This is a genomic window from Microbacterium sp. (assembly GCF_047602155.1).
Taxonomy (GTDB): Bacteria; Actinomycetota; Actinomycetes; order Actinomycetales; family Microbacteriaceae; genus Microbacterium.
This window is the reverse complement of sequence record NZ_JASGHZ010000001.1, coordinates 2,686,542-3,138,130: the sequence shown is the minus strand read 5'-3', so window position 1 is coordinate 3,138,130 and position 451,589 is coordinate 2,686,542. Positions and strand designations below refer to the sequence as shown.

General features: G+C 70.1%; 443 protein-coding genes, 13 tRNA genes, 2 other RNA genes, 11 pseudogenes and 1 riboswitch (1 of these 470 only partly in view). Of the genes and pseudogenes, 289 read left to right on the top strand and 180 right to left on the bottom strand.

The window, feature by feature from the left end; all coding sequences use genetic code 11:
* Positions 1–790: the start of a DUF262 domain-containing protein gene (locus QM720_RS14515; RefSeq protein WP_415127716.1), read on the bottom strand. 1,484 nt of this gene lie to the left of the window's left edge; the window shows 790 of its 2,274 coding nt (coding positions 1–790); it begins with the start codon at positions 788–790; its stop codon lies off the left edge, out of view.
* 66 nt (positions 791–856) lie between these two features.
* Here QM720_RS14515 and QM720_RS14510 point away from each other — a divergent pair, with 66 nt between their 5' ends.
* From QM720_RS14510 to QM720_RS14495, 4 genes are all read left to right on the top strand, one after another.
* Positions 857–1,135 (top strand): type II toxin-antitoxin system Phd/YefM family antitoxin, encoded by a 279-nt coding sequence (locus QM720_RS14510; protein ID WP_415127714.1) that lies wholly within the window; start codon positions 857–859, stop codon positions 1,133–1,135.
* 3 nt (positions 1,136–1,138) lie between these two features.
* Complete coding sequence (locus QM720_RS14505) at positions 1,139–1,555, top strand: PIN domain-containing protein (protein WP_415127712.1); 417 nt, start codon at positions 1,139–1,141, stop codon at positions 1,553–1,555.
* A gap of 72 nt (positions 1,556–1,627) precedes the next feature.
* A complete protein-coding gene (locus QM720_RS14500; protein WP_415127710.1) occupies positions 1,628–1,963 on the top strand; it encodes a DUF2695 domain-containing protein in 336 nt (111 codons plus the stop codon).
* Between the two features lie 113 nt (positions 1,964–2,076).
* Positions 2,077–3,519, top strand: a complete 1,443-nt coding sequence (locus QM720_RS14495) for a DUF222 domain-containing protein (RefSeq protein ID WP_415127708.1) — start codon at positions 2,077–2,079, stop codon at positions 3,517–3,519.
* Positions 3,520–3,637: 118 nt separating this feature from the next.
* Here the strand turns inward: QM720_RS14495 and QM720_RS14490 are convergent, their stop codons facing one another.
* Complete coding sequence (locus QM720_RS14490) at positions 3,638–4,351, bottom strand: NAD(P)H-hydrate epimerase (RefSeq protein ID WP_415127706.1); 714 nt, start codon at positions 4,349–4,351, stop codon at positions 3,638–3,640.
* Between the two features lie 2 nt (positions 4,352–4,353).
* A complete protein-coding gene (locus QM720_RS14485) occupies positions 4,354–5,142 on the bottom strand; it encodes an alpha/beta fold hydrolase (protein WP_415127704.1) in 789 nt (262 codons plus the stop codon).
* A 105-nt stretch (positions 5,143–5,247) separates the two neighbouring features.
* Between QM720_RS14485 and QM720_RS14480 the strand changes: the two genes are divergently transcribed.
* Positions 5,248–5,754, top strand: coding sequence for a hypothetical protein (locus tag QM720_RS14480; RefSeq protein ID WP_415127702.1), 507 nt, complete (start codon positions 5,248–5,250; stop codon positions 5,752–5,754).
* A 132-nt stretch (positions 5,755–5,886) separates the two neighbouring features.
* Positions 5,887–6,576, top strand: a complete 690-nt coding sequence (locus QM720_RS14475) for an alpha/beta fold hydrolase (RefSeq protein ID WP_415127700.1) — start codon at positions 5,887–5,889, stop codon at positions 6,574–6,576.
* A gap of 184 nt (positions 6,577–6,760) precedes the next feature.
* Here the strand turns inward: QM720_RS14475 and QM720_RS14470 are convergent, their stop codons facing one another.
* The gene (locus QM720_RS14470) at positions 6,761–8,257 is read right to left on the bottom strand and encodes a DHA2 family efflux MFS transporter permease subunit (RefSeq protein WP_415127698.1); all 1,497 of its coding nucleotides are present in this window, start codon (positions 8,255–8,257) and stop codon (positions 6,761–6,763) included.
* Positions 8,258–8,427: 170 nt separating this feature from the next.
* Between QM720_RS14470 and QM720_RS14465 the strand changes: the two genes are divergently transcribed.
* A complete protein-coding gene (locus QM720_RS14465; RefSeq protein ID WP_415127964.1) occupies positions 8,428–10,290 on the top strand; it encodes an ABC transporter ATP-binding protein in 1,863 nt (620 codons plus the stop codon).
* 4 nt (positions 10,291–10,294) lie between these two features.
* On the opposite strand, the gene QM720_RS14460 is transcribed toward QM720_RS14465, so the two are convergent.
* From QM720_RS14460 to QM720_RS14435, 6 genes are read right to left on the bottom strand one after another with little or no spacing between them, the layout of a single operon-like run.
* Positions 10,295–11,254, bottom strand: coding sequence for a glycosyltransferase family 2 protein (locus tag QM720_RS14460; protein ID WP_415127696.1), 960 nt, complete (start codon positions 11,252–11,254; stop codon positions 10,295–10,297).
* Entirely contained in the window at positions 11,251–12,414 is a 1,164-nt protein-coding gene (locus tag QM720_RS14455; RefSeq protein ID WP_415127694.1) for a cysteine desulfurase family protein, read from the bottom strand. Before QM720_RS14455 ends, QM720_RS14460 begins: the two co-directional genes overlap by 4 nt.
* A 1-nt stretch (position 12,415) precedes the next feature.
* Positions 12,416–13,285: a carboxylating nicotinate-nucleotide diphosphorylase gene (gene nadC, locus QM720_RS14450; RefSeq protein ID WP_415127692.1), complete on the bottom strand. Its 870-nt coding sequence runs from the start codon at positions 13,283–13,285 to the stop codon at positions 12,416–12,418.
* Entirely contained in the window at positions 13,279–14,850 is a 1,572-nt protein-coding gene (gene nadB, locus QM720_RS14445; RefSeq protein WP_415127690.1) for an L-aspartate oxidase, read from the bottom strand. The genes nadC and nadB overlap by 7 nt, the downstream gene beginning before the upstream one ends.
* The gene (gene nadA / locus QM720_RS14440) at positions 14,847–16,154 is read right to left on the bottom strand and encodes a quinolinate synthase NadA (protein WP_415127688.1); all 1,308 of its coding nucleotides are present in this window, start codon (positions 16,152–16,154) and stop codon (positions 14,847–14,849) included. Before nadA ends, nadB begins: the two co-directional genes overlap by 4 nt.
* A gap of 25 nt (positions 16,155–16,179) precedes the next feature.
* Positions 16,180–16,893 (bottom strand): NUDIX hydrolase, encoded by a 714-nt coding sequence (locus tag QM720_RS14435; protein WP_415127962.1) that lies wholly within the window; start codon positions 16,891–16,893, stop codon positions 16,180–16,182.
* Between the two features lie 99 nt (positions 16,894–16,992).
* Positions 16,993–17,085, top strand: a riboswitch (glycine riboswitch).
* Between the two features lie 234 nt (positions 17,086–17,319).
* Here QM720_RS14435 and gcvT point away from each other — a divergent pair.
* From gcvT to gcvP, 3 genes and pseudogenes are all read left to right on the top strand, one after another.
* On the top strand, positions 17,320–18,435 hold the full coding sequence (gene gcvT / locus QM720_RS14430) for a glycine cleavage system aminomethyltransferase GcvT (RefSeq protein WP_415127686.1): 1,116 nt from the start codon (positions 17,320–17,322) through the stop codon (positions 18,433–18,435).
* Entirely contained in the window at positions 18,432–18,812 is a 381-nt protein-coding gene (gcvH, locus tag QM720_RS14425; protein ID WP_415127684.1) for a glycine cleavage system protein GcvH, read from the top strand. Before gcvT ends, gcvH begins: the two co-directional genes overlap by 4 nt.
* A gap of 74 nt (positions 18,813–18,886) precedes the next feature.
* Positions 18,887–21,701: pseudogene (gcvP, locus tag QM720_RS14420) on the top strand (aminomethyl-transferring glycine dehydrogenase).
* Positions 21,702–21,777: 76 nt separating this feature from the next.
* Here gcvP and QM720_RS14415 read toward each other — a convergent pair.
* Together QM720_RS14415 and QM720_RS14410 are read right to left on the bottom strand one after the other, a co-directional pair.
* Positions 21,778–22,818 carry a hypothetical protein gene (locus QM720_RS14415; protein WP_415127682.1) on the bottom strand — a complete coding sequence of 347 codons (1,041 nt, stop codon included), beginning with the start codon at positions 22,816–22,818 and terminating at the stop codon, positions 21,778–21,780.
* A 217-nt stretch (positions 22,819–23,035) separates the two neighbouring features.
* Positions 23,036–23,803, bottom strand: coding sequence for a CPBP family intramembrane glutamic endopeptidase (locus tag QM720_RS14410; RefSeq protein ID WP_415127680.1), 768 nt, complete (start codon positions 23,801–23,803; stop codon positions 23,036–23,038).
* 205 nt (positions 23,804–24,008) lie between these two features.
* Between QM720_RS14410 and QM720_RS14405 the strand changes: the two genes are divergently transcribed.
* The 3 genes from QM720_RS14405 to QM720_RS14395 all read left to right on the top strand — a co-directional run bounded on the left by QM720_RS14405 (position 24,009) and on the right by QM720_RS14395 (position 28,640).
* Positions 24,009–25,904, top strand: a complete 1,896-nt coding sequence (locus tag QM720_RS14405) for an ABC transporter substrate-binding protein (RefSeq protein WP_415127678.1) — start codon at positions 24,009–24,011, stop codon at positions 25,902–25,904.
* Between the two features lie 83 nt (positions 25,905–25,987).
* The gene (locus tag QM720_RS14400) at positions 25,988–27,514 is read left to right on the top strand and encodes an ABC transporter permease (protein ID WP_415127676.1); all 1,527 of its coding nucleotides are present in this window, start codon (positions 25,988–25,990) and stop codon (positions 27,512–27,514) included.
* A 1-nt stretch (position 27,515) separates the two neighbouring features.
* Positions 27,516–28,640: an ABC transporter permease gene (locus QM720_RS14395; protein ID WP_415127674.1), complete on the top strand. Its 1,125-nt coding sequence runs from the start codon at positions 27,516–27,518 to the stop codon at positions 28,638–28,640.
* On the opposite strand, the gene QM720_RS14390 is transcribed toward QM720_RS14395, so the two are convergent.
* On the bottom strand, positions 28,634–29,179 hold the full coding sequence (locus QM720_RS14390) for a PH domain-containing protein (RefSeq protein ID WP_415127671.1): 546 nt from the start codon (positions 29,177–29,179) through the stop codon (positions 28,634–28,636). The genes QM720_RS14395 and QM720_RS14390 overlap by 7 nt on opposite strands.
* 41 nt (positions 29,180–29,220) lie before the next feature.
* Between QM720_RS14390 and QM720_RS14385 the strand changes: the two genes are divergently transcribed.
* From QM720_RS14385 to QM720_RS14355, 7 genes are all read left to right on the top strand, one after another.
* A complete protein-coding gene (locus QM720_RS14385; RefSeq protein WP_415127669.1) occupies positions 29,221–30,873 on the top strand; it encodes an ABC transporter ATP-binding protein in 1,653 nt (550 codons plus the stop codon).
* 105 nt (positions 30,874–30,978) lie between these two features.
* Positions 30,979–32,892 carry a translational GTPase TypA gene (gene typA / locus QM720_RS14380; RefSeq protein WP_415127667.1) on the top strand — a complete coding sequence of 638 codons (1,914 nt, stop codon included), beginning with the start codon at positions 30,979–30,981 and terminating at the stop codon, positions 32,890–32,892.
* Between the two features lie 67 nt (positions 32,893–32,959).
* Positions 32,960–33,373 (top strand): histidinol dehydrogenase, encoded by a 414-nt coding sequence (locus QM720_RS14375; protein WP_415127665.1) that lies wholly within the window; start codon positions 32,960–32,962, stop codon positions 33,371–33,373.
* The gene (fdxA, locus tag QM720_RS14370) at positions 33,370–33,690 is read left to right on the top strand and encodes a ferredoxin (RefSeq protein WP_415127663.1); all 321 of its coding nucleotides are present in this window, start codon (positions 33,370–33,372) and stop codon (positions 33,688–33,690) included. Before QM720_RS14375 ends, fdxA begins: the two co-directional genes overlap by 4 nt.
* Complete coding sequence (gene dapC, locus QM720_RS14365) at positions 33,690–34,799, top strand: succinyldiaminopimelate transaminase (RefSeq protein ID WP_415127661.1); 1,110 nt, start codon at positions 33,690–33,692, stop codon at positions 34,797–34,799. The genes fdxA and dapC overlap by 1 nt, the downstream gene beginning before the upstream one ends.
* Before the next feature lie 107 nt (positions 34,800–34,906).
* The gene (locus QM720_RS14360; RefSeq protein ID WP_415127659.1) at positions 34,907–36,202 is read left to right on the top strand and encodes a citrate synthase; all 1,296 of its coding nucleotides are present in this window, start codon (positions 34,907–34,909) and stop codon (positions 36,200–36,202) included.
* 10 nt (positions 36,203–36,212) lie between these two features.
* Positions 36,213–37,292, top strand: a complete 1,080-nt coding sequence (locus QM720_RS14355) for a hypothetical protein (RefSeq protein ID WP_415127657.1) — start codon at positions 36,213–36,215, stop codon at positions 37,290–37,292.
* Between the two features lie 139 nt (positions 37,293–37,431).
* Here the strand turns inward: QM720_RS14355 and ppk2 are convergent, their stop codons facing one another.
* Positions 37,432–38,235, bottom strand: coding sequence for a polyphosphate kinase 2 (gene ppk2, locus QM720_RS14350; RefSeq protein WP_415127960.1), 804 nt, complete (start codon positions 38,233–38,235; stop codon positions 37,432–37,434).
* A gap of 75 nt (positions 38,236–38,310) precedes the next feature.
* A complete protein-coding gene (gene dapD / locus QM720_RS14345; protein WP_415127655.1) occupies positions 38,311–39,255 on the bottom strand; it encodes a 2,3,4,5-tetrahydropyridine-2,6-dicarboxylate N-succinyltransferase in 945 nt (314 codons plus the stop codon).
* Between the two features lie 44 nt (positions 39,256–39,299).
* On the opposite strand from dapD, the gene dapE reads away from it, so the two are divergent.
* The 3 genes from dapE (at position 39,300) to QM720_RS14330 (ending at position 41,882) form a co-directional block, all read left to right on the top strand.
* Complete coding sequence (dapE, locus tag QM720_RS14340; protein WP_415127653.1) at positions 39,300–40,373, top strand: succinyl-diaminopimelate desuccinylase; 1,074 nt, start codon at positions 39,300–39,302, stop codon at positions 40,371–40,373.
* 172 nt (positions 40,374–40,545) lie between these two features.
* Positions 40,546–41,589 carry a hypothetical protein gene (locus QM720_RS14335; protein ID WP_415127651.1) on the top strand — a complete coding sequence of 348 codons (1,044 nt, stop codon included), beginning with the start codon at positions 40,546–40,548 and terminating at the stop codon, positions 41,587–41,589.
* A 119-nt stretch (positions 41,590–41,708) separates the two neighbouring features.
* The gene (locus QM720_RS14330; protein WP_415127649.1) at positions 41,709–41,882 is read left to right on the top strand and encodes a DUF3117 domain-containing protein; all 174 of its coding nucleotides are present in this window, start codon (positions 41,709–41,711) and stop codon (positions 41,880–41,882) included.
* Between the two features lie 272 nt (positions 41,883–42,154).
* Here the strand turns inward: QM720_RS14330 and QM720_RS14325 are convergent, their stop codons facing one another.
* A complete protein-coding gene (locus QM720_RS14325) occupies positions 42,155–42,787 on the bottom strand; it encodes an O-methyltransferase (protein WP_415127647.1) in 633 nt (210 codons plus the stop codon).
* A 72-nt stretch (positions 42,788–42,859) separates the two neighbouring features.
* Between QM720_RS14325 and QM720_RS14320 the strand changes: the two genes are divergently transcribed.
* Positions 42,860–43,270, top strand: a complete 411-nt coding sequence (locus QM720_RS14320; RefSeq protein WP_415127645.1) for a Sec-independent protein translocase TatB — start codon at positions 42,860–42,862, stop codon at positions 43,268–43,270.
* Positions 43,271–43,395: 125 nt separating this feature from the next.
* Here QM720_RS14320 and QM720_RS14315 read toward each other — a convergent pair whose 3' ends face one another.
* Genes QM720_RS14315 through QM720_RS14305 form a run of 3 tightly spaced genes read right to left on the bottom strand, consistent with a single transcriptional unit; the run spans position 43,396 to position 46,360 of the window.
* Entirely contained in the window at positions 43,396–44,541 is a 1,146-nt protein-coding gene (locus tag QM720_RS14315) for an Mrp/NBP35 family ATP-binding protein (RefSeq protein ID WP_415127958.1), read from the bottom strand.
* Positions 44,542–44,552: 11 nt separating this feature from the next.
* Entirely contained in the window at positions 44,553–45,071 is a 519-nt protein-coding gene (locus QM720_RS14310; RefSeq protein WP_415127643.1) for a DUF1003 domain-containing protein, read from the bottom strand.
* The gene (locus tag QM720_RS14305) at positions 45,071–46,360 is read right to left on the bottom strand and encodes a magnesium transporter MgtE N-terminal domain-containing protein (protein WP_415127641.1); all 1,290 of its coding nucleotides are present in this window, start codon (positions 46,358–46,360) and stop codon (positions 45,071–45,073) included. The genes QM720_RS14310 and QM720_RS14305 overlap by 1 nt, the downstream gene beginning before the upstream one ends.
* A 76-nt stretch (positions 46,361–46,436) precedes the next feature.
* On the opposite strand from QM720_RS14305, the gene QM720_RS14300 reads away from it, so the two are divergent.
* Positions 46,437–47,069, top strand: coding sequence for a general stress protein (locus tag QM720_RS14300; protein WP_415127639.1), 633 nt, complete (start codon positions 46,437–46,439; stop codon positions 47,067–47,069).
* A gap of 7 nt (positions 47,070–47,076) precedes the next feature.
* Here the strand turns inward: QM720_RS14300 and QM720_RS14295 are convergent, their stop codons facing one another.
* Entirely contained in the window at positions 47,077–48,516 is a 1,440-nt protein-coding gene (locus tag QM720_RS14295; RefSeq protein ID WP_415127637.1) for an aminopeptidase P family protein, read from the bottom strand.
* A 28-nt stretch (positions 48,517–48,544) separates the two neighbouring features.
* A complete protein-coding gene (locus tag QM720_RS14290) occupies positions 48,545–49,576 on the bottom strand; it encodes an endonuclease/exonuclease/phosphatase family protein (RefSeq protein WP_415127635.1) in 1,032 nt (343 codons plus the stop codon).
* Between the two features lie 69 nt (positions 49,577–49,645).
* Here QM720_RS14290 and QM720_RS14285 point away from each other — a divergent pair, with 69 nt between their 5' ends.
* Positions 49,646–50,509 (top strand): PHP domain-containing protein, encoded by an 864-nt coding sequence (locus QM720_RS14285; protein ID WP_415127633.1) that lies wholly within the window; start codon positions 49,646–49,648, stop codon positions 50,507–50,509.
* A 36-nt stretch (positions 50,510–50,545) separates the two neighbouring features.
* On the opposite strand, the gene QM720_RS14280 is transcribed toward QM720_RS14285, so the two are convergent.
* On the bottom strand, positions 50,546–50,962 hold the full coding sequence (locus tag QM720_RS14280) for an SHOCT domain-containing protein (protein ID WP_415127631.1): 417 nt from the start codon (positions 50,960–50,962) through the stop codon (positions 50,546–50,548).
* Positions 50,963–51,102: 140 nt separating this feature from the next.
* Positions 51,103–52,620 (bottom strand): DEAD/DEAH box helicase, encoded by a 1,518-nt coding sequence (locus QM720_RS14275; protein WP_415127629.1) that lies wholly within the window; start codon positions 52,618–52,620, stop codon positions 51,103–51,105.
* A 142-nt stretch (positions 52,621–52,762) separates the two neighbouring features.
* On the opposite strand from QM720_RS14275, the gene QM720_RS14270 reads away from it, so the two are divergent.
* Together QM720_RS14270 and QM720_RS14265 are read left to right on the top strand one after the other, a co-directional pair.
* Positions 52,763–53,479: a ferritin-like fold-containing protein gene (locus QM720_RS14270; protein ID WP_415127627.1), complete on the top strand. Its 717-nt coding sequence runs from the start codon at positions 52,763–52,765 to the stop codon at positions 53,477–53,479.
* 104 nt (positions 53,480–53,583) lie between these two features.
* Positions 53,584–53,814, top strand: coding sequence for a hypothetical protein (locus tag QM720_RS14265; protein ID WP_415127625.1), 231 nt, complete (start codon positions 53,584–53,586; stop codon positions 53,812–53,814).
* Between the two features lie 168 nt (positions 53,815–53,982).
* On the opposite strand, the gene QM720_RS14260 is transcribed toward QM720_RS14265, so the two are convergent.
* The gene (locus QM720_RS14260; protein WP_415127623.1) at positions 53,983–54,273 is read right to left on the bottom strand and encodes a hypothetical protein; all 291 of its coding nucleotides are present in this window, start codon (positions 54,271–54,273) and stop codon (positions 53,983–53,985) included.
* A 4-nt stretch (positions 54,274–54,277) separates the two neighbouring features.
* Entirely contained in the window at positions 54,278–54,502 is a 225-nt protein-coding gene (locus QM720_RS14255) for a DUF3107 domain-containing protein (RefSeq protein ID WP_415127621.1), read from the bottom strand.
* A 219-nt stretch (positions 54,503–54,721) separates the two neighbouring features.
* On the opposite strand from QM720_RS14255, the gene QM720_RS14250 reads away from it, so the two are divergent.
* Both QM720_RS14250 and QM720_RS14245 read left to right on the top strand, forming a co-directional pair.
* Positions 54,722–57,910, top strand: a complete 3,189-nt coding sequence (locus tag QM720_RS14250) for an ATP-dependent helicase (RefSeq protein WP_415127619.1) — start codon at positions 54,722–54,724, stop codon at positions 57,908–57,910.
* A gap of 74 nt (positions 57,911–57,984) precedes the next feature.
* The gene (locus QM720_RS14245) at positions 57,985–61,401 is read left to right on the top strand and encodes a UvrD-helicase domain-containing protein (protein WP_415127956.1); all 3,417 of its coding nucleotides are present in this window, start codon (positions 57,985–57,987) and stop codon (positions 61,399–61,401) included.
* 55 nt (positions 61,402–61,456) lie between these two features.
* Here the strand turns inward: QM720_RS14245 and QM720_RS14240 are convergent, their stop codons facing one another.
* The gene (locus QM720_RS14240) at positions 61,457–62,800 is read right to left on the bottom strand and encodes a phosphotransferase (RefSeq protein WP_415127617.1); all 1,344 of its coding nucleotides are present in this window, start codon (positions 62,798–62,800) and stop codon (positions 61,457–61,459) included.
* 65 nt (positions 62,801–62,865) lie between these two features.
* Here QM720_RS14240 and nudC point away from each other — a divergent pair, with 65 nt between their 5' ends.
* Positions 62,866–63,792: an NAD(+) diphosphatase gene (nudC, locus tag QM720_RS14235; protein WP_415127615.1), complete on the top strand. Its 927-nt coding sequence runs from the start codon at positions 62,866–62,868 to the stop codon at positions 63,790–63,792.
* Positions 63,789–65,504, top strand: coding sequence for an ATP-dependent helicase (locus QM720_RS14230; protein WP_415127613.1), 1,716 nt, complete (start codon positions 63,789–63,791; stop codon positions 65,502–65,504). Before nudC ends, QM720_RS14230 begins: the two co-directional genes overlap by 4 nt.
* An 821-nt stretch (positions 65,505–66,325) precedes the next feature.
* Here the strand turns inward: QM720_RS14230 and QM720_RS14225 are convergent.
* On the bottom strand, positions 66,326–67,720 hold the full coding sequence (locus tag QM720_RS14225; RefSeq protein ID WP_415127611.1) for a zinc-dependent metalloprotease: 1,395 nt from the start codon (positions 67,718–67,720) through the stop codon (positions 66,326–66,328).
* 135 nt (positions 67,721–67,855) lie between these two features.
* On the opposite strand from QM720_RS14225, the gene QM720_RS14220 reads away from it, so the two are divergent.
* On the top strand, positions 67,856–68,974 hold the full coding sequence (locus tag QM720_RS14220; protein WP_415127609.1) for a PDZ domain-containing protein: 1,119 nt from the start codon (positions 67,856–67,858) through the stop codon (positions 68,972–68,974).
* A 56-nt stretch (positions 68,975–69,030) separates the two neighbouring features.
* Positions 69,031–71,925, top strand: a complete 2,895-nt coding sequence (locus tag QM720_RS14215; RefSeq protein ID WP_415127607.1) for a UPF0182 family protein — start codon at positions 69,031–69,033, stop codon at positions 71,923–71,925.
* Positions 71,926–72,148: 223 nt separating this feature from the next.
* Here QM720_RS14215 and QM720_RS14210 read toward each other — a convergent pair.
* A tRNA-Met gene (locus tag QM720_RS14210) sits at positions 72,149–72,222 on the bottom strand.
* Between the two features lie 148 nt (positions 72,223–72,370).
* On the opposite strand from QM720_RS14210, the gene QM720_RS14205 reads away from it, so the two are divergent.
* A complete protein-coding gene (locus QM720_RS14205) occupies positions 72,371–73,174 on the top strand; it encodes a carbon-nitrogen hydrolase family protein (protein WP_415127605.1) in 804 nt (267 codons plus the stop codon).
* Here the strand turns inward: QM720_RS14205 and QM720_RS14200 are convergent.
* On the bottom strand, positions 73,161–74,381 hold the full coding sequence (locus QM720_RS14200; RefSeq protein WP_415127603.1) for an aminotransferase class I/II-fold pyridoxal phosphate-dependent enzyme: 1,221 nt from the start codon (positions 74,379–74,381) through the stop codon (positions 73,161–73,163). The genes QM720_RS14205 and QM720_RS14200 overlap by 14 nt on opposite strands.
* Positions 74,382–74,540: 159 nt before the next feature.
* Here QM720_RS14200 and QM720_RS14195 point away from each other — a divergent pair, with 159 nt between their 5' ends.
* The 3 genes and pseudogenes from QM720_RS14195 to QM720_RS14185 all read left to right on the top strand — a co-directional run bounded on the left by QM720_RS14195 (position 74,541) and on the right by QM720_RS14185 (position 78,937).
* The gene (locus QM720_RS14195) at positions 74,541–76,136 is read left to right on the top strand and encodes a S1C family serine protease (RefSeq protein ID WP_415127601.1); all 1,596 of its coding nucleotides are present in this window, start codon (positions 74,541–74,543) and stop codon (positions 76,134–76,136) included.
* A 43-nt stretch (positions 76,137–76,179) separates the two neighbouring features.
* Entirely contained in the window at positions 76,180–77,427 is a 1,248-nt protein-coding gene (locus QM720_RS14190; protein ID WP_415127599.1) for a CDP-glycerol glycerophosphotransferase family protein, read from the top strand.
* A pseudogene (locus QM720_RS14185) lies at positions 77,424–78,937 on the top strand (CDP-glycerol glycerophosphotransferase family protein). Before QM720_RS14190 ends, QM720_RS14185 begins: the two are co-directional and overlap by 4 nt.
* 7 nt (positions 78,938–78,944) lie before the next feature.
* Here QM720_RS14185 and QM720_RS14180 read toward each other — a convergent pair.
* Positions 78,945–79,967 carry a glycosyltransferase family 2 protein gene (locus QM720_RS14180; RefSeq protein WP_415127954.1) on the bottom strand — a complete coding sequence of 341 codons (1,023 nt, stop codon included), beginning with the start codon at positions 79,965–79,967 and terminating at the stop codon, positions 78,945–78,947.
* Positions 79,968–80,099: 132 nt separating this feature from the next.
* Between QM720_RS14180 and QM720_RS14175 the strand changes: the two genes are divergently transcribed.
* The gene (locus QM720_RS14175) at positions 80,100–81,368 is read left to right on the top strand and encodes a CDP-glycerol glycerophosphotransferase family protein (protein WP_415127597.1); all 1,269 of its coding nucleotides are present in this window, start codon (positions 80,100–80,102) and stop codon (positions 81,366–81,368) included.
* A 10-nt stretch (positions 81,369–81,378) separates the two neighbouring features.
* Here the strand turns inward: QM720_RS14175 and QM720_RS14170 are convergent, their stop codons facing one another.
* The 6 genes from QM720_RS14170 to QM720_RS14145 all read right to left on the bottom strand — a co-directional run bounded on the left by QM720_RS14170 (position 81,379) and on the right by QM720_RS14145 (position 86,004).
* Complete coding sequence (locus QM720_RS14170) at positions 81,379–82,719, bottom strand: maltokinase N-terminal cap-like domain-containing protein (RefSeq protein ID WP_415127595.1); 1,341 nt, start codon at positions 82,717–82,719, stop codon at positions 81,379–81,381.
* Between the two features lie 32 nt (positions 82,720–82,751).
* On the bottom strand, positions 82,752–82,967 hold the full coding sequence (locus QM720_RS14165) for an SCO4848 family membrane protein (RefSeq protein WP_415127593.1): 216 nt from the start codon (positions 82,965–82,967) through the stop codon (positions 82,752–82,754).
* 23 nt (positions 82,968–82,990) lie between these two features.
* Positions 82,991–83,212 carry a hypothetical protein gene (locus QM720_RS14160; protein WP_415127591.1) on the bottom strand — a complete coding sequence of 74 codons (222 nt, stop codon included), beginning with the start codon at positions 83,210–83,212 and terminating at the stop codon, positions 82,991–82,993.
* A gap of 433 nt (positions 83,213–83,645) precedes the next feature.
* Positions 83,646–83,768: a hypothetical protein gene (locus QM720_RS14155; RefSeq protein ID WP_415127589.1), complete on the bottom strand. Its 123-nt coding sequence runs from the start codon at positions 83,766–83,768 to the stop codon at positions 83,646–83,648.
* A 532-nt stretch (positions 83,769–84,300) separates the two neighbouring features.
* Positions 84,301–85,257, bottom strand: a complete 957-nt coding sequence (locus QM720_RS14150) for a hypothetical protein (protein ID WP_415127587.1) — start codon at positions 85,255–85,257, stop codon at positions 84,301–84,303.
* Positions 85,258–85,311: 54 nt separating this feature from the next.
* Positions 85,312–86,004: an NTP transferase domain-containing protein gene (locus tag QM720_RS14145; RefSeq protein ID WP_415127585.1), complete on the bottom strand. Its 693-nt coding sequence runs from the start codon at positions 86,002–86,004 to the stop codon at positions 85,312–85,314.
* A 216-nt stretch (positions 86,005–86,220) separates the two neighbouring features.
* Here QM720_RS14145 and QM720_RS14140 point away from each other — a divergent pair, with 216 nt between their 5' ends.
* From QM720_RS14140 to QM720_RS14130, 3 genes are read left to right on the top strand one after another with little or no spacing between them, the layout of a single operon-like run.
* A complete protein-coding gene (locus QM720_RS14140) occupies positions 86,221–87,615 on the top strand; it encodes an ABC transporter ATP-binding protein (RefSeq protein ID WP_415127583.1) in 1,395 nt (464 codons plus the stop codon).
* A complete protein-coding gene (locus QM720_RS14135; protein WP_415127581.1) occupies positions 87,591–89,147 on the top strand; it encodes a hypothetical protein in 1,557 nt (518 codons plus the stop codon). Before QM720_RS14140 ends, QM720_RS14135 begins: the two co-directional genes overlap by 25 nt.
* 31 nt (positions 89,148–89,178) lie before the next feature.
* Complete coding sequence (locus QM720_RS14130; protein WP_415127579.1) at positions 89,179–89,445, top strand: DUF3039 domain-containing protein; 267 nt, start codon at positions 89,179–89,181, stop codon at positions 89,443–89,445.
* Between the two features lie 13 nt (positions 89,446–89,458).
* On the opposite strand, the gene QM720_RS14125 is transcribed toward QM720_RS14130, so the two are convergent.
* Positions 89,459–90,781, bottom strand: coding sequence for a nicotinate phosphoribosyltransferase (locus QM720_RS14125; RefSeq protein ID WP_415127577.1), 1,323 nt, complete (start codon positions 90,779–90,781; stop codon positions 89,459–89,461).
* A 37-nt stretch (positions 90,782–90,818) separates the two neighbouring features.
* On the opposite strand from QM720_RS14125, the gene murI reads away from it, so the two are divergent.
* The 4 genes from murI to QM720_RS14105 all read left to right on the top strand — a co-directional run bounded on the left by murI (position 90,819) and on the right by QM720_RS14105 (position 93,955).
* Positions 90,819–91,646 (top strand): glutamate racemase, encoded by an 828-nt coding sequence (gene murI / locus QM720_RS14120; RefSeq protein ID WP_415127575.1) that lies wholly within the window; start codon positions 90,819–90,821, stop codon positions 91,644–91,646.
* Positions 91,643–92,377: a ribonuclease PH gene (rph, locus tag QM720_RS14115; protein ID WP_415127573.1), complete on the top strand. Its 735-nt coding sequence runs from the start codon at positions 91,643–91,645 to the stop codon at positions 92,375–92,377. The genes murI and rph overlap by 4 nt, the downstream gene beginning before the upstream one ends.
* Positions 92,332–92,961, top strand: a complete 630-nt coding sequence (gene rdgB, locus QM720_RS14110; RefSeq protein ID WP_415127571.1) for an RdgB/HAM1 family non-canonical purine NTP pyrophosphatase — start codon at positions 92,332–92,334, stop codon at positions 92,959–92,961. Before rph ends, rdgB begins: the two co-directional genes overlap by 46 nt.
* Positions 92,962–93,043: 82 nt before the next feature.
* Positions 93,044–93,955, top strand: a complete 912-nt coding sequence (locus tag QM720_RS14105) for a cation diffusion facilitator family transporter (protein WP_415127569.1) — start codon at positions 93,044–93,046, stop codon at positions 93,953–93,955.
* A gap of 7 nt (positions 93,956–93,962) precedes the next feature.
* Here the strand turns inward: QM720_RS14105 and QM720_RS14100 are convergent, their stop codons facing one another.
* From QM720_RS14100 to QM720_RS14090, 3 genes are all read right to left on the bottom strand, one after another.
* On the bottom strand, positions 93,963–94,298 hold the full coding sequence (locus tag QM720_RS14100; RefSeq protein ID WP_415127567.1) for a hypothetical protein: 336 nt from the start codon (positions 94,296–94,298) through the stop codon (positions 93,963–93,965).
* Between the two features lie 218 nt (positions 94,299–94,516).
* Positions 94,517–95,221 carry a DedA family protein gene (locus QM720_RS14095; RefSeq protein WP_415127565.1) on the bottom strand — a complete coding sequence of 235 codons (705 nt, stop codon included), beginning with the start codon at positions 95,219–95,221 and terminating at the stop codon, positions 94,517–94,519.
* Positions 95,222–95,283: 62 nt separating this feature from the next.
* A tRNA-Leu gene (locus QM720_RS14090) sits at positions 95,284–95,365 on the bottom strand.
* Positions 95,366–95,454: 89 nt separating this feature from the next.
* On the opposite strand from QM720_RS14090, the gene QM720_RS14085 reads away from it, so the two are divergent.
* The 5 genes from QM720_RS14085 to QM720_RS14065 are packed head-to-tail and all read left to right on the top strand — an operon-like array spanning position 95,455 to position 100,330.
* Positions 95,455–96,636 carry a CpaF family protein gene (locus QM720_RS14085; RefSeq protein ID WP_415127563.1) on the top strand — a complete coding sequence of 394 codons (1,182 nt, stop codon included), beginning with the start codon at positions 95,455–95,457 and terminating at the stop codon, positions 96,634–96,636.
* Positions 96,633–97,499, top strand: coding sequence for a type II secretion system F family protein (locus QM720_RS14080; RefSeq protein WP_415127561.1), 867 nt, complete (start codon positions 96,633–96,635; stop codon positions 97,497–97,499). Before QM720_RS14085 ends, QM720_RS14080 begins: the two co-directional genes overlap by 4 nt.
* On the top strand, positions 97,496–98,446 hold the full coding sequence (locus QM720_RS14075; RefSeq protein ID WP_415127559.1) for a type II secretion system F family protein: 951 nt from the start codon (positions 97,496–97,498) through the stop codon (positions 98,444–98,446). The genes QM720_RS14080 and QM720_RS14075 overlap by 4 nt, the downstream gene beginning before the upstream one ends.
* A gap of 5 nt (positions 98,447–98,451) precedes the next feature.
* Positions 98,452–99,378: a DNA-methyltransferase gene (locus tag QM720_RS14070; RefSeq protein ID WP_415127557.1), complete on the top strand. Its 927-nt coding sequence runs from the start codon at positions 98,452–98,454 to the stop codon at positions 99,376–99,378.
* Positions 99,365–100,330: an XcyI family restriction endonuclease gene (locus QM720_RS14065; RefSeq protein WP_415127555.1), complete on the top strand. Its 966-nt coding sequence runs from the start codon at positions 99,365–99,367 to the stop codon at positions 100,328–100,330. The genes QM720_RS14070 and QM720_RS14065 overlap by 14 nt, the downstream gene beginning before the upstream one ends.
* Here QM720_RS14065 and QM720_RS14060 read toward each other — a convergent pair.
* Positions 100,327–100,485, bottom strand: a complete 159-nt coding sequence (locus QM720_RS14060; protein WP_415127553.1) for a zf-TFIIB domain-containing protein — start codon at positions 100,483–100,485, stop codon at positions 100,327–100,329. The two genes, QM720_RS14065 and QM720_RS14060, sit on opposite strands and share 4 nt — an antisense overlap.
* A 123-nt stretch (positions 100,486–100,608) precedes the next feature.
* The gene (locus QM720_RS14055; RefSeq protein ID WP_415127551.1) at positions 100,609–100,923 is read right to left on the bottom strand and encodes a hypothetical protein; all 315 of its coding nucleotides are present in this window, start codon (positions 100,921–100,923) and stop codon (positions 100,609–100,611) included.
* A gap of 201 nt (positions 100,924–101,124) precedes the next feature.
* Here QM720_RS14055 and QM720_RS14050 point away from each other — a divergent pair, with 201 nt between their 5' ends.
* The gene (locus tag QM720_RS14050; RefSeq protein WP_415124034.1) at positions 101,125–102,489 is read left to right on the top strand and encodes an IS1380 family transposase; all 1,365 of its coding nucleotides are present in this window, start codon (positions 101,125–101,127) and stop codon (positions 102,487–102,489) included.
* A gap of 478 nt (positions 102,490–102,967) precedes the next feature.
* Here the strand turns inward: QM720_RS14050 and QM720_RS14045 are convergent, their stop codons facing one another.
* From QM720_RS14045 to QM720_RS13980, 14 genes are all read right to left on the bottom strand, one after another.
* Entirely contained in the window at positions 102,968–103,486 is a 519-nt protein-coding gene (locus QM720_RS14045; protein WP_415127549.1) for a hypothetical protein, read from the bottom strand.
* Positions 103,487–103,693: 207 nt separating this feature from the next.
* Positions 103,694–104,362 carry a recombinase family protein gene (locus tag QM720_RS14040; RefSeq protein WP_415127547.1) on the bottom strand — a complete coding sequence of 223 codons (669 nt, stop codon included), beginning with the start codon at positions 104,360–104,362 and terminating at the stop codon, positions 103,694–103,696.
* Between the two features lie 1,001 nt (positions 104,363–105,363).
* Positions 105,364–105,936 carry a hypothetical protein gene (locus tag QM720_RS14035; protein ID WP_415127545.1) on the bottom strand — a complete coding sequence of 191 codons (573 nt, stop codon included), beginning with the start codon at positions 105,934–105,936 and terminating at the stop codon, positions 105,364–105,366.
* A gap of 10 nt (positions 105,937–105,946) precedes the next feature.
* Complete coding sequence (locus QM720_RS14030) at positions 105,947–106,264, bottom strand: WhiB family transcriptional regulator (RefSeq protein WP_415127543.1); 318 nt, start codon at positions 106,262–106,264, stop codon at positions 105,947–105,949.
* Positions 106,261–106,572, bottom strand: coding sequence for a hypothetical protein (locus QM720_RS14025; protein ID WP_415127541.1), 312 nt, complete (start codon positions 106,570–106,572; stop codon positions 106,261–106,263). The genes QM720_RS14030 and QM720_RS14025 overlap by 4 nt, the downstream gene beginning before the upstream one ends.
* On the bottom strand, positions 106,569–106,799 hold the full coding sequence (locus tag QM720_RS14020; protein ID WP_415127539.1) for a hypothetical protein: 231 nt from the start codon (positions 106,797–106,799) through the stop codon (positions 106,569–106,571). Before QM720_RS14020 ends, QM720_RS14025 begins: the two co-directional genes overlap by 4 nt.
* Entirely contained in the window at positions 106,796–107,143 is a 348-nt protein-coding gene (locus tag QM720_RS14015) for a hypothetical protein (protein WP_415127537.1), read from the bottom strand. Before QM720_RS14015 ends, QM720_RS14020 begins: the two co-directional genes overlap by 4 nt.
* Positions 107,144–107,286: 143 nt before the next feature.
* The gene (locus QM720_RS14010; protein WP_415127535.1) at positions 107,287–107,577 is read right to left on the bottom strand and encodes a hypothetical protein; all 291 of its coding nucleotides are present in this window, start codon (positions 107,575–107,577) and stop codon (positions 107,287–107,289) included.
* 131 nt (positions 107,578–107,708) lie between these two features.
* Positions 107,709–108,959 (bottom strand): AAA family ATPase, encoded by a 1,251-nt coding sequence (locus tag QM720_RS14005; RefSeq protein ID WP_415127533.1) that lies wholly within the window; start codon positions 108,957–108,959, stop codon positions 107,709–107,711.
* Positions 108,956–109,684, bottom strand: coding sequence for a bifunctional DNA primase/polymerase (locus QM720_RS14000; protein ID WP_415127531.1), 729 nt, complete (start codon positions 109,682–109,684; stop codon positions 108,956–108,958). The genes QM720_RS14005 and QM720_RS14000 overlap by 4 nt, the downstream gene beginning before the upstream one ends.
* A complete protein-coding gene (locus tag QM720_RS13995) occupies positions 109,681–110,142 on the bottom strand; it encodes a hypothetical protein (protein ID WP_415127529.1) in 462 nt (153 codons plus the stop codon). Before QM720_RS13995 ends, QM720_RS14000 begins: the two co-directional genes overlap by 4 nt.
* Complete coding sequence (locus QM720_RS13990; protein ID WP_415127527.1) at positions 110,139–110,357, bottom strand: hypothetical protein; 219 nt, start codon at positions 110,355–110,357, stop codon at positions 110,139–110,141. The genes QM720_RS13995 and QM720_RS13990 overlap by 4 nt, the downstream gene beginning before the upstream one ends.
* Before the next feature lie 137 nt (positions 110,358–110,494).
* Entirely contained in the window at positions 110,495–110,770 is a 276-nt protein-coding gene (locus QM720_RS13985) for a hypothetical protein (RefSeq protein WP_415127525.1), read from the bottom strand.
* A 234-nt stretch (positions 110,771–111,004) separates the two neighbouring features.
* Positions 111,005–112,501 (bottom strand): recombinase family protein, encoded by a 1,497-nt coding sequence (locus tag QM720_RS13980; protein ID WP_415127523.1) that lies wholly within the window; start codon positions 112,499–112,501, stop codon positions 111,005–111,007.
* A gap of 161 nt (positions 112,502–112,662) precedes the next feature.
* On the opposite strand from QM720_RS13980, the gene QM720_RS13975 reads away from it, so the two are divergent.
* The 4 genes from QM720_RS13975 to QM720_RS13960 are packed head-to-tail and all read left to right on the top strand — an operon-like array spanning position 112,663 to position 114,153.
* A complete protein-coding gene (locus tag QM720_RS13975; RefSeq protein ID WP_415127521.1) occupies positions 112,663–112,854 on the top strand; it encodes a hypothetical protein in 192 nt (63 codons plus the stop codon).
* A 6-nt stretch (positions 112,855–112,860) separates the two neighbouring features.
* Complete coding sequence (locus QM720_RS13970) at positions 112,861–113,298, top strand: TadE/TadG family type IV pilus assembly protein (protein WP_415127519.1); 438 nt, start codon at positions 112,861–112,863, stop codon at positions 113,296–113,298.
* Entirely contained in the window at positions 113,273–113,740 is a 468-nt protein-coding gene (locus QM720_RS13965) for a TadE family protein (protein ID WP_415127517.1), read from the top strand. Before QM720_RS13970 ends, QM720_RS13965 begins: the two co-directional genes overlap by 26 nt.
* Positions 113,737–114,153 (top strand): pilus assembly protein TadG-related protein, encoded by a 417-nt coding sequence (locus tag QM720_RS13960; protein ID WP_415127515.1) that lies wholly within the window; start codon positions 113,737–113,739, stop codon positions 114,151–114,153. The genes QM720_RS13965 and QM720_RS13960 overlap by 4 nt, the downstream gene beginning before the upstream one ends.
* Before the next feature lie 5 nt (positions 114,154–114,158).
* Here the strand turns inward: QM720_RS13960 and QM720_RS13955 are convergent, their stop codons facing one another.
* Positions 114,159–115,409 (bottom strand): MFS transporter, encoded by a 1,251-nt coding sequence (locus QM720_RS13955; protein ID WP_415127952.1) that lies wholly within the window; start codon positions 115,407–115,409, stop codon positions 114,159–114,161.
* A gap of 61 nt (positions 115,410–115,470) precedes the next feature.
* Between QM720_RS13955 and prfB the strand changes: the two genes are divergently transcribed.
* Complete coding sequence (prfB, locus tag QM720_RS13950; protein WP_415127513.1) at positions 115,471–116,580, top strand: peptide chain release factor 2; 1,110 nt, start codon at positions 115,471–115,473, stop codon at positions 116,578–116,580.
* Between the two features lie 503 nt (positions 116,581–117,083).
* Here the strand turns inward: prfB and QM720_RS13945 are convergent.
* Positions 117,084–117,827 (bottom strand): DUF5067 domain-containing protein, encoded by a 744-nt coding sequence (locus tag QM720_RS13945; protein WP_415127511.1) that lies wholly within the window; start codon positions 117,825–117,827, stop codon positions 117,084–117,086.
* A 118-nt stretch (positions 117,828–117,945) separates the two neighbouring features.
* Between QM720_RS13945 and QM720_RS13940 the strand changes: the two genes are divergently transcribed.
* The 4 genes from QM720_RS13940 (at position 117,946) to smpB (ending at position 120,758) form a co-directional block, all read left to right on the top strand.
* Complete coding sequence (locus QM720_RS13940) at positions 117,946–118,203, top strand: helix-turn-helix domain-containing protein (protein ID WP_415127509.1); 258 nt, start codon at positions 117,946–117,948, stop codon at positions 118,201–118,203.
* 69 nt (positions 118,204–118,272) lie between these two features.
* Entirely contained in the window at positions 118,273–119,280 is a 1,008-nt protein-coding gene (gene ftsE / locus QM720_RS13935; RefSeq protein ID WP_415127507.1) for a cell division ATP-binding protein FtsE, read from the top strand.
* Positions 119,277–120,191, top strand: a complete 915-nt coding sequence (gene ftsX / locus QM720_RS13930; RefSeq protein WP_415127505.1) for a permease-like cell division protein FtsX — start codon at positions 119,277–119,279, stop codon at positions 120,189–120,191. Before ftsE ends, ftsX begins: the two co-directional genes overlap by 4 nt.
* Before the next feature lie 90 nt (positions 120,192–120,281).
* Positions 120,282–120,758 carry an SsrA-binding protein SmpB gene (smpB, locus tag QM720_RS13925; RefSeq protein WP_415127503.1) on the top strand — a complete coding sequence of 159 codons (477 nt, stop codon included), beginning with the start codon at positions 120,282–120,284 and terminating at the stop codon, positions 120,756–120,758.
* 116 nt (positions 120,759–120,874) lie between these two features.
* Here the strand turns inward: smpB and QM720_RS13920 are convergent, their stop codons facing one another.
* Positions 120,875–121,540 carry an SIMPL domain-containing protein gene (locus QM720_RS13920; RefSeq protein WP_415127501.1) on the bottom strand — a complete coding sequence of 222 codons (666 nt, stop codon included), beginning with the start codon at positions 121,538–121,540 and terminating at the stop codon, positions 120,875–120,877.
* A gap of 84 nt (positions 121,541–121,624) precedes the next feature.
* Here QM720_RS13920 and ssrA point away from each other — a divergent pair.
* Positions 121,625–121,993: a transfer-messenger RNA gene (ssrA, locus tag QM720_RS13915) on the top strand.
* Between the two features lie 219 nt (positions 121,994–122,212).
* The gene (locus QM720_RS13910) at positions 122,213–123,094 is read left to right on the top strand and encodes a metal-dependent hydrolase (RefSeq protein ID WP_415127499.1); all 882 of its coding nucleotides are present in this window, start codon (positions 122,213–122,215) and stop codon (positions 123,092–123,094) included.
* Positions 123,095–123,100: 6 nt separating this feature from the next.
* On the opposite strand, the gene QM720_RS13905 is transcribed toward QM720_RS13910, so the two are convergent.
* The 3 genes from QM720_RS13905 to QM720_RS13895 all read right to left on the bottom strand — a co-directional run bounded on the left by QM720_RS13905 (position 123,101) and on the right by QM720_RS13895 (position 125,937).
* Positions 123,101–124,426 (bottom strand): flavin monoamine oxidase family protein, encoded by a 1,326-nt coding sequence (locus tag QM720_RS13905; protein ID WP_415127498.1) that lies wholly within the window; start codon positions 124,424–124,426, stop codon positions 123,101–123,103.
* A gap of 93 nt (positions 124,427–124,519) precedes the next feature.
* Positions 124,520–125,092, bottom strand: coding sequence for a nitrate ABC transporter substrate-binding protein (locus tag QM720_RS13900; RefSeq protein ID WP_415127496.1), 573 nt, complete (start codon positions 125,090–125,092; stop codon positions 124,520–124,522).
* On the bottom strand, positions 125,089–125,937 hold the full coding sequence (locus QM720_RS13895; protein ID WP_415127494.1) for an inositol monophosphatase family protein: 849 nt from the start codon (positions 125,935–125,937) through the stop codon (positions 125,089–125,091). Before QM720_RS13895 ends, QM720_RS13900 begins: the two co-directional genes overlap by 4 nt.
* A gap of 91 nt (positions 125,938–126,028) precedes the next feature.
* On the opposite strand from QM720_RS13895, the gene QM720_RS13890 reads away from it, so the two are divergent.
* A tRNA-Lys gene (locus QM720_RS13890) sits at positions 126,029–126,101 on the top strand.
* Positions 126,102–126,851: 750 nt separating this feature from the next.
* Here QM720_RS13890 and QM720_RS13885 read toward each other — a convergent pair.
* Complete coding sequence (locus tag QM720_RS13885) at positions 126,852–127,433, bottom strand: TetR/AcrR family transcriptional regulator (RefSeq protein ID WP_415127492.1); 582 nt, start codon at positions 127,431–127,433, stop codon at positions 126,852–126,854.
* A 142-nt stretch (positions 127,434–127,575) separates the two neighbouring features.
* Here QM720_RS13885 and QM720_RS13880 point away from each other — a divergent pair, with 142 nt between their 5' ends.
* Positions 127,576–128,412, top strand: a complete 837-nt coding sequence (locus QM720_RS13880) for an SDR family oxidoreductase (protein WP_415127490.1) — start codon at positions 127,576–127,578, stop codon at positions 128,410–128,412.
* A 72-nt stretch (positions 128,413–128,484) separates the two neighbouring features.
* On the opposite strand, the gene QM720_RS13875 is transcribed toward QM720_RS13880, so the two are convergent.
* Both QM720_RS13875 and QM720_RS13870 read right to left on the bottom strand, forming a co-directional pair.
* On the bottom strand, positions 128,485–129,717 hold the full coding sequence (locus QM720_RS13875; protein ID WP_415127488.1) for an MFS transporter: 1,233 nt from the start codon (positions 129,715–129,717) through the stop codon (positions 128,485–128,487).
* Positions 129,714–130,151: a MarR family winged helix-turn-helix transcriptional regulator gene (locus QM720_RS13870; RefSeq protein ID WP_415127486.1), complete on the bottom strand. Its 438-nt coding sequence runs from the start codon at positions 130,149–130,151 to the stop codon at positions 129,714–129,716. Before QM720_RS13870 ends, QM720_RS13875 begins: the two co-directional genes overlap by 4 nt.
* Before the next feature lie 152 nt (positions 130,152–130,303).
* Between QM720_RS13870 and QM720_RS13865 the strand changes: the two genes are divergently transcribed.
* From QM720_RS13865 to QM720_RS13850, 4 genes are all read left to right on the top strand, one after another.
* Positions 130,304–131,056: a 3-hydroxybutyrate dehydrogenase gene (locus QM720_RS13865; RefSeq protein ID WP_415127484.1), complete on the top strand. Its 753-nt coding sequence runs from the start codon at positions 130,304–130,306 to the stop codon at positions 131,054–131,056.
* The gene (locus tag QM720_RS13860) at positions 131,053–131,940 is read left to right on the top strand and encodes an alpha/beta fold hydrolase (protein WP_415127482.1); all 888 of its coding nucleotides are present in this window, start codon (positions 131,053–131,055) and stop codon (positions 131,938–131,940) included. Before QM720_RS13865 ends, QM720_RS13860 begins: the two co-directional genes overlap by 4 nt.
* A gap of 61 nt (positions 131,941–132,001) precedes the next feature.
* A complete protein-coding gene (locus QM720_RS13855; protein WP_415127480.1) occupies positions 132,002–132,244 on the top strand; it encodes a CopG family transcriptional regulator in 243 nt (80 codons plus the stop codon).
* Entirely contained in the window at positions 132,238–132,585 is a 348-nt protein-coding gene (locus tag QM720_RS13850) for a type II toxin-antitoxin system PemK/MazF family toxin (RefSeq protein WP_415127478.1), read from the top strand. Before QM720_RS13855 ends, QM720_RS13850 begins: the two co-directional genes overlap by 7 nt.
* Before the next feature lie 69 nt (positions 132,586–132,654).
* Here QM720_RS13850 and QM720_RS13845 read toward each other — a convergent pair whose 3' ends face one another.
* Positions 132,655–133,449 (bottom strand): IclR family transcriptional regulator, encoded by a 795-nt coding sequence (locus tag QM720_RS13845; protein ID WP_415127476.1) that lies wholly within the window; start codon positions 133,447–133,449, stop codon positions 132,655–132,657.
* 106 nt (positions 133,450–133,555) lie between these two features.
* Here QM720_RS13845 and QM720_RS13840 point away from each other — a divergent pair, with 106 nt between their 5' ends.
* Genes QM720_RS13840 through QM720_RS13830 form a run of 3 tightly spaced genes read left to right on the top strand, consistent with a single transcriptional unit; the run spans position 133,556 to position 136,156 of the window.
* Positions 133,556–134,323, top strand: a complete 768-nt coding sequence (locus QM720_RS13840; RefSeq protein ID WP_415127474.1) for a CoA transferase subunit A — start codon at positions 133,556–133,558, stop codon at positions 134,321–134,323.
* 1 nt (position 134,324) lies between these two features.
* Positions 134,325–134,960, top strand: a complete 636-nt coding sequence (locus QM720_RS13835; protein WP_415127472.1) for a 3-oxoacid CoA-transferase subunit B — start codon at positions 134,325–134,327, stop codon at positions 134,958–134,960.
* An 11-nt stretch (positions 134,961–134,971) separates the two neighbouring features.
* Positions 134,972–136,156 (top strand): acetyl-CoA C-acetyltransferase, encoded by a 1,185-nt coding sequence (locus tag QM720_RS13830; protein ID WP_415127470.1) that lies wholly within the window; start codon positions 134,972–134,974, stop codon positions 136,154–136,156.
* A 90-nt stretch (positions 136,157–136,246) separates the two neighbouring features.
* On the opposite strand, the gene QM720_RS13825 is transcribed toward QM720_RS13830, so the two are convergent.
* Together QM720_RS13825 and QM720_RS13820 are read right to left on the bottom strand one after the other, a co-directional pair.
* Positions 136,247–136,987: a hypothetical protein gene (locus tag QM720_RS13825; RefSeq protein ID WP_415127468.1), complete on the bottom strand. Its 741-nt coding sequence runs from the start codon at positions 136,985–136,987 to the stop codon at positions 136,247–136,249.
* A complete protein-coding gene (locus QM720_RS13820; protein WP_415127466.1) occupies positions 136,981–137,499 on the bottom strand; it encodes a hypothetical protein in 519 nt (172 codons plus the stop codon). The genes QM720_RS13825 and QM720_RS13820 overlap by 7 nt, the downstream gene beginning before the upstream one ends.
* Positions 137,500–137,704: 205 nt before the next feature.
* Here QM720_RS13820 and QM720_RS13815 point away from each other — a divergent pair, with 205 nt between their 5' ends.
* From QM720_RS13815 to QM720_RS13805, 3 genes are all read left to right on the top strand, one after another.
* Positions 137,705–137,851 (top strand): hypothetical protein, encoded by a 147-nt coding sequence (locus QM720_RS13815; protein WP_415127464.1) that lies wholly within the window; start codon positions 137,705–137,707, stop codon positions 137,849–137,851.
* A complete protein-coding gene (locus QM720_RS13810) occupies positions 137,848–138,246 on the top strand; it encodes a PIN domain-containing protein (protein ID WP_415127462.1) in 399 nt (132 codons plus the stop codon). Before QM720_RS13815 ends, QM720_RS13810 begins: the two co-directional genes overlap by 4 nt.
* Positions 138,247–138,419: 173 nt before the next feature.
* A complete protein-coding gene (locus QM720_RS13805; RefSeq protein ID WP_415127460.1) occupies positions 138,420–138,926 on the top strand; it encodes a hypothetical protein in 507 nt (168 codons plus the stop codon).
* 103 nt (positions 138,927–139,029) lie between these two features.
* Here QM720_RS13805 and QM720_RS13800 read toward each other — a convergent pair whose 3' ends face one another.
* Positions 139,030–139,227: a hypothetical protein gene (locus QM720_RS13800; RefSeq protein ID WP_415127458.1), complete on the bottom strand. Its 198-nt coding sequence runs from the start codon at positions 139,225–139,227 to the stop codon at positions 139,030–139,032.
* 32 nt (positions 139,228–139,259) lie between these two features.
* Between QM720_RS13800 and ilvD the strand changes: the two genes are divergently transcribed.
* The 7 genes from ilvD to serA all read left to right on the top strand — a co-directional run bounded on the left by ilvD (position 139,260) and on the right by serA (position 147,141).
* Positions 139,260–140,966 (top strand): dihydroxy-acid dehydratase, encoded by a 1,707-nt coding sequence (ilvD, locus tag QM720_RS13795; RefSeq protein WP_415127456.1) that lies wholly within the window; start codon positions 139,260–139,262, stop codon positions 140,964–140,966.
* 56 nt (positions 140,967–141,022) lie between these two features.
* A complete protein-coding gene (locus QM720_RS13790) occupies positions 141,023–142,825 on the top strand; it encodes an acetolactate synthase large subunit (protein ID WP_415127454.1) in 1,803 nt (600 codons plus the stop codon).
* Positions 142,826–142,828: 3 nt separating this feature from the next.
* Entirely contained in the window at positions 142,829–143,338 is a 510-nt protein-coding gene (gene ilvN / locus QM720_RS13785; RefSeq protein ID WP_415127452.1) for an acetolactate synthase small subunit, read from the top strand.
* A gap of 33 nt (positions 143,339–143,371) precedes the next feature.
* Positions 143,372–144,397, top strand: a complete 1,026-nt coding sequence (gene ilvC, locus QM720_RS13780; RefSeq protein WP_415127450.1) for a ketol-acid reductoisomerase — start codon at positions 143,372–143,374, stop codon at positions 144,395–144,397.
* 122 nt (positions 144,398–144,519) lie between these two features.
* The gene (locus QM720_RS13775) at positions 144,520–145,020 is read left to right on the top strand and encodes a DNA polymerase III subunit gamma/tau (protein WP_415127448.1); all 501 of its coding nucleotides are present in this window, start codon (positions 144,520–144,522) and stop codon (positions 145,018–145,020) included.
* Positions 145,017–145,367, top strand: a complete 351-nt coding sequence (locus tag QM720_RS13770) for a bacitracin resistance protein (protein WP_415127446.1) — start codon at positions 145,017–145,019, stop codon at positions 145,365–145,367. Before QM720_RS13775 ends, QM720_RS13770 begins: the two co-directional genes overlap by 4 nt.
* A 169-nt stretch (positions 145,368–145,536) precedes the next feature.
* On the top strand, positions 145,537–147,141 hold the full coding sequence (gene serA / locus QM720_RS13765; protein ID WP_415127444.1) for a phosphoglycerate dehydrogenase: 1,605 nt from the start codon (positions 145,537–145,539) through the stop codon (positions 147,139–147,141).
* 154 nt (positions 147,142–147,295) lie between these two features.
* On the opposite strand, the gene QM720_RS13760 is transcribed toward serA, so the two are convergent.
* On the bottom strand, positions 147,296–147,838 hold the full coding sequence (locus QM720_RS13760) for a TetR/AcrR family transcriptional regulator (protein ID WP_415127442.1): 543 nt from the start codon (positions 147,836–147,838) through the stop codon (positions 147,296–147,298).
* Positions 147,839–147,869: 31 nt separating this feature from the next.
* On the opposite strand from QM720_RS13760, the gene QM720_RS13755 reads away from it, so the two are divergent.
* From QM720_RS13755 to gltX, 6 genes are all read left to right on the top strand, one after another.
* Positions 147,870–149,450, top strand: coding sequence for an MFS transporter (locus QM720_RS13755; RefSeq protein WP_415127440.1), 1,581 nt, complete (start codon positions 147,870–147,872; stop codon positions 149,448–149,450).
* Positions 149,413–150,465, top strand: a complete 1,053-nt coding sequence (locus tag QM720_RS13750) for a 3-isopropylmalate dehydrogenase (protein ID WP_415127438.1) — start codon at positions 149,413–149,415, stop codon at positions 150,463–150,465. The genes QM720_RS13755 and QM720_RS13750 overlap by 38 nt, the downstream gene beginning before the upstream one ends.
* 30 nt (positions 150,466–150,495) lie before the next feature.
* Positions 150,496–151,593 (top strand): branched-chain amino acid aminotransferase, encoded by a 1,098-nt coding sequence (locus tag QM720_RS13745; RefSeq protein ID WP_415127436.1) that lies wholly within the window; start codon positions 150,496–150,498, stop codon positions 151,591–151,593.
* 205 nt (positions 151,594–151,798) lie between these two features.
* Positions 151,799–152,566 (top strand): fumarylacetoacetate hydrolase family protein, encoded by a 768-nt coding sequence (locus QM720_RS13740; protein WP_415127434.1) that lies wholly within the window; start codon positions 151,799–151,801, stop codon positions 152,564–152,566.
* Complete coding sequence (locus QM720_RS13735; RefSeq protein WP_415127432.1) at positions 152,559–153,791, top strand: MFS transporter; 1,233 nt, start codon at positions 152,559–152,561, stop codon at positions 153,789–153,791. Before QM720_RS13740 ends, QM720_RS13735 begins: the two co-directional genes overlap by 8 nt.
* Positions 153,792–153,965: 174 nt before the next feature.
* Positions 153,966–155,489 carry a glutamate--tRNA ligase gene (gltX, locus tag QM720_RS13730; protein ID WP_415127430.1) on the top strand — a complete coding sequence of 508 codons (1,524 nt, stop codon included), beginning with the start codon at positions 153,966–153,968 and terminating at the stop codon, positions 155,487–155,489.
* Here gltX and QM720_RS13725 read toward each other — a convergent pair.
* A complete protein-coding gene (locus tag QM720_RS13725; protein WP_415127428.1) occupies positions 155,471–157,339 on the bottom strand; it encodes an ArnT family glycosyltransferase in 1,869 nt (622 codons plus the stop codon). The genes gltX and QM720_RS13725 overlap by 19 nt on opposite strands.
* A gap of 127 nt (positions 157,340–157,466) precedes the next feature.
* Here QM720_RS13725 and QM720_RS13720 point away from each other — a divergent pair, with 127 nt between their 5' ends.
* From QM720_RS13720 to QM720_RS13710, 3 genes are all read left to right on the top strand, one after another.
* Positions 157,467–157,961 carry a lipocalin family protein gene (locus tag QM720_RS13720; RefSeq protein ID WP_415127426.1) on the top strand — a complete coding sequence of 165 codons (495 nt, stop codon included), beginning with the start codon at positions 157,467–157,469 and terminating at the stop codon, positions 157,959–157,961.
* Positions 157,962–158,052: 91 nt separating this feature from the next.
* Positions 158,053–158,127, top strand: a tRNA-Gln gene (locus QM720_RS13715).
* 820 nt (positions 158,128–158,947) lie between these two features.
* Positions 158,948–159,373, top strand: a complete 426-nt coding sequence (locus tag QM720_RS13710) for a tyrosine-type recombinase/integrase (protein ID WP_415127424.1) — start codon at positions 158,948–158,950, stop codon at positions 159,371–159,373.
* A 39-nt stretch (positions 159,374–159,412) separates the two neighbouring features.
* Here the strand turns inward: QM720_RS13710 and QM720_RS13705 are convergent, their stop codons facing one another.
* The 6 genes from QM720_RS13705 to QM720_RS13680 form a co-directional block, all read right to left on the bottom strand.
* The gene (locus tag QM720_RS13705; RefSeq protein ID WP_415127422.1) at positions 159,413–160,327 is read right to left on the bottom strand and encodes a nucleotidyl transferase AbiEii/AbiGii toxin family protein; all 915 of its coding nucleotides are present in this window, start codon (positions 160,325–160,327) and stop codon (positions 159,413–159,415) included.
* On the bottom strand, positions 160,324–161,358 hold the full coding sequence (locus QM720_RS13700; RefSeq protein ID WP_415127420.1) for a type IV toxin-antitoxin system AbiEi family antitoxin domain-containing protein: 1,035 nt from the start codon (positions 161,356–161,358) through the stop codon (positions 160,324–160,326). Before QM720_RS13700 ends, QM720_RS13705 begins: the two co-directional genes overlap by 4 nt.
* 120 nt (positions 161,359–161,478) lie before the next feature.
* Positions 161,479–162,891: a plasmid pRiA4b ORF-3 family protein gene (locus QM720_RS13695; protein ID WP_415127418.1), complete on the bottom strand. Its 1,413-nt coding sequence runs from the start codon at positions 162,889–162,891 to the stop codon at positions 161,479–161,481.
* A gap of 162 nt (positions 162,892–163,053) precedes the next feature.
* Positions 163,054–163,317: a helix-turn-helix transcriptional regulator gene (locus QM720_RS13690; protein ID WP_415127416.1), complete on the bottom strand. Its 264-nt coding sequence runs from the start codon at positions 163,315–163,317 to the stop codon at positions 163,054–163,056.
* Position 163,318: 1 nt separating this feature from the next.
* Positions 163,319–163,858: a hypothetical protein gene (locus QM720_RS13685; RefSeq protein ID WP_415127414.1), complete on the bottom strand. Its 540-nt coding sequence runs from the start codon at positions 163,856–163,858 to the stop codon at positions 163,319–163,321.
* Between the two features lie 176 nt (positions 163,859–164,034).
* Positions 164,035–164,550 (bottom strand): hypothetical protein, encoded by a 516-nt coding sequence (locus tag QM720_RS13680; protein ID WP_415127412.1) that lies wholly within the window; start codon positions 164,548–164,550, stop codon positions 164,035–164,037.
* Positions 164,551–164,798: 248 nt separating this feature from the next.
* On the opposite strand from QM720_RS13680, the gene QM720_RS13675 reads away from it, so the two are divergent.
* The gene (locus QM720_RS13675) at positions 164,799–164,945 is read left to right on the top strand and encodes a hypothetical protein (RefSeq protein WP_415127410.1); all 147 of its coding nucleotides are present in this window, start codon (positions 164,799–164,801) and stop codon (positions 164,943–164,945) included.
* A gap of 217 nt (positions 164,946–165,162) precedes the next feature.
* Positions 165,163–165,768 carry an SGNH/GDSL hydrolase family protein gene (locus QM720_RS13670; protein WP_415127408.1) on the top strand — a complete coding sequence of 202 codons (606 nt, stop codon included), beginning with the start codon at positions 165,163–165,165 and terminating at the stop codon, positions 165,766–165,768.
* Between the two features lie 4 nt (positions 165,769–165,772).
* On the opposite strand, the gene QM720_RS13665 is transcribed toward QM720_RS13670, so the two are convergent.
* Positions 165,773–167,779, bottom strand: a complete 2,007-nt coding sequence (locus QM720_RS13665) for a DUF262 domain-containing protein (RefSeq protein ID WP_415127406.1) — start codon at positions 167,777–167,779, stop codon at positions 165,773–165,775.
* Between the two features lie 141 nt (positions 167,780–167,920).
* On the opposite strand from QM720_RS13665, the pseudogene QM720_RS13660 reads away from it, so the two are divergent.
* The 4 genes and pseudogenes from QM720_RS13660 (at position 167,921) to QM720_RS13645 (ending at position 172,131) form a co-directional block, all read left to right on the top strand.
* Positions 167,921–168,693: pseudogene (locus QM720_RS13660) on the top strand (hypothetical protein).
* A gap of 104 nt (positions 168,694–168,797) precedes the next feature.
* A complete protein-coding gene (locus QM720_RS13655) occupies positions 168,798–169,748 on the top strand; it encodes a 1-phosphofructokinase family hexose kinase (RefSeq protein ID WP_415127404.1) in 951 nt (316 codons plus the stop codon).
* A 51-nt stretch (positions 169,749–169,799) separates the two neighbouring features.
* Entirely contained in the window at positions 169,800–171,821 is a 2,022-nt protein-coding gene (locus QM720_RS13650; RefSeq protein WP_415127402.1) for a fructose-specific PTS transporter subunit EIIC, read from the top strand.
* Between the two features lie 37 nt (positions 171,822–171,858).
* Complete coding sequence (locus tag QM720_RS13645; RefSeq protein ID WP_415127400.1) at positions 171,859–172,131, top strand: HPr family phosphocarrier protein; 273 nt, start codon at positions 171,859–171,861, stop codon at positions 172,129–172,131.
* A 64-nt stretch (positions 172,132–172,195) separates the two neighbouring features.
* Here the strand turns inward: QM720_RS13645 and QM720_RS13640 are convergent, their stop codons facing one another.
* On the bottom strand, positions 172,196–172,834 hold the full coding sequence (locus QM720_RS13640) for an MBL fold metallo-hydrolase (protein ID WP_415127398.1): 639 nt from the start codon (positions 172,832–172,834) through the stop codon (positions 172,196–172,198).
* Between the two features lie 115 nt (positions 172,835–172,949).
* On the opposite strand from QM720_RS13640, the gene QM720_RS13635 reads away from it, so the two are divergent.
* The 3 genes from QM720_RS13635 to QM720_RS13625 all read left to right on the top strand — a co-directional run bounded on the left by QM720_RS13635 (position 172,950) and on the right by QM720_RS13625 (position 174,174).
* A tRNA-Glu gene (locus QM720_RS13635) sits at positions 172,950–173,025 on the top strand.
* Between the two features lie 462 nt (positions 173,026–173,487).
* A complete protein-coding gene (locus tag QM720_RS13630; protein ID WP_415127396.1) occupies positions 173,488–173,856 on the top strand; it encodes a hypothetical protein in 369 nt (122 codons plus the stop codon).
* 189 nt (positions 173,857–174,045) lie between these two features.
* Positions 174,046–174,174, top strand: coding sequence for a hypothetical protein (locus QM720_RS13625; RefSeq protein WP_415127394.1), 129 nt, complete (start codon positions 174,046–174,048; stop codon positions 174,172–174,174).
* A gap of 89 nt (positions 174,175–174,263) precedes the next feature.
* On the opposite strand, the gene QM720_RS13620 is transcribed toward QM720_RS13625, so the two are convergent.
* From QM720_RS13620 to QM720_RS13610, 3 genes are all read right to left on the bottom strand, one after another.
* Positions 174,264–174,812 (bottom strand): PIN domain-containing protein, encoded by a 549-nt coding sequence (locus QM720_RS13620; protein WP_415127950.1) that lies wholly within the window; start codon positions 174,810–174,812, stop codon positions 174,264–174,266.
* 27 nt (positions 174,813–174,839) lie between these two features.
* Positions 174,840–175,220 carry a helix-turn-helix domain-containing protein gene (locus tag QM720_RS13615; protein ID WP_415127392.1) on the bottom strand — a complete coding sequence of 127 codons (381 nt, stop codon included), beginning with the start codon at positions 175,218–175,220 and terminating at the stop codon, positions 174,840–174,842.
* 84 nt (positions 175,221–175,304) lie between these two features.
* A complete protein-coding gene (locus tag QM720_RS13610) occupies positions 175,305–176,039 on the bottom strand; it encodes a class I SAM-dependent methyltransferase (RefSeq protein ID WP_415127390.1) in 735 nt (244 codons plus the stop codon).
* Positions 176,040–176,095: 56 nt separating this feature from the next.
* Here QM720_RS13610 and QM720_RS13605 point away from each other — a divergent pair, with 56 nt between their 5' ends.
* Positions 176,096–176,626, top strand: a complete 531-nt coding sequence (locus QM720_RS13605; protein WP_415127388.1) for a hypothetical protein — start codon at positions 176,096–176,098, stop codon at positions 176,624–176,626.
* A gap of 17 nt (positions 176,627–176,643) precedes the next feature.
* Here the strand turns inward: QM720_RS13605 and QM720_RS13600 are convergent.
* Positions 176,644–177,348, bottom strand: a pseudogene (locus QM720_RS13600) (IS5 family transposase); the annotation flags it as partial.
* A 110-nt stretch (positions 177,349–177,458) separates the two neighbouring features.
* On the opposite strand from QM720_RS13600, the gene QM720_RS13595 reads away from it, so the two are divergent.
* Positions 177,459–178,040: a hypothetical protein gene (locus QM720_RS13595; protein ID WP_415127386.1), complete on the top strand. Its 582-nt coding sequence runs from the start codon at positions 177,459–177,461 to the stop codon at positions 178,038–178,040.
* An 8-nt stretch (positions 178,041–178,048) separates the two neighbouring features.
* Here QM720_RS13595 and QM720_RS13590 read toward each other — a convergent pair whose 3' ends face one another.
* The 4 genes from QM720_RS13590 to QM720_RS13575 form a co-directional block, all read right to left on the bottom strand.
* Complete coding sequence (locus tag QM720_RS13590; protein WP_415127384.1) at positions 178,049–178,354, bottom strand: type II toxin-antitoxin system RelE/ParE family toxin; 306 nt, start codon at positions 178,352–178,354, stop codon at positions 178,049–178,051.
* Positions 178,351–178,566, bottom strand: a complete 216-nt coding sequence (locus tag QM720_RS13585; protein WP_415127382.1) for a hypothetical protein — start codon at positions 178,564–178,566, stop codon at positions 178,351–178,353. Before QM720_RS13585 ends, QM720_RS13590 begins: the two co-directional genes overlap by 4 nt.
* Before the next feature lie 438 nt (positions 178,567–179,004).
* Entirely contained in the window at positions 179,005–179,667 is a 663-nt protein-coding gene (locus QM720_RS13580; RefSeq protein WP_415127380.1) for a response regulator transcription factor, read from the bottom strand.
* Positions 179,648–180,931 (bottom strand): sensor histidine kinase, encoded by a 1,284-nt coding sequence (locus tag QM720_RS13575; RefSeq protein ID WP_415127378.1) that lies wholly within the window; start codon positions 180,929–180,931, stop codon positions 179,648–179,650. The genes QM720_RS13580 and QM720_RS13575 overlap by 20 nt, the downstream gene beginning before the upstream one ends.
* A 125-nt stretch (positions 180,932–181,056) precedes the next feature.
* On the opposite strand from QM720_RS13575, the gene QM720_RS13570 reads away from it, so the two are divergent.
* Both QM720_RS13570 and QM720_RS13565 read left to right on the top strand, forming a co-directional pair.
* Complete coding sequence (locus QM720_RS13570) at positions 181,057–181,797, top strand: ABC transporter ATP-binding protein (RefSeq protein WP_415127376.1); 741 nt, start codon at positions 181,057–181,059, stop codon at positions 181,795–181,797.
* Positions 181,794–183,134, top strand: coding sequence for an FtsX-like permease family protein (locus QM720_RS13565; RefSeq protein WP_415127374.1), 1,341 nt, complete (start codon positions 181,794–181,796; stop codon positions 183,132–183,134). Before QM720_RS13570 ends, QM720_RS13565 begins: the two co-directional genes overlap by 4 nt.
* Before the next feature lie 191 nt (positions 183,135–183,325).
* Here the strand turns inward: QM720_RS13565 and QM720_RS13560 are convergent, their stop codons facing one another.
* Positions 183,326–183,913 (bottom strand): TetR/AcrR family transcriptional regulator, encoded by a 588-nt coding sequence (locus tag QM720_RS13560; protein ID WP_415127372.1) that lies wholly within the window; start codon positions 183,911–183,913, stop codon positions 183,326–183,328.
* A gap of 22 nt (positions 183,914–183,935) precedes the next feature.
* On the opposite strand from QM720_RS13560, the gene QM720_RS13555 reads away from it, so the two are divergent.
* Positions 183,936–185,321 carry an MFS transporter gene (locus QM720_RS13555; protein WP_415127370.1) on the top strand — a complete coding sequence of 462 codons (1,386 nt, stop codon included), beginning with the start codon at positions 183,936–183,938 and terminating at the stop codon, positions 185,319–185,321.
* Positions 185,322–185,545: 224 nt separating this feature from the next.
* Here the strand turns inward: QM720_RS13555 and QM720_RS13550 are convergent, their stop codons facing one another.
* Entirely contained in the window at positions 185,546–185,947 is a 402-nt protein-coding gene (locus QM720_RS13550) for a hypothetical protein (protein WP_415127368.1), read from the bottom strand.
* A 60-nt stretch (positions 185,948–186,007) separates the two neighbouring features.
* Positions 186,008–186,388: a helix-turn-helix domain-containing protein gene (locus tag QM720_RS13545; protein ID WP_415127366.1), complete on the bottom strand. Its 381-nt coding sequence runs from the start codon at positions 186,386–186,388 to the stop codon at positions 186,008–186,010.
* A 542-nt stretch (positions 186,389–186,930) separates the two neighbouring features.
* Between QM720_RS13545 and QM720_RS13540 the strand changes: the two genes are divergently transcribed.
* Entirely contained in the window at positions 186,931–187,059 is a 129-nt protein-coding gene (locus tag QM720_RS13540) for a hypothetical protein (RefSeq protein ID WP_415127364.1), read from the top strand.
* Between the two features lie 421 nt (positions 187,060–187,480).
* Here the strand turns inward: QM720_RS13540 and QM720_RS13535 are convergent, their stop codons facing one another.
* Together QM720_RS13535 and QM720_RS13530 are read right to left on the bottom strand one after the other, a co-directional pair.
* Positions 187,481–188,089 (bottom strand): response regulator, encoded by a 609-nt coding sequence (locus tag QM720_RS13535; protein WP_415127948.1) that lies wholly within the window; start codon positions 188,087–188,089, stop codon positions 187,481–187,483.
* A 44-nt stretch (positions 188,090–188,133) separates the two neighbouring features.
* On the bottom strand, positions 188,134–189,357 hold the full coding sequence (locus QM720_RS13530) for a sensor histidine kinase (RefSeq protein ID WP_415127362.1): 1,224 nt from the start codon (positions 189,355–189,357) through the stop codon (positions 188,134–188,136).
* A 110-nt stretch (positions 189,358–189,467) separates the two neighbouring features.
* On the opposite strand from QM720_RS13530, the gene QM720_RS13525 reads away from it, so the two are divergent.
* Positions 189,468–190,223: a GAP family protein gene (locus tag QM720_RS13525; protein ID WP_415127360.1), complete on the top strand. Its 756-nt coding sequence runs from the start codon at positions 189,468–189,470 to the stop codon at positions 190,221–190,223.
* Between the two features lie 47 nt (positions 190,224–190,270).
* Here the strand turns inward: QM720_RS13525 and QM720_RS13520 are convergent, their stop codons facing one another.
* The 6 genes from QM720_RS13520 to QM720_RS13495 form a co-directional block, all read right to left on the bottom strand.
* Entirely contained in the window at positions 190,271–191,458 is a 1,188-nt protein-coding gene (locus QM720_RS13520; protein WP_415127358.1) for an ABC transporter permease, read from the bottom strand.
* Positions 191,455–192,159, bottom strand: coding sequence for an ABC transporter ATP-binding protein (locus tag QM720_RS13515; RefSeq protein WP_415127356.1), 705 nt, complete (start codon positions 192,157–192,159; stop codon positions 191,455–191,457). Before QM720_RS13515 ends, QM720_RS13520 begins: the two co-directional genes overlap by 4 nt.
* Positions 192,156–193,214 (bottom strand): peptidoglycan-binding protein, encoded by a 1,059-nt coding sequence (locus QM720_RS13510; protein WP_415127354.1) that lies wholly within the window; start codon positions 193,212–193,214, stop codon positions 192,156–192,158. Before QM720_RS13510 ends, QM720_RS13515 begins: the two co-directional genes overlap by 4 nt.
* Before the next feature lie 38 nt (positions 193,215–193,252).
* Positions 193,253–193,561, bottom strand: coding sequence for a hypothetical protein (locus tag QM720_RS13505; RefSeq protein WP_415127352.1), 309 nt, complete (start codon positions 193,559–193,561; stop codon positions 193,253–193,255).
* A 152-nt stretch (positions 193,562–193,713) separates the two neighbouring features.
* Positions 193,714–193,968 (bottom strand): hypothetical protein, encoded by a 255-nt coding sequence (locus QM720_RS13500; protein WP_415127350.1) that lies wholly within the window; start codon positions 193,966–193,968, stop codon positions 193,714–193,716.
* Between the two features lie 25 nt (positions 193,969–193,993).
* Positions 193,994–194,704 (bottom strand): hypothetical protein, encoded by a 711-nt coding sequence (locus QM720_RS13495; RefSeq protein WP_415127348.1) that lies wholly within the window; start codon positions 194,702–194,704, stop codon positions 193,994–193,996.
* 146 nt (positions 194,705–194,850) lie between these two features.
* On the opposite strand from QM720_RS13495, the gene QM720_RS13490 reads away from it, so the two are divergent.
* The 4 genes from QM720_RS13490 to QM720_RS13475 all read left to right on the top strand — a co-directional run bounded on the left by QM720_RS13490 (position 194,851) and on the right by QM720_RS13475 (position 200,087).
* Complete coding sequence (locus tag QM720_RS13490; RefSeq protein WP_415127346.1) at positions 194,851–195,516, top strand: response regulator transcription factor; 666 nt, start codon at positions 194,851–194,853, stop codon at positions 195,514–195,516.
* A complete protein-coding gene (locus tag QM720_RS13485) occupies positions 195,513–196,712 on the top strand; it encodes a sensor histidine kinase (protein ID WP_415127344.1) in 1,200 nt (399 codons plus the stop codon). The genes QM720_RS13490 and QM720_RS13485 overlap by 4 nt, the downstream gene beginning before the upstream one ends.
* Before the next feature lie 280 nt (positions 196,713–196,992).
* A complete protein-coding gene (locus QM720_RS13480; RefSeq protein WP_415127342.1) occupies positions 196,993–198,417 on the top strand; it encodes an APC family permease in 1,425 nt (474 codons plus the stop codon).
* An 11-nt stretch (positions 198,418–198,428) separates the two neighbouring features.
* Complete coding sequence (locus QM720_RS13475) at positions 198,429–200,087, top strand: amidohydrolase (RefSeq protein ID WP_415127340.1); 1,659 nt, start codon at positions 198,429–198,431, stop codon at positions 200,085–200,087.
* Between the two features lie 46 nt (positions 200,088–200,133).
* Here the strand turns inward: QM720_RS13475 and QM720_RS13470 are convergent, their stop codons facing one another.
* The 3 genes from QM720_RS13470 to QM720_RS13460 are packed head-to-tail and all read right to left on the bottom strand — an operon-like array spanning position 200,134 to position 201,834.
* Positions 200,134–200,958 carry a DUF4349 domain-containing protein gene (locus tag QM720_RS13470; RefSeq protein ID WP_415127338.1) on the bottom strand — a complete coding sequence of 275 codons (825 nt, stop codon included), beginning with the start codon at positions 200,956–200,958 and terminating at the stop codon, positions 200,134–200,136.
* Positions 200,942–201,277 carry a hypothetical protein gene (locus QM720_RS13465; RefSeq protein WP_415127336.1) on the bottom strand — a complete coding sequence of 112 codons (336 nt, stop codon included), beginning with the start codon at positions 201,275–201,277 and terminating at the stop codon, positions 200,942–200,944. Before QM720_RS13465 ends, QM720_RS13470 begins: the two co-directional genes overlap by 17 nt.
* Positions 201,274–201,834 carry an RNA polymerase sigma factor gene (locus QM720_RS13460; protein WP_415127334.1) on the bottom strand — a complete coding sequence of 187 codons (561 nt, stop codon included), beginning with the start codon at positions 201,832–201,834 and terminating at the stop codon, positions 201,274–201,276. Before QM720_RS13460 ends, QM720_RS13465 begins: the two co-directional genes overlap by 4 nt.
* A gap of 245 nt (positions 201,835–202,079) precedes the next feature.
* Between QM720_RS13460 and QM720_RS13455 the strand changes: the two genes are divergently transcribed.
* From QM720_RS13455 to QM720_RS13415, 9 genes are all read left to right on the top strand, one after another.
* Positions 202,080–203,222: a DUF3500 domain-containing protein gene (locus QM720_RS13455; RefSeq protein WP_415127332.1), complete on the top strand. Its 1,143-nt coding sequence runs from the start codon at positions 202,080–202,082 to the stop codon at positions 203,220–203,222.
* Positions 203,223–203,238: 16 nt separating this feature from the next.
* On the top strand, positions 203,239–204,615 hold the full coding sequence (locus QM720_RS13450) for a HupE/UreJ family protein (RefSeq protein ID WP_415127330.1): 1,377 nt from the start codon (positions 203,239–203,241) through the stop codon (positions 204,613–204,615).
* Between the two features lie 234 nt (positions 204,616–204,849).
* Complete coding sequence (locus tag QM720_RS13445; protein WP_415127328.1) at positions 204,850–205,833, top strand: TerC family protein; 984 nt, start codon at positions 204,850–204,852, stop codon at positions 205,831–205,833.
* 141 nt (positions 205,834–205,974) lie between these two features.
* Entirely contained in the window at positions 205,975–207,423 is a 1,449-nt protein-coding gene (gene leuC / locus QM720_RS13440; protein WP_415127326.1) for a 3-isopropylmalate dehydratase large subunit, read from the top strand.
* Position 207,424: 1 nt separating this feature from the next.
* A complete protein-coding gene (gene leuD / locus QM720_RS13435; protein ID WP_415127324.1) occupies positions 207,425–208,021 on the top strand; it encodes a 3-isopropylmalate dehydratase small subunit in 597 nt (198 codons plus the stop codon).
* 55 nt (positions 208,022–208,076) lie between these two features.
* A complete protein-coding gene (gene murA / locus QM720_RS13430; protein ID WP_415127322.1) occupies positions 208,077–209,435 on the top strand; it encodes a UDP-N-acetylglucosamine 1-carboxyvinyltransferase in 1,359 nt (452 codons plus the stop codon).
* Between the two features lie 10 nt (positions 209,436–209,445).
* Positions 209,446–210,201, top strand: a complete 756-nt coding sequence (locus QM720_RS13425; RefSeq protein ID WP_415127320.1) for a lysophospholipid acyltransferase family protein — start codon at positions 209,446–209,448, stop codon at positions 210,199–210,201.
* The gene (locus QM720_RS13420; RefSeq protein WP_415127318.1) at positions 210,191–211,321 is read left to right on the top strand and encodes an NAD(P)H-dependent glycerol-3-phosphate dehydrogenase; all 1,131 of its coding nucleotides are present in this window, start codon (positions 210,191–210,193) and stop codon (positions 211,319–211,321) included. Before QM720_RS13425 ends, QM720_RS13420 begins: the two co-directional genes overlap by 11 nt.
* A complete protein-coding gene (locus QM720_RS13415; protein ID WP_415127316.1) occupies positions 211,227–212,309 on the top strand; it encodes a D-alanine--D-alanine ligase family protein in 1,083 nt (360 codons plus the stop codon). The genes QM720_RS13420 and QM720_RS13415 overlap by 95 nt, the downstream gene beginning before the upstream one ends.
* A 3-nt stretch (positions 212,310–212,312) precedes the next feature.
* On the opposite strand, the gene QM720_RS13410 is transcribed toward QM720_RS13415, so the two are convergent.
* Positions 212,313–212,789 carry a DUF3515 family protein gene (locus tag QM720_RS13410; RefSeq protein WP_415127314.1) on the bottom strand — a complete coding sequence of 159 codons (477 nt, stop codon included), beginning with the start codon at positions 212,787–212,789 and terminating at the stop codon, positions 212,313–212,315.
* 22 nt (positions 212,790–212,811) lie between these two features.
* On the opposite strand from QM720_RS13410, the gene thiL reads away from it, so the two are divergent.
* The gene (gene thiL, locus QM720_RS13405; RefSeq protein WP_415127312.1) at positions 212,812–213,822 is read left to right on the top strand and encodes a thiamine-phosphate kinase; all 1,011 of its coding nucleotides are present in this window, start codon (positions 212,812–212,814) and stop codon (positions 213,820–213,822) included.
* A 1-nt stretch (position 213,823) separates the two neighbouring features.
* Here the strand turns inward: thiL and rsmD are convergent, their stop codons facing one another.
* Complete coding sequence (rsmD, locus tag QM720_RS13400) at positions 213,824–214,381, bottom strand: 16S rRNA (guanine(966)-N(2))-methyltransferase RsmD (RefSeq protein ID WP_415127310.1); 558 nt, start codon at positions 214,379–214,381, stop codon at positions 213,824–213,826.
* 51 nt (positions 214,382–214,432) lie between these two features.
* Here rsmD and QM720_RS13395 point away from each other — a divergent pair, with 51 nt between their 5' ends.
* The 10 genes and pseudogenes from QM720_RS13395 to QM720_RS13350 all read left to right on the top strand — a co-directional run.
* Positions 214,433–216,598: an ATP-dependent DNA helicase RecG gene (locus tag QM720_RS13395; protein ID WP_415127308.1), complete on the top strand. Its 2,166-nt coding sequence runs from the start codon at positions 214,433–214,435 to the stop codon at positions 216,596–216,598.
* Between the two features lie 38 nt (positions 216,599–216,636).
* The gene (gene coaD, locus QM720_RS13390) at positions 216,637–217,134 is read left to right on the top strand and encodes a pantetheine-phosphate adenylyltransferase (RefSeq protein WP_415127306.1); all 498 of its coding nucleotides are present in this window, start codon (positions 216,637–216,639) and stop codon (positions 217,132–217,134) included.
* A 49-nt stretch (positions 217,135–217,183) separates the two neighbouring features.
* The gene (locus QM720_RS13385) at positions 217,184–217,741 is read left to right on the top strand and encodes a YceD family protein (RefSeq protein WP_415127946.1); all 558 of its coding nucleotides are present in this window, start codon (positions 217,184–217,186) and stop codon (positions 217,739–217,741) included.
* A 2-nt stretch (positions 217,742–217,743) separates the two neighbouring features.
* On the top strand, positions 217,744–217,953 hold the full coding sequence (gene rpmF / locus QM720_RS13380; RefSeq protein WP_050721097.1) for a 50S ribosomal protein L32: 210 nt from the start codon (positions 217,744–217,746) through the stop codon (positions 217,951–217,953).
* Between the two features lie 16 nt (positions 217,954–217,969).
* Positions 217,970–218,662 (top strand): ribonuclease III, encoded by a 693-nt coding sequence (rnc, locus tag QM720_RS13375; protein ID WP_415127304.1) that lies wholly within the window; start codon positions 217,970–217,972, stop codon positions 218,660–218,662.
* 4 nt (positions 218,663–218,666) lie between these two features.
* On the top strand, positions 218,667–219,575 hold the full coding sequence (gene mutM, locus QM720_RS13370) for a bifunctional DNA-formamidopyrimidine glycosylase/DNA-(apurinic or apyrimidinic site) lyase (RefSeq protein WP_415127302.1): 909 nt from the start codon (positions 218,667–218,669) through the stop codon (positions 219,573–219,575).
* 335 nt (positions 219,576–219,910) lie between these two features.
* Positions 219,911–219,988: pseudogene (locus tag QM720_RS13365) on the top strand (NUDIX domain-containing protein); the annotation flags it as partial.
* Positions 219,989–220,120: 132 nt separating this feature from the next.
* A complete protein-coding gene (locus QM720_RS13360; RefSeq protein WP_415127300.1) occupies positions 220,121–220,408 on the top strand; it encodes a helix-turn-helix domain-containing protein in 288 nt (95 codons plus the stop codon).
* Complete coding sequence (locus QM720_RS13355) at positions 220,405–221,646, top strand: type II toxin-antitoxin system HipA family toxin (protein ID WP_415127298.1); 1,242 nt, start codon at positions 220,405–220,407, stop codon at positions 221,644–221,646. Before QM720_RS13360 ends, QM720_RS13355 begins: the two co-directional genes overlap by 4 nt.
* 28 nt (positions 221,647–221,674) lie before the next feature.
* A pseudogene (locus tag QM720_RS13350) lies at positions 221,675–221,830 on the top strand (zinc finger domain-containing protein); the annotation flags it as partial.
* Positions 221,831–221,865: 35 nt separating this feature from the next.
* On the opposite strand, the gene QM720_RS13345 reads toward QM720_RS13350, so the two are convergent.
* The gene (locus QM720_RS13345; protein ID WP_415127296.1) at positions 221,866–222,546 is read right to left on the bottom strand and encodes a suppressor of fused domain protein; all 681 of its coding nucleotides are present in this window, start codon (positions 222,544–222,546) and stop codon (positions 221,866–221,868) included.
* A 301-nt stretch (positions 222,547–222,847) separates the two neighbouring features.
* Between QM720_RS13345 and QM720_RS13340 the strand changes: the two genes are divergently transcribed.
* The 4 genes and pseudogenes from QM720_RS13340 to QM720_RS13325 form a co-directional block, all read left to right on the top strand.
* Entirely contained in the window at positions 222,848–223,174 is a 327-nt protein-coding gene (locus QM720_RS13340; protein ID WP_415127294.1) for a transcriptional regulator, read from the top strand.
* 183 nt (positions 223,175–223,357) lie between these two features.
* Entirely contained in the window at positions 223,358–223,717 is a 360-nt protein-coding gene (locus tag QM720_RS13335; protein WP_415127292.1) for a hypothetical protein, read from the top strand.
* The gene (locus tag QM720_RS13330) at positions 223,705–224,610 is read left to right on the top strand and encodes a leucine-rich repeat domain-containing protein (protein ID WP_415127290.1); all 906 of its coding nucleotides are present in this window, start codon (positions 223,705–223,707) and stop codon (positions 224,608–224,610) included. The genes QM720_RS13335 and QM720_RS13330 overlap by 13 nt, the downstream gene beginning before the upstream one ends.
* 74 nt (positions 224,611–224,684) lie before the next feature.
* Positions 224,685–224,825 (top strand): annotated as a pseudogene (locus QM720_RS13325) (DNA-formamidopyrimidine glycosylase); the annotation flags it as partial.
* Positions 224,826–224,892: 67 nt separating this feature from the next.
* Here QM720_RS13325 and QM720_RS13320 read toward each other — a convergent pair.
* Positions 224,893–225,402 (bottom strand): hypothetical protein, encoded by a 510-nt coding sequence (locus QM720_RS13320; protein ID WP_415127288.1) that lies wholly within the window; start codon positions 225,400–225,402, stop codon positions 224,893–224,895.
* A gap of 397 nt (positions 225,403–225,799) precedes the next feature.
* Between QM720_RS13320 and QM720_RS13315 the strand changes: the two genes are divergently transcribed.
* Both QM720_RS13315 and QM720_RS13310 read left to right on the top strand, forming a co-directional pair.
* Complete coding sequence (locus tag QM720_RS13315) at positions 225,800–226,039, top strand: hypothetical protein (RefSeq protein ID WP_415127286.1); 240 nt, start codon at positions 225,800–225,802, stop codon at positions 226,037–226,039.
* Complete coding sequence (locus QM720_RS13310; RefSeq protein ID WP_415127284.1) at positions 226,029–226,448, top strand: TA system VapC family ribonuclease toxin; 420 nt, start codon at positions 226,029–226,031, stop codon at positions 226,446–226,448. The genes QM720_RS13315 and QM720_RS13310 overlap by 11 nt, the downstream gene beginning before the upstream one ends.
* 18 nt (positions 226,449–226,466) lie before the next feature.
* Here QM720_RS13310 and QM720_RS13305 read toward each other — a convergent pair whose 3' ends face one another.
* Genes QM720_RS13305 through QM720_RS13295 form a run of 3 tightly spaced genes read right to left on the bottom strand, consistent with a single transcriptional unit; the run spans position 226,467 to position 228,787 of the window.
* A complete protein-coding gene (locus QM720_RS13305) occupies positions 226,467–227,546 on the bottom strand; it encodes a GNAT family N-acetyltransferase (RefSeq protein WP_415127282.1) in 1,080 nt (359 codons plus the stop codon).
* Entirely contained in the window at positions 227,543–228,613 is a 1,071-nt protein-coding gene (locus tag QM720_RS13300; protein ID WP_415127280.1) for a GNAT family N-acetyltransferase, read from the bottom strand. The genes QM720_RS13305 and QM720_RS13300 overlap by 4 nt, the downstream gene beginning before the upstream one ends.
* Positions 228,614–228,655: 42 nt before the next feature.
* Positions 228,656–228,787, bottom strand: a complete 132-nt coding sequence (locus QM720_RS13295) for a hypothetical protein (RefSeq protein ID WP_415127278.1) — start codon at positions 228,785–228,787, stop codon at positions 228,656–228,658.
* A gap of 408 nt (positions 228,788–229,195) precedes the next feature.
* Here QM720_RS13295 and smc point away from each other — a divergent pair, with 408 nt between their 5' ends.
* The 3 genes from smc to QM720_RS13280 all read left to right on the top strand — a co-directional run bounded on the left by smc (position 229,196) and on the right by QM720_RS13280 (position 234,151).
* The gene (smc, locus tag QM720_RS13290) at positions 229,196–232,705 is read left to right on the top strand and encodes a chromosome segregation protein SMC (protein ID WP_415127276.1); all 3,510 of its coding nucleotides are present in this window, start codon (positions 229,196–229,198) and stop codon (positions 232,703–232,705) included.
* Between the two features lie 9 nt (positions 232,706–232,714).
* Complete coding sequence (ftsY, locus tag QM720_RS13285; protein WP_415127274.1) at positions 232,715–233,587, top strand: signal recognition particle-docking protein FtsY; 873 nt, start codon at positions 232,715–232,717, stop codon at positions 233,585–233,587.
* 63 nt (positions 233,588–233,650) lie between these two features.
* The gene (locus QM720_RS13280) at positions 233,651–234,151 is read left to right on the top strand and encodes a DUF2004 domain-containing protein (protein WP_415127272.1); all 501 of its coding nucleotides are present in this window, start codon (positions 233,651–233,653) and stop codon (positions 234,149–234,151) included.
* Between the two features lie 23 nt (positions 234,152–234,174).
* On the opposite strand, the gene lipA is transcribed toward QM720_RS13280, so the two are convergent.
* Positions 234,175–235,239, bottom strand: coding sequence for a lipoyl synthase (gene lipA, locus QM720_RS13275; RefSeq protein WP_415127270.1), 1,065 nt, complete (start codon positions 235,237–235,239; stop codon positions 234,175–234,177).
* A pseudogene (lipB, locus tag QM720_RS13270) lies at positions 235,236–235,883 on the bottom strand (lipoyl(octanoyl) transferase LipB); the annotation flags it as partial. The gene lipA and the pseudogene lipB, both read right to left, overlap by 4 nt.
* Positions 235,884–236,052: 169 nt before the next feature.
* Here lipB and QM720_RS13265 point away from each other — a divergent pair.
* The 3 genes from QM720_RS13265 (at position 236,053) to ffh (ending at position 238,571) form a co-directional block, all read left to right on the top strand.
* Complete coding sequence (locus QM720_RS13265; protein ID WP_415127268.1) at positions 236,053–236,592, top strand: TetR/AcrR family transcriptional regulator; 540 nt, start codon at positions 236,053–236,055, stop codon at positions 236,590–236,592.
* Positions 236,593–236,778: 186 nt separating this feature from the next.
* Complete coding sequence (locus tag QM720_RS13260) at positions 236,779–236,970, top strand: RNA polymerase sigma factor (protein ID WP_415127944.1); 192 nt, start codon at positions 236,779–236,781, stop codon at positions 236,968–236,970.
* Between the two features lie 44 nt (positions 236,971–237,014).
* Positions 237,015–238,571: a signal recognition particle protein gene (gene ffh, locus QM720_RS13255; RefSeq protein ID WP_415127266.1), complete on the top strand. Its 1,557-nt coding sequence runs from the start codon at positions 237,015–237,017 to the stop codon at positions 238,569–238,571.
* 103 nt (positions 238,572–238,674) lie between these two features.
* Here the strand turns inward: ffh and QM720_RS13250 are convergent, their stop codons facing one another.
* Complete coding sequence (locus tag QM720_RS13250; RefSeq protein ID WP_415127264.1) at positions 238,675–239,838, bottom strand: glutamate--cysteine ligase; 1,164 nt, start codon at positions 239,836–239,838, stop codon at positions 238,675–238,677.
* Positions 239,839–240,020: 182 nt separating this feature from the next.
* Here QM720_RS13250 and rpsP point away from each other — a divergent pair, with 182 nt between their 5' ends.
* Genes rpsP through QM720_RS13220 form a run of 6 tightly spaced genes read left to right on the top strand, consistent with a single transcriptional unit; the run spans position 240,021 to position 243,752 of the window.
* Positions 240,021–240,476, top strand: coding sequence for a 30S ribosomal protein S16 (rpsP, locus tag QM720_RS13245; RefSeq protein WP_415127262.1), 456 nt, complete (start codon positions 240,021–240,023; stop codon positions 240,474–240,476).
* A gap of 5 nt (positions 240,477–240,481) precedes the next feature.
* The gene (locus QM720_RS13240; protein ID WP_415127260.1) at positions 240,482–240,712 is read left to right on the top strand and encodes an RNA-binding protein; all 231 of its coding nucleotides are present in this window, start codon (positions 240,482–240,484) and stop codon (positions 240,710–240,712) included.
* A 2-nt stretch (positions 240,713–240,714) separates the two neighbouring features.
* A complete protein-coding gene (gene rimM / locus QM720_RS13235) occupies positions 240,715–241,347 on the top strand; it encodes a ribosome maturation factor RimM (RefSeq protein ID WP_415127258.1) in 633 nt (210 codons plus the stop codon).
* Position 241,348: 1 nt separating this feature from the next.
* Positions 241,349–242,038, top strand: coding sequence for a tRNA (guanosine(37)-N1)-methyltransferase TrmD (gene trmD, locus QM720_RS13230; RefSeq protein WP_415127256.1), 690 nt, complete (start codon positions 241,349–241,351; stop codon positions 242,036–242,038).
* Positions 242,039–242,083: 45 nt separating this feature from the next.
* Positions 242,084–242,677, top strand: coding sequence for an RNA polymerase sigma factor (locus QM720_RS13225; protein WP_415127254.1), 594 nt, complete (start codon positions 242,084–242,086; stop codon positions 242,675–242,677).
* Positions 242,643–243,752, top strand: a complete 1,110-nt coding sequence (locus QM720_RS13220) for a CU044_5270 family protein (protein WP_415127252.1) — start codon at positions 242,643–242,645, stop codon at positions 243,750–243,752. The genes QM720_RS13225 and QM720_RS13220 overlap by 35 nt, the downstream gene beginning before the upstream one ends.
* Positions 243,753–243,883: 131 nt before the next feature.
* Here QM720_RS13220 and map read toward each other — a convergent pair whose 3' ends face one another.
* Positions 243,884–244,666 carry a type I methionyl aminopeptidase gene (gene map, locus QM720_RS13215; protein ID WP_415127250.1) on the bottom strand — a complete coding sequence of 261 codons (783 nt, stop codon included), beginning with the start codon at positions 244,664–244,666 and terminating at the stop codon, positions 243,884–243,886.
* Positions 244,667–244,718: 52 nt separating this feature from the next.
* Here map and QM720_RS13210 point away from each other — a divergent pair, with 52 nt between their 5' ends.
* The 10 genes from QM720_RS13210 to QM720_RS13165 all read left to right on the top strand — a co-directional run bounded on the left by QM720_RS13210 (position 244,719) and on the right by QM720_RS13165 (position 252,317).
* Entirely contained in the window at positions 244,719–245,213 is a 495-nt protein-coding gene (locus QM720_RS13210; RefSeq protein ID WP_415127248.1) for an MFS transporter permease, read from the top strand.
* Between the two features lie 162 nt (positions 245,214–245,375).
* On the top strand, positions 245,376–245,723 hold the full coding sequence (gene rplS / locus QM720_RS13205) for a 50S ribosomal protein L19 (protein WP_415127246.1): 348 nt from the start codon (positions 245,376–245,378) through the stop codon (positions 245,721–245,723).
* Positions 245,724–245,884: 161 nt separating this feature from the next.
* Positions 245,885–246,628: a signal peptidase I gene (gene lepB / locus QM720_RS13200; protein ID WP_415127244.1), complete on the top strand. Its 744-nt coding sequence runs from the start codon at positions 245,885–245,887 to the stop codon at positions 246,626–246,628.
* Complete coding sequence (locus QM720_RS13195) at positions 246,625–247,284, top strand: ribonuclease HII (RefSeq protein WP_415127242.1); 660 nt, start codon at positions 246,625–246,627, stop codon at positions 247,282–247,284. Before lepB ends, QM720_RS13195 begins: the two co-directional genes overlap by 4 nt.
* A 21-nt stretch (positions 247,285–247,305) precedes the next feature.
* Positions 247,306–247,629 (top strand): DUF2469 family protein, encoded by a 324-nt coding sequence (locus QM720_RS13190; protein ID WP_415127240.1) that lies wholly within the window; start codon positions 247,306–247,308, stop codon positions 247,627–247,629.
* A 90-nt stretch (positions 247,630–247,719) separates the two neighbouring features.
* The gene (locus tag QM720_RS13185; protein WP_415127238.1) at positions 247,720–248,082 is read left to right on the top strand and encodes a YraN family protein; all 363 of its coding nucleotides are present in this window, start codon (positions 247,720–247,722) and stop codon (positions 248,080–248,082) included.
* Positions 248,079–249,608, top strand: a complete 1,530-nt coding sequence (locus tag QM720_RS13180; RefSeq protein ID WP_415127236.1) for a YifB family Mg chelatase-like AAA ATPase — start codon at positions 248,079–248,081, stop codon at positions 249,606–249,608. The genes QM720_RS13185 and QM720_RS13180 overlap by 4 nt, the downstream gene beginning before the upstream one ends.
* Positions 249,605–250,834, top strand: a complete 1,230-nt coding sequence (dprA, locus tag QM720_RS13175) for a DNA-processing protein DprA (RefSeq protein WP_415127234.1) — start codon at positions 249,605–249,607, stop codon at positions 250,832–250,834. Before QM720_RS13180 ends, dprA begins: the two co-directional genes overlap by 4 nt.
* 70 nt (positions 250,835–250,904) lie before the next feature.
* Positions 250,905–251,285, top strand: coding sequence for a hypothetical protein (locus tag QM720_RS13170; protein WP_415127232.1), 381 nt, complete (start codon positions 250,905–250,907; stop codon positions 251,283–251,285).
* A gap of 132 nt (positions 251,286–251,417) precedes the next feature.
* Positions 251,418–252,317, top strand: a complete 900-nt coding sequence (locus QM720_RS13165) for a tyrosine recombinase XerC (RefSeq protein WP_415127230.1) — start codon at positions 251,418–251,420, stop codon at positions 252,315–252,317.
* Between the two features lie 4 nt (positions 252,318–252,321).
* Here QM720_RS13165 and QM720_RS13160 read toward each other — a convergent pair whose 3' ends face one another.
* On the bottom strand, positions 252,322–252,873 hold the full coding sequence (locus QM720_RS13160) for a murein hydrolase activator EnvC family protein (protein ID WP_415127228.1): 552 nt from the start codon (positions 252,871–252,873) through the stop codon (positions 252,322–252,324).
* A 287-nt stretch (positions 252,874–253,160) separates the two neighbouring features.
* Between QM720_RS13160 and rpsB the strand changes: the two genes are divergently transcribed.
* The 18 genes from rpsB (at position 253,161) to QM720_RS13070 (ending at position 271,793) form a co-directional block, all read left to right on the top strand.
* On the top strand, positions 253,161–254,027 hold the full coding sequence (rpsB, locus tag QM720_RS13155) for a 30S ribosomal protein S2 (protein ID WP_415127226.1): 867 nt from the start codon (positions 253,161–253,163) through the stop codon (positions 254,025–254,027).
* Between the two features lie 100 nt (positions 254,028–254,127).
* Positions 254,128–254,955 carry a translation elongation factor Ts gene (gene tsf / locus QM720_RS13150; protein WP_415127224.1) on the top strand — a complete coding sequence of 276 codons (828 nt, stop codon included), beginning with the start codon at positions 254,128–254,130 and terminating at the stop codon, positions 254,953–254,955.
* Between the two features lie 85 nt (positions 254,956–255,040).
* Positions 255,041–255,760: a UMP kinase gene (gene pyrH / locus QM720_RS13145; protein WP_415127222.1), complete on the top strand. Its 720-nt coding sequence runs from the start codon at positions 255,041–255,043 to the stop codon at positions 255,758–255,760.
* Between the two features lie 73 nt (positions 255,761–255,833).
* Positions 255,834–256,388: a ribosome recycling factor gene (gene frr, locus QM720_RS13140; RefSeq protein WP_415127942.1), complete on the top strand. Its 555-nt coding sequence runs from the start codon at positions 255,834–255,836 to the stop codon at positions 256,386–256,388.
* 8 nt (positions 256,389–256,396) lie between these two features.
* Positions 256,397–257,482: a phosphatidate cytidylyltransferase gene (locus QM720_RS13135; RefSeq protein WP_415127220.1), complete on the top strand. Its 1,086-nt coding sequence runs from the start codon at positions 256,397–256,399 to the stop codon at positions 257,480–257,482.
* On the top strand, positions 257,479–257,937 hold the full coding sequence (locus QM720_RS13130) for a DivIVA domain-containing protein (RefSeq protein WP_415127218.1): 459 nt from the start codon (positions 257,479–257,481) through the stop codon (positions 257,935–257,937). Before QM720_RS13135 ends, QM720_RS13130 begins: the two co-directional genes overlap by 4 nt.
* Positions 257,934–258,050: a DivIVA domain-containing protein gene (locus tag QM720_RS13125; protein WP_415127216.1), complete on the top strand. Its 117-nt coding sequence runs from the start codon at positions 257,934–257,936 to the stop codon at positions 258,048–258,050. The genes QM720_RS13130 and QM720_RS13125 overlap by 4 nt, the downstream gene beginning before the upstream one ends.
* Positions 258,051–258,363: 313 nt before the next feature.
* Positions 258,364–258,954, top strand: coding sequence for a lytic transglycosylase domain-containing protein (locus tag QM720_RS13120; RefSeq protein WP_415127940.1), 591 nt, complete (start codon positions 258,364–258,366; stop codon positions 258,952–258,954).
* Positions 258,955–259,236, top strand: coding sequence for a hypothetical protein (locus QM720_RS13115; RefSeq protein ID WP_415127214.1), 282 nt, complete (start codon positions 258,955–258,957; stop codon positions 259,234–259,236).
* A 7-nt stretch (positions 259,237–259,243) separates the two neighbouring features.
* Positions 259,244–259,963, top strand: a complete 720-nt coding sequence (locus QM720_RS13110; protein WP_415127212.1) for an alpha/beta hydrolase — start codon at positions 259,244–259,246, stop codon at positions 259,961–259,963.
* A 193-nt stretch (positions 259,964–260,156) separates the two neighbouring features.
* The gene (locus tag QM720_RS13105) at positions 260,157–262,952 is read left to right on the top strand and encodes a PA14 domain-containing protein (protein WP_415127210.1); all 2,796 of its coding nucleotides are present in this window, start codon (positions 260,157–260,159) and stop codon (positions 262,950–262,952) included.
* Between the two features lie 101 nt (positions 262,953–263,053).
* Positions 263,054–266,863 (top strand): PA14 domain-containing protein, encoded by a 3,810-nt coding sequence (locus QM720_RS13100; protein ID WP_415127208.1) that lies wholly within the window; start codon positions 263,054–263,056, stop codon positions 266,861–266,863.
* A 132-nt stretch (positions 266,864–266,995) separates the two neighbouring features.
* On the top strand, positions 266,996–268,117 hold the full coding sequence (locus QM720_RS13095; protein WP_415127206.1) for a hypothetical protein: 1,122 nt from the start codon (positions 266,996–266,998) through the stop codon (positions 268,115–268,117).
* Positions 268,118–268,263: 146 nt separating this feature from the next.
* Positions 268,264–268,476, top strand: a complete 213-nt coding sequence (locus tag QM720_RS13090) for a hypothetical protein (RefSeq protein ID WP_415127204.1) — start codon at positions 268,264–268,266, stop codon at positions 268,474–268,476.
* A 10-nt stretch (positions 268,477–268,486) separates the two neighbouring features.
* The gene (locus QM720_RS13085) at positions 268,487–269,506 is read left to right on the top strand and encodes a hypothetical protein (RefSeq protein WP_415127202.1); all 1,020 of its coding nucleotides are present in this window, start codon (positions 268,487–268,489) and stop codon (positions 269,504–269,506) included.
* A gap of 223 nt (positions 269,507–269,729) precedes the next feature.
* Positions 269,730–270,521: a tetratricopeptide repeat protein gene (locus tag QM720_RS13080; RefSeq protein WP_415127200.1), complete on the top strand. Its 792-nt coding sequence runs from the start codon at positions 269,730–269,732 to the stop codon at positions 270,519–270,521.
* Positions 270,522–270,543: 22 nt separating this feature from the next.
* The gene (locus tag QM720_RS13075) at positions 270,544–271,242 is read left to right on the top strand and encodes a hypothetical protein (RefSeq protein ID WP_415127198.1); all 699 of its coding nucleotides are present in this window, start codon (positions 270,544–270,546) and stop codon (positions 271,240–271,242) included.
* The gene (locus QM720_RS13070) at positions 271,239–271,793 is read left to right on the top strand and encodes a hypothetical protein (RefSeq protein WP_415127196.1); all 555 of its coding nucleotides are present in this window, start codon (positions 271,239–271,241) and stop codon (positions 271,791–271,793) included. The genes QM720_RS13075 and QM720_RS13070 overlap by 4 nt, the downstream gene beginning before the upstream one ends.
* Before the next feature lie 160 nt (positions 271,794–271,953).
* Here the strand turns inward: QM720_RS13070 and QM720_RS13065 are convergent, their stop codons facing one another.
* Complete coding sequence (locus tag QM720_RS13065) at positions 271,954–273,318, bottom strand: IS1380 family transposase (RefSeq protein WP_415124034.1); 1,365 nt, start codon at positions 273,316–273,318, stop codon at positions 271,954–271,956.
* Positions 273,319–273,501: 183 nt separating this feature from the next.
* Here QM720_RS13065 and QM720_RS13060 point away from each other — a divergent pair, with 183 nt between their 5' ends.
* From QM720_RS13060 to QM720_RS13050, 3 genes are all read left to right on the top strand, one after another.
* A complete protein-coding gene (locus QM720_RS13060; protein ID WP_415127194.1) occupies positions 273,502–274,848 on the top strand; it encodes a hypothetical protein in 1,347 nt (448 codons plus the stop codon).
* Positions 274,849–275,503: 655 nt separating this feature from the next.
* Complete coding sequence (locus QM720_RS13055; protein WP_415127192.1) at positions 275,504–275,827, top strand: hypothetical protein; 324 nt, start codon at positions 275,504–275,506, stop codon at positions 275,825–275,827.
* A gap of 90 nt (positions 275,828–275,917) precedes the next feature.
* Positions 275,918–276,364 carry a hypothetical protein gene (locus tag QM720_RS13050; RefSeq protein ID WP_415127190.1) on the top strand — a complete coding sequence of 149 codons (447 nt, stop codon included), beginning with the start codon at positions 275,918–275,920 and terminating at the stop codon, positions 276,362–276,364.
* Positions 276,365–276,592: 228 nt separating this feature from the next.
* On the opposite strand, the gene QM720_RS13045 is transcribed toward QM720_RS13050, so the two are convergent.
* Entirely contained in the window at positions 276,593–277,672 is a 1,080-nt protein-coding gene (locus QM720_RS13045; protein ID WP_415127188.1) for an AI-2E family transporter, read from the bottom strand.
* Positions 277,673–277,839: 167 nt separating this feature from the next.
* On the opposite strand from QM720_RS13045, the gene QM720_RS13040 reads away from it, so the two are divergent.
* The gene (locus tag QM720_RS13040) at positions 277,840–279,645 is read left to right on the top strand and encodes a glycosyl transferase (protein ID WP_415127186.1); all 1,806 of its coding nucleotides are present in this window, start codon (positions 277,840–277,842) and stop codon (positions 279,643–279,645) included.
* On the top strand, positions 279,645–280,565 hold the full coding sequence (locus QM720_RS13035; protein ID WP_415127184.1) for a tetratricopeptide repeat protein: 921 nt from the start codon (positions 279,645–279,647) through the stop codon (positions 280,563–280,565). Before QM720_RS13040 ends, QM720_RS13035 begins: the two co-directional genes overlap by 1 nt.
* A gap of 195 nt (positions 280,566–280,760) precedes the next feature.
* Here the strand turns inward: QM720_RS13035 and glgB are convergent, their stop codons facing one another.
* The 3 genes from glgB to glgX all read right to left on the bottom strand — a co-directional run bounded on the left by glgB (position 280,761) and on the right by glgX (position 287,142).
* Positions 280,761–282,902 (bottom strand): 1,4-alpha-glucan branching protein GlgB, encoded by a 2,142-nt coding sequence (glgB, locus tag QM720_RS13030; RefSeq protein WP_415127182.1) that lies wholly within the window; start codon positions 282,900–282,902, stop codon positions 280,761–280,763.
* Positions 282,899–284,866, bottom strand: coding sequence for a maltotransferase domain-containing protein (locus tag QM720_RS13025; RefSeq protein ID WP_415127938.1), 1,968 nt, complete (start codon positions 284,864–284,866; stop codon positions 282,899–282,901). The genes glgB and QM720_RS13025 overlap by 4 nt, the downstream gene beginning before the upstream one ends.
* A 188-nt stretch (positions 284,867–285,054) precedes the next feature.
* Positions 285,055–287,142, bottom strand: a complete 2,088-nt coding sequence (gene glgX, locus QM720_RS13020; RefSeq protein WP_415127180.1) for a glycogen debranching protein GlgX — start codon at positions 287,140–287,142, stop codon at positions 285,055–285,057.
* A 56-nt stretch (positions 287,143–287,198) separates the two neighbouring features.
* On the opposite strand from glgX, the gene QM720_RS13015 reads away from it, so the two are divergent.
* Genes QM720_RS13015 through ligA form a run of 3 tightly spaced genes read left to right on the top strand, consistent with a single transcriptional unit; the run spans position 287,199 to position 291,913 of the window.
* On the top strand, positions 287,199–288,380 hold the full coding sequence (locus QM720_RS13015) for a cysteine desulfurase family protein (protein ID WP_415127178.1): 1,182 nt from the start codon (positions 287,199–287,201) through the stop codon (positions 288,378–288,380).
* Positions 288,381–288,389: 9 nt separating this feature from the next.
* Positions 288,390–289,484: a tRNA 2-thiouridine(34) synthase MnmA gene (gene mnmA / locus QM720_RS13010; protein ID WP_415127176.1), complete on the top strand. Its 1,095-nt coding sequence runs from the start codon at positions 288,390–288,392 to the stop codon at positions 289,482–289,484.
* 56 nt (positions 289,485–289,540) lie between these two features.
* Positions 289,541–291,913 (top strand): NAD-dependent DNA ligase LigA, encoded by a 2,373-nt coding sequence (ligA, locus tag QM720_RS13005; protein WP_415127174.1) that lies wholly within the window; start codon positions 289,541–289,543, stop codon positions 291,911–291,913.
* Between the two features lie 93 nt (positions 291,914–292,006).
* Here ligA and QM720_RS13000 read toward each other — a convergent pair whose 3' ends face one another.
* Genes QM720_RS13000 through QM720_RS12990 form a run of 3 tightly spaced genes read right to left on the bottom strand, consistent with a single transcriptional unit; the run spans position 292,007 to position 293,582 of the window.
* Entirely contained in the window at positions 292,007–292,501 is a 495-nt protein-coding gene (locus tag QM720_RS13000) for an AAA family ATPase (protein ID WP_415127172.1), read from the bottom strand.
* Positions 292,502–292,551: 50 nt separating this feature from the next.
* On the bottom strand, positions 292,552–292,935 hold the full coding sequence (locus tag QM720_RS12995; RefSeq protein WP_415127170.1) for a hypothetical protein: 384 nt from the start codon (positions 292,933–292,935) through the stop codon (positions 292,552–292,554).
* 17 nt (positions 292,936–292,952) lie between these two features.
* Complete coding sequence (locus QM720_RS12990; RefSeq protein ID WP_415127168.1) at positions 292,953–293,582, bottom strand: DNA/RNA non-specific endonuclease; 630 nt, start codon at positions 293,580–293,582, stop codon at positions 292,953–292,955.
* Between the two features lie 124 nt (positions 293,583–293,706).
* On the opposite strand from QM720_RS12990, the gene gatC reads away from it, so the two are divergent.
* The 6 genes from gatC to QM720_RS12960 all read left to right on the top strand — a co-directional run bounded on the left by gatC (position 293,707) and on the right by QM720_RS12960 (position 299,352).
* Positions 293,707–294,006, top strand: a complete 300-nt coding sequence (gene gatC / locus QM720_RS12985; protein ID WP_415127166.1) for an Asp-tRNA(Asn)/Glu-tRNA(Gln) amidotransferase subunit GatC — start codon at positions 293,707–293,709, stop codon at positions 294,004–294,006.
* Positions 294,003–295,520: an Asp-tRNA(Asn)/Glu-tRNA(Gln) amidotransferase subunit GatA gene (gene gatA, locus QM720_RS12980; RefSeq protein ID WP_415127164.1), complete on the top strand. Its 1,518-nt coding sequence runs from the start codon at positions 294,003–294,005 to the stop codon at positions 295,518–295,520. The genes gatC and gatA overlap by 4 nt, the downstream gene beginning before the upstream one ends.
* The gene (gene gatB, locus QM720_RS12975) at positions 295,520–297,034 is read left to right on the top strand and encodes an Asp-tRNA(Asn)/Glu-tRNA(Gln) amidotransferase subunit GatB (RefSeq protein ID WP_415127162.1); all 1,515 of its coding nucleotides are present in this window, start codon (positions 295,520–295,522) and stop codon (positions 297,032–297,034) included. The genes gatA and gatB overlap by 1 nt, the downstream gene beginning before the upstream one ends.
* A 156-nt stretch (positions 297,035–297,190) precedes the next feature.
* The gene (gene dinB / locus QM720_RS12970; protein ID WP_415127160.1) at positions 297,191–298,447 is read left to right on the top strand and encodes a DNA polymerase IV; all 1,257 of its coding nucleotides are present in this window, start codon (positions 297,191–297,193) and stop codon (positions 298,445–298,447) included.
* A 22-nt stretch (positions 298,448–298,469) separates the two neighbouring features.
* Entirely contained in the window at positions 298,470–298,790 is a 321-nt protein-coding gene (locus QM720_RS12965) for a hypothetical protein (protein WP_415127158.1), read from the top strand.
* Complete coding sequence (locus QM720_RS12960) at positions 298,774–299,352, top strand: hypothetical protein (RefSeq protein ID WP_415127156.1); 579 nt, start codon at positions 298,774–298,776, stop codon at positions 299,350–299,352. The genes QM720_RS12965 and QM720_RS12960 overlap by 17 nt, the downstream gene beginning before the upstream one ends.
* 33 nt (positions 299,353–299,385) lie before the next feature.
* On the opposite strand, the gene QM720_RS12955 is transcribed toward QM720_RS12960, so the two are convergent.
* From QM720_RS12955 to QM720_RS12940, 4 genes are all read right to left on the bottom strand, one after another.
* The gene (locus QM720_RS12955; RefSeq protein ID WP_415127154.1) at positions 299,386–299,886 is read right to left on the bottom strand and encodes a DUF2017 family protein; all 501 of its coding nucleotides are present in this window, start codon (positions 299,884–299,886) and stop codon (positions 299,386–299,388) included.
* Positions 299,883–300,182, bottom strand: a complete 300-nt coding sequence (gene clpS / locus QM720_RS12950; protein WP_415127152.1) for an ATP-dependent Clp protease adapter ClpS — start codon at positions 300,180–300,182, stop codon at positions 299,883–299,885. Before clpS ends, QM720_RS12955 begins: the two co-directional genes overlap by 4 nt.
* Positions 300,173–300,523, bottom strand: a complete 351-nt coding sequence (locus QM720_RS12945) for a metallopeptidase family protein (RefSeq protein WP_415127150.1) — start codon at positions 300,521–300,523, stop codon at positions 300,173–300,175. The genes clpS and QM720_RS12945 overlap by 10 nt, the downstream gene beginning before the upstream one ends.
* 90 nt (positions 300,524–300,613) lie before the next feature.
* Positions 300,614–301,000: a Rid family detoxifying hydrolase gene (locus QM720_RS12940; RefSeq protein WP_415127148.1), complete on the bottom strand. Its 387-nt coding sequence runs from the start codon at positions 300,998–301,000 to the stop codon at positions 300,614–300,616.
* 53 nt (positions 301,001–301,053) lie between these two features.
* Here QM720_RS12940 and QM720_RS12935 point away from each other — a divergent pair.
* From QM720_RS12935 to QM720_RS12925, 3 genes are all read left to right on the top strand, one after another.
* Positions 301,054–301,126 (top strand) — tRNA-Arg (locus QM720_RS12935).
* 56 nt (positions 301,127–301,182) lie between these two features.
* Positions 301,183–301,806, top strand: a complete 624-nt coding sequence (gene orn / locus QM720_RS12930; protein WP_415127146.1) for an oligoribonuclease — start codon at positions 301,183–301,185, stop codon at positions 301,804–301,806.
* A 34-nt stretch (positions 301,807–301,840) separates the two neighbouring features.
* Positions 301,841–301,916, top strand: a tRNA-His gene (locus QM720_RS12925).
* An 81-nt stretch (positions 301,917–301,997) separates the two neighbouring features.
* Here QM720_RS12925 and QM720_RS12920 read toward each other — a convergent pair.
* Positions 301,998–302,582 (bottom strand): DUF1992 domain-containing protein, encoded by a 585-nt coding sequence (locus tag QM720_RS12920; RefSeq protein ID WP_415127144.1) that lies wholly within the window; start codon positions 302,580–302,582, stop codon positions 301,998–302,000.
* Positions 302,583–302,660: 78 nt separating this feature from the next.
* Between QM720_RS12920 and QM720_RS12915 the strand changes: the two genes are divergently transcribed.
* The gene (locus QM720_RS12915) at positions 302,661–302,870 is read left to right on the top strand and encodes a methyltransferase (RefSeq protein ID WP_415127142.1); all 210 of its coding nucleotides are present in this window, start codon (positions 302,661–302,663) and stop codon (positions 302,868–302,870) included.
* A 14-nt stretch (positions 302,871–302,884) separates the two neighbouring features.
* On the opposite strand, the gene QM720_RS12910 is transcribed toward QM720_RS12915, so the two are convergent.
* Entirely contained in the window at positions 302,885–303,496 is a 612-nt protein-coding gene (locus QM720_RS12910) for a YczE/YyaS/YitT family protein (protein ID WP_415127140.1), read from the bottom strand.
* A gap of 62 nt (positions 303,497–303,558) precedes the next feature.
* On the opposite strand from QM720_RS12910, the gene QM720_RS12905 reads away from it, so the two are divergent.
* Positions 303,559–304,980, top strand: a complete 1,422-nt coding sequence (locus tag QM720_RS12905) for a PLP-dependent aminotransferase family protein (RefSeq protein ID WP_415127138.1) — start codon at positions 303,559–303,561, stop codon at positions 304,978–304,980.
* A 3-nt stretch (positions 304,981–304,983) separates the two neighbouring features.
* On the opposite strand, the gene QM720_RS12900 is transcribed toward QM720_RS12905, so the two are convergent.
* Positions 304,984–305,229: a DNA mismatch repair protein gene (locus QM720_RS12900; protein WP_415127136.1), complete on the bottom strand. Its 246-nt coding sequence runs from the start codon at positions 305,227–305,229 to the stop codon at positions 304,984–304,986.
* A 205-nt stretch (positions 305,230–305,434) separates the two neighbouring features.
* On the opposite strand from QM720_RS12900, the gene QM720_RS12895 reads away from it, so the two are divergent.
* The 4 genes from QM720_RS12895 to QM720_RS12880 all read left to right on the top strand — a co-directional run bounded on the left by QM720_RS12895 (position 305,435) and on the right by QM720_RS12880 (position 308,731).
* Positions 305,435–305,980 (top strand): single-stranded DNA-binding protein, encoded by a 546-nt coding sequence (locus QM720_RS12895; protein WP_415127134.1) that lies wholly within the window; start codon positions 305,435–305,437, stop codon positions 305,978–305,980.
* 75 nt (positions 305,981–306,055) lie between these two features.
* A complete protein-coding gene (locus QM720_RS12890; protein ID WP_415127132.1) occupies positions 306,056–306,535 on the top strand; it encodes a DUF6993 domain-containing protein in 480 nt (159 codons plus the stop codon).
* Between the two features lie 50 nt (positions 306,536–306,585).
* Positions 306,586–308,265 carry an energy-dependent translational throttle protein EttA gene (ettA, locus tag QM720_RS12885; RefSeq protein WP_415127130.1) on the top strand — a complete coding sequence of 560 codons (1,680 nt, stop codon included), beginning with the start codon at positions 306,586–306,588 and terminating at the stop codon, positions 308,263–308,265.
* A complete protein-coding gene (locus QM720_RS12880; RefSeq protein WP_415127128.1) occupies positions 308,258–308,731 on the top strand; it encodes an acyl-CoA thioesterase in 474 nt (157 codons plus the stop codon). Before ettA ends, QM720_RS12880 begins: the two co-directional genes overlap by 8 nt.
* Here QM720_RS12880 and QM720_RS12875 read toward each other — a convergent pair.
* Positions 308,718–309,581, bottom strand: coding sequence for an acyl-CoA thioesterase (locus QM720_RS12875; RefSeq protein WP_415127936.1), 864 nt, complete (start codon positions 309,579–309,581; stop codon positions 308,718–308,720). The genes QM720_RS12880 and QM720_RS12875 overlap by 14 nt on opposite strands.
* A gap of 81 nt (positions 309,582–309,662) precedes the next feature.
* Between QM720_RS12875 and QM720_RS12870 the strand changes: the two genes are divergently transcribed.
* The gene (locus tag QM720_RS12870) at positions 309,663–310,337 is read left to right on the top strand and encodes a hypothetical protein (RefSeq protein ID WP_415127126.1); all 675 of its coding nucleotides are present in this window, start codon (positions 309,663–309,665) and stop codon (positions 310,335–310,337) included.
* Between the two features lie 128 nt (positions 310,338–310,465).
* Here QM720_RS12870 and QM720_RS12865 read toward each other — a convergent pair whose 3' ends face one another.
* From QM720_RS12865 to QM720_RS12820, 10 genes are all read right to left on the bottom strand, one after another.
* Positions 310,466–312,133 carry an FAD-binding dehydrogenase gene (locus tag QM720_RS12865; RefSeq protein ID WP_415127124.1) on the bottom strand — a complete coding sequence of 556 codons (1,668 nt, stop codon included), beginning with the start codon at positions 312,131–312,133 and terminating at the stop codon, positions 310,466–310,468.
* Positions 312,130–312,627: a globin gene (locus QM720_RS12860; RefSeq protein WP_415127122.1), complete on the bottom strand. Its 498-nt coding sequence runs from the start codon at positions 312,625–312,627 to the stop codon at positions 312,130–312,132. Before QM720_RS12860 ends, QM720_RS12865 begins: the two co-directional genes overlap by 4 nt.
* Positions 312,624–313,691, bottom strand: coding sequence for a mechanosensitive ion channel family protein (locus QM720_RS12855; protein ID WP_415127120.1), 1,068 nt, complete (start codon positions 313,689–313,691; stop codon positions 312,624–312,626). Before QM720_RS12855 ends, QM720_RS12860 begins: the two co-directional genes overlap by 4 nt.
* Before the next feature lie 46 nt (positions 313,692–313,737).
* Complete coding sequence (locus QM720_RS12850; protein WP_415127118.1) at positions 313,738–314,424, bottom strand: response regulator transcription factor; 687 nt, start codon at positions 314,422–314,424, stop codon at positions 313,738–313,740.
* Positions 314,417–315,715, bottom strand: coding sequence for a sensor histidine kinase (locus QM720_RS12845; RefSeq protein WP_415127116.1), 1,299 nt, complete (start codon positions 315,713–315,715; stop codon positions 314,417–314,419). The genes QM720_RS12850 and QM720_RS12845 overlap by 8 nt, the downstream gene beginning before the upstream one ends.
* Before the next feature lie 10 nt (positions 315,716–315,725).
* Positions 315,726–316,577, bottom strand: a complete 852-nt coding sequence (locus tag QM720_RS12840) for an ABC transporter permease subunit (RefSeq protein ID WP_415127114.1) — start codon at positions 316,575–316,577, stop codon at positions 315,726–315,728.
* A complete protein-coding gene (locus QM720_RS12835; protein ID WP_415127112.1) occupies positions 316,574–317,500 on the bottom strand; it encodes an ABC transporter ATP-binding protein in 927 nt (308 codons plus the stop codon). The genes QM720_RS12840 and QM720_RS12835 overlap by 4 nt, the downstream gene beginning before the upstream one ends.
* Before the next feature lie 81 nt (positions 317,501–317,581).
* Positions 317,582–320,134 carry an aminopeptidase N gene (gene pepN, locus QM720_RS12830; RefSeq protein ID WP_415127110.1) on the bottom strand — a complete coding sequence of 851 codons (2,553 nt, stop codon included), beginning with the start codon at positions 320,132–320,134 and terminating at the stop codon, positions 317,582–317,584.
* Positions 320,135–320,226: 92 nt separating this feature from the next.
* Entirely contained in the window at positions 320,227–321,915 is a 1,689-nt protein-coding gene (locus tag QM720_RS12825; protein WP_415127108.1) for a SulP family inorganic anion transporter, read from the bottom strand.
* A complete protein-coding gene (locus QM720_RS12820) occupies positions 321,912–322,286 on the bottom strand; it encodes an ArsR/SmtB family transcription factor (protein ID WP_415127106.1) in 375 nt (124 codons plus the stop codon). The genes QM720_RS12825 and QM720_RS12820 overlap by 4 nt, the downstream gene beginning before the upstream one ends.
* A 70-nt stretch (positions 322,287–322,356) precedes the next feature.
* Between QM720_RS12820 and QM720_RS12815 the strand changes: the two genes are divergently transcribed.
* The 4 genes from QM720_RS12815 to QM720_RS12800 are packed head-to-tail and all read left to right on the top strand — an operon-like array spanning position 322,357 to position 326,120.
* Positions 322,357–322,896 (top strand): ribose-5-phosphate isomerase, encoded by a 540-nt coding sequence (locus QM720_RS12815; RefSeq protein ID WP_415127104.1) that lies wholly within the window; start codon positions 322,357–322,359, stop codon positions 322,894–322,896.
* On the top strand, positions 322,896–323,891 hold the full coding sequence (locus QM720_RS12810) for an Fpg/Nei family DNA glycosylase (RefSeq protein WP_415127102.1): 996 nt from the start codon (positions 322,896–322,898) through the stop codon (positions 323,889–323,891). Before QM720_RS12815 ends, QM720_RS12810 begins: the two co-directional genes overlap by 1 nt.
* 13 nt (positions 323,892–323,904) lie before the next feature.
* Positions 323,905–324,597: an FMN-binding negative transcriptional regulator gene (locus QM720_RS12805; protein ID WP_415127100.1), complete on the top strand. Its 693-nt coding sequence runs from the start codon at positions 323,905–323,907 to the stop codon at positions 324,595–324,597.
* Positions 324,598–324,605: 8 nt separating this feature from the next.
* Positions 324,606–326,120, top strand: a complete 1,515-nt coding sequence (locus tag QM720_RS12800; RefSeq protein ID WP_415127098.1) for an amidohydrolase — start codon at positions 324,606–324,608, stop codon at positions 326,118–326,120.
* Between the two features lie 168 nt (positions 326,121–326,288).
* Here the strand turns inward: QM720_RS12800 and QM720_RS12795 are convergent, their stop codons facing one another.
* Positions 326,289–326,774, bottom strand: coding sequence for a Dps family protein (locus QM720_RS12795; protein ID WP_415127096.1), 486 nt, complete (start codon positions 326,772–326,774; stop codon positions 326,289–326,291).
* Positions 326,775–326,908: 134 nt separating this feature from the next.
* Here QM720_RS12795 and QM720_RS12790 point away from each other — a divergent pair, with 134 nt between their 5' ends.
* Positions 326,909–327,448 carry a gamma carbonic anhydrase family protein gene (locus QM720_RS12790; RefSeq protein ID WP_415127094.1) on the top strand — a complete coding sequence of 180 codons (540 nt, stop codon included), beginning with the start codon at positions 326,909–326,911 and terminating at the stop codon, positions 327,446–327,448.
* A gap of 153 nt (positions 327,449–327,601) precedes the next feature.
* Here the strand turns inward: QM720_RS12790 and QM720_RS12785 are convergent.
* Positions 327,602–327,675: transfer RNA gene (locus QM720_RS12785), tRNA-Gly, on the bottom strand.
* An 84-nt stretch (positions 327,676–327,759) separates the two neighbouring features.
* Here QM720_RS12785 and QM720_RS12780 point away from each other — a divergent pair.
* From QM720_RS12780 to clpX, 5 genes are all read left to right on the top strand, one after another.
* Positions 327,760–327,833 (top strand) — tRNA-Pro (locus tag QM720_RS12780).
* Between the two features lie 81 nt (positions 327,834–327,914).
* Positions 327,915–329,333: a trigger factor gene (gene tig / locus QM720_RS12775; RefSeq protein WP_415127092.1), complete on the top strand. Its 1,419-nt coding sequence runs from the start codon at positions 327,915–327,917 to the stop codon at positions 329,331–329,333.
* A 167-nt stretch (positions 329,334–329,500) separates the two neighbouring features.
* Positions 329,501–330,085, top strand: a complete 585-nt coding sequence (locus QM720_RS12770) for an ATP-dependent Clp protease proteolytic subunit (protein ID WP_415127090.1) — start codon at positions 329,501–329,503, stop codon at positions 330,083–330,085.
* Between the two features lie 16 nt (positions 330,086–330,101).
* Positions 330,102–330,746, top strand: coding sequence for an ATP-dependent Clp protease proteolytic subunit (locus QM720_RS12765; protein WP_415127088.1), 645 nt, complete (start codon positions 330,102–330,104; stop codon positions 330,744–330,746).
* A 151-nt stretch (positions 330,747–330,897) separates the two neighbouring features.
* Complete coding sequence (gene clpX / locus QM720_RS12760) at positions 330,898–332,166, top strand: ATP-dependent Clp protease ATP-binding subunit ClpX (RefSeq protein WP_415127086.1); 1,269 nt, start codon at positions 330,898–330,900, stop codon at positions 332,164–332,166.
* A gap of 51 nt (positions 332,167–332,217) precedes the next feature.
* On the opposite strand, the gene QM720_RS12755 is transcribed toward clpX, so the two are convergent.
* On the bottom strand, positions 332,218–332,445 hold the full coding sequence (locus QM720_RS12755) for a ribbon-helix-helix protein, CopG family (RefSeq protein WP_415127084.1): 228 nt from the start codon (positions 332,443–332,445) through the stop codon (positions 332,218–332,220).
* Positions 332,446–332,498: 53 nt separating this feature from the next.
* Positions 332,499–334,568, bottom strand: a complete 2,070-nt coding sequence (locus QM720_RS12750; protein WP_415127082.1) for a M3 family metallopeptidase — start codon at positions 334,566–334,568, stop codon at positions 332,499–332,501.
* Between the two features lie 86 nt (positions 334,569–334,654).
* Between QM720_RS12750 and QM720_RS12745 the strand changes: the two genes are divergently transcribed.
* Positions 334,655–335,281, top strand: coding sequence for an ArsR/SmtB family transcription factor (locus tag QM720_RS12745; RefSeq protein WP_415127080.1), 627 nt, complete (start codon positions 334,655–334,657; stop codon positions 335,279–335,281).
* A 155-nt stretch (positions 335,282–335,436) separates the two neighbouring features.
* Positions 335,437–336,708, top strand: coding sequence for an MFS transporter (locus tag QM720_RS12740; RefSeq protein ID WP_415127078.1), 1,272 nt, complete (start codon positions 335,437–335,439; stop codon positions 336,706–336,708).
* Positions 336,709–336,718: 10 nt separating this feature from the next.
* Here QM720_RS12740 and QM720_RS12735 read toward each other — a convergent pair whose 3' ends face one another.
* Together QM720_RS12735 and valS are read right to left on the bottom strand one after the other, a co-directional pair.
* Complete coding sequence (locus tag QM720_RS12735; RefSeq protein ID WP_415127076.1) at positions 336,719–336,967, bottom strand: hypothetical protein; 249 nt, start codon at positions 336,965–336,967, stop codon at positions 336,719–336,721.
* A gap of 1 nt (position 336,968) precedes the next feature.
* Positions 336,969–339,551 carry a valine--tRNA ligase gene (gene valS / locus QM720_RS12730; RefSeq protein WP_415127074.1) on the bottom strand — a complete coding sequence of 861 codons (2,583 nt, stop codon included), beginning with the start codon at positions 339,549–339,551 and terminating at the stop codon, positions 336,969–336,971.
* 281 nt (positions 339,552–339,832) lie between these two features.
* Between valS and QM720_RS12725 the strand changes: the two genes are divergently transcribed.
* Positions 339,833–340,684 (top strand): endonuclease domain-containing protein, encoded by an 852-nt coding sequence (locus QM720_RS12725; protein WP_415127072.1) that lies wholly within the window; start codon positions 339,833–339,835, stop codon positions 340,682–340,684.
* A gap of 78 nt (positions 340,685–340,762) precedes the next feature.
* Here QM720_RS12725 and QM720_RS12720 read toward each other — a convergent pair whose 3' ends face one another.
* The 3 genes from QM720_RS12720 to QM720_RS12710 all read right to left on the bottom strand — a co-directional run bounded on the left by QM720_RS12720 (position 340,763) and on the right by QM720_RS12710 (position 342,282).
* A complete protein-coding gene (locus QM720_RS12720; protein ID WP_415127069.1) occupies positions 340,763–341,308 on the bottom strand; it encodes a GNAT family N-acetyltransferase in 546 nt (181 codons plus the stop codon).
* On the bottom strand, positions 341,305–341,964 hold the full coding sequence (locus QM720_RS12715) for a pentapeptide repeat-containing protein (RefSeq protein WP_415127067.1): 660 nt from the start codon (positions 341,962–341,964) through the stop codon (positions 341,305–341,307). Before QM720_RS12715 ends, QM720_RS12720 begins: the two co-directional genes overlap by 4 nt.
* Before the next feature lie 84 nt (positions 341,965–342,048).
* Complete coding sequence (locus QM720_RS12710) at positions 342,049–342,282, bottom strand: hypothetical protein (RefSeq protein ID WP_415127065.1); 234 nt, start codon at positions 342,280–342,282, stop codon at positions 342,049–342,051.
* A gap of 316 nt (positions 342,283–342,598) precedes the next feature.
* Between QM720_RS12710 and ileS the strand changes: the two genes are divergently transcribed.
* The 4 genes and pseudogenes from ileS (at position 342,599) to ndk (ending at position 348,248) form a co-directional block, all read left to right on the top strand.
* Positions 342,599–346,021 (top strand): isoleucine--tRNA ligase, encoded by a 3,423-nt coding sequence (ileS, locus tag QM720_RS12705; protein ID WP_415127063.1) that lies wholly within the window; start codon positions 342,599–342,601, stop codon positions 346,019–346,021.
* A pseudogene (locus tag QM720_RS12700) lies at positions 346,018–347,349 on the top strand (bifunctional folylpolyglutamate synthase/dihydrofolate synthase); the annotation flags it as partial. The gene ileS and the pseudogene QM720_RS12700, both read left to right, overlap by 4 nt.
* A 76-nt stretch (positions 347,350–347,425) precedes the next feature.
* A complete protein-coding gene (locus QM720_RS12695) occupies positions 347,426–347,830 on the top strand; it encodes a DUF4233 domain-containing protein (RefSeq protein ID WP_415127061.1) in 405 nt (134 codons plus the stop codon).
* Position 347,831: 1 nt separating this feature from the next.
* Complete coding sequence (gene ndk, locus QM720_RS12690; protein WP_415127059.1) at positions 347,832–348,248, top strand: nucleoside-diphosphate kinase; 417 nt, start codon at positions 347,832–347,834, stop codon at positions 348,246–348,248.
* A gap of 284 nt (positions 348,249–348,532) precedes the next feature.
* Here the strand turns inward: ndk and QM720_RS12685 are convergent, their stop codons facing one another.
* The gene (locus QM720_RS12685) at positions 348,533–349,147 is read right to left on the bottom strand and encodes a vitamin K epoxide reductase family protein (protein ID WP_415127057.1); all 615 of its coding nucleotides are present in this window, start codon (positions 349,145–349,147) and stop codon (positions 348,533–348,535) included.
* Positions 349,148–349,426: 279 nt separating this feature from the next.
* Between QM720_RS12685 and QM720_RS12680 the strand changes: the two genes are divergently transcribed.
* Positions 349,427–351,718, top strand: coding sequence for an Rne/Rng family ribonuclease (locus tag QM720_RS12680; RefSeq protein ID WP_415127055.1), 2,292 nt, complete (start codon positions 349,427–349,429; stop codon positions 351,716–351,718).
* On the opposite strand, the gene QM720_RS12675 is transcribed toward QM720_RS12680, so the two are convergent.
* Positions 351,715–351,987: a DUF4031 domain-containing protein gene (locus QM720_RS12675; protein ID WP_415127053.1), complete on the bottom strand. Its 273-nt coding sequence runs from the start codon at positions 351,985–351,987 to the stop codon at positions 351,715–351,717. The genes QM720_RS12680 and QM720_RS12675 overlap by 4 nt on opposite strands.
* Positions 351,988–352,166: 179 nt before the next feature.
* On the opposite strand from QM720_RS12675, the gene rplU reads away from it, so the two are divergent.
* From rplU to QM720_RS12590, 17 genes are all read left to right on the top strand, one after another.
* Entirely contained in the window at positions 352,167–352,475 is a 309-nt protein-coding gene (rplU, locus tag QM720_RS12670) for a 50S ribosomal protein L21 (RefSeq protein WP_164478179.1), read from the top strand.
* A 17-nt stretch (positions 352,476–352,492) separates the two neighbouring features.
* Positions 352,493–352,750 (top strand): 50S ribosomal protein L27, encoded by a 258-nt coding sequence (gene rpmA, locus QM720_RS12665; protein ID WP_415127050.1) that lies wholly within the window; start codon positions 352,493–352,495, stop codon positions 352,748–352,750.
* 74 nt (positions 352,751–352,824) lie between these two features.
* The gene (gene obgE, locus QM720_RS12660; RefSeq protein WP_415127048.1) at positions 352,825–354,348 is read left to right on the top strand and encodes a GTPase ObgE; all 1,524 of its coding nucleotides are present in this window, start codon (positions 352,825–352,827) and stop codon (positions 354,346–354,348) included.
* Positions 354,345–355,178 carry a glutamate 5-kinase gene (gene proB, locus QM720_RS12655; protein ID WP_415127046.1) on the top strand — a complete coding sequence of 278 codons (834 nt, stop codon included), beginning with the start codon at positions 354,345–354,347 and terminating at the stop codon, positions 355,176–355,178. Before obgE ends, proB begins: the two co-directional genes overlap by 4 nt.
* 42 nt (positions 355,179–355,220) lie before the next feature.
* Positions 355,221–356,480 (top strand): glutamate-5-semialdehyde dehydrogenase, encoded by a 1,260-nt coding sequence (locus QM720_RS12650; protein WP_415127044.1) that lies wholly within the window; start codon positions 355,221–355,223, stop codon positions 356,478–356,480.
* Between the two features lie 39 nt (positions 356,481–356,519).
* On the top strand, positions 356,520–356,747 hold the full coding sequence (locus tag QM720_RS12645; RefSeq protein ID WP_415127042.1) for a hypothetical protein: 228 nt from the start codon (positions 356,520–356,522) through the stop codon (positions 356,745–356,747).
* Between the two features lie 10 nt (positions 356,748–356,757).
* Positions 356,758–357,354 (top strand): nicotinate-nucleotide adenylyltransferase, encoded by a 597-nt coding sequence (nadD, locus tag QM720_RS12640; protein ID WP_415127934.1) that lies wholly within the window; start codon positions 356,758–356,760, stop codon positions 357,352–357,354.
* Positions 357,351–358,421: a hypothetical protein gene (locus tag QM720_RS12635; RefSeq protein ID WP_415127040.1), complete on the top strand. Its 1,071-nt coding sequence runs from the start codon at positions 357,351–357,353 to the stop codon at positions 358,419–358,421. The genes nadD and QM720_RS12635 overlap by 4 nt, the downstream gene beginning before the upstream one ends.
* Positions 358,418–358,795: a ribosome silencing factor gene (gene rsfS, locus QM720_RS12630; RefSeq protein WP_415127038.1), complete on the top strand. Its 378-nt coding sequence runs from the start codon at positions 358,418–358,420 to the stop codon at positions 358,793–358,795. Before QM720_RS12635 ends, rsfS begins: the two co-directional genes overlap by 4 nt.
* Before the next feature lie 18 nt (positions 358,796–358,813).
* Positions 358,814–359,143: a YchJ family protein gene (locus QM720_RS12625; RefSeq protein ID WP_415127036.1), complete on the top strand. Its 330-nt coding sequence runs from the start codon at positions 358,814–358,816 to the stop codon at positions 359,141–359,143.
* A gap of 148 nt (positions 359,144–359,291) precedes the next feature.
* Complete coding sequence (locus tag QM720_RS12620) at positions 359,292–359,645, top strand: type II toxin-antitoxin system RelE/ParE family toxin (protein ID WP_415127034.1); 354 nt, start codon at positions 359,292–359,294, stop codon at positions 359,643–359,645.
* Between the two features lies 1 nt (position 359,646).
* Complete coding sequence (locus QM720_RS12615; protein WP_415127032.1) at positions 359,647–359,976, top strand: helix-turn-helix domain-containing protein; 330 nt, start codon at positions 359,647–359,649, stop codon at positions 359,974–359,976.
* Positions 359,977–360,467: 491 nt separating this feature from the next.
* Complete coding sequence (locus QM720_RS12610; protein WP_415127030.1) at positions 360,468–360,662, top strand: antitoxin VbhA family protein; 195 nt, start codon at positions 360,468–360,470, stop codon at positions 360,660–360,662.
* Positions 360,655–361,248: a Fic/DOC family protein gene (locus QM720_RS12605; protein WP_415127028.1), complete on the top strand. Its 594-nt coding sequence runs from the start codon at positions 360,655–360,657 to the stop codon at positions 361,246–361,248. Before QM720_RS12610 ends, QM720_RS12605 begins: the two co-directional genes overlap by 8 nt.
* Before the next feature lie 119 nt (positions 361,249–361,367).
* Complete coding sequence (locus QM720_RS12600) at positions 361,368–361,817, top strand: SRPBCC family protein (RefSeq protein ID WP_415127026.1); 450 nt, start codon at positions 361,368–361,370, stop codon at positions 361,815–361,817.
* A gap of 72 nt (positions 361,818–361,889) precedes the next feature.
* Entirely contained in the window at positions 361,890–362,240 is a 351-nt protein-coding gene (locus QM720_RS12595) for a YciI family protein (protein ID WP_415127024.1), read from the top strand.
* Positions 362,241–362,248: 8 nt separating this feature from the next.
* Positions 362,249–363,490, top strand: a complete 1,242-nt coding sequence (locus QM720_RS12590) for an RNA polymerase sigma factor (RefSeq protein ID WP_415127022.1) — start codon at positions 362,249–362,251, stop codon at positions 363,488–363,490.
* A 123-nt stretch (positions 363,491–363,613) separates the two neighbouring features.
* Here the strand turns inward: QM720_RS12590 and QM720_RS12585 are convergent, their stop codons facing one another.
* Entirely contained in the window at positions 363,614–364,504 is an 891-nt protein-coding gene (locus tag QM720_RS12585) for a LysR family transcriptional regulator (RefSeq protein ID WP_415127020.1), read from the bottom strand.
* Between the two features lie 84 nt (positions 364,505–364,588).
* Here QM720_RS12585 and QM720_RS12580 point away from each other — a divergent pair, with 84 nt between their 5' ends.
* On the top strand, positions 364,589–365,536 hold the full coding sequence (locus tag QM720_RS12580; protein WP_415127018.1) for a DMT family transporter: 948 nt from the start codon (positions 364,589–364,591) through the stop codon (positions 365,534–365,536).
* Between the two features lie 8 nt (positions 365,537–365,544).
* Here QM720_RS12580 and QM720_RS12575 read toward each other — a convergent pair whose 3' ends face one another.
* A complete protein-coding gene (locus QM720_RS12575; protein ID WP_415127016.1) occupies positions 365,545–366,153 on the bottom strand; it encodes a TetR/AcrR family transcriptional regulator in 609 nt (202 codons plus the stop codon).
* Between the two features lie 75 nt (positions 366,154–366,228).
* Here QM720_RS12575 and QM720_RS12570 point away from each other — a divergent pair, with 75 nt between their 5' ends.
* Positions 366,229–366,762 (top strand): HXXEE domain-containing protein, encoded by a 534-nt coding sequence (locus QM720_RS12570; protein WP_415127015.1) that lies wholly within the window; start codon positions 366,229–366,231, stop codon positions 366,760–366,762.
* A 320-nt stretch (positions 366,763–367,082) separates the two neighbouring features.
* Here QM720_RS12570 and QM720_RS12565 read toward each other — a convergent pair whose 3' ends face one another.
* Positions 367,083–367,685 carry an NYN domain-containing protein gene (locus tag QM720_RS12565; protein ID WP_415127013.1) on the bottom strand — a complete coding sequence of 201 codons (603 nt, stop codon included), beginning with the start codon at positions 367,683–367,685 and terminating at the stop codon, positions 367,083–367,085.
* Positions 367,686–367,813: 128 nt separating this feature from the next.
* Here QM720_RS12565 and QM720_RS12560 point away from each other — a divergent pair, with 128 nt between their 5' ends.
* The gene (locus QM720_RS12560) at positions 367,814–368,713 is read left to right on the top strand and encodes a dihydrodipicolinate synthase family protein (RefSeq protein WP_415127011.1); all 900 of its coding nucleotides are present in this window, start codon (positions 367,814–367,816) and stop codon (positions 368,711–368,713) included.
* Positions 368,714–369,238: 525 nt separating this feature from the next.
* Here QM720_RS12560 and QM720_RS12555 read toward each other — a convergent pair.
* Positions 369,239–369,799 carry a helix-turn-helix domain-containing protein gene (locus tag QM720_RS12555; protein WP_415119332.1) on the bottom strand — a complete coding sequence of 187 codons (561 nt, stop codon included), beginning with the start codon at positions 369,797–369,799 and terminating at the stop codon, positions 369,239–369,241.
* 60 nt (positions 369,800–369,859) lie between these two features.
* On the opposite strand from QM720_RS12555, the gene QM720_RS12550 reads away from it, so the two are divergent.
* From QM720_RS12550 to QM720_RS12540, 3 genes are all read left to right on the top strand, one after another.
* Complete coding sequence (locus QM720_RS12550; RefSeq protein WP_415127009.1) at positions 369,860–371,275, top strand: L-lactate permease; 1,416 nt, start codon at positions 369,860–369,862, stop codon at positions 371,273–371,275.
* A gap of 437 nt (positions 371,276–371,712) precedes the next feature.
* Complete coding sequence (locus QM720_RS12545; protein WP_415127007.1) at positions 371,713–372,096, top strand: hypothetical protein; 384 nt, start codon at positions 371,713–371,715, stop codon at positions 372,094–372,096.
* Positions 372,097–372,148: 52 nt separating this feature from the next.
* Entirely contained in the window at positions 372,149–373,294 is a 1,146-nt protein-coding gene (locus tag QM720_RS12540) for an IS1249 family transposase (RefSeq protein ID WP_415127005.1), read from the top strand.
* Between the two features lie 144 nt (positions 373,295–373,438).
* Here QM720_RS12540 and QM720_RS12535 read toward each other — a convergent pair.
* The 4 genes and pseudogenes from QM720_RS12535 to QM720_RS12520 form a co-directional block, all read right to left on the bottom strand.
* A tRNA-Ala gene (locus QM720_RS12535) sits at positions 373,439–373,511 on the bottom strand.
* Between the two features lie 33 nt (positions 373,512–373,544).
* A pseudogene (locus QM720_RS12530) lies at positions 373,545–374,293 on the bottom strand (SOS response-associated peptidase).
* Between the two features lie 9 nt (positions 374,294–374,302).
* A complete protein-coding gene (locus QM720_RS12525) occupies positions 374,303–375,355 on the bottom strand; it encodes an App1 family protein (RefSeq protein ID WP_415127003.1) in 1,053 nt (350 codons plus the stop codon).
* Between the two features lie 4 nt (positions 375,356–375,359).
* Positions 375,360–376,046, bottom strand: a complete 687-nt coding sequence (locus QM720_RS12520) for a DedA family protein (RefSeq protein WP_415127001.1) — start codon at positions 376,044–376,046, stop codon at positions 375,360–375,362.
* 242 nt (positions 376,047–376,288) lie between these two features.
* Between QM720_RS12520 and leuS the strand changes: the two genes are divergently transcribed.
* The 4 genes from leuS to holA all read left to right on the top strand — a co-directional run bounded on the left by leuS (position 376,289) and on the right by holA (position 382,888).
* Positions 376,289–378,805, top strand: coding sequence for a leucine--tRNA ligase (gene leuS, locus QM720_RS12515; RefSeq protein WP_415127932.1), 2,517 nt, complete (start codon positions 376,289–376,291; stop codon positions 378,803–378,805).
* A 115-nt stretch (positions 378,806–378,920) separates the two neighbouring features.
* The gene (locus QM720_RS12510) at positions 378,921–379,487 is read left to right on the top strand and encodes a helix-hairpin-helix domain-containing protein (protein ID WP_415126999.1); all 567 of its coding nucleotides are present in this window, start codon (positions 378,921–378,923) and stop codon (positions 379,485–379,487) included.
* Positions 379,488–379,492: 5 nt separating this feature from the next.
* Complete coding sequence (locus tag QM720_RS12505) at positions 379,493–381,829, top strand: ComEC/Rec2 family competence protein (protein ID WP_415126997.1); 2,337 nt, start codon at positions 379,493–379,495, stop codon at positions 381,827–381,829.
* Between the two features lie 9 nt (positions 381,830–381,838).
* Positions 381,839–382,888 (top strand): DNA polymerase III subunit delta, encoded by a 1,050-nt coding sequence (gene holA, locus QM720_RS12500; RefSeq protein ID WP_415126995.1) that lies wholly within the window; start codon positions 381,839–381,841, stop codon positions 382,886–382,888.
* A 440-nt stretch (positions 382,889–383,328) separates the two neighbouring features.
* On the opposite strand, the gene rpsT is transcribed toward holA, so the two are convergent.
* The 3 genes from rpsT to QM720_RS12485 form a co-directional block, all read right to left on the bottom strand.
* Positions 383,329–383,589, bottom strand: a complete 261-nt coding sequence (gene rpsT, locus QM720_RS12495) for a 30S ribosomal protein S20 (RefSeq protein ID WP_415126993.1) — start codon at positions 383,587–383,589, stop codon at positions 383,329–383,331.
* A 138-nt stretch (positions 383,590–383,727) separates the two neighbouring features.
* Positions 383,728–384,453, bottom strand: coding sequence for an alpha/beta fold hydrolase (locus tag QM720_RS12490; RefSeq protein WP_415126991.1), 726 nt, complete (start codon positions 384,451–384,453; stop codon positions 383,728–383,730).
* A 23-nt stretch (positions 384,454–384,476) separates the two neighbouring features.
* On the bottom strand, positions 384,477–386,843 hold the full coding sequence (locus QM720_RS12485; RefSeq protein ID WP_415126989.1) for a 5'-nucleotidase C-terminal domain-containing protein: 2,367 nt from the start codon (positions 386,841–386,843) through the stop codon (positions 384,477–384,479).
* Between the two features lie 112 nt (positions 386,844–386,955).
* On the opposite strand from QM720_RS12485, the gene lepA reads away from it, so the two are divergent.
* Entirely contained in the window at positions 386,956–388,800 is a 1,845-nt protein-coding gene (gene lepA / locus QM720_RS12480) for a translation elongation factor 4 (protein WP_415126987.1), read from the top strand.
* On the opposite strand, the gene QM720_RS12475 is transcribed toward lepA, so the two are convergent.
* Complete coding sequence (locus QM720_RS12475; protein WP_415127930.1) at positions 388,760–389,557, bottom strand: AAA family ATPase; 798 nt, start codon at positions 389,555–389,557, stop codon at positions 388,760–388,762. The two genes, lepA and QM720_RS12475, sit on opposite strands and share 41 nt — an antisense overlap.
* 63 nt (positions 389,558–389,620) lie before the next feature.
* On the opposite strand from QM720_RS12475, the gene QM720_RS12470 reads away from it, so the two are divergent.
* From QM720_RS12470 to leuA, 11 genes are all read left to right on the top strand, one after another.
* Complete coding sequence (locus QM720_RS12470) at positions 389,621–390,271, top strand: DUF1990 family protein (protein WP_415126985.1); 651 nt, start codon at positions 389,621–389,623, stop codon at positions 390,269–390,271.
* Positions 390,271–391,488 (top strand): radical SAM family heme chaperone HemW, encoded by a 1,218-nt coding sequence (gene hemW / locus QM720_RS12465; RefSeq protein WP_415126983.1) that lies wholly within the window; start codon positions 390,271–390,273, stop codon positions 391,486–391,488. The genes QM720_RS12470 and hemW overlap by 1 nt, the downstream gene beginning before the upstream one ends.
* A gap of 195 nt (positions 391,489–391,683) precedes the next feature.
* Positions 391,684–392,739, top strand: a complete 1,056-nt coding sequence (gene hrcA / locus QM720_RS12460; protein ID WP_415126981.1) for a heat-inducible transcriptional repressor HrcA — start codon at positions 391,684–391,686, stop codon at positions 392,737–392,739.
* A gap of 62 nt (positions 392,740–392,801) precedes the next feature.
* A complete protein-coding gene (dnaJ, locus tag QM720_RS12455) occupies positions 392,802–393,908 on the top strand; it encodes a molecular chaperone DnaJ (protein ID WP_415126979.1) in 1,107 nt (368 codons plus the stop codon).
* Between the two features lies 1 nt (position 393,909).
* Positions 393,910–394,701: a 16S rRNA (uracil(1498)-N(3))-methyltransferase gene (locus QM720_RS12450; RefSeq protein ID WP_415126977.1), complete on the top strand. Its 792-nt coding sequence runs from the start codon at positions 393,910–393,912 to the stop codon at positions 394,699–394,701.
* 126 nt (positions 394,702–394,827) lie between these two features.
* The gene (locus QM720_RS12445; protein WP_415126975.1) at positions 394,828–395,175 is read left to right on the top strand and encodes an HIT domain-containing protein; all 348 of its coding nucleotides are present in this window, start codon (positions 394,828–394,830) and stop codon (positions 395,173–395,175) included.
* A 61-nt stretch (positions 395,176–395,236) separates the two neighbouring features.
* A complete protein-coding gene (locus QM720_RS12440; RefSeq protein ID WP_415127928.1) occupies positions 395,237–396,286 on the top strand; it encodes a PhoH family protein in 1,050 nt (349 codons plus the stop codon).
* Positions 396,283–396,750: an rRNA maturation RNase YbeY gene (gene ybeY / locus QM720_RS12435; RefSeq protein ID WP_415126973.1), complete on the top strand. Its 468-nt coding sequence runs from the start codon at positions 396,283–396,285 to the stop codon at positions 396,748–396,750. The genes QM720_RS12440 and ybeY overlap by 4 nt, the downstream gene beginning before the upstream one ends.
* Positions 396,747–398,081: a hemolysin family protein gene (locus QM720_RS12430; RefSeq protein ID WP_415126971.1), complete on the top strand. Its 1,335-nt coding sequence runs from the start codon at positions 396,747–396,749 to the stop codon at positions 398,079–398,081. Before ybeY ends, QM720_RS12430 begins: the two co-directional genes overlap by 4 nt.
* Positions 398,078–398,971 carry a GTPase Era gene (era, locus tag QM720_RS12425; RefSeq protein ID WP_415126969.1) on the top strand — a complete coding sequence of 298 codons (894 nt, stop codon included), beginning with the start codon at positions 398,078–398,080 and terminating at the stop codon, positions 398,969–398,971. Before QM720_RS12430 ends, era begins: the two co-directional genes overlap by 4 nt.
* Before the next feature lie 177 nt (positions 398,972–399,148).
* A complete protein-coding gene (gene leuA, locus QM720_RS12420) occupies positions 399,149–400,909 on the top strand; it encodes a 2-isopropylmalate synthase (protein WP_415126967.1) in 1,761 nt (586 codons plus the stop codon).
* An 890-nt stretch (positions 400,910–401,799) separates the two neighbouring features.
* Here leuA and QM720_RS12415 read toward each other — a convergent pair.
* The gene (locus QM720_RS12415; RefSeq protein WP_415126965.1) at positions 401,800–402,486 is read right to left on the bottom strand and encodes a trimeric intracellular cation channel family protein; all 687 of its coding nucleotides are present in this window, start codon (positions 402,484–402,486) and stop codon (positions 401,800–401,802) included.
* A 68-nt stretch (positions 402,487–402,554) separates the two neighbouring features.
* Between QM720_RS12415 and recO the strand changes: the two genes are divergently transcribed.
* From recO to QM720_RS12395, 4 genes are all read left to right on the top strand, one after another.
* Positions 402,555–403,292, top strand: coding sequence for a DNA repair protein RecO (gene recO, locus QM720_RS12410; protein ID WP_415126963.1), 738 nt, complete (start codon positions 402,555–402,557; stop codon positions 403,290–403,292).
* A complete protein-coding gene (locus QM720_RS12405) occupies positions 403,289–404,128 on the top strand; it encodes an isoprenyl transferase (RefSeq protein ID WP_415126961.1) in 840 nt (279 codons plus the stop codon). Before recO ends, QM720_RS12405 begins: the two co-directional genes overlap by 4 nt.
* Entirely contained in the window at positions 404,125–404,793 is a 669-nt protein-coding gene (locus QM720_RS12400; protein ID WP_415126959.1) for a DsbA family oxidoreductase, read from the top strand. Before QM720_RS12405 ends, QM720_RS12400 begins: the two co-directional genes overlap by 4 nt.
* Before the next feature lie 92 nt (positions 404,794–404,885).
* A complete protein-coding gene (locus tag QM720_RS12395) occupies positions 404,886–405,932 on the top strand; it encodes a hypothetical protein (RefSeq protein ID WP_415126957.1) in 1,047 nt (348 codons plus the stop codon).
* 1,133 nt (positions 405,933–407,065) lie between these two features.
* On the opposite strand, the gene QM720_RS12390 is transcribed toward QM720_RS12395, so the two are convergent.
* Entirely contained in the window at positions 407,066–407,569 is a 504-nt protein-coding gene (locus QM720_RS12390) for a glutathione peroxidase (RefSeq protein ID WP_415126955.1), read from the bottom strand.
* A 62-nt stretch (positions 407,570–407,631) separates the two neighbouring features.
* Between QM720_RS12390 and dusB the strand changes: the two genes are divergently transcribed.
* The 5 genes from dusB to QM720_RS12365 all read left to right on the top strand — a co-directional run bounded on the left by dusB (position 407,632) and on the right by QM720_RS12365 (position 412,977).
* Positions 407,632–408,783 (top strand): tRNA dihydrouridine synthase DusB, encoded by a 1,152-nt coding sequence (gene dusB / locus QM720_RS12385; protein ID WP_415127926.1) that lies wholly within the window; start codon positions 407,632–407,634, stop codon positions 408,781–408,783.
* Complete coding sequence (locus QM720_RS12380) at positions 408,776–410,155, top strand: deoxyguanosinetriphosphate triphosphohydrolase (RefSeq protein WP_415126953.1); 1,380 nt, start codon at positions 408,776–408,778, stop codon at positions 410,153–410,155. The genes dusB and QM720_RS12380 overlap by 8 nt, the downstream gene beginning before the upstream one ends.
* The gene (dnaG, locus tag QM720_RS12375; RefSeq protein WP_415126951.1) at positions 410,155–412,023 is read left to right on the top strand and encodes a DNA primase; all 1,869 of its coding nucleotides are present in this window, start codon (positions 410,155–410,157) and stop codon (positions 412,021–412,023) included. The genes QM720_RS12380 and dnaG overlap by 1 nt, the downstream gene beginning before the upstream one ends.
* A 55-nt stretch (positions 412,024–412,078) precedes the next feature.
* On the top strand, positions 412,079–412,843 hold the full coding sequence (locus tag QM720_RS12370) for an ATP-binding cassette domain-containing protein (RefSeq protein WP_415126949.1): 765 nt from the start codon (positions 412,079–412,081) through the stop codon (positions 412,841–412,843).
* Between the two features lie 61 nt (positions 412,844–412,904).
* Positions 412,905–412,977: transfer RNA gene (locus QM720_RS12365), tRNA-Asn, on the top strand.
* 48 nt (positions 412,978–413,025) lie between these two features.
* Here the strand turns inward: QM720_RS12365 and def are convergent.
* Complete coding sequence (gene def, locus QM720_RS12360; RefSeq protein WP_415126947.1) at positions 413,026–413,592, bottom strand: peptide deformylase; 567 nt, start codon at positions 413,590–413,592, stop codon at positions 413,026–413,028.
* 42 nt (positions 413,593–413,634) lie between these two features.
* On the opposite strand from def, the gene QM720_RS12355 reads away from it, so the two are divergent.
* From QM720_RS12355 to QM720_RS12345, 3 genes are all read left to right on the top strand, one after another.
* Complete coding sequence (locus tag QM720_RS12355) at positions 413,635–414,729, top strand: DMT family transporter (protein WP_415126945.1); 1,095 nt, start codon at positions 413,635–413,637, stop codon at positions 414,727–414,729.
* Between the two features lie 14 nt (positions 414,730–414,743).
* A tRNA-Ile gene (locus tag QM720_RS12350) sits at positions 414,744–414,817 on the top strand.
* 300 nt (positions 414,818–415,117) lie between these two features.
* On the top strand, positions 415,118–415,621 hold the full coding sequence (locus tag QM720_RS12345; protein ID WP_415126943.1) for a DUF3145 domain-containing protein: 504 nt from the start codon (positions 415,118–415,120) through the stop codon (positions 415,619–415,621).
* Positions 415,622–415,892: 271 nt separating this feature from the next.
* Here the strand turns inward: QM720_RS12345 and QM720_RS12340 are convergent, their stop codons facing one another.
* The 6 genes and pseudogenes from QM720_RS12340 to aceE form a co-directional block, all read right to left on the bottom strand.
* Positions 415,893–417,131 carry a beta-ketoacyl-[acyl-carrier-protein] synthase family protein gene (locus QM720_RS12340; protein ID WP_415126941.1) on the bottom strand — a complete coding sequence of 413 codons (1,239 nt, stop codon included), beginning with the start codon at positions 417,129–417,131 and terminating at the stop codon, positions 415,893–415,895.
* A gap of 54 nt (positions 417,132–417,185) precedes the next feature.
* Positions 417,186–417,434, bottom strand: a complete 249-nt coding sequence (locus QM720_RS12335) for an acyl carrier protein (RefSeq protein ID WP_415126939.1) — start codon at positions 417,432–417,434, stop codon at positions 417,186–417,188.
* 58 nt (positions 417,435–417,492) lie between these two features.
* Positions 417,493–418,509 carry a beta-ketoacyl-ACP synthase III gene (locus tag QM720_RS12330; RefSeq protein ID WP_415126937.1) on the bottom strand — a complete coding sequence of 339 codons (1,017 nt, stop codon included), beginning with the start codon at positions 418,507–418,509 and terminating at the stop codon, positions 417,493–417,495.
* Positions 418,506–419,420, bottom strand: a complete 915-nt coding sequence (locus tag QM720_RS12325) for an ACP S-malonyltransferase (RefSeq protein WP_415126935.1) — start codon at positions 419,418–419,420, stop codon at positions 418,506–418,508. The genes QM720_RS12330 and QM720_RS12325 overlap by 4 nt, the downstream gene beginning before the upstream one ends.
* 102 nt (positions 419,421–419,522) lie before the next feature.
* A pseudogene (locus tag QM720_RS12320) lies at positions 419,523–420,738 on the bottom strand (PucR family transcriptional regulator).
* Between the two features lie 8 nt (positions 420,739–420,746).
* Complete coding sequence (gene aceE, locus QM720_RS12315) at positions 420,747–423,491, bottom strand: pyruvate dehydrogenase (acetyl-transferring), homodimeric type (RefSeq protein WP_415126933.1); 2,745 nt, start codon at positions 423,489–423,491, stop codon at positions 420,747–420,749.
* A 153-nt stretch (positions 423,492–423,644) separates the two neighbouring features.
* Between aceE and QM720_RS12310 the strand changes: the two genes are divergently transcribed.
* The 9 genes from QM720_RS12310 to QM720_RS12270 all read left to right on the top strand — a co-directional run bounded on the left by QM720_RS12310 (position 423,645) and on the right by QM720_RS12270 (position 429,697).
* Positions 423,645–423,717: transfer RNA gene (locus QM720_RS12310), tRNA-Val, on the top strand.
* A 254-nt stretch (positions 423,718–423,971) separates the two neighbouring features.
* Positions 423,972–424,700 (top strand): TetR/AcrR family transcriptional regulator, encoded by a 729-nt coding sequence (locus tag QM720_RS12305; protein ID WP_415126931.1) that lies wholly within the window; start codon positions 423,972–423,974, stop codon positions 424,698–424,700.
* Positions 424,697–425,056 carry a DoxX family protein gene (locus QM720_RS12300; RefSeq protein ID WP_415126929.1) on the top strand — a complete coding sequence of 120 codons (360 nt, stop codon included), beginning with the start codon at positions 424,697–424,699 and terminating at the stop codon, positions 425,054–425,056. The genes QM720_RS12305 and QM720_RS12300 overlap by 4 nt, the downstream gene beginning before the upstream one ends.
* A gap of 499 nt (positions 425,057–425,555) precedes the next feature.
* Positions 425,556–426,254: a TetR/AcrR family transcriptional regulator gene (locus QM720_RS12295; RefSeq protein ID WP_415126927.1), complete on the top strand. Its 699-nt coding sequence runs from the start codon at positions 425,556–425,558 to the stop codon at positions 426,252–426,254.
* Positions 426,251–427,132 (top strand): alpha/beta fold hydrolase, encoded by an 882-nt coding sequence (locus QM720_RS12290; protein ID WP_415126925.1) that lies wholly within the window; start codon positions 426,251–426,253, stop codon positions 427,130–427,132. Before QM720_RS12295 ends, QM720_RS12290 begins: the two co-directional genes overlap by 4 nt.
* Positions 427,133–427,420: 288 nt before the next feature.
* Positions 427,421–427,711, top strand: coding sequence for a hypothetical protein (locus QM720_RS12285; protein WP_415127973.1), 291 nt, complete (start codon positions 427,421–427,423; stop codon positions 427,709–427,711).
* Entirely contained in the window at positions 427,608–428,171 is a 564-nt protein-coding gene (locus tag QM720_RS12280; protein ID WP_415126923.1) for a helix-turn-helix transcriptional regulator, read from the top strand. The genes QM720_RS12285 and QM720_RS12280 overlap by 104 nt, the downstream gene beginning before the upstream one ends.
* Positions 428,172–428,278: 107 nt before the next feature.
* Complete coding sequence (locus QM720_RS12275; RefSeq protein ID WP_415126921.1) at positions 428,279–428,929, top strand: hypothetical protein; 651 nt, start codon at positions 428,279–428,281, stop codon at positions 428,927–428,929.
* A gap of 480 nt (positions 428,930–429,409) precedes the next feature.
* Positions 429,410–429,697 (top strand): GNAT family N-acetyltransferase, encoded by a 288-nt coding sequence (locus QM720_RS12270; RefSeq protein WP_415126919.1) that lies wholly within the window; start codon positions 429,410–429,412, stop codon positions 429,695–429,697.
* A 6-nt stretch (positions 429,698–429,703) separates the two neighbouring features.
* Here QM720_RS12270 and QM720_RS12265 read toward each other — a convergent pair whose 3' ends face one another.
* The 3 genes from QM720_RS12265 to QM720_RS12255 form a co-directional block, all read right to left on the bottom strand.
* Positions 429,704–430,879 carry a cation:proton antiporter gene (locus tag QM720_RS12265; protein WP_415126917.1) on the bottom strand — a complete coding sequence of 392 codons (1,176 nt, stop codon included), beginning with the start codon at positions 430,877–430,879 and terminating at the stop codon, positions 429,704–429,706.
* Positions 430,840–431,241 (bottom strand): hypothetical protein, encoded by a 402-nt coding sequence (locus QM720_RS12260; RefSeq protein ID WP_415126915.1) that lies wholly within the window; start codon positions 431,239–431,241, stop codon positions 430,840–430,842. Before QM720_RS12260 ends, QM720_RS12265 begins: the two co-directional genes overlap by 40 nt.
* Positions 431,242–431,727: 486 nt before the next feature.
* Positions 431,728–432,012, bottom strand: a complete 285-nt coding sequence (locus QM720_RS12255) for a hypothetical protein (protein ID WP_415126913.1) — start codon at positions 432,010–432,012, stop codon at positions 431,728–431,730.
* A gap of 143 nt (positions 432,013–432,155) precedes the next feature.
* Here QM720_RS12255 and QM720_RS12250 point away from each other — a divergent pair, with 143 nt between their 5' ends.
* From QM720_RS12250 to QM720_RS12240, 3 genes are read left to right on the top strand one after another with little or no spacing between them, the layout of a single operon-like run.
* Positions 432,156–433,712, top strand: coding sequence for a helix-turn-helix domain-containing protein (locus tag QM720_RS12250; RefSeq protein ID WP_415126911.1), 1,557 nt, complete (start codon positions 432,156–432,158; stop codon positions 433,710–433,712).
* A 48-nt stretch (positions 433,713–433,760) separates the two neighbouring features.
* On the top strand, positions 433,761–434,492 hold the full coding sequence (locus tag QM720_RS12245) for a zinc ribbon domain-containing protein (protein ID WP_415126909.1): 732 nt from the start codon (positions 433,761–433,763) through the stop codon (positions 434,490–434,492).
* The gene (locus QM720_RS12240; RefSeq protein ID WP_415126907.1) at positions 434,489–436,246 is read left to right on the top strand and encodes a bifunctional 3'-5' exonuclease/DNA polymerase; all 1,758 of its coding nucleotides are present in this window, start codon (positions 434,489–434,491) and stop codon (positions 436,244–436,246) included. The genes QM720_RS12245 and QM720_RS12240 overlap by 4 nt, the downstream gene beginning before the upstream one ends.
* Before the next feature lie 9 nt (positions 436,247–436,255).
* Here the strand turns inward: QM720_RS12240 and QM720_RS12235 are convergent, their stop codons facing one another.
* Together QM720_RS12235 and QM720_RS12230 are read right to left on the bottom strand one after the other, a co-directional pair.
* A complete protein-coding gene (locus QM720_RS12235; RefSeq protein ID WP_415126905.1) occupies positions 436,256–437,995 on the bottom strand; it encodes a DUF4012 domain-containing protein in 1,740 nt (579 codons plus the stop codon).
* Positions 437,996–438,021: 26 nt separating this feature from the next.
* Positions 438,022–438,636 carry an LPXTG cell wall anchor domain-containing protein gene (locus QM720_RS12230; RefSeq protein ID WP_415126903.1) on the bottom strand — a complete coding sequence of 205 codons (615 nt, stop codon included), beginning with the start codon at positions 438,634–438,636 and terminating at the stop codon, positions 438,022–438,024.
* Positions 438,637–438,812: 176 nt separating this feature from the next.
* Between QM720_RS12230 and rnpB the strand changes: the two genes are divergently transcribed.
* Positions 438,813–439,174, top strand: an RNA gene (rnpB, locus tag QM720_RS12225) — RNase P RNA component class A.
* Between the two features lie 100 nt (positions 439,175–439,274).
* On the opposite strand, the gene ppgK is transcribed toward rnpB, so the two are convergent.
* Complete coding sequence (gene ppgK / locus QM720_RS12220) at positions 439,275–440,036, bottom strand: polyphosphate--glucose phosphotransferase (RefSeq protein ID WP_415126901.1); 762 nt, start codon at positions 440,034–440,036, stop codon at positions 439,275–439,277.
* A gap of 71 nt (positions 440,037–440,107) precedes the next feature.
* On the opposite strand from ppgK, the gene QM720_RS12215 reads away from it, so the two are divergent.
* From QM720_RS12215 to yiaA, 4 genes are all read left to right on the top strand, one after another.
* A complete protein-coding gene (locus tag QM720_RS12215) occupies positions 440,108–440,320 on the top strand; it encodes an SPOR domain-containing protein (RefSeq protein ID WP_415126899.1) in 213 nt (70 codons plus the stop codon).
* Complete coding sequence (gene glnA, locus QM720_RS12210) at positions 440,320–441,657, top strand: type I glutamate--ammonia ligase (protein WP_415126897.1); 1,338 nt, start codon at positions 440,320–440,322, stop codon at positions 441,655–441,657. Before QM720_RS12215 ends, glnA (QM720_RS12210) begins: the two co-directional genes overlap by 1 nt.
* 4 nt (positions 441,658–441,661) lie before the next feature.
* On the top strand, positions 441,662–444,673 hold the full coding sequence (locus QM720_RS12205; protein ID WP_415126895.1) for a bifunctional [glutamine synthetase] adenylyltransferase/[glutamine synthetase]-adenylyl-L-tyrosine phosphorylase: 3,012 nt from the start codon (positions 441,662–441,664) through the stop codon (positions 444,671–444,673).
* Between the two features lie 282 nt (positions 444,674–444,955).
* Positions 444,956–445,435: an inner membrane protein YiaA gene (yiaA, locus tag QM720_RS12200; protein ID WP_415126893.1), complete on the top strand. Its 480-nt coding sequence runs from the start codon at positions 444,956–444,958 to the stop codon at positions 445,433–445,435.
* Between the two features lie 71 nt (positions 445,436–445,506).
* On the opposite strand, the gene glnA (QM720_RS12195) is transcribed toward yiaA, so the two are convergent.
* The gene (gene glnA / locus QM720_RS12195) at positions 445,507–446,931 is read right to left on the bottom strand and encodes a type I glutamate--ammonia ligase (protein ID WP_415126891.1); all 1,425 of its coding nucleotides are present in this window, start codon (positions 446,929–446,931) and stop codon (positions 445,507–445,509) included.
* Between the two features lie 128 nt (positions 446,932–447,059).
* Here glnA (QM720_RS12195) and QM720_RS12190 point away from each other — a divergent pair, with 128 nt between their 5' ends.
* The gene (locus tag QM720_RS12190; RefSeq protein WP_415126889.1) at positions 447,060–447,458 is read left to right on the top strand and encodes an RDD family protein; all 399 of its coding nucleotides are present in this window, start codon (positions 447,060–447,062) and stop codon (positions 447,456–447,458) included.
* 26 nt (positions 447,459–447,484) lie between these two features.
* Here QM720_RS12190 and QM720_RS12185 read toward each other — a convergent pair whose 3' ends face one another.
* The gene (locus QM720_RS12185) at positions 447,485–448,195 is read right to left on the bottom strand and encodes a DUF4191 domain-containing protein (RefSeq protein WP_415126887.1); all 711 of its coding nucleotides are present in this window, start codon (positions 448,193–448,195) and stop codon (positions 447,485–447,487) included.
* 135 nt (positions 448,196–448,330) lie between these two features.
* Here QM720_RS12185 and QM720_RS12180 point away from each other — a divergent pair, with 135 nt between their 5' ends.
* Positions 448,331–449,713 carry a hypothetical protein gene (locus QM720_RS12180; RefSeq protein ID WP_415126886.1) on the top strand — a complete coding sequence of 461 codons (1,383 nt, stop codon included), beginning with the start codon at positions 448,331–448,333 and terminating at the stop codon, positions 449,711–449,713.
* A gap of 9 nt (positions 449,714–449,722) precedes the next feature.
* Here the strand turns inward: QM720_RS12180 and sucB are convergent, their stop codons facing one another.
* Positions 449,723–451,438, bottom strand: a complete 1,716-nt coding sequence (gene sucB, locus QM720_RS12175) for a 2-oxoglutarate dehydrogenase, E2 component, dihydrolipoamide succinyltransferase (protein WP_415126884.1) — start codon at positions 451,436–451,438, stop codon at positions 449,723–449,725.
* Between the last annotated feature and the right edge of the window lie 151 nt (positions 451,439–451,589).

Here is a 451,589-nt window from a genome sequence, read left to right as displayed (position 1 = left end):
GGTCGATGAACGAGTTCCTCGGAGTTGGCCCGGTCATCGTTGCGTCGACGGCCGCCCGGCAGAACGCTTCGAGCTGTCGGCGGCCTTGTTCCCAGTGGACCGACATCAGCGTGAGGATGAAATCGGCCTGATTGAGTTTGACGCCCTCGGAGTTGATGCGAACGAAGATCTCAGCGACCTGCTCCTCGTCGGCCCCGGCATTGAGCTCGACGACCTGGAAGCGGAAGTTCTGCAGGTCGTAGACCCGATCGATCCGGTCTTCGAGATCGTCCTCTTCTTCGACGCTCAGTTCAATACCGCGGGCCTCGGTGAGCCTCGCGAAGAACTTTCGTGTCGTGGACCTGTATCCATCAGCCCAAAGCGACGTGATGTCGGGGAGAAACTCGGGATCTTTTTCGATCGCTGCATCGGTGACCTCGAAAGTACCGTCGGACGGGCGGAAAGCGATCCGAATCCGCTTCTTCTCGAACGATTTGGTGAGTACGGTCTGGCCGGTCAGCACGGCGTACAGAGAGGTGAGGCGCTGCTGCCCGTCAACGATGAGAAGCTTCGCCACCTTGTCGTGCGCGCCGCCGCCGACCTGCCGCGTTCCGACCTCTGCCCCCGTCTCCCAGAACATCAGCGTCCCGACTGGATAGCCGCGATAGAGCGAATCGAAGAGGTCGCGCGTCTTGGTCGCTGACCATACGAACGGACGCTGGATATCCGGGAGGGCGATATTGCCGTGGCCGATGTCTTGGACCAGATGGGTGAGTGTGTACCCGGTGTCACGGTAGAGCGTTGCGGCCATCTGAACACCATATCCGTTGGGCCAGCGACCGCCTCGGATGTCTGACATACGTACTACAATGGGTTCATGTCGGCCGTGACGAAGCGCGATCTCAACCAACGGACCTCGGATGTGCTCGCGCAGGCCGCGGAGATCGGTGAGGTGATCGTGACCGAGAGGGGTGAGCCGCGTTGGCGGGTGAGCGCCTATCGCGGCCAGGATGGCGCGCTCGCCCGCGCCGAGCGGCAGGGGCGCTACACCGCTCCCTCCTCCACGCCCGTGCCGTGGCCCGAGGTCGTCGGCGGGCCCCGCTACGAGTCCGCGGGCGTCGATGCGTTGCTCGAAGAGGTGAAGGGCGACCACTGACACATGGGCGTCGTCTATCTCGATTCGTCGGTGGCGCTGCGGACGATCCTTGATGTTCCAGAACGAGTGCGGTTGCAGAGGTGGATGGATGCGCCGGGCACCGACTTCGTCTCGTCGCGGCGGCTGCGCACCGAGGTGATTCGCGTGCTGCGACGCGATGCGAGGCCACTGTCAGAAGCGGAGCCACTGCTGAGCCGCGTCGGGTTGTTCGATGTCTCTCGTGAGATACATACGGTCGCCGAGTCGATCGAGCGGCACATCAAGACTCTTGACGCCGTGCATCTTGCCACCGCTCTGCTGATCGGAGAACCGGTCATGGTCGCGACTCGCGACGCGAGCATGAAGGATGTGGCGCAACGCCTCGGACTGGGCACGATCGACCCCGTGGGCCAGGCGGTGGATGCCGGCGATGAATCCTGACCGCGTCGTGCTCACCGGCCCGCTGACCTGCGCCGCGAGTTCGATGTCGGAGGCTCGTGACACGCTGCGGGCATGAACATCTCGATCGTCGCCGAAGCAGAGTCAATCATCCGCAACCTGGTTGGGGAGCTGACTGCTCCACGGCCACGGGAGTGCCTGCCGTGTTACCTGGATCGCGTTCTGTGTGACGCCAGGTGCGACCATACGTTGCGCCTCACGGGCCTGTATCGGGATGCCGTCGCGCCGAAGGCGACGGCGCTCGAAGAGCGGATGCAGAGTCGCGGCGGCTTCTGCGATTGCGAAGTGCTCATGAACGTGTACGAATCGAAATCCGACCACGTCTACCCGTGTCTGGGCGTCCGGCGAGGCTCGACGCAGCCGTGTGGCCTGTGGCATCGGTGGGGCTGACGGACAGGCTGGCGCGTGGCCGCCGGATTCGTTATCGGTTTGTGATGTTTCGGGCTGTGTGAGGGGTCTTTTCGGGGGTTGGAATGTCGGTGGCCCTTCCTATCGTGGGATGTATGGAAGTCAGGTTCAGGAGCACGTCGGCGGAGGTTGATCCGCTGGCCGAGTTGTGGGCTGACCCGGTGTTTGCGCGGGCGTATGTCGCGGCAGAGAATGCGTGGGCTGCCGAGCATCTGGATGCCGTGTGGGCTGACGACGTCGACCCCGACTCACCCGACGCTGCGGCACTGTACGAGACGATGGGTGATGAGCAGGACATCCTCGACGTCCACGCGATCGTCCATCGGGCACGGGCGGCGGTGGTGGCGCAGGATGCCCTGTTCCATTCGATCCTGACCCGTGCGGCAGTGGAGCCGGAACGATGGGTGGGGCCGGATCCGACACTGGATCCGTTGTGGCAGCCGCGGCGGGAGGGTGAGACGGTCACCACGGTGCGTGCTCGCCGGCGGAACCTTGCGGTGCGGTCTGCGGCGGCGGACATCGCCGTGCGGGTGAGCCTGACCGATCATCAGGTCCGTGACCGGGCGCACCGTGCCGCGGTGCTCTCCTGCCGCTGCCCCCGTGTGTGGGGGTTGTGTGTGGCGGGTGAGGTGTCGGAGCAGAACATCCGCATCACGGTCGACCTGGCCGCGTCCCTCCCCGACGATGACACCGCCTCCTGGGCGGCCTTCGATGATGCGGTGTCCGGGTTCGCGGCGACGGCCGCGCCCGGGAGGTTCCGGACCCGTGCCCGTGCCGCGCGGGAGCGCGCGTACCGGGAGCCGTTGCAGGAGCGTCACGCCCGGGCGGCGGATGGTCGTTGTGTGTGGGTGGATCCGCTGCTGGATGGGATGGCGCAGCTCAGCGTGATCGGCCCCGCCGCGGATATCCACGCGATCGACGCGCACATCGACGACCTCGCCACCCACCTCGCGACCGTCGATGGGGAGACCCGCACGAAAGCGCAGTTGCGCGCCGACGCTCTGTTCGGCTTGTTCTCCCAGGGCGCGCACGCCGTGGCGAAAGATCCCGACAGCCCGTCATCCGGGATCGTGCCGACTGTCCGCGTCACCATCCCGGTGCTCACCCTGATGGGGCACTCTGACGAGCCGGCGACCCTCGACGGGTTTGGGCCGATTGATCTGGACACCGCGAAGACCCTCGCCGCGACCGCGGACACCTGGATTCGGGTGCTGACCCACCCGGTGACCGGGACGGTGATGGACGTGGACCGGAAAGCGTACAAGGTGCCGGAGGACTTGAAGCGGTTGATCCGGATCCAGTACCCGACCTGCGCGTTCCCCGGCTGCCAGAGACCCTCTGACACCTGCGACCTCGACCATAGGATCCGCTGGGCCGACGGCGGCACCACCTCACGCGACAACCTCACCCCGGAATGCCCCGCGCATCATCCGATCAAGGATGAGACCCGGTGGGGGCTCCACCGCGACGACACCGGCCGCATGTACTGGGTCACCCCCACCGGATACAGATCCGACATCGACCCACCACCCTTCTAGCTCTCGCCTCTTCGCCATCGCGGCGGGCTGCTCAGGCGGCGGGTAGTGATAGCAGCGGCACGACGACTGTCTCGACGATCTCTTCGCGGGATGACTACGGCGACGCGCCGGCGGGCGGCTACGCCCGATAGTCCACGACCTCGCCGACCTCGGTGCGGCCGACGGGGACGACGGTCGACAGCGCGTCGCGAAGACCGATGTCGGCGAGCACGATGCGACCGGCGAGCTCGGGTCCGCGCGCACGGGTCAATCCGGCCTTCACGCCGCCGAACGTGACCGTGACGGATGCCGGCAGCACGAGTCCGTCGACACTCGTGCCATCGTCGGGATGCAGTCCGCTCGGCAGATCAACGGCGACCACCCGCAAGCGTCCTGCCACGACCTCGAGCACGAGCCGGGTCACGACATCGCGAACCGCGCCGCGCAGCGCCGGAGCACCGCGCGTTCCGGTCCCCAGGAGTCCGTCGATCACGAAGTCGTAGGTCGCAGCGATGGCCTGTCCCGGATCGACGACGCGGGCACCTGCGGCGACGGCGGCGGCCAACCCCGCCTCATGATGCGTCGACGCCGCGAGCAGCACGTCCACGCCATCGGCGCGCACCGGCATCGATCCATCGAGCAGGTGCGCAGCCGCGAACAGCGCGTCGCCGCCGTTGTCACCGCCGCCGGCGAGCACGAGCACTCGCCGGTCCGACGCGTCGGCGAGCAGACCGGCCGTGACCCGGGCGAGTACCAGCGCCGCCCGTGCCATGAGCGGGACGCCCGCCTCGATGAGGGGTCGTTCCGCCTCGCGCACCTGCGCCGCCACATACGCAGTGACCGTCTCGGGCATCGTCAACCGTGGGACAGGCGTTGCGCGACCACCCGCGCCGTCGCGGCCGGGTCGGGTCGGTGCATGACGGATTCCGGAACGATCACGAGCTCCGCGCCGTGGATCAGCGGCGCGAGCCGATCGGATGCCGCGACCAGCACGGGGAACGTCTGCTCGCCGCGCAGCACGGTCACCGGGGCGTCGACGGAGAGCATCGCGAGCGTCGGCGTCGAGACCTGCCTCGTGAGTCGAGTGTCGTACACGGTGGACTGCGCCAGCGGCGCGAGCTCGGCCAGCTGGCCGGCGGCGCGGAGACCCTCGACCATCTCGCGCGGCAGGCCGACGCCCTCGATCTGGAAGGTGGCGACGGCATCCTCCGCGCGGCCCTCGTCGACGAGCCGCTGCAGGCGCCCGGCGAGGTCGCTCGCGTCACCGTCGTCGAAGAGGAACGGCGGCTCGGAGAGGAAGAGTGCTCGCACCGGCACGCCCAGCGCTGCCGCGAACAACGCAAGCACGGCACCAGACGAGTGCCCCAGCACGGCGACCCCGGCGGGGCGATCGCCGACGGCGCCGATCACCGCCGCGAGATCCTCGGCTTCGCGTTCGGGTGCCGAGCCGGCGGCGTCGCCACTCGCTCCGCGGGCACGGCGATCGTAACTGACGGCCCGGAACCCGGCGTCGGCCAGCGCGGTCGCCAGGGGTGCCGCATCGGCGGCGGTGGACAGTGCGCCGCTGACGATGACGACGACCTCGCCGTCGCCGGTCTGCTCGTAGCCGATCGCGGTGCCGTCTGCGGAGGTCACGATGGTCATGAGATAAGCCAACCACGTCGCGACCGAACGCGAGGCGTTTCGTCTCGCGCCTGCGGTGCTCGCTCGACGACCGGGGTGGCTCGGCGCCCCGCCTAACATGGGAGCATGACCGCCCCCGAAGACGTGCGCGCCCGCGCGCGCCGCACGCTGATCACGGAGGAGTCGGTCTACGGACTCATCCTCGTCTCGGGCATGATCGTCGTCAGCAACAGCCTCGTCGGGACGTCGCTGAACGCGCTGATCAGCGTGTTCGTCACGGTCGTCGTCTTCTTCGCCGCCCACGTCTATGCGGGCACGATCGCGCGCCTCGCCATCGGCGGGACGCAGGCGCGGCTGCGACCGAGCATCGCGGCGGCGATCCGGCATTCCCAGGGGATGCTGCTGGCCTCCGTCATCCCGCTGGTCGTGCTGCTGCTGGGCGTCAGCCATCTCATCGACGACGACGTCGCGATCTGGGCGGCCCTCCTCGTCGACACCCTGCTGCTCGGCGTGCTCGGCTGGCTCGCGGTCGCGCACTGGACGTCGAAGTTCTGGGTCCGCCTCACGAGCGCCCTCACGACAGCCGCCTTCGGCGCGATCATCGTCCTGCTGAAAGCCCTCATCCACCACTGAGAAACCACATTCTGCGTGAGAAACCACTGCAGAGGTGGTTTCTCGCGCGCAAAATGGTTTCTCGCCGACACGAGGCGCGCGGGCGCGGGGGCGCGGGGGCGGGGGAGAGGGCGGCACGTAGGATGGGGGACCATGACCCTGACGCAGCGCCAGACGTTCGAACCCGACAGCCGTGCCATCGACTTCGTCGACGAGGGCAGCGGGCCGGCGGTCGTGCTCCTGCCCGCCGCGGGCCTCGACTTCGCCTACCTCGGCACGCTCGCCAGCATCCTCGTCGAAGAGGACTTCCGCGTCGTGCGCATCGGGTCGCGCACGCCGGGAGAGGCCGTCACGATGCACGACCTCGCCCAGGATGTCGTCGACGTGCTCGACGCCCTCGGCATCGAGCAGGCCTGGATCGGCGGCCACGCCTTCGGCGGTGCCGTCGCGCGCACGGTCGCGATCGACCACCACGACCACGTCGCCGGTGTGCTGCTGCTCGGCGTCGAAGCCGGAGCCCCGGCCACCGACGAGCGCGAGCGGGCGCTGCGGGCGGTGTTCGGTGCCGATTTCTCGCCGGATGCCGGTGTGGAGGCTCTGCAGGCCGCCGCGCTGACCGCGACCGCCACCGAGGAGTGGGCGGCCGTCGCCCCCGACACGCCGACGCTCGTGATCCAGGGGACGGCGGATGCCGTCACGCCCGCCGCGAACGGCCTCGCGCTGCAGCAGTCCCAGCCCGCCCTCGTCAGCGTCAAAGAGGTCGCCGGCGCCGGACACCTGTTCGCGCTGACCCACCCCGGCGAGACGTCGTGGTTCATCGAGGACTATCTCGACTGGGACTGAGCTCGAGACTCGAAGAGGGTCGTCGAGGCCCGGCACGAGGATGCGGCGGTAGGATCGCGATATGGCGACCTCGAACCTCCCCACCCCCGTGCTGCAGCCCCTCGTGGACGACAAGAACCTGCTCGCCGTCGTCGAGGACGGCGCATCGTGCTGCGGCGGAGGATGCTGCAGCACCGACTGACCTTCAGTGGAACGCGGCCCCGTCGCCGAGGTCATCGGCGGGCTTGTGCACGAGGAACGCCCCGACCACCAGCGGCACCCCGACGATCGCGGCCAGCAGGAACGCGACCTGCGATCCGGCCGCTTCTCCGGCGATGGCGCTCGCGCCGCCCGCCTGGGCGTTCGCCGACACCGCCGACATCACCGCGACCATCAGCGCGATGCCCGCCGCGCCCACGACCTGCTGCACCGTGCCGAGCACCGCGGAGCCGTGGGAGTAGAACTTCGGCTCGAGCGAGGCCAGTGACGCCGTGAACAGCGGCGTGAACGACAGGGTGAGCCCCAGCGAGAGCAGCGTGTGCGCGGGCACGATGATCCACAGCGGGGTGTCGAGCGTGAAGGTCGTGAACACCCACAGCATGCTCGCCGTGAGGATCGCGCCGGGCGCGAGCAGCACGCGCGTGCCCCGCGTGTCGTACACGCGGCCGATGATCGGCCCGGCCAGGCCCATGAGCAGGGCGCCGGGCAGCACCGCGAGCCCGCTCTGGAAGGCGGTGAGCTCGAGAGCCCGTTGCAAGAAGAGCGGCAGCACGGTGAGCGTGCCGAAGAACACGAACGACAGCAGCGCCACCTGGCCGATCGCGAAGGAGAAGTTGCGGCTGCGGAACACCCGCAGATCCAGCAGGGCGTCGTCGATCTTCTGCAGCCTCAGCTGACGCAGCACGAACAGCAGCAGGGCGACGACGCCGACCGCCAGCGAGACGACGAGCGCGGTCGTCGAGATCGCCTGGGCCGCGGCATCCGCGGCGCTCTGGCCGTGCAGGGTGGTGCCGCCCAACTGGGTGAACCCGTAGACGAGCCCGCCGAAGCCGAAGGCCGACAGGATCACCGACAGCACGTCGATCGGCGCGTGCGTCGTCTCGCCGAGGTTCTTGATCCAGCGTGCCCCCATGGCGAGGGAGATGAGCGCGATCGGCAGCACGATCGCGAAGATCCACCGCCAGCTGAGGGTGTCGAGGAGAAACCCCGCCAGCGACGGCCCGATCGCGGGGGCGAGCGAGATCACGATCGACACGCGCCCCATCATCCGGCCCCGGGCGTGCGGGGGGACGACGTCCATGAGGGTCGTCATCAGCAGCGGCATCATGATGGCCGTGCCCGACGCCTGCACGACGCGGGCGACGAGCAGCACCCCGAACCCGGGGGCGACCATCGCCAGCAGCGTGCCGAGCGAGAACAGGCTCATCGCCGCGATGAACACCTGGCGGGTCGTGATCCGCTGCAGGAGGAACCCGGTGATCGGGATCACGACCGCCATCGTCAGCATGAACGCCGTCGTCAGCCACTGCGCCGCGATCGCGGTGATGTGCAGATCGTCGATGAGGTGGGGGATCGCGACGCCCATCGTGGTCTCGTTGAGAATCGCCACGAATGCCGCCGCCAGCAGCAGCCAGACCACGCGCGCCTCGTCGGGGGGAAGGAGCGGCCCGGAGGTGGTCGGGGTGGTCGCGGTCGCAGACATGTATCTCCTCGGTGTGCAGCCGATCGGCCGCCGTCGCATCGTCCGCGCCGGGGCGCGCCGAAAGCGCCACCGAAACGTCGGACTCCAACGATAACGGGCCGGACGGATGCCGCATTCCCGGCGGATCGCGATCGGTGTCCCCGGCCGTGGCTAGAGTGACACGCGTGAGCATGGGCATGGGCATGGGCATCGGCGGGCGCGGCGGCGCGTTCCGCGGCGTCGACGAGGCCGCTCAGCGCACGCTCAACGCGCAGGCACCGCAGATCCCGAATCTCGACGCGCGCGTCGTGGCCCTGTTCCGGCCGTACCTCGGGCGGATCGTGGTCACCGGCATCCTCGTGGTGGCCGGCGCGGCCATCGGCGTGATCCCGCCGCTGATCGTGCAGCGCATCTTCGACGACGCGCTGTTCCCGCAGGACGGCTCCGGCCCCGAGCTGGCCCTGCTCGTGCGTCTCGTGGTGGCGATGGTCGGGCTGTTCCTGCTGTCGGCGGGGCTCGGCGTGGCGCAGACGTGGTTCACCTCGACGGTCGGCAACCGGGTGACCGGCGACCTGCGGGTGCAGCTGTTCGACCACCTGCAGGCGATGGAGCTCGGCTTCTTCACGCGCACGAAGACCGGCGTCATCCAGTCCCGGCTGCAAAACGACGTCGGCGGCGTGTCCGGGGTGCTCACCAACACGGTCACCAGCATCCTCGGCAATGCCGTGACCGTCGCCTCGGCGCTCGTCGCGATGATCCTCATCGACGGGCGGCTGACGGTGATCGCCGTGTTCCTCATGCCGATCCTGATCTTCGTGCAGCGTCGGGTGGGTCAGGTGCGTGCGCGCATCGCGGGGCAGACGCAGGAGTCGCTGTCGGAGCTGACGAGCATCACGCAGGAGACGCTGTCGGTGTCCGGCATCCTGCTCTCCAAGGCGTTCAACCGGCAGCGCACCGAGTCGGAGCGCTATCGCCAGGAGAACGTCAACCAGGTGCGGCTGCAGGTGCAGCGCGCGATGAGCGGGCAGGGCTTTCTCGCCGTCGTGCAGGTGCTGATGGCATCCGTCCCCGCCGTCATCTACCTCGTGTCGGGGTATCTCATCGCCGGCGGCACGGGCGCCATCACGGCGGGCACCGTCGTGGCGTTCACGACCGTGCAGGCGCGGCTGCTGCAGCCGCTGATGGGGCTCATGCGCGTCGCCCTCGACCTGCAGACCTCGCGCGCCCTGTTCGCCCGCATCTTCGAGTACCTCGATCTGCAGCCCGCCATCCGCGACGCCCCGGATGCCGTCGCCGCGGCGCCCGGCCCGGCGGGGCGCATCGAGTTCCGCGAGGTCGTGTTCCGGTATCCGGATGCCGCCCCCGGCGCCCGCCCGACCCTGGGCGGCGTCTCCTTCGTCGCCGAGCCCGGGCAGCACGTCGCGTTCGTCGGGCCGTCGGGCGCGGGCAAGACGACCGTGCTGTATCTGGCGCCCCGGCTGTACGAGGCCAGCGCCGGGCAGGTGTTGTTCAGCGGCGCCGACGTGCGCACGCTCACGCAGGAATCGATCATCGACGGCATCGGCATCGTCTCGCAGGAGACGTACCTGTTCCACGCCACGATCCGCGAGAACCTGCGCTACGCGAAGCCGGATGCGACGGATGCCGAGCTGCGCGCGGCGTGCGAGGCCGCCCACATCCACCGCACCATCGAGAGCTTCGAACACGGATACGACACCGTGGTGGGGGAGCGCGGCTACCGCCTGTCCGGCGGCGAGAAGCAGCGCATCGCGATCGCCCGCGTCCTGCTGAAGGACCCGCCGGTGCTGCTGCTCGACGAGGCCACGAGCGCGCTGGACACCGTGTCGGAGCGGGTCGTGCAGGAGGCGCTGGATGCCGCCGCCCGCGGACGGACGACCCTGTCGATCGCGCACCGTCTGTCGACCGTGATCGGTGCCGACGTCATCCACGTCATGGAGGCCGGCCGCATCGTCGAGTCGGGCACGCACGCCGAACTGCTCGCGCGCGGCGGGCTCTACGCGTTGCTGGCGGCCGAGCAGCTCACGGCCCCGTAGTCGGCTACCACAGCGTCGCGGCGGTGCGCAGGTCTTCCGTGGCGGGGTCGAGGGCGACCGACTCGGCGTCGGCGCGGGCGGCGAGCTCGCGCACGAGCGCTCCGACGGCGCGGCGGTAGCCGTCGTCGCTGTGATGCTGGGCGATGCGCACGAGCGGGGGCACGTCCATCTCGAGGATCAGCCGCACGCGCGCGCGGGCCGCCGCGCGCTGGTTCGCGCCGTCCAGCACGGCGATGCCCCCGCGCAGCGCGTCGAGATAGTCGGCGAGCACCGCCGGGGTGTCCTTGCGCTGCGTGATCGACGAGCCGTCGGCGCGCTCGCGCCACTGCACGACGACATCGGGGATGACATCGATCGCGCGCGCGGCCGCGTACAGCCGCTGCGCGACGATCTGGTCCTCGTAGAACCGTCCCTCCGGGAAGCGCAGCCCGAGCCGCCGCCACAGCTCGACCCGGCTGACCTTCGACCAGGCGACGATGTTGCCCGAGACCTCGGGGTGCGCGTCGAGGCTCGTGCCGAGCCGCTCGGGATCGGTCGCCGCACGCACCCACGGCTGCACGTCGCCGGCGGCGTATCCGCCCGCCCCGTCCGGGCGCAGGCGCACGTAGGCGCCGACGACGACGTCGCTGCCGGTGCGCGTGAGGGTGCCGGTCAGGCGTTCCAGGGCGCGGGGAGTCAGGACGTCGTCGGCGTCGAGGAAGGCGACGAAGGGCGTGTCGACGAGATCGAGCGCGGCATTGCGGGCCGCCGCAAGGCCCCGCGAGGTGGGGCGGCGGATGAGGGTGAACCGTTCGTCGGCGGTCGCCGCGGCGAACAGCGCCCCGGTCTCGTCGATCGAGCCGTCGTCGACGAGGATCGCGCGCCAGTGGGCCATCGTCTGCCCTCGCAGCGACTCCAGCGCCTCGTCCGCGAACGCGGCGACGTCCCGGCCGGGGACGATGACGGTGACGAGGGGAGTGCTCACGTGCCCGATCGTACCGCCGCGACGGATGCCGCGACCGCGTCGGCGACGGCGTCCAGCTCGCCGCCACGGCCGAGGTCGTGGCCGAAGGTGAACCGCACCGCCGTCTGCGCCACCTCGGGATCGATGCCCAGCGCCAGCAGCACGTGCGACGGTTCGTCGCTGCCGGCGGCGCACGCCGATCCGCTGGAGGAGACGAACCCGCGCCGCTCCAGTTCGAGCAGCACCGCCTCGCCGCTCGTGCCCGCGAACGTGAAGCTCGCCGTGCCCGGCAGGCGCCGGACGGGGTGGCCGGTGAGCCGCGCCGTCGGAACCGCGCTCAGCACCCGGCCGATGAACGCGTCGCGCAGTGCGCTCACGCGCGCGGCGGCCTCGGCGCGCTCCGCCTCGGCGAGCTCGAGCGCGGTCGCGAGGGCGATCGCACCCGCGACGTTCTCGGTGCCGCTGCGGCGGTCCCGTTCCTGGCCGCCGCCGTGCAGGAGCGGTTCCAGCGGGAGCCGCCCGCGCACCGCGAGCACGCCGGTGCCCTGCGGGGCGCCGATCTTGTGCCCCGCGACCGACAGCGCGTCGGCACCGGTGCCCGAAAGCGGCAGCCAGCCCGCGGCCTGGACTGCGTCGAGATGCAGGGGGATGCCGGCATCCGCCGTGACCGCGGCGATGGCGGCGACATCCTGCACCGTGCCGATCTCGTTGTTCGCGTAGCCGAGGGTGACGAGCGCCGTATCGGGGCGGAGCGCAGCGGCGACCGCGGCCGGGTCGACGAGGCCCGCCCCGTCGACCGGCACGCGGGTGATGGCGAAGCCGTGCACGCGCTCCAGATAATCGCACGACGCGAGCACCGCCTCGTGCTCGATCGGCGTCGTGACGACGTGGACGGGCGCGCCGCTGTGCAAATTCCTCAGGTGCAGGGCGGCGCCGATCGCGAGCCCCTTGATCGCCAGGTTGTCGGCCTCGGTGCCGCCCGAGGTGAAGACGATGTCGCCGGGACGCATCCCGCACACCCGCGCGACGCGGCGCCGGGCATCGTCGAGGGCCGCCGCGGCGGCCTCGCCGACGGTGTGATGGCTCGACGGGTTGCCGAACCGCTCGGTCAGGTACGGCAGCATCGCCTCGAGCACCTCGGGGCGCACCGGCGTCGTCGCGGCGTGGTCGAGGTACCGCACGCTACGGCTCGATGCGCAGGTCGAGCCCGAGGTCGAGCGCACGCGCGGAGTGGGTGAGCGCGCCGACCGAGATGACGTCGACGCCGGTCGCGGCGATCGCCCGGACGGTGTCGAGGCTCACGCCGCCGGAGGCCTCGACCGTCGCGCGCCCAGCGATCTGGGCGACGCCGGTGCGCAGGTCGTCGAGTGAGAAGTTGTCCAGCATGATCGTGCCGATGCCGCGCGAGCCCGTCCCCGCCGCCAGCACCGGCTCGATCTGGTCGAGGCGGTCGACCTCGACCTCGACGTGGGTCGTGTGCGGCAGCCGCGCGAGGGCCGTGCGCAGGGCGACGGTCACGGACGAGCCGTCAGCCGTGAGCACCCCGAGGTGGTTGTCCTTGGCCATGACGGCGTCCGACAGCGAGAAGCGGTGGTTGTGCCCGCCGCCGCTGACCACGGCATGCCGCTCGAACGCGCGCAGCCCGGGCGTCGTCTTGCGGGTGTCGGCGATGCGGGCTCCCGTGCCGGCGACTTCGGCGACGTAGCGGCGCGTCAGGGTGGCGATGCCGCTCATCCGCTGCACGAAGTTCAGGCCGATGCGCTCGGCGGTGAGCACGCCGCGCGCGGGTCCCGCGACGGTGGCCAGGACGTCGCCGGACGCGAAGGCGGCCCCGTCGGCGACGTGCAGCGTGACGCGGGTGGCGGCATCCGTCAGCCGGAACGCCGCCTCGAAGACCGCGCCGCCGCTGAACACGCCGGGCTCGCGCGCGACGAGGTCGGCGGTCGCCGTCGCGCCCTGTGGGATGAGGTATTCGCTCGTGAGGTCGCCCCACGGGGCGTCTTCGGCCAGCGCGGCGCCGACGACGCGGTCGATCTGGGCGCGGGTCAGCATGCCGCCTCCTGGAGCTTGCGGGCGTCGTCGCGCCGGAAGTGCGCGCCGACCGATGCGGTGCGTGCCAGAGCGGCGGCGACGAGCTCGGAGCCCACCAGCAGCAGGTTCTCGTCCTCGAACTCGGCCTCGGTCACGGGTGTGCGGTGCCGTGCGCGCCAGGCGGCGAGGACGGATGCCGCGTGCTCCAGCCCCGCCGCATCGCGCACGAGCCCCGCATCCTCCCACAGCAGCTCCTGCAGCGCGGCGCGCGAGAACGCCGGCGCGCTGAGAAACCACTTCTCGTCCGAGAAACCACTTCTGCCGTGGTTTCTCACGCGGGATGTGGTTTCTCGCGCCGGCCAGGCGCCGCTTGCGACGTCTGCGGCGGCGGTGTCGCCGGCGCGGGCGCCGAACACCGCGCCCTCCAGCAGCGAGTTCGAGGCCAGGCGGTTGGCGCCGTGCACGCCGGTGCGGGCGGTCTCGCCGACGGCGTACAGGCCCGGCACGGTCGTCCGGCCGTACAGGTCGGTGTCGATCCCGCCCATGAGGTAGTGCGCGGCGGGCGTCACCGGGATCGGCTCCCGCGTCCACTCGAGCCCGCGTGCCCGCACGGCCGCGTCGATCGTGGGGAAGCGGTCGGCGAGGAAGGATGCCGTCTGCGTGCGCGTCGGCCGCAGCGCGGTCGCATCCAGCAGCACCGGTCGCCCGCCCTGCTCCTCCATGACCTGCGCGATCGCGCGCGCCACGACATCGCGCGGCGCCAGTTCGGCGTCGGGGTGCACTTCGAGCATGAACCGGCGGCCCTGCTCGTCGCGCAGCACCGCGCCCTCGCCGCGGACCGCTTCCGACACGAGGAACGCGTCACCGGCGGCCAGGACCGTCGGGTGGAACTGGAAGAACTCCAGATCGCTCACGGCCGCGCCGGCCCGCAGCGCCGCCGCGATGCCGTCGCCGGTCGCCACGGGCGGATTCGTCGTGTGCGCGTACAGCTCGCCCGCACCGCCGGTCGCGAGCACGACGGCGTCGGCGGCGAGCCTCTCGCGGCGACCGAGGATGCCGGGCGCATCGCCGACGAGCAGCTCGACGCCGGTGGCCCGGCCGCCGTCCTGCACGAGGTCGACGAGGAACGCGTGCTCGATGACCGCGACCCGGCTCTCGCGCAGCCGCGCGACGAGCGCCCTCTCGATCGCGGTGCCGGTCGCGTCGCCGCCCGCGTGCAGGATGCGCGGGTACGAGTGCGCGGCCTCCAGCCCTTTGACGTACGCGCCGTCGGCGGCGCGGTCGAAGGCGACACCGAGTGCGACGAGCTCGCGGATGCGCTCCGGCCCCTCCGCGACGAGCACCTGCACGGCGGCCGGGTCGGACAGGCCCGCACCGGCGACGAGCGTGTCGTGCACGTGCGCGGCGGCGCTGTCGTCGTCGAACATCACGCCCGCGATGCCGCCCTGCGCGTAGCGGGTGTTGGCGTGCTCCAGGACATCCTTCGTGACGAGGGTCACCCGGCATCCGTGCGCGACGGCGTGCAGGGCGGTGACGAGCCCGGCGATGCCGGAGCCGACCACGACGACGTGGACCTCGGCGGTCACGGCCTGGCCGCCAGCATCCGCTCGAGGGCGACCCGCGCGGGCTCCGCGACGTCGGCGGGCACCGTGATGCGGTTCACGACGCGCCCGGCGACGAGCTCTTCGAGCACCCACGCGAGGTACCCCGGGTGGATGCGGTACATCGTCGAGCACGGGCACACGACGGGGTCGAGACAGAAGATCTCGTGCTGCGGGAACTGCGCGGCCAGGCGCTGCACGAGGTTGATCTCGGTGCCGATCGCGAAGGTGGTGGGCTCGGTGGCCGCGGCGATGGCCTTGCGGATGTAGTCGGTCGACCCGGACTCGTCGGCGGCGTCGACGACGGCCATGGGGCACTCCGGGTGGACGACGACGCGCACGCCGGGGTGCTCGGCGCGGGCGCGCTCGATCTGATCGACCGTGAAGCGGCGGTGGACCGAGCAGAAGCCGTGCCACAGGATCACCCGTGCGTCTTCCAGGTCGCCGATGGAAGATCCGCCGAGGGGCTTGCGCGGGTTCCACATCGGCATCTGCTCCAGCGGCACGCCCATCGCCTTCGCGGTGTTGCGGCCGAGGTGCTGATCGGGGAAGAACAGGACGCGGCGGCCCCGGGCGAACGCCCACTCCAGCACGGTGCGCGCGTTCGACGAGGTGCAGACGATGCCGCCGTGCCGCCCCACGAAGCCCTTGATCGCCGCGGAGGAGTTCATGTACGTCACCGGGATCACCGGCACGCGGCCCGTTTCGTCGACGGCGGCGAGATCGCCGTAGACGTCCTCCAGCTGCTCCCAGCACTCCTCGACCTCGTCGATCGAGGCCATGTCAGCCATCGAGCAGCCGGCCGCGAGGTTCGGCAGGATGACGGCCTGCTCGGGCCGGGACAGCAGGTCGGCGGTCTCGGCCATGAAGTGCACGCCGCAGAAGATGATCGCCTCGGCATCCGGGTGCTCGAGGGCGGCGTTCGCGAGCTGGAACGAGTCGCCCACGTCGTCGGCGTGGGCGACGACCTCCTCGCGCTGGTAGAAGTGGCCGAGCACGACGACGCGGTCGCCGAGAGTCGCCTTCGCCGCGCGGATGCGGTCCGCCAGTTCCGCCTCCGGCGCTTCGCGGTACTCGTCGGGCAGGGCGCCCTGCCGCGGCGCGCCGGTGGGGATGACGTCGCCCATCGACGACCCCGGGCCGTAGCCGGGGCGCGTGTCGAAGATCCAGGGACCGGCGGCGAGGTCGGTGTTGCACGTCTCGGCGGTGGATTCGCCGTGCACGATCGCCTGGATGCCGTGGTCGACGCTGGGATCGACGGGCTGCAGGGTGAGGGGTGTCGCGTTCATGTCGGGGCCTTCGTTCGCACGGTGTTCACACGGTCGCGGGAGAGAGGGAGGAGGTGGACGGCAGCGGCCCGCGCTCGGCGAGCTCGACGTCGTGGTTGTAGCGGTAGAGGCGCGCGGGGCGGTGGCTGCCGGTGCGGAAGCGCTCGGTGGGGATGAGCGTGCCCGAGCCCTCCACCTGGCGGCGGAAGTTGGCGGGGTCGAGGTCGCGCCCGAGAATCGCCTCGTACACCTCGCGCAGGTCGGCGAGGGTGAACAGCTCGGGCAGCATCCCGTGGGCGATGCGGCTGTAGCCGACCTTGTTGCGCAGGCGCCACAGGGCGTAGTCGACGATCTGGTTGTGGTCGAAGGCCAGTGCGGGCAGGGCGGTCGCGTCGAACCACGCGACGTTCTCCGATGTCGCGGCCAGCGACGCGTCCTCGCGCACGAGCGCCCAGTACACGATCGAGACGACGCGGCTGGGGGAGCGGGAGATGTCGCCGAACGCGTAGAGCTGCTCGAGGTAGCTCGGGTCGAGGCCGGTCGTCTCGCCGAGGGTGCGGGATGCCGCGGCCTCGAGCTGTTCGGCGGCATCCATCCAGCCACCGGGCAGTGCCCACTGCCCTTCGTGCGGGTCGCGGGTGCGCCGGACGAGCGGCAGCACGACGCTCGCCCGCTCGCGGTCGGGCTCGCGGCGCAGGCTGAAGATCACGGTCGACACCGCGACGCGGATGTCGTCGCGGGGGACGTCTGTTCGTGTCATCATGACCATAACCTCGGGATCGATCTTAGAGTCATGCGGACACAAAGGCAACCCGGCCGGCGGCCGCTATGCTGGAGCTGCAATTGAAGATCAGGCCGCATGACGTGTGCGGGAGAGCTCCGGGTTGCGCCCGGGCACCGAAGGAGCAAGCCTCCCCGCCAATCTCTCAGGTCCGCGTACCGCCCCCGTCCGGCCGCTCTGGAAAGTGATTTCGAGCGCAGCGAGAAATCAGGTTGAGCGAGGACGCGCAGCGTCCGAGTCGAAACCCTGGCGACCCGCATTTCGCGAGTCTCCATCTGCGCCGAACTCCGCCGACGGTGAAAGCCGGGCCACGCCCGGCGAAACTCTCAGGCCCATGACAGAGGGGGAGTTCCGGATGCCGGTCCCGGCATCCGTCCGCCCGATCCCCGATTGGTGGCAGAACTCGTGTCAGACCCTCGCAGGACCCCCCTGTATGAGCGCCACGCCGCGCTCGGCGCCTCGTTCACCGACTTCGGCGGCTGGGACATGCCCGTCCGGTACACCTCCGACCTCGCCGAGCACCACGCCGTGCGCCGGGCGGCCGGCCTGTTCGACATCTCGCACATGGCCGAGTTCGAGGTCTCCGGAGCGGATGCCGGCGCCTTCCTCGACTACGCACTCGCCGGACGCATCTCGACGATGAAGACCGGCAAGGCGAAGTACTCGCTGCTGCTGGCGGGCTCCGGCGGGGTCGTCGACGACGTCATCGTCTACCGGGTCGACGACGAGAAGTTCCTCGTCATCTCCAACGCCGGCAACCGGGCGCTCGTGGCGGCGGCTCTGGCCGAGCGGTTCACGACCGCGACCGCGGGCTTCACCGTCGGCGTCTCCGACGTCTCCGACGAGTACGCGCTCATCGCCGTGCAGGGTCCGCGCGCGCAGGAGATCGTCTCCGCGACACCCGGGATCGCGCTCGACGGCATCGCGGGCCTCGGCTACTACGCGTGGCTCGGCGGCTCGTTCGACGGCGCCGGCCTGTTCGTCGCCCGCACCGGGTACACCGGTGAGGACGGCTTCGAACTGCTCGTCCCCAACGCTTCGGCCGGCGCCCTGTGGGACGCGCTGCTGGCGGCGGGAGAGCCGTTCGGGCTCGTCCCGGCCGGGCTCGCTGCCCGCGATACGCTGCGGCTGGAGGCCGGCATGCCGCTGCACGGCCACGAGCTGTCGGTCGACATCCTGCCCGCGCAGGCGGGCCTCGGCCGCGTCGTGGCCGCGGACAAGGCCGACTTCGTCGGCAAGGATGCGCTCGCCGCGGCGCCCGACGATCTGCCGGTGCTCGTGGGCCTTACCGCCGAGGGGCGCCGCGCCGGCCGGGCCGGCTACGCCGTGCTGGATGCCGCGGGCACCCCGATCGGCGAGATCACCAGCGGCGCCCTGAGCCCCACCCTCGGGCATCCCATCGCCCTCGCGTTCGTGTCGCCGGCATCCGCCGCCGTCGGCACCGCACTGCTCATCGACGTGCGGGGCACCCGCATTCCCGCCACCGTGACCGCTCTGCCTTTCTACCGGAGGACCGCATGACCGACCTGAACACCCTCACCTACACCGAAGAGCACGAGTGGGTCGCGCTCGACGGCGATGTCGCCACCGTCGGCATCACCGACTACGCCGCCGACAAGCTCGGCGACGTCGTCTTCGTCGAACTGCCCGAGGTGGGCTCCGCCGTCACCGCCGGCACCGTGTGCGGCGAGATCGAGTCGACCAAATCGGTCGGCGAGCTCTACGCCCCGCTGACCGGTGAGGTCGTCGAGGTCAACGATGTCGTCGTCGAAGACCCGTCGCTGGTCAACAGCGACGCGTTCAGCGCGTGGCTCGTGAAGATCCGCGTCGACCCCGCCGCGGTCGCGGGCCTGCTCGACCGCGACGCGTACGTCGCCCTCACAGGCGGCGATCGGTGACGGCACCGGTCCCCGCGCAGGCCGAGGGATTCGCCGCGCGGCACATCGGGACCGATGCCGCCGCGCAGGAGCAGATGCTCGCCGTCCTCGGCTACGACAGCGTCGAGGCGCTCGTCGAGCGGGCGGTGCCGGCATCCATCCACGTCGACCCGAGCGCCGGCTCCGCGCTACCGGATGCTCTCCCTGAGGCGGCGACCGAGGCCGAGGCGCTCGCCGAGCTGCGCGCGCTGGCGGCGCGCAACCGCCCCGCACGGGCGATGATGGGCCTCGGCTACTACGACACCGTCACCCCGTCGGTCATCGCGCGGAATGTGTTCGAGAACCCGTCGTGGTACACGGCCTACACGCCGTATCAGCCGGAGATCTCGCAGGGGCGCCTGGAGGCGCTCATCAACTTCCAGACGATGGTGGCGGACCTGGCGGGCCTCGAGACCGCGAACTCGTCGATGCTCGACGAGTCGACGGCCGTCGTCGAGGGGATGCTGGTGGCCCGTCGCGCGTCGAAGTCACGCTCGAACGTGTTCCTCGTCGACGCCGACGCGCTGCCGCAGACGAAGGCCCTGCTGGCGCATCGGGCCGAGGCGCTCGGGATCCGGCTGCACGAGACGCCCTATGACCTGAGCCCGCCACCGGCCGATCTCGACGTCTTCGGCGCCTTCATCCAGTACCCCGGCGCGTCCGGCCGGGTGTGGGATCCGACCGAGGTCATCGCCGCCGTGCAGGCGCAGGGGGGTCTCGCGGTCGTTGCCGCCGACCTGCTCGCGCTGACGCTGCTGCGTTCGCCCGGGTCGCTCGGCGCCGACATCGCCGTGGGGACGACGCAGCGCTTGGGCGTGCCGATGGGCTTCGGCGGTCCGCACGCCGGCTACCTGGCCGTCCGCGCGGGGCTGGAACGGCAGCTGCCCGGACGCCTCGTCGGCGTCTCGCAGGATGCCGTCGGCAAGCCCGCCTACCGCCTCTCGCTGCAGACGCGGGAGCAGCACATCCGGCGCGAGAAGGCGACCAGCAACATCTGCACCGCCCAGGTGCTGCTCGCCGTCATGGCGTCGATGTACGCCGTGTACCACGGGCCCGAGGGGCTGACGGCGATCGCCACCGAGGTCACCGCCAAGGCGCACCTGCTGCGCGACTGGATCGCGGAGGCCGGGGGCGCGGTGCTCCACGACGACTTCTTCGACACGATCGTCGTGGCGGCGGCCGGGCGGGCGGCCGCGCTCGTCGCCGACGCCCGTGAGCGCGGATATCAGCTGTGGCTGCGCGATGGCGACTCGGTGGGCATCTCGGTCGACGAGACGACGACGATCACCGACCTGCACGTCATCGCCCAGGTCTTCGGCGGCCCGGCCGAGCGTGCGTTCGGGTTCGTTGCGACGCCTGCGCGGGTGCCGGCATCCCTCGTGCGCGAAGACGAGTTCCTGACGCATCCGGTGTTCCACGCGTATCGCTCCGAGACGGCGATGATGCGGTATCTGAAGCAGCTCGCCGACCGGGACTATGCGCTGGACCGCGGCATGATCCCGCTCGGGTCGTGCACGATGAAGCTCAACGCGGCGACCGAGATGGCGGCGGTGTCGTGGCCGGAGTTCTCGCGCGTGCATCCGTTCGCGCCGGCATCCGACGTCGAGGGGTACCTGTCGCTGATCGACCAGCTGGAGTCGTGGCTGGCCGAGATCACCGGCTACGACGCCGTGTCGCTGCAGCCCAATGCCGGCTCGCAGGGCGAGCTCGCGGGGCTGCTGGCGATCCGCGGGTACCACCGGTCGCGGGGCGACGAGGGGCGTGACGTGTGTCTCATCCCGTCGTCGGCGCACGGCACCAACGCGGCGTCGGCGGTGCTGGCGGGCATGCGCGTCGTGGTCGTCGCGTGCGACGAGGCCGGCAACGTCGACCTCGTCGACCTGCGGGCGAAGATCGCTGCGCACGCCGACGCGCTGGCGGCGCTCATGATCACGTACCCGTCGACGCACGGCGTGTACGAGCAGGATGTCGTCGAACTGTGCGCCGCGGTGCACGAGGCCGGCGGCCAGGTGTATGTCGACGGCGCGAACATGAATGCGCTCGTCGGGTTCGCGCGCTTCGGCGACGTCGGCGGCGACGTGTCGCACCTGAATCTGCACAAGACGTTCGCGATCCCGCACGGCGGTGGGGCCCGGGGTGGGGCCGGTGGCGGCGAAGGCGCACCTGGCGCCGTTCCTGCCGTCGCATCCGCTCGCGCAGCGCGCGGTGCACGCGGGAGGCTTCGAGTTCGCCGGGGGGCCGATCTCGGCGGCACCGTATGGATCGGCATCCATCCTGCCGATCTCGTGGGCGTACGTGCGGCTCATGGGTGGGGCCGGCCTGCGGCGGGCGACGGGGGCGGCCGTGCTCGCGGCGAACTACATCGCGGCGCGGCTGCGCGCGCACTATCCCGTGCTGTACGCCGGGGAGGACGGGCTCGTGGCGCACGAGTGCATCCTCGACCTGCGGCCCTTGAAGGAGGCGACGGGGGTGACGGTCGACGATGTCGCCAAGCGGCTGATCGACTACGGATTCCACGCGCCGACGATGTCGTTCCCCGTCGCGGGCACGCTCATGGTCGAGCCCACCGAGTCGGAGGATCTTGGTGAGCTCGAGCGGTTCGTCGAGGCGATGATCGCGATCCGCGCCGAGGCCGATCGCGTGGCCGCGGGGGAGTGGCCCGCCGGCGACAACCCGCTCGTGAACGCCCCGCACACCGCCGAGTCGGTCATCGCGGGCGCGTGGGACCACCCGTACTCGCGCGAGGAGGCGGTCTACCCCGTGCACGCGCTGGTGCGCACGAAGTACTGGCCCCCGGTGCGCAGGATCGACAACGCCTTCGGCGACCGCAACCTCGTCTGCGCCTGCCCCCCGCCCGACGCCTTCGCCTAGCCCGTCGCCCGCCCCCGGCATCCGCCCCCGCATCCGCCCCCGGCCGCGAGAGAACAACTGCAGGACGAGAGAACGGTTACCAGCCGTTCTCTCGTCCGCGCGTTGTTCTCTCGCGGACAGGGGTGGGGGATGCCGACCCCAGCGACCGCTCGTAGGGGGCGAGCAGGCGGGTCAGCGAGCGCAACTGCACGGTGTCTTCGGGGTACAGTTGCCGCAGTCCGTGACCGAGCAGCAAGGCACGCAGCGGCCAGATGCGCGCGACATCGAGCCAGCCCCAGTGGGCGATCGAATCGACGTCACCACGCAGGAGCCGTCGATCGCGCTCGTGTCGGTCGCGTAACAGCGCCGCCGGGTCGCCGAAACGCCCGTCGTACTTGAGTTCGCCGTCGGGTTCGCCGAGCAGTGACAGCTCCTTCCACCACTTGTCGCCCCGGTCGATCCTCCCGTCCTCGGCGACGAACACGTGCTGCAGTTCGGGGGCGGGAAACCCCAGCCACTCGATTGCCGCGTCGCTGATCGACTCGAGCACGCTTTCGCGTCGTTTGTCCGCGCGCTCCAGCGGCCACCGAGCGAGATTCCGTCCGCGACTCGAGTCCCGCGCCTCGTTGTCGGCGATGAGCGCTTCGCGCGTCAGGGTCTTGCCCATGCCGAGCGCGGCGTCGGCTGCAGCGAGCCCGTATGCGTTGTGCCGGTGCCGGGCCAGCGTCACGGCAGTCACCGCCGGAGATGTGACAGCGATCCCGCGCGAAGTGACAACCTCGGGCAGTTCGCGGCAGCGGTGCGAGCGGATCCCGGTCGACTCGCGCGCCGCTGAGTGCGGTCCGACGAGGACGTGGACGGTCACCGGATCGCCGAGCACCGGCATCCCGAGCAGAACAGCGGCCGACTCATGGCTGAAGACCGCGTCGGGGAAGACCAGCGCTGCGGCATGCACACGAACGAGATACTTCTCCCACGGCGGCAGTCTCCGCCAGTCGGCGGTGCGGGCGTACACGCCCCGTCTGACGCGGGTCAGATCGCCGCGCCGTGCACCGCGTTCGGGGTGCGGCACCTCTGCGGTCCGCCAGAGGACGATCGGGCATTCGCGGACGGGGTAGGTCGGCGCAAGGGTCAGCATCCGCCCACCCTCCCGCATCATGCGGCAGCGTGGGGACCGGATGCGCCGATCGGTGGACAACTTCGCACATCCCCCCGCTGTGGAGGAGGTTCCGCCCCCGCCCCTCCCCGAGCCCCTCCCGACCGCGAGAGAACAACTGCAGGACGAAAGAACGGGTGGCAACCGTTCTCTCGTCCGACCACTGTTCTCTCGCGGACGGAAGGGGGGATGCCGGGGGTTAGGCGAACAGGGCGGGCCACCAGGCGGCGGCCAGGGGGTAGCCGACGAAGGCCACGATGTCGATCGCCGCGTGTGCGATCACGAGCGGCATGACCCGGCCCCACCGCTGGTACACCCAGCCGAAGACGACGCCCATCGCGAGGTTGCCGACGATCGGGCCGAACCCCTGGTACGCGTGGTACGCGCCGCGCAGCGCCGCCGTCGAGAGGATGATCGCCCAGACACCCCACCCGAGCCGGCGCAGCCGGTCGAACAGGTACCCGACGAAGATGACCTCCTCGGTGAGCCCCGCCCGCAGCGCGGCGAGCAGCAGCAGCGGGATCGTCCACCACGAGGGATCCAGCGGCGAGGCATTCACCTGCACCGTGATCCCGAGCGCCCGCCCGGCCGCGTACAGCCCCAGCCCCGGCACGCCGATGACGAGCACGAGCAGCAGGCCCGCGCCCAGATCGCGTCCGAACCGACGAAAGTCCAGCCCGATGCGCCGCAACGCCGACGCGCCCGGCTCCCACAACAGCCACAGCGCCAGCGCAATCGGCGCGAACGCGAAGAACTGCGCCGTGAACTGATACAGCACGTCCCAGAACTGCTGCGCGTCCGCCCCCGGGTTCAGCGAGGTCGACTGGTCGCCCAGCGCCTGCTCGCGCGTGAGCGCCTGCACCAGCTGGAGCACCGAGTACACCGCCGAGCGGCCCACCGACAGCGCGAGGACGATCGCGACCTCCCACCACAGCCGTGAGCGGGGGACGGATGCCGGTGGATTCATACCAGATCTCGGCTCGACACGGGGTGCATCTTGTCAGATTGCCACACGAAACCGGAACTGAGTTAAGCCTCTGTAACGTTTTCGCCGATTGTTTTGACCATCGCGCCCTGCGTGCTTAGCCTGAACGGTATCCGTGTCCAGGCTATGAATTACGCCTGGACGCTTCGCCCCTTGCACAGGAGGAACATTGAAGTACACGCGCCTTGTGGCCACCGCCGCGGTTCTCGCGGCCGGCGCCATGGTGTTCAGCGGCTGCACGCCGCCACGCGAGTCGGAGGTCGTCGAGGGATCGAAGATCACCATCGCCGACACCGACCAGTACTACGCATTCAACGACGGCCTGGCCGACACGAATTCGGCGTGGAACGCCAACATCAACTACCTCGCCAAGTCGAGCTGGTACTACTACGACTCCACCCCCGAGCTTGTCAAGAACGAGGGCTTCGGCACCTACGAGAAGCTCAGCGACGACCCGCTGACCGTCAAGTGGACCGTCAACGAGGGCGTCAAGTGGTCTGACGGCGTGCAGGTCGGCGCGGCCGACATGCTGCTCGGGTGGGCCTCGGGCACGACCCACCGCTCGGACGGCGAGGGCACCGTCGACGAGGAAAGCGGAGAACTGACCAGCCAGACCGGCACCTTCTGGAACACCGGTGCGCAGGCCGACTACGGCTTCGACCTCGTCACGGACGTGCCGGAGATCAGCGACGACGGCCGCTCGGTCACGCTCGTCTACTCGTCGCCGTTCGTCGACTGGGAGCTCGCCAACCCGATGTCCCCGGTTGCGGCGCACGCGGCGGTGGAACTCGCCTACCCCGATGACTACACCAAGAACGACGCCGACGACGCCAAGAAGGCGAACGAGGCGCTGATCAAGGCGGTGCAGGACAACGACCTCGACTTCCTCGCTCCGGTCTCGCAGACCTTCAACCAGGGCTTCAAGTTCTCGGAGAGCGTCAAGGTGAAGGACGGCGACCCGCAGCCGCTGCAGCTGATCGGCACGGGTGCGTACAACATCGTCGAAATCAACATGGAGGAGGGTTACACGACCCTCAAGGCCAACCCGCTGGACACGTGGGACAAGCCGACGCACTACGAGACCATCACGGTGCGCGCGATCTCGAGCATGGCCGATCAGATCAAGGCCATCCAGAACGGCGAGATCCAGATCGCATCGGGTCAGCCGACCTCCGACATCACCGACACGCTCGAGGCCGGCGTCGACGGCGTCGACTTCAAGGGCGCGCCGCAGGGCACCTACGAGCACATCGACCTGCAGGTCGGCAACGGCGGTCCGTTCGACCCGACGACCTACGGCGGCGACGCCGACAAGGCGCTCAAGGTGCGCGAGGCGTTCCTGAAGACGATCCCGCGTCAGGAGATCCTCGACAAGATCGTCAAGCCGAACCAGCCGGATGCCACCCTGCGCAACTCGCAGATCTTCATCCCGGGCACCGAGGGAGCCAAGGCGGCCGAGGCCGTCAACGGCTACGCCGAGCTGACCGAGCCCGATATCGAGGGCGCCAAGGCGCTGCTGGCCGAGGCGGGCGTCACCACCCCGATCTCGGTGCGCTTCCTGAGCTCGACCCGCGACACGCGCATCAAGACGTTCGAGCTGTGGGAGCCGTACGCGAAGGAGGCCGGGTTCGACCTGACCAACGTCGCGGACGATCTGCGCGCCAACTGGAGCACCACCGTGTTCTCGAACCCCACCGCGTACGACGCGACGCTGTTCGCCTGGGTGTCCGAGTCGCTCGCGGTCGGCGAGTCCGCCGCGAACTACCAGGGCGTCGAAGGCCCGTCGAACACCAAGGGCGCCGGCGCCAACAACCCGTACGGGTGGTACAACGCCGACCTGAACGACGTGTTCACCGAGCTGAGCGGCGAGTTCGACCCGGCCAAGCAGCAGGATCTGCAGGTCGAGGCCGAGAAGATCGTCGGCGAAGAGGCGTGGTCGGTCCCGCTGTACCAGTGGCCCGGAATCGTGGTCTGGTCGAACGAGGTGACCGGCGTCACGCCCGGGTTCCTCTCGCCCAGCTACTTCTGGAACTACTGGGAGTGGGAGCCGGTGGCCGGGGCGACTGCCACGCCGGCATCCTGATCGGGATCGTTCAGCTCAACCCCTAGAGCAGGAGGGGATCGTCGGGAGAACCCGGCGATCCCCTCCTCTCGGAGAGTCCGCGCTTGTTCAGCTATATCGTCCGCCGCCTGCTCCAAGCGGTGCTCATCGTCTTCGCCGCGAGCTATCTGATCTACGTCCTCGCCGCCAATGCCGGTGACCCGCTGGAGGATCTGCACGGTTCCACCGCTCCCAACAAACAGCAGCTCATCGCCTTGCGGACCGAGCAGCTGCACCTGGATGTCTCGCCCTTCCTGCGTTATTTCATCTGGCTCGGCGGTGTGCTCAAGGTCTTCACCGGCAACATCGACCTCGGCTACACCAACCGCGGCCAGGAGGTCGCGGCCGTCGTCAGCACCGGCATCGCGCAGTCGGTACAGCTCGTGTTCGCCGCCACGTTCCTGGCCCTCTTCCTCGGCGTCGCCATCGGCATGGCGACCGCGCTGCGTCAGTACAGCGGCTTCGACTACACGGTCACCTTCATCGCCTTCGTCTTCTTCTCCCTGCCGGTGTTCTGGATCGCTTCGCTGCTGAAGATGTATCTGGCCATCGGCTTCAACGACTTCCTCGCCCATCCCGAGGCGCCGCCCTGGCTGGTGGTGCTGATCGGGCTCGTCCTCGGCTTCGTCTGGGCCAGCATTGTGGGCGGGGGTGCGCGCAAGTACTTCCTCAACTTCGGCGTCGCCACCGTGGTGTTCATCGTCGGCCTCTTCGGCATCCTGTACACCGGCTGGCTGATCGCTCCGCAGCTGGGCATCGTCGGCGTCCTGCTCCTCGGCATCGGCGCGGCGGTCGCGATGATCTACCTCACCGCCGGGTTCGGCAACCGCCGCGTCACGGGAGCGACCCTGACGGTCGCCGTCGTCGGCGCGATCCTGTGGTGGCCGATGCAGTTCCTCTACTACTACCTGCCGAACGAGTGGTCGATCGTCATCACCTTCGCCGCCATGGTCGTCGTCGCGATCATCGCGGCGTTCGCGTGGGGCGGCGAGGAGCGTGGGCTGTCGCTGCGCTCCGGCATCCTCACCGGTCTCATCTCCGCGCTCCTGCTGGTCGTAGACCGCATCATGGGAGCCTGGCCCGACCTGATCGCGTTCACCAGCGGCCGCCCGATCGCGACGATCGGTCCCGCGACGCCCAACCTCAACGGCAGCATCTGGCTCGAGTCGGCCGACCGGTTCGCGCACCTGCTGCTGCCGACCCTCGCGCTGATGCTCATCTCGCTGGCCGGCTGGAGCCGATACTCCCGGGCGAGCCTGCTGGAGGTCATGGGTCAGGACTACGTGCGCACGGCACGGGCCAAGGGCCTGCCCGAGCGCACCGTCGTCATGCGCCACGCCTTCCGCAATGCGATGATCCCGATCGTCACGCTCGTCGCGTTCGACATCGGCGGGATCATCGGCGGCGCCGCGATCACCGAGACGGTGTTCGCCTGGAACGGCGTCGGCCGCATGTTCGTGCAGGCGGTGATCGCGGTCGACCTCAACACCGTCATGGCGATCTTCATCATCACGAGCATCGTGACGCTCTTCTTCAACCTCCTTGCCGACCTCAGCTACTCGCTGCTCGACCCGCGGATCCGGGTGAACTGACATGACGACGCCAATGCAGCCCCTGTTCGAGGAACCCGACCTGGGGAAAGGCCCCGGTCTCGCGGGCGACAAGGACATCCTCACGATCGAGCAGCAGGAGGTCGCGGGCCTCAGCCAGGGCGCGATCATCCGCCGCCGGTTCTTCCGTCACAAGGGCGCGCTCATCAGCATGGGCGTGCTCGCGGTCATCATCGTGCTGGCGTACTCGTCGGTCGGGTTCGACGTGTTCGGATTCCACGTGCCCGGCTGGTACCACCACTCCTACGGCGCGCACTACGACATCCTCAACCCCAAGGGTGCGCCGACGTGGGTGCTGCCCTTCGACTTCGGCCAGTTCCCGCTGGGGCAGTCCGACATCGGCGAGGACATCTTCGCCCAGGTCATGCGCGGCACGCAGCAGTCGCTCGTCGTTATGGTGCTCTTCGGCTTCGTGGCCGGCGTCCTCGGCATCGCGATCGGCGCCATCGCGGGCTTCTACGGCGGCTGGATCGACGGCATCCTGATGCGCATCACCGACGTCATCATCATCATCCCGGCCCTCGTCCTGTTCGCGGTCATCGGCCGGTCGATGGGGTCGCTCGGGGCGCCGATGCTGGCGATCGCGCTCGGCATCTTCGGCTGGACGGGCCTGGCCCGCCTCATCCGCGCCGAGTTCCTGTCGCTGCGCGAGCGTGAGTTCGTCGACGCCGCGCGGGTCGCCGGCGCGAGCGACTTCAGCATCCTGTTCCGCCACGTGCTGCCCAACGCGGTCGGCGTCGCCATCATCACGATCTCGCTCATCATGAGCGGCGCGATCCTCACCGAGGCGGCCCTGGGCTTCCTCGGGGTGGGCGTGCAGCGTCCGGACGTGTCGCTCGGCCAGCTGCTGAATGCCTACGAGTCGTCGTTCGAGAGCCGTCCGTGGTTGTTCTGGTGGCCGGGCATCTTCATCATCGTGATCGCCCTGTGCGTCAACTTCATCGGCGACGGCCTGCGTGACGCGTTCGATCCGCGTCAGCGTCGGATGCCGGGCAAGAAGGGCCCGTGGCGCGAGGCGTTCGACATGATCTTCCGCCGCGGTGGGAAGGACGCCGGACAGACGACGGATGCCACGCCGCACACTGCGGTGGGGGAGGCGGCTCAGTGAGCCGTCAGCGCCAGCGCGACGCACGCGAGCGGCAGTGCCACGCTGATCGCGCACAGGACGGGTTGCCAGCGGGCCGTCACGGCGCCGTCGGCGCCGGCGGCCGCGGTCTCCGCACCGCGGCGGATGAGGCGCGCCGCCGCGGTGGCCGGCGAGTCGTTGTTGCGCGCCTGCTCCTCGCGCCCCGGTCGCACATGCTTCGGGTTGACGCTGCTCGGGGCGGGCATCGCCCAGGCGCGGTACGTGCGGCCTGCTGTGACGACCGTCAGCGCGTACTGGGTCCGGACGGTCTCGACGGAGCTGAACGGGATCTCCACGTCGCGCAGGATGTTGCGGAACTCGGTGCCGTCGGCGTCCACCACGACGCTGGGTCGCCAGAACAGCAGCCACACGAACCAGGCGGCGGTCAGGAACGCGCCGGGCACCGCGGGGGGCATGCCGTCGACGATCGCGCTGATCGTGCCGACGGCCGCGATCGCCCAGAACATGATCGTCAAGACGATCCCAAAGCGGCTGCGGAAGACGACGGGTGCATCGGGCATGACCCCATCGTCCCAGATCGAATCACGAGAGAGGCCTGACGATGAGCGTCGAATCATCCAGCGCTCCCATCATCGAGGTCTCCGACCTCTCCGTCGACTTCTGGGTCGGCAAGGACTGGGTCAACGCCGTCCGCGGCATCAGCTACAACGTGCGGCCCGGAGAGGTGCTCGCGATCGTCGGCGAGTCGGGGTCGGGCAAGTCGGTGTCGTCGATGACGCTGCTGGGCCTGCTGCCCGGCAACTCGCGCTCGCGCGGGTCGGTGAAGCTGCACGGCAAGGAGATCCTCGGCGCGCATCCCGAGGATCTGCAGAAGGTGCGCGGCCCCAAGATCGCGGTGATCTTCCAGGAGCCGATGACGGCGCTGAACCCGGTGTACCGCGTGGGCTTCCAGATCTCCGAGGCGATTCTCGCGCACGAGACGGTCAGCAAGCACGAGGCGAAGGAACGCGCTCTCGAGCTGCTGCGCCTGGTGGAGATGCCGAACCCGCAGAAGGCGTACGACTCCTATCCGCACCAGCTGTCGGGTGGCCAGCGGCAGCGCGCGATGATCGCGCAGGCGATCGCCTGCGACCCCGACCTGCTCATCGCCGACGAGCCGACGACCGCGCTCGACGTCACGATCCAGGCCGAGATCCTCGATCTGCTGCGGAGCCTCCACAAGCGGCTGAACTCGGCGATCATCATCATCACGCACGACCTCGGCGTGGTCGCCGACATCGCCGACCACGTTATCGTGATGCGCGCGGGCGACATCGTCGAGCGCGGCACGGTGCACGAGGTGTTCGACGCCCCGAAGCACAACTACACCAAGGAGCTGCTCGCCGCCGTCCCGCGCCTGGGCGCGACCACCGAGGGCAAGACCGAACGCGCCGGCGCTCCCGTGCTGGAGCTGAAGGATGCCGTCATCGAGTATCCCGGCACGCGCAAGGTGCCGGCCTTCCGGGCCGTCGACAAGGTGTCGTTCTCGATCCATCCGGGCGAGGTCGTGGGCCTCGTCGGCGAGTCGGGGTCGGGCAAGACGACCGTCGCCCGCGGCGCGATCGGCCTGCTGCCGTTCCAGGAGGGCGTCGCTCAGGTGGACGGCGTCAACCTCGTGGGCATCTCGAAGGATGACCTGCGGGCGCTGCGCCGTACGATCGGCATCGTGTTCCAGGATCCCGGCTCGTCGTTGAATCCGCGATGGCCGGTCGGGGCGTCGATCGGCGAGCCGCTGGAGCTGTCCGGCGAGTTCTCCAAGGCCCAGGTGAACGCTCGCGTGGAGGAGCTGCTGGGCCAGGTCGAGCTGCCGCGTTCGCTGCGCAACCGCTACCCGCACGAGCTGTCCGGCGGTCAGCGGCAGCGCATCGGCATCGCGCGCGCTCTCGCGCTGAGGCCGAAGCTGCTGATCGCCGACGAGCCGACGAGCGCCCTGGACGTGTCGGTGCAGGCGCGCGTGCTCGACGTGTTCGAGAACCTGCAGGCCGAGCTCGGCTTCGCCTGCCTGTTCGTGAGCCACGACCTCGCCGTCATCGACCGGCTCGCCGACCGCATCGTCGTGATGCATCACGGCAAGCTGGTCGAGGAGGGCAGCACCGACGAGATCCTGCGGCATCCGAAAGAGGACTACACGAAGCGGCTCATCTCGGCGATCCCGGTGCCCGATCCCGACGCGCAGCGCGAGCGCCGCGAGACGAGGTCGATCACGCTGCCCTGACGGCTCTTGTCTAGGAGCCCTCAGCCTGCTCTTGTAGAATGGGATGTCCGCGACCGTTTCTGCGTCGCCGGCATCCCATTCTTCTTCTCCCACAAGGACACCTCCATGGCGCACGCCCTCCGTCCGGACCTCCGCAACGTCGCGATCGTCGCGCACGTCGACCACGGCAAGACGACGCTCGTGGACGCCATGCTGCGCCAGACCGGATCGTTCGGGGAGCACGCGCACGTCGAAGAGCGCGCCATGGACTCGAACGACCTGGAGCGTGAGAAGGGCATCACGATCCTCGCCAAGAACACGGCGATCACCTACAACGGCATCCACACCGAGGTGCCGGTGACGATCAACGTCATCGACACGCCCGGCCACGCCGACTTCGGCGGCGAGGTCGAGCGCGGTCTGTCGATGGTCGACGGGGTCGTGCTGCTGGTGGATGCGTCGGAGGGCCCGCTGCCGCAGACCCGCTTCGTGCTGCGCAAGGCGCTCGAGGCGAAGCTGCCCGTCATCCTGCTCGTCAACAAGACCGACCGCCCCGACGCGCGCATCGCCGAGGTCGAGGAGGAGGCGCACGACCTGCTGCTGGGGCTCGCGTCCGACCTGCACGACGACGTGCCCGACCTCGATGTCGACGCGCTGCTGGACGTGCCGGTGGTCTACGCCTCGGGTCGTGCCGGCGCGGCATCCCGCACCCGCCCCGCCAATGGCGAGCTGCCCGACAACGCCGATCTCGAGCCGCTGTTCCAGGCGATCCTCGAGCACGTGCCGGCGCCGTCGTACGACGACGAGGCGCCGCTGCAGGCGTGGGTCACGAACCTCGACTCGTCGCCGTTCCTCGGCCGCCTGGCGCTGCTGCGGGTCTTCAACGGAACCCTCAAGAAGGGGCAGACGGTCGCCTGGGTGCGCCACGACGGCTCGCACCGGGGCGCCCGCATCACCGAGCTGCTGAAGACCCGCGCGCTGGAGCGCTACCCGGCCGAGTCGGCCGGCCCCGGCGACATCGTCGCGATCGCGGGCATCGAGGACATCACGATCGGCGAGACCATCGCCGACCCCGAAGACGTGCGGCCGCTCCCGGCGATCACGGTCGACGACCCGGCCATCTCGATGACGATCGGCACCAACACGTCGCCCCTCATGGGCAAGGTCAAGGGTCACAAGCTGACGGCCCGCATGGTCAAGGACCGCCTCGACCGCGAACTGGTCGGCAACGTGTCGCTCAAGGTCGTCGACATCGGCCGCCCCGACGCGTGGGAGGTGCAGGGCCGCGGCGAGCTGGCGCTCGCGATCCTCGTCGAGAACATGCGCCGCGAGGGCTTCGAGCTCACCGTCGGCAAGCCGCAGGTCGTCACGCGCAAGGGCGAGGACGGCAAGATCCAGGAGCCGTTCGAGCACCTGACGATCGACGCGCCCGAAGAGCACCTCGGCGCCATCACGCAGCTCATGGCGGCGCGCAAGGGCCGCATGGAGACGATGACCAACCACGGCACCGGCTGGGTGCGCATGGAGTTCGTCGTGCCCTCGCGCGGGCTCATCGGCTTCCGCAGCGAGTTCCTCACGATCACGCGCGGCACCGGCATCGCCAACGCCATCTCGCACGGCTACGACGACTGGGCCGGGCACATCGTGACCCGCCAGAACGGGTCGATCGTCGCCGACCGGATGGGCGTCGTGACGCCGTTCGCGATCATCGCCCTGCAGGAGCGCATGAGCTTCTTCGTGCAGCCCACCGAAGAGGTCTACGAGGGCATGGTCATCGGCGAGAACTCGCGCGCCGACGACATGGACGTGAACATCACGAAGGAGAAGAAGCTCACCAACATGCGCTCCTCCACTTCGGACTCGTTCGAGTCGATGACCCCGCCGCGCACCCTCACGCTGGAGGAGTCGCTGGAGTTCGCCCGCGACGACGAATGCGTCGAGGTCACCCCCGAGAAGGTGCGCATCCGCAAGGTCGTGCTGGATGCGACCGAGCGCGGCCGCGCCACGGCGCGCCTCAAGCGCCAGGACGCGAACGCCTGAGCGCGAACGGCCGACGGTGACGATGGATGCCGCCTCCCGCCGCGCCGGGCAGACGTAGACTCGCAGGGTGGGAATCGCGCGGATCGGGACGTGGGCCGTCGCCGTCGTCATCGGAATCGTCTACGGTGTCGCCGGCACGATCGGGCAGTCCGCCACGTGGGCCGCGATCCCGGTCGGTCTCCTCGTCGCGCTCGTCGGCACGGGTGCCCTGCTGGTGGCGGTCCGGGTGCTCACGGCCGACCGCTGGGCGGCGCTGGCGACCGGCGTCGGTGCGCTGGTGGCGACGTTCCTGTTCTCGGGCACGGGCCCGGGCGGCTCGGTCGTCGTGCCCGCTCCCGCCGACGGCGAGCTGCCCACGGGTGCGATCTGGTCGATCGCCGTCCCCCTACTGGTCGCCGTCGTCGTCGCGTGGCCGGCGCGCCGACCGACGCCCGCGGCCACGGCCGACGCTGCGGAGCACGAACTAGACTTGCACGCGTGACGTATGTGATCGCGCTGCCGTGCGTGGATGTGAAGGACCGGGCCTGCATCGACGAGTGTCCCGTCGACTGCATCTACGAAGGCGAACGCTCCCTCTACATCCACCCCGACGAGTGCGTCGACTGCGGTGCCTGTGAGCCGGTCTGCCCCGTCGAGGCGATCTACTACGAAGACGACCTGCCCGACGAGTGGCAGGACTACTACACCGCGAACGTCGAGTTCTTCGAGGACATCGGCTCGCCCGGCGGTGCCGCCAAGATCGGCGTGATCCCGAAAGACCACCCCATCGTCGCCGCGCTTCCCCCGCAGGCGCACTGATGTCGGTCCGCGATCTCGACGAGTATCCGTGGGATGCCGTCGCCCCCTACGCCGCGCGCGCCCAGGCGCATCCGGCGGGCATCGTCGACCTGTCGATCGGCTCGCCGGTCGATGCGACCCCCCAGGTCGTCGCCGACGCGTTGAAGGCCGCGACCGACGCGCACGCCTACCCGCAGACGGTGGGCACCCCGGCCCTGCGCGAGGCGATCGTCGACTGGTACGCGCGCCGGCGCGGCGTACCGGGGCTGAGCGTCGCCGAGGTGCTTCCCACGGTCGGCTCGAAGGAGCTCGTCGCGCTGCTGCCGCTGCTGCTCGGCCTCGGGCCGGGGGACGTCGTCGTGCATCCGCGGGCCGCGTATCCGACCTACGAGGTCGGCGCGAAGCTCGTCGGCGCGACGCCGGTCGCCGCCGACGACCCGGCCCAGTGGCCGGACGGGACACGCCTGGTGTGGCTCAACAGCCCGGGGAACCCCGACGGGCGCGTGCTCGGCGTCGACGAACTGCGCGCCGCCGTGTCCCGTGCGCGCGAACTGGGCGCCGTCGTCGCCTCCGACGAGTGCTACGCCGAGCTCGGCTGGGAGGGGCCGTGGGCCGTCGAGCGGGTTCCCAGCATCCTCGATCCGCGCGTCGTCGGCGACGATCGCAGCGCCGTGCTGTCGGTGTACTCGCTCAGCAAGCAGTCGAATCTCGCCGGATACCGCGCCGCCCTGCTCGCGGGCGATGCCGCCCTCGTCGCGCGCCTGCTGACGGCGCGCAAGCACCTCGGGCTCATGCTGCCCGCCCCTGTGCAGGCGGCGATGGCCGTCGCCCTGCGCGACGACGCGCACGTGGCGGCGCAGCGCGAGCGCTACCGCACGCGCCGCGACGTGCTGCGCCCCGCGCTGGAGGCGGCGGGCTTGCGCATCGACCACTCCGAGGGCGGCCTGTACCTCTGGGCGACCGAGGGGCGCGACGCGTGGGAGTCGATGGACCGGCTCGCGGGCCTCGGCATCCTCGCCGGCCCCGGCGTCTTCTACGGCACGCACTTCCCGCAGCACGTGCGCTTCTCGCTGACGGCGACCGACGAGCGCATCGCCGAGGCGGCGCGGCGCCTGACGGATGCCGGGTGAGCCGTAGCAATCCTCCTGCGGATCGCGCGATCCTTTGCAGGGAGTCGGAGTAGGCCCACACGGCCACTAGGCTGTAAGCACCGCATGCCCGACCGCAAGGAGGCTTCGTGAGCGACGAAGGAACCCCGCAGCTGGCCACCGTCACCGTGGGTGACCGCACCGCACAGCTTCCGATTCTGTCCGGCACCGCGGGTGTCGCGAGCGTCGATTTCTCCACGTTCACGCGGCAGACCGGGCATACCGCCCTCGACTACGGCTTCGTCAACACGGCGGCGACGAAGTCGGCGATCACGTTCATCGACGGCGACCAGGGCATTCTGCGCTATCGCGGGTATCCGATCGAACAGCTCGCGAAGAACAGCACCTACCTCGAGGTCGCCTGGCTGCTGCTGTACGGCGAGCTGCCGACGGCCGCTCAACTGGAGGAGTGGGACGACAAGATCCGTCGCCACACGCTGCTGCACGAAGATCTCAAGCGTTTCTTCTCGGCGCTCCCGCACACGGCGCACCCGATGTCGATGCTGTCCGCCGCGACGGCCGCACTGTCGACCTATTACGAGGGCCAGTCCGACCCGAACAACCCCGAGCACGTCGAGCTGAACACGATCCGCCTGCTCGCGAAGCTGCCCGTGATCGCGGCCTACGCGCACAAGAAGAGCATCGGGCAGGCCTTCCTCTACCCCGACAACTCGCTGAGCTTCGTCGACAACTTCCTGAAGCTCAACTTCGGGGTGCTGGCCGAGATCTACCAGGTGAACCCGGTCATGTCGCGGGCGCTGGAGCGGCTGCTCATCCTGCACGAAGACCACGAGCAGAACGCGTCGACCTCGACGGTGCGCCTGGTCGGTTCGACCGGTGCGAACCAGTTCTCTTCGATCTCGGCGGGCATCAACGCCCTGTACGGTCCGCTGCACGGCGGCGCCAACGAGGCGGTGCTCGACATGCTCGCCCGCATCCGCGACTCGGGTGAGAGCGTGCAGCGCTTCGTCGAGCGGGTCAAGAACAAGGAAGACGGCGTGAAGCTGATGGGCTTCGGGCACCGCGTCTACAAGAACTACGACCCGCGCGCGCGGCTCGTCAAGGAATCGGCCGACGAGATCCTCGCCGAGCTCGGCGTACACGATCCGCTCCTCGACCTCGCGCAGGAGCTCGAGCACGTCGCCCTGGAAGACGACTACTTCAAGGAGCGTCGCCTCTACCCGAACGTCGACTTCTACACCGGCGTGATCTACAAGGCGATGGGCTTCCCGACGCGGATGTTCACGGTGCTGTTCGCCATCGGGCGCCTGCCCGGCTGGCTCGCGCACTGGCGCGAGATGCAGTACGACCCGCAGACGAAGATCGGCCGCCCGCAGCAGCTCTACACCGGCGCCGCCGAGCGGGACTACCCCGGCGCCCTCTGACGGCGTCACGATGACCCTGCTCGACGGCCCCCGCGGCCGGCGACTGTGCCTCGAGCTGGCGCGCCATGCCGACGCCGACGTGGGCGGCATCCTGTTCGACCTCGCCTACAACGCCGGTGTCGCCGCGGGTGCCGGCATCGTGCGCTTCGGGGTGAACGAGGACGGCTCGACCTTCGAGACCCGCGGGGCGGTGACGCCGCGGGGCACGTCGGCGGACCTGGCCGCGGGCATCCGCGCGCTCGGCGGGCTGGAGGTGGACGGCGCGGAGCTCGACGTCGCGATGCTGCGCTGCGTCGACAGTGCGAGGTACTGGGAGCAGCCCGACGGTGAAGACCTCGTCGCCGCCGAGCCCGTGGTGTGCGATGCGCTGACGGCGATCGCCGGGGTGCTTCAGCGGCATCCGGCGACGCAGTGGTGGCGGCGCGAACGCACCGCCGCGCAGTGGGCGATCGAGTTCGATCCCGTCGCGGACGGTGCGCCGTTCGATGCCGCTCCGGATGCCGCGGCGCGCTGGAGCACCGGCGCGCGCGAGGAGGAGGCGCAAGCGGCCGCGGAGCGTCCAGCTGACCCGAATGCCAACTGGAGCGGCACCTGGTGGTCGCATCCGTACGGTGCCCCGCACTCCACGGGCGCACTGCCGTCGGGTGTGCCGGTCGGCATCCCGTACATCGAGGACGGATTCGGCTGGAAGCGTGCCGTCGCGATCCCCGTCCGTGGTGCGGGCCGCACGTTCGAGGTGCGCTCGGGCGACGACTGGGCGCGGCTGTGCGCCCGCTATCCGCTGGAGGTCACCGCCTCGCGGCGGCACGACTGGTACCGCACGACGGGGTGGATCGGCCGGTGGGTGCTGCCGGACTGGGGCAGGGTCGCCGCGGACTGGGACGCCGTGCATCTGACGGCGTGGGCGTACCTGACGGCATCCACTCGTGCGATCGCGGTCGACGACGAGTGCGCGAGCGTCGTCGCCGGCTGGGGCCCCGACGAGACGTACTGGCTCACCGGCCTCGTCCGCGCGTCGGACGAGCCGCGCGTGCACTGGTGCGCCGACGCCCCCGAAGGGCCGTGGCGGCGGGCGTCGGCCGGCGTGTGACGGCGCGCGGCGGCCCGACTCGCCCCGGGCGTCCCTGTCCCGGCATCCTTCGTCCCGGCATCCTTCGTGGAAATCTGAGGAGCCTGCGGGTTTCTGAGGAGCCTTTCGCCCGGATGCCTCCTCAGAACTCCACATCTCCTCAGATTTCGACGGGCGCCGCGTGCCTCAGCGTCGCGGCGTAGTCGGGCACGTAGTTCTGCAGCTCGCGCGGCGGGCGCTCGTAACCGCCGGAACGGGGGCGCGCCGGGATGTCGATGGGGGCGCGCTCGACCTGCTGGTACGGGATCTGCGACAGCAGGTGGTGGATCATGTTGATCCGGCCGCGGCGCTTGTCCTCGTTGTCGACCTCGAACCAGCGCGCCTCGGGGATGTCGGTGTGCACGAACATCGTGTCCTTCGCGCGCGAATAGTCCTCCCACTTGGTGATCGACAGCACGTCGTTGGGGGAGAGCTTCCACCGCCGCATGGGGTCTTCGTTGCGCGAGCGGAACCGGTTCTCCTGCTCGACATCCGACACGCTGAACCAGTACTTCAGCAGCAGGATGCCGTCTTCCACGAGCATCCGCTCGAAGATGGGCGCCTGGTGCAGGAACCGGTGGTACTGCGCGTTGGTGCAGTAGCCCATGACGTGCTCCACGCCGCCGCGGTTGTACCAGGAGCGGTCCATCAGCACGATCTCGCCCTTGGCCGGCAGGTGGGCGATGTAGCGCTGGAAGTACCACTGGGTCTGCTCGCGCTCGGTCGGCGTCGGGAGGGCGACGACGCGCGTGATGCGGGGATTGAGATACTGCTGCACGCGGCTGATCGTCGACCCCTTGCCGGCGGCGTCGCGTCCCTCGAAGATCACGACGATGCGGGCGCCGGTGGACTGCACCCACGCCTGCATCTCCACCAGTTGCGCCTGCAGGCGGGTCAGTTCGTTCTCGTACAGCTTCTTCGGCATACGGTCGCTCATGCCCCGAGCATAGGGGCCGAATCCCGGCCATGTCGAAGGATTCGGGCGTGTAAAACCCTCGGCTCAGGCGTGGAGCGCCTCGTTGAGGGTGACCCCCGCGCCACCCCGCCTGACCGCTTCGACGGCGCCGGTGAGCGAATTGCGGCGGAAGAGGATGCCGTTCTGGCCCGACAGGGCGGCGCCCTTGACGGTCTGCGCCGCGCCGTCGGCGCGCGGCGGCTCGCCCACCAGCACGATCTTCGTGCCGGCGGTCACGTACAGCCCGGCCTCGACGATGCAGTCGTCGCCGAGCGAGATGCCGATGCCGGCGTTGGCGCCGAGCAGCGTCCGCGCGCCGATGGAGACCCGATGCGTGCCGCCGCCGGAGAGGGTGCCCATGATCGAGGCGCCGCCGCCGATGTCCGACCCGTCGCCGACGACGACGCCCTGCGAGATGCGGCCCTCGACCATCGAGGCGCCCAGCGTGCCGGCGTTGAAGTTGACGAACCCCTCGTGCATGACCGTCGTGCCCGGCGCGAGGTGGGCGCCCAGGCGCACGCGCGACGCGTCGGCGATGCGCACGCCGGCGGGCGTGACGTAGTCGGTGAGGCGCGGGAACTTGTCGATGCCCTGGATCTGGATGCCGGCGCGCTGCAGCCCGGGGCGCAGCCGCGCCACCGCATCGGGGTGCACGGGGCCGGCGGTCGTCCACGCGACGTTCGGCAGGTGGCCGAAGATGCCGTCGAGGTTCACCTCGTTCGGCAGGGCGAGCAGGTGCGAGAGCGCGTGCAGGCGCAGATAGGCATCGCTCGTGCCGCTGGGGGCGGCATCCAGATCGATCTCGACGACGACCACCTGCACGGTGACCTCGCGACGCTCGTCCGGCCCCGCGAACGCGTCGAGGGCGCTCGTGTCGGGGGCCTCCGGCGCAGGGCCCGCCGCCGGAGACGGATACCAGGTGTCCAGCACGGTGCCGTCCGCCGCCGCCGTTGCCAGCCCGGCACCCCAGATCAGACGCTTCTCGCTCATCCGTCCAGCGTATCGGGGGAAGTGCCGCGGATAGACTCGACGGCATGCCCGCGCTCGATCTGTCTGTCTCGTCCGTCGACCTCACGCGCACGATCTGCGACATCCCGAGCGTCTCCGACGACGAGACGACGCTCGCCGACGCGATCTTCGAGGCCGTGAGCGCCCTCGGCCATCTCGACGTCTACCGCGACGGCGACACGATCGTCGCGCGCACGAACCTCGGCCGCCCCCAGCGGGTGGCCCTGGCCGGGCACATCGACACGGTGCCGATCAACGGCAACCTGCCGGTCCGCGACATCGAGATCGACGGGCAGCCCTACCTGTGGGGGCGGGGCACGGTCGATATGAAGGGCGGCGTCGCGGTGCAGCTCACGCTCGCCGCCGAGCTGATCGCTCCGCGCGTCGACATCACGTGGCTCTGGTACGACCACGAAGAGGTGGATGCCGAGCGCAACGGCCTCACCCGGCTGGCGCGGACCCGCCCCGACCTGTTCGCCGCCGACTTCGCGATTCTGGGTGAGCCGTCCAACGGCAACGTGGAGGGCGGTTGCAACGGCAATCTGCGCGCCATCGCCCGCACCCACGGCGTCCGCGCGCACAGCGCCCGCTCCTGGATGGGGGAGAACGCGATCCACGCCGCGGCTCCGATCCTCGCGCGCCTGGCGGAGTATCGTGCCCGGGAGGTGCCGGTGGAGGGGCTCGTGTACCGCGAGGGGCTCAACGCCGTGCGCATCGGCGGGGGCGTCGCGGGCAACGTCATCCCCGATCTGTGCGAGGTCGAGGTCAACTACCGCTTCGCGCCCAGCCGCACGCTCGACGAGGCCGAGCGGCACGTGCGCAGCGCGCTGGAGGGCTTCGACGTCGAGATCGTCGACCGCGCCGCGGGTGCCCGTCCGGGGCTGGACGCGCCGCTCGCGCAGGAGTTCCTCGCCGCCGTCGGCGCCGAGCCGCGCCCCAAGTACGGGTGGACCGACGTCGCACGGTTCTCGGCACTGGGCGTGCCCGCCGTCAACTACGGGCCGGGCGATCCGAGCCTGGCCCACCACGACGAGGAGCGCGTCTCGTACGCGCAGATCGAAGACGTCGAGCGAGGTCTGCGGGAGTGGCTGACCGCGTGAACCCTGTCCCGGCGGCGCGTGCGGGTCACGATCTGCGGCTGCATCCCGCGCTGCTGATCGCGCTCGTGTACACGGCGGCGCGGGTCGTGACGACGGTGTTCCTCGTCATCGCGGCGGAGCTGTCGGCCCCGAGTCGAGGTTCGGGGCCGACGCGTCGCTCGCGTCGCTGTCGATGGGCTGGGACGGGCAGTGGTACTGGGTCGTGGGTGTCGACGGCTACCCCGCCGATCTGCCGGTCGACGACGCCGGCAACGTCACGCAGAACGCGTGGGCGTTCATGCCGCTGTATCCGGCGCTGTCGCGGGCGCTGGCCACGGTGTTCGGCGGCAACTACCCGCTCGCCGCCGTCGTGCTCGCGATCGTCGCCGGATACTTCGCGTGTCTCGTGCTCTTCCACCTGTTGCGGGAGCGCGTCGGCGCATCGACGTCGATGTGGGCGGTCGCGCTGCTGGCGGCGGGGCCGCTCGCGGCGCTGTTCCAGATGGGATACGCCGAATCGCTGTTCCTGCTGTGGCTGTTCCTCGCGCTGTCGTGCCTCGTGCGGCGCCGCTTCGGCTGGCTCTACCTGCTCATTCCGCTGATGGCATATACCCGCCCGGGTGTGCTCGCCTTCGCGCTGCTGCTGGGGCTGTACGGCATCGTCCGCTGGTGGTGCCGCCGTACCGACCCGCTCCCGGCCACCGAGGTCGTGCACGTCGTTCTTCTCGGGCTGCTCGCGGTGCTCGTCGGATTCTCGTGGCAGGTGATCGCGGGTTACGTCACGGGCGACCCCGGTGCCTACCTGGAGACCGAGCTGTCGTGGCGGCGGGACTGGACCGGCGCGCACGACGCCGGATTCGTCCCGCTGCAGGGGTTCGTGCAGGCCGCCGCCCTGTGGTTCCGGCTGTGGGGGCTGCCCGAGGCGCTCGGGTACGTGGCGCTCGCGCTGGCGGTGGCCGTCCTCGCCGCGACGCTGCTGTTCGAACCGCACGTGAAGCGGCTCGGGCCGGAGATCCGGCTGTGGTCGGCGAGCTACCTCATCTACCTGCTCCTCGTCTTCTTCCCGACCTCGAGCCTGTTCCGCCTGCTGCTGCCCCTCGCACCGCTGTACGGCGCGGTCGCGGGTCCGCGGCATCCGGTGTGGCGCTGGGGGATGCTGGGACTCGGCCTCGTCGCTCAGTGGTGGTGGATCTATCAGATGCTCGCCCTCGGCAACACCTACACGCAGATCCCCTGACGGCGGTGATCGATGTGACGCGAGTGGCGCGTGTGAGGGGTGTGACGGCCCGTGGCGACCGGGTGTCCGGGTTACCGATAAACTTGTGAGGTATTCCGAAGACGAAAGGGAGCCTCACCATGGCAGCCATGAAGCCGCGAACCGGAGACGGACCTATGGAGGCCGTCAAAGAGGGGCGTCTGATCATCGTCCGTGTTCCCCTCGAGGGCGGCGGCCGCCTGGTCGTCTCCGTCAACGACGACGAGGCCAAGGAACTCCACGGCGTCCTCAGCGAGGTCGTCGGCGCCGCCTGACGATCGCCGAACTGCGAATGGCCGGTCTTCGGACCGGCCATTTTCGCGTCCGCGCATGCCGCCGGGTGCCGTCGGGTGTGTTGGGTGCGCCGTGTCCGTCGGCTGAAAAACGGATATGACGCGAAAAACGGATGGATCCGCCGGTATCCATCCGTTTTTCGCGATTCTTCCGTTTTTCGGGACGGTGGATGGGGGCCGGATGGATGCCGAGTGGGGGCGGACGGTGGATGGGCGCCGGGCGGTGGATGGGCGCCGGGCGGGGACGGATGCCGCTACTCGCGGACCGTCGTCAGCTGCAGCAGACCCTCGCCGACGATGGACAGGGCGCCGAGGACCGCGGGGGAGGACTGCGTCTCCTGGATGAGGGAGCGATAGGCCGAGGTCTGCGGGTCGCGGCGCACCGGGTCGGCGACGGCGCCGCCGCCGAGCACCCGCGGCACGAGCACGGTGCCGCCGGGGCGCACGAGGCGCAGCCCGTGCTCGACGTATTCGATGACGCCTTCGGGGTCGGCATCCACCAGCACGATGTCGTACGACGCCTCGTTCATGCGCGGCAGCACGTCGGCGGCACGGCCGGTGATGAACCGGGCCCGCGCCGGCGGGATCTTCGCGTCGGCGAAGGCCGACCGCGCGGCGGCGAGGTGCTCGGGTTCGACGTCGATGGTCGTGAGCGTGGCGCGCGGCGACCCGTGCAGCAGCCAGAGGCCCGACACGCCGGCGCCGGTGCCGATCTCGACGATGTTCAGGGCATCGGTGGCCGCGGACACGATCGCGATCTGCGCGCCGATGGCGGCACTGATCGGGTCGGCGCCGAGCTCCAGCGCGTGCGCGCGCGCCCGCTCGATCGCCTCGGGCTCGGCGGTCACCTCGTCGACGTACCTGCGGATCGCATCCTGCTCTGCCATGTCCACTCCTTCACCGCCAGCGTACGGTGCGCGCCGCACGGGAGCGTGCAGGCGCACGGGTAACCTGGATGCATGTTCAACGGCTTGGACTTGGACAAGCTCCTGCTCATCGGGATCGTCGCGATCCTGGTGATCGGCCCCGAGCGCCTGCCCGCCTACGCCGCGAAGCTGGCGCAGTTCACCCGGCGCGCGCGGGAATGGCTCAGCGGCGCGAAGACGCGCATGAAGGACGAGCTCGGCGAAGACTTCGACGACGTCGAATGGCGCAAGCTCGACCCGCGTCAGTACGACCCGCGCCGCATCATCCGTGAGGCGCTGCTCGACGACGCACCGGTGCCGACCGCCGCCGCCCCCGCCGCCGCGACGACCGCCGCCGCGGCGACCGCTGCCCCCGCGCCCGCGACGGCGCCCGCCGCGCCGTCCGCGGTAGCCGTCGCCTTCGACCCGTCCCGCGATGTGCCGTTCGACAACGAGGCGACCTGACCTCGCGCCCCCAATCATGCCGCCCCGTCGAACCTGCCCCTTGTTGTCGACCCGGCCGATTGCGAACGGTGTGCACGGGGCCGGCTCGTGCCCAACCGGCAGGGTCAACACGAGCGAGGCTGTGGTCACGCGGGGGTGAACGGCAGGGGGCGGCCGGACAGGCCGCGTGGCGTCGCGGCGAGGGACGCCGCGACGTGCTCGATCGCCTGCGCCGCGGCGTCGCCGGGCGCGCCGACCACGACCGGCACGCCCGCGTCGCCGCCCTCGCGCAGTGCGACGCTCAGCGGCACCGAGGCCAGCAGCGGCACCGGGGCGGCATCCGTCGACAGCGCCGCGGCCACCGCCGCGCCGCCGCCCGAGCCGAACAGGTCCAGCGTCGTCCCATCGGGCAGCACCATCGCGGCCATGTTCTCCACGACGCCGATCACGCGCTGACCGGTCTGCGCCGCCACCAGGCCGCTGCGCACCGCGACATCGGATGCCGCGGTCTGCGGTGTCGTCACGACGAGCACCTCGGCGTGGGGCAGCAGCTGGCCGACCGAGATCGCGATGTCGCCGGTGCCGGGCGGCATGTCGATGAGCAGCACGTCGAGGTCGCCGAAGAACACGTCGGTGAGAAACTGCTGCACCGTGCGATGCAGCATCGGCCCCCGCCACGCGACGGCGCCGGAGGCCGGACGGCCGGCCTCCGACGGCGGCAGGAACATCCCGATCGAGATCGCCTTCACCCCGTACGCCACCGGCGGCAGCATGAGGTCGTCGATGCGGGTCGGGGCGGGCGGGCGCCCGTCGGGGCCGACGAGGCCGAGCAGCGCCGGGATCGAGAACCCGTGCACGTCGGCGTCGACGAGGCCCACCGCGAGCCCGCGGGCGCAGAGCGCGACGGCGAGGTTCGCCGTCAGAGTCGACTTGCCGACGCCGCCCTTGCCGCTCGTGACGGCGATCACCCGCGTCAGCGCATCGGGGCCGAACGGCATGACGCGGGCGGCGCGCCCGCCGCGCAGCCGCTCGGTCAGCGCGTGGCGCTCGGCGGGCGTCATGACGCCGACCTCGACGACCACCTCGGCGATGCCCGCGACGGATGCCGCTGCCGCCCGCACGTCGCGCTCGATGCGGTCGGCGGCCGGGCATCCGACGATCGTCAGGGCGATGCCCACGCGCGCGACGTCGCCGTCGACCACGACGGCGCGAACCATGTCGAGCTCCGCCAGCGGGCGACGCAGTTCGGGGTCGACCACCGCGCCGACCGCGCGGCGGACGGCGGCATCCATCGCCGGGTCGGTCACGGACCGCTGGGCTCGCGAGGCGCGTCGAGCTGCTCGAGCAGCGCCTTGAGCTCCTGCCGCAGCACGTCGCGCGTGACGACCTGCTCGGAGACCTCGGTCAGCGCCATGCGCAGCGCGACGACCTCGCGGGCGAGGTATTCGGTGTCGGCGAGATTGCGCTCGGCGCGCTGGCGGTCCTGCTCGATCTGCACGCGGTCGCGGTCGTCCTGCCGGTTCTGCGCCAGCAGGATGAGGGGAGCCGCGTACGACGCCTGCAGCGACAGCACGAGGGTCAGCGCGGTGAACCCGAGCGCGGCGTCGTCGAAGCGCACCGGTTCGGGGGCGAGCGTGTTCCAGGTGATCCACGCGACGCAGAACGCCGACAGGATGAGCAGGAACATGGGCGTGCCCATGGCGCGGGCGATCCACTCGGTGAACCGGCCGAACCGGTCGCGCGAAGGCTGCGGGGTGCGGGTGAGCCGGGTCGTGCGGCCGAGGGGGGCATCGAGCGCGGTCCGGCGGGGGGTGCGGGCCATCAGCGCCTCCTCGGGATGCTCGCCGTGCTCGTCGAGACCGCGGCGACGGGCTCGTCGCCGTCGTGCGAACGCCAGTCTTCGGGCAGCAGGTAGTCGAGGACGTCGTCGACGCTGACGGCGCCGACGAGCCGGTGCGCCTGGTCGACGACCGGCAGCGACACGAGGTTGTAGCTGGCCAGCAGGCGCGCCACCTCGGCGGCCGAGGCCGTCGCGGGCACCGGATCGAGGGTGTCGTCGATGATGGCCCCGAGCCGCTCGTGCGGCGGGTAGCGCAGCATCCGCTGGAAGTGCACCGTACCCAGGAGCCTGCCCGTGGGGGTCTCGTAGGGCGGCAGCGTGATGAACACGGCCGCGGCGAGAGCCGGGTGCAGCTCGTGCCGGCGGATGAGGGCGAGCGCTTCGGCGACCGTCGAGTCGGCCGACAACACGATCGGCTCGCTCGTCATGAGGCCGCCGGCCGTGTCCGGGCCGTACTTCAGGAGGGCGCGGACATCCTCCGCCTCCTCCGGCTCCATGAGCTCGAGCAGCTCCTCACGCTGATCTTCCGGCAGCTGGGCCAGCACGTCGGCCGCGTCGTCGGGCTCCATCTGGTCGAGGATGTCGGCGGCGCGCTCGTCACCGAGCGCTTCGAGGATGTGCACCTGCTCGTCTTCCGGCATCTCTTCGAGCGCGTCGGCGAGGCGGTCGTCGGAGAGCTCCTCGGCCACTTCGAGCAGGCGCTCCTCCGGCAGGTCGAGCAGCGTGTTGGCGAGGTCGGCGGGCTTGAGCTCGGAGTAGGTCGCGACGAGCTGCTCGGCCGACTGCGCCTCGCCGGGGGAGAGCTGCTCGCGCACCTGGTTCCAGTTCGCGAACGTCGTCGGCCCCTTGGCGAAGGGCGACGCGCTGGTCTTGGGCTTGCGCAGGAACAGCTGGCCGATGTCCCATTCGCCGAGCCGGTCGCGTTCGATGCCGACGTCTTCGATGACGGCCTGCCCCGAGCCGTCGGTGAAGAACACCTTGCGCCCGAGCAGTTCGCTCATGACCCGCACCTCGCCGCCGCGCTGCTGGAAGCGGCGCACGTTGATGAGACCGGTGGAAATGACCTGGCCGGGCTGGATGGAGGTCACGCGGCCGATCGAGAGGAAGACGTGGCGACGCCCGGGGATCTCGACCACGAGCCCGACGACGCGGGGCGGGTCGTCTTTTCGGTAGATGACGACGACGTCCCGGACCTTGCCGAGCCGGTCGCCCGCGGGGTCGAAAACGGTGCAGCCGACCAGGCGTGCCACGAAAACCCTCTGCGTACTCACTCGTCCAGCGTAGTCCGCGTGCTCCCGCCCTCGCGGGACCGGCACCCCCGGCGCGTGACAAGATGGATGCGTGAGCATGAGTGGCGGCATTCCGCAGGAGACCGGCGAGAAGATCGCCGACTTCGCCACGTATCCGGCCGCGCAGAAGGCCGTCTCGCAGCTGATCGAAGCCGACATCCCGGCGCGTGACATCGCGATCGTCGGGCACGGGCTGCGCTCGGTGGAGACCATCACGGGGCGGCTCGGCTACGCGGCCGCGGCGCGGTCGGGCGCGATCAACGGCATCCTCCTCGGTCTGCTGTTCTCGGCGATCTTCGTGCTCGGCACGACGGGCGCCGGCATCCAGCTGTTCGTCGGCGTCATGTTCGTCGGCATCGCGCTCGGCATGCTGATGAGCCTCATCGCCTATGCGATCGTGCGGCGCCGGCGCGACTACACCTCTGTGACGCAGGTGCTCGCCGACCGGTACGAGGTCACGGTGCTGCCGCGCAGCATCCATCGCGCCCGCGAGGTCGTCGGGCGCACGAAGACCCCCGCGCCTCTGGCGTTCACTCCGGCCACGCCCCGCACCGACCCCGAGGCGCCGGCTTCCCCCGCCGCACCGCCGCAGTACGGCGAGCGGATCGAACTGCCCCCGCCGCAGTACGGCGAGCGCATCGACGCGCCGCCGCCCGCCGAGCAGGACCGGCCCGCCCCGCCGCCGCAGTGAACCGCGCTCAGCGACCTGCGCGCGCGATCCAGGCCTCGACCTCGTCGGCCGTGCGCGGGATGGCCGCCGACAGGTTCACGGGTCCGTCCGCGGTCATGAGGATGTCGTCCTCGATGCGCACCCCGATGCCGCGGTACTCCGCGGGAACGGTGAGGTCGTCGATCTGGAAGTACAGCCCGGGCTCGATCGTGAACACCATGCCCGCACGAAGGATGCCGTCGTAGTACATCTCGCGGCGCGCCTGCGCGCAGTCGTGCACGTCGATGCCGAGGTGGTGGCTCGTGCCGTGCACCATGTACCGGCGGTGCTGGCCGCCCTTGTCGGCGTCGAGCGCCTCCTCGGCGGTCACCGGCAGCAGACCCCACTCGGCGACGCGCTCGGCGATGACCCTCATGGCGGCCTCGTGGACGCTGCGGAACTTCACCCCGGGCCGCGCGGCGGCCAGCGCGGCGTCGGCGGCCTCGCGCACCGTCTCGTAGATGGCGCGCTGGATGGGCGTGAACGTCCCCGACACCGGCAGGGTGCGGGTGATGTCGGCGGTGTAGAGGCTGTCGACCTCGACGCCCGCGTCGATGAGGATGAGATCGCCCGGCACGACGGCGCCGTCGTTGCGCGTCCAGTGCAGGTAGCAGGCGTGCGGGCCGGAGGCCGCGATCGTGTCGTAGCCTTCGCCGTTGCCCTCGACGCGCGCGCGGTGATGGAAGACGCCCTCGACGGCGCGCTCGCCGCGCGGCGTCGCGATGATGCGGGGCAGATCCGCGACGATGTCGTCGAACCCGCGCGCGGTGACGGCGACCGCGAGGCGCAGCTGCTCGACCTCGTATTCGTCCTTGACCAGTCGCAGCTCGGAGACGAAGCGGGTCAGCTCGTCGTCTTCGTCGAGCACGAGGTCGGCATCCGTCGCCTGAAACGCGTCGAGGTGCGCGGTGGCGAGCCCGAGGTCGGCGGCGACGCCGTCGAGGGCGGGGCGCGGGCCGATCCAGAACTCGCCGATCGTCGCGTCGCCGTAGAACTCGGCCGTCGTGCGGTCGGCGCGTTCGCGCAGGTAGAGGGTGACGTCGTGGCCGGCATCCGGCCGCGGATCGAAGACGAGCACCGAGTCGGGCACGGCGTCGCTGGCCCAGCCGGTGAGGTGCGAGAAGGCGGAGTGCGCGCGGAACGGGTAGTCGGTGTCGTTCGAGCGCACCTTGTAGCCGCCGGCCGGGATCACGAGCCGCCTACCGGGGAACGCCGCCGAGACGGCGTCGCGGCGCGCGCCGGCGAACGGCGCCTGCGCGCGCTGCGGCGGCGTCAGGTCGGGGCGCTCGGCCCACCCCTCGGAGATGGTGTCGAGAAACCCCTGCGGGAACGGCTGCTTGCGGTTGGTGTTCTCGGCGGGCGCGTCGGATGCTGGGGTCTGCGTCTGGGGTGCCTGCGCGATCGTGTCGCTGTCGCTCGTGGTGGTCATGGCATCCAGTCTCCCACCTCGGGCGCGGTCAGCGGGCGGGCTCGAACTGCACGACGAGGGGGCGGTGGTCGCTGCCGCTGGTGTCCAGCGAGTCGAGGACGACGGCGCCGACGGGAGTCCACGCATCCGTCGCCATGACGTGGTCGATCGGCGTGCCCAGCAGCGCCGGCCACTCGGTCGACCAGGTGCCGACGGCGCCGATCCCGGTCTGGACGGCGACGTCGCGGCAGCGCCCGAGGGTCGCGTCGCCGGTGCCGAGCTGCGCCATGTTGTCGACGGTCGCGTTGAAGTCGCCGGCCATGATGACGTCGTCGGCCGCGCACTGGTCGGCGATCCACTGCAGATCATCGCGCCAGTCGGCCATGAAGCTCTGCCGGGGCGCGACGGCGTGCACGGCCACGACGATGGGGCCGGTGCCGTCGACGGGCATGGCGACCACGCTCGGCACGGACGACGTGTTCGTCGTGCCGTCTGAGGTCGAGGCGACGACAGCGTAGTCGCCGAGCGCGGGGGAGATGAGCAGCGTCGTCGAGTTCGCGGCCCAGTCCGGGTAGCCCTCGCGGTCGCCGTAGCTCTCGTGGTGGGCCCACATCGGCGATCCCAGCTCGCGCATCGCGACCGCGACCGCCTCGCCGGTCTCGCTCGTCGTCTCGGGCAGGGCCACGATGTCGGCCTGCATCGCGATCGCGGTCTGCGCGATCAGCTGGGCGTCGGTCGCGTCGCCCGCGGTGTTCCAGGTCATCACCCGGATGCTGCTCTCAGTCTGTGCCGGCAGCGTTCCCGGGCCGGTGCCGCGCGCGACGAGGATGGCGACGTTCACGCCGCCGGCGATGAGGGCGATGATCGCGATGGATGCCGCGAAGCCCCGCAGCGCCCGCACCAGGCACAGCAGCAGCGCGAGCAGCAGCACCGCCGCGAACACCACCACCACGACGCCCCGCAGCGACACGATCTGCGCGAGCGGCCAGGTGCGCTCGAGGCGGAAGAACTGCGGCCACATCACGATCGCGGCGGCGATGGCGGCCAGAACGGTCACGAGGATTCCGATCAGGCGCAGCACGCGTGCGACTCTACGTCAGCGTCCTGGGAGTTCCCGGCGCGCCGCGTGCCCCGCCGCTACGCTCGGATCATGACAGAGCCCCGGGCGTTCCACGGCCCGAGCGATCTGCACCTGCACTCCGACCACTCCGACGGCACCGAGTCGCCCGCCCAGGTGCTGGCCTCGGCGCATGCCGCAGGGCTGCGCACCGTGGCGCTGACCGATCACGATACGACGTCGGGCTGGGCCGAGGCCGCCGCCGCGGCGCGTGCGCTCGGGGTCGCGCTGCTCCCCGGCATGGAGCTGTCGGCGCGGCACGAGTGGCGCAGCGTCCATGTGCTGGGCTATCTGTTCGACCCCGACGACGACGGGCTGCGCGCTCTGACCGACCGCATCCGGCGTTCGCGGCTGACACGGGCGCGCGAGATGGCCGGCCGCATCGAGCGCGACTTCGATCTCACGTGGGACGACGTGCTCGGCCAGACCGCCGTGGGCGCGAGCGTCGGGCGCCCGCACCTCGCCGACGCACTCGTCGCGAAGGGGCACGTGCGTGACCGGGAGGAGGCGTTCGCCGGCATCCTGCATCCGCGCAGCGACTACTACGTCGAACTGTACGCGCCCGACCCGGTGACGGCCGTCGCCGCGATCGCGCACGCCGGTGGCGTGCCGATCGTCGCGCACGCGGCGGGGCGGGGCGCCGTGCTGCCAGACCGTGTGATCGAGCGGATGCTGCGGGCGGGGCTCGCCGGGTTCGAGCTCGGCCATCGCGAGAACCGTGAGCCGGGGCTGACGCGGCTGCGCGCGCTCGTCGCGGAGCGGGATCTCATCGCGACCGGGTCGAGCGACTATCACGGCTGGGGCAAGCCGAACCGGCTGGGGGAGTACACGACCGACGACGAGATGGTCGCCCGCATCATCGACCGCGCAACGGGAAGCGCCCCCGTCCTGCCGTAGGCAGGAGCGAGGGCGCCTCCGAGGCGGTGCCGAAGGTCAGCTCAGCGCCTTGGCCTTGAGCGCGTCGAACTCGGCCTGCGAGATGGCGCCCGCGTCGAGCAGGCTCTTGGCCTGGGCGATCTGGTCGGTGGGGCTCGTGCCGGTGACCGACTTGATGTAGGCGTCCTGCGCGTCCTGGAACTGCTGCGCCTGCGCCGCGCTGCGGCGCGCCATACCGGGGCCGCGTGCGATGAGGTAGACCAGCAGCGTCAGGAACGGTACGAAGACCAGGAAGACGACCCAGATGGCCTTGAGCCATCCGTTCAGCTCGCGGTCGCGGAACAGGTCGGAGATGACCGAGAACAGCGCCATGAGGTAGGCGAAGAAGATGAAGAAGGTGAGGAACCACCAGATGAGGTCGCCGAGCGAACCCCAGAAGCCGTGGTACTCCACGGTCGCGTCGATGAAACGCATGACAGCCTTTCGAAAGGTCGGATGCGGCGGATGCCGCTGAGAACAACGATAGGCCCGCGGCGGGCTCGTATCGTCACATGACGCGCGCCATCACACCCCGCGTGAGAGGGTTCCCCATAAATGAGGATGCGCGCGGTGGGTCAGGCGCCCGCGGCGGGAGCACCCGCGGCGGGCGAGCCGCCGCGGCGACGGCGACGCCGGCGCGCGGGCGCAGGCTTGCCGTCGTGGTGCTCGCGGCCGGCGCCGTCGTGCGTGCCGGCGCCCTCGCCACCCCGCGCCGGACCGGACTCACCGGATGCGGCACCGGCGGCATCCGTCGTCGGCTCGGCGCCTTCGGCGAAGCTCGCACCCACCGGCGTCGATCCCGAGCGCCGGCGGCGCCGGCGGCGCGTGCCGCCCTCGGCCGTGCCTTCGGCGGCGGCCGCAGCCGCGCGGGCGGGCTGCTGCGTGCGCACCGTCTCGGTCTTCGGCGCCTTCGCGATGCGGCCCTTGGTGCCGGCCGGGATGTCGAGGTCGGTGTACAGGTGCGGGCTCGACGAGTACGTCTCGACCGGCTCGGGCTGACCGAACTCGAGCGCGCGGTTGATGAGCGCCCACTTGTGCAGGTCGTCCCAGTCGACGAACGTCACCGCGATGCCGGTCTTGCCGGCGCGGCCCGTGCGGCCGGCGCGGTGCAGGTAGGTCTTCTCGTCGTCGGGGATCGTGTGGTTGATGACGTGCGTGACGTCGTCGACGTCGATGCCGCGCGCGGCCACATCCGTCGCGATCAGCACATCGCGCTTGCCGGCCTTGAAGGCTGCCATCGAGCGCTCCCGCGACTCCTGGCTCATGTCGCCGTGCACGGCCCCCGCGTTGAATCCGCGGTCGCTCAGTTCGTCGACGAGCTTCTGCGCGGCGCGCTTGGTGCGGGTGAACACGACGGTCTTGCCGCGGCCGTCGGCCTGCAGGATGCGGGCGATGACCTCGTCCTTGTCGAGCGAGTGCGCGCGGTAGACGAGGTGGCGGATGTTCGCCTGCGTGAGCCCCTCGTCGGGATCGGTCGCGCGGATGTGGATGGGGTTCGACATGAACCGGCGCGCGAGCGCCACGATCGGGCCGGGCATGGTGGCCGAGAACAGCTGCGTGTGCCGGACGGCGGGCACCTTCTGGAAGATCTTCTCGATGTCGGCGAGGAAGCCGAGGTCGAGCATCTTGTCGGCCTCGTCGAGCACGACCTCGGTCGCGTTGGACAGGTCGAGCAGGCGCTGGTTGTTCAGGTCGATGAGCCGGCCGGGCGTGCCCACAACGATCTGGGCGCCGGCCTTGAGCTGGTCGATCTGTCCTTCGTACGCCTTGCCGCCGTAGATCGCGACGACGCTCGTGGGGCGGTTCTGCGTCAGCATGTCCATGTCTTCGTACACCTGCACGGCGAGCTCGCGCGTGGGGACGACGATGAGCGCCTTCACGCCGGGCTCCGGGTCGAGCCCGAGACGCTGGACCACCGGGATGCCGAAGCCGAACGTCTTGCCGGTGCCGGTCTTGGCCTGGCCGATGATGTCCTGTCCCGGAATGCCCAGGGGGATCGTCTGCTCCTGGATCGGGAAGGCATCCACGATGCCCTTGGCCGCGAGGGCCTCGACGATGTCGGCGTCGACACCGAGCTCTGCGAAAGTCGTCACGAATCTGCCTGTCTGGCGGTGAGAAGCCGCCGGTGAGAGAGTCCACGCCCTTCACTCAGCCACAGGCGCGGCGGTCCCGATCCGTCGCCGGGACTTCTCCACCCTACCGGAGGGGGCGCGCATTCCCGCGTAGGCTGTGTCCGTGGTGACCTGGCCCTGGCAGCGCGATCGCACCGCCGCCCGCACGCTGAAGGTGCGCTCGCGCGGTGATTTCGGCGACGTCAACCGCGTCGATTTCGAAGAGCTCGCCCCGCACGTGGACACGTATCTCGGTCAGGCCGCCTACCTGCAGCTCGGCTTCTTCGAGACTCTCAGCCAGCTCATCGCCCCGACGCCCGAGCTCGCGCAGAAGGAGGCGCTGTCGATCGCGGCCGGTTCGGCGCTGCGCAAACACCGCGAGCTCGTCGCCGTCATCCGTGAGCGGGGGGATGACTCGCTCGACCTCATGCTGCCGTTTCGCGAACCGCTCGACGCCTTCCGCCGCGCCACCCACGGTGCCCGGCCGCTGGAGACGATGCTGTCGGTGCACATCACGGCGGGCATGCTCGACGACTTCTACCTCGCGCTGTCGGCCAGCTACGGGCAGACCGGCGACCGCGTCGCCCAGATTCTGCGCGACGACGACGACCGGCAGGCGCTAGCCGACATCCTGCGCGCGGCGATCGCCTCGGATGCCGAGTGGAAGTCGCTGCTGGGCCTGTGGGGCCGGCGCCTCGTGGGCGACACGCTGCTCATCGCCCGCGCCGCGCTGCGCTCGCAGACCCTCGACGCGGCCGAGGAGCAGAAGGTGGAGCCCGTGTTCACCGACCTGCTCGGCGCGCACTCGCGCCGCATGGCCGCGCTGGGCCTCGACGCCTGAGCCCGTTCGCCACTGGAGCCGCGCACACCGTGACTCAGAACGGCACAATCTCAGGCGTCGGTGCTACCGTCGGCTGAGTAGTCCACCTCCGGGAGGGAACGATCATGCCTGCTTCTGATGTCGTCGTCCTCGTGATGTTCATCATGGCCTACCTCGCCGTATGGGCGGGCCTCGCGGTGGTCGTCGGCCGTCAGGTCGTTGCGCGCTACGAGAGGGGCGATTCGTTGAGAACGCTGTGGATTGCGGCAGTTGTCATCTCCCCGATTCTTGGCGCGGTCGCGTGGTTGCTGTGGACGGCAGTGTCTGATCGACCCCACTCCCCGTCCTACCGCTAACGAGGGCCGTCGCCGTGACGGCAGAAGCCCGGAACGAAGCCTCCGGGCCTTGCTCCGGGCGTGTGCGCATCCGCTCGTCGTCGTGAGATCGTGCGCGGCGGAGGGTGGTGCTCATAACTCAGCGTCCGCTGGGCCGCGGAGTCATGCGCCACCTATCGAGCGGGACGCTCAGGAGATCTTCAGGCGCAGCCGCTCGCGGGCGTCGTGCGCGGCGCGCAGGCGAGTCGTGACGAGGAGAGCCACCGGGACGACGACGCTCGGCACGATGAGCGAGACGAGCCACAGCCACACGTCGGTCGTCGTGAGCCCGGCCCACGTCAGGGCGAGCCAGGTGGCCCCGCCCACGAGGGCGCCCACGACGGGTGCGAGCGCCGCGCCGCGGGACGACCGTCCGGGCATCAGGTAGTGCAGCACGGCGCCGAGCGAGCCGCCGTAGATGAGGGCGAGGAGGATCTCCATCGGCTCAGGCGACGAAGCCCACGCGCCGGGACTCCTCGGTCCCGACCTCGATGAACGTGATGGCGGCGGTCGGCACGATGTAGGTGTTGCCCTTCACATCGGCGAGGGTCACGAAGGAGACAGCGGAGGCGAGCGCCTTCTCGGCCAGCTCGGTGACGGCCTGGGTCGACAGGGCGGACTCGAAGTTGAGCTCTCGCGGGGTGTTCGCGAGGCCGATGCGGATCTCCACGGGTGACTGCCTTTCCGGCCCCGGCGTCGGGGCGCATCTCGACTTTACGACACGTCGACGCCATCGCGGGCGCTCGGCGCTCGTCGCCACTGTGCCAAGACACAGCCAGGATGCAGGAGCACCTGTGACCAAACACGCCGCAGAGGCAGGTCGAGGCGACTTCTGTCACACCCGCTCCTGCATCCTGGCATGTCGGAGGGCTCGGATAGCGTGAAGAACGTGGATGCCGAGACCCCTTCGACCGCCGTGGCGGTCCCCGACGCCGCACTGGACAGCGCCCAGCGTGCCATTGCGGCGTTGCCGGCCGACGCGGACGGCGTCGTGGCGGGCGCTCCCGGCTCGGGCAAGACGACCGCCGTCGTCGCACGGGTGGGGGCGCTCGTGGGCGCAGGTCTCGCGCCGGAACAGCTCCTCGTTCTCACCCCGACCCGCCAGGCGGCGACCGGGCTGCGCGATCGGCTCGCCCTCGCCGTCGGTGTGGCGACCCCGGGTGCGCTGGCCCGCTCGATCGCGGCCTTCGCGTATCAGATCGTCCGCGCCCATGCCGTGCACACGGGGGCACCGCCGCCGCAGTTGCTGACCGGGCCGGATGAGGATCAGCTCATCGCCGACCTTCTCGCCGGCGACGCCGAGGACGAGCTCGCCGGCGCGGTCCGGTGGCCGGCGTGGCTGACGCCGGAGGTCCGCGCGACGAGCGGGTTCCGTGCCGAGTTGCGGGCGTTTTTGGCCGAGTGCGCGCAGCTGGGCATCGAACCGGGGCGCCTCGCCGAGCTCGCCGGGGCGCACGAGGTGCCGGAGTGGGCGGCCGCGGCATCCTTCGCCCGCGACTACCACGCGGTGCGGGCGCAGCTGCGCGGCGCGCACCGCGACGCCGCGGGGCTGGTGCGCGAGGCGCTGGGGCTCGTCCGCACGCTGCCGGCCGGCTCGCCGGGGCTGGCCGCGATCGAGCGGCTGCGGACGATCGTCGTGGACGACGCGCAGGAGCTGACGCTCGGCGGCGTCGAGCTGCTGGAGGCGTGTCGCGCGCGCGGAGTCGCGGTGCTCGCGTTCGGCGACCCCGACGTGGGGTCGGGGGTGTTCCGCGGCGCGAGCCCGGAGAACTTCGCGCGGCTGGCGGCGGGCTCCGCGCTGCGGGTGCTGCCCGAGGCGCATCGCGGCACCCGGGAGCAGCGTGCGGTCGTCGCGGGGATCACCGCGCGCATCGGCGCGGCGGGTGTCGTTGCGCACCGGCGGGGGCCGGGGCAGGGGGACGGGCGGGCGCTCGGCGCGGGCGACGCGGAGGGCCCGGACGAGTCGGCCGACAGCGTGCGGACCTTCACCGCGCGCTCGACGGCGGAGGAGCACGATCTCATTGCACGGCTGCTGCGGGAACGGCACGTGCACGACGGCGTGCCGTGGTCGCAGTGCGCCGTCATCGCGCACGACACGCGGCAGGTGACCGCGCTGGAGGCGGAACTCGCCGCGCGCGAAGTGCCCACGCGCGCCACCGGGCAGTCGCGCCCGCTCGCCGAGACGGCCGCGGTCGCGCAGCTGCTGCGGATCGTGCTGCTCGCCGCGCAGGATCCGCACGACTGGAGCGCCGACGACGTTCACGACCTGCTGCACGGTGGTGGAATGGACCCGATCGAGGTGCGGCGGCTGCGCACCGCGGTGCGTCAGGCCGCGCTGGCGGCGCGCGCGGAGTCGGGCGCGAGTGGGGTGGACGAGCCGGAGCCGACCGGCGGGCAGCTGCTCGCATCGGCACTCGCACACCCGATCGAGTTCGCGCTGCTCGACACCCGCGAGGGGCGCCGTGCCGAGCGCATCGGGCAGACGCTCGCGCGGGTGCGCGCGGCGTGGGACGCACAGGCGACGGCGCACGAACTGCTCTGGGCGGCGTGGGACGGCCTGGGGTTCGCACGCGCGTGGGCGGCGTCGGCCGCGGGCACGGGGGCTGTCGCCGACCAGGCCGGGCGGGATCTGGATGCCGTCGTCGCGCTGTTCCAGGCGGCCAAGCGCCACGGCGAGCGCGGCGACGGCACGGCACCGGTCGCGTATCTGCGCGGTGTGCTCGACTCGGCGGTCGCGCAGGACCGGCTCGACGACGGCGACCGGGTCGACGCCGTCCGGGTGCTGACCCCGGCGGGAGCCCTGGGGGCGGAGTTCGACACCGTCGTCGTCGCGGGCGTGCAGGACGGGATCTGGCCGAACCTGCGCTCGCGCGGCAGCCTGCTGCAGACGTGGCGGCTCGCCGCCGCCGACACCGGCGAACCCGTCGACACGATCGACCGGCGCCGGCTCGTCCTGCACGATGAGCTGCGACTGTTCGCGCGGGCGTGCTCGCGCGCGCGGTCGCTGCTGGTGGTGACCGCCGTGGACAACGACGACACCGGGCCGAGCGCCCTGTTCGAGCTGCTGCCGCCGTCCTCGCCGGCGGCCCGCGTGACCGGTCATCCGCTGTCGCTGCGGGGTCTGGTGGCGAAGCACCGCCGCACGCTGACGGATGCCGCGGCCGACACCCGCGCGAAAGACGACGCGGCCGGCCAGCTGGCGCTGCTGGCGGCGGCCGGTGTCGCCGGGGCGGCATCCCGCGAGTGGTTCGGGGTGCTGCCCCCGACCTCCGTCGCGCCGCTGCGCGACCTCGACTCCGAAGACGTGCGCGTCTCGCCGTCGCGGATGCAGACGCTGGAGGAGTGTCAGCTCAACTGGGTGATCGGCGACCTCGGCGCCGACGCCGGGAGCGTCGTCGCGGGCGTCGGAACGCTCGTGCACGGCGCGATGGAGCTGGGCGGCGACGAACAGGCGCTGTGGGCGAGCGTGGCCGCGCGGTGGGGCGAGCTCGACTTCGAGTCGGAATGGCGCGATCGGGCCGAGCAGGCCCGCGCACGCGAGCTCGTGCGCCGCCTCGCCGCGTATCTGCGCCGATTCGAGGCCGCGGGGGGCGCGCTCATCGGCGCCGAGCCGCACTTCGAGGTGCCGGTCGCGCTCGACCCGCCGCGGGCGCACGGCGCGATCGTCAGCGGGTACATCGACCGCGTCGAGCAGACGGGCGCGGGGGAGGTCGTCATCGTCGACCTCAAGACCGGCAAGCGCGAGCCGCAGACCGACGCCAAGGTCGCCGACAACCCGCAGCTGGCCGCCTACCAGCTGGCGCTGATCGAGGGGGCGATCCCGGAAGCGGCCGGGCTGAAGCCCGGGGGCGCGAAACTGCTCGTGCTGCGGCCGACCGCGGCGACCAAGGACTACGCCGAACCCCGCCAGCCGCCGATGGATGCCGACACCCGCGCGGCGTTCCTCGCCCGCATCCGGGCGACCGCCGACGTCATGAGCGGCACGACGTTCAGCGCCCCGTTCGAGGAGCACTGCCGCGACGACCACGCGTACGGGCTGTGCCGCATCCACACGATCGGGGCGGTGAGCGCGTCGTGACGAGCATCGTCCCGTCGGGCGGCGGCGTCGTGACCCCGGCGGCCTTAGCGGCCGGCGTCGTTACCCCGGCGGCCTTGGCGGCCGCGCCTGTCACCCCGGCGGCCTTGGCGGCCGCCTTGGGCCAGTTCCCGCCGACGGCGGAGCAGGCGCGGGTGATCGCGGCGCCCCTGTCGCCGGCGCTCGTCGTCGCGGGCGCGGGCAGCGGCAAGACCGAGACGATGGCGGGGCGGGTCGTGTGGCTCGTCGCCAACCGGCTCGTCGCCCGCGACCAGGTGCTCGGGCTCACCTTCACGCGCAAGGCGGCGGGCGAGCTCGCCGAGCGCATCCACCGGCGGCTGCACCGGCTCGGCGAGCTCGAGCAGCGCGGCCTCCTGCCCGCGCTCGACGCCCTGCACGCGGCGGGTCGCCTGGACGTGCTCGGCGACCTGGAGCGGTCGGGCGCTCCCGACCGCGAGCGGTGGCCGGTGCTCGACGAGCTCGCCGCGGCATCGTCGGCGGCCCCGGGTCCGATGGCCCAGGGTCCGATGGCCCAGGGTCTGGCGGACCAGGCTCCGGCGAGCCAGGGCACGGGCGGCACGCCCGGTGCGCCGGATGCCGACACGCTGCTGCACCGGCCGACGGTCACGACGTACAACAGCTTCGCCGACGCGATCGTGCGCGAGCACGCCGTGCTCGCGGGGCGCGACGCCGAGGCCGCCGTGCTCAGCGAGTCGGCCGCGTGGCTGCTGATGCGGCGGGTCGTGCTGGAGTCGGACGATGTGCGGCTGGAAGGCCGCGACGAGGCGCTGCGCTCGATCATCGACGGCGCGCTGCGCATCGCCCGCGACGGCGTGGACAACCGCGTCGACCTCGACGAGCTGGCACGCTTCCCCGAACTGTTCGCCGACGTGCTCGAGCGCCCGTCGACCTCGGCGCGCGTCACGGTGTACGCCGACGTCGCGAAACACGCGAGGTCGGTGGGCGGCCTCGCGGTGCTTGTCGGCCTCGCCCGGGAGTACGCGCGGCGCAAGCGCCGTGCCGGCGTCATCGACTTCTCCGATCAGGTCGCGGGAGCCTTCGACGTCCTCCGCGCGCACCCCGCCGTCGGCGCCGAGCTGCGTGAGCGCTATCGGGTCGTGCTGCTCGACGAGTACCAGGACACGTCGGTCGTGCAGACCGACCTGCTCGCGGCGGCGTTCCGGGGAGCCGCCGTGATGGCCGTCGGCGATCCGCATCAGTCGATCTACGGCTGGCGCGGTGCGAGCGCGGGAAACCTCGGCGGATTCGCGGCGGCGTTCTCGCCGGTCGGAAGCGCGGACACGTACGCGCTCATGACGAGCTGGCGCAACAGCGAGCGCGTGCTCGCCGCCGCCGCGGCCGTGCTCGCGCCGCTCGCGAGCGGCGCGAAAGACGCCGTCGCGACCGCCGCCGAAGCCTCCGCCGCGACGGCGGGCGCCGGTGGCGCGTCGGTGCCGGTCGCGGCGCTGCGCGCCCGGGACGGCGCCCCGCACGGCGATGTCCAGATCGCGTTCGACGCAGACATCGACGCGGAGGCAGAGCGCGTCGCGGCGTGGTTCACCGGGATCCGCGCCGAGCGTGCGCGTGCCGGCCGCACGACGACGGGCGCCGTGCTCTTTCGCAGCAAGAAGCACATGGTGCACTTCGCCGACGCGCTGGGGCGGGCCGGCATCCCGCATCGCATCCTCGGGCTCGGGGGGCTCCTCTCCACCCCCGAGGTCGTCGACGTCGTGGCGGCGCTGCGGGTCGTGGGCGACCCGCGTTCGGGGTCGGCGCTCATCCGGTTGCTGACGGGGCCCCGCTGGGCGATCGGCCTCGCCGATCTGCGGGCGCTGGGGAGCCTCGCGCGACGCCTGTCCCGCCACGACGCGGCGCTGCAGCCGCTCGCACCCGAGGTGGTCGAGCGGATGCGGACGTCGGCGGGCGACGAGCAGGGATCGCTCATCGATGCGCTGGATTTCTTCCTGCGCGTAGACGCCGATCACGGGTGGCTGAGCGGGTTCACTCCCGCCGCGCGCGAACGGCTGCGGGAGGCGGCCGGGGTGTTCGCGGGGCTGCGGCGCCGGGCCGGACTGCCGATTCCCGAGCTCGTGCGGCTGATCGAGGGCGAACTGCGGCTGGACATCGAGCTCGCGGCCAACGAGGCCCGCGGCCCGGCGCGGCTCGCGGGCGACCAGCTGCGGGCGTTCGTCGACGAACTGCACGGCTTCCTCGCGACCGACGAGCGGGGCTCACTGCCGAGCCTGCTGGCCTGGCTCGACCACGCCGAGCGCCTCGACGAGTTCGCCCCGCGCACCGAGCCGCCCGAAGACGATGTCGTGCAGCTGCTGACGATCCACGGATCGAAGGGGCTGGAATGGGATGCCGTCGCCGTCGTCCGGCTCGTCGAGGACGAGCTGCCGACCCGCGCGAAGGATACGCAGGGCTGGCTCGGGTTCGGCGTGCTGCCGTACGAGTTCCGCGGCGATGCGGCCTGGCTCCCCGCGTTGCGCTGGCGCGCCGAGCACGCGCCGACGCAGCAGGACCTCAAGGCCGCGCTCGACGCCTTCGCCGCCGAAAACCGTGCCCGGCAGATCGAGGAGGAACGCCGGCTCGCCTACGTCGCCGTGACGCGTGCGCGCGACCAGCTGCTGCTGACCGGGTCGAGCTGGTCGGGCACGAAGTCCCCGCGGCGGCCCAGCCGCTTCCTCGCCGAGATCGCCGATGCGCTCGACGTCGACGCGCTCGACCGGCTCGCGGACGACGCGGGGGAGAACCCGTTCGAGGGTCGGCGGCGCGTGCTGCAGTGGCCGCTCGATCCGCTCGGGGCGCGGCGTGGGGTCGTGACCGCCGCGGCGGCCCGCGCCGATGCGGCGGTGGACGCGGCGCTGCCGGCGCCCACCCGCGAGCTGGAACTGCTGCTGGCCGAACGGGCGGCGCGGGAGCGGCCGGCGAAGCCCGCGGCCCCCGTGCGCATCCCGGCATCCCGGTTCAAGGACTACCTCGGCGACGCCCCGGCGCTGGCGCGCGCCATGCCGGAGCGACCGTACCGGCAGACGCGGCTGGGGACGCGCTTCCACGCCTGGGTCGAGCGGCGGTCGGGACTGGTCGGCGCGGGGGCGTCGCCCGACGACGTGCTGTGGGAGCAGGACGACGAGGACGCCGCGGATGCCGAGCTCGCCGCGCTGCAGGAGCGATTCCTCGCCTCGGAGTGGGCGGACCTGCAACCGCTGGAGGTCGAGACCGAGATCGACGTCGCCGTGCCCGACGCGCTCGGCGATGGAGCGCCCCGCGTCGTCATCTGCAAGCTCGACGCCGTCTACCGGCGCGGCGACCGGATCGAGATCGTCGACTGGAAGACGGGGCGCCCGCCACGCACCGCCGCCGAGCGCGACGAGCGGATGCTGCAGCTGCAGCTATACCGCCGCGCGTACCACGCGAAGCACGGCACGCCGCTGGAGGAGATCGACGTCGTCCTGTTCTACGTCGCCGACGGCCTGACGCTCCGCGCCTGATTCCCCCTGACAGCCCGCCGATAGGCCTGATCCCCGCCCGGCAGGGCCGAGGCCGTCAGGCGGTGCCGGTCCAGCGGCGCAGGGCGTTGCGCGCCGCGGTGTCCTGGTCGATGTCGAGGTCGTCGGCATCCGGTTCGCCGAAGAGCGTCGCCTCGCCGGTCGGGGCGGGGATCGGCCCGGTCGGCTGGTCGTGGAAGGGCGCGCCGGCCGCGTCGACGAGGCTCAGCGGGCCGGTATCGCCGGACGGCTCCTCGGCCTCGCCGTCGCCTTCGGCGGTGCGGCCGGGGATCCACTCCAGTTCGTGCGGCTCCAGCGGCTGCGTCTCGACGCCGCCGGCTTCGGCCACCAGGAAGGCGGCGAGGGTGTCGGCGTCGAAGCTGTCGGTCTGCATCGAGGTGTCGACGGCGGCGGTCGCGGGAACGCGCTCCGTCGCGGCGAGCGCATCGTCGGCGGTGACATCGCCCCGGGCGCGCACCGGCTCGTCGCGCACGGTGTCGGCGAGCGAGGTGAGCAGGGCGACGGCGTCGGCCACGACCGACTCCGATCCGCTCGTGTGCCCGTGCACAAGCCACTTCGCGAACTCCAGCTCCGCGTGCAGCCGCGCGCGCTCCGCCAGCAGCGGGTCGGGCGCGCGGTGCGACCGACGGGCGTACTCGTCGAGCACGTCGCCGGCGGCGGCCGGCGCCGACGCGATCCACCGCAGGTCGACGGCGGGGTCGCCGACGCCGAGCCCGCCCCACGTGAGCAGGCCCGTCACGGCGGGCTCGCCCTCGTCGTCGTCTGCGAAGACGAAGGATGCCGGGTCCACCCCGCCGAGAACGACCGTCGTCTCGAAGTTCCACAGCTGCTCGGAGCCGAGCGCGGTGCTCCAGCGCCGCAGCAGCGTGAACGGCAGCAGACCCGTCGCCTCGGCCCGGTCGAGGAGGCGCTCGGCCTCGTCGCGCACCTGCCCGGCCGTCTGCATCGGCAGCCCGGCGTCGCGGATGACGGTGACCGGCAGGTCGTGCACCGCGGCGATCGCCGACGCGAGCGCCGTCGCGATGCCGCGGCCCTCGGGCACGTGCGGGGCGTCGACGCGGTAACCCGGCAGCAGGGTCTGCACGAGCGTGAGATGCCCGTCGACGCCGGTCTGCCCGAGCACGTCGGGGGCGCCGAACGGCAGCACGCCACGGATGCCGGCCGTGAGGGAGGCGAGGGCGTGCGCCTCGGCGCGCAGGTCGGCATCGGCTTCGCCGTCGACCGGAACCCGCACGACGACGCGCCGACCGTCGTCCAGCGTGACGATCGCGCTGTCGTACCGGCCCGACACCCCCTCCGTCAGCGGGCCGACGCCGACGACGGCCACCTGGGGGAGGGCAGAGGTCACCGACGCGGCTAGAGTGAGGGGTGAGCGTGCCATGCCCCCAGGGTAGGCGCGCCAGGCCCCGTCTCCGTGTGCGCCACGCCCGGCAAGGAAGGTCCCGGATGTCGCCGTCGGACGCCCCGCAGCCCCCCGCTCTCGCCCGGGCGGGCATCGACCGCGCGGCGCACGAGCGCACCGACCCGGACCTGCTCGCCCGGCTGCGCGCCGATCCGGCGACCCGCGTCGTCGCCGTCCACGGCGACCGGGCCCGCCTGAGTCCCGACGGCGGGCTGCGCACGACGCCGGTGGCGCAGGCGCACGCCGACGCGCAGTGGGCCTTCCTCGGCCGCGACGCGGAGGGCGCCGCCCTGCTCGTGGCCGCCGCGCCGGCCGACGCGGAACCCCCGGCCGATGCCGCGGACGGCCGCTGGGTGTCGCTGCGCGCGGCCGGCGGCGCCCTGACGGGCACGGATGCCGCCGTCTTCGTCGAGGCGGTGTGCCTCGGGCGCTGGCTCGCCGACGCGCCGTTCTGCCCCGCCTGCGGCGCACGCACCGAGGTGCGCTCGGCGGGCTGGTCGCGGCAGTGCCCCGCGTGCGGCCGCGAGCACTTCCCCCGCACCGATCCCGCCGTCATCGTCGCGGTCGTCTCGCCCGACCGCTCCCGGCTGCTGCTCGGCCAGAACGCCCTGTGGGCCGACCGTCACATGTTCTCGGCCTTCGCCGGCTTCGTCGAGGCGGGGGAGTCGCTGGAGGCGGCGATCGTCCGGGAACTGTACGAAGAGGCGGGCGTGCACGCGCACGAACTCCGCTACCTCGGCTCGCAGGCGTGGCCCTACCCGCGTTCGCTCATGCTCGGGTTCCACGCCACCGCCACGGATGCCGCCGACGCGCGGCCCGACGGCGAGGAGATCGTCGCGGTCCGCTGGTTCGACCGCGACGAGCTGAAAGACGCCTTGGCCGGTCGGCCGACGGCCGGACCGCCGTTCGCGCTGCCCGGATCGGCATCCATCGCGCACAGCCTCATCGTCGACTGGGTCGAGGGCGCGTGAGCGAGGGAGCGCTGGCGGGGCTCGACGAGCAGCAGCGCGAGGCGGCATCCATCCTCCGCGGGCCGGTGTGCGTGCTCGCCGGCGCCGGCACCGGAAAGACGCGCGTCATCACCCACCGCATCGCGCACGGGGTCGACACCGGCGCCTACTCGCCGGGGCGCGTCATGGCGGTCACGTTCACCGCGAAGGCGGCGGGCGAGATGCGCGGGCGCCTGCGCGCGCTCGGCGTCGAGGGGGTCGCGGCGCGCACGTTCCACGCCACCGCGCTGGCGCAGCTGAACTTCTTCTGGCCGCAGCTGGCCGGCGATGTCGCCCCGACGATCATCGACAACAAGGTCCGGGTGCTCGGCCAGGCCGCCGACGCCCTGCGGCTGCGCCTCGACGGCGCGACGCTGCGCGACGTCGCGAGCCGCATCGAGTGGCGCAAGGTGACGATGCGCTCGATCGAACAGGATGCCGCAGCCCACCCCGCCGGCATCGGCGCACTCGGCGCCGCCGCGCTGGCCGACCTGCAGCACGCGTACGAGAAGGTCAAGGACGAGCGTCGCCAACTCGACTTCGAGGACGTGCTGCTCGCGTGCGCCGGGATGCTCGAATCCGAGCCCCGCGTCGCGGCCGCCGTGCACGAGCAGTACCGCCATCTCACGGTCGACGAGTTCCAGGACGTGTCGCCCGTGCAGCATCGGCTGCTCGAGCTGTGGCTGGGCGACCGCCGCGATCTGTGCGTCGTGGGCGACGCCAGTCAGACGATCTACTCCTTCGCCGGCGCCGACCCGCGCTACCTGCTCGAATTCGCGAACCGGCACGACGACGCCCGCATCGTGCGGCTGGAGCGCAACTACCGCTCCGACCCGGCGGTGCTCGACGTCGCCAACGCGCTCATGCGCGGACGCCCGGGCGCGCTCGTGCTCTCGTCGCCGCGGCCGCCGCGGTCCCCGGTGCCGCGCGCGAGCGCCTACGGCGACGACGCGGCCGAGGCGGCGGGGGTCGCCGCGGCGATCGCGGCACAGCTGAAGAGCGGCATCGAGCCGCGCGACATCGCCATCCTGTACCGTGCCAACGCGCAGTCGGCGCCGCTGCTGTCGGCGTTGGCGGCGCGGGGGATCGCGGCGACCGTGCTGGGCGGGCGCCGGTTCTTCGACCTGCCCGAGGTGCGCCAGGCCGTCATGGCGCTGCGGGGCGCGTCGGTGGCGAAGGTCGAGACGACGTTCCTCGCCGCCGTGCGCGACGTGCTGCGCTCGCTCGGGCTCACCGACGATCCGCCGCCGGCCGGCGGCGCCCTGCGCGACGCGTGGGAGGCACGCGCGGCGCTGCTGCGCATGGCCGAAGAGGCGCCCGAGGGCACGACGCTGCGCGCCTTCACCGACCAGCTCCTGGCCCGCGGCAAAGACCAGCACGAGCCGGCGCTGCGCACCGTCACTCTCGCGACGCTGCACGCGGCGAAGGGTCTGGAATGGGACCACGTGCACATCGTCGGCCTGTCCGAGGGGCTCCTGCCGATCTCGTACGCCACCGGGCTGGAGCAGGTCGACGAGGAGCGGCGCCTGGCCTATGTCGGCATCACGCGGGCCGGGCGAACGCTGTCGCTGAGCTGGGCGGAGCAGTCGCCGGGTCGCCAGCGGCAGCCGTCGCGATTCCTGCGGGAGATCGGCACCAGCATCGAGGGTGCGGGCGGTGCGCGTGCCACACCCGGCGGGCGTGTGCCGAGCTGACCGTCACCGACACGCTCGCGCCGTCGGCTGCGGGCGGCTGGCCGCGCAGCATCCGCGCGGCCAGCACCACCGCCTCCAGCACCAGCGCCGGGTCGGTGGGCTCGGGGTCGCGCCCCAGCAGTTGGGCGGCCAGCAGGGGCCAGAGCGGGTCGGCGTCGGTGCGGTGCGCGTGCCGGCACGCGAGGCAGCCGGTGCGGCCCGGAACGACGAGGGGGCCGACCCGCACGCGATCGCCCGACACCTCGATCGGGAGGTGCACGATGTCGGCGGCGATGAGTCGTGCGATCCGCCGCGGTTCGAGCAGCTGGTGCGCGACGACGATCATCGGCAGGGCAGGGTCGGGGTCGTCCTGCACCCACCGGGTCAGCGGTGCCGGTGCGAGCCGCGCGGCGCTCAGCCCGGCCGAAGCGGCCTGCGATTCGGCGTAGCCGAGCGCGCCGGGCACCTCGACCTGCACCGCGAGGGGCGACGGCGCCCCGGCGCTCAGTGCCGTGCGGATCTGCCCCGCGAACCGCTCCGCCTCGTGCTCGCGCGCGCCGAGGCTGCGGGCGAGCGGCACGAGCATGGCGTCGGGGATGCCGTCGTGCAGCGCATCGAGCAGCCGCTCCTGCCAGCGGCGCACGTCGTCGACGTGCACGGCGGGGTCGGTGCCCAGCTGCAGGCTGGATGCCGTGCGCCACAGCGGCGGATGTGAGGGAGCCAGTTGGAGCATGCCCCGATTGTGCCCGTGCCCGGAGCCCGTCGTGGCGGTTTTCCACAGGTCGAGTGCGCTCCGGCCGGAAACGGCCCCCTGTGGAGGAGGTCTCGACGCGCCGTCCCGCTCAGACGGGGCGGGGGTCGTTGGGAGTGGACCCGTCGTCGTCCTCGGCGGCCTGCGCGAGCAGTTCGTCCAGCGCCTCGTCGAACGCGTCGCGCACGGGCTCGTCGCCGCGCACACGCGCCTGCAGCCTCGCGATGAGCGCCTGCGGATCGTCGATGTCGTCGGCGGTGGGCATGAGATCGGGGTAGTCCCACAGGCTGTCCCGCGCCGCAACGCCGACGGCATCCGTCACGGCGCGCCACATCGCCGCCGCCTCGCGCAGGCGTCGCGGGCGCAGCTCCAGACCGACCAGCGACGACATCGCCTGCTCGGCGGGGCCGCCGACCGCGCGGCGACGGCGGACGGCCTCGGCGATCTTCGCGGCGGCGGGCAGGCGCGAGGTCGCGTCGGCGGTGACGACGTCGACCCAGCCCTCGATCGTGGCGAGAAGGTTCTCCAGGTTCTTCAGCGCGGCCTCCTGCGTCTCGGTGCGCTGCGGCAGCAGCGCCCCCGACTCGATCGCCTGCCGCAGTTCGTCGGGCGAGGTCGGGTCCAGGCGCGAGGCCAGGTCTTCGAGGGCCTGGGTGTCGACCCGGATGCCGCGGGCGAACTGCGTCACCTGCGAGATCACGTGCAGGCGCAGCCACCGCGCGTGCCGGAACAGCCGGGCGTGCGCGAGCTCGCGGGTGCCGAGGTACAGCGCCAGCTGGTCGCCGGTGACGTCGAGATCGCGGCCGAAGTCGTCGAAGTTCTGCGGCAGGATCGCGGCGACGCCGTCGGGCATGATCGGGATGCCGACATCACCGCCGGAGACGACCTCCAGCGACAGCCGCCCGATCACTCCGCCCAGCTGCGCCGCGAACAGCGAGCCGCCCACACGGCGCATGAACGCACCCGCCTGGGCGACGATCTGCTTCATGTCGTCGGGCACCTGCTCGTCGATGGCCGCCGTGAGCGCCCCCGCGATGGAGCCGGCGACCGGCTCGGCGAGCTCCTGCCACACCGGAAGGGTCTGCTCCACCCACTGCCCGCGGGTGATCGCCTGCGGCGGGCCGGCCAGGTCGGAGATCGTCGTCGCCTCGCTCAGCCACAGCGTCGCGAGGGCGAACGCCTGGTCGAACTCCTGCCGCTCGCCGGAGGAGATGCCCAGGCCGTCCTTGTTGGCCAGGTGCAGCGCCTGCGTCTGGGCAGAGCTCCAGTCGATGCCGTCGTCGCCGGCGGCGGTGAACGCCGTCTGCAGCTGCGCCATGAGCTGGCGCACCATCGCGGGGTCCACGCCCAACTGCGACAGCGCCTCGAGCTGCGCCGGGTCGAGCCCGCCGCCACCGAGGAGGTTTCGCAGCATCTCCTGGAACTCCTCGCCGGAGCCACCGGGGAGGCCGTCCGGAAAGTCGTTCGGGAAATCGTCGTCAGCCATGTCAGGCGCCTTTCAGCAGGCGGATCACGTCCCGTTCTACGCTAGTGGCACGACTTCCCCGCGCGGCCGGTTCGGCCCGCATCCCCGGATGTCGCGTGTACGCCGATCGCGAACGATCGGCCGGGAAGGTCCACCGTGGCACTGTTCGACGAGAGCACGACGATCGTGCCCGCGCGCCGCCGCCCCCGTCCGCAGCCGTTCGTGGCGGGGCTGTGGGCGCTGTCGATCGCCCTGGTGGCCCTGCTCGTGCTCACGGTGCTGCCGACGTCGTTCGTCATCCAGCGGCCCGGGCCGGTCTTCAACACCCTCGGTTCGACGACGACCTCGGCGGGAGAGGAGGTGCCGCTGATCTCCGTGTCCGGTGCCGAGACCTTCCCCACCGCCGGCGCCCTCGATCTGCTCACGGTGCAGGTGGTCGGCGATCGCGAGCGGACCCCCTCGTGGTTCGAGCTGGCGATGGCCTGGTTCGACCCGTCGAAGGCGGTGCTGCCCATCGACGACGTGTTCCCGGAGGGGCAGACCACCGAGCAGCGCAACCAGGAGAGCGCGGTGATGATGGTCGATTCGCAGAAGGAGGCGACCGCCGCGGCTCTGCGCGAACTCGGGTACGACGTGGGCGCGATGGTCCGCGTGTACTCCCTCACCGACGATTCCGCGGCGCAGGGGATCCTCCAGCCCGACGACATCATCCGCGCGGCGAACGGCCAGCCGATCACCCAGACCGACGAGCTGCGCGCCATCATCAACGCCGGCGATGGCGCTCCCGTCGAGCTCACGATCGAACGGGACGGCACGACCCTCACCGAGACCGTCACCCCCAAACAGACCGAGGTCGACGGCGAGGCGACGTGGCTCATCGGCGTCTCGACGCTGCACGACTACGACTTCCCGATCGAGGTGACGATCCAGCTCGACAACGTCGGCGGCCCGAGCGCCGGCATGATGTTCGCGCTCGGCATCATCGACACCCTCACGGACGGCGAACTCAACGGCGGCGAGCAGGTCGCCGGCACCGGCACGATCGACTCGTCGGGCACGGTCGGGGCGATCGGCGGCATCCGGCAGAAGATGTACGGCGCGGTCGGCGCCGGCGCGGAGTGGTTCCTCGCCCCCGCGTCCAACTGCGACGAGGTCGTCGGGCACATCCCGGCCGGGCTGCGGGTGTTCTCGGTGTCGACCCTCGACGACGCGCTCGCCGTGCTGCAGGCCATCCGCGAGGGCGGCGACCTCGACGCGCTGCCCACGTGCACGTAGGCCGGGTGCCGGAAAACGCCGCGAACGGCGCGCACGAGCCCGCCTAGGATGGAGGGGTGACCACGACCTCCGTGCCGAATCAGGCCACGCCCTCACCCTTCCGCCGCGCCGCCGCGATCACGCTCGCCGTGATCGCCGTGATCGTCGTGGGGTTCTTCGTCTTCGCGAGCCTCTACGCCGACTGGCTGTGGTTCGATCAGCTGGGCTTTTCCACCGTGCTGTGGACGCAGTGGACCGCGCGGGTGATCATGTTCGCCACCGGGTTCCTCGCCATGGCGATCCCGGTGTTCGTCGCGATCCAGCTCGCGTACCGGCTGCGCCCCGTCTATGCGCGGCTGAGCTCGCAGCTGGACCACTACCAGGAGGTCGTCGAGCCGCTGCGGCGCCTGGCGATGTGGGGCATCCCCGTCTTCTTCGGCTTCTTCGCCGGGTTCGCCTCGTCGGCGCAGTGGGAGACGGTCTGGCTGTGGCTGAACCGCGTCGACACGGGACAGGTCGACCCGCAGTTCCAGATGGATACCGGTTTCTACCTGTTCTCGGTGCCCTTCTTCTCCACCCTGCTCGGGTTCGCGTCGGCCGTCCTGCTGGTGTGCCTGGGCGTGTCGGCGCTCGTGGCCTACCTCTACGGCTCGGTGCGCATCGGTCAGCGCGAGCTGCGCATCTCGAAGGCGGCCCGCATCCAGCTCGCGGTGATCGCGGGGATCTACCTGGTCGTGCAGGCGGCGAGCCTGTGGCTCGACCGGTACAAGACGCTGACGCAGACCGGCGACCGCATCACGGGCGCGAGCTACGTCGACGTGTACGCCGTCATCCCGGGTCTCACGATCCTGGCGATCGCTGCGACGATCGTCGCGCTGCTGTTTTTCGTCACGGCCGTCATCGGCCGCTGGCGCTTCCCCCTGATCGGCGTGGGCCTGCTGATCGTGTCGGCGCTCGTGGTCGGGGTCGCGTATCCCTGGCTGCTGTTCAACGTGTCGGTGCGACCCAACCAAGAGACCCTGGAGAGCCCGTTCTATCAGCGCAACATCGACGCGACGCAGCAGGCGTACGGCATCGACGGGCTGGAGAAGATCGACTTCAAGGCCGTCACCGACGCCGAGTCGGGGCAGCTGCGTGCCGACGCCGAGACCACGGCATCCATCCGCATCATGGACCCCGCGATCATCTCGCCCACGGTGCGCCAGCTCGAGCAGTACCGCTCGTACTACCAGTTCACCGACCCGCTCGACGTCGACCGCTACCAGTTGGACGGACAGTCGCAGGATGCCGTCGTCTCGGTGCGCGAGCTGAACCTGCAGCAGTTGGGGGCGGCGGCCAGCTCGTGGTACGCCACGACCCTCGTCTACACGCACGGCTACGGCATCGTCGCCGCGAAGGGCAACGATCGCACGACCGACGGCAATCCGGTGTTCCTGGAGCGCGGCATCCCGACCGCGGGGGCGCTCACCGACGAGACCGAGTACGAGCCGCGGGTGTACTTCGGCGAGTCCTCGCCCACGTACTCGATCGTGGGCGGGGGAGACGCCGACATCGAGCTGGACTACCCGCGCGGCACCGATGGCGCAGCGCAGACGAAGACCACGTTCGCCGGCGACGGCGGTCCCGAGGTCGGGTCGCTGTTTCACCGCCTCATCTACTCGCTGAAGTTCCAGTCCACCGACATCCTGTTCTCCGACGCGATCAACCAGGACTCCCAGATCCTGTACGACCGCGACCCGATCACGCGGGTGCAGAAGGTCGCGCCGTACCTCGAGCTCGACAACGACCCGTACCCGTCGGTCGTCGACGGCCGCATCGTCTGGATCGTCGACGGCTACACGCTGAGCGCCAACTATCCGTACTCGTCGATCGTGAGTCTGAGCGACGCGCTCAGCGACACGACGAACGTGACGCCGCGGGTCGCCCTCGACGACGTCAACTACATCCGCAACTCGGTCAAGGCCACCGTCGATGCGTACGACGGCACGGTGACGCTGTACGCGTGGGACGAGACCGACCCGCTGCTGCAGGCGTGGCAGAAGGTGTACCCGTCGACGCTCAAGTCCATCAGCGACATGAGCGGCGACCTCATGAGCCACGTGCGGTACCCGACCGACCTGTTCAAGGTGCAGCGCGCGATGCTCGGCACGTACCACGTCGACGACGCCGCGTCGTTCTTCCGCCGCGACAACGCCTGGAAGACCCCGAACGACCCGGTGCAGGACGACGGCACGCTGCAGCCGCCGTACTACCTGACGATGCAGATGCCCGGGCAGGACGCCCCGACCTTCTCGATGTTCACGTCGTTCATCCCGGCCTCGGAGGGCGATGGCGCGCGGAACGTCCTGATGGGATACCTCGCCGTCGACTCCAACGCCGGCGACGAGGCCGGGGTGAAGGCGGAGGGCTACGGAAAACTGCGGATGCTGGAGATCAGCGCCGACGTGAGCGTGCCCGGTCCCGGGCAGGTGCAGAACACGTTCAACTCCGATCAGGCGATCTCGTCGCAGATCAACCTCCTCAAACAGGGGCAGTCGGAGGTGCTCAACGGCAACCTGCTGACGCTGCCGGTCGGCGGCGGCCTGCTCTACGTGCAACCGGTGTTCGTGCAGGCCTCCAGCGGTACGAAGCTGCCGACGCTGCGGAAGATCCTCGTCGCGTTCGGAGACGAGGTGGCCTTCGAAGACACGCTGCAGGAAGCGCTCGACGCCCTGTTCGGCGGCGACTCCGGTGCCAACACTGGCGACGGCGGCACCTCGACCCCGTCGCCCAGCCCGACCGAGTCCGGTGAGGGCGGCACCGACGGCGGCACCGGCATCGACGTCGCCTTCCAGGCGGCGCTGCAGGATGCGAAGCAGGCGATGCTCGACCGTCAGGCCGCCATGGAGGCCGGTGACTGGACCGCGTACGGTGAGGCCGATGCGCGTCTGACGGCCGCGCTGGACACGCTGCTCAGCCTCAGCGGGCAGTAGGCCCGGGTCTCGGCGTCCCCCGGGGCGCCGGTTCGCGGCATCCGCTGCGGCGAGCACCGCGGCGAAAAACGGAAATGTCGCGAAAAACGGATGCTGGGGGCACCAGGCGTCCGTTTTTGGCGGTTTTTCCGTTTTTCGCGGCGGCGGCGGCAGTGGCCGGGCGGCGGTAGTGGGGGTGCAGGCAGAAGGCCCGGAATCTCAGCGATTCCGGGCCTTCTCTTTGTTGCGGGGACAGGATTTGAACCTGCGACCTCTGGGTTATGAGCCCAGCGAGCTACCGAGCTGCTCCACCCCGCGGCACAAGAAGCAAGCCTAGCACGGGTTTGGCGAGGGTGGCGCGTGCGGCATCGATGCGCTCACATTGCCGCCGCGGCCCGCGGCGGGGGAGGATGGACGGCATGAGCGAAGGCGCCGTTGCCCTCGGCCTGCGCAGGAAGGAACGCCAATGACCCCGGATGCCGTGGGCATCGCCGTCGCCCAGTTCGCCCCGACGGCGGATGCCGCCGCCAACCTCGCCGCGATGGACGCGCTCGCCGCACGCGCCGCCGCGCGGGGGGCTGCGGTCGTGCTGTTCCCCGAGTACTCCAGCTACTTCGTCGATCCGTTCGACCAGACGCTGGCCGCCCACGCGGAGGATCTGGACGGGCCTTTCGTCGCCGGCATCCGGGCGATCGCCGGGCGTCACGGCGTCGTCGTCGTCGCGGGCCTCGTCGAGCGGGCGACCGGGACGCGGGTGCGCAATACGGTCGTCGCCGCAAGTGCCGAGCGCGTGCTCGCCGCCTACCGCAAACTGCACCTGTACGACGCGTTCGGCCAGCGCGAGTCCGACTGGGTGGAGCCGGGCGAGATCGAGGCCCCGCAGACCTTCGACGTCGGCGGGCTGACCGTCGGGCTCATGACCTGCTACGACCTGCGCTTCCCCGAGGTCGCGCGCGTGCTCGCCGACGCGGGGGCCGACGTCGTGCTCGTCGCCGCGGAGTGGGTGCGCGGTCCGCTCAAGGAGTTCCACTGGCGCACGCTGCTGCACGCGCGCGCCATCGAGAACACGTACTACGTCGCCGGCGCCGACCATCCGCCGCCGCTCGGGGTGGGGGCATCCGTCGTCGTCGACCCGCAGGGCGTCGACGTGGCCGGGGTCGGAACCGGCAGTGACGTCGCGGTGGGGTTCGCGGATGCCGCGACCATCGCCCGGGTGCGCGCCGCCAACCCGGCGCTGCGGCTGCGCCGGTTCCGCGTCACGCCGAACTGAGCCGGCGGCTCGCCTCGGCGATGACGTCGGTGCGCTTGCACGCGGCGAAGCGCACGAGCGTCGCGTAATCGGCGCGATGGCCGGGGGAGACGAACGCGGTGAGGGGAATCGCCACGACCCCCGATCGCTCGGGCAGGGCGCGGCAGAAGTCGCCGGCATCCGTCCCCTCGTCCATCAGCGTGGCCGCGTCGGCGACGGTGAAGTACGAACCCGCGGCGACCGATACGTCCAGGCCCGCCGCCGCGAGCCCCGCGCCCAGCAGGTCGCGCTTGGCACGCAGCGTCGCGGCGATGCCGCCGAAGAACGCATCGGGCAGCCCGAGCCCGACCGCGATCGCCGACTGGAACGGCGTGCCGTTGACATAGGTCAGGAACTGCTTGACCGCGAGCACGGCGTCGATGAGCGCGGCGGGACCGGTGATCCAGCCGATCTTCCAGCCGGTGGTGGAGAACGTCTTCCCGGCCGACGAGATCGTGAGGGTGCGCTCGGCGGCGCCGGGGATCGTCGCGATCGGCACGTGCGGCTCGTCGAAGACGAGGTGCTCGTAGACCTCGTCGGTGACGATCCAGGCATCGTGCCGGTGTGCGAGGCGCACGACCTGCTCGCGGACGGCGGCGGAGAAGACCGCGCCGGTCGGATTGTGCGGGTCGTTGACGAGGATGATGCGGGTGCGGTCGGTGACCGCGCGCTCGAGCTCGCCCTGATCGGGCTGGAAGTGCGGCCACCGCAGCGGCACCGTCACGAGCTTCGCTCCCGCCAGCGCGACGCACGCGGCGTAGGAGTCGTAGTAGGGCTCGAAGACGACGACCTCGTCCTCCGGAGAGTCGATCAGGGCCAGGAGGGTGGCCGCCAGCGCCTCGGTCGCCCCCGCGGTCACGAGCACCTCTCGCGCGGGATCGGGCGTGAGCCCGTAGAACCGCCGCTGATGGGCGGCGATCGCCTCCCGCAGCACGGGCACCCCGCGCCCCGGCGCGTACTGATTCGCGCCGTCGGCGATGGCCCTGCGCGCCGCCTCGAGCACCTCGGCGGGCCCGTCTTCGTCGGGGAACCCCTGGCCGAGGTTGATGGCGCCCGTGCGCACGGCGAGTGCGGTCATCTCGGCGAAGATCGTCGGTGCGGGGATGCCGGCAGCGCCGGTGGAGGTCTCGGGCGGGAGCAGTCCGGCACCGCGCGCCGTGCGACGCCATGCTCCGGGAATGTCTTGCATCGGGCCCAGGCTACATCCCCGTCTGACTACATCCATAGGGCCGATACGGTGGAGACACAAGGAACGCACAGAATCGCGGGACATCCTGAGGACGACCTCGTGAACAGACCATTTCACGACGTCAGCTTCGCAACAGTAGTCAGGAAGAAAGAAGCACCGATGAGTGAGAACACCCCCGCCGGCTCTGACGCGGAGTCAGCCGCGGGCGATCAGATCATTCCGCCGCGCCCGCCGCTGCCGGCCCCGACACCGGTGGAGCCCGCTGCGGCGCAGCCGACTGTCGAGCAGCCGTCGGCGCCGTACGCCGCGCAGGCGCCGTACGTCGCTCCCAGCGCGCCGACGCCGCCGGTGCCCCCCGTCTCCTCCACGCCGAGCGCACAGGGTGCGCCGAACGCCCCGACGGCGCCGCTCTACGGCCAGCCGGCATCCGCTGCGACCCCCGGCTCCGCCGGGTCTGCCTACGGACAGCCGACGGCGGCCTACGGCACGTTCGGCGCCGCGCCGGCGGGGCCTGTCACCGGATCGGTCGCGGCCCCTGCCGCCTCGTCCAGCGCGGCGAAGGTCGGTGCGGGCAAGATCGTCGGCATCATGGTCGCGGCTGCCCTCGTCGGCGGTGCCGCGGGCCTCGGCAGCGCCGCCGCCGGCGCGTCGTTCTTCGCGCAGCCGCAGACGGTGGTCACGTCGGGTTCGTCGACCGTGACGGTGAACAACACCGATTCGGTCAACCAGACCACCGCCATCGCCGCGAAGGTCGTCCCGAGCGTCGTGACGATCTCGGCGACGTCGGGTTCGTCGGGCGGCACCGGTTCGGGGGTCATCCTCAGCGCAGACGGCTACGTCGCCACCAACACGCACGTCGTCACGCTCGACGGCGAGACCGGCAACGCGACCATCACCGTGACCGACTCCAACGGCAAGGTGTATCAGGCGACGGTCGTGGGCACCGACCCGACGTACGATCTCGCCGTCATCAAGCTCGAGGGCGCCTCGGACCTGACGCCGATCGAGTTCGGCGACTCGTCGAAGCTGAACGTCGGCGACCAGACCGTCGCCGTCGGCGCCCCCCTGGGGCTCTCGAATACCGTCACGACGGGCATCGTGAGCGCTCTCAACCGCTCCATTCAGATCGCCTCGTCGGCCGCCCCCGAGGGCGAGGACGAAGACCAGGACTCGCAGGATCAGAGCGACGAGTCGCCCTTCCAGTTCGACTTCGGGCAGGGGGAGCAGCAGTCCACCACGACGAGCACGATCTCGATCGCCGTGATCCAGACCGATGCGGCCATCAACCCGGGAAACTCCGGCGGCGCGCTGGTCAACGGCGATGGCGATCTCATCGGCATCAACGTCGCGATCGCGACGGCCAGCAGCTCCAGCTCGAGCAGCTCGGGTTCGATCGGCGTCGGCTTCTCGATCCCCTCGAACATCGTCGAGCGGGTGACCGGCGAGCTCATCAAGAACGGCGAGGCCACGCACGGCCTGCTCGGTGCGATGGTCCAGGATGCCGCGAGCCAGGAGGGCGCGACGCTCGCCGGCGCCTACATCTCGTCGGTCAGCAGCGGCGGCGCCGCCGAGAAGGCCGGGCTGAAGGCCGGTGACGTCGTGACCTCGTTCAACGACTTCCCGGTCACCGACGCCACCGACCTGACCGCTCAGGTGCGGGCGCTCGCCGCGGGCAGCACCGCGACCATCGTGTACGTGCGAGACGGCGAGACGAAGTCGGCCGAGGTCACGCTGGGCGAGCTGACGGCCCAGTAGCTCATCCGCAGCCCAGGACGCCACCCCGCGATAGGCTCGCGGGGTGGCGTCCTTCTCGTTCGGCGCCGGCAACGCCGGGAAGCTCCTGCGCACGCCGCGGTATCTCGCCGGGCGGCTCGCGACGCTCGTCATCCCGCGCACCCGTGAGCTGTGGGTGTTCGGCTGCGCCGTCGGGCTCGCCGACGGCGCGTGGGCGCTGTGGCAGCACGCCGCCGCCCGGGGCGAGCACGCCGTCTGGCTCACCGGGTCGGTGCGCGACGAGGCCGAAGCGCAGGAGCGCGGCATCCCGTGGGTGCGCAAGGAATCCCTCCGCGGCTTCTGGCTCACCGCGCGCGCCGCCGTCATCGTCGTGACGCACGGCTTCGGCGACGTGAACCGCTACGCCGCGACCGGCGGCGTGATCGTGCAGTTGTGGCACGGCATCCCGCTCAAGCGCATCGGCCTCGATTCGGCGGTGACGACCCAGAGCCCCGTGCCGGTCCTGCGCGGCCCGGTGTCGCGGATGCTGGCGGTGCTGTACCGGCGCACGCAGAGCCGCATCCGCGTGCTGCCGGCGGCATCCCATCTCGTGCGCGGCAGGCTGGAGTCGGCCTTCGGCCTGCCGGGCGCCCGCGTCCCGGTGACGGGGGAGCCGCGCGTCGACGTCCTGTCGCAGGGGGCGCCGGATGATCGCCGCGCGGCCGCCCGCGCGCGCCTGGAGAGCCTCGTCGGCCCGCTCGCAGCGGCCACCCGCGTCGTCCTCTACGCCCCGACCTGGCGCGACGGAGCGCCCGATCCGGCCGTGCCGACCGCGGCGCAGCGAGGGCGGCTGCAGGAGCTGATGACCGAGACGGATGCCGTCCTGCTGATCCGCTCGCACCCGCTCGGCGCCGGGGACTATCTGCCGGTGGCGGGGGAGCGCATCCGGATGCTGGGCAGCGACGTCGTCGCCGACGCCACGCCGCTGCTGAGCGCTGTCGACGTGCTCGTCACCGACTACTCGTCGATGGTGTTCGACGCGTCCCTCGTTCCCGTCCCGACCGTGTTCCTCGCGCCCGACCTGGGTGACTATGCGCGCACTCGCGGGTTCTACGGCACCTATGCCGACGTCGCCGGGGACGATGTCGCCGCAGACTGGAACGAGGCCGCCGCCCGGGTGCGCCTCGTGCTGACGGATGCCGGGGAGCGCGAGCGCGCGGCCGACCGGATGCGGCGCCTCGGCGCGCGCGTCCACGCGTTCGCCGACGGACGCAACACGGAACGCGTGTACCGTGCCATACGGGCCGCACTCGCGGCGGGGAGGGTGTCATGACGATCACCGCGCGGATCTGTGCGGCCGACGAGGACCACGCCGGCGCCGAACCCGATGCCCGGCGTGCGGCGGTGCTCGTCCTGCGGGGCACCGGCGACCTGCCGGAGACGGTCGAGCTGATCGGTCGCCGTGCCGCACTGAGCGCGCATCCCCTGAGGACGCATGCGGACGGCGACGGCGCGACGTGGACGGCGCAGCTCGCGCTGGAGGCATCGCGCTGGGGCGGGCCGGTGCTGCCGCTGCCGAGCGGCGACTACCGGCTGCGCGTCGTGGGTGCCGACGGCGCCGAGGTGCCGGTGCCCGAGGCCGTGCCGGACACGCTGACCTCGGCGCTGCGGGCGCGGCTGGCAGGTGGCGTGCTCACCGTGCGCCCGCCGATCCATCCCGCCTACGACTCCGGGGAGGGGCAGGATGCGCTCGAGCGTCGCTACGCGACCCGGCCGCAGGGGCTCGAGAACGCCGTGTTCTTCGAGAGCTTCTACGGACGCAACGCGAGCTGCAACCCGCGCGCGATCGACCGTGAGCTGGCCCGCGTCGCTCCTGGCGTGACCCGGTACTGGAGCGTCGTCGACCTGTCGGTGCAGGTGCCGGACGGCGCCGTCGCCGTGGTCGAGGGGAGCCCGCAGTGGTGGCGCGCCCGCGGCGCCGCGCGGCTGCTCGTGGTCAACGATTGGCTGCGCCGGCGCTACTCCCGCAGAACCGGCCAGGTCGTGCTGCAGACCTGGCACGGCACGCCCCTCAAGCGCCTCGCGCTGCACCGTCCGGGCTTCGACCCGCGCCGGGCCGTGGCCGTCGTGCGCGAGAGCAGGCGGTGGGACGTGCTGCTCGCCCAGAACCCCTCGTCGGAGCGTATTCTGCGCAAGGCATATGCCTTCCTGCGCCGCCCGGTGTGGGTCGAGGGCTACCCGCGCAACGACGTGCTCGTCGCTGACGACGGTGGCGGCGGTGCCGGAACCCGCGCGGCGCTGGGCATCGACGCGCGGGCGCGGGTGCTGCTGTACGCGCCGACCTGGCGTGACGACCGCGACGACATCGTCGACTTCCTCGATGCCGAGCGGCTCGCCCGCGACACCGATTCCGTCGTGCTGGTGCGGGGGCACTCCCGGACGCTGCCCACCGGCACCGACGCGCGCGGCGCGCGGGTGATCGACGTCACGACGTACCCCGACATCTCCGACCTGCTGCTGGTCGCGGACGCGCTCGTCACCGACTACTCGTCGGTGATGTTCGACTACACCGCCACCGGCAAGCCGATCTACTTCTTCGCCCCCGACGTCGAGCACTACCGGGGCGAGCTGCGCGGGTTCTACTTCGACCTGGCCGAGTGCGCCCCGGCCCCTTCGTCGCGACGCAGGAGGAGCTCACCGCGGCCGTGAACGATCCGCAGGCGGCGGCCCGGTACGCCGAGCGCTACGCCCTGTGGCGCAGCCGCTTCAACGCCCGGGACGACGGACACGCCGCCGAGCGCGTGGTCGCCCGCATCCTCGATCAGGGGTTCGTCGACCGCTGACGGGTCGCTACGGCAGCGGCGTGTTGCGGTCGAGCCGGGACGTGTCGACGTTCTCCCGCGCGCCGCGCGCGGCACCCAGGAGAAACCCGGCGCCCCAGGCGAGGTGCATCGTCGGCAGGACGACGAGAGTCCACAGCCGCTCGCGGGCGCCCGGCCCTGCGCCGGGGGTGAGCGCGTAGGCGACCAGCAGCGCGACGTAGGCGATCAGCGGCAGGTAGACGACGGATGCCGCCAGCCCCGCGACGCCGGAGAGCACACCGAACGCCTGCAGGGCGCCGACGACGACCGCGAGCACCGCGACGACGGCCAGGGCCGGCGGGGCGAAGAAGCGCAGCGAGTTGCGCCGGCCGTAGCGCCGCACGAGCTCGCCGCGCCAGGTTCCCGTGGACCGGAACTGGCGGGCCAGGCGCGACCACCGCTCGCGCGGCCAGTAGGTCACCGACAGACCGGGGTCGAACCAGACGCGGTACCCGGCGCGCCGGATGCGCAGATTCAGCTCCCAGTCCTCGCCGCGCCGGATCGACTCGTCGAACATCCCGACCTCGTCGAGCACTCCGCGGCGCATGACACCCAGATACGCGGATTCGGCCGGCCCCTCCGTGGCGCCGGAGTGATACGCCCCGCCCCCGAGGCCGACGGGCGAGTTGTAGGCGCGCGCGACGGCGCGCTGGAAGGGAGTGCGACCGTCGGCGCGCATCACTCCGCCGACGTTCGCCGCGCGGACGCGGGCGAGGGTCGCGAGCCCCCGTGTCGTGTAGCCCGGCTCGAGCTCGGAATGCGCATCGACCCGCACGATCGTGGGATGGATCGCCGCACGGATGGCGAGGTTGAGGCCGATCGGGATGTCGGCGGCGGGGTTCGCGATCAGGCGGATGCGGGGGTCTGCCGCGGCGAGCCGCCGTGCGATCTCGTCGGTGCGGTCGGAGGAGGGTCCGAGCGCCAGGATCACCTCGACCGGCCCGTCGACCTCCTGCCCGAGGACGCTGCGCACGGCGTGCTCGAGGTACCCCTCCTCGTTGAGCACCGGCATGACGAAGCTGACACCCGAGCCGGCCGGAGGGACGGGGGCGTCCCGGTGGCGGGCCTGGTCGTCATGCACCCGTCGATCATGTCACGCGCGCCGTCGCGGCGGTGGCCGCGCGCATCGCTTTAGGCTGGAGTCGTGGGAATCGTTTCGGACGTGCGCAAGGCACGGGCGCTGCTGCGCAAGGCGCTGCACAACCGCATCGCGGTGCGCGACGTCCGCGCGCGGCTCGCGCGCCAGGCTCCGCATCCGCGCCAGCACTTCCGGGTCGCGGTGTACTTCGCCGACGGCGAGGTCAACATGTACCAGGTGCGGCAGTGGTACAAGCCGCTGCAGCGGATCGCGTCGCGGTGGCCGGTCGTCGTGCTCGCCCGCACCGCGACGGGTGCCCGCAGCATCCTCGACGACGGCGCCCTCCCCGTCGCGTTCGTGCCGACGGTGCGCGACCTCGAGCGCTACGTGGCGACGCAGGACCTGCGGGTCGTGCTGTACGCGAACCAGAACACGCGCAACTTCCAGATGTTCCGATACGGGCGTCGCTGGCACGTGTTCATCAACCACGGCGAGTCCGACAAGATGTACATGACGACCAACCAGTTCAAGGCGTACGACTACGCCCTGATCGCCGGCGACGCCGCCCGCGAGCGCCTGGGCCGGGTGCTGTGGGACTACGACCTCGACGCGCGGACGATCCCGATCGGCCGGCCGCAGGCCGACCACTACTCGGGAGAGCTGCCGTACCCGCCCGACGACCGCACGGTCGTGCTGTACGCCCCGACGTGGGAGGGCGACCGGCCGTCGGCGCACTACGGGTCGATCCGCACCCACGGCGAGGCGCTGGCGGCGGCCGTGCTCGCCTCGGCCGACCATCGGCTGATCTATCGCCCCCATCCCCGGTCGGGTGTCGTGGATGCCGAGTACGGTGCCGCCAACGCCCGGATCATCGCCGCGATCGCGGCCGCCAACGCCGCCGATCCCTCCGCGCGGCATGTCTACGACGAGGGGCCCGACCTCGGCTGGCAGCTTGCCGCGGCCGACGTCGCCGTCGTGGACATCTCCGCGATGGTTTACGACCGGCTGGCGGCCGACAAGCCCCTCATGGTGACGCGTCCCGTCGATGAGGCGGCCGTGGTCGACACCCACGGGTACCTCTCCGACGCGGAGTGGCTGGATGCCGCCTCCGCGGGCCGCATCGTCGACGAGGTCGCCCGGGTTCTCGCCGATCCGGATGCCGTCACGCGACTGGAGGGCTGGGTCCGGCACTACTTCGGCGACACCGCCCCGGGCGCCGCTTCGGCGCGATTCGAGGCGGCGATCGGCGAACTGATGAACCGATGGCAGCAGTGGCACACGCGATCCCTCGCCGACGAGGAGGGCGAGGACGAGGCCGAACTCGACGACGAGTGAATCGGCGGGGTCAGCGCGTGACGAGCCGTTCGATCGCCCGGAGCGGAATCGCCACCCAGTCCGGGCGGTGGCGCGTCTCGTAGATCGCCTCGTAGACGGCCTTGTCGAGCTCCAGCGCGTCCCGCAGCGGATCGTCCGCGTCGTCGATGCCGGCGGCATCCGCGTAGCCGCGCAGGAATGCGGCGCGGGCGGAATGCGCCCACGCGTCTGCGGCGGCGGCATCCGCCGGGCGGTCTCGCGCGAGCGACCCCGCGACGTAGTCGAACGATCGCAGCATGCCGGCGATGTCCCGCAGGGCCAGGTCGGGCGCCCGACGTTCCGCGATCGGCCGCATCGGCTCGCCCTCGAAGTCGAGGATGATCCAGCCGCGCCCCGGGGTCTGCAGCACCTGACCGAGGTGGTAGTCGCCGTGAACGCGCTGCAACGCCGGCCACGGGCGCGACGCCGCGGCGACGTAGCGGCGCTCGATGGCCTCGCGATGGCGGGCCAGGCTCGGCACCTCGGCGACGGCGGTCGCGAGTCGTCGTCGCCAGGCGCCGGTGATGGCGGCGTGTGCGGCGCCGTCGGCGGCGAGGGTGGGGAACAGGCGAGCGAGGTCGCGGTGCACGTCGGCGGTCGCGCGGCCGAGGGCTTCGGCGGGTTCGGCGAAGTCCGCCTGGCCGGCGGCGGCGCGCAGGGCGACGCGCCAGGCGTCTTCGACGCCGGGGAGGAACTCCTGGGCGAAGGCGAGCGAACCGGCGATGGTCGTCGCCGCATCGCCCGGATCCGACCACTCGCCGTCGAGCCGTCCGATGACGGCCGGGACGTGGCGGGACCCGGCGCCTGCCAGGGCCGTCTGCAACTCGATGTCGGGGTTCAGTCCGGGGTTCACCTGGCGGAACACCTTGCAGATGACGGGCGCGGCGCCTGGAGGGCGGAAGATGATCGAGGTGTTCGACTGCTCGCCGGCGAGGACTTCGGCGGCCGCGCCGGGCGATGCCGCGGGCGGAGTGTCGGGTGGTGCCGCGGGCGGGGCGCCGCTCGGGGCGTCGGCGAGGGAGCGCCAGAGCGCGTCCGTGTAGGCGGGATCGTGCGGGCCGTCGACGAGAACGTCGACGGCATCCATCGCCCCGATCACCCCGGATGCCGTCGCCGTCGTGGCTGAGCGAGGGCGCCGCACGACGGGGACCTGGTAGACGATGGCGGGCGTGCGGGCGTCGTCGGCGATGACGAGCAGGCGCACCCGCGCGTTCGGGTCGGAGGCGGGCAGCATCCGATCGGCGAGGATCCGCGGCCGCGGCGCGCTCTCTCCCGAGGTGAACCAGCGCTGGCGCGGCATCCACTGCGTCAGGAGTGCGAGGGTGCTGTCCATTGGTCGACGTGGTGCGGTTTCGGGTGGTGCGGTCAGGCGGCGAGCGCGGCCACCGCGGCGATGAGCGAGGCGAGTGCCAGCGCGAGCGCGGCACCGATGAGGACGGCGTGCACGATCAGGAATCGAGTGGGCTTTCCGTCCGCGTCGCGGGCCCGCGGGTCTTTCGCGATCCGGCGGGAGAACTGCGGCCAGACGAGGGCGTTGAAGGCCGCGTTCACGAGCAGCAGAGCGATGAGCACGGGTGTCACGCGTCGAGCCTAGCGCCCGCCGATCACGCCGATGCGTCGTCGTCGGTCTGCGGGGCGGCACCGTCCGCGACCTCGTCGAGGTGCAGCTCGATCGGCACCGATACGGCGACGCCGGCGGCCCCGAGCACGCCGAGGTCGTCCACCGGCGGCGGGAGCACCTCCGACGGCGAACGCGGTTCCCACGGCTCCGACGGCAGCCCGGCCCACTCGGTCGGCTCTTCGGGGCGGCTCTGGAAGATTCCCATACGTCCATTCTCGCGCTCACACGACGACCGAGCGCACAAGCGAAGCCACCCCAAGGCCCGTCGTGCGCTCGACGATGCCGAGAACCTTTGCGGACGTCTGGGAACGGGAACCGCGGCTGCCCCGTTGCGCGTGCCAAAAGCAGGGTGAAACCGCCTGAGACCGCTCTGAAGAGCCGCTTTCGGTCGATCGGCCCTGCTTTTCGCACGCCTTCGCGAGGATCAGCGATGCCAAGGAGTTTCGCGGCTTCAGTCGTCGTGAACTCTTGCTTCGAGGTGGCGACGATCGCGCCTGTGGTCTGTTCTGCGTCGAGAAGGGCAAGCACCTTCTCTGCGCTCTGTCGAGGCAGGCGAACAGTCACCTCGATCTCGGATCGATTGCTCGCAAGGCTGGAACGAGCGCACCTCGGGCATCGACCACCTCGTCACCGCGCGCTCAGACGACGAACCGCCAGCAGTACTCCTCATCCGTGAGCCAGCGGTACCACGCGATAGTCACGACCACCGCGTCGGTGTCGGTGTCGCAGAGGCAGAGCGACACCTGCTCGCCGGGAAGCAACTGTCCCAGTGCTCCGACGCCCCGTCGGAGCGGAACACGCGCACGAAATTGGCCGGCTCGCCGCTCCCGTTGCGCGCCGACGGATGGACCTCGTCGGATCGATCGGCCTCCCACGGGATGCGGCACGGGCGGGAGCGACGGGCTTCGAGGCGCGAAGCATGACGGTGACGGTAGACGCAGCCTCCGACGCGCGTAGCCCGAGAATCACCCCGCGGCGGCACAACTGTGGAAACTCCGCCGCGACGCCGACCTGTGCAGGAAGAGCGCCGCGTTGGTTCGGTCGCGGCGAAACGTGGGTGTCGGCGTCTGTGACCCGCGGATTGCCGCGACGGAACCGGGGGTGGTTCACGCCGCGTTGGTTCGGTCGCGGCGAAGCGTGGGTGTCGGCGTGTGTGACCCGCGGATTGCCGCGACGGAACCGGGGGTGGTTCACGCCGCGTTGGTTCGGTCGCGGCGAAGCGTGGGTGTCGGCGTGTGTGACCCGCAGGATGCCGCGACCGAACCGGGCCCGGCGGCGAGCCGGCGCCACTGGTCACTCCGCGACGGGGGCACCGGGCGGGGCGGTGGGCGGCTGCGCGATCGGGGAGTCGACGTCACGTGGCCGCCGCCGCGGGGTCGCCTGCGCGATCGCGGTGCCGACGGCATCCGTCGCCTTGCGGCCTCCGGTCGTCAGCATCGATCCGGCACGTCGGATACGACCGGCCGCCGCGGTCTCCAGGCGGGTCGCTCCGGGCTTGGGCTCGAGCTCGGCCGGGTAGATCGCCGGCGCCACTCCGAACGCCCGCCGTGAGCCGACGACGACGCGGCGGCCGAGCAGATGGTTTCCGGTGCCGCCGACGGCGGCGCCGATGCCGAACGGGAGCGCCTTGCCGATGACCGACGCGCTGCCCTTCGCGGCGAACTGGTGGATGAAGCTCGTCTTGAGGCGGTCGACGAGCGGCCCGACCGCAGCCCGGGGGAGCGACTTCGTGATGAGCTCGCCCCAGTACGCCGAGCGCGTGCCACCCTTGCCGACCGCCTGGCGACCCAGCTGCGCGACGAGGTCGACGCCCTCTTGGCCGAGCATCAGGGTGAGCACGAGCGCACGGGCGCGATCGGGGTTGTCGACCCGGATGCCGTGCAGCTCCGCGAGCGACTGCGCGAACAGCGCCGTCGCGTCGAGGAATCCGACCGTCTCGACGCCCGAGAGGGCGAGGGTGACGCCGGTGCCGATGCCCGGCACGACCGCCGTCGCGCCGACGGCCGCACCGCCGGTCGTGACGGCGGCGAGATAGCGCCGCTCGAGCATCCGGACGATCTCGGAGGTGGTGGCATCGGGATGCCGCAGCCGGATGCTGCGCAGATGCGCCACGACCACCGGCCGCTGCACGGCCAGCACGCGATCGAGCATGCGGATGGTGCGCGGGTGCTCAGCGGAGCCCTCCGGCGGTAGGCCGCCGTCCCAGGGCGCGTCGTCGGGGAGCGAGTGGATGCGGTGGACCTTGGCCATGACGGCTCGATCCTATGCTCACGCCCTGGAGGAGCGCTGGGCGCCGGGCCGGGTTCAGACGAACTGGTTGGCGCGCTCGAGGTCTTCGGCGAAGTCGACCTCGACGGCGTACAGGTCGGAGATATCGAGCGGCTCGAGCAGGACGCCGTTCTCGGCGATCGCGAGCTCCAGGCCGCGTTCGAAGTAGTCCTGGTCGTCGACGCGACCCAGCTGTGCGATGAACGCGCGCTTGTCGCGGCTGGAGATGTAATTGATGCCCACAGCCTCGCCGATGCCGCCGCGCACCGTCTTCGACAGCTCTTTGATGAAGCCCTCGGCGGTGACGGTGTACTTGACCTCTTCGTCGCTGACCTTCGAGGTGTTGACGGCGACGAACGACTGGTCGCGCGCGATGAACTCGATCGCGCGGCCGAGCACGCGGGGGTCGAACACGACGTCGCCGTTCATCCACAGCACGCCGGCGCGGCCGGTCGCCTTCAGGGCGCGCAGCAGGCTCTTCGAGGTGTTCGTCTGGTCGTAGCGCTCGTTGTGCACGTAGTCGACGTCGGGGAAGGCCTCGATGATGGTCTCGGCGCGGTAGCCCACGACGGTGGTGATCCGCGCGTCGCCGCCGAAGGCGGCACGGATGTTGTCGTGCTGCTGGCGCATGATGGTGCGGCCGTCGTTCAGCTCGGTGAGGGGCTTGGGGAGAGCGCGTCCGAGACGCGAGCCCATGCCGGCTGCAAGGATGACGGTCTGAAGGGTCAAAAGATGCTCCTGGAGGAAGGTGTTCACTGTCAGTTCGACGTGCGGACACTCCTTCGTGCCGCAGCAATGGTAGCGAAGCTACCTGTGAGGGCGCAGGAAGACCCGTCGCCGTTGTCGATTCGTGACAATTGGGCTCACCGGATTGTCAGGGTAAAACCGGGGTGAAGCCGGGGTGAACCCGGTCGCGCTGCCCGTCAGGCTTGCTAGGTTGGTCGGGTGACTGCGACCGCCCCGACGCCCGAAGACGGTGCCGTCGTGCGCGAGCTTCCGCCCTTGCCGCCCGTCGCGGCGGCGGAGGCGGCCGCCGGGTTCGCCGCTCAGACCACGGATGCCGCGATCGAGCCCGCCCCGCCCGCGAAGCCCCCCGCCAAGCCGAAGCAGCCGAGGCCGCGCCGTGCCCCGCGCAAGAAGCCGGTGGCCGCGCCGCCGCCGCCGGCGCTGTCTGCCGCCGAGGCGGCCGCGCTGTTCGAGGCGGCCGCGCACACCGAGGTCGCGACGGATGCCGAGGTCGTTGCGGAGCCGGACGCGGTCGCCGAGCCGGTGGTCATTGCGGAGCCCGAGGTCGCGGAGCCCGAGCCCGTCGCGGAGCCGGAACCCGTCGCGGAGCCAGAACCAGAACCTGAGCCAGAACCGGAGCCGGAGCCGGAGCCGGAGCCGGAGCCAGAACCTGCGCCGGTCGGGGAACCGGAACCGGAAGCCATCGTGCACACGGAACCGGAACCGGTCGTGGAACGGGAACCCGAGCCTGTCGCGGAGCCGGAGCCTGTCGCGGAGCCGGAGCCCGTCGCCGCGGTCGAGGAGGCGGCATCCCGGGATTACGACGTCCTCGTCGCCGTGGACGCGGACGGCTCGGTGCCGGCGGTGCGTCTGCGCGCAGTGACGAAGGCGTTCGGTCAGACCCGCGCGGTCGACACGATCGACCTCACGATTCCGGCGGGAACCTTCTACGGGATCGTCGGGCCCAACGGCGCGGGCAAGACCACGACCCTGTCGATGATCGCCGGGCTGCTGCGCGCCGACGCCGGCTCGATCCAGGTCGCCGGCGTCGACCTGGCGACCGACTCGACACGGGCCAAGCGCCAGATGGGCGTCCTGCCCGACCGGCTGCGCACGTTCGATCGCCTCACCGGCAGGCAGCTGCTGCACTACTACGGGGTGCTGCGCGGCCTGCGGTCGTCGGTCGTCGAGACGCGTACCGCCGATCTGGCGCGTGCGTTCGACCTCCAGGGCGCCCTCGGACGCCCCGTCTCGGACTACTCGGCCGGCATGACGAAGAAGATCATGCTCGCCGGCGCCATGATCCACTCGCCGCGCGTTCTCGTGCTCGACGAGCCGTTCGAGTCCGTCGACCCCGTCTCGTCGGCCGTGATCCTCGACATCCTCTCCGCCTACGTCGCCCACGGCGGCACCGTCGTCCTCTCCAGCCACGGCATGGATCTCGTCGAGCGGGTCTGCAGCGGTGTTGCCGTCATCGTGGCGGGGCAGGTGCTCGCCGCCGGCACGGTCGACGAGGTGCGCGGCGAGCTGACGTTGGAGCAGCGCTTCGTCGAGCTGGTCGGCGGCATCAGCGACGTGGAGGGCCTGGAGTGGTTGCACACATTCTCCGGCTGAGGCTCGACCTGCTGCTGGGGGCGCTGCGCGGCGATCGGCGCCGTGTCGTGCGGACCGTTCTCGGGTTCGTCGTGCTGGTCGCGGCCGTCGCGATCGTGTGCGTCGGGGTGCTCCGGCTGCGCGGCGCGGCGCTCGACGTCGCCTTCACGGTGACGACGGTGGCATGCGCGGCGTTGACGCTCGGATTCTTCGTCACGGCGATCGTGGGCGGAGTGGCCGATCAGCTCGACCCGCGTCGCTTCGCGGTGTTCGGCGCGTCGACCCGGGCGACGGCCTGGTCGGTGCTGCTGGCCAGCGTCGTCAGCGTTCCGGTGCTGGGGCTGCTCGCCGTCGGCGTCTGCCTCGTCGTGCTCTGGAGGGCGCACGGCGTGTCGCTCGGTGTCACGCTGCTGTCGGTGGTGCTGGGGGTGCTGACCTGCCTCCTCCTCGCGAAGGTCGCGCTGGCGCTCGGCAGTCTCGCCCTGCGCGACCGGCGCTCGCGCGAGCTGACCGGCGTCTTCCTCGTCGCGGTGGTCGTCGTCGTGGTTCCCGTCGCGATCTTCTTCGTCTCGCTGGAGTGGGGCGGCGCGGTGCCGTCGGCGCTGGCTCAGGCCGTCGAGGTGCTCGCGGTGACGCCGTTCGGCGCGGCCTGGGCGCTGCCGGGCGCCGCGCTGCGCGGAACGATGATCGGCCCGCTCGTGGTCGCGGTGCTGACCGTCGGAGGACTGACGGTGCTCTGGCGCTGGCTGGTCGAACGTCTCCTGACCACGACCGAGCGCCCGGGCACGGCCCGCGAACGTCGTGGTCTCGGCTGGTTCGACATCACGGGCGGGACGCCGGCCGGCGGCATCGCCGCGCGCAGCCTGGTGTACTGGCTGCGCGATCCGCGCTATCTCGTGAACGTCGCGATCATCCCGGTGGCCGCCGTCATCGTCGTGGTACCCCTCCTCTTCGTCGGAGTGCACGTCGGCACGGCTGCCCTGATCCCCGCGCCGCTGATGGCGCTGTTCCTCGGCTGGATCGCGCACAACGACCTCGCTTACGACTCGAACGCGCTGTGGATGCACCTCGCGAGCGCCGTGCGCGGCACCGCCGATCGCGCGGGACGTCTCGTGCCCGTCGTCGCGATCGGCACGCTGCTGCTCGCGATCACGATCCCGGTGACCGTGTCGCTGCATGGCCGGTGGGCGATCATGCCCGCCATGATCGGTGCCTGCGCGGCGCTGTTCCTGTGCGGCCTCGGGCTGTCGTCGATCATGTCGGTGGCCGCGCCCTACCCGGTATCGCGACCGGGCGAGAGCCCCTTCCAGCAGCCGCAACGCACCGGGGGCGGCCTCGCGCAGGCGGTCGTGCTGATCGGCGCCGTCGCCCTGAGCGCGCCCGCACTGTGGTGGGCATGGCTGAGTCTTGCCGACGAGACGCAGTGGGCGTGGGCGGCGATGTGGGGCGGTCTCGGCATCGGCGTCGTCGTGCTGGCGGTCGGCGTCGTCATCGGCGGTGCGGTGTTCGACCGCAGCGGCGGCCGGCTCATGGAGTTCGCCGAATCGACCTGAGGCCGTACGTCCGGGGCTACACTCGGTGACCATGAGCAGCCCACTGGACGCGCCCGACCAGGGCGGGACGCTGACCCTTGACCGCGAGCTCGAAGAGCTGCTGCGCAACGAGAATCTCGAACCGGGCGATCACGAGCGGTTCTCGCACTACGTGAAGAAGAACCAGATCCTCGAGTCGGCGATCACCGGCAAGCCGGTCCGGGCGCTGTGCGGCAAGAAGTGGACGCCGGGGCGCGACCCGGAGAAGTTCCCGATCTGCCCGACGTGCAAGGAGATCTACGAAGGCCTGATGGGCTGACCCGGGCCGGTCGTCACGCGTCGACGAACACGGTCGGGATCGCCGGCTCCGAGCGGCTCAGCGCAAGCGCGCGCACCGGCAACTCCTCCCGCACGCGGGCGTGATGCTCCCGCGCGGCGGTGACGCCGACGGGGCCCTCGAAGGCGGCATCCGGTTCGCCGTGCTCGACGAGCGTGACCTGCAGCGCCCGCGCGTCGGGGTGGTCGGCGGCCGTCGCGACGTGCTCGAAGCCATCGGACACGGCGATCAGTTCGCTCGTCGCGGTGCCGTGGTCGAGCGTGCGGAACGCCGCCTTGCGTCCGCCCTTCGACCCCTTGTCGGTCGAGGCCTTGGCGACGGCGATCCACGCACCGGCGGCATCCTGCCGCGCGACGAGCTTGTAGACCATGCCGGCGGTCGGGGCGCCCGAGCCGGTGACGACCGACGTCCCGACGCCGTAGGAGTCGACGGGGGATGCCGCGAGGGCCGCGATGGCGAACTCGTCGAGGTCGCTCGTCACCGTGATCTTCGTGCCCGTCGCGCCGAGTTCGTCGAGCTGCGCGCGGACCTCGGCGGCCATCGTGGGCAGATCGCCCGAGTCGATCCGCACCCCGCCGAGGCCGGTGCCGGCGACGCGGATCGCGGTGGCGACGCCCGTACGGATGTCGTAGGTGTCGACGAGGAGGGTCGTGCCGGTGCCCAGGGCCTCGATCTGGCTGCGGAAGGCATCTTCCTCGGTGTCGTGCAGCAGCGTCCACGCGTGCGCCGCCGTGCCCATCGTCGGGATGCCCCAGGTGCGCCCCGCCTCGAGGTTGCTCGTGGCGTCGAAGCCGGTGATGTACGCGGCGCGGGCGGCGGCGACGGCCGAGCGCTCGCTCGCGCGGCGCGAGCCCATCTCGGCGAGGGGCCGGTCTCCGGCGGCGATGCTCATCCGGGCGGCGGCGTTGGCCACGGCGGAGTCGTGGTTGAGGATCGACAGGGCGAGGGTCTCCAGGACGACGGCCTCGGCGAAGGTGCCCTCGACGGTGAGGATCGGCGAACCCGGGAAGTACAGCTCGCCCTCGCGGTATCCGCGGATCGTGCCGCCGAAGCGGTAGCCGGCGAGGAAGTCGATCGTCGCGGCGTCGACGATGCGGTGGTCGCGCAGGTGACGCAGCTCGTCGTCGCCGAAGCGGAACTCGCGTAGAGCCTGCAGCAGCCGGCCGGTGCCGGCCACGACGCCGAACCGGCGGGCGCCGGGCAGGCGCCGCCCGAACAGCTCGAACACGCACGGGCGGGCCGCGGTCCCGTCGCGCAGTGCCGCGTCGATCATCGTCAGCTCGTACCGGTCGGTCAGCAGGGCGGTGGACTCGTGCATGTCGCCACTCTATCCGCGGCGGGTAGGCTGGGGGATCGTGAATGACGCGCCCATCGGGATCTTCGACTCGGGTGTCGGCGGGCTCACGGTGGCGCGGGCCGTCTCGCAACTGCTGCCGCGCGAGTCGGTGCTCTACGTCGGCGACACGGCGCATTCGCCGTACGGCCCGAAGCCGATCGCGGACGTCCGCCGTTACAGCCTCGAGGTGCTCGACACGCTCGTCGACGAGGGCGTGAAGATGCTCGTGATCGCGTGCAACACGGCATCCGCGGCCATGCTCCGCGACGCGCGCGAACGCTACGACGTTCCCGTGGTGGAGGTGATCGGCCCGGCGGTGCGCACGGCGATCTCCACGACCCGCAACGGGCGCATCGGCGTCATCGGCACGGCCGGCACGATCGGGTCGGGTGTCTACCAGGACATGCTCGGGGTCAACGAGAGCCTCGCCGTGTTCGCGCAGGCGTGCCCGCGCTTCGTCGAGTTCGTCGAGGCCGGCGTGACCGGCTCGCCCGAGGTGCTGGCGGTCGCAGAGGACTACCTCGCGCCGCTGCGCCATGCCGGCGTCGACACGCTCGTGCTCGGCTGCACGCACTATCCGTTCCTCGAGGGCGCCATCAGCTACGTCATGGGTCCGGACGTGTCGCTCGTCAGCAGCGACACCGAGACGGCGAAGGACGTCTACCGCCAGCTCGTCTCGCGCGAGCTGCTGGCGGGGCCGGATGCCGCCCCCACCCGCGTCTACGAGGCCACCGGCGACTCCGCCGACGACTTCCTCCACCTCGCCGACCGGCTCATGGGCCGCGGCGTCGATGCCGTGCGACTCGTCCAGACGGGCGCGATCGACCTTCCGAAGGGACACTCATGACCACCACCGTCCGCGCCGACGGGCGCCGCGTCGACCAGCTGCGCCCCGTCACGATCGAGCGGGGCTGGAGCGCCCACGCCGAGGGCTCCGCGCTCATCTCGTTCGGGGGCACCAAGGTGCTGTGCACGGCCTCGTTCACCGGGGGCGTGCCGCGCTGGCTCGCCGGCAAGGGCAAAGGCTGGGTCACGGCGGAGTACGCCATGCTGCCGCGCGCGACGAACTCGCGCAACGACCGCGAGAGCGTGAAGGGCAAGATCGGCGGGCGCACGCACGAGATCTCGCGCCTGATCGGCCGCGCGCTGCGTGCCGTCGTCGACACGAAGGCGCTGGGCGAGAACACGATCGTCATCGACTGCGACGTGCTGCAGGCCGACGGCGGCACGCGCACCGCCGCGATCACGGGCGCCTACGTGGCACTGGCCGACGCGATCGAGTGGGGCCGGGCCAAGGGCCTCGTCGCGAAAAACGCCTCCGTGCTCATCGATTCGGTGGCGGCGGTGTCCGTCGGGATCATCGACGGCGAGCCCATGCTCGATCTGGCATATGTCGAGGACGTGCGCGCCGAGACCGACATGAACCTCGTCGTCACCGGCCGTGGACTGTTCGTCGAGGTGCAGGGCACCGCCGAGGGCGCCCCGTTCGACAAGCGCGAGCTGGATGCGCTGCTGGAGCTGGGTGTCGCGGGATGCGCCGACCTGAAGGCTGCGCAGGCGGAGGCGCTGGGACGGTGACGCGCCGCATCGTCCTGGCCACTCACAACCCCCACAAAGTGGCGGAGTTCGCCGCGATTGTCGCGGCGACCCGACCCGACCTGGAGGTCGTCGGCTACGACGGGCCGGAGCCGGTGGAAGACGGCGTGACCTTCGCCGCGAACGCCCTGATCAAGGCGCGCGCGGCCGCCGCGCACACCGGCCTGCCGGCACTCGCCGACGACTCCGGCATCTGCGTCGATGTGCTCGGCGGGTCGCCCGGGGTGTTCTCGGCGTACTGGGCGGGTCATCGCAAGGATGCCGGGGCCAACCTCGCACTGCTCCTCGACCAGCTGTCCGACATCGCAGACCCGCACCGCACCGCGCAGTTCGTCTCGACCATCGCGCTCGTGACCCCCGAGGGCGCCGAGCACGTCGTCGAGGGCATCTGGCCGGGCCGGCTCGCGACCTCGGCATCCGGCGCCGGCGGCTTCGGCTACGACCCGATCTTCCTCCCCGACGGGCAGGACCGCACCGCCGCCGAACTGTCGCCCGGGGAGAAGAACGCGGCATCCCACCGCGCCCGGGCGTTCGCGGCCCTCGTGCCGCTGCTGTCAGAGGTGTGACGACGAGCGACTGAGAATCGGTTTCATTCCCGACTGCGGCACGTGCCGCGGTAGCGACGGCTGGCGGGCATAGCCTCGAAGCGTGCACGATCATGCGCCGGCCGGCGGTATCCGCGACGCGAGCAATCGGAGGTTGCTCGCGATCTCGCTGTGCCTCACCGCGACCGTCATGGTCGTGCAGATCGTCGGTGCCGCTCTCAGCGGGTCGCTCGCGCTGCTGGCCGACGCGGCACACATGTTCGCCGACGCCTCCGCGCTCGTGATCGCGCTCATCGCCGCGACGGTCGCCGCGCGCCCGGCGGACGATCGCAACACCTATGGGTACCAGCGCGCCGAGGTGTTCGGGGCGCTGATCAACGCGGTGATCCTCCTGGCGCTCTCGGTGTGGATCGTGGTCGAGGCGGTGCAGCGCCTGCTGCAGCCCGCCGGGGTCGAGGTGGCCGGCACGCTGATGCTCGTCGTCGCCGCCGTCGGCCTGCTCGCGAACGGCATCGCGATGTACCTGCTCAGCGCCGCGCAGAAGCGCAGCATCAACGTGCGCGGCGCCTACCTCGAGGTGCTCGGCGATTTCATCGGGTCGGCCGTCGTCATCGTCGCGGCCCTCGTCATCCAGGCGACCGGATGGATGCCGGCCGACCCGCTCGCCTCCCTCGTCATCGCGGCGATGATCGTGCCGCGCGCCATTGGCCTGCTGCGCGAGGTGTTCTCGGTACTGGGGGAGCGGGCGCCGCGGGGCACCGAGGTGGGCGCGATTCGCGACCACATCCGCCGCGAGGCGGGGGTCGTCGAGGTGCACGACGTGCACGTGTGGCAGCTGACGCGCGGCGCGCCGGTGTTCACGGCGCACGTCGTCGTCGAGGCCGACGTGCTCGCCGGCGGCTCGGTGGCGCTGCTGCGCCGGCTGCAGCGCTGCCTGTCGGAGCACTTCGACGTCGAGCACTCGACGTTCCAGTTCGAACCCGCTGGCCACCGCGACCACGACGCCCACGAGTGAGACGGCGTCAGATGAACCGCAGCGCAATATCGCTGACGTAGTTGGCGACGAAGGCCGCGATCACGGTGAGCCCCAAACCCACGACCGGAATCATCCACAGCCAGAGTCTTGAGCGCGCGACTCCGAGAAGGGCGGCGGAGAGTACGGCCAGCCCCAGCGCCGTCCAGAAAAAGGCGACAAGCGCTTGCTGTAGCAATTTGGTGTCGCAGTCCAGACCGCAATGCGGGATGCTGAGGGCTCGCATCCAGATATAGATGACTGCGCAGATCGCGATGCAGGACTGAACGACCCACAGCGTCCATGCCGTGTCTTCGCGCTTCCTCAATGCGATGGCGTCAGACATCAGGTGGGCCGTTGTAGCGGTGCATGAGCACTCATCCTGACACAGGTCAGTCGCGCTGGCCACGCCCGCGTGCGGGTGGGCATGACCTTCAGCCACTCCGCCGATCGCGCGCCGCGCCGAGGTCGTCGACGACCGGCGGCACCGCGATCGTCGTCTTCAATGCCACCGTCGGCGCGGATTCGGGCCGTCTGGGCGCATTCTGCCTGAGTTATGAACCCTCAGGCGGTCGGCTCCGTCGTGCCGGCGGCCTCCGCCGCCAGCTCCCTGCGGACCTTACGGCGTTCGGCGAAGTAGTGCCACACCGTGATGAGCGCCGTGCCGCTGACGGCGGCGAGCAGGATGTAGTCGATGTACTCCTGCACGAACCACGCGACCGGCGGGATGAAGCCGATGGCGTAGCCGAACATCGTCAGTCCGAAGCCCCACAGCACGGCACCGACCAGGTTGTAGAGCGAATATCTCCGCCACGGCATATGTCCCACGCCGGCCGCGACGGGGGCGAACGTGCGGACCATCGGCACGAACCGGGCGAGCACGACGGTCAGCCCGCCGTACCGTTCGAAGAACGCGTTGGTGCGCTCGACGTTCTTGCGGCTGAACAGGCCCGATTCCTTGCGCTCGAAGACCGCCGGCCCCCCCTTGTGCCCGATGAGGTAGCCCACCTCGCCGCCGACAAAGGCGGAGACGGCGATGAGAAGGGCCACCCACCACACGCTGATCCCGAACACGCCGTGCGGCGCCGTCGCCGTCGATTGCGACAGCAGACCCGAGATGACAAGCAGGGTGTCGCCCGGCAGCAGGAATCCGACGAGCAGGCCCGTCTCGGCGAAGACGATGAAGCAGACCACCAGCAGCGCCCACGGTCCGGCGGTGCCGATCACGTATTCGGGGTCGAGCCAGGGGATGAGAGCCAGAGAATGCACGGGGTTCCCGTCGGTCTTTGTATGGTCGGCGGATGAGCAAGCAACCCTAGTCGGCGTCGCTGTGCGGAAGGTGGGACTTGAACCCACACGCCCGAAGGCACAGGAACCTAAATCCTGCGTGTCTGCCGATTTCACCACTCCCGCGAGAAAGCTCAGTCTATCCGGCGGCCGTTGCCGACCCGGGCTGTGGATAAGTTGCACGGCGGTTTCGCAAAGTTGCCAGGATGCCGGATGTGACACCCTCTTCCACGTACGCGCCACCGGCATCCGACGCCGCCGGGTCACCCGCCGTGCTCGTCGCGCAGCGCGTGCGCGATCGGCTGCGCGAGGAGCAGGCCGACCCGTTGCGTCATCCCGGACTGGCCGAGCAGGTCGCGCTCGCCGAGGTGCGCCGCCACAACGACTACGCGCTCGCCCGAGGGCTCGAGTTCGTCGACGACGAGGCGGCGTGCGTGCGCGACGTGCTCGCCCGGGTCACCGGCTACGGCCCGCTGCAGGTGCTGCTGGACGATCCGCGGGTCGAGGAGATCTGGATCAACGATCCCGAGACGATCTTCGTCGCCCGCGACGGGGTCAGCGAGCGCGTCGCGCTGCGGCTGACCGACGAACTCGTGCGCGACCTCGTGGAGCGGATGCTGCATGCCACCGGTCGCCGGGTCGACCTCAGCCAGCCGTTCGTCGACGCGTCGCTGCCGGACGGCTCGCGCCTGCACGTCGTGATCCCGGACATCACCCGCGCGCACTACGCCGTCAACATCCGCAAGTTCCTCACGGCGCGGCGCTCGCTCGACGATCTCGTCGCAGCGGGCTCGCTTCCGGCGACCGCGGCACGCCTGCTGCGCGGCGCGATGACCGGCGGCCGCAACGTGCTCGTGTCGGGGGCGACGCACGCCGGCAAGACGACGATGCTCGCCGCGCTCATCGGCGCGTGCCTGCCCGAGCAGCGCATCGTCACGGTCGAGGAGACGTTCGAGCTCGCCGTCCGTGCGCCCGACATCGTCGCGCTGCAGGGGCGGCAGCCGAGCCTCGAAGGCACCGGCGCGGTGGAACTGCGACGGCTCGTGAAAGAGGCGCTGCGCATGCGCCCCGACCGGCTGGTGGTGGGGGAGGTGCGCGACGCCGAGGCGCTCGATCTGCTCCTGGCGCTGCACACCGGGGTTCCGGGGGCGGCGACGATCCACGCGAACTCGGCCGCCGACGCGCTGCATCGACTCGCGACCCTGCCGTTGCTGGCCGGGCGCAACATCGATGCCGCTTTCGTCGTGCCGGCGATCGCCTCGGGCGTGCACCTCGTCGTGCACTGCCGCCGCGGCGCCGACGGACGGCGGTTCGTCGAGCAGATCCTCGCGACGACGGGTCGGGTCGTCGCAGGCGTCGTCGAGACGCGGGAACTGTACCGGGGCGATGACGCATGAGCGTCGTGTGGGGTGCGGTGCTGGCGGCGGGCGTCCTGCTCGTCGCCTCGCCGTGGCTGTGGCCACAGGCCGGCACCAGCCGGCGCGAGGCCACGGTCCGTGCCGACGGCGGGTTGGGGCGTCTGCTGCGCGAGGCGGGGTACGCCCACGCACCGGTCGGCCGGCCCGTGCTCATCGCCGGGGTCGTGGCGGCGATGAGCGGTGCGCTCGCGTGGCTGGTCACGACGCTGCCGGCCGTCGCGCTCGTCGCTGCCGTCGCCGGCGCCGTGGCGCCGTTCTCGTGGCTGCGGTCGCGGGCTCGGCGCCTGCGGAGATCGCGACGCGGACTGTGGTCCGACGTCTGCGACCTGCTCATCTCGGCGGCGCGCGCGGGCGTGTCCCTCCCCGACGCGGTCTCGGCGCTCGCGACCAGCGGGCCGCCGCCGCTGCGCCCCGCCTTCGGCAGGTTCGCGGCGGACATGGCGGCATCCGGCCAGTTCGATTCCAGTGCCCTCCGGCTGAAGGCGGCGCTCGCCGACCCCGTCGCCGACCGCATCATCGAGACGCTGCGGATGGCACGGCAGGTGGGCGGCACCGAGCTGACCTCGGTGCTGCGCGCGCTGTCGGCATCCGTGCGCGCCGACGCGACGCTGCGCGCGGAGGTCGAGTCGCGCCAGTCGTGGGTGCGCGGCGCCGCGGTGGTCGGCGTCGTCGCGCCGTGGATCGTGCTGGGCCTGCTGGCGATGCGCCCCGAGGGCGCCGCCGCGTACGGCACGCCGGCTGGAGTGGTGGTCGTGATCGTCGGTGCCGTCATCTCGGTGCTCGCGTACCGGCTGACGATGCTGCTGGGCCGGCTTCCCGAACCGAGGCGGTGGTTCGGGTGAGCCCCGTCACGCTCGCCGCCTTCGCCGCCGTGCTCGGCGGCGCGTTCGCGTCGGGAGTGCTCCTGACCGCCGCGCGGATCCCGCGCTGGTCGGCGCCGACGCTCTCTCGCCGCATCGCGCCGTATCTGCGTGACGTCGCCGATCCGCTCGGGCTCACCCCGCTCGCGCCGCTGGCATCGCCGTCCGGGTGGTCGCTGCGCGGGGTGCGACGCCTCGTGCCTGGCGGCTGGCTCGCGTGGGCCGCAGGCCCCCGCGGCGGGGCTCTCGAACAGCGGCTGCGGCAGGCGGCGTGGACGCAGGATGCCGTCGGCTTCCGCGCCCGGCAGCTGGCCTGGGCGCTGATCGCGGTCGCCGTCGGCGGCGGGCTCGCCGTGGCGCTCACCCTCGCCGGGCGCGGCGGCCCGGTGACCGTCGCGCTACCGCCGCTGCTGGCGGTGGTCGCCATCGTCGCGTACGACTACCGGCTGTCGGCCGCGGCGCGGCGGCGCTCCACGCGCGTGGAGGAGGAGTTGCCGACGGTGCTCGAATTCCTCGCCCTGTGCCTGGCGGCGGGCGAGGGGCTCCGTGACGCGCTGCGCCGCGTCGGCGAGGTCGGGTCGGGGGTGCTGACGGCGGAGCTGCGCGGCGCCGTGCTCGCCAGCGGCACCGGGTCGAATCTGCCCGACGCGCTGCTCGCGGTGGCGAAGGGGCTCGACGTGCCGGCGCTCTCGCGCGCAATCGAGCACCTCGTGGCGGCCATGGACCGCGGTGCCCCGCTCGCGCACGTCCTGCAGCAGCAGGCCGTCGACGCCCGCGAAGACGCCAAACGCACCCTCATCGAGGCGGCCGGCCGCAAGGAGATCTACATGCTGCTGCCACATAATATGGGGTTCCCACCCTGCGACGGTCGAGCTACGGCGTCGCCCGCGTGGCGATTGGCCCGCCCAGACGGCCCACCCCTAACCTAGGAGACGTGTCGCCAGTCCGCATCCAGCACCCCACCTTCTCCGTTCGTGAGCACCGCCTTGGCGCGCAGTACGCCGACCTTGCTAAGTCGAACGGGCTGATCCTTGGGGACTCGCTTGCGGTGCTGTCCAACATGCCGGAGGGGGTGGCGCAGACGGTCGTGACGTCGCCGCCGTACTGGTCGCTACGTGACTACGGGATTGAGGGCCAGGTAGGCCTCAACGAGACGGTCTATGCCTACATCGATTCCCTGGCTGACCTGTTCGATCAGGTGTTCCGGGTCTTGCGCGACGATGGCACGTTGTGGCTGAACATCGGTGATTCCTACACGTCGGGGAACCGGGGCTGGCGTGCGCCGGACAAGAAGAACCGTGCGCGAGCGATGAGCCTGCGACCGCCGACGCCCGAAGGGCTGAAGGACAAAGACCTGATCGGCGTGCCTTGGCGGATCGCCTTCGCCCTGCAGGAGCGGGGCTGGTACTTGCGCTCGGAGGTGATCTGGCACAAGCCCAATGCGCAGCCGGAGAGCGTGCGCGACCGGCCTACTCGGGCGCATGAACAGGTGTTCCTCTTCTCCAAGTCGGAGCGCTACCACTACGACGTGGACGCCGTGAAGGGGCCGAACGGTCGGCGGCTCCGCAGCGTGTGGGACATCAAGACAAGGGCCAACAGGGCAGCCTCGGGCCACTTCGCAACGTTCCCCACTGAGCTAGTTGACAGGTGCATCAAGATCACCAGCACGCCGGGCGACCTTGTGCTCGACCCGTTCCTCGGCTCGGGAACGACGGCGCTATCCGCTGGGGCGCTCAACCGGCGATTCTGTGGCGTGGAGCTGAACCCCGACTACCTCAACATGAGCCGCGAGCGCCTGATTGATGCTGGCTTCAAGGAGTCCACGCCTGAGCAGAGAGGTCAAGTTCGTGCCGCGCTATGACTTCCCTCCGCCTGGCAAGCAGGTCTACGTCGCCGCGTTCCTGGCTCGGGTACGGCAGACAGGTCTGCACGACGCCGTGCGCGCTGCCGCAAGGCAGGTAGATGCAGCGGTGCTCCGCTCAGAGATGACGACGTACACACCGGCGACCGGCCTACAGGCGATCCAGGGCAGCGGGGTTCGTGACGAGGAAGTGTTCGCGGTGCCGTCGCTGTTGCGGCTGGCTCCGGGCACGCTGGCCTACTATCGGCTGCTGCTCGGTGTCAGCCAGAAGCAGTTCTACACGACCAAGAGCGGCCTCAACATCTTCAAGCCGATGGAAGAGCGCCAGGAAATCACCCCAGCGGCAGACCCCGCGATTGGTGACCTCTGCACCGAGATGAACGATGCGATGAGCGTGCTCATGCACGCGCTGCCGCAGGCGTCGCTCCGCCAGGATGTTGACCAGTTGCCGCTCCTGACGCTCGGTGCGCAAGCCGATGGGTCTTGGCGCGGCCAGATCGGCGCGACTGCCACCAAGGGCGTCTTCGAGGCGATGAAAGCTGTCGTCAAGGGACAGGGCAAGCCGTACACCGAGACGGACGTGTCCATCACGGTCGTGAACAACTCCGGGCGCGAGGTCACGCTGGCGCTTGCCCCCGATCCAGACGTGGTCATCCGCGAGGACGTGCAAGGGTCGCTCGTCTACAAAGCTGCCATCGAGATCAAGGGCGGCTCCGACTACGCGAACATTCACAACCGCGTGGGCGAAGCGGAGAAGTCGCACCAGAAGGCCCGCAACGACGGCGCACAGGACTGCTGGACCGTCATCGACCTGAACCGCGCGGATATGTCCATCGTGAAGCGCGAGTCACCCACGACGCGCGAATGGCTGGACGTGAACGACGTGCTCAACCAGAGCGGGCCAGGCTGGGCGCGGCTGACGACACTGACCATCTCCGCGATGGGCATCTAGGCCGACCGGGTAGCCCCACACCTGGCGCAACGCCACACGGGCACGTCATCCACGGTGGCAGGCTCCATGCGATGTAGGCACTCGGGACAGTTCGGCGTGCTCAGTACCTCGTCACGAAGCTGCCGTAGCTCTCGCTGCCGTGCCAGGTCGTCCATCAATCCAGCGTAGGGCAGCCGCCCAGAGACGCCAGGGCCGAACGGCAGCCACGGCCCGACCCCACACGGCAGAAGACCCCCCAGCGCTCGCCAGAGGGTCGTCTACGGTCGTTCTGTGTCGGGTTACCCCGCCTTGTCGTACTGGAGCAGGGCTGTCCAGTGGTGCCAGATCGGGCGGTCGTAGCTGTAGCTCCCGGCCTCGCAGCCGTCGCAAGTGCCGTCGCCGCGTACCTCAGCCGACACGCGCAGGTAGGTCGCCTTCGGCTCGGTGAGCGTGGCCAGCACAGCAGGGGCGGCATCCACGCCGTCCTCGCGGGTGACGTTAGCCGTGCCCAGCACATCGCCGGTGAGCGCGTCCAGTAGCTCGAACCTGAGCACCTGGCGACCCTGGGTGACCTCCTCCTGGCGGATGCGCACGCCGGTTAGCTGGACGTACACCGTGCCCGCTTGCATGATGCGCGGCGTCGTGTAGGTGATGGGGAGGCTGTCACCCGGCTGGCTGGCGTAGATGCTCTCAGCCCTGATCCACCGTGGTGGTTGGGTTGTGGACCGCGTGGCGTGAAGTGAAATGTCCTTCTGGTCTGGGAAAATGTTGATTGTCTAGATCAATGTTCCGCAGTCCGGAAGGACATCTCGTAAGTGAAAGCATCTCACGGTATCGCTCCGGTGTTCGATGACCGGAACCTCGTGTCGCACGCAGGCCTGGTACCGGTGCTGGAGCTGGCCGAGAAAGCGGGCCTGACCGAGCTGGTCGAAGCGTCCTCGACGCTTCCGGCGGCGAGCGTGGCGATCAAGGTCCGCACGATCCTCGGCGGGATGCTCGCCGGGGCGGACAGCATCGACGATCTTGGCGTGCTGCGCTCTGGGGCGACGGCCCGGGTGCTCGGGCAGGTGCGGGCGCCGTCGACGATCGGCACGTTCCTGCGCTCGTTCACCCATGGTCACGTCCTGCAGTTCGGGAAGGTTAACCGGGTTCTGTTGCGTCGCCTGTTGGGCGAGGTTCCCGCGTTGTCAGGGACGGAGGGCGGGCTGGTGTTGGTGGACATGGACGACACGATCCGTGAGGTCCACGGTTACCAGAAGCAGGCCGCCGCGTTCGGATACTCCGGGGTCCGCGGGCTGAACGCACTGGTCGTGACGATCACAGGGCAAGACGCGGCCCCGCTGGTCGCGGAGGCGTCGCTGCGGCGCGGGAACGTCCGCTCCGGCGACAACGCCGCCCACCACCTCGCCCGCGCGCTGACGACGGTGAGGGAGACAATGCCGCGGCGGCGGGTTCTGACCCGGGCGGACTCGGCGTTCTGCACCCACGAGAACGTGACCGCCGCGGCCCGAGGCGGGGCGTGGTACTCGTTCACGATCCCGCAATGGCGCACCGTGCAGGCCGCGATCGCGGGCATCCGCGAAGACGCATGGACGAAGATCAAATACACGAACGCGGTCCGCGACGAGGACACCGGCGAATGGATCAGCGACGCCGAGGTCGCCGAGGCTCCGTTCACCGCGTTCGTGTCCCGACCCAAAGACGAGCACATCGCCTGCCGGCTGATCGTGCGCCGCGTCAAGCGCCTGAACGTCAACGCCGCGCAGGGGCAGGAGACGCTGTTCGACACCTGGCGGTATCACGCGTTCATCACCAACAGCGACCTCGACCAGATCGAGGCGGACAAGCTCCACCGCGGTCACGCGATCATCGAGCAGGTCATCGCCGAGCTCAAGAGCGGCCCACTCGCTCATCTGCCCTCCGGGAAGTTCACCGCGAACCACGCCTGGCTCCAGCTCGCAGTCATCGCTCACAACCTCTCTCGCGCCGCAGCCACTGCCGCCGGCCTCGGCAGAGCACGCATGGCGACGCTACAGCGCACCATCATCAGCACCCCCGCAAGACTCGCCTCGACAGGGCGGCGGCTCGTGATGCACCTGCCCACGCACTGGCCCTGGGCGCCAGCATGGGCGCTGCTCTGGGCGACCGCGACCGACCCGCCACGCACGGCAACGCCCTGACCACCCAGCCCATGACGGGCGCGACCGGAGCCGAAGTGGAAGAGCCAGAGCACCAGCTGGCAGCACCCGCACGCCCACAAAGGCCACCACTGAACCAACACCAGAGTCCCACCCCGTCAAAACCGACACGGTGGATCAGGGCTCAGTGGTGCGCACGATGTCAACCTCGGAAGTCGTCAGGCTCGGCACGGGTGCAGCTACGGCCACGGCAGCGACCTCCAGCCGGGGCGGGGTATCGGGCTTGAGCAGCGGAGGCAGCACGGCAGCCCCGAGCAAGCACACCGTGACGCCAGCGCCCAGCACGCCCAGGACGAACCGACGCCAGCCGAGGCGACGGGGCATCGCGACGTGCTGCCCGCGTGGCAGGTAGTCAGGCCAACCGGTCATCGCTTCACCACCTGCCGAGTGACGACCGCGCCGAAGGCCAGCAGCACCAGCAGGTCGAAGCCGTTGAACGCGGGGTCAAGCATGGCGGCGATCACTTGCTGGCCTCGTCAGCCGCGTTGACGTGGCGCTGCTCGGCGATGACGACGCCCTCCTTGGTGGCGACGGTACTGCCCTTGGTGGCGCGGGGCTTGCGCGTGGCAGCGGCCTTCTGGACGTTAGTCTGACTGGTCGGCTTGGGCGCGGTGCGCGTGCGAGCCTTGGCAGCCGGTGCAGCGGGCTTCTCGGCGGGGGCTTCCTCGGCTGCCGGGGTGCGCTCGGGCTTCGGGGCACGCTTGGGCGCTGCCACGGTCCAGCCGAACGGCAGGTTGCCGACGTTGCCGATAGCGCGCTGGGTGAGCGCTTCCAGGTCACCGGCTTCGATGGACTCAACGAGAGCCTGATAGGCCAGCGCGCGGATGCCCTTGAGGCGGCTGCGCTTGACTGACACGCCGAAGGTGTCGACGACGGCCTGGATAGCGGCTTCGATTGGCTCAAGGGCTTCGTCGAAGGCAGCGGCCTCGGTGGTCTCAACGGGCTTGAGGGACTTGCGGGCGGTGGGCTTGGTGGCCATGATGTGGAACCTTTCGCGGGGCTGAGGTTAGGACGTATGTACTAACGCTGAGCAAGCTACTTCCGCCTCACGAGCGCATCCAAGAGGGCATCAAGAACCGGGCGTGTTGACGGCTGCCCCACTGTCGGGAACGGTCCCCTTCCGGAACTCGCCCGGCGCAGCAAGAGACCCCCAGGAACGTGCCCAGGGGTCTCGGTGCTGGCGGTATCAGGCCGCGAGCGCTGCCGTCTGCTGGTGCGCGGTGAGACGCCGCTGGGCCTTGGCCACGCCGTTGATCGTCCAGGGCAGCCCGGTAGCCGTGGTGTGGCCCTCGGCGTTGAGCGCGGCAGCCGTGTCGGCCAGGGTGTGCGCGGTGCGCAACTCCAGCAGCCGGTCGCCGGTCTCCTGGGGCAGCGCCGACACGCGCCCCATGTGCCGCCCCTGACGCTTGGCGGCTTGCATCGCGGCGCTGGTGCGCTCACCGATCACGCGGCGCTCCCACTGGGCTACCGACATCATCACGTTGGCCACAAGCTCGCCGGTCGGGGTGCTGGTGTCCACTCCCAGGTCGATAGCCACGAGCGCCCAGCCGCGTGAGCGGGCCAGTTCCAGCACGCGGGCGAAGTCCGCAACGCTACGGCTCAGGCGGTCGAGCTTGGCCACTATGAGACCCCCCACGTCGCGCTTCTTGGGACTGGTGTTCAGCCGTGCGAGGGCTTCCTGTAGCTGAGGCCTATCCAGAGACTTAGCGCTGATGCCAGCGTCCTCGTACCAGACGATGTCCCAGTCGTGCGCGCTAGCGTAGCGCTGGATCGCATCGCGTTGCGCGTCAAGCCCCAGCCCACTGCTGGCTTGCTCGGACGTGCTCACCCGCAGGTAGCCAATCATGACGGTCATGCGCTGGCCCCCACGTGCTGCTGATCCTTCTCGGTCCGGTCGAACGCATGATGACATGCCGTACACATCGGCACGTAGTGGTAGATGTCTGCGGAGTAGGGCAGCGGGCGACCACGGTCTACCCCCACAAGCTCATCAGGGTCTTCGTGGTCGTAGGCCCACTCCTGAGCAGGTGCCCCGCATTCGACGCAGATGAACGCGGACGCCTTGCCGAGCGCACGGCGGACTCTTGAATGTGCTCCGTGGTAGCCGGGGGTGTCCACGCGGTGCTCGCCCTTGCGCGACTTGGCGGCAGCGACCTTCCGGCAGCCGCAGGACTTCGTGTTGCCTGTAGCCAGGCTCTTCCCGCTGACCACCACTTGCCGCCCGCAGTCGCACTCACAGTTCCATGTGGCCCGCTTGTCGGCGTTCGAGCCTGCACGACTCAGGACCACCAGGGAGCCGTGCCGCTGGCCAACGCGCTCAACTAGCGCGCCCATCACGCGGTCACCGCCTCGGAGCAGCCCTGGGCGCACGCCTGGCGGGCAGCGGTCCTCGTGGGGAACCCGCCGAATGTGATGTTGCACAGATGCACGGTGCCGTCTACCTCGTAGGTGCAGCGGGCAGCGTATCCGCCTTGGCGGGGCACCGTGATGATGTGGTGTAGGGACATGGTGTGGAACCTTTCGGTGTTGTGGAACGGGGTGCAGATTCGGATATATGTTCGATTGCGCTGAGCAAGCTAGCCGGAAGGGCTGCCTTCTCGCAAGACGGCGATTGAGCACGGGGAGCGGGGCTGTCGTGGGGCTGCTGCTGGCAGCGCGGCACGGCTGGCGGCAGGTCGTCGGCGCATTCGGGCCTAGACGGTCGCTGGGCCGAACGGCAGGGCTGGGCCGACCCCCAAGCACCCCAAAGACCCCCGGTGCCTTGTGGGCTTGCCGGGGGTCTGGGGCGCGGGGTACTCAAGCCCGCGCTTGGGCAAGGGTGAAAGGTTGGAAAGCCCCTTGCCTCGTCTTGGTGGACTACGCAGCCGGGGGAGCGTAGGCCATGCTGTTCGCGAGGTTGTATGCGCCGTCGCTGGTCACGCTCTCCACGTACGACAGCGCCTCAGCGATGCCAGCCGTCTCGGGGTAGGCACCCTGCCACGCCTCGCTGACGTTCAGCCAGCCGTTGGAACGGCCACGGGTGCCGATGGCGTGCGCCATGACCTCGTCGCCGTCGTTGATCGCGTCCTGCAGCGCGGCAAGCGCGTCCTTCTCGTTGTCGATCTTGCGCGCCCGGTCGCTGGCGTCACGGCGCAGCAGCACCGAGTTCGCATCCGTGGGCTGGTTGCCGCGCAGCTCCTTCTCCAACGAGGACTTGAGACCGACGACGTAGGCATCCTGCTCGACCCAGGTGGCCTTGAGCTGCTCGGCCGCAGCAGCCGCCAGGGTGGCGAGGTCGCCCGTCTTGGCGACGTCACTGAGGCGGTCGTCCTGGACGATGACCTGCCGCTTGTCGTAGTACGCCTTCTTGATGCTGGCTGCCGTGTCGTGGTAGCCGTGAATGCGGCTGGTGAGCTGGTTCTGGACGCTGAGCGGAGTGGACTTAGCCATGATGTGTTCCTTACTGATGATGGGTGCCGGATGCCGTCCGGTCGGCGGTGGTTGATGTGGTCTTGGGCTTGGCCCTGGGCTTGCCGTACCGGCGACCGGCCCAGTAGCCCGCTGCTGGCTTGGCTGCCAGCGCGTATGACGCGCACTCGGCCAGCAGCGGGCACATGGCGCAGAGGTTTCTCATGAACTCCTGGTCGTCCTTGCTGGGGCTGTCGGCGGTGAACAGGTCGTCGCCAGCGCACGGGGGTTCGGTGTCCTCTAGCGCCTTGGCCAGCGCAGCCCATGCGGCGTCGGCGTCGGGCGCGGCGCGCACCGCTGGGGGTGTCATGAGGGCTTCACGTCCGCCAGTCGGTAGGCGCGCACCGTGCGGAACAGCGTCAGGTCCGGCGTGACCTCTTCGCGGCTCGGGGTGTCCACTTCGCACACGAGGCCCGCCTTGCGCCCGTGATAGATGAGTCCCTTCACGGTGCGGCGCTTCAGCCCGGTGGTCTTGATCAGGCCGTCGATGGTGCAGGGCTTCTCGGCCAGCAGCGCGCTGACACGCTCCCACGCAGCCGCGAGGCTGGGATGCGACGCCGCGCTGCCCTGGGCGAACAGCAGCGCGAACGGGTTGATGGTGTCGGTTGTCGTGGTCATGATGTGGCCTTCTCTCGGGTGGTTGCGGTGGGGATGGGCTGGCGCTCGGGTGCAGCCGGGGGTTGGAGCAAGCTGGGCACGATGACGACGCCCGCCAGCTCGCGCTCGACCTTGATCCACGAGGGGATGCCCTCGTTGTCTGCGATGACGTCTACCTGCTCGACCTCGACCGTCCGCCCGTGCAGCGCAGCCAGATCGGCGGGTACGGGGTGCTCGGTGCCGGTCATGATGCGGCCTTGCCAGTGCGCGCCTTGCGGGTCTTCTCGATGAGGGCGTCCATGTACGCCTCGACGTAGGCCTTCGCCTCCTCGTCGTCCGGGTGCTCTCCAGGCGCGAGTAGCGCGTAGACGAAGCCGGTGCCGCGTTCGGGATCGAAGTCGAAGTGCTCGTCCATGACCTCGAGGCCTGAAGATCGGGCGTAGACGGGCCGGGGTTCGCCGTCCTCTACGGACCAGCCGACGACTGGATAGATGGCGCTGAGGCGCTTGCCGCTCTTGGAGAGCAGGTGCGTACCCACGCGCCAGCCCTCGGCTACCGGCACGGGGTGGAAGGTGGTGATGGTGATTGACATGAGAGTGATTACCCTTCTCAGTTGGTTGATGTAGTTGTTGCCGGTTCTAGAGAGCCGGGGAATCACGCGCTAAGGCGTGGGCGGTGTGCTCGGGGCACTTCCACAGGCGCACTCGGCGCTTCGGCCACACAGCCGCGTAGGTGTCAGGTCATGAGGCCCGCTGTCGGGTTGACGTGCATCGACTCCCAGTCGACGTCCTCCACCGCGATAACGGTGCCGTCGTCCAGAGCGAACGCAGGGGTTCCGTCGGGTCCGTCGTAGTAGCCGATGCCCTCGACCGTGCCCATGTGGATCACGTTGACGCCCAGCTCGTATGAGACGCGAACGGTGGTCTGGGCCTCAAGCGGCCTCGCACCGTCACGCAGTCGGAACAGAACTTCGTCTCCGTGGCTGATGACGATCTCAGGGGTTGCTTCGGGCGTGGACTTGCTCATGATTTGCTCTCCTTCTTGCAGGGGGTGGCTGGGGGTGGTGGTTCGGATTGAGTGCCCCTCGGGTAGCCACCCCCCACCCCCCGCACCTTTAGGGCGGGGTGGTGGTGGTGCTACTGGCGGTGTGGGGGTAGTTAGGGCTTGGGCAGCGAGTACCACTTCGACCTCCCCTTGCCTTCATCGCGCAGCGCCACGCGCTCGGCTCTGACGGCCTGTGCCAACGGCTCGGCCGACTTCCCGTTGGGGCCGAAGCCCACCAGCCCGGACTTCTCGATCTGCCCCGTGTTGCGCTCGCCCGGCGCGTGCTTCAGGGCTTCGCCACGCTTCACGGCTGCCACGTCGTCCGCGAGCGCCGCTTCAAGCCACGCGACGAGGCGATCAAAGATGACCGACTTGCTCTCTTCTGCGACGTCTGTCCTGAACTCCAGCCGCTGGAAGTCATCCATCACGACCACCCCGCGCGGCACGTACACACCGCGCCCCAGAGCCTGGAAGTAGTGCGGCATCTCGGGGTCGTTGGGGTCCTCCATCGTGCCGTTCCACATGGCATCGGGCCAGGTCTCCAGGCGGCTGTCTCCAACGGCGCGCTGTGCCCCGTGCCCGTGGTGGTGAGCGACGAAGCCCTCGCGGATGCCCGCCTCGACCTTCAGCGCAGCGAACGCCTGTAGGAGCGGGCCGACCTCGTTGGCCTCCTTGATGCCGAGCGCGTCAATGACAGGCCGCAGCGGGTCCACGATGAGCACTTCGGCCCCGGTGTCCTGGATCATGCGCGCCCAGCGGTCGCGGGTCCGGTCGTCAAGGATGTTGAACGTGGCAGCCAGCCCGCGCAGAGGCCACACGGAGAGGTTCCGCTGGTGCTGAATGCCCTGCACGCGCAGCCAGTCCTGAAGCTGCCGTTCGGTCATCTCGAAGTCGAGCAGGGTTACCTTCCGCGTTTCCATGACCTCGAAGTGGTCCAAGAACGGCTCACCGTCTACCAGCGAGCGGCACAAGTTGCCGATCATCGTCGTCTTGCCGTACTTGCGCGGGGCCGACAGCATGGCGTTCCCGTCGGTAACCAGCAGCCCGTCGATCAGGTACTTCTCACCGGGAATCTCACGACGTAGGAACCGATCCAGCCGCGTCGGCTTAGGGATCACCAGACCCCCGGCCTTTTCCTCCGCGTATCGACGCTTGGCCTCGTCTGCTTCCCTCATCGTCCGAAGCCGCGTGTTCACGCCGGTCTCGAAGTCGTAGCCCTCGCGCATGTGCTCGGCCGTCTCGTTCTCCTCCGGGGACAGCGAGCCGCTGGCCTTCTTGCTCGCGGGCTTGAACATCGGCGTGGCATCGCCCGGTGCAGGGCGCTTCCTACGGCGAGCGGCCTTGGGGTTGGCGGGGGTGCTCATGCGTTGCTCTTCCTAACTGACTCGATGACGCGGCGGGCTTCCTCCGGGGCGAACCCCAGATCGACGGCTGCCTCGATGACCTTCCTGATGTGGCGCTCGGGCGCGTTGTTGTCGCGTAGCACCAGCGCGCAGAACATGAGCGCGTCGTGACGCTCGCCCTTGGGCTGTCGCCGCAGCCACGAGACCAGCCCGCTGACGTCCTTGCCCTGGCCCGCTCGTCGGGGGGTGTGCGGCCTCGGCTTGATCAGCGCAGCAACCTCCAGCGGCAGCCGGGCGACGGGCGCTTCGGCACCCCATCTGTACGGCTTGCCGGTGTCGGGGTGGATACTCGGCGGCATGACCACCTGAGCGTTCGTGAGCACGTCGATGCCGGTCGGCATGCGCACCTTGGTCGTCTTCGGGAACGGGCGCAGGTAGTGCAGGTGGACGGAGCCACCCCCACGGCCTGAGTAGATCGAGAGCGTGGGCGGCATCTTCACCCCGGCTGCCTCTTCCAGCGCGCGCAGCGAGCCGCCATTGTGGGGGTCGATGTCGATCACGACGTGGTTGTGCGGGATCACCGCGCCCACGTTGTAGTCCTGCTCGGCCCACCAGCCCCGGATCGTGTCGCGGTCGGTCGTGGCAGCTTCCATCCAGCCGGGGAGAAACGGCTTCTTGCCGTGCAGCGGCACCACGCGCCACCCCGCGCGGGCAAGGCGCAGCGCAGCGCCCACGGGCACGCTCACGGCTGCACCCCGTGTTCCGTAATGGGGCGGTTTCCGTCAACCGGCGACGCCTCGCCCTCTCCGAAGCTGACGATGTAGAGCGCGTCGGGGTCCGTAGCGAGCGACACCAGCTCGTCCTCCAACACGGCGAACATGCGGATGGGCTTCTGGGGCACCACGTAGAACAGGCCCACGCATTCGCCGCCGCAGCGCGGATGCTCGCTGTAGAGCGCTTCCATCGCCCAGCGCAAGCCCTCTTCGTCGTGGAAGGTGCGCACGTCGTACTGAAGGGTGTCCGCATCGTCGGGCAGGAAGACGTGGACAAGCGCGTACCGGACCTCATCGCCGGCGAGGATGACGCCCTCCTTGGCCCACGGCCGGAACCATGCGATGTCGGGACCGTGCTTCAGCGCGGCGACAGCCTCGGACTCGCTCAACGACCGCTTGGCGGGGTAGTTGACGGGGATGCGCGCGCTCACTTCGTGCCCCCAGTGCGCAGCAGCGACGTGAGCCGCTTGATCTGCTCAGGTGTGAGGGGCGGTGCCCCTGCCAGGTTGCGCTCGATGGCGTCGGCGATCTTCGCCTCGCTCAGCGCTCTCCACGCTTTGGTGCGGCGCTCAGGATCGGGTTTCGTAGCGGGTGCGAACGCTTGCGCCTTCTCCAACGAAAGGCGCTGTAGGTGTGACTTGGCCATTGGGACCTCTTCAGCGGAAGGCACATGATCGCCATTGGCGCGTGCCTGATGAAAGGTGCCCCGCTGAGGGTCCTAATGGGCTTTTCAGTTAGTAGCCGACTTACCCGTCTAGCGGGTCGTGAGGGCCAAGTATGAGGTTAGTTTAGCGAGTCGAGGTCGATGCTCGGCTTGCCGGTGGCGCGTGCCTTGTCCAGTTCGGCATGCAGCCGCGCCTCGGTGACGACCGCGCCACCGGGGAACTTGAACCGGCGGTGAATCTCGCCATTAGGGTCGGTGTCGGACGGACCCCAGATGAGGTCGTAGCCCTCACCGAGCTTCGTCTCGAAGCCTGGCAGCGGCACCCATGCGCCCCTACGGTCGTTCCACCTGGACACGAGGGTGCCGTGGGAGAGGAGGTTGACAGTAGCGGTCATGGGCACTAGCTTGCCATGCCCCCGGCAGCCCGTCCTAGCGAGCATTTCGACCGCAGTCGGCGGTTTGTCGGCCTGACCGGAGAAAAGAATTCTTGGGGCAATCTGCTGCTGGGCACCCCAATCCCGACCCCTACCGACGCCAGCGCCCGCCTGGCCGACTGGGGCTGCCTGGCGGCTACCTAGGGTCGGGGGATGGCCACACGGTCGCCCAGATCGGCGCGTGGCTCCGCGCTGCTACGAGCGCCAGTCAATGCGGATCAGGTCAGGGTCGAACGAGCGCCCGCTGCCTTGCGGCTCAATGACCACTACGGCCAGCGCCTCGATGACCGCCCTACGGCTGTCAATGTGCAGCCCCGCCCAGGTCTGGCGGGCAAGTGGCCCCACCACGTCCACCGGCACGCGCGCTGGCATGGACTCAGCGATGGTGCGTTCGTGCTCGGCCCGCTCCTTGCGCAGCCTCGCGGTGATGCGCCGTAGCTGGTCGCCCGTGAGCACATCGTCAGCGAACTGGTCGGCAGCCGTGGCGAGCTTGGCATCGATCGCCTCGATAGCATCGCGGGCTTGCTTGCTGGCACCCTCGTCTCCCCGGCTGAAGAGCTGTGCGGCATCCGGCTGCTCAAGACGGCGCAGGATCACCTCGGTCACGAACTCATCCACATCGCCCTGCTTGCGGCGCACCTTGTGGCACTCCACGCAGACGTAGGCGGGCGGCTGGCGCTTGGCCCCGCCTGACTTGGTAGTGGTCATCCGGCCGGGGGCGCGCACCATCCTCCCGCCGCACTCCACCGGCTGCCCTGCATCGTCCACGGTCCCATCACACCGGCCACACCGCGCCAAGCCCGACAGTAGATGAACCGGCGTGCGTCCGCCCGTACCTTGCGCACGGCTCGGGTCGGTCAGCAGCGCTTCGATGCGCGCGTGCGTGTCCTCGTCCAGGATTGCCGGGTGCAGCTCGGGGTTGAACGTGCCGACAACCTTGCCCCGGTGCGTGCGCATCCCAGCGAGCGATGGGCGGCGAATCATCTGCCGCAACGTGACGCCCTGCCAGGGGATAGGCGCGGGCGGTGCCAGCCCTTCGCGCTCAGCTTGGCGTGCTTGCTCTCCGGTGCGCGGCGAGGGGATACCCCGATTGTTGAAGTCGGTAGCAATGCTCCGCAGCGAGTGGCCGTCGAGCACGCGGCGCGCAGCCTCGCGGATGACCGCAGCTTCGGCCTCCACGACCACGTCTCGCCCATCCTTGCGTCGGTAGCCGTAGCCAGGGCGCACGGTGGGCATGCCGTCAGCCGCGCGGGCATCGCTGGCGGCACGCTGCCGTCGCGCCTTGCGCTTGGACTCGATGCGGCCCATCGCAGCCCGGATCGTGGACATGAACTCGCCGCTATCGGTGGCCGGGTCCACGTACCCATCACGCGCCGTGTCCCACACGACACCGGCTACCTCGCACGCGGCATGCAGCTCTAGCTTCTCTTCGACGTTGCGCGCAAGGCGTTCTTCCTCGGTGGCCACGATCACCTGGAACGCACCGGCCTCAGCGTCGGCCAGCATGCGCTGGAAGTCGGGGCGCTCCTTGTGGCCCAGCGCACTAATGCCGTCGTCGGTGTAGCGCGCCACGATGCGATAGCCCCGTGCAGCCGCGTGGGCCTCGTTCTGTACGTGTTGGTCAGCCACCTTGTCCCGAGTGCTGACCTTCTCGCTGATTCGGGCGTAGCTGGCGGCTGGTTTGGAAGACATGCAGAAAGGTTACTACCCGTTGCTGTGTCCGCTCGTGTTCCTGATCCTTCCGCTGTCGGTGCTGTTCGCGATCTTCCCGGGGATCGTCATGCTCCGGCTCGGGATCGGGTGAGGCGCCCCGGTTACGAACAAGACACGGATACGAAGAAAAGGAGACGGAGATGATTCGCACGATGTGGGGACGACTGCGCACGGCGTGGGGCGAGACCTGGGAGGAAGATCGCGGCGACGTGCCGGGCTGGGTCCTCGTGACGCTCATGACGGCCGCGATCATCGTCGGGATCTGGGCGGTCGCCGGCCCGGCGTTCATGGGCCTGTTCGAAGACGCGCTCTCGCGGGTCGAGGGTTTCTGACGCCTCATGTTCCGGCTGCGGGAGGTGGTCCGGCTGCGCGTGCCCCGGTTGCGCGTGCCCCGGCTGCGCGGTGACGACACGGGCTCGGCCGCCGTCGAGTTCGTGCTCGTCGGGACGCTCCTGACCCTGCTCACCCTCGCCGTCCTGCAGCTCGCGCTCGCCGTCTACATCCGCAACGTCGTGCACGATGCGGCGGTGGAGGGCGCCTATCACGGCGCGCTGGCCGACACCGGCGCCGCCCAGGGCGCCGACCGCACGGCGCGGCTCCTCGACACGGCCCTCGGCGGCGGGCTCGATGCGCAGGTCACGGCCGCCGACGTCGACGGCCCGGGCGGTCCGGAAGTGCAGGTGACGGTCACGGCGACCTTGCCGTTGCTGGGGCTCCTCGGCATCCCGGCGGGACTGGAGGTGACGGCGCATGCACCGCGCGAGAGTTTCGACTGAACGCGCGGGCCTCGACGACGCCGGTTCTGCGGCGCTGGAGTTCATCCTCGTCGGGCTCGTGCTGCTCGTGCCGATCGTCTATCTCGTCGTCGCCCTCGGCGCGATCCAGGGGCAGGCTCTCGGCGTCGAGGCGGCGGCGCGGCAGCTGGCGCGCACCGTCGCGGCGGCGCCCGACGCGGCGACGGCCGACGCGCGGGCCGACCGCGTGCTGGCCGCGATCGTCGACGAATACGGTCTCGACCCCGACACGATCGAGGTCGCTGTGCGCTGCGTCGATGCGGCGGTCGCGTGCCCGTCGGCGGGAGCACTGATCTCGGTGACCGTGACGGCGCAGGCTGCCCTGCCGCTCGTCCCGGCCGTCCTCGACCTCGACGAACGTACGCGGGTGCCGGTGGAGGCCACGTCGGTGCAGAAGGTGTCGCGATTCTGGGTGGAGCGATGACGCGCGTCGTGCCCGAAGACGACGAGGGCAGCGTCCTGATCCTGACGCTCGGCTACGCGCTCCTCGCGCTCGTCCTGGTGTTCGTGTGCGTCGACGCGACGAGCCTGTACCTCACTCAGAAGCGCGCCGACGCCGCCGCGGATGCCGCCGCCCTCGCCGGCGCCGACGGTTTCACGCTCACGATCGCGGGCGGCGAGCCGGTCGCGACCCTGACCGATGCCGGCGTGCACGACCAGGCCCGAGCGCTGCTCGATGCGCTGGGCACGGCGACGCTCGTGTCGGCGTCCACGCCGGATGGCGTCTCGGCGCGGGTGACCGTGCAGACGGTGTGGCACCCGCCCATCCTGACCCTGTTCGTCCCGGACGGCTGGACGGTGCAGGCGACGGCGACCAGCCGCACGGCACTGCGTTGACCCGTTCAGCGCCGGCGCGGTACGAAGCGAGGAACCCAGCGTACGAAGGCGGCGGCGCCCAGCAGGCCGATCACCCCGATCGCGGCGGAGGCCCACGCCAGCGACAGGATCGCGGCGATCGCCGAGACGAGCAGCGGGGCTGCGGCTCCGCCGGCATCCGTCAGGGTGCGCCAGGAGCCCAGGAACGGCGCCGGATCGGCCTGCGGCGCGACGTCGGCGCCGAGGGTGAGCAGGATGCCGCTGGAGAGCCCATTGCCGACGCCCAGCACCGCGGCGAACATCGCGAACCACATGGCGGACTGGTCGAGATCGTGCGTGAACGACAGCGCGAGAAATCCGGCGCCCATGAGGAGCATCGCGGGAAGGGCGGCCCACAGCCGGCCGAACCGGTCCATCACCTGACCGCTCGCGTAGAACAGGGCGAAGTCGATCGCGCCGGAGATGCCGACGACGAGCGCGATGGTCTGCGCATCGAGACCGATCGACACGCCCCACAGCGGCAGGACGACCTGGCGCGCGGAGCGGACCGCCGACAGCGACGCGGCGGCCAGCCCGAGGCGGGACAGGACGCCGCGGTGGCGCCACATGGTGCGCAGCACGCCGTCTCTGCGTGCGGCGTCTTGGCGTGCGGGGAGGGGGATCGCGCCGGTCACAGGCTCGCCGGTGTCTTCGGCCATCCGTGAATCGGCGGGCGCGGCGACCCGTGTCTCGGGGTCGGGGCCGCACAGGACGAGCAGCACCGTCACGACGAGACACACGGCGAAGAACCACACCGCGGCGCGCTCGTCGCCGAACATCGCGAGCAGGGCGGCCGCGACGAAGGGGCCGACGAACATGCCGAGCCGGAACGTGCCGCCCAGCAGCGACAGCGCCCGCGCGCGGAACGACAGCGGCACGCGCGTCGTCATGAACGAGTGCCGCGCCAGACCGAAGGTCGCGGCGCACAGGCCGATGACGAACACCGCCGCGGTGAGCACCGGGAGACTCGGTGCGAGCGCGAGCCCCGTGACGGCGGCCATCGCGAGGACACCGCCGATCGCCATCGTCAGCCGCTCGCCGATGCGCGCGACCGCCCAGCCGGCCGGGATGTTGCCGCACAGCTGGCCGACGACCAGCGCCGAGGCGACGAGGGCCGCCGTGGGCACATCGGCGCCGAGCTGGGCCGCGATCACCGGCAGCAGCGGCACGACGGCGCCCTCGCCGAGCGCGAACAGCACCGTGGGGCCGTAGATCATCGGCGCGAGGCGCCACAGCATCCGCCGCATCCCGGGTTCGGTCGGCTCGTTCGTCACCCTCTTCACGTTAGTCTGGAGTGTCATGCTTGAATTCGATCCGTCCGCCGACATCCAGGCCCTGCGCTCCACCTTCTCCGACATCGAGGCGGTGGTCGATGTCGATGCCCTGCGGGCCGAGATCGAGCGCCTGTCCGAAGAGGCCGGCGCTCCCGACCTGTGGGACGACGTCGAGAAGGCGCAGAAGGTCACGAGCGCGCTGAGCCACCGCCAGGCCGAGCTCAAGCGCGTCACCGACGTCGGGCAGCGGCTCGACGACCTCGACGTGCTCATCGAGCTCGCGCACGAGATGGACGACGAGGACACCGCCGCCGAGGCGCGCGCCGAGGTCGCGCAGCTGCAGGACGTCATCGGGGCGCTCGAAGTGCAGACCCTGCTCGACGGCGAGTACGACGAGCGTTCGGCCGTCGTGACGATCCGCTCGGGCGCCGGCGGCGACGACGCCACCGACTTCGCCGAGATGCTGCTGCGCATGTACCTGCGCTGGGCCGAGCGTCACAAGTATCCCGTCAAGGTCATGGACACCTCCTACGCGGAGGGCGCCGGCATCAAGTCCGCAACGTTCGAGGTCGACGCGCCGTACGCGTACGGCACGCTGTCGGTCGAGGCCGGCACGCACCGTCTCGCCCGCATCAGCCCGTTCGGCGGCGCCGACAAGCGCCAGACGTCGTTCGCGGCCGTCGAGGTCATCCCGGTGATGGAAGAGGCCGTCGAGGTCGACATCCCCGAGGGCGACATCCGCGTCGACGTGTTCCGCTCGTCCGGCCCCGGCGGTCAGTCGGTCAACACGACCGACTCCGCCGTGCGCATCACGCACCTGCCGACGGGCCTGGTCGTATCGATGCAGAACGAGAAGAGCCAGATCCAGAACCGCGCCGCCGCCATGCGCGTGCTGCAGACCCGCCTCCTGCTGCTCAAGCGCGAGGAGGAGGCGGCGAAGAAGAAGGAGCTCGCCGGCACCATCACCGCGAGCTGGGGCGACCAGATGCGCTCGTACTTCCTCTACGGCCAGCAGCTCGTGAAGGACCTCCGCACCGGCTACGAGGTCGGCAACCCCGCGGTGGTGTTCGACGGCGACCTCGACGGGCTGATCGCCGCCGGCATCCGCTGGCGCAAGCGCAAAGACGACGACTGAGTCGGGCCGGGCGTCGGCTTCATCCACCGGCTTCCTCCGCCGCAAACCGCGTCTATCCCGCCGGATGGCCACGATTCGCGACGGATGAGCGCGGAGGCCGCGGCGCCCGCTTCGTCCGTCGCAAACACGCCCTATTCCGTCGGGTGGCCAGGTTTTGTGACGGATGACCGCTGCGACGCCGGCTTCGTCCGTCGCACATGCGACCCATTCGGCTCGATGGCCACGATTCGCGACGGATGAGTGCGGGCCCGGTTCCATCTGTCACAAACCGGGCCCATTCGGCTCGATGACCCCGTTTTGTGACGGATGCGAGCGATGACACCGGCCTCATCCGTCGCAAATGCGGCCTATCCGGCTCGATGGCCCCGATTTGTGACGGGTGGGCGCGAAGCGTGGAGCGGATGAGCGTGGCGAAGGCTGCCGAGGACGCGACGCCCCCGTGGGTCGGACGCCGGAAGGCGTATCCGAGCCGCGGGGGTGCGTGAAACCGCGCGCCGCTGAGATTACTGGACGCTGAAGACCTTGCTCGCGACAATGGTGCCATCGAAGTTGAGGAGCTCGCTCACTTCCACCGTGACTTCACTGGTGTCTGACAGCAGATATGCCATGGGCACCGAAATCGAAGCTCCCGGCTTGATGTCCTTCAGGCCTGCGCTCGAGTCGAATGTGTCATCGGTGACGATCGCGGTGTCGAGTTCCACGCCATTCTGGAATGCCTTGGCAGACACGGTGAACATGAAGCTGGCATCCTCGGCGCCGTTGTTTGCGAAGGTGTAGTTCACGACCAGCACCGGCTTGCCTTCGTAGTCCGTCGTCTGGCTCGCATCATCGATGGTGACCGTGAACCCGTTGTCCGGGTTTTCGTCCGGCGCCGCAGACTCGGTTGCCGCGGGCTCAGAGCCGCCGCCACCGCCGCCGGGGGAGGTGAGGTTCGAATCGTCAAGAGCATCGTTGACCGCGCCGGCCGCGAGCGCGAAGAATACGACGAATCCGACGATCGTGCCGACGACGGCGAGGATCAGGCCGACGATCGCGGGCCACTTCTTCCCCTTGAGGAACAGCGCGACGAGTGACAGCACGAACGCAATGGGAAGGAGGATCCAGCCCACGATCAGGGCGCCCGGAATGCACGCAAAGAGGAACCCGAGCACAGCGGTGACCAGGGCGATCATGCTCAGGACATGAGGCTTCGACTTCGGGGAAGTCGCCGGCTCTACTGGCGGCACCACCGGGGTGATTTCGGACACGTTGAGTACTCCTTTGAAAAGCTGCTGTGTGATGCGCCGCAAGACGGCACATGGGAATCATATAGCAGACCGGATATATAGGGTGTAGTTACTCGGGCCTTGTTTCCACGATGGAACGGTGCCTTGGGATGATGCGAGAGCCCGCCGGTTCGGCGCGGCATTGCGTAGCCTGCGCGAGGAGCGCGGCCTGTCGCAGGAATCCTTGGCATTCCAGGCGGGGGTCACCAAGAACCAGGTTCAGCTGATCGAGGGTGGTCGCGCGTCGGGCCGGCGCGATGCCGTGGGACGGTCCAATCCTCGGCTCTCAACGCTGGCGGGGTTGGCAGATGTGCTCGGCCTCGAGGTGTCGCAGTTGCTGGCCCGCGCGGGCCTGTAACGGACGGATGCCGGGGCTCGGGGTGTCGCATCCGGCATCCGGCGCGGGCGCGCTTAGGCTCGACGCGTCATGATCCGGTTCGAGCACGTCACCAAGAAGTACCGCGGCACGAGTAAGCCGGCGCTCAGCGATGTCGACTTCGAGGTGCAGCGCGGGGAGTTCCTCTTCCTCGTCGGCGCATCCGGATCGGGAAAGTCGTCGTGCCTGCGCCTCATCCTGCGGGAGGACAGCCCCAGTGATGGGCGCGTCGTCGTGCTCGGACGCGACCTGCGCACCCTCTCCACGCGCAAGGTGCCGTACTTCCGGCGCCACATCGGGGCGGTGTTCCAGGACTTCCGGCTGCTGCCGGGCAAGACCGTCTTCCAGAACGTCGCCTTCACGCTGCAGGTCATCGGGTCGTCGCGGCCGTTCATCCAGCAGGCGGTGCCCGAGGTGCTCGACCTCGTCGGCCTCGACGGCAAGCAGAAGCGCTACCCGCATGAGCTCTCCGGCGGCGAACAGCAGCGTGTCGCGATCGCCCGCGCGCTCGTCAACCGGCCGCAGGTGCTGCTCGCCGACGAGCCCACCGGCAACCTCGACCCGGCGACATCCGCCGACATCATGCAGCTGCTCGCGCGGATCAACGCGGGCGGAACGACCGTCGTCATGGCCACGCATGAGGCCGGCTTCGTCGACCAGATGAAACGCCGCGTCATCGAACTACGGGGCGGCGTCATGGTGCGCGACGACCGCCGCGGCGGTTACGGCGACACCTCCGCGATCCCGAGTCTCGCGCCGCAGGCCGAGCGGGGAGCGGCGGCGACCGCGGCGCTGACGGCCGTTCACGAACTGCAGCGCGAGATCGCCGAATCGCCGGTCGAGCCGGTGCCGCTCGCTTCCCGCACGTCGGAGGCGACGGATGCCGACCCCGCGCTCACCCAGGTCCCGGCGGCCGAGGCGAAGCCGGTCACGCGGCCGATCGCCCTCGACCTGCCCGACGTCGACCTCGGCGACCTCGGCATCGCGGGACTCGACATCGGCAAGCTGGGCCTGGGCGACGATCGCCGTGGCGACGACGAAGTGGGGCCGACCTCATGAGGGTGCGGCTGATCCTGGCGGAAGCGCTCACCGGGCTGCGCCGCAACGCATCCATGGTCATCTCGGTCGTCCTCGTCACCTTCGTGTCGCTGACCTTCGTCGGCGCTGCGATGCTCATGCAGATGCAGATCGGCAAGATGCGCGACTACTGGGTCGACCGCGCGCAGGTGTCGATCGTCATGTGCCGCGACGACTCCACCGTGACGACCTGTGCCGACGGCGCCGCCACGCAGGACCAGCTCGACGAGGTCGCGGAGCGGCTGAAGAGCCCGGCGCTCGCCGACATCGTCCGTGACGTGCGGTTCGAGTCGGCGCAGGAGGCGTACGACAACCTGATCGCCCTCTACGGCGACGAGTACAAGGACTACGTCACCCCGGAACAGCTCGGCGAGACGTACTGGGTGGGCCTGGTCGACCCGGGCAAGTCCGCGGTGATCACCGAGGCGTTCAGCGGGATGGACGGCGTCGAGGGCGTCAAGAACCAGATGCAGTACCTCGAACCGCTGTTCTCGGCGCTGACGGTCGCGACCTACATCGCCGTCGGAATCGCGGCGCTCATGCTCATCGCCGCGGTGCTGCTGATCGCGACGACGATCCGGCTGTCGGCCTATGCCCGGCGCCGCGAGGTCGGGATCATGCGGTTGGTGGGTGCGTCGAACCGGTTCATCCAGACGCCGTTCATCCTCGAGGGCGTGTTCGCCGCGTTCATCGGATCGCTGCTGGCCGGCGGCGCCATCATCCTCGGCGTCCACTTCGGAGTGGGGCAGTACCTGCGCGATCGGGTCACGTTCATCACGAGCTGGGTGGATCTGTCGGATGCCGCCCTCGTCATCCCCGTCATCGTCGTCATCGGGCTCGTGCTCGCGGCGCTGTCCGCCGGGTTCGCGATCCGGCGCTGGCTGCGCGCGTAGCCTCCGTCTGAGGTAGACTGGCGGGCTGCCGTGTCACGGCATCCGTCCTTCGGACTACCGAGGGACGCGTCCAGATTCAGGAGAGCCGCCATGCCCAGGGAACGCGGGGAGAAGGTCGTCGCGACCAACCGTCGCGCGCACCACGACTACGCCATCGAGAAGACGTACGAGGCGGGTCTCGTGCTCACCGGCACCGAGGTCAAGTCGCTGCGTCAGGGGCGCGCGAACCTCTCGGACGGCTATGCGTACATCGACGGCGGGCAGGCGTACCTCGACGCCGTGCACATCCCGGAGTACTCGCAGGGCCACTGGACCAACCACGCGTCCAAGCGCACGCGCAAGCTGCTGCTGCACAAGGACGAGATCGTCAAGCTCTCGCACGCCGTCGCCGCCGGGGGCTACACGCTCGTGCCGCTGAAGCTGTACTTCTCGGACGGGCGGGCCAAGGTCGAGATCGCGGTGGCCAAGGGCAAGCGCGAGTACGAGAAGCGGCAGACGATCCGCGAGCGCGAAGACAAGCGCGAGGCCGAGCGCGCGATGCGCAGTCGCAACCGGCTGGGGGACTGAGACCTGCGCGCGACCGCGCACACACCAACTCCGCAGAATCTCACGAAGTCCGCAGCCGAACGCGATTTCGGATGCGGAGATGGCGACATTCTGCGGAGTTCGTGCGGCGGTCAGGGTCAGCGTGCGGCGAAGCGCGCCTCGACCGCGGCGGTGAGGCGGATGTCGTCGGGGCGGAAATCGACGGCGGCGGAACCGGCGGCATCCATCGCCATCATCGACTTCGCGAACAGGGGCGGAGCCGGCGCGGCCTCCCGGCCGTCGCTGAGCAGTCCGAGGTCGGCGACCTGCAGGGGCGTCACCGTCGTGAGCCCGAGCGCCGCGGCATATGCGGTCGCGCGTTCGACGGCGACGCCGACGGCCGCGGCGGCGACCTCGCGCTCGATTCGGGCGCGGGTCTCGGGGGAGAGCTGCCACTCGACAGTGCCGACCTGCAGCCCGTCCTGTTCGGCGATGCCGCCCAGCCAGTCGGAGAGCACTAAGAAGTCGGTGAAGGTGGCGGTGAACTCGACGGATGCGTGGTGCACGAGGCCGAGCTGCTTGCCCTCGTTGTTCCACGGGCGGTCGGCCCACACCGAGACACGCTGGCTCGACCAGTCGACGAGGGTGCCCGCCTCTTTGCGGGCGGCGAGGTCTTCGCGCACGGGGAACGCCAGCGCGGCGATGCGCTCGACGACGCCGCCGCGGTCGGGGCCATCGAGGGCGGCGGAGATGTGTGCGACGGCCCGTTCGGGCGCGATGCGCGCTTCGTGTTCGCCGCGGACAGTGATGATGACGTCGCTCATGATGTAGACTGTAATGCTCTGGTGCCGACGGCGCCGGGGCATAACTCCACAGTGTGACAGTGGCTTGTTGCCGCGAGGCGTCACGGGGCTGATCGGTTTCGACAGCGTCTGCGAAGCCGCGGGAAGCGGGCCGAGGATGCAGGGTTATCTCGTAAACGACCTCTGCGAACCTATAAGTGCCAATGCAAAGCGCACTGACTTCGCCCTCGCCGCTTGAGCGAGCCTGAAGTCCGTCAGATCGTAGGCGATCCCGCTACGAATCCTGGCGTCATCTAGGGATCTTGCCGCGTGACGGGGCCTCGACGTCACGCGGGACTCTTCTGAGGCTGGGCTCGTCGACTTAGGTGTCTGTGACAAAGGTCGGAGCCGAGCAGAACGCTCTCACAGAATGCGCCCGGAGAAGACGCGGTATCCCAGCGTTGGACGGGGGTTCGATTCCCCCCAGCTCCACGGAGCCACTGTCACACTGTGAAGGCTCCCATCTCTGCGTGATCACTCGGAGCTGAGGGTCGTTCTGTCGCCCGACTCCCCGCCGCGAAAAACGGAGAAACCGCGAAAAACGGATGCGTGGTGCCCGCGGCATCCGTATTTCGCGACATTTCCGTTTTTCGGGGCGCCGCCTCCACCGGCGGGAGCCCCCACCCCGACGTCGGTAGCGGGGACCCTGCAAGGATGACCACTGTGACGCTGCCGACGATCGACACCCTCATCACCTACCCCGATGGGGCCACGCGTTCCACGGGCACCGTCGTGCACGTCGAACCCGGGGAGGGCGGGCGTGCCGCGGTCATCCTCGATGTGACGGCGTGCCATCCGGTCGACACGGCGTGGCCGGACCAGCCCGCCGATCGCGGCACGCTCACGACGGATGCCGCGGAGGTGCTGCCCATCGTCGACGCCGTGACCGGCGGCATCCATGACGGGCGCCTGTTCCTCGGCGCCGAGCTGCCGGTGCGAAACGGCACGGAAGGATGGACGTTTGTCGTCGCGCACATCGTCGAGGGCGCGCCGCCGGCGGTCGGCAGCACGGTCACCGTCGACGTGGATGCGGCGCACCGCCTGGCGCTGTCGGCCGGACACACGGCCTGCCACCTCGCCTCGCTCGCCCTCGATGCGGCCCTCGCGGATGCCTGGACCAAGCCCGCGCCGACCGACACCCTCGGCCACCCGGCGTTCGACGCGCTGGCGATCCAGCGCTCGCGCATCACGCCCTTCGGCGCCGTCGACACGTATCGCATCGGCACGTCGTTGCGCCGCAAGGGGTTCGACGCGACCGCGCTCGACGCGCCCGACGAGCTCGCCGCCCGCATCGACGCGCAGCTCGCCGAATGGATCGCCGGCGGGGGAGCGATCCGCATCGAGCGCGAAGCTTCGTCGCTGTCGGCACGCCGACGGTGGGTGTGCGAGCTGGCATCCGGGCGCACCGACATCCCGTGCGGGGGCACGCACCTCGGCGACCTGAACGAGTTCGCGAGCATCACCGCGTCGCTCGCGGTCGCCGACGTCGAGGGCGGCCGCGAACTCACGATGACGACGACCGCCCGCCTGCGCTGAGCGCGCTCACCGCTCCCAGAGGCGCGCGATCGGCACCGCACGGCCGAGCACATTCTCGGCGGCGCGATGGCCGGAGCACAGCGCGGCGGTGACCGTGGCGGGGTCGTCGGTCCAGGTCGCCTCGCCGGCCAGGTGCAGCACGCCGCCGACCGGCGTCGCGAGGTCGTCGTGGTCGGCGGTGGTCGACCCGAGGGTCATGTAGGCATACGCACCGCGCGAGAACGGGTCGTCCTGCCAGTGCGTGACGTCGACGTGCGTGGGCTCGGCGACGCCGTCGCCGTAGAGGCGGCGCAGCTGTTCCAGGACGGATGCCGCGACCTCGGCATCCGTCCACGTGCGGATCGCGCGCGCCGCGGGGCCGGCCGCGAAGGTCAGGAGGGTGGGTGCGCCGTGCAGGGCCGTCAGGTCGTACCAGGAGTGCCACCACGCGCCTTCGGGGCCCTGCTGGCGGATGGCGTACACGTCGTCGTCCCAGAACTTCGTCTCGAACCGCAGGAACACCTTCTCGAACGCGTTCATCGTCAGCCGCGACAGGGCGCCGGCGACGGGTTCGGGCAGCGCCGGCTCGAACGTGAATCCGCCCGAGCGCAGCACGCCGACCGGAACGGTGACGACGGCGGCATCCGCGGCGAACGCGCCGCGGTCGGTCGTCAGGGCGACGCCGTCGGCCCCCCACTCCACCCCGGTCACGACGTGTCCGAGCCGCACGTCCAGCCCGTCGGCGAGGTGTGCGGGCAACCGGTCGTACCCGTCGGGGAAGACCACCTCGTCGCCGGCGACGGTGTCGTCGTCGAGGCCGTGCGCCGCGAGGTCGTCGATCCACGCGCCGTACTGCTCCTCGGAGCGGTGCTCGAGGTACTCCCGCACGCGCTGCGCGCGGTCGGCATCCCATCCCTGGGCTGCCAGCGCCGCCTCGGTGACATCGCGGTACGACGCGTCGGGGGCGGATGCCGCGATGACGCCTTTCAGGGTGGCGTCGACCGTGTGGATGTCGGCGACGTAGGCGCGGGCGGCGGCGTTGCCCAGTCGTATGCCGTCCGGGGAATAGTGCGCGATCGGGCGGCTGTCGGGCTGATAGCCGCCGACCGTGAACTCGACCATTCGCATGCCGAACGCCTCGGCCGCCGCGGCGACGACGCTGTCGTCGATGCCGTGGATCCACGAGGCGCCGAGGTCGGTGGTGCGCTCGCCGGTGCGGTCGGTCCAGACCCGCCCGCCGACCCGCTCCCGCGCCTCGAGCACGACGACCCGTCGCCCGGCATCGGTCAGCAGCCGCGCCGCGGCCAGCCCCGCCACGCCGGCGCCGACGACGACCACCTCGAACCGTTCCATCGCGCCACCCTCTTCCCGGCGCCGCGCGCCGCTCTCGAGACGCTACCGCTGCGCCGCCCAGAGTGCGAGGGGGATCAGGCGGTGCGAGGGGGATCAGGTGCCGGGGCGGACGATGAGGAGCAGACCCTCCTTGACGTCCGACACGGTCACCCAGCCGTCGCCGAACTGGTAGGTCATGCCGTACCCCTCGGCGTCGGTGGTCAGCGCCTGGGTCGGATCCTCGGTGATGTAGAAGCCGTCGACCGCATCCTCGCGGCTCCACCCCTCCGACTCCAGCTGCTGCGCCGCCTTCTCGGCCTCGGCTTCGGTCAGCTGGCCCCAGCCGAAGATCATCAGGTTGCCGGAGGGCACGTCGTAGTTCGCCCACGTGCACTCGATGCCGTCGGTGGTCACGCCGCCGACGACGAGCGGCGCCTCCTTGAAGGTCCACCCCTGGGCGGCGAACTGCGCGAGGAGGTCGTCGCCGAGGATCGACTCGCAGGTCACCTCGGCGGCATCCACCGTCGGCGCCACGGTCGGCTCCGCCGTCGTGGTCGCAGCGGCGGTCGGCGTCGAGGCGTTTCCGGTCTCGGTGGGCGTGGGGTCGGCGGCCGCTCCGCATCCGGTGAACAGCACGGCGGCGAGGGCGAGCGCGGCGGGCGCGGTGAGGCGGGGGGAGAGGGTCATCGGGACTCGCCTTCGTCGGGGGCGGTGTTCAGCAGGGACAGGAAGCGGTCGTGCAGCACGCCGTTGGTGGCCAGCGAGGAGCGTGCGGCGAGGTCGTCGGCGCCGTCGATGTCGGTGAAGCGGCCACCGGCTTCGTGGATGATCGGGACGAGCGCGGCGATGTCGTACTCCTTGACGCCGAACTCGGCGACGAACTCGAGCCGCCCCTCGGCCAGCAGCATGTACGGCCAGGCGTCGCCGTAGCCGCGATCGCGCCACACCGCGCGCGTGAGCCGCAGCAGGTCGCCCGAGCGCCCGACGCCGTCCCACTGGGCGACGGACTGGAAGCTGACGCTCGCCTGGTCGAGCCGGTCGACGGCGGAGACGGCCAGGCGCCGCGCCTGGCCGCCCGGTGCGTTCGTCCACGCGCCGTGGCCGGATGCCGCCCACCACCGCCGGCCGATGGCCGGTTGGCTCGCGACGCCCACCCGGGGGACGCCGTCGACGACGAGTGCGATGAGGGTCGTCCACATCGGGATGCCCTTGAGGTAGTTCGCCGTCCCGTCGATCGGGTCGATGATCCACTGCCGCGCGCTGTCGCCCGAACTGCCGTACTCCTCGCCGAAGACGCCGTCCGCGGGACGCTCCGCGGAGAGGATGCCGCGGATCGCCCGTTCGGTCGCAAGATCGGCCTCGGTCACGTGCGACGCATCCGCCTTCAACTGCACGTCGAGGTCGGCCGCGTCGAACCGCGCCATCGCGACGGCATCGGCCGCGTCGGCCAGGCGCAGCGCGAGCTGCAGGTCGTCGCCGAGGTCGCCGTCGAAGGGCGCGCGCCAAGAACCGGGTGCGGCGGGGGAGGTCACAGCGACAGGATACGCGGCGTCCCTGTGCGATTCGCGAATGAGCGCAACGTGATGGTAACGTTGACCCTCGATTCGCCGCATGGCGGATCATGCACCTCTAGCTCAATCGGCAGAGCAACTGACTCTTAATCAGTGGGTTCTGGGTTCGAGTCCCAGGGGGTGCACAACGGGAGCAGCCCCTCGATCATCCGGTCGAGGGGCTGTTTCGTTGCGGAGGCCCTGCCGGGCCCTGGCCCTGGCCCGGTCCCGGTCAGCGCCGCCGCGCGCCGGCGCGTTGTTGGCGGCATTCGGGGCGAAACGGTGGGATGCGCCCGAAAGTCGCCAAGTCCGTCGTGCGCGCTGGTGCGGAGTTGGCGGCATTCGGGCCTATCTCTCGGGATGCGCCCGAAACGTGCCAAGTCCGTCGTGGGCCGGCGTCGTGCGCACTGGTGCGTTGTTGGCGGCATTCGGGCCGAAACGGTGGGATGCCCCCGAAAGTCGCCAAGTCCGTCGTGCGCACTGGTGCGGAGTTGGCGGCATTCGGGCCCATTTCCCGGGATGGCCCCGAAACGTGCCAAGTTGGTCGTGGGCCGGCGTCTTGCGCGCTGGTGCGTTGTTGGCGGAATCCGGGCCTATCTCCCGGGATGCGCCCGAAACGTGCCAAGTCGGTCGTGCGCTGACATCTTGCGCGCTGGCGTGTTGTTGTTGGCGGTATTCGGGGCGAAACGGTGGGATGCGCCCGAAACGTGCCAAGTCGGTCGCGCCCCGGCGTCTCGTGCGCGGCGCGAAGCAGGGCGTGGGCGCGTGCGGGCGTGTGGCGACACGAGGCGCGAACTCGTGAGGCGACATCGCGCCGACGGTGCGCCGACGGTGCGTCGAGGGTGTGTCGACGGTGCGCCCTGAGCGCTTCCCGCCGATCCCGGCTCAGGCCTTGTTCACACGGCGCGGATGCCGCAGAGGATGATGTCGAGCACGGACGATGCATTCCCGGCGGGAACGGGGCGCGCGAGCTGGCTTGCGAGCGCATCCACGAGCAGGCGTGCCGCCGCGGCGACGTCGCAGTCCCGACGCAGCACGCCTTCGTCGATGCCGGCGCGCAGGAGCTGCCGCAGTGCGGCTTCGATGGGGTCGCTCAGCCGGTCTGCGAGCAACTGCGCGGCAGCAGGATCGGCCGCCGCCGCACTCGTCAACGCGCGATACATCGCCGCCTGCTCGGGGTCTTCCAGCGCCTGCACCGAGCGTGCCCACCAGCGCCTGAGATCGGCGGTGACCTCGCCGGTTGCCACCGGGACGACGGCGTCGACCACCAGGATGCCGTCCAGCACGCACTGGGCCGCAAGTGCGTGCTTGGAGGGCCACCGCCGGTAGAGGGTCTGTTTGCCGACACCGGCTGTCCGCGCCACCTCGGTCATCGTGAGGCCGTTGATACCGCATTCGCGAATGAGCGATGCCGCCGCCTCGAGGACGCGCTGCTGCGTCGCCGGCAGTCGCGGCCTTCCCCGTCGCTGTGCGCTCACCCGTTCGACGCTACCGGCATCCGCCCTCGACTGGTGGTGCCGCGATCGCGAGTAGACTCGCGGTTATCGAGACGACCGTCTCGTATCGAATGGTGATCGTGCGCGCGCACGAAGGCAGCGCACGAAGGCAAGGAGTGTGGTCATGGACAAGGATGTCCTCGTCGTCATCGGAGTCGGGGGGATGGGGGAGACCATCGCCCGCAGGCTCGCACCGGGACGCCTCACCGTGCTTGCCGACTTCAACGAAGAGCTGCTGAGCTCTCTCGCCGATCGGATGACGACGGACGGCTTCGACGTCGTGACGCAGAAGGTGGACGTCTCGTCGCGGGAGTCGGTTCGCGAGCTCGCGCACCTCGCCGCCGGGCGCGGGGCGGTGCGCACGGTCGTGGACACGGCGGGCGTCTCGCCCGCGCACGCTTCGATCGAAGCGGTGCTGCGCGTTGATCTGCTGGGCGTCGCGTTGGTGCTGGAAGAGTTCGCGGAGGTCGTGGCGCCGGGGGCCGCCGGCGTCGTCATCTCCAGCTCGTCCAGCTACATCTCGCCCGGCTTCACCCCCGAGCAGGAGCGGGCCATCCGGGACAGCACGCCGGAGGAGCTGCTCGGCTTGGACTTCTTCCGTCCCGAAGCCCTCGGCAGCGCGGGTCTGGCGTACGGGAAGTCCAAGCTGGCCAATCGTCTCCAGGTGCAGGCGGCCAGCGCCACCTGGGGTGCCAAGGGCGCGCGCATCAACAGCGTCAGCCCCGGGGTGATCTCCACCGCGATGGGCAGGAAAGAGCTGAACAGCCCGTCGGGGGCGTTCATGCGCGCCATGGTGGAAAACTCCGGCACGGGACGCATCGGCACCCCGAGCGACATCGCCGACGCGGTCACGTTCCTGGTCGGACCGCAGGCGACCTACATCACCGGCATCGATCTGCTCGTCGACGGCGGCAACGTCGCCGGGGTGCACACAGGCCGCGTCCCGTTGCCCACGCGTTGAGCCCGCGCGTCGCGCGGCATGCGCGGGCGGCGCGGAGGACTCGTTCACGCCGGCCGGCGATGGATGCCGGTGCTACGCCGCGTCGCCGATGAGGATCGCCGAGGCCTCTTCGGCGGCATCCGCCTCGTGGGCGTCGATGCGCGCGAGCGCGCGCCGGCCGAGCACGATCGTCAGGCTCGCGACGAGCACCGACAGCGCGGCGAACACGAACGGGACCGAGGCGTTGAAGGCGTGCCACAGGGCGGCGGCGATCGGCGGGGCCGCCGCACCGCCGAGGAATCGCACGGCGGAGTACGACGACGACGCGACCGATCGCGGCAGGTCGGTCGCCTCCATGACCGATTCGGTGAGGATCGTGTTCATGAGCCCCAGCAGCAGGCCGCCGACGACGATGCACGTCACGAGTCCGGCGGGGGAGTCCACGACGACCGCGGCGACGAGCAGGTCGACCGCCAGCAGCGGCAGGACGAGGAGCATCGCGGCGCTGCGGGTGAGCCGGCGCAGCAGAATCGGCGCGACCCACACGCTCGTGATCGCGAGCGCCACGCCCCAGCCGAAGAACGTCAGCCCGATGCCCATCGCGCCGAACCCGAGCGGGAACGGCGAGAACGCGAGCAGGACGAAGAACCCGATGTTGTAGAACAGCGCCGCGATCGCGAGCACGCGCAGTGCCGACTGGCGCATCGCGGTGAACGGCGCCGACAGCTTCACCGGCGCGGGCTTGGCCTCGCCGCCGCGCAGCAGCACCGAGACGGCGATGAAGGCGATCGCCATGAGGGCGACGACGCCGAAGAACGGTCCGCGCCAGCTGATCTCGCCGAGGATGCCGCCCAGCAGCGGCCCGACGGCGATGCCGAGGCCCAGGGCGGCTTCGTAGAGGATGATGGCCGCCGCGCTGCCGCCGGAGGCGGCGCCGACGATCGTGGCCAGGGCGGTCGAGATGAACAGGGCGTTGCCCAGACCCCACCCGGCGCGGAACCCGATGACCGCGTCGACGCTGCCCGAGAGCGCACACAGCAGCGCGAACACGACGATGAGCCCGAGGCCGGCGAGCAGCGTCGCCTTCGTGCCGATGCGCGAGGAGATCCAGCTCGTGACGAGCATCGCGAGGCCCGTGACGAACAGGTAGCTGGTGAACAGCATCTCGGTTTCGACGGGGCTCGCCTGCAGCGACTCCGCGATGGCGGGAAGGATCGGATCGACGAGGCCGATGCCCATGAACGCGATGACGCACGCGAAGGCCACGGCCCACACCTGCGCCGGCTGGCGCCACACGTTGACGCCCTTCGTGCCGCCGGCGCTCATCGCGCGAGCTCCAGCGTCTCGGCGCCCGTGCGGGCGGCGATGATGTCGGCGACGCGCGCGATCGCGGCCCAGTCGTCGGCGTCGAGGTCGGCGAAGTGCGGAGCCAGCGCGCCGCTGAGCACCCGCATCCACTCGTCGAGTGCGGCGAGGCCCTCCGCGGTGGCCGACACGACGGTCGCACGGGAGTCGGCCGCATCGGAGGTGCGCTCGACGAACCCGGCCTCGGCCAGCTGCGCGACCAGTCGCGTCATGCCGGGCTGGGTCACGCGGCTGCGCGTGGCGAGGTCGCCGACGCGCTGCGGGCCGTGGTCGCGCAGCAGCGCGAGGGTGCGCCACTGCGCCGCGGGGGCGTCGTTGCGCGTCTCCAGCGACACGACGCGGGTGAGTGCGTGTGCGCCGACGATGAGCCGGAGAATGTCATCTCGATGCTGCATACCGCAAGTATATACCTCAGGCATGAATGCGGTGGCGCCCGACGCGGGAGTACAGTACCTGAATCGGGCCGGGCCGTCATCGACGGCATGATGCTCTTCATCCGCAACGCGCGCGCGGCGCGGCACGACCGCGGCAAGGTTCAGGAGGACCGATGACCGAACAAGACCTCGCGGGCAGGCGCGCCATCGTCACCGGCGGCGCGAGCGGCATCGGGCTCGCGTGCGTGCGCGAGTTCGCGTCGCGCGGCGCGCACGTCGTCGTCGCGGACATCGGCGGCGACGCGGCCGAGGCGGTCGCAGCCGAGGTCGGCGGCCAGGCGTGGGTCGTCGACCTTTCCGACACGGCGGCGCAGCAGGGGTTGTCGCTGGATGCCGACATCCTCGTGAACAACGCCGGCATCCAGACCGTCGCGCCGATCCCCGAGTTCGACGTCGAGCGGTTCCGGTTCATGCAGCGGCTCATGGTCGAGTCGCCGTTCCTGCTCATCCGGGCCGTGCTGCCCGGCATGTACGAGCGCGGCTGGGGACGTGTCATCAACATCTCCAGCGCCCACGGACTGCGCGCGAGCGCGTTCAAGGTCGCGTACGTGACCGCCAAGCACGCCCTGGAGGGCCTGTCGAAGGTAACGGCGCTCGAGGGCGGCCCGCACGGCGTCACGAGCAACTGCATCAACCCCGCCTACGTGCGCACACCCCTCGTCGAGAAGCAGATCGCCGACCAGGCGAAGGTGCACGGCATCCCGGAAAGCGACGTCGTCGAGAAGATCATGCTCACCGAGACGGCGATCAAGCGCCTCGTCGAGGCCGACGAGGTCGCCTCGCTCGCGGGGTGGCTCGCGTCGGAGCGGGCCGGCATGGTCACCGGCGCCAGCTACACGATCGACGGCGGCTGGACGGCGCGGTGAGCGCGCGCTACCGCACCCTGGACGTGCCGGTCGCCGGGGGAGACCTGCGCGTCGGCCTCTGGGACGCGCCGGATGCCGGTGCCCCCACGATCGTCGCGATCCACGGCGTGACCTCGTCGCACCTGGCGTGGCAGTGGCTGGCCGACGCCCTGCCCGAGGTGCGCATCGTCGCGCCCGACCTGCGCGGCCGCGGGCGGAGCACCGAGGTCGCCGGCCCGGCCGGCATGGCCGCGCACGCCGACGACCTCGCCGCCGTCTTCGACCTCCTGGGGCTCGGGCCCACGGTGGTCGTCGGGCACTCGATGGGCGCGTTCGTGGCGGTCGTGTTCGCGCACCGGCATCCGTCGCTCGTGCGGCGCCTCGTGCTCGTCGACGGCGGACTGCCGCTCGCGGCTGCGCCGGGCCTGTCGACCGACGAGCTCGTGGCGGCGATTCTCGGGCCGACGGCGGCCCGGCTGTCGCTGCGCTTCGCCGACACCGCGGCGTACCTGGAGTTCTGGCGCACGCATCCCGCCTTTCCCGCCCCGCATGCGCCGGAGCTGGAGCGGTACTTCGCGTACGACCTCGTCCCCGACGGCCGGGTCCTGCGCCCGGCGACGAGCTACGCGACGACGGCGGAGGACACCGTCGACCTCAACGGGGGCACCGCGCTGATCGACGCCCTCGCGGCGCTGGACGCGGGTGCGCACCCGGTCGAGTTCGTCACGGTGCCGCGCGGCCTGCAGGACGAGGAGCCGGGGCTGTACCCGCCCGAGCACCTCGCCGCGCTGCTGGCGCGGCATCCGTCGGTGTCGCACGAGCGCTGGGACGGGCTGAACCACTACTCGGTCGTCATGTCGCCGGCCGGCGCCGAGCGGGTCGCCGCGCTCGTGCGACGGCGATAACGTTCCCTCCTCCGCGGAACGTACCCGTACGGACGGCGGTATGACTGGTTATACTGAGCACATGAAGACCGCGATTTCACTTCCGGATGGTGACTTCGAGCGCTTCGAACGCGTCGCGACGTCACATGGCATGAACCGCTCGGAGTTCTACCGGCTCGCCGCCGAGCGCTTTGCAGATCAGCTGGAGGGCGGCTCGGAACTCACGGCAGTCGCCAACGCCGTGCTCGCGCGTGCGGGGCAACCGGCCGACGATCTGTTCGTCCGCGAATCAGAACGCGTTCAGCAAGCGGGTACCCGGTGGTGATCGCTCGCGGCGACGCCGTGTGGGTCGACTTCGGCTCACCGCGAGGCTCCGAACCCGCGAAGATTCGCCCGGCGATCGTCGTGCAAGCCGACTGGCTGCTGGCTTCCAACCTCAACACCGTCGTCGTGGTGCCGCTGACCTCCAACACATCGCACGAGGCGTTCCCGGGCAATGTGCGCTTGCCCGTCGAAGCGACCGGGCTCGACAAAGACTCGGTCGCGATCGTCGCCCAGGTCGGGCCAGTCAGCCGCGAGTACATCGAGCCATTCCCGATCGGCCGCGTGCCAACCTATCTGCTCGCCGAAATCGACAACGGCATCCGCCGCTCGCTCGGGCTCTGACGCCATCGATATTCAAGGGACGGATGCCCCCGCGGCACGCGGCATCGCCGGTTCGCGGCGTTCTCTCAGCTAGCCGCGCGTGCCCGCGGCGACCCGCGTCGTGAGCTGGTGCGCGTGCGCCATGAGGGTGCGGCCCAGTTCGGGAATGCGCTCGGGCGCGAAGCGGAACTCGACGCCGGTCAGGCTCAGCGCCCACTGCGGGTGCCCCTGGCGGTCGAACACGGCGGCGCCCATGCCGTAGCTGCCCTCGACGATGAGGCCGGGGTTCACGGCGTAGCCGCGCGACTGGGTGTCGGCCAGCCGCGTGCGCAGCCGTCGCTCTGCGTGCGGCGCACCCCACGCCTGCGGCAGTTCCGGGTGGCGCTCGAAGTAGGCGTCCACATCGTGAGGCGGTAGGAACGACAGGATCGCGAGCCCTGCCGAGGCCACGCCGAGGGGGAACCGCACGCCCTCGGCGAGCACGAACGACCGGATCGGGAAGGCGCCTTCGTCGCGCAGCAGGCACACCGTCTCGTCGCCGCGGCGCACCGAGAGGAACGCGCTTTCCTCGGTGCGCACGGCCAGCGAGCGCACGATGTCGCGGGCGATCGCGGTGATGTCGTAGCGGGATGCCGCCACCGAGCCCATGAGGAACAGTTCGGGCCCCGGCATCCATCGCCCCGTGCGGTCGTCCTGGTCGACGAGCCCCTCGTGGCGCAGCGCCGTCAGGAGGCGATGCGTCGTGGGGCGGGTGAGCTCGGCGCGGCGGGCGAGGTCGGCGACGCCGAGCCCCTCGTCGCCGGCGCTCGTGATGAGCCGCAGCAGCGCCGCGGCGCGCGCGATCGACTGGGCTCCCGGCACCGACCGCGAACGCTGCACGTCCATGATGTGGACACTAGACGCGGATTGCTCCACATCGCAAGCGTCGGGGATGCGGGTGAGCCGACTCCCGCGCAGGATGGAGGCAGGACGCAGCACGAGGGAGTGACACGTGATCGACAAGACGTACCCGTCGGCCGCCGCAGCGGTGGCCGACATCCCCGACGGCGCCGCGCTCGCCGTCGGCGGGTTCGGGCTCTCGGGCAACCCGATCGCCCTGATCGAGGCGCTGCTGGCACAGGGCACGCGGGATCTGAGCATCGTGAGCAACAACTGCGGCGTCGACGACTGGGGCCTCGGGGTGCTGCTGAACGCGAAGCGCATTCGCAAGATGACCTCGTCGTACGTGGGCGAGAACAAGGAGTTCGAGCGGCAGTTCCTCTCCGGCGAGCTCGAGCTCGAGCTCACCCCGCAGGGCACGCTCGCCGAGAAGCTGCGGGCCGGGGGATCGGGCATCGCGGCGTTCTACACGCAGACCGGCGTCGGCACCCAGGTCGCGGGCGGCGGGCTGCCGCGACGGTACGCCGCCGACGGCAGCATCGCGGTCGCCTCGCCCCGCAAGGACACCCGCACATTCGCCCCCGACGGCACCGCGCGCGAGTACGTGCTGGAAGAGGCCATCGTCACCGACTTCGCCCTCGTCCACGCCCTCCGCGGCGACCGCCACGGCAACCTCGTCTTCAACAAGGCGGCCCGCAACTTCAACCCGCTCGCCGCCATGGCGGGCAGGGTCTGCATCGCACAGGTCGAAGAACTCGTCGAACCGGGCGAGCTCGACCCCGACGGCGTGCATCTGCCCGGCGTCTACGTGCACCGCATCATCGAGGTCGGCACCGGCATCGACAAGCGCATCGAGCGCCGCACCGTGAAGGAGGCCTGACATGGCACTCTCTCGCACCGAGATGGCGGCCCGCGCCGCCGCCGAGCTGACCGACGGCTCGTACGTCAACCTCGGCATCGGCCTGCCGACGCTCGTGCCGAACTACGTGCCCGAGGGCGTCACGGTCGTGCTGCAGTCCGAGAACGGCATCCTCGGCGTCGGCCCGTACCCGACCGAGGACGCCGTCGACCCCGACCTCATCAACGCCGGCAAAGAGACCGTCACCGTCCTTCCCGGCTCGGCGTTCTTCGATTCGGCGACGAGTTTCGGCATGATCCGCGGCGGCAAGATCGACGCGGCGATCCTCGGGGCGATGCAGGTGTCGGCCGCCGGAGACCTCGCCAACTGGATGATCCCCGGCAAGATGGTCAAGGGCCCCGGCGGGGCGATGGACCTCGTCCACGGCGCCGAGCGCGTCATCGTGCTCATGGAGCACGTCGCGAAAGACGGCACCGCGAAGATCGTGGGCGAATGCTCGCTGCCGCTGACCGGCCGCGGCGTCGTCGATCGCATCATCACCGACCTCGCCGTCATCGACGTGACGGATGCCGGGCTCGTGCTCGTCGAGACCGCGCCCGGTGTCACGGTGGACGAGGTCGTCGCCGCGACCGAGCCCGCACTGATCATCCCCGCCTGAAGGAGAACACCATGGGCACCGACGACATCGTCATCGTGGCGGCCGCGCGCACGCCGCAGGGCCGGCTGAAGGGCCAGCTGGCATCGTTCACCGCGCCGCAGCTGGGCGGGTTCGCGATCGCGGGCGCCGTCGCCCAGGGTGGCATCCCCGCGGATGCCGTCGATGCCGTCATCATGGGCCAGGTGCTGCCCGCGGGCTCCGGCCAGAACCCGGCCCGCCAAGCGTCGATCGCCGCGGGCCTGGGGTGGGACGTGCCGGCATCCTCGGTCAACAAGGTGTGCCTGTCGGGCCTGTCGGCCATCATCGACGCGAAACGGATGATCGCCTCGGGCGACGCGACCGTCGTCGTGGCCGGCGGCATGGAGTCGATGACCCGCGCGCCGCACCTGCTGATGGGCTCGCGCGAGGGCTGGACGTACGGGTCGGTCGAGGTGCTCGATCACATGGCCTACGACGGCCTGACCGACGCCTACGACCGCGAGAGCATGGGCGCCTCGACCGAGCGGCTCAATCCGACGTATGAGGTCACGCGCGAAGCGCAAGACCGCGTCGCGGCGCTGTCGCACCAGCGCGCCGCCGCCGCGCAGGATGCCGGCGTCTTCGACGCCGAGATCGTCGCCGTCGAGGTGCCCCAGCGCAGGGGGGAACCGGTCCGGGTGACCCGCGACGAGGGTGTGCGCCCCGACACGACGGAGGAGTCGCTCGCGGGGCTCCGCCCCGCGTTCGCGAAAGACGGGACGCTCACGGCCGGCAACGCGTCGCAGATCTCCGACGGCGCCGCCGCCGTCGTGCTCACGACGCGCGCGCACGCCGACGAGAACGGCTGGCCGGTGCTGGCCGCCGTCGGCGCGGCCGGTCAGGTCGCCGGCCCCGACAACTCGCTGCACGCGCAGCCGGCGCGGGCGATCGCGCAGGCGCTGGGGCGGGCGGGGCTCGCGGCATCCGATCTCGATCTCGTCGAGATCAACGAGGCGTTCGGCGCCGTCGTATCCCGTTCGCAGACGGAGTTGGGCCTGTCGGAGGACGTCGTCAACATCCACGGCGGCGGCATCGCGATCGGGCACCCGATCGGTGCGTCCGGCGCGAGGCTCGTCGTGCACGCCGTGCACGAGCTCGTCCGCCGCGGCTCCGGCACGGCGGCCGTGGGACTGTGCGGTGGCGGCGGCCAGGGCGAGGCGCTGATCGTCACCCGCTGATGACGCTGGTGTCTCGTGACACCCGCCTGTCGGCGTGACCTGCAAGGCGGAGTCGGCCCGTCGAGTGCGACGAGCCATATGGCGGTGCGGTCAGCAGCCTGGGCCGGTGGGGTTTTCCAGGCAGGTGAGGTCGACCAGTGCGGTGCGGACTTCGACCACGTGGATGGGGCTTGTCGTGGTCGGGATCTCGAGTAGTCCGGGGACGTTGATCCAGCCGGTGCCGAAGTTCACCTGTGCGGAGTAGCGGACGATCGCCGACGCGGTGTACGTGCCGCGCGCGGCATATGCGTGGCCGGTGGCGGTGGCGCTGAATTGGGGGAGTCCGAGCTGTTCCCAGGTGCGGCCGCCGCCGCTGGTTTCGCGGGTGGTGCCGTCGCCGTAGTCCCAGACGATGGATGCGGGGGTGAATCGCACCGTGACGGGCAGGTCGAACAGTTCGCCGGTGGTTTCTTGGACGGTGGCGTCGACGACGAAGTTGACGGGCATGCCGACGACGCCGAACCCGCCGGGTTCGCCGGTGATGGTGAGGGCTGCGGGGGCGAACGAGGCGACGTCGGTGAGTTTGGGGAAGACGGACGCGAGCAGCGGGGTGCAGCCGTACCGCAGCGGTTCGGCCGCGCACTCCTCATCGGATGGACGTTGGAACGTGTCGGTCTGGTCCGACGTGTCGGTGTCGGTGTCGCCGTCAGACCCGCCGCCCGGCTGCGTCTGCGTGATGTCGACCGTCGTACCCGTGTTCGTGACCGAGCACAGCCCAGCATTGACGACGTCAATTGAGCATCCCGATTGGAGTGGCGCCAGCGCCATCAGGAGTAGAACTGCAGTCAGCATGACCCGTCACCGTCCGGATCGGATCGAAGAATCAGTGGTTGTGGAACTGCATAGACGACTTCGACGCGCAGTAAGAATGTCTCAGCCCGGTCTGTTGGCGTCACATCGGCACCGTGTGAATCGAGCACTCTAGTCTGCGAGGAATCAACGCATACGGCGAGGGTGGCGCTGGACTGAGAGGCTGCAATCCGTTCAATGGATTTCGCCTCAGTGGCCCCGACAATGTGCCGGCCCGCATCTTCGAGTAGACCGGCGCCATCGATGCTGTCTTGCAAAGCGGATCCGGACAAGAAGTCGTTGGGCGCAGGTTGTGAGTCAGCGTCGGTTCGGCGCGCATTTACCGCATCCACGTACGCGCGATACGTCGCCTCGGCGGCGGCGAACGCCTCCTCCTCCGATGCGAAGCCGGTCGGGGTGGGGGTCGGTGCGGGCTCCGGCGCGCATCCGGCGAGCAGGGCGCACAGCGCCGCGGCGGCGAGGATCGCCGCCGTGCCCCGCATCCGTCGCGTCATGCCTCCACGGTAGCCGCGGCATCCCGCGCCCGCTGAGGTTATCCACAGGCCGGATTCTGATGCTCGGGAACTCCCACCGTCGTGAGTCAGGTGGTACTGTGGGGTAGTGGATACCACTCATGTAGCCGTGTTGGGAGACCGGGGACGGCTCGTCATACCCGCGCCGCTCAGAGAGAGCCAGCATTGGGAGCAGGGCACGCCACTCGTGTTCATCGAAACCGAGAGCGGAGTCGTCGTCGCGTCGCGGGCGCAGGCGCGCGCCATCGTGAAGCAGCGGCTTGCCGGTGCGCACCTGGTGGACGAGCTGCTCGCCGATCGGCGAGCAGCGGCCCGTCGCGAGGACGCCGCGTGAGTGTCGTTGTCGACGCGTCGGCGGTGCTGGCATTCCTCCGGGACGAGCCGGGTGCGGAGCGGGTCGAAGTCGCCCTCGACGATGGCGCGGTGATCGGTGCAGCGAATTGGTCGGAGGTCGCCCAGAAGGTGCGTTTGCACGGGGATGGCTGGCCGGTGTCGCGCGCCCTGCTGGAGAGCTACGGGCTCGTGATCGAGCCTGTCACGCGCGCCGACGCGGAACATGCTGCCGCCACATGGCGAGCGGGATCCGGCCTATCGCTCGCTGACCGCTTGTGCCTTGCGCTCGGCACACGCCTCGGCGCAACGGTGCTCACCGCTGATACGGCCTGGGGTGGCGAAGCGCCGATCGAACAGATCCGCCCGGCGGGCGGCGACCTCGGCGCGCGGCGCTGATCGCCCACACGTCGGCGAGCAGTTCGTACGTCATACCGGCGTCGGCACGCCGACGGCGGAAGATGCCGCGGCGCCGGGCGGCGCGCAGCACGAGATGCCGTACGTTCTTTACCGGAACTTGTACTCAGTCGCAGCCCTTGCGACGGTTCCGTGAGCCCCGAAAGGATCACCATATGAACCGCCACTTCGCCGCCGTCACGATCGCCGCCGTCGCCATGTTCGGCGTGACCGCGTGCTCAGGCACGTCCGGCAACGCGTCCGACGCCGTATCCGCGACCCCGACGAGCCCGACGGCGGAGACGTCTGCGCCGGCCACGGACGGCGACTCCGGCGATGCGAGCGGGGAGCAGTCGGTGACCGATGCCTGCCTGGAGATCGCCGCACCGCTTCAGGAAGCCTCGGAGACGATGGCCGGTCTGGCAACAGCGGCGACCGACCCGCAGTCTGCCGTCGACGCATGGACCGCTCTGGTCGACGCGTTCAGCACGGTCGAGGCTTCGGCGACCAACACCGAGGTCAAGGCCGCCGTCAGCGCGGTGCTCGGAGACATCACGACCATGCGAGACGCGATCTCGAAGATCTACCTCGACGGTGACACCAGCGCGGTGACCGATCTGACCTCGGCCACGACCGACTTCCAGGACTCGTACACGGCCCTCACCACTCTCTGCGCGCAGTGACCGACAGGACGCCGCACGGTGGGTTCCGCCACCGTGCGGCGTCCTCGTGTCTGCGCGACCTCTGGGAGTTCGTCGCGGGATGCCCGATTGCCGGCGCGAGTTCCTACTCGCTGAGCGAGCCGCGCTCGTTGCGGCGCACGTCGACGATCGCACCGATCGCGAACGCGAACGTGATGCCCCAGCTCACCCACAGCAGCGCCTGCCGCCAGGTGAGCGGCACGCCGCCGCGCGTCTCACGCAGCAGGGCCAGCCCGCTCGTCACGGCGGTGATGATCCCGGTCCCGAACAGGTACTTGCGCATGCCACCACGTTAGTCGGGAATAGACTTTCAGAATGCCGGGCAGCGCTCCCTCCATCGACTTCAAACCTCGCAGCCGCGTCGTCACCGACGGCATCGAGGCCACGACGTCGCGCGGCATGCTCCGCGCCGTCGGCATGGGCGACGCCGACTGGGACAAGCCGCAGATCGGCATCGCGTCCAGTTGGAACGAGATCACCCCCTGCAACCTCAGCCTCGACCGGCTCGCGCAGGGCGCCAAGGAGGGCGTGCACTCCGGCGGGGGCTACCCGCTGCAGTTCGGCACGATCTCGGTCTCCGACGGCATCTCGATGGGCCACGAGGGCATGCACTTCTCGCTCGTGAGCCGCGAGGTCATCGCCGACTCGGTCGAGACCGTGGTCATGGCCGAGCGCCTCGACGGCACGGTGCTGCTCGCGGGCTGCGACAAGTCCATTCCCGGGATGCTGATGGCCTCTGCCCGGCTCGACCTGTCGAGCGTGTTCCTCTACGCCGGATCGATCGCTCCCGGCTGGGTCAAGCTCAGCGACGGCACGACGAAGGAGATCACGATCGTCGACTCCTTCGAGGGCGTCGGCGCGTGCCTGGCCGGCCGCATGACCGAAGCCGACCTCAAGCGCATCGAGTGCTCGTTCGCGCCCGGTGAGGGCGCGTGCGGCGGCATGTACACGGCGAACACGATGGCCTCGGTCGCCGAGGCGCTGGGCCTGAGCCTGCCCGGTTCGGCGGCGCCGCCGTCGGCCGACCGCCGCCGCGACTACTACGCGCACCGCTCCGGCGAGGCCGTCGTGAACCTGCTGCGTCAGGGCATCACGACTCGCGACATCCTCACCCCCGAGGCGTTCGAGAACGCGATCGCGCTCGCGATGGCGCTCGGCGGCTCGACCAACGTCGTGCTGCACCTGCTCGCGATCGCCCGCGAGGCAGAGGTCGAGCTGAACCTGCACGACTTCAACCGCATCGGCGACAAGGTGCCGCATGTGGCCGACATGAAGCCGTTCGGCAAGTACGTCATGAACGACGTCGACAAGCACGGCGGCATCCCGGTCATCATGAAGGCCATGCTCGACGAGGGTCTGCTGCACGGCGACGCGCTCACCGTCACCGGAAAGACGCTCGCCGAGAACCTGCGCGAACTCGACCCCGACCCGGTCGACGGCGAAGTCATCCACCGCTTCGACGACCCGATCCACGCCGTCGGTGGACTCACGATCCTGCACGGCTCGGTCGCGCCCGAGGGGGCCGTCGTCAAGTCGGCCGGGTTCGACGCCGACGTGTTCGAGGGGCCGGCGCGCGTGTTCGAGCGTGAGCGCGGCGCGCTCGACGCGCTGACCCGGGGCGAGATCGCCGCCGGCGACGTCGTCGTCATCCGCTACGAGGGTCCCAAGGGTGGTCCCGGGATGCGCGAGATGCTCGCCATCACGGCAGCCATCAAGGGCGCCGGCCTCGGAAAAGATGTACTACTGTTGACTGACGGCAGATTCTCGGGCGGCACAACCGGCCTGTGCATCGGCCACATAGCACCCGAAGCGGTGGACGCTGGTCCCATCGCCTTCGTGCGCGATGGTGATCTGATACGGGTCGATATCGCAGCTCGCACTCTCGATCTACTCGTCGACGAGGCTGAGCTGGACTCCCGCCGCATCGGCTGGGAACCGCTTCCCCCGCGCTACACCCGTGGCGTCCTGGCCAAGTACTCGAAGCTCGTGCGCTCCGCCGCAGAGGGCGCGACGACGGGCTGAGGCGAAGCCGCCTTCACCGGCATCCGACTCCACGCATCCGACATCTGAGGTCTGCCATGTCCTTCGACACTGCTCCCGCCGTGCCGCGGCCACCCGCGCGCACGGCCTCCGCCCCGACCCTGTCCGGCGCACAGGCCGTCGTCCGCTCGCTCGAGCTGCTCGGCGTCACCGACGTGTTCGGCCTGCCCGGCGGCGCGATCCTCCCCGTCTACGACCCGCTCATGGACTCGACGGCGCTGCGCCACATCCTCGTGCGCCACGAACAGGGCGCCGGGCATGCCGCCGAGGGCTACGCGGCGGCATCCGGCAAGGTCGGCGTCGCGATCGCGACGAGCGGCCCCGGCGCGACGAACCTCGTCACCGCGATCGCCGACGCCTACATGGACTCGGTGCCGATCGTCGCGATCACCGGCCAGGTGTTCTCGACGCTCATGGGCACCGACGCGTTCCAGGAGGCCGACATCGTCGGCATCACGATGCCGATCACGAAGCACTCGATCCTCGTGAAGGATGCCGCGGAGATCCCCGGCGCCATCGCTGCGGCGTTCGAGATCGCCTCGACCGGCCGCCCCGGCCCCGTGCTCGTGGACATCACAAAGGATGCGCAGCAGGCCGAGGTGCCGTTCGTCTGGCCGCCGAAGGTCGACCTGCCGGGGTACCGGCCGGTGACGAAGGCGCACGGCAAGCAGATCCAGGCGGCGGCGCAACTGCTCGCCGAGGCGCGCAAGCCCGTGCTGTACGTCGGCGGCGGTGTCGTGCGAGCGCGGGCGGCGGCAGAGCTGCGCACCCTCGCCGAGACCACGGGTGCGCCGGTCGTGACGACGCTCATGGCCCGCGGCGCCTTCCCCGACTCGCACCCGCAGCACCTCGGGATGCCGGGGATGCACGGCACGGTGCCGGCCGTTCTCGCCCTGCAGGAGTCCGACCTCATCGTCGCCCTCGGCGCACGGTTCGACGACCGCGTCACCGGCAAGGCCGCGCTGTTCGCACCGCACGCGCAGGTCGTGCACGTCGACATCGACCCGGCCGAGATCTCCAAGATCCGCACCGCCGACGTGCCGATCGTGGGCGACGTGCGCGACGTGCTCGTCGACCTCGACGCCGCCTTCCGGGGCGCCGCGGATGGCACGAAGCCCGACATCGCGCAGTGGTGGTCGTACCTCGACGGCCTGCGCGAGGAGTTCCCCCTCGGGTACGCGCCCACCAGCGACGGCCTGATGTCGCCGCAGTACGTCATCTCGCGCATCGGCGAGCTGACCGGCCCCGAGGGCGTGTACGTCGCGGGCGTCGGCCAGCACCAGATGTGGGCGGCGCAGTTCGTGAAGTACGAGCGCCCGAACGCGTGGCTCAACTCCGGCGGCGCCGGCACGATGGGCTACTCGGTGCCGGCCGCGATGGGGGCGAAGGTCGCCCAGCCCGAGCGCCCGGTGTGGGCGATCGACGGCGACGGATGCTTCCAGATGACCAACCAGGAGCTCGCCACCTGCGTCATCAACGACATCCCGATCAAGGTCGCGATCATCAACAACTCGAGCCTCGGCATGGTGCGCCAGTGGCAGACGCTGTTCTACGACGGCCGCTACTCGCACACCGACCTCAACACGGGCCACGACACCGTGCGCGTCCCCGACTTCGTCAAGCTCGCCGAGGCGTACGGATGCCTCGCGATCCGCGTCGAGAAGGAAGAAGACGTGGATGCCGCCATCCGGACGGCGCTGGAGACCAACGACCGTCCGGTCGTCATCGACTTCGTCGTCTCGGCCGACGCCATGGTGTGGCCGATGGTGCCGCAGGGCGTGAGCAACAGCTACGTGCAGTACGCGCGCGACCACGCGCCGGCGTTCGAGCAGGAGGACTGAGCCATGAGCAAGCACGTTCTGAGCCTTCTCGTCGAGGACAAGCCGGGCCTGCTGACCCGTGTCGCGGGCCTGTTCGCCCGCCGCGGGTTCAACATCGAGTCGCTCGCCGTGGGCGTCACCGAGGTGCCCGGCCTGTCGCGCATCACGGTCGTCGTCGACGTCGAAGAGCTGCCGCTGGAGCAGGTCACCAAGCAGCTGAACAAGCTCATCAACGTCATCAAGATCGTCGAGCTCGACGCCGCGGCATCCGTCCAGCGCGAGCACATGCTGATCAAGGTGCGCGCCGACAACCAGACGCGCTCCAACGTCATCGAGGTCGTCAACCTGTTCCGTGCCTCGATCGTCGACTACGCCACCGACGCGCTCGTCGTCGAGGTGACCGGCGACCGTGGCAAGATCGAGGCGATCCTGCGGGCGTTCGAGCCGTTCGGCATCAAGGAGCTCGCCCAGTCGGGCCTGCTCGCCATCGGCCGCGGCGGCAAATCCATCACCGAGCGCGTCCTGCGCGGCTGACTTCACGAACCACAACCAAGGAGAAACAACACAATGGCTGAGATCTTCTACGACGCCGACGCCGACCTGTCCATCATCCAGGGCAAGAAGGTCGCGATCGTCGGCTACGGCTCGCAGGGCCACGCTCACGCGCAGAACCTGCGCGACTCGGGCGTGCAGGTCGTCATCGCGCTCAAGGACGGCTCGAAGTCGACCGCGAAGGCCCAGGAGGACGGCTTCGAAGTGCTGTCGGTCGCCGACGCCACCGCGCAGTCGGACCTCATCATGATCCTCGCGCCCGACCAGCACCAGCGCGGCATCTACAACAACGAGATCAAGCCGAACCTGTCGGCGGGCAAGACCCTCGCGTTCGCGCACGGGTTCAACATCCGCTTCGGCTACATCGAGGCCCCCGAGGGCGTCGACGTCATCCTCATCGCGCCGAAGGCGCCGGGTCACACGGTGCGCCGCGAGTTCGTCGCGGGCCGCGGCATCCCCGACATCATCGCCGTCGAGCGCGACGCGTCGGGTCACGCGTGGGACACCGCGCTGTCGTACGCGAAGGCCATCGGCGGCACCCGCGCCGGCGTCATCAAGACGACCTTCACCGAGGAGACCGAGACCGACCTGTTCGGTGAGCAGTCGGTGCTCTGCGGCGGCGTGTCGCAACTGATCCAGTACGGCTTCGAGACCCTCACCGAGGCGGGCTACCAGCCGCAGATCGCCTACTTCGAGGTGCTGCACGAGCTGAAGCTCATCGTCGACCTCATGTGGGAGGGCGGCATCGCCAAGCAGCGCTGGTCGGTCTCGGACACCGCCGAGTACGGCGACTACGTCTCGGGCCCGCGCGTCATCGACCCGCGCGTCAAGGAGAACATGCAGGGCGTGCTCGCCGACATCCAGTCGGGCGCGTTCGCCGCGCGCTTCATCGCCGACCAGGACAACGGCGGGGCGGAGTTCTACGCGCTGCGCGAGAAGGCCGCCCAGCACCCGATCGAAGAGGTCGGCCGCGAGTTGCGCGCCCTGTTCGCCTGGAAGCAGCAGGATGCCGACTACACCGAAGGCTCCGCCGCTCGCTGAGCCCCGGCATCCACAGACCCTCGGCACACCATCCGAGATCGGCTTGCATCAAGCCACCACCAAGGCCCGGTCCCTCACAAGGGGCCGGGCCTTCGGCATGTCGCGGGCGCTACGCTGGGGGTGTGACCACCGACAGCCCCGGCGACAGCGACGCCCTGAGCTGGGACGGTGACGACGACCCGACGCTGCACGCGGGCGCCCGCCCGGCGCCCGAGCCCGTGGCGCTGCCACAGGGGTTCACCGCCGTGGGGAAGGGCGCCGACGAGGTCGGGCGCATCGAGGTCGACGGCACCGTGACCATGCCGGGGGAGCCCGCGCCGGTCAGCAACACGATGCTGGTCGTGTTCGGCGTCGTGGCGGGAGCCTATGCGCTGTTCACGATCGGCGGGATCATCGGCGGGCTGCGCCTGGAGGGCATCGCACAGTTCCTGGTCAGCCCGATCGGCTACCGCTTCGCGTTCTGGCTCGCGGTCGCGGCCCCCGCGCTCTGGTTCGGCACGGTGTTCCTGCTGACCCGGGCCTCGAAGGCGTGGCTGCGCGTCGTCTGGCTCGTCGCCGGACTCGCGCTGCTGGTGCCGTGGCCGTTCATGATGATCGGTGCGGCGGGGCAGGTGGGGCTGTGAGCGCGCCGGCATCCGTCGCGCGGGACCGTCCGCGCACCCGCACCGGGGTCGTCGCGACGACCGCGGCGCTGTTCGGATTGTTCTACGCGTACGCCGTGTGGAACGCCGTCGACTTCCTCGTGTCGCAGGCGTCGGGGACGCTCACGCTCAACGGCTACGGCTGGTTCGTGCTGCTGTTGGCCGTCGTCTTCCCGCTCATCGCGTTCGGCGCGGCGTTCGCTATCGGCTGGCGCCGCCGCTGGTGGGAGTTCGCGCTCGTGCTGCTGACGGGCCTGGCCGTCGTCGCGGTGTTCTGGCTCGACATCGTCGCCTACAGCGCCGTCGCCGGCGCGTCGATGCTGGGATGACGCCGGCGGGCGACGCGGAGGGGCGTCGCGGTCCGTCACGCGGTCAAGGCGTGCTGCCTCGGGCCGGTAGGCTGGTCGGTGCCTGGCCCCGGCGCTGTGCGGCCCGGCATCCCACCCTCTTGCTCTCGCGAAACGCTTCCGCGAACAGATGTCCCGAAGGTCTGCCGCTGTGTCAAAACCCGTCGTCCTCATCGCCGAAGAACTCTCTCCCGCCACGATCGACGCCCTCGGGCCCGACTTCGACATCCGCAGCGTCGACGGCACCGACCGGGCCGCGCTCCTGGCCGCGATCGCCGACGCGCAGGCGATTCTCGTCCGCTCCGCGACGCAGGTGGATGCCGAGGCCATCGCCGCGGCGCCCCTGCTGAAGGTCGTGGCGCGCGCCGGCGTGGGCCTGGACAACGTCGACATCAAGGCCGCGACGGCGGCCGGCGTCATGGTCGTGAACGCCCCGACGTCGAACATCATCTCCGCCGCCGAGCTCACCGTCGGCCACATCCTGAGCCTCGCGCGCCACATCCCCGCCGCGCACGCGTCGCTGGCCGCCGGCGCGTGGAAGCGCAGCTCGTTCACCGGCACCGAGCTGTTCGAGAAGACGGTCGGCATCGTCGGCCTCGGCCGCATCGGCGGGCTCATCGCGGCGCGCCTGCAGGCGTTCGGCGTCAACGTCGTCGCCTACGATCCCTACGTCACCCCGGCGCGCGCGCAGCAGCTCGGCGTCACGCTGCTGGGCCTGGACGACCTGCTCGCGCAGAGCGACTTTGTCACGATCCACATGCCGAAGACCCCGGAGACCACCGGGATGATCTCCACCGCGCAGTTCGCGCTCATGAAGCCGACCGCCTCCGTCGTCAACGTCGCCCGCGGCGGCCTCGTCGACGAGGAGGCGCTGTACACGGCCCTGACCACCGGCGAGATCGCCGGTGCGGGCCTGGACGTGTTCACGAGCGAGCCGCCGAAGCCCGAGGGCACGGCCTTCGCGCTGCTGAGCCTGCCGAACGTCATCGTGACGCCGCACCTGGGCGCCTCGACCGACGAGGCGCAGGAGAAGGCGGGGGTCTCGGTCGCCCGGTCGGTCAAGCTCGCGCTCGAAGGCGACCTCGTCCCGGATGCCGTCAACGTCGCCGGCGGCGTCATCGACCCGTTCGTGCGTCCCGGCATCGCCCTCGTCGAAAAGCTCGGGCAGGTGTTCACGGGTCTTGCCGCCAGCGCCCTGACGAGCCTCGACATCGAGGTGCGCGGCGAGCTCGCCGCCTACGACGTGAGCGTGTACCGGCTCGCGGCGCTGAAGGGCATCTTCACGAACATCATCAGCGAGAACGTGTCGTACGTGAACGCGCCGCTGTTCGCCGAGCAGCGCGGCATCGAGACGCGCCTCATCGTCGAGGCCGACAGCCCGCTGTACCGCAACATCACGATCCTGCGCGGCACGCTGTCGGACGGCTCGGTGCTGACCGTGGCCGGAACGCTCGCGGGCACCCGCATGGTGCCGAAGATCGTCGGCATCAACGGGTACGAGATCGAGGTGCCGATCGAGACGCACCACATCGTCATGCGCTACGCCGACCGCCCCGGCATCGTCGCGATCTACGGACAGAAGCTGGGGGATGCCGGCATCAACATCGCCGGCCTGTTCGTCGCCCACCCCGATGCCAGCGGCCGCGCCCTGTCGGTGCTGACCGTCGACTCGGCCGTGCCCGACGCGATCCTCGACGAGATGCGCGCCGCCGTCGGCGCCGACCTCTTCCGTCGCCTGGAGATCACGGAGGAGTGATGCCGCGGCCGCTGCCGCGCTCACGAACTCCGCAGATCGTCGCAAACTCCGCAGGATTTTGCCCGATTCCTGCGGAGTTCGCGACATTCTGCGGAGTTACGGGGCGGCCGGCCACGCGCCCGGGCGGCGACTGCGCGGCGGGCCTGTGGGGCGATCAGCGGGCGGAGCGCTCGACCAGCGCCACGAGCGCGTCCAGCGCGGGTCCGCGGGGGACCGTGCCGCCGGCGCCGGCGGCGTTGAGCGCGTTGTTGAAGTAGAGGCCGTCGCTCACGAGCAGCACGAGGTCGAGAGCGGCCTCGTCGCGCACGTGCGGGCGCAGCTCGTCTTCCCAGCGGGCGCGCACCCGGCGCAGGGCATCGACGGCGCCCGCGTGCCCGCTCTGGGCCAGGCGCGACGCGGAGATCAGCGCGCGATCCAGCGCGTTGCCGTCCATGACCGAGGTGCGCACGAAGTACGCGACGGCGCCCTCGGATGCCGTGGCCATCGCCGCCACGTCGGCCTCTGCCAGGGCGTCCAGACGCTCCAGGAGTGCCTGTTCGAGGGCGTCCTTCGAGGCGAAGTGGTAGAGCAGGCCGCCCTTGGACACGCCCGCGGCGCGGGCGGCGGCATCCATCGTCGCGGCGCGTTCGCCGTCCTCGACGAGCAGGCGCTCGAACGCGTCGAGCACGCTCTCACGGGCGTGCGGTGGTCGGCTCATAGTGTTACTATACCGGCTGGACGGTATAGAAATGATGACCCTGACACAAGAGATCCGCAACGCAGACCGACTCGCCCAGAAGGTGGGCTGGCGGGGGTGGGCGGCGCTCGTCGTGCTCATGCTGCCCGTGCTGCTCGTGTCGGTGGACAACACGGTGCTGAGCTTCGCCCTGCCCGACATCGCACTGAGCCTGCAGCCGACGAGCACGCAGCAGCTGTGGATCATCGACGCCTACCCGCTCGTGCTCGCGGGGCTGCTCGTCACGATGGGCACCCTCGGAGACCGCTTCGGCAGGCGACGGATGCTGCTGATCGGGGCAACGGGCTTCGCCGCCGTCTCGGTGCTCGCCGCCTTCGCGCCCACCGCCGGGTGGCTCATCGTCGCACGCGCCGCGATGGGCGTGTTCGGTGCCATGCTCATGCCCGCGACCCTGTCGCTGCTGCGCAGCATCTTCACCGACCGCGACCAGCGGCGCCTCGCCATCGCGGTGTGGGCGGCGGCGTTCTCGGCGGGTTCTGCGCTGGGCCCCATCGTCGGCGGACTGCTGCTGGAGTACTTCTCGTGGGGCTCGGTGTTCCTCCTCTCGGTGCCCGTGCTCGTACCGCTGCTGATCCTCGCGCCGCTGCTCGTGCCGGAGAGCCGCGACCCGAACCCCGGCCGCATCGACCCGGTCAGCATCGCACTGTCGATGCTGACGCTCGTGCCGGTCGTCTACGCCATCAAGGAGATGGCGGTCGAGGGCTTCGCCGCCGGCCCGCTGGTGCTGCTGGCCGCGGGCCTGGGCTTCGGGGTCGTCTTCGTGCGCCGCCAGCTCGCGGCGCAGGTGCCGATGCTCGACATGCGCCTGTTCCGGCGCGGCATGTTCAGCGGCGCGCTGCTCGTGAACCTGCTGAGCGTCGTCGCGCTCGTCGGCTTCCTCTACTTCGTTTCGCAGCACCTGCAGCTGGTCGTCGGCCTGTCGCCGATGCAGGCGGGGTTCGCGCTCGTGCCGGGCATGCTCGCGATGATCGTCGCGGGGCTCGGCGTCGTGCCGGTCTCGCGCCGCGTCTCGCCGCGCATCGTGGTCCCGGCGGCTCTCGCGCTCTCGGTGACCGCGTATCTGCTCGTCCCGGCAGCCGCGACCGACCTGACGCTGCTGGTCGCCGCGTTCGCCCTGCTCGGGGTCGGCATCGGCGCCGCCGAGACCGTGTCGAACGAGCTGATCCTCGCCTCCGCCCCGCCGGCGAAGGCGGGTGCGGCCAGCGCCGTCTCCGAGACGGCGTACGAGGTCGGCGCGGTGCTCGGCACGTCGCTGCTGGGCGGCATCCTGACGGCGGCGTACCGGGGCGGCATCGAACTGCCTGCCGGTCTCGCGCACGACGCCGCCGAGGCCGCCCGCGAGACCCTCGCCGGGGCGATGACCGTCGCCGACACGCTGGATGCCGCCACCGCCGCCGTGCTGCGGGATGCCGCCGCGCACGCCTTCGACGCGGGCGTGACGATCACGGCGCTCATCGGCGCGGGCCTCGTCGCGATCGCGGCGGTGATCGCTGCCACTACGCTGGGAAGAACCCCCACACCCAGCGAGGAGCACTATGTCGCGCGTCGTCAAGCTGGCCGTCATCCCGGGTGACGGCATCGGCCCCGAGGTCATCGCCGAGGCGGAGAAGGTGCTCGACGCCGTGACCGCGGCATCCGAGGTGGTCTTCGACAAGACGCGCTTCTCGCTCGGCGCCGGGCGCTACCTCGACACCGGCGACACCCTCTCGGACGACGACCTCGCCGCCATCGCGGCGCACGATGCGATCCTGCTCGGCGCGGTCGGCGGCATGCCCGGCGACCCGCGCCTGAAGGACGCGAACATCGAGCGCGGGCTGCTGCTGAGGCTGCGTTTCGCCCTCGACCACTACGTCAACCTGCGCCCCTCGAAGCTGTACGACGGCGCCCCGGGCCCGCTCGCCGACCCCGGCGTAGTGGACTTCGTCGTCGTGCGCGAAGGCACCGAGGGGCCGTACGTCGGCAACGGCGGCTCGATCCGCGTCGGCACCCCGCACGAGATCGCCAACGAGACCTCGGTCAACACGGCATACGGGGTCGAGCGTGTCGTGCGGTACGCGTTCGCGCAGGCGCAGCGCCGCCGGGGCAAGCTCACGCTCGTGCACAAGACGAACGTGCTCGTCAACGCCGGCGGGCTGTGGAAGCGCATCGTGGATGCCGTGGCCGCCGAACACCCCGACGTGGCCGTAGACTATCTGCACGTCGACGCGGCCACCATCTTCCTGGTCACGAACCCGGGCCGTTTCGACGTGATCGTCACCGACAACCTCTTCGGTGACATCCTCACCGACTTGGCCGGCGCCGTCACCGGAGGCATCGGCCTCGCCGCTTCGGGAAACATCAACCCCGACGGCGCGTTTCCCTCGATGTTCGAGCCCGTGCACGGCTCGGCGCCGGACATCGCGGGCCAGCAGAAGGCCGACCCCACGGCCGCGATCCTGTCGATCGCCCTCATGCTCGACCACCTCGGGCTGGGCGATGAGGCGGCGCGCATCACCCGCGCCGTCGAAGCCGACATCGCGGCGCGGGATGCCGGCATCCGTACCACCGCGCAGATCGGCGACGCCATCGCCGCGGCCGTCCGGGCGTAGCCTGGACCCACTTGACTCACAGGAGTTCGCATGAGCCTCACGACCGACACCGACCTCGCCCCGCTCGAGTTCGCCGTCACCCGCAACCTCGCCGCCAAGACCGCCGCAGAGCGTGACGCGCTGCTGGCCGACCCGGCCTTCGGCACGACCTTCACCGACCACATGGTCGACATCTGCTGGTCGACGGGCGGCGGCTGGCACCGCCCCCGCGTGCAGCCGTACGGCCCGATCTCGCTCGACCCGGCCGCGGCGGTCCTGCACTACGGTCAGGAGATCTTCGAGGGCATCAAGGCCTATCGGCACGCCGACGGCTCGGTGTGGACGTTCCGTCCCGACGAGAACGCCAAGCGCCTGCAGCGTTCGGCGCGCCGGCTCGCGTTGCCGGAGCTGCCGGTGGAGTACTTCATCCAGTCGCTGCGCGAGCTTATCGCCGTCGATGGCGCGTGGGTGCCCTCGGGTGAGGATCAGAGCCTGTACCTGCGGCCCTTCATGTTCGCCAAGGAGGCGTTCCTGGGTGTGCGTTCCGCGCACAAGGTCGCCTACTACCTCATCGCCTCGCCGGTCGGTGCGTACTTCAAGAGCGGTGCGAAGCCCGTCTCGATCTGGCTGAGCGAGGACTTCGCGCGCGCCGGCAAGGGCGGCACCGGGGCGGCCAAGACCGGCGGCAACTACGCGGCGAGCCTGCTGCCGCAGGCGCAGGCCTACGAGCAGGGCTGCGATCAGGTCGTCTTCCTGGATGCCGCCGGCAACGTCGAGGAGCTCGGCGGCATGAACATCGTGTTCGTGTACCGGGACGGCACTCTCGTCACCCCGGCATCCGAGTCGATCCTCGAGGGAATCACCCGCAACTCGCTGCTGCAGCTGGCCGAGGACCGCGGGCTGAAGGTCGAGCGCCGTGCCGTCTCGCTGCAGGAGTGGCGCGACGGCGTCGCGTCGGGCGACATCGTCGAGGTGTTCGCGTGCGGCACCGCCGCCGTCGTCGGCCCGATCGGTGTGCTGAAGGGCCACGACTTCGAGGACGTGCAGCCCCTCGGCGACGTCGCGCTGTCGCTGCGGCAGGAACTGACCGACATCCAGTACGGCCGCCGCGAAGACCGCCACGGCTGGCTCGTGCGCCTCGACGCCTGACCGGCGTCGCGCTGCGCGCCGACCGCCCGCGCTCAACGGCCGGGCCGCCCGCGTTTCGGGTGTCGCGAAAAACGGATAAACCGCGAAAAACGGATGCCGTCAGCCCGCCGCGTCCGTTTTTCACGACATTTCCGTTTTTCGCGACGGGGTCGACGGGGGCCGGATGGCCGACGTCGTCACGCTCAGCACGCCATAGGCTGAACGGGTGAGGATCGCGCGCTTCAGCTACCAGGACAGCATCCGGTTCGGCATCGTCGACGAGGGCGAGCTGGTCGTCCTCGCGGGCGATCCGCTGTTCGCCGGCTTCGAGACGACGGGCGAGCGCGTGCCGCTCGGCGAGGTCGCGCTGCTCGCGCCGGTCATCCCGCGGTCGAAGATCGTGTGCATCGCGCGCAACTACCGCGACCACGCCGCCGAGCTCGGCAACGAGGTGCCCGAGCAGCCGATGGTGTTCCTCAAGCCCAACACGTCGGTCATCGGCCCCGGCGACGTCATCGTGCGCCCGCGGCAGTCGCAGCGCACCGACTACGAGGGCGAGCTGGCCGCCGTCATCGGCCGCGTCGCGAAGAACGTCTCGGTCGACGACGCGCTCGACTACGTCTTCGGCTACACGATCGGCAACGACGTCACCGCCCGCGATCTGCAGAAGACCGACGTGCAGTGGTCGCGGGCGAAGGGGTTCGACACGTTCTGCCCGCTCGGGCCGGCGATCGAGACCGAGTTCGCGCCGGCATCCGACGTGCGCATCGTCACCCGCGTCAACGGCGAGGTGCGCCAGGACGGCACGCTCGGCGACATGGTGTTCTCGGTGGCCGAGATCATCTCGTTCGCCTCGGAGGCGTTCACGCTGCTGCCCGGCGACGTGATCCTCGCCGGCACTCCGGCCGGCATCGGCCCGTTCGTGGCGGGGGATGCCGTCGAGGTCGAGATCACCGGGCTCGGGACGCTGCGAAACACCGTGCGCGATGTCTGAGGCCGCGGCGATCGACACGCCCGCGCGGGTCACCGGCATCCAGCGTCGCACCGTCCGCGTCCTGTCCGCGGGCCAGGTGCTCGGTGGCATCGCGTTCGGCGCGACGGTGTCGCTGGGCGCGCTGCTGGCCGCCGACATCTCCGGGCAGGACGCGCTGTCGGGCCTGGCGACGGCGTCGGTGACGCTCGGCGCGTCGCTGTGCGCCATCCCGCTCGCGCGCCTCGCCGCCCGGCGCGGGCGCCGGTTCGCGCTGACGCTGGGGAATCTGCTGGCGCTGGTCGGCATCCCGATCGTCATCCTGGCGGCCGCCGTGCGCGTGTTCCCGCTGCTGATCCTCGGCGTCATCCTCATCGGCATGGGCAACGCCGGCAACCTGCAGTCGCGATTCGCCGCGACCGACCTCGCCACGAGCGAGCGCCGCGCCCGCGACCTCGGCACGGTCGTGTGGGCGACGACGATCGGCGGCGTGCTCGGCCCGCTCATGCTCACGCCGGGCGAGGCCGTCGGACACGCACTCGGGATGCCGCCCCTCACCGGCGCGTACGCGTTCTCGGTCGTCGCGCAGCTGTGCGCGCTGATCCTGTACCTCATCGCGCTGCGACCCGACCCGCTGCTGACGGCCCAGCAGCTCGCGCGCAGCGGGGAGGCGAGGCGCGAGCACATCGTCGAGACCGACCGGCCCGTCGCGGCGCGCTACGCGATGTTCGCCGTCACCGGATCGCACGTCGTCATGGCGGCAGTCATGGCGATGACTCCGGTGCACCTGAAGCATCTCGCGCCCGACCACGTCACCGTCATCGTGGGCGTGACGATCGCGCTGCATGTGTTCGGGATGTACGGGTTCTCGCCGCTGTTCGGCGTGCTCGCCGACCGGTGGGGACGCATCGCGACGGTGCTGCTCGGGCAGGGGATTCTCGTCGCGTCGCTGCTGACCGCCGCCCTCGCGCCGGACGATCAGTGGGCGGTGCTGGTGGCGCTGTTCCTGCTCGGCCTCGGCTGGAGCGCCGCGACGGTGTCGGGCGCGGCGCTGCTCACCGAGAGCACGCTGCCGGCCATGCGGCCGCGGCGGCAGGGGATCAGCGACACCATCATGACCTTCAGCGCCGCCATGGGCGCCGTCCTCGCGGGCGTCGTGCTGAGCTGGATCGGCTACGGCGGCCTGGCGCTCATCGCCCTCGTGGTCGTCGTCGCGGTGGTCGTGTTGTCGCCGTATGCGCGCAGGTAGACGGCCCTGCGACTGGGCGCATCGGCTCGCGCTGTCGATTCCGGCTCGCGCTGTCGAAACTTCAGCAGCGTGTGCCGGATTCTGTAGCGCGAAGCGCGAGGTCGGCGCCGCACCGGTCTTCGTGCGGCGTCGGCAACGCGGTGACGTTCCGCACCGCCACGTAGAATGGCACGGATGTCTGCCGCGATCGATCCCCGCACCACCACCGCTTCCGGAGCCGACGTCCGCGTGCGGTTCTGCCCGTCGCCGACGGGGCTTCCGCACGTCGGGATGGTCCGCACCGCCCTGTACAACTGGGCGTACGCGCGGCACACCGGCGGCAAGCTGGTCTTCCGGGTGGAAGACACGGATGCCGCTCGCGACAGCGAGGAGAGCTACCGGCAGCTCGTCGACGCGCTCACGTGGCTGAAGATCGACTGGGACGAGGGCGTCGAGAAGGGCGGGCCGCACGGGCCGTATCGGCAGAGCCAGCGCGCCGACATCTACGCCGGCGTCCTGGAGCGGCTGATCGCGTCGGGCGCGGTGTACGAGTCGTACTCGACCGCCGAGGAGATCGACGCGCGCAACGAGGCCGAGGGCCGGGCGAAGCAGCTGGGCTACGACAATTACGACCGCTCGTTGACGGACGACCAGAAGGCGGCGTTCCGTGCCGAGGGCCGCGAGCCGGCGTGGCGGCTGCGGGTGCCCGAGCACGACCTGACCTACGTGGACCTCATCCGCGGCGAGGTGACGTTCCCGGCGGGTTCGTTCCCCGATTTCGTCGTCGTGCGTGCGGGCGGGCAGGCGCTGTACACGTTCACCAACCCGGTCGACGATGCGCTGATGGGCATCACGCACGTGATCCGCGGCGAGGATCTCATGCCGTCGACGGCGCGCCAGCTCGCGCTGTACGCGGCGCTGATCGATGCGGGCGTCACGACCTTCGTGCCGCGGTTCGGGCACATGCCGCTCGTGCTGGGGGAGACCGGCAACAAGAAGCTGTCGAAGCGCGATCCGCAGGCGGACCTGTTCCTGCAGCGCGAGAAGGGTTTCATCCACGAGGGGCTGCTGAACTACCTGGCGCTGCTGGGCTGGTCGCTGGCGCCCGACCGCGACGTGTTCTCGCTGGACGAGTTCACCGCCGCGTTCGACATCGTGAACGTCAACCCGAACCCGGCCCGCTTCGACCAGAAGAAGGCCGAATCGATCAACGGCGACCACATCCGCATGCTCGAGGCGTCTGACTTCGCCGACCGGCTGGTGCCGTATCTGACGGATGCCGGCCTGGTCTCATCGCCGCCGACCTCGGCGGAGCAGGAGTTGCTGTCTGCGGCGGCGCCCCTCGTGCAGGAGCGGATGCAGTTGCTCGGCGAGGCGCCCGGGCTGCTCGGGTTCCTGTTCCGTCCGTCGGTGTCGTACGACGACGATGCGCTGGCCGCCCTGCCGGCGAACGCGGGGGAGGTGCTGGTGGCATCCGTCGGCGCTCTCGAGCTCGTCCCCGAGCAGGGCTTCACCGCCGCCGCCGTGCAGCAGGCGCTGGCGGATGCGCTGATCGAGGGGCTCGGGCTCAAGCCGCGCGTGGCCTACGGTCCGCTGCGGGTGGCGATCAGCGGCCGCCGCGTCTCGCCCCCGCTGTTCGAGTCGATGGAGCTGCTGGGCAAGGTCGAGTCGCTGCGTCGCCTGCACGATCTCGTCGTGCGTCAGGGGTCGCAGGCGTAGAGCGTGTCGACCGGCGCATCCGAGGCGGCACGGCAGTTCTCGAGCACCCACGCGCGGATCTGCGCGCTCGCCGACTGTGCGCCGTCGTCGCGGCGTAAGGCGCCGCTCGACACCAGCACGTAGCGCAGCTGGCCGTCGGCGACGAGCTGTTCGAAGGCGGCGAGAGTCGGCACCGGATCGCGACTGTTGAATCCGCCGATCGGCAGCACCGGCGCGCCGCCGGAGGCGATGATGATCCCCGCCGCCTGCTGCGCGCCGAATGCCGCGACGAGGTAGGTGGCGCCGTCGCGGTGCTCTTCGAGCCAGGCGATCGTGGTGGCGTCGACGCTCTGCCCGCCGGTGGCCGCCAGGCCTCGCGTCGACCGGCTTCCGGTGCCCCCGCGACCGCTGCCGGGCTGGCTCCGGTCGCCGCGCGCCGCGGCGGTACCGGCCCCGGGTCTGCCGGATCCGATCGTCCCGGTCGAGGAGACCCCCGCCGCCGTCGGGTTGATGGAGTTCGGTGTGCCCATCGTGACCGCCGACCAGACGGCCGGAGTCAGCAGCAGTGCGAGCACGCCGATCACGGCGGTGGCCGGCATCCGGACCTCTCGCCGGCGCTCCGTGATGACGAGCGCGCCCGCCGCGCCCGCCGCGAGGAGCTGCACGAGGGCGACCGGCAGCGAGAACTGCGTCTCGGCGGAGGCGGCGAGGCTGATCCCGACGGCGGTTGCCGCCGCGACGGCCGGCAGCAGCAGCGCTGCCCACAGCGACCGTGCCTCGCGCGCGAGGGCGCACGCCGTGCCGATCAGCAGCGCCATCGGGACGGCGAGAGCCGACGTGTAGAACTGGTGCATTCCCGCCACGGCAGAGAACATGATCGCGAACGTGGCGAACCACACCGTCCCGAACACGACCAGCGGCATCCGAAACCGCACGGCGACGAGGACGACGATCGCGGCGAGAGCGACAGGGATCATCCAGCCGATCTGTGTGGCGAGGGCGTCGTTCATCAGCCGCAGCGGCGAGGGGTCGCCCGAGTAGGGCGGAGTGAACGAGCGGTACGCATCGTCATCGGCCGTGGTCTGCCCGAACCGGCCCAGCCCGTTGTAGCCGAACACCATCTCCCACGGGTCGTTCGTGAGTGTGCTGCCGATGTAGGGGCGGGCGGATGCCGGCACGAGCGCCACGGCGATGATCCACGTGAGCGAGAGTGCGAGACTCGTCACGCCCGCGATCGCGAGGTCGCGTATGCGCCGCCACCACGACTGCCGGGTGCACAGGTACGCGGCGGCCAGCGCCGGCCAGACCGCCCAGGCTTCGAGCATATAGGTGTGAAACCCGACGGCGATGAACACGCCCGCGAGCACGAGCCAGCCGAGACTGCGCTGCTCGAGCGCTCTCGTGGCGGCCCAGGCGGTCAGCGCGAGCGCGAGGACGAAGAACGCCTGCGGCTGGTTCGAGCGCGCGACCGCGACCAGGATCGGTGTCGTCGCGACCACGGCGCCCGCGACGAGCCCCGCAAACGGCCCCGCCCAGCGCCGTGCGGTGAACGCGACGATCACGACAGAGGCCGAAGCCGCTGCCGCGTTCGGGATGATCGTCGCCCACGGGGAGAATCCGACGAGGCGCACGAACAATGCGGGGATCCAGAACGAACCCGGGATCTTGTCGAGGGTGACGGTGCCGGACGGGTCGAACGCGCCGAAGAAGAAATTCGACCAGCTCTGACTCATCGACAGGGCGATCGCACCGTAGTAGTCCGACATCGATCCGCCGACGTCCCACCCGGTCAGCAGCAGCGCGGCGAGGGCCAGCAGGGCCACTCCCCACGGCCACACGGCATGCGGCGCTCGCCCGGCCACAACGGTCACAACGTGACGCTAGTGCGCGTGCGTGCGAGATCACACAGGCGACGGCTATGAGGTCCCTGGATGCCGAGGCGCCCAGGGGACGACGCCTGCGAGCACGTAGGGTGAAGGCACGCGAACGGAGGATGCCATGAACGAACCCGTGCACGACGTGGCGCACCTTGACCTGCAGCGGTATCTGGGGTTGTGGTTCGAGGTCGGCCGCCTGCCGCTGCGCTTCGAGGACGAGGCGGCCACGAACATCACCGCCGAGTACGCGCTCGACGACGACGGCACCGTGCGCGTCGACAACCGTTGTCGGGATGCCGAGGGTAACCCCACCCAGGCGGTGGGGCAGGCCGTGCCCGACCCCGAGCATCCGGGACGCCTGAGGGTGACATTCCTGCCGGTGGGGCTGCGGTGGATTCCGGGCACCCGCGCGGACTATTGGGTGCTGAAAGTCGATGACGGGTACGAACACGCCCTCGTCGGCACGCCGAACCGGAAACACCTGTGGCTGCTGTGCCGCCGCCCTGCGATCGCCGCCGACGTCGAGGCCTCTTTTCTCGCCGAGGCGCAGCGTCAGGGCTACGCGCTGGACGAGTGGATCCGTCCGGCGCAGTCGGGCGAGCGTGTCCAGGCGTGACCGGCTCGCGGCGTCTCCGGCGCTGCGTTTTGGTCGCCCGCCTGCCCGTGGGTTAAGCTAGACCCTCGGTACGGCTTCGGCCGGCACCCCTTGGGGTATGGTGTAATTGGCAACACGGCTGATTCTGGTTCAGTTGTTCTTGGTTCGAGTCCAGGTACCCCAGCCATAAGGTCCGGAAATCTGCGGGAATGCAGATCATCGCGTGACCATATCCTCACCCCGGAGCAGGTCGCCGAGTTCCTCCAGGTCTCGCCTCGGACGGTGGAAGAGTGGCGGCGCACCCGCACCGGCCCGCCATGGCGACGGATGGGCCGACACGTTCGGTACCTGCGCCGCGAGGTGCTTGTCTGGTTCGAGGAGGCGGAGACAGCGCTGCGAGAGAAGGCCGACGCCGTTCTGAACGACTCGGGCGGTCCGACGCTGAGCAAGGACGCCTCGAACACTGAAGCGGCCGTGGTGTTTCTCTACGACAAGGGCCGGTCGGGCATGGTCGAGGACTTCATGATGGAGGCCTACGAAGCATCGGTGCGAAACGTGATCACCCCGACGTGCGGCGATCTGCTGTTGCGGGACTTCACGGTGCGACGGTACAACCGCATCCTCGCGGACATTCGGGAGCAGCGTTCGTTGGCGGCGGCGCGGAAGGCGCGGAGCGTGCTGTCGTTGATGTGCCAGACCGGGATCGAATACGACATCCTCGCCTTCAACCCGGTGCGAGACGCGCGGCGTCTGCCGCTGCCGGAGAAGAAGACCTCCGTGCTCACGCCGGAGCAGTTGATTCTCGTTCAGCGGCTCATCCGTGCCTGGCGGAAGGACTCGGGGTATGGGCCGCGTCCGAATGTGGCGACGTTGGAGAACGCGATGTGGATCATGGTCGGCACCAGCGTCGGTGTTGGGGAAGTCCTCGCGCTGCGACGCTGCGATGTCGATGTGGCCTCTATCGGAAACCGTCGCCAAAGCGGACTCGGCAGAAGCGGCGTATCGCGTTGCCGAGCTTCACCGCAGCGGCCGTCCGCAGCCAGCCCGCCCGAACCGGCAAGGGTACGGATGCGTGCCTGTTTGCGACGAAGAGCGGGAAGCCGCTCAGCGTCAGCGACTACGAACGTCTGCTGCGCACCTTCGTTGACGACAACAAGGCTGCGTTGGAGGTGGCGGGGATCGAGACGGAACAGTTCAGCACGCACATCTTCCGCCGCTCCACCGCGACGCTCGTGGAGGCCGTCGCCGGGATCACGTTGGCCTCCCGGCTGCTGGGGCATGCGAATGAGCAGATCACCCGCGCCAGCTACGTCGTCAGCGCTGAGCTGGTCGACCCCGTGACGGCGGACATCATCGACAAAGCGTTCGCAGAGTTCTTGGAGCGCGACGGCAGGACGAACGCTGCAGGAGAGGAGGGCAGTTCCGTACCGTAACTGGTGCGGAACTGCCCTCCTCTCTGCGGTAGGTGAGCTTCAGTCTCGTGTCCAAGAGCGGGACGTCGGCTCCCAACGCTTGCCCGTCGCGGTCCCGTCGAATGCTAGGCCGAGGAGCGCGTCGACGAGTTCTGTTGCGGCGGTGAAGGTGAGGGTGTCGCCGCACGCGGGCACGCGGCGAGCCTCTGGCGAGTAGAGGCGATCCCAGTTCGACGGGGGCGCGAAGTGCGGGGTTCCGGGGAGTGCGCGATGTGCCCACTCGAGGTTGATGGCGTCGATGAGAGCGGTTCCGTCGATGCGCTGTGTGCGCGCGAAGACGACGAGATCGACCAGATCGCGTACCCGGCTCGACGGCTGGTCATTGGTGGTGCCATAAGTGCTCTGGGTCGCGCAGAGCTTGTCGGCGATGTGATCGACCACGGGATAGAGCCGTACGCTGGTCGGCGGAACGGCGGGCACCAGGCCGGGGCGAGTCTGAACGTCAGGTTTCGCGGTCATCAGGTCACCCGTGACGACATCGACGCCGAAGTGGTCGCGGCGCTTCACTCCGCAGTAGGCGTCGATCGACACCTTGTAGCCCTCGACATGGGGCTGCATGGCCCCTCCCGACGCCGGGCGGATGCCGGTGATCACGAACTGGAAGTGATCCCCGAGATCGATCTTGACCGCCTCGCGAAGCCTTGCCATGGCCGCATCAAGATCGCCCAGCTCGGCAAGGAGATCGATGTCTTTCGTCGTGCGCGCATCATGCACACGGGTCAGGACGGCGTTGCCGCCCTTGAGCACCCACTCGTCACCAGGAAGCGCGAACACACGCGCCAGGAAGCGATCAACGACGAACCTCCGTAGCAATGCCCCCGCCGCTACCTCGGAGGTTTGCGCTTCGCTCTTCGCGCGCGCCGTGACCGCCGCCCAGAGCGCGTTGCCATCCTTGTACGGCAGTTCGTCCGTCATGCCGATGCCTCATCTCTGTCGGCAGATGTCGTCGTCAGCGCAGACGGAGACCATGCGTCTGCCGGTAGGGCACGGATTACCTCGGGCAGCCAGGTAGGAACGCTCGCGCTCAGCACTTTCTCGAACGCCTCGGTATCGACGGGGATCGAGACGTTCGCCGCCTCGATGATCGCGGACATATCGATCTTCGGGAGCACACCATCGGGGAACCGGGGAAGCACGATATCTTTCGTGAACGACTCCATCGCCTCGACCTTCAGCGAACCGAGAGCGTTCGTCGGAATATTGAGCTTTGAGACAGCTTCGATGATGCTTCTGATCGCGCTGAGCTGCCCGGCGGTTACGAGCGCTTTCCCCAGGTCACTACCCGCGAGATTCGTCGCCAGCGCCTTGCTGCTCAGGCCAACTAGGTCGAGCAGGTACTCCAGGAGCGCAGCACCGTTCGGCTGCCCGTTTCTACGGGCAAGAGGCTCCAGCGCCGCCGCCATCTCTTGCCGAGACGTAAGATCGTGCCGAAGCGCGTCGCCGGCGATCTCCGCAACATGCGAAGGATCGTGCCCGTCGCGGAGAAGGTCGGCAACCGTGCGAGCGGGCGTCGTCACAGGCAGGCCTTCCACGAGCGTCACCTCATCGGTGCGCAGTGTGGCGCGGTGCAGGCGAATACCTCGGCGGCTCTGCTTCCTACCGGGCACCATGATCTCTGGTTCATCGTCCAGAAGGTCACCGAGGCCATGAAGGCTCGCTGCCGACGTGTGTGAGAGCACTCCAGAGGAGGGGGGATCGGCAAGCCGTTCCTCGGCCAGCTCCGAAGGGCTGAGGGACAGCCACGCGGCACGCAGCGGTGTGCGCTCATCGACAGCAGCAGGACTCGCGTAGATCCCCCGACCGAACCGCTCGATCACGCCCGCATCCGCGAGGCGCGCGAGTTGCAGACGAGTGATGCCCTCGGCTTCGGCCTGGGCTGTGGTGAGCAGACCCCACTGACGGGCTGCCAGTTCTGACACCCGAGCCGCAACATCCGTGACGCCCATGACTGCGATTGTATCACTTATACGATACTAGTGAAGTAGTCACTGTGATCTCTCGCGACGCTGATCCCGCGTGTAGATAGGTGTGACGCTCTGCCCCGCGTGAGCGGGGCGCTTTTGTGGTCAGGGCTGTAGGACAGCCCGTGCGATCGCCGCGACGGCCGTCTTCACTCCCGTGGGCCGCCCGTCCGTGCGCGGTGCTCCCGCGAGCAGACGGAGTGCGTCGAGCGTGGGGCTCTTGGGCGAGGGCGCGCGGTAGGGATCCTCGCGGTCGTGCCAGCCGAGGTCGAACAGGAGTTCGCTGATGCTCGCCTCCCAGAGCTCGGCGGGCGTTTCGTTCGCGGCGACGGTGAGCGCCATCCATCCGGCGTGCCGTTCGGCGGGGGTCGTTCCGAGCGGGAGCCGCCCGGTGATGTGGCGGAGGATCGCTTGCGGGTCGTCTCTGTGTCTTGTGATGGCCTGCGTGGGAGCGATGCGACCCTTACGCACCGCGACGAGTCCCAGTGCTCGTGCCGTGGCGCGGAGCTCCCAGACGGGCCACGTGAGGTCTTCGCGGTTGGCCTTGCCGATCCACCATTCGGTAATGCCCGTGCGGTGGGCGATCTGCTCGACGGCGGCGGGCTTCAGGTACCCGGCGCCCGTGAGCGCCATGCCGGCGCCGACGACGTCGAGGAGCACCCGGAACGGCTCAGTGAGTTCCGTAGCCTCGTCGATGCCGACGTTCGTCGTCCCGGAAGCGGACGGATGTGCGAGCCCATCGCGCAGGCCGCGTGCGCCGCGGTTCCGTGCCAGCTCGAGCAGCGACGCGAGTTCCTCAACGACAGGAATCGGCTCGGCGGTGACTGCGGTGATGAGTTCGTTCGTCTCATCGATGTCGAACGCGTCGGGATGCCAACGGTCGGGCAGCCAGGCGCGTCCTTCTGCCGTGTTCTCGAAGACCTCGGGGCGGAGCGCGTCGGTGTAGCCGCCGCGCACCCAGTCGGCGAGCTCGGTGTACCCCCACACACCCCCGCAGTCCTCCGGCGGACAGGCGAGCTTGCCGCCGACGCACACCGGGACCGGTGGAGGGCTGTCGAGCACCTTCTCGACGCGCAGGAGGTGCCCCCATCCATCGCCGAAGTCGTAGTCGTACCAGAGACGGTCGCCGTCGGCGGACAGAATCTGATCGAGACGCACGTCGTCTTCGAGTATCCCCTCGTCGCCCTCGTCCAGGTCGAACTGCGTGAGGAACTCGGGAGTGTTCCTGTCGTTGCTCGTGCGGAAGCGGTGCAGGTGGCTGTCGGTCCATCCCATCGCCGCCTGGATCACATCGTGCAACCGCGGAAGGAGGATGTCGCCGGGAACCTCGATGCGTCGCCACACCGGCGGCTTCGTGCGCTGCAGATCGATACGGATGCGGAAACCACGCACCGTTGCCGGGATGGGGAGGAGCTGCGGCTCGGGACGGCGCCAGAGATCATCCAGGTGGCCGGCGTCGGCGCTCAGCGCGGCGATGAACTTCCGGAGATCCGGTGCCTCGAACTTCTCGGATGCCATCTTCCTTCTTCCGTCCTCAGGCGCATCACTGCGGGACGCATCATCGCGACCAATTCTTGCCGACCGCGCGGGTGTCCGTCCAACCGAGGAGCGTGTGTCCACCGGTGCGCGCACCGCACCCCGCCAGGCGCAAGCAGCGCGCGTGGCGGGTGTCGAACCCGGCTACGGCGAAACGCCGTTGGAGCCGGAAGAAGCGGACGCCCCCACCCTGCAGGGAGGTTCGTTCTGTGGAGAGGAGTCAGGATGGAAGATATCCTCTATCGCGCAGTGGAAGAGCGCTGCGAGCTTGAAAGCCAGTGGCAGTGAGGGGTCGAAGCGGCCCTTCTCCAGGGAGATCACGGTCTGGCGAGATACACCGAGTCTGTCAGCCAGGGCCTCCTGCGACCATCCCTGAGCCTGGCGACGATCACTGAGATCGTTTCGCATCTCACGCCACGTCCTGTCGACGTGCGATGAGGAAGCGGAACACAAAGCTCACGACGGCGAAGCCTGCCACCGCGAGGAGCATGCCACTGGCCGACACCACGATCGGATGCGCAAGCAGGTGCGTCGAGGCGAGCCAGAGAACCAAGGAGCCCCACGCGGCAAGTACGACGACGTCAAAGAAGACACCACTGGCGGCGCGTTCGATCCACTTCACCTCGATGATGTCCTCGTCGCGGATCTTCCTGTTGGCGTGCACATGCCCACTCACGAAGAACCCCCAGCCCGCCATGTACGTCGTGGGCAGCGCAGCTACCAGTCCGATGAGGGCCGCCGGCCAGAACAACGCTGCCGGGGCGACGGCGCCGACCACCAGAGCGACGGCGATGCTCGTCACGAGGCAGAACGCCGCAGCCAAGCCGAATGCTCGTGGTGGCACGCCTGGTGCGTTTCGGTCGGCGTCGTCGCCGATGTCCTCCACCACCGCTTTCGCGCTCTTGATGACCTGCGCCAGAGAGGGATTCTTGTCGTCGCCCTTCGTCATGGTGCGTCACTCCTTCGCTCTTCACTGCACGAGCGTTTTTCGCTCGGATGCTCGTAGTAAAGTACGCTTTACCTGTTATGTCAAGCGTGCTTTACCTTCGCCGCCGACCGCCTCGACGCGCCGATTCCCTGCGAAGCCTCTACTGGCGTCAGGCCGTCCCCGCAGTCTCGTGCACGTCAGTGGCCTCGGAGATCCCAGTCTTTGAGAACCCACGACGACGTATATCCCCACTCGTACACGACGTAGCGGCCCGCCTGATCCGCTTCGGCGAGGAATCCCGACAGGCTCCTGATCTCGCTGAGTTGAGTGGCGTTTCCGCGCTCCACGGTGATCGTCACCGGGTACTCGGACACCCGAGCCTCGTCGAGCACTGTGGCCTGGGCTTGGTAGTGAGACTCGAGTTCGGTGGTGGATAGCTCGCTCTGGATCAGAATCGCCCCCAGATATTGCATCCCATTGCCGTTGCCCACGAGCTTGCCCGCTTCGGAGTAGGAATCGATGAGCGTTGAGTCGGGCGGAAGCGGCAGAGAAATGAGCTGGTCTTTCACCGAGCGTGCGACGGCATCATTCTGCAAGGAGATGACGATCGACACAGTGATGGGCGCGGCGAGCACGCAGACGATGATCACGAGCGCGATCACTCCTGCGTCGACTCTTCGCCTGTGATGGGACTTGCTGCGCGCCGACGCCATGCCACGAGCGTAGCTTCAGCAGCTGGATTCGAGCGAAGTCCTCCTCAACGTCCGCGTCCCCGATCACCCTGCCTCGGAAGACGCGCTCGCCGATGATCGTCGGGTTGCTCAGGATCTGCTTCACGGCGGCGACGGTCCGCCCCCCGGAAAAGCGGCAGTATCCACCGGATGACTTCCGCTGGCCGGGTGTGGCAGCCGGTAGAATAGGGAGAAAGGTTCCGGTTCAGGAGGTGACCACGATGCAGCGTATGGACATCACGCGCGAGGCGATTCGTCGTTCCTCCGTACGCGCCGCAGCCGCGTCCGTGGCCATCGAGAACCGGTCTGTGCCAGTCGGCTATGTGCGCACCGAACGGGTCGAGCGTCTGCTGGCGGCTCGCAAGCAGACTCCCTGATGGAGCTGACTCCGGGATACGGCGAGACGCCCGTCGACCCGGAGGATCTCGACGACCGGAGCCGACTCCAGTCGGACGCCCCGGGCACGCAGCTGCTCCGTGGTCTCGGGAGTGACTTCGCGCAGTCCCGCGGTGAAGACCGTCACGCGATCGCCCCACCGGCGGATGAGCTCTGCCTGATGCAGAGCCGTCGGCACGACGCTCCTAGACTGGCCCGATGGCCACACCCATCGTCTTCATCGGCGACAGCATCACGGACGCCGAACGGCGCACCGACCCGGCCGCCCTCGGCTTCGGCTGGGTGCGCGAAGTTGCGACCGCCCTGCGTGCCGCGGGGGAGGAGCGCGATATCGTCAACCGCGGCATCTCGGGCGATCGCGTCGTCGACCTCGCCGCGCGGTGGGCTGACGACGTGCTCGCCCTGTCGCCGTCGCTGGTTACCGTCTACGTCGGCATCAACGACACGTGGCGCCGCTACGACAGCGACGACGCGACCTCGACGGAGGACTTCGAGAACGGATACCGTGCTCTCCTGGCCACCGTCGCCGACGTGCCGGAGCTGGTCGTCGTCGAGCCCTTCCTCACCCCGGTGACCCCGGAGCAGGAGACCTGGTACGAGGATCTCGATCCCAAGCGCGCCGCGGTCGCCCGCCTCGCCGAAGAGTTCGGGGCGGCCTTCGTCCCGCTGCACGGCATCCTCACCGAGGCCGCCGCCGCGCACGGCGCCGCCGCGATCGCCGACGACGGCGTGCACCCGACCGCCTTGGGCGTGCGGCTCATCGCCGATGCCTGGCTGGCTCGGAATCCTCGACAGACCCGGTGACCCCTCAGGGCATCGCGTCGCCGATGTAGGAGTACTTGAGGAAGACCTCCGACGCCCAGCCGGCCTCAGCGAGCACGCCCTGCACGGCGGCGAGCATGTACTTCGCGTCCCACCCGAGGTACAGGTAGTGGCCCGGCGCGAGCTCGTCCCACTGTCCGTTCCACGCCATCGCGGGGTACACCGGCCCGCCGCGTCGGGCGCTGAAGTCGATGACGGCCTGCCGCGACGCGGCGGATTCCGCCCACAGCCGCTGGAAGATGCGGTGGAACAGGTAGCGGATGTCCTTGACCTCCCAGTGCTCGCCGCGGAACTCGACGTAGTCGAACTCGCGCTGCCAGCCCGGCGGCCAGCCGCGGCGCACCTTGGCGTCGAGGATCGGCGTGAGATTGTCGTCGTCGATGCCGACCACCGCCGGACGCTGCCACACGCGCACGAACAGATCGGTGAGGTGCTCGGTGCGCTCGGCGATGGATGCCGTCGTCCACCGCTCGGCCGCCGCCACCTCGCGCGTGAGCCGGACGCCGCTGTCTGCGTACACCGCGCGCTTCGCCGCGAACGACGCGTCGAACGCCCGATCGGCGAGCGGCTGCTCGAGCAGGGTCAGATTGCCGAGGGTCTGCGCGAGGGCACGGAAGCTGTTCTGCTGATCGTCGCTCAGCTGCGCCCACCGGAGCAGCCCGTCCGGCGACCAGTCGTCGCCCGGAGCCGTGGGCACGATGTGCTCGACATCGAACCCGGCGCCGTCCACGCCGGCCAGCCGACCCAGCACGTAGCGGGCGTGCGGCAGATCGGTGTACTTCAGCCCGACGCGGGTGCGCTCGTCCGACGGAGTGATCCGCGCGATGGCGTGCACGAGCGCGTCGCGCCCCAGCGCGGCGGCGCGGCACAGCCGCGCGACGAGCCGATCGGTGGACACGCCGACGACCGTGCGGCGCAGCAGCAGCGACTGCACCTGCTCCAGCGCGGCGATCAGCGCGCCCGTGTCGAGGGCGCCGTGCGCGAACGAACGGTACAGCCGCATGACGAGGGGATACATCCCGCGCCCGAAGGTGTTCAGGTACCCGAGCTGGCGGGCGATCTCGGCATCCGGAGTCTCGGAGGGCTCGAGCAGCAGCCGGTAGATCTCCGCGTACTCGCGCCACGCGGCGGCCCGAGAGCGCAGGGTCTCGACGTCGAGCCGCGGGAACTCCTGCCGGAACGCGTCGTACACGCCCCGCCCGCCGGCGACGGTGACCTCGCGACCGGTGAGCATGATGAGGTAGTGCCGCCAGAACAGGCCGATCTGCTCGCCGGTGGCCTGCTCGATCGGCAGCCAGTAGTCGTTCTCGATCTCGCTCTGCTCGGCGTGCGACAGGCCCATCAGCACGTAGTTGTGGATGAGCTCGTGGTCACGCAGCGGCTCGCCCGTGGAGTTCAGGCTCTCGAAGATCTGCTGCGCATTGGCGCTCTCGCCGAGGGTGATCGAGACATGCTCGAGCTTGCACAGCCCCCGCCAGATGTGCGCCGCCTCGTCGGGGCGGATCTGGCTGCGGAAGAACGCGTAGTTGTCGTCGAACCGCGAGGCCTCACCGGCTCGGCGCCCGAGCACGACGTCCTCGAACACGCCCGCCCACGCGTGGTGCGGGCGCAGCTTCGTCTTCGCGCCGTCTTCGGAACGCACGAGCACCCGTTCCAGCTCGGACGCCAGGGCCGGGTCGTCGCCCTGCAGGGTGTGGTGCAGCGCCGCGACGAGCAGCATGAGCGTCGTGATCCGCTGCTGCCCGTCGATGAGCACGAGGTGCGCGTCGTCGTCGGTCGACGTGGATGCCGTCGACAGGATCGACCCGATGAAGTGGGTGTGCGCGGCATCCGCGGCGGCGACGGCGCGCACGTCGGCCAGCAGCTGCTCGCATCCGCCGATGTCCCAGCGGTACTGGCGCTGGTAGACCGGGACGACGATCGTCGTGTCGGATGCCGACAGCCACCCGACCGTGTTGACCGCGGTGGCCTCGACGTTGGTCGCAGTGCTCATGTGTCCCGTTCCTCGCAAACCCCGATGAGTTTACCGGCATGCCGTCGCCGTGTCCGGGAGACGCGCAGGAGCCGCAGGTAGGCTTACCTAAGTCGGGCCTGTAAAAACTTCGCTTGTCCGGCAGAAAGGGCATGATTCGTCATGGCATACATCAAGTGCGCCGCACTGGAGGAGACGGGCTACGTCGTCCTCGACCCGTACGGCAAGGAGATCGACCCCAAGGAATGGCTCGACATCGAGTACGTCGACTGGAAGTCGTCGGGCGACACCCGCTTCGCCCCGCTGGCGTCGGCCAAGGGTGAGATCGAGTGCAACGGCTTCTGGAACCACAAGCCGCCCCGCACCGACAAGGACGGCGTCTGGATCGACGCGCAGACCGAGCTGGCCCCGACCCTCACGGCGCGGGCCCAGGAGCCGGGTGCGAACGTCGGCCGCTGCCGCATCATCGAGCTGCAGCCGAACACCTACGCCGACTGCCTCTACAACCTGCACCAGGACGACAACAATCGTCTGAACCCCGACGGCACCGGTTGGGTCGTGCGTGGCTTCTTCAACCTCACCGACGACAAGACGAGCTTCTTCGTGCTGCGTGAGAACCGCACCGATCCGAGTGAAGAGACCCGCATCGCGCTGCCGGCCGGCGCGCAGCTGATCATCGACACGCAGCGCCTCTGGCACGCCGCCGCCCACTACGGCGACGAGCCGCGCTACTGCCTCATCACGTCGTGGGAGTCGGCCCCGAGCTCGACGCCTACATCGCCAAGTACAACGGCGTGAACAAGGTCGAGAGCTACCCCGTCGATCAGGAGACCCTGGATGCCGGCCAGATCGAGCAGGAGCGCCGCATCGCCGCGCGGGCTGCCGCCCTCGCCGCCCGCGGTCAGCAGGAAGTCACCATGATGAGCGAGGCCTGAGCCTCGCCGCCGTGCACCGGACCCCGTCGATCTCGGCGGGGTCCGGTGTCTTTTTTCCGGTCGTGCTGGACAGGGCACCACTGGGGTATGCCAGTGTGGATCACATGATCGTGACGCTGACCGCGAATCCGTCCCTGGATCGGACCATCACGCTCACGGGCGCCCTGCGCGTCGGCGAGGTGCAGGCGGCCGAATCGGTCCGGGAGGATGCCGGGGGTAAGGGCATCAACGTCACCCGCGTCGTGGTCGGCTCGCGGGGCGAGAGCCGCGCGGTGCTGCCCCTCGACGCCGATGACCCCTTCGCCGGGCTCCTGCGTGCCGCCGAGGTGCCGTTCGAGGCGGTCCCGCTGCGCGGGTCGACGCGCGCGAACCTCACCATCGCCGACCCGGACGGTGTGACGACGAAGATCAACCTGCCGGGGGTGACGCGCAGCGCGGCGGATGCCGAGGCGCTCATCGCCGCGACCGTGGCCGCCGCGGCGGGCGCCGACTGGCTCGTGCTCGCCGGATCGCTGCCGCCGGGGCTGCCTGCCGGCTTCTACGTCGACGTCATCGCAGCGGTGCGGGCCGCCACGGCGACGCCCCCGCGCATCGCGGTGGACACCTCCGGCGCGGCGCTGCGCGCCGTCGTCGAGAACGGTCGCCCCGACCTCATCAAGCCCAACGACGAAGAACTCGCCGAATTGGCGGGCGTGACGCTCGACCCCGATGTCGACCTGGCCGAGGCCGTCGTCGCGGTGGCGGCATCCCTCGTGCCGGCCCGTGTCGGCGCGGCCTTCGTGACCCTCGGCTCCCGTGGCGCCGTCCTCGTGACCGGCGACGGCGCGTGGCATGCGACCCCGCCACCGACCACGGTGCGCAGCACGGTGGGCGCCGGCGACAGCTCGCTCGCCGGGTTCCTCCTCGCGGATGTGGCGGGGGAGAGCCCCGAGGGATGCGTGCGCAACGGAATCCGGTACGGCTCGGCGGCGGCATCCCTCCCGGGAACGCAGGCGCCGACCGTGGCGGACTTCCCGCCCGGCGACGTGCCGGTGCGTGCGCTCGGCCGCCCCTGAGTCCCCGCCATCGACCAGAAACCCCTGACCCAGAATCCAATGGAGGTCCCCGTGTCAGACATCATCACCGCCGAACTCGTCAGTCTCGACGAGCCACTCGGCGCCGACAAGCGTGCCGTCATCGACGCCCTGGCGGCGCGCGTCGCCGCCGCAGGGCGGGCGACCGACGGCTCGGCTCTCGCCGACGACGCCTGGAAGCGCGAGCAGAAGGACGAGACCGGGCTGCCCGGCGGCATCGCGATTCCGCACGCGAAGAGCCCCGCCGTGACGCAGGCGAGCCTGTCGTTCGCGCGACTGAACCCGGGCGTCGACTTCGGCGCCGACGACGGGCCGGCAGACCTCGTCTTCCTCATCGCGGCCCCCGACACCGCCGCAGAGGAGCACCTCGCCGTGCTCTCGCGGCTGGCCCGCGCGTTCATGCGCGACGAGTTCACGGCGGGGCTCCGGTCGGCGACGACTCCGCAGGAGATCGTCGACCTCGTCGTGACGGCGACCTCGGACGCGCCGGCGGCAGCCGCGGCTCCGGCGGCAGCCCCCGCCGCGGCGACGGTCGCGGCCGACCTGCAGGTCGATGGCCGCCCGGCGCGCATCGTCGCGGTGACCGCCTGCGCCACCGGTATCGCGCACACCTTCATGGCGGCCGATGCGCTCACCGCGCAGGGCAAGAAGGACGGCATCGACCTCACCGTCGAGCCGCAGGGCTCCAGCGGCTACAAGGCCATCGACCAGAGCATCATCGATGCCGCGGACGCCGTCATCTTCGCGACCGACGTCGACGTGCGCGAGCCGCAGCGCTTCGCCGGAAAGCCCGTCGTCCGCGCGGGCGTGAAGCGGGGCATCGAGCAGCCCGCGCAGATGGTCCGCGAAGCGATCGCCGCCGTCACCGACCCCAACGCACAGCGCGTCAGCGGCACGGCCGCTGCGGCGTCGGCAACCGCCGCCACGAACGAGCGCATGGGTGCGCGCATCCAGCGCATCCTGCTCACCGGTGTCAGCTACATGATCCCGTTCGTCGCCGGCGGCGGTCTGCTGATCGCCCTCGGGTTCCTGCTCGGCGGCTACAACGTCACCGACGACGCCGCGAAGGTCGTCATCGACAACGCGCTGTGGGATCTGCCCGCGGGCGGGCTCGGGCAGTACCTCGGCTCGGTCGCGTTCATGATCGGTTCGACGTCGATGGGCTTCCTCGTCGCGTCGCTGGCCGGTTACATCGCCTTCGCCATCGCCGACCGGCCCGGCATCGCCCCCGGCTTCGTCGCCGGTGCGATCGCGGTCATGATGAACGCCGGCTTCCTCGGCGGCATCGTCGGCGGTCTGCTCGCGGGTCTCGTGGCATGGTGGCTCGGTCGCCTGGACGTGCCGCGCTGGCTGCGTGGCCTCATGCCCGTCGTGATCATTCCGCTGGTGGGCTCGATCGTGGCATCCGGTCTCATGATCCTGTTCCTCGGTCGCCCCATCGCTGCGCTCATGGCGTGGATGACCGAGGGCCTGAACAGCCTCGCCGGCACGGGCGCGATCATCGTCGTGGGCATCATCGTCGGGCTCATGATGTGCTTCGACCTCGGCGGGCCGGTCAACAAGACCGCGTACGCCTTCGCGGTCGCGGGCCTCGGTGCCGCGTCGTCGAGCCACACGACGCCGTACCTCATCATGGCCGCCGTCATGTGCGCCGGCATGGTGCCGCCGCTCGCGATGGCGCTCGCCTCGACCGTGCTCGCACGACCGCTGTTCACCCCCGTCGAGCGCGAGAACGGCAAGGCCGCGTGGCTGCTCGGTGCCGCGTTCATCAGCGAGGGCGCGATTCCGTTCGCCGCGGCGGACCCGCTGCGCGTGCTGCCCGCCTCCATGGTCGGCGGCGCGGTCACGGGTGCGCTGAGCATGGTCTTCGAGGTCCAGTCGCGCGCCCCGCACGGCGGCCTGTTCGTCTTCTTCGCGATCGACCCGTTCTGGGGTTTCCTCGTGGCACTGGCGGCCGGGACGGTCGTGTCGGCGCTCGTGCTCGTGGGGCTGAAGCGCTTCGCCCGCAAGACGCCGATCGACGCCACAGTTTCCCCCGCGGCCGTCACGGCCTAGTCTCGAAACCGAATCACCTACGATCCAGGAGGACCCCATGGCAGAACGTACCGCCACTGTCGCCAGCAGCTCTGGCCTGCACGCCCGCCCCGCGAAGCTGTTCGTGCAGGCGGTGCAGGCGACCGGCGTGCCCGTCACGATCGCCGTGGCCGGCGGCCCCGACCTCAATGCGGGCAGCATCCTGACCCTCATGGGGCTGGGCGCCACCCACGGCACGGTCGTCACCCTCAAGGCCGACGGCGACGGTGCCGACGCCGCGCTGGACGCGCTCGTCGAGTTCCTCGAGACCGACCACGACGCCGAGGCCTGAGACGCAACGACGACGGATGCCGCGACCTTCTCCCCGGGAGGGGTCGCGGCATCCGTCGTCTCGGCTACAGGGTTGTCGTGTCGCCGGCGTCGAGCGCCTCGAAGGTACCGCCGCCCCGTTCCGTCGCCCACTGCAGGCGCTGGCGGTGCATCGCCAGACCCCGGGTCGACAGCGAGGCGTCGTGCGTGCCGAACGCGCGCCGCGGCGCGACGGCGAGGACGAAGTCCATCGCCTCGCCGATCTTCAGCCACGGCGCGCCGATCGGCGCGGCCAGCAGCTGCACGTCGACGCTCTCCGGCACGGCGTACGAGTCGCCGGGATAGTAGAACGCGTCGTTGACGAGCACGCCGACATTGTCGATCAGCGGGATCGACGAGTGGATGACCGCGTGCACGCCGCCGAAGAACCGCAGCGTGAACGGGCCCGCGGCGACCGTGTCGCCCGGTGCGACGGCGGTGATGGCGAAGTCCTTCGCTGCGGCGGCGACGCCCGCCGGGCCGAAGATCGGGATGCCGGGATTGTGCTCGAGGATGCGCTGCAGCTGCGCGGCGGTCCAGTGGTCGGGGTGCTCGTGCGTGAGCATCACCGCGGCGATGCCGGCCAGATCCTCCAGCGGGGCGGTGAAGTTGCCCGGATCGACGATGAGGCGCGCGCCGCCCTCTTCGAGACTCAGGCAGGCGTGTTCGTACTTGGTGATGCGCATGCGCCTAGTCAACGCCGCCGGCGGGTTTCGGGCAAGCGCGGAACGGGCACCCGGACGGGCGGCTCGATTTGGTGGGCGCATGCCGGACATGGCATAATCGAACGGTTGCGTGAACGGCCCCATCGTATAGCGGCCTAGTACGCCGCCCTCTCACGGCGGTAACGCGGGTTCGAATCCCGCTGGGGTCACCAAACGTGCGAAGCCTCGGCCTAAAAGGTCGGGGCTTCGTGCGTTTATCGGGCATAGTGATTCGGTGGGTTATCGGGCTCCGTCGCAGATCAGGCATGTCATTAAGGGACACGATCCTGGTACCACGTATCGCGTCGAGATCATAGAGTGATTGAGGTGAACGATGAGTGATCGTCCGTCGATTCGCGAGAAGGACTGGCGCGAGCTGAGCACGCGCATCAGCCCGGACATCGTGGCCGGCTTCGATGTCGCGGGGATCGGCGGCCTGACGAAGCAGCAGCAGAAGCTGATGGCGCTCCCCCGGAACTTCCGCATCCACAAGATGCACGACAACTACCACCTCATCACCACGGCATCGGCGCTCTGCCTCTACGGCGAGCTCGACCGCGCCGTCGCCGGGCTCCTCCCCATCCAAGAGGCGCCCGTCTGGGAGTACAACATCCCCGACTACGGCTCCACCCTGTATGCCGTGCTCGGCACCGCGTTCTTCGCGCAGCGCGCCGGACGAGAGCGACCTCCTCGCACAGCTGGCGCCGCTCCTGCACGCACCCCCCTTCTACGACCCGAAACCGATCACCCTGACCAGCCGGATGCTGAGCCAGGACCTCGACCTCACCGAAGCGGAACTCGCCGGCATGCGCCACATCACCCCGGCGATGTGGATCGAGCGCTACGTCGACGCCTGCGCCGCCTACGGCAGGGCCTACCTCTTCGGCGGCTCCGAGGAGTATCCGCCCGAACGCATCCTCCACGAGATCGACCGCTTCGCCGCCAAGATCTTCTCCACCCCCGGCTACGAGCCCCACAACCGCCACCACTACCCGATCGGCTGACCGCGGACCCACCGGCTGCTGCATGGTGCGCTCGACCACCCAAGAGGCTGTGCGGAGAGTCCGCTGATTGAGTGAGTCGAAATCGAGGAGTCATCTCGATACCTCAACCAGATGGGTACGTCACATGCACCACGCGGAGAGGGCAACCATGATCGGTGCAGCGATCCGCGAAGCTCCGATGGAATCTGGATGCGGCTCTCGCCCGGCGACATCGACCCGGTATCCACAGCGATCTACCGCGGCGTGACGACGGAGAACCGGTTGATCCGCGAGCGCGCCGAGGTCGAAAGTCTCGCGGCGGCCGCGCGTGCAGAATGAGCAACCCGGCTACGAGCACCCGAGCATGACGCCCACCGGCCGACTGGTCAGCAACACGAGCGCGATCACGGGCTCGGTCTGTAGAGGATTCACTCCGTCAGGTGCGGCCGGAGGTGTTCGGCGAACTGCGGCGCTCCCGCGCGTGCGATTGTGTCAGCCAGTTCTGCCGATGTCACGGGCGGATTCTTCTTCGAGCCTGCGGCACGGGTGAACGACTCGACGACTGCCTGGCGACGGTGCGACAGCAGCTCGCTGAGGAAGGTGTCGGAGGTCATCACCTGCACACAGGCCTGAGCGATGGCCGGAGCCCCGAAGTCTTTGAGGTTGCGGGTCAGGAGCACATCGACATCGCCGTGGATGCACGCGGCGGCGTGCAGGCGGTCGCCAGGATCGGGCGAGAAATCATCGGAAGCCTTGTCTTGATACAGGTTCCCGTCGATGCGGTTACCGCCGAAGTGCGTGCGGACGGCATCGGTCACCGAGCGCGCCGATTCCGGCGTGCGCATGCCTCCGCGGACGATGACGTCCTCCCACTCGTCCAGCAACTCGTCTGTCCAGACCCAGGTGAAGAGGAAATCCTCTGACATCGTGAGCAGCACGTCCATGATGGTCAACGGGAACAGCTCGCTGGTGTCGATGAAGACCCGTTGCAGCCGCGCTAACGGCTACGCTCCGAGTGCGACGCGGATCGCATCGCCCCCGACTCGGCGCTGCTCGCGCTCAGCGGTGACCTCCAGCACATCCTCCACTCGGATGCGGCGGTGGCGGCTGCCGGGCAGGCGCCGGAAGGCGAGCACGCCGTCTTCGCAGAGCCGATCCACGAACTGCCGGGTCACGCCCATGAGCTTGGCCGCCTCGGTCGGTGTGACCTCATCGTCGGCGCGCATCACCACAACCCGCGCCCCGTGAGCGACGGCATCGAGCATCGACCGGACCGCAGACTCGACCGGAGTGTCACCATGCAGCCGCTCCGCGAGGCTCTTGGCGTCCGCGCGCACGGCAGGGTCGACCGGATCGAGAGTGGTGGCGAGGGCGTGGGTTGTCATGGTGCCATTCTGCCTCTAACTGCAATAATGACAACTAGTTCGCGAGCGCCACCGGACGGCAGAAGCGTGGCACCGATTGCGCGGCTACCGGATAGCGTCGAGTTCAGTGGCTGCCATCCAAGGTCCGGTCCACCAACTGCGCCAGCCGAGGCGGGTCGGGCCGCTCACCGTCAAGCCGAGCCGCTGCAACTCGGCGGCGTATTCCCGGGTGCGCTGGATGTCGACGATCAGGACGCGTCCCCCTGGTGCGAGCACACGGACGGCTTCTTGGATTGCCATACGTCGCCCCTCAGGGGTGTGGATGTTGTGGAGGGACAGGCTCGCGGTAATGAGCGTGAACGTAGCGTCGGGATAGGGCAGGCTGGTCATGTCGCCGGTGTCGAATGCCAGTCGCTCGCCGATGCCGTTCAGCGCCGTGTTAGCTTCCGCCGCGGAGCGGGAGTTCCCGGACTGGTCGCCGACTCGCCAGAGGTCGATGCCCGTCACGCTCGCCTCCGGATATCGGATGGCCGTCATGATCGCGACGGAACCGCGGCCGCATCCCAGATCAAGCACTCGGTCGCCGGTCGATAGTGAGACACGGCGCAGCAGCCGGTCCCAGATCGCGAACTTGCCGAGAAGGGAGGCATGCCAGTAGAGGCCGGCACCGATCAGGTAGACCACGGTGCATGCAACGAAATACCAGGCGAGCGCGACCGTCCACCAGCCAGCACCCCAGAGACCGAAAGCGACGGCGACCGCGGCGGACACCGCCGCGATCCCGATCCACAACCAGGGCACCCAGGGGGCGTCGATGCCGTATTTCCCGCGCGGCTTCATGGCACCCTCGCTTCCAGATACTAAAGTTTGAGTAAATGATAACGGGAGGCCAGAGCGTGGCAAAGCAGACAACCAGGATCATGGTGCTCGGCGTCATCGCATACCGGCAGCCGATCAGCGGCTACGGCATCGAGAAGGCGCTGCGAGAGTGGGCGGTGGACCGCTGGACGACGATCGCGCCAGCGTCGATCTACCAGCAGCTCCGGTCGCTGAATGCAGCGACGCTCATCGAACCGGCAGGTGATGGTTCGGCGCGCGCCGTCGACTATCGATGTACCGGGAACGGCCTGGAAGAGCTGCGCCGCCTACTGCTGTCCCTGCTGAACGAGACAGACTTCCAACCCCTCAGCTTGATCCCGCTGCTCCACTTCACCCCCTCGCTCACGCTCGGAGAACTGACGGAAGGTCTCGGCAGGCGGGTGGCTCTCGTTGAGGAACTGCTGTCCTACGAAGCCGAGGTCATCGCCCGTTCGGAAGCCTCCGGCCCCTCGCACGTCGCCGAGATCTTCCGGCTCACTTGGGAGGGCTACCGCGCCGATCGTGCGTGGTGCTGTGGCTTCCTGGACCGCTTGGCCGCTTCGAGCTAAGAGGTTCCGCCGATAGGTCATCGTTGGTGGTTGGGGCGTCCGTCCCAGCGGTAGCGGGGCCAGGCTTCGGCGATGAGACGTCGGGTGATGATGATCGCGTTCGCGAGCGCGATGAAGGCGTCTATCACGCGGGTGCGGCGCTCAGTGCAGATCAGGAGCTTCTTGAAGCCGCGGTTGTGCCATGAGTTCGTGCGCTCGACGACCCATCTGGCTCCGGCCTGGAGGGGCTCGCCCTTCTTGCTGATGATGTAGTCGCAGCCGAGGGTCTCCAGCAGGTCGCGGGTCTTGCTGGAGTCGTAGCCGGCGTCCAGGTGCACGGTGATCCGCTCCGGGAGCTCGAACCCGAACCGGCTCAGCCTGTCGAGGGTGGGGGCCAGCAGGGGCGAGTCGTGACAGTTCGCGCCCGCGACCACGCATCCGATCGGGATCCCGTTCCCGTCGACCAGGAGCGAGCGTTTCGTGCCCTGTTTCCCGCGATCTACCGGGGATCTTCCGGCGGCTTCGCCACCGCAGGGCGCTTTCACGATGCACCCGTCCACGGCCACGTCACCCAGTTCGAGGCCGATCATCTTGTCATAGGCGTCCAGGCAGATTTGCTCCAGCACGGGGAAGATCTCCGCGTCGATCCACTCGTCCCGCCTGCGTCGGATCGTCGTGGCCGAGCAGATGCTGTCCGCGATCTTCTCGTAAGCCGCGCCGAGCACGCGCACCTGGACCAGCCGACCAGCAGCAGTCGAGGCTCACCGACGCACAGGCGCATGCTGAGGCGATCCGTGCATCCGTTCTCGGCCCGTTGATTGAGCAAGCCACAGAGGATGCGGCGGCGCTCACGGTGGCGCACGACCGCGCGCACCAGGCCGAGGCGACCCTGCGCGTCTCCGGGCGTCTCCGTCGCCGCAGCGCGACGCGCACTCAGCAGGCCACCTGGCAGGAGTTCCGCGCAGCGGAGGCCGGAGTGCGGGAACGATGGGGCTCAGTTCCGGCTACCACCGAGCGCGCCCCCGCCTGGGCGCAACGGGTCGCAAACCGCAAAGCGGAGGACGATCCTCGACTTGTCGAGGCCACGCAGCAGGCGGCAAAGGAGCAGCGAGAGACGAGCGAACTGGCAAGGAAGCAGATGGGCGAGCGACAGCGGCTCCGCCAGGCGATCTACCGAGACTCCCGCAGCCGCGTGAGCGCCAAGAGCCGCGCCGAGCACTACGCTCAGCGCGCTCAGCAAGACCGGCAGACCCTCGCACAGATCGAGGCCCTGCCACCCGAGCAAGCCGCAGCCCTGATCCGCGAGCGCGTCGAGGCCGAACGTCTTGCGGCAGCCGCGCGTGCAGAACGAGCGGCCCGGCTACGAGCACCCGAGCATGACGCCCACCGGCCGACTGGTCAGCAACACGAGCGCGATCACGGGCTCGGCCTGTAGCGAGAGATTCAGGGAACCCGCTCGGCGAGGGCGTCGTCTCCGCGTCGATGGTGCAGGATCGCAACGACCTGCACGAACCGCTCCTCCTCGAACAGCCGATACCAGACGGCGTAGCGGAAGGTCTCCGTGCTGACACGGCGCAGACCGAACCGGCTGACCGGAGGCTGGTGTGCGTGGTCGGCGATCCAGTCGAGAGCGGCTTCGATCGCATCGAGACAACGCTCCGTCTCGTGTGGAACCTTCTCGTCGTAGTACGCCTCGATATCGCTCAGGTCTCGCTGAGCGTTCGCAAGAAGTCGGACGGCGTAGCTCACGCAGTCCGGCGCGCGCGGCGGCGCGCCTTCCACTCATCGAGCGTGATGTAGTCGTCCGGGTTCGCATCCGCCTCGGCGACCCGCTGCTCGAGAATCGCCCACTGACCGGCAGGCACGTCGTCGCCGAGCTTGGCCTGGATCGCATCGCGAAGCTCGACCAGCTCTGAAGGACTGAGCCGGTCGACCTGCTCCATGAGCGCCGTGTTGACCATGCCTCTATGGTACGGGGTAGGCCCGACAACAGGCAGGGCGTCGTGAGCATCGTGTCTCGCGGACTGACGCCTCAGCGCGGCGGCAACGTGGCAACATTGTGGCAACGAACACCGACGACAGAGGCTTTCGGGGCACACTTCACGCACTCGTGACGCCCGAGAACACAGGCCTGTTTGCCGATGTCTACGCCGTGCCGCGGGCACCTAACCCCCTCTCACGGCGGTAACGCGGGTTCGAATCCCGCTGGGGTCACCAACAAGAACACCCCCGGTCATCCCGGGGGTTTTCGCAATCCGCCCGCCCGGCGCCGTGTGGATGCATCCAACCCTCAGACGTGCCGGTGGGCGTCGAGCGATTGGTGATGGGGGAATCGACAACGCTTGGGAACTCGCCGAGATGTCATTCGCGTGATCCCAGCACCGCGGGGATGCCCCTCATCAGTTGCGGTCTGCCTGGAGATATACCAGCACGGCACGGACTCTGCGGTTGTCCTCGACCGGACTGAGGCCGAGCTTGGCGAAGATGTTGCCGATGTGCTTGCTCACAGCGGCATCGGTCAGCGTCAGTGCGGTAGCGATATCCGCGTTCGATCTGCCATCCGCCATGAGCGCCAGCACTTCTCGTTCCCGTGCTGTGAGGTTGTCGAGCGGTGCCGACCGGGAGCCGCTGAGCAGGTGTTGCACCACGTCGGGGTCGATGACGGTCCCGCCAGCCGCGACGGTTTCGAGGGCCGCGGCGAAGTCGCGGATGCGGTTCACGCGGTCTTTGAGCAGGTAGCCGATCGCGCCTTCGGGGAGGATGAGCAGTTCGCGGGCGTACGTGTCCGCGATGTATTGCGAGAGCACCATGATCGGCTGGGTCGGCTGCATGGCCCTGATCGTCAGAGCCGAGCGGAGGCCGTCGTCGCTGTTGCCGGGCGGCATCCGAACGTCGGTGAGCACGAGGTCGGGCGGCTCGCCTGCGTCCGATAGCCGACCGAAGGCCGCGAGCAGGTCGGGGGCGGTCTGCGCGGTCGCGGCGACGGTGTGGCCGAGCCGTTCCAGCAGGGCGGTCAGCGCCTCGCGCAGCAACGCGGAGTCCTCAGCGAGCAGCAGACGCATCGCGTTCGGTCCTCTCGCTGAGGATCGGCAGCGCCATGTGCAGGGTCGTCGGCCCGCCGGCCGGGCTGATGATGCCGAACCGCCCGCCCAGGGTCTCTGCGCGCTCGCGCAGTCCCCGTAGACCTGTGCCGACATCCTCGTTGGCTCCGCCGTGCCCGTTGTCGGTGACGGTCACGGCGAGTGCATCACCCTCGATCGCGGCGCGCACGGTCAGCCGGGTCGCGGTGGTGTGCTTGGCCGCGTTGCTGATCGCCTCGGTGACGAGGTAGTAGGCGGCGGTCTCCGCCGAGGCCGGCAACCGTCCGAACTCGGCAACGTCCAGGATGAGCGGTACGGGCGTGCGGTCGGAAAGTTCGTCCAGCGCGGCGCGAAGACCATGATCGGTGAGCACCGCGGGGTGGATGCCGCGAACGGTGTTGCGGAGCGTGGCCATCGCATGCTCCGCCTGGCCTTGCGCGGCATCGAGGGCGCCTCGGGCTGGGCCGATGTCGGTGCCTTGCGCCGAGAGGTCGTCGAGTTCGAGACTGACCATGCCGAGCCGGGCGGCGAGGGTGACGAGCTCCTGTTGCACGCCGTCGTGCAGGTCGCGTTCGATGCGTCGTCGTTCCGCCTCGAACGCCGCGACCAGCGCGGCCCGCGACTGGATGAGTCGCTCGACGTTGCGGGTGAGTTCGCGCTGCCGGGGACCACACAGCATGCGCAGCACCGACGCCTGAGCGGCGGCGAGGACCGCGTTGACATACGCACACACACACATCAGGAGCGTCCCGATCGGGATGACCGGCCACCAGTTGTCCGGCCCGACGATGACACGGATGTCGCTGAACAGCCGCACGTCGGCTTCACCGGTGGCTCCCGTCGCCCCGATCGCGATGAGGGCGGTCAGGGCGAAGCCTTGAAAGAACAGGACCGCGAGCGTCACCCATCCGAGGAGGACATCGAGCAGCAGCGCCGCAGTCTCGCGCCAGGTCGCGGCTTCGCTCACCCGCACGGACAACCAGATGTGCCGTTGCTCTCGGGTGAGTGCCACGTGCCCGGACGGTTGGCGTTCGAATCCGAGGATGCCGCCGCGGCGGCGCTCGATCGCGCCGATCACGATGCCCCACAGTGGCAGCAGCAGCACCGTGAGGACGATCACCGGCAGCAGCACGAACCCGATTGCGGCGCTGAGCAGAAGATAGCCGAGGACGCGCCAGGGCCATCGACCGCACAGGAACCGCCAGGGCGCACGCATCAGCGCGTGCCACACGGTTGTCGTTCTCATGCCTCCAACCCTATGGATGATGGCGTGAACGGGGCTGAGACCGCGGCAAAGAGTAGAGCCAGCCCTACCTCGATACTCGAGCCTGCCCTATCGGTCCGGCCTCGGATCCCCGGTCGAATGGGAAGGTGACCGAACCGCTGATCCGCGCCGATGACCTGCACAAGACCTTTCCCGGAACCGGGCGCAAGGAGGCACGAGTCCCGATACTGCGCGGGATCTCCCTGGGGGTTCACCCCGGCGAGATGGTGAGCATTGTCGGACCCTCCGGCTCGGGGAAGTCCACCTTGCTCTATTGCCTGTCCGGGCTCGAACCCTACGATTCTGGAGCCGTCCGCCTCGCCGGGCGGGGCCTCGGCAAGCTCGGACGCGGGCGCCTCGCCGCGCTGCGTCGGGAGCACGTCGGCTTCGTGTTCCAGTCCTACAACCTCATCCCGTCGCTCACGGCGAGGGAGAACATCGCGTTGCCTGCTCGCCTCGCTCGCCGCGGCGCGAGCCGGGCAGCCATCGACCAGACCCTGGCCGAAGTCGGGCTCACCGGTCGAGGTCGGCACCGTCCCGGTCAGCTCTCCGGCGGGCAACAGCAGCGTGTCGCCATCGCCCGTGTGCTCGCCATGCGCCCGGACATCGTGTTCGCGGATGAACCCACTGGATCTCTCGACACCAGCACCGGTACCGATGTGCTCCGGTTGCTGCGCGCCTCAGCAGGGGAGGGCCGCTCTGTTGTCGTGGTCACGCACGACCTCGAAGCCGCTGCACTCGCTGACCGGGTACTCGTACTCCGCGACGGCCTGATTCACAGCGAACTCCGTCATCCCCGACCGGAACAGGTGCTCGAAGCGATCACCTACGCTGGGGCTGCCGCGTGATCCGGCTCATTGTTTCCGATCTGGTCGCGCACGCGCGAGTGTGGCGGGGAACGCTTGCCGTGACGATCGCCGCCGGGTTCGTCGCTGCGATCGCCGCCGGACTGATCGAGACCGGGATCGCGCACGGAGGCCGCGTGCAGGAAGGGCTTGGTAGCACCAGCGCCGTCATCGTCGTCTTCACCACCGTCACCGCGCTGATCGTCCTCAGTTCCACCGCCAACCTCACCGTTGCGCTCCAGCAACGCAGCTACGCACTGTGGCAACTCGTCGGAATCAGACCAGCCCTCGTCGGTCTCGTGGTGCTCGCTCAGCTCGGCATCGTCGGCATCCTCGGCGCCATGATCGGCTGCCTCATCGCAGCACCCAGCACCGGCCCCCTGTTCGCTTGGTCTTTCACAGACTGGCCGACCATGCAGGGAGTAGAAGTCGAGCTGACGATCATCGGGTCGATTCTGGTCACCGCGGGGATCGTCGCCGTCACCGTCGTCGGCGGTCTTCGCGGTGCCCGTCGCGCCAGTCGCACCCCGCCGATCGAGGCGCTACGCGACCCGGAACCACCGCGCGTCAACGTGGGATGGTTCCGCATCGTCCTCGCCGCAGGGATGATCGCCGGCAGCGTCGGCATGATCGTCGGGATGAATGGTGCCACGTTCTCGCAGATCAGCGGCATGGCCCCGCTGCTCACGCCATTGATCGCCGGAGTCCTCGCAGCCGGAGGGCCGGTCCTGTACCCGCTTGTGCTGCGAGCATGGACATCCCTGGTCCCAGCGAGAGCGTCGGCATCCTGGTTTCTCGCGCGCAACTCAGCTCGATACCGGCTCAGCCAGTCCGCCGCCGCGGTCGGCCCGCTCATGGTCGCCATCGCCCTCGCCGGTGGCCTCTACACAAGCGGCGCAACCCTCGCAGCAGCACAAGCCGAGCAAACCGGGAACACCGGCGGCTTCGACCTCGCCCCCGAGGGAGTGGTGATCCTGCTCGGCGGGCCGCTCCTGCTCTCCGCCATCGGCGCTGCTGCAACGGTGTTCATGTCGGGACAGGCCCGCGAACGCGAATTCGCGCTTGTCCAAGCGGCAGGCTCAACCCAGGCAGCCATCGTCCTCACCGCAATCTGGGAAGCCGTCATCTACACGATCACCGCAGCCGTCCTCGGCACTCTCGCCACCGTCGTTGGCGGGATCGTCCTCGCACACGCACTCGGCCTGCCGTTGCCCACGGTGTCATTCGCAACTATTGGACTGATCGCAGGCAGCGGTTTCGTATTGATCCTCGCGGCGACCATCGCACCCACCGCCGCCGCGCTCCGCCATGAGATACCCCGCACTCTTGCGGTCGAGTAAGTGCGTGCCCTCGCAGTTCGTTGGGCACTCTCTACCGCAGTGCGAGGTCGGGACGAAGCGCCTAACGCATGTGACCTGTGGGTAACTCCATCACGATACGCCGAGCTACAGGTTGCTTAGCACTTTCGTCAGCGCTTTTCCGCGTTTGCGCGCACGCCACAGCTCCTTGCGGAGGGCGTCATGCGGCTGCATTACCTGGAGAGTCGGGGTGCTGTGAACGTGATTGCCGCTTCCAGAACTTGCTGAACGAACTCCAGGTCAGGAGGTGGCGCGCCCGGTAGGAGCGTCCGACTCAAGAGCGGCCCGATAGCGATGTCGAAGAGGTAGCCGGACGGAATGCGACCCGTTATCTCTCCGCGCGCACGCGCTCGTTCTAACGCAAGATCAAAGGTGTCTCGCCACGGCGCGATGAACCGTTCACGCACACCAAGACCATGCTCGGGATCACGCGAGGCGATCGAGAGGAACCCGGCAGCACGGGTCGCGACCAACGGATCAGCGCACACCGCGGCGGCGGCCTCGATCAGCGCGCGGAGGTCGTCTTCGAGTGTGCCAGTGTCGATATTTGGCGCGGAACCCAAACGATGTTCCAGTACCTTCGGCAGCAGCTCAACGATCCCGCTGTAGCGGCGGTAAAACGCGGGGCGGCTCGTTCCCGCCCGGACGATCACATCTTCAACGGTCAGCTTGGAGAAGCCGCGCTCGATCAGCAGTTCGGTCGCGGCGTCGATGATCGCGGCGTCGATGTCCGCGCTTCGGGGTCTTCCTCGTTCACTCATTACGTAACATAGTATTACGGTTATGGAGGCTTCGCCGGCCAGCAACTCACCGCACATGCGTCCGCTTTGGGTGGTCGTGGTGGCGGTTGGTTCGGGAACCCTGGTTGTCTCCCTCGCGAGCCTCGTGATGACCTTTGCGCTTCCGTCGATCCAACAAGCGTTCGACGCTGATGCGGTCGAAATCCAGTGGGTGTCCAACGCCTACACGCTGAGCTTTGCAGCCGCGCTGATTCCCGCCGCACGCGCCGGGGATCGCTTCGGTCGAAGACGGATCTTCCTGGTAGGGCTCCTGGCCTTCGCCCTCGCATCTCTGGTCGCAGCCTTCTCCGGTTCGCTCTGGTTACTCCTGACGCTCAGAGCCATGCAAGGGCTCGGTGCCGCTGCGGTGATCCCGCTCGGCTTGACCCTCGTGGTGGATCATCTGCCGCCCGTGAGGCGATCTACCGGCCTCGGGGCGCTGTCGGCGATCAACGGCCTCGGAACTGCGCTCGGCCCACTCGTCGGCGGGCTCATCATCCGGTGGAGCACCTGGCAGGTCGTCTTCTGGGTGAACGTCGTCACCGCGACGCTGAGCGCCGTGCTCGTCGCCGTCGTCATTCAGGGCGCACCTGGCACCTTGCGTAAGTTCGACAAGGTGGGGGCCTTGCTCTCCGCAGTGCTCGTGTTCGTGCTGGGGTGGGGCGTCGCGGAAGCCGGGGCAGACTCAGGCCGAAGCCTGCTCCTCGCCGCGATCGCGATGGCCTGCATCGCCGCTGTCTGGGTGCTCGTCAGACGACGCTCGCGAGTTGCACCACTGATTCCGGCGCGGCTCCTGCACGACAGGAGCCTGCTGCTCCCGCTCGGTGTCGCATTCTGCTTCACGGCTGGCATGTTCGGCGCGGTTTTTGCCCTGAGCCTGTTCATCCAGATCGCGCGCGGGCAGTCCGCGCTCGAAGCCGCACTCTGGGCCGCACCTTGGACTCTGACGCCGATGCTCGTCGCGCCGCTCTCGGGCGTTCTCGTGTCGAAGCTCGGCATCAGACCCGTTCTCGTGACCGGCCTTCTGCTTCAGACAGTCGCGATGTTCTGGTTCGCGTTTGGTGCTGAAGTCATGACCGGGCCGCTCGCCGCTTTCACTCCGGCACTCATGGCCGGGCTCGGCCTCGGGGCGACGTTCCCGTCTCTCTCCACGGCTTTGTTCTCTGGGCGCGATTCAGACGAGCGAGCCGCCGCTTCCGGACTCAACAGCACGATGCGGCAACTCGGCACAGCGATAGGAGTCGCCCTGGCCGCGCTCGTGCTGAACTCCCACGGAGCCCTCACTGCCGCAAACCTCTCGGCGGCTATTCACCCCGCGCTTATCGTCTGCGCGAGCTTCACCGGACTCGCAACGATCCTCGCACTGCTCGCACCGAGAACACGCGAGTAACCAGCGCCACGTCGCCCGCTCACGCCCGCCATCTCACGCAACCCAAGAGCAGAGTGACTACTGCGCGCGAAGGCAAGCGACGCGGCCGGGGTCTACGTCGGCCTCACCCGTGAGTGGGAGGCAAACCGGCTGCACATCGCCGCCGCCGACATAGGCGACGCACGCGAGCAGTTCACAGCCGCACTCGAGCGGGACCGCGCCGATCGCGGAGTGACCGAGGCTACTCAGCGTGCACACGCCGCTGTCGTTGGCCTCACCGACGACGGGCCGGTGCGCCTGGTCAACGTCGAGCGCGCCACCACCGCCCGACCCGTCACGGGCCGGAACGCGACCACGGGATCAGCCTGTAACGGCTGGCGTCCGCATGCTTGCTCGTCCAGGTGCGGCCGGAGTCGTTCGGCGAACCGGGGCGCGCCGGCGCCCGCGATCCTGTCCGCCAGCTCCGCCGGGGTCGTGGGCGGGTTCTTCCTCGCGTTCGCAGCATGGATGAACGACTCGACCACCGCTCGGCGGCGACGGGTCAGCAACCGGCCCAAGAACGTGTCCGAGGTCATCACCTGCACGCCGGCCTGGCCGATGGCAGGGGAGCGGAAGTGCTTGAGGTTGCGGGTCAGCAGCACGTCCATGATCGTGAACGGGAACAGCTCGCTGGTGTCGATGAAGACTCGTTGCAGACGGGTCAGAGGCTATGCCCCGAGCGCGGCGCGCAGCGCGTCGCCACCGGCGCGGCGCCGCTCGCGCTCGGCGGCGACGTCCAGCACGTCCTGCACGCGGATGCGGCGGTGGCGGCTGGCGGGCAGTCGGCGGAAGGCGAGCATGCCGTCCTCGCAGAGTCGGTCCACGAACTGCCGGGTCACGCCCATGAGCTTGGCGGCCTCGGCGGGCGTGACCTCATCCTCGGTGCGCAGCACTACGACCCGCGCACCGTGCGCCACGTCATCGAGCAGCGAGCGCACCGCGGCTTCGACCGCAGTGTTGCCGTCCAGACGCTCCGCCAGGTTCTTCGCATCGGAGCGGACGGCAGGATCGTCCGGATCGAGAGTGGTGGCGAGTGCGCGTGTGGTCATGGTGCCATCCTACCGCTAACTGCAATAATGACAACCTGCGGATAGCCGCATCCTGACGGCGACGACGTGGCAACATTTTGGCAACGAACGCTGACGACGAGACTTGCCGCGACGCACTCGACGCATGCGGAATCCCTGTCAACACGGCCTGTAAACACTCGCTGTAAACACAGGGCAGAAGGTGGTCGCGCCCGCAGTTCCGGGGGAGCCGATTCCCCTCTCACGACGGTAGCGCGGCTTCGATCCCGCTGGGGTCACCAACAAGAACACCCCCGGTTATCCTGGGTTTTTCGCGTACCTGCCGAGCGATGGAGGTCGGCGACTGCGGGTGGGTGGCTGCCATACCGAGGCCGAGCTCGCCGGCATGCGCCACATCGCTCCCGCGATGTGGATCGCGCGCTACGTCGACGCCTGCGCCGCCCACGGCAGAGCCTTCTCCCTCGGCGGTTCCAAGGAGTACCCGCTCGAACGCATCCTTCACGAGATCGACCGCTTCGCCACCAGGATCCTCTCCACCCCCGCGAAGCTCCGATGGAATCTGGATGCAGCTCTCGCCCGGCGACATCGACCCGGAATCCACAGCGATCTACCGCGGCGTGACGACGGAGAACCGGTTGATCCGCGAGCGCGCCGAGGTCGAAAGTCTCGCGGCGGCCGCGCGTGCAGAATGAGCAACCCGGCTACGAGCACCCGAGCATGACGCCCACCGGCCGACTGGTCAGCAACACGAGCGCGATCATGGATTCGGCCTGTAGCGAGAGAGTCAGGGAACTCGCTCTGCGAGGGCGTCGTCTCCGCGTCGATGGTGCCGGATCGCTACGACCTGCACGAACTGCTCTTCCTCGAACAGCCGATACCAGACGGTGTAGCTCACGCAGTCCGGCGCGCGCGGTGGCGCACCTTCCACTCATCGAGCGTGATGTAGTCGTCCGGGTTCGCGTCCGCTTCGTCGACTCGCCGGGATTCGTGCGACCGGCGGAGGGCTGATGATCGGTCTCGGCGGCAGCCTCGCCCTGACCGGCAGCAAAGCGTAGGCGCTCTCGCGCGGGAGCGCGCGCGGACCCGGGTGCCGACTGCGGCCTTTCTTGCCGCTCATCGCGACAGCGGCACTCCCGTCACCAGGGAGACCGCGTGCGTCCGGCTCTCGGCGCCGAGCTTCGAGAGCACGTTCGATACGTGCGTCTTCACCGTCGGCAGCGAGATGAACAGCCGTGCGGCGATCTGCGCGTTCGACAGTCCCTCGCGCATCGCCGCCAGCACCTCGCGCTCGCGCTCGGTCAGCTCCGAGAGGCCGATCGGCGGGGCGGATGCCGCCGGCTCCGCACTCGTCATGGCCGACAGCGCCCGCCGCGTCACCCGGGGATCGAGCACGCCTTCTCCTGCCGCGACGCGGTGCACCGCGTCCACAAGCCCCGCTGCATCCACCGTTTTCAGGAGGAAACCGACCGCGCCGGCGCGCAGCGCGCCGGCGACCAGTTCGTCCTCGTCGAAGCTCGTCAGCGCGACGACGTCGGCAAGCCCGGCCGAGACGATGCGGCGGGTGGCCTCGACGCCGTCGATGCCGGGCATCCGCAGATCCATCAGCACGACGTCGGGGTGCGATGCGGCTGCCACGGCGACGGCTTCGGCGCCGTCGCCGGCTTCGCCGACGACCTGCACGCCGTGCGCCTCGAGCATCATCCGCAGCCCCTCGCGGATCATCGCGTGATCGTCTGCGAGCACGACGCGCACCGCGCACGCCTCGCTCACGACCCTGCCCCCACTTCGCGGGGGAGAACGGCCTCGACATGCCATCCGCCGTCCGCCGGCCCGGCCTCGAACGCCCCGCCGAGCGTCTCGACCCGCTCGCGCAGCAGCCGCAGCCCCCAGCCTCCTCCGGACAGGCCTGTTGCGTCGCGCCCTCCGATGGACACGACCGTGACGCGGATGCCGCGGGCATCTTCCGCCAACTCCACGCGCACCGTCGCTTCCGGCGCGTGGCGCGACGCATTCGCGAGAGCCTCCTGCACGACGCGGCGCACGGCCTGATCGACCGCGTCCGACGGGAGCCCGGCGAGCCCGTCGTGGAGTGACACGTCGAGGCCCCAATCCTGCGCCGCCTCGACCATGACCGACACACGCGCTCGCGCCGGAACAGACGGGGCACCGTCCGAGCGCAGCACCGCGACCATCTCGCGCAGCGTCTCGTGGGCGCGCAGGCTCGTGTCGCGGATCGCCCGCAGCGCGCGCCGCTCGGCAGAATCCGCCGCGCTCGGCGCCGCAAGCGCCGCCTCACTGCGGATCGCGACCGCCGAGACGTGGCCGGCGACGAGGTCGTGCAGTTCGCGTGCCATCTGCTCCCGCTCCACGCGCACGGCCTCTGCACGCCGCCGGTCGGCGCGCGCCGTGGCATCGGCGGCCGCCTGACGGTGCAGTTCGGCGAGCTTGGCGGACTGGTCCATCAGCTGGCGCGACTGGGCGACCGACGTCGCGAACCAGTACGTGACGCCGCCGATCGCCGTCGCCTGCACCGCGGCGGTGAGCGCCGCGCGGACATCGCCCGAGCGCAGCAGCGCGTATGCCGCGAACAGCGCCACGCCACCAGCCGTGCCGCGCAGCAGGCGTGAGCGCGCGGGTGCCGACGCGGTCACCACGGCCGCGTACAACGTGTCCACGAGCACCGCGACAGGGATGAGACCGCCGACCGTCAGCGCGTCGATGACCGTGACGGCCGTCGCCGCGGCGAGCGCCCGCCGCGGCGCACGGTGCTTCCACAGCGCGAGGGATGCCGCGGGCAGCGCGGTTGCGAGCGTCCACCACGCCGATACCGGGGAAGAAAGGAGAGAGGCGAAGGCGAACAGCCCGTCGAAACCGACGGCGGCGAGCGCGACGGCGAGCGCGCCATAGGCGAGCGCGTCGAAGATGGGACGGGGGATGCCGAGCCAACGCGTGGCCGCCGTCTCGGCGGGCAGGGACAGGAGCGCGGACATGATCTCCATGCAACCAGATGCGCAGCCGCGCAGAATCAGTCCGAAGAATGAGACCCGGACGGTCCTTCCTGCCGATGCGTCAGGCTGCGCCCGCGCGGGACGCTGTCGGCATGGACTTTCTCACCGGCATGCCGCTCCCGTTCGCACTGCTCGCCCTCGCCCTCGTCGACGGGCTGAGCGTCGGCACATTCCTCATCCCGCTGTTCCTCCTGCTCGCCCCGGGGCGCGTGCGGGTGCGACGGATCACGCTCTATCTCGCGACGATCAGCGCGTTCTACCTCGCGGTCGGGATGCTGCTCATGCTCGGCATCGTGAACGTCATCGGCACGGCATCCGCCTTCATCGTCTCGACACCGGGGCGGGTGCTGCTGCTCCTCGGCGGCGTCGCCCTGCTCGTCGGCGGCGTGTGGGCCGGCGTGCGTGAGGACCGGCTGCGCAAGCGGGCGCGGGCGCGCGGCGAGGACACCGCCCGCGCGAAGGGGCGCGTGCTGCGGTGGCGCGACCGCGCGCTCGACGATGAGGGACCGACCTGGGCGATCGTCGGGGTGGCACTCGCGGCGGGCGTCGTCGAGGTCGCGGGCATGCTGCCCTACCTCATCGGCATGGGGCTGATCGCGAACGAGCAGATCGGGCTCGCGGCACGGTACGGGATGCTGGTGGCGTACTGCCTCGTCATGATCGCCCCCGCACTGGTCGCGATGCTCGTGCGCGCCGCCGCCGGCGGCAGTGCGGAGCGTGCGCTGCAGCGCGTCGCCGGGTGGATGCAGCGTGCGGGCGGCGCGAACACCGCGTGGCTCCTCGCGGTCGTCGGGGCGCTCGTGGCCCGCGGCGCCGCGGGGGGTCTCGGCATCCTGCCGATGGCGTGAGCAGCGTCGTGACGACCTGAGACGCTCGGCCCGCTCCGCGAGCGCCGTCACGCGCTGCGCAGTGCGGCGGTGGGGGAGAGCCGGGCGGCCTTCGCGGCGGGCTGGAGCCCGGCGATCGCGCCGACGACGACGGAGAGGAGCGGACCCGCGGCGAGGATCTCGGCCGGGATGACGACGGGTTGGGCGGCGACGGTGGCGATCACGGCGGCTGCGGTCGCTCCGAGCGCGAGGCCGGCGACTCCGCCGAGGAGGGAGACGATCGCGGCCTCGGTCACGAACTGCGCGGCGATCTGGCCGGGCCGTGCGCCCAGCGACCGGCGCAGCCCGATCTCGCCGCGGCGTTCCATGACGGCGACGACCATCGTGTTGGCGATGCCGACGCCGCCGACCAGGAGCGCGATGCCGCCGAGGGCGAGACCGAGGGTGGTGAGCGCGTCGTCCGTGGTGGCACGGGCTCCGGCGAGGTCGGACAGGGTGGTGACGGCGACATAGGGCGAGCCGGGCGAGGCGGCGGCGGCGAGGAGGTCGCGCACCTGGTCGATCTGGCCGGGCTCGGCACGAACGTAGATCGCGGACGCGTCGCCGATGGTGTCGCCGCTGTAGTGCTCGCGCACCCACTGGTCGCCGAGGATCACGGAGGTGTCGATGCCGGTGGCGAGTCCTGCGGAGTCGAGGATGCCGAGCACGCCGTACCATTCACCGCCGACGAGGATGCGGTCTCCGGCACGGTCGATGCCGAGTCGTTCGGCGGCTGTGGCGCCGAGCACGGCGACCGGCAGGTTTCGCGTGGCGGTGTCGAACCATCGCCCGGCGGCGAGGGTCGCCTCGATCGCGTCGAGCACGTCGGGGCGGGCGACGGCGACGGCGAGCCCGTTGGTCTCGGTCTCGGGTACGAGGTCGGTGCGGAAGACCGCGAGGCCGTCTGGTGCGGTCTCGAACACGCCGACACGGGCGACGCCGTCTTGTCGGGCGATCGCCTCCGGGGCGGTGTCCGGCAGCGGGACGGGCTGCTGATCGGGGCCGGTGCCGGGGGTGACGATCGCGAGGTCGGCGCCCATCGCGTCGAGCTCGGCGAGAAGCTGCGCGCGGTTGGACGCGGCGGCACCGGTGAGGGCGACGAGCGAGGCGATGCCGAGCGCGATGCCGAGGGCGGCGAGCACGGTGCGCTGTGGTCGGGAGGCGGCACCGAGCCCGGCGGTGCGGGCCAGGTCGGCAAGGCTGAGGCGACGGCTCATCGGGCGATCTCCTGGAGGTCGGCGTGTTCAGTGGCGATGCCGTCGCGGATGCGGATGCGACGGGCGAAGCGGGCGGCGATCTGCTCGTCGTGGGTGACGACCACGACCGTCGTGCCGCGGTCCGCGATCCCGGCCAGCAGGCCGACGACGCTGGCGCCGGTGGCGGAGTCGAGCGCCCCGGTGGGCTCGTCGGCGAACAGGATGCCCGGTTCACGGACCAGGGCGCGGGCGATCGCCACGCGCTGCTGCTCCCCGCCGGAGAGCTCGCCCGGCCGGTGCCGGAGCCGGTGCGAGAGCCCGACCGCATCCAGTGCGTCGGCGGCGCGGCGTAGCCGTTCGCCGTGCCGCACGCCCGAATAGAGCAGGCCGGTGGCGACGTTTTCGGCGGCGGTCAGGGTCTGGAGCAGGTGGAACTGCTGGAACACGAATCCGATCCGCTCGGCCCGCAGCCGAGATCGGTCGCGCTCGCGCATGCCGGACACCTCGTCACCATCGACCAGGACCGTGCCCCCGCTCGGGTCGTCCAGGGTGCCGAGAATCGCCAGCAGCGTGCTCTTGCCCGATCCGGACGGGCCGACGACCGCGACCTGCTCTCCGACACCGAGCGCGAGGCTGGTGGGCTGGAGCACGGTGACCTTGGGCGGGCCCGGGTAGGTCTTGGCCGCGCCCCGCACCTCCACGACCGGGGTTCCGGTGCTCATCGGGCGAGCACCACGAGGTCGCCTTCGGCGAGTACCGGGCCGGTGCCGCCGTCGACGCCGGTACCGCTGGCGATGATCTGCGCCCGCGCGTCGGCGACGAGACCGAGCTGCACCGGGGTGCGCACGATCTCGCCGCCGGCGTAGACCTCGACCGCGTAACCGCCGTCCGCGGTCGCCAGCAGCGCGGTCACCGGCACGACCAGCGTGGCGGGCTGCTCCTGGTCGTCCGCGACGGTCACCCGCACCGCGACGGCCCCGGCCGCGGCGACGGCCTCTTGGTCGGCGAACTCGATCGTCGCGGACGGGCTCGTGGTCGCCTCCCCGTCCCCGGTGGGCTGCCCGCCGGCATCCACCGCGGCCAGGGTCGTGTCGATCTCGGTGCCGCCCGGCAGGGTCACCGTCACCGGCGTGCCTGCGACCAGCTCGCGGGCCTGCGCCGCGGTGAGCTTCGCGGTCGCCCGCAGCGTCGTCGCGGTGGAGGTCGCCGGGCTCGTGCCCACGTCGCCGAGGTGCGCGGTCACCTGGGCGATGCGGATGCCGGGGGCATCGGCGACGACCACGGACGACGGCGAGAACACGCCCGTCTGTTCCCGCCCGAGGCTCTTCTGCCAGTCGCGGACGGCCTGCCGGGTCAGCCACCCGAAGGCGCCGTCGACATTCCCGGTGTAGAAGCCGAGGTCGGTGAGGTTCTGCTGGAGCTGGCGGATGTCTTCCCCGTCGGTGGAATCCACCGACAGCTCGCGCCAGAACGGGCGTGCGCCGCGAAACAGCACCACGGGGGCACCGTCCGACTCGTAGACCCGCTGCCCGGCCTCGATGACCTCACCCTCGGCGGGGAGCACCGTGATCGTACCGGCCGCGGCGGGAAGCGGTGCGGCATCGCCGTAGGTGAGCTGCCCGTTCAGCCGGACCCGGCTGGTCAGCGTCGCCAGCTCCACGGCGGCCGTCACCGGTTCTGAGGCCACCGCCGTCTCGGGGACGGCGAGCAGTTCCCACGGGCGGAACCACCATGTACCGGCCCCCACCGCGACGACGAGGACACCGGCGAGGACCACCCATGGCCAGCGGGCACGACGGTGCCTCGTCCCGCGACTCACTCGTCGCCCTCACCGACGCTCACCGAGCTGCTGCCCGAGACAGCGCCGTCGCTGAACTCCGCAAGAACCGCGCTGAAGTCGAAGCCCAGCTCGCCCTCGATCAGCCAGGCCAGGTTCAGGGTCGGATCGAAGCACGCCTCCAGCAGCGCCCGGAACTCCTCCTCCGTGAGGTCTGCGGGCAGGGCGATCCCGGCCGTCGTCCCTGCTTCTCCGGCCGGGTCGGCGACCCACGCGAAGCCGGCGTCGCGGGCGCACCGGGCGAAGGTCAGGCCGTCCTCGGCCTGCTGCGCCATGTACTCCTGCACGGCGGGATCGTCCTGCGGGTCGTACTCGGGCTGGGTGAAGTCGGGGTACTCCTGCTCGCACGCCGCGTAGGCATCCTGCGTGTCCGGGTCGTCCGCGAAGTACGCCGACGAGGCCGCGGCATTCCAGATGCTCCCGTCCGAGTCGCCCCAGGTCAGCAGGGACCCTCGCCGGAGCCGCTGCTGTCTGAGGAGATGCTGTCGTCGCTGGTGCCGGTCTTGACCAGGACGTGCCCGGTCTCGCCGATCTTGGCCTCGACGCCCGCGGCGGTCAGGCACGCGACGAATTGGGATGCGGTGGTCTGCACGCCCTGCTCTTCCTCCCGGTCCGCGGTGCAGCCGGCCAGGGCGAGCGTCAAGCTCGCGGCAGCGGCGATGGCGAGTCCGATCCGGCTCCTTGTGATGTTCATGGTTGTTGTCCTTTCGTTGTGCAGCTCAGTCGGTGGTGGTCTGGGTGTATTCGTCCAGGACGCCGAACCAGTCGAAGGCATCGAGCTCGCCGGTCGGGGTGTCGACGCTCCAGCCGATGCCGCTGAGCTCGTCCTTCCCGCAGGCGGTCAGCAGCGCCCGGAACTCGTCTTCGGTCAGGTCCAGCGGCAGCACGATCGCGCCGCCGCTGTTGGGCTCTGGATCGGCGACCCAGGCGAAGCCGGCGTCGCGTGCGCAGCGGGCGAAGGCGATGCCGTCCTCCTGCTGCTCGGCGAGCTGTGCGTGGAGTTCGGGGTCGTCCTGCGGGCTGTAGGCGGGCTGGGTGAAGTCGGGGTGCGTGGCCTCGCAGGCCGCGTAGGCGTCCTCGGTGTCGGGATCGTCGGCGAAGTAGGCGGCGTGCTCGGCAGCCACCCAGAAAACGCCCGCGTCGTCGACCATGGACCACAGTGCGTTCGCGCCGGCGCCGCTGGAGTCAATCTGGAACTCCTGCTGCTGCACTTCGCCCGGCGTCCCCTGGAGCTGTAGCCAGGCCTGACGGACCAGGGCATGCCCTTGCTCGCCGACCTGCGCCTCCAGCCCGCCGGCCTTCAGACAGGCGACGAACGCCGCGACATCGCTACCGCTCGACCCGCCGCCATCTGGCGATGTGGTGCAACCGGCGAGGCCAAGCGCGAGCACGGCTGCTGTGGCGATGACCGTGCGTGGAGTGGTCGACATGGGGTTCCCTCCTTGTGCCGGGGCTCGATGTCTGCTCGGCATGGGGACACTGTGCCGCTCGGCCGGTTCAGTCGAGGTCATGGTCGACTTGACCTGGATTTGACCTGAGACGGTCATGCTGGAATCAGGGAAGGAGGCGATTCGGGATGCGGATACTGCTGGTCGAAGACGAACGGGCCCTTGCCGACGGGCTCGCGGACGGGCTCCGGCGCGAGGGCTACACGGTCGATGTCGCCTACGACGGCGCCGCTGCCCTGACCAGGCTTGCGACCATCGACGCGGAGCTGATGATCCTGGACCGTGACCTGCCCCAACTGTCCGGGGACGCGGTGTGCCGGATGCTGCGTGAGCAGAGGCATCCGGTGCGCATCCTGATGCTCACCGCCGCCGGCACGCTGGACGACCGTGTGGCCGGGCTCGACCTCGGCGCCGACGACTACCTGCCCAAGCCCTTCGCCTATGTCGAACTGCTCGCACGGCTGCGCGCCCTCGGACGGCGGGCCGGTGGCGCTGCGGGGACGGTCCTCGAAGCCGCGAACGTGCGCATCGACACGGTGCGCCGCACGGCAGAGCGCGACGGACGCCCGCTCCGGCTGACCCCGAAGGAGTACGGCGTGCTCGAATCGTTGCTGGCCGCCCGGGGCGGCTGGGTCAGTACGGACGAACTGCTCGACGAGGTCTGGGCACACGCTGACGAGCGCGCGCGGGCCGTCGTCAAAGCCGCCGTCCACACGCTGCGGCGCAAGCTCGGCCACCCCGACCCGATCGAGACCGCACCCGGTCACGGCTATCGCATCGGAGCCGCATCATGACCGGGCGCAGGCGGTGGGGGTTCCGGGCGAGGCTCGCCGCGCTCATCGCCGGGGTGTTCATCTTCGGCGGCGTCGTTCTGCTCGGGGTGCAGTACCTCCTCGTGCAGCAGCTCTTCGCCCAGGGCATCAGCACCATCACCGCCGGCTGCCTGACGAACGACACCACAGCGGCCGAATGCTCGATCGAGACGGGAGACGGCGGGGAGATCGTCATCGGCGGCGGCGAGATCGGCTCGGTCGCCATCGCACAGACCACCCAGCTCTCCGAGGAAGTGCTCTCCGGCCTGCTCACCTGGTCGATCGTCATCCTCGTCGCCTTCGCCGGCGTCGCCGTGCTCGCGGCCTGGTGGCTGTCTCGGCGATCGCTTGAGCGCATTGCCCGGATCACCGCGACCGCGCGGGAGATCACCCGCGAGGGCCTGCATCGCCGCCTCGACCTGCCCGGCCCGCGTGATGAGCTCACAGAGCTCGGCGACACCATCGACGGCATGCTCGACCGGCTGGACGACGCGTTCGAGCGGCAGGACCGCTTCATCGCCGGTGCGTCCCATGAACTGCGCACGCCGCTGACGACCACCCGAACCCTGCTGGAGATCCCGCTGGCCCAGGGTCGGGTGCCCGCCGAACTGACACCCGCGGTGCGAGGGGCGCTGGAGGCGAACGAGCGCAGTGAACGGATCATCGCAGCGCTGCTCACGCTCGCTCGCAGCACCCAGGCATCCGCAGAGGTAGCGGCTCTGCCGGTCGATCTCTCGGAGCTCGTGCGGGCGTCGCTGGACGAGCGCGCGAGCGAGACGGCATCCCGCGGGGTGACCGTGGATGCGCCGGACGCATCCGTCCTGGTCGTGACCGATGCCGAGCTGGTGAGGATCGCCGTCGGCAACCTCGTCGAGAACGCGATCCGCCACAACCTCGACCACGGGCGCATCCGCATCACGACGGCGAGCGACGACGCCGTGCGGCTGCGCATCGAGAACGACGGCCGTGAGCTGACCGGGGACGAGGTCGCCCGGCTGACCGAACCGTTCCACCGCGGCGAGCGGACCCGCCTTGCCGGTTCGGGCACCGGGCTCGGCCTGACCCTCGCCGACACGATCGCCCGCGCCCTCGGCGGCAGCCTCGAGCTCGCGCCGCGAGCCCTGGGCGGCCTCGTCGCCACGCTCACGCTCCCGCATCCGCGCGCGGCCGAATCCTGACGCACTGCTGAAGTTTCGACGGCGTGAGCGGATGTCGAGGCCCGCTCGCCGCGCAAGGATGCAGGACCGACTGTGACAGAAGTGGCCTGGACCCGGCCCAGACGCCGGAACTTTCACGCCCGATCCTGCATCCTTGCGGGGAACCGCGCCGCGGTTCCGGCGTCGACGCGGAGGTCGGGTCGAACCCGTCACCGGACACCGAGGCCGGTCGTTCACACGCGCGAAATCGGCCGGGCGTAGTCTGTGACGCATCCGGGCAACAGATGACAAAGGAGTTCTCATGACCGAGACAAGGCCAGCTCACCTCCGCCGGTCGTTGGGACTTGTCCCCCTGATCGTGTTCGGCCTGTCGTACATGGCCGTGGCGACGGTGTTCACCACCTACGGCATCGTCAATCAGCTCACCGACGGCCACCTCGTGCTCTCGTACGTCGTGGCACTGATCGTCATGCTGTTCACGGCGAGCAGCTATGGCGCGATGGTGCGGAAGTTTCCGGTCGCAGGCTCCGCCTACACCTACACGCAGCAGTCCTTCGGGGGCGCCGCCGGGTTCCTGACCGGCTGGATCCTGATGCTCGACTACCTGTTCATCCCGATGATCAACTTCATGATCCTGGGACTGTACATGGGCACGCAGTTCCCGTCGGTGCCCACCTGGATCTTCATGCTCGCCTGCCTGCTGGCGGTGCTGCTGTTCAACGTGCTCGGCATCACGCTCGTCAACCGAGTCAACATCACGATCATCGCCGTGACCGTGGGGGTGATCGTGGTGTTCGCGTTCCTCGCGATCAAGACCGCGATCGCCGACCCGAACGCGCCGGGACTCCTCGAGCCCTTCATCCCCGGGGCGGGCGGCTTCAGCCCGGTGCTCACCGGCGCCGCGGTGCTCGCCCTGTCGTTCCTCGGCTTCGACGCCGTGTCGACCCTCTCCGAAGAAGCCAAGGATCCGCGAAAGAACATTCCGCGCGCCATCACGCTGACGACCCTCATCGGCGGCGGGGTCTTCATCGTGATCTCGTGGCTCGGCGCCCGCGCCTTCTCCCTCGAAGACTGGAGCACGGCCTCGGACGACCTGCTCAACGCGCCCGGTGTGGTGCTCGCCGAGCACGTCGGCGGTCAGGCTCTGGTCACCGCGTTCCTCGTGATGGTCGTGATCGGATGCTTCGGCTCGGGCCTGGCCGGCCAAGTCGCGGTCTCGCGCATCATCTACGCGATGGGGCGCGACGGCATCCTGCCGAAACCGTTCGCCTTCATCTGGGCACGGTACGGGACCCCGGTCGTCGCAGCGGTGACCGTGTCGATCTTCGCGTTGTCGAGCATGTTCCTCTCGCTCGACCAGGCGGCCTTCATGATCAGCTTCGGCGCGCTGGGCGCGTTCTCGATGGTCAACCTGTCGGTCATCAAGGTGTACCTGTTCCCGAAGGACGGGCAGCGTCCGAGCGGCGTGTGGCCGATCGTGCGCTACGGGCTCGTTCCGCTGATCGGGCTGGCGCTCACGATCTGGCTGTGGACGTCGCTCCAGCCCCTGACCTGGCTGGTCGGGGGCGTGTGGCTGCTGATCGGGCTGGCGATCCTGCTCGCCAAGACGCGCTTCTTCCAGCGCCCCGTGCCGACCCTCGACTTCAGTGAGGGCCCGGCCACCGAGGCGATCGATGCGATCGCCGACGCGACCCCCTTCGACAAGCCCGCCGCGAGGGCGGAGTGAGAAGTGCCGAGATGACCGCGCAGCTGTACACCGACGCCGCCGTGTTCACGGCGGACCGCGACCGTCTCGCCGCGGAGGCCTTCGCGGTGGCTGACGGAGTGTTCGTCGCGGTGGGAACGGATGCCGAGGTCCGCGCCGAGCTGGATCGCCGCGGCATCCGGGACATCGACGAGACGCGTCTGGACGGGGCGTTCGTGCTCCCGGGCATCGTCGACTCCCATGCGCACCTGGCCATGTTCGGAGAAGCGCTCGGCAAGGTGGCGCTGCGCGATTGCCGTTCACTCGCGCAGATCCAGGAGCGGCTGCGCGACGCGCGCGCGGCTGCGCCGGCGGCGAAGCGCATTCTGGGCGTCGGCTGGCTCTTCGACGCCGTCGGCGAGGCCCGCCCCACCGCGGAGATGATCGACGCGGTCGTCTCGGACCTCCCGGTGTACCTGGATGCCAACGACCTGCACTCGTGCTGGGTGAACCAGGCCGCGCTCGCGGAGATGGGGATCTGCGCCGACACGCCCGATCCGATCGGCGGCGAGATCGCGCGGGATGCCGAGGGCCGGGCGACCGGCATGCTCTACGAGACGGCGTGCACGCAGTACGTCTGGGGGTTCCTGGCCGCTCAGACGACCCCCGACGAGCTCGTCGTCCGGCTGGAGCGGGCCTTCGCCGGCTACCTGGCCGACGGCGTCACCACCGTGACCGACATGGCACTCACCGCGGCCGAGGTCGCCGCCATGCGAGGCATGATCGCCCGCGACGGACGCCTGCCCTTCCCCGTGACGGGGCACATGCTGATCGAGCCCAGCGGCGACACCGACACCGACCTCGCCCTCGTGGCCGCGACGGTGCGGCTGCGCGACGAGCTCGCCGCCAGCGGCGACGACGAGTGGCTGCGCGTGGTGGGCATGAAGTTCATCATGGACGGAGTCATCGACGCGTGCACCGCGGCGATGCGCGCCCCCTACGCCGACGGCAGCAATTGCGACCCCATCTGGAGTTATGAGGCCGCGTGCCCGGTCGCGGCGGCCGCCGACGCGGCCGGTCTGCAGATCGCGATGCACGCGATCGGCGACCGCACCAGCGAGATCGCGCTCGACGTGCTCGAATACTGCATCCGTCGCAACGGCGAGCGCGCTCGCAGACACCGTGTGGAACACCTCGAGTCGGTCACCGAGGACACCATCGCTCGCATGGCACGAGGAGGGGTCGTCGCATCGATGCAGCCGGTGCACTGCGATCCGGCGGTGCTGTCGAACTGGAAGGCGGTGCTGGCCGACGAGCGCCAGGAGCGCGGCTTCCCCTGGCAGTGGCTGCGCGCGCACGGTGTAGCGTATGCGCTGAGCACCGACGCGCCCACGGCACCGCATCAGCCGTTGCCGAACCTGTACATCGCCCTCACCGGAAAGTCCGTGCTCGATCCCGCCCTGGATGCGTATCACCCCGAGCGGGCCTTCACCCCCGAGGACGCGCTCATCGCCGTCACCCAGGGCGGTGCGTACGCCGGCGGCTTCGAGGCGCTGCGGGGGCGGATCGCCTCCGGGTTGGAGGCCAATTTCGTCGTGCTCGACACCGATCCGCTCACGGCCGATCCGGAAGCGCTGCTGGCGGCATCCGTTCGTGCGGTGTACGTGCGCGGTCAGCTGCCGCGGCGGAGCGGTCCGGGGCGGTCATCGTGAACGTCACCGACGGGAAGACCCCGACGCCGCGCGGCGCGGGTGCGACCTACTCCGACGGAGGCTCGACAGGCGTGCGCCGGCTGCGGCGCGCCCTGACCGCCCGCACGACGCCCCCCACGACGAGCCCCGCGATCGCGAGCATGACCAGCCAGGGGAGCAGGAAGCCGAGGCCGATCACGATGCCGTTGAGCGTCGCGACCAGGCCGTTCCAGCCGGCGGCCAGGCCGTCGCCGAAGCCGGCGGGGTCGGCCTTCACGGCGGGCGTCGGCTCGGTGAGCGACACCGACAGGCTCGACATCGCGACCTGGCCCTCCAGCGAGGTGAGCTGCTGCTGCAGTGAGTCGAGCTCGGCCTGACGCTCCGACAGCGCGGACTCGGCGGCGATGAGGTCGGCCGTCGAAGCGCTCTGGGACAGCAGCTCGGTCAGTCGGGTCACCGAGGTCTGCAGCGCGGCGACGCGGGCGCGGAGGTCGACGGTCTGCGTCGTGACGTCGTACTGGCTGAGGTCGGACGAGGTCACGACGCCGAGGTCGCGGAGCCCGTCGACGGTGTCGGTGAGCCGGTCGGCCGGAATGCGGACGGTGATCCACGCGGTCGTGGGGGAGGGGACCGAACGGCCGACGTCGGACGACACCCCCGCGGTGTCGCCGGGGACGTCGATCGGCGTGTAGCCGCCGGTGTTCATCGACTCGACGTAACCGCCCGCGGCGGTCGCCGCCTGGGTGAGCTCGTCGATCGCGGCCTCCACGTCGTGCACCTCGACACTCGCCGAGGCGCTCGCGACGATGTCGCGGCCCGTGGTGCCCTCGGAGGCAGTGCTCTCGGAGACGCTGCCGAGACCTTCGCGGCCCGCGCTACCGGATGCCGCCACCCCGGCGATGCCGTCGAGGACCAGGCCCGCCGCCCATCAGCTCGGCGGTGCCGGACTGCAGCACCGCCGAATCCGCGGTGGACGATGCGCCGGTGCCGGTCAGCACCTGCGGCCCGATCACCGCCGCGACGGCGACGACGGCGGCTGCGGCCGCACCGCCCATCCAGATCCGTCCGCGCCGGACGGCACGCACGCGGGTGCGCTCGGCGTGGCGTCGTTCGTCGGCGCGCTCGCGCGCGATCTCGGCGAACAGCGCGGTCTCGATCTCGTCGACGCGGTCATCGCCGAGTTCGGGAAGCGTGAGGTCGTCGGTGTTCATGTCCCCTCCGGTTCGATCGTGCCCCGCAGCTGGGTGCGGATGCGGGAGAGACGGTTGCGAACGACGCCGTGCGACACGCCGAGCTCGTCGGCGGCCGCCTGGTAGGCGTATCCCTCGGCGGCGCACAGCCGGAAGATCTGCTGATCCAGCTCCCCGAGTCTGCCCACCTCCCGCAGGATGCGTTCCACGAGCTTCGCCTCGATGACCTGGCGCTCCACGTCGACCGTGTCCGGCAGCAGGTCGTCGGCCGCGGCCGTCAGGTGCGCACGATCGCGCTGCTGACGGCGGATGCGGTTGGCGCACTGGAACCGGCAGATCGTCGCGAGCCACGGCAGCAGTGACTCGCCGGCGAGCTCTAGGCCCGGCAGCTTCCGCCACGCGGCCAGGAACGTCTCCTGCAGGACATCCTCGGCATCCGCGCGGGTTCCGACGAGGCCGTGCGCGAGCCAGAACACCGGCCGCGCGTAGGCACGGTACAACTCTCGGAACGCGAACTCGCTGCCGCCCGCGGCGGCGGCGACGAGTTCGGCATCCGTGCGTGTGCCCGATTCGCTCATGGTCGTCCCATCGTCTCTCACTCATACAGTGTCGGCCACCGTCCAGGCGTCTCAGCTGGAGCGGGAGAACCTGACCCGGTCTGTGCCGGGTCTCGACGCCCAGAGCGGGTCTCACCGGCCTCTGCCCGGCAGCGGCCACAGCAGTCGCAGTGCGGCTTCATAGCGGTGTCATTGCGTTTGATGAAGCTCCGATGGGATGCGAAGCTGGATGCCGATTCTGAAACTGATGAGAAGAAGGTGACATCGTGAAGACGAGTGCATTCTCCCGCTCCCGCGCGGCCACGATTGCTGTCGGTGCGGCGCTGCTGCTGGCGCTGGCGGGGTGCGCCTCCTCGGCCCCCGACGCCTCGGCGACGTCGCAGAGCGCCACGGTGACGCCGACCGAGACCGCCGCTGCGGACTCCACCGCGGTCGCGGACGTGGTGGCGGCCGCAGACGCCTTCCTCGCAACCCTGGATTCCAGCCAGGTCTCGGAGGTCGTGCTCGACTTGACGGCCGACAACGCGGCGGCGTGGTCGAATCTGCCCTGCGGATCGGACTGCCGCAACGGCATCGAGTTCAGCACCCTCAGCGATGCGCAGCTGACCGCGGCGAAGGCCGTGCTGCAGGCCGCGCTGAACACGTCGACCGGGGTCGGTTACGACCAGGCGATGCAGATCCTCCTCGCCGACGACGTGCTCGGAAGCGCCAGCAGCGGCGGCGGCGGCGGTGGCGGTGGCGGCGGTGGCGGCGGCAACTACTCCAGCGGCACGTACTTCCTCGCCTTCCTCGGGCAGCCGAGCACCGATGGAACGTGGATGCTGCAGTTCGGCGGGCATCACCTCGCGGTGAACGTGACCTACTCGGAGGGTGCCGTGGCGGGCGGTTCGCCGTTCTTCATCGGGGTGGAGCCGACGTCGTGGACCGCCGACGACGGGACGGCGTATGCGCCCCTGGACATCATGAGAGACGGCATGCAGGCCATGATCACGAGCCTGTCGGCCGACGAGCTGGCACAGGCGAAGCTGTCTGAGTCGTTCACCGACGTGCTGATGGGCCCCGATCAGGACGGCGCATTCCCCGAGACGAAGTCCGGCATCGCGGTCTCCTCGCTGTCGGATGCCCAGCAGCAGCTCGTGCTCGCCGCCATGACCCCGTGGGTGTCGATCGTCGACGACCAGAGCGCCGAAGACCTGCTGGCCGTGTACGCGTCGGAGCTGGACCAGACCTACATCTCCTACTCCGGGTCCACCGACCTGACCGCGCAGGGCGACTACATCCGCATCGACGGGCCGAGCGTGTGGATCGAGTTCGTCTGCCAGAACGGCGTGGTCTATGCCAACCAGATCCACTACCACACCGTCTACCGTGACCACACTCGCGACTACGGCGGTGAGTTGTCGTTCTGAGCGGAGGAGCCCGGCTGTGAGAACCTGGGCGAAGGTGGCGGCCGCCGGCCTGCTCGCTGCGGCGGGCGTGCTCGCGGTCGCCGCCCCGGCATCGGCGCACCCGATGCCGCATTCGGTGGTCGCCCTGACTGTCGCCGACACGCAGGTCACGGCGAGCATCGAACTGCCGCTCGATGACCTGACCCTGGCGATGGGCTCCGATCCGCTCGGCGGCGACAGCGTGCTCACCGCGACCGAGGCGGATGCGGTGGCCGCCTACCTCGCCGGACATCTCGGAGTCACCTCCCCGGATGGTGCCGCGTGGGTGACCGAGATCACCGGCGTCGCGGCATCCGAGGCGGAGCAGACCGACACCGGCGTCTATCGGGAGCTCGTCGCACGGGCCGTGTTCACCCCACCGGATGGCGAATCGACGCGGACCTTCACCCTCGACGACGACGCGATCATCCACCAGGTCATCACCCACCGCATTCTCGTCGTCGTCGACAGCGACTGGGCCGGCGGGAACCTCGGTGTCGACAGTGCGCAGACCACCGAGGTGGGTGTCATTCGCGTCGATTCGGCCACCGACACGATCGCCCCGCTGGAGGTGGACCTCGGCGCCGGCAGTGCCTGGGCCGGGTTCACCGCGATGTTCGGTCTGGGCGCCTCCCACATCCTCGAGGGCACCGACCACCTGCTGTTCCTGCTCGTGCTGTTGCTGCCGGCCCCGCTTCTGGTGAACCGGCGACGCTGGGCCGGCCCGGCGCCGGCCCGGCAGGCTCTCAGGCGCATCCTCGGCATCACGATCGCCTTCACCATCGGCCACTCCGCGACCCTCGCGATTGCGTCGCTGGCGCGGTTGGACATTCCCGCCGCACCCGTCGAGGCGTTGATCGCGGTCAGCATCCTCGTCGGCGCCGTGCACGCCCTGAAGCCGATCTTCCCCGGCCGCGAGGCTCTCGTCGCCGGGGTGTTCGGGCTCGTCCACGGCACCGCGTTCTCCTTCACCCTCGCCGAGCTGCACCTGGACACCGGGCAGCTGATCCTCAGCCTGCTCGGCTTCAACCTCGGCATCGAGGCCATGCAGCTCGCCGTCGTCGCCGTCGTGCTCCCCGCCCTCGTGCTCGCCTCCCGCAGTCGTCGTTACGCGATCCTGCGCGTCGCCGGCGCGAGTGCGACCGCGATCGCGGCGATCGGCTGGATGCTCGACCGGCTCGGCCGGGCCAACCCGATCGCTCAACTCGCCGACGGCATCGTCGGCTACCAGGGGCTCGTGCTGGTCGCGATCTGGATCTGCAGCGTGATCCTGTGGGCGGGCTCTCGACGCGAGGGGGCGGTCGAACCGCTCGCCGCGCCGGCACCCGACCAGCCCGTGGACGAGTTGACCGCCGCCCACATCTCCGGCCCCTGATCGGACCTCTCACGGTCGCCGCGCTATCGGCGACAGGTGGTCGCCGGGGGCGCGACCTCCTCCGGCCGGGGCGCCTCGCCCCGGCGTCTCCGATGTATCCTGGTGCGAGCGAGAGGGAGTATCCCGGCCTCGTGCGTCCGTCATCACGTGCCCCGTCGTCGGGGCACCGGGCGCACGCCGCGTCAGCGGGGGAGAGACTTTCGACGATTCCGTCACCCCTCTGAAAGGCCCGCTATGGACCTCCCCGTCGCGTTCGAGATCGGTTCGCTGGTCGTACTGGTGCTGATCCTGGTCGCCGATCTGCTGTTGATTCTGAAGCGTCCGCATATCCCGTCGGCGCGGGAGTCGACGCTGTGGGTCGTGTTCTACGTCACGCTCGCACTGATCTTCGCCGGGTTGCTGTGGTGGCTCGCGGGCGGCGAGTACGCGGGGCAGTTCGTGGCGGGGTGGCTCACCGAGTACAGCCTGTCGATCGACAACCTGTTCGTGTTCGTCCTGATCATGGGGCAGTTCGCGGTGCCGCGCCGGTATCAGCAGGAAGTGCTGATGGTCGGGATCATCATCGCCCTGGTGCTGCGGGGGGTGTTCATCCTGGCCGGGGCCGCGATCATCGAGCAGTTCTCCTGGGTGTTCTACCTGTTCGGCGCGTTCCTCATCTACACCGCCTGGAAGCAGGCGTTCCCCGGCGGCGGGCACGACGACGACGTGAAGCAGGAGGCGTTCATCGTGCGGCTCCTGCGCCGCACGATCGACATCAGCGACCACTACGACGAGGCGAAGATCCGCACCGTCGTGGACGGCAAGCGCATGTTCACCCCGATGATCATCGTGTTCGCCGCGATCGGTGTGACCGACCTGTTGTTCGCGCTCGACTCGATCCCCGCGATCTTCGGGATCACCCAGTCGCCGTTCATCGTGTTCACCGCGAACCTGTTCGCCCTGATGGGCCTGCGGCAGCTGTACTTCCTCCTCGGCGGCCTCCTGGACCGGTTGAAGTACCTGCACTACGGGATCGCGTTCATCCTCGCGTTCATCGGCATCAAGCTCATCGCCCACGCCATGCACGAGAACGAACTCCCCTTCATCAACGGCGGTCGGCACATCGAATGGGCGCCCGACATCTCCACCTGGACCTCCCTCGCCGTCATCATCCTGTCGATGATCGTGGCCACCACCGCCAGTCTCGTCGCATCCGCCCGCGACCGGCAGCGCGGCTGACCCGCACCGCGCGGTGATAGTCTGGGTCGGTGCGGATCGCTCGACTTCTCCTTAGCGGCCGCGGCGAGACCTCGTTCTGAGCCCCCTCTCGTCGCGGAGTCCGTCGCGGGCTTGATCCCTACTTCTGGAGAACGAGACAGCATGAGCAGCACCACGATTCCCGACCGCCCGCGCACCCTGGCCGAGAAGGTCTGGGACGACCACCTCGTCGTCAAGGGCGAAGACGGCCAGCCCGACCTGATCTACATCGACCTGCACCTCGTGCACGAGGTCACGAGCCCGCAGGCGTTCGACGGACTGCGCGCCGAGGGTCGCCCGGTGCGGCGCCTCGATCTGACGATCGCGACGGAAGACCACAACACGCCGACGCTCGACATCGACAAGCCGATCGCCGACCTGACCAGCCGCACGCAGATCGAGACGCTGCGCCGCAACGCCGCCGAGTTCGGCGTGCGCCTGCACTCGCTCGGCGACAAGGAGCAGGGGATCGTCCACGTCGTGGGTCCGCAGCTGGGCCTGACGATGCCGGGCGTGACCGTCGTCTGCGGCGACTCGCACACCTCCACGCACGGCGCCTTCGGCGCGATGGCCCTCGGCATCGGCACGAGCGAGGTGGAGCATGTCCTGGCGACCCAGACGCTGCCGCTGAAGCCCTTCAAGACGATGGGCATCACGGTCGAGGGCGAGCTGAAGCCCGGTGTCACGGCGAAGGACATCATCCTCGCGATCATCGCGAAGATCGGCGCCAACGGCGGCCAGGGCTACGTCCTGGAGTACCGCGGCAGCGCCATCCGGTCGCTGTCGATGGAGGGCCGGATGACGATGTGCAACATGTCGATCGAGGCCGGCGCCCGCGCGGGCATGGTCGCGCCCGACGAGACCACCTTCGCCTACGTCAAGGACAAGCCGCACGCCCCGCAGGGCGCCGACTGGGACGACGCCGTCGCCTACTGGCGCACGCTGCCCTCCGACGAGGGCGCCGTGTACGACGCCGAGGTCTTCCTCGACGCGAACGAGCTGGAGCCGTTCGTCACGTGGGGCACCAACCCCGGTCAGGGCGTGTCGCTGAACGACGTCGTGCCCGACCCGGCGTCCTTCGCCGACCCGACCGAGCGTGCCGCCGCCGAGCGGGCGCTGCAGTACATGGACCTGCAGGCGGGCACGCCGCTGAAGGACGTGACGGTGGATGCCGTCTTCATGGGCTCGTGCACCAACAGCCGCATCGAGGATCTGCGCGCCTTCGCGTCGGTGATCGAGGGGCGCAAGAAGGCCGACCACGTCCGCGTGATGGTCGTTCCGGGTTCCGCCCGCGTGCGGCTGGAGGCCGAGGCCGAGGGGCTCGACAAGGTGTTCACCGACTTCGGCGCCGAGTGGCGCTTCGCCGGATGCTCGATGTGCCTGGGGATGAACCCCGACCAGTTGGCGCCGGGGGAGCGCTGCGCCTCGACGAGCAACCGCAACTTCGAGGGCCGGCAGGGCAAGGGCGGGCGCACGCACCTCGTGTCGCCGCTGGTGGCCGCCGCCACCGCGGTGCTGGGGCGCCTCGCGAGCCCGAGCGATCTGGATGCGTTGGTCGGAGCGGAGGCCTGACATGGAGAAGTTCACGACCCACACCGGCATCGTCGCGGCGCTGAAGCGCTCGGCCGTCGACACCGACCAGATCATCCCCGCCGTCTACCTCAAGCGCGTCACCAAGACCGGCTTCGACGACGCCCTGTTCGCCAGTTGGCGTCAAGACCCCGAGTTCGTGCTGAACCAGCCCGCGTTCAGCGCGGCATCCATCCTCGTCACCGGTCCCGACTTCGGCACCGGATCGAGCCGTGAGCACGCCGTCTGGGCGCTGCGCGACTACGGCTTCAAGGTGGTGCTGAGCCCGCGGTTCGGCGACATCTTCCGCGGGAACTCGGGGAAGCAGGGCCTCGTCACCGGCGTCGTGTCCGAAGACGACATCGAGGCGATCTGGGCCGTGATCGACGCGAACCCCGGCATCGCCATGACGGTCGACCTCGCCGCGCGCACGGCCGCGATCGGGGAGCTGACCGTCGCATTCGACATCGATGATTACACTAGGTGGCGGCTCCTCGAAGGGCTCGACGACATCGGGCTGACGCTGCGGAACGAAGACGCGATCGCAGAGTTCGAGGCGCGCCGAGAGGCGTGGCGGCCACGGACGATCCCCGTCCGATAGCAGCGCCCCACCAGGGCCACGCCAGCCGTCCTCGACACGAAGTGAGGTTCGATCGATGAACACCCTCCTCAGCGCCGCGACAGCGGTTCCCGCCGGCGATGCCGGCGACGTCCTCCGCATCCGCGGGGGCCGGCCGCTCGCCGGACGGGTGGAGGTGAAGGGGGCGAAGAACCTCGCGACCAAGGCGATGGTGGCGGCGCTGCTCGGCGAGACCGAGAGCGTCCTGCGCGATGTGCCCGACATCAGCGACGCGCAGGTCGTGCGCTCGCTCCTGGAGGTGCACGGGGTCACCGTGACCGACGACGGCGAGGGGACGCTACGGCTCGACCCGCGCGATGCCGTGTCGGCCCACATCGAGGAGATCGACGCGCACGCGGGCGCATCCCGCATCCCGATCCTCTTCTGCGGCCCGCTGCTGCACCTGCTCGGTCAGGCGTTCATCCCCGACCTCGGCGGATGCCGCATCGGCGACCGGCCGATCGACTTCCACCTCGACGCGTTGCGCGCGTTCGGCGCGATCGTGGAGAAGCTGCCCAGCGGCATCCGCCTGTCGGCCCCCGACGGTCTGCGCGGCGCCGACATCGCCCTGCCGTATCCGAGCGTCGGCGCGACCGAGCAGGTGCTGCTGACCGCCGTGCGCGCGAAAGGCACGACCGAGCTGCGCAACGCCGCGATCGAGCCGGAGATCATGGATCTCATCGCCGTCCTGCAGAAGATGGGCGCGATCATCTCGTACGAGCCGAACCGCGTCATCTTCATCGAGGGCGTCGACCGACTGCGCGGCTACGACCACCGCTGCATCTTCGATCGCAACGAGGCCGCCTCGTGGGCGTGCGCGGCGCTCGCGACCGACGGCGACATCTTCGTCGCCGGCGCGAAGCAGCCGGAGATGCTGACGTTCCTCAACGTCTTCCGCAAGGCGGGCGGCGACTTCGACATCGCCGAGGACGGCATCCGGTTCCGTCGCGGCGGCGCGCTCAAGCCGGTCGTCGTGGAGACCGACGTGCACCCCGGGTTCATGACCGACTGGCAGCAGCCGCTCATCGTGGCGCTGACCCAGGCCGAGGGCACCTCGACGGTCCACGAGACGGTGTACGAGAACCGGCTCGGCTTCACCGGGGCGCTGAACAAGATGGGGGCCGACATCGTCGTGCACCCGGAGGGCTTCGCGAGCCCCGACCGTCGGGTGCCGCGGCGCGCGCTGGAGCAGGCCGCCGTGATCACGGGGCCGACGCCCCTGCACGGCGCCGACGTGGTCGTGCCCGACCTGCGCGGGGGATACAGCTACGTCATCGCGGCGCTCGCCGCCGACGGCGTCTCGACGGTGCGCAACATCGGGATCATCCGCCGCGGCTACGAGAAGTTCCTCGACAAGCTCACCGCGCTGGGCGCCGACTTCGACGTGGTCGGCTGAGGCGGCGCCTGTGACCGTCCTCTCGCGCCGACGCGCGTCGGCCGAAAAGCGCACGCCGAGCGTCTTCTGGCCGCTGGCCGGCATTGTCGTGCCGCTCGTGGGCTGGTTCGCGAAGATCGAGATCGAAGGCGCCGAGCACCTGCCCGAAGAGGGCGCGTACGTGCTCGCTCCCAACCACTACAGCGAGTTCGATCCGCTGATCTTCGCGGTCGCGACCTGGCGGCTGGGTCGTGCGCCGCGCTTCATGGCCAAGGAGAGCCTGTTCCGGGTGCCGGTGCTCGGTGCGGCGCTGCGCGCGACGGGGATGGTGCCGGTGGCCCGGGCCAGCACGGCCGCCGCCGCACGCGAGACGATCGCCCAGGCCAAGCAGCTCGTCGAGCACGGGCGCGGGGTCATCGTCTACCCCGAGGGATCGCTCACGCGCGAACCCGACCTGTGGCCGATGCGTGGAAAGACCGGCGCCGTGCGGCTCGCGCTGATCGGCCGCCTGCCCGTCATCCCGGCCGCCTCCTGGGGCGTGCAGGAGATCATGCCGCGGTACGGCAAGCTGCGCATCTGGCCGCCGCGGCGGCACGTGCGCGTTCTGCTGGGTCCCGCGATCGACCTGTCCGACTACAAGGGCAGCGCACAGCACGCGGCCGCGACGGATCTCGTCATGGCCGAGATCGCGGGCCTGCTCGGGCGGCTGCGCGGCGAGGCGCCGCCGGCACAGCGCTGGAACCCCGCGGAGCACGACCAGAAGGAGACGGGTCGCCTTGAGTCGTAGATCCGAGTCCGCCAGGCCGCGGGTCGCCGTCATCGGGGCCGGCAGTTGGGGCACGACCTTCGGCAAGGTCCTCGCCGACGGTGGCGCCCACGTCGTCATGTGGGCGCGGCGGGCCGAGCTGGCGCAGGAGATCCACGGCGGGCACCGCAACAGCGAGTACCTGCCGGGCATCAACCTGCCGCGCAACATGTCGGCGACGGCGCACCTCTCGGAAGCGCTGGAGGGGGCATCCCAGGTCTACCTCGCGATCTCCAGCCAGGCGCTGCGGCAGAACCTCAAGGCGGTGCGGCCGCTCATCGCGCACAGCGACGCCCCCGTCGTCTCGCTCATGAAGGGCGTCGAACGGCGCACCGGACTGCGGATGAGCCAGGTCATCGAGCAGGAGCTACACTGCGACCCCGCCCGCATCGCGGTGGCCTCCGGCCCCAACCTGGCGCTGGAGATCGCGCGCGAGCAGCCCACCGCCGCCGTCATCTCCTCGACGAGCCGCGAGACCGCCGAGGCCGTGGCTCTGCGCGCGCGCAACGCCTACTTCCGCACGTTCGTCAACACCGACGTCATCGGCACCGAGTTCGGCGGGGTGCTGAAGAACCTCATCGCGGTCGCGATCGGCATCGTCGACGGTGTCGGCTACGGCGAGAACACGAAGGCATCCATCATCACGCGCGGGCTCGTCGAGATGACCGACTTCGCCGTCGCCCAGGGCGCGCACCCCGAGACGCTGCAGGGGCTCGCCGGCCTCGGCGACCTGATCGCGACTTGTCAGTCGCCGCTCAGCCGCAACAACACCGCGGGGCGCCTGCTCGGGCAGGGTTACAGCTTCCAGGACGTCGTCAAGCAGATGAACCAGACGGCGGAGGGTCTCGCCTCGGTCGCCCCCGTGCTGCAGCTCGCGCGCGAGTCGGCGGTGCAGATGCCCATCGTCGAGCAGGTCAAGATGGTTCTCGACGGCACGATGAATCCGCGCGACATCGCTCCACACCTCACCACCGATGACGACAAGCCCACGGGCGAAAGGACCCAGAATGGACAAGGCGGCAGTGGCGGTGCTCTTCGGCGGTCGCTCCAGCGAACATTCGATCAGTTCCGCAACGGCCGGGGGCGTGCTGGCGGCGATTGACCGCGAGCGGTTCGACGTCATCCCCATCGGGATCACGCGCGACGGCGCGTTCGTGCTCGAAGACGACGATCCCGGAAAGTTCGCGCTGAACCCCGAGCACCTGCCGGAGGTGGTCGACAACGGCACGCGCATCGTCTGGCCCGACTCGGTGCGCTCGCGCGAGCTGTTCGTCCGGGATGCCGAGGGCGTACGCTCGCTCGGCGAGGTCGACGTCGTCTTCCCGATCCTGCACGGCCGGTTCGGCGAAGACGGCACGATCCAGGGCTTCCTGGAGCTGTTCGACCTGCCGTACGTCGGCGCCGGCCTGCTGATGTCGGCGATCGGCATGGACAAACACACGACCAAGAGCATCCTGCGGTCGGCGGGCGTGCCGGTGGTGCCGTGGGTCGCCGTCACCTCCGCGGCTCTCCAGCGCGACCGGGAGCTGTGGCAGCGCCGCATCCGGGCGCTCGGACTGCCCGTGTTCGTCAAGCCCGCGCGGGCGGGCTCGAGCGTCGGCGTGTCGAAGGTGTCGGAGTGGGACGAGCTCGACGACGCGCTGGCGGCGGCATTCGCCGAGGATGCCACGGTGCTCGTCGAACAGGCGGTCACCGGCCGCGAGGTCGAGTGCGGCGTGCTGGCCGCCCGGGGCGGCGGCGCGCCGCGCGTGAGCGTCGCCGGCGAGATCGTCATCACCGGCCGCGACTTCTACGACTTCGACGCGAAGTACCTCGACGCCCCGGGGGTCGAGCTCGTCTGCCCGGCCGAGCTCGCGCCGGGAGAACTGGCCGAGCTGCAGCGCATCGCCGCCCGGGCGTTCGAGGCGGTCGGCGGTGAGGGGCTGGCCCGCGTGGACTTCTTCTACACCGGCACGGAGTTCTTCGTGAACGAGGTCAACACCATGCCCGGCTTCACCCCGGTCTCGATGTTCCCGAAGTGCTGGATCGCGTCGGGCATGAGCTATCGCGAGCTCATCACCGAGCTGATCGACCTGGCCGCGGTCCGGTAGGGCTCACGACGTCGGCCGTTCGCTGCAGGAGTGCCCATCCTCGGGCAGCTGCTGCACCGCGACGCCGAGCGCGTCGAGCACCGTACGGCTGCTGACCTCGTCGGCATTCAGGTACACCTGCACGGCGGGGGTGCGCCCGAACGTCGTCACGCGGTAGTTCGGCGCATCGGTGTCGTCGATCAGCCAGTCCACGCCGCCCGCCGTGTCGCAGGGCAGGTCGGACGGCCCGGGCGCATCCAGGCCGCACGTCATCAGGACCGTCGCGGGCGCACCCCAGGCGGCGGTGGCCTGTGCGTCGGTCCAGCGGCGGTCCTGCCCGTCGAGCGTGGCGGGCAGTCGCACCATCACCTCGGCGCAGGCCGGGTCGTTGGAGCCGGATGCCGGGGTCATCGCCACCGCCTGACTGCAGCCCGCGATCCCCAGCAGCCCGACCGGGAGCAGCGCCACCGCCGCAAGGCGAGGCGAGCGCGGGCGAGACACCCGTCCAGGCTACCGTGGAGGGATGGACATGCCGGACGGGACGACGGTGGGCGAGGCCGGTGAGCGCGCGGTGCTCGCCCGCGTCTTCGCGGCGCTGGGCGGATCGTCGCGGGCCGAGGTCGGCCCCGGCGACGACGCCGCGGTGCTCGCCGCGCCTGGTGGCCGCGTGGTCGTCTCCACCGACACGCTCGTGCACGGCCCCGACTTCCGGCTGGCCTGGTCGAGCGGATTCGACCTCGGCTTCAAGGCCGCCGCGGTGAACCTCGCCGACATCGCGGCGATGGGCGCGCGCCCGACGGCGCTGTTCGTCGCGCTGGCGCTGCCCGACGACACCGCGATCGCGTTCGTCGAAGACCTCGCCGCGGGGCTGCGCGCCGCGTGCGAAGACCTCGCGCCGGGGTGCGCGGTGGAGGGCGGCGACCTCACGGCATCCGACACCCTCACCCTCGCGGTGACCGCCGTGGGGGTGCTCGACGGCGCTGCGGTGCTGCGCTCCGGGGCGCGTGCGGGCGACATCGTCGCGGTGGCGGGACAGCTCGGCGCCGCCGCGCGAGGGCTGGCGGTGCTGTTCGACCGGTTCCGCGATGCGCAGGGCCACCCCGTCGCGGTGGATGCCGGCATCCTCAGCGACACCGAGCGCGCCGATCTGGCGGCGCAGCTGCGTCCGCGGCCCCCGATCGCGCTCGGCCCGGTCGCCGCGGTCTCCGGCGCCACCGCGCTCATGGACGTCTCGGACGGTCTGCTGCTGGACGCCACCCGCATGGCCGACGCGTCCGGCGTCACGATCGACCTGCGGCCGGGGCTCGACGATGACGCGCTGCGCGGTGGTGACTGCGCGCTGCGCGGGGGCGAGGATCACGCGCTGCTGGCGTGCTTCCCTCCGGCGGCGGCGCTGCCGGAGGGGTTCCGGGAGATCGGGCGGGTGGTGCCGCGCGGGCTCCACGGCGGCGCATCCGTGACCATCGCCGGCGCGCCGGCGACCGGTCAGCTGGGCTGGGATCCGCACCGCGACTGGGACGCCGGCCGCGGCTGAGTCAAGGGGCGACCGCCCACCACAGGGTCGTGTCGCCGTACTTCTTGCTGCGGCCCAGCGCGAGCCCCGCGGGCAGCGTCGGCGCGCCGGAGCGCGTGGCGCGTTCGATCACGACGGTCGCCGTGTCGCCCAGCCGCGCAACCAGCAGGCCGAGCGTCGTGGTGAGCGTGCCCTCGTCGAGGTCGTACGGCGGGTCGACGAAGACGAGGTCGAAGGTCGACGTCGCGGCACGCAGGAACGCATCGGCGGCGGTGCGGTGCACGCGCACGGCCGCGCCCGGCGCCGCCTTCGCGATCGCGCGCGCGTTGCGCTCCGCGACCGCGGCCGCGCGGGGCGCCTTCTCGATGAGGTCGGCCGAGGCGGCACCCCGGCTGACGGCCTCGAGCCCGAGCGCGCCGGACCCGGCGAACAGGTCGAGGACGGCGGCATCCTGCACGAGACCCTGCGACTCCAGCGCGCCGAACAGCGACTCGCGCACGCGGTCGCTCGTCGGCCGGGTACCGGCGTCGGGCACGGCCAGGGCGAGCGAGCCGGCGCGCCCCGCGATGATCCTCGTCACGGCTACACCCTAACGGGGCGGCGTGTCGGCGCCTCTGCATAGACTCGTGCCATGCCGCCGTTCACCCTCGACACGCGTCTGACCGACGCGCTCGGGGCGAAGACCGCGGCGACGTTCGAGCGTGCGTTCGGCATCCGCACCGTCGCCGAGCTGCTCACGCACTACCCGCGCCGCTACGCACGACGCGGCGAGCTGACGCCCATCGCCTCGCTGCCGCTGGGCGAGCAGGTCACGATCGTCGCGGAAGTGCGCTCGGTCACGTCGCGGCCGATGAAGAACCGCAAGGGCACGATCGTCGAAGCGGTCATCAGCGACGGCGCGGGCGCCCTGACCCTCACCTTCTTCGGGCAGCCCTGGCGCGCGAATCAGCTGCAGGTGGGGGCGCAGGGCATCTTCTCGGGCAAGGTCGGCCAGTTCAAGGGCGTTCAGCAGCTCGCGCACCCCGAATACGTGCTCTTCGACGATCCGGACGCGGCGCTCCTGCGGGCCGAGGCGCATCAGAACGAGCCCATTCCGATCTACCCCGCCACGAGCACCGTGGCGACGTGGCAGGTGCAGCGGGCAGTCCGAGAGGTGCTCGACGAACTCGGCGACGTGCCCGATCCGCTGCCGGAGGAGTTCCGCCGCGCGCAGGATCTGCTCGACGCGCGCACCGCGCTGCAGAAGATCCACGCGCCCGACTTCATCGACGACGTCGCCCCCGCGCGCCGCACGCTGCGCATGCACGAGGCGTTCGTGCTGCAGACCGCCCTGCTGCAGCAGCGCCAGTTCGTGCGGATGATGTCGGCCACCTCCCGGCAGCCCGGCGCGCTCCTGGAGCGGTTCGACGCGCAGCTGCCGTTCGCGCGCACGCCCGATCAGGTCGCCGTCGGCGACCGCATCGCCGCCGACCTGCAGGGCGGCTGGCCGATGAACCGTCTCGTGCAGGGAGAGGTCGGCTCGGGCAAGACCCTGGTCGCCCTGCGCGCCATGCTGCAGGTGGGCGAGTCGGGCGGGCAGTCGGCGCTCATCGCTCCGACCGAGGTGCTCGCCGCGCAGCACGTGCGCTCCATCGCGCGCATGCTCGGCCCCGAACTGGCTCCCGAGCTGATGCCGACGCTCCTCACCGGCCAGCTGCCCGCCGCCGAGCGTCGGAAGGCGGCGCTGCGGGCGGCATCCGGTCAGGCGCGCATCGTCGTCGGCACGCACGCGCTGCTGAGCGCCTCCACCACCTTCGCCGACCTGGGGCTCGTCGTCGTCGACGAGCAGCACCGGTTCGGCGTCGAGCAGCGCGAGACCCTGCGCGCGAAGGGTACGTCGCCGCACGTGCTGGTGCTGACGGCGACCCCGATCCCGCGGACCGTCGCGATGACGGTGTTCGGTGACCTCGACGTCTCCACGATCCGGACGCTCCCCGCCGGGCGCGCCGGCATCACGACGCACGTCGCCCCCCTCGCCGAGCATCCCGGGTGGTTCGGGCGGGTGTGGCAGCGCGCGGCCGAAGAGGTCGCGGCGGGCCACCAGGTGTTCGTCGTCTGTCCCGCGATCGACGCAGAGGCCAGCGGCAAGGACGCGAAGGATGCCGCCGACGAGGCGCCCCTCGTCGCGGGCGAGCAGGCGCGCACCCGTTGGGGTGTCGTGCAGGTGCGGGAGCTGCTGGCCGGCATCCCCGCGTACGACGGCCTGCGCGTCGAGACCCTCCACGGACGCATGCCGGGGGAGCAGAAGGACGCGATCATGCAGGCGTTCGCCCGCGGCGACATCGACGTCCTCGTCGCGACGACGGTGGTCGAGGTCGGCGTCGACGTCGCGAACGCGTCGACGATGGTGATCCTCGAAGCCGACCGCTTCGGCGTGTCGCAGTTGCATCAGCTGCGCGGGCGCGTCGGGCGCGGCGCGGTGCCGGGTCTGTGCCTGCTCGTGACCGAGGCACCGGAGGGCACGCCGGCGCGCTCGCGCGTGGATGCCGTCGCCTCATCGACCGACGGGTTCCACCTCGCCGACATCGACCTCGAGCTGCGCGGCGAGGGCGATGTGCTCGGTGACGCGCAGTCGGGCGCGCGCAGTTCGCTGCGGCTGCTGCGCGTCGTCGCCGACGCCGACCTCATCGCCCTCGCGCGGGCCGCCGCCGAGCGGGTGCTCGACGACGATCCGGCGCTGCTGCGGCATCCCGGGCTCGCCGCGGCGATCGAGCGCCGGCTCGACCAGCAGGAGAGGGCGGCGCTCGGCAAGTCCTGACGCGCCCTGCGGAGCCGGCGGCCGGTAGGCTCGAACCCATGAACAACCGCATCGCGGTGGTCCCGGGGTCGTTCGATCCGCCGACGCTCGGGCACCTCGACGTCATCCGCCGGGCCGCCTCGCTCTACGACGAGTTGCACGTCCTCGTCGTGCACAATCCCGACAAAGAGGCGATGCTGCCGATCGCGCAGCGGCTCAGCCTGCTCGAGCAGTCGATCGCCGAGCAGGGCATCGGCGGCAACGTCGTCGTCGCGTCGTGGAGCATGGGCCTGCTCGTCGACTACGCCGAGGATGTGGATGCCGGCATCCTCGTCAAGGGCATCCGGTCGCAGGTCGACGTCGCCTACGAGACGCCGATGGCGATCGTCAACCGGCACCTCGCGGAGATCGAGACGGTGTTCCTCCTGCCCGACCCGGCGCACGCGCTCGTGTCGAGCTCGCTCGTGCGGCAGGTCGCGGCGCTCGGCGGCGACGTATCGCCGTTCGTGCCCGCACCGGTGGCCCGCTTCCTCGACACCGGCGCACGCGGTCGCTGAACCGGCCGGCGCCCCGGCGGCTACGATGAAGCGCGTGGTGAACAAGCATGTGAACGGCCCCTTCGTCTTCCCGGTGCGCGACATCTCGCATCGCGCGGGGGAGATGCGCGAGTTCGACATCGAGGTGCCCGCCCCGGCGAAATGGGGCGAGGGACTGGTGGCGGTCCCCTCGGGCGAGCCCATCGAACTGCAGGTCCGGCTGGAGTCGGTGCACGAGGGAATCCTCGCGACGGTCGAGGCCGAGACGCGGTACGTGGGCGTGTGCGGCCGGTGCCTCACCGACATCGCCCGGCCCGTCGAAGTCGAGTTTGTCGAGCTCTTCGGGTATTCTGAGACGGAAGCGATTGACTTCGAGGTTCAAGACGACCACGTGGATCTTGAAACTCCGGTCAGGGATTCGATCGTCCTGTCGCTTCCATTCCAGCCGGTCTGTCAGCCCGACTGCCTCGGTCTTGATCCGACCACGGGCGAGAAGCTGACCGAAGAGAGCGCGCAGGAATCCCCGATCGACCCGCGCTGGACTGCGCTGGCCGCGATGGCGGCCTCCACCACAGACCAAGACGACGAGGCCGCGCGCCCCGACGCCGACAACACAGAGAAGAGCTAGCCATGGCAGGTAACCCCCCGAAGCGGAAGGTCTCCCGCTCCAACACGCGTTCGCGTCGCGCGCAGTGGAAGGCCGAGGCGCCCGCGCTCGTCAAGACCGTCGAGAACGGCAAGGTCGTCTACAGCCGCCCGCACCAGGCCAAGGTCGTCACCGACTCGCAGGGTACCGAGCTGTTCCTCGAGTACAAGGGCCGCAAGGTCGCCGACGTCTGATCGCACCGGCCTCCTCGTGGCGGATGCTGTGACCGGGCACGGAGTGCTCATCGACAGGCTCGGGGTCGAGATCGACCCCGAGCTTCTGTCGCTTGCCCTGACCCACCGTTCGTTCGCGTACGAGAACGGCGGCATCGCGCACAACGAACGCCTGGAGTTCCTCGGCGACTCGATTCTCGGGCAGGCCGTGACGGTGCACCTGTTCACGCGCAACCCCGACCTGGACGAGGGATCGCTCGCCAAGCGGCGCGCGAGCGTCGTCTCCACGGTCGCGCTGGCCGAGGTCGCCCGCGGCATCGGCCTGGGCGCGCATCTGCGTCTGGGGCGCGGTGAGGACCAGACCGGCGGCCGCGACAAGGACTCGATCCTCGCCGACACGATGGAGGCGGTGATCGGGGCGACGTTCCTGTCGGCGGGGGCCGATGCGGCGACGGGTCTCGTCCTGCGGCTCGTCGAACCGCTCATGGCGGACCCGGAGCGTTACGGCGCTGCGATGGACCCCAAGACCAGCCTGCAGGAGCTCGCCGCCCGGCGCGAGCTCGCACCGCCGGTGTATGCGGTCACCGCCGAGGGACCCGACCATCACCGCGTGTTCACCGCGATGGTCACGGTCGGCGATGTCACCCTCAGCGGGGTGGGATCGAGCAAGAAGCAGGCCGAGATGGCTGCGGCTCTCGCCGTCTGGCGCGCCCTCAACGACCGGACCTGAATCGGTGCCCGAGCTTCCCGAGGTCGAGGTCGTCCGTGCCGGCCTCGCGCCCGCGGTCGTGGGCGCGCGCATCGCCGCCGTCACGGTGCACGACCCGCGGGCGCTCACCCGGCACGTCGGTGACGTGGCCTCGTTCGAACGCGCGCTGACCGGTCGGACCGTCGTCGCGGCCGCGCGCCGTGGCAAGTTCCTCTGGCTGCCACTGGATGCGTCCACCGGCACCGCAGAGGCGATCGTCGGGCACCTCGGGATGAGCGGGCAGTTGCTGCTGCGCGCCCCGGGCGCGCCGACCGAGCGCCATGAGCGCATCCGGCTGGAGATCGAGCACCCCGCGCACGGCGAACTCGCTGTCGTGTTCGCCGATCAGCGCACCTTCGGCTCCCTCGCCGTCGACCGGCTCGTGCCGACGCCGGACGGCGCGCCCGGTGGCTGGGGGACGGATGCCGCCGCCACTCCGTCGCAGGTCGTCCACATCGCTCGCGACCCGCTGGATCCGGCCTTATCGGAGTCGTTGGTCGTCGCTGCCATCCGTGCGAAGCGGTCGGCGATCAAGCGGGTGCTGCTGGACCAGACGACGCTGAGCGGTGTCGGCAACATCTATGCCGACGAGGCGCTGTGGGCGGCCCGCATCCACCCGGAGACCCCGGCATCCGTCCTGTCGGCGCGCGCCGTCCGCCGGCTGCTCGACGAGGTTCGGGCCGTGCTGCACAAGGCCCTCGCCGAGGGCGGCACCAGCTTCGACGCCCAGTACGTCAACGTCAACGGACAGGCCGGCTACTTCTCACGTTTTCTGCATTGCTATTCCAGGGCCGGAGAACCCTGCGAGCGATGCGGCACCCTGATCGTGCGAGAGCCGTTCATGAATCGGTCGAGCTACTTCTGCCCGCGCTGTCAGCGCCGGCCGCGGCGATAATGTTGCCCGCCCTGCTTCTCACGCTCGATACATAGCCCCTGCGGGGTGAGAGAACTCGTAGCTGTCATCGGCGTGCGGTGGAGACCCGCCGACAGCGGCGCTGGATCTGCGAGGCCGCCATATCTTCGACGACCTGACCGCGGCCTGGCTCTCCGCCCCTCGCGTCGCCGACCGCGGCCGCCGTGTCGCTCGGTGCTCGACTCCGGGAGAATGGAGATATGACGGTCTCGTCCGAGTATCCGGTAGACCGCCCGAAGAAGGTCGTTGTCTACATCGTGCGAGACGAGAGGATCGTCGTCCTGCGCCATGCCGACCAGCCCTGGGACTAGGCCGGGCTGCAGGTCCCGGCGGGGACGGTCCGGCCCGGCGAGACGCCGGAGGACGCGGTGCTGCGCGAAGCTTCGGAGGAGACCGGCCTCGTGGGCCCGCGAGAGCCGCGCGAGTTCGCGGCTTCGATATGCACTTCTTTGATTGTGACGACTATGCTCGCCATATCATGGCTATCCGGCTACGATAGTCGTCGTAGTAGGAGAGGAGAATGTGCCATGGTCGGGTACAAGATCGACCGACAGCTTGCCGAGTTCGGCGAGCACGTGCGGGGCTGGCGCATGGTCCTGGGCCTGACGGCGCAGCAGGTGTCCGAGCGCTCCGGGATCACCCGGGACACCCTGCGCAAGATCGAGGCGGGCGACCCGAGTGCGGGCTTCGGCAACGTCGCGCAGGTGCTGCGCGCCCTCGGCGTGCTCGACCAGGTGGTCGAGGCTGTCGACCCGCTCAAAAGCGACATCGGCCGCCTGCGTGCGGGGAGCCTCGCGAAGAAGCGCGCGCGATGACCACCGTCGAAGTCCTCGTGGACGAGGCGGGTGGCGCGCGCGTGGTGGGCCAGGCACACTTCACCAGGCAGCGCGGCCAGATCTCCACCACGTTCCTCTACGACCCGGGCTACCTGTCGAGCGACGGCACGAGCATCGACCCCGCCCTACCGCTGGTCTCGGGCGCGCAGCACCAGTCCGGTCTGGTGCGCGCCTTCGCCGACAGCGCTCCCGATCGCTGGGGCCGCAACCTCGTAGAGAAGGCGGAGCGCGCGCGTGCGCGCGACGAGAGCCGCGTGCCGCGCCGGCTGGACGACCTCGACTTCCTCCTGGGCGTCAGCGACGACACGCGGCAGGGAGCACTGCGCTACCGATTGCCAGGCAGCGAGGAGTTCCTCGGGAAGCCCGCGACTGTCCCCCGGCTCGTCTCGCTGCCGGAGCTGCTGCGCGCATCGGACGAGCTCGCCTCGGACGAGGATCCGAGCCGGGCCGTCAAGCAACTGCTCGACACCGGCACGACCGGCCTGGGCGGCGCGCGGCCCAAGGCGTCCGTGCGCCTCGAGGACGGCTCGCTGGCGATCGCGAAGTTCCCGCATTCCAGCGACCGGTGGGACGTCATGGCCTGGGAGGCGACGGCGCTCGATCTGCTGGAGGCCGCGGGCATCCGGGTGCCACAGCGACGGCTCGCCCGGGTGGGCGAGCGCAGCGTGCTGATCCTGCGCCGGTTCGACCGGACGGGCGAGGGGCACCGGATCGGCTACATCAGCGCGATGACGGCGCTGAGTGCCGCAGACGGAGAGCACCGCGACTACGCCGAGATCGCCGAGGCGATGCGGGACCTGTCGCTCTCGCCTCGGGCCGACCACCACGAGCTCTTCGACCGCGTCGTCGCGGGCGTCGCGCTCGGTAACACGGACGACCATCTGCGCAACCACGGCCTCCTCGCCGATCGCGGTTCGTGGATGCTGAGCCCCGTGTTCGACGTCAACCCGAACCCCGACCCGCAGCGGGCCCGCTCGACCACGATCATGGGTGCCGACGCCCCGCCCGACGAGGCCGAGGCACTGCTCGCCTTGGCAGAGGAGTGCAGCCTCTCGCCCGCCCAGGCACGCGAGCGGATCGCGCGCGTAGCCGGAGCGGTCACCGGGTGGCGCGACGCCGCGCGGATGAACGGCGTCCGTGAGCAGGAGATCACGATGATGGCCGAGTCGATCGAGCCTCGGGTGAACACGGTGATCGCCACCGCGGGGAAGGCGTGAACATAGCCTCGACAAGGTGAACCGCAATGTCGAAGTACGTGGGAAGAGCGGCTACTTCGCGCACTCACTGCATTCATACGGGCGAACCGGCCAGCCGTGCGATCGTTGCGGGGAGCCCCTGCGCCGCGTGGTGATCGGCGGACGCTCGTCGCACTTCTGCCCGGGATGTCAACGGCGGCGGTGAGCGCACGAAGCGATTTTCTCAGTCAGAAAAGTCAGTCAGAAAAGGCTGTGTGTTCGCGACAGATCGGTGACCAGCAACGGATTGCCGTCCTCCTTCAGAGCAGCTGCGAGTCGCTGCGAACGCGTGAGGGAGTCTGCGGTGGAATCGGCGGTGAGCCATTCGAACTCCGCCTGGGTGATGCCCACGAGCTGCAAGAACTCAACGCGGCCGTGAACGGTATCGACGCCGAGAATCTCCGTGTCGGGGACGACGAGGAGACTGGTCAGTAGGCTGTCGCTTCCGACGCGGATGGGGGTACCTTGGCCACCGATGGACTGGAACGGCTCGAACCACCGCTGTGACGTGTAGGTGTACCGCGCAAGGTTCCTGAGAACATCGGCCGCCCAGTACGCATCTTCCGGGGTGTCGGAGCGAACCTTCATGGTCATCTCGTACCCCCAGCCGCTGTCGTCACCGCCGTACGAGGCCTCTTCGGCGTAGAGTGCTGTCATGCCGTAGGAGACCAGATGCTGGTATCCGTTGGGGCTCGGGAAGAAGCTCACGCCGTCGAGAAACTCAGACCCGCCGAAAATCGCGCGAGCAGCCATGTTCGAAGCAAGGTGTGGGGGCTCTACGCCCGGATAGTGCTGTGCGAAGGCCTGATCGATGGCCTCCCACCCGGGCGCCCACTCGTCGTCGGCAGCGGCTCGGGCGACGTACTCTTCTTTCGACATCATCACCCCAACCTACCTACCCCGATCGTGTGACGGCTGCAGTGCGGGCAGCCTGAAAGTCGGTCACCGGAGGGCGTCGAGCGCGGGCGAGGGCGTCGAGCAGCGACGACGACCAGCCTGGCCGCGCCGACGAGCTCGGTCTCCGGTGGGTCGACGTCGCGGACGCCGGAGAGGATGACGTTTTCCGTCGCCACACCCGCGGCGAGGGCAGAGGACCATCCGCCGAGGGGTCCGGACAGTGCGAGGCCGCCGAGGTAGCCGGTGGTGGTGCTCCCGAGTGTGTTGTGTTGACGTCGGCGTGGGCGTGGGCGTCGCACCAGACCACGACGGCGTCCGGGCGGTGGTGTGCGACGACGGGGAGCGTGGCCAGGGCGACGGCACGCCGCCCCAGCGCGGTGACCGGTGTCTCGCCGCGCTCGAACAGGCCCCGGAAGTGCGCCGCTGTGCCGGCATCACCCGCGACACCCTGCGCAAGATCGAGAACGGCGACCCGACGGCGGGCTTCGGCAATGTCGCGCAGGTACTGCGCGCCCTCGGGGTGTTCGACCAGGTCGTCGGGGCCGTGGATCCGCTGAACAGCGACATCGGTCGCCTGCGCGCCGGGAGTCTTGCGAACAAGCGCGGGCGATGACCACGTCGAGGTTCTCGTCGACGGGGCGGGCGGCGCGCGCCTGGTGGGCCAGGCGCACTTCACCCGGGCGCGGGGCCAGGTCGCGACGGTCTTCCTCTACGACCCGGCTACCTGGCCGGCGGCGGCACGAGCATCGACCCAGCACTGCCGCTGGCCTCGGGCGCGCAGCACCAGAGCGGGCTGGTGCGCGCCTTCGCCGACAGCGCCCCCGATCGCTGGGGTCGCAACCTCATCGAGAAAGCCGAGCGGGCCCGCGCCCGCGAGGCGGGCCGGACTCCCCGCCGGCGGGACGACTTTGACTTCCTCCTCGGCGTCAGTGATGACACGCGCCAAGGCGCGCTGCGCTACCGGCGACCGGGAGGACGGGCGTTCCTCGGCAAGCCCGCGACCGTCCCGCGGCTCGTTTCGCTGCCAGAGCTGCTGCGCGCATCGGACGAGCTGGTCTCCGACGAGGACCTCATCCGACAGTGTGTTGAGGCTGCGCGAAAGATACGATTGCGGTTTCATCAGAAGTCGTGGAGGAGCGCAACGTGGGCGAAGTGATCGAGGCGCCGCAGAAAGCCACGGAGGTGAAGGCCTGGCTGGCCGCACACGCGAACCCCGATCCCGCTGTGCTCCTGCCGATCCCGAAGCAGAAGGCCAGCGCAAAAGTCGCTGCGGTGCGGGCGCTTGGCGCGATCGGCGGGCCTGCCGCATTCGAAGTGTTGTCGCAGTATGCAAGTGACGGCAAGTACTCGGACGCGATGCTCAAAGAGTTGCACGTCGCGTGGGGTGCATTTGACCGGCACGACTTCGCTGCAACCATGTTCAACAGCAGGGTGCTCCGGCTCGGCATGACCACGAACGTGACAGGGCTCGACGCCGTTGCCGATCTCTGCGCACTCGACATCATCGTTCCGAAATCTCTTGACCTTGCGCCGCTCGCGGCCTGTCAGAATCTGCGCGAGCTGAACATACTCGTCTACGACTCCGGCACCCTTGATTTGTCGTTCCTCGAGGAACTGCCCTGCCTGGAGCACCTCGATCTTGCGAATCTCTCGAAGCAGACGAACCTTGCGCCGCTTGCCCACACCTCGCTGAAGTCGCTGTGCCTCCCGCTCGATGGGCAAGCCGGCGATGTGCTGCTGCAGATTGATTCACTGGAACGGCTACAGGTGTCGGGCGGTGTTCAAAAGGCGGATCATTCTTCCGCCGATCCGTCCGATGTTGATCCCGGCCTCATCGACGTTGTCGTTCGTCTCGTTCAGCGCGGAGTCTCGGTCGTGACCTATCGACATGAGAAAAGCTGGGTGCCCAGGCTTGTCGAGACAGCGGCCGCGGCGGGCCTGTTCTCAACCGAGTCGAACGGTTATGTGGGGCTCACGAATGATGCGGCCGAGATCAACGGTCTGGAGCGAAGGATGTTCAATAACCACGTCACCGGCCTGTATCTCTGAGAGGACACGTCCACGGTTGCGAACTACCGGACAAGGCCGGATGCGCCCGCGCACATGAACGTGAGAAGCTGCGGCAGGCGGGCTGCTTCGCGCACTCGCTGAACGCCTACGGGTGCACGGGACAGCCGTGCCCGCGCCGCGGCCGGCCGATCCGTCGGGAGGCGTTCATGAACCGGTCGGGTCACTTCAGAGCGCGCAGCCGGCGGCGGCGGTGAGGCTGGCCATTGGTTGCAGCAGTGGCGTTCGCCTTCGGGCGGCACGCACCGCTGAGCGGGTGGTGTCTCACCTGTCGGTTCTGAGGTTCAGAGCGCGCAGGGTGACCTCGGATGGCAGGACTCCATGCCGGATCCAGTGCTGCAGCAACGGAGTGGCCTTGGCAGAGGTCCACACCTCGTGCGGGAACACGGTCGCCGTGTGCTCGCCGATCTGGATGACCTCGTTCGGCGTCTCGTCGCGGAACTCGTGTGGATTGCTGTTCCGGCCCACCGCGAACTGCCGATAGCCGTCGCCGATCCGCTCGCGGATCTCGACGAGTAGACGGCCACGCCTGCCCGCGACCTGGAAGTAGGCTTCCGGCCAGTGGTTGAAATCGATGCCGGGCAGCCGCCAATCGCCGTCGAACGGTGCGGGGAGCGGTGCCCAGACCTCGGCCCAGTGGGTCTTTCCGTCGAGATAGGTGAACGCATTCGTGTGGTCGAGCGGATCGTTCAGGTGATCCGGAAGTGCGAAGGTAATCCGCCCGTAGCGCCCGTAGGAAATCCTCACGTGCGTGGGGGTGACATCGTCGCCCATCCGGCATCCTCTCAAGGCTCTGCGTGAAGCGTTCCCGTGGCGGTCTGTATCTCTCGATCATGCGTCGTAGCCAGGCGTCGGTCATGGCATCGTCGAATGCGCCCTCGTATGCGGTCATCGTCTGCTCGTCTTGCAGGATCTCGCGAAGCGCAGGAAGGTCGAGCCCCGTCATCTCTCGGAGGTGAAGACGGGGCGTGTCAATGCGCATGAGGCCAGTATTTCAGAGCGCTTGAGTGTTCACAGATGGGCGGTTGCGGACACTCTCGGACAGGAAGTGAAGCCGCTGTTGCATACTCAGAGCCTCGCAGACGCTCAGGCCTTGGGACATTCGCGGCGTGGCCGCTTCAGCACTCCGAGTGACGGCAGTCGGATGATGCGGTGATGTTATGATGCGGATATGCGTACGACGCTCGATCTCGACCCTGTGGTGCTCAGCGTCGCGCGCGCGAAGGCGAACGCAGAGCGCATTTCTCTCGGCAAGGCCGTCTCCGCTCTCGCTCTCGCGGGAGTCGGAGCGCCGGACGCGACGCAGGGCACGGCATCCGCGTTCCCGATTCTTGCCGGCGTCGCGGGCCACCTCGTGACTGACGAACTCGTCGCAGCCTTCCGTGACGACGAGCCCGGCGATGCTGCTTGATGTCAACGTGCTCCTGGCCCTGACCTGGGACCACCACGTCCATCATCAGGTCGCGCACCGGCGCTTCACGGAACTGACGTCATGGAGTACGTGTGGAGTCACGGAAGCAGGGCTCTTGCGCATGCTGCTCACTCCGGAAGTCGTGGGTCGCCGGGTCAGTGGGTCCGAAGCAATCGGGCAGCTCCGTGCCATTCGGCGTGTGAGCGGCTGGCGCTTCATCGACGACGACACGTCGCTCGCCGAATCGCGCATCGATCTGCGCGTGCTCATGGGGCGTCGGCAGGTGACGGATCTTCACCTGGTCAATCTGGCCGCGGCGCGGGGGACGAAGGTCGCGACCTTCGATGCAGGTCTCCGAGACGCGCTCGTCCCCGATGATCGGCATCTTGTCAGCGTCTGGAGCGCCTGAAAGGTCTCGGCAACCCGGTCACGCCAGCTCCTTCTGCCAGGCGCCGGCGATGACGATCGGAGTGAACCCGATCGCCTCGTTGACGTCGAGCATGGGGCGGTTCTCCTCGGCGTTGAACGTCGTGATGAACGGCGACTCGGGCACGAGCTCGCGCCAGCGCAGGATGCCGGCGCACTTGACGATCGTCCCGAGCCGGTGGCCGCGGTGCTCTTTGACGACGAGCGTGCCCCACTGCTGCGTCTTGCGGGTGCGGTCGGCCCCGATCGTCAGCTCGTTGTACGCGACGACCCGACCGGTCGGCACGTGCACGACGGCGGACACCAGCACGAGCAGGCCGCTTGCGGCCAGGCGTGCATCGCGGCTGCGCACGCGGTCGGCATCCCACACCGTCTCGACGACCTCGAGGCCGGCCTGCGGAGGATCGGTCGACATGCGCGACAGGACGAACGCGAAGCCCTCGACGAGCGCATCCGGCGTCGCCCCGGTCCACTGCTCCAGGCGGTACTCGGGGCCGGCGGCGTCCTCGGCGCCCGCGAGCATGGCGCGCACGCCGCTCGGGTCGGCACGCAGGTCGAACATGCTATTGCGCTCGACCTGGCCCAGCGCGAACCCGCTGTCGAGGTAGAGCGCGGTCTGCGCGTCGCGCGGCACCCATCCGAACCCGGTCGGCGCCGCAAGGCGCTCCGCCGCCTCGTCGATGCGGTGGAGCGTGTAGGTCTGCACGACCGGACGCTCCCACTCGAGCGCCTGCGCGTACAGGCGCTTCAGGAGGGCCGCTTCGACACCGCAGTCGCGGGCCTCGGGCGCGGCCAGCAGGTCGAACTCGAGCGCGCGCGCACCCTCCTCCCGCGGTGCCGTCAGCTGCGCCGCGCCCACGGCCCGGCCGCCCCGACGGGCGAGGAAGCCCTGGTGCATCCGGTAGGTCTGGTCGCGCCACTCGGGCAGCATCTCCGACGCCTCCCAGCGCAGGTGATCGACGCCCAGATCGTACTCGAGCGCCCGGTTGAAGACGTCGATCAGCGCGTGCAGGTCGTCGGCATCCGGCGCGTCGACGGCGTCGGGAAGCACCACCGGCGTGATGTCGATCGCCTCGCTCACGACAGCACCTTCTTCCAGGCGCCCTCATAAGCGACCGGGAGGAATCCGATCGCCTCGTTGATGTCGAGCATGGGCCGGTTCTCCTCGGCGTTGTAGGTGATGACCTTCGGCGAGTGCGGCGCGACCTCGGCGCGCCAGCGTCGCAGCCCGGCGCACTTCACGAGCAGGCCCAGCCGATGACCGCGGTGCTCCTTGAGCACGAGCGTGTCCTCCTGGTGGCTGGGGCCTTCCGGATCGGTGCCGAGGACGAGTTCGTTGAAGGCGACCAGCCGGCCGCTGTCGAGGTGCTCGGCAGCGGTGACGAGCACCGTGCGGCCGGCGTCGACGTACTTCGCGTCGTGCCGGGCGATGCGCGCGGCATCCCACACCTCCTCGTCGAAGACCAGCTCGGCGTTGGGGGTGTCGGTCGACATGCGCGACTTCACCCACGCGTAGCCGTCGACGAACTCGGGCGGGGTGGGGGCGAACCACTGCACGACCCGGTAGCCGGCCGCCGCCTGCTCGGCCTCGGCCAGCAACCGGGTCACAGTCTGCTCCGAGGCCGCGAGGTCGAGGTTGCTCTGCCGCTCGACCTGTTCGAGCGTGTAGCCGTGGCGGCGGTAGAACCGGGCGACGTGGTCGTCGGGGACGGAGCCGAAGCCCGTCGGCGCGGCGATGCGGGGACCGTCGCTCGCGGGATGCTGCGCCCACGACTGCAGCACGGTGCGCCCGTGCTCGCGTGCGGCGTGCTCGATCAGCGGGTAGCCGGCGGAACCGATGCCCCGCCCGTGATGGGCGGCGAGCAGTTCGACGAGCCAGAACCCGTTGCGGGAGCCCTCCTCCAGGGGGAAGTCCACGCCGACGCGGCCGATGAGCTCGCCGTCGGCGTGGACCGTCCAGACGAAACGGATCTCGTCGGGATCCTCCTGGTAGTGCGGCAGCAGTTCTTCCGGAGTGAGGTCGTCGTCGTTGTTGCCGGCGACCTCCCGGTAGATGCGGTTGCGGACATCGGTGAACTGGCGGAACTCGTCCGACATGCCGACCGGGATGGTGAGGGGCCGGAACTCGACCCCGGGGATGTGCGTCATGAGAAGTCCTTGTGTGTGCGGCATCCGCGGATGCCGGTGCTGTCAGAGGAAGGGGATGATCTGCATGCGGCGCTGCCACTCCCGCTCGCGCAGCTCACGGTCGCGCTGGGCGAGACGGATGCGGCGGCGTTCGGGATCGGCGGCGTGCGGTGCAGACGCGCTGAAGGGATGCATGATGATGCTTTCGAGCGGGGGAGAGCTCAGGCTCTCCACGGATGGCCCCGGGCGAGGTGGCGCCGGGACGCAGTGGTGCCGGGCTGCGGCAGACGCGCATGGACACGCGGATGGGCTCGTGCGCGGAGGCGGCTACGCGGAAGCGATCACGCCCGGATGCGGGCGGAGTTCTCCTGTGCGCCGGTCAGCAGGCGGCCGGGAACGCGCCGAAGGAGACGATCCCCGCGCGCGCACGGACGGGAGGGATTCCTCCCGTGGTGTTCAGGTGCAGCATCATTTCGGGGACCTCCTTTCTCGACTTCTGACGCGAACAGTGACGCTAGTCCCCTTTCCGGCGCGCGTCAAGAGGGCGATGGGTCGCCGGTCCGATAGCGTGGTGCGCACAGCCCGCCCGTGGAGGATCGTCGAATGCACCTGAAGAGCCTGACGCTCAAGGGCTTCAAGTCGTTCGCACAGCCGACCACGTTCGCGCTCGAACCCGGCGTCACGTGCATCGTCGGCCCGAACGGCTCGGGCAAGTCGAACGTCGTCGACGCGCTCGCGTGGGTCATGGGCGAGCAGGGGGCCAAGACGCTCCGCGGCGGAAAGATGGAAGACGTCATCTTCGCCGGAACCTCCACCCGTGGTCCGCTCGGTCGCGCCGAGGTGCAGCTGACGATCGACAACGCCGACGGGGCGCTGCCGATCGAATACAGCGAGGTCACGATCAGCCGCACGCTGTTTCGCAACGGCACCAGCGAATACGCCATCAACGGCGAGAACTGTCGTCTGCTCGACGTGCAGGAACTGCTCAGCGACTCGGGGCTGGGCCGTGAGATGCACGTCATCGTGGGGCAGGGGCGCCTGGACAGCGTGCTGCAGGCGAGCCCCGAAGACCGGCGCGGATTCATCGAGGAGGCGGCCGGGATTCTCAAGCACCGCCGCCGCAAGGAGAAGACCCTGCGCAAGCTCGAGGCGATGGAGGCCAACCTCACGCGCCTCAGCGACCTCGCCGGAGAGCTGCGGCGCCAGCTCAAGCCCCTCGGCAAGCAGGCCGAGGTCGCGCGCGAGGCCGCCACGATCGCGGCGGTCGTCCGCGATGCCAAGGCGCGGCTGTTCGCCGACGAGCTCGTCGGGCTGCGCACTCAGCTCGCCGACCACGCCCGCAACGAGCACGAGCGCCACGCCGAGCGCCTCGTCCTGCAGGACCAGTCCGAGCAACTGAAGCTGCGCATCGACGCGCTGGAGGGCCAGCAGCGCTCCGAGGCCGTGGACGCCGCGCGCAGCACGGCGTTCGCGCTGGAGCGCGTGCAGGAGCGGCTGCGCGGGCTGTACACGCTCGCCGGGCAGCGTCTCGCGCTGCTCGAAGACGACGGCACGCTCGCGATCGAGGTCGCCACTGTGAGCCAGGCGACGATCGACGAGGCGCGGGCGGAGATCGACGAGATCGCGGCCGGGCTGGGCGGTGCGCAGGATGCCGCGGCCGCGGCCGCGCGGGGCGTCATCCGCGCCCGCGCCGAGCTCGACGCCCTCGACGCCGACATCGCCGCCCAGAGCGCGCTGGTGTCCGAGCACGACATGCGCCTGACCGCGCTGCGCGGAACGGCCGAGGCCGCGGCGTCGCGACTGGATGCCGTGCGCACCGCCGTCGAACGCCAGCAGCGTGCGCTGGATGCCGCCCTCGCGCGCCGCGTCGAGGCCGAGAAAGCCCTCGAGGGCGTCGACCCCGATCTCGTGCCGGAGGGGTCGTCGGCGGAGCACGCCGCCCGCTACGAGCGGGCGCAGCGCGACGCCACCGAGGCCGAGCAGTCGGTGGCCGCTCTGCGCGAGCGCCTGCACGCGACCGAGCGCGAGGTCGAGTCGCTCACGGCGCAGTCGGCGGCGCTCGGACGGGCGCTGGACGTGCGCAACGCCGCGGCGGCGCTGATCGAGCGCGGTGGCCGCGGCATCCGCGGCCTCGTCGGCGACGCCGTGAAGGTCACGCCCGGATACGAGGCGGCCATCGCCGCCGCACTCGGGGCGCTGGCGGAGGGCGTGCTCGTCGACGACGTCGCCGCCGCGCTGGAGGCGGCCCGCACGGCGCGCGACGCCGATCTCGGCCGGGTCGACATCGCGATCGCAGGCGCCGGCGCGATGGGCCCCGAGCTGTCCGGCGTGGCGGGTGTCACCGCGGCGCGCGACGTGGTGACGGCGCCGGAGGGCGTTGTCGGCATCCTCGCGTTCGTCGGCATCGTCGATGACCTGGAGTCCGCCCACGACGCGGGCCGCGCGCTCGCGCAGCGTGAGCCGGGCGGCCCGGTCACGATCGTGACGCGGGCCGGAGAGGTCGTCACCGAGCACACCGTGCGCGCCGGTTCCGGCGGCGGACGCTCGCGGCTGGAGCTGGCCGCCGAACGCGACGCTGCCCGTGAGCGGCTGGGCGAGATCACCGTCGTCGCCGACTCGCTGCGCGAGGCCCTGAGCGACGCGCAGCACGCGTGGGACGAGGCCCGCCAGCGCACGCGGCAGACGCTGCAGGGCCTGCGCGAGCACGATGCCGCGCTCGCGGCGCACACCGAGCAGGTCAACCGCGCGACGGTGCGGCACGAGGCGGCGATCGCCGAGTGCGAGCGCCTGGAGAGCGGGCTGCGGCAGGCGCAGGCCGCCGTCGCCGACGCCGAGAAGGCCGCGCACGCCGCGGATGCCGCGCTGCAGTCGGCCGCGGAGGCTCCCCGGCCGATCCTCGACGCCTCTGCGCGCGACGGGCTGCTGGAGGCGCTGGAGACCGAGCGCGACAGTGAGATGCGCGCACGGCTCGACGTCGAGACCCTGAAGGAGCGGGTGCGCGCGGGCGAGGCGCGCGTGGACCAGCTGGTCCGGCAGCGCGAGCGGGAACGCGTGGCCGCCGCCGAGGCGGCCCGGCGTGCCGTGATCCGCACGGCGCAACGGGAGCTCGCCGCCGAGGTCGCGACCACCCTGCCGCCGGTGCTCGACTCGGTCGACCGTTCGGTGACGCAGGCGCGCGTCGAGCTGCAGCTGGCCGAGCAGGCCCGCACGGCGCTAACGGCCGAGCTGAGCACGCTGCGGACGGAGGAGGCCGGCGTGCGCGAGCGCCTGGCCGGCCTCACCGAGAGCGTCCACGGCCTCGAACTGCAGATGCACGAGAAGCGCCTGCACGTGACGAGCCTGCTCGAACGCGTCGCCTCGGAGCTCAGCCTCGACGAGAATATTCTCGTTTCGGAATATGGGCCCGATCAGCCCGTTCCCGCCGATGGCGGCGAGGGAGAGTCGTCGGAGTTCGATCGCGCGGCGCAGCGACGGCGGCTGCACGACGCCGAGCGCAAGCTCGGGCTGCTCGGCCGCGTGAACCCGCTCGCGCTGGAGGAGTACGCCGCGCTGGAACAGCGCCACGCCTTCCTCACCGAGCAGCTTGCCGACCTCGTGCAGACCCGGAAGGATCTGCAGACCATCATCGAAGAGCTCGACGAGCGGATGCAGGCGATCTTCCTCGACGCCTTCGAAGACACCAAGGTCGCGTTCGGCGAGGTGTTCCCCATCCTGTTCCCGGGCGGTTCCGGCAGCATCTCGCTGACCGATCCCGACAATCCGCTGACGACGGGCATCGAGGTGTCGGTGCGGCCGGTGGGCAAGAAGATCGAACGGCTGTCGCTGCTGTCGGGCGGTGAGCGGTCGCTCGCGGCCGTGGCGCTGCTGACGGCGATCTTCAAGGCGCGGCCGAGCCCGTTCTACATCCTCGACGAGGTCGAAGCGGCCCTCGACGACGCCAACCTCGGGCGCCTGCTGGGGGTGTTCGAGCAGTTGCGCGCCTCCAGTCAGCTCATCGTCATCACCCACCAGAAGCGGACGATGGAGATCGCCGACGCCCTGTACGGCGTCTCGATGCGCCAAGACGGCGTCTCGGCCGTCGTCGGCCAGCGCGTGCGCGAAGCAACAGCCTAGGCTGGACGCATGGCGGAGAACCCCTGGTCGCTCGGTCGCGCGCTGCGCGGCATGTTCGTGCGGCCCACGATCGACGAGACGACGTGGGACGACCTCGAAACGGCGCTGCTGACCGCCGACTTCGGGCCGGACATCACCGAACGTCTCGTCGACGAACTGCGCGAGAAGGTCGAGCGCTTCCGCACGACCGATCCGCGCGACCTGCAGCGGATGCTCAAGGAGACGCTCGAAGAGCACTTCGCGCGCTTCGACACGACCCTGACTCTCACCGAACGCCCCGCCGTCGTGCTTGTCGTCGGAGTCAACGGCGTCGGCAAGACGACGACGATCGGCAAGTTCGCGAAGTTCCTGCAGCGTTACGGGCGCTCGGTCGTCGTCGGCGCCGCCGACACGTTCCGCGCCGCCGCCGTCGACCAGCTCGCGACGTGGGCAGAGCGCGGCGGGGCGACGATCGTCCGGCCGCAGCACGAGGGGCAGGATCCGGCATCCGTCGCGTACCAGACGATCGACTACGCGAAGCAGCACGGCGTCGAGATCGTGCTCGTCGATACCGCGGGGCGCCTGCACACGAAGGGCGGGCTCATGGACGAGCTCACGAAGATCCGCCGCGTCATCGAGAAGCAGGCGCCGATCAGCGAGGTGCTGCTCGTGCTCGACGCGACGACCGGGCAGAACGGCGTCATGCAGGCGGAGGCGTTCCTGGAGCACGCCGGCGTCACCGGCCTCGTGCTGACGAAGCTCGACGGCTCGGCGAAGGGCGGATTCGTGCTCGCCGTGCAGGAGCGCACCGGCATCCCGGTGAAGCTGCTCGGGCAGGGCGAGGGCATCGGCGACCTCACCGGATTCACGCCGCACGTGTTCGCCGCGGCGCTGGTGGACTGATCAGGCCACGCGACACGCGCCGGTGGGGTCGCGCGCGGGCGCGCGGGATGGTTGCATAGGGCCATGGCGATCGAGCACGACTACTTCGGGCTTTTGGAGTCCGGGCCCGACGGGTCGATCTTCTGGAGCGAGGTCGTCGACTTCGCCGATCAGCGGGTCACCGTGGATCTGACCGCGCCCGATCAGAACGACGTCTCGCAGGCCGCGCTCGACGTCGCCGCGGCGCTGATCTCGTCGCTGGAGGAGATCGACCTCGCATCGCGCAACGCGATGGTCTCCGAGCTCGACGATCGTACGAGCGAGGTCACCGAATACCTGCTGCAGCAGCAGGAGAGCCTCGGCGACGAGCTGGAGGACGTACTGGTCGACGTCTCGGGCGACGTGCACATCGACATCATCCGATCGCTGCAGCTGATGAGCATGACGATCCTCGCCGACGAGCTCGGCGGCACCGATCCGTTCGCCGTGCTCGAGTACGCGCTCGACCCCGATGCCACCGACGACGTCCTGCTCGTCAACCTCGCCAGCGACGGCACGGTGCAGTCGGTCACCAGCGCCGACTGATCCGTCGCGGGCCGGATGCCGGCTCAGACCGCCTGGGCGAAACCGCGCTCGGGGTGGACCTCCGCGGCGATGTGCGCGAGGTGGGCGGGGATCGCGCGCCCCTTCGCGGTCATCGACTGCGCCCACAGGCGCCCCGCGCGGTACGACGAGCGCACGAGCGGGCCGGCCAGCACGCCGAGGAAGCCGATGCGCTCGGCCTCGTCCTTGAACTCCACGAACTCGGCGGGCTTCACCCAGCGCGCCACCGGCAGGTGCCGGGGCGACGGCCGCAGGTACTGCGTGATCGTGACGATGTCGGTGCCCGCGTCGTGCAGGTCGCGCAGCGCTTGGACGACCTCCTCCGGCTCCTCGCCCATGCCGAGGATGAGGTTCGACTTCGTGATCAGTCCCGCCCTCCGCGCCTGCGTGAGCACGTCGAGCGAGCGCTCGTAGCGGAACGCGGGCCGGATGCGCTTGAAGATGCGCGGCACGGTTTCCACGTTGTGCGCGAACACCTCGGGGCGCGCGTCGAACACCTCGTTCAGCAGCGCGGGGTCGCCGTTGAAGTCGGTGGCGAGCAGTTCGACGCCGGTCTCCGGGTTGACGGCGTGGATCTGCCGGATCGTCTCGGCGTTCAGCCACGCGCCCCCGTCGGGCAGGTCGTCGCGCGCGACGCAGGTCACCGTCGCGTATCGCAGCTGCATCCGGCGCACGCTGGAGGCGACCCGCCGCGGCTCGTCGGTGTCGTAGTCGGCGGGCTTGCCGGTGTCGATCTGGCAGAAGTCGCACCGCCGCGTGCACTGCGAGCCGCCGATGAGGAAGGTGGCCTCGCGGTCTTCCCAGCACTCGTAGATGTTGGGGCATCCGGCCTCCTGGCACACGGTGTGCAGCTGCTCGCCCTTCACGAGCGATTGCAGCGCCTGGTATTGCGGCCCCATCTTCGCCGTGGTGCGGATCCACTCCGGCTTGCGTTCGATGGGCGTCTGCGCGTTGCGCACCTCCAGGCGGAGGAGCTTTCGCCCCTCGGGAGCGCTGGCGACGGATGCCGGCGCGTCGCCGGAGCCGCACACGACGGTGCTGTCGTTCGCGGGTGCTCCGCACCCCCTCATGCGGCGACCTCCGCCGCGGCGAAGGATGCCGCGCACGCATCGGCGACGGCGGGCAGGACGTCGGCGGGGGAGATGTCGCGGCCGAGCACTTCGCTGAGGGTCGTGACGCCGGCATCCGAGATCCCGCACGGGACGATCTGCGCGAACGGCAGCAGCGTGTTGTCGCAGTTCAGGGCGAACCCGTGCATCGTGACGCCGCGCTGGACGCGCACGCCGATCGCGGCGATCTTGTCTTCGGACAGCGGCCGGCGCACCCAGACGCCGCTTCGGCCCTCGACGCGGTAGCCGTCGACGCCGAGGCTCTGGAGCACCTCGATGAGAACCGCCTCCAGTCGGCGCACGTGCGCGACGACGTCGACGGGTTCGGCCAGACGCACGATGGGGTAGCCGACGAGCTGCCCCGGCCCGTGCCAGGTGATCTTGCCGCCCCGGTCGACGTCGACGACGGGCGTGCCGTCTGTCGGTCGCTCGTGGCGCGCGGTGCGCGCACCGGCGGTGAAGACCGGCTCGTGCTCCAGCAGCAGCAGCGTGTCCGGCCGATCGCCGGCGACGACGTCGGCGTGGATGACGCGCTGCAGCTCCCAGCCGTCGAGATAGGGAACGTAGCCGGGGGCAAGGCCCACGGTGTGCACGTCGAGCATGAGGCTCCTTCGCTTAGTGAACTGCGTCCAACAATAGCTCTCACCGGAATGATCGTTCGGCTGCGGTCGCGCGGGTGTCCGAAAAGCAGGCTGGATCAGCAGCCGGTGGCCCCTTCGCGGGCGAGGAGGCGCGATTCGGCCTGCTTTTCGCACGCCGGGCTACGCTTCGAGGGTGACCAGCGGACGCCCCAAGTCGACCTCGCGCGACACGATCGCCGAGGCGGCCTGCGAACTGTTCCTGGAACGGGGCTACGAGCACACCTCGGCCGCCGCCATCGCGAGGCGCGCGGGCGTAAGCCGGTCGAGCTTCTTCAACTACTTCGACTCGAAGGCCGCGGTGCTGTGGGGCGGCTTCGACGAGCGGGCGGATGCCGCCGTGTCGGCGCTGGCCGCCGGCACAGAGCCCGCCGCCGCGCTGCGCGCGCTCGTCACGGGGTTCGCGCCCGACAGCCTCGCGCTCGCGGTCACGAACTCCGACGTGATGGGCATCGCGGCGCAGTTGGAGGACGAGCGCGCGCTGCGCCAGGCCCGGTTGGCGCGGGCGATCGCCGAGCGCCTGATCGCCGGCGGCGCGTCGCGGCTTGCCGCCGAGGTGCGCGCCGCCGGCGCCGCGGCGACCGTCTTCGCCGCGGTGTGGGCCTGGGCACGCTCGGGCTCCGCGCGCACAAGCCTCCTCGACGCGTTCGATGAGGCATCCGCCGCCCTCGCGTGAACCTCGCGCTGTCATTTCCTGCACGCGCTGCTGAAGTTTCCGCAGCGCGAGCAGGTTTCTGCAGCGCGAGTGGACGAAACGCGTCCGGCCGGACAGGTACGGGGTAAGAACACCTCACGATGGAGGAGCCATGACCCCCGACACCCTGGATGATCTGCTGGACCGCTCCGCTCCAGAGACGACGGGATCGAGGTACGTGACGCCATCGCCCGCCTCGACCCCGACGACGCCGAACTCATCCGGCTGGTGCACTGGGAACGGCTGACGATCGTCGATGCTGCGGAAGTCCTCGGCATCCCGGCATCGACGGCTCGCGGTCGTTACGCCAAGGCGAAGGGCGACCTGCGCGCCATGCTCGGCGTCGAGGCAGCACGCTGAGCCACGCCAGCCTTGTTGCGCGGCTCGCGTAAACTCAAGACATCATGGCGACTTTCGGCACCCTCTCCGACCGGCTCACCGAGACCTTCCGCAACCTCCGCACCAAGGGCAAGCTCACGCCCGCCGACGTCGACGGCACCGTCCGCGAGATCCGGCGCGCGCTGCTGGATGCCGACGTGGCGCTCGTCGTGGTCAAGGACTTCACCGCGAAGGTGCGTGAGCGTGCGCTCGGCGACGAGGTCAACAAAGCGCTGAACCCCGCTCAGCAGGTCGTGCAGATCGTCAACGAAGAGCTCATCGCCATCCTCGGCGGCCAGCAGCGTCGCCTGCAGTTCGCGAAGAACCCGCCGACCGTGATCATGCTCGCGGGCCTGCAGGGCTCGGGCAAGACGACGTTCGCCGGCAAGCTCGCCAAGCAGCTCGAGAAGGACGGCCACACCCCGCTGCTGGTCGCCGCCGACCTGCAGCGCCCGAACGCCGTCAACCAGCTGCAGGTCGTGGCGCAGCAGGCGGGCGCCGCGATCTACGCGCCCGAGCCGGGAGGCGGCATCGGCGATCCGGTGCGGGTCGCGCGCGACGGCGTCGAGACCGCCCGCCGCCAGCAGCACGACATCGTCATCATCGACACCGCGGGCCGGCTGGGCGTCGACGCCGAGCTGATGAAGCAGGCCTCCGACATCCGCCGGGCCGTCGACCCCGACGAGGTGCTGTTCGTCATCGACGCGATGATCGGTCAGGATGCCGTAGCCACAGCCAAGGCCTTCCAGGACGGCGTCGACTTCACCGGCGTCGTGCTCTCGAAGCTCGACGGCGACGCCCGCGGCGGTGCGGCGCTGTCGGTCGCCAGCGTGACCGGCCGGCCCATCATCTTCGCGTCCACCGGCGAAGGTCTCGACGACCTCGAGGCGTTCCACCCCGACCGCATGGCGAGCCGCATCCTCGACCTCGGCGACATCCTCACCCTCATCGAACAGGCCCAGCAGGCCTTCGACGAGGAAGAGGCGCGCAAGGTCGCGGAGAAGATCGCCAACGAGCAGTTCACGCTCGAGGACTTCCTCGACCAGCTGCAGCAGATGAAGAAGATGGGCTCGATGAAGAAGATGCTCGGCATGCTGCCGGGCATGGGCCAGATGAAGCAGCAGCTGGAGAACTTCGACGACCGCGAGATCGACCGCACCGAGGCGATCATCCGCTCGATGACCCCGGGGGAGCGGCGCAACCCGAAGGTGCTCAACGGCTCGCGGCGCCTGCGCATCGCGCGCGGGTCGGGCATGACCGTCACCGACGTGAACCAGCTTGTGCAGCGCTTCGACCAGGCCGCGAAGATGATGAAGACCGTCGCCCGTGGGGGAGTGCCGAACATCCCCGGGATGGGTCCGGTCGGCCGGCCCGGCGCGTCGAGCAAGCGCGGCAACAAGAAGAAGTCGAGCGGCGGATCGCGGTCGGGCAACCCGGCCAAGCGCGCGGCCGAGAACGCGGGGCTCGCGGCAGCGGCGCCGAGCACGCCGACCGGGTCGGGCTTCGGGCTCGGCGGGGGCAGCGCCGCTCAGCCGACCGAGTCGGACCTCGCCGAGATCCAGAAGCTGTTCGGTCGCGGCTGACGCGGGGTCGGGCGTTTCGTCTCGGCCCTGACGGGCCTCGCGCAACGACCGGGGCCGGCCCCTGGGCCTGCGCTCACCGACCGGGAGGGCCGGACGGGCGCCGTCAGTGGCCGAGTGAGGCGAGGTGGTCGCGCAGGGTGGGGCCGGCGCGGAACTCGCGGATGAGGTGCTGCACGACTTCGCGGAGGTCGCCGCCGGCGGCTTCGGCGACGAGCACCTGACGGGTCGAACTCGTCCCCTGCTCGAGGATCGCCCCGATGCCGGCGAACTCGCGGGCGCAGCGCAGCTCCTCGGCGATCGGCGCGAGCGACTCCATCAGCTCGCGCAGGTGGTCGGCGACGCCCCGCTGCGTGCCGTCGCTGTCGACGATCACCTCGGCGTCGAGGCCGTAGCGCGCCGCGCGCCACTTGTTCTCACGGGTGAACCAGGGCTGCAGGGTCGGCAGGCGGCGACCGGCATCCAGTTCCCGCGAATAGTGCTCGACGAGCACCTGCACGAGCGCGGCGACGGCGGCGAGCTCGGGCAGCGTCGACATGCCGTCGCAGGCGCGCACCTCGATGGTGCCCCAGTGCGGTGCGGGGCGGATGTCCCAGCGCACCTCGGTCGCGTCGGCCATGACTCCGGTGCGGACCATGTCGTCGAGGTACGACTCGTACTGCGACCAGTCGGTCAGCGGCCAGGGCAGCCCCGCCGTGGGCAGCTGCTGGAAGACGAGCGCGCGGTTCGACGCATAGCCGGTGCGCTCGCCCGCCCAGAACGGGCTGGATGCCGACAGCGCCTGCAGGTGCGGCAGATACAGCGACAGGGCGCCGATGAGCGGGAAGACCTTGCGCACGTCCTCCACGCCGACATGCACGTGGATGCCCCAGATCATCATGTTGCGCCCCCACCACTGGGTGCGCTCGATGAGCTTGTGATACCTCGTCTTGTCGGTGACCTGCTGGTCGTACCACTGCGCGAACGGGTGGCTGCCGGCGCACAGCAGCTCGATGTCCAGCGGATTGGTGACGGTGCGGACGGCCGCGATCGCGTTGGCGATGTCGTCCATGACCTCGGCGACCGTGTCGCCGACGCCGCTGGTCACTTCGATCGTGTTGGTGAGCAGTTCGCCGGTGATCGTATGGCGCTCATGAGCGGATGCCGCCTCCAGCGCGTCGAGCACGGCGGACGCTCCGGGAACCAGGTCGCCGGTGCGACCGTCGGCCAGCATGATCTCCCATTCCACGCCCAGGGTGGAGCGGGCAGAGGTCGCGAACGGCACCGTCATGCGCACAGTCTGACACGGCGGCCGCGATGATTCGCGGCATCCGTCGCGATCTGGCAAAATGGAACGCTGGACCGCTCGCTCGACCCTCTATCCGGTGAGCAGGTCCGACCTAGAGCTTCCGCCGGGTGTGCACCCCACAGCCCGAGCGACGTTCATCACCTCACACACCATTCAGGAGAATTGTGGCTGTCAAGATTCGTCTCAAGCGCCTCGGCAAGATCCGCGCGCCCTACTACCGCATCGTCGTCGCCGACTCGCGCACCAAGCGCGACGGTCGCGTGATCGAGGAGATCGGCAAGTACCACCCGACCGAGGAGCCCTCGTTCATCGAGGTCGACTCCGACCGCGCGCAGTACTGGCTGTCGGTCGGCGCGCAGCCGACCGAGCAGGTCGCCGCGCTGCTGAAGCTCACCGGCGACTGGGGCAAGTTCAAGGGCGACCCGAACGCCGTCTCGACCGTGCGCACCGCCGGTGCCAAGGAAGAGTTCCAGGCCGACGCCGCCAAGAAGTCGGTCATCAAGCCGAAGGCGGAGAAGAAGGCCGAAGAGCCCGTCGCCGCAGAGCCGGCCGCCGAGGTCGCCGACGCCGAGGCCACCGACGCTGAGGTTTCGGCTGCGGCCGAGACCGACGCCGAGTAAGTCCGTTGCTCGCCGCCGCGCTCGAGCACATCGTCAAGGGGATCGTCGATCACCCGGATGATGTCGCCATCCGTTCCTCCTCGTCGTCCCGCGGCGAGGTTCTCGAAGTGCACGTGCACCCCGAGGACCGGGGGCGGGTCATCGGGCGCGGCGGGCGCACGGCCAAGGCGCTGCGCACCCTCGTGTCGGCGCTGGCCGACGGTGCGCGCGTCCGCGTCGACGTCGCGGACGACTGAACGTGGCCGCTGCAGGACCGGCGCGCACGCAGTTGCGCGTCGGGCGCCTCGTCAAGGCCCACGGCCTCAAGGGCGCCCTCAAGCTCGAGCTGTACACCGACGACCCGGACGGGCGCTTCGTCCCCGGGGCCGTCTTCACGCTGCAGGTGCCCGAGTCGTCGCCGTGGCACGGCAAGACCGTGACGGTGCGCGAGTTCCGCTGGATGAACACGCATCCGGTCGTCTTCTTCGACGAGGTCGAAGACCGCAGCGCGGCGGAGACGATCGTGCGGGCGATCCTGTGGATCGATCAGGACGAGTCGGCGCCCGTCGAGGACGACGCCTGGTACGACCATCAGCTCGTCGGGCTCGACGTCGTCCGTGACGGCGCGAGTGTCGGGCGGGTCATCCGCGTCGATCATCTGCCCGCGCAGGATCTGCTGATCGTGCGGCCGTCCGGTGATTCCCAGGGCGAGATCCTCGTGCCGTTCGTCTCGGCGATCGTGCCCGAGGTCGACATCGCAGGCGGCAAGGTGGTCGTGACGCCCCCGGCGGGCCTGTTTGAAGAGCTGCCGCGCGACGAGGAAGACCCGACGGACGACGACGGGACGGATGCCGCCGACGCCGTGCCCGGGGACGAGCCGGACGAGGACTGACGTGCGCATCGACGTCGTCACGATCTTCCCGGCGTTCTTCGACGTGCTCGAAGTGTCGCTGCTGGGCAAGGCGCGCGATGCCGGCATCCTCGACGTGCGCGTGCACGACCTGCGCGACCACACGCACGACCGGCACCGCACCGTCGACGACACGCCCTACGGCGGCGGCGCCGGCATGGTCATGACGCCCGAACCGTGGGGCGAGGCACTGGATGCGATCGCCGCCGAGGCGACGGGGCCGGTGCGGTTCGTCTTCCCGTCGCCCGCGGGCGCCCTGTTCACGCAGGGCACGGCCCGGGCCTGGGCGGGGGAGCAGCACGTCGTGTTCGGCTGCGGGCGTTACGAGGGCATCGACGAGCGGGTGTTCGCGTACGCCGCGACGCTCGGCGAGGTGACGCTCGCGAGCCTCGGCGACTACGTCCTCAACGGCGGCGAGGTCGCCGCGATGGCGATGATCGAGGCCGTCGGGCGGCTGGTTCCCGGCGTCGTCGGCAACCCGGAGAGCCTCGTGGAGGAGTCCCACGAGGACGGGCTGCTGGAATATCCGTCGTACACGAAGCCGGCATCCTGGCGCGGCTACGACGTTCCCGAGGTGCTGCTCAGCGGCCACCACGGCAGGGTCGCGCAGTGGCGCCGCGACCAGCAGGTGCAGCGCACCCGCGAGCGCCGCCCCGACCTGCTGCCCGACTGAGCGGGATCGGCGTGAACTCGTTCGCCCGAATCGTGCAATACGAGTGTGAGCACAGATAACGAGATCATCGAACGCTCCGGCAGCGAGCCGGGCGCGTTCGCGTCACTGTTCGACCGTCATGCGCCGGCGATCTTTCGCTACGCCGCGCAGCGGATGGGTGACGACCGGGCCGAAGACATCATGTCCGAGACCTTCCTCGTTGCGTTCGAGAAGCGCGCGTCATACGACCCCGCGATCGAGAATGCTCGCCCCTGGCTGCTGGGGATCGCCACCCGCCTGATGCACAAGCATTCGCGGCTGGAAGCGCGGGCCTGGAAGGGAATGGTCGCCGACATGGCGGCATCCCTCGCGCCCGACATGATCGAGCAGGCGGGTGCGCGGTTGGATGCCGCGCGGCTGACCCGGCGTCTGGCTTCGGCGCTGCGGAGACTGTCGGCATCCGACCGCGACACCCTCCTGCTGTATGCCTGGGGCGATCTCGATTATGCGGGGGTGGCGGCGGCCCTCGACGTGCCGATCGGCACGGTGCGCTCACGTCTGAACCGGGCACGCCGCCTGCTGCGCGACGCGGCAGAGCGGCCCCAGAACGAACAGGAGACGGATCATGGACGAACTGAACCTGCTGCGCAGCGCGCGTAGCGAGACCGCGGTGCCGCAGGCGGCACTGGACCGCGGCCGGACGGCGCTGCTGGAGCGTGCCGCTGCGGGTGCGCTGCCCGCGGCATCCGCCACGCGCCCGCCGCGCCGCCGCGCGCGGCGCTTCGCGATCGGCGGCCTCACCACGGTGGGTGCCGCGGCGCTCGCGGCGGGGCTCGTGCTGACGGATGTCGTGGGACTTGCCGGCTGGCGCGGGGGAGCGGATGCCGCGGCCGCCGCCACCCTCGAACAGGCGGGCGCTGCCGCGATCACGAGCGTGGACCCGGTGCTCGCGGACGGCCAGTACCTGCGCGTCAACACGCGCGCCGTGCACATGACCAGCGGCGGAGTCGGCGATGTCGTCGCGTCATACCAGTACCTCGTCGACGACACGCTCTACCGCCCCGCGGACCCGGCCGCCGACTGGGTGTGGGTGCGGGGGGCGCAATCTGTCTACGCCACCTTCGGGGCGGAATCCGAGCAGATGGCCGACGCCTGGGTGCGCGCGGCGAAGGAGTCCGGCTCGTTCGAGACGGGCGACCTGCTGCGCGCGCCGGGCGGAGCCTTCTACGGCGGGAGTTCGCTCGTCGGCGACGACAGCCTCGACGCGCTGCCGCGAGACCCGTACCTGCTGCTGAACTACATCTACCGCGCGACGCTGGGGATGGGGCCCTCGCCGGACACCGAGGCCCTCGTCTACCTGGCAGACCGGCTGCGCTCGGGCGTTGTTCCCGCCGACCTGCGCGCCGCGATGTACCAGGCCGCCGCGATGATCCCCGGTGTCGAGTTCGTCGACGGCCAGGCGACCCTCGACGGTCGGACCGGTGTCGCCATCGGGCGCGTGGAGGAGGCGTGGGGCACGCGGATGGAGATCATCATCGATCCCGTGACCGGCGAGTTCATCGGCGAGCGCGAGGTCACCATCCGTGACCTCGACGAGTACGGCGAGGCCTTGCCGGCCGGAACGATCCGGTCTTGGACGGCCGTCACGACCGCCGTCGTCGACTCGGCGCCGACCGGTGGCACGCCGTGGGGCAAGATGACGCCCTGCGAGACCGACGGGGCAGCGGGTTGCTGACGCGCGCAGGTTTCTGAGGAGATGGCGGATGCCGAGGAGCAATCCTCGGCATCCGCTCCTCAATTCTCGGCAATCTCCTCAGAAAACCACGGGCCGCGCGCCGTGGAAATCGGCGGCCTGCGGGCGCGGGGTCACGCGACGCCGAGCCCGCTGCGGTCCGTCAGGATGATGGGGCCCGCGTCGGTGATGGCGATGGTGTGCTCGGAGTGCGCGCCGCGCGAGCCGTCGGCGCTGCGCAACGTCCAGCCGTCGGGGTCGGTCACCAGCTTGTCGGTCGTCTGCAGGAACCACGGCTCCAGGGCGAGCACGAGCCCCGCGCGCAGCGGGTATCCGCGACCGGGCTTGCCGTCGTTGGGCACGTGCGGGTCGCCGTGCATGACGCGGCCGACGCCGTGCCCGCCGAAGTCGGTGTTGATGGAGTATCCGTCGCCGTGGCCGACCTGCGCGACGGCGGCGGAGATGTCGCCGATGCGACCTCCGACGACGGCGGCGGCGATGGCGGCATCCAGGGCGCGCTCGGTCGTGTCGATCAGCGCGAGATCCTCGTCGCGAGGCGTGCCGACGACGAACGACACGGCGGAGTCGGCCACCCAGCCGTCGACCGACACCGCGAAGTCGAGCGAGACGAGGTCGCCGTCGCGCAGCGCGTAGTCGTGCGGCAGGCCGTGCAGCACGGCGTCGTTGACCGACGTGCAGATCACCTTGCCGAACGGGCTCGCGCCGAACGACGGGTGGTAGTCGATGTAGCACGACTGCGCCCCGGCCTTGCGGATCAGCTCGTGCGCACGCCGGTCGATCGCGAGCAGGTTCGTGCCGACCGTGGTCTCGGCGCGCAGCGTCGCGAGCGTCTCGGCCACGAACCGCCCGGCGGGGCGCATCTGCTCGATCTCGGCGGGGGTGCGCAACTCGATCATCGTGATCCTTTCGTCAGCTTCCATTGTGGCTGACGGGCGTAGCATCGAAGACATGTGGCTGCGACGCGCGTTCTACCGGTGGCTGATCCCGGCGGCGTTCGTCCTGCCCTTGTGGCTCGTGATCGGCTGGATCGTCTTCGGCGCGAGCGCCTGGGCGCTGCTGTGGGTGTTCATCTCGGCGCCGATCGTGCTCGCCTGGCAGCTGATCCTGACCCTGCTCGTGCGCGCCCGCGGCACGGTGCGCGCGTCGGGCACGGTGTCGTGGATGGACATCGGGGTCATCGGGGTGTGGCACCTGCTGATCGTCGGTCTCGGCACGTTCGGCGACGGCTGGTGGTGGCTCACGCTGCTGGCCACCGTGCTCGTCGGGTTCACGGGCCTGTGGACGTCGCTGTGGCAGCTGTGGCGCGAGGCCAAACCGTCGCCGATCGTGCTGCGCACGCCCGACGGCGTCGGCTATGTGCCCGCCCCGGCGCCGAGAGCCCCGCGCGGCTCGACCGACGACGTCATCGTCATTCACGAGCGCACGCCCCCGCCCGCCGCCTGAGCCGTTTTGGCGGGCACCGGCATCCATGGCAGAATGGTTGTTTGTGCCCGGAACAGGCTCTGCCTCAGGGGAGCACGGCGCCGGTGACGGATGCCGCGGGCACAGCACACTTTCCCACCTCATCTCGCGATCGACCTGTGGCGGTCGCAGGAAGTGACGATCATGCAGATCCTCGACTCCGTCGATGCAGCCTCGCTGCGCGACGACATCCCCGCCTTCGGCCCCGGCGACACCGTCAAGGTGCACGTGAACATCACCGAAGGCAACCGCTCCCGCATCCAGGTCTTCCAGGGCGTCGTCATCGGCCGCTCGGGCGACGGCGTGCGCGAGACCTTCACCGTCCGCAAGATCAGCTTCCAGGTGGGCGTGGAGCGTACCTTCCCGGTGCACAGCCCCGTCATCGACCACATCGAGCTCGTGACCCGCGGTGACGTGCGTCGCGCGAAGCTGTACTACCTGCGCAACCTCCGCGGCAAGAAGGCCAAGATCAAGGAGAAGCGCGACAACTGACGCGTCGCGTTTCTCACGACGGATGCCCCGGACCCCGAGTCCGGGGCATCCGTCGTTTCTGCGCCCGCGAAACACGTGCGGTGCGGCATTCATCCAGGCTCGGATGTGCGACCCTTGAGAGGTTGCGCACGCCGTCGCGCACGCCGCCGAGGAAGACCCCCATGACTTCGCAAGACTCCGCCGCCGGGCTCACCACCGACACGCCGCGGCGCCGCGGCGTGTGGCCGCTCGTGCGCGACGTGCTCATCATCGTGGGCGTCGCGATCGTCGTCTCGCTCGTGGTCAAGACGTTCCTCATCCGCTCGTTCTACATCCCGTCCGGCTCGATGGAGCAGACGCTGCTGAAGAACGACCGCATCCTCGTCGACGAGTTCACGCCCCGCTTCTCGGGGTACGAGCGCGGCGACATCGTGGTGTTCCGCGACCCCGGCGGCTGGCTTCCCGTCTCCTCGAGCACGCCGAACCAGTCGGTGCTCGTGCAGGCGGCCGACTGGGCGCTGTCGCTCGTGGGCATCACCGCGTCGGACAGCGACGAGCACCTCATCAAGCGCATCATCGGCGTCGGCGGCGATCACGTCGTGTGCTGCAACGCGCTCGGGCAGATCACCGTCAACGGCACGCCGATCGACGAGAGCGCGTACTGGAGCCTCGACGCCGGGCAGACCGCCCCGACCGAGAAGGCCTTCGACGTCGTCGTCCCCGAGGGTTCGCTGTGGGTGCTGGGCGACAACCGCGACCACTCCCGCGACTCGCGGTACAACATGGACCAGCCCTCCGGCGGCTTCGTGCCGCTGGACAACGTCGTCGGCCGGGCGTTTCTCATCACCTGGCCGCTCACCCGCTTCGGCCTTCTCGACAGCCATCACGAGGTGTTCGACGGCGTGCCGGACAGCGACGCCCAGTGACCGTCGTCGTGCCGCGCCTGACCGTGGAACGGCGGCTGCTGCGCGAACACGCGCTGGTGATCGCCTGTGACGAGGTCGGCCGCGGCGCCCTCGCCGGCCCCGTCGCCGTCGGGGCGGCCGCGGTCGATGCGCGGATCGCGCGGCGTCGGATCCCGGAGGGTCTGCGCGACTCGAAGCTCGTCGCCGAACACCACCGCCTCGCGGTCGCCGAGCGCGCCGCCGGCTGGGTGGGAGCGTCCGCCGTCGGGTGGGCGGATGCCGCAGAGGTCGACGCCGTCGGCATCGTGCGGGCGCTCGGCCTCGCGGCGCTGCGGGCGATCGACGAACTGCGCGCTCTCGGCGTCGTGCCCGAAGAGGCCGTCGTCATCCTCGACGGCAACCACGACTACATCACGCCGGCCGGCGGCGAAGGATTGCGCGTGCAGCCCATCGTCAAGGCCGATCGCGACTGCGCGTCGGCCGCGGCGGCATCCGTGGTGGCCAAGGTCGCGCGCGACGGGCTGATGACGCGGCTGCACGAGGAACATCCCGTGTACCTCTGGAACCGCAACAAGGGCTACGCCAGCGTGGAGCACCGCGCCGCCATCAGGGCGCACGGCCTGAGCCCGTACCACCGGGCCTCGTGGGCCATCGCCGACGCACCGACGCTGTTCTGAGCCGCATAGGATTGAGCCATCATGGACGACGAGGGCTTTGACGACTACGACCGCGAACTCGAACTGGCGCTGTACAAGGAGTACCGCGACGTCGTCTCGCAATTCGCTTACGTCATCGAGACGGAACGCCGGTTCTACCTGGCCAACGACGTCAACGTCGTGCGGCGCGACACCGAGCACGACTTCTACTTCGAGATCTCGATGACCGACGTCTGGGTGTGGGACATCTACCGGGCCGATCGCTTCGTCAAGTCGGTGCGCGTGCTGACCTTCAAGGACGTCAACGTCGAAGAGCTGCAGCGCCGCGACTTCCACCTGCCCGAAGAGCTTTCGCTGGATTCATAACCTCCTGCACAGGCGGCGACTTTCGCGAACTGTCCACGGATCGGCCCTTTCGGTCCCCACGGGGGTACCTCGCCGGGCCATCATGCCTGCATGGCAGACAAGGACATCCGGGGCCGCGCCGGTGAAGAACGAGCGGCGCGCTACCTGACCCGGCAGGGGTACACGCTGCTGGAGCGCAACTGGCGCTGTCGCACCGGCGAGGTGGACATCGTCGCCGTGCGGGCCGGCATGATCGTCTTCGTCGAGGTCAAGACCCGGCGCTCCGAGCTGTTCGGGCACCCGTTCGAGGCGGTCGACCGCCGCAAGCGCGATCGCCTGTGGCGGCTGGCGCACGCGTGGCTCGCCGCGCATCCCGACGCGGCCCGCGGGACGCGCCCGCGCGTCGATGTCATCGGCATCACCGGTGAAGATCCGGGCACCGGCGTCCTCGAGCATCTGGTGGACCTGCGATGAGCGTGGCGCGCACCTGGGGCGTCGTCCTCAGCGGACTGCACGGCGACCTCGTCGAGGTCGAGGCCGACCTGTCGAACCACACCCCGGCCTTCATCATCATCGGACTCGGCGACAAGGCCGTCGGCGAGGCGCACCAGCGCGTGCACAACGCGTGCGGCAACAGCGGCCTGTCGCTGTCGCGGCGCAAGCTCACCGTGAACCTGTCGCCGGCGAACCTCCCCAAGCAGGGCTCCGGGCTCGACGTCGCGATCGCCGTCGCCGCACTCGCGACCGAGCACGCCATGGATGCCGCATCCCTCGCCGCGACGGTCCACATCGGCGAACTCGGGCTGGACGGCCGGCTGCGCCCCGTGCCCGGCGTGCTGCCGGCGGTCGCCGCGGCGGCGCGGGCGGGGATGACCCGCGTCGTCGTCCCCCACGCCAACCGGGCGGAGGCGGCGCTCGTGGCCGGGGTGGAGGTGTTCGGGGCGGTGAGCCTGCGCGACGTGCTCCGGCGGCACGGGCTCGCCGTCGAGGACGGCGACCTCGAACCCGTCGCCCTGCCCGCCGTGGCGGAGCCCGTCGTTCCGGAGGGGCTCGACCTCGCCGACGTCGTCGGGCAGAGCGACGCGGTCGACGCGCTGATCGTGGCGGCGGCCGGCGGCCATCACCTTCTCATGAGCGGGCCTCCCGGGGCCGGAAAGACGATGCTGGCCCGGAGACTGCCCGGCATCCTTCCCGAACTCGACGACGAGACCGCCATCCAGGCGGCGTCGCTGCGTTCGCTCGCGGGCATGCGGGTGGGCGGGCTGTCGCGCACTGCGCCGTTCGAGGCGCCGCACCACAGCGCCAGCGTCGCGGCGCTGGTCGGCGGCGGCAGCCGAGTGGTGCGACCGGGCGCGATCGCGCGCGCCGGCGGCGGCGTGCTGTTCCTCGACGAGGCCGCCGAGTTCGGCGCGCATGCGCTGGATGCCCTGCGCCAGCCGCTGGAGACGGGGAGCGTCGAGATCCACCGCGCGGGGTTCCGTGCGACCTTCCCCGCGCGGTTCCAGCTCGTGATGGCGACGAACCCCTGTCCGTGCGGCAACTATGGCGTGCCGGGCGGCGAGTGCACGTGTCCGTCGCTGGCGATCCGCCGCTATCTCGGCAAGCTCTCCGGGCCGCTGCTGGACCGCATCGACATCGAGCTGTCGCTGCAGCGCGTGCAGGTCGCCCGTGCCCGCGTCGCGGACGAGCGGCAGACGACGCGGATGGCGCGCGAGCGCGTACGCGAGGCGCGCGAACGGGCGGCCGCGCGCCTGCGCGAGACGCCGTGGCGCACCAACGCCGAGGTGTCGGGCGCGTGGCTGCGCGACGGTCCCCTCGCGCCCGAGCCTGTGATCCGCCGTCCGCTCGATGCGGCGCTGCAGCGCGGCGCGTTGACGCTGCGCGGGTACGACCGGGTGCTGAGAGTCGCGTGGTCGGTCGCCGACCTCGCCGGCCGGGAGCGGCTCGAGGTGGCGGACATCGGCCGGGCGCTCTACCTGAAGAAGGGGATGCGGGGATGATGACGACGGCAATCGATCTCTCGGCGCGCCGCGCCCGCACAGAACTCGGCGAAACGGTGGATCAGACCGCCGATGACGACGATGTCGTGACGGCCTATGCGCGGGCCGTGTGGGCGTGTCTCGTCGAGCCGGGCGATGGCGTCGCGGGCCGGCTCATCGCCGCGCACGGAGCCATCCGTGCGCTGGAGATCGCCTGTTCGGCCCGGGGTCACGAGCCCGAGGCCGTCGCCGCCGACGTGACTCCCGGGAAGCTCGCCGAGGGGCGCCGGCGATGGATGCCGCGTGCCTCCGAGATCGACGCGCGCCTCGCGGCGGCCCGCCGTGCACGGGTCGCGCTGGTGACCCCGGAGGATGCCGCCTGGCCGCGACGGGCCGATGATCTGGGTGCGCACGCTCCCGTGTGCCTGTGGGTGACCGGCGATCTCGCGGCGCTGGGTGCGGTTCGGCAGGCGCCGCCGGCGATCGCGATCGTCGGCGCTCGTGCCGCGAGTGCCTACGGCGACCACGCCGCGATGGAGTTCGCCGCGGAATGCGCGGCCGCCGGCATTTCCGTCGTGTCCGGGGGAGCGTACGGGATCGACGCGGCCGCGCATCGCGGCGCGATGTCGGCGGGCGGCACGACGGTTGCCCTGCTCGCCGGCGGCGTCGACCGGCCGTATCCGGCGGGCCACGTCGATCTGCTCGATCGCGTCGCGCGTGCCGGCGCCGTCGCGGCCGAGCCCGCGTGCGGCACGACGCCGACGAAGTGGAGGTTTCTCGCGCGCAACAGGCTCGTCGCGGCACTGACCGACGCCACGGTGGTCGTCGAGGCGGGCTGGCGCAGCGGGGCGCTCAACACCGCGCACCACGCGGCGGAGCTCGGTCGGCCGCTGGGGGTCGTGCCCGGCCCGATCACCAGCGCGACCTCGGCGGGCTGCCACCGGCTCTTGCGCGAGATGCCCGATGCCGTGTGCGTCACGTCGCTCGGCGACCTGAAGGAGTTGCTGGGCCTGGGCGGCACGGGTGGCGCCGGGGCGGCCGACGACGTGCCGTACACCGACGAGCGGATGCGCATCCTCGACACCCTCGGCACCCGCACCCCGCGAGCGGTCGACGACATCGCGCGCCGCGGCGGATTCTCCGTCGACGAGGCCGCGGCGCTTCTCGGGCTCCTGGAACTGCTCGGCGACGCGGTGCGCAGCGGTCACGGCTGGCTCCGGGCGGGCCACTGCGACGTGCCGCGCTGAGCCGGGCCCGCGCGTGCACGCAGCGGACGGCGTCCCGAGGCCACCCGACCCGAAGCGCCGCACGGGCGCCGTGACGATCCCCGACGGGATGCCTCAGCCGCCGAGCGCGCACGAGGTGGCGACCGCCATCCGGCTCGCCCGCCACGGACATTCGGTGATCTTCCGGCGCGTGGACAACACGCCGGGCGCCGTGAACCCCGACGCGATCGTGGACGGCGAGGTCTGGGAGTTCAAGAGTCCGAGGGGCGCATCGGAACGAAGCACGATCGCCGAGCAGTTCAAACAGGCGCGGAGGCAATCCCATCGCATGGTCCTCGATCTCGCCCGCTGCGGCCTGCCGGACGAGGTCTCGCTCAACCAGGCGCTGCGGCGGTTCCACGGGCAGCGGGCGATCACGGAGCTCATCGTCATCGATCATCGCGGCCGCCTGTTGAAAGCCTCCCTCGGCTGAGGTACTTTTGACGCGAAGGGCGGCGACCCGCCCCACCAGGACTTCGGTCTCGGGGGGGGCTCCCGCCCTTCGTATCGCGTGCCCACGGTGGTTCGCCGACCCGATGGCGCCGGTCGCGGGCATGCTGGACGGGTGAGGCTCTGCACCGCCGCCCAGGCGTACGCGACGTATCTCGCCGACGTGCGCCGGCTCTCGCCGGCGACCGTGCGCGGCTACGGTGCCGATCTGCGCGACCTGGCCGATGCCGCCGGGGACCGGGAGCTCGGCGAGATCGACCTGGAGACCCTGCGCGACTGGCTGTGGCGCGCGACGTCGCGCGGCGACGCGCGGTCGACCCTCGCGCGGCGCACCGCCGCGGCACGCGGGTTCTTCGCCTGGGCCACCGAGCAGGGTCTCGTCGACGCCGACGTCAGCCTGCGGCTCGTGGCGCCCAAGCGCAGCCGGTCGCTGCCGAAGGTCGCGACGACGGTCGCGATGGATGCCGTGCTGGAGGCGGCATCCGCGCGCGCCGCAGACGGCGACCCCGTCGCGCTGCGCGACGCGGCGATCCTGGAACTGCTGTACGCCTCGGCGTTGCGCGTGGCCGAGCTGTGCGGCGCCGACGCCCTTGACCTCGATCGGCATCGGCGCACCGTTCGCGTGCTCGGCAAGGGGGCGAAGGAGCGCATCGTCCCCTACGGCGAACCGGCGGCGCGGGCACTGGACGCGTACCTCGCCCGCGCCCGGCCGGCGCTGGTCGCACGCGGCACCGGCACGCCCGCGCTGTTTCTCGGCGTGCGCGGCGCGCGGCTCGGCACCCGTGCCGCCTACGACGTCGTCTCGCACGCCGTCGCTCCCGCGATCGGCGCCGAGACGGTCGGCCCGCACGCCCTGCGGCATTCGGCGGCGACGCACCTGCTCGACGGCGGCGCCGATCTGCGGACGGTGCAGGAGATGCTCGGCCACGCGAGCCTCGGCACGACCCAGATCTACACCCACGTGTCGGCGGAGAAGCTGACGGCCGCCTATCGCCTCGCCCATCCCCGCGCCTGACCCGTCAGCAGCACGGCAGCAGGACCGCCCGCGGGACACCGCCGAACAGCAGCAGCGGGTTGATGTACTCGCCGTCTCTGCGCACCCCGAAGTGCACGGTTCCGGATGCCGCGTGCCCGCCCTCGGCGACGATGCCCACGACGTCGCCCGCCGCCACCCTCGTTCCCGCGACGAGGGGAGAATCGACCGGTTCCAGCGTCGTGACGAGGCCGTCGCCGTGGTCGATCGTGACGACGCCGCGCCCCGCCACGGTGCCGGCGAAGGCGACGACGCCGTCGGCGGGCGCCGCGACCTCGGTGCCGACGGGCGCCGCCAGATCCACGCCCCGGTGGCCCGGCCCGTAGGCGTGCGCCGGCGCCACATAGGGAGCGACGATCTGTGGCGGCGTCACCGGCCACCGCCACGCGGCCCTCGCCGGCGCGGACACCGACGGCCCGCGGGAAACCTCCAGAAGGACGGGCGGGGCGGCCGCCGCCCGTGCGGGCACCGTCACCGCGGGCAGCAGGGTGACGGCGGCGACGAGCGCGGCGGCGACGAGGCGGAGGATCGGCGGCATCCCTCCACTGTGACGCGCCGGGCGCGGCCGTGGGAGCGCGCACCCGACATCTGTGGACAGTTTGCGACATTGGCCGACGGGGGAGGAGGTCTTGCGGCTGATATGCTGGAACCCGCACCCCGCTCGTCGGGGTGACTACGCGTGCCCAGAGCGTCGCATCCCCGATGCATCGACGTGGCATCCACACCCCGAGGTCTCACCGCGCAAGCGGCGGGCGGGTGTGTGCCGGGCACCAGGAGCATCGGCCGACCGGCCGAGCGAAGAACCCAGAACAAAGGAGAACGGCCATGGCCGTCGTCACCATTCGCCAGCTGCTCGACAGCGGCGTGCACTTCGGACACCAGACCCGTCGGTGGAACCCGAAGGTCAAGCGCTTCATCCTGACGGAGCGCTCCGGCATCCACATCATCGACCTGCAGCAGTCGCTGTCGTACATCGACAAGGCGTACGAGTACGTGCGCGAGACGGTCGCCCACGGCGGCACCGTGCTGTTCGTCGGCACCAAGAAGCAGGCCCAGGAGGTCATCGCCGAGCAGGCGACCCGCGTCGGCCAGCCGTACGTCAACCAGCGCTGGCTCGGTGGTCTCCTCACGAACTTCTCGACGGTCAGCAAGCGCCTCGCCCGCATGAAGGAGCTCGAGGAGCTCGACTTCGAGAACCCCGCCGAGAGCGGCTTCACGAAGAAGGAGCTGCTGCTCAAGAAGCGCGAGCTCGACAAGCTGCACAAGTCGCTGGGCGGCATCCGCAACCTGCAGAAGACCCCGTCGGCCATCTGGGTCGTCGACGCCAAGCGCGAGCACCTCGCCATCGACGAGGCGCGCAAGCTCGGCATCCCCGTGATCGGCATCCTCGACACGAACGCCGACCCCGACGAGTTCCAGTTCCCGATCCCGGGCAACGACGACGCGATCCGCTCGGTGGGCCTGCTCACCCGCATCATCGCCGACGCCGCGGCCGAGGGCCTCATCCAGCGCCACCAGCCGACCGACGAGTCGGCCGACGCCGAGCCGCTGGCCGACTGGGAGCGCGAGCTGCTCGAGCAGGGCGCCGCCGCCGACGAGACCCCGGTCGTCACCGAGGTCGCCGAGGTTGCCGAGGTCGAGACCGCCGCCACCGAGCCGGCCGCCGACGAGGCTGCCGCGGCCGCCGAGTAAGCACCGCACGACATTCCCGCCGGATGCGGGATCGCCGCCACGAGCGCGGCGGTCCCGCATCGGCATCCCACCAGAACTCACGAGCAAGGAGCCACCACCCATGGCCAACTTCACCATCGCCGACATCAAGGCCCTGCGCGAGCAGCTCGGCACGGGCATGGTCGACACCAAGAAGGCCCTCGAAGAGGCCGACGGCGACCTCGAGAAGGCCGTCGAGATCCTGCGCCTGAAGGGCGCGAAGGGCAACGCGAAGCGCGCCGACCGCTCCACGAGCGAGGGCCTCGTCGCCGCCGCCGAGAACGACGGCAAGGTCACGATCATCGAGTTGAACACCGAGACCGACTTCGTCGCCAAGAACGAGCGCTTCATCGCCCTCGCCGACAAGGTGCTCACCGCTGCGGCAGCCGTCGGCGCCGACTCGGTCGAGGCCGCGCTGGCCGCGGATGCCGAGGGCAAGAACGTGGCCGACCTCATCTCCGACGAGGCCGCGATCATCGGTGAGAAGGTCGAGCTGCGTCGCGTGCGCACGCTGAGCGGCGACAAGTTCGAGATCTACCTGCACAAGACCAACAAGGACCTGCCGCCGCAGGTCGGCGTGGTCCTGGCCTACACGGGCGACGACGCCGAGACGGCGCGCTCCATCGCGCAGCACATCTCGTTCGCGAACCCCTCGTACCTCACCCGCGACGAGGTGCCGGCCGCCGAGGTCGAGAAGGAGCGCGAGATCGTCACCGAGATCTCCCGCAACGAGGGCAAGCCCGAAGCCGCCCTGCCGAAGATCGTCGAGGGCCGGGTGAACGCGTTCTTCAAGCAGGTCGCCCTGCTCGACCAGGACTACGCGAAGGACAACAAGCTGTCGGTCGCGAAGGTCGCCGGCGACGCCGGTCTGACCCTGACCGACTTCGCCCGCTTCAAGGTCGGCGCGTAAGACCGCGAAGGGGTCCGCATTCTCGGATGCGGACCCCTTTTCCGCGCGCGCTTTCGATAGTCTGCATCCGACGAGAGGAACCTCCGTGATCGACGAGAACACCCGACGCCGCCGCGTCCTGCTGAAGCTGTCCGGTGAGGCGTTCGGAGGGGGAGGCCTCGGGGTCAACCCCGACGTCGTCAGCCAGATCGCCCGCGAGATCGCGGCCGCCGTGGACCAGGTCGAGATCGCCGTCGTCGTCGGCGGCGGCAACTTCTTCCGCGGCGCCGAACTCAGCCAGCGCGGAATGGACCGCGGGCGTGCCGACTACATGGGCATGCTCGGCACGGTCATGAACGCACTGGCACTCCAGGACTTCCTCGAGCAGGCTGGGGCCGCCACCCGCGTGCAGTCGGCGATCTCGATGACGCAGGTCGCCGAGCCCTACATCCCGCGGCGCGCCGAGCGGCACCTGGAGAAGAACCGCGTCGTGATCTTCGGCGCCGGTGCCGGCCTGCCGTACTTCTCCACCGACACGGTCGCCGCCCAGCGCGCGCTGGAGATCGGCGCCGTCGAAGTGCTGGTCGCGAAGAACGGGGTCGACGGCGTCTACACGGCCGATCCGAAGAAGGATGCCGCGGCCACCAAGATCGACGAGATCACCTACCTCGACGCGCTCCAGCGCGGACTGAAGGTCGTCGACTCGACCGCGTTCAGCCTCTGCATGGACAACGGCATGAACATGCGCGTGTTCGGCATGGAACCGGCGGGCAACGTCACCCGTGCCCTGCTGGGCGACGCGATCGGCACCCTCGTCACGGTGTGACGCCCGGGCGGCACGCGAACGGCGGCGCCCGCCCAACTAGACTCGAACTGACGCATCGACGAATGGAGTGACCGTGATCGCCGAGATCCTGGCAGACACGACCGCCCGCATGGACCGTGCCGTAGAGGCCGCGAAGGACGACTTCGCGACCGTGCGCACGGGCCGCGCCAACCCGCAGCTGTTCCAGAAGATCCTGGTCGACTACTACGGCTCTCCGACACCCCTCGCCCAGCTGGCGTCGCTGAACACCCCCGAGGCGCGCACCCTCGTGGTGACCCCGTACGACAAGTCGGCGCTGAAGGCGATCGAGCAGGCGATTCGCGACATGCCGAACCTCGGCGTCAACCCGACCAACGACGGCAACCTCATCCGTGTCACGATGCCCGAGCTCACCGCCGATCGCCGCAAGGAGTACGTCAAGCTCGTGCGCTCGAAGGGCGAGGATGCCAAGGTGCACCTGCGCGGCATCCGTCGCAAGGCGAAGGACGAACTCGACGCGCTCAAGAGCGAGGTCGGCGAAGACGACCTGGTGCGCGCGGAGAAGGAGCTCGACGTCGTCACGCGCGGGCACGTCGACGAGATCGACGAGGCTCTCAAGCGCAAAGAGGCCGAGCTTCTCGAGGTCTGAGGCAGGTCATGACCGAGGCAGATCCCGACTCGGGCGACGGCACGCCGTTGACCCGCGCCGAGGCGCGGGAGGCGCGTCGTGCGCCAGATTCGACCGACTCCGCCGAGACGCCGATCTTCGCCGCCGTGCAGTCGGGTGAGCCCGCGGAGTCGGAGTCGAGCTTCCAGGCGCACGTGCGTGCCGCGCGCAGCGAGTTCGAGCACCAGATCGATCGGGCCCGGGCCGACTTCGAAGAGGTCAACGAGCGGATCAATGCGCGCACGGGACGCAATCTCCTGCTCGCGATCCTGATCGGGCTGGCGATCGGAGCGGTCGTGCTCGGGAGCTTGCTGTTCGTCAAGTCACTGTTCCTCGTCTTCGCGATTCCGGTGTGCCTGCTCGGCATCTTCGAGTTCTCCCGCGCCCTGCAGGCCGCGGGACGACGGGTCGACATCGTCCCGCAGCTCACCGCCGGCCTGATCATCATGCTGGTGGGCTACTTCCTCGGGCACTGGGTGCACTGGGTGCTCACGATCGCGTGCGTGGCCGCCGTCATCATCTGGCGGATGGTGGCCCAGATGGCGGCGCGCGACGGCCGGCGCTACGGCGAGGTGATCAGCGATGTGCTCGTCGCCGGCTTCGTCGTGATCTACGTGTCGCTTCTCGCGAGCTTCACCCTCGTGCTGCTGCAGCAAGACCAGGGCGAATACTGGCTGCTGGGGATGTTCCTGGCGGTCGTCGCCGCTGACACCGGTGCGTACGCGAGCGGCCTCGCGTTCGGCAAGCACCCGATGGCCCCGCGGATCAGCCCGAAGAAGACGTGGGAGGGCTTCGCCGGCGGGGCGGTGCTCGCCGTCGTCGCGGCGACCGTGTACGCCCTCTTCGTGCTGCACGTCCCGTGGTGGGTGGGTGTCGTGTTCGGCCTGGTGGTTCTCGGCAGCGCCACCGTCGGCGATCTCGGCGAGTCCATGATCAAGCGCGACCTCGGCATCAAGGACATGAGCTCCTGGCTGCCCGGCCACGGGGGAGTGCTCGACCGGCTCGACTCGATTCTGCCCTCCTCCGCCGCAGCCCTCGCGCTGTACTTCGTCTTCTTCCCGATGGTGAGCACATGACCGACACCACCACGACGGCGACCGACGCCGCGCCCTTCCCTCTCGTGACGGGACGTACCCGCGGGTACCGCACCGACCTCGTCGACGAGTTCCTCGCGCGCGCCCGCGACGCGTTCGAAGCCGACGACGACTCCGACGTGGATTCGGTCGCGGTGCGCACGGTGGCCTTCCCGCTCGTCAAGCGCGGCTACCAGGTCGCGGCCGTCGATGCGGCGCTCGGCCGCATCGAAGACGCGTTCGCGGCGCGCGAGCGCGAGCGGGCGCTCTCACGCGCCGGAGCCCGTGCGTGGGTCGGTCAGTCGCGCCAGCTGGCGCAGGAGGTGCTCGACCGGCTCACCCGCCCGAAGGGCAAGCGGTTCCGGCGCGCCGGATTCCTGCGATACGGCTATCGCATCGACGAGGTCGACCTCGTCGCCGACAAGATCGCCGCGTTCTTCGAGTCGGGGCCCCGGTGAGCGTCGACCAGGTGCGCTCGGTCGCCTTCCGGATGCAGCGCCGGGGCTACAGCGAGGCCCAAGTGGATGCCGTCCTCGATGCGACGATCGAGGTCATGCTCGCGGTCGTCTGATGCCGCCGCGCCCGAGAACAGGAGATTCACCCAGCACAGGACGAAATCGGCGGCATCCGTCCTGTTCCGGAACGATCTCCTGTTTTCGATGAGGGATGCCGACGGGTTTCGGCGCTCGCCTGGCGCCCGCCGGGCGCTCGCCTGGCACGGCGGCCCGGACCCGGGTAGAATCGCTGTCACTGTGACTTCCGACAAGGCCGCCCCTCAGGATCTGTCGCCGCGCCAGGACACGACACCGGCGCCCGTGACGCGTGCCTCCGCACGCCCGCGTATTGCGCAGCCGACGCCGCGCTGGTCGCGCCGCCGCGGCGTCGTGGGCGTCTTCGCGGCCCTCGCCGTGCTCGGGTTAGGTGCGGCGTATGTCGGGCCGCTGACGGCGGCGACCACCCCGGCCCAGGCCGCCGACCTCGATCCGCTGTCGCTGTACGCGTCGACGATCGCCGACGCACAGAAGTATCTCGCGGCCTCCGAGGCCACACCCGGCCTCGGGCGCGACGACGTCGTCTACTCGGTGTACGTCACCCCGAAGCCCACCCCGACGCCGGAAGCGGTGGTCGCCACGACGACCTCGAGCTGGTCGCCGCCGTTCGTCGCACCCGACCCCGGCACGGCGCAGGCGATTGGCTATGCGATGGTTCAGGCGCAGGGCTGGGGCGACGACGAGTACGCCTGCCTCGTCGCGCTGTGGAACAAGGAGTCGGGCTGGCGCGTCAACGCCTATAACAGCAGCAGCGGTGCCTACGGCATCCCGCAGGCGCTTCCCGGCAACAAGATGGCCTCGGCCGGCGCCGACTGGGAGACGAACCCGGCGACCCAGATCGCGTGGGGTCTCGGCTACATCTCCGGACGCTACGGCACGCCGTGCGGCGCGTGGGGACACTCGCAGTCCAGCGGCTGGTACTGAGTGCCGCGCGCGAACCGGCGGCAGCCGGAGCCCTCCGACGACTCCTTCGAGCGGCTGCTGACCGGTTGGAAGCGCAGCGAGACCCGCGGCGGCGCCCAATGGACGGTGCAGCCGGTCGGCGCCGCACAGGCGCAGAAGTCGTACACGTGCCCCGGATGCCGCCACCAGATCGCGCCGGGCGTCGCGCACGTCGTGGCCTGGCGGGCAGACGGCGTGCTCGGGGATGCCGCGGATCTCGCGGCCCGACGGCACTGGCACACGGCGTGCTGGCGGATCGGTTAGGAGCGCAGTGGAGATCAGAGGGCCGGTGCTGCTGCCCGCGCGCCGCGAGGACATCGAGCTGGAGACGATCGACGGGCTGACCCTCGTGGGAGAGCTGGCGCTGCCCGTCGAGCATGCGCCAGTCGCGACCCTGGTGACCCTGCATCCGCTGCCGACGGCCGGCGGCTTCATGGACTCGCACATTCTCCGCAAGGCCGCCGGGCGCCTGCCCGCCCTCGCGGATCTCGCCGTCCTGCGGTTCAACACCCGGGGCACGACCTCGCCGCGGGGGACGAGCGCGGGCGCATTCGACGGCGGGCGTGCGGAGGCGTTCGACGTGGCGGCGTCGATGGATTTCGTCCGCGAGCGTGCTCTGCCGCATCCCTGGTTGGTCGGCTGGTCGTTCGGCACGGAGCTCGCGCTCAAGTACGGGCGCGACCACGACATCGAGGGCGTCATCCTGCTGTCGCCGCCGCTGCACCGCACGACCGCGGAGGAGGTCGCGGCCTGGGCGGGCGACGACCGTCGGGTCATCGTGCTCGTGCCGGAGTTCGACGACTACCTGCGCCCCGACGAGGCGCGCGAACGGTTCGCAGCGATCCCGCACGCGACGCTCGTCGCCGTCGCGGGCGGCAAGCACCTGTGGGTGGGGGAGAACCAGACCCGCCGCGTGCTCACCGAGATCGTCGCCGCCGTCGCCCCCGACGCCCTGCCGCTGCCGGTCGAGTGGGACGGCGACGCGGTCTGAGCGAGGTCTCGTCATGCGCAGAGGGGTGCGGGACGACGGTTGCTCGGGCTACGGACTTTTGCGACTTTCGTCTCTATACCTTATGCGAACCCTATGCATATACTGAGTGCCTGCCGGGCGCGGGACACGTCTCTCGACGCGGTTCGATTCGCGGGATGGGGTTCTTGTGGTTCGTTGGGTGCGCTCTGCTGGGGTGTCGACTGTTGCCGTCTGGGCGCTGCTGGTCGGCATGCTGGTGGCCGATCCGGCCGTGGCGATGCCGGGAGAGGCGGACGAGAGCGAGATCGTCGCGGATGTCGGCGATCTTCCGGCGCTGCCCGGTGATCCGGTGCCGTCGGACGAGCCGGAGGTGCCGACCGGCGAGCTGCCGGGGCCGGAGATGCTGCCGACCGACCCGGTCGTCGACATGACGGCGCCCGTGTCGGCGGCGGCGAAGCGCCTCGATGGCGAGGTCGACCAGTCGGGCCTGGAGGTCGTGTCGCGCTCGGAGACGGTGACGACGTTCGAGACGGACGACGGGTCGTGGGTGCGGCGCATCTCGCAGACCCCGATCAACGTGAAGACCGACGACGGCCAGTGGGTGGACATCGACACCGACGTCGAGCGTGCGGGCGACGAATGGCAGGTGGAGGCCCACCCGCTGCGCCCGGTGTTCCAGAGCGGTGCGGACGCGGACGATGCGGTGACAGTCACGCGCGACGGCCACGAGGTGTCGTTCGCGCTGGTGGGCGCCGACGCCGGGCGCATGGAGTCTCCGTTCTGGTTCTGGGATGAGTGGGACCGGCTCGCGTACCGCGGCGTCGCCGACGGCGTCGATCTGGAGTATCAGATCGAGCGGGATGCCGTGAAGGAGACGGTGGTGCTCGCTTCGCCTCCTGCGCGGGGGAAGAGCTCGTGGTCGTGGCGAGTGGATGCCGGCGACCTGACGCCGCGGCTGATCCGAGAGTCGAACACTCTGGAGCTGGTCGACGGAGACGGCGACGTGGTGATCACCGTGCCGAGCCCGCTGGCGATGGACTCCGCACCAGTGACGGCGACGTCGGGTCCGTCGATCCAGCCGCTGACGGCGATGATCGTGAAAGGGGCCGGTGACGGCGTCTGGCGATACACGGTGTCGGCGGATGCGTCGTGGTTGTCGGCGAAGGCGCGCGTGTACCCCGTGCGCATCGATCCGACGATGGTCGCTGGCCTCACGAGCCGCAACGCGTACAAGTCGGACGGCGCGATTGCGTCGAACGTGCTGTACGCCGGGACGACGGGTGAGTCGCCGAATAAGTCCTGGCGGTCGGTGTTCCCGATCGATTACGGAGCAATCCCCGGGAACTTCATCGCGGGCGCGCAGATCGGGGTCGGATACGCGAACTACGGCACGACGACGACGCAGACCGTGACGGTCAGTCACGCGTCGTGCTTCGGCTACAACTGCATCGGAACGGGCCTCACGAGCGTCGCTGTGGGGTCGGGATGGACGGATACCAGTGATTCCGCTGTCGCTCAGCGCCTGGTCGACCGGTTCGCTGTCGGCGACCGTCCCGCGTGGATGCTGCGTGGCAACGAGGGTGTCTCGTACTCGTTCAAGCAACTGGACGCGGACATTTGGATCCAGTATTGGGGATACGCCTCGGTGGCCGCGGCGTCGCCGGCCGCCGGGGTGACCGGTGCGTCGGTCACGCCGACGCTCACCTCGTCGGCGTCGAACCCGTCCGGCAGCGCCCTGCGGTACGGGTTCGAAGTGTCGACGAACTCGGCGATGAGCAACATCGTCGCAAGTTCTGGGTGGCTGACGACGAGCACGTGGACCGTTCCGGAGAACACGCTTCGCCCGGGCACCCAGTACTACTGGCGGGCATCGGTGTACGACTACGACCACAATGGCTGGTACGGGCAGAACACGGTCCGCTACAGCCCAGCACGCGCGTTGACGACGAATCAGGTTCCACTGCCGCCGGCCGCATCCGCGTCGCCGGGCACGGAGACCGGGGTGCCGCAGACGCTGACGACGCTGACTCCGCAACTCCAGGTGGACGGCGTCGCGGATACCGATTCGGTAGGTTCGGGGCCGATGAAGTACCGTTTCAAGATCGCGACCGGGTCCGACGGGAAGTCGGGGGCGGTGGTCACCTCGGGATGGTTGACAGCGGATGCCGACGGGAAGGCGCGCTGGCAGGTGCCCTCCGGCACCATCCATGACGGCGGCGTGTACACGTGGCTCGTGCAAACTCACGACGGGAAGGATCCGAACGTCTTCAACACATGGAAGAAGACGTTCAAGGTCGATCTGCGGCTGGGTTCTTCGGGTCCGTCTCCGTTCGACAGCGCAGGACCGGTGACGGTGAATCTCGCGAACGGCAACGCGAACCTGTCGTTCTCATCGCCGGTAGTGCAGACTGTCGGCGGCCCGATGGGAATGTCGTTCACCTACAACAGCCAGGAGGTCAAGGACGCGGACCGCGGGCTGTTGGGCGAGTACTTCGACGCGCGCGACAACGGCGTGATACCGACCACGTTCGATCTGACAGGGAAGACGCCGCTGTTCGTGCGCACCGACCCGTCCGTATCGTTCGATTGGGGCTCGGCATCGCCGGCGGAAGCCGTTCCGAACGACTACTTCCTCGCACGCTGGACAGGATTCGTCTCCCTGCCCTCGCAGTACGTCGGCCAGCCGGTGCGGTTCGGCGTGCGGCAGGACGACGGTGCGCGGCTGTGGGTGAACAATACGAAGATCGTGGACAACTGGGTTCCAACCTCGGCGGTGGTGACGTGGGACTCCAGCACCACTCGCACTTTCCCGGGTGGGGCTCTACCGATCAGGTTCGAGTACTACGAACGCGCCAACGACGCCGTCGCCGAATTGTGGGTGTCGGTCGGCGGGCAGCAGTTCGTCGTGCCTCCGGACTGGTTCACCAAGAAGGTGCCCGTGCTTCCCGGGGGTGGTCCGCGTCGGCTCCGATCGCCGGGGCGGCGTCGAGCTGGGCGTCGGCCACGCTGACCGACGCGGCGGTCGTCCTCACCGACGTCACCGGCAAGACGCACACGTATCGGCGCGCGAGCGCCGGCGGGTTCACCCCTCCGAGCGGTGAGTTCGGCGTCGTGTCGCTGAACACCGGGGGTCTGGTCGTGTTCACCGACGAGGACGGCACCGTCTACCAGTTCAGCAAAGAGGGCAAGGTCGAGTCGTCGACTGCTGTGGCCGACGGACAGCGACCGGCGGCACCGGTTGCCGTGCTGGACGCGCGGGGTGTCACGACGGGGATCGACGATCCCGTGTCGAAGGACAGCGCGGGCAACGCTGCGCGATCGATCGTGTTCACCTATCAGGACGGGGTCCAGTCCGTGTGCCCCCAGGCTGAGGGCGCGGGCTACGCAAAGGCTCCGGCCGACATGCTGTGCAAGATCGCTTACCCCGATGGCTCGGTCACGGAGTTGTTCTACAACGCGGACAAGCAGCTGGCGATGATCAAAGACCCGGGATCGCCTCGGGAGACGACGACGTTCGGGTACAGCGGCGGACTTCTGTCCACGATCCGTGACTCCACCGCCAACGACGCGGTCGCTGCCGGGCTCGCGGTGTCGGACGCGTCGACGACACAGCTTGCCTACGACGCCCAGGCCCGGGTCGCGACGGTCACACTGCCGGCGCCGGACGGCCTGACCGCGACGGAGCGGCCGCGCAAGACGTTCACATACGGCACCGGCTCGACGACGGTGCAGGTGGCGGGTCTTACCGGCAACGCGAGCACCGTGACCTACGACAGCGCCTGGCGGCAGCTGTCGGCGACGTCGGCGATGCTGGTGACGGCGACGCAGACGTGGGATCCGCTGAAGGATCTGGTGCTGTCGAGCACCGACGGGGCGGGCCGGGTCTCCACGACGATCTACGACCCGGCAACCGATCGGGCCACGGACGTGTACGGCCCGGCGCCGGCTGCATGCTTCGGCGCGAATCGCAGGCCCGTCGCAAACCCGGCCGGGACCAGTGCTTGTCTGATCGTTCCTGCCCACACCTCCACGGTCTACGATGGCGGGATGCCGGGGTTGCAGGCCGCGTTCTATCCGAACGTCGACCTCAAGGGCAAGCCGACGCTGTTCGCGCTCGGCGTCGGCGGGACCGGCGGGAACATCGACCGCAACTGGGGGACTGGGTCGCCGGGCGGTGCGATCGGCGTCGACAACTGGTCGGTGCGGTTGACCGGGCTGATCACCTTCAGCGCCGCGGGCGACTACACGCTGCAGACCAACAGCGATGACGGTGTGCGGGTGTGGCTGAACGACGTGATCAACATCGACCGGTGGGTGCCGCAGAGCCCGACCGACGCGACGGGCACGACCTTCCACGCGGATCAAGGCGAGACCCGGCGCATCCGCATCGAGTACTTCGAGCGCGCCAACGGCGCCGAACTGCACCTGCGCTGGAAGGCGCCCGGGTCGGGCTCGTTCGTAACGATCCCCGGGTCGCAGCTGCGTCCTGACTACGGGCTCGTGACGCAGACCACTGTGGACGATGCCACGAGCGTCGCCGGAGCGTCGGCGCCGTCGGTGACGGCCGAGTTCACGTATCAGCATCCCTGGCTTGGGCAGGCGACCGCTTCGACGGTAGATCCGGCGGGGTTGGCGGTGAAAACGGCGGTGCGTTACGAGCAGCCGGGAGCGTCGGGCTGGCTGCGTCGTCTGGGCCGCACGTTGCCGGCGGGCACGACGACCGGCGCCTCGGCGACCGCGGAGACGGTCACGGCGTACTACAGTGACACGGCGACCGCTCCGAACGTCTGTGACATTCCGGCTGGTACGAGACAGTTCGGGTTCGTCAAGTCGATCACGGGACCGACTCCCGCGACCGGGTCGCCGGTGGTCACCGAGTTCGCGTACGACACCTGGGGCCGCACGGTGGGGACCAAGGTCTCGGGCGACACCGAGTGGTCGTGCACGACGTACGACGCGCGCGGCCGCGTGACGCAGCAGACGATCGCGGGGCCTGCGGGAGTGAGCACGCGCACCGTGGTCACCGGCTACGCGGTGTCGGCGACGGGGCAGTCGACGCTGACGGTGTCGGACGGTGCGGTGGCCGGTTCGCCGAATGGGTCGACGGTGACCACGACCACCGACCTGCTGGGCCGGGTCGTGCAATACGTCGATGTGTGGGACACGGTGACGGTGAACGCCTATCAGAGTCTCACCGGCCGGTTGGTGTCGTCGACGACGATGCCCGCGGGCGGGGCAGCGTCGGTGATGTCGTTTTCGTACGATGTCGATGGGAAGCTGACGGAGGTCAAGGACGGAGACGATGTGCTGGCCGCCGTGTCGTTCACGGGTCAGCAGGAGCTCGCGTCGGTGGGGTATCTGGGCGGGTCGCAGCTGGCGGCGGTGGTCCGCGACGGTGCCGGGCGGCGTGTGGAGCAGCAGTGGACCTTCCCGTCGGCGACGGGCATTACCGACAGTGCGATCCGGTCGCAGTCGGGGCGCATCGTGCAGGAACAGGTCACGCGTGGTTCGTCGAGCTGGACGTCGACGCACACGTACGACGCGGCGGGCCGGTTGGTGTCGGCGGCCATTCCGGGGCACCAGCTGACGTATCAGTTCGCGGCTTCGGGCGGGTGTGGGGTGAACCCGGCCGCCGGGGCGTCGGGCAACCGGACCGGGATGGTCGACGTGTTCACTCCGGCGGGGTCGTCGACCTCGGTGACGACGTCGACGTCGTATTGCTATGACTGGGCGGATCGGTTGACGTCGTCGGCGGTGACGAACCCGGTGGCGGGGGCGAACACGGTCGCGGACGGGTTGAGCGCGGCGGAGATCGGCTACGACGCGCGGGGGAATCTGACCCGGCTCGGTGACATGGCGTTCGTCTATGACTCGGCGAATCGTCATGTGGGCACCACCTACGGGGTGGGGACGCCGTCGACGGTGGATGATGCGACGGTGGTGATCGGGCGGGATGTGTCGGGTCGGGTGGTGTCGCGGACGGTGACGCCGGCGGGGTCGGCGGCGGTGCAGACCCGGTTCTTGCATGCGGGGTCGTCGGATCTGGCGTGGGCGCAGAGCACGGGTGGGACGGTGTCCCGGTCGGTGGTGCTGCCCGGTGGGGTGACGGTGACGTTGGGCGGGTCGGGGAACACGTTCTCGTACCCGTCGTTGCAGGGGCATGCGCTGGTCACCGGTGATGGGGCGGCCACGTCGATCGCGGGGGTGTTGCTGTTCGACCCGTTCGGGCAGCCGCTGGATCCGGCGACGCGGGCGATCGGCACGGTCACGGCGGATGATCAGGTGGCTGGCGACAGGTCGGGGTGGCATCAGGGTGCGTTGAAGGTCGCAGACACGGCCGGGGCGACGCTGGTCGTGGAGATGGGCGCCCGCGTGTATGTGCCGGTGTTGGGCAGGTTCACCAGCGTGGACCCCGTCGAAGGCGGCGTCGACAACGACTACGTCTGGCCCACCGACCCCATCGGATCAGCCGACCTCACCGGCGAGTTCGAGAATGACGACTGGGAGAATCCCGTTCCGCCAGGTGTCCAAGGGGTTTATGTCCTGTACTTCAAGGGCGGCGGGATGTACGTCGGGATGAGTGGAGATATTCGTCAGCGCCTGTTTCAGCATGGACGCGGCGCCTCGACGGTGGGCCGGATGCAACTGTATCTTCAGTACGTCGCCTGGATGCCAGTATCCGGCAGGGTCCGTATGGTCGAGCAAGGGGTAATCCACAGCGTCTACAACAAGGACGGGATTAGAGATCCGCGCAGTAGGAATGCGATCAATGCGGTCGCAGGGGTATCCCCAGAGTTCAAGGTGGCTGCGCCAACGAACAAGACCTCTGTCGGTGGAAGCTCCGGGGGTGGGGGTCGGGGTGGCGTGGGCGGAATGCTGGCTGGGGGTAGCAGCGGGATGATCCGAAACAAACTGCGGTGAGCACAAGGTTCTGTCGGTAGGGAGCGCGAGATGGGTGAGTGGTGGGACTGGACTGATGATGAGGTCGAGGAGTTGCGGAGGTGGGGGGTTCCAGAGGACCTCGTGCCCTACTCGTGTTGGTACCCGCACTACATGCTCGACGGCGCGTTGCCGCCGAAGCTGGAACTTCCTCCCGAGTGGGCGGGGCTGGAGCCGACCTGGGAGCAGGTACGTCAGGCTGCGGAGCTCGGGATGGGCATCTACATCCCCTACGGGGTCTGGTTCGACTACGCGCGACTCGGGGATGCAGGCCTTGCCCGGTTGAGCAGCCTGGATTGCCGCGCGGTGATGGACGAGCACGACAACGTCGAGCTGGTCGCACACATGACCAGCGCAATGTTGCTGACTGTGGCCTCCACCCAGCACGAGGTTGACCTGTCTCATCTGACGAACTTGAGGGAGGCGGGTGTGTGCGGTCCGGCGATGGTTTCGGCTGGGCGTGCGCCGCAGTTGGAGAGCTTCTCCGTCATGTCTATGCCGGGAGGGCGCCGGTTCGCGTTGCGGGAGCCGTTGGTGGTGTCTCCGACGGTGACGGAACTGGTCCTCGAGCTGTCGAGAATCGATCTGCGGGTTCTGGAACAGGTGCCCGCGCTTGAGTACCTTGCGTTGGACGGTGCGGCAGAACTTGACCTGTCGTACCTTGCGGGGTTGTCGGAACTGACCAAGCTGAGGATCTTCCGCACCCGCAGGGTGCGTGGCGTGGAGGCGTTGCGTGCGTGTCCCCGGTTGGAGTGGTTGGAGTTCAACTATGTGGCCGAGATCGATGACCTCAATGCGCTTCTGACCGTGCCCGTGGAGGTCTTCAGCGGAAGTGGTAAAGCGTTTACCCCGGAGTTCGCGGAAGCCGCGGCGTCCAAACCCCGCTGGTACGCGAAAGCGCCGCCCCAGCCGAAGCAGAGCCCGTTCGAGATTCGTGCGGGCGAAGAGGTCGTGGAGGTCGCGTTCACTGCCTTCGACTGGCTGGCCGGACAGCTCGGCGACGAGGACGCGGAGGTGTATTCCGGCGACATTGAGGACGTCATCTCCGCATACCTCGGGAAGACTCACCCGGAGTGGGTGTCGACCCGGCTGGTCCAATTCGATTCCGAGGCTGAACAGGTCGTGCTGATCACCCCCAACACCGAGGTCGCACAGAACGTGAGGGCCGCACTGGACAAGCTGTTCCTCAACAAACGGCAACTCCGCCGCGCCTTCGCAGACCACGCCACCCCGTAACCGAGCGACGCGGGCATGAGCAAGACGAGGAGACCTGTGCACGGACGGGTCGTCGTGACCCGTGACGCGACCGGCACGAGACCTGGTGGAGCGGGCGAATCGGGAGAAAGCGTTTCGGTGGCGTCGATGGGAAGCTCACGGAGGTCATGAACGGAAACGATGTGCTGGCCGCCGTGTCGTACACGGGCCAGCAGGAGCTCGCGTCAGTGGCGTACCTGGGCGGGTCGCAACTGGCGGCGGTGGTCCGCGACGGTGCCGGACGGCTCGTGGAGCAGCAGTGGACCTTCCCATCTGCGACGGGCATCACCGACAGGGCGACCCGGTCGCAGTCTGGGCGCATCGCCGTCCACGGCGGATGATGCGACAGTCGTGATCGGGCGGGATGCCTCGGGTCGGGTGGTGTCGCGGACGGTGACGCAGCCGGGATCCGCGGCGGTGCAGACGCGGTTTCTGCATGCGGGGTCGTCGGATCTGGCGTGGGCGCAGAGCACGGGTGGGACGGTGTCGCGGTCGGTGGTGTTGCCCGGTGGGGTGACGGTGGCGTTGGGCGGGTCGGGGAACACGTTCTCGTACCCGTCGTTGCAGGGGCATGCGCTGGTCACCGGCGACGGGGCGGCCACATCGATCACGGGGGTGTTGTTGTTCGACCCGTTTGGGCAGCCGCTGGATGCGGCGACGCGGGCGATTGGTACGGTCGCGGCGGATGATCAGGTGGCAGGCGACAGGTCGGGGTGGCATCAGGGTGCGTTGAAGGTCGCAGACACGGCCGGGGCGACGCTGGTCGTGGAGACGGGCGCCCGCGTGTATGTGCCGGTGTTGGGCAGGTTCACCAGCGTGGACCCCGTCGAAGGCGGCGTCGACAACGACTACGTCTGGCCCACCGACCCCATCGGGAAAAACGACCTCACCGGGCGCTGCCTCATCTGGTGCGACGCAAGTGGCGGCGTCGACTGGGGCGCGGTCGCGGACGATGCGGCGTTCGTACTCGGGATAGCTGGCATGTTTGGTTGTGCCGTCTGCCTGGGAGCGTCGCTTGCCATTACCGGCGTGCGTACGATCCAGAAGGCGATCGCGGGCGATGTTCAGGGGGCGCTAATGGGCGTACTCGATATCGCTTCGGCCGGTGCGGGCCGGCTCGTGACACGAACGATCACTGCATCGGGGAATGCGTTCAGGGAGGGGATCAAGTTCCGGAACCTCCCTGGCATAACCAAAGCCGAGAAGAAGGCAGCCCGAAGTGAATTTAGTAGCCAACACGCGGCAAGCTGGGGGCTGCGTATCGGCGGCGCTCAGCACGTCGCAGTTGCGGCGACGTTGTACACTGCCGCCTCGACGATCACCTACGGTGGTACGCGAGTGGCGAACTTGTTGGGCTGGAGGGCAGTCTAGTGAAGACCCGACTTTGCAGATTCTTCTCGTCTAGTTCTGGGCTGGCTTGCATCGTCTGCGTGCTCCTGGGCGGCATCCAACCGTTCGAGTGGTGGCAGCGGCTGCTGACGATCGCGATCTTTACCCCTGTTGCAGTGATCGCGACAAGTCGCTTCTACGGAGTACGTCAGCTCTGGGACTGGGGTTGCTCAAGACCGAAGGACGAGGAGTGAAGGAGGCTCCGGTGAGTGCGCGGCACGGCGAACGGGACGACCAAACGTCGGAAACTGCCTCGGCGGCTGATGACCTTGCCGATCGCGCCTACATCGAGTACGAGAACGGTGACCTGGTGGCAGCGCAGGTTCTGTTGGAGCAGGCTGTGGCGCTCGCGGATGCGGGAGTCTGGATTTGGCTCAACCTGGGGCTTGTGCGCGGGGAGCAGGATGATTGGCAGGGCGCGATTGCGGCGTACAGTGCGGTCGTCGACCGTGATCCCGAGGCGCTGGCGTGGCGCGGGCTGGCATACGAGGAGGCAGGTGATCCGGTCGCGGCGCGGCGTGACTATGAGGCGGCGTTGCCGTTGTTCCCCGACCACGTGAGCCTGCTGGTCAATCTCGGCATGCTAGATCTGGAGGAGGGGCGCGTCGCGGAGGCGGAGAAGCGCCTTTCTCACGCAGCCCGGTTGAACCCGGCGAGCGGTTGGCAACTCAGCGATGTCTATGTAGCGCAGGCTCGCGTGGAGGACGCGAAGCGAGTCTTGCGACGCGCGGTCGAGGCAGGAGAGTTGCGAGCGTACTTCGACGTGGTGATCCTGGACTTGCTGCTTGAGGATCTCATGACTGCCCGGCGGGATCTGGAAGCGGCGTCTGAAGCGGGTCTGGATTGGGATAGCCAGGATCGTCGTACGATTCTGGAGGGGCTCGAGGGGGATCCGTCTCTGCGGGCCGACCTTCTCGCCGACCTCAATGCAAAACGAGTTCTGCCAACGCTCGTGAAATTCGTCAAGACGGCGTATCGCGACCGGCATCCGGCGTGATGTTCGGAGCAGTGTGAGGTGCGTGTCGATGTCGACTCTTTGTCAGGGTGCGTTGAAGGTCGCCGACACGGCGGGGGTGACGCTGATCGTGGAGATGGGTACCCGCGCGTATGTGCCGGCCCTGGGCAGGTTCACCAGCGTGGACCCGGTCGAAGGCGGCGTCGACAACGACTACGTCTGGCCCACCGACCCCATCGGGAAAAACGACCTCACCGGGATGGCAGAAGAATGGCGTGGATGGCTTGAAGGGCTCACAGTTGTTGCTGGGATCGCCGGCGCTATCGCTTGTGCAGCAACCGTGGTGTGCGGGGTCGTCGGCGCAGCAGCGATCGGCGTCGCCGCAGGCGCCGCCGCGTATCTCGCCCGCGACGGGTGGTCAGACAGGTTCAGCGTTGGAGGGCTGGCACTGAGCGCAGAACTCGGAGCAGTCGGCGGCGGCGGCATCACTACCGGGATCCGGGCCGCTGCATCGCGCGTCATTGCAAGGGCAGCGCCACTAGGTAGCGCTGTTACCAAGTTTGACCCATTTCACCGAATCGGCGCGTGGGTTCAGCCACGCATTCTTACCCAGGGAGCCGTCCGTCCCGTAGTGGCGCTGCGGACAAATACCGTGGGCTTGAGTGTGACGGTGCGCGCTACTGTGAATGGATATGCAGGGACTCAGAACTGGGTCGTCGGGCGCGGTTACCTGGTCCATTCTCTGTTTGAGCGGGCACGATGATCGATCCCGTTGATGCTCGCGCGTTCGACCGCATGATCTCCTCGCTTGACATAGTCGGCGGTATAAGTTTTGACCCTTTGAAGGTGCTCGATCTGCGTACGCTGACTCTGGCTGACTTGAGATTCGGCTACTTTCTAGGTCTGCTTTCCTCTGACTGGATCGTACGTATAGAAACAATGCGTGGTGTTGCAGGGTATCGACAGTCAACGACCCAGCGTTCGCTTTCATACCTTCTGCCCGATGAATATTCGGACGTGGATAGGTTGATCCTCGAGGGTCTCGACGTCAAGGTGCTTGTTGGGTCACCTGCCCGTCAGAGATGGCTGCTGGTCGTGCTCAGAATGCTGCATGAACGATGGTCCCGCGGTGCGGGGGATCCCCAGTACGAAGCGGTCGAGTTTCTGGACGCGTGGGGAACGGATGGTGATGAGGTGTGGTGGCAGATCAGGCCGACGGGAATCGATGCATTCGTCTTCGGAATGGGCGCCAGGAACCGCATGTTGAACAGGCTTCGCGACTACCTCGATGAACGTCGCAAGTCGGCAAGATGAAGCGCTTGGCCGCTCTGAGCCCTGATCCACCGTGTCGGTTTTGACGGGGTGGGACTCTGGTGTTGGTTCAGTGGTGGCCTTTGTGGGCGTGCGGGTGCTGCCAGCTGGTGCTCTGGCTCTTCCACTTCGGCTCCGGTCGCGCCCGTCATGGGCTGGGTGGTCAGGGCGTTGCCGTGCGTGGCGGGTCGGTCGCGGTCGCCCAGAGCAGCGCCCATGCTGGCGCCCAGGGCCAGTGCGTGGGCAGGTGCATCACGAGCCGCCGCCCTGTCGAGGCGAGTCTTGCGGGGGTGCTGATGATGGTGCGCTGTAGCGTCGCCATGCGTGCTCTGCCGAGGCCGGCGGCAGTGGCTGCGGCGCGAGAGAGGTTGTGAGCGATGACTGCGAGCTGGAGCCAGGCGTGGTTCGCGGTGAACTTCCCGGAGGGCAGATGAGCGAGTGGGCCGCTCTTGAGCTCGGCGATGACCTGCTCGATGATCGCGTGACCGCGGTGGAGCTTGTCCGCCTCGATCTGGTCGAGGTCGCTGTTGGTGATGAACGCGTGATACCGCCAGGTGTCGAACAGCGTCTCCTGCCCCTGCGCGGCGTTGACGTTCAGGCGCTTGACGCGGCGCACGATCAGCCGGCAGGCGATGTGCTCGTCTTTGGGTCGGGACACGAACGCGGTGAACGGAGCCTCGGCGACCTCGGCGTCGCTGATCCATTCGCCGGTGTCCTCGTCGCGGACCGCGTTCGTGTATTTGATCTTCGTCCATGCGTCTTCGCGGATGCCCGCGATCGCGGCCTGCACGGTGCGCCATTGCGGGATCGTGAACGAGTACCACGCCCCGCCTCGGGCCGCGGCGGTCACGTTCTCGTGGGTGCAGAACGCCGAGTCCGCCCGGGTCAGAACCCGCCGCCGCGGCATTGTCTCCCTCACCGTCGTCAGCGCGCGGGCGAGGTGGTGGGCGGCGTTGTCGCCGGAGCGGACGTTCCCGCGCCGCAGCGACGCCTCCGCGACCAGCGGGGCCGCGTCTTGCCCTGTGATCGTCACGACCAGTGCGTTCAGCCCGCGGACCCCGGAGTATCCGAACGCGGCGGCCTGCTTCTGGTAACCGTGGACCTCACGGATCGTGTCGTCCATGTCCACCAACACCAGCCCGCCCTCCGTCCCTGACAACGCGGGAACCTCGCCCAACAGGCGACGCAACAGAACCCGGTTAACCTTCCCGAACTGCAGGACGTGACCATGGGTGAACGAGCGCAGGAACGTGCCGATCGTCGACGGCGCCCGCACCTGCCCGAGCACCCGGGCCGTCGCCCCAGAGCGCAGCACGCCAAGATCGTCGATGCTGTCCGCCCCGGCGAGCATCCCGCCGAGGATCGTGCGGACCTTGATCGCCACGCTCGCCGCCGGAAGCGTCGAGGACGCTTCGACCAGCTCGGTCAGGCCCGCTTTCTCGGCCAGCTCCAGCACCGGTACCAGGCCCGCGTGCGACACGAGGTTCCGGTCATCGAACACCGGAGCGATACCGTGAGATGCTTTCACTTACGAGATGTCCTTCCGGACTGCGGAACATTGATCTAGACAATCAACATTTTCCCAGACCAGAAGGACATTTCACTTCACGCCACGCGGTCCACAACCCAACCACCACGGTGGATCAGGGCTGAGACCACGCGGATAGCCTGGCGCGCGATGGCATCCATCCGATTGAGCTCGAAGTGTGGAGTGGACACCGCCGCCGGTGCGTCGGGCAACCGGACCGGGATGGTCGACGTGTTCACTCCGGCGGGGTCGTCGACCTCGGTGACGACGTCGACGTCGTATTGCTACGACTGGGCGGACCGGTTGACGTCGTCGACGGTGACGAACCCGGTGGCGGTGACGAACCCGGTGGCGGGGGCGAACACGGTCGCGGACGGGTTGAGTGCGGCGGAGATCGGTTACGACGCGCGGGGGAACCTGACCCGGCTGGGCGACATGGTGTTCGTCTACGACTCGGCGAATCGTCATGTGGGCACCACGTACGGGGTGGGCACGCCGTCCACGGCGGATGATGCGACGGTGGTGATCGGGCGGGATGTGTCGGGTCGGGTGGTGTCGCGGACGGTGACGCAGCCGGGATCCGCGGCGGTGCAGACCCGGTTTCTGCATGCGGGGTCGTCGGATCTGGCGTGGGCGCAGAGCACGGGTGGGACGGTGTCGCGGTCGGTGGTGTTGCCCGGTGGGGTGACGGTGGCGTTGGGCGGGTCGGGGAACACGTTCTCGTACCCGTCGTTGCAGGGGCATGCGCTGGTCACCGGCGACGGGGCGGCCACATCGATCACGGGGGTGTTGTTGTTCGACCCGTTTGGGCAGCCGCTGGATGCGGCGACGCGGGCGATTGGTACGGTCGCGGCGGATGATCAGGTGGCAGGCGACAGGTCGGGGTGGCATCAGGGTGCGTTGAAGGTCGCAGACACGGCCGGGGCGACGCTGGTCGTGGAGATGGGCGCCCGCGTGTATGTGCCGGTGTTGGGCAGGTTCACCAGCGTGGACCCCGTCGAAGGCGGCGTCGACAACGACTACGTCTGGCCCACCGACCCCATCGGGAAAAACGACCTCACGGGACGAGACGAGCTTGATTGGGCGCTCATCGACGAGATCGCCGATGTTACTGCGGGCGTGCTCGCCGTTGCGGGGCTCTTTGGCTGTGCCCTGTGCGCTGGTGTCAGTATTGGAATCACTGTTGTGCGGGCCACAGTTCGGCTCGCCAATAACGACGTGGATGGTGCGCTCGGAGCTGCGGCGCCGCTACTGATCGGAGGTGGGGTGGGAGCTCTCGGCAGAGTTGCCGCGAGGGTGATATCGGCCGTTGGCGTTACGAAGGCAGCAAACGCTCTCAGTGGACTGCGGGTTCCGCCTGCAGTGCGCGCTGCTGCAAGGACGGCTATCCAGAACACCTATACTGCCGTGGCCAACACTGTGCAAAGAATGACCAATCGCTTCGCAACCGTGTACAGCTGGGCAGATAGCGCGCTATTCGTCGGTTACACCATGACTGTGCGCGTCGACCGTTGGCGGTCGGCGAAGTGAGGTTCTTGCGTTGGCTTTTGGTGCGACCGTACCCGTACGTTGCACTTGGCGTCCCTGTCTACGTCCTGGCGATGGGGTACGGATGGGAGAGGGTGGCGCTCACATTCGTCGTGAGCGTTGGGATCTTCATCTCTGCGGGCTGGGTCAACTTCCGACGAGGCAGAACTGTGGATGTATCCGGTTCGCGCACCGCTGGGCCTTTAGCCCGTAACGATCGAAGATCCCCTCGGCGTCCTCGCGACCGCCTCGTGCTATCGCGCCCGATTGTCGACGGCGGGCCGCCGCTTGCCGAATTCGACGGCCGCATTCCCACCCCCGAAGAGATGGCCCAGATCGCCGGTGACGGGCTGGGGCTGGCTTTGCGGCGAATCCCGCGAGAACACCGCGACCTCGCATTTCTCAACAGTCTGCCGGAACTACGCGCCCTGTGGATTCACGGCCGGGTCGATCCGGCGAGGATCGCGACGCTGACCAGTCTCACTCAACTCTCGCTCCTGTCCACTGGAGCCGGAGATGTGGATCTGTCAGCGTTGAAAAATCTCCGCTTCTACGAGGGGCCCTTCACGGCCGGGAATCGGTCCTCACCTTGCCGCGCCTACGGGAAGTCTGTTTCGACCCGGCCACGGACGGGAGACTGGGCCGCATCCCTCCCACCGTGGAGTCCGTCATCCTTTTCGGCGCGACCGAACTCGAGTCTCTCACCGCCTTTGAAGGTGCCGCCAGCTTGCGTGAACTGTCGATCGATGGCCCGCGTACATTGGATCTGACGGCGGTTGCGCACATCAAGAGATTGCGCGTTCTGCGATTGGACGGCATCCGCGAACTCAGAGGCACCGCGGCACTTGCGACGGCGACCGGGCTACGCGAGCTGACGTTGTCAGCGGTGACGTCGATCGACTCGATGGACGCGCTACGCGCGCTCCGCGGTGTCAAGGTCGTCATCGACGGCGATGAACTCATGTCCCCGGGGGCAGCATGACCAGCACCGCACAGTGCAGACACGGCGAACGCTGGACTGCCTCGAGCAGAATGCGATTCTGCGAGCCGAACTTGTCGCCGACATCCGGCCGTGGTGGTGGGCGTGCCCGTGCCGTCTGAAGACTCGATCGGGCGCGTCAATGGAGACCTGCGAGGGATCGGGCGGTTGCTGACGTTCGGGGAGGAGGCGTACTCCGGGCTGTGGAACAGGTCGGCGGGCACAGACTCATGGCTCAATCTCGGCATGCGAATGATCTACGTCTACCGCTCGGCTGATGCGGCATCCGTCTGCGCCGATACCCGGGCCTCTGCTGCGAGTTGTGGTGGGTCACGGTGTGTCTGGCGCGGTGGCGGGATGGTGAAGCCGGGCGGGTCGGGGAACACGTTCGCGTACCCGTCGTTGCAGGGGCATGCGCTGGTCACTGGCAATGGCGCGGGGACGTCGATCATGGGGGTGTTCTCGATCGCGGGGCAGTGGATGGACGCGCAACTGTTGCCGCGGGACGGCATCGCGAGCCTGTCCGGGCTCTCTGGTTGAGTCAGGTGGGGCCGGGGATGGTAGTGGAGGGGTGGCGTGCCTGATGGCGCCGTCGCCGGAGGCGGCCGCGGCGATCACCGCGGAGTTCTTCCGCGAGCGTTCCACCCCTGTGTGCAAGGTCCGCGGTTCCGTGTTCAGTCGCGGCGATCTGTGGGTGTCGGCATCCATCACGCGCAGATTGCCGCGACCGAAGTGGGTGGTGCGGCGCGCGCCGCCGGTGCGCAGTCGTCAGAGCTCGTTCTGGCGGGGGATGATCACTTGGCGGTAGATGATGAGGATGCTCGCCGCCACCGGGATCGCGATGAGCGCGCCGAGCAGGCCCAGGAGCGAGCCGCCGGCGAGGGCGGCGATGACGACGACGGCACCCGGCACCGAGACGGCGCGGTTCATGATGCGGGGAGAGAGCAGGTACGCCTCGATCTGCATGTAGACCACGTACCAGATGAGCGCCACGAGGGCGGTCAGCAGCGACCCCAGACCGGGGGTGAGGCACACCAGCACGATGATGGCCGAACCGGTGAGGGTGCCCACGAGCGGGATGAGCGAGAAGAAGAACGCGATGACCGCGAGGACGGCGGGGAAGGGCGCCTTGATGATCGTCAGGAAGATCGCGCTGAGCACGCCGTTGATGACGCCGAGCGTGACCTGGCCCATGACGTAGTAGCCGACGGAAGCGGTGATCTGCTCGGCGAGATCGATGAAGCGCGCCCGCTTCGAGGCCGGCACCAGCTGATACACCGAGGCCTTCAGCGACGGGGTGGAGGCGGTGAAGTAGATCGTCAGGATCAGCACGATGATCGCCCCGGTGAAGCCGCTGACGATCCCGGCGCCGATGCCGAGGATCGCGCCGCCGGCCGCCCCGCCGAGCTGGCCGAGGTCGAGCGATTCGTACCAGTCGGAGATCGCCGTGAAGACCTTGTCGACGTCGAGGGCGGGGAAGGTGCCGTGCAGCCACTCGCTGACGGCATCCACCGGGTTCCAGTCTCCGTCGATCGCACTCTGTACGAGCTTCTGGATCTGCGTGATCAGCTGCGCGATCTGCCCGACGAGCACGGGGATGACGATGAGGATGATGCCGACGAAGACGGCGAGCACGGCGACGAAGGTCACAAGGAGCGCCGCCCACCGCGGCAGCCCGCGGCCCACGAGCCAGCTCACCATCGGGTCGAGCCCGAGTGCGAGGAACAGCGCCGTGCCGACGTAGAGGAGAATCGTCGACAGGCTCTGCACGCTCGTGATGAGCAGGATGCCGACGCCGACGCCGAGCGTCGCGACCAGCGCCGTCCGGAATGGATGCTGGATCTTCACGGTGCTCCCTGTGCTGAGGCGTGTCGGTGTGATGCCAGGATACGCAGGGGCGACCTCGGGGCGGGATACGACGTGCCCTCCCGGGCGACATTCAGGTCGTTTCGCTAGTCTGGGATGTCGAGTGTGTGTACTGCGAGCCCGAATCGCAGTGTGGAGAGGTGTCGTTCGTGCGTTTCGTCTGGGCCGTGGTGGCCTTCGTGCTCGCCGCCGTCATGATCGGCGCTGGTATCGCACAGCGGACCGTCTTTCAGGGTCCGAAGACGCAGAGCGAGTCCCTCTCGGTGACGGGGGATGCGCCGTATGTCCTCATCGACGGTGCCGTGCTGAACCGTCACGACGGCGCGCAGACGCTGCGCGTGCAGGAAGACGGGACGATCTTCGCGGCGTACGGCCGGACGTCCGATCTGAAGGCGTGGCTGACGGCATCCGACTACACCTGGGTCACCACCGGCGACGACGGACTGACGTCGACCGCGGTGGCCGCGGAGAACCCGCCGGTGGCGCAGACCGACGGCACCGGCCAGACCGATGCCACCACCGAGGCGACGCCGCTCAGCCCGATCGGATCCGACCTGTGGCTCGACGAGTTCCAGCAGGACGACGTGCTGATCACCCCGCTCCAGCTGCCCGAGGACATGAGCCTGCTGGTCGCGACAGACGGCGTCGCGCCCGCGCCGCACAACGTGAGCGTCACCTGGCCGACCGGCGCCACGACGCCCTGGGCCGGCCCGCTCATCGTGGGCGGCTGCCTCATGCTGCTGGCCGGGCTGGTGCTCTACTTCCTCGGGGTGCGCCACGCACGCCGCGCGCGCGGCCCGCGCCGCAAGGGGCTGCCGCTGCCGGCGACCGAGCCGATCGACCTGTCCGTCGAGGAAGCGGACAAGGGCGTCATCTCGGCCGCCCCGACGCGGCGGCAGCTTTCGCGGGGACGGCGCGCGGTGGTCGCCGTGCCCGCCGTCGCGGTCTCGGCGCTGCTGTTCGCGGGATGCTCGGCCGATGCCTGGCCGCAGTTGGCCGGCACGTCGACCCCGACGCCGTCGGCGACGGTCATCGTGCCCGACGACCAGGGCAGCCCGGCCGTCACCCAGAGTCAGGCCGAGCGCATCCTCGCGCGTGTGTCGGAGCAGGTCGCCGCGGCCGACGAGGCGAAGGACCCGGCGGCGGCGGCCGTGCGCCTGTCGGGCACCGCGCTCGCCACGCGCGTCACCGACTACAAGCTGCGCGACGTCGCAGATCACACGCCGCTTGCCGCCATCCCCAGCTCGCCGGTGAGCATCATCCTGCCGGAGGCGTTCGACGGCTGGCCGCGCACCTTCTTCGCGGTGGTGGGCACCGGCGCCTCCACCGCGGATGTGATCCTTAGCGTGACGCAGGAGGATCCCTGGTCGCCATACAAGGCCAATGCGATCGCCGAGCTGGCCGGCGGGCCCGCCCTGAACCTCGCGCCGCCGTCCGTCGGCGCCATCGCGATCGACCCCGACTCGCCGTTCCTCGCCCTCGCCCCGAACCAGCTGGCGGGCGCGTACGCCGACATCCTCACCAACGGCGACGACAGCGAGTATGCGAGCCTGTTCGACGCCGACGACGACCCCTTCCGTGCGCTCGTGGCCACGAGCCGGGCCGACCGGCTGGCGGCGTTCAACGAGACCGGCGCCCAGACCGGGCAGATGGCCTTCTCGGCCGCCGCGGGCGACGCAGCGCCGATCTCCCTCGCGACACTCGACTCGGGCGCGATCGTCGTCGTCACCGTCACAGACAGCGACACCGTCACACCGACCGATCCGGATGCCGTCATCAAGGTCGACACCAACCCCATCGTGCAGACGCTGTCGGGAGTGACGCAGTCGGCGACCGGGTTCACGACGACCTTCGCCGACCAGCTGTTCTTCTTCGTTCCCGCGCAGAGCTCGAACAAGCGCATCCAGCTGCTCGGCTTTTCCAGTTCCGTCCTCGACGCGAAGGTGGTCCCGTAGTGACCGACCCGACCTCCGGTGCCGTCCTGCGCGGCGCCGTCGACCTCTCCGCGCTGCGGTCGCGCGCCGCCGCTCCCGCGCCGGCCGAGGCGGCATCCGGCGTCTCGCTCGTGTTTGACGCCACGGACGAGACGTTCGGCCAGGTGCTCGAGCTGTCGCGCAGTGTGCCGGTCGTCGTCGATCTGTGGGCGCAGTGGTGCGGCCCCTGCAAGCAGCTGAGCCCGATCCTCGAGAAGGTCGTCACCGAGCTCGCCGGCCGCGTCGTGCTCGCGAAGGTCGACGTCGATGCGAACCCGCAGCTCGCGCAGGGCTTCCGCGCGCAGTCGATCCCGATGGTCGTCGCTCTGATCGCCGGTCAGCCCGTGCCGCTGTTCACCGGCGCCGTTCCCGAGCAGCAGGTGCGCGACGTGTTCGACCAGCTGCTGCAGCTCGCCGCGCAGCACGGCGTCACGGGCACCGTGCCCGTGGACGGAGCCGACGCCGCCGAGACGGATGCCGAGCCCGCGCTGCCGCCGCACCATCAGGAAGCGTTCGACGCGATCGAGGCGGGCGACTACGCCCGCGCGGTCACGGCGTACGAGGCGGCGCTCGCGGAGAACCCCCGCGACGAGCAGGCGCGTGCCGGCCTCGGCCAGGTGCGGCTGCTGCTGCGCGTGCAGGATCTCGACCCGCAGCAGGCGCGCGATGCCGCGGCGGCGGCTCCCCTCGATGCCGCGGCGCAGTTCGCCGTCGCCGACCTCGACCTCGCCGGCGGGCACGTCGACGACGCCTTCGGGCGCCTGCTCGACCTGTTCGCGGTGTTGCCGGCCGACCAGCGTGGCCCCGTGCGCGAGCGTCTGCTCGAGCTGTTCGCCCTCGTCGGCGACGCCGACCCTCGCGTCGCCCGCGCCCGCACCCGCCTCGCGTCGCTGCTGTTCTAACCGGCATCCCGCCCCGCGCGCCCCCGCCCGCCCCCTCGCGCCCCGCGAGAAACCACATCGCGCGTGAGAAACCACTTCAGCTGTGGTTTCTCACGCAGGATGTGGTTTCTCAGCGAACGGGGCGGGGGGAGCGGCGGCGGGGCGGGGAGCGGCGGGCGGGGCGGTGCGGCGGGCGGGGGGAGCGCGGCGGGCGGGTCAGGCGGCGCGGTGGCCGAGCCAGAGCACGCCGAGCGGCGGGAGCACCAGCGTGGCGCGGCCGCTTTCGTCGGCGTGCACCGTGCCGAAGTTGCCGACGCCCGAGCCGCCGTAGGCGCTGGCATCGGAGTTGAGCAGCTCGGTCCACTCCCCGGATGCCGGCAGGTCGAGCGGATGGTCGTGGATCGGCACGCCGGAGAAGTTGCAGACGACCACGACGGTGTTGCCGTGATGGTCGTGCCGGGCGAACGCGATGACGTTGGGGTTCCAGGTCGGCGCACCGAGCCGGCCGAACGCGCTGCCGTCGCTGTCGCGTGACCACAGCGGCGAGTTGTCGCGATACGTGCGGTTGAGCGCCCCGACGAAGCCGAGCAGTTCGCGGTGCGAGGGCTGGTCGAGCAGCCACCAGTCGAGCTCGCGGCCCTCCGACCACTCCGACAGCTGGCCGAAGTCCTGCCCCATGAACAGCAACTGCTTGCCGGGGTGACCCCACATGTAGGCGAGGAAGGCGCGCATGTTGGCGAGCTTCTGCCAGTGGTCGCCCGGCATCCGCGCGAACAGCGACCCCTTGCCGTGCACCACCTCGTCGTGGCTGATCGGCAGCACGAAGTTCTCGCTGAAGGCGTAGACGAACGAGAACGACAGCTCGCCCTCGTGATGCGAGCGGTACATCGGGTCGCGCTTGATGTACTCGAGCGAGTCGTTCATCCAGCCCATGTTCCACTTCAGGCCGAACCCGAGGCCGCCGGCGCTCGTGGGCGCCGTCACGCCCGGGAAGCTGGTGGACTCCTCGGCGATCATCGCGATGCCCGGGTAGCGCTTGTAGGCGGTCGCATTGACCTCCTGCAGGAAGCGGATGGCTTCGAGGTTCTCGCGGCCGCCGTGGATGTTCGGCTCCCACTCGCCCGCCTCGCGCGAGTAGTCGAGGTAGAGCATCGAGGCGACGGCGTCGACCCGCAGTCCGTCGACGTGGAACTCTTCGAGCCAGTACAGGGCGTTCGCGACGAGGAAGTTGCGCACCTCGTTGCGGCCGTAGTCGAAGATGAGGGTGCCCCAGTCCTTGTGTTCGCCGCGCCGCGGATCGGGGTGCTCGTAGAGCGCGTCGCCGTCGAAGCGGGCCAGCGCGAACGCGTCTTTCGGGAAGTGGCCGGGAACCCAGTCCATGATGACCCCGAACCCGGCCTGGTGCAGCCGGTCGATGAGGTAACGCAGGTCGTCGGGCGTGCCGAAGCGGCTCGTCGGCGCGTAGTACCCCGACACCTGGTAGCCCCAGGAGCCGCCGAAGGGGTGCTCGGCCAGCGGCAGGAACTCGACGTGGGTGTAGCCGGTCTCGGTGAGGTAGTCGATGAGCGGGTCGGCGGCGTCGCGGTAGCCGAGCCCCGGCCGCCACGAGCCGAGGTGCAGTTCGTAGGTCGACATCGGGTGCGTCAGAACGTCGCGCTGCGCGCGGGCGGACATCCAGGCCTCGTCCCCCCACGTGTGGGAGCTCTCGGTGACGACCGAGCCCGTCGCCGGCGGCACCTCCGCCCACTGGGCCATGGGGTCGGCCTTGAAAATCCAGTCCCCGTACCGGGTCAGGATCTCGTACTTGTACGTGACCCCCGCGCCGAGCCCGGGCACGAACAGCTCCCAGACGCCGCTGGAGCCGAGGCTGCGCATCGCCGTGCCCTGGCCGTCCCACGAGTTGAAGTCGCCGACCACGCGCACGGCCTGGGCGTTGGGAGCCCACACGGCGAACGAGACGCCGTCGACGCCGGCGTAGTGCCGCACGTGGGCGCCGAGCACCTGCCAGAGCTGCTCGTGGCGGCCCTCGGCGATGAGATGACGGTCGATCTCGCCGAGCGACGGCAGGTGGCGGTAGGGGTCGTCGGCGCGGTAGTCGGGTGCGCCGTCGTACGACGCGACGAGCTCGTAGGCGCGCGGCTGGTGGGTCGTGCGCCCCTCCCACACGCCCGAGCGCACGTGCGTCAGCGACAGCTCGTCGCCGTCGTCGAACACCGCCGTGACGGTGCGGGCCATGGGGCGCCGCGCCCGGACGACCCAGGTGCCGTCGGCATCCTGATGCGCACCGAGAACGTCGTGCGGCGCGTGGTACGACCCGGTGGCGACCGCGTCGAGGATGTGGTCGGGGATGGTGCTCATCGGGTCTCCTTGACGTGGAGGATGTGGACGGGTTCGACGAAGGCGTCGAGCCGGACGTAGTTGTCTTGGTTCCAGGTCCAGCTCTCGCCCGTGATGAGATCCTCGACCCGGTAGTCCTCGCCGGGAGGGATGCCGAAGACGCTGCTGTCGATGTGCACGGTCGTCTGGCGCATCGAGTGCGGATCGACATTGGCGACGATGATGATCGTGTCGGAGTGACCCGTTTCGGACAGGGATGCCGGCAGATGCTTGACGTAGACGAGGATGGCGTCGTCGTCGCTCCAGTGGATCGTGAGGCCGCGCAGCTGGCGCAGCGCGGGGTGCGCGCGGCGGATCTCGTTGAGACGCGTGAGGTAGGGGGCGATCGTGGCGCCGGAGGCGGCGACGGCATCCCAGTCGCGGAACTTGTACTCGTACTTCTCGTTGTCGATGTTCTCTTCCGACCCCGGCCGGGCGACGTTCTCGATGAGTTCGTAGCCCGCGTACACGCCGTAGGAGGCGCCCGCCGTGGCTGCCAGCGCGGCACGGATCTTGTATGCCGGCCGGCCGCCGTACTGCAGGTACTCGGTGAGGATGTCGGGGGTGTTCACGAACAGGTTCGGTCGCATGAAGTCGGCCGTGTCGTCGGAGATCCAGCCGAAGAAGTCCTCGAGCTCGGCCTTCGTGTTGCGCCACGTGAAGTACGAGTAGCTCTGCTGGAATCCGCCCTGGGCGAGCCCCTGCAGCGGGGCCGGACGGGTGAAGGCCTCGGCGAGGAAGACGACGTCGGGATGCTCCGCGTTCACCGTCGAGATCAGCCACTCCCAGAACTGCAGGGGCTTGGTGTGCGGATTGTCGACGCGGAAGATCTTCACCCCCTGCGCGATCCAGTGCCGCACGATGCGCAGCGCCTCCGCGCGGATGCCCTCGGGATCGTTGTCGAAGTTGATCGGGTAGATGTCCTGATACTTTTTCGGCGGGTTCTCCGCATAGGCGATCGACCCGTCCGGCAGGGTCGTGAACCACTCCGGGTGCTCCGCGACCCACGGGTGGTCGGGCGCCGCCTGCAGCGCGAAGTCGAGGGCGACCTCCAGCCCCTCCTCGGCGGCGGCGCGGACGAACGCGCGGAAGTCGGCGAGCGTGCCGAGGTCGGGGTGCACGGTGTCGTGGCCGCCCGCCGCCGACCCGATCGCCCACGGCGAGCCGGGGTCGCCGGGCTTCGTGGTGAGCGTGTTGTTCGGGCCCTTGCGGTTGATCTCGCCGATGGGATGGATGGGGGGCAGATACAGGACGTCGAATCCCATCGCGGCGACGCCCGGCAGCCGCCCCTTGGCCGTGCGGAAGGTGCCGCTCTTGACGGTGCCGTCCTTGCGGCGCCCTGCCCCTTCGGACCGCGGGAAGAACTCGTACCAGGCGCCGACGCCGGCGCGCGCGCGCTCGACGAGCAGTTCCTGGCGTGGCCCCGGGGTCAGCAGCGACTGCGCCGGCCGCGCGTGGAAGTACGCCGCGATCGCCGGGTCGCGCACGATGTCGAGGGCGCCGGCATCCGGCACGGACTCGTCGCGCAGCGACGCGGCGGCGGCCTTCAGGGCCGCGCGCTCGTCGGCCGGCCGGTCTTTCTCCGCACCGGCGGCGGCCAGCAGGCGGGCGCCCATCTCGCGCATGAGCGGGGCGTCGACGCCGGCGGCGATCTTGAGGTCGGCGGCGTGCTCCCACGTGGCGAAGTCGTCGCCGAACGCCTCGAACCAGAACGTCCACACGCCTTCTTCGAGCGGAGCGACCTGCACCCGCCAGCGGTCGAAGCCGTCGTGCAGGGCGCTGAGGCTGTGCAGCGATTCGGCACCGCTGGGGGAGAGAAGTCGCAGGTGCACGCCGATGATGTCGTGGCCCTCGCGGAAGGCCGTCACCGTGAAGGGCACCGCCTCGCCGGCGAACGCCGACGGCCGGAAGAGGTTCCCGGGCACCGACGGGCGCGACAGCGCCATCGGGATGCGGCCGTTGCGCGTGTCGGGATGGGGCTGCCAGGCGGTGCTCGGCCGCAGGGGGAGCTGGTCGGTGCTGCGGACCGCCGGGGCAGGAGGAACGGGGGAAGGGGTGCGCGTCGTCGGTGCCACGTCTCGAACCTACCGCCGAAGGCGCCCGCGGGGTACCGCAGACGCGCCCGGCATGTGTCTCACTCGACGCGGAAGAGATGCATCGCCGTGCCCGGCAGCGCGATCACGTCGCCCGGGGCGTGCACCGGCTCGTCTTCGGCGGGGCGCTCGGGCACGCTCGACCACAGCGAGACGTAGCGGTGCACGCCGGGGATGACGGGGAGGGTGACGTCGATGGGGCGCTCGGTGCCGTGCACGATGAGCAGGATGCGGTTCGGCGCCTCCTGCTCGGGGGTCGAGGTCGCCACGTACTGCAGCGTGCGGTGCGCCGGGTTGGTCCAGCGCTCGATCGACATCGTCTCGCCGTGCTCGTCGTACCAGTCGATGACCGACGAGCTGGGCACCTCTTCGACCTCGTGAGCGAAGCGACGCGGGCGCAGGGCCGGATTGTCGTGGCGGAGCCGGATGAGACGACGGGCGTGGGCGTGCAGATCCTCCTGCCACTGGGCGTGCTGCCAGCTCAGCCATGTGAGCGCCGAGTCGTGGCAGTACGCGTTGTTGTTGCCGCGCTGCGTGCGCCCGAACTCGTCGCCCGCCGTGATCATCGGGATGCCGGCCGACAGCAGCAGCGTGCCGAGGAGGTTGCGCATCGCCTTGCGCCGCGTGGCGAGGATCTGCTCGTCGGAGGTGGGGCCTTCGGCGCCGTGGTTGAACGACCGGTTGGTGTCGGCGCCGTCGCGGTTCTGCTCGCCGTTGCCCATGTTGTGCTTGACGTCGTACGAGACGAGGTCGCGCAGCGTGAACCCGTCGTGCGACGTGACGAAGTTGACGCTGGCCAGCGGCCCGCGTTCGGCGCTGAAGGTGTTCGACGATCCGGCGAGGCGGGTCGCGAATCCGCCGACGCCCACCGGCGCCGTCGTCGCCCGGCGGGCGTAGTCGATGTCGCTCAGCCAGAAGTTGCGCACGCGGTCGCGATACCGGTCGTTCCACTCCGACCAGCCGTCGCCGAAGTTGCCGGTCTGCCAGCCGCCCATGCCCACGTCCCACGGCTCGGCGATCTTCTTGACGTCGGCCAGCCCGGGGTCGTCGGCGATCGCGCGCAGCAGGGGGTGGTCGGGGCTGTAGGAGTGCTGGGCATCGCGGCCGAGGGTCACGGCGAGGTCGAACCGGAAGCCGTCGATCTGCACCTCGTTCGCCCAGTAGCGCAGCGAGTCGAGGACGAGGCGGGCGGCGGCATCCGTCGCGGTGTTGACGGAGTTGCCGCATCCGGTGACGTCGATGTACGCGCCGTCGTCGTGCTGACGGTAGTACGCGCCGTTGTCGATCCCGCGGAAGCTCGACCGCGGACCGCCAAGACCGAGCTCGGAGGTGTGGTTGTAGACGACGTCGAGATAGACCTCGAGGCCTGCGGCGTGCAGGGAACGCACCATCTCCTTGAACTCGCGCAGCACGGCGTCGGGGCCGGCGGCGACGGCATCCGCCGTCGCGTAGGGCGCGTGCGGGCTGAAGAAGTTCAGGGTGTTGTAGCCCCAGTAGTTGCTGAGCCCCTGGTTCAGCAGGCGCGGCTCGGTCTCGAACGCGTGCACGGGCAGCAGTTCGACGGCCGTGACGCCGAGCCCGCGCAGGTGCGCGATCATCGCCGGGTGCCCCAGGCCCGCGTAGGTTCCGTGCAGCGCGGGCGGGATGTCGGGGTGGCGCTTGGTGAGACCCTTGACGTGCGCCTCGTAGATGACGGTGTGATCCAGCGGAGTGCCGGGCCGGCCGACGCCCTGCCAGTCGAACCCTTCGTCCACGACGACCGAACGCCACTCGCCGAGACGTACGGGCACGAGCCCGCGCGAGTACGGGTCGATCAGCAGGCTCGCGGGGTTGAACGTGTGACCGGGGCCAGACGGGCCGTCGACGCGCAGCGCGTAGCGCGTGCCCGGGCGCAGGTCGGGCGTGTGCACCTGCCACACGCCGCCGCCGACGGGGACGAGCGGCAGCACGGAGGTGATCCAGTCGAGGTCGGTCGCATCGAACAGGACGAGCTCGACGGTCGAGGCGCCCTCGGACCACACGCGCAGGGTGGCTCCGTCGGGGCCGAGTCTGACACCGAGATCGTTCAGATCGGTGTCGAGGAACGTCGGCGAATCCGCCAAAGCGACGGAGGACTGCGGACTGCACATGCGCTCTACAGTAGTTAATGTCGGCCCGTCCGCCGCGCGTAGCCCACGGGAGCGTCATGACGATCTACCTCGATCATGCCGCGTCGACCCCGCTGCGCGCCGTCGCGCGCGACGCGTGGATGGCCGCGTCCGGGGTCGTCGGCAACGCGTCGTCGGTGCACGCCGCCGGCCAGGCGGCGCGCCGGCTGCTGGAGGAGTCGCGCGAGCAGCTCGCCGCTGCGCTGGACTGCGAGCCGATCGAGGTCGTGTTCACCTCGGGCGGCACCGAATCCATCAACCTCGCGCTGAAGGGTCTCTGGTGGGCGCGTCCGGCGGGGACGGATGCGCTCGTGCTGCCCGACGGCGAGCATCACGCGACGCTCGACACGGCGGCCTGGCTGACAACGCAGGGAGCCGACATCCGCGCGGTGGCCCTCGACGGGCTCGGCCGGATCGCGGTCGCCGCCTTCGCCGCGGCCCTTCCGGGAGCGGCCCTCGCGACGGCGCTCGTCGCGGCGAACGAGATCGGGACGGTGCAGGATGCCGCCGGTCTCGCGCGGGCGGCGGCGGAGGCGGGCGTGGCGCTGCACCTCGACGCGGTGGGCGCGGTGGGGCACCTGCCGGTCGCCTTCGCGCGGTGGCGGGGCGCGGCCGTCGGCGCGACGGGGCTCGTCGCGCTGAGTCTGTCGGGGCACAAGTTCGGTGCCCCGGCGGGCACCGGAGCGCTCGTCGTGTCGCGGCACGCCGCGCCGGTCGCGCTCGCCCACGGCGGCGGTCAGCAGCGCGGGCTGCGCTCGGGCACGCCGGATGTCGCGGGGGCGGCCGCGCTGGCGGCGGCGCTCGTCGAGGCGTCGGCGCAGCGCGAGGGCGAGGCTCTCCGGCTGGTGGCGCTGCGAGATCGGGCGATTTCCGGCATCCGGCGTCTGGTGCCTTCGGCGGAACTGCTCGGCGACCCGGCCGACCGGCTGCCCGGGAACGTGCACGTGCTGTTTCCCGGCGCGGCGGGGGAGACGCTGCTGTTCCTCCTGGACCGGGCCGGGATCGCGGTGTCGACGGGGTCGGCCTGTCAGGCGGGGGTGGCCGAACCGTCCCACGTCGTGCTGGCGCTCGGCCGCGACGAGCGCGCCGCGCGGTCGGTGCTGCGCATCACGCTCGGGCGGACGACGACGGACGCCGACATCGACGCGCTGCTCGCCGCGCTCCCCGAGGCCCATGCGCGCGCCGCGGCATCCGGCGCCCGGTCGGCGCACCGCTCGTAGACTGGAGCGATGCGGATCCTGGCGGCGATGAGCGGCGGTGTCGACTCCGCCGTCGCGGCCGCGCGGGCCGTCGAGGCGGGGCACGACGTCGTCGGCGTGCATCTGGCGCTCTCGCGCGCGGGCGGGACGCTGCGCACCGGCAGCCGCGGATGCTGCACGATCGAGGACGCGATGGATGCGCGCCGGGCCGCCGACCGGCTCGGCATCCCGTTCTACGTCTGGGACTTCTCGGAGCGCTTCCGCGACGACGTGATCGACGAGTTCGTCGCCGAGTACCGCGCCGGTCGCACCCCGAATCCGTGCATGCGCTGCAACGAGAGGATCAAGTTCGCCGCACTCCTGGAGCGCGCGCTGGAGCTGGGTTTCGACGCCGTCTGCACGGGCCACTACGCCGCGCTCGTGGACGGGCCGGAAGGGCGAGAGCTGCACCGGGCCTCGGATGCCGCGAAGGACCAGTCGTACGTGCTCGGCGTGCTGACGGCCGCGCAGCTCGCGCACACCTACTTCCCCCTCGGGGCGACGCCGTCGAAGGCGCTGGTGCGGGCAGAGGCCGCCGAGCGGGGGCTGTCGGTCGCACAGAAGCCCGACAGCCACGACATCTGCTTCATCCCCGACGGCGACACGCGCGGGTGGCTCGCCGAGCGCGTGGGTGCGGCATCCGGCGACATCGTCGACCGCTCCGGCGCCGTGCTCGGCACGCACGAGGGGGCGCACGCCTACACCGTCGGGCAGCGCCGCGGGCTGCAGCTGGGCGTTCCCGCACCCGACGGCAAGCCGCGGTTCGTGCTGGAGGTGCGGCCGGTGTCGAACACGGTCGTCGTCGGCCCGAAGGAGGCGCTCGCGACGGCGCGCATCTCGGGCGAGCGGTTCACCTGGGCCGGGCGGGCGCCCGAGCGGGACGAGTTCGCGTGCGACGTGCAGATTCGCGCGCATGCCGATCCGGTGCCGGCCGTCGCGGTCATCGCGGACGGTGTCGTGACGGTCACTCCGCAGGCGCCGTTCGACGGCGTCGCCCCCGGTCAGACGGCCGTGCTCTACGACGGCACGCGCGTGCTCGGGCAGTTCACGATCGACCGGACGGTCAGCGCGGTTCCCGTCGCATGATCCATCGCGCGCGGTGGCCGGTGCGGGTGTCGGTGGCCGGTGCCTAGACTGGCCGGGTGACGGATGCCGACGACTCCCTCCCGCAGATCCTCGATGAGGCACGGGCCGAGTCGGAGCGCCTGACCGGCCTCATCATGGACGCGCGCGACGCGTACTACGGACGCGACGCGGAACTCGTCGACGACGCCACCTACGACGGGTGGATGCGGCGGCTCGAGGCCGTCGAACGCGCCTTTCCCGAGGTGCAGGGCCAGGACTCGCCGACGCTCACGATCGGCGCGGCGGAGAACTCGATGTTCGCCCCCGTCGAGCACGCCGAGCGGATGCTGAGCCTTGACAACGTCTTCAGCACGGACGAACTGCGCGAATGGTGCATCAAGGCGCACGCCGCCGCGGGCCGGACGGTGCGGTGGCTGCTGGAGCTGAAGATCGACGGGCTCGCGATCAACCTGCGCTACGAGCGCGGTGTGCTCGCCTCTGCCGCGACCCGGGGCGACGGGCGGGTCGGCGAGGACGTGACGATCAACGCGGTGCAGGTGCCCGGCATCCCGTCGCGACTGTCCGGCACCGGTCACCCCGAGGTGGTCGAGGTGCGCGGGGAGGTGTATCTGCCTGTCGCCGCCTTCGACGCGCTCAACGCGCTGCAGGCGCGGCTGCGCGAACAGGTCGTCGCAGAGGGGCTTGCGCGCGGGCTCGAGGAGGAGAAGGTCCTCCGCAGCGCCGTCCGACGCTTCCCGGCCTTCGCGAACCCGCGCAACGCGGCCAGTGGCGGGCTGCGTCAGCAGCTCGACAAGAAGAGCGGGCTGGAGCTGGAGGCGGGACGCGCCCGGCTGGAGTCGCTGCGGCTGCTCGTGCACGGCATCGGCGCGTGGCCGGCGCCTCCCGTGGACGCGCAGAGCGAGGTGTACGGGCTGCTCGCCGGGTGGGGGCTGCCGACGAGCCCCTACTTCCGCACGTCGGACGACATCGACGGCGTCATCGCGTTCGTCGACCACTACGGCGCGCACCGGCACGACGTCGAGCACGAGATCGACGGCATCGTCGTCAAGGTCGACGAACTCGACCTGCACGGCGAGCTGGGGGCGACCAGCCGTGCCCCGCGCTGGGCGATCGCGTACAAGTACCCGCCCGAACAGGTCAACACGAAGCTGCTCGACATCGTCGTGTCGGTGGGCCGCACGGGGCGTGCGACGCCGTTCGCGGTCATGGCACCGGCGCGCGTGGCGGGTTCGGTCGTGCGTCAGGCGACGCTGCACAATCAGGAGGTCGTCGTCGCCAAGGGCGTGCTGATCGGCGATACGGTCGTGCTGCGCAAGGCCGGCGACGTCATCCCCGAGGTGCTCGGGCCCGTCGTGGAACTGCGCGACGGGACGGAGCGCGCCTTCGTCATGCCGACGTACTGCCCGGACTGCGGCGCGCCGTTGGGCCCGTCGAAGGAGGGCGACATCGACCTCCGCTGCCCGAACACCCGCGCCTGCCCCGCACAGGTGCGCGGGCGCGTCGAGCACATCGGCTCGCGCGGCGGCCTCGACATCGAGGGACTCGGTGAGGTGTCGGCGGCCGCGTTGACGCAGCCGGTGCGCCCCGAGGTTCCCCCGCTGGTGACCGAGGCCGGGCTGTTCGACCTGACCGCGGAGGATCTCTTCCCGATCGATGTCGTCGTGCGCGACGCCGAGACCGGCCTCGTGCGCCTTCTCGACGACGGGATGCCGGACACCCGCTCGCCGTTCCGGCGCCAGCGCAAGGCTCCGCTGCCGGGGCGGGAGGCGACGGCCTCGCGGCCCGACCCGCATTTCGACCCGGACGGCCCGTTCGACGGCGACGAAGAGTTCATCCTCTCGTCGGCGGCGACGGAGCTGCTCGCCGAGCTCGAGAAGGCCAAGACGAAGGAGCTGTGGCGGTTCCTCGTAGCGCTGAACATCCGGCATGTCGGGCCCGTCGCCGCGCGCGCCTTGGCGCAGTGGTTCGGCTCGATCTCGGCGATCCGCGAGGCGACCCGCGAGGAGCTGGCCGCCGTGGAGAGGGTGGGCGGCATCATCGCCGATTCGCTGCGGGAGTGGTTCGACGTCGACTGGCACCAGGAGATCGTCGCCCGGTGGGAGGCGGCCGGGGCGCAGCTGGTCATCCCCGGCCACCCGGGGCCGGGTGCCGCCGTCGCCGCCGGGGGAGTGCTCGAAGGGCTCACCGTCGTCGCGACCGGCTCGCTCGACGGCTACACGCGCGAGGGCGCCCAGGAGGCGATCATCGCCGCCGGCGGCAAGGCGGCATCCTCGGTGTCGAAGAAGACCGACTTCGTCGCGGCCGGCCCCGGCGCCGGTTCGAAGCTCGCCAAGGCCGAAGAACTCGGCGTGCGGATCATCGACGCCGCGCAGTTCCGCCTCCTCGTCGAGCAGGGGCCCGCCGCGCTCGACGCGCCCTCTCCGGCCTGACCCGCGAGACTGCATCGGTGCACCGAGACTGCCGACGGCATCCGCTGTTTCGGTGCACGGATGCTGTCTCGCGGGCAGTGCTGCGGGCGACGATCAGGGGGTCGCAGATGTCGGCCGAGAGGAGAGCAGCAGCGCCTCGATCTCGTCGGCGAGGTCGTTGACGGGGCGGCGAGCATCGAGCTCGACATCGGCCCCGGCGCGCAGGAGCGGCTCGACCTCGATGACGTGGCGGCGGATCGCATCCTGGTCGCTCTGCGACTTCCCGTACGGATTGCCGGCGCGGGTTCGCACCCGGTCGAGGAGGGTCTCCACGGGCGCGCTCAGCAGGACGACGAACTCGAACCGGTCGTAGAACGTTCCCTGGTTCTCGGCGGTGCCCGAAACGACGATGCGGGTCTCCGCGGACAGCAGCAGCGACATCCGCAGCTCGTCCCATCGACCATCGGGGAGCGTCCAGCCGTCGTAGTCGGTGTCGAGCGTCGTGTGGCCGCGCCGTGACAGTTCGTTGAGCACGGTCGTCTTGCCCGTCCCGGACATGCCCGTGATCAGCACGCGACTGTGCGGGTGATTCAGACGGTGGGCGGCCACCGAGTCAGCCTAGCGGCGGGCGGCGCGGGTGTCCCAGAGCTCGGCCCCGTTCAGTCGGTGAAGTTCGGGCGGATGGTGTCGGCCATCGTGTCGATGTTCGCCGGAGTCACCTTCCACCGTGCGCGGTCGGTGTCTTCGAAGGTCACCTCGTACTGCCCGTTCGTGCGGTCGAACTGCACCAGCAGACCCACGGGTGGTGTTGCGCCGGGCGCGTACCGGCTGGCGAGGAAGGCCAGCGCGTAAGGTTTCACTTGGCGAGGATTCGAGGCCACCGGATCAGTTGAACCGTCCGCAGAGTATGTGTAGCCGTGTGTACCCGCGACCCGCTCGCCGTCGAAATCGATGACGATCGCGAAGGCGTCCCACTCGGCAGGTGCGCCGCGCATGTGATCGATCAGCGAGCGCACCAGATCGACGACGACATTGTGTGACATACGGAATTTCTCACCTTCTACCGGTCGGGCATGTCGCGCGTTTTCACGCGATCAAACGTTTGTCCGGGCGCGTTGTCGAAGTCAGCCCAGTTTCGGTACGCCACCTTCCCGGTGTCAGGATCTGTGATGGTGTACTCGACCTGAAAACTATCAGGCCGCACCGCTCCGGGCGGGACCACGTCGATCGTGTAGTCGACCTGATACCCCTTGCCGACCCAGTCGGCCCACTCGTTCTCCATGGTCCGCCACGCGCCCGTGTTGAGGTTGCCGGCCTGCGGCACGATGCCCTCGTCGGCGGTATCGCGGAAGAAGCGGTGGGCGCCGAGGTGGCCGCCGTGGTCGCCCTTGTTTCCGAGGTGACCGATGTCCGTGGCGTTGTCACCGCGCTTACCGCTGCCGAAGTCCTCGAGGATCTGGCCGCGTTCAGAGATCGGTCGGCCGTTGGCATCCCAGCGGGTGATCTTCGCGTTCTTGCCGATCGTGTGGAGCGTGGCATCTGGCTTGTCGAGGTCGCGGACCTGTCTTCCGATGTCATCGAGATGCTGGTCGAGGTTCTCGGTGAGTCGGTGGAGCTTGTGGCGTGCATGGTCCATGCCGTCCAGGACAGCGTGCCGTATTTGACGGATCACCGGTATGAGTGCGCTCATGAGTCACCTCCCTCTGCTGCGACTCTAGGCGCAATCACACGGCGGCACGATGGGGAGAACTCCCCATGGACGGTCCCTGCGCGGTCGGACAGGAGCCCGGGCGGGGCGCGGCTAGACTCGTCGGGTGTCTGAAATCACCCCTGAACTCGTGCGCCATCTCGGCGTGCTGGCCCGGATTCAGCTCGGCGACGACGAGGTGCAGCGCCTGACCGGCCAGCTCTCGGTCATCGTCGACAACATCGCGAAGGTCTCGGAGGTCGCGACCCCCGACGTGCCCGCGACGAGCCACCCGATCGCGCTGGAGAACGTCTTCCGCCCCGACGTCGTGGGCGAGATGCTCACCGTCGAGCAGGTGCTGCAGAACGCTCCGGATGCCGCGGACAACCGGTTCCGCGTCACCGCGATCCTCGGGGAGGAGCAGTGAGCGACCTCACCCGGCTGAACGCCGCGGACCTTGCCGCCCGGCTGGCAGCGGGCGAGGTGTCGAGCGTCGAAGCGACGCAGGCGCACCTCGACCGCATCGCCGCCGTCGACGGCGATGTGCACGCCTTCCTGCATGTGAGCGACCACGCGCTCACCGTCGCCGGCGACATCGACCGCCGCCGTGCGGCCGGCGAGGCGCTGGGTGAGCTGGCCGGAGTGCCGCTCGCGATCAAGGACGTGCTCGTCACGACCGACATGCCGTCCACGAGCGGGTCGAAGATCCTCGAGGGCTTCCTGTCGCCCTACGACGCGACCGTCGTCGCCCGCTCGCGAGCGGCAGGACTCGTGCCGCTCGGCAAGACCAACATGGACGAGTTCGCGATGGGCTCCTCGACCGAGCACTCCGCGTACGGCCCGACGCACAACCCGTGGGATCTCGACCGCATCCCCGGCGGCTCGGGCGGCGGTTCGGCCGCGGCGGTCGCCGCGTTCGAGGCGCCCCTCGCGCTCGGATCCGACACCGGCGGCTCGATCCGTCAGCCCGCGCACGTGACCGGCACCGTCGGCGTGAAGCCCACCTACGGCGCCGTGAGCCGGTTCGGCTCGATCGCGCTGGCCTCGTCGCTCGACCAGGTCGGGCCGGTCTCGCGCACCGTGCTGGATGCCGCGCTCCTGCACGACGTCATCGGCGGCCACGACCCGCACGACGCGACCTCCCTGACGGACGTCTGGCCGTCGTTCGCCGCCGCCGCCCGTGAGGGCGCGAACGGCGCGGTGCTGAAGGGCCTGCGCGTCGGGGTGATCAGGGAACTGCCCGACAGCGGCTTCCAGCGCGGGGTGTCGGCATCCTTCCGTGGCGCTCTGGCGCTGCTCGAGGCGCACGGCGCCGAGATCGTCGAGATCAGCGCCCCGCATGTCGAGTACGGCGTCGCGGCGTACTACCTGATCCTGCCCGCCGAGGCGTCGAGCAACCTCGCGAAGTTCGACTCTGTGCGCTTCGGCCTGCGGGTCGACGTGCCCGGCGGCACCGTCGAAGACGTCATGGCCGCGACCCGCGATGCCGGGTTCGGCGACGAGGTCAAGCGCCGCATCATCCTCGGCACCTACGCGCTGTCGGCGGGATACTACGACGCCTACTACGGCAGTGCGCAGAAGGTGCGCACCCTCATCCAGCGCGACTTCGACGCCGCGTTCGACCAGGTCGACGTCATCGCGACGCCGTCCGCGCCCACGACTGCCTTCAAGCTGGGCGAGAAGGTCGACGACCCGATCCAGATGTACCTCAACGACGTCACGACGATCCCGGTGAACCTCGCCGGCGTCCCCGGGATCTCGATCCCGTCGGGGCTGGCCGAGGAAGACGGGCTGCCGGTCGGCATCCAGTTCATCGCGCCGGCCCGCGAAGACGCGCGCCTGTACCGGGTGGGAGCGGCCGCCGAGGCGCTGCTCGTGGATTCGTGGGGCGGGCCGTTGCTCGATCGAGCCCCGTCGCTGGGCGAAGAAGGGGTCCGCTGATGGCAAAGGACGCAGTGATGGACTTCGACCGGGCCCTCGAGCTGTTCGAGCCGGTGCTCGGCTTCGAGGTGCACGTCGAGCTCAACACGGAGACGAAGATGTTCTCCGGCTCGGGCAACCCGGCGCACGAGAAGCACCACGGGGCGGCGCCGAACACGCTCGTCTCGCCCGTCGACATGGGCCTGCCTGGCTCGCTGCCGACCGTCAACGAGCAGGCCGTGCGCTACTCGATCAGCCTGGGGCTCGCTCTCGGCTGCTCGATCGCGCCGTCGTCGCGCTTCGCGCGCAAGAACTACTTCTACCCCGACCTCGGCAAGAACTATCAGATCTCGCAGTACGACGAGCCCATCGCGTTCGAGGGCCGGATCGAGGTGGAGCTTCCCGACGGGACGACCTACGACATCCCGATCGAGCGCGCGCACATGGAGGAGGATGCCGGCAAGCTCACCCACGTCGGTGGCGCCACCGGCCGCATCCAGGGCGCGGAGTACTCGCTCGTCGACTACAACCGCGCCGGCGTGCCGCTCGTGGAGATCGTGACGAAGCCGATCTTCGGCGCCGAGGGCCGCGCACCGGAGCTGGCGGCGGCCTACGTGCGGACGATCCGCGACATCGTGATCGGGCTCGGCATCTCCGAGGCGCGCATGGAGCGCGGCAACCTGCGCTGCGACGCCAACGTGTCGCTGCGCCCGCGCGGCCAGGAGAAGCTCGGCACCCGCACCGAGACGAAGAACGTCAACTCGATGCGCTCCGTCGAGCGCGCGGTGCGGTACGAGATCCAGCGCCAGGCGGCGATTCTGGCGGCCGGCGGCACGATCACGCAGGAGACGCGCCACTGGCACGAGGACACCGGCCGCACCTCGCCGGGACGCCCGAAGTCGGATGCCGACGACTACCGTTACTTCCCCGAGCCCGACCTGTTGCCGGTGGCGCCGTCGGCGGCGCTGATCGAGGAACTGCGCGCCGCGTTGCCCGAGCCGCCCGCCGCCCGCCGCCGGCGGCTGAAGGCGGAGTGGGGCTTCAGCGACATCGACTTCCAGGGGGTCGTCAACGCCGGGCTGCTGAGCGAGGTCGAGGCCACCGTCGCCGCGGGCGCGCAGCCCGCCGCAGCCCGCAAGTGGTGGATGAGCGAGATCAGCCGCATCGCGAATGCCGACGGCGTGGAGCCGTCGTCGCTGGTGGATGCGGCATCCGTCGCGGCGCTGCAGAAGCTCGTGGACGCCGGCACCCTCACCGACAAGCTCGCGCGCCAGGTGCTCGAGGGCGTCATCGCGGGCGAGGGCACCCCGCAGCAGGTCGTGGATGCCCGCGGGCTCGCCGTCGTCTCCGACGACGGGGCGCTGATCGCGGCGATCGACGAGGCGCTCGCGGCGCAGCCCGACGTGCTGGCGAAGATCCGCGAGGGCAAGGTGCAGGCCGCGGGTGCCGTCATCGGCGCCGTCATGAAGGCGATGCGCGGCCAGGCCGACGCCGCCCGCGTGCGCGAGCTCGTCCTGGAGCGCGCCGCCGCCTGACCCCGCCCCGGCATCCCCCCACCACTCCGCGAGACTGCAGTGGTGCACCGAGACTGCAGCCGGTAGCTGCAGTCTCGGTGCACGCTTGCAGTCTCGCGGCTAGGTGTGGTGGGGAGGAGGTGGGGGGATGTCGTAGGCGCGGGGGAGAATGGGCGCATGGGGCGCGGTGATGGGAAGGGGCGCGTCGTCTCTGCTGACGACGCGGACGACACCGGCACCCGCATCCTGCACGTCGACATGGATGCCTTCTACGCCTCGGTCGAGGTTCTCGACGACCCGTCGCTGGCGGGCACGCCGCTGATCGTCGGCGGCATCGAGGGACGCGGGGTCGTCTCCAGCGCGTCGTACGAGGCGCGCCGCTACGGCGTGCGGTCGGCGATGTCGGTGCAGGTCGCGCTGCGGCTGTGCCCGAACGCGGTCGTCGTGCCCCCGCACTTCGACCGGTACGCCGCACTGTCCCGCCAGGTCATGGCGATCTTCCACGACATCACGCCGCTCGTCGAGCCGCTGTCGATCGACGAGGCGTTCCTCGACGTCTCCGGCGCCCGGCGGCTGTGGGGCTCGCCGGGCCAGGTCGCCCGGATGCTGCGTGCCCGCGTCCGCGCCGAGACGGGACTCGTCTGCAGCGTCGGCGTCGCCGCCACCAAGCACGTCGCGAAAATCGCCTCTACCCGGTGCAAGCCCGACGGCCTCCTCATCGTCAGCGAACCCGACACCGCAGCCTTCCTCGCGGCGCTCCCGGTAGCGGCGCTGTGGGGCGTCGGCCCCAAGGCGGCCGAGGCGCTCGAGGGGCGCGGCATCCGTCGCGTCGCCGACATCCTCGCCTCGCCTCGGCACGTCCTCGAGCGCGTGCTGGGCCCCGCCGGCGGCGAACGGGTGTGGCAGCTCGCGCACGGCATCGACCCGCGCGAGGTCGAGACCGAGCGCATCGAGAAGAGCATCGGTCACGAGGAGACCTTCCGCCACGACATCGCGGATGCCGGCACACTGCGCAGCGAACTGCGTCGGCTGTCCGACCGGGTGGCCGCGCGGTTGCGCGACGGCGGCATGCAGGCAGGCACCGTCGCGCTGAAGCTGCGCTACGCCGACTTCACGACCCTCTCCCGCGCCGCCACCCTGCCCGAGCCCACCGACGTCGGCCAGCGCATCGGCGACGTCGCGATCGGCCTGTTCGAGGCGATCGAGCTGGCGCAGCCGGTGCGGCTGATCGGCGTGCGCGCCGAGAAGCTGCGCAGCGCGGGCGGCCTGCTGGCCCTGTGGGACGACGACGCGGAATGGCGCCGGGTCGATGCGGCCCTCGACGGCGCCCGTGAGCGCTTCGGCGGGGGAGCGGTGACCCGGGCCAGCATCCTCGGCCCGCGCCGCGACGTGAATGCGCTGCCGACGAATCCCCGCCTCCCTCGCCACGAGTGACCGGACGGGTTACGGTGGAAGCATGCCCAACCTCGCACTCGAACTCGGCAAGCAGGCGGCCTCCTTCGGCGTCACCAGCATCTACGGCGAACAGCAGGACGTCGACGGCGTTCGCATCATCCCCGTCGCGCTCTCGTGGTCGGGCTTCGGCGCCGGCGAAGACGCGAGCGGCGACAACGGCGGCGGGGGCGGCGGCGTCGCGATTCCGATCGGCGCCTACATCCGCAGCGGCGACGGCATCCGGTTCGAGCCGAACCTGATCTCGCTGGTCGCGGTCGCGATCCCGTTCCTCTGGGTCGCCGGGCGGACGCTCTCGCGCATCGTCCGTGCCCTCAAGCACTGACGGCGTCCGCGCGGCGCTCGAGGGTGCAGCGTCGACGGTGCTCGGTGCCGTCGCGGATCATCCCGGCGCGAAGGCGCCGGTCGTCCTGATCGACGGCCGTTCCGGCGCCGGCAAGTCCACGCTCGCGGCCATGCTGCGGGAGCGCTGGCGGGGCGCGGTGCGCGTCGTCGCACTCGACGACCTGTACCCGGGATGGGACGGCCTCGCCCGCGGGGCGGAGGCGGCACGGCGCGACGTCGTCGAACCGCACGCCGCCGGGCGGACCGCGCAGTGGCACCGGTGGGACTGGGCCGCGGATGCGTACGGTGCCGAGGTGGAGGCGGTGTCCGCCGATACGGCGCTCATCATCGAGGGCTCCGGCGTGCTGACCCCGGCATCGGCCACCCTCGCCGATGTGCGGGTGTGGCTCGAGTCTCCGGCGCAGTCGCGTCGTCACCGCGCTCTCGGGCGTGACGGCGACACCTACCGGCCGCACTGGGAGCGCTGGGCGGCGCAGGAGGACGTGCACCTGGCGGCCGATGACCCGCGCGCGCTGGCCGACATCGTCGTCGACGTTCCCTGACCTGGATGCCGCGGCATCCGTCGGCGGCGGACGTCAGGACTCGAGCGCCTGCAGCAGCCCTTCCAGCCGGTAGCCGAGCCAGTCGTAGACGCCGAACCGCGGGTCGCGTCCATCGTGGTCATCGTCGTCGGCGATGCCCAGGCGCGTCGCGAGCACGAGCCGCAGCGATGCCAGCGTCCGCAGCCACGCCGACACCGCGCCGTCGTCGAGCTCGATCACCATCGCGGTCGTCGCATCGTCGTCGGCGATGTCCTGCGGTCGCAGCTGGGTGCCGTCGCGCAGGAGCGAGGTGGTCACGACGGCGGCGTCGGCGCGGCGTCGGTCGAGCAGGTCGTCCTGCGTGAGCCGCCGGAACTCCTGCGCGGCCGCGTCGTCGTCGGCGTACGCGTCCGGCACGAGCCGGGCCAGGGCCGGGTCGTCGCGGGGGTCGCCGTCGAGCGTCTCGTCGAGCAGCGTCGTGAACTGCGCGACCAGTTCGGTCAGATGTGCGGCCTCCAGCAGCGACAGCTCCATCAGCAGGGTGTGCGCGGTCACGGGCGTGCCTCGCGCACGGTTGCCCAGAGTCCGTAGTCGTGCATGGCCTGGGCGTGCAGTTCCATCTGCTCACGCGCGCCCTCCGCGACGACGGCGTGCCCGTCGTGGTGCACCGCGAGCATGAGCCGCTCCGCCTGCGCGCGCGGAAAGCCGAAATAGCTGCGGAAGACGTGCACGACGTAGTTCATCAGGTTCACCGGGTCGTTCCACACCACGGTCTGCCAGAGGCGTGAGGCGATCGCCTCCTCCTGCCGGGTGCGCTCCGGCACCTCCACCGGCACGGCCATCACCCCCATCCCAGGTCGTGCAGGCGCGCGTCGTCGATGCCGTAGAAGTGCGCGATCTCGTGCACCAGGGTGGTGTGCACTTCGTCGCGCAGCTCGTCGACGGTCTCGCAGACGTGCAGATGCGGCTCGCGGTAGACGACGATGCGGTCGGGCAGCTCGCCGATGCCGTAGCGGTCGCGTGCGGTCAGCGCGAGCCCCTCGTACAGGCCGAGGAGGTCGAGCGAGCCGTCTTCCGGCCGGTCTTCCACGACGAAGACGACGTTGTCGAGACCGTCGACCATCTCGTCGGGCAACAGGTCGAGCTCGTCGCTGACGAGAGTCTCGAACTCGTCGGCATCCATCGGAAGCATGGCTGACCTCGTCTGAGGGCGGAAACGGGCGAGTTCCACGCTACCCCGGATGGATGCCGGGTCGCTCGCGGTGCGTCCGCGCAGCCGGCGCTACGCGTCGAGCGAGGCGACGACCTCGATCTCCACCTGCGCACCCAGGGGGAGCCCGGCCACCGCCACGGTGGTCCGCGCGGGGTACGGCTCCGAGAACATCTCCGCGTAGACCTCGTTCATCGCCGCGAAGTCCGTCATCGAGGTCAGATAGACGTTGACCTTGACGACGTCAGCGAGGCTGCCGCCGCCCGCGTGCAGCACGGCGGCGAGGTTCTGGAAGACGCGTCGGGTCTGTGCGCCGACGTCACCGTCGACGAGAGCGCCTGTTTCGGGGTCGATGGGTGTCTGGCCGGAGAGGAACAACTGTCCGCGACCGGACGCGGCGTGCGCATACGGACCGATCGCGGCAGGAGCATCCGGGGCGAAGACGGTGGTGCGGGACATATCCCCATCCTGGCATCGCGGACGGACACGGTACGGTAGAGAGGTTCCCGTCACCCTCCATAGCTCAGTGGACAGAGCGAGCGGTTTCTACCCGCCAGGTCGGGGGTTCGAATCCTCCTGGGGGGACTTTGCCCGGCGACGTCGCGCCGGCAATGTCCATTCATCTGATTAGGATGAGGCGCATGGTGTCTACTGGGGAGAATGACCGCCTCGTCTGGATCGACTGCGAGATGACAGGGCTCGATCTCGACGTCGACGAGCTCGTCGAGATCGCGATCATCGTCACGGACTTCGAGCTGAACGCGCTCGACCCGGGCTTTCAGATCGTGATCAGACCGGATGCGTCGGCTCTCGCGCACATGAACGACTTCGTCCGGAACATGCACGAGTCGTCGGGCCTGCTCGCCGAGGTTCCGGGCGGCGTGAGCCTGGGGGAGGCCGAGTTCGAGGCGCTCGAGTACATCCAGCGCTTCGTCGCCGAGGGCAAGGCGCCGCTGGCCGGCAACACGATCGGTACCGACCGGATGTTCCTCGCGAAGTACATGCCGCGCGTCGATCGCTGGCTGCACTATCGCAACGTCGACGTGTCGAGCGTGAAGGAGCTGTCGCGACGCTGGTATCCGCGCGCGTACTTCAACGCCCCCGCGAAGGATGGCGGACACCGCGCACTGGCCGACATCCGCGAGTCGATCCGCGAGCTGGCCTACTATCGGCAGGCGGTGTTCGTGCCCGAGCCCGGCCCGACCAGCGAAGAGGCGCGCGAGGCGGCGGCATCCGCGGTGTCGTCGTTCGCTCCCGGGGTGTAATAGAATCGTCTGGTTGCCCGGAAACGGGCACATGGTGGCTATAGCTCAGTTGGTAGAGCACCGCGTTGTGGTCGCGGGGGTCGCGGGTTCAAGCCCCGTTAGCCACCCCACATTGCCTCACGCCGCGTGAGAAACCAGTTTCTGCGTGAGAAACCACCGCAGAAGTGGTTTCTCACGCGCGATGTGGTTTCTCACGTGCGACGGGGGCGGTCGGTGCGGCGGGGGCGTGGCCTGCTGCGGGCGGGCTCCGCCTCGGGCGGAGTCTGGCGCGCGGCCCGCTGCTCCCGCCGCACGCGCCACGCGGCGACTTCCCCCTCGATGTCGCGGGTCGGCGTGACGACGGGCGGGCCGCCGAGCAACTGCCGGCGGGCCTCGATCACCCGGCGATTGAAGTCGTGCAGCATCTCGCGCACCTGGTGCTCGCTGGAGAGCTCGTCGAGCCGATCGCTGAGCCCCGCATCCTCGACGCGAAGCGTGAGCGCCGCGGGCCCCAGTCCGTGCAACTGCTCGGTCTGGATCTTGCGGCGGATCCACCAGTCCGGGTCGTGATGGTCGCCGAGCCCGGGGATCGGCTTGCCGGCTCCGGGCAGGTTGTCGAAGTCACCGCGCCTGATCGCCTGCTGAATCGCCGATTCCACGATCGCCCCCAGTTGCAGCGACACCTGGCCGGCTTCGGCGGCGCCGCGCTCTGCCCGGTCTTCGGGATCCCCGTCGTCGGCGCGCGCTGCCCTCTGGGCGCGGCGTCGTGCGGCGGCTATGCGAGAATCTTCGGTCACTTCGCACCCAGGCTACGCCCATGCCCTGGCGCCGCCGTCCGCAGCGGCGTAGCGTCGACGGGGACGAGAGGAGTCATCATGAGCACCACATCGTCCGGCCTCTGGGTCGCCTACGGCACCGAGGGAAAGGTCGTCGGCACGATCCGCAAGTGCGACGAAGGATACGTATCGACCATCGCCGGTGCCGACGCCAGCCTCGGGTCGTACCCCACGATGGAAGTCGCGAAGAGCGCGTTGCACACGCATCTGCCTCCGGGCAGCGACTGGCCGCAGTTCCGCGAGCACTGAGTGCTCGGCGCCCGTCACGCAGTCGTGACGGGGCGGTCGAGCGTGGCGGGATGCGCCTTCCGGTCGAAGATCGGCAACGCCAGGTGCACGAGCGGACCGATGCCGGCCGCGAAGAGCACCGTCCCGATCCCGACGGTGCCCCCCAGCATCCATCCGGCGAGCAGCACCGTCGCCTCGACCGCGAGCCGGCAGGCCCAGATCGGCCAGCCGAAGCGTGAGTGCAGTCCGGTCATGAGTCCGTCGCGCGGCCCGGGGCCGAAGCGCGCCCCGATGTAGAGACCCGACGCGATCGCCACGAGCACCATTCCGACGACGAACACGAGCAGCTGATACCCGAATCCGTGCACGTCGGGCACGACCGCGAGCGTGCCCTGCATGCTCGTGCCCACGAGCAGGATGTTGAGGACGGTGCCGATGCCCGGCTTCTGCCGCAGCGGAATCCACAGCAGCAGGACGAGGAAGCCGACGATGTTCGTGATCCAGCCGATGCCCACGCCCGTCTGCCGCTCCAGCCCCTGCGCGAAGACCGTCCACGGGTCGAGCCCGATGCCGGCGCGCACCATGACACCGCACCCGGCGCCGTACATGACGAGGCCGATCAGCAACTGGACCAGACGAAGAGGCATGGCATACATCCAATCGCAGAATTGGACTCTGGATACCAGGCCAATTGCACTATTGTGGCCGCATGGATTCCCGCATCACCGCGCGTGCCCTCGCCGTCGCCCTCGGCGGATGGCGCACGCGCGAGCCGGCCTACGAGGCCCTGGCCGACGGCATCCGCCTGCTCTGTCTCGACAACAGGCTTGCCGCACGCACGGCGCTGCCGGCCGAGCGCGAGCTGGCGGCCGCACTGCGGCTGAGCCGCACGACCGTGGCGGCGGCGTATCGCAGCCTGCGCGACAGCGGGCACATCGAGAGCCTGCGCGGCTCGGGCAGTGTCACGCTGCCCCGCCCGCAGCGCGACGCGGGCCGGGTGACCGTCGCCGAAGACGCCATCGACCTTCAGCAGGCGAGCCCGGCGGCGTGGCCTGGGCTGGCCGGCCTCATGACCGAGGCCGCGATGGATGCCGCCACCCTCGTCGCGCGTGCCGGATACGACCTGCGCGGCTCCCTCGCGCTGCGCGAGGCGATCGCGTCGCGCTACACGTCCCTCGGGGTGCCCACGTCGCCCGACGACGTGCTGGTGACGACCGGCGCGCAGTCCGCGATCCATCTCCTTGCCGAGACTCTCCTGCGCCGCGGCGACCGGGCGCTGATCGAGACGCCGACGTACCCCCACGCCGCCGAGGCGCTGCGGGCCGCCGGCGCGCGGCTCGTCGGCATTCCGGTCACGACCGACGACGGCTGGGATCTCGATCGCGCCACGCAGGCCTTCGCACGCACCTCGCCTCGCCTCGCCTACCTCATGCCCCGGTTCCAGAACCCGACCGGGCGGTGCATGACGGCGGTCGACGAGAAGGTCTTCGGCGACGCGGCTCGCCAGGCGGGGACGACGCTGATCGTCGACGAGACCACGAGCGAGCTCGCCATCGACGGGGGAGGGCGCATGCCGGCGTTCGCCGACGCGCCCGCCCACGTCGTGCGGGTGGGCTCGCTCGGCAAGACGGTCTGGGGCGGGCTGCGCGTCGGCTGGATTCGCGCCAGCCCGGAGCTGATCCAGCACCTCATCGCGATGCGGCCGGCACGCGACCTGGGCACTCCCGAGTTCGAGCAGGCGGTCGCCGTGCGCGCGATCGCGCAGCTGCCCGGCATCCTCCGGCAGCGCGCCGACCTGCTGCGCGAAGGACGAGACGCGGTGTCCGCGGCGCTGGCCGTGCAGCTGCCCCAGTGGCGGGTGCCACAGGTCAACGGCGGCGTCGCGCTGTGGGTGGAGCTCGACGCCCCGCTCAGCTCGGGCCTCGTGCTGGCGGCACGGGAGAACGGCGTCTCCCTCTCCGCGGGATCGCGCTTCGCCGTCGACAGCGCGCTCGATCGCCGGCTGCGCGTGCCGTTCACGGCCCCCGTGGACGACCTGCGCCGCGCCGTGGACGTGCTCGCAGCGGTATGGCCGTCCGTCCGGGTCGGCGCCCCGACGCCGTCCGGCGAACTGCTCGAAGCCGTCGTGTAGTCGTCATCGGAGGTACCGCAGGCAATCGACGGCCTCGCGGGCGCTCCAGAACGAGCCCAGGCCGCGCATCCGCGCAGCCCCGACCTCGAATCGCTCGGCGTGGTACCGGATGCCCGCGGCCACCGCCTCGGTCCGCAGGTGGCCGAGCACCCGCCCCCGAGTGTCGAGCACGCGCCATCTCCGCGCCGAGACGGGCAGGAGTGTGACGCCCCGCACGAGGGGCGTCGGAATATCGGTGATCGTTGTCATTTTCGCCTCCGATTCGAACATAGCTGCGACCTCCGACATCGCCCGAGGGGATCCCCGCGACCCCGGTGCGAGTCCTCCTCCCCAGCGGGCGATTTCCGGAATCTCTCCACAGATTGGGCATCCGGCGCCCCACGCCGACGCGCCGTGGCCCATTCTTGGTGCCCAAGCGCGCCGCGTCCGCGGTCGCAGGAGAGGAGTACGAATCATGTCCGACTACATCACCGTCACCGGCAACGTGGCGACCGTTCCCGAGCAGGCGCAGCTTCCGGGCGGCGTCCCCGTCGTCCGGTTCCGCCTCGCGTCGACCCAGCGCCGCCAGGAGAACGGCACCTGGGTCGACTGTCACACCAACTGGTATCGGGTTTCGGTGTATCGCAAGCTCGCCCTGCACGCGCTGGATTCGATCGAGAAGGGCCAACGAGTGATCGTCACCGGGCGCTTCAAGCTGAACTCGTGGGACTCCAATGGGAAATCGGGGATGTCCGCCGACATCGACGCCGATGCGCTCGGCCACGACCTGTTGTTCGGCACCGCCCGCTTCCAGCGCGACGTCCCGCGTGCCGTCCCGTCGGAGCCCCCGCAGGCCTCGGTCGACGGCGACGGGTGGGCGGTCGCGGAGATCCCGGGCGGCGAGACCCCGGCGACGACCGCGGTCGCGGAACCGCGCGAGAGCGCCCAGCCGGAGCGCGAGCCGGTCCTTGCCGGCGCGGGGGACTGGCACGCGCCGCGCGCCGACGACACACCGTTCTGACGGTTCCGGGCGTCTGATGACGGCTCGCGGCATGAGCACAGCGCGGCGGCAGCATCGCGCGCATAGACTCATCTGGTGCCTGCCACCGCCCGCGCCTCGACGATCGCCGCGGCGTTCGTCGCGTGCGGGCTCGCGCTGGCCGGGTGCACGGCGACGCCGCCTGCTCCGGCTTCGACGCCGACCCCCACGGTCACCGTCTCTCCGAGCCCCACCCCGACCGGGCCGGCGCTCGTGCCGGACGGCTCGGCCGACGACAACCTGCCCCTGTTCGAGGCCGTGATGAACGAGGTGGCGGCGACGGATGCGCGGTACCAGGGCCGGGCGTACATCGACGCGCTCGTCGCGGCCGGATTCGACAAGACCGCGATGGAGGTCACGCAGGATCTCACCACGGTGGGCAACCAGGCCGACTCGATTCAGTTCTCCGTCCGCTGGGACGGGGAGTGTCTCGTCGGTCAGGTGGGCCCGTCCATCCCGACGCCGACGGCACTGGTGATGGACGAGATCCCCGGCGGTACCTGCCTGATCGGTCAGACGCGCCCGATCGACTGGTGAGCGTCTCGAAGGCCGAGCCCGCACGGGCGCCCAAGTAGACTTGGCCTGTTATGGCCGAATACATCTACTCCATGGTCCGTGCCCGCAAAGCGGTGGGCGAGAAGCTGATCCTCGACGACGTCACGATGGCGTTCCTCCCGGGTGCGAAGATCGGCATGGTCGGCCCGAACGGCGCCGGCAAGTCGACGATCCTGAAGATCATGGCGGGGCTCGACGCGCCGTCCAACGGCGAGGCGAAGCTCACGCCGGGCTTCAGCGTCGGCATCCTGATGCAGGAACCCGAACTCGACGACACCAAGACCGTGCTGGAGAACATCCAGGAGGGCATCGCGATCAAGGCGAAGGTGGATCGCTTCACCGAGATCTCCGCCCTGATGAGCGATCCGGATGCCGACTTCGATGCTCTTCTGGCCGAGATGGGCACCCTGCAGGAGGAGATCGACGCCGCCGATGCGTGGGATCTCGACTCGCAGCTGGAGCAGGCCATGCACGCTCTGCGCACGCCCCCGGGCGATGCGGGCGTCGCGAACCTGTCGGGCGGCGAGAAGCGCCGCGTGGCGCTGACGAAGCTGCTGCTCCAGAAGCCCGACCTGCTGCTGCTCGACGAGCCCACCAACCACCTCGACGCCGAGAGCGTGCTTTGGCTCGAGCAGCATCTGCAGAAGTATCCCGGCGCGGTGATCGCGATCACGCACGACCGGTACTTCCTCGACAACGTCGCGGAGTGGATCGCCGAGGTCGACCGCGGGCGCCTCATCGGCTACGAGGGCAACTACTCGACGTACCTGCAGAAGAAGGCCGAGCGCCTCGAGGTGCAGGGCAAGAAGGACGCGAAGCTCGCCAAGCGCCTCGCCGAGGAGCTCGACTGGGTCCGCTCCAACGCGAAGGGTCGTCAGGCCAAGTCGAAGGCGCGTCTGGCCCGCTACGAGGAGATGGCCGCCGAGGCCGAGCGCACCCGCAAGCTCGACTTCGAAGAGATCCAGATTCCGCCGGGGCCGCGTCTGGGCAGCATCGTCATCGAGGCGAAGAAGCTGCAGAAGGCCTTCGGCGACCGCTCGCTCATCGACGGGCTGAGCTTCAGCCTGCCGCCGAACGGCATCGTCGGCGTCATCGGCCCCAACGGCGTCGGCAAGACGACGCTGTTCAAGACGATCGTGGGCCTGGAGCCCCTCGACGGCGGCGACCTGAAGGTCGGCGAGACGGTCAAGATCAGCTACGTCGACCAGTCGCGCGCCAACATCGACCCGAGCAAGACGCTGTGGGAGGTCGTCTCCGACGGGTTGGACATCATCACGGTCGGCAAGACCGAGATTCCGTCGCGGGCATATGTCTCGAAGTTCGGGTTCAAGGGCCCCGACCAGCAGAAGAAGGCCGGCGTCCTCTCCGGTGGTGAGCGCAACCGGCTCAACCTGGCGCTGACCCTCAAGGAGGGCGGCAATCTGCTGCTGCTCGACGAGCCGACCAACGACCTCGACGTCGAGACGCTGCAGTCGCTGGAGAACGCGCTGCTCGAGTTCCCCGGCTGCGCCGTGGTCATCACGCACGACCGGTGGTTCCTCGACCGCATCGCGACGCACATCCTCGCCTACGAGGGCACCGACGAGCACCCCGACCGGTGGCACTGGTTCGAGGGCAACTTCGAGGCGTACGAGGCCAACAAGATCGAGCGTCTCGGCGCGGATGCCGCCAACCCTGCGAAGTCGACCTATCGCAAACTCACCCGTGACTGATCGCCTTCACGTCCCCATCCACCTCCGCTGGGGCGACCTCGACGCGTTCAACCACGTGAACAACGCGACGATGCTGAAGCTGCTCGAAGAGGCGCGCGTGCGGGTGTTCTGGATGCCGGTCGGCGGCGAGGAGGCCCCCGCGACCGCGGTGATCGAGACGGGTGCGGATGCCCGCCACCTGTCGCTCATCGCCCGTCAGGAGATCGAGTACCTCGCACCCGTGCCGTACCGGCGTGAGCCGCTGGACATCCAGTTGTGGTTCGGCAAGCTCGGCGGATCGAGCGTCGAGGTCTGCTACGAGGTCTACAGCCCGGCGGGCGCCGAACCGCAGGTGCTGTACGCGCGGGCGTCGTCGGCCGTCGTGCTCGTCGACGCCGCGACGTTCCGCCCCGTGCGGCTGTCGGACCGCATGCGCGCGGCGTGGACGCCGTACCTCGGCGCGCCCGTCGTGTTCAGCCGCCGCTGACGTCGCCGGAGGCCGACGGCACGCGCACCATGATCTCCTGACCCACCGAGGCGATCAGCTCGCCGTCGCGCGTGAAGATGCGACCCGTGGACAATCCGCGACCCCCGCGGGCGCTGGGGGAGGACTGCGCGTAGAGCAGCCATTGATCCGCCCGCGCCGGCCGGTGCCACCACATCGCGTGGTCGAGGCTCGCGAGCTTCAGCCCCGGCGTCGACCACGCCACGCCGTGCGCGCGCAGCACCGGCTCCTGGATCGTCATGTCGCTCATGTACGCGAGCACGGCCCGGTGCAGCGCGGGGTCGTCGCCGATCGGTCGGCGCACCCGCATCCACACGTTCTGCACGGGCGCGTGCGGGTCGGGCACGGCATCGTAGATCGCGCCGTCGGCGTGGACGAGCTCGATCGGGCCGGCCGACAGTACGCGCCGGGAGAGCGGATGCTGCGACACGGTGACCGAACGCGCGATCGCCTCCTCGGGCGAGAGGACGCCCTCGGGCATCGACAGCTGGTGATCGAGCCCCGGATCCTCGCGCTCGAACGACGCGATCATCGAGAAGATCGGCACGCCCTGCTGGAACGCCTGGGTGCGGCGCGTGGAGAAGGAGCGGCCGTCGTGGATGCGATCGACGGAGAACGTGATGCCGTCGCCGGAGTCGCCCGGCCGCAGGAAGTAGCCGTGCATCGAGTGCGGCACACGATCGTCGGTCGTCGTCCGGTCGGCGGCGATGATCGCCTGCGCGAGCACCTGCCCGCCGAACACGCGACCGCCGGGCATCGGCTGCGAATGTCCCGTGAAAATGTCCTCGGTCGTCCGCGCGGCGCGGGGGGACAGGTCGAGGACCCGGAGCATCTCGCCGACCGGGTCGGGGGCGCCATCCGCTGCGTCGCTCACATGCCCTCCCGTCGCCGTCCGCTTGATAGTTTAGGTCGGATGCCGTCCCGCCTGCTGTTTCCCGACCCCGCCACCGCGACCGACGTCGTCGCGTTCGCCGGGCGGGCCGCGCGCATCGGCGATGGCGCCGTGCGCCTGCGGGCGCAGCGCGGCACCCTGGCGCTGACGGCCGCGCTGCTGTCGCCGCAGACCCTGCTCGAAGCCACTCCGACCGTCCTCGGCATGCGGTTCGCGCGGATCGATCCGGAGCTCGAGTGCGATCTGACGGTGGATGCCGCCGCCCTCGCCGCCGCGCCCGACGACGCGCGGGCGCTCGTGCTGCCGGAGAGCGCCGTCGCGGCGCCGTGGGCGGGCATCGCGCCGCCGCGCGCCGGGTGGGTCGACGGCGGCGGGCTCGCCGCGGCCGTGCTCGCGGCGCGCGCCCAGTGGGGCGTCGCCGCCGTCGCCCACGCGCTGCCGGCCGGTGCTGGCGACGAGGCTGTCCGGGCCGTGCGCGCCGACGTGTGGGGGAGCAGCGATGCGGACCTTCTCGGCCTGCCCCGCGGTGTCGCCTTCGCCGCCTTCGCGCTGGGGTTCATCGGCGGCGAGGAGACGGCATCCGTCCGCCGGAGCGGACCGTGGACCCGGGTGAGCCTGGCGCGCGGGCACGTGCTCACCCGCGCGCACGTGCACAGCGGCCTCACCGCCGTCCGCGCCACCGGAGGACGCGGCTAGTCACTGCGTCTCGGCCGCCCCGCGCGCGCGTGCGATCGCAGAATCGGAGATCTGCCGCAGAATCGGACGCCGCAGTTCCCAGCGTCCGATTCCACGACGATTTTCCGATTCTGGGAAGTGCCGGGAGATCAGACGGCGGCGGCAGCGGCGCGCCCGGCGGTGCGGCCGGAGAAGAGGCAGCCGCCGACGAACGTGCCCTCCAGCGCCCGGTAGCCGTGCACGCCGCCGCCACCGAACCCCGACGCCTCGCCGGCCGCATAGAGCCCCGGCACCGGCTGGCCGTCGTGCCCCAGCGCGCGAGCGGACAGGTCGGTCTCGATGCCGCCGAGTGACTTGCGGGTCAGCACGTGCAGCTTCACCGCGATGAGGGGACCGTTCGCCTCATCGAGGATGCGGTGCGGTGCGGCGGTGCGCACCAGCCGGTCGCCGCGGTAGGCGCGTGCCGAGCGCAGCAGGGCGATCTGGGCATCCTTGGTGAACTCGTTGTCGATCTCGCGGTCGCGGGCCTCGATCTCCGTGCGCACGCGGTCGGGGTCGAGCGCGTCGCCGCCGGGCAGCGCCCGCATCCCGGCGATGAGCTCGTCGAGCGAGGGCCGCACGACGAAGTCGGCGCCGTGGTCGAGAAAAGCCTGCACGGGGCCTGCGGCGCCCTTGCCCAGGCGGGTCTTCAGCATCAATCGCACGTCGCGCCCGGTGAGGTCGGGGTTCTGCTCGCTGCCCGAGAGCGTGAACTCCTTCTCGACGATCCGCTGCGACAGCACGAACCACGAGTGGTCGTGTCCGCCGGCGCGCAGGTGCGCGAGCGTGCCGAGCGTGTCGAACCCGGGGAACAGGGGCACCGGCAGGCGTGCGCCGGTAGCATCCAGCCACACCGAGGACGGACCGGGCAGAATCCGGATGCCGTGACCCGGCCAGATCGGATCCCAGTTCTGGATGCCCTCGACGTAGTGCCACATCCGGTCGCCGTTGATCAGCCGCGCGCCGGCGGCGGCGGACACGGGCTGCATCGAGCCGTCGACGTAGGCCGGCACGCCCGTCACCAGCTGCGCCGGCGGCGTGCCGAGGCGGGCGGGCCACTGCGCGCGCACGAGGTCGTGGTTGCCGCCGATGCCGCCCGAGGCGACGACGGTGGCGGATGCCGTGATCTCGAACGCGCCGACGACCTCGCGCGACGAGGCCCGGCCACGGGCGGCGCCGGAAGGGGCGAGGACGTCGCCGCGTGCGCCGGTGACGGTGCCGTCGACGACGGTCAGCGCGGTGACCTTGTGCCGGGACAGCACGCGCACCCGGCCGTCGCGCTCGGCCTCCTCGACCGCGGCCTGGAAGGGCGCGACCAGTCCCGGGCCGGTGCCCCACGTGATGTGGAAGCGCGGCACGGAGTTGCCCGGCCCGGTGGCGGTGTAACCCCCGCGCTCGGCCCAGCCGACGACGGGGAAGAAGCCGACGCCCTTCTCGCGCAGCCACGCCCTCTTCTCGCCGTGGGCGAAGTTCAGGTAGGCCTCGGCCCAGCGCCGCGGCCAGAGGTCCTCGTCGCGATCGAAGCCGGCGGTGTCGAACCAGTCCTGGCGGGCGAGATCGAAACTGTCGCGGATGCCCATCCGGCGCTGTTCCGGCGAGTCGATGAAGAACAGGCCGCCGAACGACCAGAACGCCTGCCCGCCGAGGTTGGTGCGCGGCTCCTGGTCGACGATGACGACGGTCCGGCCGGCGGATGCCGCCTCGCTCGCCGCGACGAGGCCGGCCAGGCCCCACCCGATCACGAGGACGTCGGCGGAGTGGGTCTGGACGGCGGTCACGGCTTCTCCTCGGGGCGGGGGTGACGGGTCGGCGCGGCACGCACCGGCAACGATCCGGCCGCAGCCGGGCGGCCCGGCCCGATGCCGCTCGGCTCGAACGTGTTCACCATCGCATGCGCGGCGCGTTCGAGGTAGTCCCACAGCGTCGCCTCGTGCAGCGGCGCCAGCCGGAGCGCATCGACCGCCGTGCGCATGTGCACGAGCCAGCGGTCGCGGGCATCGGGGTCGATGTGGAACGGCGCGTGGCGCAGGCGCAGGCGCGGATGCCCGCGCTGCTCGCCGTACGTCGTCGGCCCGCCCCAGTACTGCTCCAGGAACATCCGCAGCCGCTCGGCGGCCGGCGCGAGGTCGGCCTCCGGGTACATCGGGCGCAGGACGTCGTCGGCCGCGACCTCGCGGTAGAAGACCTCCACGAGGCGGGCGAACGTCTCGTGGCCGCCGACCTCGTCGTAGAAGCCCTCGCCGTGGGAACTCAGGGGCGCGGCATCCGTCACGATTCCGCGTCCGTCTCCGCCGCCGCGGTTTTGCCCTTCTTCGGCTTCCAGACGCCCTGCCCGTTGCCGACGGGCGGCGTCTTGATGGGCTTGGTGCGCGGGGGATTGGCGCCGCGCACCCGCTGCGCGCTCTCCAGCCCGGCGAGCATGACGCTGTTCATCTGCGGCAGCGTGACGCCGATATCGTCCATCGCCCGCTTGAGCCGCATCCGCAGTTCCCGGGCGACGTCGTCCTTGGCCCCGGCGCGCGTCTTCATCACCAGCCGGATGACGAGGGCGTCGCCGGTGATCGACTCCAGCCCCCAGATCTCCGGCTGCTCGATGACCCGCGTGCGCCACTTGGGATCCTTCGTGAGCGACCTCGCCGCGTCGAGCATCGTCTTCTCGACGTCCTCGATGTCGACATCGACCGGGACCGCGAGGTCCAGGATGACGCGCGACCAGCCCTGCGACATGTTGCCGATGCGGGTGATCTCGCCGTTGCGCACGTACCAGAGCGTGCCGTTGACGTCGCGCACGTGCGTGATCCGCACGCTCACGTACTCCACGACGCCGGTGGCCAGGCCGAGGTCGACGACGTCGCCGATGCCGACCTGGTCCTCCGCAACGATGAAGATGCCGTTCAGCACGTCTTTCACGATGTTCTGCGCGCCGAAGCCGAGGCCGGCGCCGATCGCGGCCGACAGCAGGGCGAACGAGCCGAGCACGCTCTGGTCGATGACGTTCACGATCAGCAGCACGGCGACGGTCGCGATCGCGACGTTCACCATGTTCTGCAGGATGGACCCGAGCGTGCGGGTGCGCTGTACGAGGCGCATGGCCGCCAGGGGCGAGCGCTCCAGCGCCGCCGTGTCCTCGACGTTCGCCTTGTTCTTCGCGCCCGACACGATGCGGTTCACGATGCGCCGGATGGCGAAGCGCAGCAGGCGCGACAGGACGAAGCCGACGGCGATGATGACCAGAACGGCGAGCAGCTTCCACCCCATCGCCTGCAGGATCTCCAGCCACCACGCCCAGGACCACTGGGCGGGGGCGGCGGTGTCGTCGGACGGGAGCAGGTTCATCGTGCTCCGATCCTAACGAGCGCCGCCTTTGTGCGCGCCGAACCCGTCACTCCGGGGCCGGCGGCGGATCCTCGGGGTCGGCGTAGCCGTGGCGGTGCGCCACGATGACCGCCTGCACGCGGTCGCGGGCGCCGAGCTTGGCGAGCACGCGCCCGACGTGGGTCTTAACGGTCGACTCGCTGACGAACAGCTCCTTCGCGATCTCGGCGTTGGTGCGTCCGCGCCCCATGGCGCGGAACACGTCGGTCTCGCGGTCGGTGAGCGCCGCGATCCCGGCCGGCGGCGCGGCGGCGGTCTCGGGCAGACGCCCGCCGACGAGCTCCAGCAGGCGGCGGGTGACCCGCGGCGAGAGCATGGCGTCGCCGCGGTGCACGGCGCGCACGGCGGCGACGAGCTCGTGCGGCTGCGCGTCTTTGAGGAGAAAGCCGCTCGCGCCGGCCTCCAGCGCGCCGAAGGCGTACTCGTCGAGGTCGAACGTCGTGAGCACGAGCACCCGCGCCTGCGGATGCCGCGCCACGATGCGCCGGGTGGCCTCGATGCCGTCGAGGGCGGGCATGCGCACATCCATCAGCACGACGTCGGGACGGTGGTGCACCACGGCTGCCAGCGCCTCGTCGCCGTCGCTGGCCTCGCCGACGACGGTCAGGTCGTCTTCGGATTCGAGCACCATGCGGAACCCCACGCGGATGAGGCTCTGGTCGTCGACGATGAGAATCCGGATGCCGTCAGTCATCGGCGCCTCCTTCGCTCGCGCGCACGGGCAGTTCGGCCTCGAGCGCCCAGACTCCGCCCGGCCCCTCGTGCGTGAGCGGACCGACGCGGATCGTGCCGCCGGCGTGGGCGACGCGTTCCCGGATGCCGGCGAGCCCGTAGCCGCCGGTTCCCGCCCGGCCGCGGACGCCGTCGTTGCGGACGCCGACGCGCACGCCATCCGGCGTGTAGGCGATCGCCGCCCGGATGTAGGTCGCCCCTTCGGAGTGGCGCATGGCGTTGGTGACGCCCTCCTGGACGATGCGCGCGAGGGCGAGCCGCGTCGTCTCGTCCAGGTCGCCGGGTGGCCCGGTGACCGTCAGCGTGACCGGGAAGCCCGCCGCCTGGGCGGCCGCGATCGACGCGCGCAGCGCGCCGTCGTGGGGCGTGAGCCGTGGGGTCAGCGGTGCGGAGGAGGATTCGTCGTCGGCGCGCAGCACTCCCAGCATCCCGCGCATCTGGCGCAGGGCGTCGCGCCCGGTCGCGGCGATGGTCTGCGTGACCGCCCGGGCACGCTCCGGGTCGCGCGTGGCCTGCGCGCCGTCGGCGAGGGCGATGATCACGGTGAGGGAGTGCGACACGATGTCGTGCATCTCGCGCGCGATGCGGGTGCGCTCGGCGGCCGCCGCGAGCTGCGCCTGCTGGTCGCGCTCGATGAGCAGTTGCCGGGAGCGGTCGATGAGGGCCTCGAGGTACCGGCGGCGGTTGCCGACGTTGATGCCGATGAGCACGGCGATCACCACGGTGACGGCGGTGAAGATCGGCGTCGACCAGGTCGTCGGGGTGACCCCGGTCGCGCCCGCCCACGCGGCGGTGGCGGCGGTGACGACGACGACGGCGCCGGCGGAGGCGGCCAGGGCGGTGCGGGTGTTGCGATAGACGGCCACCGAATAGACGGCGATGGTCGTCGCTGCGCCGTTGCCGAGCTCGGACAGGACCGGCTCGAGCATCACGACGGGCACGATGCTCGCCGCGAGCACCAGCACGGGCCACCGCCGCCGCCACAGCAGCCCGACGCACGTCAGCAGGAACAGCACCGTCGCGATGGCGGCCGGCCAGCCCCGGACGGCGGCGCCGTCTTCGGTCACCATCTCCACGCCGATCAACAGCGCCGGCAGCGTCAGGAGGAGGGCGAGCAGCGCGATGAGCGCATCGGTGAGCACCGGATGCCGCGCCCAGAACGTGCGGATCACCCCGGGCGGGCGGGGCAGACGCAACTCGTCGTCGGCCGGGGCCAGGCCCGGGCCGACAACGAGTTCAGGTGCGTCCGGCATCCGCTCGACTCTACGCGTCGCGCGTTTTCAGCATCGCGATGCCGCCGCCGATGAAGACCACGGTCCACGCCAGGAGCGTCACGATCGCGGGGGCCGTCTCGAGCGGGTTGCCCGACATCCCGCTGCCGAAAAAGAGCGACTGCCCGGCGTTGGAGGGCAGGTAGGAGGCGGCGTCGTGCAGCCACGCGAACTGGTCGGTGCGCGGGAAGAATCCCACGATGATCGGCGCGACGAACAGCAGCCCGATGCCGATCGACAGTGCTCCGGGACCGTTGCGGATGATGAAGCCGAGGCCGACGCCCATGATCGCGACCAGTGCCAGGTAGCCCACGGCGCCCAGCAGCGGCATGAGCGAGGTGTCGGGGTCGCTGACATCGAGCGGGTACGGCAGGATCGCCGAGGTGACGCCCCACGCGGTGACGAACACGACGAGGCTCGTCACGAACAGGAGCACACCGACCACGAGAGCCTTCGCGAGCAGCGCGCCGATGCGTCCGGGAGCGGCCGTGAGTGTGGAGCGGATCATGCCCGTCGAGTACTCGCCGGTCACCGTGATGGTTCCGACGATGACGGCGAGCAGTTGCGTGAGCACCGTGCTGAACACGATGGCCTGCACCGCGAGCGGATTGGTCTGCGCCACCGTGGTGCCCGCCGTGGCGCTCGCGTCGGTGTAGGCGGCCATCGCCGAGGCCATGAGCAGGCTGAGCCCGATCGAGACGACCGCCACGAGGGCGATGGACCACCACGTCGAGCGGAGGCTGCGCACCTTGATCCACTCGGAACCGATCAGATGCGCGAACGACACCCGATAGCGGGTCTGCGGCGCGGCGGCCGCGGTGGCGGGAGCAGCGGGGGCGGTCATGAGTTCTCCTGGGCGATGTAGTCGGTGGTGCGGTACTCGACGGCGTCGCCCGTGAGGCGCAGGTAGGCGTCTTCGAGGGTCCCCGAGGCGGGCGTGAGCTCGTGCAGCGCGATGCCGCGTGCCGCGGCGAGGTCTCCGATGGATGCCGCGGCCGCCCCGACGACGTCGAGGAGGTCGGGCGCGAGGCTCGTGACGGTGACGTCGGGGCCGACCAGCGCGTCGCCGAGTTCGGCGGCGCGCGGGCTGCGCACGCGCACGGTGGTGCCGGTCCACTGTTCGACGAGGGTGTCGACGGGCGCATCGGCGAGCACCCGGCCGCGCCCGAGGACGATGATGTGGTCGGCGGTCATCGACATCTCGCTCATCAGGTGGCTCGACAGCAGCACCGTCTTGCCGTGCGCGGCGGCGTGCCGGACGAAGTTGCGCACCCACATGACGCCTTCGGGGTCGAGGCCGTTGACCGGCTCGTCGAGCACGAGCGTGTGCGGGTCGCCGAGGAGGGCCGCCGCGATGCCGAGGCGCTGTCCCATGCCGAGCGAGAACCCGCCGGCGCGCTTGCCGGCGACCGAAGCGAGCCCGGTGATCTCGATCACCTCGTTCACCCGGGTCTTGGGGATGCCGTGGGTCGCCGCCATCGCCAGCAGGTGGTTGCGGGCGCTGCGGCCGGTGTGCACCGCCTTCGCGTCCAGCAGCACGCCGACCTCGGTCAGCGGGGAGCGCGACCGCGCATAGCTGGCACCGTTGACGGTGACGGTGCCCGAGGTCGGCCGGTCGAGGCCGACGATCATGCGCATCGTGGTGGACTTTCCCGCGCCGTTCGGACCGAGAAAGCCGGTCACCTTGCCCGGTTGCACCGTGAAGCTGATGCCGTCGACGGCGCGTTTCGCGCCGAAGCTCTTTCTGAGGTTGTCTGCAACGATCATGGCTCCACGCTACGCAAGAGCCTTCTCCCGTCGCATCCGACGGGAGAGGGCTCTTTCACGTGTGCGCGTGGTACCGGGGTACTACTGGCCGTCGCGCTCCTGCACGGCCAGTGCCCGCTCGACGCCGGCGAGGTTCTCCCCGACGAGGCGGCGCAGCGCGGGCGGTGCGTCGCCGTGCGCGGCCAGCCATGCGCGGGTCTGGTCGCGCAGCGCCGCCGACGCCAGCGGCGCCGGGTAGAGACCCGTGATGAGGTAGTTCGCGATCTGGTAGGTGCGCGACTCCCAGATCGGCAGCAGCATGTCGAAGTACGGCTGCACGAACGAGGCGAGCGCGTCGACGCCGGCCGGGTGCACGAAGCCGAGCGCCGCCGAGCGCACCAGCGTGTTCGGTAGGTCGGCGCGGTCGATGAGCGCGGCCCACGACTCCTGCTTCGCCTCGACGCTCGGCAGCGCGGCCTTCGCCTGCGCGGCGAACTCGCCGCCCTTGGCGGTGTTGTCGGCCTGCAGCGCGGCGTCGATGTCGGCCGCGGTGACCAGGCCCCCGGCGGCCAGCGACACCAGCAGCGCCCACGAGAGGTCGGCGTCGATGTCGAGCCCCGGCAGGGCGGCGGTGCCGTCGCGGAGCGCCTGCACCTGCTCCCACTGCGCCGACGTGGCCGCCGCAGAGGCGAACGCCGTGACGAACTGCAGCTGGCTGTCGCTGCCGGCCTCGGCGGTCTGGGCGAGCGCCCACAGTCCGTCGGCGACCGTGGCGCGTGCCGCGTCGCGCCGCTCCGGAGCGACGTAGGCGTTGGCGGCGAGTTGCAGCTGCGCGAGGGTCGTGCGCACGGTCGTCGACTCGGTCTCGGCGCCGATGTTGCGCAGCACGAGGTCGATGTAGTCCGAGGCGGAGGCCTCGGCATCCCGCGTCTGGTCCCACGCGGCACCCCACACGAGCGAACGCGCCAGCGGGTCGCTGATGGCGGCCAGGTGGTCGATCGCCGTCTGCAGCGAACGCGGGTCGAGGCGGATCTTCGCGTAGGCGAGATCGTCGTCGTTGAGGAGGATGAGGTCGGGCTGGGTCAGCCCCACGAGTGCCGGCACCTCGGTGAGGTCGCCGTCGACGTCGAGCTCGACGTGGTGCGTGCGCACGAGGCCGCCCTCGCCCAGGGTGTAGAAGCCGACGCCCAGACGGTGCGGACGGATCGTGGGATAGTCGGCCGGGGCGGTCTGCACGATGGCGAAGCGCGAGATCACATCTGCGGTGCCGGGGCCGACCCGCAGCTCGGCGGAGAGCGTGTTGACGCCCGCGGTCTCCAGCCACTTCTTCGACCAGGTGCCCAGTTCCCGGCCGCTCGTGGCCTCGAGCTCGACGAGCAGGTCGCTCAGCTCGGTGTTGCCCCACGCGTGCTTGCGGAAGTACGCCGACACGCCCGCGAAGAACTCGTCGATGCCGACCCAGGCGGCCAGTTGCTTGAGCACCGACCCGCCCTTGGCGTAGGTGATGCCGTCGAAGTTGACCTGCACGTCCTCCAGGTCGCCGATCGTCGCGACGACCGGGTGCGTCGAGGGCAGCTGGTCCTGCCGGTACGCCCAGGTCTTCTCCATCGCGTTGAACGTGGTCCACGCCTGGGTCCACTCGGTGGCCTCGGCCGTCGCGATCGTCGACGCCCACTCGGCGAACGACTCGTTGAGCCACAGGTCGTTCCACCACTTCATCGTGACGAGGTCGCCGAACCACATGTGTGCCAGTTCGTGCAGGATCGTCACGACGCGGCGCTCCTTGACGGCATCCGTCACCTTCGAGCGGAACACGTACGTCTCGGTGAAGGTGACGGCGCCGGCGTTCTCCATGGCACCCGCGTTGAACTCGGGGACGAAGAGCTGGTCGTACTTCGCGAACGGATACGGCACCTGGAACTTCGCCTCGTAGTAGGCGAAGCCCTCGCGGGTCTTGTCGAAGATGTAGTCGGCGTCGAGGTGGTGCCACAGGCTCTTGCGACCGTAGACGCCGAGCGGGACGACGCGGCCCGACGCGCTCGTCAGTTCGGAGAAGGTCGCCTCGTAGGGGCCGGCGATGAGGGCCGTGATGTACGAGGAGATGCGCGGGGTCGGCTCGAACGCCCACGTCGCGGTGCCCGTCCCCGCCGGCACCGGCTCGGGCGTGGGGGAGTTGGAGACGACCTTCCAGGTGTCGGGCGCGGTCACCGTGAACCGGAACGTCGCCTTCAGGTCGGGCTGCTCGAACACGGCGAACACGCGGCGCGAGTCGGGCACCTCGAACTGCGAGTACAGGTACACCTCGCCGTCGACCGGGTCGACGAAGCGGTGCAGGCCCTCGCCGGTGTTGGTGTACAGGCAGTCGGCGTCGACGATCAGCTCGTTCTGGCCGGCGAGGTCGTGCAGTGCGACGCGTGAATCGGCGAAGACCGTGGCGGGGTCGAGCGGGCGGCCGTTGAGGGTGATCTCGCGGACCTCTCGGGCGATGAGGTCGACGAAGGTCGACGCTCCCGCGACGGCCGAGAAGCGGATGACCGTGCGGGAGCCGAAGACCTCCGCGCCCTTCGTGAGGTCGAGGTCGATGTCGTACGACTGCGTGTCGACAGTCGCGCGGCGTTCCTGCGCTTCGATGCGAGTGAGGTTCTCTCCAGGCACTGCGGTGCTCCCGTGTCTTGCTCGTGGGTGTGTCGGGGTGGTGACGTCGGATGCCGTGGCGCACTGCTGGCGGCGACGACAACCCTCCCACCCTACGCCGTGCGCGGCCCGGCTTCGCGGCGGATGTGGCTGCGGGCGTGCGCGATGGCGCTCGGCAGATCGGCGAACAGATGCTTGTGATGGCGCAGCGCATCGAGCACCCCCACCGTGCGGAACAGATCCGCGTGCCGCGGCTGCACGCCCTTGATGAGCACCGTGACGCCGCGTCGCTCCAGCGTCTGGACGATCTCGCCGAGGGCACGGGCGCCGGTGGCGTCGACGAGCTCGAGGTGGCTCATCCGCAGGATCACGACGGAGACGTCGCGGACCTCGCCCACCTGCGCTGCGACGCGATCCGCGCCGGCGAAGAACAGCGGGCCGTCGAAGCGGATGATCGCGATCCGCTCGTCGCCGGGCTCGGCGTCGGATGCGTCGTCGGCCACCGTCTCACGATGCACGGCCGATGCCCGCGCGAGGCTGCGCAGCGCGAAGACACCGGCGAGGACGACCCCGATCGCGACGGCGACGATGAGGTCGAACGAGACGGTGATGACCGCGGTGAGGACGTAGGCGGCGGCGTCGGCCCGGGTGGAGCGGAGGATGGCGCGCGCCGTGCCGAGGTGCACCATGCGCGCGGCCGTCACCATCAGCACCCCGGCCAGTGCGGCCAGGGGGATCGTGCCGACCGGGCCCGCCACGGCGAGCACGACCGCCAGGAGCACGACCGCGTGGAACGCGGCGGCGAGGCGGCTGCGCGCACCCGAGCGGACGTTGACGGCGGTGCGGGCGATGGCGCCGGTGGCCGGCATGCCGCCGAACAACGCCGCGCCGAGCGAGGCGACGCCCTGACCGACGAGCTCGCGATCGGGGTCGTAGACGCCGGTGTCGGCCATGGATGCCGCAACCCGCGCCGACAGCAGCGACTCGATCGCGGCGAGGGCGGCGACGGTGAGCGCCGGCAGCAGGAGCGCGCCCAGCGCCCCGGGGTCGAGCGCAGGAAGCGACGGCGCGGGCAGGCGAGACGGCAGCGTCCCGATCGCGACCAGCGGGTTCGGGACGAGCAGCGCCAGCACCGTGACGACGACGATGCCGACGAGCGACCCGGGGACCGCCCGGTGCACGCGCGGCGCCAGCAGCATGCATGCCGCGACGATGAGCGCGGCCCCCGCCGCCCACGCGACGTACCGGGGGTCGGCGTCGGCGATCGACTGGAGCGCGGCGATCAGCGCGTTCGTGCTGTGGTCCGTGGCGTGCCGGCCGGTCGTCAGCTGCGGCACCTGCTGCAGGAAGATGATGACGCCGATGCCGACCGTGAAGCCCTCGATGACCGGCCAGGGGATGAACGACACGGCGCGCCCGAGCCCGAGCACGCCGGCCGCGAGCACGATGAGCCCCGCGACGAGGGTGATCGCGGCGACCGCGCCCGCGCCGCTGGTCGCGACAATCGGCGCCAGCACGACGACCATCGCCCCGGTCGGCCCGGAGACCTGCACGTTCGACCCGCCGAACACGGCGGCCAGCACGCCCGCGACGATCGCGGTGACGAGTCCCGCCTCGGCGCCGAGCCCGGCGCTGACACCGAACCCGAGGGCGAGGGGTAGGGCGACGATCCCGACCGTGAGCCCGGCGAGCAGATCTCCCCGCCAGCTGCGGCGCACGCCCGCGTAGTCGGACCGGGCGGGCAGCAGGTCGCGCACGTGCGCCCACGCGCGGTGCCATGCCCGCCCGCGCGCCGCCGTCACGCCGCGGTCCCCGACACCCGCAGTTCAGGCAGCGACTGTGCGTCCAGCAGCAGGTCGCCGTCGGCGGCGAGCAGCGCCAGCAGCAGCTCGCGCGCGGACGTCAGCAGCCCCGCGACGCGGCGGTCGGCGAGGCGGTAGTACACGTGGCTGGCGCGCCGTTCCGACTCCACGAGACGGTGCCGGCGCAGCACGGCGAGGTGCTGCGACAGGTGCGACGCCTCCAGGCCGGTGTCGGCCTGGAGGTCGGCGACGCTGCACTCCGGGCTCGCCGCGAGCAGTTCGAGGATGCGGATGCGCAACGGATGCGCGAGACCCTTGAAGAGGTTCGCCTTGACCTCGTACAGCGGGCGCTGTCGCTGGGTGAATGGCATGATGGAATCATCATATCGAGTGCCGGGCGCCCGGGTTCCGAGATCCGCCGGCATCCCTAGGATGGGTGTCATGCGCATCCACATCGCGACCGACCACGCCGGCCTGGAGTTCTCCACTCAGCTGCAGCATCACCTCGCCGAGGCGGGTCACGAGGTCATCGACCACGGGCCGGTGGACTACGACCCGCTCGACGACTATCCGGCGTTCTGCATCCGTGCGGCGCAGGCCGTGGTGCGCGACCAGGGTGCCGGCATCCCGGCCCTGGGCGTGGTCTTCGGCGGCTCGGGCAACGGCGAGCAGATCGCGGCGAACAAGGTGCGCGGCGTGCGCGCCGCGCTCGTGTGGAACAGCTCCACGGCCGAGCTCGCCCGCGAGCACAACGACGCGAACGTCATCTCGATCGGGGCGCGTCAGCACACGCTGGAAGAGGCGATCGGGTTCATCGACCGCTTCATCGCGACGCCGTTCAGCGGCGAGGAGCGCCACGCGCGCCGCATCGCGCAGCTCGCGGCCTACGAGGCCGACGGGTCGCTGCTGCCCGACCCGCGCGCGGAGGCCGCGCCGCTCGGCGGTGAGTCGGCCGACGCGATCGACCCCGAGGCCGGCTGATGCCCGAAGGGCATTCGGTCCACCGCATCGCCCGCCAGTTCGACCGCAACGTCGTCGGACGCGTCGTGTCGGCATCCAGTCCCCAGGGGCGCTTCGCCGAGGGCGCCGCGGTCATCGACGGTCGCGAGGCCCTGAGCGTGCGCGCGGTCGGCAAGCAGATGTTCCTGGAGTTCGACGGCGACCTCTGGCTGCGGGTGCACCTGGGCATGTACGGCGCGTGGGACTTCGCGGGCGAGATCCTCGTCGACCCCACGATCGCCTCTGCCAACGGGCGGATGGGACAGACGAACCAGCGCGGGACCGAGCTGGATGCCGTCTACGACAGCGCGGGCGAGAACTCGCTCTCGTCGATTGGCGCGCCGCGGCGCACCCGGGTGCACGTGCGGATGAGCGAGCAGACCCGCGGGCTCGCCGACGAGGGCGACCAGTGGCCGCCACCGGTGGTCGGGCAGGTGCGGCTGCGGCTTCTCACGGACTCGACGTGCGCCGACCTGCGCGGCCCCACCGCGTGCGAACTGCAGACCCCTGACGAGGTGCAGGCGACGATCGCGAAGCTCGGGCCCGACCCGCTCGTCGACGACCCGCGCGAGGCGGAGGAGGGTTTCGTCGCGGCCGTGCGGCGCAAGCCCACGCCCATCGGATTGCTGCTCATGGATCAGAACGTCGTCAGCGGCATCGGCAACGTCTACCGCGCCGAACTGCTGTTCCGGGCCCGCCTCGACCCCCACACGCCGGGCCGGGACGTGCCGGCCGAACTCGTGCGGGACCTCTGGCGGGACTGGGCGCGGCTGCTGCAGATCGGCATCGAGACCGGCCAGATGATGACGATGGACGACCTCTCGCCCGACGACTGGCGGCGCGCGATGGCCAGCCGCGACGACCGGCACTGGGTGTACCACCGCGCCGGATTGCCGTGCCGGGTGTGCGGCACGGCGGTCGTGCGGGAAGAGATGGGCGCACGCAAGCTCTACTGGTGCCCGAACTGTCAGAAGTGAGGGGATGCCGCCCATGAGACAGAACCCGAGTTTCGCGATGACCGACGTCGTCGAGCTGCGCCGCATCCTCGACCAGAACCCCTGGATGACCCTCGTCAGCGACACGGAGGACGGGCTGATGGCGTCGCACTACGCCGTCCTGCTCGACGAGGACCGCGACGACCTCACCGTCGTCGGACACGTCGGCAAGCCCGACGACGCGATCCTCGGGCTGGGCGCACACGAGCTGGTGGTCATCGCGCAGGGTCCGCACGGCTACATCTCGCCGGGCTGGTACCCGCCGGAGCAGCCCGGCGTCCCGACGTGGAACTTCGTCGCGGTGCATCTGAGCGGCATCCCGGAGATCCTGTCCCCCGAGGAGAACCTGCGCGTGCTCGACCGGCTGGTCGCCAGATTCGAGTCGGCGCTGCCGCAGCCGCGGCTCATGTGGGAGCCGCCGAACGACGAGGAGTACGTGCGACGCCTGGAGCGCGGGACGGTCGGGTTCCGGCTGACGCCGACGAAGGTCGTGGCCAAGCGCAAGCTCAGCCAGAACAAGGCCGACGAGGTCGTCGACCGCGTCATCGCCGAGCTGGATGCCGGCAACAGCCCCTACGCCGACCCGAGGCTGCCCGGCGAGATGCGACGCGCGCACGACGCGATCCGGGCGGCGCGCGGCGGGCTCGATCCGACGCGGATGCCGGCGGGGCGTTCGGGCGGGGCGTGAGGCGACCCGTGAGCAGTGACGCACAGCGCGGCGAGAGCGTCGACGTCATCGCGGGGGCGCGGCTGGTCGGTGACCGGCGCGCCGACCCGTTCGGCGACGAGCCCGTCGACGTGCACCTCGCCGGGGGCCGCATCGCCGACATCGCCCCGGCCGGGGCGCTGCCGCGGCGCGGCCTCGTGCTCGAGGCCGACGGCGCCTGGCTCATCCCGGGCCTGTGGGACCATCACGTGCACACGGTGCAGTGGGCTCTCGCGGCTCAGCGCGAGCCGCTCGGTGCCGCACGCACGGCGGCGCAGGCCGCGGCGATCATGGGCCGCGCTCCCGTGCGCGAAGGCGACCGCCGCGTCGGGACGGGGTTCCGCGACGCGCTGTGGCCCGACGTCGCCGAGGCGATGACGCTCGCTGTGCTCGACGCGGCCACCGGCGAGGTGCCGACGTATCTCATCAACGCCGACGTGCACAGCGTCTGGCTCAACTCGGCCGCGCTGCGGCGCGAGGGCTTCGAGGCGGGTACCACGGGGGTGCTGCGCGAGGAGCCGGCGTTCGAGGTCTCCCGTCGGCTCAACGCCGCCGATCCCGCCGTCGGTGACCGGCTGGTCGCGGCGACGCTGCGGGAGGCGGCATCCCGCGGGATCGTCGGCGTCGTCGACCTCGACATGGCGTGGAACCTCGCATCGTGGACGCGGCGGCTCGCCGCCGGGTTCGCGGCCACCCGCATCCGGTTCGGCATCTACCCGCCGCACCTGGGTCGCGCACTGGCCGAGGGGCTGCGCAGCGGCGAGGCCATCGACGGCAGCGGGCTCGTGCGGGTCGGACCGTTGAAGGTCATCACCGACGGGTCGCTCGGCACGCGCACGGCGGCGTGCTCGCACGCGTATCCCGGCGACCCGCACAACCACGGCGTGCTCACCGTCGCCCCCGAGACGCTGATCGACCTCATGACGCAGGCGACGGGTGGGGGACTGGACTGCGCCATCCACGCCATCGGCGACGTCGCGAACTCGCACGCCCTCGACGCGTTCGCGGTGACCGGTGCGACGGGCGTCATCGAGCACGCGCAGCTGGTCGCCCACGCCGACATCCCGCGGTTCGCTCGGCTCGGCGTGGGCGCCAGCGTGCAGCCCGAACACGCCGTCGACGACCGCGACCTGACCGACACCATCTGGGCCGCGCAGGCCGCGATCGCCTATCCGCTGCGCGCGCTGGCCGACGCCGGCGCGAACCTGCTGTTCGGATCCGACGCGCCGGTGGCCCCGCTCGACCCGTGGGCGGCGATGGCCGCCGCCGTGCACCGCACCCGCGACGGCCGCCCGGCATGGCGGCCCGAGCAGGGGCTGGATGCCGCCACCGCGCTCGCGGCATCCACCGCCGGCGGGTCGGCGACGGGCGCCGTGCTCGAGCCCGGCACCCTGGCCGATCTCGTGCTCGCCGACCGCAACCCGCTGCGCGCCACCGGACCCGAGCTGCGCGCGACGGCGGTCGCCGCGACGATGCTTCAGTCCCGCCTCACCCACCTCGCCTGACCCCGCCCCGCCGCCCCGTCACCCGCGAAACCTCACAAATGTCCCACTTTTGACGGCACAGCACGGCGTGTCGCGGACATTTGTGAGGTTTCGCGGAACGGCAGGGCGGGGCGGGGAGGCGAAACGCCCCAGGCCGCGGGGGTACTGGGGCGTTCGGTCGAAGTGATGTCAGGCGGCGAGGTGCGCGGAGAGGAACCAGCGGTCCTTCTCCAGGCCCGCCTTGATCGCGATCGCGACGTCCTGGCTCGTCAGGTCGAGCTCCTCGAGGCCGTCGATGGCGGCCTGGACATCGGCGATGACGGCATCCATGTCGGCGACGATCGCGACGATCTCGTCCTGCCACTGGGCGAAGCCGGCCGGCACCGCGCTGGCACCGCTCTTGTCGGCGATCGTCGCGAGGCGGGCGTCGATCGGCAGGCCGAGGGCGACGATGCGCTCTGCGGCGAGGTCGGCGAAGCCCTGGGCGTTCGCGACCACCGAGTCGAGAAGTTCGTGGATGGCGATGAAGTTGGCGCCGCGCACGTTCCAGTGCGCCTGCTTGCCGTTCACGGCCAGCGCCTGCAACCCGAGAACCACCGGGGTGAGGAACTGCGCCGTGCCGGCGGAGGCCTCGGGGCCGGCTGCGGTCATCGAAATCAACTGCGTCTTGGTCATGATCACTCCATTCGAGAGGGGCTGTTGGCCCCGCGTTATCTTCAACGGTACTCAGCCACGAGCATTCCGCAAGCAAGACAAGGCTGGGCTTACACGCGCTCTTTCGCCCGGTCGTGGCGCGATATCGTCGAGTCATGACGATCGCCGACGACGCCTCGATCCTGACCATCCCCGTGGGCACGCCGCAGCTGCATCCGACGGCGTTCGTCGCGTCGGGTGCGCGCATCGTCGGCGACGTCGTGCTGAGTGAGGGATCGAGCGTCTGGTACAACGCCGTGGTGCGCGGCGACAGCGCGTCGATCGTGCTGGGCGCGGGCAGCAATCTGCAGGACAACGTCTCGGTGCACGTCGACGCCGACAGCCCGGTCGTCATCGGCGCCGACGTCTCCGTCGGTCACAATGCCGTCGTGCACGGCTGCACGATCGGCGACGGCTCGCTCATCGGGATGGGCAGCGTCGTGCTGTCGGGCGCCGTGATCGGCGCCGGATGCCTCGTGGCCGGGGGAGCGGTCGTGCTCGAGGGCACCGTCGTTCCCGACGGATCCCTCGTCGCCGGCGTCCCGGCGAAGGTGCGGCGGCAGCTGTCCGAGCAGGAGCGCGTCGGCATCCTGCGCAACGCGCAGCTCTACCGCCGGCACGCCGCGACCCACGCCGGAGCCGCCGACGCGCGCTGAGGCTCCGCGCTCCTGCGTCACGGGCGCCGCCGCGGCCTCCGCGCTGCTGCGAAAAGCGGAAAAGTCGCGAAAAACGGATGCCGGCGGCCTCATACGTCCGTTTTTCGCGACATATCCGTTTTTCGCGACGGGCGGTGGAGGGGATGACGGCGGTGGAGGGGATGACGGGAATCGAACCCGCGTAATCAGTTTGGAAGACTGAGGCTCTACCATTGAGCTACATCCCCGAGTCCGCACGGATGCGGAGCCTCGGAAAGTCTACAAGGTCCGTTCGGCTAGACTGACCAACGGCCGTTTTCGGCCCCGCGCCCCGGGGCGTAGCTCAGTTTGGTAGAGCGCCCGCTTTGGGAGCGGGAGGCCGCAGGTTCAAATCCTGTCGCCCCGACATACGGCCCGCGAGGCACCCCCACAGACCAGAAACCACGCCCCCGCATGCGCGCGGGCGGACACGAGGAGAACAACAGGCATGGTCACCAGCACCGTCGAGAAGCTCGGCCCGACCCGGGTGAAGCTGCACATCACGGTCACCCCCGATGAGCTCAAGCCCAGCATCAGCCACGCGTACGAGCACATCGCTCAGGACGTGCAGATCCCCGGCTTCCGCAAGGGCAAGGTGCCCGCGCCGATCATCGATCAGCGCATCGGCCGCGGCGCCGTCATCGAGCACGCCGTCAGCGAGGGTCTCGACGGCTTCTACCGCGAGGCGGTCACGGCGAACGAGCTGCGCACCGTCGGCCGCCCGTCGGCCGAGGTCATCGACTGGCCGAGCGACAAGGACTTCTCCGGCGACCTGAAGGTCGAGGTCGAGGTCGACGTGCGCCCCGAGTTCGACCTGCCGGCGTTCGACACCGTCACCGTCACCGTCGACGCGGTCGAGACGGATGCCGCCGCCGTCGACGCCGAGCTCGACCGCCTGCGCGGCCGCTTCGGCACGCTGATGACGGTCGACCGTCCGGCCGCGAAGGGCGACTTCGTCGACCTCAACCTCGTCGCGACGATCGACGGCACCGAGATCGACCGCGCCGAGGGCGTGTCGTACGAGGTCGGCTCGGGCGAGCTGCTCGACGGCATCGACGAGGCCATCGACTCCCTCACCGCAGGCGAGGACACCACGTTCCGCTCCACGCTCGTCGGTGGCGACCACGCCGGCGACGAGGCCGAGGTGTCGGTGTCGGTCGTCGCGGTCAAGGAGCGCGAGCTGCCGGAAGCCGACGACGACTTCGCGCAGATGGCCAGCGAGTTCGACACCATCGCCGAACTGCGCGACAGCCTCGCCGCGCGCGTCGCCGAGCAGTCGGTGTTCGTGCAGGGCGCCGCCGCCCGCGACAAGCTCATCGACGCGCTCATCGACGCCGTCGAGATCCCCGTGCCGGCCCAGCTCGTCGAAGACGAGGTGCACGCGCACCTGGAGGGCGAGGGGCGCCTGGACGACGACGCGCACCGCGCCGAGGTCACCGAGGCCAGCGAGAAGCAGTTCCGCACTCAGATGATCCTCGACAAGCTCGCCGAGGCGCACGACGTGCAGGTCTCGCAGGACGAGCTCACGCAGTACCTCATCCAGTCGGCCGCGCAGTACGGCATGGCTCCGCAGGACTTCGTGAACGCGCTGCAGCAGAACGGCCAGCTGCCCCTCATGGTCGGCGAGGTCGCCCGCAACAAGGCTCTCGCGCTCACGCTCGGCAAGGTCACCGTCGTCGACACCAACGGCAAGCCCGTCGATCTGTCCGGCCTCGCCGCCGTCGACGACGAGGATGCCGTCGTGGAGGAGGCGCAGGAGATCGCGGATGCCGCCGCCGATGCCGACGCCATCATCGCGGCCGAGGAGAAGCCCGCTGTGAAGGCCCCGGCGAAGAAGAAGCCCGCGAAGAAGGCCGACGCCGAGTAAGACGCGCGCACGACCAGACGCCGCTTCCGGAGACGGGGGCGGCGTCTTGTCGTGCCGACCCCGCCGGAAACGGCGGGACGAGGTATGCCGACGGCGAACACGGGCGGGTCGCCCCCGTCGCGTCGGTAGATTCGGTGGCGTAGTCGAACCCGGAATCAGGAGCATCCATGGCTGAACCACTTGTCGCGACGAGCGTCTTCGACAGGCTGCTGAAAGACCGCATCATCTGGCTCGGGTCAGAGGTGCGCGACGAGAACGCGAACGAGATCTGCGCCAAGATCCTCCTGCTCGCGGCCGAAGACACCGAGAAGGACATCTACCTCTACGTCAATTCCCCCGGCGGCTCGATCACGGCCGGCATGGCGATCTACGACACGATGCAGTTCGTCCCGAACGACATCGTCACCGTGGGCATCGGGATGGCGGCATCCATGGGTCAGCTGCTGCTGACGGCCGGCACGAAGGGCAAGCGGTACATCACGCCCAACGCGCGTGTGCTGCTGCACCAGCCGCACGGCGGCTTCGGCGGAACGGCGAGCGACATCCAGACGCAGGCGCAGCTCATCCTCGACATGAAGAAGCGCCTCGCCGAGATCACCGCCGCGCAGACCGGCAAGACCGTCGAGCAGATCAACGCCGACGGCGACCGCGACCGCTGGTTCACCGCCGAAGAGGCCCTCGCGTACGGCTTCGTCGACCACATCCGCGAATCGGCCGCCGACGTCATCGGCGGCGGCGGGACCGAGAACTGAAGACCGGAGCACCCACATGAACCCGTTGCACCTGCCCGAAGCCCGCTACATCCTCCCGCAGTTCGAGGAGCGCACCGCCTACGGCTACAAGCGCCAGGATCCGTACAACAAGCTGTTCGAAGACCGCGTGATCTTCCTCGGCGTGCAGGTCGACGACGCGTCGGCCGACGACGTCATGGCGCAGCTGCTCGTGCTCGAGTCGCAGGATCCCGACCGCGACATCGTCATGTACATCAACTCGCCCGGCGGCTCGTTCACCGCCATGACGGCGATCTACGACACGATGCAGTACGTGTCGCCGCAGATCCAGACCGTCGTGCTCGGCCAGGCCGCATCCGCCGCATCGGTGCTGCTCGCCGCCGGCGCCCCCGGCAAGCGGCTCGCGCTGCCGAACGCCCGCATCCTCATGCACCAGCCCGCCGTCGGCGAGTCGGGGCACGGGCAGGCGTCGGACATCGAGATCCAGGCGGCCGAGATCCTGCGGATGCGCACCTGGCTCGAGGAGACGATGGCCACGCACACGAACCGCACGCAGGAGCAGGTCAACAAGGACATCGACCGCGACAAGATCCTGTCGGCGTCGGAGGCGCTCGAGTACGGCATCGTCGACCAGGTGCTGACTTCGCGCAAGCGCCAGCCCGCGGCCGCACTGACCGCGTAAGCCGACCCAGGCCCCGCCGTCCGTTCGCGACGGCGGGGCCTCGGCGTCGCCGCCGACTATCCACAACTCGCGTCCAATCCGCCGAGATGTCGGTGGCAGCGGTTAGGCTCGAACGGGCACCCGAACTGCCCCTTTCGTCAAGGAGAAGCACATGGCTCGCATCGGTGAGAGCGCCGACCTGTTCAAATGCTCCTTCTGCGGCAAGAGCCAGAAGCAGGTGCAGCAGCTCATCGCCGGTCCCGGCGTGTACATCTGCGACGAGTGCGTCGAACTGTGCAACGAGATCATCGAAGAGCGCATGGCGGAGTCGGGCGAGGGCGTCGTCAGCGACTTCGACCTGCCCAAGCCGCGCGAGATTTTCGCCTTCCTCGAGGAGTACGTCGTCGGGCAGGATGCCGCCAAGAAGGCCCTGTCGGTCGCCGTCTACAACCACTACAAGCGCGTGCGCGCGCACGGCACCCTGCAGAGCGCCGAGCAGCGTGCCGAAGAGGTCGAGATCGCCAAGAGCAACATTCTGCTCCTCGGCCCGACCGGCTGCGGCAAGACGTATCTCGCGCAGACGCTCGCCAAGCGCCTGAACGTCCCCTTCGCGGTCGCCGATGCGACGGCCCTCACCGAGGCCGGCTACGTCGGCGAAGACGTTGAGAACATTCTCCTGAAGCTCCTGCAGGCCGCCGACTTCGACGTCAAGCGGGCCGAGACCGGCATCATCTACATCGACGAGGTCGACAAGATCGCGCGCAAGGCCGAGAACCCGTCGATCACGCGCGACGTGTCGGGCGAGGGCGTGCAGCAGGCGCTGCTGAAGATCCTGGAGGGCACCGTCGCCTCGGTGCCGCCGCAGGGCGGGCGCAAGCATCCGCACCAGGAGTTCATCCAGATCGACACGACCAATGTCCTGTTCATCGTCGCCGGCGCCTTCGCCGGGCTGGAGGACATCGTCTCGTCGCGCGTCGGCAAGCACGGCATCGGTTTCGGCGCGACGCTGCAGGACAAGGGCAACCAGCTCGACCTGTTCAGCGAGGTGCAGCCCGAGGATCTGCACAAGTTCGGTCTCATTCCCGAGTTCATCGGCCGTCTGCCGGTCGTGACCTCGGTGGCGCCGCTGGACCAGTCGGCGCTCATGGAGATTCTCACCGGGCCGAAGAACGCGTTCGTCAAGCAGTATCAGCGCATGTTCCAGCTCGACGGCGCCGAACTGGAGTTCGACGACGACGCCCTGCGCGCCATCGCCGACCTCGCCATCGCCCGCAAGACCGGCGCCCGCGGCCTCCGCGCGATCCTCGAAGACGTGCTCGGCCCGATCATGTTCGAGATCCCCTCGACCGAAGACGTCGCCAAGGTCATCGTCACCCGCGCCGCGGTCGTCGACGGCGCGGCACCCACGCTCGTGCTGGAACGCCGTCGCAAGAGCGCGTAACCGGACTCGTCGAGATGCGAGCCAGCGCCGACTTGTCGATGAGCCAGCGACTCACGACCAGGCGCCTCGCATGACGTCATCATCGAGAAGATCCACTGCGACGCGGGTGAAGCGCTCGAAGTCGGCCGAGGTCACCGGTCGCTCGTCGCGTCCGTGCGCAGCCTCTTGTGCGATTGTGCGGCGGAGGAACTCGCTGCGCGACAGTCCCAGGCGCTCGGCCTTGGCGTCGATGCGACGCAGGTCGTCTTCAGACACGTTGCGGATGAGGACATCGGTCACGACGTCACCTCCGGGGCTTTCGAGTGATCGATATCCGATCGATATCGCTTGCCTCAGCCGTCGAGGCCGCGACGCTTCAGGAGCGGCGCGATCTCTGCGTCGCGCCCGCGGAAGTCGCGGTAGGCCTCCAGCGGATCCTTCGAGCCGCCCACCCCGAGCAGGCGCCGCCGGAACCGTTCGCCGTTGGCACGGGTGAGGCCGCCGTTCTCGGTGAACCACTCCACGGTGTCGGCGTCGAGCACCTCGCTCCAGATGTACGAGTAGTACCCCGCGCTGTACCCGCCGGAGAAGACGTGCGCGAAGTAGGTGGACGAGTATCGGGTGGGCACCACGGGGTTGTCCAGGCCGATGTCGGCCAGGGCTGCGGCCTCGAACGCCGCAACGTCGGTGACGGCGTCGGCCGCGGCGGCATCCAGGGAGTGCCAGGCCTGGTCGAGCCACGACGCGGCGAGATATTCGCTGGTCGCGAAGCCCTGGTTGAAGACCTCGGATGCCCGCAGCTTCTCGACGACGCCGGCCGGCAGCGGCGCGCCGGTGTCGACGTGTCGCGCGTACGTCGTGAGCACCTCGGGCCAGAGGATCCACATCTCGTTGACTTGGCTCGGGAACTCGACGAAGTCGCGGAACACGTTCGTGCCGGCGAAGTGCGGGTAGGTGACGGTGGCGAACAGCCCGTGCAGCGCGTGGCCGAACTCGTGGAACAGCGTCGTGACCTCATCGAGCGTGAGGAGCGTCGGCTCACCCGGCGCGGGCTGGGGCACATTGAGATTGTTGACGACGACGGGAGCCGTGCCGCGCAGGTGCGACTGCGACACGATCGAGTTCATCCATGCGCCGCCGCGCTTGGTGTCGCGCGTGTACAGGTCGAGGACGAACAGCCCCAGCGCCGACCCGTCTTCGTTCCGCACCTCGAACACGCGCGCGTCGGGATGGTAGGCGGGCAGATCCTCCCGTTCGGCGAAGGTGATCCCGTACAGCTGCGTCGCCGTGCGGAACACCCCGTCCTGCAGCACCCGCTCGGCCTCGAACCACGGGCGCAGTGCCGTGCGGTCGAGGTCGTACTCGGCCTTGCGCACCTGCTCGGTGTAATACGCCCAGTCGTGCGCCTCCAGCGTGGCATCCGGGCCGTGAGTCTTGCGGAGGGCCGCCTCCAGGGCGGCCTGCTCGGCGCCCGCATTGCGGGCGGCGGGTGCGGCCAGCTCGCGCAGGAGCGCGTGCACGGCGTCGGGCGAGCCCGCGGTCTCGTCGCTCGTGACGTAGGCGGCGTGGCTGTCGTACCCCAGCAGTGCGGCGCGCTGCGCGCGCAGGCGGACGATCTCGCGCAACGTGTCGCGGTTGTCGTGGTCGCCGCCGCGTGAGCCGCGGCTGCGCGAGGCCTCCAGCAGCCGGCGCCTGCTCTCGCGGTTCGTCAGGGTCGACAGGTAGGGATGCCCCGTGAACAGCGTCAGCGTCACGACGTAGCTGCCCGGCATCCCGCGGTCTGCGGCGTTCTGCGCTGCGGCCGACAGCTCGCCCTCGGTGAGCCCGTCGAGCTCGGCGGCGTCGTCGAAGACGACGGCGAGGTCGTTCGTGTCGGCGAGGAGGTTCTTCTCGAACGTCGTCGTGAGCACCGACAGTCGCTGGTTGAGCGCGGTCAGCTCCTGCTTCTGCGCGTCGTCGAGGCCCGCGCCCGCGTGGGTCAGCTCGCGGTGGTGGCGCTGCACGAGATAGCGCTCTTCGGGTGTGAGGTGCGCGAGGGCGGGTGTGTCGAGCTGCGCGTGCACGGCGTCGATGCGGGCGTACAGGGCGGCATCGAGCGTGATCGCGTCATGATGGGCCGACATGAGCGGCGCGAGCGTCTCCTCGATCTCCTGGATCGCGGGCGTCGCATCGGCCGACGAGACGGTGTAGAAGGCGCGGGAGACCCGCCCGAGAAGCTCTCCGGAGCGCTCCAGCGGCACGAGGGTGTTCTCGAAGGTCGGGGCGGATCGCACGCCCGTGATGCTGGTGATCTCCCGGCGCTGCGCGGCGAAGGCCTGCTCGAACGCGGGCAGGTAGTGCGCGGGCTGGATCTCGCGGTAGTCGGGCAGCCCGTAGGGGAGCGTCGTGGCGGCCAGGAGGGGATTGGGAGCGGCATCCGTCATGCGTACAGCGTAGGCGGATCCGGATGCAAAGGAATCCCTGCAAAGAATTATTTGCAATGCTGTAGTTGCAAAGGTATCTTTGCATCATGAGCGAGGAAGAGACCGCAGACCGGACGCCCGGCGAGACGCCCCGTCCCGAGCGCATGCTGGATGCCGGCGCCCTGCGCGCGCTGGCGCACCCGCTGCGCGTGCAGATCTACGACATCCTGTCGCAGTACGGACCCCAGACGGCGAGCACGCTCGCGGAGATGACGGGGGAGTCGTCGGGGTCGACGAGCTACCACCTGCGGGCGCTCGCGAAGCACGACCTCATCCGCGAGGTCGACGACCGCGGCACCGGACGCGAGCGCTGGTGGGAGCGGCCGAAGGGGCCGATCTCGTTCACGAACCCCGACGCGATCAAGACCCCGTCGGGCAAGGCGGCGACCCAGGTCGTCATGACCGAGTTCCTGAGCCGTCGGCACCAGCAGCTCATGCGGTACGTCGGCGACATGCTCGTCGCGCCCGAGGGGCACGCCGACGACGATGCCCTGATCTCCACCGCGACCCTGCGGCTGAACCGCGAGCAGCTGGGCGAGCTGATGACCGCGCTGCAGGGCGTGATCGACGACTTCACCGACAGGTATCGCGACCAGAAGGGCGAGGGGGTGCGCCCGATCAGCGTCCGCGCCGACGTGTTCCCGCTGCCCGCCGGCGCCGCCGACAGCCGCTGAGCTGCGGCGCTCACCCCGACATCACCACCGTGGAGGTGCACCATGAAGAGCAACAACGCCATCCGCACGCGGGCCATCCCGCCGCTGCCCACCGCCGTACGGCAGAGCGCGCACGCCCAGCCGTGCGCGATGCGCGCCTTGCAGGTGCCGGCGCGATGACCACGCAGACGGGAGCCGCCGAAACGGCCGCGCCGACCGCCCGTGCACCGCTGGGGGCGGGGTTTCGGATGCTGTGGTCCGCCGCGGCGTTCAGCAACCTCGCCGACGGGCTGGGGCGCACGGCGGTGCCGCTGGTCGCGGTGACCCTGACCGACGATCCGCTGCTGATCTCCGTGATCGGCGCCCTGGCCTTCGTGCCGTGGCTCGTGTTCGGGCTGCCGGCGGGGATGATCGTCGACCGGCTCGACCGGCGGCACGTCATGGCTGTCGCCAACGTCATCCGCGGGCTGGTGGCCGTGTGGCTTGCGGTGCTGGGCGTGACGGGCGGGCTCAGCCTGTGGGCGCTGTTCGTCGCGACGCTCGTGTTCGGCCTGGGCGAGACCCTCTTCGACAATGCGACCAACGCCGTCGTCCCGTCGGTCGTGCGTCGCGATCAACTCGACCGGGCGAACGGCTGGATGCAGGCGGCCCAGGTCGCGATCGACAACTTCGTCGCCACCCCGATCGCCGGCGTGCTGTTCGCCGTCGCGCTCGCCCTCCCGCTGTGGCTCGGATCTGCGGGCTACATCGTGCCCGTCGCGCTGGCGATGCTCCTGCCGTTGAGCGCGGCGCGCGCACTGGCCGCGCCGGGGGAGACGGCATCCGTCGCCCCGCCGCGGGTGACGACGAGCGCGGCGCTGCGCTACCTCTGGCGGCACCGCTACCTGCGCACCATGGTCGCGTTCACCGCGTTCATCGGCTCGGCGCTGTCGTTCGCGCAGGCGGTCAGCGTCCTGTTCCTGCTGCGGACTCTGGAGGTGCCGGTCGCGGCGATCGGCTTCGTCACGGCCGGGGTCGGTGTCGGCGCGCTGGCGGGGTCGATCATCGCCGCCCCGCTGGTGGCCAGGTACGGTCGCGGCCCCGTGATGCTCGTCGCCATCGTCGTCGCCGGTGCGATGCTCGTGCTCACCGCTCTCGCGCCGAACGTGTGGCTCGCCGTCACGGCGTTCGCCGCCTCAGCCGGCGCCGTCTCGGTGTGGAACGTGCCGTGGGGGAGCCTGCGTCAGCAGATCGTCCCACCGGAGATCTTCGGCCGGGTGCTCGGCGTCATCCGCACCCTGACGTGGGGCCTCTTCCCGGTGGCCACGCTCGTCGGTGGCCTCGTCGGTCGCGTCGACCTGCGCCTGCCGTTCGTCGTCGGCGGCGTTGCGATCGCCGTCGCGGCGCTGCTGGCGGTGCCGCTGCTCATCACGGGCACGCGCCGTACGGGGGCGGAGATCCGCGCCTAGGCCCGCCGCATCAGGCGAACTCGTCGTCGACGTCGTGGTGCACGACGACCTCGCCGGATGCCGTGAGCTCCACGATCATCCCGGTGTCGAGTTCGGCGATGGGCCGGCTTTCCAGGAACGTGAGCGTCCAGCGCGGGCGCGGCTGACCCATCAGGTCGGTCGGCAGGGCGCGGTCGACCGCCGCGATCTGCCCGCACAGCACATCCGGCACCGCCGCGGGCGGCACGTCGCCGCTCGTCCATCGCGTTCCCAGCTGCATGTCACGCCTCGCCGGGTTGGTCGGGCGCCAGCTCGACCGACTCGACGACGAGCCCGTCGCCGCCGCCGATCAGCTCCAGCTCCGCGATGCGGCCGACGGCCGTGAGGTCGCCCTCAGCGAGCGCCAGCGCCGCGATCGTCGCATCGTCCGCACGCAGGACGAGACGGCGCACCGGCGTCTTCTGCGAGGCCTTCGCCTCGGTCTTCGCGCGGCGGATGCCGATCAGCGCCGCGCTCGACGCCGTCAGCACGCCGGGGTCGCCATCGGCGCCGAGCGGAGTCGGCCAGGCGGCGGTGTGGATGGAGCCCTCCTCGAACCACGACCAGGCCTCCTCCGTCGCGAAGACGAGCACCGGGGCGAGCAGCCGCAGCAGCGTCGACAGGGCGAGGCGCAGCGCGAGCGCCGCCGAGGCCTGGCCGACATCGGTCTGGTTGTAGGCGCGTTCCTTGACGAGTTCGAGGTAGTCGTCGCAGAACGTCCAGAAGAACGCCTCGGTCACCTCCAGCGCCCGCGCGTGGTCGTACTGCTCGTACGCACGGGTGGCGTCGCGCACGACCTGGTCGAGGGTCGCGAGCATGGCGGCATCCAGGGCGTGCGTGATCTCGGCGCCGTCGGGCACCGGGAACGACAGCACGAACTTCGCCGCGTTGAGCACCTTGATCGCGAGGCGCCGGCCGATCTTCACCTGCGTCGGGTTCTGCGGGTCGAAGGCGGCGTCTGCGCCGAGCCGGCTGGATGCCGACCAGTACCGCACCGCATCCGTCCCATGCCCCGCGAGGACGTCCGCGGGCGTCACGACGTTGCCCTTCGACTTCGACATCTTCTTGCGGTCGGGGTCGACGATGAAACCGGAGATGGCGGCATCGCGCCACGGCGCGCGGCCGTCTTCGAGGGCGCTGCGCAGCATCGTCGAGAACAGCCAGGTGCGGATGATGTCCTGGCCCTGCGGGCGCAGATCGAACGGGGCGACGAGGTTCCACAGCTCTTCGTCGCGCTCCCACCCGCCCGCGAGCTGCGGCGTGAGCGACGAGGTCGCCCACGTGTCGAAGATGTCCTTCTCGCCGTCGAAGCCGCCCGGCACGCCACGCTGCGACGCGTCGTAGCCCGCGGGCACGTCGATCGTCGGGTCGACCGGAAGCTGACCGGCATCCGGCACGATGACGCGGTCGTAGTCGCGTTCACCGTCGTCGTCGAGGCCGTACCAGACGGGGATCGGCACGCCGAAGAACCGCTGGCGCGAGACGAGCCAGTCGCCGGTGAGGCCGTTCGTCCAGTTCTCGTAGCGCACGCGCATGAAGTCGGGGTGCCAGTTCACCTCGGCGCCGAGGGCGAGCAGGCGGTCGCGCAGCGCCTCGTCGCGGGCGCCGTTGCGGATGTACCACTGCCGCGTGGAGACGATCTCCATCGGCCGGTCGCCCTTCTCGTAGAACTTCACGACGTGGGTGAACGGTTTCGGGTCGCCGATGAGCTCACCCGATGCGGCGAGCAGCTCGACGATGCGCTTCTTGGCGCTGAACACCGTCTTGCCGACGAGTTCCGTGTAGGCGGCCCGGCCGGCATCCGTCGTGATCACGTCGGGGGCGTCGGCGCGCACGCGCCCGTCCTCGCCGAGGATCGTGCGGTTGGGGAGGTCGAGTTCACGCCACCACACGATGTCGGTGACGTCGCCGAAGGTGCAGATCATCGCGATGCCCGACCCCTTGTCGGGCTGCGCGAGGTGATGCGCGAGCACGGGAACCTCGACGTCGAACAGCGGCGTGCGCACGGTCGAGCCGAACAGGGGCTGGTAGCGCTCGTCGTCGGGATGCGCCACCAGCGCGACGCACGCGGCGAGCAGCTCGGGCCGGGTCGTCTCGATGTGGACGTCTCCGGCGCCGTCGCTGCGGTGGAACGCGAGGCGGTGATACGCGGCGGGCTGTTCGCGGTCTTCGAGCTCGGCCTGTGCGATCGCGGTACGGAAGTCGATGTCCCACAGGGTCGGGGCGAGCGCCTGGTATGCTTCGCCGCGCTCGAGACCCCGCAGGAACGCGAGCTGGCTCGTGCGGATGGTCTCGTCGGAGATCGTGCGATAGGTCTGCGTCCAGTCCACGCTCAGCCCGAGCTGACGAAACAGCGCCTCGAAGTGCTTCTCGTCTTCGACGGTCAGCCGCTCGCACAGCTCGATGAAGTTGCGGCGGCTGATCGGCACCTGATCGGCGGCCTTGCTCGACTTGTTGTCACCGCCCTCGAACGGGGGGGTGAAGTCGGGGTCGTAGGGCAGCGAGGGGTCGCAGCGGACGCCGTAGAAGTTCTGCACGCGGCGCTCGGTCGGCAGGCCATTGTCGTCCCACCCCATGGGGTAGAAGACGGTCTTGCCGCGCATGCGCTCGAACCGGACCTTGAGGTCGGTGTGCGTGAACGAGTAGACGTGCCCGATGTGCAGCGACCCGGATGCCGTCGGCGGCGGCGTGTCGACCGAGTAGACGCCTTCGCGGCCCGCGGCCTTTGCGGCGTCGCGGTCGAAGAGGTAGGTGCCCTGCTCCGACCAGACGCCGTCCCACTTCTGCTCGAGGCCTTCCAGCGCGGGCTTGTCGGGAATGCTCATGCGGGTCTCCTCGAGCGATATGTGCGGCACGGTGTGTGCGTGCCTGAGTGTGGGTGGTGCGTAGATTCTATCGTCCCGCGCCCAGACGCGAACGCGGTGCCGGAATCTGAGGGGATGTCGAATTCTGAGGAGGATGCCGCGGCATCCGCTCCTCAGAATGACGCACTCTCCTCAGATATCCGCGCGGCAAAACCTCCTCCCCAGCGGCCGACTTCTCGGAGTTGTCCACAATTCGGGAGTTTCCGCCGCCACGAGCCGGTCGGGTCGGCCACGATGTCGGGATGGAGCTGGCAGAGGCGGTGAGGTCGCAGGGCGGGGTGGTGCGCGTGCGCGCCCTGCGGCGGCGTGGTTGGAGCGAGCGCGCGATCAACCGCGCCGTCACCAGCGGCGCTGTCAGCCGCCCGCGGAACGGGTGGCTCGCCGCACCCGGTGCTGACCCGCTCCTGGTCGCGTCGGCACGGGACGGCGTGGTGCTGTCGTGCGTCACTCAAGCGCAGCGGCTCGGTCTGTGGGTGCTCGAGTCTCCGCCCCGTCCGCATGTGGCGGCGAAGCCAACGTCGGGTGGCGTGTGTGTTCCACGGCACGGCGACACCGGGCAGCCGATGGCGCTCGTGCACTGGGCGAAGCCCGTCGTACCCCGAGACCCGGATGCCCTCGTCGACACGATCGAGAACGTGCTCGCGCTGACCGCGGTGTGTCTCCCGCAGGAGGAGGCGCTCGTGGTCTGGGAGTCGGCACTCGATCGGCGGCTGATCACGTTGCCCGAGCTGCGCCGCCTGCCCCTCCGGGGACGCGCCAGAGAACTCGCGGAGTCCGCATCGCCCTTCTCGGGCTCGGGGTTGGAGACCCTCGTTCCCCCGCGCCTGGCCTGGCTGGGGTTGCGGATCATCCAGCAGGCCTGGATACTCGGGCACCGCGTCGACTTTCTCATCGGCGACCGGCTCATCCTGCAGATCGATGGTGGCTCGCACGTGGGCGCGCAACGCACGAGTGACATCGAGCACGATGCCGAACTGATGCTCCACGGCTACTACGTGATCCGTGTCGGCTACGACCAGGTGGTCAACCGCTGGCCCGAGGTGCAGGCCCTGATCATGCGCGCGGTGGCGCAGGGGCTGCACCTGGCTCGCTGACCGCCGTCGGATTCTGAGGAGATGTCGAAAATCGAGGAGGATGTCGCGGCATCCTGCCCTCAGAAACCCGCAGTCTCCTCAGAAACCTGCGCGAGAAGCCCGCGCCGCCCATTCGCGACGGCCGATGGCGAAGGCGAGGTGCGGCATGTCGACGCCGCGGTAGTGCGTCGTGAAGGTGCGGCGCATCGTCATGCCGAGGCGGATCGCGACGTTCATGGATGCCACGTTGGTGCTGCGCACCTTCGCGTACAGGTCGTCGGTACCGAGGTTCTCGAACGCCCAGTCACGGCAGGCGGTCGCCGCCTCGACCGCCAGACCGCGATGCCAGTACGCCCGCCGGAACAGGTACCCGACCTCGATGACCTCGTCGTCCTCGACGCGCTGGCGGGTGATGCCGCACTGTCCGATCATCTCGCCCGTCTCACCGAGCACGGCCGCCCACAAGCCGAATCCGTCGTCGGCATAGCGCTGCTTCGTGCGCCCCAGCCACGCCAGCGACTCCTCGTCGCTCAACGCGCCCTCGTACGCCACCATCACTTCCGGGTCGTGCAAGATCGCGCGCAGCGCGGGCAGGTCGGCATCCGTCATCTCGCGCAGGCCGAGCCGCGGCGTCTCCAGGATCATCCCGCCACCCGGATGCCGAGGGCCTGCGCGAACGCGACGGCGTGCAGTTCGGCCTGTGCCGCATCGAGCCATGCGCCGCTGAGGGCGTGAAGGTCGGTGAACGCGAGCGCTTCGAGGCCGCGCAGATCGAGGTCGCTGCCGCGCAGTCCCCGCGTGTCGACCTCGTCGGCGCGGCACCCCTCGAACGCCACCCGGGTGAGCCGGGCCTGCGGCAGGTCGATGGTGTCGAATCGGCAGTCGACGAACAGCACGTCGGACAGGGATGCCGAGGCCAGCGACAGATAGTCCACGTGCACTCCGCGGAGCACGACGCTGTCCCATCGCGCTCGGAGTCCGTCGAGCGTCGCGACGCGCCCGCCGGTGAGCTCGACGTTGCGCCAGCCGCCGTCACGTCCGATGAGCTCCACCGCGCGCAACCGGTCGATGGCGACGTCGACCAGTTGCGCGCCGGTCGCGTCGAATCGATCGACGGACGACGGCTCGATGCGCGCCTCAGCGATGTGCGAGTGCGCGACCGACACGTCTCCGGAGATGCCGCCGATCTCCACCGCGAGGAGATCGCTGTGGGATCGGACGTCGCGTACGGCGTCGAGCGCATCGGGAAGGTCGGGCGGGCTGATGCGCGGGGTCAGCGGCGCGGTCTTACGAGCGACCATGCCCCGAGCCTACGCGGCACACGGATGCTTCGATGCGGCGCACGGGATCTTCGCCGCGCGCGCACCGACATCCCGGAGGTCGCGTCAGGTGAGCCACTCGATCGGCGGGCCGAGGCGCTCGGGCTGGGTGACGGCGCTCGGCAAGTCGGCCCGGGCCGCCGCCACGCGGGGCATCTGCGGCACGTAGGGCGCCAGGTTCGGCGCATCGAGGAACGCGAGGTTCGCGGGCTTGAGCCAGGCGAGGCGCTCGCGAAGCGAGCGACCGGCGCCCGAGCGGGCCGGCACGACGGGGACGGGAATCGTGTTCGTGTGAGGCATGCCTCCAGGTAACGCCACCCGGGTGCCAGGGACGTATGAGAACGGTGGCAGGGTGGTTACGCGCCGCTGTGAGTCCACTGTGGGACGCGTCGCTTACAATCGGATGACCAGCATCGATCCGGCCATCACCGGGGAGCTCTCGGAAGAACGGCCCGCGCACGAAAGCACTGGCCCAGTAGAACCGAGCGGGGCAGGCCCGTCACAGCCGCAGCTGAGAGGCCCGGCATCCATGGATGCGGGCAAGCGGGGTGGTACCGCGGTTCTCCGGGTTCGGAGGGTCGTCCTCGCAGGAAGCATCGCAACCTGCTGGAGTGACATGACCTACCCGAAGCCCTCCGCTTTCGTCCCCACACCCGCCGCCGACGTGGTCCCGAGCCCGCGCTTCCCAGAGATCGAGCGCGACGTGCTCGCGTTCTGGGCCGCCGACGACACGTTCCGGGCATCCATCGCGCAGCGCGAGGATGCCGAGGAGTGGGTCTTCTACGACGGCCCGCCGTTCGCGAACGGCCTGCCGCACTACGGTCATCTGCTCACCGGCTACGCGAAGGACCTCTTCCCGCGGTTCCAGACGATGCGCGGCAAGAAGGTCGACCGCGTCTTCGGCTGGGACACGCACGGCCTCCCGGCCGAGCTCGAGGCGATGAAGCAGCTGGGCATCACCGAGAAGAGCGAGATCGAGCAGATGGGCCTGGCCGCCTTCAACGCGAAGGCCCGCGAGTCGGTGCTCGAGTACACGCGCGAGTGGGAGGACTACGTCACCCGCCAGGCCCGCTGGGTCGATTTCGAGCGCGGCTACAAGACGCTCGATGTGGGCTTCATGGAGTCGGTGCTCTGGGCCTTCAAGACCCTGTGGGACAAGGGCCTCGCCTACGAGGGCCACCGCGTGCTGCCGTACTGCTGGCGCGACGAGACCCCGCTGTCCAACCACGAGCTCCGCATGGACGACGACGTCTACAAGATGCGCCAGGATCCGTCGGTCACGGTCACGTTCCCGCTCGTCGGCGTCACGGCGGAGAGCCTCGGCCTGACCGGAGTGCGGGCGCTGGCGTGGACCACGACCCCGTGGACCCTGCCGACCAACCTCGCCCTCGCCGTCGGGCCGGACATCACCTACGCCGTCGTCCCGGGTGGGCCGAACGGCGCCGCGGACATCCCGGCCGGCGACGCCGCCGAGGGCGCCGCCGCCCACCGCTACCTGCTCGCCGCCGATCTGCTCGCGGGGTACGCGAAGGATCTCGGCTACGACAGCGCCGCCGACGCCGCCGCAGCCGTCGAGCGCACCATTCGCGGCAGCGAGCTCGCCGACGTGCACTACGACCGGCTGTTCGACTACTACGCCGATGCCGACACCTGGGGCACCGAGCGCGCCTGGCGCATCCTCGTCGACGACTACGTCACGACGAGCGACGGCACCGGCATCGTCCACCAGGCCCCGGCCTACGGCGAGGACGACCAGCGCGTGACCGAGGCGGCCGGCATCCCGCTCATCATGAGCCTGGACGACGGCGGACGTTTCCTGCCGCAGGTGACCGATGTCGCCGGCGAGTTGTGGATGGATGCCAATCGCCCCCTGATCCGCCTGCTGAAGGCGGAGGGGCGCCTGCTGCGCGAGGCGTCGTACGAGCACTCGTATCCGCACTGCTGGCGCTGCCGGAACCCCCTCATCTACAAGGCGGTGTCGAGCTGGTTCGTGCGCGTGACGGCGATCAAGGATCGCCTCGTCGCACTCAACGAGCAGATCACGTGGGCGCCCGAGAACGTCAAGCACGGTCAGTTCGGCAAGTGGCTGGAGGGCGCGCGCGACTGGTCGATCAGCCGCAACCGGTTCTGGGGATCGCCCATCCCGGTGTGGCGCAGCGACGACCCGGAGCACCCGCGCATCGACGTGTACGGCTCGCTGGAAGAGCTGGAGCGCGACTTCGGCCGCCTGCCGCGGGGTGAGGCGGGCGAGGTCGACCTGCACCGCCCGTACATCGACGAGCTGACGCGCCCGAACCCCGACGATCCCACCGGAGCGAGCACGATGCGACGCATCGAGGACGTCTTCGACGTGTGGTTCGACTCCGGGTCGATGCCGTATGCCCAGGTGCACTACCCGTTCGAGAACCACGAGTGGTTCGACGAGCACGCTCCGGCCGACTTCATCGTCGAGTACATCGGGCAGACCCGCGGCTGGTTCTACGTCATGCACGTGCTCTCCGGCGCGCTGTTCGACCGGCCGGCGTTCAGCGGGGTTGCGTGCCACGGCATCGTGCTGGGCAGCGACGGGCAGAAGATGAGCAAGTCGCTGCGCAACTACCCCGACGTGAGCGAGGTGTTCGACCGCGACGGCTCCGACGCGATGCGCTGGTTCCTCATGGCATCCTCGGTGCTGCGCGGCGGCAACCTGATCGTGACGGAGGAGGGCATCCGCGCCGGTGTCCGGGAGTTCCTGCTGCCGCTGTGGAACGCGTGGTACTTCTTCGCGACCTACGCGAACGCGGCCGGCGGGGCCGCGGGCGCCGGATACGAGGCGCGCTGGCGCACCGACGCGACGAACGTGCTCGACCGGTACATCCTCGCCCTCACCGGCGACCTCGTCCGTGAGGTCGCCGCCGACCTCGAGGCGCTCGATTCGACCACCGCCGCGGCCAAGCTGCGCGACTTCGCAGAGGCGCTGACGAACTGGTACATCCGCCGGTCGCGCGACCGGTTCTGGGTCGGCGTCGTGCCCGGCGACGACACCAGCACCGAGGCCTTCGACACGCTCTACACGGTGCTCGAAACGCTGACGCGGGTCGCGGCGCCCCTGATCCCGCTCGTCTCCGAGCGGGTCTGGCAGGGGCTGACGGGCGGCCGCAGCGTGCACCTGCAGGACTGGCCCGACGCCGGCGCGTTCCCGGCGGCCGAGGACATCCGCACCGCGATGGATGCCGTCCGCGAGGTCTCGTCGGTCGCCAATGGCCTGCGCAAGAAGGAGGGCAAGCGCGTGCGCCTGCCGCTGCAGCGGCTGACCGTCGCGATCCCGGATGCCGGGGGTCTCGCGCAGTTCGAGGAGATCCTCCGCGACGAACTCAACGTCAAGCAGGTCGCCCTCGTCGAGCTGACCGACGGCCTCGCCGAGGAGTACGGCATCAGCCAGCGCCTCGCCGTCAACGCGCGCGCCGCGGGCCCGCGGCTGGGCAAGCAGGTGCAGCACGTCATCGCCGGCGCGAAGGCGGGCCTGTGGACCGAGCAGGACGGCGTCGTGATCGTCGACGGCGTCGCACTGGAGCCGGGGGAGTACGACCTGACCCTCGAGGCCGGTGGCGTCACCGAGGGCACCGCGATCGCGCTGCTGCCCGGAGCAGAGGGCCGCAGTGGCGGGTTCGTGCTGCTCGACACGACGACCACGCCCGAGCTGGAGGCCGAGGGTCTCGCGCGCGACGTCATCCGCGCCGTGCAGGACACCCGTCGCGCCGCCGGCTTCGACGTGAGCGACCGCATCCGCCTGTCGCTCGTGTTCGTCGATGCTGCCGACGGCGACGCCGTCGCGGCGGCGTTCGATGTCGCCGACGTCGCGGGCGAGACCCTGGCCGTGGAGCACACCCTCCGGGTCGCCGGGCGTGACGTGGCGCTTCCGGCCGACGCCCCGGCGGAGGTGTGGCACCCCATCGCGTTCGGCGCCGAGCCCGAGCACGTCGGCTACGTCGCCGCCGGCGTCTACGCCAACACGGGCGGGTTCCACATCGCCGTGAGCCGCATCGGAGCGCGCGCATGAGCGCCCGCACCCGAGCCGACGCCGTCTACGCCGCGCTGCTGACCCGTCAGGGCGAGCGCTGGGTGCAGCCGCGCGTCGAGCGCACCCGGCGCGTGCTCGAGCTGCTCGACGACCCGCAGCGCACCTACCGCGTCGTGCACGTCACCGGCACCAACGGCAAGACGTCGACGAGCCGCATGGTGGAGAGCATCGTGCGCGCGCACGGCCTGCGCACGGGCCTGTTCACGAGCCCGCACCTGGAGCGGTACACCGAGCGCATCATGATCGACGGAGAGCCGATCGACGACGCCTTCATCGCCGACGTCTGGGACGAGGTGTCGCCGTTCGTCGACCTCGTCGATGCCGAGCTGGCGGCATCCGGCGATGCCCCGCTGACGTTCTTCGAGCTGCTGACGGTGCTCGCGTTCGTCGCGTTCGCCGACGCTCCCGTCGACGTGGCGGTCGTCGAGGTCGGGATGGGCGGATCGTGGGATTCGACCAACACCGCCGACGGCGACGTCGCGGTCATCGCGCCCATCGCCCTCGACCACGCCGACAAGCTCGGTGAGACGATCGCCGAGATCGCGACGGTGAAGGCGGGCATCATCAAAGACGGCGCGTTCGCCGTGTCGGCCCAGCAAGACGCCTCGGCCCTGCGCGTGCTGCAGGATGCCGCCGCCGCCCGCGACGCGACCCTCGCCGTCGAGGGCGACCGGTTCGGGCTGCTCGCGCAGCACCTCGCCGTCGGTGGCCAGCAGCTGACCGTCAGGGGGCTCGCCGCCACGTACGACGACCTGTACCTGCCGCTGTACGGCGCCCACCAGGGCCACAACGCGGCACTCGCGATCGCCGCCGTCGAATCGCTCATCGGCGGGGGAGCGCAGCCGCTGGCGCCCGACGTGCTCGCGGAGGGGCTCGCCGAGGCGACCTCGCCCGGGCGCCTGCAGCTGGTCGGCGTCGCCCCGACGGTGCTCGTCGACAGCGCGCACAACCCGCACGGCGCACGTGCGCTGGTCGCGGCGCTGTCCGACTCGTTCGACTTCGACGAGTGGGGTCTCGTGCTGGGCGTGTTCGGCGACAAGGACGCGGCGGGCATCGTCGGGGCGCTCGCGCCCGCGGCGGCACACGTGTTCGTCACCGCGCCCGACTCCGACCGCGCCGCCGACCCCGACTCCCTGGCCGACCTCGTCGAGGCCGCCGAGGTCCCGGTCAGCGTGCACCGCGACCTGAGCGAGGCGGCGGATGCCGCGCGCGCCTGGGCCGCGGCATCCGATCGGCGTGCCGTCATCATCGCCGGCAGCGTCGTGCTGGCCGGCGAGGCCGTGCAGCTCGCGGCCGCCGACGACTGGGCCCACAGGGCCGGAGGCCCCGGTCGGCGCCCCGGCGACGACCGGAGGGGCCTGGGGAGAAGGAGGGGTGGCGCGCATGAGCGACGCACCCGTCCGCCGGCAGCGGCGCGCGCGCGGCGCGCAGGAGTCGCTGGCATCCATCGTGCTCGGCTTCGAGTCGATCATCGTCTTCCTCGGCGGCCTCGTCGTGTACGGGCTGAAGGCGCTCCCGGCATCCATCGCACCGTGGTGGGGGATCGTCGCGGGTACCGTCCTGGCCGTCCTGATGATCGCGACCTCGGGGCTCGTCCGGCACCGATGGGGGATCGCGCTCGGCTGGCTCTGGCAACTGGTGGTCGTGCTGGGCGGGTTCCTCGTGCCGGCCCTCGCGCTTGTCGGCCTCATTTTCGGTGCGATGTACGCGTATGCGACGATCAAGGGCGGATCACTCGATCGCCGCAACGCGCGGCTCGCGGCCGAGACCGCCACGAATGGAGACTGACATGCCCACCGAAGAGACCCTCGTCCTGGTCAAGCCCGACGGCGTCGCCCGGGGACTCACCGGCGCCATCCTCGCCCGCATCGAGGCGAAGGGCTACGCTCTGGTCGACATCGCGCTCGTCGAGCCCGACCGCGAACTGCTCGAGCGGCACTACGCCGAGCACGCCGGCAAGCCGTTCTACGAGCCGCTGCTGGAGTTCATGCTGTCGGGCCCGTCGGTGGCGATCCGCCTGGCCGGCAACCGCGTCATCGAGGGCTTCCGGTCGCTCGCCGGCACGACCGACCCGACGACCGCGGCTCCCGGCACCATCCGGGGCGACTACGGCCGCGACTGGGGGCTGAAGGTGCAGCAGAACCTCGTGCACGGCTCGGACAGCCCGCAGGCGGCCGCCCGCGAGCTCGCCATCTGGTTCTCCTGAGCCTGCGGCATCCATCTTCCTTCGTCCTTCATCCGTCGCAAATTGGCGTCATCCGGCGGTTTCGCCGCGATTCGCGTCGGATGACGGATGGGCGGATGCGTGTCGGTTTCATCCGTCGCAAAGTGACGTCATCCGGCGGCTTCGCCGCGATTCGCGTCGGACGAACGGATGCCGGCCACCTTCATCCGGCGCAAAGTGGCGCTACCGCGCGGTTTCGCCGCGATTCGCGCCGGATGAACGGATGCCGAGGCCGGCGCGGCGGCGCGCCGGGCCCCGGCCCCGACTCAGAAGATCACGTCGATGAGCTGCGGGATCGCGTCCAGCCGCAGCTGCGCGAGCAGCAGCACGATCGCGTAGGTCACGAGGGCCATCAGCGGAATCCACGGCGTCAGCGCGGCACCCGCGGCGCGCACGCGCGGCGCGTTCGACACGACACCCGACCGCAGGTGGTGCACCCACACCGCGTAGAACGTCGGGATCGTGACGAGCCACGTCACCATGCACCACGGGCACAGCGTGCCGAGGATGTAGATGCTCTGACTGATCAGCCACAGCACGAATCCGAACCCGAACGTGATGCCCGCGGCGAAGGCCCACCAGAACCAGCGCGCGAACCGCGCCCCGGCCAGTACCGCCATGCCCACGACGATCGGCGCCACCCAGCCGGTGAGCCCGAGGATCGGGTTCGGGAACCCGAACGCGCTGCCCTGCGGCGAATCGAGGTTGGCCGTGCACTGCACGATGATGCTGAAGTCGCACGAGGCGGACTCGCCCGGATTCGCATACGCGTGGAACTTCTCCAGCGTCAGGGCGAAGGCGGCGATCCAGCCGATGACACCCGCGATCACGAGCCACACGGCGAGGGCGGTCGGACGGGTGTCGATGGTGCGCGGGGGCATTGAGCGATTATCTCATCCGCCGCCGTGGCGTCGGATTCGAGGGCGATCGGTCGGCCGCTTCGCATATTCGTCCGCCGAGGTGCGATACTAGAGGTCGATGCCCCCGCGGCCGCGCCGCGACCGGCATCACCGACAGACTTCGGGCCCAGAGCCCTGCGCAGCACGCCGCCACGGAGCGGCACACGCTGCAGACCGAGTGAGCATGCGGTGCCCCCGGGTGACGCCGCCAGAGTTTCGCCGGACGGCACGCGGAGCCGCCCCGCTAGGAGTAGGCCAGAGATGGCAGATGAGCACAACGAACAGACCGCTTCCACCCACGACGACACCGCCGAGCTGATCGGCGGCACCGTCGACGCACCGATCGTCGCAGACGTGGTCGTGGAGATCACGACGGATGCCGGCGACACCGACGCGGCGATCGATGACGCGGTGATCGTGATCGAGGAGATCACGATCACCGAGGCGGCAGAGCCTGAGTCCGCCGCGGCGCTGGACGCTGCCGTCGCGGCGGAAACCCCCGTCACGGCCGTGAGCCTCGGGCTGCTGCCGGAGAACTTCGTCTCCGCCGTCTCGACGCAGCTCATGTTCTACGCCCCCGCCGTCATCGCGCTGCCGGAGCGCCCGGGGGATGCCGACGAACGCGAGGACGTCTTCGGCGAGTCCGGCTCGAGCGCGCGCCGCCGCAATCGCCGACGTGGCGCAGGAACCGCCGCATCCGAGGACAACGCGCCGCAGAACGGCAACGGCGGTCAGAGCCAGGGCGGTCGCCGCCGGGCGGTCGAGCTCATCACCGAGCCGCAGCGCATCAAGGGCTCGACGCGCCTCGAGGCCAAGAAGCAGCGCCGCCGCGACGGCCGCGAGGCCGGGCGCCGGCGCACCGTCGTCACCGAGGCGGAGTTCCTCGCGCGCCGCGAAGCCGTCGACCGCGTCATGATCGTGCGGTCGAAGAACGGCCGCATCCAGATCGCGGTGCTCGAAGACGACGTGCTCGTCGAGCACTACGTCGCCCGTAGCCAGGAGTCGTCGCTGATCGGCAACGTGTACCTCGGCCGGGTGCAGAACGTGCTGCCGAGCATGGAAGCAGCCTTCGTCGACATCGGCCGCGGCCGCAACGCCGTGCTGTACTCCGGCGAGGTCGATTGGGATGCCGTCGAGACCGGCAACCAGCCCCGGCGCATCGAACTGGCCCTCAAGAGCGGCGACCGCGTCCTCGTGCAGGTCACGAAGGATCCGGTCGGCCACAAGGGCGCCCGCCTGACGAGCCAGATCTCACTGCCCGGCCGCTACCTCGTCTACGTGCCCGGCGGGGCGATGAACGGCATCTCGCGCAAGCTTCCCGACGTCGAGCGCGCCCGTCTGAAGCGCATCCTCAAGGAGGTGCTCCCCTCGTCGAGCGGCGTCATCGTGCGCACCGCGGCCGAGGGCGCCACCGAGGAGCAGCTGACGCGCGACGTGCAGCGGTTGACCTCGCAGTGGGAGCACATCTCCAGCCAGGTCGAGACGATCGGCGCACCGGCGCTGCTGCACTCCGAGCCGGATCTGCTCGTCAAGATCGTCCGCGACGTGTTCAACGAAGACTTCGCCAAGCTGCTCATCCAGGGCGAGGATGCGCATCAGACGATCTCCGCCTACCTCGCCGGCGTGGCTCCCGACCTGCTCGAGCGCATCGAGAAGTACGAGGACGAGCAGGATCCGTTCGACCGGTACCGCGTCACCGAGCAGATCGAGAAGGCGCTCGACCGCAAGGTGTGGCTGCCCTCCGGCGGGTCGCTCGTGATCGACCGCACCGAGGCGATGACGGTGGTCGACGTCAACACCGGCAAGTTCGTCGGCTCGGGCGGCAACCTTGAAGAGACCGTCACGAAGAACAACCTCGAGGCGGCCGAGGAGATCGTCCGGCAGCTGCGGCTGCGCGACATCGGCGGCATCATCGTCGTCGACTTCATCGACATGGTGCTCGAGTCCAACCGCGACCTCGTGCTGCGCCGGCTCATCGAGTGCCTGAGCCGGGACCGCACGAAGCACCAGGTCGCCGAGGTGACCTCGCTCGGCCTCGTGCAGATGACCCGCAAGAAGCTCGGCCTCGGGCTGCTGGAGACCTTCAGCGAGGCGTGCGAGGTCTGCGCCGGACGCGGTGTCATCGTGCACCACGATCCGGTGGTCCGCCATCGTGCGCCGCAGGCTCAGGGCACAGGTGGCCGCCGTTCGCGCCAGGCGTCGCCGACGCACGGCGCCGGCAACGGCGGGACGCACGTGATCACCGAGGGTGCGAAGTCGGCACTCGCGCAGATCGCGGCATCCACGATCCACCACCCGCACGACGAGGCTGCCGCCGAGCCGGCCGTGGCCGCCGAGCCGGCGGCCGATCGCCCCAAGAAGCCGCGCAAGAAGCGCGCCGAACCGGCCAAGAAGCCTGCCGCCGTGCGCACCGAGAAGGAGTTGCTGCTCGACTCGGTTCTCGAGGCGCTGCCCGAGCCCAAGGCGCCCGGTCAGGGCCGTGGCCGCCGTCGCGTGACGACCGCCGCGCTGAGCGGCACGCCGGTCACGGCGACACCGGCCTCGGGCGACTAGCCTTCGCGGCGCTCGCGGGCGGTGACGCGCAGGCCCGAGGCGATCAGCCGGCGCACGAGCTCGCCTCCGCTGACGTGCTCCGCTCCGGCGGCGATGAGCTGGTCGACCGCGCGGTCGGGAACGTCGTAGTGGTCGCGGTCGAACCCGCGACGGGGAAGGCCGTTGGCCGCCGCGAAGGCGTGCAGCTCGTCAAGGCTCGTGTCGCTGACCAGATGCGCCCACAGGCGGCCGTGGGCAGGCCAGCGGGCATCGTCGATCAGGATCGCCATGTCGGCAGTCTAGGTCGGCGGCAGACACACCGTGGCTCGCTTTTGCTCAGGCTCACGGCATCCGGTAAAGTAGACCCTTGGTGCGTCGAGTTCCGCCTCCGCACCGGACAACTTCCGAGACCTTCCGGTCTCGTGTGGACAACCGGAGCCGAGCGCTCCACAGAAGAAACAGGTGTGAAGTGGTTTACGCAGTTGTGCGCGCCGGCGGCCGCCAGGAGAAGGTGGAGGTCGGCACGATCGTCGTCCTCGACCGCCAGCAGGCCAAGGTCGGCGACAAGCTCGAGCTGCCCGCCGTGCTGCTCGTCGACGGCGACGCCGTGACGACCGACGCCGACAAGCTCGCGAAGGTCACCGTCACCGCCGAGGTCCTCGGCGAAGAGCGCGGCCCGAAGATCGTGATCCAGAAGTTCAAGAACAAGACCGGCTACAAGAAGCGCCAGGGCCACCGTCAGGACCTCACGCGCGTCAAGATCACCGGCATCAAGTAAGCGCAGGAGACGCAGAGATGGCACACAAGAAGGGCGCAAGCTCTACCCGTAACGGTCGCGACTCCAACGCCCAGCGACTGGGCGTGAAGCGTTTCGGCGGCCAGAAGGTCAACGCCGGCGAGATCCTCGTCCGCCAGCGCGGCACGCACTTCCACCCTGGCGCGGGCGTCGGGCGTGGCGGCGACGACACGCTGTTCGCCCTCGAGGCCGGCGCCGTCGAGTTCGGCACGAAGGGCGGCCGCAAGGTCGTCAACATCGTCGCCGTCGCGGAGTGACCCGCGCACAGCACAAGCACTAGCGTGAGGGGCGGGCTTCGGCTCGCCCCTCACCTTTTACCCGGGAGTCCGACATGGTGACCTTCGTCGACCGCGTCACGCTGCACCTGCGTGCCGGCAAAGGCGGCAACGGCTGCGTGTCGGTGCGGCGCGAGAAGTTCAAGCCGCTCGCCGGCCCCGACGGGGGCAACGGCGGGCACGGCGGCGACGTCGTCCTCGTCGCCGACCCGCAGGTGACGACGCTGCTGTCGTATCACCACTCGCCGCACCGCACCGCCGGCAACGGCGGGTTCGGCATGGGCGACAACCGCTCGGGCGCCGCGGGCGACAGCATCGAACTGCCGGTCCCGGTCGGGACGGTCGTGAAGGATGCCGAGGGCCACACGCTCGCCGACCTCGTCACCCCGGGCACCCGCTTCGTCGCCGCCCCCGGCGGACAGGGCGGGCTCGGCAACGCCGCGCTCGCGAACCCGAAGCGCAAGGCGCCCGGGTTCGCCCTCCTGGGCACGCCGGGCTGGGAGGGCGACCTCCAGCTCGAACTGAAGACCGTCGCCGACGTGGCGCTCGTGGGCTTCCCGTCGGCCGGCAAGTCGAGCCTCATCGCCGCGATCTCGGCGGCGCGGCCGAAGATCGCGGACTATCCGTTCACGACCCTGCACCCGAACCTCGGCGTCGTGCAGGCCGGTGAGACGCGCTTCACGGTGGCCGACGTCCCCGGGCTCATCGAGGGCGCCAGCGAGGGCAAGGGCCTGGGCCTGGAGTTCCTCCGTCACGTCGAGCGCTGCACGGCGCTCGTGCACGTGCTCGACTGCGCGACGCTCGAGCCCGGCCGCGACCCGCTCAGCGACCTCGACGTCATCCTCGACGAGCTCGCGAACTACCCGGTGCCGGAGGGGCAGACACCGCTGCTGGAGCGGCCGCAGCTGGTCGCCCTCAACAAGGTCGACGTGCCCGAGGCGAAGGACCTCGCCGACCTCGTGCGCCCCGACCTGGAGGCGCGCGGGTATCGCGTATTCGAGATCTCCACCGTCAGCCACGAGGGGCTGCGGCAGCTGACCTTCGCGCTCGGCGACATCGTCGCCCGGCACCGCGCCGAGCAGGCCGCCGCGCCCGTGCCGGAGCGCATCGTCATCCGCCCGCACGGCTCCGAGCGCGACTTCGAGATCCGCGTCGAGGGCGGCACGTACGGCAACGTCTACCGCATCCTCGGCGACAAGCCCGTGCGCTGGGTGCAGCAGACCGACTTCCAGAACGAAGAGGCCGTCGGCTTCCTCGCCGACCGGCTCGAGAAGCTGGGCGTCGAGGACGAGCTGTTCCGCGCGGGTGCCGAGGCCGGCTCCACCGTCGTGATCGGCCCCGGCGACGGCATCGTGTTCGACTGGCATCCGTCGCTGTCGTCGGCGGCCGAGCTGATGACCGCCCCGCGCGGCACCGACCCGCGCCTCGACCTCAATCAGCGTCGCACGACGTCGCAGCGCCGCGAGCGCTATCACGACCGGATGGATGCCAAGGCCGAGGCCCGCGCCGAGCTCGAGGCCGAGCGCCTCGCCGACGGCGGCTGGGACGACGCCGCGTGGGAGGACGACGAGCAATCGTGAGCGCGCAGGAACGGTCGGCGCTGGCCGGCGCCCGCCGGGTGGTCGTGAAGGTCGGCTCGTCGTCGATCAGCGGCGAGAATGCCGGCAAGATCCAGTCGATCGTCGAGGCGCTCGCGGCCGCCCATGCGCGCGGCACGCAGGTCGTGCTCGTCTCGTCGGGGGCGATCGCGACCGGCATGCCCTACCTCGCCCTCCAGGAGCGTCCGGTCGATCTTGCGACGCAGCAGGCGGCGGCGGCGGTCGGGCAGAACGTGCTCATCTACCGCTACCAGGACGCGCTGCGGCCCTTCGCCATCACGGCCGGCCAGGTGCTGCTCACGGCGGGCGACCTGGAGAACGCCACGCACCGCTCCAACGCACGCCGCGCCATGGAACGGCTGCTCGGCCTGCGCATCCTGCCGATCGTCAACGAGAACGACACCGTCGCGACGCACGAGATCCGCTTCGGCGACAACGACCGCCTGGCGGCCCTGGTCGCCGAGCTCATCGGCGCCGACGCCCTCGTGCTGCTCAGCGACATCGAGGCGCTCTACACCCGGCCGCCGGGGGAGCCCGGCGCGACTCCGATCGACACCGTCGCCTACGGCGACGACCTCGCCGGGTTCGAGTTCGGCTCGGTCGTGGTCAACAGCGTCGGCACCGGGGGAGCGGCGACGAAGGTCTCGGCGGCGCGGCTGGCGGCGGCATCCGGAATCGGCGTGCTCGTCACGAGCGCCGACCTCGTCGACGCGGCGCTGTCGGGCGCGGCCATCGGCACCTGGTTCGCACCGAACCCTGCCGCGCCGGCGCCGCCCGCGACGGCTCCGGTGCGCACCGCCGCCGCGGTCTGAGCCCCGGCGTCCGCGCGAGAACCGCCTCGGTAGACTGGGCGGGTGACCACGATCGCCGCGACCGCCCAGGAACGCCTCGCACGCGCGCACGAAGCCGCCCGCTCGGTGGGACTGCTGAGCGACGCCGCGAAGGCCGACGCGCTGCGCGCCATCGCCGACGCGATCGAGGCCGCCACCGACGAGATCGTCGCGGCGAACGCCGACGACCTGCAGCGTGGGCGTGAGAACGGGCTGTCGGCCGGGCTGCAAGACCGCCTCAAGCTCGACGCGGCGCGCGTCGCCGCGCTGGCCGCCGCCGTGCGCGACGTGGCCGAGCTGCCCGACCCGGTGGGTCGCATCCTCGACGCGCGCACGCTGCCGAACGGCGTCGAACTGCAGAAGGTGTCGGTGCCGTTCGGGGTCGTCGGCTCGATCTACGAGGCCCGCCCCAACGTGACCGTCGACATCGCCACCCTCGCGCTGCGCGCGGGCAACGCCGTCGTGCTGCGCGGTGGCACGGCTGCCCAGTCGACCAATGCGGCGCTCGTCACCGTCATGCGCGGTGCCCTGGCCGGCATCGGCATCGACCCCGAGGCGATCCAGACGGTCGACGACTTCGGCCGCGACGGCGCACACGCCCTCATGCAGGCGCGGGGGCTGGTCGACGTGCTCGTGCCGCGCGGCAGCGCCGAGCTCATCGAGACGGTGGTCACGCAGTCGGCCGTGCCGGTGATCGAGACCGGCGCGGGCGTCGTGCACATCGTGCTCGACGAGTCGGCGCCGCGGGAGTGGGCCGAGCAGATCGTCGTCAACGCCAAGGCCCAGCGCCCGAGCGTGTGCAACGCCGTCGAGACGGTGCTCGTGCTGCGCGCCGCCGCCGAGCGTCTCATCCCGCCGGTGGCCGGTGCGCTGGAGGATGCCGGGGTCACCATCCACGGCGACGACGCCGTGCGCGCCCTCGTCGCCGGCGCCGTCCCCGCGACCGATGCCGACTGGGCGACCGAGCACATGAGCCTCGACGTCTCGATGAAGGTCGTCGACGATCTCGACGAGGCGCTGGCGCACATCCGCCGCTACTCGACGCAGCACACCGAGTCGATCGTCACGGCAGACCCGGAGCGTGCCGAGCGGTTCCTCGCCGAGGTCGATGCCGCGGTCGTCATGGCCAACGCCTCCACACGGTTCACCGACGGCGGCGAGTTCGGCTTCGGGGCCGAGGTCGGCATCTCGACCCAGAAACTGCACGCGCGCGGGCCGATGGGTCTGCCCGAGCTGACGAGCACGAAGTGGCTCGCCCGCGGATCCGGGCAGATTCGTGTCTGAACGCCTAAACTGGGAACACCCGAAACGAACGGAGTCCGAATGACCCTCGCCACGATCGTCACCCTTGCCGCAGAGGGCGCCGAGCACCACGGCAACGTCCAGGCCGAGACGTTCGTCTTCGGGGCCATCGCCTTCGTCGTGTTCCTCGCACTGGGTTTCGTCACGCTGACCTACCGCAACGTGGCCAACCGTCACGCGCACAAGGCCGAGGCCTACGCGAAGAAGAACCCCGTCGACCTCAGCCAGGCGGGACACGGGCACCACTGAGCCCCGCATGATGGTTTCTGCGCGCCCCCCGCGCATCGGGGTGATGGGCGGCACGTTCGACCCGATCCACCACGGCCACCTCGTTGCGGCCAGCGAGGTGGCACAGTCGTTCGGCCTCGACGAGGTCGTCTTCGTCCCCACCGGCATGCCGTGGCAGAAGAGCGGCGTCACCGCCGGCGAGCATCGCTACCTCATGACCGTCATCGCCACGGCATCCAACCCCCGTTTCACGGTCAGCCGCGTCGACATCGACCGCGACGGGCCGACCTACACGATCGACACGCTGCGCGACCTCAAGGCCGCGCGCCCCGACGCGGAGCTGTTCTTCATCACCGGCGCCGACGCGATCGCGCAGATCATCGGCTGGCGCGACCACGAACAGCTCTGGGATCTCGCGCACTTCGTCGCCGTGTCCCGTCCGGGGCACGTCCTGAACACCGGCGGGCTGCCTGCGGAAGTCGTCAGCAGCCTCGAAGTGCCGGCGCTGGCAATCTCCTCGACCGACTGCCGGGAACGAGTTCGTGAGGGACACCCCGTGTGGTACCTCGTTCCCGACGGCGTCGTCCAATACATTGCTAAGCATCACCTTTATCGGAGCGAGGCATGAGCACACCCGACGAGCCTGAGGCTCCCCAACTGACCCGGCGACAGTTGCGCGAACTGCGCAACACCGCTTCGACGCCGATCATCACCGCAGAAGACCTCGCGGCCGTGGGGGCCGAGTCAGCGCAACCGGTCGTTGCGCCCCTGCCGCGGGCGGCGGATCCGGTCGTCGTCGCCGAAGAGCCGCCGGCCGAAGCCGACGTCGACCTCGATTCACCCGCGCTGACCCGCCGTGCCGCACGCCAGCAGGAGCGGCTGCGCACGGCATCCGTCCCGGTCGTCTCCGGAGAGGTTCCGGTCGCCACCGCGGCCGGCGACGGCGAGGATGCGGTTGCGGACGACGCGGCGCACGGCGTCGAGGACGTCGGCGAGGAGATCGGGACGGACGCCGTCACCGAGCATGCCGACCAGGTCGTCACCGGTGAAGCCGTCACGATCGACGAGGCGCCCGTCGCCGACGAGGATGCGGAAGCGGTGGAGGATGCCGCCGCCACGGCGCCGGCGTCCGACGGGGAGCAGGATCTCGACGACGTCCTCGACGAACTCGCCGACGTCGAGCCGGTCCGCGCTGTCGTCGCGTCGGGCTTCGGCTCGGGCCTGCTGGCCGGGGAGGGCGTCGAGCTGGAGCTGCCGGCCTCGTTCGACCAGCTGCTCGGCCGAGGGGCGTCGACGGGTGGGTCGCTTGCCACACCGAACGCGCTGATCCTGTCGCAGACGCCCGACACGGGCTCGTTCACGTCGCCCGTCGCCGCCACCGGGGAAGTCATCATCACCGGCACCTTCAACCTGCCCGAGTCGTTGGGCTCGACCGGGACGCTCCCGGGTGCGACAGACGGCAAAGACATCGATGCCGTCCTGATCGACGGCGAGCTGCCCTCCGCCTCGTCGCCGACCCCGATCTCGGCGAGTGCGGCCATCAGCACCATCAAGAGCGCCGAGGACATCATCAAGCCGCCGGCGCCCGAGAAGGGCGGCCGCCTCATGCTCACACTGATGATCACCGCCGGCGTGCTCGCGCTCGCGTTGACGGGCGTGATCATCGTGGCGATGGTGACGGGCGCGTTCCGGTGACGGCTGCATCCCGCACCCGCGAGCTCGTGCAGGTTGCCGCCGCGGCGGCGGTGAGCACGGGGGCGGAGGATCTCGTCGCCTTCGACGTCTCCGACCCGCTGCCGCTCGTGGACGTCTTCCTCCTGGCGACCGGGTCGAGTGAGCGCGGCGTCGCCGCCATCGCCGACGCCGTCGAGGAGGCGATGCTGGATGCCGGCGTCAAGCGGCTGCGCCGCGAGGGCCGGCAGGAGGCACGCTGGATCCTGCTCGACTTCGGCGACCTCGTCGTGCATGTCTTCCACGAGCAGGAGCGCGTCTTCTACGGGCTGGAACGCCTGTGGAAGGACTGCCCGCTGGTGCCCGTCGAGCTCGCGGTGCCGACGGCCTCCGAGTAGTCGGCCAGGGTATTGCGCGTGGATGCCGGCTGGCCGCCGACCGCCGAGGCGCTGATGCGGTCAAGGTTTGCGGCATTCCGCGACGGCGATGCCGCGTGGCTGCTGGCATCGTGGCATCCGTCGACGCGACCTTCGGCGATCGACCTGCGCGACAACCCGCGCTGGCGCGGGCTGCAGATCGTCGACACGGTCGCCGGCGGCCCGGCTGACGACACCGGTGTCGTGGAGTTCCGCGCGACGTATCTGGTGCCCGACGGAGGAGTCGCCGTTCTGCAGGAGAGGTCTCGGTTCGTCCGGGAGGACGCGCGCTGGTACTACCTCGCCGCAGAGGACGCTCGACGTCGCTGACGGCGACCGCGGAACGGTTCGGAGTAAGCCGGATGACCGTGTGCCCGAAAGCTCGACAGTCAGCCATTGAAGTTGCCTCGCGAGCCGTAGCGATCACGACGGCAAATATGGACTTGGATCAATATCGACTGCGACCTATACTAGGGCTATGTCTTGGGACGTGCGGCTCTGGGAAGACGTGGAGTCGTGGGTTTTGGGATTGGATGACGTGACCTACAACCTGGTCGCCGCCGCGATTACCCGACTGGAGTCCGAAGGCCCCGCGCTCGGGAGGCCGACGGCCGACCGGATCAAGGGGTCTCGGCATCACAACATGAAGGAACTGCGGCCTGGATCCGCGGGACGCAGTGAGATCCGGATTCTGTTCGCCTTCGACCCGAAACGAAGAGCCATCCTGCTCATCGCCGGCGACAAGGCGGGCAGATGGAAGCAGTGGTACGACCAGAACATCCCGATAGCCGATGACCGGTTCGACGAGTGGCTGACAGTTGAGGAGGAGTGAGATGAGCACTAGGGCGAAGACCGCATCGTGGAATGACGTGCGCGCGAAGCGCCCCGTCGACGAGCACGCTGTTGCCGAGCACGCCGCACGCATGGAGGCCGAAGAGCGCGCTTATCGGTTGCGCGAGATCCGCGAGGAGCAGGGCGTGACGCAAAAGGAACTCGCCGATCGCATGGATCTCACGCAGCCCACGATCTCCGCGCTGGAATCCGGCGACCTCGACCGCTCCGGGCTTGCGACTCTCAAGTCCTACGTCGAGGCGCTCGGCGGCACCGTAGAGGTTACCGCTACCTTCGGCAACCGCAAGCTCGTCCTGTCCCCTCGCCCGTAGCTCCTGCCCAGTCGGACACGATGCGCGCAGCGGGTTTCAGCGGGTTGTAAACCACCATGACTCGACGCTCCATTGAAGACATCAAAGCCCGTGCCGACGAGTTCGCCGACGCCTTCGAGAACGACGACCCGAAGCACTGCGACCAGGATGCACCCTCCCGCCCACGATGGCGGTCGAACTCGTTGCCTGGCGGCGTGACACCGCCGAGAAGGAGCTTGACGAAGCCCTGCGCGCTGCGCGCTGCGCGCGAGCAAAGGCTGTCCTGGCGAGAGGTGGGCGAAGCGATCGGCACCAGCGGCGAAGCCGTCCGCCAGCGCCACAGCACGACGGCACGACCAGTAGCTCGATCCTGCGACGCATGACGGTGAGAAGCTCGGGCGCGCTGGAGCGGGCCGCGTCGTTGGGTCTGTGAGCGCGTCGATCCGCGCCACCGATGTCGGGGCTCCGCCGGTAGAATGGGATGACGCCATCGAGACCCCGGGAGGCCCGCCATGTCGCTGACGACGATCACTGCGGCCGAACGCGCCGAGCGCGAGAAGGCGGTCGAGCAGGCGACCCACAGCCTGGCGATGGAGGGGCTGACGCCATCGGAAGAGTCCCAACAGGACGATGCCGACTACATCGCCGGCAAGATCGACTCCGCCGAGCTCGTCGCCCGGGCGCGTGCCCGCTACGGGCTTGACTGAGTTCGTCGATCCGTACGTCGATCCCGAAACAGGTGTTCTCAAGAACCTCGTCGGTGCGCGGTCCAAGGCTGAGCTCGAACGGATCGAGGCGGACCTCTCCAAAGCCCGCTTGATCGACCTGGCAAACGCCAGGATCAAGGCGACGCGCGACCTCGTCGAGTTCCGCGCCATCCACCGGTACCTGTTCCAGGACGTATTCGGCTGGGCCGGTGAACTGCGGACCGTGGACATCCGCAAGAACGTCGAGGGCGGGGAGTACTTCGTGCCGGTCTCGATGATCGAGCGGGCGGCGCACTTCACGTTCACCCAACTCGCCGAAGACGATCACCTGAAAGGCATGAGCCGCGGCCGCTTCATCGAGCGTCTGGCCCATCACTACGACCAGCTCAACTACGTCCACCCATTCCGCGAGGGCAACGGTCGCGCCCAACGAGCCTTCTGGAACAGTGTCGCTCTCGCCGCCGGCCAAGAGCTCGACTGGACTTCGACGACCGGAGAGGTCAACGACGCCGCATCACGACGTGCCGCTGAGAAGCAGGATCACTCGCTGCTGATCGCGATGCTCGACCAGGTCGTCAGCCGCTGAGCGGCGTTCGCGCGAACCTGGAGATTTTTCTCGTCGCCCTGTCCTCGGCGTGCGGGCTCGTTCGTCCTCCTGGTAGACGGCATCCCTCGGTGATGTCGCAGACAGGAAGGGAGACCGTCATGGGTCGCTTCACCACCATCACGAGGGAGGGCACCGTCCGCGGCACCCCGGACGAGATCGTCGCGCTGCTGGCCTCCACCGCCGGCTACACCGAGATCAACCCGTATCGCACCAGCGATCCGGCCCTCTCGATCGAGCCCTTCGGCCCCGCCTCCGGCGTCGGCGCGGGGTTCGCGTTCCGGGGCAAGGACGGAAAGGGCACGCAGACCGTCGCCGCCGTGCGCTCGGACGGGATCGACTTCGACATCGACATGGGCGCGATGGGCACGTCACGCCAATCCATCGACGTCGTCCCGGCGCAGGAGGGAGCCACGCGGGTGACGTGGAGCGCGAAGCTCGATGCCGGGCACAACCCGGTGCTGCGCATCTTCGGCCTGGTCGCGCAGAAGATCCTCGGCCCCAGCCTGGAAACCGGCATCGCGAACCTCGCCGTACGCACCTGGCACTGACGCCTCTCACCACCGAACCCCGTGCCCCTACGATGGGAGCACGGTTCCACACGAACAGACAAGGGAACCCTCATGAAATACACGTTCTTCCTCTACAGCGACGAAGCCGCATACGCCGAGAAGTCCGATGCGGACATGCAGCAGGAGCTCGCCGTCTTCGGCGCCTACATCGGCGCACTCCAGGAGGCCGGGGTGTTCGTCGCGACCGACTGGCTGCAGCCGACTGCGACGGCGACCACGGTGTCGATTCGAGGCGGCGAGGCCGTCGTGCATGACGGCCCGTTCTCGGAGACGAAGGAGCAGCTCGGCGGCTACTTCATCATCGAGGCCCCGTCACTGGACGTCGCCGTCGAGTGGGCGAAGAAGTGCCCGGTGGCGCACTACGGCAAGGTCGAGGTCCGCGCCTCAGCCATGGGCGGCTGAACAGCCGCATGGTGCGCGCCGAAGAGTCGAACGCGACCAGCGATGCCCTTCTCGGGATCGTCACGGAGGATCGCGCTCGGCTCATCGGCGCGCTGACGCGCTGGTGCGGCGACCTCCAGCTCGCCGAAGACGGCTTCAGCGACGCGATCGAGGCCGCACTGAAGACGTGGCCGTCGAACCCTCCGAACGATTCGCGCGCGTGGCTCATCACGGCCGCCCGCAATCGGATCCGCGACACGCTCCGCTCCGCCGCGAGCAGAACCTCGACTGCGCTCACCGATCGGCTCAGCCACTCGCTCGAAGCGGAGCTTCATCCCGGCAGAGACGACACCCTCGTCCTGCTGTTCGCCTGCGTGCACCCGGCACTCGACCGCAGCGCGCATGCTCCGCTGATCCTGCACGTCGCGCTCGGCGTGAACACCGCCGACATCGCCACCGCGTTCGCGCTGCCGGTCGCCACGCTCGCCAAGCGGCTCGTGCGGGCGAAACAGAAGCTCCGTGCGAACCGCGCGTCGTTCGAGATTCCCGAACACCTCGACGACGGCCGCATCCACGCCGTGCTCGACGCGATCTATGCGGCCTACTCCGTCGACTGGCTCCGCATCGCCCCCGCGGGATCGGGAGAGCTCGTGGTCGAGGAAGCCATCCACGCCAGCCAACTGCTCTTGCGCGAATGCCCGGAGCACCACGAGGTTCGCGGGCTCGCCGCGCTTCTGCTCTTTCTGCACTCCCGCGCCGCGGCGCGGCTCGTCGGCGACATGCTCGTTCCGCTCGAAGCGCAGGATCGTACGCGGTGGGATCAGCACCTCATCGCGCGAGCGCGTCGCATCCTGCACGACGGCCTGGATCATCCTCGCCGGGGAGCGCCCGGGGCCTATGAGTTGCAGGCGGCGATCCAGTCGGCGCATGCGACGAGCACGGCGACCGACGAGACGCCCTGGCCGCTCATCGCCGGGCTCTACGACGCACTCATCGCCGAGACGCCGAGCATGGGTGCGCAGGTTGCGCGAGCGGTCGCGATCGCCCGAGCCGCCGACGGCGCCGCGGGCCTGGCGGAACTCGACACCCTTCCGCAGCACTATCCCGCGATCAGCACCTTCCAAGCGTTCCACGCGGCACGAGGGGCGCTGCTGCGTGACACGGGACAGACCGAGGCCGCCCGGACGGCACTGCAGCGTGCTCACGACCTCTGCACCGACCTTCCCAGCCGGAACTACCTGCGCCGATGCATCGAACAACTCCCCAGGTGACCGGCAGCACCCGCACCTTTCCCAGGATGCTGCGGCCCGGTCGTCGGGACAACGTGTGCGGATCGTATCGAGTGGGCAAAGGCGTCGTGACCGTGCCCTGAGGGTGCTTCGCGGCGCGAACCGCTACCCCGCCCGTGCCTCCGAGTGGATTTCGGTCGGCGTGAGCGCGTCGCGCAGGCGCGTCACCAGGGGGTTCCAGGGCCGCCGAGTAGGCCCGCTGAAGATCATGGTGCGGGTGATGGATGGTTCGAGGCAGATCATCCGGGTCCCCGATGCGAGCATGCCCACCCCGATCGAGGGAAAGACCGTCACGCCGAGCCCGGCCGCAACGAGGTTCAGCAGGGCCGCGTTGTCGTAGACGCGCTGAGCCGGCGTGAACTCTGGCCGCCGGGAGCGCAGCAGCGCGATGATGTCCGGCCCGCACCCGCCACCGGAGACGAGTATCGCGTCTTCAAGCAGCTCCTCGACGGCGATGTGTTCACTGTTCGCCAGTGGATGGTCGTCGCGGACCACTGCGCAGTACCGATCGTCGCCGACTGCGACCGCATCGGCATGCGGCCGTTCGGGGTTGATGAGGATGGCAGCATCGACGGTGCCGTCTTCGAGCCAAGACAGCAGCTCTGGATCATCGCCCTCGAACACGCGCACGGTGATCTGCGGCGCGGCATCCCGCCAACGTGTAAGGAGCTGCGGCAACAGGCCAAAACACACCGTCGAGGTCACCCCGAGTCGCACCGTGCCGCCGCGGTCATCTGATCGCTGTCGGGCGGTGAGGACGAGGGCGTCAGCTGAGGCAAGCGCAGCGCGGGCATGGCCGAGCACATCGTCACCGAGCGTGGTGAGACACAGCGCGGGGCGCCGATGGAGCAGGGACAGTCCCAGCTCTCCTTCCAACGTCGCTACGGCGTGAGAGATTGCGGACTGGGTGACGCCCAGTTCGTCGGCGGCAGCGGCGAAACCCTCGTGGTCTGCGACCGCGACGAACGCGCGGAGCTGGGCCAGTGTGATCGCCATGAGTATTCCTTATGCTCACATGATGCCGTTCGATTTATCTCATGCTAGGTGAGGTCACACGATGGGGGAGTGAGAAGCCGACCCGTGCCGACAGCGATCCTGTTCCTCGTGCTGGGCGTGCTCTGGGGAGCGAGCTTTCTGCTCATCAAGGTCGGACTGCGCGGACTCACCCCTGCACAGGTCGGTCTCCTGCGCCTCGCGCTCGGGGCGCTGACCCTGACTGCCGTCATGCTGGTCACACGACGCGCATGGCCTCGCGAGCCCCGTCTCCTCGGGAATCTCGCGGTGACGGCTGTGCTGCTGTTCGCGATTCCGGTGGCCCTCTACTCCTGGGCAGGCCAGTTCCTTCCTTCCGGAGTGAGCGCGATCCTCAATGCCGCCACACCACTGATGACTCTCTTGGTCAGCGCGGTCGCCCTCCGTGGCGAACGACTCCGCTCGGTGCAGGTCTGGGGCATTCTCATCGGTGCGGCGGGGATCGTCCTCGTCGTCTCACCGTGGCAGGGCGCACGTGCCGGAGAGACGGTGTCTGGCCTTCACTGGCCGGCCGTCATGGCTTGTCTCCTTGCCACGCTCTCCTACGGCTGTGCGTACACCTGGATGCGGACGCTCCTGCACTCTCCCGCAGCCAAGCGCGGCACCCTCGACCCCCTGTCGCTGACGACAGTTCAACTCCTCATCGCCACTCTCCTCAGCGCCGCCGTGGCGCCGTGGACGGGCGCGTTGGAGGCACCGCGCTCGGTGGACGCGATGATCGTGACAGCGATGCTCATCCTCGGTGTCTTCTCCACCGGGATCGGCTACCTGTGGAACACGAGCATCACTGCCAGTTGGGGGCCCGTCCGCGCGTCGCAGGTGACGTATCTGACACCCGTCGTCGGCGTGGCGCTCGGGGCATTCATCCTGGCTGAGCCGGTCGACGTGCTCCAGCTCATCGGCACAGCGGTCGTGCTCGTCGGCATCCTGCTCACCCAACGCCCACACACGCAATCCCGGCACTCGAGCGAATTAACGTCGACGACGGTCTCTTGAGGGCTGTCTTATCGCACCGCGCCTGATGCAGCTTGTGGTTCACTCAGGGGAACTCTGATCACGCGTCGCCAGAACGTCTTCGCCTGCTCGATGGACACATCCTCTGCAAGAACGGCCCTGCGATAGATGAGTCCTCCGATCACCGCGTCCACAACGGCTTCCGACTCAGTCGAGCCACTGAGTGCGCCGCGTTCCTTGGCGGCATCGATGATCGTGATCGCTTGCTGACGAACGGGGTCGATGATGCGTTCGCGGTAGCCGGCGCGGAGATCTGGATCGTCTTGGCGATGGATGTCCAACGCGACAGCGATGAGCGACGCGCCTTCTCCCGTGAACGCACCGAAAGCAGTCTCGATCAGCCCGTCGAGGTCGGCTGCGATGTCACCGCTCTCGTGAAATGATCGGTCGCCGATTGCGTGTTCCATGGCCGCGACAACGAGGTGAGTCAGCGTCGGCCACCGGCGGTAGATCGTCGTTTTGGCGGCACCTGATGCCTCGGCGATGTCGTTGATGCGCAATGAAGCGTAGCCCCGGTCGCGCAGGAGCGTGACTGTCGCATGGAGGACCTCGGCTTCGACCTTGCTGTCACGCGGACGTCCGCCAACGTGGTTCGTCACTGTGCCGCCTTCTCGTACTTGACGCCGGTTACGATACTCATGGTAGCGTAACCGGCGGGAGGAACGATGAATCGTATGACCAAGGCCTCCATAGGCCTGTTCATCGCGTTCGCGGTGCACGACGCTGAAGAACTCATCACCATGCCGTCAACGTCACGCGCAACATTATCGGCACTGCCACGTTGGGTTTCCATCCCGAAGGACTTCAGAGCACATGGCGTTTCGCAGGCACATGCGAGCGTGGGCATCGCGATCATGTCGGCCCTGGTCGGATCGGCAGCTCTGGCGGGCGCTCGAAGCAGCGGGAAGTCGGCATGCTTCCGAGGTGTGTTGCTCGCGTTCGGAGCGCATGGCTTTACGCACATCGCCAGCGCACTGGCCCTTCGTCGCTACACCACGGGCGTCGTGACGGCACCGATTGTCGTGATTCCCTTTTGGCTCTGGGCGCGCCGTGTGCTTCTGGACAACGGCGTACGTGAACACGATGCACGATCATCGGCAGTCGCGGCCAGCGCGCTGCCGGTGATACTCGCCGTGCACGCCATCACGCGGGTGCTTCTCGGCAGCCGATCAGTCGGAGGAAGAACTCCGAGCACTCGAAAGAGATAGACCATGTGGGCCATCCAGTCTCACCGCCACGGCGGCCCCGAAGTCCTGCAGCCCGTCGATGGTGTCAACGGCTGGTCGTCAAACGACCTCGACCGCGGGGCCGGAGGTCGAACCTGACGGCGGGCCAGATGACACCCTGTTCGGGGCCGCTGCCGAGCCATGGAGACGAGCCCGAATGCAGCTGACCGGCGAGGAAGCGGACGCTATGCGAACAGCCCGCGCCAACGGCCTGAGCGTCAACGCGCTGGCCAAGCAGTTCGGCGTGCATCGCGGCACGGTGTGGGCGAAGACCCGCAGCACTTGAGGGGTAAGACCTGCCGCTACTGCTTGTCGGAGTAGTCGTAGGTGTCACGAACGGCCGTGAAGTCCGTCTCGTTGAGGTGGTGGCACCAGGGCTGCTGGGTGCCGGGGAAGCGGATGCGGTGCGCTCCCGACCAGGAGGCGACCTCGACATGGCACTGGGGTATCGTCCAGAGCACTTCAACGGCGGGCATGAGGTCGTTGTCGGAGGAGAACAGGATTGCCGTGTCCATATGTCCGGACATGCCCAAGCGGATCATGTCCACGGCGATCGCGACGTCGATGCCCTTCTCCGTCGCTCGCGACGCCGGGTAGTCAGAGGGGTATTGAAGGTTGCGCCGGACCACCGTCACTTGATCTGAGCGTTCCCACATGTCCGTCTGCCGGTCGTTTGCACGAGCAGCACCGGGTTGACGCTCAGGGTTGGGTCTCCCGCGGTAGACACGAACCTCCATCAACTCACTCTCGCGCCTCCGCCGAGCGGTGAGGAGTTCACCGACCTTGCGCGGGAAGACGTGCCCGTCGGAGGGATCGGCGCCGAACGGGAGGAACTGGCGGCGTGCCCAGCCGTGGACGTTCTGGTAGTCCATGAAGACGACCACCCGGTCCACGGCATCGCTCATCCGTCCCTCCGTTGGGTAAGAAAAAACCCCGCCAATCCCGGAGGACGGCGGGGCAGAATACGTCAAGCATACCCCATCGCCGCTTGCTGCCAGGAGCCCGATGATTAGGTCGAGGCTAGAGTCGAGCAATGGTGCAGTTCACGGGTCTCAGCGCGTTCCCGCTCACCCCGCTCGTCGATGATCGGGTGGACGAGTCGGCGTTCATCCGGCTCGTGCAGCGTCTCGCCGCAGCCGGTGTCGACTCCATCACGGCACTCGGCTCGACCGGCTCCTACGTTTACCTCTCGGCCGAGGAGCGCACACGGGTCGGGCAGCTTGCGGTCGAGCACGCAGCCGGTATCCCTGTGTTCGTCGGCATCGGGGCGCTGCGCACCTCCCACGTCCTCGCGCACGCGGCTGCCGCCGAACGAGCGGGGGCCGCCGGGGTGCTGCTGGCCCCGGCGAGCTACCAGCCCCTCACCGACGAGGACGTGTTCGAGCTGTTCCGCACCGTCACCGAGCACACCCGCCTCCCGGTGATCGTCTACGACAACCCCGCCACCACGCACTTCACGTTCACCCTCGACCTCTACGCGCGCCTCTCACAACTGCCCGGCGTTGCCTCGATCAAGATCCCCGGCGTCCCCGCCGACCCGGAAGAGGCACGCACCCACGTTGAGCGCATCCGGGAGGTGATCCCCGAGCGGGTAACGGTCGGTGTCTCGGGCGACCGCTTCGGGGCCGCCGGGCTCAACGCGGGCTGCGATGCCTGGTACTCCGTGTTCGGCGGTACCCTGCCCGAACCGGCACTCGCCATCACCCGCGCCGCGCAAAACGGGCGCGCCGCCGACGCCCAGGCCAAGTCCGAGCGCTTCGACCCGCTGTGGGAGCTGTTCGGAGAGTTCGGCAGCTTCCGCACCATCGCCGCCCTCGCCGAACAGCTCGGCCTCGCCACGCGGCACTGCACACCGCTGCCGATCATCGGCCTCACCGAACCACAACGCGCCCGCCTCGCGGCCGCCCTCGACCGGATCGGCATCCACGCATGATCCGCCAGTCCCTCGCTGTCCGGCACCTCGCGGGGCGAGCTGCGACACCTCGTTCCCACGGAAGAACCAGCCAGCAACACATCCGCTGAATAAGCCGTCGCGACAACTGCTTTCCGAAGGTCGCCATACTCCGGGCCCGTTCGCCGCCCTCGCACCAACACCCGAATCTTCCGATGTCAGCGGTTCTAGTACGTCTGAAATTGTGGACGCAATGGAACGCTGCGGGAACAGGCGACCACGGGTTGAGAGGCTTATTTCCGCATGGAATCAAGGTATCCGCGAAGAAGCGGAGTCCGAGCACGGGGCTGATGACCCGTTGATCGGCGCGTCGGCTGAACCAAAGAAACGACCTCGAACACGGCTCACGGGCCAGGAAGTGGACACTATGCGAACAGCCCGCGCGCAGGGCGTGAGCGTGACCGCCGTGGCGCGTCGGTTCGGGGTTCACCGGGGCACGGTGTGGGCGAAGACGCGTTGACAGCGCCAGCGCCGCGCTCCGCTTCGTGTGATGGCACCCACGCGCGGTTAGCTTCCGCGCGTGGGTGCCATGACGATGAAGAAGCAGTTCGGCTCGTCGCCCGGATTCTCGAGGCGATGCCTGCGGTCGCCAGGGGTCTGGACGGTGTCGCCCGCGCGAAGGTCGATCGGCTCCCTCCCGTCGATGAGCACGCGCAAGGCGCCCTGCGTGACGTGGAAGATCTCGGCGGTATTCGCACCGTGCGGGGCGAAGTCGACCGTTGTCGTGTGGGACGGGATGACGTAGCGGATAAGGCGGACGCGTGCGCTCGGCTGTGCGAGGAGGGTGCGTCGCACCCCGGTGTCCGGGTCGATGAACTGTTGCGCATCGGCTTCGTGTTGCACGACCGGCTCCGGCGTCTGTTCGAGCAGTTCACTGAGGTCGCTGCCGAGACCGGCCGCGATAGCGAGCGCGTTGCTCAGGCTCGGGTTCAGCGCGCCGCGCTCGATCTTCGACAGCGAGCCGGTGGAGACGCCGCTGGCGTCGGCGAGCTGGTCGAGCGTGATCCCAAGCTCGGCGCGACGCGCCCTGACTGCCGAGCCGAAGCGCGCGGGAACACCATCGGTCACGAGCCGACTCCTTCACACAAATTTTCAGATACGAACATTGCTTTGAGTATAGTACCAATCATGAATCTGCTCTTGGCGGCCACGCCGATGCTGCTGATCGTGGTCATGCTGCTCCTGCGGCAGAGTTCAACCCGAGCAGCCGCGATCGGTCTCATAGCGGCGGTCGCCGTCGCGGTGTGGCGCTTCGGCCTGGATGCGAGCACCTCGCTTGACGCGCTGGGCGCCTGGTGGCCGCTCGTGGTCGAGGTGCTCTTGATCATCGCCGGCGGTGTCGCCTTCGCCGAGGCCGGGCGCCGCACGGGAGCCCAGGGCATCACCGCGAGCTGGCTGCGCGGCTCGCTCGGCACCGGCGTCGCACCGGTGCTGGCCATCGTGCATGGCGCAACACCCTTCGCGGAATCGCTGACGGGATTCGGCATCGGCGCGATCATCGCCGTTCCCCTGCTCATCGCACTCGGGTTCACCAGCCGGAAGGCGGTGACGATCGGCCTGCTCGGCCTGTGCGCGGTGCCCTGGGGGTCGCTCGGGCCGGGCACCCTCGTCGCGGCCGAGCTCGGCGGGGTCGACTATCAGCAGCTCGGCGTCGTCAGCGCGCTCTACAGCCTGCCCGTCTTCATCGGCGTCGGCATCGCGGCCGCACTGCTCACGGCCGAACCGGGCAAGCGGGTGGCCGGCGTCATCGCGGCGTGCGGCTCGGGCTCGCTACTGTGCGCCGGGGTGCTGGGCGCGAACCTCCTGATCGGCACCCCGGCCGCCGGTGCCATCGGTGCCTTGCTCACGCTGCTCGTCCATCTCGCACTGAGCCGTGCCCGCGGCGTCCGCATTCAAGCTCCGCTCGGCTTGGGGCGGGCGCTCGTACCGTATGAGGTGCTGCTCGGCGGCGTCGTCGCCATGAGCATTCTTGTGCGCCTGCTCGGCGCGCAGGAGACACTGCTGCGCTACCTCGCCTCGCCCGCGGTGTGGCTCTTCATCGCCACCGCCGTCGCACTGATCGGGCACCGCAGCCACACGAGGCCGACCGCCGCCTACACTCTGCACACCTGGACGCACGTCGGCCCGGCCACCGCGATGTTCCTGATCTTCGGCATCGTCATGGCCGTCTCGGGCATGTCGACCGCGGTGGCGAACGCCCTCGCCAGCCTCGGTGACGGGTACCTCTTCGCACTCCCGTTCGTCGGCGCACTCGGCGGGTTCCTCACCGGCTCCAACACCGGCGCCAACGCTATGTTCGCCAGCACGCAGGCATCCGCCGCCCACCTCATCGGCGCCGATCCACTGCTCGCAATGGGCGCGCACAATGTGTCGGCCGCGCTGCTGATTATGGCCGCACCAGCCCGCGTAGAACTGGCAGCCAGGCTGAGCCCCGAGCCGCCGCCGCGCGGGCCGATCATGCGCTTTCTGCTACTGGTCGATCTCGGGGTCGTGGCCGTCATCGCACTGGCGCTGGTGTCGCTCCAATACCTCGCTACCGGATGACGCAATCGTCGATGAAATGGTCTGTGGCCGTCAAGCACGATACGGGCCATCGAATAGATTGAAACCGCAAAACCGCCGTTCGAACCAGACTCAGAATCCGACCCCTGGACGGCCAGAGTACGGATCGCTTCGAGTGGTGTCCGGCGTAGATGGCGCGCGGAGTCGCCGTGCTCGTTCATCGACAAGCCGTCGAGTCTGTTCTGCCGCTGCCCGTTTCGTCTCGACCAGTGCGGCGGCTGCTTGCGCACGGGCGTCGCGGGCTTCTCGCTCTGGACGGATGAACTTCGATCGTGTCGGGTCGCGGCGTACTCGGTCGGCTCTCAGCTCTTGCGCGAGGAGGGCGCCGTCATTCGCGGTCGTGCCGGTCTTTGAGTGCCGTCTGCTTGGTCGTTTGCTCCGGCCGCGCCGCCAAGAAGACGGCCTGCACACGCAGGGCGGTGCCCGTCGCAGTCGCGGAACGCCTGGTCGCGGACTCCTATGCTTCCATCACGATCAGCGACGCCACAAACCGCGACCTCGCCGCCCAAGTCGACGCCGCGTTCGATGCGCGCACGGCAGGCCGTGACCAAGAGATCGCCGACCTCATGGCCAACCGCGCCAAGCTCGAATCAGAGAGCGACAAACTGCTCGCCGCGCACTTCGCCGACGCCCACCATGCCTACGCCCGATCCGGCGACGCCGACCGCAGACTCGCGTGCCAAGCGTTCTACACCCGGCTCAACACCACCGACGACGAACAACTCCGCCCACGCCTCGCCGAGCCGTTCGCAACCATCATCCGGGGTTATAGGCAGAAACGTGTGGATGGGATGCTCATCTAGCCGCGTGATTCTGCGGTAAAACAAGGATTGTTATGCTCCGGAACTCTTAACTGTGCCGATCAGCCTGAATACGACCCGTTGTCTGCTATGCGATGCCAAGCTCGTGAAGAACGGTAAGACCGCAGCAGGAAGCCAGCGGTGGAAGTGTCCGAGCTGCGGCATCTCCTCGAGCCGAAAACGTGACGATGTCACTCGTAAGGCTCAGCTCGATCGGTTCCTCAACTGGCTCCTCGGGAAGCAGTCACAGGCCGAGAGCGATGGGCTCACTGGCAGATCATTCCGTGACCAGACCGCTTGGTGCTGGCGCATCCGCCCCGCACTCCCCAAGGTGACCGACCCACCCCGGGTGGCGCTCATCGATGGCACCTACCTCGCAGACCACGGCCTCCTCATCGCCACCGATGAGCACCAGACCCCTTTGGCTTGGCAGTGGTGTTCGAGCGAAGGAACCGCCGCCTGGACGGCGCTCTTAGGCCAGGTTCCCACCCCGCTCGTCGTCTGCGACGGCGGCACTGGAGTACAAGCAGCCCTCCGAGAAGCCTGGCCAGACACGCTGATTCAGCGATGCCTATTCCACGTCTGGATGAACCTCAGAACCCACCTCACCCTGAAACCACGTACCCCGGCAGGGCAAGCGCTGCTTGGGCTCGGGCGCATTCTCCTACACATCGACACCACCGGCGAAGCTACCCACTGGCTACAGCTCGTGAATGACCGGTGGAGCGAGTACGGGCACCTCACCACTGAACGCACCTACGCCAAGAAACGCTTCGCCAATGGGCTCTGGGACTCACCCACCGGAAAACAATGGTGGTACACCCATGAACGGCTCCGCCGCGCCTATCGACTCCTCGCAGACCTCATCAAGAAGCAGCACCTCTTCACCTACCTCACCACCGGCTGCCCGAAGACCACGAGCCGCCTCGAGGGCGGCATCAACCACCCCATCAAGCAAACACTCCGCCTCCACCGAGGTATGAACCGTGAGCATCAGATGCGCGCCGCGGAATGGGTGCTCATCAAACGAGCAGGGCTCCTCCATACCGCGCACACCTTCGTCACGGACAAAGTCATCAACCCGCCAAAACAGCACCGACCACTACTGACCGAACCAGATCCCGGCCCCGCGCTCTACGACACCGGCCTCACCGCAGACGAAGGCCTCTGGCTACGCCAAGGCTGGGCCGACAGAGGATGACACGCGCGAGCCCATCCACACGTTCTTGCCGATAACCCATCATCCGCGAAGCACACGCGAGCGGAGACGACGACGGAGGCAAAGAAGCCAAACGGGAACACTCGACATCTACGCATGTCACGTGTTCCCATAAGACACTTGGGGTGGACCTGAGGGGACTCGAACCCCTGACCCCCTGCATGCCATGCAGGTGCGCTACCAGCTGCGCCACAGGCCCATCGTCGCCGCGCGCGGCAACCCTGCAAGCCTACTACACGCTCGCACCCGCTCTTGCACGCGGGGGATCCTGCGCACCGACCGGGTCGATCAGGTCGGGGGAGTTGTTGCGGACGTTGCCGACGGCGCGGCCGACCTCGCGCATGCTCAGCGCATCGACGAGCGCAGGGGCGGCATCGATCGTGGCGTCGAGCAGGTCGCCGACGTTGTCGGTCGTCGGGTCGAGCCAGACGTCGGCGTAGTCGGCGTCGATGAACAGCGGCATCCGGTCGTGGATCGAGCCGAGGTGGCCGACGGCAGCGCGCGTGAGGATCGTGAAGCTCAGAAGCCAGCGGGCGGGGTCGTCGGCATCCTTCGTCGGATCCTTCCACCACTCGTACAGTCCTGCGAAAAGAAGCGGCCCGCCGTCGGTCGGATGGATGTAGTACGGCGTCTTCACACCGTCTTCGCTCTTCCACTCGTAGTACCCGGATGCCGGCACCACCGCGCGCCTGGCGATCAGCGCCTGCCGGAACATCGGCTTGTTCTCGACCTCTTCGGAGCGGGCGTTGACGGCGCGGGCGCCGAGGGACGGGCCTTGGCCCAGCTGGGGACCAGTCCCCATCGCGCGGGCTCGAGCCTGCGGGTCGGCGGCTCGGTCTTGGCCGAGTCGAGCACGATCGCGGCCCGATCGGTGGGTGCGACATTGAACGACGGCGGGGGCAGCTCGTCACTCTCGAGGTCGACGCGGAGCACGCTCGCCAGCTCGGCACCGGTTTCCGCCACGACGAATCGTCCGCACATGCTGCCAGCCTACGTGGCGGCTCCGACACCGTCCTCGCCGACGACGCCCACCTCGGCCAGGCGGGCGAGCAGGGCCGCGCCGTCGTCGCCCGTGACCCACGGCACGCCCGCGGCCGAGTGGTCGTTGACGGCGGTGCGGCCGCCGGCGAGCACCGCCTCGGCCGACGACAGCCGACGGATCGCGACGGCGGCGACGTGGTCGGGGAAGTCGCTCGTGAAGGCCGTGTACAGGTCGTCGTCGTGTTGGCCGTCGTCGCCGATCAGCACCCACGTGACGGCGGGGAACTCGCGCTCGAGGCGACGCAGGTTCTCCTGCTTGTGCTCGCGGCCGCTGCGGAACCAGCGGTCGTGGGTCGGCCCCCAGTCGGTGAGCAGCAGCGACCCCGCCGGAAAGAGGTGCCGTTGCAGGAAGCGCTGCAGCGTCGGCGCGACGTTCCACGCGCCGGTGGACAGGTAGATCACCGGTGCGCCGGGGTGGTCGCGCACGAGCCGTTCCAGCAGCACGGCCATGCCCGGCACGGGCTGCCGGGCGTGTTCATCGAGGACGAAAGAGTTCCACGCCGCGACGAGCGGACGGGGCAGCGCCGTCACCATGACGGTGTCGTCGACATCGGAGATGACGCCGAACCGCACGTCGGCGCCCACGATGAACACGCGGGTCTCGAACGGCTCCGACTCCTCGACCGACATCGTCACCGGCTGCCAGCCGGGCGCCAGGCACGCGGGCAGCACGGTGTCGATGACGCCGCCGCGGTCGGCGACGACCTCGTGGCTGACGCCGTCGATCGTCACGGTCACCTGCGCGAAGCCGATGGGCACGGCGGCGAAGCTGCGCCACCCCCGCACGGCGGCGTAGGCGCCGCCGTGACGCGTCGGAAGCGGCGGCACGATGAGCACCCGGCCGAGCACGCGCACCCAGTCTTCGCCGCCGTAGCCGGGGTAGGCCGAGACGCTCGCGCGCTGACCCCGGGCCCGTGCGCGCCGCTCGCGCCACGCGTGGAAGCGGTATTCCAGGCGCGCGAACCACAGCACCTTCGTGCGGGTCGGGGATGCGGCAGCCACCGTCTCAGTCTTCCATGCCGCGCGCGGAATGTGTTCCGTCGTCGTCTGGGTGGTCGTCGTGCATGTGCCGCGCCTCGCGGGCGACGATGACGCGCTTGACCAGGTAGATGAGCACGAGGAAGACGACGATCAGGCCGACGAAGAGGTATCCGGCGAAGTGCAGACGCTGGGACAGCTCGCGGTACGTGCCGGCGGCGGCCGCCGCGACGCTGACATAGACGACCGCCCACAGGGTGCACGCCGGGACGGTCCAGGCCATGAATCGACGGTAGGCGAAGCCGCTCATGCCGACCGTGAGCGGCACCAGCGAGTGCAGCACCGGCAGGAACCGCGACAGGAAGATCGCCGGACCCCCGCGACGGCCCAGATACCGCTCCGCCCGCGCCCAGTTCTGCTCGCCGATGCGCGCTCCGAGCCGCGAGAACCGGATGCGCGGCCCGAGCCATCGCCCGAGCCAGAAGCCGATGCTCTCGCCGATGAGCGAACCGACGACGACGGCGACGACGAGGACAACCCCCTCGCCGAACGATTCCACCGCCGTTGCGGAGACGATGACGATCGTGTCACCCGGGACCACGAGCCCGACGAGAATGCTGGTCTCCAACATCATGGCGACGCCCGCCAGGAGCGTCCGGACGACAGGTTCCACGCTCTGCACGGCGTCGAGCAGCCACGACAGGAACTCGTTCACCGCTCCAGCCTAGGCGCGCCGTCTGAGTATGCTGCCGGAGGATCCGACGGGGGATGCCGCTCGCCGCTACCTCGGCGCGGCGGTGCCGGCGGAGTGGTGACGCGGCATCCGTCCCCGGCTGGACGCACCCCGGTCCGGTAAACTGACGAGACGCGTTCGCGCGTTCCCGACCTCCACACGATTGGCTTTCCGTGTCCCTCACCACGCCCACCCACATCGCGGCCGCCGACGGCCACCACGACATGCATGCGATCCAGGCGAAGTGGCAGCGGCTGTGGGCCGAGGCGGATCCGTTCCGCGCCGCCGGCGACGAAGATACACGTCCGCGCAAGTACGTGCTCGGCATGTTCCCGTACCCCTCCGGCGACATGCACATGGGCCACGCCGAGAACTACGCCTACGTCGACATCGTGGCGCGCTTCTGGCGGCACCGCGGCTACAACGTGCTCAATCCGATCGGCTGGGACAGCTTCGGCCTGCCGGCCGAGAACGCCGCCATCCAGCGCGGCGCCGAACCGCGCGAGTGGACGTACTCCAACATCGCTCAGCAGAAGAAGAGCATGAAGGACTTCGGCACGTCGTACGACTGGAGCCGCGTTCTGCACACGAGCGACCCGGAGTACTACCGCTGGAACCAGTGGCTGTTCCAGCAGCTCGTCGACAACGACCTCGCCTACCGCAAGGAGAGCGCCGTCAACTGGTGCCCGGTCGACCAGACGGTGCTCGCCAACGAGCAGGTCGTCGACGGTCGGTGCGAGCGCTGCGGCGCCGAGGTCGTCAAGAAGAAGCTCACCCAGTGGTACTTCAAGATCACGCAGTATGCCGACCGGCTGCTCGACGACCTGAACCAGCTCGAGGGCTTCTGGCCGCACAAGGTGCTGCAGATGCAGCGCAACTGGATCGGCCGCTCGGTGGGCGCCGACATCGACTTCGAGATCGAGGGCCGCGCCGAGAAGGTCACCGTCTTCTCGACCCGCCCCGACACGCTGCACGGCGCGACGTTCTTCGTCGTCGCGCCCGACTCCGACCTCGCCGCCGAGCTCGCGGCAGGCTCGTCGGCCGAGGTGCGGATGCGCTTCCAGGCCTACCTGGAGAGCGTGCAGAAGATCAGCGAGATCGAGCGTCAGACCGCCGATCGCCCCAAGACCGGCGTGTTCCTCGACCGCTTCGCGATCAACCCGGTCAACGGGGAACGCCTGCCGATCTGGGCCGCCGACTACGTGCTCGCCGACTACGGGCACGGCGCGGTCATGGCCGTTCCCGCGCACGACCAGCGCGACCTCGACTTCGCGCGCGCCTTCGACCTGCCGGTGAAGGTCGTCGTCGACACGACCGCGCCGCTGACCGGCGCGATCCCGGTGATCGACGCCGAGTGGGATACCGACGGCATCCCTCCCCTCTACGACCTCGATCCGGCATCCACCGGAGTCGCCCTCACCGGCGAAGGGCGCATGATCCACTCCGGCAGCCTCGACGGGCTGAGCAAGCGCAACGCTATCGCGCGGATGATCGAAGAGCTCGAGACCGCCGGCACCGGTCGTGGCGCGAAGAGCTACCGCCTGCGCGACTGGCTCATCTCGCGGCAGCGCTTCTGGGGCACGCCCATTCCGATGATCCACACCGCCGACGGACGCATCGTCCCTGTGCCCGCAGACCAGCTGCCGCTGACCCTGCCCGACGCGCGCGGCCTCGACCTCGCGCCCAAGGGCACCTCGCCGCTGGGCGGTGCGACCGAGTGGATGCAGACCGTCGACCCCACCACGGGTGAGCCGGCGCTGCGCGACGCCGACACGATGGACACGTTCGTCGACAGCTCGTGGTACTTCCTGCGCTTCCTCTCGCCGGGCGACCCCACCGAGGCGTTCTCCACGCGCGAGGCCGCCAAGTGGGCGCCGGTGGACTGCTACATCGGCGGCGTCGAGCACGCGATCCTGCACCTGCTGTACGCCCGCTTCATCACGAAGTTCCTCTTCGACGTTGGCCTCATCGACTTCACCGAGCCGTTCTCCACCCTGATCAATCAGGGCATGGTGCTGCTCGGCGGGTCGAAGATGTCCAAGAGCAAGGGCAACCTCGTCGAGTTCGCCGCCAGCATGATCGACCCGGGCGCCGACGTCGTGCGCACCGCGATCGCGTTCGCCGGCCCGGTCGAAGACGACATCAACTGGGAAGACGTCTCGACGACCGGTGCGCAGAAGTTCCTCGCGCGCGCCCTGCGCATCGCCGACGAGGTCACGAGCGCCCCCGAGGTCGTCTGGGCGGAGGGGGATGTGGCCCTCCGCCGCGTCACGCACCGTCTGTGGGCGGACGCGTCGGGCCTCGTCGAGCAGACGAAGTTCAATGTCGTCGTCGCTCGCCTCATGGAGCTCGTCAACGCGATCCGCAAGACGATCGACTCCGGCCCGGGCGCCGGCGACCCGGCGGTGCGTGAGGCGATCGAGGCGGTCGCGCTCGTGCTCGACCTGTTCGCCCCGCACACGGCGGAGGAGATGTGGGAGACGCTCGGCTACGCACCGTTCATCGGCCTCGCGCCGTGGCGTCAGGCCGACCCGACCCTGCTCGTGGAGGACACCGTCACCGCCGTCGTGCAGATCGACGGGAAGGTGCGCGGCACGCTCACCGTGCCGGCGCGCATCTCCGCCGACGAGCTGGAGGCGCGGGCCCGCGCCGACGAGAAGATCGTGCGATCGCTCGCCGGGCGTGAGATCGCACGCGCCGTCGTGCGGGCGCCGAAGGTCGTGAGCTTCACCACCGCGTAGGTCGGCGGCGGAGGCGGTTCGCGAAACCTCCTCCCCAGGTGGCCGATTTCGCGATCTGTCCACGGATCGGGCGTCTGCGAGCCCACGCGGGTGCGCGCTCTGTCAGGGTGTGCTCGTGACCGCATCCGCTGCTTCCGCACGCCGCCGCCTCGGGGTGGGCGCCGCGATCGTCCTCGTGCTGGCAGCGGCGGCGGTGTCGGTGGTCGTCGGCATGCTGCGCGCCCCCGCCGGCACCGAAGAGGTGCCGCTGGCGACCGGTAGCGCACAGCTGCCGGCGATCTACGTGCACGTGTCCGGCGCCGTCGCGAACCCCGGGCTGTACCGGCTCGACGACGGCGCGCGCGTCGTCGATGTGATCGCCGCCGCGGGCGGCCTCGCGGCCGACGCCGACGAGGCCGGAGTGAACCTCGCCCGCCCGCTCAGCGACGGGGAGCAGCTTTCCGTGCCTCGCATCGGCGAGGCTGCGCAGCCGGGGGCATCCACCAGTGACGGCCTGGTGAACCTCAACACCGCGGATGCCGCCACCCTCGACACGCTGCCGCGCATCGGCCCGGCGCTCGCACAGCGGATCATCGACTGGCGTGAGGCGAACGGGCGGTTCACGAGCGTCGAGGATCTGCTGGCCGTCTCCGGGATCGGCGAGAAGATGCTCGCCGGGCTGTGCGACCTGGTGACGGTATGAGCCCCGTGAGCCAGCGGCGGCTGCGCCGTCGCGATGCGCGCCTGGCGCCGGTGGCGGCTGCGGCGTGGATCGCGGCGTGGGTGGCGACCCGGCATCCGTCCTCCGCGGGCGGAGCGGCGACGGCGCTGTGGATCGGGGCCGTCCTGCTGCTGGGCGCCGCGGCACTGCCGCCGCGGGTCGTGCCGGCCTTCGCCCGCCGCGCGCTGCCGCTGGCCGCCGTCACGCTGGCTTTCATGGCGGCGGTCTGCACCCATGTCGCCGCGGCCGAGCCGGCGCGCACCGCGGCGGCGAACCTCCCGTTCGGCGGCGGGCGCGCGCTGACGGCCGAGGTCACGGCGGTCGGCAAGATCGAGCGCGGCGGCGACGGCTGGCGCTTCGACGCGATCCTCGACGCGGTGAGCTTCGGCGACGACCGGTTCGCGCCGTCGGTGCCGGTCTTGGTGCGGGCCGCCGAGGTTCCCGTCGGGCTCGACCTCGGCGCCCGCGCACGGCTGACGGCGACGGCGTGGGCACCGGGTGGCGGCGGCGACCGCGCCGTGCTGATCCTCGACGCGACCGCGGAGCCGGTGCTGCTCAGCCCACCGCCCGGTGTGCTCGGTGCCGCCGCCGCGCTGCGGGACGGCCTGGCCACCCTGACCGCCGACCTTCCGCCGCCGGGCGGCGGGCTCGTCGCGGGGCTCTCGGTCGGCGACACGAGAGCCGTCGGCGACGAGCTGGACGCGGCGATGAAGGCGTCGTCGCTGTCGCACCTCACGGCCGTGTCCGGCGCGAACTGCGCGCTGGTCGTGGGCATCGCGTTCGGGCTGGCCGCGCTGTGTGGCGCGCGTCGCGGGATGCGGGTCGCCGTCGGCCTCGCCGCGCTCGTCGGGTTCGTCGTGCTGGTCTCGCCCGAGCCCAGCGTCGTGCGCGCGGCGGCCATGGCGACGATCGCGATGCTCGGGCTGCTGCTCGGCCGCACCGGCGCGGGGCTCTCCCTGCTGACCGCCAGCGTGGCGACCCTGCTGGTCGCCGACCCGTGGCTTGCCGGCTCGATCGGCTTCGCGCTGTCGGTCGCGGCGACGGGCGCCCTTCTCGTGTGCGCCGGCCCCCTCGCCGACGGCCTGTCGCGATGGATGCCGGCATCCCTCGCCCTGGCCGTATCAGTCCCGCTCGCGGCGCAGCTGGCCTGCGCACCGTTGATCGTCCTCATCACGCCGCAGGTGTCGACGTACGGGGTCGTCGCGAACCTGCTGGCGGCGCCGGCGGCACCGGTCGGTACGGTGCTCGGCCTCGCGGCGTGCCTCTTCGCCGGCATCCCGCTGGTCGGCGGGGGTCTTGCGGCGCTGGCGTGGGTGCCGGCTGCCTGGATCGCCGAGACGGCGACCACGTTCGCCGCGCTGCCGGGCAGTTCGCTGCCGTGGCTCGGCGGCGTCGCCGGAGTCGTGACGCTCGGCATCGTGGCGGCCGCGATGGCCGCGTTGCTCGTGCGCTCGGCGCCGTGGGTGCGCGGGGCGGCGACGCTCGTGGTCGCGGCATCCTTCGGCGGCGTGCTCGCGCTCGGGCCGATCGCCGCGGTCATCGAGCGGAACGACACGCCGACGGCGTGGGCGATCGCCGCGTGCGACGTCGGGCAGGGTGACGCGCTGCTCGTGCGCTCCGCGGGTGCCGTCGCGCTCATCGACACCGGCCCCGAGCCGGAGGCGCTGGAACGGTGCCTGACGCGGCTCGGCGTGGACCACCTCGACCTGCTCGTGCTGACGCACTTCGACATCGACCATCGGGGCGGCGTGCCCGCCGTGGTCGGGCGGGTCGACGCCGTGCTGCACGGGCCCGTCGACACCGACGAGCATCAGGACGTCCTGGACGGGCTCGCCGGCGCCGGCGCGCGTCTCGTCGATGCCGCGCGCGGGCTGTCCGGCGTGCTCGGCGACGCGCGGTGGCGGGTGCTGTGGCCGCGCGCGCACACCCCGCCGGGAAACGACGCCAGCGTCACGATGGAGTTCACCGGTGGCGGCGTGCCGACGTCGCTGTTCCTCGGCGATCTGTCCGGTGCGGGGCAGCAGGCGATGGCCGCCGGCGCCGTGCTGCTCACGCGGTACGACGTCGTGAAGGTGGCTCACCACGGCAGCGCCGATCAGTATCCGGGCCTGTACGCGCGGGTCGCCCCCGCCATCGCCCTCGTGTCGGTGGGGGAGAACACCTACGGTCACCCGCGGGCTGAGACGCTCACGATGCTGGCGACGATCGGCGCGCGCACGTTCCGGACGGATCTCGACGGGCTTTCGCTCGTGTGGCTCGCCGACGGGGCGCTGCAGGTGTGGCGCGCGACGGCCGCCGCGCCCGATGTCGCCCCCGCTGGGTAGGCTGGCAGCATGCCCGCACCGCGCCGCCCCGCCACCCGTTCGGGTGCGGGGGGCACGTCCCGCAGCGCGATCCCGCAGGTGTCGTGGCGAGCCCCGCAGCCGGCGCCGATCGTGCTCGTCTCCGGCCCGGAGGACATCTGCGCCGAACGGGCGATCGCCGGCATCCGCGACTTCCTGCGCGCCGAAGACGCGAGCCTCGAGGTCTCCGATCTGCGCGCCGACGACTATCCGTCGGGGAGCCTCCTCACCCTCACCTCGCCGTCGCTGTTCGGCGAACCGCGCCTCGTGCGCGTGGGCGGTGTCGAGAAGTGCAGCGACGCGTTCCTCGCCGAGGCGCTCGCCTATCTCGACACCCCGCAGGACGGTGCGACGGTGGTGCTGCGCCACACCGGCGCGAGTGTGCGCGGCAAGAAGCTGCTCGACGCGATCCGCGCCGGCACCGGCGGGGGAGTCGAAATCGCCTGCCCCGCCGTCAAGCGCGACAGCGACAGGTTCGACTTCGCCGCCGGCGAGTTCCAGGCCGCCGGCAAGCGCATCGCGCCCGTCGCACTGCGGGCACTGGTGGGCGCGTTCTCCGACGACCTGACCGAGCTCGCTGCCGCCTGCCAGCAGCTCATCGCCGACGTGCCGGACGACATCTCCGAGCAGGTCGTGGAGCGCTACTACGGCGGACGCGTCGAGACCTCGGCGTTCACCGTCGCCGACACCGCCATCGCGGGGCGCTACGGCGAGGCGCTCATCGCGCTGCGCCACGCGCTGGCCAGCGGCGCCGACCCGGTGCCGCTCGTGGCCGCCATCGCGTCGAAGCTGCGGACGATGGCCCGGGTGGCCGGCATCCGGGAATCGTCGGCGTCGCTTGCCGCGCGCCTGGGCATGAAGGACTGGCAGGTCGACCGTGCGCGCCGCGACCTCACCGGTTGGAACGAGGCGAGCCTCGGCCTCGCGATCCAGGCCGCCGCCCGCGCCGATGCCGAGGTCAAGGGCGCCTCCCGCGACCCCGTCTTCGCCGTCGAGCGCCTCGTGACCATCATCGCCACCCGCCACCCCTACGGCAACTGACCGCCCCAGCTCTCGCGAGACCTCACAAATGTCCGCGACACGCCGCGCGGAGGCTGTGGAAGCGGACATTTGTGAGGTTTCGCGGGGGCAGGGGGTGCCGGTGTCCCACCTGCGTTGATCCGCCACAAATCGCCGCCATCCCGGCGTTTCGGCATGATTTGCGACGGATGAGGGCGGATGCCGGAACCCGGCTCACGTTCATCCGTCCCCAACAGCGCCTCCCGCGACGCATGGGCATCGTTTGCGACGGATGACGGCCCCAGGCTCTCGCGAGACCTCACAAATGTCCGCGACACGCCGCACGGAGGCTGTGGAAGCGGACATTTGTGAGGTTTCGCGGGGGCGGGGGGACACGGCGCGGGGGCGGGGGCGGGGGGACACGGCGCGGGGGGACGCAGAAGGCCCGCCCCAAAAGGGGCGGGCCTTCGTGACGGCGGGGCTCAGAGAGCGGCGACCTGCTTCGCGATCGACGACTTGCGGTTCGCGGCCTGGTTCTCGTGGATGACGCCCTTGCTCACGGCCTTGTCGAGCTTCTTGGAGGCGCGCGCGAGCGCCTTCTCGGCGGCGGCCTTGTCGCCGGCGGCGATGGCCTCGCGGGTGCGACGCACCTCGGTCTTCAGCTCGCTCTTGACGGCCTTGTTGCGCTCGTGCGCCTTCTCGTTGGTCTTGTTGCGCTTGATCTGCGACTTGATGTTCGCCACGTTCGACGTCTTTCGTTCGGAGTGTTTCGGATGAGATGCCGGTCGACGGTAGAGGGGCGTCGCACGACGACGTGTGAGGTGGGACTCACACGCAAGCCAAACACCGAGTCTAACAGGTCTGCGCCGGCATCCTCGCGCTCAGGCGGCGGCGGCATCCAGCGTGGCGAGGGCGACGTCGAGCAGCGCGTTGAACACGCGCGGCCGCATCGCCGTGACGAGGTGCGACGTGCGCGGCACGACGATGAGCTCCGACCCCGGCACGAGCGAGTGGAAGAGCCGCTCGTGGATCCGAAGCTGGTCGAACTCGCCGTTGATGAACCACGTGGGCACGTCGATGCGCCGCAGCGCCGCGAGCAGATCGAGGATCGAGAGGCTGCGCAGCGCCGTGTCCTGCGCGTCGAGCGCGTACCCGCCGGCGCCGAAGTCGGTGCGGGTCTCATCGGGCAGGGTGCGGTCGAGCATCCATTCGCCGAAGCGGTACCCGCGATCGGGCAGGAGATCCGCGCTGCGTGCGATCGTGCGGTAGACGGCGAGCGCGAGCCCCCGCGGAATCGCGGTGCACGACGCGGCGACGAACCCGTCGATCGGCGGGCGCTCCTCGCGTCCGGCGTACGCGATCGACAGGAGGCCCCCCATCGAGTGTCCGACCAGCAGGACCGGGCCGCGGGCCGCGGCATCCGTCACAGCACGGTCGATCGTGGCGAAGGCCTCGTCGAGGGTGAACTCCTCGCCCATCCGCGTGCCGTGGCCGGGCAGGTCGACCGCGATGGCCGGGTTGCCGCGCGCCGCAAGGTGCTCCACCTGCGCGCGCCACATGGTCGCCGAGGTGCGGATGCCGTGCACCAGCACGACGGAGATCGTCATGCTGTCAGCCTAGGCACACCCGTCTACTTCAGCACGATCACGTGCGCCGCGTTGCTCGTCGAGCCCGCGACGGTCGTCGGGTCGCTCGGGACGAACACGGCGGTGTACGCGTGCGTCCCCCTGCTGAGGATGCCCAGGCGCAGCGTCGCCACCCCCTTCTTGAGCGTCGCGGTGCCCACGAGGGCCCCGGTCGCTCCGCCCTCGCGGAACTCCACGGTGCCGGATGCCGTCGCCCTCGAGCCCGGCAGCGTCACGGCGGCGACGAGCGTCGTCGGCAGCAGCCGGTTGATGTGCACGGGGAACACCGGCACCAGCGTGGTCGTGCTCGCGGTCGGCGGCACCGGGGCCGCCTCGACCGTGAGCGGCACGGTGACGACGGTGCCCGAGGGCTGAGCGGTCAGCGTCAGCGACGCCTGGCCTGCCGCCAGGGTCGCCGGGAGGGTCACCGACACCGTCGCGGCGCCGCCGGAGACCGTGGCCTGCCCGACCGGCTGTCCGCCGAGGGTGGCGGAGAGCGTCGTGTTCTGCGGAGCGCCGCGGCTCGTCAGGTCGAGCCCGGCGACCGAGAACGACACCGTCGTGCCGGCGGTCGCCGTCGTGGGGACGCCGCTGACCTGCACCGCATGGCGGGCGAACGAGGGGGCGACGGGGGAGCCGTCGGCGAGGAAGTCGACCCACGCCTCGTAGTCGAGGAGCCCCGTGTCGACGTATCCGGTGCCCTCGGTGAACACGCGGAAGTTGTCGCCGCCCGCGGCGAGGAACGTGAAGGTGCCGATGCGGTACGTGCCGGCCGGGTCGATGGGCTGCCCGTTGACGGTGATCGACGTGATGCGCTGCCCCTCGGGCAGTGCCGGGTCGAAGGTGTAGGCGACGTTGTCCGACAGGCCCAGCTGCAGGTAGGGACGGCTCGGCACGTTGCCGTTCGCGTCGCGCTGCCACTGCTGCTCCAGGAGCGTGCGGAACTGGGCGCCGGTCAGCGTCACGAGAGCCAGGGTGTTGTTGAACGGCAGCACGGCATTGGCCTGCGAGAACGAGATCGTGCCGTCGGCGAGCCCCGGAATGGCGGTCGCGCCGAACTCGGCCTGCGTGTCCCACAGTTCGGCGCGCAGGCCGCCGGGGTTGGTCACGCCGATGACGGCGCCGTTCGGCAGCACCGACAGCGCGTCACGCAGCATGTCGGCGACAGTGTTGCCGAGGGTCGACTCCGAGGCGCGGTCGTCGCGCGCGCCGCCGGTGTAGACGCCGTCGACGTAGCTGCCGCCGGAGAACCCCGTCGTGATGTCGGCGGAGACCTCGGCGACCGCGGTGTTGCCGACCTCGGCGGCCGCGGCCCGTGCGGCCGTGACGATGTCGTTCACCGCCGCTGCGCGCGGGTATGCCGCGATCAGGGCGTCGTCGCCGTCGGTGGTGCGGGCGGCGTTGCGCTCGGTGTGCGCCGACACCGCGCCGGTGGCGGGGTCGATCGTCAGGGTGATGACGCCGATGTTCTCGCCGTAGGAGCCCGTCTGCACGATCGGGCGGGTGCGGCCTGTGCCGGGGATCGGCGCCGACCACGCGTACTGCTTGTGGGTGTGACCCGTGAAGATCGCGGACACCGCCGGCGTCGTGTCCTCGACGATGTCGGCGAACGCCCCGCCCGCGGCGACCTCCTGCTCCAGGGTCGCGCCGTCGGGCGTGCCCGCTCCGGCGCCCTCGTGGTACAGCGCGACCAGCACGTCGGCCTCGCCGTTGCCCTCGTCGCCGTCGGTGAGCTGGGCGGCCACCCGGTTCACGGCGGTCACGGGGTCGCCGAAGTCGAGGTCGGCGATGCCGGCGGGCGACACGAGCGACGCGGTCTCCTCGGTCACCGCGCCGATCACGCCGACGGTGAGACCGCCGGCATCCAGCAGCGCGTATTCATCGAGCGCCGGCGTCTGCGTGCCCGCGTAGTAGACGTTGGCGCCCAGCTGCGGGTAGTCGGATGCCGCGGCGACGCGCCCGGACAGGTCGGCCCAGCCGCGGTCGAACTCGTGGTTGCCGACCGTCGTGGCCTGCAGGCCGAGCGCGTTCAGCACGTCGATCGTGGGCTGGTCCTTCGCGACCGCCGAGGCGAACAGCGACGCGCCGATGTTGTCGCCCGCGGACAGGAACAGCACCGGCCCCTCCGCCTGCGCACGCAACTGCTCGATCGTGCCGGCGAACTTCACGGTGTTCGCATCGATGCGGCCGTGGAAATCGTTGATCCCGAGCAGCGTCAGCGTGACGGCGTCGTCGGCCGCGGTCGCCGCCGCGGGCGCCAGCGCGAGCCCGGCGACGGCGGTCGCCACGGCGGCGAAGCCCGCAACGGCGCGGCGCAGCCGGCTGCGGCGGGGGGAGCGAACCTCGTGCTGATCGGAGGGGTGCGTGGGCATGTCGAATCGTCTCCTCGGTTGCGGCCAGACCACCGCTTCGAGCATTCCGCAGAGCGCCGCGCACGCGGGTTAAGTCTTTCTCATCCGAGCGCCCCGGTAGACTTCTGCGGACATGTCCCCGCGCGCCCTGAAGCCCCTCGAGCCTGCCGCCACGCCGCCCGAGCTGATCCGCAACTTCTGCATCATCGCCCACATCGACCACGGCAAGTCGACGCTCGCCGACCGGATGCTGCAGATCACCGGCGTCGTCTCCGACCGCGACATGCGGGCGCAGTACCTCGACCGGATGGACATCGAGCGCGAGCGCGGCATCACGATCAAGTCGCAGGCCGTCCGCATGCCGTGGTCGACGGATGCCGGCACCTACGCGCTGAACATGATCGACACGCCCGGCCACGTCGACTTCACCTACGAGGTCTCGCGTTCACTGGCCGCGTGCGAGGGCGCGATCCTGCTCGTGGATGCCGCGCAGGGCATCGAGGCGCAGACGCTCGCGAACCTCTACCTGGCGCTGGAGAACGACCTTCAGATCATCCCGGTGCTGAACAAGATCGACCTGCCCGCCGCGGATCCGGAGAAGTACGCGGCGGAGCTCGCGAACCTCATCGGCGGCGACCCCGACGACGTGCTGCGGGTATCGGGCAAGACCGGCATGGGCGTCGAAGAGCTGCTCGAGCGCATCGTGGAGCGCATCCCGGCCCCCGTGGGCGACGCGACCGCGCCGGCCCGCGCCATGATCTTCGACTCCGTGTACGACGCGTACCGCGGCGTCGTCACGTACGTGCGGATGGTCGACGGCAAGCTCGAGCCGCGCGAGCGCATCCAGATGATGTCGACGCGCGCGACGCACGACCTGCTGGAGATCGGTGTGTCGAGCCCCGAGCCGGTGCCCACGAAGGGTCTCGGCGTCGGCGAGGTGGGCTACCTCATCACCGGTGTGAAGGACGTGCGCCAGTCGAAGGTCGGCGACACCATCACGAATCAGCGCAAACCCGCGTCGCAGGCCCTTCCCGGCTACACCGACCCGAAGCCGATGGTGTTCTCCGGCATCTACCCGATCGACGGCAGCGACTACGCCGACCTGCGGGAAGCGCTCGACAAGCTCAAACTGTCCGACGCGTCGCTGCAGTACGAGCCGGAGACCTCCGTCGCCCTCGGCTTCGGCTTCCGCTGCGGGTTCCTGGGGCTTTTGCACCTGGAGATCATCACCGAGCGCCTCAGTCGCGAGTTCGACCTCGACCTCATCACCACCGCGCCCTCGGTGACCTACGAGGTCACGACCGACACGGGCGAGACGGTGACCGTGACGAACCCCAGCGAGTACCCCGACGGACGGGTGGCCGCGGTGTCCGAACCGGTGGTGAAGGTCGGCATCCTGCTGCCGAAGGACTACGTCGGCACCGTCATGGAGCTGTGCCAGTCGCGCCGCGGGTCGCTGCTGGGGATGGACTACCTCAGCGAAGACCGCGTCGAACTGCGCTACAACATGCCGCTCGGGGAGATCGTCTTCGACTTCTTCGACCAGCTGAAGTCGAAGACGCAGGGGTACGCCTCGCTCGACTACGAGCCGGCGGGCTCGCAGGAGGCCGACCTCGTGAAGGTCGACATCCTGCTGCAGGGCGAGAAGGTGGATGCGTTCAGTTCGATCGTGCACCGCGAGAAGGCGTACGGCTACGGCACGATGATGACCGAGCGGCTGCGCAAGCTCATCCCGCGCCAGCAGTTCGAGGTGCCGATCCAGGCCGCCATCGGCGCCCGGATCATCGCGCGCGAGAACATCCGCGCGATCCGCAAGGACGTGCTCGCCAAGTGCTACGGCGGTGACATCACCCGCAAGCGCAAGCTGCTCGAGAAGCAGAAAGAGGGCAAGAAGCGCATGAAGATGGTCGGCCGCGTCGAGGTCCCGCAAGAGGCGTTCATCGCCGCTCTGTCCGGCGACGTCGAGACGAAGAAGTAGGCAGCGCGCCGAAGCCGCCGGTCAGCGATGAGCTCACCCCAGCAGGTGTCGGAGGTACCGCTGCGGTGCGTCGAGGTACGACCGCCAGTGCCGCACGAGTTCGAGGCCCGTCCCAGGCCGTCTCGCGCATGCCCCACGCGCCGAGCTCCAGCAGCCGTGCGCCGGGCAGCGCCGCAAGCACAGGGGAGTGCGTCGCGCAGAGGATCTGGCCGCCGTCGCGCACGATCCGATCGAGCGTCGAGATCAGCGTCAGCGTCGAAGAGAACGAGAGGGCCGCTTCGGGCTCGTCAAGGCAGTAGAACCCGGGCGCATCGAAGCGGGTGTCAAGGATCGCGAGGAACGACTCGCCATGGCTCATCTCATGAAAGACCGGCTCGGGACCGGTGCCGGGGTTGTGCTCCAGATACGTGTAGAACGCGTGCATCGTCTCGGCGCGCAGAAAGAACCCCCACGGGCTGCTGCCGATGCCGCGTTGCAGCTGAAGCCACTCAGAGAGCGGCGACTCGCTGACGCGCGTGCGATGCCGGGCACCGCGAGAGCCGCCTTCGGGTGAGAAACCGTAGGCGAGCGCGATGGCTTCGAGGACCGTCGACTTGCCCGAGCCGTTCTCGCCGACGAGGAACGTGACCCCGGGGGCGAGCGCAAGCCCCTCGTCGAGCAGCTGCGCGACGGCGGGGATCGTCGACGGCCACACGGTGCGCTCACCGCTGCGGTCGTCGCGCACGCTGACTCGCACGACCGGCGGTTGAGAGAACATCTCGCTCACCTCGCCGAGTCTGTCACAACCGGAGGACGGCCCCGGGAGCATAGGCTGGATGACATGCGCCGCGGGAACTTTCAAGAGGACACGGTCGACTACGCCGCCGTCGGCGCGACGCAGGCGCACGACCTCATGGGGTATCCGCCCGAGCACAGTGTTCCGGCCGAGGCGTCGTGGCGCCTCGGCAGCGGACAGGCGCGGTTCGAGAGCTCGGCCGACGCGCTGCTGTCGTGGGGGGCGCTGCGCGGTGCAGGGCTGCATCTGACCGACGTGCGGCCCGCTCCCGGCCCGATGTACTCCGGCGTCGAGTTCGACGCCGAGGGCAACGCGCTGACGGCGAGCAAGCTCGACGTCGAGCAGCGGTTCGACTCCGACGGCACGCCGTACGTCGCGGCGGGCACCACCATCCGCGTGCGCGGGCGCGTCAAGGGGATGAGCGCCGACGGCGAGCTGCGCGTCATCTACGCGATCGACCAGCCGCGCCGCGTCGGTTTCGCCCTGGGCACGGTCGGCGATTCCGTCGTCAGCGGCGAGGAGTCGTTCGTCGTCACGTGGGACGACACCGACGAGGTCCGCTTCACGGTGCGCGCGTTCGACCGGCCCGTGGCCTTGCTGTACCGCATGCTGCCGCCGCTGCTGAAGCGCCGTCGTCGCGAGCTGTTCCAGGGCTATCTGCGCGCCGTGTCGCCGTTGTTCTCGACGCCGTCCTGATGGGTTCCGCGCTGCCGCTGGGTGACCCGGCACCGGCGGACGGATCGCTGCCCGACGACCTCGTCCTGGACCCGACTCAGGATTTCGGCGTCTACCTGCACGTCCCGTTCTGCCGCGTGCGGTGCGGATACTGCGACTTCAACACCTATACCGCGGGCGAGCTGCGCGGCGCCCGGCAGGACGCCTACGCCGACGACGTGCTCCGTGAGATCGCGCTGTCGCGCGGCGTGCTGGCCGCCCGGGCGCCGCTGCGACCGGCATCCACGGTGTTCTTCGGCGGCGGCACGCCGACGCTGCTTCCGGCCGGCGACCTCGCCCGGATGCTGGCGGGCGTGCGCGACACGTTCGGGCTCGCGAGCGGCGCCGAGGTGACCGTCGAGGCGAACCCCGACACGGTGACCCCGGCGCTGGCCGACTCGTTGGCGACGGCCGGCGTCACCCGGATGTCGATCGGGATGCAGTCGGCCGTGCCGCACGTGCTGCGCGTGCTCGACCGCACGCACGACCCGGCCGGCGTCTCGCGCGCCGTCGCGGCTGCGCGCGGGGCCGGGCTCGACGTGAGCGTCGACCTCATCTACGGCGCGCCGGGGGAGTCGCTCGACGACTGGCGCGCCTCGGTCGACGCCGCCGTGGGCCTTTCGCCCGACCATGTCTCCGCCTATGCGCTCATCGTCGAAGACGGCACGAAGCTCGCCCGGCAGATCCGCCGCGGCGAGGTGCCCGAGCCCGACGACGACCTGCAGGCCGACATGTACGAGCTGGTGGACGAGACCCTGGATGCCGCGGGCTTCGCCTGGTACGAGGTCTCGAACTGGGCCACCGCGCCCGCGCACCGGTCGCGCCACAACCTCGCCTATTGGCGCGGCACCGACTGGTGGGGGTACGGGCCGGGCGCGCACAGCCACGTCGCCGGGCTGCGCTGGTGGAACGTCAAGCACCCCGCTGCCTATGCGGGGCGGCTGGCGGCGGGGGAGTCGCCCGCGGCGGGACGCGAGCGACCGGATGAGGCGGCGCGGCGGCTGGAGGACGTGCTGCTGCGGTCGCGCATCGCCGAGGGCCTTGCCGTGTCGGAGTTGGAGGCGTCGGGGCGGCACGCCGTCGCGGCCCTCATCGCCGACGGGCTCATCGACGCCGCCGCCGCCCTGCACGGCCGCGTCGTGCTGACCCGCCGGGGGCGCCTGCTCGCCGACGCCGTCGTCCGCGCCCTGACCGCGTAGTCGGGCGGCGCGTCCCCGGCATCCCTCCGTTCGCGCTGTCGAATCCTGCACGCGCTGTTCATTTTTCCGCAGCGCGTGCAGGATTGTGCAGCGCGAGCGCCGCGAGGGACGGATGCCGCGGGGTGCACGTGCCGGGGAGGGCGCCGCGCGATAGGATTGGCACTCCGGAAGCGAGAGTGCCAGCGAGGAGGGTCCATGGTCAGCGAACGCGGCCTGCAGGTGCTCCGCGCGATCGTGCAGGACTACGTCGACACGCACGAGCCGGTCGGCAGCAAGGCGATCGTCGAGCGGCACCAGTTCGGCGTGTCGGCGGCGACGATCCGCAACGACATGGCGCTGCTCGAAGACGAAGAGCTCATCGCCGCACCGCACACCTCGTCGGGCCGGGTGCCGACCGACAAGGGCTACCGCGTGTTCGTCGACCACCTCGCCGAGCTGCGGCCGCTGTCGCCCGCGCAGCGCTCCGCGATCTCGTCGTTCCTCGCCGACCCGGCCGACCTCGACGACCTGCTCGTGCGCACCGTGCGGGCGCTGACGCAGCTGACCGGCCAGGTCGCGATCGTGCAGTATCCGTCGTTCGCGCGCGCGAGCGTGTCGCACGTCGAGATCGTCCACCTCGGTGGTGCCCGCATCGTGGTCATCGTCGTGACCGACACCGGCCGGGTGTCGCAGCGCGTCGCGCTGCTGCGCGAAGAGCTGGTCACGGGCGACGCCGAACAGCTCAAGCCCGCGATCGCGCGGCTCGTCACCGGCAAGCCGGTCGCCGAGGCGTCGGCCGCGGTCGCCGCGCTGCTGGATTCCGCCGCGACCGAGACCGCATCGGATGCCGGCACCCGCCTCGACGACGCTGTCCGCACGATCGCCCGCATCGTCGCGGAAGAACTCGACGAGTTCCGTCAGGACCGCCTCGTCATGGCCGGCAGCGCCACCCTCGCCCGCCGCGAGAGCGACTTCCGCGGCAGCATCTACCCGTTGCTCGAAGCCATCGAAGAGCAGGTCACCCTGCTGCGTCTGATGGGCGAGATGGTCGCCGACGAGCAGGGTCTCGCGGCGAGCATCGGTCGCGAGAACGACCCGTTCGGGCTGTCGGAGGCATCCGTCCTCACGAGCGACTACGACGCGACCGGGTCACGCGCCCGCCTCGGGCTGCTCGGCCCCACCCGCATGGACTATCCCACGAACCTCGCGGCGGTCCGCGCCGTCGCGCACTACCTGAGCCGACTGCTCGACGAAGACGACGCATCCCGCTGAGACGACGCCGAACAGCGCTGAACAACGACACACCGCGCCCTCGCTGGGCAGGAAAGGCGATTGTGGCCGACCACTACGAAGTACTGGGCGTCTCTCGCGACGCGAGCCCCGATGAGATCAAGAAGGCGTACCGCCGGCTGGCGCGCGAACTGCACCCCGACGTGAATCCGGGAGAGGAGGCGTCGGAGCGCTTCAAGCTCGTCACGCACGCCTACGACGTGCTCAGCGACCCCGAGCAGCGCCAGCGCTACGACCTCGGCGGAGACGGATCGCCGTTCGGCGGCGGCGGTGGGTTCGGCGGCTTCGGCGACATCTTCGAGACGTTCTTCGGCGCGGCCGGCGGACGCCCCGGGCGCCCGCGTTCCCGGCGCGAGCGCGGGCAGGATGCCCTCGTCCGCGTCACGCTGAGCCTCGCCGACGTCGTCTTCGGCGTGCACCGCGACATCGAGGTCGACACCGCCGTGCTGTGCGAGACGTGCGGCGGCGACTGCTGCCAGCCGGGCACCCAGCCGGTGACGTGCGACATCTGCCACGGCTCGGGACAGGTGCAGCGCACCGTGCGGAGCCTTCTCGGCAACGTCGTGACATCGCAGCCGTGCACTGCGTGCCAGGGCTACGGCACCACGATCCCGTACCCCTGCGCCTCGTGCCAGGGGCAGGGGCGTGTGCGCGCGCGCCGCACCGTGTCGGTGGACATCCCCGGCGGCGTCGAGAACGGCCTGCGGCTGCAGTTGCCCGGTTCGGGCGAGGTCGGCCCCGCCGGCGGACCGAACGGCGACCTGTACCTCGAGGTCACCGTGTCGAACGACGAGGTCTTCAGCCGCGACGGCGACGACCTGCTCGCGACGCTCGAGGTCTCGATGCCCGACGCCATCCTCGGCGCGCACACCACGATCGCCTCCCTTGACGGCGACGTCGAGCTGGAGGTGCGCGCCGGCATCCAGTCGGGCGATGTGCTCACGATCAAGGGCCGCGGCATCACGCCGCTGCGCGGGGGCGGGCGCGGGGATCTCCGCGTCGCCGTGCAGGTCGTGACGCCGACCCGGCTGGATGCCAAGGAGCGTGCCCTCATCGAGGACTTCGCCAAGAAGACCAAGGCGCCCGCGCCGAAGCTCGCGCAGTTCCATCAGGGCATGTTCTCCAAGCTGCGCGACCGGTTCCGAAGCTGACATGGCCCTGCACTTCCTCGTCGACGACGCCCACCTGTCGCGGGTGGGCGGCGACCTATCGTCGACCGCGGAGTCCGCGCTGCGCGGCACGGCAGCCGACGCGCAGCCCGGCGACACCGTCGTGATCACCGGCGCCGAGGCCCATCACGCGGCCGTCGTGCGTCGCGTGCGCGTCGGCGAGGAGGTCACCGTCGGCGACGGTGCGGGCCTCTGGCTGACCGGGACGGTCGGGGCCGTCGCGCCGAAGCGCGTCGTCGTGACCGTCACCGCGCGCGCCGAACGGCCGGCCGCCGCCGTGCGGCTCGTGCTCGTGCAGGCGCTCGCGAAGGGCGACCGCGACGAACTGGCGATCCAGGCGGCGACCGAGCTCGGCATCGACGAGATCGTGCCCTGGCAGGCGGCGCGCAGCGTGTCGCGGTGGTCGGGCGACAAGATCGCCAAGGGGGTGGCGCGCTGGCGGACGATCGTGCGCGAGGCCGCGAAGCAGGCGCACCGTGCCTGGGTTCCGGGGGTGACCGATCCGGTCACGATCATCGAGCTCGCCCGGCTCGCCCAGACCGTGCGGGTGCTCGTGCTGGAGCCCACGGCATCCGTCGCCCTCACCGCGGTGTCGTTCGACGAGGCCGAGGTCGTTCTCGTCGTCGGCCCCGAGGGCGGCATCGCGCCCGACGAGCTGCAGACCCTGACGGATGCCGGCGCCGTCCTCGTGCGCCTCGGCGACACCGTCCTGCGCACCTCGACCGCCGGCCCGGCGGCGCTGTCGGTCGTCAACGCCCGCCTCGGTCGCTGGTGACCGCGCGCGAACTCCGCAGAATCGCACGTACTCCGCAGCTGTGAGGGCATCCGGATGCGGACTTCACGACAATCTGCGGAGTTCGTGGCCGGGCGCACGCCCGCGTGCGCGCCATAGACTGGAACCATGAGCGAGCCGTCGATCTTCACGCGCATCCTGAACGGGGAGATCCCGTCGGAGATCATCGCGGAGACCGCGAACGTGTTCGCAATCCGCGACATCGCGCCCCAGGCGCCCGTGCACCTGCTCGTCATCCCGAAGACGCCGGCGTACCGCGACGTCGTCGAGCTCGCCGCGGGTGACCCGGCGCTGCTCGCCGAGATCGTCGACGTCGCCCACCGGCTGGCCGAGGAGCACGCCGGCGGCGACTTCCGCCTGGTCTTCAACACCGGCGCAGCTGCGGGGCAGACCGTCTTCCACGTGCACGCGCACGTGCTCGGCGGCGGGCTGGCGGAGGGGAGTCTCGGTGGCTGACGCCCCCGCCGACAGCGACACCGGCTCGGTCACCGAACGCATCCACGCCGACGGCATCGCCATGGTGCAGCTGCTCGGCCCGCAGGACCGGCTGCTGCGGGTGGTCGAGCGCGAACACCCGGCGGTCCAGGTGCACGTGCGCGGCAACGAGATCACGCTCACCGGTGCCCCGGATGCCGTCGCCTCCGCGCACGCGCTCGTCGACGAGCTCATCGCGATGACCCGCGCGGGTCACGGTCTCGATCCGTCGGATGTGGCGGCATCCGACCGCATCCTGCGCGCCGACACCGGCGAACGTCCCTCCGAGGTGCTGGGCGAGGCGATCCTCACCTCGCGCGGCAAGACGATCCGTCCGAAGACGCTCGGCCAGAAGCGCTACGTCGACGCGATCGACGAGAACACGATCACGTTCGGCATCGGCCCGGCCGGCACCGGCAAGACCTACCTCGCGATGGCCAAGGCCGTCCAGGCGCTGCAGCGCAAGGAGGTCGACCGCATCATCCTCAGCCGCCCGGCGATCGAGGCGGGGGAGCGGCTGGGCTTTCTCCCCGGCACCCTCACCGACAAGATCGACCCGTACCTGCGGCCGCTGTACGACGCGCTCAACGAGATGCTCGACCCCGAGCTCGTGCCCAAGCTCATCGCCGGCGGCACGATCGAAATCGCACCGCTCGCCTACATGCGCGGACGAACGCTCAACTCGTCGTTCGTCGTCCTCGACGAGGCGCAGAACACGACGCCCGAGCAGATGAAGATGTTCCTCACCCGCCTCGGGTTCGGCACGCGGATGGTCATCACGGGCGACATCACGCAGATCGATCTGCCGCAGGGCGCCTCCGGGCTGCGGCTCGTGACCCGCGTGCTGAAGGACATCGACGACATCCACTTCTCGATCCTCACGAGCGAGGACGTCGTGCGCCACAGCCTCGTCGGCCGCATCGTCGACGCGTACACCGAGTACGACGAGCAGCGCCTCGCCGTCCGGCGCGAACGCGACGAGGCCGCCGAGTTCGCGAGCCGCGCCGCCGGCCGCGGGGGACGGGATCCGCGCGAGCGCGGCCAGCGCCCCCGTGATTACCTCCCGCCCCGACACCAGCGAGGACGTTCATGACGATCGAGATCACCAACGAGTCGGGCGTCGACATCGACGAGACGGTGCTGCTGCGGCTGACCGAGCACAACCTCGCCGAACTGCACGTCAGCCCCGACGCCGACGTCGCGATCCTCCTCGTCGACGAGGGCGCCATGGAGGCGTTGCACGTGCAGTGGATGGACGAGCCCGGCCCCACCGACGTCCTCAGCTTTCCGATGGACGAGCTGCGCCCCGGCACGCAGGACGCGCCCACGGCGCCCGGGCTGCTCGGTGACATCGTGCTGTGCCCGCAGGTGGCGGAAGGTCAGGCGAAGACGGCGGGGCACTCCACGCTCGACGAGCTCATCGTGCTGACCACGCACGGGCTGCTGCACCTGCTCGGCTTCGATCACGCCGAGCCGGATGAGGAGCGCGAGATGTTCGGGTTGCAGCGCGACCTCATCGTCGCCTTCCACCTCTCCGAGCGCCGACGGCGCCGATGACGCCCGCCCTCTTGCTGGTCGCCGCCGCGCTGCTGGTCGCACTCGGCGGCCTCATGGCGGCGCTCGACGCCGCGCTGAGCGTGACCTCGCGCGGCGACCTCGTCGACCTCGCCGCGACGCGGCGCGACGGCACGGCGCTGTCGCGCATCGCGGCCGACCCCGAGGCGCACTCGCACGCCGTCGTGTTCATCCGCATCCTCACCGAGACGACCGCAGCGGTCCTCGTGACCGTCGCGTTCACGCTGATGTTCGACAGCATCTGGTGGGCGATGCTGGCCGCCGCGATCCTCATGACGGCGGTGTCGTTCGTGCTCGTCGGCGCGAGCCCGCGCTCGGTGGGCCGACAGCACGCGAAGGGCCTGCTCGCCGCGTGCGCGCCGTTGGTCCGCGGCGCCCGCATCGTGCTCGGGCCGCTCGCGGGCCTGCTCGTCGTGATCGGCGACCGCGTCACGCCGGGCGTGCAGCGCGGCACCTCGTTCGCGAGCGAAGAGCAACTGCTGAGCATGGTGGATGAAGCAGCATCCCAGGACCTCATCGAAGAGGACGACCGCGAACTCATCCACTCGGTGTTCGAGTTCACCGACACCTTCGTGCGCGAGGTCATGGTACCGCGCACCGACATGGTGACGGTGGATGCCGCGGCCACCACGCACGAGGCGATGCGCCTGTTCCTCGACAAAGGCGTCTCACGCATCCCCGTCGCCGACGGCGACGCCGACGACATCACCGGCGTCGTCTACCTGAAGGATCTGGTCCAGGTCGCGTTCCGCGACGAGACGCCCTGGCGCGGCAGGCCGGTCGCGCAGATCGCCCGCCGCGCCGTGTTCGTCCCCGAGTCGATGAAGGCCGAGACCCTGCTGCAGCAGATGAAGCGCGACGCCGTGCACGTGTGTCTCGTCGTGGACGAGTACGGCGGCGTGGCGGGCCTGGTCACCCTGGAAGACCTCATCGAAGAGCTCGTCGGTGAAATCGCCGACGAGTACGATCCCCGCTCGACCGAGATCGTCGACCTGGGCGACCGGCGCTACCGTGTCAGCGCCCGCCTGAGCCTCGACGAGGTGGGGGAGCTGTTCGGCCGGGAGCTGGAGGACGAGGACGTCGATTCCGTGGGCGGGCTGCTCGGCAAGCTGCTCGGGCGGGTTCCCCTCCCGGGGGCTGCGGCCGAGCACGCCGGACTGCGGTTCACCGGCGGCGCCTCCCGCGGGCGTGGCCGGGGGCTTGCGACGGTGTTCGTCGAGCCTACCGGCGATGACTCCACGGACGCCGCGGATGCCGCGACCGCCGGGCGCACAGAGCCCGATGAACCCGCCAGGAAAGGCGAGGAGAAATGACCCAGACCCGCTCCGGATTCGCGACGTTCGTCGGCCGCCCCAATGTCGGCAAGTCGACGCTGACCAACGCGCTCGTGGGGGAGAAGGTCGCGATCACGTCCGACAAGCCGCAGACGACGCGCCGGGCGATCCGCGGGATCGTGAACCGCCCGGGCGGCCAGCTCGTCATCGTCGACACCCCCGGCATCCACAAGCCGCGGACCCTGCTCGGCCAGCGCCTCAACGACCTGGTGGAGCACGTGCTCGGCGACGTCGACGCCATCGGCTTCCTCGTGCCGGCGACCGAGAAGGTGGGGCCGGGCGACCGGCGCATCGCGGCGTCGCTCGACGGCTACCCGCGCGCGAAGAAGGTCGCGATCGTCACGAAGACCGACATCGCGTCGCGCGACGAGATCACCGAACGGCTCATGGAGGTCGACAGCCTGCGCGAGGACTGGGATGCCGTCATCCCGCTGTCGGCGCTCACCGGTGACCAGCTCGGCGTGCTCGCCGACGAGCTCCTGACGCTCATGCCGGAAGGCCCGGCGCTGTACGAGGAGGGCGTCGTCACCGACGAGTCGCTGGAGGACCGCATCGCCGAGATCATCCGCGAGGCGGCCCTGGACGGCGTGCGCGACGAGCTGCCCCACTCGATCGCCGTGACGATCGACGACATCGCGGAGCGCGACGGCGGCGGCCTCACCGACATCTACGCCAACCTCGTCGTCGAGCGCGACAGCCAGAAGGCCATCATCATCGGGCACAAGGGGTCGCGCCTGGCCTCCGTCGGCGCCCGCGCCCGCGCGCAGATCGAGCCGCTCGTGGGCACGAAGGTGTTCCTGAAGCTGCATGTCCGGGTGGCGAAGGAGTGGCAGCGCGACCCGAAGCAGCTCGGCCGGCTCGGGTTCTGATGCACCGTCGTCGCCGATGACGTCGCAACGGGTGTATTCTGGGCCCATGCGCTTCGGCCGGCTCCTCCTTCTTAGCCGCCGCGACGAGACCTCATTCTAGGGCCTTCCTCGTCGCGGAGCTTGTCGTTTCTGACACCGCTGGCCCGTATCCTCCGACGAAGAGAAGCGAACCCCATCATGCGAAACACGCAGCAGCCTTCCGGCATGCCGATCCACAAGTACCGTCCGTTCCACGAGCAGATCCGCGTCGATCTGCAGGATCGCACCTGGCCCGACCAGCACATCACGACCGCGCCGCGCTGGTGCGCCGTCGACCTGCGCGACGGCAACCAGGCCCTCATCGACCCGATGAGCCCCGAGCGCAAGCGCATCATGTTCGAACTGCTCGTCTCGATGGGCTACAAGGAGATCGAGGTCGGCTTCCCGAGCGCGAGCCAGACCGACTTCGACTTCGTGCGCCAGCTGATCGAAGAGAACCTCATCCCCGACGACGTCACGATCCAGGTGCTGACGCAGGCGCGCGAGCACCTCATCGAGCGCACGTACGAGTCGATCGCCGGCGCCAAGCAGGCCATCGTGCACCTGTACAACTCCACCAGCATCCTGCAGCGCGAGGTCGTGTTCCGCACCGACCAGCAGGGCATCGTCGACATCGCCCTGGAGGGCGCACGGCTGTGCCGCCAGTTCGAAAAGCGCATCCCCGAGACGCAGGTCTACTACGAGTACTCGCCCGAGTCGTACACCGGCACTGAGCTGGAGTTCGCCGTCGACGTGTGCAACCAGGTGCTGGAGATCTTCGAGCCGACGCCCGAGCGCAAGGTCATCATCAACCTGCCGGCGACGGTCGAGATGGCCACGCCGAACGTCTACGCCGACTCGATCGAGTGGATGGGCCGGCACCTGAACCACCGCGAGAACGTCATCATCTCGCTGCACCCGCACAACGACCGCGGCACGGCGATTGCTGCCGCCGAACTGGGCTACATGGCCGGCGCCGACCGCATCGAGGGATGCCTGTTCGGCAACGGTGAGCGCACCGGCAACGTCGACCTCGTCGCCCTGGGGATCAATCTGCTGACGCAGGGCATCGATCCGCACATCGACTTCAGCGACATCGACCAGGTCAAGCGCACCGCCGAGTACTGCAACCAGCTGCCCGTGCACGAGCGCAGCCCGTGGGCGGGAGACCTCGTCTTCACCGCCTTCAGCGGCTCGCACCAGGACGCCATCAAGAAGGGCTTCGAGTCGATGGATGCGCGGGCCGCGGCATCCGGCGTCACCGTCGACGAGATCGAGTGGGCCGTGCCGTACCTGCCGATCGACCCGAAGGATCTGGGCCGCTCGTACGAGGCCGTCATCCGCGTCAACTCGCAGTCGGGCAAGGGCGGTGTCGCGTACCTGCTCAAGACCGACCACGCGCTGGATCTGCCGCGCAAGCTCCAGATCGAGTTCTCCGGCGTCGTCCAGGCCAAGACCGATGCCGAGGGCGGCGAAGTCTCCAGCGACCAGATCTGGTCGATCTTCACCGACGAGTACCTGCCCGCATCGCACATCGACGACAAGTGGGGCCGGTTCGAGCTGCTCGCCACCCGCACGCAGAGCGACATGTCCGGCGAGGTGTCGCTGGAGGTCACGCTGCGCGACGGCGAGGCCGCCGTGCCCGCACGCGGCGTCGGCAACGGCCCGGTCTCGGCGTTTCTCGACATCGTGCGCCAGCAGGGTTTCGACGTGACGCTGTACGACTACGTCGAGCACACCCTCAGCGCCGGCGGCGACGCCCAGGCGGCGTCGTATGTCGAGCTGCAGGTCGACGGTGAGCGCCTGTGGGGCGTCGGCATCGACGGCGACATCTCGACCGCGTCGCTCAAGGCGATCGTGTCGGGCGTGAACCGCGCCATCCGCACGCGCGAGCGCTCCGGCGCCCTCGCCGGCGTGTAGCGCCGCCTGGTGCCCGGCATCCCTCGCGCCGCTCGCTCATCCGTCGCACATCACGCCCAACCCGCGCGATAGCGCAGGTTTGTGACGGATGAACGGGCCCGCCCCGCCTTCATCCGTCACGAATCGCGCCGTAACCGCGCGATAGCCGCGCTTTGGGACGGATGAAGGGAGCCCCGGGCCGGATGAGGGGGCCGCAGCGTCAGGGCCGGATCGCCGGGAGTACCCCGCCGTCATCCGTCGGAAGTCGCGCTCAACCTGCGCGATAGCGCCGGTTTGCGACGGATGAACGGGCGCGCCCCGCCGCCATCCGTCGCGAATCGCGCCGAAACCGCGCGATAGCCGCGCTTTGTGACGGATGAACCGAGCCCAGGGACGGATGAAGGGGCCGCAGCGTCTGTGACGGATCGCCGGGAGTACCCCGCCGTCATCCGTCACAGATCGCGCCCAACCTGCCGGATAGCGTTGGTTTGTGACGGATGCACGGGCCCGCCCCGCCGTCATCCGTCACGAATCGCGCCGAAACCGCGCGATAGCCGCGCTTTGGGACGGATGAAGCGGACGGCGGCGTCAGGGGCGGATGAACGGGCCCGCCCCGCCGTCATCCGTCACGAATCGCGCCGAGACCGCGCGATAGCCGCGCTTTGGGACGGATGGAGCGGACGGCGGCGTCAGGGGGGGGATGAACGGGCCCGCCCCGCCGTCATCCGTCGGAAGTCGCGCCCAACCTGCGCGATAGCGCTGGTATGTGACGGATGAACGGGTGCGCCCCGTCGTCATCCGTCGCGAATCGCGCCGAAACCGCGCGATAGCCGCGCTTTGGGACGGATGAAGGGAGCCCAGGGACGGATGAAGGGGGCGCGGCGTCAGGGACGGGTGAAGGGACCGCGGCGTCAGGGGCGGATGAGGGGGATCGCGCCCGTCTCGACGGCGACCTTGCGGCGATGGAGGGCGCGCTGCTCGGGCAGCGAGATGTCGAAGATCACCGCGAGAAGGCGAATGACGGCCGTCACGGCGACGCACGCGACCGCGCCTGCCACCAGCGGCGCGCCGAGCGCGTGGGCGAACGCCAGCACGGCGCACCCGACGACGGCGGCGACGGCGTAGAGCGACCCGACGTGCATGATTGCGACCGGCAGCCCCATCATGACATCGCGCAGGATGCCGCCGCCCACCGCCGCGCACGCCCCCACGAACACGGCGGGCACGACCGGCAGGCCCATTCCCAGCGCTTTCGACGTCCCGAAGGCGCCGAACAGTCCGATCACGACGGCATCTAGGGCGACGATGACGGTGTTGAGACGCTGGAAGAGCCCGGCCAGCAGCATGCCGAGCAGGGCCGCGCCGACGGCGGTGATGAGGTACCAGTTGCTGTGCAGCGTCGCGAGCTCGACGTTGAGCAGGAGGTCGCGGATGAGGCCGCCGCCCATCCCCATGACGGTGCCGATGATGACGACGCCGAGCAGGTCGAGCCGGCGCTGGCCGACGAACCCCGACGCGAACAGCGCCCCCTGCACGCCACCGAGCCCGACGCCGAGGAGGTCGGCCCACAAGGGAATCACGAACAGCTGCTGCGTCACCGCTCCATTGTCCCGGATGCCGGGTGGCGATGCGCCCCCATGTCCGATGCCGCGGGGATAATCGAGGGGTGCCCACCTATCGCGACGAGGTTGTGGTCCTGCGTACCCACAAGCTCGGGGAGGCGGACCGCATCGTGACGATGCTCAGCCGCCGTCATGGCAAGGTGCGCGCCGTCGCGAAGGGCGTGCGGCGCACCTCTTCACGCTTCGGCGCACGACTGGAGCCCTTCATGGTCGCCGACGTGCAGCTGCATCAGGGGCGTACGCTCGACATCGTGCAGCAGGCCGAGTCGCTGGGTTCTTACGGGGCGCAGATCGCGACCCACTACGACCGGTACACCGCGGCACACGCGATGGTCGAGACCGCCGACCGGCTGAACGAGGCCGAGGCGACGCCGCAGCAGTACCTGCTGCTCGTCGGCGGGCTGCGGACCCTGTCGCAGGGCGGCCGCGCGCCGCGCTCGGTGCTCGACTCGTACCTGCTGCGCGCGATGTCGCTGTCGGGCTGGGCGCCCGCGCTCGAGGACTGCGCCCGCTGCGGCGCGCCCGGCCCGCACGACTGGTTCGTGGCGCAGCTGGGCGGCACGGTGTGCGGCGACTGCGCCCCGGCGGGCTCGGCGCGCCTGCGCGGCGAGACCGGGGGGCTGCTGCGCGCGCTGATCGCGGGGGAGTGGGATGCCGTCGACGCCGCCGCCGACCGCGACGCCGCCGCCGCATCCGGTCTCATCGCGGCGTACACGCAGTGGCATCTGGAGCGCGGCATCCGGTCGCTGTCGCACGTCTCGCAGGGAGAATCCGCCCGATGACGCCCAAGCCCTACACGCACCGCGACGCCGTCGCGTACCGGCCGCTGGACTGGACCGGCATCCATCCGCCGGCGTTCCCCCGGGCCGGCGTGCCGCGGCACGTCGCGATCGTCATGGACGGCAACGGCCGGTGGGCGAACCGGCGCGGGCTCACCCGCATCGAGGGGCACCGCGCGGGGGAGGAGGTGCTGCTCGACGTCGTCGCCGGGGCGATCCAGGCGGGCGTGCAGCACCTCAGTGTGTACGCGTTCTCGACCGAGAACTGGGCGCGCTCGCCCGACGAGGTGCGCTTTCTCATGGGTTACAACCGCGACGTGCTGCACCGGCGCCGCGACCAGCTCAACGAGTGGGGCGTGCGGGTGCGCTGGGCCGGACGCAAGCCGCGCCTGTGGGGTTCGGTCATCAAGGAGCTGCAGTTCGCCGAGCGGCTCACCGCCGGCAACGACACGCTGACCCTCACGATGTGCGTCAACTACGGCGGCCGGCACGAGCTCGTCGACGCGATGCGCGCCATCGGCGACGACATCGCGGCGGGCCGGCTGAAGCCGGGCGCGATCACCGAGAAGACGATCCGTCGCCACCTGTACATCCCCGACATGCCCGACGTCGACCTGTTCCTGCGCTCCAGCGGCGAACAGCGCACGTCGAACTTCCTGCTATGGGAGGCGGCCTACGCCGAGATGGTGTTCCTCGACACCCTGTGGCCCGACTTCTCGCGCACCGACCTGTGGCACGCGATTCAGCTGTACCTCGACCGCGACCGGCGCTTCGGCGGGGCCGTCGATGCCCCGAAGCCGGAAGAGATCGATCCCGAGGACGGGTGGCACCAGAGATGACAGACAAGATCACCATCGACGTGTGGAGCGACATCGCCTGCCCGTGGTGCTACATCGGCAAGCGCAATCTCGAGAACGGCCTCGCCGCCACGGCGATGGATGCCGACGCCCCACAGGTCGAGGTCACCTTCCACTCGTACGAGCTCGCGCCCGACACGCCCGTCGACTTCGACGGCGACGAAATCGACTTCCTCGCCGGACACAAGGGCATGCCGCGCGAGCGCGTGCAGGAGATGCTCGACCACGTCACGGGGGTCGCCGCGAACTCCGGGCTGGAGTACCGCTTCGACAAGCTGCGGCACACCAACACCGTGAAGGCGCACGAGCTGCTGCACTTCGCCAAGGAGCAGGGCCGCCAGCTCGAGGTGGCCGAGCGTCTCATGTCCGCCTACTTCACCGAGGGCCGGCACGTCGGCCGCGTCGACGACCTCGTCGACCTCGCCGCCGAGGCGGGGCTCGATGCCGCCGCTGCCCGCGACGCGCTCGAGTCGGGTCGCTATCTGCCCGCCGTGCGCGCGGATCAGGCGCAGGCGCAGGCCTACGGCATCCAGGGCGTGCCGTTCTTCGTCATCGACGGGAAGTACGGCGTCAGCGGCGCCCAGCCCGCCGACGCGTTCGCGCAGATCGCGCGCCGGATGTGGGCGGAGCGCAGCGTCGCCGGGTGACGAGTCGCGGAGTTCATCGGCATCCCATAGAGTCGTGAGGTTGACATCTGCCGCGGAAGCCGACGCGCTCCCGCCTCTCGGAGGAGCACTCGATGACCGGAACACTGACGCGTACGCGCGTGACGATCGCGGCGATCGTCGCAGGAATGCTGCTCGCACTCGGTGCGGGAACGCCCGCGTGGGCCGACAGCAACGACGACCTGGTCGCCGTCGACGCACGATTGAGCACCGCCGTCAACAGCTTCGCCGACGTCTACACCGACCAGTCCACGACCGAGGACCAGGTCGTGACGGCGGCGCAGACCCTGCAGTCGGAGGCCGAGACCGCTCAGTCCGACTTCGCGACCATCGCGCAGGATGCCGGAGATGCCACGATCGCCGGATTCGCGAACGAGTTCGCCACCGAGGCCGGCGACATGGCCACCGCGGCGGGCGACATCGTCCAGGCGTTCGCCGATCAGGATTCGTCGGCGCTCACCGCCGCCGAAGACGCCCTGAACACGGCGCTCGGCGACTATCAGGCCACCGCGGACAAGTACAACCAGTACGCCCCGACCGTGAGCGACCCGGCGTTCGTGCTCTGGCTGATCGTGCTCATCGTCGCCGTCGTCTTCCTGATCCTCGCGTTGCTGTTCGCCCTGCTGACGCGCAAGCAGGAGGGGTTGCTGCCCGCCAAGGTCGACAAGAAGGGCAACGTGCAGCAGGCCTCGCTGAAGCGGCTGCGCTGGATGGTCGTGCTGTGGGCGGGGCTGTTCGTCGTCGGCGCGGCGATCCCGTTCTTCCAGGTGATCTTCGCCCAGCCCGATGCCAGCGGCGCCTACACCTACCGCGTCTTCTGGTACCCGCTGGCGGCGGGAGCCGTGCTGTCCGTCGTCGGCGTCGTGCAGTACTTCGTCGCCGCGGCGCGCGTGCGCCGTGAGGGTTCCGCGGCGGCGCACGATCCGAACGCCATCGCCGCGCCGGGCACCGAGGTGCCGGCCGGGGCGTACCCGCCGGCCGCCCCGGATGCGCCGTTCGCGCCGCCGGCAGGCACCCCGGATGCGCAGTTCGCGCCCCCCGCGACTCCGCCGGCATCCGTGGCAGCGCTCACGGCCGATGCCGCCGAGTCGCCGGCCGAGCCCTCCGGCAACCAGGGCTAGCACATCCAGAGTCGACTGTTGCTTTCAGGCACACCGCGGGCACAACGCGGGTGTGCCGCCGAGCTGGCAAGATCCGGGGTCAAGGTCGTGTGTGGGCCCGATTCATGCCAGGTCCGCCGTGCGGCGAACCGCGGGCTTGGCACGGAGTTGGCAGCATCCGGGGCCAACGTTCAGGATGGGCCCGATTCATGCCAAGTCCGCCGTGCGGCGAACCGCGGGCGTGGCACAGAGTTGGCAGCATCCGGGGTCAAGGTCGTGGATGGGCCCGGTTCCTGCCACGTCTGCCGTGCGGCGAACGGCGCACGGGGCACAGCAGTCAGACCGATGCAGAGTTGGCAAGATCCGCGGTCAGCGTCCTGGATGGGCCGGATTCGTGCCAGGTCCGTGGTGCGGGAACCGCGGGCGTGGCACAGAGTTGGCAGCATCCGGGGTCAAAGTCGTGGATGGGCCCGGTTCCTGCCAGGTCCGTGGTGCGGCGAACCGCGCACAGCGCACGGCGAACCGCGCACGGGGGACAGCAGTCAGGCCGATGCAGAGTTGGCAGTATCCGGGGTCAAGGGCGTGGATGGGCCCGGTTCCTGCCAGGTCCGCCGTGCGGCGAACCGCGGGCGTGGCACAGAAGTCAGGCCGATGCAGAGTTGGCAGCATCCGGGGTCAAGGGCGTGGGTAGGCCCGATTCGTGCCAGGTCTGCCGTGCGGGAACCGCGGGCGTGGCACAGAGTTGGCAGCATCCGGGGTCAAGGGCGTGGATGGGCCCGATTCATGCCAAGTCCGCCGTGCGGCGAACCGCGGGCCTGGCACAGAGTTGGCAGCATCCGGGGCCAACGTCGTGGATGGGCCCGATTCGTGCCAAGTCCGTCGGGCGGCGAACCGCACACGGCGCACGGCGAACCGCGGGCGTGGCACAGAAGTCAAGCCGATGCAGAGTTGGCAGCATCCGGGGTCAAGGGCGTGGGTGAGCCCGATTCGTGCCAGGTCCGCCGCGCGGGAACCGCGGGCTCGACGCCTGGTGTTCGGCGCGGGACTGCTCGCGGGGGCGCAGATGGTCGCTCGTCGAGACCCCGTCCGGCTCGATGCGACCCGATGCGACCCGCTGGGCCACAACGACCCCGCAACGTCGTCACGCCTCCGGCCTAGGCGGCCAGCGCGGCCTCGATCGCCGCGATGACCTCGGGGGCGTCGGGCTTGGTCGGCGGACGGAAGCGGTGCACGGTGCCGCTCGGTGTGACCAGGAACTTCTCGAAGTTCCACTGCACCGGGCCGCGCGCCCGTTCGACGTTCGGCGTCTTCTTCAGCGCCTTGTACAGGGGGGCGGCGTGCGCGCCGTTGACGCGCACCTTCGCCATCACCGGGAACGTCACGCCGTACGTGATCGAGCAGAACTCGAGGATCTCCTCCATCGACCCCGGCTCCTGTCCCATGAACTGATTGCACGGGAAGCCGATCACCTGCAGCCCGCGGTCGCCGTAGGTGCGCTGCAGCTGCTCCAGCTGCTCGTACTGCGGTGTGAGCCCGCACTTCGAGGCGACGTTGACCACGAGCACCGTCTTGCCCGTGTACTCGCCGAGGGTGTGCTCGGCGCCCTCGGCGTCGGTGAACGGGATCGTGGAGATGTCCACAGGCTGCGTGTCTGGCATGTTGTCCACGATATGCCCGTCCGACGGCTTCGGCGCCGTGCGCGTCTGGGAGAATGGTCATGATGTCCACGACCTTCACGGTGCCCGCCCTGCGCATCGGCCCCATCGCGCTCGACGCGCCGGTCGTCCTCGCGCCGATGGCCGGCATCACCAATACGGCTTTCCGGCGGCTGTGCCGCGAATACGGGGCGGGCCTGTACGTCAGCGAGATGATCACGACGCGCGCCCTCGTCGAACGCAATGCGACGACGATGCGCCTCATCACGCATCACGAGTCCGAGACGCCGCGCTCGATCCAGCTCTACGGCGTCGACCCGGCCACGACCGAGGCCGCCGTCCGCCTGCTCGTCGACGAGGATCGCGCCGACCACATCGACCTCAACTTCGGCTGCCCCGTGCCCAAGGTGACCCGCAAGGGCGGCGGAGCGGCCCTCCCGTGGAAGCTCGGGCTGTTCCGCGACATCGTCACCCGCGCGGCGCGCGCCGCCGGCGACGTGCCGCTGACCGTGAAGATGCGCAAGGGCATCGACACCGACCACCTGACCTACCTCGACGCCGGACGCATCGCGGAGGATGCCGGCGTTGCCGCCGTCGCCCTACACGCGCGCACGGCGGCGGAGTTCTACTCCGGAACCGCCGACTGGCCGGCCATCGCCGCCCTCAAAGAGGCGGTCACGAGCGTGCCGGTGCTCGGCAACGGCGACATCTGGTCGGGCGAAGACGCCGTGCGCATGATGGCGGAGACGGGCTGCGACGGCGTCGTCGTCGGGCGCGGGTGCCTCGGCCGGCCCTGGCTGTTCGGCGACCTCGCGGCGGCGTTCGGCGCCCCCGGCATCCGTCCCGACGCGACGCTCGGATTCGTCGCCGGAGCGTTCCGCCGGCACGCCGAACTGCTCGCCGAGTTCTTCGAGGACGAAGACCGCGGATGCCGCGACATCCGCAAGCACGTCGCCTGGTACTTCAAGGGGTACCCCGTCGGCGGCGAGACCCGCGCGCAGCTGGCGACGGCATCCCGCCTCGCCGAGATCGACGACCTGCTCGCCACGCTCGACCTCGACGCGCCCTATCCGGGGGCGGCGGCCGAGGGCCAGCGCGGGCGCGCCGGCACCCCGAAGCGGCCGGCCCTGCCCGACGGATGGCTCACGAGCCGTGAGCTCGGCGCCGACGCGGCGCGCGAGGTCGCGGAGGCCGAAGTGGACAACAGCGGTGGGTGACGGCATCCGTCCCCCCGGCTACGACGACGGCGACGCCGAGCGCTTCGTGCCCGAGCGGCACCGCTCGCAGCGCGACGGCTTCGCGCGCGACCGCGCGCGGGTGCTGCACTCGGCGGCGCTGCGCCGGCTCGCGTCGAAGACCCAGGTGCTGAGCCCCGCCAGCCCCGCCGACTTCGCCCGCAACCGCCTCACGCACTCCCTCGAGGTGGCCCAGGTGGGCCGCGAACTGGCGGTCGCCCTCGAACTGTCGCCGGATGTCGTGGACACCGCGTGCCTGAGCCACGACATCGGGCACCCGCCGTTCGGGCACAACGGCGAGCGGGCGCTCAACGAGTGGGCAGGCGACATCGGCGGGTTCGAGGGCAACGCGCAGACGCTGCGCATCCTGTCCCGGCTCGAGCCGAAGGTCGTCGACTCCGAGGGTCGCAGCGCGGGGCTGAACCTGACGCGGGCGAGCCTGGATGCGACGTGCAAGTACCCGTGGACGGCGGAGCACGCCGTTCCCGACCCGGGCGGGCGGGACAAGTTCGGCGTGTATCCCGACGACGAGCCGGTGTTCGCGTGGATGCGTCAGGGCGCGCCCGGTCGGGTGCGCTGCATCGAGGCCGAGGTCATGGACCTCTCCGACGACATCGCCTACTCCGTGCACGACTTCGAGGACGCCGTGCTCAACGGCTACCTCGACCCCGCGCGGCTCGCCGACCCGCGCGAGCACGATGCGCTGCTGACGGCGATCCAGTCGTGGGTCGGCTACGGCTTCACGCGCGACGAGCTGGCCGATGCGCTGTACCGCCTCACCCGCCTGCCCGAGTGGCTCACCGGGTTCGACGGCTCGCGGCGCGCCGTGGCGCACCTGAAGAACCTCACCTCCGGCCTCATCGGACGCTTCGCCCGCGCCGCGACGGCCGCGACCCGCGAGCACTACGCCGTGCCGGTGCTGACCCGGTACCGCGGCCGCGTCGTCGTGCCGCGCATCGTCGAGGCCGAGATGGCCGTGCTCAAGGGCATCATCGGCGCGTTCGTCGTGTCGATCGACGGCCGTCGCGGCCTGTACAAGGAGCAGCGCCGCGTGCTGAAGCGCCTCGCCGACGCCCTGTGGGAGCGTCCGGAACGGCTCGATCGCCTCCACGCGGAGGAGTTCGCCGCAGCCTCCACGGATGCCGGGCGCAAGCGCGTCGTCGTCGACCAGGTCGCGAGCCTCACCGATCGGTTCGCGCTCGAGTGGCATGCGCAGCTGATCGGTCCGGTCGATCTGCGTGAGCTCGGCCTGTGGTCCAGCGACGGCCGCGCCGTGGCGCACAGCGCGTTCGCGCTGCCCGAGCCCATCGACGGCATCTGGCCGGTGCCGGATGCCGTCGGCGAGGCGCCCTGATGGCCCGCATCCGGCAGTCCGACGTCGACGAGGTCAAGGCGCGCACCAACATCGGCGACATCGTCGGCGAGCGGGTGGCGCTGAAGTCGGCGGGGGTCGGGTCGCTGAAGGGTCTGTGCCCGTTCCACGACGAGCGCAGCCCGAGCTTCCACGTGCGCCCGCAGGTCGGGTACTACCACTGCTTCGGGTGCGGCGAGTCGGGCGACGTCTACTCGTTCCTGCGGGCGATGGACCACCTGTCCTTCACCGAGGCGGTCGAGCGGCTTGCCGCCCGCATCGGGTACACGCTGCACTACGAAGACGGGGGAGCGGCCCCCGAGACGAGCGGACGCACCCGGCTGTACCAGGCGAACACGGCGGCGGCGGAGTGGTTCCGCGCGCAGCTGTCGTCGCCCGAGGCCGAGGCCGGGCGGCGCTTCCTCGGCGAGCGGGGTTTCGACGCGGGCGCCGCGGCGCACTTCGGGGTCGGCTACGCGCCGAAGGGGTGGAACGCGCTGCGCGACGCGCTGCGCGCACAGGGCTTCACCGACGAGGAGCAGCTGGCCGCGGGCCTCGTCTCGCAGGGCCAGCGCGGCGTCTACGACCGGTTCCGCGGCCGCGTGATCTGGCCGATCCGCGACATCACGGGCCAGACGATCGGCTTCGGCGCGCGGCGGCTGTTCGACGACGACAACGGCCCCAAGTACCTGAACACGCCCGAGACGACGATCTACAAGAAGGCGCAGGTGCTCTACGGCCTCGACCTGGCGAAGAAGGCCGTCTCGCGCGAGCACCGCGTCGTCGTCGTCGAGGGGTACACCGACGTCATGGCGTGCCACCTCGCCGGGGTCACGACCGCGGTCGCCACGTGCGGCACGGCGTTCGGATCCGACCACATCACGGTGCTGCGCCGCGTCATGGGCGACGACACGACCGCCGGCGAGGTGGTGTTCACCTTCGATCCGGATGCCGCGGGCCAGAAGGCGGCGCTGCGCGCCTTCGCCGACGCGAAGCGCTTCAACGCGCAGACCTATGTCGCGACCGGGCCGGAGGGTCTTGACCCGTGCGACCTGCGCCTCGAGCGCGGCGACGCCGCCGTGCGCGCGCTGATGGATGCCAAGGTACCCATGTTCGAGTTCGTCATCGACCAGCGGCTGTCCGACTTCGACCTGACATCGGTCGAGGGCCGCGTCGGCGCGCTGCGGGCCGCCGCGCCGGTCGTCGCCGAACTGCGCGACCCGCTGTTGCAGCCCGAGTACGTGCGGGTGCTCGCGCGCCGCCTCGGCATGGACACCGAGGCCGTGCGCCGCGAGGTCGCGCAGGCCGGCCGGCGCGGCGGGCGGACGGCATCCGGCACGTCCGACGCCCCCGAAAACCCAGGCCCCGAGGGCGCGGATGCCGGCGCGTCCGCCGTGCGCGTGACGCTGCGGTCGCTGCCACGCACCGCCGACGTGGCGCTCGAACGCGACGCCCTCATGGGCGCGCTGCAGTACGGCCACCTCGTCGACGCCGCCGACCTCGACGCGGCGTTCGCGTTGCCGATGCGGCATCCCGGACTCGACGCCGTGCGTCAGGCGGTCGCCGCGCAGCCCGACCGCACCCGGATCGGCTGGGCATCGGGAGCCGTCGAAGCGGTGCGCGAGCCGTACCGGTCGCTGGCCGTGGAACTTCTCACCGCCGATTTCCCGGCGCTGACCGAGACCGAGGCGACGGCATCCACGCGGTCGCTGGCGCTGAAGCTGCAACTGCGGTCGATCGACGCGCAGAAGAACGAGCTCCTCGGCGCGGTGCAGCGGGTGCCGGCCGAATCCGAGGAGGGCCGGCGCGTGCGCATCGCGCTGCGCGACCTCGACGCGCAGCGGCGCACGCTCACCGACGCGCTGTCGTAGCCCTCTCGCCGGCCGCCACTGGCGCCGGCCGCCGCGAACGGGCAGGATGAACCTCATGCGTCCCGCCTCCGATCTCGCCCTCGAGTGCGACGACCTGTCGATCGCTCGCGCGGGGGTGCGCGTCATCGACGGGGTCTCCCTTCGGGTGAAGCCCGGAACCTCCCTTGCGGTCATGGGCGCGACCGGCTCCGGCAAGTCGACTCTGGCGGCCCTGCTGGCGGGCGTGAACGCCCCGCACCTCGCGATCGACGGCGGTGAAGCGGCGGTGACCGGCATCCCGATCCGCAAACGTGGTCGCGCCGGGCGGGTGCGCGCCTACCAGACCGGATACCTCGCCCAGGGGGCCGGCACCGACCTCCCCGCGCGGCTCACCGTCGGCGAGGTGGTCGGCGAACCCATCACGAGCCGCGACCGGCGCGTCAACCAGCGCGCGCTCGCCGTGCGCATCGCGAGCCTCCTCGACGAGCTGCAGCTGCCCCTCGGGGCCGCGGCACGGTACCCGTACGAGCTCAGCTCCGGGATGCGGCAGCGGGTCGCGCTCGCGCGCGCCCTCGTGCTCGATCCGAAGGTGTTCATCGGCGACGACCCCTACGCGAATCTCGATCTCGAGGTGCGCGTCGCCGCCCGCGACGCCCTGCTGCGGCGCCGCGACGAGCGCGCCATGGCGCTGCTCGTCGTCACCAACGACGCCGAGACGATCGCCGAGCTCGACGCCGACGTCCTCGTCCTGCGGGCGGGACGCCCCGTCGCCTACGGCCACGGCACCGCCGACCTGCTGTGGACGCCCGGCACGCCCGCCGACGTGCGGATCGCCTCCTGACGTCACGAGCATGCCGTCGGCTTTGCTACGATAGTCGGGTTGCCCGCTCGCGGGTGACTGATCCTCGGTAGCTCAATTGGCAGAGCAGCCGGCTGTTAACCGGCAGGTTCTTGGTTCGAGTCCAAGCCGGGGAGCGAACGCCCCAGGGCTCCACCCCTGGGGCGTTCTTCGTTTCCGCCCCCTCACGCGTCGAGGTCGTCGACTCCGGGGGTCCAGGACGCGCCGGGGCGGCCCCAGCCGCGCTTGCGGGCGATCTTCTGCACCGTCTTCCAGTCGCCGTCGTCGAGGCGATCGATGTACAGGATGCCGTCGAGGTGGTCGAACTCGTGCTGCATGATGCGCGCTCGCCAGCCGTCGACCTCGATGCGGACGGGAGCACCGTCCAGGTCGAGGCCTGTGACGACGACCTCGTCGGAACGGCGCAGCGGGAACCGCTCACCGGGGAACGACAGACATCCCTCCGCCTCGTCGTCGGGGTCGGGGGCGCCGGGCGTGGCCGGCCGCATCCAGAGGTCGGGGTTGACGATCACGCCGCGCCAGGGCTGCCCGTCGTCGTCCTGGTAGCTGTAGGTGTAGATGCGCAGCGCGACGCCCACCTGTGGCGCCGCGAGGCCCACACCGGGGGCGGCATCCATCGTCTCGTACATGTCGGCGACGAGTGTGCGGATCTCGTCGGTGATTTCGCCGACGGCGGCGGCGGGGGAGTGCAGGACGGGATCGCCCATGATGCGAATCGGGAGAACGGCCACGTCCTGAGCCTATCGAGCGCACGGGCCGGTTAGGGTCAGAGGGTGGATGCGGCGACGATTGTGCTCGGGGCGTCGCTCGGAGACGTCACCGACCAGCTTGTCGGCGTGTTCAAGGACCCGCGCATCCTCATCGGCATCCCGCTGGCGCTCCTGGGCGCCGTGTTCATGTCGTTCGGCGCGCAGTACCAGCACCGCGGCGTGCAGAAGGTCGAGCGTCTCACGCGGACCGATGGCGGCAGCGGGCTCACCGGAGCGCAGCTGTGGAACCTGCTGCGCCGCCCGTCGTGGGTTCTCGGCACCGTCATGCTGGGCCTTGCGATCGTCTGTCAGCTCTCGGCGCTGTCGTTCGCACCGCTGATCCTCGTGCAGCCCCTCGGCGCCGTCTCGCTCGTCATCACGACGCTGCTCAATGCCCGCATCAGCGGCCACAAGCCCACCGGCCGCTCGATCAGCGCCATCGCGCTGTGCGTGGGCGGCATCCTCATCTTCGTCACGATCGCCGCGCTCTACGCGACGGAAACGCCGATCAGCGACGCACAGCTCATCACGGTGCTCGTCATCCTGCTCGTCGTCGCGATTGCGCTGACGGCCGGCTGGCTGTGGTTTCGCGGACGCATGGGGGCGCTGTTCTACATCGTCGCGGCCGGCATCATGTACGGCTTCGTCGCGACCCTCGCGAAGGTCGTGATCAGCCGCATCGGCACGGGCGACTTCGAGTGGCTGACGGTCCTCTGCGTCGTCGCCCTGCTGACGGCGACCGGGATCGGCGCCTACTTCGTGCAGACGGCGTACTCCTCCGGCCCGCCCGACCTCGTCATCGCCGGGCTCACCGTCGTCGACCCGATCGTGGCGATCGTGATCGGGCTCGCGGTGCTGCGCGAGGCGGAGCACGCCCCGTGGGGCGCGTACGTCGGGTTCGCCGCCGCGGGGGCGATGGCGGTCATCGGCGTGTTCCAGCTCGCCCGCCACCATCCGCAGATCGTCAGCGACAGCCAGGAGCTCCCGATCCCGCGCGGCAGCGGGGGCATCGCCGATGAGTCGCACCCGAAGACGGGGGCGATCCGTTTCGGGGAGGCGGTCTCGAAGGTGTGGCCCGAGCCGCCCGTGCGTGACCGCACCGATGGGCTGGGCCGGTAGGCTCGGACGTGCAGGGGGCGGTGGCCAAGCTGGTCAAGGCAGCGGGCTCATAACCCGACGATCGCGGGTTCAAGTCCCGCCCGCCCTACGAGGTGGCGGGCCGCGCGCGGTCCGTGGGACGCCCCGAAAAACGGATATGACGTGAAAAACGGACGTACCGGGCGGCATCCGTCCGTTTTTCGCGGTTCTTCCGTTTTTCGCGGCGGCGCGCGGCGGCGCGCCGAGGTGCGCCGGGGCCTGCCGGGGTGGGCGCGGTGTTGTGAACCGACCGAATCACACGCTTGTGATTCACCCCCGGCATCCGTCATAATGGGCGCATAACCGCATATCCGCCGCTCATCCGGCATCAGGTCGTAGGGGAAGACGTACCTGAAGAGACGGAGAAGAGATGGCGACGACACAGGCGCGCGGAGTGATTTACATTCACTCGGCGCCACGAGCGTTGTGCCCGCACCTGGAGTGGGCGGTCGGGCGATGCCTCGGCCGCGCGGTGAGCTTCGAGTGGGCCGACCAGCCGGTGCTCGCGGGTTCCCGCCGCGCCGAGTTCTATTGGGATGGCCCCGCCGGGACGGGCGCCGCGCTGGCGACGGCGATCCGCGGCTGGGAGCATCTGCGCTTCGAGGTCAGCGAAGACCCGTCGCCGCGGTGCGACGGCGGCCGGTGGATGCACACGCCCGACCTCGGCATCCACTTCGCACAGACCGACACCGCCGGCAACGTCGTCATCGGCGAGGACCGCATCCGGTACGCGATGGAGATCGCCGCGGGGGATCCGTTCGAGCTGCAGCGCGAGCTGCACGTCGCGCTCGGCGCCGCGTGGGACGAAGAGCTCGAGCCGTTCCGGCACGCGAGCGACGACGCCCCCGTCGTGTGGCTGCACAAGGTGGGCTGACAACGACAGACCAGGCGGCGCGGAAGCGCCCGTACCGGCCTCGGACGGCTTCCCGGGGACTGGGATCGCGCGCCGGCCGCCTCACCCGAAAGAACCCCCTCCGCAGGGCTTCGCGGAGGGGGTTCTTCGTCTGCGCGTGCGGCATCCGCCCGGCATCCGTGTCACCGAGAACAGGACGATCGGCAAGAACAGGATGCCCCGGCGGGATTTCGTCCTGTTCTGGGACGATCTCCTGTTCTCGATGGATGCCGCGCCCGCCGCGGCGGGCGCGTCAGACCGAGCGGAAGGCGACGACGGCGTTGTGGCCGCCGAAGCCGAACGAGTTGCTGATGGCCAGTTGCGGGCCGTCTCCGAGCGGCTGCGGCTGCCCGGAGAGCAGGAACGGCACCTCGGGGTCAGGCTCGGTCATGTTGATCGTCGGCGGGGCCAGGCGGTGCTGCAGCGCCAGCACGGTGAAGACGGCCTCGAGCGCGCCGGTGCCGCCGAGCAGGTGTCCCGTGGAGGCCTTCGTGGCGGAGACGGGGATCTCGACGATCCGCTCGCCGAACACGCGCTTGAGCGCCGTGTACTCGTTCGGGTCGCCGACCGGGGTCGAGGTCGCGTGCGCGTTGATGTGCGTGACCTCGTCGGGGGTCGCGCCCGCCTGGGCGAGCGCCTGCTCCACGGCGCGCGCGGCACCGCTGCCCTCCGGGTCGTTGCCGGTGATGTGGTACGCGTCGGCCGAGACGCCGCCGCCCGCGAGATACGCGTAGATCTTCGCGCCGCGCGCCCTCGCGTGCTCCTCGGTCTCGAGCACGACGGCCGCGCCGCCCTCGCCCATGACGAAGCCGTCGCGGTCGATCGCGCCGGGGCGCGACGCGTGCTCGGGGTCGTCGTTGCGGCGCGACAGCGCCTGCGCGGAGGCGAAGGATGCCATCGTGATGGGGTGGATCGCCGATTCGGAGCCACCGGCGATCACCACGTCGGCGAGGCCGTCGCGCAGGTGCTGATAGGCGCTGGCGATCGACTCGGTGCTCGAGGCGCACGCGCTGACGACCGTGCGCGCGAACGCCTTGGCGCCGAAGTGCAGCGAGAGGTTGCCGGCGCCGGCGTTGGGCATGAGCATCGGGACGGTCAGCGGCATGACCCGGCGCGGTCCCTTCTCGCGCAGCGTGTCCCACGCGTCGAGCAGCGTCCACAGGCCGCCGATCCCGGTGGCCCAGTCGATGCCGAGACGCTCCGGCGCCACGTCGGGTGCGCCGGCATCCTCCCATGCCTCGCGCGCGGCGATCATGCCGAACTGCACCGACGGGTCGAGGCGCTTGGCCTCGTGGCGCGGCAGCACCTCTTCGGGGCGCACCACCGCCTCGGCGGCGAACGTCACGGGGATCTGGTACGTCTCGAGCCACTCGTGCGTCATGGTGCGCGTGCCCGAGACGCCCGCGAGCAGGTTCGCCCAGTTCTCCGGGGCCGTGCCGCCGAGGGCCGACGTCGCGCCGATGCCGGTGACGACGATGCGTGGTTCACTCATGGGAGTCCTTGTGATTCGGTCGACCGGTGGGGGCGCGAGCCCCCACCGGGGAGGTCACGCCTGGTTCGAGGTGATGAAGGTCACGGCGTCGCCGACGGTCTTGAGGTTCTTGACCTCTTCGTCGGGGATCGTGACGCCGAACTTCTCCTCGGCGTTGACGACGATCGTCATCATCGAGATCGAGTCGATGTCGAGGTCGTCGGTGAACGACTTCTCCAGCGCCACCTCGTCGGCGGCGATGCCCGTCTCGTCGGTGATGAGCTCGGCAAGCCCGGCGAGGACCTCGTCGTTGCTGAATGCCATGGGTTTCTCCTTGTTCGTAGGGGTGTGGGTCGGGGTTCAGTCTAGGTGGAGGGCCCGGTCAGGGCAGGACGACGACCTGCGCGCCGAACACGAGCCCCGCACCGAAGCCGATCTGCAAGGCCAGGCCGCCGGACAGTTCGGGGTGCTCGGCGAGCAGGCGATGGGTGGCGAGGGGGATGGATGCCGCGGAGGTGTTCCCGGTCGTCTCGATGTCGCGGCCGATCACGACGGTGCCCGGCAGCTTCAGCTGCTTGGCGAACTCGTCGATGATGCGCAGGTTGGCCTGGTGCGGCACGAACGCGGCGAGATCGGCGGGTTCGACGCCGGCCTCGTCGAGAGCCTGCCGGGCGACCTTGACCATCTCCCACACCGCCCAGCGGAACACCGTCGGGCCTTCCTGCCGCAGCGTCGGCCAGGGGGCGAGGCCGTCACGGAACTCGACGAGCGTGTGGTTCATGCCGACGGCGTCGGCCTTCGAGCCGTCCGAGCCCCACACCGTGGGGCCGATGCCGGGGAACTCGCTCGGGCCGACGACGGCGGCACCCGCGCCGTCGCCGAGCAGGAACGAGATCGACCGGTCGGTCGGGTCGACGATGTCGCTGAGCTTTTCGGTGCCGACGACGACGGCATAGTGCGCGGCGCCCGCGCGGATGAGGGCATCGGCCTGGGCGACGCCGTAGGCGAAACCGGCGCACGCCGCATTGACGTCGTAGGCCGCCGCCGGGTTCGCGCCGACGCGGTCGGCGACGATCGCCGCGACCGACGGGGTCTGCTTCGGGTTGGAGATCGTGGCGACGATGACGGCGTCGACCTGCGCGGGATCGATGCCCGCCTTCGCGATGGCCTCGGCGGCGGCGTCGGCGGCGAGGTCGACGGCGGTGGTCTCGGCGTTCGCGCGCATGCGCGTCACGATGCCGGTGCGCTGGCGGATCCACTCGTCGCTGGAGTCGATCGGGCCGACGAGGTCGTCGTTCGGCACGGCGTTCTCGCCGCGCGCCGCCCCGTACGCGTAGATGCGCGTGTGGGCGGGGCCGGTGGGCTGGGTGAGGGTGGGCCGGGTGGACGTGTCGGTCACGCGCCTTCTCCTGTCAGCAGTGCGGCCGCTGCCGCGAGATCGTCGGGTGTCTTGACGGCGACCGTGGGTACGCCGCGCAGCGCCCGCTTCGCGAGGCCGACGAGCGTGCCGGCGGGGGCCACCTCGATGATGCCGGTCACGCCGGCCGCCGCGAACGCCTCCATGCACAGATCCCAGCGCACGGGCGAGGACACCTGGTTCACGAGCAGGTCGAGCGCCGTGCGCCCCGCGACGACGAGGGCGCCGTCGCGGTTGGTCCACAGCGCCGCCGTCGGATCGGCGACGGCGACCTCGGCCGCGCGCAGCGCATCGACGGCGGGGGCCATGTAGCGGGTGTGGAACGCTCCGGCGACCTGCAGCGGGATCACGCGCGTGCCCGCGACGGGGGATGCCGCCAGCTCCGCGAGCGGCTCGAGGGCTCCGGCGGCGACGATCTGGCCGGCACCGTTGTGGTTCGCGGGTGTCAGGCCCAGCTCGTCGAGGCGCGCGAGCACGGCCTCGCGGTCGCCGCCGAGGACGGCGCTCATGCCCGTCTGCTCGAGCGCGGCGGCCGCAGCCATGGCGCGTCCGCGGAGGGCGACCAGGCGCATCCCGTCGGATGCCGACAGCACGCCGGCCGCGACGAGCGCCGCGATCTCGCCGACCGAGTGGCCGGCGAGCCCGCCCGGGCGGGTGCCCGCGGCATCCACCAGCGCGTCGTACGAGACGAGGCTCGCCGCGACGATCAGCGGCTGCGCCACCGCCGTGTCGCGGATGCGGTCGGCATCCCACGTGGTCCCTGCGGCGACGAGGTCGATGTCGGCGTCGGCGGAGTACGCCTCCAGCCGTTCGCGGATGCCGTCGAGTTCGAGCCACGGTTCGAGGAACCCGGCGGTCTGGGAGCCCTGCCCGGGGAAGACGGTGATGATCACTTCCCTATCCTCCCAAGTTCTGCACCGGCACGCTGGCGGACTCGTCACAAGAAAGCCCCCATGCTTTGTGCGCGCCGTACAATTCGACGGATGCGCGCGCACTCATGACGGCCTGCGTGCGCCGATGCCGCGGCGCCGCGTGACCTCGGTGCCGATCGAGCCGATGATCAGCGCCGTCTGCAGGATGATGGGCCTCGCGCGGGCCGGTCGCATCCCACCCGATGACGTCCGAGACGCGTTTGAGGCGGTAGCGCACCGTGTTGGGGTGCACGAAGAGCTCCCGTGCCGTCGCCTCCAGCGATCGGCCGTTGTCGAGGTAACTCCACAGGGTCGTCACGAGGTCGGAGGGGTGCGCCTGCAGCGGACGGTAGATGCGCTCGACGAGCGTCGCCTTCGCGGCAGCGTCGCCCGCCAGCGCGCGCTCGGGGAGCAGATCGTCGGCCTCCACCGGTCGGGGCGCGTTGCGCCACGCGCCGGCGACGGCGAATCCGGCGAGGGCTGCGCGTGCGCTCTGGCCGGCGTCGACGAGCGCCGGGACGGTGGGCCCGAGCACGAGGTGCCCGGACCCGAATCCGGGCTCGAGCCGCTTCGCGATCTCGGGGAACGGCAGGGCGGGCTCGACCGGTTCGCGGCCGGGCAGGTCGGCGCGACCGATCACGAGCACGAGCCGTGAGCCCTGGACGCCGATGAGCACGTCGACGCCGAGCTTGCGCGCGAGCCGTCGCAGCTGGTCGACGTCGAACTGCGGGGGAGTCGTGCCCACGAGCACCGCGACCTCGCCGTGGCCGTGCCAGCCGAGGGCGGCGATGCGGCTCGGCAGCTCGTCGTCGGCCTCGCCCGTGAGGATGGAGTCGACGACGAGCGCCTCCAGGCGCGCATCCCACAGCCCCCGCGCCTCCGCGGCGCGCGCGTACACGTCTGCCGAGGCGAAGGCGATCTCGCGCGAGAACAGCAGGATGCTCTCGCGCAGGTCCGCGCCGCGCCCGGCGACCCGCTCCTCGGTGACGGCGACCGTCACGCGGATCAGCTGCAGCGTCTGGGTCAGGCTGACGCTGCGCAGCAGCTCGCGCGGGGCCGCGGCGAAGACATCGGCCGCGACCCAGGCGGTCGCGCCGGGATCCTCGTACCACTGGATGAACGACGTGATCCCGGCCTGCGCGACCAGGCCCACCGCAGACCGCCGCGCCGGCGGCATGTCGGCATACCACGGCAGCGACTCCTCCAGGCGCTTGATCGTGGCCGTCGCCAGATCCCCGGAGATCCGGCGCAACCAGGCGAGCGTCTCTGCCCGTTCTTCGGGCGAGGGACGTGCAGGCATGGACCCGGTCAGCTCTCGCCGCCGGCGTTGCCGCTCGATCCGGCGTTGACGTCGTGCAGACGGTACTTCTCGATGGCCTGGGCCGACAGGCTGCGATCCACGGCGCCTTCCTCGGCGAGCGCCTGCAGCGCCCGCACGACGATCGACGGTCCGTCGATCTTGAAGAAGCGGCGCGCGGCGGCGCGCGTGTCGGAGAACCCGAACCCGTCGGCGCCGAGCGTCACGTAGCGGCGTGGCACCCACTCGCGGATCTGGTCCTGCACGGCGTGCATGAAGTCGCTGACGCCGAGGACGGGGCCCGCACTGTCGCGCAGCCTGTCGGTGACGTACGCGGTGCGCGGCTCGTCGAGCGGGTGAAGGAAGTTGTGCTCGTCGACGGCGAGGCCGTCGCGACGCAGCTCGGTCCAGCTCGTCACCGACCACACGTCGGCGACGACGCCCCAGTCGTCCTTCAGCAGCTGCTGCGCCTCCAGCGCCCACGGCACGCCGACGCCCGAGGCGAGCAGCTGCACGCGGTGGCCCTCGCCCTCACCGGTCGAGATGCGATGGATGCCGCGGACGATGCCCTCGACGTCGACGCCCTCCGGCTCGGCCGGCTGCACGATCGGCTCGTTGTAGAGCGTGATGTAGTACATGACGTTGGGGTCGGGGTGGCCTGTGCCATCAGGACCGGGGCCGTACATGCGGTCCAGGCCCGAGCGCACGATGTGCGCGATCTCGTAGCCGTAGGCCGGGTCGTACGACACCGTCGCCGGGTTGGTGGCGGACAGCAGGTGCGAGTGCCCGTCGGCGTGCTGCAGTCCCTCGCCGGTGAGCGTCGTGCGCCCGGCGGTCGCGCCCATGATGAAGCCGCGCGCCATCTGGTCGCCGGCCGCCCACTGCGCGTCGCCGGTGCGCTGGAAGCCGAACATCGAGTAGAAGATGTAGATCGGGATCAGCGGTTCGCCGTGCGTCGCGTACGACGTGCCGGTGCCGGTGAACGCCGCCAGGGCGCCCGCCTCGTTGATGCCCACGTGCATGATCTGGCCCTGCGGGCTCTCCTTGTAGGCCAGGAGCAGCTCGCGGTCGACCGACGTGTAGTTCTGGCCGTTCGGGTTGTAGATCTTCGCCGTCGGGAAGAAGGCGTCGATGCCGAACGTGCGCGCCTCGTCGGGGATGATCGGCACGATGCGGTGGCCGAAGTCCTTCGAGCGCAGCAGGTCTTTCAGCAGGCGCACGAACGCCATCGTCGTGGCGACCTCCTGCGTGCCCGATCCCTTCTTCGGCAGGGCGTACGCGCTGTCGTCGGGGAGCGTGATCGGCACGTGCGTGGAGCTGCGCGCCGGCAGCAGGCCGCCCAGCGCGCGGCGGCGTTCGACCATGTACTGGATGGTCTCGTCCTGCGGGCCGGGGTGGAAGTACGGCGGCTGGTACGGGTTCTCTTCGAGCTGCGCGTCGGTGACGGGAATGCGCATCGCGTCACGGAACTGCTTCAGGTCGTCGAGCGCCATCTTCTTCATCTGGTGGGTCGCGTTGCGGCCCTCGAAGTGGTGGCCGAGTCCGTAGCCCTTGATCGTCTTGGCGAGGATGACGGTCGGCTGGCCCTTGTGCTCGGTCGCAGCCTTGTAGGCGGCATACATCTTCTCGTAGTCGAGACCGCCGCGGCGGAGCTTGCCCCAGATTTCGGCATCCGACCAGTCCTTGACCAGCGCCGCGGTGCGCTCGTCGCGCCCGAAGAAGTGGTCGCGGATGAACTTTCCGTCTTCGGCGCGGTAGGTCTGGAAGTCGCCGTCGGGCGTCGTGTTCATGAGGTGCACGAGGGCGCCGTCGTGGTCCTGCTCGAGCAGCGCATCCCAGCCGCGGCCCCAGACGACCTTGATGACGTTCCAGCCGGCGCCGCGGAAGTAGGCCTCGAGCTCCTGGATGATCTTGCCGTTGCCGCGCACCGGTCCGTCGAGACGTTGCAGGTTGCAGTTGATCACGAACGTGAGGTTGTCGAGGCCTTCGTTCGCGGCGACCTGCAGCTGGCCGCGGCTTTCGATCTCGTCCATCTCGCCGTCGCCGAGGAACGCCCACACGTGCGACGCGGACAGATCCTTGATGCCGCGGTTGGTGAGGTAGCGGTTGGTCATCGCCTGGTAGATCGCGTTGATCGGGCCGAGACCCATCGACACGGTCGGGAACTGCCAGTAGTCCGACATGAGGCGCGGGTGCGGATACGACGGGATGCCGTGGGGCGCCGCGGACTTCTCCTGGCGGAAGCCGTCGAGTTGCGCGGCGGACAGGCGCCCCTCGAGGAACGACCGCGCGTAGATGCCGGGGGAGGCGTGGCCCTGGATGAAGAGCTGGTCGCCGCCGCCGGGCGCGTCGGGCCCGCGGAAGAAGTGGTTGAAGCCGACCTCGTACAGCGACGCCGACGACGCGTACGTGGAGATGTGGCCGCCGACGCCGATGCCGGGGCGCTGCGCGCGGTGCACCATGATGGCCGCGTTCCAGCGGACCCACCGGCGGTAGCTGCGCTCGAGCTCTTCGTTGCCCGGGAACTCGGGCTCGTTCTCGGGCGCGATGGTGTTGATGTAGTCGGTGGTCGGCACCTGCGGCACGTTCAGCTGCAGTTCGTGCGACTTGTTGAGCAGGCTGAGCATGATCTCGCGCCCGCGTCCCGCGCCCTTGGCGTCGACGAGCTGCTGCAGCGATTCCTGCCATTCGCCGGTCTCTTCGGGGTCGCTGTCCAGCGGGCCCTGGGAGTACGGATCCTGATCGTTGACCGTCACGGGACACCTTTCGTCGTCTGGCAGATCGTGCCAGCAATGGGCTTCACACGCGCGCGGCCTTTGTTCAAGGGGCACAACGCATCGCCACTCAGCCTAGTCACATCCGCCCGCAGTGCGGTGGCGGATGCTGCCGTCGCCTAGACTCGTCGCCGCGGGCCTTTAGCTCAGTTGGTAGAGCAACGGTTTTACACATCGTAGGTCGTCGGTTCGAGCCCGGCAGGGCCCACCCAAAGTGTCTTACGGGAACACGCGACATGCGTCAGCGTGTCGTGTTCCCGCAGGGTTCCTCGCCTCCGTCGTCGCCGGTGGGGCTGGTGGGCGCCGCGTTCACGATGGAGCAGGCGTTCTGCCGTGACCGGCTGAGCGCGCATGGCATCACGTCGCCGATCCCCAACGATGACGACCGGGCCACGATGCACCGCATCATCTACGACGAGCTCGTGCAGGGAATCGTCACCGAGGAATCATGCCACGCATCCCGTGCTGCGCACGCGCGGGCGTGGCCCGAAGGGGGAAACCGCGGTCGCCATCTATGCGAAGCAGCCGGCCATGCCGCGGCGCGCACGGCCGTCACATGTTATTCTGAACACGTTCACCGAACATGTTCAGGAGGCGATTGTGGCGACGAGTCGCGACCAGCAACGACAGGAGACGGTGACGACCGTCCTCCGTGCGGCATCCGAAATGTTCGAGGCGAAGGGTTTCACGGACACGACCATCCGCGACATCGCCAACGTTTGCGACCTGAGCATCGGAACGGTCATGTCCGTCGGGGACAAGAACGGACTCTTGCTCGCCACCTTCGATCAGCAGATCAGCGAGATTCATGCGCGCCGCGTAGACGCAAGCGCTCCCGAAGGGGGCATCGTCGATCAGGTCGCGGCGCTTCTTGACCCGTTTATCGAACTCTTCACGCGCAACCCACGCCTTGCGCGTACCTATGCCTCGATCCTCGTTGCGGGCAAGAACGAGCCGAACACCTTCACCGAGCTGTCACAGACCCTGATCGTCGAGATAGAGGCGGTACTTGAACGCGGCACGGATCGCGTTCATGATGGCGTCGCCGCCTCGGCGCAGGCGGTGTACTTCGCCTACCTCGGGCGACTGTTCAGTTGGTCCCCGAGCGACGACGTCGACCCGGGTGCACTCACACGGAGCATCCGCGAGATCGTCGAAGCGATCTGCACGAGGCCGGGGGTTCGCCGGTGAACCTGATCCCGGATCCCTGGTGGCTGCCAGCCCTTCTCGCCGGCGCCCTGCTCTTCGACGCAGTCGTTTCGATCCGACCGCCAGCGTTCATCCGCGATTGCCTTGACGGGGTCAGGTTCCCGCGAGATTGGTGGTGGACCCTCATCGTCGTCAAGACCCTCGCCGTCGGCGGTCTTGTCGTAGGGATGTGGATTCCAGGCGTTGGCCTTGCGGCCAACGCAGGAGTAGTCGTCTACTTCCTGTGCGCATGTGCAGCTCACGTCAGAGCACGATTCCTCCGACAGGCGTTCTGGATCAACTGTCTGGGCATGCTCGCAATCGCGCTCGTCAGCCTGATGGGCGCTTTCCTCCTGTAGCGCACTCTCGCTGTGGCAACAGGCCGGACGGTACTGGCGCCAGTTGCCGGGCAGGCGCCCCGTCGGCGAATACGGCGAGCGGTCGGTGCGGTGCGAGGAGCTGAGAGAGATTTGCGCCTGCTGAGGCCAGCTTTCGCGGACCGGGCCGGGCTGATCGGTGACCTGGAGGTTCGTGAGGTGCCTCGACCGCGACACGGCTCGTTGACAACGCGCGAGATCAGAGTCGCGAGCGGCCGCGGGGTGTGAGAAGCGCCTCCGGCCCGCCATCATCGGCCCCTCCGGTCCGTGCCACCGCAATTCCATACAGACACGTCCGGCTCCCCGTCTGAAAGACGGGTGATCACTCAGGTAGGGCGGCAGGAAGACCAAGAAGCTCGGCGCCTGCAAGTCGTCGAACCGGTCGGTGCGCTTGCGATGCCAACAGTGTGGTTAATCAAGCGACGGCAGCCATAGCCTCTTGGAATTGTCCTGGAACGCCTTCTAGATTAGGCTACGGCCCGTGCCGTATCCAAATGATGAGTTCGACGAGCAGTCGCGGAGGCGGGCTCCGGGTCGTCCTCGCGATCAGCGTCGGGAGGCAGAGATTCTCGGGGTCGTCCTCGGCCTCGTGGAAGAGGCCGGCGTCGATGGAGTCAGCTTCGAGGAGGTTGCGCGCCGTGCGCAGGCGTCGAAGCGGACGCTCTATCGGCGGTGGGCTACGAAGCAACAGATGATCGTCGCCGCGATCAAGGCCGGTCCAGCAAGCGCGAACACGCCCGTCGTGATCGACACCGGGTCACTGCGGGGCGACCTATTGGCACTTCTGGAGCGTCTGGAAGCGGCGATGGACGTCGGGGGGCCCATGAGCCTGACACTGTTGCAGGCTGGCCTCAGCGATCCGGAACTCTGCCACCACATCGAGGAAGCGGTCGGCCCGACCGGGGCGCGGTTGCCCGCGAACGTCCTGCGGGCTGCGATCGCTCGCGGAGAGCTCCCCGACGACGCCGACACCTTCGCCTACGAGGAAGTAGCGGGAGCGGTGCTGCTGATTCGCAAGCTGAACGCGCTGACCACAGACCGCGTGTACCGGGAGCTCTTGGTCGATTCCGTTCTCGTTCCCGCTCTCAAGCGTGGAGGAGGGCCGGGCCAGCACGGGATCTTCTCGGGCCAGCCCACGCCAGCCTCATCCGATGTCGAAGCAAAGAAGGATCATCCATGACCACCCAGACCATCGACCGATTCGACTACCAGCGCCTGCCTGGGGCTGACGGCGTGACGATCAATGTCGCCCATCGCGGCGAAGGCGCGCCGGTCGTGCTGCTGCACGGGTTTCCGCAGACGCACCTGATGTGGCGCAAGGTGGCCGACGAACTCAGCCACGACCACGCCGTCGTCGTGCCGGACCTTCGAGGTTATGGCGAGAGCGACAAGCCCGAGGAATCCGCGCCCGACACGTACTCGAAGCGCACGATGGCCCAAGACATCGTGCAGGTCATGGCGGGCCTTGGTCACGACCGGTTCGCGATAGTCGGACACGACCGGGGTGCCTTGGTCGCGGTGCGCGCGGGCCTCGATCACCCGGAGGCGATCACTCACATCGGCATCCTCGACGTCCTTCCGACGATGGACACCTGGGACGTCCTTCACGGCGTCGACGCGAAAGTCGCCTGGCATCTCTACCTGATGGCGCAGCCGAAGGGATTGCCGGAGAGGATGATCCAATCGGTATCCGATGAGTTCTTCGCATCATTCCTCGATGCGTGGGACCCGGCAGGAACCACCTTCTCCCCCGAGTTCCGGCAGCACTACGTCGAAAGCTCATCGCGCTCCGTGCCTTCGATCGTGGCCGACTACCGGGCCAGCGCCGGGATCGACCTCGACATGGATCGCGCTGACAGAGCCGCAGGCCGTCAGCTCACGATGCCGGTCGGCGTGATCTCGCAAGACTGGGGAAGCCAACTTGGCTTCGACCCAACCCGGATCTGGGGCGCGTGGGCGCCCGATCTGACCTACGAACCCATCGACGCAGGCCATTTCATGGCCGAAGAGTCCCCGACGCCCGTCGCAGACTTCATCCAACGACTCCTCATTCGCTGAGGCTCCCGCCAGGCGAAGGACGAAAGCATCGCGCTGTCCGGAGAACCGGAAACCATATGACTCTGGCATCGAAGCAGACGTTCCGACCCGTCATCGCAGAGACTCACACGCTTCGGCGCAAGACAGTGCCGGTCATGTTCGACGGCGTGTCACTCATCGTGGTGCGCGACGGCTCGGCGTTGGTCGATAGTACGAGGAGAACCCGGCCGGTGACGATAGGAGAGGCCGTGCTGGTTCCCCCCCGACACACCCATTGGACTCGAGCCGGAGGGACCAGCCCATCTCACCATGCTGCTGGTGGATGCGGACTACCTCATCGAGCACCTGTTCTGGCAGCACTTGGACGTGATCCCCGACCGGGACGCAGCCCGCGACCTCGCCGCCAAAATCTACCCGGACCCGGTGCAGGTGCTCCGCCTCGGAGAACATGAGGTCGAACGGCTCGCACCGATCCTCGATGAACTCGTGAGTAGGAATGCGATACGACCCGGTACTTCCGTATCCGTATGCTTCTCTTCGCTGTGCTGGACGCGATTGCGCCGCATGCCCGGCAAGCTCCGATCCGGGAGTGTGTGCTGACTCCGAGGCAACGGTCCGCGGGTGTTGCGGCCCACGGTGGCGGACGTTCCGTCCCACCCGTCGCGAGGCCGCAGCCATTGCGACGCTCCTGCACGGGAACATCGCGAGGCGCTGGCGAGTCGGTGATCTTGCCTCGCACGTCTGCCTCTCGACCGGGCAGAGCAATCGCGTCTTCGTGGCCGCGTTCGGGGTCACTCCGATCGTGTACCTTGCGATCCTGCGCGTGCAGGAGATGGCCCGCCTGATCCGCGAGACGGACCTGCTCATCACCGAGATCACCGAACGTGTCGGTTGGGGTCGACACAGCGGGTACGCCACCGACGTGTTCCGTCGCTGCACGGGCATCACCCCATCGACTACCGCCGTCACGGGCCGCCAAGCGCGAGCCGTGACGGACCGGGCGTCGGGGTGGCCCGAGCCGCCGTCGGTACACCCCTGCGCGGACCCTGATACCGCGTGATCGGTGTCAGATGTGGTACGTAGGCTGAGAAAGCAGTAACCCCGGAGACATGCTCTCGCAGAGGCCTTCCGGGGTCTTCGCACGCAAGACTACCACGGGGAGGTGACATGCCGGCCGACCAACCGGACACAGCGCCGATTGCCGCCGCGCTGTCCCCGGAACGCCTCGCTCCCTACCTACGCGCGACCGGCGGCGACCCCAGCGCGGCCGTGCGGTTGTATGAGTGGAACCTTGCCGTATCCGGTGCGCTGTACGAAGCCCTCGGCATCCTCGAAGTCGTTCTCCGCAATGCCCTGAGCACACAGCTCGCCGCGCACCACGGAACCCTCACCGGGTACTGGTACGACGACCCACTCGACGTGCTCTCCGACCTCGCACACCAAGACATCGCCGCCGCCCGTCGTCGGGTGCAGAAACTGCGGCGTCCTGAGACGTCAGGCCGGGTGGTCGCGGAACTGAGCTTCGGGTTCTGGAAGTTTCTACTCGCCAAACGCTACGAAGCCACTCTGTGGACCGGCTGCCTGCGCCACGCCTTTCCGAACCTTCAGCCGCAGAGCCGCGCCGTCGTCTACCGGGCACTAGATGAGCTGCACACGGTGCGAAACAGGATCGCCCACCACGAGCCGATCCACAGCCGCGACGTGACCACCGACACCCTCACCATCTATCGGCTGCTCGACTGGATGGACGCCGATGTCCGTGCCTGGGCGGTGTCGCTCTCCCGGCTCCGGCCGATCATCGCCGCCCGGCCGAGCTGACTCACACCTGTCGGGTCTTCGCCCACACGGTCCCACGGTGAATGCCGTACTGCTTCGCGAGCGCCGTCGCGCTCACGCCATCGGCGCGGGCTGTTCGCATAGCGTCCAGTTCCTCGTCCGTCAGCCGTGCTCGAGGTCGTCTCGTTGGGTCTGCCGAGGTCCGGATCAGCGGATCATCCCGCTCGCCGCCGGGCTCCGCGCCAGTGTCAGGCCTCTGACTCCACGCGGAGGCAAACCTCTTGAGCGGCTGTCACCTGTTCCCGTAGTGCTCGGTCGGCTCCACCAGAAGGTGCACGATGACGACAAACGAGCAACAACAGCAGATTCGCCAGGTCCCTCTTACCCCTGCTGATGCGGGTGATGAGGTATCGACTCTGCAACGGGCGGCATACGCTACTGAAGCGCAGATCTAGAATGACCCGTTCCTGCCGGCACTGACTCAACCCCTGGCGGACGTCGAAGACGAGGCTCGTCGGCGCTGTGCGATGGACTGTCGAAGATGGCGTCTCCCACGTCGAACGACTCACGATCGCCCCCGACATGCAGGGTCGTGGGCTCGGCACACGCCTGCTCAGAGCCGCCGAAGAGGCGAGCGGCGTGGCGAGCTTCGAGCTGTTCACGGGCCGCACGAGCGAAGGCTACATCAGCCTGTACCGACGAGAAGGCTATGTCCTCACGCGTCGCGAGCGGCTCAGTGAAACACGTCGAACTCGTCTACCTGCGCAAGCACGTCGGGCAGCGAAACAGCCGACAGGGTTGACCTCGTGAACATCGTCAGCCGCCGGGTGCGTGCGCGGGCCGGGCGGCCACCCGCCCAGCGGCGGCCGTCACCGCGATGGTGATGAGCGCCCCGAGCAGCAGTGCGGACGCCTCGCCGGGGAGAAGAACGTCGAGGTGCGTGCCGAGGGTGACCGCGGCGACGGGGAGGCCGAGCTGTGCGGCGGCCATGAGGGCGTACGGCATCGACTGCCCGGCGAGCCGCGCGGCGAGATGGGCGAGCATCGCGCCAGCGCCGAGGACGGTGCCGAGCAGGATCATCCCCGGATGCGCGCCGAGGTCACGAAGATCCAGCGAAGCGCCGAGCCAGACGAAGAAGATCGGCGCGAACATCCCCTCGGTGAGGCCGAAGAGCTGACGGGCGACGCGTCGCGGTTCGCCGATTGCCGCGACGACCATACCCAGACAGAACCCCGCGAGCATGATGGACACCTTCGACCAGATCGCCAGTGCGGCCAGCAGCACCAGCAGAAGCAGGGAGATCCGCAGCTCGAGGGCGAACCCGCGCCGTTCCGACTTCCGGTGCACCGCGACGCGCAGCCCGCGACGTTCCGCCTGCCAGAGCACGAGGAACACCGCCCCGCTCGCCGCGATCACCGCAAGGGTGCCGAGCGTCGCCTGTCCCGCCGCCGCGGGGCTCAGCGCCAGCGGCAGCGCGATGATCGTGAGTGTGTCGGCGATCGCGACCTGGGGCAGAAGCTGCAGCACCGGCGGGCCACTCAGCGTCAGGGCGCTCACGACCGGGAGGATCACCGCCGCGGATGATGAGGCGAAGAGCACCGCATAGAGCGAGCCGTGTCCGGTGCCGAACCCCCACGCGACCGCGCATCCGAGAATCGTCGCTGCAACGACGACGATGGCGAGCCGGCCCGACGCGACGCCGAGCCCTCGGAACAGGTCGCGATCGCGGATGGGCACGTGCGAGCCGGCGACGAACATCACCAGGGCGAAGCCCAGGCTGGCGAGGAAGGCGAACGTCGGCTCCGTCGGGTCCACCCAGCGCAGTCCGGTGCTGCCGACGATCACGCCGGCCGCGATCTCACCGACCACCGTCGGGATGCGCCACCGGTCCGACCACCCGAGGAGTGGTCCGAGCAGCCCGATGCCGAGGATCAGGGCGAGCGTCTCGAACGTCACGAGGAGGCGCTCTCCGGCAGCGATGCGATCCGGCACGGGATGCCGGTGTTCTCGTCGATCCAGTAGCTCGCGCAGACGCGGTGGTAGCCGTCGGCGATGACAAGCGGAGTCCCGCTGCGCAGGTCGCCGCGCACGAGCAGAATCGGCGAGAGCGGGGCGCGGTGGGCGACCTTTTGCAGCTCGGCGGCGACGTGCTCGTTGTCGGGGCCGAGTAACGGGAGACGGGAGGCGCGAAGGATGTCCTTCGCCTTCTGCGTCGTCGGTGGCGCCTTGCGGAACGCGTCGACCAGGCGGTTGACGAGCACGTCCTCGGCGAGGAGAGCGAGGAAGGCCACCGCCGCCGGGTAGTCGTGCTCCTCGGGCGCTTCGAGCCACCGCACCTTCGCTGCGTCTGTCATGACGTCATGGTAACCACCGCGAGACTTTGGCCTCAGGCGCGCGGGTGCGCGCGCGAGTTGAGGCCATCGCGGAGTCCAGCGCCGCATCCGCGTCGAGTCGCGGACCTGGCAACATCCGGGCTCACAGCCACCGATGCACCCGAAACCCGACAAGCCTGCACGCGGCCGAGACGCAGACCTGACAGCATTCGGGGCCACAGCCACCAATGCACCCGAAACATGACAAGTCCGCACACGGCCGGCACGCGGACCTGGCAACATCCGGGCTCACAGCCACCGATGCACCCGAAACATGACAAGTCCGCACACGGCCGGCACGCGGACCTGGCAACATCCGGGCTCACAGCCACCGATGCACCCGAAACCTGACAAGTCCGCACACGGCCGAATCGCAGACCTGGCAACATCCGGGCTCACAGCCACCGATGCACCCGAAACATGACAAGTCCGCACACGGCCGAGTCGCAGACCTGACAGCATCCGGGCTCACAACCCGTCCCCCGTGGAGTCGACGTCGTCCTTCGGCACGGCCCGGTCCTCGACCAGGTGGCGGCGGAGGTCGTCATCGAAGCCGTGCGACTCGAAGGGGGCGATCGGGATGCCGCCCGCCGCTGCGAACGCGCCCAGTTGCTTCCCCGCGAGCGTGATCCGCCGCATCCCCGGAGTGACATCGGTGAGGCGGGTGACCCCGGCCTCGCGCAGCGCGGCGGGGAAGGCTGTCGTGGGGCGGGCATGGCGCGGCACGTGTCGGGCTCCCTCGGGGAACGTCATCGGGTATCGGAAGCGTCGCGCGTGGAGCCGCCGCTAGTATATGAGACAAGCTTAGGCTGCCCTTACCCGGTATTCTTGTCCTGTACGGACCGATTCTTTCCATCTCTGAAGGAGCACGGGTGAGGGCGAGCACGGCAGCGCTGATGCAGATACCGACCGTCATCGCGCCGATGGTCGTCGGGCCGCGGATCGAGGAGCACGAGCCCGTGCTGTTGTGGGTGCACACCGGCGCCGCGGCCATCGACGCGGGCGGAGCCCGCTACCGCCTCACGGCCGGCACGGCGATCTGGGTGCCACCGGGCATCGCACACTGCATCCGCACCGAAGAGGGCGCCGTCGTGCTCCCGTTCTTCCTCCGGCCGACCGAGCTTCACGGGGCTCTTGCCGAGGTGCACACGGTCGAGATCCCGTCCGGGTGGACGGAGTGGATGATCCACCGCTGGGACGACAACTCCTACACCCGCGAGACGCTGCGCGGGGCCGAGCTCCTGCTGCAACTGGTCGCCGCCGAGCGCTCCCGCGAACGGCAGGGCGCGCCGCGCAGTGCCCTGCCGCTGCCCCGCTCGGACGAGGCGCTCCGCGTGGCCCGCACACTGTTGCGGCGGCCCGGCTCGCCGTGGGACATCGAGTCTCTCGCGCAGCGCGAGCGCGTCAGCGCGAAGACCCTGCAACGCCAGTTCCGCAACGAGACCGGCCTGACCTTCACCGCGTGGCGCACCCGCGCCCGCATCGCCTCGGCCACCGGACGCCTCGCGGACGGAGGCCGGATCACCCAGGTGGGCCGCGACGTCGGCTACGCGACGCCCGCCGGGTTCACCAAGGCGTTCCAGCAGCACACGGGCCTCACTCCCCGCGACTACGTTCGCGGGCACCGGAGCGCAACCAGGGAGTTCGACGAGAGCGTCGATGGCATCGAGCACGCACTCATCCTGGGACACGATCTCCCGGAGGCGTCCCCCGGCATCCCGGCGCGGAGCTTCTGGCAGCGGATCAACGACCACCACGAGCTGATGTGGGTCTACCGCGGCACAGCGACGCTGCGGATCGGCGCGAGGGCGTGGCAGCTGCGTCAGGGCCAGGCGATCTGGGTTCCCACGGGGCTGACGCACGCCGTGGAGTTCGCCGCCGAGTCGCTGATGCTGACCATCGGCACGGCGCACGGCCGCGTCGAGGTGGACCTGGACGAGCTGATCGTGTTCGACATCCCGCACGAGTGGGAGCCGTTTCTGCTGCACACGATGGCTGCGGAGTTCACGCTCCTGCGGCCCGAAAGCGGACACGGTGCGTTCACGAGGATGCTGTTCGCGGAGCAGTTCATTCCCACCGATGCCGATTCCGGCTCGCTCACCGGCATCCTGGGAGAGATCGCCCGGAGCCTGCGACGCAACCCGGCCGACGCCCGCTGCCTCGCCGACTGGGCCGCCCACTTCCGCATCGCGCCGCGCGAACTCGGCCGCGCAGTCCTCGCCCAGACCGGCGACACGTTCCCGCAGTGGCGATCCAGGCTCAGGATGGACATCGCCCGCGAACTGCTGCGCTGGGGCGAGACCCCGTCGCAGCTGTCCCGGCGACTCGGCTACGCCCATCCCGCAGCGTTCACGCGCGCCTTCACCACCGTCTACGGAATGTCACCCCGCGACTACCGGCGCCGCGAACGCGCGCGCCTGCCCCCGCCGACATCTCGCGCCGAAGCGAGCTGATCGTGCCGGCCCCGACCTGCGGCTCGCGGCGCGCGGTAGGTTGGGTGCGTGAAGTCCCGACCCGCAGACCAGCTGCTCCTCCTCGAACTCGCGCGCCTCGACGCGGCGATCGGTCACGCCGACCATGCCCGGCGCAACCCGGAGCAGACGGCGCGGGTGCAGGAGTTGCTGGCGCAGCGGCAGGCGCAGTCGGCGGAGCTGACCACCCTGCTCGGCGCGCGTGACGATGCGCAGGCCGAGCTCGCGCGGCTCGAATCCGACGTCGCGCTCGTCGAGGCCCGCACGGCGCGCGACACCGAACGGCTGGCGACGTCGTCCAACGTCAAGGAGGCGCAGGGGCTCGAGCACGAGCTCGCCTCGCTCGCCAAGCGCAAGAGCGACCTCGAAGACGCCGAGCTGGAGATCATGGAGCGGCTCGAGACGGCGGATGCCGCCGTGGCCGCCCAGCAGGCTCTGATCGCCGTCACCAACGACGAGGGCGCGCGGGCGAGCGCCGAGGGCAAGGAAGCGGTGGCCGCGGCCACCGCGCGCTGGGAGACCGCGACGCGGGACCGTGCCGCCGTGGCGGGCCGCGTGCCGGAAGACCTCCTGGCGATGTACGAGCGCCTCGCCGCGCGCGGCGTCGGCGCGGGCCTGCTGCGGCGGCGCACCTGCGAGGGCTGCAACATGGTGCTCTCGGGAACCGATCTGAACGCCGTCGCGCAGGCGGCCGACGACGATGTCGTGACCTGCCCGGAGTGCGGCGGCATCCTCGTGCGCACCGACGAATCCGGGCTGTGAACGCGCGCGGCGCGCGCAGCGCCGCGCCGCGCCTACGGCTGGCGGCCCGCGAGGGCGATGCGATCACGGTGCTGACGCTGGCGCCCGGCACGACCGTCGCCGCACGCGAGCGGATGGATGCCGACACCTGGCGCGCCCTGGTCGCGAACGCCGATCCGGCGACCCGGTGGATCTGGAACGACACGACGCAGTGGTACCCCGATCTGCTGCGCGCGGGCGTCGTCGTCGCCCGCTGCCACGACCTGCGGCTGTGCCACACGATCCTGCAGGGCACCGCGCTCGCGACGGACGCCGACGACCTGCGCCGCGCGCGCCGGTGGGATGCGGCACCCGCCGAGCAGGTCCCGGCATCCGCTCCCACGCTGTTCGAGCTCGACCCGCCGACCGACACCGAGGCCGCCGGCCGCACCGCCACCGGCGTGCCGCACGAACCCGACGAGGTGCTCGCCGAGTTCGTCCGGCAGCAGCGGGCGATCGACTCGTCGACGGATGCCGGCCGCCTGCGCCTCCTGCTGGCCGCGGAGTCGGCCGGAGCCCTGCTCGCGGCGGAGCTGCACGAGGCCGGCGTGCCGTGGGACCGCACCGTTCACGAGCGCCTGCTGGAGGACGCTCTCGGCCCGCGGCCGGCCGCGGGGGCGGTGCCGGAGCGCGTGCAGCGACTCGCGACCGAGGTCCGCGCCGCCCTGGAAGACCCGTCGGCGAGCCTCGACTCCCAGCCGAGGCTCCTGCGCAGCCTGCACCGCGTCGGCGTGCTGGCACGCTCGACGAACCGCTGGGAGCTCGCCGAGTACGACCACCCCGTCATCGCCCCGCTGCTGGCCTACAAGAAGCTCACGCGCCTGCTCAGCGCCAACGGCTGGGCCTGGCTCGACGAATGGGCCCCTGACGGGCGGTTCCGGCCTGTCTACGTCCCCGGCGGCGTCGTCACGGGCCGCTGGGCGTCGTCCGGCGGCGGGGCGCTGCAGCTGCCGCGCCAGCTGCGGCCCGCCGTGCGCGCAGACCCGGGCTGGGTGCTCGTCGTCGCCGACGTCGCGCAGCTCGAGCCGCGGGTACTCGCGGCGATGTCGGGGGACACGGCACTCGCGGCGGCGGCGCGCGGGCGCGACCTCTACGAGGGCATCGTCGCCGGCGGCATCGTCTACACCCGGCAGGAGGCGAAGATCGCGATGCTGGGCGCGATGTACGGGGCGACCACGGGCGACAGCGGCCGGCTCGTGCCGGCCCTGCGACGCGCCTACCCTCGGGCGATGCGCCTGGTCGACGACGCCGCGACGGCGGGGGAGCAGGGGGGTGTCGTGACGACCTGGCTCGGCCGGTCGAGCCCCGGCCCGTCGCCCCGCTGGCGCGACGTCCAGGCCGCGGCCGCAGAGCCCGATGCCACCGACGTCGATCGCGCCCGGGCGCGCAGCTCGGCCCGCGACCGCGGCCGCTTCACCCGCAACTTCGTCGTTCAGGGCACGGCCGCGGAGTGGGCGCTGGCGTGGCTCGCCGACCTCCGCGGCGAGCTGGCGGGGCTGGAGCCGGTCGCGCGGGATGCCGGCGCCCCGGCATCCGGCCCCGTCTTCGGATCGCGCGCCCACCTCGCCTTCTTCCTGCACGACGAGATCATCGTGCACACTCCGGCGATGCACGCCGACCGCGTGGCCGCGGCGGTGCGCGCCGCGGCGGACCGCGCCGCGCGGCTGCTGTTCGGCGGGTTCCCGATCGACTTCCCGCTCGATCTGCGCGTCACCGCGGACGCGGCCAAGAACTGAGCGCTGCGCTCAGCAGGCCGCCTGCTCGATCGTCACCTGCGGCATGTTCAGCAGGGGAGTGAGCACGACGGCGGGGTCGATGGGGTCCGCGGTCGCCGTGATGAAGCGGAACGTGACGACGTTGATCTCTCCGGGCGACAGGTTGACGCGCACGAGGCTCGTCGGGCGGCCGTCGTCCTCGACGTCGACCGACAGCGCCGTCGCCGTGTCCTTCATGACACCGCGGAAGAAGCTGCCCGGCGGCGCCGACACCGAAACGCTCGTGCCGATGTCGCCGATGGCGGTGCCGTAGATGCCGTTCCCGGTCATCGACGGCGGGAAGACGGCGGCGGCCGACGCGGGCGCCGTGCTGGTCATCGTCAGCTTCACCACCACGTCGCTGCGACCGTCCGCGCGGCACGTGGAGGTCTGGACCGCGACGTCGACGTGCAGGAACGAGTCCATCTTGCCGCCGGTCGCGTCGTTGAAGGCGATCGCGAACGCGTCGGGCCCGGCCGCGGCCACCCGTGCCGACGTCCCGCCGAGCAGGGATGCGCTCAGCAGCTCCTCGACGGAGGAATCGCTGCTCCAGATCGAGACGCGCCCCTCCGAGACCGGTCCGCTCAGCGCCCCGAGCAGCCGCAGCGGTTCGAGCTGCGCCGTCGTCACCGCGGTGAACACCGTCGCCGCCGCGCTCTGCATCATGGCGGTCTGGGCATCGCTGTCGAGCGTCAGGTACGGGTCCACGAGCAGCCGCTGCACGGCGTTGTCGGCCGTCAGCTGCGTGCCATCGGGGAGGTCGATCGCGCCGACGACGTTCAGCAGCGCCGCGATCGTCGGCACGTCGAGCGAGACGACCGCGTCGGGGGCGGAGTAGCCGATGCTCTGCCACCACGCCGAGGCGAGCTGTGCGGTCTCTGCGAAGTCGGCCGTCATGGAGATGTTCTGCACGAACCGTCCCGAGACGTCGCCGTACAGCGCCGTCTGCGAGTCGCGCACCGGCACGATCGGCGTCGCACGGGCGGAGAACGCGCTCGAGTCGGCCTGCGCCACGAGCGTCAGTTCGCCGCCCTGCACCTGGAACAGCAGGAACGATCCGGTGATGCCGCCACCGGTGCGCACCTCCGCGCCGTTCTGCAGGACGACGAGAACCTGGGCTCCGTCGGTCTGCATGATCGTGGGCACGAAGGCCGCGACGGCACGGGCGGCATCCAGAGCGGGGGAGACCTGCTCCAGCACGTCGCGCAGCTGTTCGACGCCCTTGGCGACCGGCGACAGCAACGACGCGGTGTCGAGGGTGGCCAGCTCGGTACGCGCCTGCGCGACGGCGGCGACGGCGTCGGTCAGCGCGGGGGCGAGAGCGCCGAGGTCGGCTGCGGCCGCGGACACCCCGGATGCCGCCGTGCCGGCGTCCGTCCCCAGTGCCGCCGCCGGGCCGGACAGCGCGGCCGACAGCGCGTGCGCGGTGTCGGCGACGATGCGGATCGCCCGGATGTCGTCACCGAGCACCGGCATCGCCTCGGCGACCGGCCACGTCGGGTCGGCCGCGGCATCCGCCGCCCGATCGGCGGCGGCGGCCATCGTCTGCAGGCTCGACTGCAGCGCCGCGACGTCACCGGACTGCGCGGCATCCACCGCGACGCGGCCATCGGAGGACACGTCCTGCAGTGCGTCGGCGGCCTCCCACACGCGGGATGCCGCCCAGCACAACCCGCCGAGCAGCACGACGCCGAGCACGAGCGTCGCCGCCACCGCACGGCTGACGCGCATGCCCACCCTCGCAGCCGACGGTGTGACTAGACCCGACGGCGCCGGGCGACCAGCACCACGCCGGCCGCCAGCGCGGCCGCCGCGACGACACCGGCGCCGATGACGACCGCCGTGTCACCGCCGGTCGCCGGCAGCCCGGACGATGACGACGACGATGACGACGACGACGATGACGACGATGACGACACCGCGGCAGCGGTCCCGCCGCTCGTCGTGGTGCTCTCGGGGCTCACGCCCCCACCGCACTCCGGGTACGACAGCGGCACGGAGATCACCAGCGACGAGCCGACGTGGATCGCGGCGGTGATGCCGTCACCGTCGGCAACGCCCGCCGGCCAGGGCACGGAGCCTGACAGCGACGTGCCCTCGACGGTTCCCAGCGCAATCGTCTGGTCGACGCCGCCGGTGATGACCAGTTCCGCATCCCGCGTCGTGACGACGTTGTCGGGGTCGTCCAGCACGATCGTGTACCCGATCGTGCGGGTGTCGTCCACGCACTGCGCCGTCACACTGGAGCCCGCCAGCGACGGATCCTGCGGTTCGACCGGCGTGTATCCGTCGTCGGCGGCGTATGCCGTTCCCGCCGTTGCGGCCAACGCGGCAGCGAGCGCGATCGTCGCGCCCAGTGTTCTTGCACGCATCAGAGTTGTTGCACGCATCAGACCTCCCCAAGAGTCCGAAATCGGGCACCCCCGTGCCCATTTTTGCGGGCACCCCATATGCCCGTCCCCACAGCGTACGTTACCCCACCGGGAGCCGAGCGGCAATGCCACTGACCCGCGTGGCGCGGATCGGACGCGTAGACTCGACACGCGAATGGGTCGGCCGGACGGTCGCGTGGCGGGCATGCCCGCACCGAGGAACGTCCGGGCTCCACAGGGCAGGGCGGTGGGTAACACCCACCCGGAGCGATCCGCGAGACAGTGCCACAGAGAGCAGACCGCCCCCTCGGGGGTAAGGGTGAAAGGGTGGTGTAAGAGACCACCGGGGTCGTGGCGACACGACCCGCACGGCAAACCTCGCCCGGAGCAAGGTCAGACAGGGGATGACGACGCGGCCCGCCGAGTCCCCGGGTAGACCGCTGGAGCGGCACGGCAACGTGTCGCCGAGAGAGATGACCGTCGAAGGGTCCGCGCACGCGGCCCGGAACAGAACCCGGCGTACAGGCCGGCCCATTCGCCCCCGGCCGTCAGGAGACGGCCCGCGCCACGCAGCTCGCTGTCACGCGGCGGCCGGCGTTTTCGGGGCGCGGGGTTTCCCCGCGCAACGCAGCTCGCTCTCACGCGACAGCGAGCGCGGCAGCCCCGATGATCCCCGCGTTGTTGCGGTGCACGGCCGGCACGATGGGCGTGCGCAGCTCGAGCAGCGGAAGATACTGGTCGGCGCTCTTGGAGATCCCTCCGCCGACGATGAACAGGTCGGGGCTGAGCAGGAACTCGAGGTAGCTGTAGTACTCCTGCAGGCGGTGCGCCCACTTCTTCCAGCTGAGTTCCTCGCGCTCGACGACCGAGTACGCGGCCCAGGCCTCGAAGTCGGTGGAGCGGTTCGGCCGCGGGAGGTGGCCGAGCTCGGAATTGGGGATGAGCTGACCGTTGTGCAGCATCGCGCTGCCGATGCCGGTGCCGAGCGTCGTCAGCAGCACGAGTCCCTCGACGTTGCGCGCCGCGCCGAATCGCGCCTCGGCGACACCCGCGACGTCGGCGTCGTTGGCGAAGTGGATCTCGCGCCCCAGGCCCTGCTCGAAGAAGTGCTCGGCGTCGAACCCGATCCAGGTGTCGGCCACGTTCGCGGCCGACAACGTCTTGCCGTGCTTGACGATCGCCGGAAAGGCAACACCCAGGGGGATGTCGGCATCCGTCACCCCGAGGGTTGCCAGCACGACCCGTACGGCCGCCAGCACATCGTCGGGCTCGGCGCCGTGCGGCGTCGGCACCTTCACCCGTTCACTCAGCAGCCCTCCTGCTTCGAGATCCACGAGGGCACCCTTGATGCCGGTTCCGCCGATGTCCACTCCGACCGCACGGGTCACCTTCGTCGTCATGGGCACAGCCTATCCAGGTCTTGGTCCCGGATCGTTAGGATCGAGCCAGAACCCCACACGGAAGGACCGTCATGAGCTCCGGCGAAGACAAGTACTGGTACAACATCGACACCGGAGCCGTCGAACGCGGATTCCTGTCGCCGGCGCCGGATCGGCTCGGTCCGTTCGACACCCCGGAAGATGCCGCGCGCGCCCAGGAGGTCGTCGCCGAGCGCGCCCGCGCCTGGGCCGATGAAGACGAAGGCAGCTGGGGTCACGCCGCCGAGAAGAACTCGGACGCCTGATGGACAAGCAACGGGACTTCGTGCTGCGCACGATCGAAGAACGCGGCGTCAAGTTCGTCCGTCTGTGGTTCACCGATGTCATCGGCACGCTGAAGTCGGTCGCGATCGCGCCGGCCGAGGTCGAGGGCGCGTTCACGGAGGGGCTCGGCTTCGACGGCTCCGCGATCGAGGGGCTGACGCGCTCGTACGAGTCGGACCTGCTCGCCCATCCCGACCCGACGACGTTCCAGACCCTGCCCTGGCGCGGCGAGGTCGACCCGACGGCGCGGATGTTCTGCGACATCACGACCCCCGACGGCGAACCCGCGGTCGCCGACCCGCGCCACGTGCTCAAGCGCACCCTCGCCCGGGCGGCGGATGCCGGGTTCACCTTCTACACGCATCCCGAGATCGAGTTCTACCTGCTGAAGTCGTCGGCGTACGGCGCCAACGGCCCCGAGCCGGTCGATTCGGCGGGCTACTTCGACAACGTCCCCGGCGGCACGGCGCACGACTTCCGCCGCCGGAGCGTGCGGATGCTGGAAGACCTCGGCATCTCGGTCGAGTACAGCCACCACGAGGGCGGGCCCGGGCAGAACGAGATCGACCTGCGCTACGCCGACGCCCTCGCGACGGCCGACAACATCATGACGTTCCGCACGGTGATCAAGGAGGTGGCCATCGAGCAGGGCGTCTACGCGACGTTCATGCCGAAGCCGCTCGGTGGGCACCCCGGCAGCGGCATGCACACGCACATGTCGCTGTTCGAGGGCGACGTGAACGCCTTCTACGAAGAGGGCGCCCAGTACCAGTTGTCGAAGATCGGACGTCAGTTCATCGCCGGCCTGCTCACCCACGCCAACGAGATCGCGGCGGTGACGAACCAGTTCGTCAACTCCTACAAGCGGCTGTGGGGCGGCGGCGAGGCGCCGAGCTTCATCTGCTGGGGCCACAACAACCGTTCCGCGCTCGTGCGCGTGCCGATGTACAAGCCGAAGAAGGGCCAGTCCACGCGCGTCGAATACCGTGCGCTGGACTCGGCGGCGAACCCCTACCTGTCCTTCGCGCTCCTGCTGGCCGCGGGCCTGAAGGGGATCGAAGAGGGGTACGAGCTGCCGCCCGAGGCGGAGGACAACGTCTGGTCGCTCACCGACGCCGAGCGGCGCGCGCTGGGCTACGAGGCGCTGCCGGCGAGCCTGGATCACGCGCTCGAGCACATGGAGGAGTCGGAGCTCGTCGCCGAGACGCTCGGCGAGCAGGTGTTCAACTACGTCCTGCTCAACAAGCGCCGCGAGTGGCAGGAGTACCGCGCCCAGGTCACGCCCTTCGAGCTGAAGAGCAACCTCGAGATGCTCTGAGCCCATGTCGTCGAGCGAACGCGCAGCGGGGCGCACGCCACAGGCGCGCACGACGCTGGCCCGCGCCGGATTCGGCAGCCTCGGTGACGCCGACGGGCTGCTGACGGAGCTGTCCGAGACCCTCGCGCTCACGCGCGAGGAGATCCTCGACGGCGCCGATGCGGCCTCCGACCCCGATGCCGCACTGGCCGCGCTCGCCCGCGTCGCGCGGCGCGACCCCGCGGCGGTCGGCGCCGCGCTGCGGCGGGTCGGCCCGACGCTGTGGCGTCTCCTGGGGGCCTCCAGCGGGTTCGCCGACTTCTACCTGCGGCATCCCGAAGAGCTCGCCGAGGTGCCCCCGCGAGGCACCGGACTGCCCACGGCCGACGAGTTGCACGACGAACTGTGCGCCGCCGTGGGGATGGATGCCGAGGGCTTCGCCGCGACGGGCGACGAGAGCGGCTGGGTCGCCCTGCGCGTGCGCTATCGGCGCCTGCTGGCGCGCATCGCGGCGTTCGACCTCTCGGCGGACGATCCCGTGGAGGTGCTGCCCGCGGTCGCCGCGGCCCTCGCGGATGCCGCGGGCGCCGCGCTGGAGGCGTCGCTGTGCGTCGCGCGCACGCGGGTGTCCTCCGGCGGTGCCGGGGGACTGTTCCCGCGCGAGCAGGTGGCGCAGACCCGCCTCGCCATCATCGGCATGGGCAAGACCGGCGCCCGCGAGCTCAACTACGTCAGCGACGTCGACGTCATCTTCGTCGGCGGCGGCACCGACGAGCTGGTCGCGCAGCTGGGCGAGAGCCGGGTCATCGACATCGCGACGCGCCTGGCCGTGCAGACGATGCGCGGCATCTCCGGCATCGAGATCGAGCCGCCGCTGTGGGAGGTCGACGCCAATCTCCGCCCGGAGGGCAAGCAGGGCGCGCTCGTGCGCAGCCTCGACTCGCACCTGTCGTACTACGACCGGTGGGCGAAGAGCTGGGAGTTCCAGGCGCTGCTGAAGGCCAGACCCCTCGCCGGCGATCGTATGCTCGGCGAGGAATACGTCGCCGCCGTCCAGCCGAAGGTGTGGACGAGCGCGGCCCGCGAGAACTTCGTCGACAGCGTGCAGCGCATGCGCGAGCGCGTCACCGAGCACATTCCGGCCGCCGACGTGCCGTACCAGTTGAAGCTCGGGCCCGGCGGCATCCGTGATATCGAGTTCACCGTGCAGCTGCTGCAGCTCGTGCACGGGCTGACCGACGACCAGATCCGCCAGCGCGGCACCCTCGACGCGCTCGACGCGCTCGTGCGGGCGGGCTACATCGGGCGCGGCGAGGCCACGACCTTCGCCCGCGATTACCGCATGCTACGGGTGCTGGAGCACCGCATGCAGCTGCGTGATCTGCGCCGCACGCATCTCATGCCGCAGACCGAGGAGGGGCTGCGGGTGCTCGCGCGCGCGTCGCGCCTCGCCGACAGCGGCACGGCGGTGTGGGAGCTGTGGGAGGGCATCAAGCGCGAGGTCCGCGAGATCCACGTGCGGCTGTTCTACCGGCCGCTGCTGTCGGCCGTGGCGGCCCTGCCCGCCGAGGAGCATCAGCTCTCCGCCGCACAGGCGCACGACCGGCTCGCCGCGATCGGGTTCCGCGACCCGGCCGGCGCCCTGCGCCACATCGGCGCCCTGACCGGCGGTCTCAGCCGCAAGGCGAGCATCCAGCGGCACCTCATGCCCGTCATGATCCGCTGGTTCGCCGACGGCGTCGACCCCGACTACGGGCTGCTGGCGTTCCGCCGGGTCAGCGAGCGGCTCGGTGACACCCCGTGGTTCCAGCGGATGCTGCGCGACTCGTCGGGCGCGGCCGAGCGGCTCACCCGCGTGCTGTCGGGCTCGCGCTATGTCGGCGAGCTGATGGAGTGGATCCCCGAGTCGGTCGCCTGGCTCGACGCGGAGGAGCAGCTGCGCCCGCGCACGGGGGTCGCGCTGCAGGAAGAGGCCCGGGCGATCCAGACGCGGCACGAGACCGTGGGCGACGCGATGCGATCCGTGCGGGCCCTGCGTCGCCGCGAGCTGCTGCGCCTCGCGCTGGGCGCGATTCTCGGCACCCTGACGATCGACGAGCTCGCGCTGGGCCTGACCTCGGTGAGCGAGGTGACGATCCAGGCGACGCTGCGCGCCGTGCGCCGCGAGGTGGTCGCTGCGGACGAGGAGTCGTTCCGGTTCGCGGTGATCGCGATGGGGCGGTTCGGGGGAGCCGAGCTCGGGTTCGGGTCGGATGCCGACATCCTGTACGTCTACGACGCGGGCGATGTCGACCCCCAGCGCGCGCACGAGCTGGCGTTGAAGCTGGTGGCCGGCATCCGCACGCACTCGGAGGACCACCGGGTGCCGTTCGAACTCGACGCCGACCTGCGCCCCGAGGGCCGCAACGGTCCGCTCGTGCGGTCGCTGGAGTCGTACGCGGAGTACTACCGACGCTGGTCGCTGTCGTGGGAGGCGCAGGCGCTGCTGCGCGCGCGCGGCGTCGCGGGCAGCGTGACCCTCATCCGCAGATTCATGGAACTGGCCGACGACGTGCGCTACCCGGCCCAGGTAGCGCTGCAGGATCTGCGCGAGATCAAGCGGATCAAGGCGCGCGTCGAGAGCGAGCGGCTGCCGCAGGGCATCGACCGTTCGCGCCACCTCAAGCTCGGCCCGGGCGGCCTCAGCGACCTCGAGTGGCTCGTGCAGCTGCTGCAGCACGCGCACGCACGCGCCGTGCCGGCGCTGCAGACGACCTCCACGCTCGACGCGCTGGAGGCCGCGCGCGAGGCCGGGTTCGTGCCGGATGCCGCCGCCGAGCGTCTCACCGCGGCCTGGCGCCTGGCGAGCCGGCTGCGGTCGGCGAACACGCTGCTGTCGGGGCAGACCAGCGACGTGCTGCCGACCGACCGCGGCAAGCTCGACGGCATCGGGCGGCTGCTGGAGTATCCGCCCCGCTCGGCGACGCTCGTCGAGGAGGAGTGGCTGCGCACCGCCCGCCGTGCCCGCAGCGCGTTCGAGAAGCTGTTCTACGGCTGACCGCCGGCATCCGCTCCGCCCCACCTCGTGAGTGCACACCCGCACCTCGTGAGCGAAAACAGGAGAAGACGCCGGTACAGGACAGGTTGACGTCAACACGTCCTGTTCTGGGTGAATCTCCTGTTTTCGAGGGATGCGGCGCGCAACATCCCGGCGCCGTGCGACTCGGCGCCACGCGTCAGCGTTGTGCATGAACGACAAGGAATATTTCCATCGATAGCATGACTCCAACAGACCCAGGAGCGGATCCACCGGAGCCTGGCGGCAGCGAGGAGAGTTCTCATGTACGAGCCCGAAGCCCAGCGTGATCAGTTCGGCAAGCCCACCCCCGCCTTCGTCGGCGCCGCCTGGGTGGCGCTCGCCCTCGCGGTCGTCGTCTACTTCGTGAGCCTGTGGCGCGCCGAGATGGATCCCTTCGAGAAGGGGTTCTTCCTTGGCGCCTTCTTCTTCGGCCTCGTCAGCGCGGTCGGTCTGCAGAAGTCCGTGCGCGACCGCCACGAGGGCGTCCCCGTCACGACGATCTACCTCGGCGTGTCCTGGCTCGGGCTCGGCATCAGCATCGCGATGCTCGCCTGGGGTCTGTGGAACAGCCCGCTCCTGCCGAGCGAGAACGGCCTGTACGGCATGACCTTCGCGATGGCGGTGTTCGCGACGGTCGTCGTACAGAAGAACGTGCGCGACTCGCTCGCCTTCAAGGCGCGCCATCCCGAGCTCTACGGCGCCGACGCGATCGAGGCGCGCCGACAGACCGCCGAGGCCTGACCCGCCAGCACACAAGAGCTCCCCTTCGCATCCGAGAGGACGCGGAGGGGAGCTCTTTGGCGTGCGCGGAACTACACCCCGAAGTACAGCTCGTACTCGAACGGGTGCGGGCGGGCGTTGAGCGGGGTGATCTCGTTCTCGATCTTGTACTCGATCCAGGTCTCGATCAGCTCCGGCGTGAACACGCCACCCGCGAGCAGGAATTCGTGGTCGGCGCGCAGCGCCTCCAGCGAGTCGAGCAGCGAGTTCGGCACCTGCGGGATGTTCTTGGCCTCCTCCGGGGGGAGCTCGTAGAGATCCTTGTCGACCGGCTCGTGCGGCTCGATGCGGTTCTTGATGCCGTCCAGGCCCGCCATCATCTGCGCCGCGAAGGCGAGGTAGGGGTTGCCCGAGGCATCCGGCGCGCGGAACTCGATGCGCTTGGCCTTCGGGTTCGAGCCGGTGATCGGGATGCGGATGGCCGCCGAGCGGTTGCCTGCCGAGTAGACCAGGTTGACCGGAGCCTCGTAGCCCTTGACCAGGCGCTTGTAGGAGTTCAGCGTCGGGTTGGTGAAGGCGAGCACCGCCGGGGCGTGGGCGAGGAGGCCGCCGATGTACCAGCGGGCGAGGTCGGACAGACCGCCGTAGCCCTTCTCGTCGTAGAACAGCGGCTTGCCGTCGAGCCACAGCGACTGGTGGGTGTGCATGCCCGAGCCGTTGTCGCCGAACAGCGGCTTGGGCATGAAGGTCGCGACCTTGCCCCACTCTTCGGCCACGTTCTTGACGATGTACTTGAACTTGAGGATGTCGTCGGCCGCGTGCACCATCGTGTCGAAGCGGTAGTTGATCTCCTGCTGGCCACCCGTGCCGACCTCGTGGTGCGCACGCTCGAGGATGAGCCCCGATTCGATGAGCTTGAGCGAGATGTCGTCGCGCAGGTCGGCCGTCTTGTCGACCGGCGAGACAGGGAAGTACCCGCCCTTGTACGGGGTCTTGTTCGCGAGGTTGCCACCCTCCTCGGCGCGGCCGGTGTTCCAGGCGCCCTCTTCGGAGTCGACGCTGTAGAACGAGGCGTTCTGCTTGACCTCGTAGCGCACGTCGTCGAAGATGTAGAACTCCGCCTCCGGCGCGAAGAACGCGGTGTCGGCGATGCCGGTGGAGGCGAGGTACTTCTCGGCCTTCTTGGCGACCTGACGCGGGTCCTTGGCGTAGATCTCACCGTTGCGCGGGTTGTAGATGTCGAAGAGCATGATGAGCGTCTTCGCCTCACGGAACGGGTCGAGGTATGCCGTCGACACGTCCGGGATCAGCTGCATGTCGGACTCGTGGATGTTCGCGAAGCCGCGGATCGACGAGCCGTCGAACAGCTGGCCGACCGTGAAGAACTCCTCGTCGACGGTCGAGGCGGGGATGTTGAAGTGCTGCTGCACACCAGGGAGGTCCGTGAAACGGATGTCGAGGAACTTGACGTCCTCGTCCTTGATGAACTTCAGCACCTCGGATGAATCTTTGAACATGGAGTCTCCAAGATCGGGTGCGGAACGCGCCTGATGACGTCAGGCTCGGGTTGACGCTATCGGGAGCCGGTTGCCCTGCCGTAAACCCGTGTTTCGGGGATGTTACGGCCCGGTAGGCTGAGGCGGTGATGGCGTCCGTTCCCGACAATACCTACCCCGGCGAACGTCTGGGCGTGCCTGCGACCGGCCGCGGGAGCATCGCTCGCCCGGGCAGGCGCATCGCGGCGCTCGCGGTCGACTGGGCCGCCGCGGTGATCATCTCGATCGCCTTCTTCGCCTACGACTCGTTCGCGACGCTCGCGATCTTCGCCGCGGTGCAGATCGTGTTCATCCCGACGGCGGGCGGCAGCCCCGGCCATCGGCTCGTCGGCCTGCGCCTGCAGTTGCTTCACGGTGGCTGGGCGGGGCTGTGGCGCCCCGTCGTGCGCACGGCGCTGCTCGTGCTGGTGATTCCGGCCGTGATCTGGGATGCCGATCAGCGCGGACTGCACGACAAGGCCGCCGGTACCGTCCTCGTTCGCGCCTGACCGGATGCCGGCACGCGTGCGCCGGCCTACCGGGGTCGCGGCGCGCGGGCTCTCATCGGGTCGATGCCCTTCGGGATCGGCAGCGACGTCAGCGACTGCGACACCGAATCGACGCGCTTGACGACGGCCGCCATGGTGGCGGCATCCACCGTGCGCGGGAACGCCTTCACGGTCGACGTGAGCTTCGAGATCGGCACGTCGCCCTCGCCGTGCCCGATGTAGAGCACGTTGATCGGCACGCCGGAGGCCACGCGCTGCACCTTCATCTTCTCGTCGTTGACGAGGCGCGTGAGCCGCCCGCGGGCGCCCTCGCCGACGATCACGACGCCGCCGCGGCCGATGACGCGGTAGACGGCATCCTGCGTCTTGGGGTTCACGCCCACCGGCATGTCCGAGGCGACCCAGTGGCGTCCGAGCCCGGTCGACAGCACGTGACCGGCCGCACCGGGCATGCCGTCGAGCTTGATGTACATCGCCTTCGACGACAGGCGCGTAAGCAGCAGCATCGCCATCAGGATGCCGAACATCAGGCCGAAGACGCTCCAGAGGATGACACTCCAGATCTGGAACGGCGGGATCAGCAGGCCGGGCAGCACGCCGACGGCGATGCCCCCCAGGATGACCGCGATGAGCACCCACGGCAGCCACGCGAACTCGGCGTGCGTGAAGGTGTACAGAGAGCGGATCTGCCGGAAGAGATTGGGGCGCTTGTCGGGCGCCGTGCTGCGGGATGACATGCCCTCCAGCCTACCGGGGCGCGCGCCCGGCGTCCGCTCTGCACGACCTCCTGCACAGGAGACCAATCTCGGGATCTCTCCACAGATCGTCCGATTCGGCCTACGGAGCCCCCGCGGCGGGAGCACACTCGGGGGATGGATGCCCCGGCCCTGCTCGACCCGCCGCCCCTCTTGCGTCGCCTGCGCGCCGACGAAGCGCCCTACCCGGGGGTGCTGCGCGCCGGCGAGCCGCCGCGCGTGTGGGTGGATGCCGGCACCGTCCCGGTCGAGGTGTGGCGGGCGGCGGCCGACGGGCACCTCCTGGCTCCGCTCGACCTCGCGCGGGTTCCGGGAGGGCACGCGGCACTCGTGCCGCACTGTCCGCAGCGCCTCGGCGCCTGCGTCGCCGAGGCCGCCATCGGCCCGGGTGAGGCCGTCACACTCGCGGTCAGCATCCTGCGCGGAGCGTGCGAGGCGCGCACCCAGGGTCTGTCGTGCGGGTCGTGGTGGTGCGACGACTCCGGGCGTCCCGTGCTGGCCGCCGGCGGACAGTCGCCGTGGGATGCCGAGGCGGCCGACCTGCTCACGACGCTCGAGCGCGCCGCGGGTCCGCGGCTGGCCGACGCACTGGCGCGGGTGCGCGACCTCGTGCTGCAGGAGCGGGTCGCCCGTGCCGATGCCGACGCGTGCGAAGACGCCCTGTTCGCGGCGCACGAGCCGGCGCCGCTCGGCCCGCCCGGCATCCGCGGCCCGCACGGCGCGCTCGCTTCGTGGCTCGACCGGGAACCTGTGCCGCGACGGGTGGACACTCTGCCCGCCGGGGCATCCGCACGCGTGCGCCTCCGAGACGACAAGCCGGATGCCGCATCGCGAAGCATCGGCGCCTGGGTCGGACGATTCGCCGATCACGACCTCGGCGCCCGTACCGCGGCTGCGGTCGGCGCCGTGCGCGGGATGCTGGCCGCGCCGCCCCGGCGGGATCGCCGACGGCAGGCAGCGCGCAGGAGCGAACCGGCGACCGGGGGAGACCCGGCCGGCGGCGAGCGGCCGCGGCGCCGCCGTCTGCCGCTGGTCGTCGCGGCGGCCGCTGCCGCCACCGTGCTCGCGCTGGGCGCGTGGTGGCCTGACGACGCGCCCGACGCGGTCGCCGTATCGTCTCAGGCCCCCACGTCGGCCCCCGCCCCGTCCGAATCGGCGTCGCCGGGTGAGGCTCCTGACGCCACGCCGGTGGACGCCGGTGCGGGTGGCCCCGATGCCTCGACGACCGATGTCCACGCCGTACTCGACGCCCTGACGGCATGCGCCCGCGCGGCCGCGGTATCGTGTCCCGGCGTCATGGAGGACGCTGCGGCGCCGCTGCCGACCGGCGCGGCGGGAGCGACGGATGCCGAGCGCGAGCTCGCCCTGCTCGACGAGTACGGCGGCGTCGCGGTGTACCGCGTCGCCGCGGCCGGCTATCCGACGCAGGCGCTCGTGCTCGTCAGCGCAAACGGATCATGGCTGATCCGCGACGTCTACGACCTCGCCGATCAGCCATGATCTGTGCTGTCAGATGCCCAGGTTCCCCGTGAACTCCGCCGCCTCGAGGCGCGCCTTGACGGCACCGAGGAAGCGGGCCGCGTCGGCACCGTCGACGATGCGGTGGTCGTACGACAGCGCGAGATACACGTACGAGCGCACCGAGATCGCGTCCTTGCCGTCGACGGTCACGACGCCCGGCTCCTTGACGACGGCGCCCGTGCCGAGAATCGCCGACTGCGGCAGGAACACGACGGGCGTGTCGAACAGCGCGCCGCGCGAGCCGGTGTTGGTCACCGTGAAGGTGCCGCCGGCCAGCTCGTCGGGCTTGAGCTTGTTGTCGCGGGTGCGGGCGGCGAGGTCGGCGATCTCTCCGGAGATCTGCGCCAGGTTCTTCGAGGCCGCGTCGCGCAGCACCGGCGTGAGAAGCCCCCGCTCGGTATCGACGGCGATGGCGATGTTCTCGGTGGCCGGGTAGACGATGTCGGTGCCGTCGACCGTCGCGTTGATCACGGGGTACGTCTGCAGCGCCTCGGCGGCCGCGAGGACGAAGAACGGCAGGAACGAGAGCTTCCCGCCGGTCTTGGCGACGAAGTCGGCCTGCACGGCCGTGCGCAGGCCCGCAACCTTCGTCACGTCGACCTTCACGACCGTCGTCAGCTGGGCCGTCTGCTGCATCGACGCGACGGCGCGCTCGGCGAGCACCTTGCGCAGGCGCGAGAACGGCTGCGTCGTGCCGCGCAGGGGCGAGACCTCCGCGGGTGCGGCGGCAGGCGCCGCGGCCGGCGCGGCGGCCGGCGCGGCGGCGGCGCTCTTGGCGGCCTCGGCGGCCTTGAGCACGTCCTCCTTGCGGATGCGACCACCCACGCCGGTGCCGGCGACCGACGCGAGGTCGACGCCCTGCTGCTGCGCGAGGCGGCGCACGAGCGGCGTGACATAGGTGGTGACGTCGTCGTCGGCGGATGCCACGAAGGTCGGCGCGGCCGGCACCGCGGCTGCGGCCGGAGCCTCTGCGGGAGCGGCGGCGGCGGGAGCCGGAGCCTCGGCGGGGGCCGGAGCCTCGGCGGGGGCCGGAGCCGCGGCGGCGGGAGCGGCCTCAGGAGCCGGCGCAGCCGGTGCGGCGGGAGCCTCCGCGGGCGCCGGGGCGCCCGAGCCGATCCGCGCCAGCGTCGCTCCGACGGCGACGGTCTCGTCCTCGGACACGAGGATCTCCTGCAGCGTTCCGGCGACGGGCGAGGGGATCTCGGTGTCGACCTTGTCGGTCGAGATCTCCAGCAGCGGCTCGTCGACCGCGACCGCATCGCCGACCTGCTTGAGCCAGCGCGTGACGGTGCCCTCGGTCACACTCTCGCCGAGTTCGGGGAGCACGACGTCCTGCGCATCGGCCGACGCCGCAGGTGCGGCCGGGGCAGCCGGCTCGGCCGCCGCGGGAGCCGGCGCCTCTGCGGCGGGCTCGGGGGCAGCCGGGGCTGCAGGAGCAGCATCCTCGGCGGGCGCCGCGGCACCGGAGCCATCGCCGATCTTCGCCAGGACGGCGCCGACCTCGACGGTCTCGTCTTCCTGCACGAGGATCTCCTCGATGACGCCGCTGACCGGCGAGGGGATCTCGGTGTCGACCTTGTCGGTCGAGATCTCGAGCAGGCCCTCGTCGGCCTGGATCGTGTCACCGACCTTCTTGAGCCAACGGGTGACCGTTCCCTCGGTGACGCTCTCACCGAGCGCGGGGAGGACCACGGATGTGCTCATGACTGTCTCTCCTTCAAGAAGTGCGATGTCCGCTTTCTACCTTAGGGGTTTCGCCGAGAGGTGGAGGTGTGGCGGTGGCGTGGCACGGGCACGAGGCCTGTCACGCACGGACGCGTGAAGATCTCGTGCGTCAACCGGAGCCCTCGTGTCC

Coding starts and splice junctions, on each gene's coding strand:
- QM720_RS14510 (WP_415127714.1), top strand. CDS start 857: ATGTCGGCCGTGACGAAGCGCGATCTCAACCAACGGACCTCGGATGTG.
- QM720_RS14505 (WP_415127712.1), top strand. CDS start 1,139: ATGGGCGTCGTCTATCTCGATTCGTCGGTGGCGCTGCGGACGATCCTT.
- QM720_RS14500 (WP_415127710.1), top strand. CDS start 1,628: ATGAACATCTCGATCGTCGCCGAAGCAGAGTCAATCATCCGCAACCTG.
- QM720_RS14495 (WP_415127708.1), top strand. CDS start 2,077: ATGGAAGTCAGGTTCAGGAGCACGTCGGCGGAGGTTGATCCGCTGGCC.
- QM720_RS14490 (WP_415127706.1), bottom strand. CDS start 4,351: ATGCCCGAGACGGTCACTGCGTATGTGGCGGCGCAGGTGCGCGAGGCG.
- QM720_RS14485 (WP_415127704.1), bottom strand. CDS start 5,142: ATGACCATCGTGACCTCCGCAGACGGCACCGCGATCGGCTACGAGCAG.
- QM720_RS14480 (WP_415127702.1), top strand. CDS start 5,248: ATGACCGCCCCCGAAGACGTGCGCGCCCGCGCGCGCCGCACGCTGATC.
- QM720_RS14475 (WP_415127700.1), top strand. CDS start 5,887: ATGACCCTGACGCAGCGCCAGACGTTCGAACCCGACAGCCGTGCCATC.
- QM720_RS14470 (WP_415127698.1), bottom strand. CDS start 8,257: ATGTCTGCGACCGCGACCACCCCGACCACCTCCGGGCCGCTCCTTCCC.
- QM720_RS14465 (WP_415127964.1), top strand. CDS start 8,428: ATGGGCATGGGCATGGGCATCGGCGGGCGCGGCGGCGCGTTCCGCGGC.
- nadC (WP_415127692.1), bottom strand. CDS start 13,285: ATGCTGACCCGCGCCCAGATCGACCGCGTCGTCGGCGCCGCGCTGGCC.
- nadA (WP_415127688.1), bottom strand. CDS start 16,154: ATGAACGCGACACCCCTCACCCTGCAGCCCGTCGATCCCAGCGTCGAC.
- QM720_RS14435 (WP_415127962.1), bottom strand. CDS start 16,893: ATGACACGAACAGACGTCCCCCGCGACGACATCCGCGTCGCGGTGTCG.
- gcvH (WP_415127684.1), top strand. CDS start 18,432: ATGACCGACCTGAACACCCTCACCTACACCGAAGAGCACGAGTGGGTC.
- QM720_RS14415 (WP_415127682.1), bottom strand. CDS start 22,818: ATGCTGACCCTTGCGCCGACCTACCCCGTCCGCGAATGCCCGATCGTC.
- QM720_RS14410 (WP_415127680.1), bottom strand. CDS start 23,803: ATGAATCCACCGGCATCCGTCCCCCGCTCACGGCTGTGGTGGGAGGTC.
- QM720_RS14395 (WP_415127674.1), top strand. CDS start 27,516: ATGACGACGCCAATGCAGCCCCTGTTCGAGGAACCCGACCTGGGGAAA.
- QM720_RS14390 (WP_415127671.1), bottom strand. CDS start 29,179: ATGCCCGATGCACCCGTCGTCTTCCGCAGCCGCTTTGGGATCGTCTTG.
- QM720_RS14385 (WP_415127669.1), top strand. CDS start 29,221: ATGAGCGTCGAATCATCCAGCGCTCCCATCATCGAGGTCTCCGACCTC.
- typA (WP_415127667.1), top strand. CDS start 30,979: ATGGCGCACGCCCTCCGTCCGGACCTCCGCAACGTCGCGATCGTCGCG.
- dapC (WP_415127661.1), top strand. CDS start 33,690: ATGTCGGTCCGCGATCTCGACGAGTATCCGTGGGATGCCGTCGCCCCC.
- QM720_RS14355 (WP_415127657.1), top strand. CDS start 36,213: ATGACCCTGCTCGACGGCCCCCGCGGCCGGCGACTGTGCCTCGAGCTG.
- ppk2 (WP_415127960.1), bottom strand. CDS start 38,235: ATGCCGAAGAAGCTGTACGAGAACGAACTGACCCGCCTGCAGGCGCAA.
- dapD (WP_415127655.1), bottom strand. CDS start 39,255: ATGAGCGAGAAGCGTCTGATCTGGGGTGCCGGGCTGGCAACGGCGGCG.
- dapE (WP_415127653.1), top strand. CDS start 39,300: ATGCCCGCGCTCGATCTGTCTGTCTCGTCCGTCGACCTCACGCGCACG.
- QM720_RS14335 (WP_415127651.1), top strand. CDS start 40,546: ATGGGCTGGGACGGGCAGTGGTACTGGGTCGTGGGTGTCGACGGCTAC.
- QM720_RS14330 (WP_415127649.1), top strand. CDS start 41,709: ATGGCAGCCATGAAGCCGCGAACCGGAGACGGACCTATGGAGGCCGTC.
- QM720_RS14325 (WP_415127647.1), bottom strand. CDS start 42,787: ATGGCAGAGCAGGATGCGATCCGCAGGTACGTCGACGAGGTGACCGCC.
- QM720_RS14320 (WP_415127645.1), top strand. CDS start 42,860: ATGTTCAACGGCTTGGACTTGGACAAGCTCCTGCTCATCGGGATCGTC.
- QM720_RS14315 (WP_415127958.1), bottom strand. CDS start 44,541: ATGGATGCCGCCGTCCGCCGCGCGGTCGGCGCGGTGGTCGACCCCGAA.
- QM720_RS14310 (WP_415127643.1), bottom strand. CDS start 45,071: ATGGCCCGCACCCCCCGCCGGACCGCGCTCGATGCCCCCCTCGGCCGC.
- QM720_RS14300 (WP_415127639.1), top strand. CDS start 46,437: ATGAGTGGCGGCATTCCGCAGGAGACCGGCGAGAAGATCGCCGACTTC.
- QM720_RS14295 (WP_415127637.1), bottom strand. CDS start 48,516: ATGACCACCACGAGCGACAGCGACACGATCGCGCAGGCACCCCAGACG.
- QM720_RS14285 (WP_415127633.1), top strand. CDS start 49,646: ATGACAGAGCCCCGGGCGTTCCACGGCCCGAGCGATCTGCACCTGCAC.
- QM720_RS14280 (WP_415127631.1), bottom strand. CDS start 50,962: ATGCGTTTCATCGACGCGACCGTGGAGTACCACGGCTTCTGGGGTTCG.
- QM720_RS14265 (WP_415127625.1), top strand. CDS start 53,584: ATGCCTGCTTCTGATGTCGTCGTCCTCGTGATGTTCATCATGGCCTAC.
- QM720_RS14260 (WP_415127623.1), bottom strand. CDS start 54,273: ATGGAGATCCTCCTCGCCCTCATCTACGGCGGCTCGCTCGGCGCCGTG.
- QM720_RS14240 (WP_415127617.1), bottom strand. CDS start 62,800: ATGGCACGCTCACCCCTCACTCTAGCCGCGTCGGTGACCTCTGCCCTC.
- nudC (WP_415127615.1), top strand. CDS start 62,866: ATGTCGCCGTCGGACGCCCCGCAGCCCCCCGCTCTCGCCCGGGCGGGC.
- QM720_RS14225 (WP_415127611.1), bottom strand. CDS start 67,720: ATGGCTGACGACGATTTCCCGAACGACTTTCCGGACGGCCTCCCCGGT.
- QM720_RS14205 (WP_415127605.1), top strand. CDS start 72,371: ATGACCCCGGATGCCGTGGGCATCGCCGTCGCCCAGTTCGCCCCGACG.
- QM720_RS14200 (WP_415127603.1), bottom strand. CDS start 74,381: ATGCAAGACATTCCCGGAGCATGGCGTCGCACGGCGCGCGGTGCCGGA.
- QM720_RS14195 (WP_415127601.1), top strand. CDS start 74,541: ATGAGTGAGAACACCCCCGCCGGCTCTGACGCGGAGTCAGCCGCGGGC.
- QM720_RS14180 (WP_415127954.1), bottom strand. CDS start 79,967: ATGCCGGTGCTCAACGAGGAGGGGTACCTCGAGCACGCCGTGCGCAGC.
- QM720_RS14170 (WP_415127595.1), bottom strand. CDS start 82,719: ATGGACAGCACCCTCGCACTCCTGACGCAGTGGATGCCGCGCCAGCGC.
- QM720_RS14160 (WP_415127591.1), bottom strand. CDS start 83,212: ATGGGAATCTTCCAGAGCCGCCCCGAAGAGCCGACCGAGTGGGCCGGG.
- QM720_RS14150 (WP_415127587.1), bottom strand. CDS start 85,257: ATGGCCAAGGTCCACCGCATCCACTCGCTCCCCGACGACGCGCCCTGG.
- QM720_RS14130 (WP_415127579.1), top strand. CDS start 89,179: ATGAGCAGCCCACTGGACGCGCCCGACCAGGGCGGGACGCTGACCCTT.
- QM720_RS14125 (WP_415127577.1), bottom strand. CDS start 90,781: ATGCACGAGTCCACCGCCCTGCTGACCGACCGGTACGAGCTGACGATG.
- rph (WP_415127573.1), top strand. CDS start 91,643: ATGACCACCACCGTCCGCGCCGACGGGCGCCGCGTCGACCAGCTGCGC.
- rdgB (WP_415127571.1), top strand. CDS start 92,332: ATGCGCCGACCTGAAGGCTGCGCAGGCGGAGGCGCTGGGACGGTGACG.
- QM720_RS14100 (WP_415127567.1), bottom strand. CDS start 94,298: ATGTCTGACGCCATCGCATTGAGGAAGCGCGAAGACACGGCATGGACG.
- QM720_RS14080 (WP_415127561.1), top strand. CDS start 96,633: ATGAGCGTCGTGTGGGGTGCGGTGCTGGCGGCGGGCGTCCTGCTCGTC.
- QM720_RS14060 (WP_415127553.1), bottom strand. CDS start 100,485: ATGGACGACCTGGCACGGCAGCGAGAGCTACGGCAGCTTCGTGACGAG.
- QM720_RS14045 (WP_415127549.1), bottom strand. CDS start 103,486: ATGGCCACCAAGCCCACCGCCCGCAAGTCCCTCAAGCCCGTTGAGACC.
- QM720_RS14040 (WP_415127547.1), bottom strand. CDS start 104,362: ATGACCGTCATGATTGGCTACCTGCGGGTGAGCACGTCCGAGCAAGCC.
- QM720_RS14035 (WP_415127545.1), bottom strand. CDS start 105,936: ATGGCTAAGTCCACTCCGCTCAGCGTCCAGAACCAGCTCACCAGCCGC.
- QM720_RS14030 (WP_415127543.1), bottom strand. CDS start 106,264: ATGACACCCCCAGCGGTGCGCGCCGCGCCCGACGCCGACGCCGCATGG.
- QM720_RS14025 (WP_415127541.1), bottom strand. CDS start 106,572: ATGACCACGACAACCGACACCATCAACCCGTTCGCGCTGCTGTTCGCC.
- QM720_RS14020 (WP_415127539.1), bottom strand. CDS start 106,799: ATGACCGGCACCGAGCACCCCGTACCCGCCGATCTGGCTGCGCTGCAC.
- QM720_RS14015 (WP_415127537.1), bottom strand. CDS start 107,143: ATGTCAATCACCATCACCACCTTCCACCCCGTGCCGGTAGCCGAGGGC.
- QM720_RS14010 (WP_415127535.1), bottom strand. CDS start 107,577: ATGAGCAAGTCCACGCCCGAAGCAACCCCTGAGATCGTCATCAGCCAC.
- QM720_RS14005 (WP_415127533.1), bottom strand. CDS start 108,959: ATGAGCACCCCCGCCAACCCCAAGGCCGCTCGCCGTAGGAAGCGCCCT.
- QM720_RS13990 (WP_415127527.1), bottom strand. CDS start 110,357: ATGGCCAAGTCACACCTACAGCGCCTTTCGTTGGAGAAGGCGCAAGCG.
- QM720_RS13985 (WP_415127525.1), bottom strand. CDS start 110,770: ATGACCGCTACTGTCAACCTCCTCTCCCACGGCACCCTCGTGTCCAGG.
- QM720_RS13980 (WP_415127523.1), bottom strand. CDS start 112,501: ATGTCTTCCAAACCAGCCGCCAGCTACGCCCGAATCAGCGAGAAGGTC.
- QM720_RS13975 (WP_415127521.1), top strand. CDS start 112,663: ATGATTCGCACGATGTGGGGACGACTGCGCACGGCGTGGGGCGAGACC.
- QM720_RS13970 (WP_415127519.1), top strand. CDS start 112,861: ATGTTCCGGCTGCGGGAGGTGGTCCGGCTGCGCGTGCCCCGGTTGCGC.
- QM720_RS13965 (WP_415127517.1), top strand. CDS start 113,273: ATGCACCGCGCGAGAGTTTCGACTGAACGCGCGGGCCTCGACGACGCC.
- QM720_RS13960 (WP_415127515.1), top strand. CDS start 113,737: ATGACGCGCGTCGTGCCCGAAGACGACGAGGGCAGCGTCCTGATCCTG.
- QM720_RS13955 (WP_415127952.1), bottom strand. CDS start 115,409: ATGCTGTGGCGCCTCGCGCCGATGATCTACGGCCCCACGGTGCTGTTC.
- prfB (WP_415127513.1), top strand. CDS start 115,471: ATGCTTGAATTCGATCCGTCCGCCGACATCCAGGCCCTGCGCTCCACC.
- ftsE (WP_415127507.1), top strand. CDS start 118,273: ATGATCCGGTTCGAGCACGTCACCAAGAAGTACCGCGGCACGAGTAAG.
- ftsX (WP_415127505.1), top strand. CDS start 119,277: ATGAGGGTGCGGCTGATCCTGGCGGAAGCGCTCACCGGGCTGCGCCGC.
- smpB (WP_415127503.1), top strand. CDS start 120,282: ATGCCCAGGGAACGCGGGGAGAAGGTCGTCGCGACCAACCGTCGCGCG.
- QM720_RS13920 (WP_415127501.1), bottom strand. CDS start 121,540: ATGAGCGACGTCATCATCACTGTCCGCGGCGAACACGAAGCGCGCATC.
- QM720_RS13910 (WP_415127499.1), top strand. CDS start 122,213: ATGACCACTGTGACGCTGCCGACGATCGACACCCTCATCACCTACCCC.
- QM720_RS13905 (WP_415127498.1), bottom strand. CDS start 124,426: ATGGAACGGTTCGAGGTGGTCGTCGTCGGCGCCGGCGTGGCGGGGCTG.
- QM720_RS13900 (WP_415127496.1), bottom strand. CDS start 125,092: ATGACCCTCTCCCCCCGCCTCACCGCGCCCGCCGCGCTCGCCCTCGCC.
- QM720_RS13880 (WP_415127490.1), top strand. CDS start 127,576: ATGGACAAGGATGTCCTCGTCGTCATCGGAGTCGGGGGGATGGGGGAG.
- QM720_RS13875 (WP_415127488.1), bottom strand. CDS start 129,717: ATGAGCGCCGGCGGCACGAAGGGCGTCAACGTGTGGCGCCAGCCGGCG.
- QM720_RS13870 (WP_415127486.1), bottom strand. CDS start 130,151: ATGCAGCATCGAGATGACATTCTCCGGCTCATCGTCGGCGCACACGCA.
- QM720_RS13865 (WP_415127484.1), top strand. CDS start 130,304: ATGACCGAACAAGACCTCGCGGGCAGGCGCGCCATCGTCACCGGCGGC.
- QM720_RS13855 (WP_415127480.1), top strand. CDS start 132,002: ATGAAGACCGCGATTTCACTTCCGGATGGTGACTTCGAGCGCTTCGAA.
- QM720_RS13845 (WP_415127476.1), bottom strand. CDS start 133,449: ATGGACGTGCAGCGTTCGCGGTCGGTGCCGGGAGCCCAGTCGATCGCG.
- QM720_RS13835 (WP_415127472.1), top strand. CDS start 134,325: ATGGCACTCTCTCGCACCGAGATGGCGGCCCGCGCCGCCGCCGAGCTG.
- QM720_RS13830 (WP_415127470.1), top strand. CDS start 134,972: ATGGGCACCGACGACATCGTCATCGTGGCGGCCGCGCGCACGCCGCAG.
- QM720_RS13825 (WP_415127468.1), bottom strand. CDS start 136,987: ATGCTGACTGCAGTTCTACTCCTGATGGCGCTGGCGCCACTCCAATCG.
- QM720_RS13820 (WP_415127466.1), bottom strand. CDS start 137,499: ATGACGCGACGGATGCGGGGCACGGCGGCGATCCTCGCCGCCGCGGCG.
- QM720_RS13805 (WP_415127460.1), top strand. CDS start 138,420: ATGAACCGCCACTTCGCCGCCGTCACGATCGCCGCCGTCGCCATGTTC.
- QM720_RS13800 (WP_415127458.1), bottom strand. CDS start 139,227: ATGCGCAAGTACCTGTTCGGGACCGGGATCATCACCGCCGTGACGAGC.
- ilvD (WP_415127456.1), top strand. CDS start 139,260: ATGCCGGGCAGCGCTCCCTCCATCGACTTCAAACCTCGCAGCCGCGTC.
- QM720_RS13790 (WP_415127454.1), top strand. CDS start 141,023: ATGTCCTTCGACACTGCTCCCGCCGTGCCGCGGCCACCCGCGCGCACG.
- ilvN (WP_415127452.1), top strand. CDS start 142,829: ATGAGCAAGCACGTTCTGAGCCTTCTCGTCGAGGACAAGCCGGGCCTG.
- ilvC (WP_415127450.1), top strand. CDS start 143,372: ATGGCTGAGATCTTCTACGACGCCGACGCCGACCTGTCCATCATCCAG.
- QM720_RS13760 (WP_415127442.1), bottom strand. CDS start 147,838: ATGAGCCGACCACCGCACGCCCGTGAGAGCGTGCTCGACGCGTTCGAG.
- QM720_RS13755 (WP_415127440.1), top strand. CDS start 147,870: ATGATGACCCTGACACAAGAGATCCGCAACGCAGACCGACTCGCCCAG.
- QM720_RS13750 (WP_415127438.1), top strand. CDS start 149,413: ATGTCGCGCGTCGTCAAGCTGGCCGTCATCCCGGGTGACGGCATCGGC.
- QM720_RS13745 (WP_415127436.1), top strand. CDS start 150,496: ATGAGCCTCACGACCGACACCGACCTCGCCCCGCTCGAGTTCGCCGTC.
- QM720_RS13735 (WP_415127432.1), top strand. CDS start 152,559: ATGTCTGAGGCCGCGGCGATCGACACGCCCGCGCGGGTCACCGGCATC.
- gltX (WP_415127430.1), top strand. CDS start 153,966: ATGTCTGCCGCGATCGATCCCCGCACCACCACCGCTTCCGGAGCCGAC.
- QM720_RS13720 (WP_415127426.1), top strand. CDS start 157,467: ATGAACGAACCCGTGCACGACGTGGCGCACCTTGACCTGCAGCGGTAT.
- QM720_RS13705 (WP_415127422.1), bottom strand. CDS start 160,327: ATGACGGACGAACTGCCGTACAAGGATGGCAACGCGCTCTGGGCGGCG.
- QM720_RS13700 (WP_415127420.1), bottom strand. CDS start 161,358: ATGGGCGTCACGGATGTTGCGGCTCGGGTGTCAGAACTGGCAGCCCGT.
- QM720_RS13695 (WP_415127418.1), bottom strand. CDS start 162,891: ATGGCATCCGAGAAGTTCGAGGCACCGGATCTCCGGAAGTTCATCGCC.
- QM720_RS13690 (WP_415127416.1), bottom strand. CDS start 163,317: ATGCGAAACGATCTCAGTGATCGTCGCCAGGCTCAGGGATGGTCGCAG.
- QM720_RS13685 (WP_415127414.1), bottom strand. CDS start 163,858: ATGACGAAGGGCGACGACAAGAATCCCTCTCTGGCGCAGGTCATCAAG.
- QM720_RS13680 (WP_415127412.1), bottom strand. CDS start 164,550: ATGGCGTCGGCGCGCAGCAAGTCCCATCACAGGCGAAGAGTCGACGCA.
- QM720_RS13675 (WP_415127410.1), top strand. CDS start 164,799: ATGGACATCACGCGCGAGGCGATTCGTCGTTCCTCCGTACGCGCCGCA.
- QM720_RS13670 (WP_415127408.1), top strand. CDS start 165,163: ATGGCCACACCCATCGTCTTCATCGGCGACAGCATCACGGACGCCGAA.
- QM720_RS13665 (WP_415127406.1), bottom strand. CDS start 167,779: ATGAGCACTGCGACCAACGTCGAGGCCACCGCGGTCAACACGGTCGGG.
- QM720_RS13655 (WP_415127404.1), top strand. CDS start 168,798: ATGATCGTGACGCTGACCGCGAATCCGTCCCTGGATCGGACCATCACG.
- QM720_RS13645 (WP_415127400.1), top strand. CDS start 171,859: ATGGCAGAACGTACCGCCACTGTCGCCAGCAGCTCTGGCCTGCACGCC.
- QM720_RS13640 (WP_415127398.1), bottom strand. CDS start 172,834: ATGCGCATCACCAAGTACGAACACGCCTGCCTGAGTCTCGAAGAGGGC.
- QM720_RS13630 (WP_415127396.1), top strand. CDS start 173,488: ATGCCGTGCTCGGCACCGCGTTCTTCGCGCAGCGCGCCGGACGAGAGC.
- QM720_RS13625 (WP_415127394.1), top strand. CDS start 174,046: ATGCGGCTCTCGCCCGGCGACATCGACCCGGTATCCACAGCGATCTAC.
- QM720_RS13615 (WP_415127392.1), bottom strand. CDS start 175,220: ATGACAACCCACGCCCTCGCCACCACTCTCGATCCGGTCGACCCTGCC.
- QM720_RS13610 (WP_415127390.1), bottom strand. CDS start 176,039: ATGAAGCCGCGCGGGAAATACGGCATCGACGCCCCCTGGGTGCCCTGG.
- QM720_RS13585 (WP_415127382.1), bottom strand. CDS start 178,566: ATGGTCAACACGGCGCTCATGGAGCAGGTCGACCGGCTCAGTCCTTCA.
- QM720_RS13580 (WP_415127380.1), bottom strand. CDS start 179,667: ATGCGTCTGCTGCTCGCTGAGGACTCCGCGTTGCTGCGCGAGGCGCTG.
- QM720_RS13575 (WP_415127378.1), bottom strand. CDS start 180,931: ATGAGAACGACAACCGTGTGGCACGCGCTGATGCGTGCGCCCTGGCGG.
- QM720_RS13560 (WP_415127372.1), bottom strand. CDS start 183,913: ATGAGTGAACGAGGAAGACCCCGAAGCGCGGACATCGACGCCGCGATC.
- QM720_RS13555 (WP_415127370.1), top strand. CDS start 183,936: ATGGAGGCTTCGCCGGCCAGCAACTCACCGCACATGCGTCCGCTTTGG.
- QM720_RS13550 (WP_415127368.1), bottom strand. CDS start 185,947: ATGGACGTGCTGCTGACCCGCAACCTCAAGCACTTCCGCTCCCCTGCC.
- QM720_RS13545 (WP_415127366.1), bottom strand. CDS start 186,388: ATGACCACACGCGCACTCGCCACCACTCTCGATCCGGACGATCCTGCC.
- QM720_RS13540 (WP_415127364.1), top strand. CDS start 186,931: ATGCAGCTCTCGCCCGGCGACATCGACCCGGAATCCACAGCGATCTAC.
- QM720_RS13535 (WP_415127948.1), bottom strand. CDS start 188,089: ATGATCCGCGAGGGGCTGCGGATGATGCTCGAGGCGCACGGCGTGCAG.
- QM720_RS13530 (WP_415127362.1), bottom strand. CDS start 189,357: ATGTCCGCGCTCCTGTCCCTGCCCGCCGAGACGGCGGCCACGCGTTGG.
- QM720_RS13525 (WP_415127360.1), top strand. CDS start 189,468: ATGGACTTTCTCACCGGCATGCCGCTCCCGTTCGCACTGCTCGCCCTC.
- QM720_RS13520 (WP_415127358.1), bottom strand. CDS start 191,458: ATGAGCCGTCGCCTCAGCCTTGCCGACCTGGCCCGCACCGCCGGGCTC.
- QM720_RS13515 (WP_415127356.1), bottom strand. CDS start 192,159: ATGAGCACCGGAACCCCGGTCGTGGAGGTGCGGGGCGCGGCCAAGACC.
- QM720_RS13500 (WP_415127350.1), bottom strand. CDS start 193,968: ATGAACATCACAAGGAGCCGGATCGGACTCGCCATCGCCGCTGCCGCG.
- QM720_RS13495 (WP_415127348.1), bottom strand. CDS start 194,704: ATGTCGACCACTCCACGCACGGTCATCGCCACAGCAGCCGTGCTCGCG.
- QM720_RS13490 (WP_415127346.1), top strand. CDS start 194,851: ATGCGGATACTGCTGGTCGAAGACGAACGGGCCCTTGCCGACGGGCTC.
- QM720_RS13485 (WP_415127344.1), top strand. CDS start 195,513: ATGACCGGGCGCAGGCGGTGGGGGTTCCGGGCGAGGCTCGCCGCGCTC.
- QM720_RS13480 (WP_415127342.1), top strand. CDS start 196,993: ATGACCGAGACAAGGCCAGCTCACCTCCGCCGGTCGTTGGGACTTGTC.
- QM720_RS13475 (WP_415127340.1), top strand. CDS start 198,429: ATGACCGCGCAGCTGTACACCGACGCCGCCGTGTTCACGGCGGACCGC.
- QM720_RS13465 (WP_415127336.1), bottom strand. CDS start 201,277: ATGAACACCGACGACCTCACGCTTCCCGAACTCGGCGATGACCGCGTC.
- QM720_RS13460 (WP_415127334.1), bottom strand. CDS start 201,834: ATGAGCGAATCGGGCACACGCACGGATGCCGAACTCGTCGCCGCCGCC.
- QM720_RS13445 (WP_415127328.1), top strand. CDS start 204,850: ATGGACCTCCCCGTCGCGTTCGAGATCGGTTCGCTGGTCGTACTGGTG.
- leuC (WP_415127326.1), top strand. CDS start 205,975: ATGAGCAGCACCACGATTCCCGACCGCCCGCGCACCCTGGCCGAGAAG.
- leuD (WP_415127324.1), top strand. CDS start 207,425: ATGGAGAAGTTCACGACCCACACCGGCATCGTCGCGGCGCTGAAGCGC.
- murA (WP_415127322.1), top strand. CDS start 208,077: ATGAACACCCTCCTCAGCGCCGCGACAGCGGTTCCCGCCGGCGATGCC.
- QM720_RS13415 (WP_415127316.1), top strand. CDS start 211,227: ATGGACAAGGCGGCAGTGGCGGTGCTCTTCGGCGGTCGCTCCAGCGAA.
- thiL (WP_415127312.1), top strand. CDS start 212,812: ATGGACATGCCGGACGGGACGACGGTGGGCGAGGCCGGTGAGCGCGCG.
- QM720_RS13395 (WP_415127308.1), top strand. CDS start 214,433: ATGCCGCCGTTCACCCTCGACACGCGTCTGACCGACGCGCTCGGGGCG.
- coaD (WP_415127306.1), top strand. CDS start 216,637: ATGAACAACCGCATCGCGGTGGTCCCGGGGTCGTTCGATCCGCCGACG.
- rpmF (WP_050721097.1), top strand. CDS start 217,744: ATGGCAGGTAACCCCCCGAAGCGGAAGGTCTCCCGCTCCAACACGCGT.
- QM720_RS13360 (WP_415127300.1), top strand. CDS start 220,121: ATGGTCGGGTACAAGATCGACCGACAGCTTGCCGAGTTCGGCGAGCAC.
- QM720_RS13355 (WP_415127298.1), top strand. CDS start 220,405: ATGACCACCGTCGAAGTCCTCGTGGACGAGGCGGGTGGCGCGCGCGTG.
- QM720_RS13345 (WP_415127296.1), bottom strand. CDS start 222,546: ATGATGTCGAAAGAAGAGTACGTCGCCCGAGCCGCTGCCGACGACGAG.
- QM720_RS13320 (WP_415127288.1), bottom strand. CDS start 225,402: ATGGGCGACGATGTCACCCCCACGCACGTGAGGATTTCCTACGGGCGC.
- QM720_RS13315 (WP_415127286.1), top strand. CDS start 225,800: ATGCGTACGACGCTCGATCTCGACCCTGTGGTGCTCAGCGTCGCGCGC.
- QM720_RS13310 (WP_415127284.1), top strand. CDS start 226,029: ATGCTGCTTGATGTCAACGTGCTCCTGGCCCTGACCTGGGACCACCAC.
- QM720_RS13300 (WP_415127280.1), bottom strand. CDS start 228,613: ATGACGCACATCCCCGGGGTCGAGTTCCGGCCCCTCACCATCCCGGTC.
- QM720_RS13295 (WP_415127278.1), bottom strand. CDS start 228,787: ATGCATCCCTTCAGCGCGTCTGCACCGCACGCCGCCGATCCCGAACGC.
- smc (WP_415127276.1), top strand. CDS start 229,196: ATGCACCTGAAGAGCCTGACGCTCAAGGGCTTCAAGTCGTTCGCACAG.
- ftsY (WP_415127274.1), top strand. CDS start 232,715: ATGGCGGAGAACCCCTGGTCGCTCGGTCGCGCGCTGCGCGGCATGTTC.
- QM720_RS13280 (WP_415127272.1), top strand. CDS start 233,651: ATGGCGATCGAGCACGACTACTTCGGGCTTTTGGAGTCCGGGCCCGAC.
- lipA (WP_415127270.1), bottom strand. CDS start 235,239: ATGAGGGGGTGCGGAGCACCCGCGAACGACAGCACCGTCGTGTGCGGC.
- ffh (WP_415127266.1), top strand. CDS start 237,015: ATGGCGACTTTCGGCACCCTCTCCGACCGGCTCACCGAGACCTTCCGC.
- QM720_RS13250 (WP_415127264.1), bottom strand. CDS start 239,838: ATGACGGTGCCGTTCGCGACCTCTGCCCGCTCCACCCTGGGCGTGGAA.
- QM720_RS13220 (WP_415127252.1), top strand. CDS start 242,643: ATGGACGAACTGAACCTGCTGCGCAGCGCGCGTAGCGAGACCGCGGTG.
- map (WP_415127250.1), bottom strand. CDS start 244,666: ATGATCGAGTTGCGCACCCCCGCCGAGATCGAGCAGATGCGCCCCGCC.
- QM720_RS13210 (WP_415127248.1), top strand. CDS start 244,719: ATGTGGCTGCGACGCGCGTTCTACCGGTGGCTGATCCCGGCGGCGTTC.
- rplS (WP_415127246.1), top strand. CDS start 245,376: ATGCAGATCCTCGACTCCGTCGATGCAGCCTCGCTGCGCGACGACATC.
- lepB (WP_415127244.1), top strand. CDS start 245,885: ATGACTTCGCAAGACTCCGCCGCCGGGCTCACCACCGACACGCCGCGG.
- QM720_RS13190 (WP_415127240.1), top strand. CDS start 247,306: ATGGACGACGAGGGCTTTGACGACTACGACCGCGAACTCGAACTGGCG.
- QM720_RS13185 (WP_415127238.1), top strand. CDS start 247,720: ATGGCAGACAAGGACATCCGGGGCCGCGCCGGTGAAGAACGAGCGGCG.
- QM720_RS13180 (WP_415127236.1), top strand. CDS start 248,079: ATGAGCGTGGCGCGCACCTGGGGCGTCGTCCTCAGCGGACTGCACGGC.
- dprA (WP_415127234.1), top strand. CDS start 249,605: ATGATGACGACGGCAATCGATCTCTCGGCGCGCCGCGCCCGCACAGAA.
- QM720_RS13160 (WP_415127228.1), bottom strand. CDS start 252,873: ATGCCGCCGATCCTCCGCCTCGTCGCCGCCGCGCTCGTCGCCGCCGTC.
- rpsB (WP_415127226.1), top strand. CDS start 253,161: ATGGCCGTCGTCACCATTCGCCAGCTGCTCGACAGCGGCGTGCACTTC.
- tsf (WP_415127224.1), top strand. CDS start 254,128: ATGGCCAACTTCACCATCGCCGACATCAAGGCCCTGCGCGAGCAGCTC.
- QM720_RS13135 (WP_415127220.1), top strand. CDS start 256,397: ATGACCGAGGCAGATCCCGACTCGGGCGACGGCACGCCGTTGACCCGC.
- QM720_RS13130 (WP_415127218.1), top strand. CDS start 257,479: ATGACCGACACCACCACGACGGCGACCGACGCCGCGCCCTTCCCTCTC.
- QM720_RS13095 (WP_415127206.1), top strand. CDS start 266,996: ATGCTCGACGGCGCGTTGCCGCCGAAGCTGGAACTTCCTCCCGAGTGG.
- QM720_RS13090 (WP_415127204.1), top strand. CDS start 268,264: ATGAACGGAAACGATGTGCTGGCCGCCGTGTCGTACACGGGCCAGCAG.
- QM720_RS13070 (WP_415127196.1), top strand. CDS start 271,239: ATGATCGATCCCGTTGATGCTCGCGCGTTCGACCGCATGATCTCCTCG.
- glgB (WP_415127182.1), bottom strand. CDS start 282,902: ATGAGCACCATCCCCGACCACATCCTCGACGCGGTCGCCACCGGGTCG.
- QM720_RS13025 (WP_415127938.1), bottom strand. CDS start 284,866: ATGGCGCTGTCGCGCCCGTCGGTGCCCGGGAACCTCTTCCGGCCGTCG.
- glgX (WP_415127180.1), bottom strand. CDS start 287,142: ATGTGCAGTCCGCAGTCCTCCGTCGCTTTGGCGGATTCGCCGACGTTC.
- QM720_RS13015 (WP_415127178.1), top strand. CDS start 287,199: ATGACGATCTACCTCGATCATGCCGCGTCGACCCCGCTGCGCGCCGTC.
- mnmA (WP_415127176.1), top strand. CDS start 288,390: ATGCGGATCCTGGCGGCGATGAGCGGCGGTGTCGACTCCGCCGTCGCG.
- QM720_RS12995 (WP_415127170.1), bottom strand. CDS start 292,935: ATGTCACACAATGTCGTCGTCGATCTGGTGCGCTCGCTGATCGATCAC.
- QM720_RS12990 (WP_415127168.1), bottom strand. CDS start 293,582: ATGAGCGCACTCATACCGGTGATCCGTCAAATACGGCACGCTGTCCTG.
- gatB (WP_415127162.1), top strand. CDS start 295,520: ATGGCAAAGGACGCAGTGATGGACTTCGACCGGGCCCTCGAGCTGTTC.
- dinB (WP_415127160.1), top strand. CDS start 297,191: ATGGGGCGCGGTGATGGGAAGGGGCGCGTCGTCTCTGCTGACGACGCG.
- QM720_RS12965 (WP_415127158.1), top strand. CDS start 298,470: ATGCCCAACCTCGCACTCGAACTCGGCAAGCAGGCGGCCTCCTTCGGC.
- clpS (WP_415127152.1), bottom strand. CDS start 300,182: ATGGGGGTGATGGCCGTGCCGGTGGAGGTGCCGGAGCGCACCCGGCAG.
- QM720_RS12945 (WP_415127150.1), bottom strand. CDS start 300,523: ATGCTTCCGATGGATGCCGACGAGTTCGAGACTCTCGTCAGCGACGAG.
- QM720_RS12940 (WP_415127148.1), bottom strand. CDS start 301,000: ATGTCCCGCACCACCGTCTTCGCCCCGGATGCTCCTGCCGCGATCGGT.
- orn (WP_415127146.1), top strand. CDS start 301,183: ATGGTGTCTACTGGGGAGAATGACCGCCTCGTCTGGATCGACTGCGAG.
- QM720_RS12915 (WP_415127142.1), top strand. CDS start 302,661: ATGAGCACCACATCGTCCGGCCTCTGGGTCGCCTACGGCACCGAGGGA.
- QM720_RS12910 (WP_415127140.1), bottom strand. CDS start 303,496: ATGCCTCTTCGTCTGGTCCAGTTGCTGATCGGCCTCGTCATGTACGGC.
- QM720_RS12905 (WP_415127138.1), top strand. CDS start 303,559: ATGGATTCCCGCATCACCGCGCGTGCCCTCGCCGTCGCCCTCGGCGGA.
- QM720_RS12900 (WP_415127136.1), bottom strand. CDS start 305,229: ATGACAACGATCACCGATATTCCGACGCCCCTCGTGCGGGGCGTCACA.
- QM720_RS12895 (WP_415127134.1), top strand. CDS start 305,435: ATGTCCGACTACATCACCGTCACCGGCAACGTGGCGACCGTTCCCGAG.
- ettA (WP_415127130.1), top strand. CDS start 306,586: ATGGCCGAATACATCTACTCCATGGTCCGTGCCCGCAAAGCGGTGGGC.
- QM720_RS12875 (WP_415127936.1), bottom strand. CDS start 309,581: ATGCTCCGGGTCCTCGACCTGTCCCCCCGCGCCGCGCGGACGACCGAG.
- QM720_RS12870 (WP_415127126.1), top strand. CDS start 309,663: ATGCCGTCCCGCCTGCTGTTTCCCGACCCCGCCACCGCGACCGACGTC.
- QM720_RS12855 (WP_415127120.1), bottom strand. CDS start 313,691: ATGAACCTGCTCCCGTCCGACGACACCGCCGCCCCCGCCCAGTGGTCC.
- QM720_RS12850 (WP_415127118.1), bottom strand. CDS start 314,424: ATGACTGACGGCATCCGGATTCTCATCGTCGACGACCAGAGCCTCATC.
- QM720_RS12845 (WP_415127116.1), bottom strand. CDS start 315,715: ATGCCGGACGCACCTGAACTCGTTGTCGGCCCGGGCCTGGCCCCGGCC.
- QM720_RS12840 (WP_415127114.1), bottom strand. CDS start 316,577: ATGACCGCCCCCGCTGCTCCCGCCACCGCGGCCGCCGCGCCGCAGACC.
- QM720_RS12835 (WP_415127112.1), bottom strand. CDS start 317,500: ATGATCGTTGCAGACAACCTCAGAAAGAGCTTCGGCGCGAAACGCGCC.
- QM720_RS12820 (WP_415127106.1), bottom strand. CDS start 322,286: ATGCCATTCACCCAGCGACAGCGCCCGCTGTACGAGGTCAAGGCGAAC.
- QM720_RS12815 (WP_415127104.1), top strand. CDS start 322,357: ATGCGCATCCACATCGCGACCGACCACGCCGGCCTGGAGTTCTCCACT.
- QM720_RS12810 (WP_415127102.1), top strand. CDS start 322,896: ATGCCCGAAGGGCATTCGGTCCACCGCATCGCCCGCCAGTTCGACCGC.
- QM720_RS12805 (WP_415127100.1), top strand. CDS start 323,905: ATGAGACAGAACCCGAGTTTCGCGATGACCGACGTCGTCGAGCTGCGC.
- QM720_RS12795 (WP_415127096.1), bottom strand. CDS start 326,774: ATGACCAAGACGCAGTTGATTTCGATGACCGCAGCCGGCCCCGAGGCC.
- QM720_RS12790 (WP_415127094.1), top strand. CDS start 326,909: ATGACGATCGCCGACGACGCCTCGATCCTGACCATCCCCGTGGGCACG.
- tig (WP_415127092.1), top strand. CDS start 327,915: ATGGTCACCAGCACCGTCGAGAAGCTCGGCCCGACCCGGGTGAAGCTG.
- QM720_RS12770 (WP_415127090.1), top strand. CDS start 329,501: ATGGCTGAACCACTTGTCGCGACGAGCGTCTTCGACAGGCTGCTGAAA.
- QM720_RS12765 (WP_415127088.1), top strand. CDS start 330,102: ATGAACCCGTTGCACCTGCCCGAAGCCCGCTACATCCTCCCGCAGTTC.
- clpX (WP_415127086.1), top strand. CDS start 330,898: ATGGCTCGCATCGGTGAGAGCGCCGACCTGTTCAAATGCTCCTTCTGC.
- QM720_RS12750 (WP_415127082.1), bottom strand. CDS start 334,568: ATGACGGATGCCGCTCCCAATCCCCTCCTGGCCGCCACGACGCTCCCC.
- QM720_RS12745 (WP_415127080.1), top strand. CDS start 334,655: ATGAGCGAGGAAGAGACCGCAGACCGGACGCCCGGCGAGACGCCCCGT.
- QM720_RS12740 (WP_415127078.1), top strand. CDS start 335,437: ATGACCACGCAGACGGGAGCCGCCGAAACGGCCGCGCCGACCGCCCGT.
- QM720_RS12735 (WP_415127076.1), bottom strand. CDS start 336,967: ATGCAGCTGGGAACGCGATGGACGAGCGGCGACGTGCCGCCCGCGGCG.
- valS (WP_415127074.1), bottom strand. CDS start 339,551: ATGAGCATTCCCGACAAGCCCGCGCTGGAAGGCCTCGAGCAGAAGTGG.
- QM720_RS12725 (WP_415127072.1), top strand. CDS start 339,833: ATGGAGCTGGCAGAGGCGGTGAGGTCGCAGGGCGGGGTGGTGCGCGTG.
- QM720_RS12720 (WP_415127069.1), bottom strand. CDS start 341,308: ATGATCCTGGAGACGCCGCGGCTCGGCCTGCGCGAGATGACGGATGCC.
- QM720_RS12715 (WP_415127067.1), bottom strand. CDS start 341,964: ATGGTCGCTCGTAAGACCGCGCCGCTGACCCCGCGCATCAGCCCGCCC.
- QM720_RS12710 (WP_415127065.1), bottom strand. CDS start 342,282: ATGCCTCACACGAACACGATTCCCGTCCCCGTCGTGCCGGCCCGCTCG.
- ileS (WP_415127063.1), top strand. CDS start 342,599: ATGACCTACCCGAAGCCCTCCGCTTTCGTCCCCACACCCGCCGCCGAC.
- QM720_RS12695 (WP_415127061.1), top strand. CDS start 347,426: ATGAGCGACGCACCCGTCCGCCGGCAGCGGCGCGCGCGCGGCGCGCAG.
- ndk (WP_415127059.1), top strand. CDS start 347,832: ATGCCCACCGAAGAGACCCTCGTCCTGGTCAAGCCCGACGGCGTCGCC.
- QM720_RS12685 (WP_415127057.1), bottom strand. CDS start 349,147: ATGCCCCCGCGCACCATCGACACCCGTCCGACCGCCCTCGCCGTGTGG.
- QM720_RS12680 (WP_415127055.1), top strand. CDS start 349,427: ATGGCAGATGAGCACAACGAACAGACCGCTTCCACCCACGACGACACC.
- QM720_RS12675 (WP_415127053.1), bottom strand. CDS start 351,987: ATGGCGATCCTGATCGACGATGCCCGCTGGCCTGCCCACGGCCGCCTG.
- rpmA (WP_415127050.1), top strand. CDS start 352,493: ATGGCACACAAGAAGGGCGCAAGCTCTACCCGTAACGGTCGCGACTCC.
- obgE (WP_415127048.1), top strand. CDS start 352,825: ATGGTGACCTTCGTCGACCGCGTCACGCTGCACCTGCGTGCCGGCAAA.
- QM720_RS12645 (WP_415127042.1), top strand. CDS start 356,520: ATGACCCTCGCCACGATCGTCACCCTTGCCGCAGAGGGCGCCGAGCAC.
- nadD (WP_415127934.1), top strand. CDS start 356,758: ATGGTTTCTGCGCGCCCCCCGCGCATCGGGGTGATGGGCGGCACGTTC.
- QM720_RS12635 (WP_415127040.1), top strand. CDS start 357,351: ATGAGCACACCCGACGAGCCTGAGGCTCCCCAACTGACCCGGCGACAG.
- QM720_RS12620 (WP_415127034.1), top strand. CDS start 359,292: ATGTCTTGGGACGTGCGGCTCTGGGAAGACGTGGAGTCGTGGGTTTTG.
- QM720_RS12615 (WP_415127032.1), top strand. CDS start 359,647: ATGAGCACTAGGGCGAAGACCGCATCGTGGAATGACGTGCGCGCGAAG.
- QM720_RS12610 (WP_415127030.1), top strand. CDS start 360,468: ATGTCGCTGACGACGATCACTGCGGCCGAACGCGCCGAGCGCGAGAAG.
- QM720_RS12600 (WP_415127026.1), top strand. CDS start 361,368: ATGGGTCGCTTCACCACCATCACGAGGGAGGGCACCGTCCGCGGCACC.
- QM720_RS12595 (WP_415127024.1), top strand. CDS start 361,890: ATGAAATACACGTTCTTCCTCTACAGCGACGAAGCCGCATACGCCGAG.
- QM720_RS12590 (WP_415127022.1), top strand. CDS start 362,249: ATGGTGCGCGCCGAAGAGTCGAACGCGACCAGCGATGCCCTTCTCGGG.
- QM720_RS12585 (WP_415127020.1), bottom strand. CDS start 364,504: ATGGCGATCACACTGGCCCAGCTCCGCGCGTTCGTCGCGGTCGCAGAC.
- QM720_RS12570 (WP_415127015.1), top strand. CDS start 366,229: ATGACCAAGGCCTCCATAGGCCTGTTCATCGCGTTCGCGGTGCACGAC.
- QM720_RS12565 (WP_415127013.1), bottom strand. CDS start 367,685: ATGAGCGATGCCGTGGACCGGGTGGTCGTCTTCATGGACTACCAGAAC.
- QM720_RS12560 (WP_415127011.1), top strand. CDS start 367,814: ATGGTGCAGTTCACGGGTCTCAGCGCGTTCCCGCTCACCCCGCTCGTC.
- QM720_RS12550 (WP_415127009.1), top strand. CDS start 369,860: ATGAATCTGCTCTTGGCGGCCACGCCGATGCTGCTGATCGTGGTCATG.
- leuS (WP_415127932.1), top strand. CDS start 376,289: ATGCATGCGATCCAGGCGAAGTGGCAGCGGCTGTGGGCCGAGGCGGAT.
- holA (WP_415126995.1), top strand. CDS start 381,839: ATGCCCGCACCGCGCCGCCCCGCCACCCGTTCGGGTGCGGGGGGCACG.
- QM720_RS12490 (WP_415126991.1), bottom strand. CDS start 384,453: ATGACGATCTCCGTCGTGCTGGTGCACGGCATCCGCACCTCGGCGACC.
- QM720_RS12485 (WP_415126989.1), bottom strand. CDS start 386,843: ATGCCCACGCACCCCTCCGATCAGCACGAGGTTCGCTCCCCCCGCCGC.
- lepA (WP_415126987.1), top strand. CDS start 386,956: ATGTCCCCGCGCGCCCTGAAGCCCCTCGAGCCTGCCGCCACGCCGCCC.
- QM720_RS12475 (WP_415127930.1), bottom strand. CDS start 389,557: ATGTTCTCTCAACCGCCGGTCGTGCGAGTCAGCGTGCGCGACGACCGC.
- QM720_RS12470 (WP_415126985.1), top strand. CDS start 389,621: ATGCGCCGCGGGAACTTTCAAGAGGACACGGTCGACTACGCCGCCGTC.
- hemW (WP_415126983.1), top strand. CDS start 390,271: ATGGGTTCCGCGCTGCCGCTGGGTGACCCGGCACCGGCGGACGGATCG.
- hrcA (WP_415126981.1), top strand. CDS start 391,684: ATGGTCAGCGAACGCGGCCTGCAGGTGCTCCGCGCGATCGTGCAGGAC.
- QM720_RS12450 (WP_415126977.1), top strand. CDS start 393,910: ATGGCCCTGCACTTCCTCGTCGACGACGCCCACCTGTCGCGGGTGGGC.
- QM720_RS12445 (WP_415126975.1), top strand. CDS start 394,828: ATGAGCGAGCCGTCGATCTTCACGCGCATCCTGAACGGGGAGATCCCG.
- QM720_RS12440 (WP_415127928.1), top strand. CDS start 395,237: ATGGTGCAGCTGCTCGGCCCGCAGGACCGGCTGCTGCGGGTGGTCGAG.
- ybeY (WP_415126973.1), top strand. CDS start 396,283: ATGACGATCGAGATCACCAACGAGTCGGGCGTCGACATCGACGAGACG.
- QM720_RS12430 (WP_415126971.1), top strand. CDS start 396,747: ATGACGCCCGCCCTCTTGCTGGTCGCCGCCGCGCTGCTGGTCGCACTC.
- era (WP_415126969.1), top strand. CDS start 398,078: ATGACCCAGACCCGCTCCGGATTCGCGACGTTCGTCGGCCGCCCCAAT.
- leuA (WP_415126967.1), top strand. CDS start 399,149: ATGCGAAACACGCAGCAGCCTTCCGGCATGCCGATCCACAAGTACCGT.
- QM720_RS12405 (WP_415126961.1), top strand. CDS start 403,289: ATGACGCCCAAGCCCTACACGCACCGCGACGCCGTCGCGTACCGGCCG.
- QM720_RS12400 (WP_415126959.1), top strand. CDS start 404,125: ATGACAGACAAGATCACCATCGACGTGTGGAGCGACATCGCCTGCCCG.
- QM720_RS12395 (WP_415126957.1), top strand. CDS start 404,886: ATGACCGGAACACTGACGCGTACGCGCGTGACGATCGCGGCGATCGTC.
- QM720_RS12390 (WP_415126955.1), bottom strand. CDS start 407,569: ATGCCAGACACGCAGCCTGTGGACATCTCCACGATCCCGTTCACCGAC.
- dusB (WP_415127926.1), top strand. CDS start 407,632: ATGTCCACGACCTTCACGGTGCCCGCCCTGCGCATCGGCCCCATCGCG.
- dnaG (WP_415126951.1), top strand. CDS start 410,155: ATGGCCCGCATCCGGCAGTCCGACGTCGACGAGGTCAAGGCGCGCACC.
- QM720_RS12370 (WP_415126949.1), top strand. CDS start 412,079: ATGCGTCCCGCCTCCGATCTCGCCCTCGAGTGCGACGACCTGTCGATC.
- QM720_RS12345 (WP_415126943.1), top strand. CDS start 415,118: ATGGCGACGACACAGGCGCGCGGAGTGATTTACATTCACTCGGCGCCA.
- QM720_RS12340 (WP_415126941.1), bottom strand. CDS start 417,131: ATGAGTGAACCACGCATCGTCGTCACCGGCATCGGCGCGACGTCGGCC.
- QM720_RS12335 (WP_415126939.1), bottom strand. CDS start 417,434: ATGGCATTCAGCAACGACGAGGTCCTCGCCGGGCTTGCCGAGCTCATC.
- QM720_RS12290 (WP_415126925.1), top strand. CDS start 426,251: ATGACCACCCAGACCATCGACCGATTCGACTACCAGCGCCTGCCTGGG.
- QM720_RS12285 (WP_415127973.1), top strand. CDS start 427,421: ATGCTGCTGGTGGATGCGGACTACCTCATCGAGCACCTGTTCTGGCAG.
- QM720_RS12280 (WP_415126923.1), top strand. CDS start 427,608: ATGCGATACGACCCGGTACTTCCGTATCCGTATGCTTCTCTTCGCTGT.
- QM720_RS12275 (WP_415126921.1), top strand. CDS start 428,279: ATGCCGGCCGACCAACCGGACACAGCGCCGATTGCCGCCGCGCTGTCC.
- QM720_RS12260 (WP_415126915.1), bottom strand. CDS start 431,241: ATGACAGACGCAGCGAAGGTGCGGTGGCTCGAAGCGCCCGAGGAGCAC.
- QM720_RS12255 (WP_415126913.1), bottom strand. CDS start 432,012: ATGACGTTCCCCGAGGGAGCCCGACACGTGCCGCGCCATGCCCGCCCC.
- QM720_RS12250 (WP_415126911.1), top strand. CDS start 432,156: ATGCAGATACCGACCGTCATCGCGCCGATGGTCGTCGGGCCGCGGATC.
- QM720_RS12235 (WP_415126905.1), bottom strand. CDS start 437,995: ATGCGCGTCAGCCGTGCGGTGGCGGCGACGCTCGTGCTCGGCGTCGTG.
- QM720_RS12230 (WP_415126903.1), bottom strand. CDS start 438,636: ATGCGTGCAAGAACACTGGGCGCGACGATCGCGCTCGCTGCCGCGTTG.
- ppgK (WP_415126901.1), bottom strand. CDS start 440,036: ATGACGACGAAGGTGACCCGTGCGGTCGGAGTGGACATCGGCGGAACC.
- QM720_RS12215 (WP_415126899.1), top strand. CDS start 440,108: ATGAGCTCCGGCGAAGACAAGTACTGGTACAACATCGACACCGGAGCC.
- glnA (WP_415126897.1), top strand. CDS start 440,320: ATGGACAAGCAACGGGACTTCGTGCTGCGCACGATCGAAGAACGCGGC.
- QM720_RS12205 (WP_415126895.1), top strand. CDS start 441,662: ATGTCGTCGAGCGAACGCGCAGCGGGGCGCACGCCACAGGCGCGCACG.
- yiaA (WP_415126893.1), top strand. CDS start 444,956: ATGTACGAGCCCGAAGCCCAGCGTGATCAGTTCGGCAAGCCCACCCCC.
- glnA (WP_415126891.1), bottom strand. CDS start 446,931: ATGTTCAAAGATTCATCCGAGGTGCTGAAGTTCATCAAGGACGAGGAC.
- QM720_RS12190 (WP_415126889.1), top strand. CDS start 447,060: ATGGCGTCCGTTCCCGACAATACCTACCCCGGCGAACGTCTGGGCGTG.
- QM720_RS12185 (WP_415126887.1), bottom strand. CDS start 448,195: ATGTCATCCCGCAGCACGGCGCCCGACAAGCGCCCCAATCTCTTCCGG.
- QM720_RS12180 (WP_415126886.1), top strand. CDS start 448,331: ATGGATGCCCCGGCCCTGCTCGACCCGCCGCCCCTCTTGCGTCGCCTG.
- sucB (WP_415126884.1), bottom strand. CDS start 451,438: ATGAGCACATCCGTGGTCCTCCCCGCGCTCGGTGAGAGCGTCACCGAG.